Annotated in this window: 432 protein-coding genes, 3 tRNA genes, 1 other RNA gene and 1 pseudogene (1 of these 437 cut by a window edge); 231 read left to right on the forward strand and 206 right to left on the reverse strand. The window is 68.1% G+C overall.

Annotated features, from left to right (window positions below; translation table 11 throughout):
* From Hrr1229_RS07750 to Hrr1229_RS07760, 3 genes are all read right to left on the reverse strand, one after another.
* A protein-coding gene (locus Hrr1229_RS07750; RefSeq protein WP_123113428.1) for a chemotaxis protein CheC crosses the window boundary here: on the reverse strand, positions 1-1,057 show its 5' portion. The gene continues 149 nt to the left of window position 1, outside the view; the window shows 1,057 of its 1,206 coding nt (coding positions 1-1,057); its start codon is at positions 1,055-1,057; its stop codon lies off the left edge, out of view.
* Complete coding sequence (gene cheY, locus Hrr1229_RS07755) at positions 1,057-1,413, reverse strand: chemotaxis protein CheY (protein ID WP_008008138.1); 357 nt, start codon at positions 1,411-1,413, stop codon at positions 1,057-1,059. Before cheY ends, Hrr1229_RS07750 begins: the two co-directional genes overlap by 1 nt.
* An 88-nt stretch (positions 1,414-1,501) precedes the next feature.
* Complete coding sequence (locus Hrr1229_RS07760; RefSeq protein WP_176329379.1) at positions 1,502-3,931, reverse strand: BGTF surface domain-containing protein; 2,430 nt, start codon at positions 3,929-3,931, stop codon at positions 1,502-1,504.
* Positions 3,932-4,191: 260 nt separating this feature from the next.
* Here Hrr1229_RS07760 and Hrr1229_RS07765 point away from each other — a divergent pair, with 260 nt between their 5' ends.
* Entirely contained in the window at positions 4,192-4,656 is a 465-nt protein-coding gene (locus Hrr1229_RS07765; RefSeq protein ID WP_123113427.1) for a zinc ribbon domain-containing protein, read from the forward strand.
* Between the two features lie 14 nt (positions 4,657-4,670).
* On the opposite strand, the gene Hrr1229_RS07770 is transcribed toward Hrr1229_RS07765, so the two are convergent.
* The 4 genes from Hrr1229_RS07770 to Hrr1229_RS07785 all read right to left on the reverse strand — a co-directional run bounded on the left by Hrr1229_RS07770 (position 4,671) and on the right by Hrr1229_RS07785 (position 7,512).
* Positions 4,671-5,375: a hypothetical protein gene (locus tag Hrr1229_RS07770; protein WP_123113426.1), complete on the reverse strand. Its 705-nt coding sequence runs from the start codon at positions 5,373-5,375 to the stop codon at positions 4,671-4,673.
* A gap of 85 nt (positions 5,376-5,460) precedes the next feature.
* Positions 5,461-6,180: an archaellin/type IV pilin N-terminal domain-containing protein gene (locus Hrr1229_RS07775; protein WP_123113425.1), complete on the reverse strand. Its 720-nt coding sequence runs from the start codon at positions 6,178-6,180 to the stop codon at positions 5,461-5,463.
* Positions 6,181-6,182: 2 nt separating this feature from the next.
* Positions 6,183-6,812 carry an archaellin/type IV pilin N-terminal domain-containing protein gene (locus tag Hrr1229_RS07780; protein WP_123113424.1) on the reverse strand — a complete coding sequence of 210 codons (630 nt, stop codon included), beginning with the start codon at positions 6,810-6,812 and terminating at the stop codon, positions 6,183-6,185.
* A 361-nt stretch (positions 6,813-7,173) separates the two neighbouring features.
* The gene (locus Hrr1229_RS07785; RefSeq protein WP_123113423.1) at positions 7,174-7,512 is read right to left on the reverse strand and encodes a hypothetical protein; all 339 of its coding nucleotides are present in this window, start codon (positions 7,510-7,512) and stop codon (positions 7,174-7,176) included.
* A 188-nt stretch (positions 7,513-7,700) separates the two neighbouring features.
* Between Hrr1229_RS07785 and Hrr1229_RS07790 the strand changes: the two genes are divergently transcribed.
* On the forward strand, positions 7,701-8,039 hold the full coding sequence (locus tag Hrr1229_RS07790) for a helix-turn-helix domain-containing protein (protein ID WP_123113422.1): 339 nt from the start codon (positions 7,701-7,703) through the stop codon (positions 8,037-8,039).
* A 94-nt stretch (positions 8,040-8,133) separates the two neighbouring features.
* On the opposite strand, the gene Hrr1229_RS07795 is transcribed toward Hrr1229_RS07790, so the two are convergent.
* Positions 8,134-8,862 carry an ATPase domain-containing protein gene (locus Hrr1229_RS07795; RefSeq protein WP_123113421.1) on the reverse strand — a complete coding sequence of 243 codons (729 nt, stop codon included), beginning with the start codon at positions 8,860-8,862 and terminating at the stop codon, positions 8,134-8,136.
* A gap of 145 nt (positions 8,863-9,007) precedes the next feature.
* On the opposite strand from Hrr1229_RS07795, the gene Hrr1229_RS07800 reads away from it, so the two are divergent.
* The 5 genes from Hrr1229_RS07800 to Hrr1229_RS07820 all read left to right on the forward strand — a co-directional run bounded on the left by Hrr1229_RS07800 (position 9,008) and on the right by Hrr1229_RS07820 (position 12,974).
* Positions 9,008-9,571, forward strand: a complete 564-nt coding sequence (locus Hrr1229_RS07800) for a HalX domain-containing protein (protein ID WP_123113420.1) — start codon at positions 9,008-9,010, stop codon at positions 9,569-9,571.
* 240 nt (positions 9,572-9,811) lie between these two features.
* On the forward strand, positions 9,812-10,753 hold the full coding sequence (locus Hrr1229_RS07805; RefSeq protein ID WP_123113419.1) for a spondin domain-containing protein: 942 nt from the start codon (positions 9,812-9,814) through the stop codon (positions 10,751-10,753).
* Positions 10,754-10,756: 3 nt separating this feature from the next.
* A complete protein-coding gene (locus tag Hrr1229_RS07810; RefSeq protein WP_123113418.1) occupies positions 10,757-12,307 on the forward strand; it encodes a molybdopterin-dependent oxidoreductase in 1,551 nt (516 codons plus the stop codon).
* Positions 12,308-12,396: 89 nt separating this feature from the next.
* Entirely contained in the window at positions 12,397-12,678 is a 282-nt protein-coding gene (locus tag Hrr1229_RS07815) for a winged helix-turn-helix domain-containing protein (RefSeq protein ID WP_123113417.1), read from the forward strand.
* On the forward strand, positions 12,675-12,974 hold the full coding sequence (locus Hrr1229_RS07820) for a hypothetical protein (RefSeq protein ID WP_123113416.1): 300 nt from the start codon (positions 12,675-12,677) through the stop codon (positions 12,972-12,974). The genes Hrr1229_RS07815 and Hrr1229_RS07820 overlap by 4 nt, the downstream gene beginning before the upstream one ends.
* 39 nt (positions 12,975-13,013) lie before the next feature.
* On the opposite strand, the gene Hrr1229_RS07825 is transcribed toward Hrr1229_RS07820, so the two are convergent.
* The gene (locus tag Hrr1229_RS07825) at positions 13,014-14,435 is read right to left on the reverse strand and encodes a DHH family phosphoesterase (protein WP_123113415.1); all 1,422 of its coding nucleotides are present in this window, start codon (positions 14,433-14,435) and stop codon (positions 13,014-13,016) included.
* A 154-nt stretch (positions 14,436-14,589) separates the two neighbouring features.
* Here Hrr1229_RS07825 and Hrr1229_RS07830 point away from each other — a divergent pair, with 154 nt between their 5' ends.
* The 3 genes from Hrr1229_RS07830 (at position 14,590) to Hrr1229_RS07840 (ending at position 19,282) form a co-directional block, all read left to right on the forward strand.
* Complete coding sequence (locus tag Hrr1229_RS07830; RefSeq protein ID WP_123113414.1) at positions 14,590-15,888, forward strand: O-acetylhomoserine aminocarboxypropyltransferase/cysteine synthase family protein; 1,299 nt, start codon at positions 14,590-14,592, stop codon at positions 15,886-15,888.
* Positions 15,885-17,168: a homoserine O-acetyltransferase gene (gene metX / locus Hrr1229_RS07835; RefSeq protein ID WP_123113413.1), complete on the forward strand. Its 1,284-nt coding sequence runs from the start codon at positions 15,885-15,887 to the stop codon at positions 17,166-17,168. Before Hrr1229_RS07830 ends, metX begins: the two co-directional genes overlap by 4 nt.
* A gap of 461 nt (positions 17,169-17,629) precedes the next feature.
* Positions 17,630-19,282: a long-chain fatty acid--CoA ligase gene (locus Hrr1229_RS07840; protein ID WP_123113411.1), complete on the forward strand. Its 1,653-nt coding sequence runs from the start codon at positions 17,630-17,632 to the stop codon at positions 19,280-19,282.
* Positions 19,283-19,335: 53 nt separating this feature from the next.
* Here the strand turns inward: Hrr1229_RS07840 and Hrr1229_RS07845 are convergent, their stop codons facing one another.
* Positions 19,336-19,779: a DUF5807 family protein gene (locus Hrr1229_RS07845; RefSeq protein ID WP_123113410.1), complete on the reverse strand. Its 444-nt coding sequence runs from the start codon at positions 19,777-19,779 to the stop codon at positions 19,336-19,338.
* Between the two features lie 314 nt (positions 19,780-20,093).
* Here Hrr1229_RS07845 and Hrr1229_RS07850 point away from each other — a divergent pair, with 314 nt between their 5' ends.
* A complete protein-coding gene (locus Hrr1229_RS07850; protein ID WP_123113409.1) occupies positions 20,094-22,532 on the forward strand; it encodes a DEAD/DEAH box helicase in 2,439 nt (812 codons plus the stop codon).
* Between the two features lie 44 nt (positions 22,533-22,576).
* Positions 22,577-22,801 (forward strand): antitoxin VapB family protein, encoded by a 225-nt coding sequence (locus Hrr1229_RS07855; protein WP_123113408.1) that lies wholly within the window; start codon positions 22,577-22,579, stop codon positions 22,799-22,801.
* Positions 22,802-22,809: 8 nt separating this feature from the next.
* On the opposite strand, the gene Hrr1229_RS07860 is transcribed toward Hrr1229_RS07855, so the two are convergent.
* Both Hrr1229_RS07860 and Hrr1229_RS07865 read right to left on the reverse strand, forming a co-directional pair.
* Positions 22,810-23,940 carry a molybdopterin-dependent oxidoreductase gene (locus Hrr1229_RS07860; protein WP_123113407.1) on the reverse strand — a complete coding sequence of 377 codons (1,131 nt, stop codon included), beginning with the start codon at positions 23,938-23,940 and terminating at the stop codon, positions 22,810-22,812.
* 53 nt (positions 23,941-23,993) lie between these two features.
* Positions 23,994-24,821 (reverse strand): MBL fold metallo-hydrolase, encoded by an 828-nt coding sequence (locus tag Hrr1229_RS07865; RefSeq protein ID WP_123113406.1) that lies wholly within the window; start codon positions 24,819-24,821, stop codon positions 23,994-23,996.
* Between the two features lie 131 nt (positions 24,822-24,952).
* On the opposite strand from Hrr1229_RS07865, the gene Hrr1229_RS07870 reads away from it, so the two are divergent.
* Positions 24,953-25,981: a succinylglutamate desuccinylase/aspartoacylase family protein gene (locus Hrr1229_RS07870; protein ID WP_123113405.1), complete on the forward strand. Its 1,029-nt coding sequence runs from the start codon at positions 24,953-24,955 to the stop codon at positions 25,979-25,981.
* Positions 25,982-26,023: 42 nt separating this feature from the next.
* Here the strand turns inward: Hrr1229_RS07870 and Hrr1229_RS07875 are convergent, their stop codons facing one another.
* The 3 genes from Hrr1229_RS07875 to Hrr1229_RS07885 all read right to left on the reverse strand — a co-directional run bounded on the left by Hrr1229_RS07875 (position 26,024) and on the right by Hrr1229_RS07885 (position 27,637).
* Positions 26,024-26,530, reverse strand: a complete 507-nt coding sequence (locus Hrr1229_RS07875; protein ID WP_123113404.1) for a Tfx family DNA-binding protein — start codon at positions 26,528-26,530, stop codon at positions 26,024-26,026.
* A gap of 151 nt (positions 26,531-26,681) precedes the next feature.
* Entirely contained in the window at positions 26,682-27,158 is a 477-nt protein-coding gene (locus Hrr1229_RS07880) for a TRAM domain-containing protein (protein ID WP_123113403.1), read from the reverse strand.
* A 131-nt stretch (positions 27,159-27,289) separates the two neighbouring features.
* Entirely contained in the window at positions 27,290-27,637 is a 348-nt protein-coding gene (locus tag Hrr1229_RS07885; RefSeq protein ID WP_123113402.1) for a hypothetical protein, read from the reverse strand.
* 97 nt (positions 27,638-27,734) lie between these two features.
* Here Hrr1229_RS07885 and Hrr1229_RS07890 point away from each other — a divergent pair, with 97 nt between their 5' ends.
* From Hrr1229_RS07890 to Hrr1229_RS07905, 4 genes are all read left to right on the forward strand, one after another.
* Positions 27,735-27,968, forward strand: coding sequence for a hypothetical protein (locus Hrr1229_RS07890; protein WP_123113401.1), 234 nt, complete (start codon positions 27,735-27,737; stop codon positions 27,966-27,968).
* Entirely contained in the window at positions 27,965-28,807 is an 843-nt protein-coding gene (locus tag Hrr1229_RS07895; RefSeq protein ID WP_123113400.1) for a 3-keto-5-aminohexanoate cleavage protein, read from the forward strand. The genes Hrr1229_RS07890 and Hrr1229_RS07895 overlap by 4 nt, the downstream gene beginning before the upstream one ends.
* A 99-nt stretch (positions 28,808-28,906) precedes the next feature.
* A complete protein-coding gene (locus Hrr1229_RS07900; protein ID WP_123113399.1) occupies positions 28,907-29,167 on the forward strand; it encodes an antitoxin VapB family protein in 261 nt (86 codons plus the stop codon).
* Entirely contained in the window at positions 29,164-29,550 is a 387-nt protein-coding gene (locus Hrr1229_RS07905; protein WP_158606070.1) for a PIN domain-containing protein, read from the forward strand. Before Hrr1229_RS07900 ends, Hrr1229_RS07905 begins: the two co-directional genes overlap by 4 nt.
* A gap of 97 nt (positions 29,551-29,647) precedes the next feature.
* Here Hrr1229_RS07905 and Hrr1229_RS07910 read toward each other — a convergent pair whose 3' ends face one another.
* On the reverse strand, positions 29,648-31,519 hold the full coding sequence (locus Hrr1229_RS07910; protein ID WP_123113397.1) for a biotin carboxylase N-terminal domain-containing protein: 1,872 nt from the start codon (positions 31,517-31,519) through the stop codon (positions 29,648-29,650).
* 130 nt (positions 31,520-31,649) lie between these two features.
* Here Hrr1229_RS07910 and Hrr1229_RS07915 point away from each other — a divergent pair, with 130 nt between their 5' ends.
* Positions 31,650-31,868: a hypothetical protein gene (locus Hrr1229_RS07915; RefSeq protein ID WP_123113396.1), complete on the forward strand. Its 219-nt coding sequence runs from the start codon at positions 31,650-31,652 to the stop codon at positions 31,866-31,868.
* A gap of 188 nt (positions 31,869-32,056) precedes the next feature.
* Here the strand turns inward: Hrr1229_RS07915 and Hrr1229_RS07920 are convergent, their stop codons facing one another.
* Positions 32,057-32,413 carry a hypothetical protein gene (locus tag Hrr1229_RS07920; protein ID WP_123113395.1) on the reverse strand — a complete coding sequence of 119 codons (357 nt, stop codon included), beginning with the start codon at positions 32,411-32,413 and terminating at the stop codon, positions 32,057-32,059.
* Positions 32,413-33,957, reverse strand: coding sequence for an acyl-CoA carboxylase subunit beta (locus Hrr1229_RS07925; RefSeq protein ID WP_123113394.1), 1,545 nt, complete (start codon positions 33,955-33,957; stop codon positions 32,413-32,415). Before Hrr1229_RS07925 ends, Hrr1229_RS07920 begins: the two co-directional genes overlap by 1 nt.
* Positions 33,958-34,324: 367 nt before the next feature.
* On the opposite strand from Hrr1229_RS07925, the gene Hrr1229_RS07930 reads away from it, so the two are divergent.
* The 4 genes from Hrr1229_RS07930 to Hrr1229_RS07945 all read left to right on the forward strand — a co-directional run bounded on the left by Hrr1229_RS07930 (position 34,325) and on the right by Hrr1229_RS07945 (position 36,688).
* A complete protein-coding gene (locus tag Hrr1229_RS07930; protein WP_123113393.1) occupies positions 34,325-34,963 on the forward strand; it encodes a 50S ribosomal protein L1 in 639 nt (212 codons plus the stop codon).
* A complete protein-coding gene (locus Hrr1229_RS07935; protein ID WP_123113392.1) occupies positions 34,960-36,006 on the forward strand; it encodes a 50S ribosomal protein L10 in 1,047 nt (348 codons plus the stop codon). Before Hrr1229_RS07930 ends, Hrr1229_RS07935 begins: the two co-directional genes overlap by 4 nt.
* A gap of 18 nt (positions 36,007-36,024) precedes the next feature.
* Complete coding sequence (gene rpl12p, locus Hrr1229_RS07940; RefSeq protein WP_123113391.1) at positions 36,025-36,369, forward strand: 50S ribosomal protein P1; 345 nt, start codon at positions 36,025-36,027, stop codon at positions 36,367-36,369.
* A gap of 127 nt (positions 36,370-36,496) precedes the next feature.
* Entirely contained in the window at positions 36,497-36,688 is a 192-nt protein-coding gene (locus Hrr1229_RS07945) for a hypothetical protein (RefSeq protein ID WP_123113390.1), read from the forward strand.
* Positions 36,689-36,762: 74 nt separating this feature from the next.
* On the opposite strand, the gene Hrr1229_RS07950 is transcribed toward Hrr1229_RS07945, so the two are convergent.
* Positions 36,763-37,482 carry an SWIM zinc finger family protein gene (locus Hrr1229_RS07950; RefSeq protein ID WP_255212577.1) on the reverse strand — a complete coding sequence of 240 codons (720 nt, stop codon included), beginning with the start codon at positions 37,480-37,482 and terminating at the stop codon, positions 36,763-36,765.
* Between the two features lie 193 nt (positions 37,483-37,675).
* Here Hrr1229_RS07950 and Hrr1229_RS07955 point away from each other — a divergent pair, with 193 nt between their 5' ends.
* On the forward strand, positions 37,676-37,891 hold the full coding sequence (locus tag Hrr1229_RS07955; RefSeq protein ID WP_123113389.1) for a hypothetical protein: 216 nt from the start codon (positions 37,676-37,678) through the stop codon (positions 37,889-37,891).
* Between the two features lie 13 nt (positions 37,892-37,904).
* On the opposite strand, the gene Hrr1229_RS07960 is transcribed toward Hrr1229_RS07955, so the two are convergent.
* The 5 genes from Hrr1229_RS07960 to Hrr1229_RS07980 form a co-directional block, all read right to left on the reverse strand.
* A complete protein-coding gene (locus Hrr1229_RS07960; protein ID WP_123113388.1) occupies positions 37,905-39,116 on the reverse strand; it encodes a DNA primase in 1,212 nt (403 codons plus the stop codon).
* Positions 39,117-39,170: 54 nt separating this feature from the next.
* Entirely contained in the window at positions 39,171-39,701 is a 531-nt protein-coding gene (locus Hrr1229_RS07965; RefSeq protein ID WP_123113387.1) for a DUF5518 domain-containing protein, read from the reverse strand.
* Between the two features lie 7 nt (positions 39,702-39,708).
* Positions 39,709-40,386, reverse strand: coding sequence for an HVO_2922 family protein (locus tag Hrr1229_RS07970; RefSeq protein WP_123113386.1), 678 nt, complete (start codon positions 40,384-40,386; stop codon positions 39,709-39,711).
* Positions 40,387-40,482: 96 nt separating this feature from the next.
* Positions 40,483-41,115: a protein sorting system archaetidylserine decarboxylase gene (locus tag Hrr1229_RS07975; RefSeq protein WP_123113385.1), complete on the reverse strand. Its 633-nt coding sequence runs from the start codon at positions 41,113-41,115 to the stop codon at positions 40,483-40,485.
* A gap of 2 nt (positions 41,116-41,117) precedes the next feature.
* The gene (locus Hrr1229_RS07980; RefSeq protein WP_176329380.1) at positions 41,118-42,167 is read right to left on the reverse strand and encodes an AAA family ATPase; all 1,050 of its coding nucleotides are present in this window, start codon (positions 42,165-42,167) and stop codon (positions 41,118-41,120) included.
* 496 nt (positions 42,168-42,663) lie between these two features.
* On the opposite strand from Hrr1229_RS07980, the gene Hrr1229_RS07985 reads away from it, so the two are divergent.
* The 4 genes from Hrr1229_RS07985 to ugpC all read left to right on the forward strand — a co-directional run bounded on the left by Hrr1229_RS07985 (position 42,664) and on the right by ugpC (position 47,091).
* Entirely contained in the window at positions 42,664-43,821 is a 1,158-nt protein-coding gene (locus Hrr1229_RS07985) for an ABC transporter substrate-binding protein (RefSeq protein ID WP_176329426.1), read from the forward strand.
* A gap of 31 nt (positions 43,822-43,852) precedes the next feature.
* Complete coding sequence (locus Hrr1229_RS07990; protein ID WP_123113383.1) at positions 43,853-44,872, forward strand: sugar ABC transporter permease; 1,020 nt, start codon at positions 43,853-43,855, stop codon at positions 44,870-44,872.
* A complete protein-coding gene (locus Hrr1229_RS07995) occupies positions 44,869-45,816 on the forward strand; it encodes a carbohydrate ABC transporter permease (RefSeq protein WP_123113382.1) in 948 nt (315 codons plus the stop codon). The genes Hrr1229_RS07990 and Hrr1229_RS07995 overlap by 4 nt, the downstream gene beginning before the upstream one ends.
* A 126-nt stretch (positions 45,817-45,942) precedes the next feature.
* A complete protein-coding gene (ugpC, locus tag Hrr1229_RS08000; protein ID WP_123113381.1) occupies positions 45,943-47,091 on the forward strand; it encodes a sn-glycerol-3-phosphate ABC transporter ATP-binding protein UgpC in 1,149 nt (382 codons plus the stop codon).
* 51 nt (positions 47,092-47,142) lie between these two features.
* Here the strand turns inward: ugpC and Hrr1229_RS08005 are convergent, their stop codons facing one another.
* The 3 genes from Hrr1229_RS08005 to Hrr1229_RS08015 form a co-directional block, all read right to left on the reverse strand.
* Complete coding sequence (locus tag Hrr1229_RS08005; RefSeq protein ID WP_123114885.1) at positions 47,143-47,823, reverse strand: hypothetical protein; 681 nt, start codon at positions 47,821-47,823, stop codon at positions 47,143-47,145.
* A gap of 156 nt (positions 47,824-47,979) precedes the next feature.
* Positions 47,980-48,387 carry an SHOCT domain-containing protein gene (locus tag Hrr1229_RS08010; RefSeq protein ID WP_123113380.1) on the reverse strand — a complete coding sequence of 136 codons (408 nt, stop codon included), beginning with the start codon at positions 48,385-48,387 and terminating at the stop codon, positions 47,980-47,982.
* Between the two features lie 70 nt (positions 48,388-48,457).
* The gene (locus Hrr1229_RS08015) at positions 48,458-48,937 is read right to left on the reverse strand and encodes a DUF192 domain-containing protein (RefSeq protein WP_123113379.1); all 480 of its coding nucleotides are present in this window, start codon (positions 48,935-48,937) and stop codon (positions 48,458-48,460) included.
* A 61-nt stretch (positions 48,938-48,998) separates the two neighbouring features.
* Between Hrr1229_RS08015 and Hrr1229_RS08020 the strand changes: the two genes are divergently transcribed.
* Positions 48,999-49,072 (forward strand) — tRNA-Val (locus Hrr1229_RS08020).
* 183 nt (positions 49,073-49,255) lie between these two features.
* Here the strand turns inward: Hrr1229_RS08020 and Hrr1229_RS08025 are convergent.
* Complete coding sequence (locus tag Hrr1229_RS08025) at positions 49,256-50,191, reverse strand: hypothetical protein (protein ID WP_123113378.1); 936 nt, start codon at positions 50,189-50,191, stop codon at positions 49,256-49,258.
* Between the two features lie 151 nt (positions 50,192-50,342).
* On the opposite strand from Hrr1229_RS08025, the gene Hrr1229_RS08030 reads away from it, so the two are divergent.
* The gene (locus Hrr1229_RS08030) at positions 50,343-51,425 is read left to right on the forward strand and encodes a hemolysin family protein (protein WP_123113377.1); all 1,083 of its coding nucleotides are present in this window, start codon (positions 50,343-50,345) and stop codon (positions 51,423-51,425) included.
* A gap of 45 nt (positions 51,426-51,470) precedes the next feature.
* On the opposite strand, the gene Hrr1229_RS08035 is transcribed toward Hrr1229_RS08030, so the two are convergent.
* Together Hrr1229_RS08035 and Hrr1229_RS08040 are read right to left on the reverse strand one after the other, a co-directional pair.
* The gene (locus Hrr1229_RS08035) at positions 51,471-52,280 is read right to left on the reverse strand and encodes a glucose 1-dehydrogenase (protein WP_123113376.1); all 810 of its coding nucleotides are present in this window, start codon (positions 52,278-52,280) and stop codon (positions 51,471-51,473) included.
* A 6-nt stretch (positions 52,281-52,286) separates the two neighbouring features.
* Positions 52,287-52,970 carry a haloacid dehalogenase type II gene (locus Hrr1229_RS08040; RefSeq protein WP_123113375.1) on the reverse strand — a complete coding sequence of 228 codons (684 nt, stop codon included), beginning with the start codon at positions 52,968-52,970 and terminating at the stop codon, positions 52,287-52,289.
* Positions 52,971-53,127: 157 nt separating this feature from the next.
* On the opposite strand from Hrr1229_RS08040, the gene Hrr1229_RS08045 reads away from it, so the two are divergent.
* A complete protein-coding gene (locus tag Hrr1229_RS08045) occupies positions 53,128-54,246 on the forward strand; it encodes a HAMP domain-containing sensor histidine kinase (RefSeq protein ID WP_123113374.1) in 1,119 nt (372 codons plus the stop codon).
* An 84-nt stretch (positions 54,247-54,330) separates the two neighbouring features.
* On the opposite strand, the gene Hrr1229_RS18155 is transcribed toward Hrr1229_RS08045, so the two are convergent.
* Positions 54,331-54,456, reverse strand: coding sequence for a hypothetical protein (locus Hrr1229_RS18155; RefSeq protein WP_255212466.1), 126 nt, complete (start codon positions 54,454-54,456; stop codon positions 54,331-54,333).
* Between the two features lie 388 nt (positions 54,457-54,844).
* Positions 54,845-55,462 (reverse strand): TetR/AcrR family transcriptional regulator, encoded by a 618-nt coding sequence (locus tag Hrr1229_RS08050; RefSeq protein WP_123113373.1) that lies wholly within the window; start codon positions 55,460-55,462, stop codon positions 54,845-54,847.
* Positions 55,463-55,703: 241 nt separating this feature from the next.
* Between Hrr1229_RS08050 and Hrr1229_RS08055 the strand changes: the two genes are divergently transcribed.
* From Hrr1229_RS08055 to Hrr1229_RS08070, 4 genes are all read left to right on the forward strand, one after another.
* A complete protein-coding gene (locus tag Hrr1229_RS08055) occupies positions 55,704-57,398 on the forward strand; it encodes an exo-alpha-sialidase (protein ID WP_255212467.1) in 1,695 nt (564 codons plus the stop codon).
* Positions 57,399-57,401: 3 nt separating this feature from the next.
* Positions 57,402-59,879, forward strand: coding sequence for an MMPL family transporter (locus Hrr1229_RS08060; protein WP_123113372.1), 2,478 nt, complete (start codon positions 57,402-57,404; stop codon positions 59,877-59,879).
* Between the two features lie 269 nt (positions 59,880-60,148).
* Complete coding sequence (locus Hrr1229_RS08065) at positions 60,149-60,637, forward strand: type II toxin-antitoxin system death-on-curing family toxin (protein ID WP_123113371.1); 489 nt, start codon at positions 60,149-60,151, stop codon at positions 60,635-60,637.
* A 25-nt stretch (positions 60,638-60,662) separates the two neighbouring features.
* Positions 60,663-60,803, forward strand: a complete 141-nt coding sequence (locus tag Hrr1229_RS08070; protein ID WP_176329381.1) for a hypothetical protein — start codon at positions 60,663-60,665, stop codon at positions 60,801-60,803.
* A 431-nt stretch (positions 60,804-61,234) separates the two neighbouring features.
* On the opposite strand, the gene Hrr1229_RS08075 is transcribed toward Hrr1229_RS08070, so the two are convergent.
* On the reverse strand, positions 61,235-61,549 hold the full coding sequence (locus tag Hrr1229_RS08075) for a hypothetical protein (RefSeq protein WP_123113370.1): 315 nt from the start codon (positions 61,547-61,549) through the stop codon (positions 61,235-61,237).
* A 92-nt stretch (positions 61,550-61,641) separates the two neighbouring features.
* Between Hrr1229_RS08075 and Hrr1229_RS08080 the strand changes: the two genes are divergently transcribed.
* From Hrr1229_RS08080 to Hrr1229_RS08095, 3 genes are all read left to right on the forward strand, one after another.
* Positions 61,642-61,980, forward strand: a complete 339-nt coding sequence (locus tag Hrr1229_RS08080; protein ID WP_176329382.1) for a hypothetical protein — start codon at positions 61,642-61,644, stop codon at positions 61,978-61,980.
* Between the two features lie 307 nt (positions 61,981-62,287).
* On the forward strand, positions 62,288-63,016 hold the full coding sequence (locus tag Hrr1229_RS08085) for a site-specific integrase (protein WP_255212468.1): 729 nt from the start codon (positions 62,288-62,290) through the stop codon (positions 63,014-63,016).
* Positions 63,017-63,282: 266 nt separating this feature from the next.
* Positions 63,283-63,975 carry a hypothetical protein gene (locus tag Hrr1229_RS08095; RefSeq protein WP_123113368.1) on the forward strand — a complete coding sequence of 231 codons (693 nt, stop codon included), beginning with the start codon at positions 63,283-63,285 and terminating at the stop codon, positions 63,973-63,975.
* A 273-nt stretch (positions 63,976-64,248) separates the two neighbouring features.
* On the opposite strand, the gene Hrr1229_RS08100 is transcribed toward Hrr1229_RS08095, so the two are convergent.
* A complete protein-coding gene (locus Hrr1229_RS08100; protein WP_123113367.1) occupies positions 64,249-65,328 on the reverse strand; it encodes a transcription initiation factor IIB family protein in 1,080 nt (359 codons plus the stop codon).
* Between the two features lie 578 nt (positions 65,329-65,906).
* Here Hrr1229_RS08100 and Hrr1229_RS08105 point away from each other — a divergent pair.
* From Hrr1229_RS08105 to Hrr1229_RS08115, 3 genes are all read left to right on the forward strand, one after another.
* Entirely contained in the window at positions 65,907-69,644 is a 3,738-nt protein-coding gene (locus Hrr1229_RS08105) for a hypothetical protein (protein WP_255212469.1), read from the forward strand.
* Between the two features lie 923 nt (positions 69,645-70,567).
* On the forward strand, positions 70,568-71,170 hold the full coding sequence (locus Hrr1229_RS08110) for a hypothetical protein (RefSeq protein WP_123113364.1): 603 nt from the start codon (positions 70,568-70,570) through the stop codon (positions 71,168-71,170).
* Between the two features lie 352 nt (positions 71,171-71,522).
* Positions 71,523-72,533, forward strand: coding sequence for a site-specific integrase (locus tag Hrr1229_RS08115; RefSeq protein ID WP_123113363.1), 1,011 nt, complete (start codon positions 71,523-71,525; stop codon positions 72,531-72,533).
* Positions 72,534-72,762: 229 nt separating this feature from the next.
* Here Hrr1229_RS08115 and Hrr1229_RS08120 read toward each other — a convergent pair whose 3' ends face one another.
* From Hrr1229_RS08120 to Hrr1229_RS08145, 6 genes are all read right to left on the reverse strand, one after another.
* On the reverse strand, positions 72,763-74,094 hold the full coding sequence (locus Hrr1229_RS08120) for an AAA family ATPase (RefSeq protein WP_148041756.1): 1,332 nt from the start codon (positions 74,092-74,094) through the stop codon (positions 72,763-72,765).
* A 551-nt stretch (positions 74,095-74,645) separates the two neighbouring features.
* Entirely contained in the window at positions 74,646-74,801 is a 156-nt protein-coding gene (locus Hrr1229_RS08125; RefSeq protein ID WP_158606068.1) for a hypothetical protein, read from the reverse strand.
* 42 nt (positions 74,802-74,843) lie between these two features.
* Positions 74,844-74,993, reverse strand: a complete 150-nt coding sequence (locus Hrr1229_RS08130; RefSeq protein ID WP_158606067.1) for a hypothetical protein — start codon at positions 74,991-74,993, stop codon at positions 74,844-74,846.
* Positions 74,990-75,940, reverse strand: a complete 951-nt coding sequence (locus tag Hrr1229_RS08135) for a winged helix-turn-helix domain-containing protein (protein ID WP_255212470.1) — start codon at positions 75,938-75,940, stop codon at positions 74,990-74,992. Before Hrr1229_RS08135 ends, Hrr1229_RS08130 begins: the two co-directional genes overlap by 4 nt.
* A 241-nt stretch (positions 75,941-76,181) precedes the next feature.
* Positions 76,182-78,668: an AAA family ATPase gene (locus Hrr1229_RS08140; protein ID WP_123113362.1), complete on the reverse strand. Its 2,487-nt coding sequence runs from the start codon at positions 78,666-78,668 to the stop codon at positions 76,182-76,184.
* Positions 78,655-78,840 carry a hypothetical protein gene (locus Hrr1229_RS08145; RefSeq protein ID WP_123113361.1) on the reverse strand — a complete coding sequence of 62 codons (186 nt, stop codon included), beginning with the start codon at positions 78,838-78,840 and terminating at the stop codon, positions 78,655-78,657. Before Hrr1229_RS08145 ends, Hrr1229_RS08140 begins: the two co-directional genes overlap by 14 nt.
* 281 nt (positions 78,841-79,121) lie before the next feature.
* Here Hrr1229_RS08145 and Hrr1229_RS08150 point away from each other — a divergent pair, with 281 nt between their 5' ends.
* The 4 genes from Hrr1229_RS08150 to Hrr1229_RS08165 are packed head-to-tail and all read left to right on the forward strand — an operon-like array spanning position 79,122 to position 86,132.
* The gene (locus Hrr1229_RS08150) at positions 79,122-80,321 is read left to right on the forward strand and encodes a DNA repair exonuclease (RefSeq protein WP_123113360.1); all 1,200 of its coding nucleotides are present in this window, start codon (positions 79,122-79,124) and stop codon (positions 80,319-80,321) included.
* Entirely contained in the window at positions 80,321-83,044 is a 2,724-nt protein-coding gene (locus tag Hrr1229_RS08155; protein ID WP_123113359.1) for an AAA family ATPase, read from the forward strand. The genes Hrr1229_RS08150 and Hrr1229_RS08155 overlap by 1 nt, the downstream gene beginning before the upstream one ends.
* Positions 83,037-84,323, forward strand: a complete 1,287-nt coding sequence (locus Hrr1229_RS08160; RefSeq protein ID WP_123113358.1) for a DNA double-strand break repair nuclease NurA — start codon at positions 83,037-83,039, stop codon at positions 84,321-84,323. Before Hrr1229_RS08155 ends, Hrr1229_RS08160 begins: the two co-directional genes overlap by 8 nt.
* Before the next feature lie 6 nt (positions 84,324-84,329).
* Positions 84,330-86,132 carry an ATP-binding protein gene (locus tag Hrr1229_RS08165; RefSeq protein ID WP_123113357.1) on the forward strand — a complete coding sequence of 601 codons (1,803 nt, stop codon included), beginning with the start codon at positions 84,330-84,332 and terminating at the stop codon, positions 86,130-86,132.
* Positions 86,133-86,259: 127 nt separating this feature from the next.
* Here Hrr1229_RS08165 and Hrr1229_RS08170 read toward each other — a convergent pair whose 3' ends face one another.
* The 5 genes from Hrr1229_RS08170 to Hrr1229_RS08190 all read right to left on the reverse strand — a co-directional run bounded on the left by Hrr1229_RS08170 (position 86,260) and on the right by Hrr1229_RS08190 (position 93,908).
* The gene (locus Hrr1229_RS08170) at positions 86,260-87,087 is read right to left on the reverse strand and encodes an IS5 family transposase (RefSeq protein WP_123114882.1); all 828 of its coding nucleotides are present in this window, start codon (positions 87,085-87,087) and stop codon (positions 86,260-86,262) included.
* A 767-nt stretch (positions 87,088-87,854) separates the two neighbouring features.
* Positions 87,855-89,321: a hypothetical protein gene (locus Hrr1229_RS08175; RefSeq protein WP_123113356.1), complete on the reverse strand. Its 1,467-nt coding sequence runs from the start codon at positions 89,319-89,321 to the stop codon at positions 87,855-87,857.
* 2 nt (positions 89,322-89,323) lie between these two features.
* Complete coding sequence (locus Hrr1229_RS08180) at positions 89,324-91,462, reverse strand: AAA family ATPase (RefSeq protein WP_123113355.1); 2,139 nt, start codon at positions 91,460-91,462, stop codon at positions 89,324-89,326.
* Between the two features lie 10 nt (positions 91,463-91,472).
* Positions 91,473-93,494, reverse strand: a complete 2,022-nt coding sequence (locus tag Hrr1229_RS08185; RefSeq protein ID WP_123113354.1) for a hypothetical protein — start codon at positions 93,492-93,494, stop codon at positions 91,473-91,475.
* Between the two features lie 168 nt (positions 93,495-93,662).
* Entirely contained in the window at positions 93,663-93,908 is a 246-nt protein-coding gene (locus Hrr1229_RS08190; protein WP_255212471.1) for a DUF262 domain-containing protein, read from the reverse strand.
* A 982-nt stretch (positions 93,909-94,890) separates the two neighbouring features.
* Here Hrr1229_RS08190 and Hrr1229_RS08195 point away from each other — a divergent pair.
* The 4 genes from Hrr1229_RS08195 to Hrr1229_RS08210 all read left to right on the forward strand — a co-directional run bounded on the left by Hrr1229_RS08195 (position 94,891) and on the right by Hrr1229_RS08210 (position 100,974).
* Positions 94,891-96,159 carry an AAA family ATPase gene (locus Hrr1229_RS08195; protein ID WP_123113353.1) on the forward strand — a complete coding sequence of 423 codons (1,269 nt, stop codon included), beginning with the start codon at positions 94,891-94,893 and terminating at the stop codon, positions 96,157-96,159.
* Between the two features lie 100 nt (positions 96,160-96,259).
* Positions 96,260-98,305, forward strand: a complete 2,046-nt coding sequence (locus Hrr1229_RS08200) for a DEAD/DEAH box helicase family protein (protein ID WP_123113352.1) — start codon at positions 96,260-96,262, stop codon at positions 98,303-98,305.
* 246 nt (positions 98,306-98,551) lie between these two features.
* A complete protein-coding gene (locus Hrr1229_RS18160) occupies positions 98,552-100,522 on the forward strand; it encodes an AAA family ATPase (RefSeq protein WP_176329383.1) in 1,971 nt (656 codons plus the stop codon).
* Positions 100,519-100,974, forward strand: coding sequence for a hypothetical protein (locus Hrr1229_RS08210; protein WP_123113348.1), 456 nt, complete (start codon positions 100,519-100,521; stop codon positions 100,972-100,974). The genes Hrr1229_RS18160 and Hrr1229_RS08210 overlap by 4 nt, the downstream gene beginning before the upstream one ends.
* Before the next feature lie 50 nt (positions 100,975-101,024).
* Here Hrr1229_RS08210 and Hrr1229_RS08215 read toward each other — a convergent pair whose 3' ends face one another.
* Positions 101,025-102,548, reverse strand: a complete 1,524-nt coding sequence (locus tag Hrr1229_RS08215) for a hypothetical protein (protein ID WP_148041754.1) — start codon at positions 102,546-102,548, stop codon at positions 101,025-101,027.
* 231 nt (positions 102,549-102,779) lie between these two features.
* Here Hrr1229_RS08215 and Hrr1229_RS08220 point away from each other — a divergent pair, with 231 nt between their 5' ends.
* Positions 102,780-105,686, forward strand: coding sequence for a DNA methyltransferase (locus Hrr1229_RS08220; RefSeq protein WP_123113347.1), 2,907 nt, complete (start codon positions 102,780-102,782; stop codon positions 105,684-105,686).
* 112 nt (positions 105,687-105,798) lie between these two features.
* On the opposite strand, the gene Hrr1229_RS08225 is transcribed toward Hrr1229_RS08220, so the two are convergent.
* Positions 105,799-106,665, reverse strand: a complete 867-nt coding sequence (locus Hrr1229_RS08225; RefSeq protein ID WP_123113346.1) for a Dam family site-specific DNA-(adenine-N6)-methyltransferase — start codon at positions 106,663-106,665, stop codon at positions 105,799-105,801.
* 272 nt (positions 106,666-106,937) lie between these two features.
* Here Hrr1229_RS08225 and Hrr1229_RS08230 point away from each other — a divergent pair, with 272 nt between their 5' ends.
* Together Hrr1229_RS08230 and Hrr1229_RS08235 are read left to right on the forward strand one after the other, a co-directional pair.
* The gene (locus Hrr1229_RS08230; RefSeq protein WP_148041753.1) at positions 106,938-107,396 is read left to right on the forward strand and encodes a hypothetical protein; all 459 of its coding nucleotides are present in this window, start codon (positions 106,938-106,940) and stop codon (positions 107,394-107,396) included.
* Positions 107,397-107,485: 89 nt separating this feature from the next.
* Complete coding sequence (locus Hrr1229_RS08235) at positions 107,486-107,698, forward strand: hypothetical protein (protein ID WP_123113345.1); 213 nt, start codon at positions 107,486-107,488, stop codon at positions 107,696-107,698.
* Between the two features lie 4 nt (positions 107,699-107,702).
* On the opposite strand, the gene Hrr1229_RS08240 is transcribed toward Hrr1229_RS08235, so the two are convergent.
* The 4 genes from Hrr1229_RS08240 to Hrr1229_RS08255 form a co-directional block, all read right to left on the reverse strand.
* Positions 107,703-109,250 carry a site-specific DNA-methyltransferase gene (locus Hrr1229_RS08240; RefSeq protein WP_123113344.1) on the reverse strand — a complete coding sequence of 516 codons (1,548 nt, stop codon included), beginning with the start codon at positions 109,248-109,250 and terminating at the stop codon, positions 107,703-107,705.
* 185 nt (positions 109,251-109,435) lie between these two features.
* Positions 109,436-110,458, reverse strand: a complete 1,023-nt coding sequence (locus Hrr1229_RS08245; protein ID WP_123113343.1) for a hypothetical protein — start codon at positions 110,456-110,458, stop codon at positions 109,436-109,438.
* A 133-nt stretch (positions 110,459-110,591) separates the two neighbouring features.
* Entirely contained in the window at positions 110,592-110,888 is a 297-nt protein-coding gene (locus Hrr1229_RS08250; protein WP_123113342.1) for a hypothetical protein, read from the reverse strand.
* A gap of 478 nt (positions 110,889-111,366) precedes the next feature.
* Positions 111,367-111,439 (reverse strand) — tRNA-Arg (locus Hrr1229_RS08255).
* 249 nt (positions 111,440-111,688) lie between these two features.
* Here Hrr1229_RS08255 and Hrr1229_RS08260 point away from each other — a divergent pair.
* The 5 genes from Hrr1229_RS08260 (at position 111,689) to Hrr1229_RS08280 (ending at position 117,678) form a co-directional block, all read left to right on the forward strand.
* Complete coding sequence (locus Hrr1229_RS08260; RefSeq protein WP_123114881.1) at positions 111,689-113,284, forward strand: PAS domain-containing protein; 1,596 nt, start codon at positions 111,689-111,691, stop codon at positions 113,282-113,284.
* Between the two features lie 86 nt (positions 113,285-113,370).
* Positions 113,371-113,844, forward strand: a complete 474-nt coding sequence (gene rimI, locus Hrr1229_RS08265) for a ribosomal protein S18-alanine N-acetyltransferase (protein WP_123113341.1) — start codon at positions 113,371-113,373, stop codon at positions 113,842-113,844.
* A gap of 114 nt (positions 113,845-113,958) precedes the next feature.
* Entirely contained in the window at positions 113,959-115,758 is a 1,800-nt protein-coding gene (gene pepF, locus Hrr1229_RS08270; protein ID WP_123113340.1) for an oligoendopeptidase F, read from the forward strand.
* A 180-nt stretch (positions 115,759-115,938) separates the two neighbouring features.
* Positions 115,939-116,352 carry a heme-binding protein gene (locus tag Hrr1229_RS08275; RefSeq protein ID WP_123113339.1) on the forward strand — a complete coding sequence of 138 codons (414 nt, stop codon included), beginning with the start codon at positions 115,939-115,941 and terminating at the stop codon, positions 116,350-116,352.
* A gap of 168 nt (positions 116,353-116,520) precedes the next feature.
* Positions 116,521-117,678 (forward strand): aminopeptidase, encoded by a 1,158-nt coding sequence (locus Hrr1229_RS08280; protein ID WP_123113338.1) that lies wholly within the window; start codon positions 116,521-116,523, stop codon positions 117,676-117,678.
* A 119-nt stretch (positions 117,679-117,797) separates the two neighbouring features.
* Here the strand turns inward: Hrr1229_RS08280 and Hrr1229_RS08285 are convergent, their stop codons facing one another.
* The 3 genes from Hrr1229_RS08285 to Hrr1229_RS08295 all read right to left on the reverse strand — a co-directional run bounded on the left by Hrr1229_RS08285 (position 117,798) and on the right by Hrr1229_RS08295 (position 121,314).
* Positions 117,798-117,962 (reverse strand): hypothetical protein, encoded by a 165-nt coding sequence (locus Hrr1229_RS08285; RefSeq protein ID WP_158606066.1) that lies wholly within the window; start codon positions 117,960-117,962, stop codon positions 117,798-117,800.
* A 107-nt stretch (positions 117,963-118,069) separates the two neighbouring features.
* On the reverse strand, positions 118,070-119,806 hold the full coding sequence (pheT, locus tag Hrr1229_RS08290) for a phenylalanine--tRNA ligase subunit beta (RefSeq protein WP_123113337.1): 1,737 nt from the start codon (positions 119,804-119,806) through the stop codon (positions 118,070-118,072).
* Positions 119,806-121,314: a phenylalanine--tRNA ligase subunit alpha gene (locus Hrr1229_RS08295; RefSeq protein WP_123113336.1), complete on the reverse strand. Its 1,509-nt coding sequence runs from the start codon at positions 121,312-121,314 to the stop codon at positions 119,806-119,808. Before Hrr1229_RS08295 ends, pheT begins: the two co-directional genes overlap by 1 nt.
* 370 nt (positions 121,315-121,684) lie before the next feature.
* Here Hrr1229_RS08295 and Hrr1229_RS08300 point away from each other — a divergent pair, with 370 nt between their 5' ends.
* Complete coding sequence (locus Hrr1229_RS08300) at positions 121,685-121,990, forward strand: HalOD1 output domain-containing protein (RefSeq protein WP_123113335.1); 306 nt, start codon at positions 121,685-121,687, stop codon at positions 121,988-121,990.
* A 59-nt stretch (positions 121,991-122,049) separates the two neighbouring features.
* Here Hrr1229_RS08300 and Hrr1229_RS08305 read toward each other — a convergent pair whose 3' ends face one another.
* From Hrr1229_RS08305 to Hrr1229_RS08340, 8 genes are all read right to left on the reverse strand, one after another.
* Positions 122,050-122,778 (reverse strand): peptidase, encoded by a 729-nt coding sequence (locus tag Hrr1229_RS08305; protein ID WP_123113334.1) that lies wholly within the window; start codon positions 122,776-122,778, stop codon positions 122,050-122,052.
* A 58-nt stretch (positions 122,779-122,836) separates the two neighbouring features.
* Positions 122,837-123,487: a chromosome partitioning protein ParA gene (locus Hrr1229_RS08310; RefSeq protein ID WP_123113333.1), complete on the reverse strand. Its 651-nt coding sequence runs from the start codon at positions 123,485-123,487 to the stop codon at positions 122,837-122,839.
* Positions 123,484-124,194, reverse strand: coding sequence for a hypothetical protein (locus Hrr1229_RS08315; protein ID WP_123113332.1), 711 nt, complete (start codon positions 124,192-124,194; stop codon positions 123,484-123,486). Before Hrr1229_RS08315 ends, Hrr1229_RS08310 begins: the two co-directional genes overlap by 4 nt.
* 52 nt (positions 124,195-124,246) lie before the next feature.
* A complete protein-coding gene (locus Hrr1229_RS08320; protein ID WP_255212472.1) occupies positions 124,247-125,035 on the reverse strand; it encodes a hypothetical protein in 789 nt (262 codons plus the stop codon).
* Positions 125,032-125,370, reverse strand: a complete 339-nt coding sequence (locus tag Hrr1229_RS08325) for a hypothetical protein (protein ID WP_123113331.1) — start codon at positions 125,368-125,370, stop codon at positions 125,032-125,034. Before Hrr1229_RS08325 ends, Hrr1229_RS08320 begins: the two co-directional genes overlap by 4 nt.
* A gap of 39 nt (positions 125,371-125,409) precedes the next feature.
* Positions 125,410-125,763, reverse strand: coding sequence for a hypothetical protein (locus Hrr1229_RS08330; protein ID WP_123113330.1), 354 nt, complete (start codon positions 125,761-125,763; stop codon positions 125,410-125,412).
* A complete protein-coding gene (locus Hrr1229_RS08335; protein ID WP_123113329.1) occupies positions 125,764-131,376 on the reverse strand; it encodes an LAGLIDADG family homing endonuclease in 5,613 nt (1,870 codons plus the stop codon).
* A gap of 113 nt (positions 131,377-131,489) precedes the next feature.
* A complete protein-coding gene (locus tag Hrr1229_RS08340; protein WP_123113328.1) occupies positions 131,490-131,852 on the reverse strand; it encodes a hypothetical protein in 363 nt (120 codons plus the stop codon).
* Positions 131,853-132,031: 179 nt separating this feature from the next.
* Between Hrr1229_RS08340 and Hrr1229_RS08345 the strand changes: the two genes are divergently transcribed.
* Positions 132,032-134,374: a DEAD/DEAH box helicase gene (locus Hrr1229_RS08345; protein WP_123113327.1), complete on the forward strand. Its 2,343-nt coding sequence runs from the start codon at positions 132,032-132,034 to the stop codon at positions 134,372-134,374.
* A gap of 1 nt (position 134,375) precedes the next feature.
* Here the strand turns inward: Hrr1229_RS08345 and Hrr1229_RS08350 are convergent, their stop codons facing one another.
* A complete protein-coding gene (locus Hrr1229_RS08350) occupies positions 134,376-135,725 on the reverse strand; it encodes a RimK/LysX family protein (protein WP_176329384.1) in 1,350 nt (449 codons plus the stop codon).
* A 115-nt stretch (positions 135,726-135,840) separates the two neighbouring features.
* Between Hrr1229_RS08350 and Hrr1229_RS08355 the strand changes: the two genes are divergently transcribed.
* Positions 135,841-136,599 (forward strand): topoisomerase DNA-binding C4 zinc finger domain-containing protein, encoded by a 759-nt coding sequence (locus Hrr1229_RS08355; RefSeq protein ID WP_176329385.1) that lies wholly within the window; start codon positions 135,841-135,843, stop codon positions 136,597-136,599.
* Between the two features lie 51 nt (positions 136,600-136,650).
* Here Hrr1229_RS08355 and Hrr1229_RS08360 read toward each other — a convergent pair whose 3' ends face one another.
* The 3 genes from Hrr1229_RS08360 to panB all read right to left on the reverse strand — a co-directional run bounded on the left by Hrr1229_RS08360 (position 136,651) and on the right by panB (position 141,194).
* The gene (locus tag Hrr1229_RS08360; RefSeq protein ID WP_123113326.1) at positions 136,651-137,637 is read right to left on the reverse strand and encodes a tyrosine--tRNA ligase; all 987 of its coding nucleotides are present in this window, start codon (positions 137,635-137,637) and stop codon (positions 136,651-136,653) included.
* Between the two features lie 112 nt (positions 137,638-137,749).
* On the reverse strand, positions 137,750-139,804 hold the full coding sequence (locus tag Hrr1229_RS08365) for a DUF460 domain-containing protein (protein WP_123113325.1): 2,055 nt from the start codon (positions 139,802-139,804) through the stop codon (positions 137,750-137,752).
* Positions 139,805-140,387: 583 nt separating this feature from the next.
* Positions 140,388-141,194, reverse strand: coding sequence for a 3-methyl-2-oxobutanoate hydroxymethyltransferase (panB, locus tag Hrr1229_RS08370; RefSeq protein ID WP_123113324.1), 807 nt, complete (start codon positions 141,192-141,194; stop codon positions 140,388-140,390).
* A 143-nt stretch (positions 141,195-141,337) separates the two neighbouring features.
* Here panB and Hrr1229_RS18165 point away from each other — a divergent pair, with 143 nt between their 5' ends.
* Positions 141,338-141,817 carry a DUF5822 domain-containing protein gene (locus Hrr1229_RS18165; protein WP_255212473.1) on the forward strand — a complete coding sequence of 160 codons (480 nt, stop codon included), beginning with the start codon at positions 141,338-141,340 and terminating at the stop codon, positions 141,815-141,817.
* A 110-nt stretch (positions 141,818-141,927) separates the two neighbouring features.
* Here the strand turns inward: Hrr1229_RS18165 and Hrr1229_RS08380 are convergent, their stop codons facing one another.
* From Hrr1229_RS08380 to Hrr1229_RS08415, 8 genes are all read right to left on the reverse strand, one after another.
* The gene (locus Hrr1229_RS08380; protein WP_123113323.1) at positions 141,928-142,542 is read right to left on the reverse strand and encodes an HAD-IA family hydrolase; all 615 of its coding nucleotides are present in this window, start codon (positions 142,540-142,542) and stop codon (positions 141,928-141,930) included.
* Positions 142,539-143,750 (reverse strand): acyl-CoA dehydrogenase family protein, encoded by a 1,212-nt coding sequence (locus tag Hrr1229_RS08385; protein WP_123113322.1) that lies wholly within the window; start codon positions 143,748-143,750, stop codon positions 142,539-142,541. Before Hrr1229_RS08385 ends, Hrr1229_RS08380 begins: the two co-directional genes overlap by 4 nt.
* A gap of 91 nt (positions 143,751-143,841) precedes the next feature.
* Positions 143,842-144,876, reverse strand: coding sequence for an AIR synthase family protein (locus Hrr1229_RS08390; protein WP_123113321.1), 1,035 nt, complete (start codon positions 144,874-144,876; stop codon positions 143,842-143,844).
* Positions 144,873-146,192, reverse strand: coding sequence for an alanine--tRNA ligase-related protein (locus Hrr1229_RS08395; RefSeq protein ID WP_123113320.1), 1,320 nt, complete (start codon positions 146,190-146,192; stop codon positions 144,873-144,875). The genes Hrr1229_RS08390 and Hrr1229_RS08395 overlap by 4 nt, the downstream gene beginning before the upstream one ends.
* Positions 146,193-146,683: 491 nt before the next feature.
* Positions 146,684-146,884: a dodecin gene (locus Hrr1229_RS08400; protein WP_094525211.1), complete on the reverse strand. Its 201-nt coding sequence runs from the start codon at positions 146,882-146,884 to the stop codon at positions 146,684-146,686.
* Positions 146,885-146,941: 57 nt separating this feature from the next.
* Positions 146,942-147,280, reverse strand: a complete 339-nt coding sequence (locus tag Hrr1229_RS08405) for a hypothetical protein (protein ID WP_123113319.1) — start codon at positions 147,278-147,280, stop codon at positions 146,942-146,944.
* Positions 147,281-147,413: 133 nt separating this feature from the next.
* Positions 147,414-147,659, reverse strand: coding sequence for a DUF5816 domain-containing protein (locus Hrr1229_RS08410; RefSeq protein ID WP_123113318.1), 246 nt, complete (start codon positions 147,657-147,659; stop codon positions 147,414-147,416).
* Positions 147,660-147,760: 101 nt separating this feature from the next.
* Complete coding sequence (locus Hrr1229_RS08415) at positions 147,761-148,126, reverse strand: iron-sulfur cluster assembly accessory protein (protein ID WP_123113317.1); 366 nt, start codon at positions 148,124-148,126, stop codon at positions 147,761-147,763.
* Between the two features lie 183 nt (positions 148,127-148,309).
* Here Hrr1229_RS08415 and Hrr1229_RS08420 point away from each other — a divergent pair, with 183 nt between their 5' ends.
* Complete coding sequence (locus Hrr1229_RS08420) at positions 148,310-150,619, forward strand: glycoside hydrolase family 32 protein (protein WP_123113316.1); 2,310 nt, start codon at positions 148,310-148,312, stop codon at positions 150,617-150,619.
* Positions 150,620-150,623: 4 nt separating this feature from the next.
* Here Hrr1229_RS08420 and Hrr1229_RS08425 read toward each other — a convergent pair whose 3' ends face one another.
* Positions 150,624-152,030, reverse strand: a complete 1,407-nt coding sequence (locus Hrr1229_RS08425; RefSeq protein WP_123113315.1) for a glycoside hydrolase family 68 protein — start codon at positions 152,028-152,030, stop codon at positions 150,624-150,626.
* 289 nt (positions 152,031-152,319) lie between these two features.
* Here Hrr1229_RS08425 and Hrr1229_RS08430 point away from each other — a divergent pair, with 289 nt between their 5' ends.
* On the forward strand, positions 152,320-153,399 hold the full coding sequence (locus tag Hrr1229_RS08430; RefSeq protein WP_123113314.1) for a TrmB family transcriptional regulator: 1,080 nt from the start codon (positions 152,320-152,322) through the stop codon (positions 153,397-153,399).
* Positions 153,400-153,500: 101 nt separating this feature from the next.
* On the opposite strand, the gene Hrr1229_RS08435 is transcribed toward Hrr1229_RS08430, so the two are convergent.
* Genes Hrr1229_RS08435 through Hrr1229_RS08450 form a run of 4 tightly spaced genes read right to left on the reverse strand, consistent with a single transcriptional unit; the run spans position 153,501 to position 158,169 of the window.
* Positions 153,501-154,628, reverse strand: a complete 1,128-nt coding sequence (locus tag Hrr1229_RS08435) for an ABC transporter ATP-binding protein (RefSeq protein ID WP_176329386.1) — start codon at positions 154,626-154,628, stop codon at positions 153,501-153,503.
* Positions 154,629-154,630: 2 nt separating this feature from the next.
* Positions 154,631-155,683 carry a carbohydrate ABC transporter permease gene (locus Hrr1229_RS08440; protein ID WP_123113313.1) on the reverse strand — a complete coding sequence of 351 codons (1,053 nt, stop codon included), beginning with the start codon at positions 155,681-155,683 and terminating at the stop codon, positions 154,631-154,633.
* Entirely contained in the window at positions 155,680-156,687 is a 1,008-nt protein-coding gene (locus Hrr1229_RS08445) for a sugar ABC transporter permease (protein WP_123113312.1), read from the reverse strand. The genes Hrr1229_RS08440 and Hrr1229_RS08445 overlap by 4 nt, the downstream gene beginning before the upstream one ends.
* A gap of 12 nt (positions 156,688-156,699) precedes the next feature.
* Complete coding sequence (locus Hrr1229_RS08450) at positions 156,700-158,169, reverse strand: extracellular solute-binding protein (RefSeq protein ID WP_123113311.1); 1,470 nt, start codon at positions 158,167-158,169, stop codon at positions 156,700-156,702.
* Between the two features lie 198 nt (positions 158,170-158,367).
* Here Hrr1229_RS08450 and Hrr1229_RS08455 point away from each other — a divergent pair, with 198 nt between their 5' ends.
* The 4 genes from Hrr1229_RS08455 (at position 158,368) to Hrr1229_RS08470 (ending at position 161,838) form a co-directional block, all read left to right on the forward strand.
* Positions 158,368-158,826 carry a hypothetical protein gene (locus Hrr1229_RS08455; RefSeq protein WP_123113310.1) on the forward strand — a complete coding sequence of 153 codons (459 nt, stop codon included), beginning with the start codon at positions 158,368-158,370 and terminating at the stop codon, positions 158,824-158,826.
* The gene (locus tag Hrr1229_RS08460; RefSeq protein WP_123113309.1) at positions 158,823-159,869 is read left to right on the forward strand and encodes a hypothetical protein; all 1,047 of its coding nucleotides are present in this window, start codon (positions 158,823-158,825) and stop codon (positions 159,867-159,869) included. The genes Hrr1229_RS08455 and Hrr1229_RS08460 overlap by 4 nt, the downstream gene beginning before the upstream one ends.
* 60 nt (positions 159,870-159,929) lie before the next feature.
* Complete coding sequence (locus Hrr1229_RS08465) at positions 159,930-160,235, forward strand: hypothetical protein (RefSeq protein WP_123113308.1); 306 nt, start codon at positions 159,930-159,932, stop codon at positions 160,233-160,235.
* A gap of 148 nt (positions 160,236-160,383) precedes the next feature.
* Positions 160,384-161,838 carry a hypothetical protein gene (locus tag Hrr1229_RS08470; RefSeq protein ID WP_123113307.1) on the forward strand — a complete coding sequence of 485 codons (1,455 nt, stop codon included), beginning with the start codon at positions 160,384-160,386 and terminating at the stop codon, positions 161,836-161,838.
* Positions 161,839-161,907: 69 nt separating this feature from the next.
* Here the strand turns inward: Hrr1229_RS08470 and Hrr1229_RS08475 are convergent, their stop codons facing one another.
* The 8 genes from Hrr1229_RS08475 to Hrr1229_RS08510 all read right to left on the reverse strand — a co-directional run bounded on the left by Hrr1229_RS08475 (position 161,908) and on the right by Hrr1229_RS08510 (position 168,709).
* Positions 161,908-163,056 carry a mechanosensitive ion channel family protein gene (locus Hrr1229_RS08475; RefSeq protein ID WP_123113306.1) on the reverse strand — a complete coding sequence of 383 codons (1,149 nt, stop codon included), beginning with the start codon at positions 163,054-163,056 and terminating at the stop codon, positions 161,908-161,910.
* A gap of 50 nt (positions 163,057-163,106) precedes the next feature.
* On the reverse strand, positions 163,107-164,384 hold the full coding sequence (gene hisD / locus Hrr1229_RS08480) for a histidinol dehydrogenase (RefSeq protein WP_123113305.1): 1,278 nt from the start codon (positions 164,382-164,384) through the stop codon (positions 163,107-163,109).
* A gap of 719 nt (positions 164,385-165,103) precedes the next feature.
* Positions 165,104-165,313, reverse strand: coding sequence for a hypothetical protein (locus Hrr1229_RS08485; protein ID WP_123113303.1), 210 nt, complete (start codon positions 165,311-165,313; stop codon positions 165,104-165,106).
* A gap of 91 nt (positions 165,314-165,404) precedes the next feature.
* Positions 165,405-166,370: a phytoene/squalene synthase family protein gene (locus tag Hrr1229_RS08490; protein WP_123113302.1), complete on the reverse strand. Its 966-nt coding sequence runs from the start codon at positions 166,368-166,370 to the stop codon at positions 165,405-165,407.
* A 192-nt stretch (positions 166,371-166,562) separates the two neighbouring features.
* Entirely contained in the window at positions 166,563-166,724 is a 162-nt protein-coding gene (locus Hrr1229_RS08495; protein WP_176329387.1) for an HVO_2523 family zinc finger protein, read from the reverse strand.
* A gap of 85 nt (positions 166,725-166,809) precedes the next feature.
* Positions 166,810-167,388 carry a hypothetical protein gene (locus Hrr1229_RS08500; RefSeq protein WP_123113301.1) on the reverse strand — a complete coding sequence of 193 codons (579 nt, stop codon included), beginning with the start codon at positions 167,386-167,388 and terminating at the stop codon, positions 166,810-166,812.
* Positions 167,389-167,472: 84 nt separating this feature from the next.
* Complete coding sequence (locus Hrr1229_RS08505) at positions 167,473-168,051, reverse strand: isochorismatase family cysteine hydrolase (RefSeq protein WP_123113300.1); 579 nt, start codon at positions 168,049-168,051, stop codon at positions 167,473-167,475.
* 136 nt (positions 168,052-168,187) lie between these two features.
* Positions 168,188-168,709, reverse strand: coding sequence for a helix-turn-helix domain-containing protein (locus Hrr1229_RS08510; RefSeq protein ID WP_123113299.1), 522 nt, complete (start codon positions 168,707-168,709; stop codon positions 168,188-168,190).
* 200 nt (positions 168,710-168,909) lie between these two features.
* Between Hrr1229_RS08510 and Hrr1229_RS08515 the strand changes: the two genes are divergently transcribed.
* The 5 genes from Hrr1229_RS08515 (at position 168,910) to Hrr1229_RS08535 (ending at position 174,891) form a co-directional block, all read left to right on the forward strand.
* On the forward strand, positions 168,910-169,125 hold the full coding sequence (locus tag Hrr1229_RS08515) for a heavy-metal-associated domain-containing protein (protein WP_123113298.1): 216 nt from the start codon (positions 168,910-168,912) through the stop codon (positions 169,123-169,125).
* A gap of 4 nt (positions 169,126-169,129) precedes the next feature.
* Entirely contained in the window at positions 169,130-171,100 is a 1,971-nt protein-coding gene (locus Hrr1229_RS08520; protein ID WP_123113297.1) for a cation-translocating P-type ATPase, read from the forward strand.
* Positions 171,101-171,130: 30 nt separating this feature from the next.
* Complete coding sequence (locus tag Hrr1229_RS08525) at positions 171,131-171,784, forward strand: hypothetical protein (protein WP_123113296.1); 654 nt, start codon at positions 171,131-171,133, stop codon at positions 171,782-171,784.
* Positions 171,785-171,886: 102 nt separating this feature from the next.
* Entirely contained in the window at positions 171,887-173,599 is a 1,713-nt protein-coding gene (locus Hrr1229_RS08530) for an Hvo_1808 family surface protein (protein WP_123113295.1), read from the forward strand.
* A 134-nt stretch (positions 173,600-173,733) separates the two neighbouring features.
* Entirely contained in the window at positions 173,734-174,891 is a 1,158-nt protein-coding gene (locus Hrr1229_RS08535; RefSeq protein WP_123113294.1) for a nicotinate phosphoribosyltransferase, read from the forward strand.
* Positions 174,892-174,993: 102 nt separating this feature from the next.
* Here Hrr1229_RS08535 and Hrr1229_RS08540 read toward each other — a convergent pair whose 3' ends face one another.
* Positions 174,994-175,596, reverse strand: coding sequence for a TIGR00296 family protein (locus Hrr1229_RS08540; RefSeq protein WP_099253886.1), 603 nt, complete (start codon positions 175,594-175,596; stop codon positions 174,994-174,996).
* A 180-nt stretch (positions 175,597-175,776) separates the two neighbouring features.
* Here Hrr1229_RS08540 and rnpB point away from each other — a divergent pair.
* Positions 175,777-176,089, forward strand: an RNA gene (gene rnpB, locus Hrr1229_RS08545) — RNase P RNA component.
* 590 nt (positions 176,090-176,679) lie between these two features.
* Here rnpB and Hrr1229_RS08550 read toward each other — a convergent pair.
* From Hrr1229_RS08550 to Hrr1229_RS08565, 4 genes are all read right to left on the reverse strand, one after another.
* Positions 176,680-177,633 carry a CPBP family intramembrane glutamic endopeptidase gene (locus tag Hrr1229_RS08550; RefSeq protein ID WP_123113293.1) on the reverse strand — a complete coding sequence of 318 codons (954 nt, stop codon included), beginning with the start codon at positions 177,631-177,633 and terminating at the stop codon, positions 176,680-176,682.
* 94 nt (positions 177,634-177,727) lie between these two features.
* Positions 177,728-178,273, reverse strand: coding sequence for an NUDIX hydrolase (locus Hrr1229_RS08555; protein ID WP_123113292.1), 546 nt, complete (start codon positions 178,271-178,273; stop codon positions 177,728-177,730).
* A 50-nt stretch (positions 178,274-178,323) separates the two neighbouring features.
* Positions 178,324-178,779, reverse strand: coding sequence for a hypothetical protein (locus tag Hrr1229_RS08560; protein WP_123113291.1), 456 nt, complete (start codon positions 178,777-178,779; stop codon positions 178,324-178,326).
* Between the two features lie 50 nt (positions 178,780-178,829).
* Positions 178,830-180,308, reverse strand: a complete 1,479-nt coding sequence (locus Hrr1229_RS08565; RefSeq protein WP_123113290.1) for a DNA polymerase IV — start codon at positions 180,306-180,308, stop codon at positions 178,830-178,832.
* A 203-nt stretch (positions 180,309-180,511) separates the two neighbouring features.
* Between Hrr1229_RS08565 and Hrr1229_RS08570 the strand changes: the two genes are divergently transcribed.
* Positions 180,512-182,302, forward strand: coding sequence for a PAS domain-containing protein (locus Hrr1229_RS08570; RefSeq protein ID WP_123113289.1), 1,791 nt, complete (start codon positions 180,512-180,514; stop codon positions 182,300-182,302).
* A gap of 101 nt (positions 182,303-182,403) precedes the next feature.
* A complete protein-coding gene (locus Hrr1229_RS08575) occupies positions 182,404-183,720 on the forward strand; it encodes an MFS transporter (protein ID WP_123113288.1) in 1,317 nt (438 codons plus the stop codon).
* 127 nt (positions 183,721-183,847) lie between these two features.
* Here the strand turns inward: Hrr1229_RS08575 and Hrr1229_RS08580 are convergent, their stop codons facing one another.
* On the reverse strand, positions 183,848-185,092 hold the full coding sequence (locus Hrr1229_RS08580; protein WP_123113287.1) for an RNA-guided endonuclease TnpB family protein: 1,245 nt from the start codon (positions 185,090-185,092) through the stop codon (positions 183,848-183,850).
* 370 nt (positions 185,093-185,462) lie between these two features.
* Here Hrr1229_RS08580 and Hrr1229_RS08585 point away from each other — a divergent pair, with 370 nt between their 5' ends.
* Complete coding sequence (locus tag Hrr1229_RS08585) at positions 185,463-185,741, forward strand: zinc ribbon domain-containing protein (RefSeq protein ID WP_123113286.1); 279 nt, start codon at positions 185,463-185,465, stop codon at positions 185,739-185,741.
* A gap of 85 nt (positions 185,742-185,826) precedes the next feature.
* A complete protein-coding gene (locus Hrr1229_RS08590; protein ID WP_123113285.1) occupies positions 185,827-186,501 on the forward strand; it encodes a phosphate ABC transporter permease in 675 nt (224 codons plus the stop codon).
* Between the two features lie 47 nt (positions 186,502-186,548).
* On the opposite strand, the gene Hrr1229_RS08595 is transcribed toward Hrr1229_RS08590, so the two are convergent.
* Positions 186,549-187,409 carry a 3-hydroxyacyl-CoA dehydrogenase NAD-binding domain-containing protein gene (locus Hrr1229_RS08595; protein ID WP_123113284.1) on the reverse strand — a complete coding sequence of 287 codons (861 nt, stop codon included), beginning with the start codon at positions 187,407-187,409 and terminating at the stop codon, positions 186,549-186,551.
* A gap of 234 nt (positions 187,410-187,643) precedes the next feature.
* Between Hrr1229_RS08595 and Hrr1229_RS08600 the strand changes: the two genes are divergently transcribed.
* The 3 genes from Hrr1229_RS08600 to Hrr1229_RS08610 all read left to right on the forward strand — a co-directional run bounded on the left by Hrr1229_RS08600 (position 187,644) and on the right by Hrr1229_RS08610 (position 191,276).
* Positions 187,644-188,447 (forward strand): aldolase, encoded by an 804-nt coding sequence (locus Hrr1229_RS08600; protein WP_123113283.1) that lies wholly within the window; start codon positions 187,644-187,646, stop codon positions 188,445-188,447.
* Positions 188,447-189,355 carry a class 1 fructose-bisphosphatase gene (locus Hrr1229_RS08605; RefSeq protein WP_123113282.1) on the forward strand — a complete coding sequence of 303 codons (909 nt, stop codon included), beginning with the start codon at positions 188,447-188,449 and terminating at the stop codon, positions 189,353-189,355. The genes Hrr1229_RS08600 and Hrr1229_RS08605 overlap by 1 nt, the downstream gene beginning before the upstream one ends.
* A 103-nt stretch (positions 189,356-189,458) precedes the next feature.
* Positions 189,459-191,276 carry an acyl-CoA carboxylase subunit beta gene (locus Hrr1229_RS08610; protein ID WP_123113281.1) on the forward strand — a complete coding sequence of 606 codons (1,818 nt, stop codon included), beginning with the start codon at positions 189,459-189,461 and terminating at the stop codon, positions 191,274-191,276.
* Positions 191,277-191,315: 39 nt separating this feature from the next.
* On the opposite strand, the gene Hrr1229_RS08615 is transcribed toward Hrr1229_RS08610, so the two are convergent.
* Positions 191,316-191,864, reverse strand: coding sequence for a VTT domain-containing protein (locus tag Hrr1229_RS08615; protein ID WP_123113280.1), 549 nt, complete (start codon positions 191,862-191,864; stop codon positions 191,316-191,318).
* Positions 191,865-192,024: 160 nt separating this feature from the next.
* On the opposite strand from Hrr1229_RS08615, the gene Hrr1229_RS08620 reads away from it, so the two are divergent.
* Both Hrr1229_RS08620 and gfo6 read left to right on the forward strand, forming a co-directional pair.
* Complete coding sequence (locus Hrr1229_RS08620) at positions 192,025-192,552, forward strand: redoxin domain-containing protein (protein WP_123113279.1); 528 nt, start codon at positions 192,025-192,027, stop codon at positions 192,550-192,552.
* A 115-nt stretch (positions 192,553-192,667) separates the two neighbouring features.
* Positions 192,668-193,768, forward strand: a complete 1,101-nt coding sequence (gene gfo6 / locus Hrr1229_RS08625; RefSeq protein ID WP_123113278.1) for a D-xylose 1-dehydrogenase Gfo6 — start codon at positions 192,668-192,670, stop codon at positions 193,766-193,768.
* Positions 193,769-193,801: 33 nt separating this feature from the next.
* Here the strand turns inward: gfo6 and Hrr1229_RS08630 are convergent, their stop codons facing one another.
* Together Hrr1229_RS08630 and Hrr1229_RS08635 are read right to left on the reverse strand one after the other, a co-directional pair.
* Complete coding sequence (locus Hrr1229_RS08630; protein ID WP_123113277.1) at positions 193,802-194,638, reverse strand: aldo/keto reductase; 837 nt, start codon at positions 194,636-194,638, stop codon at positions 193,802-193,804.
* Between the two features lie 713 nt (positions 194,639-195,351).
* A tRNA-Gly gene (locus Hrr1229_RS08635) sits at positions 195,352-195,422 on the reverse strand.
* Positions 195,423-195,560: 138 nt separating this feature from the next.
* Here Hrr1229_RS08635 and Hrr1229_RS08640 point away from each other — a divergent pair.
* The 28 genes from Hrr1229_RS08640 to secY all read left to right on the forward strand — a co-directional run bounded on the left by Hrr1229_RS08640 (position 195,561) and on the right by secY (position 212,788).
* On the forward strand, positions 195,561-196,838 hold the full coding sequence (locus Hrr1229_RS08640) for a PQQ-dependent sugar dehydrogenase (protein WP_123113276.1): 1,278 nt from the start codon (positions 195,561-195,563) through the stop codon (positions 196,836-196,838).
* Positions 196,839-196,938: 100 nt separating this feature from the next.
* A complete protein-coding gene (locus Hrr1229_RS08645; RefSeq protein WP_158606065.1) occupies positions 196,939-197,217 on the forward strand; it encodes a hypothetical protein in 279 nt (92 codons plus the stop codon).
* A 103-nt stretch (positions 197,218-197,320) separates the two neighbouring features.
* Positions 197,321-198,265: a helix-turn-helix domain-containing protein gene (locus Hrr1229_RS08650; RefSeq protein WP_123113274.1), complete on the forward strand. Its 945-nt coding sequence runs from the start codon at positions 197,321-197,323 to the stop codon at positions 198,263-198,265.
* Between the two features lie 188 nt (positions 198,266-198,453).
* The gene (locus Hrr1229_RS08655; RefSeq protein ID WP_123114877.1) at positions 198,454-199,320 is read left to right on the forward strand and encodes a putative RNA uridine N3 methyltransferase; all 867 of its coding nucleotides are present in this window, start codon (positions 198,454-198,456) and stop codon (positions 199,318-199,320) included.
* A gap of 4 nt (positions 199,321-199,324) precedes the next feature.
* Positions 199,325-200,341 carry a 50S ribosomal protein L3 gene (locus tag Hrr1229_RS08660; RefSeq protein WP_123113273.1) on the forward strand — a complete coding sequence of 339 codons (1,017 nt, stop codon included), beginning with the start codon at positions 199,325-199,327 and terminating at the stop codon, positions 200,339-200,341.
* Between the two features lie 3 nt (positions 200,342-200,344).
* The gene (gene rpl4p / locus Hrr1229_RS08665) at positions 200,345-201,091 is read left to right on the forward strand and encodes a 50S ribosomal protein L4 (protein WP_123113272.1); all 747 of its coding nucleotides are present in this window, start codon (positions 200,345-200,347) and stop codon (positions 201,089-201,091) included.
* Positions 201,088-201,342: a 50S ribosomal protein L23 gene (locus Hrr1229_RS08670; protein ID WP_094521924.1), complete on the forward strand. Its 255-nt coding sequence runs from the start codon at positions 201,088-201,090 to the stop codon at positions 201,340-201,342. Before rpl4p ends, Hrr1229_RS08670 begins: the two co-directional genes overlap by 4 nt.
* Before the next feature lies 1 nt (position 201,343).
* Entirely contained in the window at positions 201,344-202,066 is a 723-nt protein-coding gene (locus tag Hrr1229_RS08675; protein ID WP_123113271.1) for a 50S ribosomal protein L2, read from the forward strand.
* Positions 202,063-202,488 (forward strand): 30S ribosomal protein S19, encoded by a 426-nt coding sequence (locus Hrr1229_RS08680; protein WP_123113270.1) that lies wholly within the window; start codon positions 202,063-202,065, stop codon positions 202,486-202,488. The genes Hrr1229_RS08675 and Hrr1229_RS08680 overlap by 4 nt, the downstream gene beginning before the upstream one ends.
* A 3-nt stretch (positions 202,489-202,491) precedes the next feature.
* Positions 202,492-202,956, forward strand: coding sequence for a 50S ribosomal protein L22 (locus Hrr1229_RS08685; RefSeq protein ID WP_094521926.1), 465 nt, complete (start codon positions 202,492-202,494; stop codon positions 202,954-202,956).
* Positions 202,956-203,888: a 30S ribosomal protein S3 gene (locus Hrr1229_RS08690; protein ID WP_123113269.1), complete on the forward strand. Its 933-nt coding sequence runs from the start codon at positions 202,956-202,958 to the stop codon at positions 203,886-203,888. The genes Hrr1229_RS08685 and Hrr1229_RS08690 overlap by 1 nt, the downstream gene beginning before the upstream one ends.
* Positions 203,888-204,100, forward strand: a complete 213-nt coding sequence (rpmC, locus tag Hrr1229_RS08695; protein WP_094521928.1) for a 50S ribosomal protein L29 — start codon at positions 203,888-203,890, stop codon at positions 204,098-204,100. Before Hrr1229_RS08690 ends, rpmC begins: the two co-directional genes overlap by 1 nt.
* 2 nt (positions 204,101-204,102) lie before the next feature.
* Complete coding sequence (locus Hrr1229_RS08700; protein ID WP_123113268.1) at positions 204,103-204,561, forward strand: ribonuclease P protein component 1; 459 nt, start codon at positions 204,103-204,105, stop codon at positions 204,559-204,561.
* Positions 204,552-204,896 (forward strand): 30S ribosomal protein S17, encoded by a 345-nt coding sequence (locus Hrr1229_RS08705; RefSeq protein ID WP_123113267.1) that lies wholly within the window; start codon positions 204,552-204,554, stop codon positions 204,894-204,896. Before Hrr1229_RS08700 ends, Hrr1229_RS08705 begins: the two co-directional genes overlap by 10 nt.
* On the forward strand, positions 204,896-205,294 hold the full coding sequence (locus Hrr1229_RS08710; protein WP_094521931.1) for a 50S ribosomal protein L14: 399 nt from the start codon (positions 204,896-204,898) through the stop codon (positions 205,292-205,294). Before Hrr1229_RS08705 ends, Hrr1229_RS08710 begins: the two co-directional genes overlap by 1 nt.
* Positions 205,295-205,296: 2 nt before the next feature.
* Positions 205,297-205,653, forward strand: coding sequence for a 50S ribosomal protein L24 (rplX, locus tag Hrr1229_RS08715; protein ID WP_123113266.1), 357 nt, complete (start codon positions 205,297-205,299; stop codon positions 205,651-205,653).
* Entirely contained in the window at positions 205,650-206,375 is a 726-nt protein-coding gene (locus tag Hrr1229_RS08720; protein ID WP_123113265.1) for a 30S ribosomal protein S4e, read from the forward strand. The genes rplX and Hrr1229_RS08720 overlap by 4 nt, the downstream gene beginning before the upstream one ends.
* On the forward strand, positions 206,368-206,892 hold the full coding sequence (locus Hrr1229_RS08725) for a 50S ribosomal protein L5 (protein ID WP_123113264.1): 525 nt from the start codon (positions 206,368-206,370) through the stop codon (positions 206,890-206,892). The genes Hrr1229_RS08720 and Hrr1229_RS08725 overlap by 8 nt, the downstream gene beginning before the upstream one ends.
* On the forward strand, positions 206,889-207,062 hold the full coding sequence (locus Hrr1229_RS08730) for a 30S ribosomal protein S14 (protein ID WP_123113263.1): 174 nt from the start codon (positions 206,889-206,891) through the stop codon (positions 207,060-207,062). The genes Hrr1229_RS08725 and Hrr1229_RS08730 overlap by 4 nt, the downstream gene beginning before the upstream one ends.
* Positions 207,063-207,064: 2 nt before the next feature.
* Positions 207,065-207,457: a 30S ribosomal protein S8 gene (locus Hrr1229_RS08735; protein WP_004047215.1), complete on the forward strand. Its 393-nt coding sequence runs from the start codon at positions 207,065-207,067 to the stop codon at positions 207,455-207,457.
* 2 nt (positions 207,458-207,459) lie between these two features.
* Positions 207,460-207,993: a 50S ribosomal protein L6 gene (locus Hrr1229_RS08740; RefSeq protein ID WP_123113262.1), complete on the forward strand. Its 534-nt coding sequence runs from the start codon at positions 207,460-207,462 to the stop codon at positions 207,991-207,993.
* Positions 207,994-207,996: 3 nt separating this feature from the next.
* Positions 207,997-208,710, forward strand: coding sequence for a 50S ribosomal protein L32e (locus Hrr1229_RS08745; RefSeq protein WP_123113261.1), 714 nt, complete (start codon positions 207,997-207,999; stop codon positions 208,708-208,710).
* Positions 208,703-209,164 (forward strand): 50S ribosomal protein L19e, encoded by a 462-nt coding sequence (locus Hrr1229_RS08750; protein WP_123113260.1) that lies wholly within the window; start codon positions 208,703-208,705, stop codon positions 209,162-209,164. The genes Hrr1229_RS08745 and Hrr1229_RS08750 overlap by 8 nt, the downstream gene beginning before the upstream one ends.
* Positions 209,164-209,721 carry a 50S ribosomal protein L18 gene (locus Hrr1229_RS08755; protein ID WP_123113259.1) on the forward strand — a complete coding sequence of 186 codons (558 nt, stop codon included), beginning with the start codon at positions 209,164-209,166 and terminating at the stop codon, positions 209,719-209,721. The genes Hrr1229_RS08750 and Hrr1229_RS08755 overlap by 1 nt, the downstream gene beginning before the upstream one ends.
* Positions 209,714-210,361, forward strand: a complete 648-nt coding sequence (locus tag Hrr1229_RS08760; protein WP_123113258.1) for a 30S ribosomal protein S5 — start codon at positions 209,714-209,716, stop codon at positions 210,359-210,361. Before Hrr1229_RS08755 ends, Hrr1229_RS08760 begins: the two co-directional genes overlap by 8 nt.
* On the forward strand, positions 210,361-210,825 hold the full coding sequence (locus tag Hrr1229_RS08765) for a 50S ribosomal protein L30 (RefSeq protein WP_123113257.1): 465 nt from the start codon (positions 210,361-210,363) through the stop codon (positions 210,823-210,825). Before Hrr1229_RS08760 ends, Hrr1229_RS08765 begins: the two co-directional genes overlap by 1 nt.
* On the forward strand, positions 210,822-211,316 hold the full coding sequence (locus tag Hrr1229_RS08770) for an uL15m family ribosomal protein (RefSeq protein ID WP_092566238.1): 495 nt from the start codon (positions 210,822-210,824) through the stop codon (positions 211,314-211,316). The genes Hrr1229_RS08765 and Hrr1229_RS08770 overlap by 4 nt, the downstream gene beginning before the upstream one ends.
* A 2-nt stretch (positions 211,317-211,318) precedes the next feature.
* Positions 211,319-212,788 carry a preprotein translocase subunit SecY gene (secY, locus tag Hrr1229_RS08775; RefSeq protein ID WP_123113256.1) on the forward strand — a complete coding sequence of 490 codons (1,470 nt, stop codon included), beginning with the start codon at positions 211,319-211,321 and terminating at the stop codon, positions 212,786-212,788.
* 44 nt (positions 212,789-212,832) lie between these two features.
* Here the strand turns inward: secY and Hrr1229_RS08780 are convergent, their stop codons facing one another.
* Positions 212,833-213,348, reverse strand: coding sequence for a macro domain-containing protein (locus tag Hrr1229_RS08780; RefSeq protein WP_123113255.1), 516 nt, complete (start codon positions 213,346-213,348; stop codon positions 212,833-212,835).
* A 186-nt stretch (positions 213,349-213,534) separates the two neighbouring features.
* Here Hrr1229_RS08780 and Hrr1229_RS08785 point away from each other — a divergent pair, with 186 nt between their 5' ends.
* Together Hrr1229_RS08785 and Hrr1229_RS08790 are read left to right on the forward strand one after the other, a co-directional pair.
* Entirely contained in the window at positions 213,535-214,302 is a 768-nt protein-coding gene (locus Hrr1229_RS08785) for a winged helix-turn-helix transcriptional regulator (protein WP_123113254.1), read from the forward strand.
* A gap of 40 nt (positions 214,303-214,342) precedes the next feature.
* Complete coding sequence (locus Hrr1229_RS08790; protein WP_123113253.1) at positions 214,343-215,050, forward strand: universal stress protein; 708 nt, start codon at positions 214,343-214,345, stop codon at positions 215,048-215,050.
* Positions 215,051-215,095: 45 nt separating this feature from the next.
* Here the strand turns inward: Hrr1229_RS08790 and Hrr1229_RS08795 are convergent, their stop codons facing one another.
* A complete protein-coding gene (locus Hrr1229_RS08795; RefSeq protein WP_123113252.1) occupies positions 215,096-216,478 on the reverse strand; it encodes an APC family permease in 1,383 nt (460 codons plus the stop codon).
* Positions 216,479-216,585: 107 nt separating this feature from the next.
* The gene (locus Hrr1229_RS08800) at positions 216,586-217,374 is read right to left on the reverse strand and encodes a hypothetical protein (protein ID WP_123113251.1); all 789 of its coding nucleotides are present in this window, start codon (positions 217,372-217,374) and stop codon (positions 216,586-216,588) included.
* Between the two features lie 181 nt (positions 217,375-217,555).
* Here Hrr1229_RS08800 and Hrr1229_RS08805 point away from each other — a divergent pair, with 181 nt between their 5' ends.
* From Hrr1229_RS08805 to Hrr1229_RS08815, 3 genes are all read left to right on the forward strand, one after another.
* On the forward strand, positions 217,556-218,680 hold the full coding sequence (locus Hrr1229_RS08805; protein WP_123113250.1) for a tRNA (guanine(26)-N(2))-dimethyltransferase: 1,125 nt from the start codon (positions 217,556-217,558) through the stop codon (positions 218,678-218,680).
* A gap of 72 nt (positions 218,681-218,752) precedes the next feature.
* Complete coding sequence (locus tag Hrr1229_RS08810; protein ID WP_123113249.1) at positions 218,753-220,057, forward strand: YihY/virulence factor BrkB family protein; 1,305 nt, start codon at positions 218,753-218,755, stop codon at positions 220,055-220,057.
* Positions 220,058-220,071: 14 nt separating this feature from the next.
* Positions 220,072-221,061 carry a phosphatase PAP2 family protein gene (locus Hrr1229_RS08815; protein ID WP_123113248.1) on the forward strand — a complete coding sequence of 330 codons (990 nt, stop codon included), beginning with the start codon at positions 220,072-220,074 and terminating at the stop codon, positions 221,059-221,061.
* Positions 221,062-221,553: 492 nt separating this feature from the next.
* On the opposite strand, the gene glnA is transcribed toward Hrr1229_RS08815, so the two are convergent.
* Positions 221,554-222,924, reverse strand: coding sequence for a type I glutamate--ammonia ligase (gene glnA, locus Hrr1229_RS08820; protein WP_123113247.1), 1,371 nt, complete (start codon positions 222,922-222,924; stop codon positions 221,554-221,556).
* Between the two features lie 125 nt (positions 222,925-223,049).
* On the opposite strand from glnA, the gene lrp reads away from it, so the two are divergent.
* Positions 223,050-223,511 (forward strand): HTH-type transcriptional regulator Lrp, encoded by a 462-nt coding sequence (gene lrp, locus Hrr1229_RS08825; RefSeq protein WP_123113246.1) that lies wholly within the window; start codon positions 223,050-223,052, stop codon positions 223,509-223,511.
* Positions 223,512-223,546: 35 nt separating this feature from the next.
* Here the strand turns inward: lrp and Hrr1229_RS08830 are convergent, their stop codons facing one another.
* Together Hrr1229_RS08830 and gap are read right to left on the reverse strand one after the other, a co-directional pair.
* Complete coding sequence (locus Hrr1229_RS08830; protein WP_123113245.1) at positions 223,547-224,770, reverse strand: phosphoglycerate kinase; 1,224 nt, start codon at positions 224,768-224,770, stop codon at positions 223,547-223,549.
* 138 nt (positions 224,771-224,908) lie between these two features.
* Positions 224,909-225,961: a type I glyceraldehyde-3-phosphate dehydrogenase gene (gene gap / locus Hrr1229_RS08835; RefSeq protein WP_123113244.1), complete on the reverse strand. Its 1,053-nt coding sequence runs from the start codon at positions 225,959-225,961 to the stop codon at positions 224,909-224,911.
* Between the two features lie 207 nt (positions 225,962-226,168).
* Here gap and Hrr1229_RS08840 point away from each other — a divergent pair, with 207 nt between their 5' ends.
* A complete protein-coding gene (locus Hrr1229_RS08840) occupies positions 226,169-226,546 on the forward strand; it encodes an Hsp20/alpha crystallin family protein (RefSeq protein ID WP_094521978.1) in 378 nt (125 codons plus the stop codon).
* A 16-nt stretch (positions 226,547-226,562) separates the two neighbouring features.
* On the opposite strand, the gene Hrr1229_RS08845 is transcribed toward Hrr1229_RS08840, so the two are convergent.
* Both Hrr1229_RS08845 and eif1A read right to left on the reverse strand, forming a co-directional pair.
* Complete coding sequence (locus Hrr1229_RS08845; protein WP_123113243.1) at positions 226,563-227,468, reverse strand: RimK family alpha-L-glutamate ligase; 906 nt, start codon at positions 227,466-227,468, stop codon at positions 226,563-226,565.
* Positions 227,469-227,596: 128 nt separating this feature from the next.
* A complete protein-coding gene (gene eif1A / locus Hrr1229_RS08850; protein WP_123113242.1) occupies positions 227,597-227,887 on the reverse strand; it encodes a translation initiation factor eIF-1A in 291 nt (96 codons plus the stop codon).
* Between the two features lie 92 nt (positions 227,888-227,979).
* Here eif1A and Hrr1229_RS08855 point away from each other — a divergent pair, with 92 nt between their 5' ends.
* Both Hrr1229_RS08855 and Hrr1229_RS08860 read left to right on the forward strand, forming a co-directional pair.
* Complete coding sequence (locus tag Hrr1229_RS08855; protein ID WP_123113241.1) at positions 227,980-228,159, forward strand: hypothetical protein; 180 nt, start codon at positions 227,980-227,982, stop codon at positions 228,157-228,159.
* A gap of 93 nt (positions 228,160-228,252) precedes the next feature.
* Positions 228,253-228,498: a hypothetical protein gene (locus Hrr1229_RS08860; RefSeq protein WP_123113240.1), complete on the forward strand. Its 246-nt coding sequence runs from the start codon at positions 228,253-228,255 to the stop codon at positions 228,496-228,498.
* A gap of 44 nt (positions 228,499-228,542) precedes the next feature.
* Here the strand turns inward: Hrr1229_RS08860 and Hrr1229_RS08865 are convergent, their stop codons facing one another.
* Positions 228,543-230,261, reverse strand: coding sequence for a cryptochrome/photolyase family protein (locus tag Hrr1229_RS08865; RefSeq protein WP_123113239.1), 1,719 nt, complete (start codon positions 230,259-230,261; stop codon positions 228,543-228,545).
* A gap of 100 nt (positions 230,262-230,361) precedes the next feature.
* Here Hrr1229_RS08865 and Hrr1229_RS08870 point away from each other — a divergent pair, with 100 nt between their 5' ends.
* From Hrr1229_RS08870 to Hrr1229_RS08885, 4 genes are all read left to right on the forward strand, one after another.
* Entirely contained in the window at positions 230,362-230,559 is a 198-nt protein-coding gene (locus Hrr1229_RS08870) for a hypothetical protein (RefSeq protein WP_123113238.1), read from the forward strand.
* Positions 230,560-230,624: 65 nt separating this feature from the next.
* Entirely contained in the window at positions 230,625-231,599 is a 975-nt protein-coding gene (locus Hrr1229_RS08875) for an aldo/keto reductase (protein WP_123113237.1), read from the forward strand.
* 117 nt (positions 231,600-231,716) lie between these two features.
* Positions 231,717-231,872, forward strand: coding sequence for a hypothetical protein (locus tag Hrr1229_RS08880; protein ID WP_176329388.1), 156 nt, complete (start codon positions 231,717-231,719; stop codon positions 231,870-231,872).
* Between the two features lie 113 nt (positions 231,873-231,985).
* Positions 231,986-232,444: a hypothetical protein gene (locus Hrr1229_RS08885; protein WP_123113236.1), complete on the forward strand. Its 459-nt coding sequence runs from the start codon at positions 231,986-231,988 to the stop codon at positions 232,442-232,444.
* 645 nt (positions 232,445-233,089) lie between these two features.
* On the opposite strand, the gene Hrr1229_RS08890 is transcribed toward Hrr1229_RS08885, so the two are convergent.
* Complete coding sequence (locus Hrr1229_RS08890) at positions 233,090-236,242, reverse strand: adenosylcobalamin-dependent ribonucleoside-diphosphate reductase (protein WP_123113235.1); 3,153 nt, start codon at positions 236,240-236,242, stop codon at positions 233,090-233,092.
* 428 nt (positions 236,243-236,670) lie between these two features.
* Between Hrr1229_RS08890 and Hrr1229_RS08895 the strand changes: the two genes are divergently transcribed.
* Positions 236,671-236,910 (forward strand): hypothetical protein, encoded by a 240-nt coding sequence (locus Hrr1229_RS08895; protein ID WP_123113234.1) that lies wholly within the window; start codon positions 236,671-236,673, stop codon positions 236,908-236,910.
* A 67-nt stretch (positions 236,911-236,977) separates the two neighbouring features.
* Here the strand turns inward: Hrr1229_RS08895 and Hrr1229_RS08900 are convergent, their stop codons facing one another.
* Positions 236,978-239,245: a CDC48 family AAA ATPase gene (locus tag Hrr1229_RS08900; RefSeq protein ID WP_123113233.1), complete on the reverse strand. Its 2,268-nt coding sequence runs from the start codon at positions 239,243-239,245 to the stop codon at positions 236,978-236,980.
* Positions 239,242-239,553 (reverse strand): Hsp20/alpha crystallin family protein, encoded by a 312-nt coding sequence (locus tag Hrr1229_RS08905; protein ID WP_123113232.1) that lies wholly within the window; start codon positions 239,551-239,553, stop codon positions 239,242-239,244. Before Hrr1229_RS08905 ends, Hrr1229_RS08900 begins: the two co-directional genes overlap by 4 nt.
* 190 nt (positions 239,554-239,743) lie before the next feature.
* On the opposite strand from Hrr1229_RS08905, the gene Hrr1229_RS08910 reads away from it, so the two are divergent.
* The 4 genes from Hrr1229_RS08910 (at position 239,744) to Hrr1229_RS08925 (ending at position 243,794) form a co-directional block, all read left to right on the forward strand.
* The gene (locus tag Hrr1229_RS08910; protein ID WP_123113231.1) at positions 239,744-240,529 is read left to right on the forward strand and encodes an alpha/beta hydrolase; all 786 of its coding nucleotides are present in this window, start codon (positions 239,744-239,746) and stop codon (positions 240,527-240,529) included.
* A gap of 368 nt (positions 240,530-240,897) precedes the next feature.
* Positions 240,898-241,635, forward strand: a complete 738-nt coding sequence (locus Hrr1229_RS08915; protein WP_123113230.1) for a DUF2391 domain-containing protein — start codon at positions 240,898-240,900, stop codon at positions 241,633-241,635.
* Positions 241,636-241,700: 65 nt separating this feature from the next.
* Complete coding sequence (locus Hrr1229_RS08920; protein ID WP_123113229.1) at positions 241,701-242,117, forward strand: Hsp20/alpha crystallin family protein; 417 nt, start codon at positions 241,701-241,703, stop codon at positions 242,115-242,117.
* A 3-nt stretch (positions 242,118-242,120) separates the two neighbouring features.
* On the forward strand, positions 242,121-243,794 hold the full coding sequence (locus Hrr1229_RS08925; RefSeq protein ID WP_123113228.1) for an AarF/ABC1/UbiB kinase family protein: 1,674 nt from the start codon (positions 242,121-242,123) through the stop codon (positions 243,792-243,794).
* Between the two features lie 18 nt (positions 243,795-243,812).
* On the opposite strand, the gene Hrr1229_RS08930 is transcribed toward Hrr1229_RS08925, so the two are convergent.
* From Hrr1229_RS08930 to Hrr1229_RS08940, 3 genes are all read right to left on the reverse strand, one after another.
* Positions 243,813-244,964 (reverse strand): site-2 protease family protein, encoded by a 1,152-nt coding sequence (locus tag Hrr1229_RS08930; RefSeq protein ID WP_123113227.1) that lies wholly within the window; start codon positions 244,962-244,964, stop codon positions 243,813-243,815.
* A 255-nt stretch (positions 244,965-245,219) separates the two neighbouring features.
* Positions 245,220-245,480: a hypothetical protein gene (locus Hrr1229_RS08935; RefSeq protein WP_123113226.1), complete on the reverse strand. Its 261-nt coding sequence runs from the start codon at positions 245,478-245,480 to the stop codon at positions 245,220-245,222.
* 463 nt (positions 245,481-245,943) lie between these two features.
* Entirely contained in the window at positions 245,944-246,795 is an 852-nt protein-coding gene (locus tag Hrr1229_RS08940; protein WP_123113225.1) for a molybdopterin synthase, read from the reverse strand.
* 174 nt (positions 246,796-246,969) lie between these two features.
* On the opposite strand from Hrr1229_RS08940, the gene pyrH reads away from it, so the two are divergent.
* The 4 genes and pseudogenes from pyrH to Hrr1229_RS08960 all read left to right on the forward strand — a co-directional run.
* Positions 246,970-247,695 carry a UMP kinase gene (gene pyrH / locus Hrr1229_RS08945; protein WP_123113224.1) on the forward strand — a complete coding sequence of 242 codons (726 nt, stop codon included), beginning with the start codon at positions 246,970-246,972 and terminating at the stop codon, positions 247,693-247,695.
* Complete coding sequence (gene lysS, locus Hrr1229_RS08950; RefSeq protein ID WP_123113223.1) at positions 247,692-249,461, forward strand: lysine--tRNA ligase; 1,770 nt, start codon at positions 247,692-247,694, stop codon at positions 249,459-249,461. The genes pyrH and lysS overlap by 4 nt, the downstream gene beginning before the upstream one ends.
* The gene (locus Hrr1229_RS08955; RefSeq protein WP_123113222.1) at positions 249,462-249,752 is read left to right on the forward strand and encodes a hypothetical protein; all 291 of its coding nucleotides are present in this window, start codon (positions 249,462-249,464) and stop codon (positions 249,750-249,752) included.
* A 74-nt stretch (positions 249,753-249,826) separates the two neighbouring features.
* Positions 249,827-250,741 (forward strand): annotated as a pseudogene (locus tag Hrr1229_RS08960) (HAMP domain-containing sensor histidine kinase); the annotation flags it as partial.
* Between the two features lie 154 nt (positions 250,742-250,895).
* On the opposite strand, the gene Hrr1229_RS18170 reads toward Hrr1229_RS08960, so the two are convergent.
* The 4 genes from Hrr1229_RS18170 to Hrr1229_RS08975 all read right to left on the reverse strand — a co-directional run bounded on the left by Hrr1229_RS18170 (position 250,896) and on the right by Hrr1229_RS08975 (position 253,580).
* Positions 250,896-251,030 carry a hypothetical protein gene (locus Hrr1229_RS18170; RefSeq protein WP_004047153.1) on the reverse strand — a complete coding sequence of 45 codons (135 nt, stop codon included), beginning with the start codon at positions 251,028-251,030 and terminating at the stop codon, positions 250,896-250,898.
* A gap of 92 nt (positions 251,031-251,122) precedes the next feature.
* Entirely contained in the window at positions 251,123-251,416 is a 294-nt protein-coding gene (locus tag Hrr1229_RS08965; protein WP_123113220.1) for a DUF5808 domain-containing protein, read from the reverse strand.
* 104 nt (positions 251,417-251,520) lie between these two features.
* Positions 251,521-253,260, reverse strand: a complete 1,740-nt coding sequence (locus Hrr1229_RS08970) for a bifunctional N(6)-L-threonylcarbamoyladenine synthase/serine/threonine protein kinase (RefSeq protein ID WP_123113219.1) — start codon at positions 253,258-253,260, stop codon at positions 251,521-251,523.
* Between the two features lie 11 nt (positions 253,261-253,271).
* Positions 253,272-253,580 (reverse strand): 30S ribosomal protein S24e, encoded by a 309-nt coding sequence (locus Hrr1229_RS08975; RefSeq protein WP_123113218.1) that lies wholly within the window; start codon positions 253,578-253,580, stop codon positions 253,272-253,274.
* A gap of 158 nt (positions 253,581-253,738) precedes the next feature.
* Between Hrr1229_RS08975 and Hrr1229_RS08980 the strand changes: the two genes are divergently transcribed.
* On the forward strand, positions 253,739-254,326 hold the full coding sequence (locus Hrr1229_RS08980; RefSeq protein ID WP_123113217.1) for a hypothetical protein: 588 nt from the start codon (positions 253,739-253,741) through the stop codon (positions 254,324-254,326).
* Between the two features lie 47 nt (positions 254,327-254,373).
* Here the strand turns inward: Hrr1229_RS08980 and Hrr1229_RS08985 are convergent, their stop codons facing one another.
* From Hrr1229_RS08985 to Hrr1229_RS09005, 5 genes are all read right to left on the reverse strand, one after another.
* Positions 254,374-254,952 carry a DUF359 domain-containing protein gene (locus Hrr1229_RS08985; protein WP_123113216.1) on the reverse strand — a complete coding sequence of 193 codons (579 nt, stop codon included), beginning with the start codon at positions 254,950-254,952 and terminating at the stop codon, positions 254,374-254,376.
* A gap of 36 nt (positions 254,953-254,988) precedes the next feature.
* A complete protein-coding gene (gene spt4 / locus Hrr1229_RS08990; protein ID WP_008001262.1) occupies positions 254,989-255,186 on the reverse strand; it encodes a transcription elongation factor subunit Spt4 in 198 nt (65 codons plus the stop codon).
* The gene (locus tag Hrr1229_RS08995) at positions 255,186-255,761 is read right to left on the reverse strand and encodes a DNA-directed RNA polymerase (protein ID WP_123113215.1); all 576 of its coding nucleotides are present in this window, start codon (positions 255,759-255,761) and stop codon (positions 255,186-255,188) included. The genes spt4 and Hrr1229_RS08995 overlap by 1 nt, the downstream gene beginning before the upstream one ends.
* 21 nt (positions 255,762-255,782) lie before the next feature.
* Entirely contained in the window at positions 255,783-256,130 is a 348-nt protein-coding gene (locus Hrr1229_RS09000) for a DUF188 domain-containing protein (RefSeq protein ID WP_321169506.1), read from the reverse strand.
* A gap of 100 nt (positions 256,131-256,230) precedes the next feature.
* Positions 256,231-257,475, reverse strand: coding sequence for a translation initiation factor IF-2 subunit gamma (locus Hrr1229_RS09005; RefSeq protein WP_123113213.1), 1,245 nt, complete (start codon positions 257,473-257,475; stop codon positions 256,231-256,233).
* Positions 257,476-258,041: 566 nt separating this feature from the next.
* On the opposite strand from Hrr1229_RS09005, the gene Hrr1229_RS09010 reads away from it, so the two are divergent.
* Positions 258,042-258,521 (forward strand): DUF5810 domain-containing protein, encoded by a 480-nt coding sequence (locus Hrr1229_RS09010; RefSeq protein ID WP_123113212.1) that lies wholly within the window; start codon positions 258,042-258,044, stop codon positions 258,519-258,521.
* A 36-nt stretch (positions 258,522-258,557) separates the two neighbouring features.
* Positions 258,558-258,995: a DUF5809 family protein gene (locus tag Hrr1229_RS09015; protein WP_123113211.1), complete on the forward strand. Its 438-nt coding sequence runs from the start codon at positions 258,558-258,560 to the stop codon at positions 258,993-258,995.
* A gap of 197 nt (positions 258,996-259,192) precedes the next feature.
* On the opposite strand, the gene icd is transcribed toward Hrr1229_RS09015, so the two are convergent.
* The 3 genes from icd to Hrr1229_RS09030 form a co-directional block, all read right to left on the reverse strand.
* Positions 259,193-260,455: an isocitrate dehydrogenase (NADP(+)) gene (gene icd, locus Hrr1229_RS09020; protein WP_123113210.1), complete on the reverse strand. Its 1,263-nt coding sequence runs from the start codon at positions 260,453-260,455 to the stop codon at positions 259,193-259,195.
* A gap of 87 nt (positions 260,456-260,542) precedes the next feature.
* Positions 260,543-261,493, reverse strand: coding sequence for a glycosyltransferase (locus Hrr1229_RS09025; protein WP_123113209.1), 951 nt, complete (start codon positions 261,491-261,493; stop codon positions 260,543-260,545).
* An 80-nt stretch (positions 261,494-261,573) separates the two neighbouring features.
* Positions 261,574-263,157 carry an HTTM domain-containing protein gene (locus tag Hrr1229_RS09030; RefSeq protein ID WP_123113208.1) on the reverse strand — a complete coding sequence of 528 codons (1,584 nt, stop codon included), beginning with the start codon at positions 263,155-263,157 and terminating at the stop codon, positions 261,574-261,576.
* Between the two features lie 160 nt (positions 263,158-263,317).
* On the opposite strand from Hrr1229_RS09030, the gene Hrr1229_RS09035 reads away from it, so the two are divergent.
* The 9 genes from Hrr1229_RS09035 (at position 263,318) to Hrr1229_RS09075 (ending at position 270,442) form a co-directional block, all read left to right on the forward strand.
* Positions 263,318-264,238, forward strand: coding sequence for an isoaspartyl peptidase/L-asparaginase (locus tag Hrr1229_RS09035; RefSeq protein WP_123114876.1), 921 nt, complete (start codon positions 263,318-263,320; stop codon positions 264,236-264,238).
* Positions 264,239-264,661: 423 nt separating this feature from the next.
* Positions 264,662-265,693 (forward strand): 2-phospho-L-lactate transferase, encoded by a 1,032-nt coding sequence (gene cofD / locus Hrr1229_RS09040; RefSeq protein WP_123113207.1) that lies wholly within the window; start codon positions 264,662-264,664, stop codon positions 265,691-265,693.
* The gene (locus Hrr1229_RS09045) at positions 265,690-266,502 is read left to right on the forward strand and encodes a dihydropyrimidine dehydrogenase (RefSeq protein WP_123113206.1); all 813 of its coding nucleotides are present in this window, start codon (positions 265,690-265,692) and stop codon (positions 266,500-266,502) included. Before cofD ends, Hrr1229_RS09045 begins: the two co-directional genes overlap by 4 nt.
* A complete protein-coding gene (locus Hrr1229_RS09050; protein WP_123113205.1) occupies positions 266,499-267,485 on the forward strand; it encodes a triphosphoribosyl-dephospho-CoA synthase in 987 nt (328 codons plus the stop codon). Before Hrr1229_RS09045 ends, Hrr1229_RS09050 begins: the two co-directional genes overlap by 4 nt.
* A gap of 17 nt (positions 267,486-267,502) precedes the next feature.
* Positions 267,503-268,183 (forward strand): DUF447 domain-containing protein, encoded by a 681-nt coding sequence (locus tag Hrr1229_RS09055; RefSeq protein ID WP_123114875.1) that lies wholly within the window; start codon positions 267,503-267,505, stop codon positions 268,181-268,183.
* Positions 268,184-268,275: 92 nt separating this feature from the next.
* Entirely contained in the window at positions 268,276-268,470 is a 195-nt protein-coding gene (locus Hrr1229_RS09060; protein WP_008007028.1) for a 30S ribosomal protein S17e, read from the forward strand.
* A gap of 106 nt (positions 268,471-268,576) precedes the next feature.
* On the forward strand, positions 268,577-269,812 hold the full coding sequence (locus Hrr1229_RS09065; protein WP_123113204.1) for a tripartite tricarboxylate transporter permease: 1,236 nt from the start codon (positions 268,577-268,579) through the stop codon (positions 269,810-269,812).
* 181 nt (positions 269,813-269,993) lie between these two features.
* Positions 269,994-270,173 (forward strand): HVO_2753 family zinc finger protein, encoded by a 180-nt coding sequence (locus Hrr1229_RS09070; RefSeq protein ID WP_123113203.1) that lies wholly within the window; start codon positions 269,994-269,996, stop codon positions 270,171-270,173.
* 2 nt (positions 270,174-270,175) lie between these two features.
* Positions 270,176-270,442: an elongation factor 1-beta gene (locus Hrr1229_RS09075; RefSeq protein WP_092565372.1), complete on the forward strand. Its 267-nt coding sequence runs from the start codon at positions 270,176-270,178 to the stop codon at positions 270,440-270,442.
* A 98-nt stretch (positions 270,443-270,540) separates the two neighbouring features.
* Here Hrr1229_RS09075 and Hrr1229_RS09080 read toward each other — a convergent pair whose 3' ends face one another.
* The 7 genes from Hrr1229_RS09080 to Hrr1229_RS18175 all read right to left on the reverse strand — a co-directional run bounded on the left by Hrr1229_RS09080 (position 270,541) and on the right by Hrr1229_RS18175 (position 275,062).
* Positions 270,541-270,915: a thioredoxin family protein gene (locus tag Hrr1229_RS09080; protein ID WP_123113202.1), complete on the reverse strand. Its 375-nt coding sequence runs from the start codon at positions 270,913-270,915 to the stop codon at positions 270,541-270,543.
* 83 nt (positions 270,916-270,998) lie between these two features.
* Positions 270,999-272,000, reverse strand: a complete 1,002-nt coding sequence (locus tag Hrr1229_RS09085) for a Gfo/Idh/MocA family oxidoreductase (protein WP_123113201.1) — start codon at positions 271,998-272,000, stop codon at positions 270,999-271,001.
* Positions 272,001-272,076: 76 nt separating this feature from the next.
* On the reverse strand, positions 272,077-272,322 hold the full coding sequence (locus tag Hrr1229_RS09090; protein WP_123113200.1) for a hypothetical protein: 246 nt from the start codon (positions 272,320-272,322) through the stop codon (positions 272,077-272,079).
* A gap of 81 nt (positions 272,323-272,403) precedes the next feature.
* Positions 272,404-272,619 carry a CbaC protein gene (locus Hrr1229_RS09095; RefSeq protein WP_123113199.1) on the reverse strand — a complete coding sequence of 72 codons (216 nt, stop codon included), beginning with the start codon at positions 272,617-272,619 and terminating at the stop codon, positions 272,404-272,406.
* Positions 272,616-274,409 (reverse strand): b(o/a)3-type cytochrome-c oxidase subunit 1, encoded by a 1,794-nt coding sequence (locus Hrr1229_RS09100; protein ID WP_123113198.1) that lies wholly within the window; start codon positions 274,407-274,409, stop codon positions 272,616-272,618. Before Hrr1229_RS09100 ends, Hrr1229_RS09095 begins: the two co-directional genes overlap by 4 nt.
* Positions 274,406-274,921 carry a cytochrome c oxidase subunit II gene (locus Hrr1229_RS09105; RefSeq protein WP_123113197.1) on the reverse strand — a complete coding sequence of 172 codons (516 nt, stop codon included), beginning with the start codon at positions 274,919-274,921 and terminating at the stop codon, positions 274,406-274,408. Before Hrr1229_RS09105 ends, Hrr1229_RS09100 begins: the two co-directional genes overlap by 4 nt.
* Positions 274,922-274,927: 6 nt before the next feature.
* Positions 274,928-275,062, reverse strand: a complete 135-nt coding sequence (locus Hrr1229_RS18175) for a hypothetical protein (protein WP_255212474.1) — start codon at positions 275,060-275,062, stop codon at positions 274,928-274,930.
* A gap of 136 nt (positions 275,063-275,198) precedes the next feature.
* Between Hrr1229_RS18175 and Hrr1229_RS09110 the strand changes: the two genes are divergently transcribed.
* Together Hrr1229_RS09110 and Hrr1229_RS09115 are read left to right on the forward strand one after the other, a co-directional pair.
* Entirely contained in the window at positions 275,199-275,405 is a 207-nt protein-coding gene (locus Hrr1229_RS09110; protein WP_123113196.1) for a hypothetical protein, read from the forward strand.
* Between the two features lie 31 nt (positions 275,406-275,436).
* On the forward strand, positions 275,437-277,896 hold the full coding sequence (locus tag Hrr1229_RS09115; RefSeq protein ID WP_123113195.1) for a cation-translocating P-type ATPase: 2,460 nt from the start codon (positions 275,437-275,439) through the stop codon (positions 277,894-277,896).
* A gap of 7 nt (positions 277,897-277,903) precedes the next feature.
* On the opposite strand, the gene Hrr1229_RS09120 is transcribed toward Hrr1229_RS09115, so the two are convergent.
* From Hrr1229_RS09120 to Hrr1229_RS09135, 4 genes are all read right to left on the reverse strand, one after another.
* Positions 277,904-278,146, reverse strand: a complete 243-nt coding sequence (locus Hrr1229_RS09120) for an Rdx family protein (RefSeq protein ID WP_123113194.1) — start codon at positions 278,144-278,146, stop codon at positions 277,904-277,906.
* A 61-nt stretch (positions 278,147-278,207) separates the two neighbouring features.
* Positions 278,208-279,611 (reverse strand): heme o synthase, encoded by a 1,404-nt coding sequence (locus Hrr1229_RS09125; protein ID WP_123113193.1) that lies wholly within the window; start codon positions 279,609-279,611, stop codon positions 278,208-278,210.
* A gap of 78 nt (positions 279,612-279,689) precedes the next feature.
* On the reverse strand, positions 279,690-280,211 hold the full coding sequence (locus tag Hrr1229_RS09130) for an FAD synthase (RefSeq protein ID WP_255212475.1): 522 nt from the start codon (positions 280,209-280,211) through the stop codon (positions 279,690-279,692).
* Positions 280,208-280,729 (reverse strand): Mov34/MPN/PAD-1 family protein, encoded by a 522-nt coding sequence (locus tag Hrr1229_RS09135; RefSeq protein WP_123113192.1) that lies wholly within the window; start codon positions 280,727-280,729, stop codon positions 280,208-280,210. The genes Hrr1229_RS09130 and Hrr1229_RS09135 overlap by 4 nt, the downstream gene beginning before the upstream one ends.
* A gap of 131 nt (positions 280,730-280,860) precedes the next feature.
* Between Hrr1229_RS09135 and Hrr1229_RS09140 the strand changes: the two genes are divergently transcribed.
* Positions 280,861-282,807, forward strand: a complete 1,947-nt coding sequence (locus Hrr1229_RS09140) for an OB-fold nucleic acid binding domain-containing protein (RefSeq protein WP_123113191.1) — start codon at positions 280,861-280,863, stop codon at positions 282,805-282,807.
* 27 nt (positions 282,808-282,834) lie between these two features.
* Here Hrr1229_RS09140 and Hrr1229_RS09145 read toward each other — a convergent pair whose 3' ends face one another.
* Both Hrr1229_RS09145 and Hrr1229_RS09150 read right to left on the reverse strand, forming a co-directional pair.
* Complete coding sequence (locus Hrr1229_RS09145) at positions 282,835-284,559, reverse strand: phospholipase D-like domain-containing protein (RefSeq protein WP_123113190.1); 1,725 nt, start codon at positions 284,557-284,559, stop codon at positions 282,835-282,837.
* A 66-nt stretch (positions 284,560-284,625) separates the two neighbouring features.
* Positions 284,626-286,116 (reverse strand): HEAT repeat domain-containing protein, encoded by a 1,491-nt coding sequence (locus Hrr1229_RS09150; protein WP_123113189.1) that lies wholly within the window; start codon positions 286,114-286,116, stop codon positions 284,626-284,628.
* A gap of 248 nt (positions 286,117-286,364) precedes the next feature.
* On the opposite strand from Hrr1229_RS09150, the gene dpsA reads away from it, so the two are divergent.
* Positions 286,365-286,913 (forward strand): DNA starvation/stationary phase protection protein DpsA, encoded by a 549-nt coding sequence (gene dpsA / locus Hrr1229_RS09155; RefSeq protein ID WP_123113188.1) that lies wholly within the window; start codon positions 286,365-286,367, stop codon positions 286,911-286,913.
* A 104-nt stretch (positions 286,914-287,017) separates the two neighbouring features.
* Here dpsA and Hrr1229_RS09160 read toward each other — a convergent pair whose 3' ends face one another.
* Entirely contained in the window at positions 287,018-287,431 is a 414-nt protein-coding gene (locus tag Hrr1229_RS09160; protein WP_123113187.1) for an Lrp/AsnC family transcriptional regulator, read from the reverse strand.
* Between the two features lie 96 nt (positions 287,432-287,527).
* On the opposite strand from Hrr1229_RS09160, the gene carA reads away from it, so the two are divergent.
* Together carA and surE are read left to right on the forward strand one after the other, a co-directional pair.
* Positions 287,528-288,589 (forward strand): glutamine-hydrolyzing carbamoyl-phosphate synthase small subunit, encoded by a 1,062-nt coding sequence (gene carA, locus Hrr1229_RS09165; protein WP_123113186.1) that lies wholly within the window; start codon positions 287,528-287,530, stop codon positions 288,587-288,589.
* A gap of 205 nt (positions 288,590-288,794) precedes the next feature.
* On the forward strand, positions 288,795-289,700 hold the full coding sequence (gene surE, locus Hrr1229_RS09170) for a 5'/3'-nucleotidase SurE (protein WP_123113185.1): 906 nt from the start codon (positions 288,795-288,797) through the stop codon (positions 289,698-289,700).
* Between the two features lie 41 nt (positions 289,701-289,741).
* Here the strand turns inward: surE and Hrr1229_RS09175 are convergent, their stop codons facing one another.
* Positions 289,742-289,969 carry a hypothetical protein gene (locus tag Hrr1229_RS09175; RefSeq protein WP_123113184.1) on the reverse strand — a complete coding sequence of 76 codons (228 nt, stop codon included), beginning with the start codon at positions 289,967-289,969 and terminating at the stop codon, positions 289,742-289,744.
* A gap of 379 nt (positions 289,970-290,348) precedes the next feature.
* On the opposite strand from Hrr1229_RS09175, the gene Hrr1229_RS09180 reads away from it, so the two are divergent.
* The 7 genes from Hrr1229_RS09180 to Hrr1229_RS09210 all read left to right on the forward strand — a co-directional run bounded on the left by Hrr1229_RS09180 (position 290,349) and on the right by Hrr1229_RS09210 (position 298,301).
* Complete coding sequence (locus Hrr1229_RS09180) at positions 290,349-292,109, forward strand: glutamate--tRNA ligase (RefSeq protein ID WP_123113183.1); 1,761 nt, start codon at positions 290,349-290,351, stop codon at positions 292,107-292,109.
* Positions 292,110-292,270: 161 nt separating this feature from the next.
* Positions 292,271-292,600, forward strand: a complete 330-nt coding sequence (locus Hrr1229_RS09185) for a ferredoxin family protein (protein ID WP_123113182.1) — start codon at positions 292,271-292,273, stop codon at positions 292,598-292,600.
* A gap of 224 nt (positions 292,601-292,824) precedes the next feature.
* On the forward strand, positions 292,825-293,700 hold the full coding sequence (locus Hrr1229_RS09190) for an electron transfer flavoprotein subunit beta/FixA family protein (RefSeq protein WP_123113181.1): 876 nt from the start codon (positions 292,825-292,827) through the stop codon (positions 293,698-293,700).
* A 2-nt stretch (positions 293,701-293,702) separates the two neighbouring features.
* Entirely contained in the window at positions 293,703-295,346 is a 1,644-nt protein-coding gene (locus tag Hrr1229_RS09195) for an electron transfer flavoprotein subunit alpha/FixB family protein (protein WP_123113180.1), read from the forward strand.
* Positions 295,339-297,048, forward strand: a complete 1,710-nt coding sequence (locus Hrr1229_RS09200) for an FAD-dependent monooxygenase (protein ID WP_123113179.1) — start codon at positions 295,339-295,341, stop codon at positions 297,046-297,048. Before Hrr1229_RS09195 ends, Hrr1229_RS09200 begins: the two co-directional genes overlap by 8 nt.
* A 1-nt stretch (position 297,049) precedes the next feature.
* Positions 297,050-297,460: a hypothetical protein gene (locus Hrr1229_RS09205; RefSeq protein WP_123113178.1), complete on the forward strand. Its 411-nt coding sequence runs from the start codon at positions 297,050-297,052 to the stop codon at positions 297,458-297,460.
* Between the two features lie 106 nt (positions 297,461-297,566).
* The gene (locus Hrr1229_RS09210) at positions 297,567-298,301 is read left to right on the forward strand and encodes a GNAT family N-acetyltransferase (RefSeq protein WP_123113177.1); all 735 of its coding nucleotides are present in this window, start codon (positions 297,567-297,569) and stop codon (positions 298,299-298,301) included.
* Between the two features lie 26 nt (positions 298,302-298,327).
* On the opposite strand, the gene Hrr1229_RS09215 is transcribed toward Hrr1229_RS09210, so the two are convergent.
* Positions 298,328-298,516, reverse strand: a complete 189-nt coding sequence (locus tag Hrr1229_RS09215; RefSeq protein WP_123114874.1) for a hypothetical protein — start codon at positions 298,514-298,516, stop codon at positions 298,328-298,330.
* 59 nt (positions 298,517-298,575) lie between these two features.
* Positions 298,576-300,897 (reverse strand): tRNA(Met) cytidine acetyltransferase TmcA, encoded by a 2,322-nt coding sequence (gene tmcA, locus Hrr1229_RS09220; RefSeq protein WP_123113176.1) that lies wholly within the window; start codon positions 300,895-300,897, stop codon positions 298,576-298,578.
* 146 nt (positions 300,898-301,043) lie between these two features.
* Here tmcA and Hrr1229_RS09225 point away from each other — a divergent pair, with 146 nt between their 5' ends.
* Positions 301,044-301,493: a UPF0179 family protein gene (locus Hrr1229_RS09225; protein WP_123113175.1), complete on the forward strand. Its 450-nt coding sequence runs from the start codon at positions 301,044-301,046 to the stop codon at positions 301,491-301,493.
* Positions 301,494-301,518: 25 nt separating this feature from the next.
* Here the strand turns inward: Hrr1229_RS09225 and Hrr1229_RS09230 are convergent, their stop codons facing one another.
* Entirely contained in the window at positions 301,519-302,244 is a 726-nt protein-coding gene (locus Hrr1229_RS09230) for a nucleoside phosphorylase (RefSeq protein ID WP_123113174.1), read from the reverse strand.
* A 189-nt stretch (positions 302,245-302,433) separates the two neighbouring features.
* Here Hrr1229_RS09230 and Hrr1229_RS09235 point away from each other — a divergent pair, with 189 nt between their 5' ends.
* The 6 genes from Hrr1229_RS09235 (at position 302,434) to Hrr1229_RS09260 (ending at position 307,524) form a co-directional block, all read left to right on the forward strand.
* The gene (locus tag Hrr1229_RS09235; protein WP_123113173.1) at positions 302,434-302,628 is read left to right on the forward strand and encodes a hypothetical protein; all 195 of its coding nucleotides are present in this window, start codon (positions 302,434-302,436) and stop codon (positions 302,626-302,628) included.
* Positions 302,629-302,709: 81 nt separating this feature from the next.
* Complete coding sequence (locus Hrr1229_RS09240; protein ID WP_123113172.1) at positions 302,710-303,942, forward strand: hypothetical protein; 1,233 nt, start codon at positions 302,710-302,712, stop codon at positions 303,940-303,942.
* A gap of 67 nt (positions 303,943-304,009) precedes the next feature.
* Positions 304,010-305,353: a hydroxymethylglutaryl-CoA synthase gene (gene hmgB, locus Hrr1229_RS09245; protein WP_123113171.1), complete on the forward strand. Its 1,344-nt coding sequence runs from the start codon at positions 304,010-304,012 to the stop codon at positions 305,351-305,353.
* Positions 305,354-305,476: 123 nt separating this feature from the next.
* A complete protein-coding gene (locus Hrr1229_RS09250; RefSeq protein ID WP_123113170.1) occupies positions 305,477-305,932 on the forward strand; it encodes a 30S ribosomal protein S19e in 456 nt (151 codons plus the stop codon).
* A 403-nt stretch (positions 305,933-306,335) separates the two neighbouring features.
* Entirely contained in the window at positions 306,336-306,695 is a 360-nt protein-coding gene (locus Hrr1229_RS09255; protein ID WP_123113169.1) for a metalloregulator ArsR/SmtB family transcription factor, read from the forward strand.
* On the forward strand, positions 306,688-307,524 hold the full coding sequence (locus Hrr1229_RS09260) for an arsenite methyltransferase (RefSeq protein ID WP_123113168.1): 837 nt from the start codon (positions 306,688-306,690) through the stop codon (positions 307,522-307,524). The genes Hrr1229_RS09255 and Hrr1229_RS09260 overlap by 8 nt, the downstream gene beginning before the upstream one ends.
* 172 nt (positions 307,525-307,696) lie before the next feature.
* Here Hrr1229_RS09260 and ppc read toward each other — a convergent pair whose 3' ends face one another.
* On the reverse strand, positions 307,697-310,399 hold the full coding sequence (gene ppc / locus Hrr1229_RS09265; protein ID WP_123113167.1) for a phosphoenolpyruvate carboxylase: 2,703 nt from the start codon (positions 310,397-310,399) through the stop codon (positions 307,697-307,699).
* A gap of 222 nt (positions 310,400-310,621) precedes the next feature.
* On the opposite strand from ppc, the gene Hrr1229_RS09270 reads away from it, so the two are divergent.
* Positions 310,622-311,464, forward strand: coding sequence for a ubiquinol-cytochrome c reductase iron-sulfur subunit (locus Hrr1229_RS09270; protein WP_123113166.1), 843 nt, complete (start codon positions 310,622-310,624; stop codon positions 311,462-311,464).
* Between the two features lie 100 nt (positions 311,465-311,564).
* The gene (locus tag Hrr1229_RS09275) at positions 311,565-311,939 is read left to right on the forward strand and encodes a hypothetical protein (RefSeq protein WP_123113165.1); all 375 of its coding nucleotides are present in this window, start codon (positions 311,565-311,567) and stop codon (positions 311,937-311,939) included.
* A gap of 61 nt (positions 311,940-312,000) precedes the next feature.
* On the opposite strand, the gene Hrr1229_RS09280 is transcribed toward Hrr1229_RS09275, so the two are convergent.
* The 4 genes from Hrr1229_RS09280 to Hrr1229_RS09295 all read right to left on the reverse strand — a co-directional run bounded on the left by Hrr1229_RS09280 (position 312,001) and on the right by Hrr1229_RS09295 (position 315,358).
* Positions 312,001-312,465 (reverse strand): hypothetical protein, encoded by a 465-nt coding sequence (locus tag Hrr1229_RS09280; RefSeq protein ID WP_123113164.1) that lies wholly within the window; start codon positions 312,463-312,465, stop codon positions 312,001-312,003.
* Complete coding sequence (locus Hrr1229_RS18370) at positions 312,462-313,484, reverse strand: PGF-CTERM sorting domain-containing protein (RefSeq protein WP_123113163.1); 1,023 nt, start codon at positions 313,482-313,484, stop codon at positions 312,462-312,464. Before Hrr1229_RS18370 ends, Hrr1229_RS09280 begins: the two co-directional genes overlap by 4 nt.
* Positions 313,485-313,580: 96 nt before the next feature.
* Positions 313,581-314,111, reverse strand: a complete 531-nt coding sequence (locus Hrr1229_RS09290; RefSeq protein WP_123114873.1) for a DUF5817 domain-containing protein — start codon at positions 314,109-314,111, stop codon at positions 313,581-313,583.
* A gap of 449 nt (positions 314,112-314,560) precedes the next feature.
* Positions 314,561-315,358, reverse strand: a complete 798-nt coding sequence (locus tag Hrr1229_RS09295; protein WP_123113162.1) for an inositol monophosphatase — start codon at positions 315,356-315,358, stop codon at positions 314,561-314,563.
* 162 nt (positions 315,359-315,520) lie between these two features.
* On the opposite strand from Hrr1229_RS09295, the gene Hrr1229_RS09300 reads away from it, so the two are divergent.
* Positions 315,521-315,778: a hypothetical protein gene (locus Hrr1229_RS09300; RefSeq protein ID WP_123113161.1), complete on the forward strand. Its 258-nt coding sequence runs from the start codon at positions 315,521-315,523 to the stop codon at positions 315,776-315,778.
* A 184-nt stretch (positions 315,779-315,962) separates the two neighbouring features.
* Here the strand turns inward: Hrr1229_RS09300 and Hrr1229_RS09305 are convergent, their stop codons facing one another.
* The 3 genes from Hrr1229_RS09305 to Hrr1229_RS09315 form a co-directional block, all read right to left on the reverse strand.
* Entirely contained in the window at positions 315,963-317,525 is a 1,563-nt protein-coding gene (locus Hrr1229_RS09305; protein ID WP_123113160.1) for a PGF-pre-PGF domain-containing protein, read from the reverse strand.
* Between the two features lie 341 nt (positions 317,526-317,866).
* The gene (locus Hrr1229_RS09310; RefSeq protein WP_158606064.1) at positions 317,867-318,190 is read right to left on the reverse strand and encodes a hypothetical protein; all 324 of its coding nucleotides are present in this window, start codon (positions 318,188-318,190) and stop codon (positions 317,867-317,869) included.
* Between the two features lie 259 nt (positions 318,191-318,449).
* A complete protein-coding gene (locus tag Hrr1229_RS09315; RefSeq protein WP_148041752.1) occupies positions 318,450-319,097 on the reverse strand; it encodes a hypothetical protein in 648 nt (215 codons plus the stop codon).
* Between the two features lie 449 nt (positions 319,098-319,546).
* On the opposite strand from Hrr1229_RS09315, the gene Hrr1229_RS09320 reads away from it, so the two are divergent.
* Both Hrr1229_RS09320 and Hrr1229_RS09325 read left to right on the forward strand, forming a co-directional pair.
* Complete coding sequence (locus Hrr1229_RS09320) at positions 319,547-320,137, forward strand: transcriptional regulator (protein ID WP_123113158.1); 591 nt, start codon at positions 319,547-319,549, stop codon at positions 320,135-320,137.
* Positions 320,134-321,024 carry a hypothetical protein gene (locus tag Hrr1229_RS09325; protein WP_123113157.1) on the forward strand — a complete coding sequence of 297 codons (891 nt, stop codon included), beginning with the start codon at positions 320,134-320,136 and terminating at the stop codon, positions 321,022-321,024. Before Hrr1229_RS09320 ends, Hrr1229_RS09325 begins: the two co-directional genes overlap by 4 nt.
* Positions 321,025-321,047: 23 nt before the next feature.
* On the opposite strand, the gene Hrr1229_RS09330 is transcribed toward Hrr1229_RS09325, so the two are convergent.
* Genes Hrr1229_RS09330 through priS form a run of 4 tightly spaced genes read right to left on the reverse strand, consistent with a single transcriptional unit; the run spans position 321,048 to position 325,247 of the window.
* Positions 321,048-322,292, reverse strand: coding sequence for an MBL fold metallo-hydrolase (locus Hrr1229_RS09330; RefSeq protein WP_123113156.1), 1,245 nt, complete (start codon positions 322,290-322,292; stop codon positions 321,048-321,050).
* Positions 322,293-322,317: 25 nt separating this feature from the next.
* Positions 322,318-322,998, reverse strand: coding sequence for a DUF998 domain-containing protein (locus tag Hrr1229_RS09335; RefSeq protein WP_123113155.1), 681 nt, complete (start codon positions 322,996-322,998; stop codon positions 322,318-322,320).
* A 9-nt stretch (positions 322,999-323,007) separates the two neighbouring features.
* A complete protein-coding gene (locus Hrr1229_RS09340; protein ID WP_123113154.1) occupies positions 323,008-324,087 on the reverse strand; it encodes a hypothetical protein in 1,080 nt (359 codons plus the stop codon).
* Positions 324,087-325,247: a DNA primase small subunit PriS gene (priS, locus tag Hrr1229_RS09345; protein ID WP_123113153.1), complete on the reverse strand. Its 1,161-nt coding sequence runs from the start codon at positions 325,245-325,247 to the stop codon at positions 324,087-324,089. Before priS ends, Hrr1229_RS09340 begins: the two co-directional genes overlap by 1 nt.
* Before the next feature lie 486 nt (positions 325,248-325,733).
* Here priS and Hrr1229_RS09350 point away from each other — a divergent pair, with 486 nt between their 5' ends.
* The 3 genes from Hrr1229_RS09350 (at position 325,734) to Hrr1229_RS09360 (ending at position 328,388) form a co-directional block, all read left to right on the forward strand.
* Positions 325,734-325,880, forward strand: a complete 147-nt coding sequence (locus Hrr1229_RS09350; RefSeq protein WP_176329389.1) for a hypothetical protein — start codon at positions 325,734-325,736, stop codon at positions 325,878-325,880.
* A 530-nt stretch (positions 325,881-326,410) separates the two neighbouring features.
* Positions 326,411-326,686 carry a PadR family transcriptional regulator gene (locus Hrr1229_RS09355; RefSeq protein WP_123113152.1) on the forward strand — a complete coding sequence of 92 codons (276 nt, stop codon included), beginning with the start codon at positions 326,411-326,413 and terminating at the stop codon, positions 326,684-326,686.
* A gap of 361 nt (positions 326,687-327,047) precedes the next feature.
* Complete coding sequence (locus Hrr1229_RS09360) at positions 327,048-328,388, forward strand: aminotransferase class III-fold pyridoxal phosphate-dependent enzyme (RefSeq protein WP_123113151.1); 1,341 nt, start codon at positions 327,048-327,050, stop codon at positions 328,386-328,388.
* A gap of 21 nt (positions 328,389-328,409) precedes the next feature.
* Here the strand turns inward: Hrr1229_RS09360 and Hrr1229_RS09365 are convergent, their stop codons facing one another.
* The gene (locus Hrr1229_RS09365; protein WP_123113150.1) at positions 328,410-329,063 is read right to left on the reverse strand and encodes a non-canonical purine NTP pyrophosphatase; all 654 of its coding nucleotides are present in this window, start codon (positions 329,061-329,063) and stop codon (positions 328,410-328,412) included.
* Between the two features lie 117 nt (positions 329,064-329,180).
* Here Hrr1229_RS09365 and Hrr1229_RS09370 point away from each other — a divergent pair, with 117 nt between their 5' ends.
* The 3 genes from Hrr1229_RS09370 (at position 329,181) to Hrr1229_RS09380 (ending at position 332,278) form a co-directional block, all read left to right on the forward strand.
* On the forward strand, positions 329,181-329,597 hold the full coding sequence (locus tag Hrr1229_RS09370; RefSeq protein ID WP_123113149.1) for an SHOCT domain-containing protein: 417 nt from the start codon (positions 329,181-329,183) through the stop codon (positions 329,595-329,597).
* Positions 329,598-329,722: 125 nt separating this feature from the next.
* A complete protein-coding gene (locus Hrr1229_RS09375; RefSeq protein ID WP_123113148.1) occupies positions 329,723-331,081 on the forward strand; it encodes a 5'-deoxyadenosine deaminase in 1,359 nt (452 codons plus the stop codon).
* Positions 331,082-331,180: 99 nt separating this feature from the next.
* Positions 331,181-332,278: a DUF4382 domain-containing protein gene (locus Hrr1229_RS09380; protein WP_123113147.1), complete on the forward strand. Its 1,098-nt coding sequence runs from the start codon at positions 331,181-331,183 to the stop codon at positions 332,276-332,278.
* Between the two features lie 85 nt (positions 332,279-332,363).
* Here the strand turns inward: Hrr1229_RS09380 and Hrr1229_RS09385 are convergent, their stop codons facing one another.
* From Hrr1229_RS09385 to hemC, 4 genes are all read right to left on the reverse strand, one after another.
* Complete coding sequence (locus Hrr1229_RS09385; protein WP_123113146.1) at positions 332,364-332,765, reverse strand: hypothetical protein; 402 nt, start codon at positions 332,763-332,765, stop codon at positions 332,364-332,366.
* Between the two features lie 162 nt (positions 332,766-332,927).
* On the reverse strand, positions 332,928-333,695 hold the full coding sequence (locus Hrr1229_RS09390; RefSeq protein ID WP_123113145.1) for a uroporphyrinogen-III synthase: 768 nt from the start codon (positions 333,693-333,695) through the stop codon (positions 332,928-332,930).
* Positions 333,692-334,504, reverse strand: coding sequence for a uroporphyrinogen-III C-methyltransferase (gene cobA, locus Hrr1229_RS09395; protein ID WP_123113144.1), 813 nt, complete (start codon positions 334,502-334,504; stop codon positions 333,692-333,694). Before cobA ends, Hrr1229_RS09390 begins: the two co-directional genes overlap by 4 nt.
* Complete coding sequence (gene hemC / locus Hrr1229_RS09400) at positions 334,497-335,690, reverse strand: hydroxymethylbilane synthase (RefSeq protein WP_123113143.1); 1,194 nt, start codon at positions 335,688-335,690, stop codon at positions 334,497-334,499. Before hemC ends, cobA begins: the two co-directional genes overlap by 8 nt.
* 618 nt (positions 335,691-336,308) lie before the next feature.
* Here hemC and Hrr1229_RS09405 point away from each other — a divergent pair.
* The 4 genes from Hrr1229_RS09405 (at position 336,309) to Hrr1229_RS09420 (ending at position 339,840) form a co-directional block, all read left to right on the forward strand.
* Entirely contained in the window at positions 336,309-337,586 is a 1,278-nt protein-coding gene (locus Hrr1229_RS09405; RefSeq protein ID WP_123113142.1) for a cysteine desulfurase, read from the forward strand.
* 397 nt (positions 337,587-337,983) lie between these two features.
* Positions 337,984-338,508, forward strand: coding sequence for a response regulator (locus Hrr1229_RS09410; protein WP_123113141.1), 525 nt, complete (start codon positions 337,984-337,986; stop codon positions 338,506-338,508).
* A gap of 57 nt (positions 338,509-338,565) precedes the next feature.
* The gene (sufU, locus tag Hrr1229_RS09415; protein ID WP_123113140.1) at positions 338,566-338,988 is read left to right on the forward strand and encodes a Fe-S cluster assembly sulfur transfer protein SufU; all 423 of its coding nucleotides are present in this window, start codon (positions 338,566-338,568) and stop codon (positions 338,986-338,988) included.
* A gap of 105 nt (positions 338,989-339,093) precedes the next feature.
* The gene (locus Hrr1229_RS09420; RefSeq protein WP_123113139.1) at positions 339,094-339,840 is read left to right on the forward strand and encodes an Sjogren's syndrome/scleroderma autoantigen 1 family protein; all 747 of its coding nucleotides are present in this window, start codon (positions 339,094-339,096) and stop codon (positions 339,838-339,840) included.
* A gap of 128 nt (positions 339,841-339,968) precedes the next feature.
* Here the strand turns inward: Hrr1229_RS09420 and Hrr1229_RS09425 are convergent, their stop codons facing one another.
* Both Hrr1229_RS09425 and glmM read right to left on the reverse strand, forming a co-directional pair.
* Positions 339,969-340,256 (reverse strand): hypothetical protein, encoded by a 288-nt coding sequence (locus Hrr1229_RS09425; protein WP_123113138.1) that lies wholly within the window; start codon positions 340,254-340,256, stop codon positions 339,969-339,971.
* Between the two features lie 171 nt (positions 340,257-340,427).
* On the reverse strand, positions 340,428-341,789 hold the full coding sequence (gene glmM, locus Hrr1229_RS09430; protein WP_123113137.1) for a phosphoglucosamine mutase: 1,362 nt from the start codon (positions 341,787-341,789) through the stop codon (positions 340,428-340,430).
* A gap of 133 nt (positions 341,790-341,922) precedes the next feature.
* On the opposite strand from glmM, the gene Hrr1229_RS09435 reads away from it, so the two are divergent.
* Positions 341,923-342,519 (forward strand): hypothetical protein, encoded by a 597-nt coding sequence (locus Hrr1229_RS09435; protein ID WP_123113136.1) that lies wholly within the window; start codon positions 341,923-341,925, stop codon positions 342,517-342,519.
* Positions 342,520-342,547: 28 nt separating this feature from the next.
* Here Hrr1229_RS09435 and Hrr1229_RS09440 read toward each other — a convergent pair whose 3' ends face one another.
* The 4 genes from Hrr1229_RS09440 to Hrr1229_RS09455 all read right to left on the reverse strand — a co-directional run bounded on the left by Hrr1229_RS09440 (position 342,548) and on the right by Hrr1229_RS09455 (position 344,869).
* The gene (locus Hrr1229_RS09440) at positions 342,548-343,156 is read right to left on the reverse strand and encodes a hypothetical protein (protein ID WP_123113135.1); all 609 of its coding nucleotides are present in this window, start codon (positions 343,154-343,156) and stop codon (positions 342,548-342,550) included.
* A gap of 43 nt (positions 343,157-343,199) precedes the next feature.
* Positions 343,200-343,586, reverse strand: a complete 387-nt coding sequence (locus Hrr1229_RS09445; RefSeq protein ID WP_123113134.1) for a hypothetical protein — start codon at positions 343,584-343,586, stop codon at positions 343,200-343,202.
* On the reverse strand, positions 343,586-344,281 hold the full coding sequence (locus tag Hrr1229_RS09450; protein WP_123113133.1) for an ATPase domain-containing protein: 696 nt from the start codon (positions 344,279-344,281) through the stop codon (positions 343,586-343,588). Before Hrr1229_RS09450 ends, Hrr1229_RS09445 begins: the two co-directional genes overlap by 1 nt.
* A gap of 123 nt (positions 344,282-344,404) precedes the next feature.
* On the reverse strand, positions 344,405-344,869 hold the full coding sequence (locus tag Hrr1229_RS09455) for a chemotaxis protein CheW (RefSeq protein WP_123113132.1): 465 nt from the start codon (positions 344,867-344,869) through the stop codon (positions 344,405-344,407).
* A gap of 102 nt (positions 344,870-344,971) precedes the next feature.
* Here Hrr1229_RS09455 and cheB point away from each other — a divergent pair, with 102 nt between their 5' ends.
* From cheB to Hrr1229_RS09500, 9 genes are all read left to right on the forward strand, one after another.
* Positions 344,972-346,084, forward strand: a complete 1,113-nt coding sequence (gene cheB, locus Hrr1229_RS09460; RefSeq protein WP_176329390.1) for a chemotaxis-specific protein-glutamate methyltransferase CheB — start codon at positions 344,972-344,974, stop codon at positions 346,082-346,084.
* Positions 346,084-348,390, forward strand: a complete 2,307-nt coding sequence (locus Hrr1229_RS09465) for a chemotaxis protein CheA (protein ID WP_123113130.1) — start codon at positions 346,084-346,086, stop codon at positions 348,388-348,390. The genes cheB and Hrr1229_RS09465 overlap by 1 nt, the downstream gene beginning before the upstream one ends.
* Positions 348,387-349,190, forward strand: a complete 804-nt coding sequence (locus Hrr1229_RS09470; RefSeq protein ID WP_123113129.1) for a protein-glutamate O-methyltransferase CheR — start codon at positions 348,387-348,389, stop codon at positions 349,188-349,190. Before Hrr1229_RS09465 ends, Hrr1229_RS09470 begins: the two co-directional genes overlap by 4 nt.
* Entirely contained in the window at positions 349,190-350,401 is a 1,212-nt protein-coding gene (locus tag Hrr1229_RS09475) for a HEAT repeat domain-containing protein (protein ID WP_123113128.1), read from the forward strand. Before Hrr1229_RS09470 ends, Hrr1229_RS09475 begins: the two co-directional genes overlap by 1 nt.
* Positions 350,402-351,274, forward strand: coding sequence for a CheF family chemotaxis protein (locus tag Hrr1229_RS09480; protein ID WP_123113127.1), 873 nt, complete (start codon positions 350,402-350,404; stop codon positions 351,272-351,274).
* Positions 351,275-351,475: 201 nt separating this feature from the next.
* Complete coding sequence (locus Hrr1229_RS09485; RefSeq protein ID WP_123113126.1) at positions 351,476-352,189, forward strand: HAD-IA family hydrolase; 714 nt, start codon at positions 351,476-351,478, stop codon at positions 352,187-352,189.
* Positions 352,186-352,860 (forward strand): class II aldolase/adducin family protein, encoded by a 675-nt coding sequence (locus Hrr1229_RS09490; protein WP_123113125.1) that lies wholly within the window; start codon positions 352,186-352,188, stop codon positions 352,858-352,860. Before Hrr1229_RS09485 ends, Hrr1229_RS09490 begins: the two co-directional genes overlap by 4 nt.
* 59 nt (positions 352,861-352,919) lie before the next feature.
* Positions 352,920-353,891, forward strand: coding sequence for a ribose 1,5-bisphosphate isomerase (locus tag Hrr1229_RS09495; protein WP_123113124.1), 972 nt, complete (start codon positions 352,920-352,922; stop codon positions 353,889-353,891).
* Positions 353,888-355,000 (forward strand): PfkB family carbohydrate kinase, encoded by a 1,113-nt coding sequence (locus Hrr1229_RS09500; protein WP_123113123.1) that lies wholly within the window; start codon positions 353,888-353,890, stop codon positions 354,998-355,000. Before Hrr1229_RS09495 ends, Hrr1229_RS09500 begins: the two co-directional genes overlap by 4 nt.
* A 128-nt stretch (positions 355,001-355,128) precedes the next feature.
* On the opposite strand, the gene Hrr1229_RS09505 is transcribed toward Hrr1229_RS09500, so the two are convergent.
* Together Hrr1229_RS09505 and Hrr1229_RS09510 are read right to left on the reverse strand one after the other, a co-directional pair.
* A complete protein-coding gene (locus tag Hrr1229_RS09505; protein ID WP_123113122.1) occupies positions 355,129-356,286 on the reverse strand; it encodes a hypothetical protein in 1,158 nt (385 codons plus the stop codon).
* A gap of 64 nt (positions 356,287-356,350) precedes the next feature.
* On the reverse strand, positions 356,351-357,436 hold the full coding sequence (locus Hrr1229_RS09510) for an asparaginase (RefSeq protein WP_123113121.1): 1,086 nt from the start codon (positions 357,434-357,436) through the stop codon (positions 356,351-356,353).
* 332 nt (positions 357,437-357,768) lie between these two features.
* Here Hrr1229_RS09510 and Hrr1229_RS09515 point away from each other — a divergent pair, with 332 nt between their 5' ends.
* From Hrr1229_RS09515 to Hrr1229_RS09525, 3 genes are all read left to right on the forward strand, one after another.
* The gene (locus tag Hrr1229_RS09515) at positions 357,769-357,990 is read left to right on the forward strand and encodes a hypothetical protein (RefSeq protein WP_123113120.1); all 222 of its coding nucleotides are present in this window, start codon (positions 357,769-357,771) and stop codon (positions 357,988-357,990) included.
* 167 nt (positions 357,991-358,157) lie between these two features.
* Positions 358,158-359,816 (forward strand): DUF255 domain-containing protein, encoded by a 1,659-nt coding sequence (locus Hrr1229_RS09520; RefSeq protein WP_123113119.1) that lies wholly within the window; start codon positions 358,158-358,160, stop codon positions 359,814-359,816.
* Positions 359,817-359,959: 143 nt separating this feature from the next.
* Positions 359,960-360,766, forward strand: a complete 807-nt coding sequence (locus Hrr1229_RS09525; protein ID WP_123113118.1) for a TrmB family transcriptional regulator — start codon at positions 359,960-359,962, stop codon at positions 360,764-360,766.
* Positions 360,767-360,815: 49 nt separating this feature from the next.
* Here Hrr1229_RS09525 and mptA read toward each other — a convergent pair whose 3' ends face one another.
* A complete protein-coding gene (mptA, locus tag Hrr1229_RS09530; RefSeq protein ID WP_123113117.1) occupies positions 360,816-361,745 on the reverse strand; it encodes a GTP cyclohydrolase MptA in 930 nt (309 codons plus the stop codon).
* Positions 361,746-361,925: 180 nt separating this feature from the next.
* Here mptA and Hrr1229_RS09535 point away from each other — a divergent pair, with 180 nt between their 5' ends.
* The 4 genes from Hrr1229_RS09535 (at position 361,926) to Hrr1229_RS09550 (ending at position 365,106) form a co-directional block, all read left to right on the forward strand.
* Positions 361,926-362,219, forward strand: coding sequence for a 50S ribosomal protein L21e (locus Hrr1229_RS09535; protein ID WP_123113116.1), 294 nt, complete (start codon positions 361,926-361,928; stop codon positions 362,217-362,219).
* A gap of 1 nt (position 362,220) precedes the next feature.
* Positions 362,221-362,577 carry an RNA polymerase Rpb4 family protein gene (locus Hrr1229_RS09540; protein WP_123113115.1) on the forward strand — a complete coding sequence of 119 codons (357 nt, stop codon included), beginning with the start codon at positions 362,221-362,223 and terminating at the stop codon, positions 362,575-362,577.
* Between the two features lie 520 nt (positions 362,578-363,097).
* Complete coding sequence (locus tag Hrr1229_RS09545; protein WP_123114872.1) at positions 363,098-363,940, forward strand: translation initiation factor eIF-2B; 843 nt, start codon at positions 363,098-363,100, stop codon at positions 363,938-363,940.
* Positions 363,941-364,146: 206 nt separating this feature from the next.
* Entirely contained in the window at positions 364,147-365,106 is a 960-nt protein-coding gene (locus tag Hrr1229_RS09550; RefSeq protein WP_123113114.1) for a hypothetical protein, read from the forward strand.
* A gap of 58 nt (positions 365,107-365,164) precedes the next feature.
* Here the strand turns inward: Hrr1229_RS09550 and Hrr1229_RS09555 are convergent, their stop codons facing one another.
* Positions 365,165-365,317, reverse strand: a complete 153-nt coding sequence (locus tag Hrr1229_RS09555; RefSeq protein ID WP_158606063.1) for a hypothetical protein — start codon at positions 365,315-365,317, stop codon at positions 365,165-365,167.
* Between the two features lie 125 nt (positions 365,318-365,442).
* Positions 365,443-366,513: an aldo/keto reductase gene (locus Hrr1229_RS09560; protein ID WP_123113113.1), complete on the reverse strand. Its 1,071-nt coding sequence runs from the start codon at positions 366,511-366,513 to the stop codon at positions 365,443-365,445.
* 148 nt (positions 366,514-366,661) lie between these two features.
* On the opposite strand from Hrr1229_RS09560, the gene Hrr1229_RS09565 reads away from it, so the two are divergent.
* From Hrr1229_RS09565 to Hrr1229_RS09605, 9 genes are all read left to right on the forward strand, one after another.
* Positions 366,662-366,838, forward strand: coding sequence for a hypothetical protein (locus tag Hrr1229_RS09565; protein ID WP_158606062.1), 177 nt, complete (start codon positions 366,662-366,664; stop codon positions 366,836-366,838).
* A gap of 63 nt (positions 366,839-366,901) precedes the next feature.
* Positions 366,902-367,804, forward strand: coding sequence for an acyltransferase (locus Hrr1229_RS09570; RefSeq protein WP_123113112.1), 903 nt, complete (start codon positions 366,902-366,904; stop codon positions 367,802-367,804).
* 570 nt (positions 367,805-368,374) lie between these two features.
* Entirely contained in the window at positions 368,375-368,968 is a 594-nt protein-coding gene (locus tag Hrr1229_RS09575; RefSeq protein WP_123113111.1) for a DJ-1/PfpI family protein, read from the forward strand.
* Between the two features lie 22 nt (positions 368,969-368,990).
* Positions 368,991-369,821 carry a hypothetical protein gene (locus Hrr1229_RS09580; RefSeq protein WP_123113110.1) on the forward strand — a complete coding sequence of 277 codons (831 nt, stop codon included), beginning with the start codon at positions 368,991-368,993 and terminating at the stop codon, positions 369,819-369,821.
* Between the two features lie 243 nt (positions 369,822-370,064).
* Positions 370,065-371,018: an ABC transporter substrate-binding protein gene (locus tag Hrr1229_RS09585; protein WP_123113109.1), complete on the forward strand. Its 954-nt coding sequence runs from the start codon at positions 370,065-370,067 to the stop codon at positions 371,016-371,018.
* A 3-nt stretch (positions 371,019-371,021) separates the two neighbouring features.
* Positions 371,022-371,888: an ABC transporter ATP-binding protein gene (locus Hrr1229_RS09590; protein WP_123113108.1), complete on the forward strand. Its 867-nt coding sequence runs from the start codon at positions 371,022-371,024 to the stop codon at positions 371,886-371,888.
* Positions 371,885-373,198: an ABC transporter substrate-binding protein gene (locus Hrr1229_RS09595; protein ID WP_123113107.1), complete on the forward strand. Its 1,314-nt coding sequence runs from the start codon at positions 371,885-371,887 to the stop codon at positions 373,196-373,198. Before Hrr1229_RS09590 ends, Hrr1229_RS09595 begins: the two co-directional genes overlap by 4 nt.
* Positions 373,164-373,943: an ABC transporter permease gene (locus Hrr1229_RS09600; protein WP_123113106.1), complete on the forward strand. Its 780-nt coding sequence runs from the start codon at positions 373,164-373,166 to the stop codon at positions 373,941-373,943. Before Hrr1229_RS09595 ends, Hrr1229_RS09600 begins: the two co-directional genes overlap by 35 nt.
* Before the next feature lie 67 nt (positions 373,944-374,010).
* Positions 374,011-374,445 carry a DoxX family membrane protein gene (locus Hrr1229_RS09605; RefSeq protein ID WP_123113105.1) on the forward strand — a complete coding sequence of 145 codons (435 nt, stop codon included), beginning with the start codon at positions 374,011-374,013 and terminating at the stop codon, positions 374,443-374,445.
* A 74-nt stretch (positions 374,446-374,519) separates the two neighbouring features.
* On the opposite strand, the gene Hrr1229_RS09610 is transcribed toward Hrr1229_RS09605, so the two are convergent.
* From Hrr1229_RS09610 to Hrr1229_RS09620, 3 genes are all read right to left on the reverse strand, one after another.
* On the reverse strand, positions 374,520-375,596 hold the full coding sequence (locus Hrr1229_RS09610; protein WP_123113104.1) for a hemolysin family protein: 1,077 nt from the start codon (positions 375,594-375,596) through the stop codon (positions 374,520-374,522).
* Between the two features lie 90 nt (positions 375,597-375,686).
* On the reverse strand, positions 375,687-377,015 hold the full coding sequence (gene hisS / locus Hrr1229_RS09615; RefSeq protein ID WP_123113103.1) for a histidine--tRNA ligase: 1,329 nt from the start codon (positions 377,013-377,015) through the stop codon (positions 375,687-375,689).
* 97 nt (positions 377,016-377,112) lie between these two features.
* Complete coding sequence (locus tag Hrr1229_RS09620; protein ID WP_123113102.1) at positions 377,113-378,099, reverse strand: GTPase; 987 nt, start codon at positions 378,097-378,099, stop codon at positions 377,113-377,115.
* A 216-nt stretch (positions 378,100-378,315) separates the two neighbouring features.
* Between Hrr1229_RS09620 and Hrr1229_RS09625 the strand changes: the two genes are divergently transcribed.
* The gene (locus Hrr1229_RS09625; protein ID WP_123113101.1) at positions 378,316-379,791 is read left to right on the forward strand and encodes a Na+/H+ antiporter NhaC family protein; all 1,476 of its coding nucleotides are present in this window, start codon (positions 378,316-378,318) and stop codon (positions 379,789-379,791) included.
* A gap of 71 nt (positions 379,792-379,862) precedes the next feature.
* Here the strand turns inward: Hrr1229_RS09625 and Hrr1229_RS09630 are convergent, their stop codons facing one another.
* Together Hrr1229_RS09630 and Hrr1229_RS09635 are read right to left on the reverse strand one after the other, a co-directional pair.
* Complete coding sequence (locus tag Hrr1229_RS09630) at positions 379,863-380,624, reverse strand: class I SAM-dependent methyltransferase (RefSeq protein ID WP_123113100.1); 762 nt, start codon at positions 380,622-380,624, stop codon at positions 379,863-379,865.
* 9 nt (positions 380,625-380,633) lie between these two features.
* Entirely contained in the window at positions 380,634-381,518 is an 885-nt protein-coding gene (locus Hrr1229_RS09635; protein ID WP_123113099.1) for an aldo/keto reductase, read from the reverse strand.
* A 145-nt stretch (positions 381,519-381,663) separates the two neighbouring features.
* Here Hrr1229_RS09635 and Hrr1229_RS09640 point away from each other — a divergent pair, with 145 nt between their 5' ends.
* Positions 381,664-382,185 carry a DUF2240 family protein gene (locus Hrr1229_RS09640; RefSeq protein ID WP_123113098.1) on the forward strand — a complete coding sequence of 174 codons (522 nt, stop codon included), beginning with the start codon at positions 381,664-381,666 and terminating at the stop codon, positions 382,183-382,185.
* The gene (locus tag Hrr1229_RS09645) at positions 382,185-382,619 is read left to right on the forward strand and encodes a hypothetical protein (RefSeq protein WP_123113097.1); all 435 of its coding nucleotides are present in this window, start codon (positions 382,185-382,187) and stop codon (positions 382,617-382,619) included. Before Hrr1229_RS09640 ends, Hrr1229_RS09645 begins: the two co-directional genes overlap by 1 nt.
* A gap of 32 nt (positions 382,620-382,651) precedes the next feature.
* Here Hrr1229_RS09645 and Hrr1229_RS09650 read toward each other — a convergent pair whose 3' ends face one another.
* Positions 382,652-384,568, reverse strand: a complete 1,917-nt coding sequence (locus Hrr1229_RS09650) for a methyl-accepting chemotaxis protein (RefSeq protein WP_123113096.1) — start codon at positions 384,566-384,568, stop codon at positions 382,652-382,654.
* Between the two features lie 201 nt (positions 384,569-384,769).
* Between Hrr1229_RS09650 and Hrr1229_RS09655 the strand changes: the two genes are divergently transcribed.
* Positions 384,770-386,071, forward strand: coding sequence for a DNA double-strand break repair nuclease NurA (locus tag Hrr1229_RS09655; RefSeq protein WP_123113095.1), 1,302 nt, complete (start codon positions 384,770-384,772; stop codon positions 386,069-386,071).
* A 540-nt stretch (positions 386,072-386,611) separates the two neighbouring features.
* Here Hrr1229_RS09655 and Hrr1229_RS09660 read toward each other — a convergent pair.
* The 7 genes from Hrr1229_RS09660 to trxA all read right to left on the reverse strand — a co-directional run bounded on the left by Hrr1229_RS09660 (position 386,612) and on the right by trxA (position 394,740).
* Positions 386,612-388,600 carry a pentapeptide repeat-containing protein gene (locus Hrr1229_RS09660; protein ID WP_123113094.1) on the reverse strand — a complete coding sequence of 663 codons (1,989 nt, stop codon included), beginning with the start codon at positions 388,598-388,600 and terminating at the stop codon, positions 386,612-386,614.
* A gap of 522 nt (positions 388,601-389,122) precedes the next feature.
* On the reverse strand, positions 389,123-389,851 hold the full coding sequence (locus Hrr1229_RS09665) for a type II CAAX endopeptidase family protein (protein ID WP_123113093.1): 729 nt from the start codon (positions 389,849-389,851) through the stop codon (positions 389,123-389,125).
* Between the two features lie 121 nt (positions 389,852-389,972).
* On the reverse strand, positions 389,973-391,262 hold the full coding sequence (locus Hrr1229_RS09670) for a glucose-6-phosphate isomerase (protein WP_123113092.1): 1,290 nt from the start codon (positions 391,260-391,262) through the stop codon (positions 389,973-389,975).
* Positions 391,263-391,309: 47 nt separating this feature from the next.
* Positions 391,310-392,407 (reverse strand): DoxX family protein, encoded by a 1,098-nt coding sequence (locus tag Hrr1229_RS09675; protein WP_123113091.1) that lies wholly within the window; start codon positions 392,405-392,407, stop codon positions 391,310-391,312.
* Positions 392,408-392,505: 98 nt separating this feature from the next.
* Entirely contained in the window at positions 392,506-393,063 is a 558-nt protein-coding gene (locus Hrr1229_RS09680) for a class I SAM-dependent methyltransferase (RefSeq protein ID WP_123113090.1), read from the reverse strand.
* 180 nt (positions 393,064-393,243) lie between these two features.
* A complete protein-coding gene (locus tag Hrr1229_RS09685) occupies positions 393,244-394,398 on the reverse strand; it encodes an aminotransferase class V-fold PLP-dependent enzyme (RefSeq protein WP_255212476.1) in 1,155 nt (384 codons plus the stop codon).
* Complete coding sequence (trxA, locus tag Hrr1229_RS09690; protein WP_123113089.1) at positions 394,399-394,740, reverse strand: thioredoxin; 342 nt, start codon at positions 394,738-394,740, stop codon at positions 394,399-394,401. It lies immediately after the preceding gene.
* A 140-nt stretch (positions 394,741-394,880) separates the two neighbouring features.
* On the opposite strand from trxA, the gene Hrr1229_RS09695 reads away from it, so the two are divergent.
* Positions 394,881-396,137, forward strand: a complete 1,257-nt coding sequence (locus Hrr1229_RS09695; RefSeq protein WP_123113088.1) for an AGE family epimerase/isomerase — start codon at positions 394,881-394,883, stop codon at positions 396,135-396,137.
* A 34-nt stretch (positions 396,138-396,171) separates the two neighbouring features.
* Here Hrr1229_RS09695 and Hrr1229_RS09700 read toward each other — a convergent pair whose 3' ends face one another.
* From Hrr1229_RS09700 to Hrr1229_RS09725, 6 genes are all read right to left on the reverse strand, one after another.
* Positions 396,172-397,215: a sulfite exporter TauE/SafE family protein gene (locus Hrr1229_RS09700; protein WP_123113087.1), complete on the reverse strand. Its 1,044-nt coding sequence runs from the start codon at positions 397,213-397,215 to the stop codon at positions 396,172-396,174.
* A complete protein-coding gene (locus tag Hrr1229_RS09705; protein WP_176329391.1) occupies positions 397,216-397,374 on the reverse strand; it encodes a hypothetical protein in 159 nt (52 codons plus the stop codon).
* A 393-nt stretch (positions 397,375-397,767) separates the two neighbouring features.
* Positions 397,768-398,385: a metal-dependent hydrolase gene (locus Hrr1229_RS09710; protein ID WP_123113086.1), complete on the reverse strand. Its 618-nt coding sequence runs from the start codon at positions 398,383-398,385 to the stop codon at positions 397,768-397,770.
* A gap of 108 nt (positions 398,386-398,493) precedes the next feature.
* Entirely contained in the window at positions 398,494-399,279 is a 786-nt protein-coding gene (locus Hrr1229_RS09715) for an ABC transporter permease subunit (RefSeq protein ID WP_123113085.1), read from the reverse strand.
* Positions 399,272-400,252, reverse strand: coding sequence for an ABC transporter ATP-binding protein (locus Hrr1229_RS09720; protein WP_123113084.1), 981 nt, complete (start codon positions 400,250-400,252; stop codon positions 399,272-399,274). The genes Hrr1229_RS09715 and Hrr1229_RS09720 overlap by 8 nt, the downstream gene beginning before the upstream one ends.
* On the reverse strand, positions 400,242-401,840 hold the full coding sequence (locus Hrr1229_RS09725) for an NEW3 domain-containing protein (RefSeq protein ID WP_123113083.1): 1,599 nt from the start codon (positions 401,838-401,840) through the stop codon (positions 400,242-400,244). The genes Hrr1229_RS09720 and Hrr1229_RS09725 overlap by 11 nt, the downstream gene beginning before the upstream one ends.
* 187 nt (positions 401,841-402,027) lie before the next feature.
* On the opposite strand from Hrr1229_RS09725, the gene Hrr1229_RS09730 reads away from it, so the two are divergent.
* The 5 genes from Hrr1229_RS09730 to Hrr1229_RS09750 all read left to right on the forward strand — a co-directional run bounded on the left by Hrr1229_RS09730 (position 402,028) and on the right by Hrr1229_RS09750 (position 407,301).
* The gene (locus Hrr1229_RS09730) at positions 402,028-403,125 is read left to right on the forward strand and encodes an alanine--glyoxylate aminotransferase family protein (protein WP_123113082.1); all 1,098 of its coding nucleotides are present in this window, start codon (positions 402,028-402,030) and stop codon (positions 403,123-403,125) included.
* Between the two features lie 143 nt (positions 403,126-403,268).
* Positions 403,269-403,559, forward strand: coding sequence for a hypothetical protein (locus tag Hrr1229_RS09735; RefSeq protein WP_123113081.1), 291 nt, complete (start codon positions 403,269-403,271; stop codon positions 403,557-403,559).
* A gap of 147 nt (positions 403,560-403,706) precedes the next feature.
* Entirely contained in the window at positions 403,707-404,726 is a 1,020-nt protein-coding gene (locus tag Hrr1229_RS09740; protein WP_123113080.1) for an aldo/keto reductase, read from the forward strand.
* Positions 404,727-404,788: 62 nt separating this feature from the next.
* On the forward strand, positions 404,789-406,360 hold the full coding sequence (locus tag Hrr1229_RS09745; RefSeq protein WP_123113079.1) for a lipopolysaccharide biosynthesis protein: 1,572 nt from the start codon (positions 404,789-404,791) through the stop codon (positions 406,358-406,360).
* A gap of 62 nt (positions 406,361-406,422) precedes the next feature.
* The gene (locus tag Hrr1229_RS09750) at positions 406,423-407,301 is read left to right on the forward strand and encodes a succinylglutamate desuccinylase/aspartoacylase family protein (protein WP_123113078.1); all 879 of its coding nucleotides are present in this window, start codon (positions 406,423-406,425) and stop codon (positions 407,299-407,301) included.
* Positions 407,302-407,308: 7 nt separating this feature from the next.
* On the opposite strand, the gene Hrr1229_RS09755 is transcribed toward Hrr1229_RS09750, so the two are convergent.
* The 3 genes from Hrr1229_RS09755 to Hrr1229_RS09765 all read right to left on the reverse strand — a co-directional run bounded on the left by Hrr1229_RS09755 (position 407,309) and on the right by Hrr1229_RS09765 (position 410,027).
* Positions 407,309-407,686, reverse strand: a complete 378-nt coding sequence (locus tag Hrr1229_RS09755; RefSeq protein WP_008007407.1) for a DUF5811 family protein — start codon at positions 407,684-407,686, stop codon at positions 407,309-407,311.
* A 113-nt stretch (positions 407,687-407,799) separates the two neighbouring features.
* Positions 407,800-408,345 carry a pyruvoyl-dependent arginine decarboxylase gene (locus Hrr1229_RS09760; RefSeq protein ID WP_123113077.1) on the reverse strand — a complete coding sequence of 182 codons (546 nt, stop codon included), beginning with the start codon at positions 408,343-408,345 and terminating at the stop codon, positions 407,800-407,802.
* A gap of 458 nt (positions 408,346-408,803) precedes the next feature.
* Entirely contained in the window at positions 408,804-410,027 is a 1,224-nt protein-coding gene (locus Hrr1229_RS09765; RefSeq protein ID WP_123113076.1) for a proteasome-activating nucleotidase, read from the reverse strand.
* A gap of 260 nt (positions 410,028-410,287) precedes the next feature.
* Here Hrr1229_RS09765 and Hrr1229_RS09770 point away from each other — a divergent pair, with 260 nt between their 5' ends.
* A complete protein-coding gene (locus Hrr1229_RS09770; RefSeq protein WP_123113075.1) occupies positions 410,288-410,848 on the forward strand; it encodes a response regulator in 561 nt (186 codons plus the stop codon).
* A gap of 19 nt (positions 410,849-410,867) precedes the next feature.
* On the opposite strand, the gene Hrr1229_RS09775 is transcribed toward Hrr1229_RS09770, so the two are convergent.
* From Hrr1229_RS09775 to Hrr1229_RS09790, 4 genes are all read right to left on the reverse strand, one after another.
* Entirely contained in the window at positions 410,868-411,152 is a 285-nt protein-coding gene (locus Hrr1229_RS09775) for an amphi-Trp domain-containing protein (protein WP_123113074.1), read from the reverse strand.
* Positions 411,153-411,248: 96 nt separating this feature from the next.
* A complete protein-coding gene (locus Hrr1229_RS09780) occupies positions 411,249-412,328 on the reverse strand; it encodes an aminopeptidase (RefSeq protein ID WP_123113073.1) in 1,080 nt (359 codons plus the stop codon).
* Between the two features lie 114 nt (positions 412,329-412,442).
* Positions 412,443-413,174 carry a haloacid dehalogenase type II gene (locus Hrr1229_RS09785; protein ID WP_123113072.1) on the reverse strand — a complete coding sequence of 244 codons (732 nt, stop codon included), beginning with the start codon at positions 413,172-413,174 and terminating at the stop codon, positions 412,443-412,445.
* Between the two features lie 89 nt (positions 413,175-413,263).
* Positions 413,264-413,884: a LysE family translocator gene (locus Hrr1229_RS09790; protein ID WP_123113071.1), complete on the reverse strand. Its 621-nt coding sequence runs from the start codon at positions 413,882-413,884 to the stop codon at positions 413,264-413,266.
* Between the two features lie 95 nt (positions 413,885-413,979).
* On the opposite strand from Hrr1229_RS09790, the gene Hrr1229_RS09795 reads away from it, so the two are divergent.
* The 3 genes from Hrr1229_RS09795 to Hrr1229_RS09805 all read left to right on the forward strand — a co-directional run bounded on the left by Hrr1229_RS09795 (position 413,980) and on the right by Hrr1229_RS09805 (position 417,406).
* The gene (locus Hrr1229_RS09795) at positions 413,980-415,014 is read left to right on the forward strand and encodes a DUF6293 family protein (RefSeq protein WP_123113070.1); all 1,035 of its coding nucleotides are present in this window, start codon (positions 413,980-413,982) and stop codon (positions 415,012-415,014) included.
* A 550-nt stretch (positions 415,015-415,564) separates the two neighbouring features.
* Entirely contained in the window at positions 415,565-416,995 is a 1,431-nt protein-coding gene (cofH, locus tag Hrr1229_RS09800) for a 7,8-didemethyl-8-hydroxy-5-deazariboflavin synthase subunit CofH (RefSeq protein ID WP_123113069.1), read from the forward strand.
* 93 nt (positions 416,996-417,088) lie between these two features.
* Entirely contained in the window at positions 417,089-417,406 is a 318-nt protein-coding gene (locus Hrr1229_RS09805) for a DUF2250 domain-containing protein (protein WP_123113068.1), read from the forward strand.
* A 71-nt stretch (positions 417,407-417,477) separates the two neighbouring features.
* On the opposite strand, the gene hmgA is transcribed toward Hrr1229_RS09805, so the two are convergent.
* Both hmgA and Hrr1229_RS09815 read right to left on the reverse strand, forming a co-directional pair.
* Positions 417,478-418,701, reverse strand: coding sequence for a hydroxymethylglutaryl-CoA reductase (NADPH) (gene hmgA, locus Hrr1229_RS09810; protein WP_123113067.1), 1,224 nt, complete (start codon positions 418,699-418,701; stop codon positions 417,478-417,480).
* A gap of 79 nt (positions 418,702-418,780) precedes the next feature.
* A complete protein-coding gene (locus tag Hrr1229_RS09815; protein WP_123113066.1) occupies positions 418,781-419,254 on the reverse strand; it encodes an N-acetyltransferase in 474 nt (157 codons plus the stop codon).
* A 165-nt stretch (positions 419,255-419,419) separates the two neighbouring features.
* Here Hrr1229_RS09815 and Hrr1229_RS09820 point away from each other — a divergent pair, with 165 nt between their 5' ends.
* The 5 genes from Hrr1229_RS09820 to Hrr1229_RS09840 all read left to right on the forward strand — a co-directional run bounded on the left by Hrr1229_RS09820 (position 419,420) and on the right by Hrr1229_RS09840 (position 423,790).
* Positions 419,420-420,331 carry a DUF502 domain-containing protein gene (locus Hrr1229_RS09820; RefSeq protein WP_123113065.1) on the forward strand — a complete coding sequence of 304 codons (912 nt, stop codon included), beginning with the start codon at positions 419,420-419,422 and terminating at the stop codon, positions 420,329-420,331.
* Entirely contained in the window at positions 420,328-420,777 is a 450-nt protein-coding gene (locus Hrr1229_RS09825; protein ID WP_123113064.1) for an archease, read from the forward strand. The genes Hrr1229_RS09820 and Hrr1229_RS09825 overlap by 4 nt, the downstream gene beginning before the upstream one ends.
* A 69-nt stretch (positions 420,778-420,846) precedes the next feature.
* On the forward strand, positions 420,847-421,374 hold the full coding sequence (locus Hrr1229_RS09830) for a hypothetical protein (RefSeq protein ID WP_123113063.1): 528 nt from the start codon (positions 420,847-420,849) through the stop codon (positions 421,372-421,374).
* A gap of 99 nt (positions 421,375-421,473) precedes the next feature.
* Positions 421,474-422,982 carry an RtcB family protein gene (locus Hrr1229_RS09835; RefSeq protein WP_123113062.1) on the forward strand — a complete coding sequence of 503 codons (1,509 nt, stop codon included), beginning with the start codon at positions 421,474-421,476 and terminating at the stop codon, positions 422,980-422,982.
* A 115-nt stretch (positions 422,983-423,097) separates the two neighbouring features.
* Positions 423,098-423,790 carry a hypothetical protein gene (locus tag Hrr1229_RS09840; protein ID WP_123113061.1) on the forward strand — a complete coding sequence of 231 codons (693 nt, stop codon included), beginning with the start codon at positions 423,098-423,100 and terminating at the stop codon, positions 423,788-423,790.
* Between the two features lie 21 nt (positions 423,791-423,811).
* Here the strand turns inward: Hrr1229_RS09840 and Hrr1229_RS09845 are convergent, their stop codons facing one another.
* The 4 genes from Hrr1229_RS09845 to Hrr1229_RS09860 all read right to left on the reverse strand — a co-directional run bounded on the left by Hrr1229_RS09845 (position 423,812) and on the right by Hrr1229_RS09860 (position 426,446).
* Positions 423,812-424,540, reverse strand: a complete 729-nt coding sequence (locus Hrr1229_RS09845) for an SDR family oxidoreductase (RefSeq protein ID WP_123113060.1) — start codon at positions 424,538-424,540, stop codon at positions 423,812-423,814.
* Positions 424,541-424,653: 113 nt separating this feature from the next.
* Complete coding sequence (locus Hrr1229_RS09850) at positions 424,654-424,965, reverse strand: thiamine-binding protein (RefSeq protein ID WP_123113059.1); 312 nt, start codon at positions 424,963-424,965, stop codon at positions 424,654-424,656.
* Positions 424,966-425,049: 84 nt separating this feature from the next.
* On the reverse strand, positions 425,050-425,988 hold the full coding sequence (locus tag Hrr1229_RS09855) for an alpha/beta fold hydrolase (RefSeq protein WP_123113058.1): 939 nt from the start codon (positions 425,986-425,988) through the stop codon (positions 425,050-425,052).
* Positions 425,985-426,446: a hypothetical protein gene (locus Hrr1229_RS09860; protein WP_123113057.1), complete on the reverse strand. Its 462-nt coding sequence runs from the start codon at positions 426,444-426,446 to the stop codon at positions 425,985-425,987. The genes Hrr1229_RS09855 and Hrr1229_RS09860 overlap by 4 nt, the downstream gene beginning before the upstream one ends.
* Positions 426,447-426,755: 309 nt before the next feature.
* On the opposite strand from Hrr1229_RS09860, the gene Hrr1229_RS09865 reads away from it, so the two are divergent.
* The 3 genes from Hrr1229_RS09865 (at position 426,756) to Hrr1229_RS09875 (ending at position 429,453) form a co-directional block, all read left to right on the forward strand.
* The gene (locus Hrr1229_RS09865) at positions 426,756-427,886 is read left to right on the forward strand and encodes a DUF4013 domain-containing protein (RefSeq protein WP_123113056.1); all 1,131 of its coding nucleotides are present in this window, start codon (positions 426,756-426,758) and stop codon (positions 427,884-427,886) included.
* A gap of 25 nt (positions 427,887-427,911) precedes the next feature.
* The gene (locus Hrr1229_RS09870; RefSeq protein WP_123113055.1) at positions 427,912-428,979 is read left to right on the forward strand and encodes an mRNA surveillance protein pelota; all 1,068 of its coding nucleotides are present in this window, start codon (positions 427,912-427,914) and stop codon (positions 428,977-428,979) included.
* A 78-nt stretch (positions 428,980-429,057) separates the two neighbouring features.
* Positions 429,058-429,453, forward strand: coding sequence for a hypothetical protein (locus tag Hrr1229_RS09875; RefSeq protein ID WP_123113054.1), 396 nt, complete (start codon positions 429,058-429,060; stop codon positions 429,451-429,453).
* 57 nt (positions 429,454-429,510) lie between these two features.
* On the opposite strand, the gene Hrr1229_RS09880 is transcribed toward Hrr1229_RS09875, so the two are convergent.
* The 4 genes from Hrr1229_RS09880 to glyA form a co-directional block, all read right to left on the reverse strand.
* On the reverse strand, positions 429,511-430,509 hold the full coding sequence (locus tag Hrr1229_RS09880; RefSeq protein ID WP_123113053.1) for an ornithine cyclodeaminase family protein: 999 nt from the start codon (positions 430,507-430,509) through the stop codon (positions 429,511-429,513).
* A gap of 109 nt (positions 430,510-430,618) precedes the next feature.
* The gene (locus Hrr1229_RS09885; protein ID WP_123113052.1) at positions 430,619-430,897 is read right to left on the reverse strand and encodes a hypothetical protein; all 279 of its coding nucleotides are present in this window, start codon (positions 430,895-430,897) and stop codon (positions 430,619-430,621) included.
* Between the two features lie 265 nt (positions 430,898-431,162).
* Positions 431,163-431,573 (reverse strand): DUF3054 domain-containing protein, encoded by a 411-nt coding sequence (locus Hrr1229_RS09890; RefSeq protein ID WP_123113051.1) that lies wholly within the window; start codon positions 431,571-431,573, stop codon positions 431,163-431,165.
* 92 nt (positions 431,574-431,665) lie between these two features.
* Positions 431,666-432,913: a serine hydroxymethyltransferase gene (gene glyA, locus Hrr1229_RS09895; RefSeq protein ID WP_123113050.1), complete on the reverse strand. Its 1,248-nt coding sequence runs from the start codon at positions 432,911-432,913 to the stop codon at positions 431,666-431,668.
* 224 nt (positions 432,914-433,137) lie between these two features.
* Here glyA and Hrr1229_RS09900 point away from each other — a divergent pair, with 224 nt between their 5' ends.
* From Hrr1229_RS09900 to Hrr1229_RS09920, 5 genes are all read left to right on the forward strand, one after another.
* Entirely contained in the window at positions 433,138-433,944 is an 807-nt protein-coding gene (locus tag Hrr1229_RS09900) for a DUF5821 family protein (RefSeq protein ID WP_123113049.1), read from the forward strand.
* 90 nt (positions 433,945-434,034) lie between these two features.
* Complete coding sequence (locus Hrr1229_RS09905) at positions 434,035-435,726, forward strand: YcaO-like family protein (protein ID WP_123113048.1); 1,692 nt, start codon at positions 434,035-434,037, stop codon at positions 435,724-435,726.
* A gap of 76 nt (positions 435,727-435,802) precedes the next feature.
* Positions 435,803-436,141 (forward strand): cupin domain-containing protein, encoded by a 339-nt coding sequence (locus tag Hrr1229_RS09910; RefSeq protein ID WP_123113047.1) that lies wholly within the window; start codon positions 435,803-435,805, stop codon positions 436,139-436,141.
* A gap of 563 nt (positions 436,142-436,704) precedes the next feature.
* Positions 436,705-437,706, forward strand: coding sequence for a beta-ribofuranosylaminobenzene 5'-phosphate synthase family protein (locus Hrr1229_RS09915; RefSeq protein WP_123113046.1), 1,002 nt, complete (start codon positions 436,705-436,707; stop codon positions 437,704-437,706).
* Between the two features lie 116 nt (positions 437,707-437,822).
* The gene (locus Hrr1229_RS09920; RefSeq protein WP_123113045.1) at positions 437,823-438,659 is read left to right on the forward strand and encodes an HTR-like protein; all 837 of its coding nucleotides are present in this window, start codon (positions 437,823-437,825) and stop codon (positions 438,657-438,659) included.
* The last annotated feature ends 38 nt before the right edge of the window (positions 438,660-438,697 follow it).

Raw genomic sequence — 438,697 nt, forward strand, 5'->3', positions numbered from 1 at the left:
GCGGGCTGATCGTCGACGAACCGATGTCGTGGACGAACTCGGGCGGCGAGTGGCTGATCGAGGTGCCGAGCACGTTCGCCCAGCCGTCGATGAACCCGCTCGTCATCACGTTGCCGAGCTCGCAGAGCGCGTTCTCCGCCATCCCGCCGAGCGGCTCGTCCGGCTCGCTCGGGAGCATCGCCGCCGCGATCGTCGCCGCCGACTCCTCCTCGAAGAGGATCGCGAGGTAGCCGCTCGGCTCCCCCTGCAGCTCGAAGACCGTCCCGGCGTGCGGCTCGACGCCGACCTCGGCGGGCACGTCGGCGAGCGGGACGAACCGCAGCCGGCTCACGTCGACGGTCGTCTCGAGGCCCGTCATCATCGCGATGTTGTCGGCGGCGTTCGCCGACCCGCGCTTCGCCAGCGACGCGAACGTCGACAGCGACTCGTACGGGACGGCGGTGGTGCCGGCCTCGCCGGCGGCCCCGTCCCCCGCCCCCTCGGCGCCCGCCGTCGCGGCCGGCGCGGTCTTCCCGACGATGAGGTCGCGGAAGGGGCCGGAGTCGGGCAGCATATAAATAGAGAAGTCGAGGTCGGTCGTCGTCGCGTCCAGCCGGCTCTCGAAGAGGAACACGCCGTCGCCGGCGAGCGCCCCGTCCGGGAGGACGGCGGCGCCGTCGGCCTCGAAGTAGCGCGGCGGCGTCATGTCGATCGCCTTCCCGAGGTAGTTCGCCCAGCCGTCGAGGAAGCCGCCGAGCGCGATGTTGCCGACCTCGGTCACCGCGCTTCGCTCCATCGAGGCGCCGCCGGGCAGCAGCGAGAGCAGGGCGTCGACGTTGGCGGCGTCGAACGCGAGCACCGCCTCGCCGTCTAACCCGCCGCGGAGCCCGACGCTCACGCCGATCGACTCGCGGCCGGTGAACGCCTCGGCGAGGTCCTCGCCGCTGGCGACGCTCGCGCCCGTGACCTCCACCGCGAGGTCGGTCCCCGTGAGATCGGAGAGGGCGCCGGCGGCCTGTTCGGCGCCCTGCTCTGCGAGACGGTTGCACGCGCCGAGCGCCCGGACGTCGACCCGCATTATACCGCCGATCCGATGGCGTCGAGCACGTTCGGCTTCTGGAACGGCTTCGTGATGTACCCCTCGGCACCGGCCTTGATGGCGGCCTTCATCTTCTCCTCTTGCCCGACGCTGGTGCACATGATCACCGTCGCCTCGGGGTTCTCCTCTAAGATCTCCGTCGTCGCCTCGATCCCGTCGCGGATCGGCATCACGATGTCCATCATCACGAGGTCGGGGCCGTGCTCCTCGTACATATTGACCGCCTCCACGCCGTTTTCGGCCTCGCCGACGATCTCGAACTCCCCCTCCAGTATCTCCCGGAGGAGGTTCCGCATAAACTCCGAGTCGTCCGCGATAAGCACGCGCGTTGCCATGGTTGTCTCGAAAGCGGTGCAGCGATCACTTAACCACTCCCCCGCGGTTCTCAGCGATGAGAACCGACAGTGACGGCGGGGCGGCCTCTCAGATCCAGTGCCCGAGGAGGTACGTCGCGCCGACGAGGACGGTCCCGCCGAACGTCTCGCGCGTCCCGATTCCGAACGGGAGGAGCGTCGCCGGCGCCCCGTCGGGCTCCTCGGTCGGCGTCTCGCCGTCGTCTCCCTCCGATCCGGACTCGTTCGGCCCCTCGTCTGCCGAGCCGTTCCCGGTCGAGTCGCCGGCGTCGTCGCCGTCGCTCGCCCCGTCATCGCCGTCGCCGCTCCCCTCGCCCCCGTCGGTCGACTCCGAACTGTTTCCGTCGGTCTCATCGACGCGCGTCACCGCGGGGTCGGCTTCCACAATCAGCGTTCCGTTCACTCGGTCTCCGTCGATCGCGAGCGAGTACGGGTACTCGCCCGGCTCTAGGTCGGCGTCGAACCCGCCGAACGTCTCGTTCGTCTCGGCCTGCGGCGCGACCGTGACGTATCGCTCTTCGACGATCTCACCGTCGTCGACGTCGAGCGTCAGGCGTTCCCGGTCGCGCAGCTGCCCGACGTTCCGCACCGTCGCGGAGAGGGCCGCCAGCGACTCGCCGCGGGTCACCGTGAGGTTGGTCGTCGTCCCGTTCGCCAGTCGGAGTCGCCGTGGGTCCGTGGCGTTGTCAACGACGAGGACCTCCCGGCTGTCCTGTAGCGACTGCCCCCGGTAGAGCCGGTAGCTCGCTCTGGTCCCGGGCGCCACGTCGGCGAGCCCGCTGTCCGCGGAGAAGTTCCCGTCCTCGATCGCCAGCTCGGACTCGGTCCGGGACGGGGTCTCGTTGGTGTCCCTGACGATCGTCGCCGACAGCTCCGCCACGGGCAGAATCGTGGTCGTGCCCGTTATCGTCCCGTCGCCAGTCTCGACGAGGACGGTGCCGTCGTCCGTGACGTGGTCGTACCGGAGGTACCGCTCCCGAACGCTGAACGACGCCTCGGCGCTCACCCGGCCGTCGCCGGTTCCGTGATACGGGTACTGCTCCGCCACGTCCTCGTCCGTCGCCGACTGCGCTCCGAACGCCGCCGGCGGCTCGCCCCCGCCGTCGCCGAACCGATACCGCTCGCCGTCGGTCCCCTCTAAGGCGAACTCGACCGCGAACTCGTCGCCCGGCTCGACGTCGTGGGTGAACGCGCCGCCGTCGCTCGTGTCGATCGCGAGGTAGAAGCGGCCGGGCACTCCGTTCCTGTCGGCGTCCCCGCGTTCGAGCTCCGATTCCTCCGCAAGAAAGAGGCTGACGTCGTCGGAGTCGGCGTCCGCGAGATCGAGCTCCGCCCGGGGTTCGTTCCGCCCGGGATTCGTCTGCCGGACCGTCAGCGAGACGCCCTCCTCGGCCTCGAGGAGATCGACGAGGACGGTGTGGTTGAGCGTCGTCCCGGCCTCGATCGCGGTCCCGTCGTCCGACTCGCCGGACCGCCGCTCCGCGAAGTGCGCCATCGCGCCCCAGATCCCGGTCGCCTCGAAGCCGAGCACGACGCGGTCGCCCTTCGTCACCGCCGTTCGGTCGAGTCCGGCCTCCCTGAGGGCTGCGAGCGACTCGGTCCCTTCCCCGTCGTCCCCCCCGTCGGCGATCACGTCCGAGTCCGCGGTCGTGAAGACCTCGGCCTCGTCGTGGAATCCCGGTTCCTCCAACACGAGGTCGGACTCCGCGGCCACCTCGACCGGGTCTATCGCGCCCGAATCGCGGACGATGAACGTGCCGTTGGTGATCGCGAGCCGGTACCGCTCCGGAACGAGGGGCCGCGCGAGCCCGCCCGCGCCCGTCGAGCCGACCCCGGAGAGGTTCGCGAGGCTGTCGGCGACCACGTCGCCGTCCTCGTTTTTGAACTCAAGCGAGCAGTTCACGCGGTCGGCGCTACAGCTCTTGACGCCGCTCTCGTTCGTCCCGAGGAGCCGCGTGTTGATCGTCGTCGACCCGTCTCCCACCTTGAGCACGTCGACGAATCCGACCGTCCCGCCGGAATCGGTGAGGCGGTTGCCGCCGACCAGCAGGTACGCGGTGTCGCCCCCGGAGGTGTCGACGACGTGTCTGATCTCCACCGGGTCACCCGCCGTTCCGGTGTACGTCGGTCGGCTGAATGAGCCGTCGATCTCTCGGCTGACGGCGCCGCCCGGCGCCGCAGTTTCGCCGGTTTCGATCGCCGGAGCGACCTCGTCGCCGGCGGACGGTACCGCTCCGTCGCTCGCCGCCGCGTCCCCTCCCGCGAGCGCCGCCGCGGCGGGACCGATCGGCCCGGCGCCGAGGACCGAGCAGAGCACCGCGAGGGCGACCAGCACGGTTCCCAGCGTCGAGAGCCGAGAGCGCAGCGCGACGGCCTCCCCGTCGCTCTCCGCGGGTTCCCCGCGGCGGGCGCCGCGGGACCCGACGCGGCGGCCCTCTGAATCGGCGGTCGCCGCTCTGTCGGACCGATCCGCGCCGTCCCGTGGAGATCTGGAGGTCATCGTGGTGTCGGGTTGTCGTGGTGTCGGGTCGTCGTGCCGGCGAGTCGTCGTCACGGAGCCGAATCGCGCGGACGGCTCGCCGTCGGTTGCTACACGGTCGGGATCTCAGCGACTAAAGCGTACCCTCCCGATTATCGCCTCGGAGAACGGGAGCCGGTCGCCGCGACGCGATTCGGCTCGAATCGACCGACTGCGGCGGTCTCGAACTCTCGGTCGAGCCCCGAAGAGTTAAGCCCGCCCGCGGTCCGGTTCCGATGAGGATGAAGACCTGTCCCCGGTGCGAGTCGTCGATCGACGACGAGGCCCGCTACTGCGTCGACTGCGGCGCCCCCCAGACCGAGGCGGCCGCCGAAGAGCTCGACGAGTACGTGCAGCGACAGGCGCAGCAGGTCGCCGCCGACTCGGGGGCGGCGGGCGGCGGTGGCACCGACGGCGGATCCGGCGACGGAGGCGTGGCCGGCTTCGTACCGACCGAGGAGCTCACCGACCGCGAACAGCTCTGGCGGCGCGGCTGTTACGTCGCGGGGTACGGCACGATCGTCGTCGCGCTCACGCTGGTCCCGCAGGCCGGTGCGTTCCTCCTGGTTCTCGGCGGGATCGCCATCTTACCGCCGGTCCGCCGGCTGACGGCGGAGCCGCTCGGGAGTCCGCTGAAGCGCGAGGTGATGGCCGGGCTGTACGCGATCCTCGCCCTGCTCGGTGCGGTGCTGCTGTTCGTTTTATAAGAGGCTGCTCCCGCTCACTCGATCCGGAACCCGTTCGCCTCCTCCGCGGCGCGGACGAGGTCGCCGATGCTGTCGCTCGCGGTGAGCCCCTGGCTCGCGGCGAACCGCTTTATCGCCACCGGCGGCACGTCGACGGTCGTCTCGCTCGCGACGAGCAGGAGTCCGAGCGCCTCCGGCGTCGGCGAGCTCGGGCCCGCGTTCGACGCGAACCACGTCACGAGCGAGTCGAACGTCGCCGTCACGTCGTTCGACACCATCCGCTGGCGGGTGGTGTCGCCGTCGACGTGGAGCGTCGCGTCGATCCCGTAGGTGAAGCCGTCGCCGTCAAAGGAGCTCGCCAGCCACCGGCTCACCGCCTGTCGGTCGACCTTGGCGGGGCCGGCCCCCCGGCCGCCGCGGTCGCCCTGACCGCCGCGACCGCCGCGGCCGCCCTCGGACGCACCCCGATCCGCGGCCTCCGGGCCGGCCGCATTCGCCTGCGGGTCCGTGCCCGGCGGCTGGCGCTCCGCGGGGCTCGCGGGGTCCGCGGCGGTGAACCCGGACTCGTCGGCGGGCTGGCTGGCCGGCCGCGACCGCCCGACGTTGGGCCGGCCGTTCGTCCCGACGACGTACCGGCTCTCCCCGATCTCGACGACGCTCTCGTCGTCGGTGAAGTCGAGCTCCTCGGGGTCGGCCGGCGGGGCGTCCGGGTCGGCCGCCGGTGCGTCGTGGTCACTCATGGCGTAGCCGTGGAAGCGCGAGAAAATAGGTGTTCCGGGCGGAACGGTCCGCCGGGGAAGTGGTTCGGGGGCTGTTCGAGGCTCGTTAGAGCCGGACCGCTTCGCCGTCCTCGCTGTAGAGGTCGGGCGAATTGAGCTCGACGGAAGTCGTTGCCGACGACGGCGAGACGATCTCGAGCGACGAGGTATCGCTCTGACCGAACGCCTCATCACTGGTCAGATGTGCGAAGGTGAACGTATCACCGTTACGAACACCAGTACTATCATTAGCGCTCGTCAGGCTACCGAACGGTTCTGCACCGGGGTTGAGGACGATCGTGTAATCTTCCTCACCGTTCAGTACCGCGTCGTCGCCCGCAACCCAGGCACCGGAGCTGTTCTGTACCCCGAATTCGCTCTGGTTGAGGTAGCTTGCGTTGTAACTGCTATCCAGTGTCGTTCCGTTTGCGGCTTCATCAGTAAACACAAGATTCGCCTGCCCGTTCGGACCAACGGCTTGGATAGTCGTCTCTGACAAGTCTATTTGACTGGAACCGGCCGCACCGGAGACACTCACCCGAATTTCTTCAAGTTCCCCGGAGCTCGCGTTACCCACGATACCGACTTCACTCGAAACGTCGATACGCTCGGACACGAGGTCTGTACTCTCTTGACCCGTCGCTTCAGCCTGTGATTGGAGGAAGCCGGCCGTGTTGATCAGAACACCGGCGGCGATCGCTGCCACCAGCACCATCGCGATGAACACGATGAGGGTCCCGATCCCCACTTGACCGCGGTCCTCACTATTGTTGATAAACTCGAACATTGTTACAGCCTCACCGAGGTTTGATCTTCAGTCAGTGTCGTCGGGACACGCAGCTCAGCACTTGTGGTCGCCCCGGACGCGGTCGTGAACGTCACCGAGAGACTGTCGCCGGCATTCAAACCGCCGTCGCTCCCGTCCGGATCCAAATTGTATCCGAATTCGCCGTCGCTATCGTTGAGATTCAGCGTGATCTCTGCGCGGTCACCCGTGTCTGTCAGGACGACTTCATCACCGGTTTCGCCGGTGAACATGTCGATCTCGTTTTCCGAGAGTTCACCTGTGACCTGTCCACCAGTACCGATCAGCTCAACACTCACTTCAGTAAGGTCGATATTCCCGGCACCTGGGGATTGTGCGACGGTGATCTGGAGTTCGTCGATCGCACGCTCCGTACTCGTGTTACTAATATTCAAATCAGTGACGTTCCCGGACTGGCTAACAATCTGCAGCCGGTCGCTCACCTGACTCGTACTTTCTTCGCCCGTCGCCTCCGCCTGCGTCTGGAGGAAGCCGGCCGTGTTGATCAGGACGCCGGCGGCGATCGCCGCCACCAGCACCATCGCGATGAACACGATGAGGGTCCCGATCCCCACTTGCCCGCGCTCTTCCTCGTCCAGTATGGTTTCGAACATTGTGTGTTGCGTTGGCCCCCGGCCTGCCCGGCGGGCGTTATCGATAGGGAGTGTGATTTCCCTATTAAAGACTCCGTGCCGATTATTCGACCTGATAAAACGCCGCAGTCGTGCGATTTTCGGATTAATTCCAGCAAAATAATTTCTATAATCATCAACGATTTCACCGCGTGGTTATCGCATCCGATACTCGAACAGCAGTAGATGTGCGCGCAGATATCGGCCGATCAGTCGGCGCGGAACTGCTCGGTAGCGCGGTGAGGTCGATCAACGGGGGTCCGCGTCGGAACCCAGCGGGTGACCTACACAGGTGAACTGGGCCGATCAACTGAGACGATCCGTACCGCAGCGCCGCGGATCGTTACCGGTCCTGAATCCGCGTGAGTTCGGACTCGGGGATCACGAGCTCTCGCGTGCCGGGCTCGTAGACCGCGAGGCTCCCGGCGACGAGCGCCATCGACGCCGCCAGCAGCCCGGTGTTGATCAACAGCAGCGCCGCCGCGTCGGCGAACGACGTCCGGAAGCCGGCGACGGGCGTCGCGACGGCCGCGACGACGACCAGTCCGAAGCCGACGGCCAGGTACGCCATCGCGGTGCGGCCCGACGACCGGTAGGCGGCCACCGCGAACGCCGCCAGCGTCGCGCTCGCGCCCGCCAACACGGTGGTCGTCACGAGATACAATCCCTCGATGAGCTCCATATCCGGCCTCCTCGGAGTCGATACATAAACCCACGGTGGCGGCTATCACCGGCGATAACACGGCGTTCCGCTATCGCGGGTCCGAAGAACGCGGATACGGCGTCTGTCGCCCGCCTGTCCCCGGATTCGACGATCCCTGCACTCACCGGTATCCTTTTACGTTGTAAAAATCAACGACGATAACGTGAATGGTGGGGGACGATCTGATCACGGTTCTCGGTAACAAGTACAACACGGACATTCTGACGGCGACCGGCGACGCGATGTCCGCGCAGGATCTGAGCGACGAGCTCGACGTCCCGATCGCGACGTGTTACCGCCGGATCAACGAGCTCGAGGAGGCCGACTTACTCGAGCTGCACGACCGGCCGCTCTCGGACGAGCACCGCCGGGTGAAGGTGTACCGCCGGAAGGTCGACGGCGTCGAGGTCGACTTCCGCGACGGGCTCACGATCGAGGTCGAGGAGCGCTCCGCGGTGAAAAACCGGCTCGACGACGTGTGGCGCGACCTCTCGTCGAGTCAGTAGCGTCCCGCAACTCTCCCCTTCCGCTCCGTCGGCGACTCTCGGTCCGTTCTCTCTGTCCGTTCCCTCGATCTCTCCTCTTAGAGTCCGGTCCGGATCAAAACGACGGTCCCTCGGACCCTCCCATCATCGAGAACCCGCCGGCCCGCTCGTGGACGGTGATCCCCCCTTCGCCGATCTCCATCGGGAAGATGTCGGTGTCGATGTCCTGTTTCCGCATCTTCGCCACCCAGACGTACCGGTTGACGCCCGAGTCCGTCGGCGTCTGGATGAAGTAGATGTTCCCGTCGGTGAGGAAGTTCTCCAGTCCGACCTCGGTGTCCGGGAACACGGCGCCCTGCTCGTTGATGAGCAGCGAGGTCAACCCGTTCGCCTTGAGGATGTCGGAGAACTTCAGGAGGTACGTCCGCTTCTCCTGTTCGGCGTCGAAGAAGAGCTGGAACATCGACAGCGAGTCGAGCACGAGCCGGTCGAACCCGCCGTCCTCGATCGTGTCGAGCAGGCGGTCGACCGCCGTCGAGAAGTCGGTCTCGCGCAGCATCTCTCGCTTGTCCAAGATCACGATGTCGCCGTCGTCGACGGCGTCGCCGAACCCGTCGAGACCGATCGACTCCGCGGCGCCGCGGATGTCCGCCTCGTCCTCCTCGAAGGAGACGTACACGCCGCGCTCGTCGTGTTCGGTGACGCCGTGATGGAGGTACTGGATACCGAAGATGCTCTTGCCGGTCCCGGGGTTCCCGGAGACGAGTACCGTCGACCGCTCCGTGATGCCGCCGGTGAGGATCGAGTCGAGCCCCTCGACCCCGGTGGAGACGAGTTCTGACATTCGTCCCGGTATTGGCGACGGGAGTATATAAAAGACGATCCGACGCGACCGGCCGAACTGACGGCGACAGCTTTATTTCTCGACACACCGGCCGATACTGTATGCCCGGTGAAGCGTCTCCCGTCGCCCCCGGCGGTGATCAGCGGTGAGCGACCTCTCGATCCTGATCGTGGAAGACGAGCCCGACATCGCCGCGCTGTACGCCGGCTTCCTCGACGGGCGGTACGAGGTCGATCTCGCCGAAACCGCCGCCGAGGCGATCGATCAGGTCGACGCGAGCGTCGACGTGGTGCTCCTCGATCGCCGGCTCCCGGACGGAAGCGGCGACGACGTGCTCGAACGCATCCGCGAGGCCGGCTACGACTGTCGGGTCGCGATGGTCACCGCCGTCGAGCCCGACTTCGACATCATCGATATGGGGTTCGACCTGTACCTCACCAAGCCCGTCAGCCGGTCGAACCTGCTGACGGCGATCGACACCCTGCTCACCCGCAGCGAGTACGACGATCTCGTCCAGGAGGCGGCGGCACTGGCGAGCAAGCGCGCGGTGCTAAGCTCCCAGAAGCCCGCCGCCCAGCGCGAGGGGAACGAGGCGTACGCCGACCTCGTCGAGCGCTTGGAGGCCCTCGACGCCGACATCGACGACCTCGGCGAATCGCTCTCCTCCGACGACTACCGCGCGATGTTCCGCGACCTCGGCGAGGCCTGACGCGGCGGCGACCGCGTCACTCTCGCCCTCTCGTCCTCCCCGCTTCCGCCCTCTCGTCCTCCCCGCTTCCGCCCTCTCGTCCTCCCCGCTTACGCACTCTCCTCGACGCTCTTCCTTCGCGGATCCCACCGACGGCGTCCGGATCCCGAACGAAATTTGAACGGACCTCGCCCCGACTCCGCACCAACGTTGTCCGGTTGTTGAAAAATCTATATTCCCCTCATCGCCCTCGCCGAGACCATGACGGAACAAGACACGCGGCGGCGCTTCCTGACGACGAGCGGCGGACTCGCGACGCTGGCACTCGCCGGTTGTCTCGGCGAGGGCGGCAGCGGCGGCGAGATGGACGAGAGCGACGGGATGGACGGAGACGACGGCATGGGTAGCGAGGACGGCGAGGGGGACGGCATGGAGGCCGATGACGGGATGGACGGCGAGGACGACATGGACAGCGAGGACGACACGGACGACGAGGACGGGATGGGGGAGCCCGTCACGGTCCGGGTGCGGATCGAGAACGTCGCCTCCACGGAGTTCTACCCCGCGGACACGTCGACCGACGGCGTCGTCTGGGTCTCGCCGGGCGCGTACGCGATACACGAGGGCGGGAACCCGATATACGACCGCGGCGATTCGGCGTCGGTCGGTCTCGAAGCGCTCGCCGAGGCCGGCCGCCCGACGGGATTCGAGGGGGAAAACGGGATCGTCGCCGAGCTCGCCGCGTCGACGGCGGTCCACGACTCGGGCGCGTACGCCCCCGCCGACACGGTCGCCGACCCGAACGACCCGACGGGAGCGATCCCGGGCGCCCCGCCGATCGCGCCCGGCGGCGCCTTCGAGTTTGAGGCCGACGTCGCGCCCGGCCAGCGGCTCTCCTTCGCCTCGATGGTCGTCCCCTCGAACGACGCCTTCGTCTCGACCGACGAGGAGGGGGTCGCGCTCTGGCCCGACGACGGCGAGCCGGTCGACGGCGACGTCACCGACGCCGTGGCGCTGTTCGACGCGGGGACGGAGCCGAACGCGGAACCCCCCGGAACCGGTCCCGACCAAGCGCCCGCACAGGACGCGCCCGACCAGGGCGCCGACGAAGACGGCGTCGTTCGCCGGTTGAGCGACGTCGACGACGGCCACGAGTACCCGGCCGCCGAGGACGTGGTTCAAGTGACTGTAACCCCGACGTAGAGTATGATAGACGTTACCGAACGACGAGACGCGCTGCTCGCGGCGGCGGCCGGGACGGTGGCGGTCGCCGGCTCGTACCTCCTCACGGGGTGGTCGCCCGCGTTCGTCGTCCGGCCCGTCGACCAGGCCATCGTCAACTCGACGCCCGGGCCGGTCGTGACGTTCGCGATCGAGACCCTCGGCGACGCGGGCCACCTGATCCACATCGCCATGGCGTTCGCGGCCGTGGTCGGCCTGTTCGGCGCGGTTGCGTTCGGCGGGCTCCGGCTCGCCGCGCGCCTCGATCGGTCGTCGGCCGGGGCCGCAGCGGCCGGGGCCGCGGCGACCGGCGTCGTCTCGTGGCTGCTCGCCGCCGGGCTGACCGGAGACCCGACGCGGGCGTTGGGAGTGGCCCTCCCCGCGGCGGCCGTCGTCGCGGTCGGCGGCGTTCCCCCGTCGCCCGACCCGTCTGTTCCCGGATCGGCGTCCGGGGACGGGTCCTCGGTCGCAGGGAACTCGACGCCGACCGTCGACGCGGTGCGTCGCCGAACGCTCGGCGTCCTCGTCGGAACGCTCGGGTTCGTCGTCGCGGCGGTCGTGGGCCGGCGGCTGCCAGCGCCGGCCGACGACACGCTCGCCGACGCTCCGCGGTCAGAGGGCGCGACCGAGCGGCTGGAGGCGATCGACTCGGCCTCGTTGCCGGTCGCGAGCGAGGGCCTCCTCGGCATGGTGAGCCCGATCGGCGAGTTCTACAACGTCGACATCGCGGAGTTCGACCCGGAGGTCACCGCGGACGAGTGGTCGCTGACGTTCACCGGCGAGACCGGGTCCGAGCGGACGATCGCCTTCGACGAACTGATCGACCGGTCAGTCGAGCACCGCGCGGTGACACTGCGCTGCGTCGGCGAGGAGCTGAACGGCCGCAAGCTGGACAACGCCGTCTGGACGGGGACGCCGATCCGCCCGCTGCTCGAGTCCGTCGACCCCGGGGGCGACTGCAACTGCGCGATGCTGCGCGGCGAGGACGGGTACTACGTCCAGTTCCCGGTCGACGTGCTCGCGGAGGGGTTCCTCGCGTGGGGGATGAACGGGAAGGAGCTCCCGACGGGTCACGGCCACCCGGTCCGGGTGCTGATCCCGGGTCACTGGGGGGAGACGAACGTGAAGTGGCTCTCGGAGATCGAGCTGCTGAACGTCGAGGATGACGGGTACTGGGAGGAGCGCGGCTGGGAGGGGACCGGCGAGGTGAAGACGGTCGCCAAGCTCTGGGACGAGGGCGTCACCGAGCTCGACGACGGGCGGATCGAACTCGCCGGCCACGCTTACGCCGGCACCCGCGGGATCGAACGCGTCGAGGTCTCGACCGACGGCGGCGACTCGTGGGAGGACGCCGCCCTCTCCGACCCCCTCCCCGACGCCGACGTCTGGCGGCAGTGGCGCCACGTCTTCGACCCCGACGGGCCGAGCGAGGTCGTCGTCCGCGCGGTCGACGGCGAGGGGACCCGCCAGATCGAGGCGCCGTCCGACCCGTCGCCGTCCGGCGCGTCCGGCTGGGTCCGTCGGACGGTCGGGTGACCGCCCGTCGCCGTCCGTCGATCGCCTCACCGGGCACCCGCCCGCGTCGCAACGACTTTCACACCCTACCCGACACAACAGTACGCCAAATGGAGAAGGCCCTGTGGTACCTGTTCGTCGCGAGCCGCGGTGGCGCCAACAGGGTCCGGATCGTCCGGGAACTCCGCGCTCGCCCCCGGAACGCGAACGAGCTCGCGGAGGCACTGGACGTCGACTACAACACGATCACCCACCACCTAGAGATGCTAGAAGACCACGACGTCGTCGAGCCCAGCGACCACGACTACGGGAAGCTCTATTTCCTGACCGACCGCTTCGAGCGCCACGGCGACGCGTTCGAGGAGATCACGTCGGAGGTGGACGCCGAATGAACCCCGCGACGCCGACCGTCTTCGGCATCGTGATCACGGGAATCAACAGCGCGCTGCTGGCGGTGCTGGCCGCGGTCTGGCTCCGCAACTACCGCGAGTTCGGCTCGACGCTCCTCCTGGGGCTGTTGGGGTTCAGCGCCGTCCTGTTGGTCGAGAATCTGGTCTCCATCGCCTTCTTTTTCAGCAGCATGCGGACGCTGTACGCGATGGACCCGCTCGTCGGCCGGGTCGTGCTCGGAATGCGCGTGCTCGAACTGCTCGCGGTGTCGCTGCTGACCTACGCGACGCTGAAGTGACCGGGGCTCCGACCCCGTCTCGCCACCTCCCCGGCCGCCTCACGAGAGCTGCTCGCCGACCAGCCGGTCCGCCTCGGCGACGAACGCGTCGCGCTCGTCGATCGGGATCGTCGCGCCCGCGGCGACGTCGTGGCCCCCGCCGTCGCCGCCGACCGACTGACTCGCCTCTCGCATCACCGCGGAGAGGTCGAGCCCCCGGCGCACGAGCGCGTGCGAGCCCCGCGAGGACACCTTCAGCTCCTCGGCGCTCTCCTCCGCGAACGCGATCACGGGCTTCGAGCGGTCGACCGCCGGCGAGCCGATCGCCATCCCGGCGACGATCCCGACGATCGTCTCGCGGATCCGCGAGCCGGCGTCGAACCACTGGAGGTGTTCCTCGTCGGTGACGCCCTCCGTCTTCACCCACTGGAGCCCCTCCGAGAGGTTCCGGCGGTGCGTCCGGAGGAGCCGGCGCGCCTCGGCGAGCGCGTCGCCGCGGTCGCCGAGACACACCGCGAGGCCGACGTCGGCGCGCTCGTACCGGGCGGTGGCGTTGAGCAGGGTGGAGAACTCGCTGACGTCCCGTAGCTCCGTGCCGGGCTCCTCGTCGACGAGCGTGTAGGAGGTGCCGACGAGCGCCTCGATCCGGTCCGCGGGGACGCCGGAGGCGACGGCGCGGCGCATCAGCGCGGACGCGAGGGTCTGCCGCTCCTCGCCGTCGAGATCGACCCAGCGGCGCCACTCCCCGTCGCGTTTCACGTCGACGTCGAGGTCGGTCAGGAAGGAGATCGCCCCCGCCTCGTCGTTCGAGACGCCCGGGATCTTCACGTCTGAGGCGTACTCCAGCAGCTTCGGCAGCGGGCGGGTCTGTCTGCCGTACAGGTCCAGGTCGGTGCGCGTCTCGATGACGCCGGCGTCGACGCCGTCGGCGACGATCGCCTCGTTGGCGCCGACGAGTCCGCCGTCGGAGTCCTGCATGTCGCCGACCGCGCCGACCACCGCGAGCGCGGCGAGGTCGCGGTTGTCGCCGTCCGGCCCCTCCAGCGCCCGGGCGAGCACGTAGCTTGCGCCCGCGCCCGACAGCTCGCTCGCGCCGTCGATCCCCTCGAGGAGGGGGTTGAGGTGGAACTCCGTGTCGCGGTCGGCCGGCTGGTGGTGATCGGCGATCACGGGGACGAACGCGCCGCGGGCCTCGTGGTCGGCGATAACGTCGAGCTGGCCGGAGCCGAAGTCGGTGAACAGCACCACGTCGAACTCGCGGGCGGCGATCCCCGCGATCGACTCGGCGTCCAGCTGCTTCTCGAAGACGACCTCGTGGTCGATCCCGGCGCGCGCGAGCGCCGTCGAGGCGATCGCGCCGCTCGTCAGCCCGTCGGCGTCGATGTGGGACGCGAGCAGCACCCGATCGGCGGCGCGGAGGCGGTCGGCGCAGGCGCTCGCGCGTCCGGCGAGGTCCGGCACGGGTGAGTCGGCGACTGCCATTACCGCTCGTTGGCTCGCGATCGGGGATAAACTCACGCTTCGGCGGCGGGCGGTCGTCCTCGAACGGGTCGGCACCGCCCGTTTCGCCGGAGACCGAGGCATCACTTGCCGTAACTGACGGTTATAGATGTATGTAGATATATGCACTACACACATGACACGTGGGTTCAACACCCGGAGTCTCCACGCCGGCGCCGAGGCCGACCCGGCGACCGGGTCGCGCGCGACCCCGATCCACCAGACGACCTCGTTCGTCTTCGACGACGCGGACACGGCGGCGGAGCTGTACGCGCTCCGGGCGGAGGGCCACATCTACTCCCGGCTCTCCAACCCGACCGTGGGGGCCCTCGAGGACCGGATCGCCGACCTCGCCGGCGGCACGGACGCGGTCGCGACCGGCGCGGGAATGGCCGCCTTCGACGCGATAACGACCGTGCTCGCGAGCGCGGGCGACAACGTCGTCGCCAGCTCCGAGATGTACGGCGGCACGGCCGCGTACCTCACCAGCACCGCGAACCGCCGCGGGATCGAGGCCCGGCTCGTCGACACGCTCGATTACGAGGCGTACGCGGACGTGATCGACGAGGACACCGCGTTCGTCCACGTCGAGACGATCGCGAACCCCTCGCTCGTCACCCCCGACTTCGAGCGGATCGCCGAGATCGCCCACGAGCACGCGGTGCCGCTCGTCGTCGACAACACGTTCGCGACCCCCTATCTCTGTCGGCCGTTCGAGCACGGCGCCGACATCACCTGGGAGTCGACGACCAAGTGGATCACGGGCAACGGGACGACGGTCGGCGGGGTCATCGTCGACGGCGGGCAGTTCCCGTGGGACCACCCGGACGCCGACTACGACGAGCTCGACGGGCAGTCGCCGGCGTTCCCGATCGACTTCGTCGAGGAGTTCGGCGACGCCGCCTTCGCGAACGTCGCCCGCCAGCGCGGCGTGCGCCCCACCGGCGGCCAGCAGTCCCCCTTCGACGCGTGGCAGACGATCCAGGGGCTCAACACGCTCCCGCTCCGGATGGACCGCCACTGCGAGAACGCGCGGACCGTCGCCGAGTTCCTCCGCGACGACGACCGGGTCGGCTGGGTGAAGTACCCCGGCTTCGAGGACCACCCGAGCCACGACAACGCCGCCGAGTACCTCGACGGCTTCGGCGGCATGGTGACGTTCGGCGTCGACGGCGGCTACGAGGCCGCCAAGACGCTGTGCGAGTCGGTCGAGCTGACGAGTTTCCTCGCGAACGTCGGCGACGCGAAGACGCTCGTCATCCACCCCGCCTCCACCACGCACGCGCAGATGGACGAGACCCAACAGCGGCTCGCGGGCGTCTTCCCCGACATGCTCCGGCTCTCCGTCGGCATCGAGGACCCCGAGGACGTGATCGCCGACCTCGACCGCGGGCTGGCGGCCGGCGACCGCGCGGCCGAGGAGGAGGACAAATGAGCGCCACGCCGTCCGACGAGGGCGTCGCCTCGCTCGGCGAGTTCGTCTTCGAGTGCGGCCAGTCGGTCCCCGACCTCGAGGTCGCCTACGAGACGCACGGCGAGTTCGACGGCGACAACGTCGTGTTGGTCTGTCACGCGCTCACGGGGAGCCAGAACGTCGCGCGCTCGCCGTCGCCGGACCGGGACGCCGGGCAGGCCGGGCAGGCCCGCGCGTGGTGGGACGACATCGTCGGCCCGGGGAAGGCGATCGACACGACGGAGTACTTCGTCGTCTGCGCGAACGTCCCCGGCTCCTGTTACGGCACGACCGGCCCGACGAGCGAGCGCCCCGCCGACCTCGACCTCCCCGACGAGCCCGACCACGACCGGTGGGGCACCGCCTTCCCGCCCGTGCAGGTCGAGGACTGGGCGCGCGCCCAGCGGCGCCTGCTCGATCACCTCGGCGTGGGGCGGCTGCGCGCCGTCGTCGGCGGCAGCGTCGGCGGTATGAACGTCTTGGAGTGGGCCAAGCGCTACCCGGACGACGTCGACCGGATCGTCCCCATCGCGACCGCCGGGCGGCTCGACGCCCAGTGTCTCGCGCTCGATGCGGTCGCCCGCCGCGCGATCCGCGCGGACCAGCACTGGAACGGGGGCGACTACTACGGCGAGGACCGCCCCTCGCCCGACGAGGGGCTCGCGCTGGCCCGGCAGATCGGCCACATCATGTACCTCTCGAAGGCCTCCATGGAGCGCAAGTTCGGCCGGCGCTCCGCGGGCCGCGACTCGCTGACCCGCGAGGAGGGCGACCTCGGGCTGCCGCCGGAGCCGACGGCGGCGTTCTTCCCGTACCGGGAGGTGGAGTCGTACCTCGACTACCAGGCCGAGGGGTTCAGCGAGCGCTTCGACGCCAACAGCTACCTCTACCTCACGCGCGCCATGGACGAGTACGACCTCGCCGCCGGCCACGGCACCGACGCCGACGCCCTCGCCGCCTTCGAGGGTGAGGCGCTCCTGATGAGCTTCACCGCCGACTGGCACTTCACCGTCGAGCAGTCGGCGTCGCTCGCGACCGCCTTCCGCGACCGCGACGTCCCCGTCGCCCACCACGTGATCGACTCCGACCACGGCCACGACGCGTTCCTCGTCGAGCCCGAACACGTCGGCCCGCCGCTCCGCGACTTCCTCGCGGACGGGGTCGAGGGCCGAGCGGTCTCCGACGACGGCGGCGAGGGCGAGGAGTCTGCGCGCCCCGAGTCGGACCACGCGCCGGTGCACGCGAGCCTGTTTCAGGGGTAGCGGACTCTTTTAAATACCATCGTGCGGTCGGCGCGTGCCGCCGAGCGCCCGCAGGGCGCGAGGTGCACGCGCGAGGGACGCGGTGAGCGCTCGAAGAGCGCGAACCGCGAGGCTGGGGAGGCGTGAGGCGCGGTCGCTGTGCGGGGCGGGACTCAAAGGGGCAGCCGCGAGGACGAAGCACACCGACGTAAGGACCGCAGGGAGCGAACGAAGTGAGCGACTGAGGACCGCAGCGAGGTGCGCGAGTCCTCGCGGCTGGGGCTTTGGCGGTGTTCTCCGTCGATCTATCAGCAACTGTTTATAGGCGAACGACCGGGTTTTTGGCGGTGTTCGCCGTCGATCCGTCAGCAACTGTTTATAAAAGAGCGACCCAGTCCCGAGGCGCGTCTGTCACCCCACCGGCCAACCACACGATCAATCATGCAAATGTTCATAGTTCTCGATTCCGTGGTGTGTAAGGTATGCCCGGTGGACACTCCCAGACGCTTCGACCGTTCCTGTGGCGCGCGGAACGACTGTACCCCGACACAGAGATCGTTTCCCGGACCCACGAGGGTCGCACGCGACACACGTACGCCGAGTACGCCGACCGAACCGCCCAGCTGGCGAACGCGCTCGACGAGTACGGGATCGAGCGCGGCGACAGGGTAGCGACGTTCTGCTGGAACAACACGCGCCACTTCGAGACGTACTTCGGCGTCCCGAACGCCGGCGCGCAGCTCCACACGATAAACCCCCTGCTGCCCGACGAGCACATCCGGTACATCGTCGACGACGCCGAAGACGAGATCGTGTTCGTCGACCCGTCGCTCGCGGGGAAGCTCGCCGGCGCGGCCGAGGGCGCCGAGGAGTTCGCCGACGTCGACTTCGTCGTAATGGGTTCCGAGGGGACCGACGCGCTCGACGGGACCCCCTACGAGGAGTTCATCGCCGACCAGCCGACCGACTACGACTGGCCCGAACTCGACAGCGACCAGCCCGCCGGCCTCTGTTACACCTCCGGCACGACGGGGAAACCGAAGGGCGTCGAGTACACTCAGTCGATGCTGTGGAGCCACACGATGGCCTCCCAGACGCCGCAGGGGATCCCGATGGAGGACTCCGACGTGGTCATGCCCGTCGTCCCCATGTTCCACGTCAACGCGTGGGGGATGCCGTTCACCGCGACCGCGGCGGGCGCGAAGCACGTCTACCCCGGGCCGTCGCCGGACCCGGCCGACCTCGCGGCGCTGATCGAGGAGGAGGGCGTGACGATCTCGGCGGGCGTGCCGACGGTGTGGCTCGGCCTCCGCGAGTACATCGCGGAGGGGAACGAGGTCGACCTCTCGACGCTCGACACCGTGATCGTCGGCGGCGCGGCCGCCCCGCAGTCGCTGATCGAGTGGTACGACGACCGGGGCGTCGAGGTGCTCCACGCGTGGGGGATGACCGAGCTGTCGCCGATCGGCACCGTTTCGCATCTCACCGACGACCTCCGCGACGCCGACTACGAGACGCAGGTCGACAAGCGGTCGAAACAGGGGCTCGTCGTCCCCGGGCTGGAGTTCGAGGTGATAGACGAGAACGGCGAGGAGATCCCGTGGGACGGCGAGGCGTTCGGCGAGCTCCGGATCCGCGGTCCGTGGGTCACCAAGGAGTACTTCAAGCGGCCGGAGGCGAACGAGGCGGAGTTCGTCGACGGCTGGCTGAAGACCGGCGACGTGGTCACCGTCGACGAGGACGGCTACCTCCAGCTCGTCGACCGGACGAAAGACGTGATCAAGTCGGGCGGCGAGTGGATCTCCAGCGTCGAGTTGGAGAACGCGATCATGGCGTACGACGGCGTGAGCGAGGCGACCGTCATCGGCGTCCCGCACGAGCGCTGGCAAGAGCGCCCGGTCGCGTTCGTTGTCGCGGCTGACGGCGTCGATCGCGAGGCCTTGGTCGACGAGATCGAGGACGGACTCCGCGAGGAGTACCCGAAGTGGTGGGTGCCGGACGCGGTGGAGTTCATCGACGAGGTGCCGAAGACCGCCACCGGGAAGTTCTCGAAGAAGGACCTCCGCGAGCGGTACGCCGATCAGTCGCTCGTCGACGGCTCGGTGCCGGAAGAGGACGCGCCCGAGCAGGAGTAGGGCCGGACTGGGTGCGTCCGCCGAATTTCACTCGCCGTCGCAGTTGCCGAACTTCACTCGCCGTCGCGGTCGCCGACGACCCACTTGTGTGAGTAGCTCTCGCCGCACGTGCAGTGGGCGTAGGCGTGGACCACGTCGCCCTCGGCGTAGAGCCCGCCGACCTCCTCGTTTTGCGCCTCCGCGAACGCGAAGACGAACCGGACGTCGTGGTCGTCGTCGGGCGCCTCCTCGGCGAACGGGCACGCCCCGCCGTCGAGCGCTCGGGCGATCGTCCCCTCGGCGCCCATCGCCGTCTTCGCGAACTCCATCGCGCCCATCCCGGTGCCGGCCTCGAACGCGGACCGACCGGTCTCGCCGTCGAGGATCAGCCGCACGCCGTCGTCCGTCTCGGCGCCGACGTTGCGGAGCCGGGAGTCGTCGTCGAGGTACGCGTCGCTCAGGTAGAAGACGACGTCGTCGAGCCGCTCGCCGGCGAGGAACTCGTCGAGTTTGCTCATGCCGGTCGGACGCGCGTGAACGGTAAAAGCCGTGCGAGTCGCGGTCGAGGGGGTGTCGACGCCACGCGCGGAGCGGGCCCCACCCGCTGTCGGATCGATGTTAAATCATGTAGAATTGGGGTAACTGTTAAGACGCCCCACTGAGATCCGTCTTCTGATGAGCGCGCAAACACCATCCGGAGACCGGCTCGCCGAGTGGGCGGAGCTGGTCGACGAGGACGTCCCGGAGGAGCTTCGAGAGGAGCGCTCCGTCGAGCGATAACTTTCACCCCGCTTCGCGAAGGCTTTAGGCCGACGGCGGCGAAACACCGCCGATGGCGACCGAGGCCGCCGGCATCGACAGACCCCTGCTCGTCGACGACTTCCTCCAGCGGCGCCGCTACCAGCTCCAGCTCGCGGCGTCGGCGGCCGACGACCACACCCTCGTCTGCCTCCCGACCGGCCTCGGCAAGACGACCGTCAGCCTGCTCGTCACCGCCGAGCGCCTCCACGAGGCCGGCGGGAAGGCCCTCTTTTTAGCCCCCACCAAACCCCTCGTCCAGCAGCACGCCGACTTCTACCGCGAGGCGCTGCAGATTCCGGACGACGAGATCGTCGTCTTCACCGGCGACGTGAAGCCGGACGACCGCGCCGCCCTCTGGGACGACGCCCGGATCGTGATCGCGACCCCGCAGGTCGTCGAGAACGACCTCGTCGGCAACCGGATCTCGCTGCGCGACGTGACCCATCTCACCTTCGACGAGTGCCACCGCGCGACCGGCGACTACGCGTACGTCTACATCGCGGAGCGCTACCACGCCGACGCGGCCGACCCGCTCGTCACCGGGATGTCGGCCTCGCCGGGCGGCGACACCGAGGAGATCCAGACCGTCTGCGAGAACCTCGGGCTCGCGAACGTCGAGGTGATGACGGAGGAGGACGCCGACGTCGACGAGTACACCCACGACACCGACGTGCAGTGGGAGCAGGTCACCCTCCCCGACGAGGTCCTCGAGATCCGGGACGCCCTCAACGAGGTGATCACCGACCGGTTAGAGAAGCTGAAGCAGTTGGGGGTGACGAACACGACGAACCCGGACCTCTCGCAGAAGGACCTCAACAAGATGCGCGGGCAGCTGAAACAGATGATGGACAACGACCAGTCGGACGGGTACAAGGGGATGAGCACCCACGCCGAGGTGATGAAGCTCCGGCGCGCGACCGAGCTGGTCGAGACGCAGTCGGTCGAGTCCGTCCGGCGCTACTTCGAGCGCCAGCGCGAGGCCGCCCGCTCCTCCGGCGCCTCGAAGGCGAGCCAGCGGATGGTCGCCGACCCCAAGGTGCGCGAGGCGATGCGGAAGGCCGAGGCGTTCGACGGGCTCCACCCGAAGTTCTCGAAGGCCCGCATTCTCTTGGCCGAGACCCTCGGCATCAACGAGGGCGAGCGCGCGATCCTGTTCACCGAGTCCCGTGACACCGCCGAGGCGCTCGTGGAGTTCCTCTCCGCGAGCTTCGACGTCCGGAAGTTCGTCGGGCAGGGCGACAAGGAGGGCTCCGACGGGATGAGTCAGAAACAGCAGCAGGAGACGCTCGACGAGTTCAAGGCCGGCGAGTTCGAGGTGCTGGTCTCCACGTCGGTCGCCGAGGAGGGGCTGGACGTCCCCGAGGTCGACCTGGTCTGCTTCTACGAGCCCGTCCCCACCGCGATCCGCTCGATCCAGCGCAAGGGCCGGACCGGCCGGCAGGCCGAGGGGAAAGTCGTCGTCCTGATGGCCGAGGACACCCGCGACGAGGCGTTCTTCTGGATCTCCCGCCGTCGCGAGAAGAAGATGGCCAGTCAGCTCGCCGAGCTGAAGGAGGCCACCGACGACATCGAGGAGACCGTCGGCGACGACGGGCAGGCCGGCCTCGACGCGTTCGCCGGGGGATCCGCCGAGCGCGACGCCGAGCCGGAGCCCGACGGGAACGCCGGCGACGACGTCGACGGCGGTGACGGTAGCGACGACGACGCCGGACTGACCGACTTCGCGGCCGAGACGCGGGGTGGAGACGAGGCGGACGACGAGGGCGACGCGGGAGCCGAGGGCGACGCAGACGGCGTCGTCGCCACCGCCGGCGTCGACGACGGCGTCGAGGTCGTCGTCGACCAGCGCGAGCTCGACTCCTCCATCGCGAAGGACCTCTCGACGCGCGACGGGCTCGTCACCCGGCTGGAGACGCTCGCGGTCGGCGACTACGTGCTCTCCGACCGCGTCGCCGTCGAGCGCAAGTCGGCGGCCGACTTCGTCGACTCGATGCTCGACGCCGACCGGTCGATGTTCGAACAGGTCGGCGAGCTCTCGCGGGCGTACGCCCGCCCGGTGATGGTCGTGGAGGGGACGAACCTCTACGGGCAGCGCGATATCGACCCGAACGCGATCCGGGGCGCGCTCGCATCGCTCGCGGTCGACTTCGACGTGAGCGTGCTCCGCACCGAGGGCGAGTCGGACACCACGGAGCTGCTCGCGACCATCGCCAAGCGGGAGCAGGAGACCCGCGACCGCGAGGTGAGCGTCCACGGCGAGAAGACGACGAAGACCCGCGCGGAACAGCAGGAGTACGTCGTCTCCTCCATCGCCGACATCGGCCCGGTCACGGCCCGGACCCTGCTGGAGCACTTCGGCACCGTCGAGGCCGTGATGACCGCGCCCGAGGACGACCTGCTGGAGGTCGAGGGCGTGGGGCCGGTGACCGCCGAGCGCATTCGCGAGGTCGTTGGCAGCGAGTACGAGTGATCGACCGGCGAAACGGTATTGGAATGGAGTCGTAACGAGTTCGCATGGTGAAGCGTATCCGCGTCGAGGAGGACACACACGCCGCGCTCGCGTCGCTGAAGGGCGACGACGAGTCCTTCGACGACCTGCTGACGCGGTTGCTCCGCGAACACCGCGGCGGTCCGCAGTCTGGGGCCGGTCTCTGGGAAGGGAGCGACGCACCCGAACACGCACGCGAGACGCGTCGAGAACTGAAAAGCGGAATCGACACGCGAGACCCGGAGTCCTGACCCTGGGCTCAGTCGAACCCGCTCACCAGCGTCACGAACCACTGACCGAGGTCGTACTCCGCCCGCACCTCCACGCGCGTCACCCACTTCACCCACTGGAACCCCCGCCGGTCGGGGGCGACGAGCCTGGCCGGCGCGCCGTGGCCGTGCGAGAGGCGCACACCGCCGACCCGCGTCGCGAGCAGCGCGTCTTCGGCCTCGTCAAGCGGGAGACTCCAGCGGTACCCCGTGACCGACGTGAACCGGACGTAGGCCGGCTCGCGGTCGGTCGCCTCCTCGTCGCCGGAGGCCGTCTCCGGCCCCCCGGCCGCGTCGAGCAGGTCGCCGACGCGGATCCCGCCCCACTCTTGCACCGTGTACCACCCGCTCGTGCAGTCGAGCAGGGCTTCCGTCTCGTGGCCGGCACCGAGCTCGTCGGTGGTCAGCTCGACCGGAGCGCTCACGAGCCCCTCGACCCGCAGTCGGTACCCCTCCCGGTCGATCGGGTCGGGGTTGTCGGCGACCCACGATGTGACCGGGAACGCGCCGTTCCCGTCGCCCTCGCGGGGCTGGGACCCGGTGAACCGCCGGTCCGCGCCCGCCGTGTCGAGCAGGTCGTTGACGCCCTGTTGGAGCCGGTAGGTCGCGGCGCCGGCGACCAGCAGGACGGTGTATCGAACGGCGGTGCGCCGGCGCTCGAAGTCGACCCGCCGCGGGAGCCTGAACCGGGTCGCGGCGTGCGCCGCCACGAGCGGGAGCAGGACCAGTCCGAACCCGACGTGGACGGAGAGCAGCGTCCAGTAGGAGAGCCGCACGTCGAGTCCGAACACCCAGACGACCCCGGTCGAGAGCGCGCCGAGGGCGGCGACGAGCGTCAGGACCGACAGCGCGGTCGACCGCTGCCAGAGCGTCGGGTCGGTGAGGCGGCGCCGGACGCGCGCGAGCTTCCACGCGAGCAGCGCGACGATCCCGAGCCCGAGCGCGCGGTGGAGCCAGAAGACGGGCCACCCCTCCGGGACGCCCACCGTGAAGGAGACGAGCCCCGTCAGGACCTCCGCGGCCACGAACACGAACAGCGACCAGTCGACCGCGCGCGGCGGCGGCTCTAGGCGGTCGAGCGCGTCGCGGAGCGTTCCGCCGATTCCGGACCCCGGTCCCATCTCGACCGCGCTACGTGCTAACGAGACAAAAGGCTACAGCCCGCACGCTTCGCTCACAGCTCGTACACTTCGCCGTCGACCGCGAGCGGCTCCGCGAACGCCTCGTCGGGCGGGTAGTAGTGCGCGACGTGGACGAGCCGCGTCCGGTCGGCGTCCAGCTCGTCGGCGAGCGCGAGCGCTCCCTCTCGGGTCATGTGCTTCGTGCCGAACGTGCGGGGGACGCCGTCGGGCCCCTCGTGGCCCCCGCCGATCGGGTGGTGATCGCAGAGGGAGGCGGGGACGATGGCGTCGGCCAGCAGGAGGTCGGCGCCGGCGAGCGCCTCGCGGGAGCGCTCGGGCACGTCGTAGCTCGTGTCGCCCGTCAGCGAGAGCGTCGCGCCCGTCTCCGGGTCCTCGATCACGACCCCGTAACAAAGGAGCGGCGGGTGGTCGACGGGAACGAAGCGGACCTCGAGCCCGCACGTCTCGAAGGGCTCGAACGGCTCGCGGGCGTGGACGCCGATCCGGTCCTCGAGGTAGTCGTACTTCGCGCGGATCGTCTCGGCGACGCTCTCGTCGGTGGCGGGGTCGGTCTCGTTCGGCGCGTGGACCGGGAGCCCGTCGACCAGCCGGTAGACGTTGCCGAGGCCGTCGAGGTGATCGAAGTGGATGTGCGTCACGATGCCGGCGTCGGGGAGGGGAACGTCGGCGTCGAGGAACTGCTGTCTGAAGTCCGGACTGAAGTCGACGAGCAGCGACTCGCCGGTGCGCTCGTTGGCGACGTGGACCGAGAACCGCGAGCGCGACACCCCCCGCTCGCGCGCCGCGACGCAGGTGTCGCAGTCGCAGCCGGCGGTCGGCGTCCCGGTCGTGTCGCCGGTGCCGAGGAGGGTGACCCGCATCTCGGATCCGTCTCGGCGACCCACCGACTTAGCGTCCGCGGTCGATCGGGCCGAGCGGCGGCCGCCGCGCGCGCCGCCGGCCCGGCCGCTCCGCCCCCGATTTATAAGCGCTTCAGGACCGACCCATCGGTATGCACGACGCCAGCGACCTCGTCCTCGCGCGGCTCCCGTCGGGCGTCCCGATCCGCACGACCGTCCACGTCTACGGCGAGGGACGGCTCGTCGAGGGCCCGGACGGCCCCGAACTCGACGCGCCGGCCGACGGCGGGCCGGTGGTCTACGCGCAGGCCGCCCAGCACGGTCGGGAGGTGAACGGGACCGCGGTCCTCCGGCGGCTCCACGAGCGGCTGACGGACGCGGACCCGACGCGAGCGGACGCGAGCGACCTCGCCGGCACCCTCGTGACGGTCCCGGTCGCCGACCCGCTCACGTTCGACCGCGTCTCGTACACCACGCCGGAGTCGCTCGACGCGACCCACTCGAACATGAACCGCTGCTGGCCCGGAGACGACGAAGGGACGCTCCACGAGCGGGCGGCGGCCCGCCTCTGGGCGTTCGCGGGCGCGGCAGACGCGGTGGTCGACCTCCACACCGGGTCGCCGGCGATGCTCACGCACACGGTGTACATGCGCGGGGACGAGGCCTGCCGCTCGCTCGCGGAGGCGTTCGGGACCGACCTCCTGCTCGCGGAGGCGGCGGGCGACGATGCGGACGCGGAGTGGAGCGAGCGGGGCTTCGCCGGCAAGCTCCGCGTCGCCGCCACCCGCGAGGGGATCCCCACGATCACGCCGGAGCTCGCGCACAGCCGCGAGGTCGTCCCCGAGGCGGTCGAGACCGGTTTCAAAGGGATGCTCGGCGTCCTCCGCCGCGAGGGGCTGCTCCCCGGCGAGCCCGAGCCGTGGGACGGGACGGTCGCGCGGAACCACCTCGGTCGGGTGAACGCCGCGGAGTCGGGCCTGTTCACCCCGGAGCGCGATCTCGCCGTCGGCGACGAGGCTGTCGAGGGGGAGCGGCTCGGCGTCGTCCACGACCCGACGACGTTCGAGCCGCTGCAGACCGCGACGGCCGACCGCGACGGGATCGTCTACTCGATCGCCCGCGAGGCGACCGTCACCGCGGGGTCGACGCTCGTCGGTGTCGCCGAGCGACTGGACGAGTGAGAAACGGACGGGCGCGGGGCGGGTCGCACGCGCCGACGCGGATCAGGGCTGCCGTACGCGGATCTGGCCGTTCGCGTCGACGGTGACGAACAGGCGGCTGCGCACCTCGCGGCCGTGGACCGCGTCGCCGGCGCGGTCGCCGATCGTCTTCATCAGGTCCGGCGCGGTCTGGTTCACCTTCACGCCCGCCTCGTCGCAGGCGTCGTACACGTGTTTCGGGGCGTCGTACAGGTCGGTGCCGGCATCGATCTCCACGCGGACGGGCGCGGCGAGCGCCTCCGCGAACGCGACCGTCTCGCGGGCCCGCTCGACGTTGTCGCGGGCGCTGGCCTCGACGCTGGAGACGTTCGCGCGCGACGTGCCGAGCCGGTCGGCGATGTCCGACTGGCGGAGCCCCCGCTCGCGGAGCGCGAGCACCTCCGCCTGCCGGTCGGTGAGGACGCTCTCGTCGGCGTCGAACCCGGCCCGTTCCAACAGTTCGTCGGCCTCGACGCCCTCGACGTCGTCGGCCGTGTCGGCGGCGTCGGACGGCCCGTCGTCTGCGACCATACTCGTCGCGAGGGGACGCTCGCTCAAAAAACGGCGGTTTCGGCGTCCCGCTCGACGCGGGGCGCGGCGTCGACCGCGTCCGGGCGGATGCGACGACGGCCGATCGGTGGCGTCCGGACTGTCCGTGGGGCGGGGCTCCCCCGGGACGCGCTCACTTGCCCCAGAAGTTCTCGCGGCTGCCGAGCCGTTCGCGGTCCGGGCGATCGCGGCGGCGGTCGCCCTCGTCGTCCTCGTCGGCCTCGGCGTCGGCGTCCGTCGCGTCGCCCTCGTCGCCGTTCTCCTCCTCCGGGTCCTCGGGAAGGCGCTCGACGACGTCCTGCGCGGTCGCGTGGCTCGACTTCACGCGGTGGATCCGGACCTCCGCGCGCGCCGGCGGGAGGAGCCCGTCGACAAGGACGATGAAGCCGTCGTCGGTGCGGCCCACGCCGGCGCCGCTCTCGTGGATGTCGTCGACCTCGACGACGACCTCCTCGCCGGGCTGGACCGGCTGCTGTTTCAGCTCGTAGATGGGCATGTCGTAGTGGTTACACCACTCCGCGCCGCCCTTGTTGCCGTAGTGTTGACACCCCATCCCCTCGATTCGCTCGTCGAAACTGGGGCAATCGTCGGCGAGTGGACAGTCCGCCATACCGTAGGGGAGACCGCGGGCCGTTGTAAACGTTTTCGACTGGGCGGGCGGAAAATCAGGCGTATCGGCGGCTCACCCGGCTGAACGGTGGCTGCTCCGGCGCCCCGCCTCGGCTCACGACCGAACCCGGCTCACAGGAACTCGCGGACCTCCGAGTACCACATGTCGTGGTGGTCGACGGCGCCGAGCGCGTCGGCGACGTCGACCGCGATCGCGTGCCAGCAGCGCTCGCTCGGGTCCTCGGCGTCGAGGTTGTACGTCGCGTCCGCGCAGGTGCACTCCCCCTCCTCGACGACGTACTCGTCGTCGTGGCCGACGACGACGGTGAAATCTCGGTAGCGCTTCACGCGCCCCTCGCCGACCGCCTCGATCGCGCGCTGCCCGCGGTCGCCGTGCTCGCCGACGATCCCGGCGGCGATCGGGCCGGTGAGCTCTCCGGCCTCCGCGATCGCCGCGCGCCAGTCGTCGACCGGCTCCATGGGCTCCCATTCTGGGGCGGTCGGTTAAACAGCGTCGGTGGACGCGGGGGTCGTCCCCGACGCGTGGTTTCAAGCCGCTCCCCCGCCTCCGTCCGCCATGGCTGAGACGTGTCCGCACTTGGCGTACCGCGAGGAGGGCGACGAGCGGTCGTTCGAGACGGCGCGCGCGTTCTGCACCGTGACGGAGTCGTTCGTCCAACCCATGCGCGCCGACGTCTGTAACGCCAGATACGAGCTCGACCCGGCGGCGGACTGCGAGTTCTACGTGGCGCCGGAGTCGGGGTCGGACTCGACGGCCGACGAGAGCGAGAGTCCCGACGCCGACCGATGACCTACGACGACTACCTCGACGGGAAGCCGACGGTCATCACCGCCGCGCTCACCGGCGGCGTCCACGGGAAGGAGGCGCATCCGGACCTCCCGGAGACCCCCGAGGAGATCGCGTCGGCCGCGGCCGCCTGCGAGGCGGCGGGCGCCAGCGTGCTCCACCTCCACGCGCGCCGCGAGAACGGGGAGCGCGCCTTCTCGGCCGAGCGCTTCCAGGAGGTCGCCGACGCGGTCCGCGCGGCCACCGACGACGCCGTCCTCCAGCACTCGACCGGGGGGACCGCCGCCCCGGACGCGCTCCGACACGAACCCCTGCGAACCGACCCCGCCCCGGAGATGGCGTCGCTCGACATGGGCCCGCTCAACCGCTACGACCGGCTCACCTCGGAGAACACCCGCGAGCTGGTCGCGTCGCTGCACGCGGAGATGAAAGAGCGGGAGATCAAGCCCGAGCTCGAGGTGTTCAACGACGGGCACCTCAACGAGTCGCTGTCGATCCTCGACGACCTCGAGGACCCGCCGTATCTCAACTTCCTGTTCGGCGGCGGGACCACGTCGCCGCCGCACCCCCGGAACCTGCTGAACCGGGTCGAGGCGCTCCCGGAGGGCGTCGAGTTCAACGTGATCGGGTTCGGCCCGCATCAGCTCCCGATGACGACCCAGTCGCTGCTGCTCGGCGGACACGTCCGGGTCGGCTTGGAGGACAACCGGTACTACGAGAAGGGCGAGCTGGCGACGAACGAGCAGCTCGTGGCGCGGGCGGCCCGTCTCTCGGAGGAGTTGGGGCGACCAGTGGCGACGCCCGCGGAGACGCGGGAGCTACTGGGACTGCGTGGGCGATAACGGGAGTCCGCGCCGCAGATCTCGGCGGTGACACGCTATTTAACTAATGCGGACGACGGCCAACATTAATGTGTACACAAACCCATACACAAACACACGATGGCAACGAAGAACATCGGTATCAAAGAGGACGTCTACGAGCGACTGAAAGCTCACAAACGCGGTGACGAGAGTTTCAGCGAGACGCTCGATCGCGTTCTCGGCGAACTCGACTCCGACTGGCGGACGAACGCCGGCTTCCTCACCGACGATGAAGCCGCGGACCTCGAAGCGGAGGTCGAGAACGGCCTCGAGGACGCCGACGAATCACTCGACGAACTCGGTGGCGAGGTCGACGAAGGGCTCTCGGGGAACTCGTGAGGCTCGTTGATTCCTCGTTTCTCGTCGACTACGCCAGAGGTGACGAGGCCGCGATTTCCTACTTGGCCGCGCACGATGACGAAGAGATCGGGGCGTCGACTATCGTCCTCTCCGAGCTCTACCGCGGATTGATGATCACCCGGGAGATGACGCGGGAGGAAGCGACGTCGAAATACGAGTGGGTGGAGCCGGTACCGTTCACGAACGAAACGGCCGCGGAAGCCGCTGCAATCTACGTCGAACTCCGGGCCGACGGAGCGATGATCAACAAGAGTGACATCTACATCGCAGGTACTGCGCGCTCTCTCGGCGTTCCGCTCGTCGTCGGCGACGACCACTTCGATGCCGTCGGAGAACTACAGGTCGAAACCTACCGAGGGTGAGTCTTTCCTCTCGAACTCAGCCGCTGATCTGCTTACAGGCGGCGCCAGCGAACTCGATTCGATTTAAAAATTACCGCGGCTCGGGGAGGCCGCCCTCCTACTCCAGCACGACCAGCACGTCGCCCATGTCGACGCTGTCGCCCTCGCCGACGTGGACGCTCGCGACGGTGCCGCCGCGCTCGGCGACCACGTCGTTCTCCATCTTCATCGCCTCGAGGACGCAGACCACGTCGCCCGCGGCCACCTCGTCGCCCTCATCGACGTCGACCGAGAGGATCGTCCCCTGCATCTCCGCCGCGATCGCCTCGCCGCCCTCGGCGACGTCGACGCCGTCGTCCCCGCCGTCGTCGTCTTTCGCCTGCGGCGGTCGCTCCTGGCGACCGCTCGACCCGCCGCTCACGGGCGTCGGGATCGCGGGCGCGCCGCGCTCCTCTAACTCCACGTCGAAGCGCTTCCCGTTCACCTCGACGGTGAACTCGCGCTCGGTCACCTCCTCGTCGCCGTCGTCGCTCGACGCCGACTCGGTCCCCCACTTCTCCTGGGCCTCGACGACCAGGTCCCGGTCGAGCTCCTCGTCGAGGTACTTCGTGGTGTGGGTGCCCGCGACGAACCGCTCGTCGTCGAGCATGAGCCGGTGGAACGGGACGACGGTGACGACGCCCTCCAGGTCGTACTCCGCGAGCGCGCGCTTCGACCGGGCGAGACACTCCTCGCGGTCCCCGCCCCACACGATCAGCTTCGCGATCATCGAGTCGTAGTCGGTGACCAGCTCGTCGCCCTGCCGGAGCGCGTCGTCGACGCGCACGCCGATCCCGCCCGGCGGGTCGTACGTGTCGAGCCGCCCCTCGTTGGCGGGCTGGAACTCCTTCGCCGCGTTCTCGGCGTTGATCCGGAACTCGATGGCGTGCCCCTCCAGCTCCACGTCGCCCTGCGAGACCGAGAGCCCCTCGCCGCTGGCGACCCGGAGCTGCTCTTTGACGATATCGATCCCCGTCAGCTCCTCGGTGACGGTGTGTTCGACCTGGATGCGCGTGTTGACCTCGAGGAAGTAGAACGGCGTGTCGGGGCCGAGCGGCTCCGACGGGTCGCGGTCGAGGTCCTCCTCGACGAGGAACTCGACGGTGCCGGCGTTGGTGTAGTCGGCGGCGGCGACGCCGCGGCGGGCGGCCTCACCGATCTTCTCGCGCAGTTCGTCGGAGAGCGCGGGGGAGGGGCCCTCCTCGATCACCTTCTGGTGGCGGCGCTGGAGCGAGCAGTCGCGCTCGCCGAGGTGGACGACGTCCGACTCGTCATCGGGTCCCTCGCCCTCCTCGCCCGCGTCCGCGACGATCTGCACCTCGACGTGGCGCGGGTTCTCGAGGTAGCGCTCGAGGTAGACGGAGTCGTTCGAGAAGTACGCCTCGCCCTCGCGCTTGGCCGACTCGAGCGCCTCTTCGGCCTCAGCGGCGCTCTCGACGACCTTCATCCCGCGGCCGCCGCCGCCGCCCTCGGCCTTGATCGCGACGGGGTAGCCGTGCTCGTCGCCGAACTCGGTGACTGCGTCGACCTCGGTGACGGGCTCGGTCGTCCCCGGGACGATGGGGACGTCGGCGTCGTCCATCACCCGGCGGGCGTGGGTCTTCTCGCCGAGCCGCTCCATCGCGTCGCTGGCGGGGCCGACCCAGGTGATCCCGTCGGCGGCCTCGACGCGGGCCGCGAAGTCGGCATTCTCGGCGAGGAAGCCGTAGCCCGGATGGATCGCGTCGGCGTCGGCCGCGCGCGCGGCCTCGACGACCGCCTCGCCGTCGAGGTACGAGTCGGCGGCGCGGGCCGGACCGACGTTGTACGCCTCGTCCGCGTACCGAACGTGGCCGCCGTGTTTGTCCGCGTCGCTGTACACGGCGACGGTGTCGACACCCAGCTCCGCACAGGCGCGCATCACCCGAACCGCGATCTCCCCGCGGTTCGCGACGAGAACCTTGTCGAACATTCCTGCACCTTCATTCCACCATAACCCACCTCATTCTATCGGTCCGCGACGACGACCGAGCGATCCGCGATCCCGCCGTCCGTCCTCGCGCCCGAGACGATTAAGGGGATCCCGGACGCCAGTTCCGCCCATGCTCTCGCCCGGAAACCCCTACGTGCTGCCGTCGACGCTGGTCGCCGCGGCCGCGTACCTCGCCGCGACGCTGCTGACGGACGCCTCGATCCTGATCCGGATCGGGCTCCTCGTCCTCCTCGCCGGCGTCGTTCCCATCGTCATCAACCGCCTCCTCGGCGGCTCGACCGCGGAGGCCGCGACAGAGGAGGGCGTCGAGGAGCCGCCCGAGGCGTGACCACAGATATATAAGCTGCCGAACGTATCTCCGAACGCACCCTGTGAAGGGTTCGCGTGGCGAGGCCCGCTCGGGCGCTCGCCGGGGGAATGCACGCGCTCGGGCGGTCTCCGTCCGGGGGCGGACGATTCTAAAAACCGGCGAGCGGCGGCGCCGTCGCGGGTATGACACCCTTCGGAAGCCGTCCCTCAGAAGCGGTCGGCGCGGCCGGCCGCGGTCCACGGGTCGGTCGGCGCGTTCTCCGGAACGCGGACCGACCGATTGGTGAGCCGGTCGACCCGCCCGGCGAACGACCACCGCTCGCCGTCCCAGCCCTCGTCCGCGTCCTCGGCCGCGGCGGCCGCCGCGGCCAGCTCCCCGTCGCGGAGGTGCGCCGCGACCGCGGCGGCGATGGCGGCGGCCTCCGCGTCGTCGGCGTCGTCGGGAATCGCCAGCCCGTCGAGGACGGCGGCGACCGTCGGGCCGCGCGGATCGCTCTCCGGGTCGGTCGATCCGGCGTCCGGGTCGGAGGTGTCGCCGTCCGGGTCGGGGGTGTCGGCCGCCATCAGATCGGGATGTTGCCGTGTTTCTTCTCGGGCTGGTCCGAGCGCTTCCCCTTCAGCATCTGGAGGTCGTCGATCAGCCGCGCGCGCGTCTCGGCGGGCTCGATCACGTCGTCGACGAAGCCCCGGTCGGCGGCGCTGTACGGGTTCGCGAACTCCTCGCGGTACTCGTCGATGAGCTCCTGCCTGCGTGCGTCGGGGTCGTCGGCCGCCGCCAGCTCCTCGCGGTAGAGGACGTTGACGGCGCCCTTCGGCCCCATCACCGCGATCTCCGCGGTCGGCCACGCGTAGTTGACGTCGCCGCCGATGTGCTTCGACGACATCACGCAGTAGGCGCCGCCGTACGCCTTCCGGGTGATCACGGTGAGCAGCGGGACCGTCGCCTCCGAGAAGGCGTACAGCAGCTTCGCGCCGTGGCGGATGATCCCGTTGTGCTCTTGGTCGGTGCCGGGCATGAACCCGGGCACGTCCTCGAAGGTGAGGATGGGGATGTTGAACGCGTCGCAGAAGCGGACGAAGCGCGCGCCCTTCTGGCTCGACTCGATGTCGAGGGTGCCGGCGTTCACGCGGGGGTTGTTGGCGACGATCCCGATTGAGTGGCCGTCGAGCCGCGCGAAGCCGACGACGACGTTCTTCGCGAAGTTCTCTTGGACCTCGAAGAAGGAGCCCTCGTCGACGACGCTGCCGATCACCTCCTTCATGTCGTACGGCTTCCGGGGCGCGTCAGGGACGATGTCGGCCAGCTCCTCGTCGGCGCGCTCGGGATCGTCCCACGGCTCGACGCGGGGCGGGTCTTCGACGTTGTTGGCGGGGAGATACGAGAGCAGCCGCGCGATGTCGTCTAAGGCGTCCTCCTCGCTCTCCTCGGCGAAGTGGGCGACGCCCGAGGTCGACGTGTGGGTGACGGCGCCGCCGAGCTCCTCGAAGCTCACCTCCTCGCCCGTCACCGTCTCGATGACGTCCGGGCCGGTGATGAACATGTGCGAGGTGTCTTTCACCATGAACGTGAAGTCCGTGATGGCGGGCGAGTACACCGCGCCGCCGGCGCACGGGCCCATGATCGCCGAGATCTGGGGGATCACGCCGGACGCCTCCGTGTTGCGCCGGAAGATCTCCGCGAAGCCGCCGAGCGAGGCGACCCCTTCCTGAATCCGGGCGCCGGCGGAGTCGTTGAGGCCGACGACGGGCGCGCCGACGTCCATCGCCTTGTCCATCACCTTGCACACCTTCTCGGCGAACACCTCGCCGAGCGAGCCGCCGAAGACGGTGAAGTCGTGCGCGAAGACGAACGTCTTCCGGCCGTTCACCTCGCCGTAGCCCGTGACGACGCCGTCGCCCGGGATCTGCTTTTCCTCCATCCCGAACTTGTGGGTCCGGTGGGTGCGGAACCGATCGAACTCGTGGAACGTCCCGTCGTCGAGGAAGTAGTCGATCCGCTCGCGCGCGGTCATCTTCCCCTTCTCGTGTTGGGACTCGATCCGGTCCTCACCGCCTCCCAGCGCCGCCCGATCGCGGCGCTCCCGGAGGTCCTCGATACGGTCGTCCATCGTCACGCCGGACCACCCTGAGTCATTACCTCGTGGGTCGGCGAGCGGCATCAAAAGGGTTCCCCTATCCGACGTTTCGGCGTTCGACGCGCGTCGAAATCGGGGACCGCGTGGGGCCACTCGGCTTCCGCGGGCGACCTCCCGCCGTCTCCTCGGGCGGCCCCCCGCGACCCGCCGCTGTCTCTCTTGACTCCCGTCGGCGACCCCCCGCCGTCTCCTCTCGACCGCCCGCACGAGCCCTGTCGCCGGTTCACACGGGGACGGGCGGTTCGACGCTTTTAAACCTCCGATGGACCACTCTCCGGTGAGACAGGCTTCGCCTGTTTCACTGACCCGTAGGAGCGACCTGCGTACTACGGAGGTGAAAATGGCAGACACAATACAAGAGGCCGTAACTCTCGCACTCGACGATGCGCCCGAGCGGAACTTCCGCGAGACCGTGGACATCGCGATCAACCTGCGAGACCTCGACCTCAACGATCCGTCGAACCGCATCGACGAGTCCGTCGTGCTGCCGGCTGGAACGGGGCAGGAGACACAGATCGTCGTCTTCGCGGAGGGCGAAACCGCCGTCCGCGCTCAGGAAGTCGCTGACGAAGTGCTTGACAGCGACGACCTCGAGGACCTCGGAGACGACGACGACCGCGCAAAGGATCTGGCCGGCGAAACCGACTTCTTCGTCGCAGAGGCCAGCCTGATGCAGGACATCGGTCGGTACCTCGGTACCGTCCTCGGTCCGCGCGGGAAGATGCCTACCCCACTACAGCCGGACGACGACGTCGTCGAGACCGTCAACCGGATGAAAAACACCGTGCAGCTCCGGTCCCGCGACCGGCGCACGTTCCACACCCGCGTCGGCGCCGAAGACATGGGCCCCGACGCGATCTCGGACAACATCGACGTCATCATCCGGCGGCTCGAAGCGAGCCTCGAGAAGGGGCCGCTCAACATCGACGGGATCTACGTGAAGACCACGATGGGTCCCGCCAAGGAGGTGCCCGTATGAGCTCGGTCCGCAAGACCGAGACGATCCCGCAGTGGAAGCGCGAGGAAGTCGACGAGCTCGTCGACTTCATCGACTCGTTCAACTCCGTCGGGGTCGTCGGCGTCGGCGGCATCCCGAGCCGACAGCTCCAGGCCATGCGCCGCGAGCTGCACGGCTCGGCCGACGTCCGCGTGAGCCGCAACACGCTCACCACTCGCGCCCTCGAAGAGGTCGACGACGGCGTCGAGGAGCTGACCCAGTACGTTTCGGGTCAGGTCGCGCTCATCGGCACGAACGACAACCCGTTCGGCCTCTTCAAGCAGCTGGAAGCCTCGAAGACCCCCGCCCCGATCAACGCGGGCGAGGTCGCCCCCAACGACATCGTCATCCCCGAGGGTGACACCGGCGTCGACCCGGGACCGTTCGTGGGCGAGCTCCAGACCATCGGCGCGGCCGCGCGCATCCAGGACGGCTCGATCATGGTCACCGAGGACTCCACGGTCCTCGAGGAGGGCGAGGTCGTCGACGAGGACCTCGCGAACGTCCTGGTCGAGCTCGGCATCGAGCCGAAGGAAGTCGGGCTCGACCTCAAGGGCGTCTACTCGGAGGGCGTCCTGTTCGAGCCGGACGAGCTCGCCATCGACGTCGACGAGTACGCGGCGGACATCCGGTCCGCCGCCGCCGCCGCGCGCAACCTCTCGATCAACGCCGAGTACCCGACGGCCGCCACGGTCGGCAGCCTTCTCGCGAAGGCGTCCGGCGAGGCGAAGTCCGTCGGGCTGTTCGCGGAGATCGAGAGCCCGGACGTCGTGCCCGACCTCATCGGGAAGGCCGACGCCCAGCTCCGCGCGCTCGCGGCCCAGATCGACGACGAGGAGGCGCTCCCCGAGGAGCTGCAGGGGGTCGAGGCGGCCCCTGCCCCGGCTCCGGAGACGGACGACGCCGACGAGGAGGAACAGGCGGAGGAAGACGACGAGACGGACGACGTCGAGACGACCGACGACGACGCCGACGAGGACGACGGCGACGACGGCGGCGAGGGTCTCGGCGCGATGTTCGGCTAACACTACGAGGACACACCAATGGAATACGTTTACGCTGCGCTCATCCTGAACGAGACTGGCGAAGAGATCAACGAAGAAAACGTCACCGGCGTGCTGGACGCCGCCGGCGTCGACGTCGAGGAATCCCGCGTCAAGGCGCTCGTCGCCGCGCTGGAGGACGTCGACATCGAGGACGCCATCGAGACGGCCGCCGCGGCGCCCGCCGCCGGCGCCGCGTCCGGCGGCTCCGCGGACGCTGCGGAGGCCGACGAGGCGGACGAGAGCGACGACGAGGCCGACGAGGCCGAGGAAGCGGCCGACGAGGCCGACGACGACGAGGACGAGGGCGACGGCGGCGAGGGCCTCGGCGAGCTGTTCGGCTAACGCCGGCCGCTCACCGCGACCCCGACCGTCGTTCCGACCGACCCGACATTTTATCGGAACTCGCTATCTCGAGTGATAACGCCGGGCGCGACTTTATGTACCGATCGCCGGAAGCCTCGGCCGTCAAATGAATATCGTCGACGGCGACAAGGTCGAGTGCGACCGCTGCGAGTCGGTGTTTCCCATCGGAGACGTCTCGCTGCTCGAGAAGGAGACGAACCGCGACTACGAGCGGGCGCTGTGCGAGGCGTGTCTCGGCGCCGTCGGCGTCCCGAGGGGGTACACGCTGCGGCGGGACATCAGCCATCTCGCCGGCTGACCGGGTGCCACCGCCGCGGGCGGACGAGTTCCGGCGCTCGCCGTCGTCGCTCCGCCGCCGTCGTCGACCTCGGCTCACTCCCGTCGCGGACGGACGAGCCGCGAGGCGGGGAAGGCGTACCGCTCGCAGTCCGCCACGCCGCGCCCCGGGCGGACCGCGTCGGCGTACACGGCCTCGACGACGGGCTCGTGGGCGCCGTACGCGGCGTTCGTGGCGTACTCGTCGACGGTCCGGTCCTCCTCGGTCCGGTAGGCGTCGGCCCGCTCGGTCGTGACCGCCACGACGACGACGCGCTCGTCGGTCTCGCGGTCGCGGACGACGTCGCCCGGCTCGAAGTCGTGGCGCGCACAGAGGTGCGCCCCCGGATCGTCGAGCGGGACGAACGTCTCCGCGCCGCAGACCGCGCAGGCGCCCACGCGCTCGTCCGGGGCCGGGACCGACCCCGCGGTCACCTCGATGGCGACGCGTCGGAGGTGCTTACACCGGGAGCCGCGGATCGCGTGGTCGGGACAGGTACAGGTGCCGGCGTCGAGCGCGACCACGTAGGTACCGCCGTCGGTCTCGACGACGTACCGCCGGTCGCGGAGGGGGCGCACCGTCATCTCCTCCGCGGTGGCGCGCGCCGACCGATCGTCGGTGTCGGCGTCCGGAGAGCGGTCGGCGTCCGGAGAGCGGTCGGCGTCGTCGACCGCGGGCGAGTCGCGTCGCTCCGAGGCTCGCTCCGCCGGCGGCGCGGCTCGGGCGACGTCCGGTTCGGGGGCTGCCGACGCGGGCGGGTTTCGGGGGTGCGTCATGGCTGACCGCGAGGGGGGCCCTCGCTTCGCGTCGAGATAGGTCCCGTGAACGGTTAAATTCGCCGCCGAAGGGAGTCAGACCCGAGATATTCGGAAGTCGCCGTCGGCGACGACCGGGTTCGATCACCGGCGGGACCGACCTCCGGCCGCCCTCATCGAAGTCCTTTTTAAGCGGCGACGGGAACTCGCGGGCATGGAAATCGACGCGGAGCTCCGTCGGCAGATCACGGTCTCGCTGCTGGCGGCCGCCGTCTTCGTCGCCGGGCTGGTCGGGATCGGGGTCACGTTCGGCGGGTCGTCCGGGCTCCCCGAGTCCGGCGCGATCGCGCTCATCGGACTGCTGACCGGATTCGTTCTGCTGATGGCGCTCGTCGGAGCGTATCTCATCCGCGCGAAGGACGACGAGTAGGCCGGCGGCGCTTTTATTTCGTTTCGCCCGATTCCGCGGTCTCGCCCGCTTCCGCCCCTTTCACCTCTTCTCCTCCGCCTTCGCGGTCCCGCCAGTCGATGATCTCGTCGGCGGCCGCGACCCGCTTCTCGTAGTACGCGAGGGGGTCGGCGGCCACCTGCATGTGGTCCTCCTCGTTGTGACAGATCCCGTAGTTCGCCAGCGTCTCGCAGGTGGGCGGCGGGTACTGCGTGCCGCGGTCGTCTTTTAAATACTCCGTCTGGTAGCGGATCCCCTCCGCGTCGAGGCTCGTGTCGGCGCAGAACGTCACCACCTCGTCCGGCGTCATCCCGATCCCGACGAGGAACGCCATCAGCGCGAACGACTCCGGCGGCGAGAGGTCGGCGTCGCGCTCGGCCTTCTCGATCAGGTTCGTCATGCACGGCGGGAACAGCTCGGGGGCGACGACGTCGACCGGCCCGGTGTAGCTCCGCTCGGAGAGGAGGCGCTTGAGGTCGGCGACCCCGTCCTCCAGCTCCGCGGCGATCCCCTCGCCGGCGGCCAGCTCGAACGGGAGCCCCTCGCGCACCCGCTCTTCCACCGCGGCCTCCAGCGCGTCCAGCAGCTCCTCGCGGGAGACGCGCACCGCGCCGTCGGCGAGCGCGCGGTTGACGAGCCGCCACGAGGGCCCCCACGAGGGCGACGTGAGCCGGAGGTACGGTCCCGCGTCGATCCAGTAGTGGGCGGGGTCGCGGCCGGGGGACCCGGCGCCGGGCGTTCCCGTTCCGGCCGCTCCGCCCGCCTCCAACCTGCTCCCCGCCGGCTCCGGGCGCACCGCGTCGGCGAGGTCGAACTCGGCGAGCACGCCGTCGAGGGCGACCGTCGGCGTCGACACCGACCGCAGCTCGCCGTCGGTCGCGAGGTCGTCGCGGATCCGGTCGACCGCGGTCGCGGCCTCCGCGGCGGCGTACTTCTCGATGGCGGGCTCGGAGTCGAGCAGCGAGACGAGGATCCGCGCGATGGGATACGACAGTAGCTCCGCCTGCACGTCGTACGCGGACTCCCCGGGGAACGCCCCGCTCTCGGACTCGACCGTCCCGTCCATCAGGGCGCGCTCGACGCGCTCGCGGCCCCGCTCGACGGCGGGCGCGTCGGCCGCGACGAGCTCCGGCAGCGACACCGCGGCGTCGGCGACGGCCTCGCGGGCGGCCGCGAAGAACGGGTACTTGGCGTCGAGCGCGTCCATGTCCGACCCGAGGTAGCGACGGGCGTCGAATAAGCGGTGCGGTCCGCGGCCGCGCTACAGCCGGCCGCGGAGGTAGTGTCCGAGGTAGCCGCCGATCACGCCCGAGCCGAGGGTGTAGGCGGCGCCGATTCCGACCACGAGGACGGCGAATATCCCGAACTCGGCCGGCGCTCCGGCGAACCCGAACAGAAAGAGCATGAAGGCGACCATCGCGACGAACGGCAGCGTCATCACGAGGCCCGCGACCGCGCCCGTCTTGAGCCCGTCCGCGGACGTGCCGCCGCAGAGGTAGCCGGCGGCCGCGCCGCCGAGGACGGTGGCGAAGGGGACGAACGACAGCACCGAGCCGACGACCCCGCCCAGCACGCCGTAGAGGAGGAGGTCGGCGGCCTCCGCGGGCGCGTCGTCACCGGGGGAGAGGAGCCCGTCCGAGCCGGCGTTCGGGCCGTCTCGATCCGTGGCGATGCCGTCGTCTGTATCGCGTCGGGTCCGCGCGTCGTTGGCGTCGCTCCGGGTGTCGTCGTCGCTCTGGGCGTCGTCGTCGCTCCGCGCGTCGCCGGTGGGGGAGGAGTCGTCGGGGACCATCGCCGGGTTACTCCTCGCCGCCCTCGGCCGGTTCGTCGCCGTCGAGCTCTTCGACCGCGGCGCCCGACGCGTTCGACTTCACGCTGTTGAGTCCCTGTTTCGCCTTCTGTTTGGAGGCGTACCCCTGCCCGCCGTCGGCGATGATGTTGCCGTTGCCGTGGCGGAGCCGCCAGCGGTACTTGTCGCCCTTGTCCCTGAACAGCTCGAAGACGGCGTCGCTCCCGCCCTCCTCCGGCGCTTCCTCGTCGCGGTCGACGTCGATCACGTGCGCGCCCGGCGCGTTTCGCTGGACGCTCTCGATCCCCGACTTCGCGTCGCGCTTGTCGGCGTACCCCTCGCTGCCGTCGGCGATGATGTTCCCGTTGTCGTGGACGAGCCGCCAGCGCCACTGCTCGGCGCTGTCGGCGTACAGCTCGAAGGTCCCCCTGCTCGCGGCGGCGTCGACGTCGACCGCGCCCTCCTCGTCGTCGAACTCCATCTCCACCTCGAAGTGGACGGTGCCGTCCGCGCGTTCGAGTTCGACCTCGATATTGGACTCGGCGGCGGGATCGACCGTAACCGTCCCGGCGTCGTCGATCGGAACCGGCTCGCCGCGGCCGAGCGCTCGCGCGATGCGCCGGAAGTAGGTCGCCAGCGCCTGTCGGCTTCGCGACTGCTTCGACTCGTGGATCGTTTCTTCGGGCATACACGTCTCGTCTCGGAGGCGGCACACAAAACCCTATGGCCGCGCGAGGGTCGGCTCCCTCCGGCGGCGGGCCCCGGTCGAGTCCGGCGATGACGGTCAGTCCCGCTCGGCGATGATCGTCTCGCCCGCGCGGACGGCGTCGCCCTCGCGCACGAGGAGGTCGTCCTCGTCGATGTCGGCGGGGCAGATTACGTCGGCGCGGGAGCCGAACGAGACGTGGCCGACGCGCTCGCCGCGCTCGACGGCGTCCCCGGGCTCCACGCTGGGGTGGATCCGACGGGCGAACCAGCCGGCGATGACCAGCAGCTCGTACTCGCCGAAGTCGATCGCGACCTGCTCGTTGCGGTCGGACTCCTTGCTGAACGCGGGCCGGTTCGCGCCGGGGCGGTGCCGGACCTCCCGGACCTCGCCCGCGATCGGCGCGCGGTTCACGTGGACGTCGGTGACGTTCATGAACACGCCCACTCGCAGGCGGCTCCCCTCCTCGCGCACGACCGAGACGGTGCCGTCTGCGGGCGCGACGACGACCCCCTCGGCGTCCGGGGTGTCCCGGTCGGGGTCGCGGTGGAACCAGAGGACCCCGAACGCGAGCGCGAGCAGCCCGGCGCCGACCGGCGGGAGGAGGGGGAGCGTCGCGGCCCCGAGGAGGGCGGGCGCGAGCGCGAGCCGCCACGCCTCGTCGACGACGGGGAACGGGAGGACGCGCGCGAGCGGCGGATTCCGGGCCATCGTCAGGCCTCCACCGGCTCCCGGAGGTCGGGTCGGAGATCGGTGCGACCGGCCGCCCACGCGGCGAGCAGGTGGGTGAGGTGGATCCGGTCGTCGAGGCCGTCGGTGAGGTCGAGGTCGGCCTCGCCGGCGAGCACGTGGAGCCGCGCGAGGTCGTCGCCGCCGTACTCGGAGCCGGCGCGGGCGACCCGCAGGACCTCCCGGAGGAGCTCTCCGCCGTCGTACCCCCCCTCGTCGAGCAGGTCGTCGAGGGCCGACCGCGCGTCCGCTAGGTCGCCGGCACGGGCGTCGGCGAGCGCCTCGCGGATCGCGTCGTCGTCGCCGACCTCGCCGAGCGTCTCGTAGGCGGTCGACATGGTGATCTCGCCGCCCTCGACCGCGGTCGCCTGCGCGGAGAGGATCGCCTCGCGGAGGTCGCCGCCGGCCGCGCTGGCGACGAACTCCAGGCCGTCCCCGTCGTAGTCGACGCCCTCGCGCTCGCAGATCGTTTCGAGGACGTCGATCGTCTCGTCGGTCGTCGGCGCGCGCACCCGCACCGGGAAGCAGCGCGACCGAATCGGCGCGATGAGCTTCGACGGCTGTCGGGTGGCGATCACGAACTGCGTGGTGCGGTGGTGCTGCTCCATCACGCGCCGGAGCGCCTGCTGGAAGTCCTCGCGGATCGACTCGGCGTTGTCGAGGAGGACCGTCTTGTACTCGCCCGACATCGGCGCGTACGACGCCGACTCCTTCAGCACCCGGTTTATCATGTCGCGTTTCGCCATCCGGCTCCGCCCCTGCAGGAACCCCTCGAAGCGGGGGTCGGTCCGGATCTCCTTTTTCGTCCGGCCGAAGAAGTCGGCGACGTTGATCTCGATCAGGTCGCTGTCGGGGTTCTCGTGGGCGGCGCGGGTCAGCGCCCGCGTCGCCGCCGTCTTCCCGACCCCCGGCGGTCCCTGCACGACGAGGTTCATCGGCTCGTCGACCGCGCGCTCCAGCCGCTCGCGGGCCTCGTCCTGTCTGATCTCGTCGAGCGCGGGAGCGTGCGCGTCGATCCACAGCGGTCCGTCCATGCCGTGTCCGTCCGGGACGCGCGCTCAAGAATCGGTCGGTCGATGCGCCGAACCGGGTCGGGTCGCCCCGGCGGTCGGGGACGCATTCGAGACGCTCAGCGACAATTCATTACGATCGACCCCCACTCTAGACGTTCAGAAGTCGGTCGCAGTTGCTGACCGAGTGATCGAGATAACAGATTTTAAGAACGTTAGAGGCAGTTTGGGTTGCTCTGCTACCGTTCCTGTTTTTTAATAATATTTTGAGTAAATGAACATCAATCGTTAAGTATGGGGCACCCAAATCCGGGGATACATGTCACGTGACAACCGCGCTGATTCGGAGGACCGACTCACCCGCCGCCACTACGTGGCCGGCGCAGGTACCCTCGCGACCGTGGGGATCGCCGGCTGTTCCGGCGGCGGCGACGGGAGCGACGGCAGTGATGGCAGCGACGGGAGCGACGGAAGCGACGGGAGCGACGGGAGCGACGGCGGCTCCGGCGACCCGGTCGAAGTGCTCCACGGCTGGACCGGCGGCGACGGCGCCGCGGCGGCCGAGGCGCTGGAAGAGGCGTTCAACGAGGCCCACCCCGACGTCGGCCTCGACATGAACCCCATCGGCGGCGGCGGCAACCAGAACCTCGACGCGGTCGTCGCGAACCGGCTCCAGAGCGACGATCCGCCGGGGGCGTTCGCCGGCTGGCCCGGCCCGAACCTCCTCCGCTACCAGGGAGTCCTCGGTAGCGTCGACGACGTGTGGGAGGAGAACGGGTTCGAGGACGCGATGGTCGACGAGGCGATCGACCTCCACCAGCAGGACGGCAGCTACCGGGCCGTGCCGCTCGGCTCTCACCGACTGAACTGCCTCTTCTACAACGTCTCGGTCGTCGAGGACGCCGGCATCGACGTCGACTCGCTGAACAGCCCCTCGGCGCTCATCGACGCCTTCGAGACGGTCGCCAGCGAGACCGACGCCATCCCGATGACCCACGGGATGTCCGGCACGTGGACGACGACGCAGCTGTGGGGCGCCGTGATGCTCGGCGAGAACGGCTACCAGCCGTACATGGACTTCCTCAACGGTGAGGGCGACGAGAGCGCCGTCCGCGCCGCGTTCGAGCGGACCGCGGAGATGCTGGAGAACCACATCAGCGACGACGCGTCCTCGATCGGCCTGACCGAATCGAACCAGAACATCATCAACGGCAACGCCGCCTTCATCCACCAGGGCAACTGGGCGGCGGGCGCGTTCCGGAACGCCGAGGACTTCGAGTACGGCGACGACTGGGGCTTCAAGACGTTCCCCGGGACTGAGGGGATGTACACGCTCCACTTCGACTCGTTCCTCTACCCGTCGAACAACCCGACGCCCGAGGCCTCGAAGACCTGGGAGGCGTTCGTCGGCAGTCCGGAGGCCCAGATCGCGTTCAACCAGTACAAGGGCTCGATCCCGACCCGGACCGACGTCAGCATGGAGGAGTTCGGTCCGTACCTCCAGGAGACGGCCGAGGACTTCGCGAACGCGGAGTACCGGCCGCCGAACCTCCAGCACGGGCTCGGCGTCCCCTCCGAGACGATGACCCAACTCAACGAGGTCATCTCCTCGGAGTTCACCGGCCCGTACAACGTCGACGCCGCGACGACGGGCTTCCTGGACGCGGTGTCGAACTGAGATCCACGCGATGCTCGATTTTTACCGTCATTTGTACCGGACGATCAGGCCCGCCTCGGAGGACGACGACGAGGTCCGCGCCGACGGCGGCGTCGTGAGTGACGGCCCCGCCGCCGACCCGGCCGAACCGGACCGGGACGTGACGACCCGTCTCAAGGAGAGGCTGGACCGCCGCTTCGGCGTCGACTTCATCGAGTCGTCCGTCTTCTGGCTCCCGCCGTTCCTGCTGATGGGACTGTTCGTCTACGGTGCGGTCATCTGGAACCTCCTCATATCGCTGACTGACTACGAGCGCTTCGAGAACGCGCCGGACTACTCGAACCTCGACTTCGAGATGTACACCCGGGCGCTCGCGGACTCCGGCTTCATCGACGCCGCGGTCAACACGCTCATCCTGCTGATCCTGTTCACGGCGGGGACGCTCGCGATCGGACTCATCTTGGCGATCCTGATCGACAGGGGGATCCGGTTCGAGAACACGTTCCGGACGATCTACCTCCTTCCGATGAGCCTCTCGTTCGTCGTGACGGCCCAGTTCTGGCTGTGGATCTACAACTACAACAACGGGATCGCCAACAACGTCATCGGGACGTTCGGCTTCGGGCCGGTGAGCTGGCTCGGCAACCAGGACATCGTCCTCTACGCGATCATCTTCGCGCTGATGTGGCAGTTCTCGGGGTACGCGATGGTCGTCTACCTCGCCGGGCTCCGCGCGATTCCGACCGAGCACTACGAGGCGGCCAAAGTCGACGGCGCGTCGACGCTGAAGATGTACTGGCGCGTGATCATTCCCCAGCTGAAGGGCGCGACCATCAGCGCCGCCGTGGTGCTGATGGTGTTCGGCATGAAGGCCTTCGACTTCCTCTACTCGCTGGTCGGTGGGTACCGGCCGCCGAACGGGGCCGACATCCTGGCGACGAAGATGGTGCGTGAGGCGTACGCGAACCTCAACTGGGCGTACGGGTCGGCGATCGCCATCGTCCTGTTCGCGATGGCGCTCAGCGTCATCGGCCCCTACCTCGTGTACGAATACCGGAGGGACAACCTATGAGCGACGCAGAACCTCGAACCGACGGTGGCGCGACGACGACGACGACAGCGCGGCTGCGCCGGACCCTCGATCAGATGACGGCCGGGGACGCCGGCCTGTACGTCGTCCTGCTGTTCGCGGCGGCGTTCTACCTCGTCCCGATCGAGTCCGGGCTGGTCACCTCGTTCAAGACCGGCACGGCGATCATCGAGACGGCGCCGTTCGCTCCGCCGGGACCGTCCGGGTTCACGTTCGAGAAGTGGCAGACCGCGATCGACGCCCTGTTGCGCGGGATGGGGAACAGCCTGCTGTACGCCGTGCCCGCGACGGTGATCTCGGCGTCCGTCGGCAGCATCACGGCGTACGGCCTGACGATTCCGACCTGGAAGAAGTCGTACAAGGCGCTGGTGCTCATGCTCATCATCGCCGGGATCTTCATCCCGTACCAGGCCGTGCTGGTTCCCCTGACCCAGTTCTGGTCGCAGTGGGTGCAGCTCGACCAGCTGCTGTCGTTCGTCTGGGCGCTCGGGATCAACAACGACTACGCCGGCATCGTCGAGCTGGTGATCACCCACGTCGCCTACGGGATCCCCATCTGTACGCTCCTGTTCCGGACGTACTACAAGACGATGAGCGACGAGATGATCGAGTCGGCCCGCCTCGACGGGGCGACGCTCCGCCGGGTGTACCGGCGGATCGTCCTCCCGCTCTCGGGGCCGATGTTCGCCGTCGTCCTCATCTACCAGTTCACGCAGATCTGGAACGACCTCCTGTTCACGCTGGTGCTCGTCTCGACGGAATCGAGCCCTGCGGCGCCAGTCGTGTTGATCCTCGCGGGTCTCGGGACCTCGATGGAGGGACAGGACTTCGCGCTCCGGATGGCCGGGGCGTTCTTCGCGGCGCTGCCGACGCTGGCGGTGTACATCCTGTTCGGCGAGGAGTTCGCTGAGGGGGTGGCGGCGTGACCCGCACGCCGATCCCGTCCGGCGACGAGCGCGGTCCCGAACGAGCGCGTTCGGGACGAGCGCGTCCGGAACGCGACGCGGCGCGGCGCACGACCGACCACACGACACCGACCACAACTCACAGATATGGCAACGCTTGAACTCGACTCGATAACGAAGACGTTCCAGGACGGAGACGAGGAGATCGTCGCGGTCGACGACGTGTCGCTGTCGATCGACGACGGCGAGTTCCTCGTCGTCGTCGGTCCGTCAGGCTGCGGGAAGTCCACGACGCTCCGGATGATCGCCGGCTTAGAGACGATCACCGCCGGTACGCTCAGCATCGACGACCGCGTCGTCAACGACGTGAAGTCGCAGAACCGGGACATCGCGATGGTGTTCCAGTCGTACGCGCTCTACCCGCATATGAGCGTCCGGCAGAACATGTCGTTCGGCCTCGAGGAGTCGACGGATCTCCCGGACGACGAGATCAATCGCATGGTGTCTGAGACGGGCGAGATGCTCGGCATCTCGAACCTGCTCGACCGGAAGCCGAGCGACCTCTCCGGGGGCCAACAGCAGCGCGTCGCCCTCGGCCGCGCCATCGTCCGCGACCCCGAGGTGTTCCTGATGGACGAGCCGCTCAGCAACCTCGACGCGAAGCTCCGCGCGGAGATGCGCACCGAGCTCCAGCGGCTCCAGAACGACCTCGGCGTGACGACGGTGTACGTCACCCACGACCAGACGGAGGCGATGACGATGGGCGACCGGATCGCCATCCTCGACGGCGGCGAGCTCCAGCAGGTCGCGACGCCGCTGGAGTGTTACCACGAGCCGGCCAACCGGTTCGTCGCGAGCTTCCTCGGCGAGCCGTCGATGAACTTCTTCGACGTGACGCGTGAGGGCGACCGCCTCGTCGGCGATGTCTTCGAGTACCCGATCGACGAGGGGATCCAATCGGACCTCGGCGACGCGACCGACCTCATCCTCGGGATCCGCCCCGAAGCGGTCGAGCTCGTCGACGCCGACGGCGACCACGAGTTCGAAACGACCGTGGACGTCGTCGAGCCGATGGGCGACGAGAACACGGTGTACCTCCACTTCGACCCCGACGCGGACCCCGAGAGCGCGGCGACGCTCGTCGCGACGATAGACGGGTTCAACCGGGTCAGCGAGGGCGACTCGGTGATCGCGCGGATCCCGGAGGACGCGATACACCTCTTCGATCGCGCCACGGGCGAGGCGCTCCACAACCGCTCGATGGAGGACGCGGCCGACCAGATCAACCTCGGCTGATCGCGGCCGGACGGCGTCGCCGTCCCTTTTAAAGCTCGCTCGTCCCGCCGGTCACCAGTACTTGGTCCGGTCGACCCCCTCCGCCAGCAGCGCCGCGGCGGCGACGTGGGCGTACGCGCTCCACGCGAGCGCGAGGAGCGCGGCGACGCTCCGCGTGGCCGTCGCCGCGAGCGCGGTCCACGCGACGACGACGAGGACGGTCGCGCCGACCCACGCGAGGAAGTACGAGCTCGAGGCCGTCCCGCGGAGGGCGTCTCGTCGAAGGCCGGCGCGAAGCCCCTCGCTGACGCTCGCGGCGGCCGCCGACGGGAAGAGGTACGCGCAGGCGACCGTGACGAGCAGCGCGGCGGTCGAGAGCGCGGCGAGCCCCACGCCGCTCAACGCGCCGGGGACCGTGCCGCTCGCGACGACGTAGCCGACGCCGACGACGGTGACGACCGCCGGCGAGAGGTAGACGGCGGCGACGCCGAACAGCCGCCCGGCGAGCCGCGCCGTGGTCTCCGTCGCGACGGGAGGGAACCCCGCTCCCGCGAGCACGCCGCCGACGAGCCCGAGGAATGCCCCGAGCGGAACGACGGCGAGCAGGAGCGGCGCCAGCAGCGCCCAGTCGGGCCAGAGCGTCGCGGCGAGTCGGAGCAGCGCGCCGCCGAACAGGAGCGCGGCGAGACACGTCGCGGTGCCGTTCAGCCGCGTCCGGTCCGCGAACGGGTACCGGAGAGCGTCGAGGAACAACTCACTCACCCCGCGGCCGCTCTGTGGCGGCGCGCGTCGGCCGGCGGTCGGTCGATCGGGACACGTCCGACCCGCTCGGCGTCGGCTCGCAAAACGGTGTCGGTCGCGCCCGCGAACGGGCCCCTCTGGGTCGTCGCTCGCGCCGCGGTCGGTCGGTCACTCGCGGATCCGTTCGACCTCGCGCCGGACCCCCTCGCGGACCCGGTCGGCGACGTCGTCGCCCCGGTCGACGGTCTCGGCGTCCTCGGTCTCCAGCAGGCGGTCGAGCCGTCGCTCGAACTCCCGCTCGTCGATGTCGCCGCGCGCGTAGCGCTCGCGGAGCGCCTCCAGCGCCGGGTCGGCCTCCCGCTGGTCGCCGCCGTCGTCCCGATCGGGGAGGGGTCGCGTCAGCGTGTGGAGCACGGGGAGGGCGACGAACAGCCCGAAGAACCAGACCAGCGGGAGGGTCCACCAGAGCCCGGTGACGAACGGGGCGGCGACGCCGCCGCCCACGACGAGGAGCGCGAACACCCGCCGCCAGCGGTGGCGGAGGTTCCACGCGATCCGTGCGGGGAGGCCGGTCATGGTCGGGACGACGCCTGCGAGGGGGAAATCGGTTTCGTCGCCGGGGCGGCGGCGGCCTCCTGCCCCCGTCTCACTCTCGGTCGATTCGGATCCGGTCGCCCGGCTCGACGCCGTGGCGCTCGCTCCACCCCCGCGGCACTTCGAGGACGTACCGGCCGGTGCCGCGGTACCGCGTGTACGGGGCCGACTCCGGCTCCGCCTCGTGGATCTCCGTGACCGTCCCGTTCGGCGCGACGAAGACGATGTCCAGCGCGAACGCCATCTCTCGCATCACGTAGGCGTGGTCGTCGCTCTCGCCGTGGACGAACAGCATCCCCTCGCCCTCTGCCAGTTCCTCGGTCGCCGAGAGCCCGACGTACCGTTTTATAAGCCCGTCGGCGACGCGCGCCTCGACGGTCGCGAGCGACTCGCCGGTCTCCCCGTCGACGGCCTCGACGGTCGTCGTCTCGTACCCCGTGATCAGGAGGGCCGGGTTCGCCGCGGCGGCGACGATCGCGCCGAGGGCGAGCAGCGCGAGGCCGGCGGCGACCCCGACGAGACGGCGATTCACGGGTGATCGTTGCGCCGGAGAAAGAAACCGTTTTCCGCTCCGACCCTGTTTAAACGGGTGAGGGCTCGTGGTCTAGCTGGTTATGACGCGGCCTTTACAAGGCTGAGATCGGCGGTTCGAACCCGCCCGAGCCCACTACCGGCGCCGCGAACACTCCGTGAGCCGCGCCGCTGTGGTTGTTCGAGGGGGGGTCGAATCCTATCAGTCGCGCGCAGCGAACGCAGTGAGCGAGCACGTCTGATTCCGGTTCGAACCCGCCCGAGCCCACTGTTGCTGTCGCGAGCCTTCGAACGACAGCGACGCCGTTCCGACTCGCGGTCAGGACAGCTGACAGAAGTACCAGTCGCCGTCGTACCGAACGAGCGGGGCGGCCCCGCCGTCCCGCGTCGAGAGTCGGTCCCGGAGGTCGCCGAACGGCTCCGAGTAGGGTTCACACTCGGCGTACGTTCCGTCGATCGCTCGGTTCACGACGTCCCGTTGCTCGGGCGGAAGCGAGTCGAGAACGACGCCGCGCCGCTCGCCGACGTGTTCCCTGAACCCGTCCGGTGACGTCGCGACGCGTTCGGTGTTGACGGTCGCGCTCGCGATCGTCACCGTCCGTCGCTCCTCGAAGGTCAACCTGAGCGGTACCCCGTCCCACTCCAGATAGCGCGTGTCTCTGCCCGGGATAAACACCGACCGGTCCCGCGCGTCGGCATCTTCGTACGCGAACACGACCGAGAACGACGTGTAGTGCGGCGCGTGAAGGAGCCCCGGATTCCCGATCGCGCCGCGAAGTGAGTCGCGGTCGTGAGCGGGTATCTCCGCGACTGAGCGGACCGCTCCGCGGTCGGGGAGCGCGGAGTCGTCGATATCGATTTCGACCGCGTACTCGTAACCGGTCGTCCGCACTCGGTCGCGCTCCGTCACCCGGAGGCGGTAGTAGCCCGCTCCGGGACCCGCGACGACGTACTCCGTCCGCGGGTCGGGCCGGTAGTAGCCGCGGGCAGTCGCGTCGCCGGGCTCCGTCTCCAGCGCGTCCGCGACGGTGACTCGCGTCGCGTGCGGCAGTCCGTCGAGCGGCGTGCTGAACTCGTTCGAGACGCCGGTCGCGGTCGCGTCGTCCAGATCGAGGGTCCCCTCGTCCGAGCCCGGACAGCGGTCCGACCGCGAGATCGGCGAGAGACACCCCGAGAGGGCGGCGGCGGCGGTGCCGACGCCGCCGATCGCCCGCAGCGCTCGTCGTCGAGTGATCTCCGTTGGAGGGCGGTTCACGGCGGCAGATCGGTCGCCCCGGTGATATACCCGTGGGTATCGCTTCTCCCCTCGCACGCGACGGACGACCGATCTCCACTGCGGGGGTCTCCGCTCCGACCGCGCGGGCATCGTGGCCATCTATTTGAGCCCGACGCGACCACCCTTCCGTATGAACGGCATCGAAGTCGCCCTCCGCCTGACGGCCGGGGTCCTGCTCATCCTGGCGAACGGGTTCTTCGTCGCGATCGAGTTCGCCCTGACCCGCGTCCGCCAGTTCTCGGAGTCGGAGTTCGACGCACCCGGGCTCCGGCGCGCGTGGGAGATGACGCAGGACTTGGAGATCTACCTCACGAGCTGTCAGGTGGGGATCTCGGCGACCAGCATCGCGGTCGGGATCGTCGCGGAACCGGCGCTCCGCGAGCTCCTCGAGCCGCTGTTCGCGAACACGGTCCTCGCGTCGGTCGGCGCCGGCGCGGTCGTCGCCTTCGTGATCATCAACCTGCTCCACCTGACGCACGGCGAGCAGACCCCCACCTACCTCGGCGTCGAGCGCACGAAGTTTGTCGCCCGGTACGGCGCGATGCCGCTCTACTGGTTCGCGAAGCTGCTGTACCCGGTCATCGTCATCGGCGACGGGGTCGCCAAATGGACGCTCCGCCGCTTCGATATCGAGATGACGGGGGCGTGGCTCGAGACGGAGACCGACCGGGTCGAGTCGCGCGCGGACCTGCGCAACCGGCTCGGCTCGCTCCTCTCCCGCAGCGACCTCACCGCGGAGCGCCGCGAGGAGGTCCTCAACGCCCTCACGATCGGCGAGATCACGGTCGACACGGTCATGACGCCCCGCGAGGAGGTCGTCTTCCTCTCGACGACGGCGGACGCGGCGGAGAACCTCGACCGGATCGGCGGCAGCCCGCACACGCGGTTCCCGCTGGTCGACGGCGAGCTCGCCGACCCGGAGGACTTCCTCGGGATCGTCTACGTCCCGTCCGTCGTCGAGCGGGTCGACGCGCTCCACGAGGGCGCGGCCGCGTTCGAGGACCTGGCCGCCCCGCCGATGACCCTCGGACCCGAGGCGCACATCAGCGACGCAGTCGACCGGTTTCAGGACGCCAACCAGGAGCTCGCGCTCGTCGTCGACGACGGGCGCGTCGTCGGACTGGTCACGGCGACGGACGCGCTGGAGGCGGTCGTCGGCGAGATCGAAGACCCGCTCGACATCGCGCTCGACGACCGATCGTCGTCGGCGTGAGGCTTCGCTCGGCCGGCGTCGGCGTGAGGCTTCGCTCGCTCCCCCTCACCGCGCCGTCCAGCCGCCGTCGGCCGCTAGCGTCTCGCCCGTGACGAAGCTCGCGGCGTCGCTGGCGAGGAACGCGACCGGTCCGGCGATCTCAGTCGGGTCGGCGAAGCGGTCCAGCGGGGTCCGGTCGAGGATCGACCGTCGGAGCCGCTCGTCCTTCCGGAGCGTTTCGGTGAGGTCGGTCGCGACGTACCCCGGCGCGACCGCGTTCACCCGCACCTCCGGGGCCCAGTCGATCGCCGCGCTCTTCGTGAGCCCGACGAGCCCGTGCTTCGAGGCGACGTACGGGTGTTGCCTCGGCAGGCCGACCTCGCCGGCGACGCTGGCGACGTTGACGACGCTCCCGCCGGCGTCTTTTAAATACGGGCCGGCCGCGCGGAGCGTCCGGAACGCGCCCCGGAGGTTCACGTCGAGCACGTCGTCGACCGCCTCGGCCTCGATTTCGGCGGGGTCGCCGAGCGCGCAGTCGGGGTTGAACCCCGCGTTGTTGACGAGCACGTCGAGCGAGCCGAACGCCGAGACGGTCTCGTCGACGAGCGCGTCCACGTCGCCGTCGTCCGTCACGTCCGCGGCGATCCCCCGCGCCTCGACGCCCAGATCGCGGGCCTCGGCGGCGACCGCCTCGACCTCCGCCGCCGTCCGCGCCGCCGGGACGACCGTCGCGCCGGCGGCCGCCAGCCCGAGCGCGATCGCCCGCCCGATCCCGCGACTGCCGCCCGTGACGACGGCGACCCGCCCCGAGAGGTCCGGCACCGCGTCTGCCGGGGAACGGGTCGCCTCTCCCGTGGCTGCGTCGCGTTCGGGCATCGCGACTCAGACCCCCAGCGCGTCAGCGAGTTCGTGGATCGACTCGATCGTGTCGTCCGGCTCGCCGCCGAACGGCTCCCACGGGGTCCCCTTCCGGTCGAGTCGGACCGCCTGCATCCCGGCGTGCGCGGCGCCCATCACGTCGAACCAGCCGGCGGTGACGTGGACGATCTCGTCGATCGGCGTCCCCGTCCGGGCGGCGCCGTGGCGGTACAGCTCGGCGGCCGGCTTGAACGTCTCCACCTCGTCGGCGCTGATCGCGTCCTCGACGAGGTCGCCGATGTCGGCGTGGGCCACCATCGACTCGAGCATCTCGGGGTTCCCGTTCGAGAGCACGTACGGCTCGTAGCCGCCCTCTCGGAGGCGCTCGATCCCAGACCGGACGTCGTCGAACACCTCCAGCTCGTGATACACCGCGAGGATCTCGTCGCGCTCCGCCGCCGAGAGGTCGACGCCGTGCGCCCGCAGGGCGTACGTCAGCGCGTCCCGGTTCATCTCGTAGAACGGCTGGTAGGCGTCGACGGCGTTCGCGACGAACGTGTACGCCAGCGACCGCGAGCGCCAGAGCCGCGACACCGGCTCGGGGTCCGCGACGCGGTCGGCCAGCGCGGCCTCGGCCGCCTCGACGTCGACGAGGGTGCTGTACGAGTCGAACGTCACCGTTCGGACGCGCTCGGGGTCGAACGACATTCGCGTCGTCCTTCGGCCGCCCCCGTCATGACTCCCCGTGGTCGCCCTCGGCGGGAGCGCGTCCTTATTCTCCGCGACGGGAGCGCGTCCTCGCTCGCACCCCCACCTCACGAATCTTTATCATCGGTGGGACTCTCGGTCCGGCAACGCGTCCCCCATGGACCCATCCGACGACCCGATCCACGTCCTCCTCGCGGTCGCCGACGCCGACGGGGCGGACTCGTCGACGCCCGCGGCGGCGTCGATCGAACGCCGCGACGACCGGTTCGTCGTCGAGACCGTCCGGGACCCCGACGCCGCGGCGACGCTGCGTTCGACCGACCGGTTCGACTGCGTCGTCGCCGCGGTCGACTTCGCGGACGGCGACGGGCTCGGTTTCCTCGTCGACGCCGCCGAGGCGCCGGAACCGGTCCCGCGCCTCCTCGTGATCGACGAGGATCGGGTCGCGGACCCCTCGGCGGTCGTCGCCGAGGCGCTCGCGGCGGACGTCACCGACGTCGTTCGGGTCGCCGAGGGCGACCCGGCCTCTCGGCTGCTCGCCAACCGGGTCGCCAACGCGGTCGAGTCGCGCCGCGCCGCGGTCGAGGTGGACCGCCAGCGCGAGCGGCTCGACCGCTTCGTGAGCGGCGTCTCACACGACCTCCGGAGCCCGCTCAACGTCGCGCAGGGCCGGCTGCGGATGGCCCGGGACGACCCCGAGGGCGAGCACCTCGACGTGGCGGCGGCCGCGGTCGACCGCACCTTCGAGCTGATCGCCGACCTGCTCACCCTCGCCAAGCAGGGGGAGAAACCGCGCGAGCTGGAGTCGGTCGGGCTCCGCGAAACAGTCGAGGAGTGCTGGGCGACCGTCGCCACCGGCGACGCGACGCTGGTCGTCGAGAGCGACCGGCGGGTGCTGGCCGACCCGAGCCGGCTGAAACAGCTCCTCGAGAACCTTATCGGCAACAGCGTGGAACACGGTTCCACGGGCAGCCGGGCGGACCCCGGCGACGACGTCACCGTCACCGTCGGCGCCGTGACTCCGATGTACACCGCGACGCGCGCCGACACCAGCCTCCCGACCGGATTTTACGTGGCCGACGACGGCCCGGGGATCCCCGAGGCGGAACGCGACCGCGTCTTCGAGGTGGGGTACACGACCGACCGAGACGGCACCGGCTTCGGGCTCAACATCGTCCGCGAGGTCGCCGCCGCCCACGGCTGGGAGGTCCGCGTCACCGAAAGCGCCGACGGCGGCGCCCGCTTCGAGGTCACCGGCGTCGCCGTCGACGAATGAGAGGGGGTTGGCGACCGCTCCGCGGTGAGGGTCTCGTCGGCGGAAAAATTGCGGCGGCGCTCGCGGCGCGTGGACGGGTCGCCGTCACGGCGCCCGCGTTCCGATTCGGATCGGCTCCGCGTCTGATCCCCCGGTCGACTCCGTCGGCGGGACCCGGGTGCGCGTTCCGATCGGCGATTCCTCGGTCGTCGTGCGGTCGTCGTTCGGCATCGCAACTGTGTGACATTCACAGGTACGGAAGAGCGTTTTGTGCTAATGTGGGGGGATCGGCTTGTAGACTGGATATTTTAATAGGAGTTGTAACGGAGAGGAGCGAACGTCACGACACCGAGCGAGCCCCGTCGATTCCGCTCGTGGCTCTCCGAAACTCGTTGGTCGGTCTCAGGCGGGAGCGCCGCGGGATTCGAGACGGCCACCGCGACAGACGCGACATGTCGGCCGAGGTTTCGGCGTCGACCACACCGCGTTCGACCGGGGTTCTCTGCACCGCGCCGTCACCCGTCTCACGCGGAGCCGATACCGTCTGCGCCGTCCCGGTGACAGAAAAACGGGCGGTACAGCCGCGCTACTGCGGTCGCCGACGTCGCCGTCTGCGCGCTCACTCGTCTTCGAACACGCCCCTGACGATCGTTTCGATGAGCGCGTCTTCGACCTCCTCGTAGGCGGCGTCGGTGTCGGCACCGATCGGGGCGTTCCGCGACCGCGCGGTAAAGACGAGCGAGATGAACATCTGGTCGATCAGCTCGGGATCGTCGTACCGGAACGCGTCGAGTTTCGCCCAGCGCTCGGCGAACGGGAGCGCCGAATCGCGGATCTCGGTCGCGATCGACTCCCCCTCGGACTCGGCGTCGGCGATGCGGTCCTGTAGCGCGCGCAGCTCGCCGTCGACGATCAGCGAGGAAATGAGCGGGTTCGATCGCACCTCGCGCAGCGTCGTTTTCAGCAGCACGCGTACCTCCTCGCGCGGGCTGTCGACTTCGGCGACGGCGTCGGCGATCTTCCCCTCCAACGACTCGCGCTCCGCGAGGAGCACTTCGACGTACAGCGCCTCCTTGGAGTCGAAAAACTGGTAGAACGTGCTCGTGCCGATCCCGACTTCTGCCGTGAGATCGCTGATCCGCGTGCGTTCGAACCCGAACTGCGTGAACAACTCTCGGCCGGCGTCGACCAGTTGAGACCGGATTCGCTCGCGATCCCGATCGGTGAATCGGCTCATTGGTGAGATATTCGGCCGTTGTCTATCGATCGGGAATGCTCCATCGATCGCACGTTGTGAACCCAAAAACAAAGTGTTTATTGATTCGTGGCCGTGTGATCGGGTATGGAGCAGACCGCGGCGGGAGACGACACGGTGCGTTCTAATCGCCAGTATCGAGACGCGACACGGACGCAGGCGGTGGAGCGATGAGGCGGGCCCCCGTCGATACGGACGACCGTCGTCCCGGGAGGGGGTCGGTGTGAGACGGACGACGCTTCTCGCCGTGTTCGCCGCCGCGTTGATGCTGACAAGCGGGACCGTCGGCGTGGCCGCCGGTATGGCGCCCGTGAGCTCGACGGGTACCGAGTCAGGCGGGGCCGGAGCGGCTGCGGACCTCGCCGGGCCGACCGCCGTGGACTCGCCTGCGCGGTCACAGGTGGCCGGCGTCGTGCGCGGGTCGCCCGACCTGTCAGTCGTCATCCCCCGGCCGGAAGTGACGCCCGGACGGACGAACGAGGTGACGCTGCAGCTCGTCAACGACGGTGACGTCGATCTCGGGACGCCGCAGACGCGTGACATCGTCACCACGGCACGCAACGTCCGCCTGACGGCCGAGGCGGACGATTCCCCGCTCACGGTCGAGACCGGAACGCTGGCGCTCGGCGCCGTGACCGAGACCGCCCCGCGCGAGGTGCCGATCGCGGTGAGCGTACCGAACGGCACCGATCCGGGCAACTACGAACTCGAGGTCGAACTGGAGTACTCGTACACCCGCCAGCAGTCCGGCGGCGTCACCTACGACCGGCAGGAGACGGTCACCGCCGATGTCGACGTCGAGGTCACCGAAGACGCGCGCTTCCGGATCGTCGACGTGACGACCGACGCCCAGATCGGCGATCAGGGCACCATCGAGGCGACGGTCAGAAACGTCGGTGCGACGGCCGCGTACGACGCGACGGTCGCGTTGGAGTCGTCGAGCGCCGGGCTGGCGCTCGGACAGGGGACGTCGGACGCGGCGCTGGTCGACTCGATCGCCCCGGGCGAGAGCGTCACGGTCCCCTACGACGCCTCGTTCTCACCGACGGCGCCCAGCCGACAGTACGCCCTCTCCGGTCGCGTCACCTTCGAGACGCCGGACGGCATCCCCCACGCCGACGAGGGACTCTCCGCCGGCGTGGCGCCCCTCGGTGAGCAGACGTTCTCCGTGAGCGACGTCGCGTCCACGTTACGCGTCGGCGAGGACGGCGAACTCAGGGGCACTGTGACGAACGACGGCCCGGTCGCGGCGGACAACGTCGTCGTTCAGTACGCGGGCGACTCCGCGAACGTCATTCCGATCGAGCGGTCGGCCGCGGTCGGGTCGCTCGACTCGGGCGAGTCGACGGAGTTCGCGCTTCCCATCTCGATCGGGGGCGAGTCCGAGACCGGCCTCCGCTCGATCGACCTCGCGGTTCAGTACCGGAACGACGACGGTGAGGTTCGCGGCTACGACGAGTTGGCCGTCGACGCCGCCGTCGCGCCGGAGCGTGACCGATTCGGCGTCGCCGTCGAGAACCGCAGCATCGAAGCGGGCGGTACGCGGACCGTCGAGGTCGCGGTCACGAACAACCTCGAGGAGCCCGTGACCGACGTCGAAGCGCGGCTGTTCGCCGACGACCCGCTCGATACGGGCGCCACCGACACGGGATACGTCCGGTCGCTCGGGCCGGGCGAGACGACGACGCTGACCTTCGAGCTGACCACGACCGGCTCCGCGACGGCCGGGAGCACCTTCCCCGTCTCGCTCGACTTCCGGTACGACGACGCGGACGGCGACAGCCACCTGTCTGACACCTATCGCGTGCCGATCGACGTGACCGCGAGCGAGGGCGGCGGGCTCCCCGTCCCCGTCATCGTCGTCGCGCTGCTCGTGGTCGCGACCGGCGCCCTCGTCGTCTATCGGAGGCGGCAGTAGCCGATGTCGGTCGGTGAGCGAATCGAGGCGGGAGCACGCCGGCTCAACGACGTCGTCGTCGATCGACCGCGACGGGTCGTCGTCGCGTTCCTCCTGCTCACGGTGGTGTTCTCCGGCGGGATCGGACTCGTCAATACCGACACCGGCGCCACCGACGCGTTCACCGAAGGACTCGACGAGCAGGAGGCGCTCGACGCGGTGAACCAAGAGTTCGACGACCCCTTCGAGCCGGAGCGCGAGTCCACCCAACTCATCCACACCGGCGGAAACGTCCTGACGCAGGAGGCGCTCGTCCGCGAACTCAGACTGCTCGAGGAGCTCACGCGCCGCGACGATCTCCGGGTCGCGTCAGCGAACGGGCCCGCGACGGTCGTCGCGAGGGCGATCGATCCGTCGGCGACGACGATCCCGGAGCAGCGACGCGCGCTGGAGGACGCCAGTCCCACGCAGATCCGTCGTACGGTCCGCGCGCTCCAAGAGGACCCGCGCTTCAGCCGGGCGGTCTCGACCGATTTCAACCCGACGAGCGCCAGCGCCTCGGCCTCGATCACGGTCGTGTCTCACGACGTCCCCGCCGGCTTCACCGACGCGGACCTCCAGGAGCTGCAGACGACGATCCAAGCGATCACGGCCGATTCGCCCGGCGATATCCGAGCGTTCGGCGCCGGCGTCACGAACGCCGAGACGGCCAACGTCATCGTCGACTCGCTCACGATCGTGATGCCGGTCGTCGTGCTCCTGCTGCTGTTGTTCCTGGTCGTCGCCTACCGCGATCCGATCGATCTCGCCTTGGGACTGTTGGCGCTGCTGATGACCGTCGTCTGGACGTTCGGCTTCCTGGGCTTCTCCGGGATCCCGTTCAGCCAGCCGATGATCTCGGTGCCCGTGCTGTTGCTCGCCGTCGGCGTCGACTTCGGGATCCACATCATCAACCGCTATCGCGAGGAGGCGGTCACCGGGTACGAACCCCTCGAGGCGATGCGCGAGGCGAACAACCAGCTCATGATCGCCTTCGTCATCGTGACGGTGACGACGGTGTTCGGATTCGGCGCGAACGTGATCTCGGACCTCGGCCCGATCCGCGACTTGGGTATCGCCTCGGCGACCGGCATCATGTTCACCTTCCTGATCTTCGGGCTGTTCCTCCCGGCGGCGAAACTGGAGGTCGACAAGCTCCGCGAGGCGTACGGGGTCCCCGAGTTCAACTCGGCGCCGATATCCTCGAGCGACTCCGCCCTCGGCCGACTGCTGACGTTCCCCGCACAGATCAGCCGGTACGCCCCGATCGCCTTCGTGCTCGTGTTGGTCGTCACCGGCGGCATGGCGGCGGCGTACGGGAGCGGCGTCGACACCTCCTTCGAGACGGAGGACTTCCTCCCGCCCGAAGAGCTGCCCGAGTACGTGACCGGATTGCCGGAGCCGTTCGCGCCCAGCGAGTACACCGTCACGGAGACGATCACGCTCTTGGAGGACCGCTTCTCGACGAACCAAGACCAATCGGTGACGATATACCTCGAAGGGAACTTCCAAGAGGACCACGCCTTGGAGGCGCTCGCAGCGCCGAACGACGATCCGCCGGGCGCGCTCGCGGTCGGTGAGGGCGGCAGCGCACGCCCGACCAGCATCGTCACCGTGATCCAAACGCAGGCGGATCGCGACCCCGAGTTCGCCCGGCTGGTCGCTCGCAGCGACGTGGACGGGAACGGGATCCCCGACCGCAACCTCGAACGGATCTACGACGAGCTGTTCGCCTCGCCGGCCGGTGACCGCGCCGCGCAGTATCTCACGCCGGACCGGCGAACCGCGCAGGTCGAGTACGCGATCGAGGCCGGCTCCTCCCAGGGCGAAGCGTCCGCCGACGCGCGGGAGTTCGCCACGCAGTTCCGGTTCGCGGCGACGGCGACCGGGCAGCTCGTCGTGTTCGACGCCGTGACAGACATCATCTTCAACTCGGCGATTCAAGGACTGATCCTCGCGATGGTGTTGACGGGGGTCTTCCTCGTCATCTCGTACGGGGTCTTAGAGGGGAAACCGCTGCTCGGGATCGTGAACCTCTTCCCCATCCTCATCGCCATCGCGTTCCTGCTCGGGACCATGCGGTTCCTCGGGCTCTCGCTGAACGCGCTGACGGCGACGATCCTCTCGATCTCGATCGGGCTGGGCATCGCGTACTCCGTCCACGCCACACACCGGTTCGTCGACGAGTTCAACGAGAACGCAGACGCCTACGAGTCGATGGTCATCACCTTCTCCGGGACGGGCGGCGCCCTCCTCGGGAGTATGCTGACCACGTCGCTCGGAACCGGGGCGCTCGCGCTCGCGATCACCCCCGTGCTTGGTGATTTCGGGTTACTGACCGCGCTGAGCGTCCTGTACTCGTTCGTGTTCACGGTCGTGGCGCTCCCCCCGGCCGTGCTGTTGTGGGAGCGGTATCACGGCGCGCGGTCGAGCGCCGACCTGCCCGTGGACCGCCACTACTGAAGTCGCGGTCCGCGCGCTCTCTCAACGCCGCTGTGACGACGGGGATCAGACGCCTGCCGCTGCGTGAACGCGGAGGGCGTCGGCTCCGTCTCGAGTAGTCGGGAACCGGTTCGTGAGAGCGCGACGGGCGCTGGTTCGACTGTCGAACGGATCGACCTTTCAGGCGTGAGACGGTCGCAATCGGCGTCCTGAAAAAAGCGATTTCTGACATCACTCTCCCGTCTCATCATAGCAACATCTACACTGGTGTAGTATCGAGATTGGAGCGAATGGCCGACTCGTTGTGGTACCCGTCCGTCGAAGACGTCGTCACCATCCACGACGACGTCGTCGCGGAGTACCCCGATACTCCCGCCGGTGTTCGGAACCGCGGTGACATCGAGTTCGCACTGAACTACGTCGAAGAGGGGAGCTTCGGCTCAGCGCCGGAAACCATCCACCAGAAAGCGTATCACCTCCTCCGTCTCCTCGTTGCCAATCATCCCTTCGTCGATGCGAACAAACGCACTGCGCTCAACTTGACGGTCGTCTTCTACTTCCTCAACGGGTATCGGTTCGAGTACGACGACGAAGTGCGAACGATTCTGAAAGCGTTCGGCACCGACGAAGCGGCCGTCGATGAGGATGAAACCACCGACTATCTCCGATCCCACACCGAAGCACTCGATCTGGCCGGTGAGATCGAAGCATGGCGAGACGAACTCGTCCGGTACGGGCTAGACCGATTGACCGGCGATTCCTCGGACCCGAACGATTAACGGCCTTCGAAGCGTCCATTCAGGTATGGCCACCGAAGAAGGCGCAGAAACGACCTCTCCGCTTGACGACGTGATGGAGGACATCCGGCGGGAACTGGTTCGGCGGGTCGCGGCGGACGACCGAGATGCGAACCGCGAAGTCTACGACGCTCTCGAAGACGAATAAGTGCCTTGTACTGACTGGATCTTCTTCAGACAGTAGTTGGATCCCGTCGAATTCGAGGCCGTCTCTCCGATCAAGCGAGGTGGATGGGTCAATCAGCGATTGATTTTCTCTACTGCCTCCTGAGATGTACGCGAACCCCACTGATGCATCCGTGGACGGTCACCTGTCGAACGAAAGCATGCGCCTCGCAGTATTACGGTGTCTATCCCGACGCTGTCATGCGATAAGAACGATATGGGCGCGACGGGTGCTGGTTCGTCTGTCGAACGACCGAACCTTTCAGTCGTGAGGCGGCTGAATTCGGCTGTTTCAAATCCGACATTTCTGACAACTGATTTAATAGTATGTGCCATCCGTGCGAGATACAAGACGGACATCTCGCGTCGGGCCTCCCCAGCTCAGTGCGGATTTGGTCGGTCTGTATGGAGGACTTACTTCCAATCGTGCTCCTCGATACCCTCATAGTGCTTCAGACGACTATCGATCTCCCAGTCTTCCCAACCGCATTCGTGGTAGAGGACGTCGGCGAGTTTGTCGAAGCGGCTCTTGTTGAGTTCGATACCGCGGTTTCCGCGGTAAGTGATGTACGATTCGCTGCGAAGGTCGGCATAGACCTCTCGCGCAGTCGGGTAGTCGCCGTCGATCGCTGAGAGATTGAGGAGCGCCTCCTCCGCGATCGGTGTGCCCCACTTGTGTTTCGCTATCATCGTCGCCAGGAGGGCACACTTCACCGACGGCTTCTCCATAGGGGGAAGTGAATCCACTCTCAAATAAAGACTGTTAATGACAGTTAACGCCAGTGGGAACACTTATACACACACAGATGGTGTCTCTGTGTATGAGTAGTATGGAACAGGCGGACGACCGCGGAGCAAAGAAGAAGCTCCGGAAGGAGCACCCGAGCGGGTGGCTCTACCTCACGCAGCACGATGCGATCCCGATTCTCGTAGACGCGCTGCTCGATCTCCCGCCGAACCGCGAGTTCAACAAGACCGAACTCGCGGAACACGCTGGCGTCACGCGCCAGACCGTCGGCAACTACACCGACCTCCTGATCGAGGTCGAACTCATCGAGGAGGTTCCGAACACGTCACCACGCCGATACCGGGTCGCGGACAGTAACGTCGTCCGAGAACTCTTCGAGCTAAACAGCGCGCTCAACAACGTCGGCGAGTAGCAGCTGTCCGCGAGGGTACGCTGAGTCTCCTGAGGTATCCGTTGCTCCATCCAATAAGTCAATCAACGATCGATTTTCTCTACGGAGCCCAGTTTGGATGTACGCGAACCTCACCGCTGCACCAGTGAATAACCATCCGTCGAACGAGAGCACACGCCTCGCAGTATTCCGGTAGTTACCCTGCCGCAGTCATGCGATGAGAACGATACGGACGCGACGGGATAGCGACCCCAACGCGGAAACGTTGGTGATTCGCTGAACGGGTGTCGAAGGCCGCGCCTTCGTGTGGTTCGAGATCGATCAAACCATGGAACTCGAACCAATCGACCCCGAAACGGCATTCGAGCTGTACATCGCGGAGAAAGAAACCTCGGTCGCGGACGCGACCGTCGCCTCTCACAAGTCACGCCTGAGCTTCCTACTCCGGTGGTGTGCGGAACGCGACATCGAGAACCTGAACGAGCTGACCGGCCGGCGGCTTCAGGAGTTCCAGCTCTGGCGGCGCAACGTCGGCGACCTCACGAAGGTGAGCGAGAAGACGCAGATGGACACGCTACGCGTCTTCGTGAAGTGGCTGGAGTCAGTCGACGCCGTCGAGCAGGACCTCCACAAGAAGGTCCGCTCGCCCGATATCACACCCCGAGAGAACAGTCGCGACGTGATGCTCGAGACCGAGGACGCCGAGACGATGCTTGCGTACCTCGAGCGATACGAGTACGCCTCGATCCACCACGTGACCGCGACGCTCCTGTGGCACACGATGCTTCGGATGGGTTCGGTGCGAGCGCTCGACGTCGACAACGGTCGAGGTGTTCCGATTCTTCAATTATTGGTGCTTGATCATTTCCTCCTACACGACGGGGCTACTTTCTGGGTTGACGCAAACGGGCTCGCGAGGCTGGAGGGCAACTGGATCTGCTCATACGGGAACCTGCCGGCGACGTTTGAGGACGTGTATGTGCTCAATCGCGACGAGAAGGGGTTCATCAACGCGGGAAGAGCGGGTCAGCGAAGGATGCGAAAGAGTGGCTCGTGAACGAAGCTAAACCGCTGTAGTGACTATCAATAAATTCCCGGTATCAAGCCAATAGCTCTGCGAATTACTGGGAGATATTAATCACACTTGTATGAGTGATATCTATTCTCTCCCTGTAATCATTCCTACATTTGCGATTTAGGCACCCTAGAGTAGAGAAATTAGTTGTATAGCAATAATAGAAAAACAACTAAATTAGTTCTAATCACGTAGTTACGTTTTGAAGACCATAAACTTCAAGAGGTATAGGTCTCAAAGGGTGGGATATGGAGCCCACAACCGCGCTGCTTCGAGAGACGTTCAGGCAGAAAGGTGTCTACAAGATGAACCTAGTTAACAAGAAGAACGAAGACTCTCTCGAGAAGATGACTCAGCACCTCTTCGATACGGGTGTTGCTACAATCTCGGACTGGGGAGCCCTGCGGAACGATGTGGCCTTGACAACGCTAGATTGGTCGGAGGCTGGGACCACGATCACCGAGGACAAGTTCGCTGAAATGTACCGGGACGAGATTACCGGCGATGTAGATTGGGACGCTGTTCGTGACCAGACTCACAAACGGATGAACAAGGAAACAAAGGTGAAAGCCGGGAACGCGGCTCACTGTATCCGACGATTCTTGTTCGAGGTCAATATCGGTGATATCCTGCTCCTCAATACGTCCGAAGGAACAGTCATCACAATTATTACGAGCCCACCGCACATGCTCGAAAAGGACGCACCGCATCGCGATATTGACTCAAACCACGTCTTCGGGCGAGAAGTGTCGTTCCAGCGGGATGAGGAGGGTGAGGTCGTCTCGTTCGACAGCAAGAATCTACCGAAGCCGATGACGCCCGATCGCCTAACAATTACTACACTCAAGCGGGACGGGAAGGCGCAGCTGCTTGCGGAGTCGAATGCGCTCCAAGCCCTCGCCTCGTTCAAGGCTGAGAGTGAACCAGCAGGCGCAGACTAGACGCAGCTTCATTTCCTACTGGAGCGATAGCTCTGGATAGGAACACTGGATGTTTATGCGCAGCTCTGAGTGCGGGCACGCCCACACTTCTCGAGAGGTAGAACAAACACGGCAAGTCATGTACCCATTTTCCGGTTTCCGGCATAAATCACAGAGTATATGTCGAGGTCGTGGCTGCGCGCGCAGCGACCGCAGGGAGCGAGCACGGAGCGGAGGGTGGGGCGGTGGGGCGTCCACGGGTGGCGGCCGCCGAAAAAATGAGAGCCGCCCCGCTCACCGCCGGCTGTCGCGACCCGCCTCGAGTCCGACAGCCGGGTCATCGGTGCCGTGTGCGGCCTTGTAGGCGTCGACGAGCTCCCGACTGTACCGCCCGATCCGGTGCCGCGAGGTCGGCACAATCGGCTCGACCGCCGCAACCACCTGCGGCTGGGTGAGCTGCGAGCCGTCGAGGAGCCGGTCGGCCGCGTACAGCGCCGCGCCTGCGACCGTCGCCCGGGGCGTCCCCGGCCCAACCGGCACCCGGTCGGCGAGTGCCAGCAGGTGCTGGGCCAGCTGCCACGTCCGAACCGCACGGGCACCGGGAAGCGCACCGCCCTCAAGCCCCTCGAGCACCGTCACCACGGCGTCGGGCCGAGTGACGGGCACGTCGAGCGCGCATTCACACCGGAGCTTCCGGGCCGCCGCACACACCCGTTCGCGGGGTGCTTTGGCGTAGGTGGCGACCGCCTCATCGATCGCCTCACGGTCGAGGGCCGCGTCGCGCACGGCCAAGAGGACGGCGCCACCGGCGAGCGACTCCCAGGCCATCCGCCCGCCCGGCAGCCGCGCCTCCGAGCCCCGTCGGAGGTACCGGGCCGCCTGTTTGGTCACGTGGTCCGGGAGCCCCAGGTTGCCGCCGATCATCTCGACGTCACGCAGCCCTTCGTTGAGCCGCTTCGTTCGCTTGCGCTTTGCGCCGAACTGCATGCGCTTGTGCCACTTCCGCAACCGCTGGACCGTCTCCCACTGCTCGTTGCTCAGGGGATTGCCGTGTCCATCAGTGTTCCGTCCGATCTTCGTGTGGAGGCCCTTGTCCGTCCGCAGCGGGTCCACCGTCTCGATGCTCTGGTCGGCGTCTCCGACTAGGCCCAGGTCGTTCAGCGTCGGGCTCCGATCGACCCACTCGTCGGCGACAACCAGCCCGCAGGCCGTACAGAACGATGTCTCGTCGTTGGTGATCACCTGACTCTCACACTCGGGACACACCGCCCGCGTCGAGGGCGCGTGTTCGACCGTGGGAGTGTGCCCGCGTTCAGCTGGTGATGGGAGCTGTGCGTCCGAAACCGTCTTTTCGCTCGCGTTCGTACGTGACATCGCGGTTCTCCGAAGGCGCTCGCGACAGCGCCCGACTCCCCGTGCTCTGACACGGGGATTTCGTCGACGGCACCGCCCGCCAGCGTCGGCTGCGCGCTCTCGCTCGCGCCTTCGCGAGCGCCCTCCGGGCGCGAGCGAGAGCGCGCCCGCACGGCGGCCCCACAGCCAGCCGCGCGCGGCGAGACCGCCCGGCGCGAGCGGCCAGCGGAGAAAGCGTGGGGGGTGAGCAGCCACGCCGCGCAACCCCCCGCGCTTTCCCGCTGGCGCCGAGACCATATTCACTTCAGCCCGGAACGCGGCCGAGCGGAGCGAGGCCGCGCCAGCCCGGAATGGTCGGTCGCGAGCGACGCGCCGGGCGGCAGCGGCGAGCGCGGCGCGCCGGCACACACACGCACCAGCCGCGAGCGACCACAAGCGCCACACCCCCGGCGGCTGCGCGGGGCCCCTCATCACAGCGCACGAGCCCACACCCGCCACAGCCCAACGGTGGGCCGCGTCCCACACCCCACCCAGCAGCGTTTGATTCACAGCCAGATCGGCGGAACGTTAATGTGGGTCGTGGTACCATGATACACAGTATGGGGCGCGCTGCCGATCCCCCATCCGATGAGTCCCCGGAGCACAGCCACCTCCGCATTCGCCCGACCGACACCGAGCTGCCGCCGGCTGCCGTCGAGCAGGGGTTCTGTCGCCTCCATACGATTGAGACCCCCACCGAGGGCTGGCGCGACCGGCTGTTCAGCACCGAACCGCCCACCATCGAGTTCCGGCTCCAGCGACCGGCAGGTGCCGACGCCGAGCTCAGCCTCTATGCCGGCATCGAGGACGCACCGCAGGCGGCGCTGAAAGAAGCGCTCCGCACTGCCTGCCCGAACGCCTACGAGCTCACGCCGGCGACACCTGACCCCGTCGCCCCGCTTGCCGACGACGTCGAAGATACGCCAGCTACGGACGACGACGACGGAGATACACCAGCCACGACCGACGACACTGAACATACGTCAGCCACGGACGGCGCCACCCCGGCGCCGCCGGGCGATGCCGCCGACCCCACAGCCACGGGCGACGAGCCGCCCGACCCACGAGCCCCAGCCGCCGACGCTGACACGCCACCCACGGACGACCCGGACGCACCACCCACCGACGATCCCACCCGTGCGGCCGTCAAGTGGATTGGCGAGGCCGAGCGGCGCGACGACTGGCAAACCCGGCTCACCCCGTTCGCTACGTTTCAGGAAGACGACGACGCCCAGCTACCGCTGGCGGTGCTCGCGGAGACGCTGGCCGACACGACCGCGGCCGTCACCGTCCAGATCGTCTGCCAGCGCTACGACGACTGGCGTAGCGAGGCGCACGACCGCCAGTTCCAGCTTGAGGAAGGGCGCGACACCATGGGCGCGCGGTTTATTGACTTCCTGCTCGGCGGGCCGGAGAGAACCAACTCCGACCAGGCGTCCACCACCGCCCGCGAGTGGGACAATCCGGCCGTCATCGGCCGGCAGGACGCGATCGCCGCCGCCGATCCGCAACACGCGTTTTGCGTGTCGGCCCGGTGTGTTATTGCTGGCCCCGACGCGAAGGGGTTGGCCCGCCGGCTCACCACTGCCCTGGAGGCGCTCAGCGGCGACTACTACACGATCGATGGCTCCGTCCACACGGGAGACGCGGTCGAGCCGGTCTGTACAGCAATTCAGGAGCGCGCGGTCCACGAGCCCAGCTACGAAACAGCAAAGACGAAGCTGCCGTGGACCCGCAACCGAAGCCGCGCGCTCATCATGGACGCGGGGACGGTGCCCGCACTCTGTTTACTCGATGGGACGGCGCTCACCACGGGCGGCGACCGCGCCGTCGACCCGCCCGGCGCCGACCGGACGGCGCTGCCGCCGCCACCCGACGACCAGCTGGCCCGGTATCAACAGCCCGGGCTCACGCTGGGCCAGCCGCTTGATCAGGACGGCGAGCCCACCAGCGACACCGTGGCGGTGCCGCCGTCGCTCCAGCGGCTCCACGTCGCGTGGTTCGGGAAGACCGGCGCCGGCAAATCAACGAGTCTCCTCACCGGCATACTCGCCAATCAGGCCGCCACGGACGGCGCCGACATCCTCATCACGCCGAAAGGCGACGCGACCGCCGAGGCGTATCTCCGCGCGCATTACGCCGAGACCGGGAGCCTCGAGGACGTCTACTATTTCGATTGTAGCGAGACGCTGCCGGCGCTGTCGTTTTTCGATATCCGGCCGCAGCTGGCCGCCGGGATCGATCGGGCGACCGCCGTCGAGGATCTCACCGACCACTACATCGAGATTCTCGAAGCCATCATGGGCCCCGAGCAGTTCCACCAAGCAGTCCGCTCGCCCGACATCATCCGCCAGCTGGTGAAAGCGCTCTTCGATCCGGTCCACGGCGACGACGCGTTCACCCATCGGGCGCTCCAGCAGGCGGCCGCCCGCTTTCATGAGACGGGCGAGCCACCGCCGGTGGTCGACGATGAGCTTCAGTCGATGTTGTACAACGTCGCCGCCAACAGCCAACAGACGTTTGACGAACTCCTTCAGGGGGTTCACAACCGCATCGAGAAGATCCCGCTCGACCAGCGGCTCGGCCAGCTGTTTAATCACGTCCCGGACGATGACGATCCCCACTTCGACCTGCGGGAGGTGATTGATGAGGACGCGGTCGTCATTATCGACACCGGCGACCTCCGGGCGGCCAGCCAGCAGGCGGTGGCCCGGACCGTCCTCTCGAAGCTGTGGACGGCGCTCCAGCGGCGCGCCCAGACGACGGAGCCGGCCGATCGGCCGGTGGTCAACCTGTATCTCGAGGAGGCGGCCCAGCTCGTCAGCTCCGGTGTTATCGATGACTTCCTCGCGCAGGTCCGGTCGTTCGGCTGTGGCGTGACGCTTGCCACGCAGTTCCCCGGCCAGCTGCGGGTCCGCGACGAGGCCGCGTACGTGGAGCTGCTCAACAACGTCTCGACGATCATCACGGGGAGCGTCCCCGTCGATGACGCACTCGCCACGCGGCTCGCCACCGCCGATCTGGAGCCGAGCGCCGTCGGCAACCGGCTGCGGTCGCTCCAGCGGGGCCACTGGCTGGCCCGGCTGCCCGCCCCCTTCAACACCCAGCCACCCCGGCCGTTCCTGCTCGCGAGCGCGCCGCTGCCGCCGGGCCATCCCGACGGCGACGGGTTCCGGCCGGCACGGGAGGCCACCTTTACCACCCGCTCCGAGCAGTTGCGCGAGCGCACCCGCGAGCAGTACGGGCTCGACGTGACGGCCACGCAGGCGACAACTGGGTCGACGACCGAGGCGGCCGAGCCAACGGATGCGGCCGCTGACGACGCGCCGACCCGCGTTGATTCGGCGCTGCCGTACACCGACCGGCTCCCCGAGCCCGTCGCGTACGACGGCGAGCGCCACGCGGTCATCTGTACGGGCTGTGACACCCGGTATGACCCGTCACCCGACGGCCTCCGCGCGGCGGTCGTCTGCTGTCATGATCCGGGCGCCGTTGATCGCGCCGCGTACCCGATCTGTGAGCTGCCGCTCAAGCTCACGTACACTGAACGCCAGGAGAGCGCGATCAGCGACGCCGGCCTGCGGTTCCTCCAAGCGGTGTACTCGGCGCATCAGGGCCAGTACGACCCCGAGTTGGAGTACGACATCACCCGCGACAGTATGCGCCGGCTTCAGGAGTACGTTGGCATCGACGCCGCCGAAGTTGATGAGCTCCGGGAGGCGGGGCTGGTCAGCCGGGACTGTCGGTACCCGCATACGCTGTATACCGTCACGCCGGAGGGGCGGGACGCAATCGGCGTGCGCCACCGGGAGGGCGTCGCGTACGGCGCCGGCGCCGGCGACCTCAGCGAATCCAGCCTTCATGTGGCGATGGTCGAGGTGGGCACACAGCTGCTCGAACACGAGTACGTCGCCGACCCTGAGTCGCCGGCCACCCGGGTTGAAGAGTACTATGAGGTGGCCGACGGGCGGCTTGATGCCGCGGCCGTCGATGAGGCCGGCGACGTCGTCGCCGCGCTCGAAGCCGAGCGGATCAACAACGACGCCGTAGAAGCGATCCCCGCCGATTACGACAAGCTCGCCGCCCAAGAGCCGGCGGCGGCCGTCTGGATCGTCAAAAACCGGGCGGCCGCCCACGAGGTGATTACGGCGCTCAACGACCCCGCGACGGGCTCGGCGCGCGTCGCAAAAACGTACGGCGAACAGACCCGACCCGACATGTTCACCATCGACCAGCCAGGGCTCACGGACGTTGTTACGTTTCAGGCCGCCCGGGATGCGTATCTCGACCGGGCGTGATCGGGGGCAGCGAACGCGCCGTGGCGTGGTGGAACCACCTGGGGCACGGCCGGGCCCCCACAGACGCTGGCAGCACATGGTGGTCCAAGCTTAACCACCCCGCAGGTGGCCGCTGAGGGGAAAAGCGAGCGTAGCGGCCCACAAATCGAGGTGTTTCAGCCACTGTGCCGTCCGCAAGAACCCCGTCACGTACGGGTGAAAGCTACTCTCACCACCGCGAGTGACGCCACAGCCGCGTGGCTCGTGTGGTGAAGTGGTGCCCGGCGATCCAGACAGCAACAAACCGCCTGCCCGCAGCGGGATCAGATACAACTCGTGACAACGGTCGCCGCGCCACGACACGTCGGTATGCTAAATATCTCAGCAATACGATATCAAAGATCTGCCGTACCACCCCCGTGTTGTCGGGGGTGGTGCGACAGTTCGAATACGTTCTCACATAAATCTGAAATATATAGCGCCGCTGTCGCACACGGCGCCGATCGCGGCGGGGATCGAACACCCCCGGAAAGACGGCCGCGTTACGGCCCGTGTCACGCCGATTTCATCGATCAGGACGGAGGGCAGTCCACCTGAAACGAAGGTTATTACGGAGTATGCTGTCGGAGTTTTCACTCGTTTCGACTGTGGATCTTGCGGACGGCGCAGTCGCTGAAACACGACCGAGTACGGTGCGATAGCCCGAATTCAAGGGTGGTCACCGGTGGGACATGGGCAACTCGTAGTGTCATAAAACACGACGGCTGCCCTGTGGTCAAAACACCCGCCGAATCCGCCTGACACTCCACAACAGAAGCGTCAAGAACCACCGGCTACGCCCGCAAAAAATATTGTTCTCCCGTGAGCAGCGCACACACACAGCCGCGACACCGCGTGAGCAATCGCCCACAACCAGCCAGCCACGCGCCAAACCCGACGTCCGCATGAATGGACTCCGTGTGACCGCCCCGATTCAGCAGATCGCCCACTGGATTACGACGGGCGAGATTGCGCCGCTGGTCGTGCTGTATGCCATGTTAACTGTTGGTGATCTACAGCTTCAGCGGGTGTTGCGGCGGCTCACCCATCGTGAGTGGGTACATGGGATGCCGGTTGGCTACCGTGTCGGCCGGCTCCTGCGCGCGTACGCACCGTCACAGATGTTGCTCCGGTATGTGTCCGGCGTTGCGGTCACTGCGCCATACGCCGAGATAGAGCCGCCACAGAACCTGTGGGGGTATTTCTCGGTACAGACGGCCGCAATAGTTGGGGTGGCCACCGAAGAGGGTGTGTTCCGCGGGCTGGCGTATCTCGGCGCAGGTGTCATCGGGATTGATCCGCTGTGGCCGGTTGTCGCGGGCACCGTGGTGTGGGCGGCCCTCCACGGCATTGGCCGCGGAATTACGATACTGGTGACCACCGGCTGGCTCTACGTGGCCTTATGGAGTGTCGGCCACTGGGAGATCGCAGTTGGCCTCCATCTCGCCACCAATCTCAGTGCCGTCACCTATGGGTATCACGACTACTTTGGCCTCGGAGGAGAATGAGCAGTGATGGGGCAACCGCTATCGTCATTGAATGGTCAGGCGTCTATGAATCGGTGGTGGCCGATGCGATCCAAGGAGCGCCCGAACTACACGTTGGGATTGTGCTTCAATAGCGGGCTCCGAGTACCCCATATGCTCTCAGGTCCGGCGATGGAGATCCACATATCGACACGGAAGAAGAACTCCCGCCACGTGGTTGGTAACGAGTTCAGAGCAGGTTGAACGGCAGAGAGTAAGCGGGCGCGACGGGCGCGCGTTCACGCTAGGAACGAATCGTCCTTTCGGGCCTGTACTGCCCAAAATTGGGGACTTCAGATCGGGGTCGTAACTGCGACTCGCGCCACAAAGAGCGATGAGTCTCGAACCAATCGACCCGGAAACAGCCGTAGAACTGTACCTCGCCGATCGCAAAGCCGAGGTGGCCAAGGCAACGCTGTACTCGCACAGCTCCCGTCTCGGTCACTTCCTTCGCTGGTGTGACGAGGAGGACATAGACAATCTGAACGAGCTGAGCGGACGGACGCTCCACGAGTACCGTCTGTGGCGTCGTCGCGAGGGAGATCTCGCACCCGCTACGGAGAAAACCCAGATGGACACAATCCGTGTCTTCGTGAAGTGGCTCGAGAGCATCGACGCCGTCGTCGACGACCTCCACACGAAGGTGCGGTCGCCCGTGTTACGAGACGGTCAGAACGTCCGTGACGTGATGCTTGAGTCCGATCGTGCCGAAGAGATTCTCGAATACCTCTCGAAGTACGAGTACGCCTCACGCCCCCACGTCGTGATCACGCTGATGTGGCACACGATGATGCGGACCGGTGCGGTCCACTCGCTTGACGTCGACGACTACGATCCGGAAGGCCGGTACATCGCCGTCGTCCACCGTCCTGAAACCGGCACGACGATCAAGAATGGGGCCGATGGAGAACGGTTGATCGCGTTATCGAATGAGGTGTGCGGGCTTATCGACGACTGGATAGCGAATCGGCGGACCGATGTTGACGACGAGTTCGGCAGGCGACCACTCGTGTCAACGTCGAACGGACGCGCACATCGATCGACGCTTCGAGGAGATTGTTACAGATACACAAGGCCCTGCGTTTCTACTGGAGAGTGCCCCCACAATCGTGATCCAGATAATTGCGATGCAATGGAGTATACTGCTGCGTTCGACTGTCCGTCAAGCGTGAGCCCGCACGGTCTCAGGCGTGGTGGAATCACCCACCATTTGAACAGCGATGTTCCGAAAGATATTGTCAGCGATCGTGCGAACGTGACACCGGGTGTACTCAACGAACACTATGACCGGCGGAGCCAACGCGAAAGGATGGAACAGCGACGGAGGTATCTCAACAACATCTAGTATAAATTCGATACCGATTATTACAAACGTTGTTGCGATTTACTTCCAACAGTTGATCAATAAATGTGCTATGCGTAGATAACCGGATTGTTACACGTGAATTCTTCTACAGTATCTCGATTCATCAGTAGCTGACAGTGAGTAGATAGCTACAATGCTGTGGCACAGGCCTTGGATAACTCAACTCTTCCCAAGTGACGATAGTATGCTGGACTGAAAACAGAGCCCCTCAATTATTTTCGTCGCTCTCGTTTGACCTGTCCGGAAAGTAGAGCGGCATGTACATCTTGGATATTTTTTTAAATAAACTATCTATCTCAGCTAGTGAGATCTGATCCTCAGCTGGTAGAGTAGTTTTCTTTTTGTGATCATCGTATAAGTCTTCAATCATTTCGTCTCTATCTTCATACATAAACGCAGCATCCCAAAACCAGTGAACACGTCGCTCACAAAGAGATCTCATTCTATTTCTTTCCTTTATGATCTTCTTCATATCCGGTTCCATGTTTTGTTGTAGAAACTCTCGAAGGGTATCGTGTACAAAGTAGCCAGTCCAGAAGAGGTCTGGTTCAGGAACGCCCATCTCTGGGTCTACGTAAAGATACTGTATCTTTTCTTTGCGAATAATACTTCTACCGCTTAAGTCATAGAGGATATCCTTAATCATAGTTCTGTCAAATGGTATGTCGTCTGGAAGCACCCAAGAACATGTCTCCAACGATAGGAAAGGGAGAGGTGAAGTAATTCTTAGGAAACGTCTGTGTTCTCTTGGAATTGATTGGAGATACCGCCGCTGAATCTCCTCTTGGATATCATACTTTGGAATTTCTGGCGACTCATTAGAATCATTTGAGTTAATTAGAAGATTAATATAAAGCGGATGACCGTCTAGTTTTTTGTGTATTTCAGCTATTCTCTCCCGAGATAGGTTAATAAAATGATTAGTTAGCATGGTTGATGTCTGCTGTTTGGAAAATTTGCCTACACGGATAGCAGTATCACCATTTGAGTATGTAATCTGTCCAGATGAAATAAGAACTATTTGTTCAGGAAGTAGATCAGATATTTCTTCCAAAACATCATATACTTTATAATCGTTGTCTGATATTTTGTGAACGTCATCAATACAGATTAAAAGACGTTTGTCGTCCGGATAATATCCAACACAGTCTTGTATGATATTTGAGATTGTTTGAGTAGGTTTTGACGCTTCTGGGCCTGTGTTTTCCCAAGACACCCCCGCAGAAGCGCCTGCTCCTAAACTTATACCCGTCAATTTTCGATCGTTTTTAGTTGCTCTCTCTGGTAGATTTTCATATATCTTCCATGCCAAATTTTTAAATACTTGACCGATGCCGTTATGTTCTCTAATCCTTATTATTTCTACGTCAATCTCACCACGGTACTTATTAGATATATTCTCTAGTAATTGGGTCTTTCCAACCCCAGGCTCTCCAAATAAGTGTAAATGATCTTTTTCGCCTTCAATAAATTCATGAATCTGATCTTCAATTTTGGGCCGTTGGATATGGTGACCAGTCCCAGAACCTGGTGTTGACATAGATTCATATGTGTTTCAGATATATTCAACTTTCCGGCTTGTTCTGTCTTAGCGTTACGACAGAAGACGTTAGATTAATTTGGCTCTGTTGAAATCCTCTTCTTCAGATAAGTTTTCATCTGAAACAGCCGGTTAATGTGAGATGCGAATTGGCCACTGGATATTCATAATTTCGTCAGTTTAGTGAGCACTATGGCCTTCTCTCTGTCAGCAACCATCGCCTACGGCTTTTTGACATCTGCTATCGTTGGCCTTTCTCTTAGCCATTTTACCGATCAAATATCTGTGAAGATGGCATTGCTCATAGCAGTCTGTACTGCGGCTGGTACAGTAGTTGGCAGAATACTGTGAGAAGCGTGTACCGGCCTGTGCTTCACCTGTACCTCGCACGACGCACGAAACTTATCACTAACTGAGTATTTCAACAGAGCCGAATATGATTATCTAAAATATTGGCTCTGTTGAAGTCCCCTTCTTCAGACATATTCTTGTTTGAAATGGCTGGTCACTGAAAAGTGCGAACTGAACGCCGTCGGTGTCCACTGACGCTCCTATCGTGTTCTGGCTGCTTCAAGCAATCCGATAAGGACCATTCCCCCAGCAATCACAGTTAACAAAAAAGAGTTGTACGGAATCGAGAGCACACCAGCAGTGATACCCACTAATGTGATCTCGATTGCGAATAGCATCTCTTTCAGGTCGCTCATACGAGTGTTATCCACAGCAGTATCCTAATAGAGTAACTCTCTCTATTTTACCGTGTCCTTGAGCGACAGCTGGTGAAGTGCCATCGCTCCACCACCGATAAGATACGCCTCAACCTCTATTTGGAACTGCTCCGCGATCTTCCGAAGTTCGGCCTCGATATAGTCACGGCCGAATCGTTCACGAGAACTCATAGAGTGACCTCATACTCCCTAGCTGTTTGTTTGAACTCTTCCCATTTGGGGAGGGGCTCAGCCGTCGTTTCTCCGCTTGTCTCCAAGTATTCAGTGAGACCGTCGACGATACCATGTAGATCGATCGGCGCCTCAGGATGATAGTGTTCAGCGCACTCTCGTAATCCCGTTCGATCAATATCATGTTTCTGTATCAGTAACAGACAGTACGTTTGGTACCGAGAGCCATCATCGATCAGGAGGGTATGACAGACTAACTCTACAGGGTCGACTTCGGTGACTCGATCGGTTCGGAGGTAGTGTCGACGATCACGGGTGAGCAGTGGAACGCCAAACTCACCGAACAGCGCCGGTCCGGTCAGATGAAACCCTTCAGCGCTGGTGTCGCTGTCACACGCGAAGAGATACTCGTCGTGTGTTTCCCAGAGAAAATTGAGTCCAGCGGCGTGTTCTCCTGCTTCACGGCGATGTTTCTGATGGAACAGTCCTCGTGCAATTGAGACCAATACAGTAAATGGCTCGTTGAGACGGTACCGGGACTTCGATTTCCCAATGATACCAACAAGCTGGAGATCGTCTAACCGACGGTAGACAGTTGCCTGACTCACGCCACTTCGCTCGGCTAATTCGGTTGCAGTCCGTCCTTGATCGAGATAATAGAGGATCTGTAACCCAGAGCCGGCGATGAGGGCCGGGAGATCCATATGACGATATTCCGTGAGGAGTCCCTCGAGTTGCTCTATCGGTTCGATTTCCGTAAGAGAAACCAGCTTTTCTCGACCGCTTTGGTTAGTTTGGACGCAGCCGTAGGCTTCTAATTCGGAGATGATGCGTGAGGCATGGCTAGTGCTCCATTCAAGTTGATCAGCGAGCGCACTAACACTCAGTTCCGGATCACCTCCCTCTATGAGTTGAGATATTACCCGAAAGTGGCTCTTTGACATCATGTTGTCTCAAATAACGCAAACGATTTATAAAATACTTTCGTGATTTGAGACAAAAAGTAGTATTTCCAACTAGATTGGCACCGTGTATCGGAGGTCTCAGATCTATTCTAATTCTGTGTAGTGGAACCCTCCGTCGATGATAGCTCCAGATATGATATTCTAGAATATGATTATTCAGAATATTTATTTAGTGCCTGTTGACTCAGCGCTGTGACAGACCAAATCACCCGCGTTGCACCAACTATGTCTTCCAAACCGTTCCACATCGGCAGTATATTCCTTCTCGTCCGTCTTTACGCCATGTATTACAGTCTGGACAATGAAGAAGGCGATAGAGTTCTTTGAAGACCTCTATATCCTCTCTAAGGTCGTCCGGAGAGTAGCTTGCGTCGAACTCCTCATTATAGTGAATATTCTCGTTAAGGCCCCAAATGTGTTCGTCCTTAAGTCGTCGTAGATCGTCGACTATCTCTCTCTTGTTCTGGAATTCCGGTTCTCCAAATTTAGTCTCACCATCTACGTTTCCACGATCCAGCAAGTCTTCTAACTCATCGACAACCCCGTCGAAATAGTCCTGTAACCCCAAACTTTCTCGATCACCATAGGGAAGTTCTGCGTCGAACCGTTCACACCCCTTACTACAAAACCACTCAGCAGTCTTTCGCCCCCAGGCAGCAGCAGCCGTAATATCATTCCCCTCTAAGTAGTGGTCAATCATTCCCCAGGGGTTGGCGATGTCCTCACTATGATGAACTCCAGTATTGAACGTACAATCAGCGAAATGAACCGTATTCTGGATGTATTTCGTTGTTCGTAACCGACGAGCCCAGACCTTATCATGGGTCGTCATGACCAGTTGGAAATCTTCGCCAATTTCGTTCCCGAGCAGATTAGCGATAGCCGAGCGATGTGCTGCGTCAATCGACGTGACCACGTCGTCAAGTAACAGAAACTCAATCGCGTCACCCCCTACAACCTCGCACATCGCCAAGAACAGAGCCAACCCCATACTATCCTGATGCCCTTCACTATAGACGAGATTAGGACGATGCGTATCCTCATCGCGGAACGAGGTTCTGAACTTCACACCTTGCTTCGTTGACTGTAAATTTGCTGAGAAATCCTCCACTTCCTCATCAGAATGTAGCGCAGAGTATATCTCTTCGAACCGTTCCTGAATCTCCTCTAAATTCCGGTCATAATGTCGCTGCCTTGCAGTTCGAAACTCGCTATCGATCGTTTCTAACGTAGATAGGACATCCTGAGCCGTTTCAACATCAGACTTAATCTCCGAATAGCGAGAGAATCGGTCTTGAGCGACTGCAAGAACACGGTACGAACTCATCCCCTCGCTCTCTTCCTGTTCCTTCTCCCATTGCTCTCTCATACCATCAGCAGTTTCTTCGAAGCTATCAGGTAACAGCTTATCAGCTAACTCGCCATCCGAGAGCGAAGAATACGGTACTTCCAAAACATCGCCTCCTTCCAACTGCTTGCGATACTTACTAAGTTCGCTCTCAAAAGAGTCTAATTCCGTCTTCCAGCGTTCAGTCGGCTGATCGTACGCCTCAAGGTCCTCATCGTCGAATACCCTAATCAGCGTCTCAACTGCACTCAATACGTCTTTGATTAGACTAAGCTGTTGATCTTTTAGATCCTCTATTTCTTCTCGAAGCTCTTCTGCGCGACTGGCTCGGTCACGGCGTTCCTGGATTCTCGATCTGAGATCTGTGGCTTCGTCCCACGTATGTAGACATAGTGGGCAATCCGGTTCAAATTCTGGTAGAAGCTCCTCCCCTTGTGTAAGGAGATTCTGTGCACGGACATCTTGACGCAGGTCTTCGTCCTCTTCGAATTCCTCAATACGGTCTCGTAACTTTCGATGGCTTTCAAGCGCCTCCACACCTTCCCAATCGAACCACTCCTCAATCGATTCAAGCTCTTGTCTAAGATCAGGACGGTCTAAGGGGTGAGATTTCGCGTAAGTCGCAGGTTCCGTAATGTCCGCTGTGAACTCCTTTTCATCCAGCTCGGAAATCTGATCGATCTCATATTCATCGCGCAGAGTATTGATAACGTCTAAAGCATCAGAATCAGCATCAACTGTCACGTGCTCGTCAGTTGCTTCAGGTACTGAATCCCCGAGAGCATCGTAGAAGTCATCACGCTGCTTCTTCAGATCCTCTCTTAGCGACTCTACCTTATCCTCCTGATCTCTAACAGCCTTTGCGAAGGCCTTCCGTTTGTCCTCCGTGTTCTGGACTCGGAGAATCTCATTGAGGGCCTCCCCACGTGAGCCTGGGGAGGTCGTCACAAACTCAAGAACCTCATCGCGGGATAACCGGTTTTGAGACAGTTGCATCGCAGTCCGCTGGGTTTGCAACTTTGGAGGTAGTTCATGGTGATCAGAAACGTATTCGAGCTGGTCAGAATCTTCGACTGTCCGCTTGATTGTTATCTCCTCATCACCCTCCAGAAACGTGGCCTCCACCCAGCTTTCATCCGGTTCAACTCCTCTATGACGAATATGCTTCTCCGCATCCTGTCTGCCTGTACCGGTCCCCTCTAAATCGCGGACACCTCCCGTTAGGAGAAATTCGATTGATTGGAGGACACTACTCTTGCCTGCACCATTCGGCCCGTAAAATAGGGCTCCACTCCTCCGGAGTTCTGTCTGGTAGTCACGGATCCCCCGAAAATTCCGAATGTGTAGTTTATGAATCCGCATTATCCAACGCCTCCTGAACTACACTCTGAATTATCTCGGAGTCCGTCATCTCCTCGTCACTCAATTCAATAATGGAACTCGTGAGTGAGTCCGAGAGATCGTCATTATCTTCGATCCGGTCCCGAAAGGTTTCCTTGACCTCCTCATGGACGTTAAGAAGATCGTCTGACATATTGTTTGACACCACAGGCCATCCCCAAAGAGATTACTGTCATTTTGCGAGACTCCGTATACCAATATATACCGTACTGTGCGAACTATGGAAACGAGGTTATCGTCATCGGAAACCTTGATCGGTTCCAGAAGTGGCTCGGTATCACTCCGGAGGGGTCCTCTTCCGAGCTCTGGGCTCATTTCACCAGCCGTGTCTGAGGCTGAATGATTGCGCTAATCACTTTCACCCCGGTAGGACCAGCATTATGACACCGCCACCACATATTCCAATCAAGATTCATGACTCGTATCCTCCACGTTAGTGACACTCATCTCGGGAAACGCCAATACGGCGATGACACCCGTCGTGAGGACTTCGCTGACGCCTTCGACGCAGCAATCGACCTCGCTATCGATGAACAAGTAGACGCCGTCATCCACACCGGCGACTTATTTGACGACCCACAGCCAGGCGTTCCAGATGTGAACCGGTGTCTCGACACGCTCGCCAAACTGAACGACGCCGGCATCCCCTTTTACGGAATCGTCGGCAACCACGAACGCAAATTAGACGAACAGTGGCTCGACCTCATCGACCGTTTCGACCTCGTCCACCATCTCGACGAAACACCAGTCCTTGTGAACAACGACGTCGCCCTCTACGGTATCGACGCCATCCGAGCGCCATCCTGGAACACCTACGAATTCGAGCTGGAGGAGCCACCGACCTCGGCCGACGTAACTATCGTCTGTATGCACCACCTCTTCGAGGAACTCGTCCCTCCGCAACAGGCGAACTACGAACTCCAAGAGGTCATCGACCGGCTGAAGATCACACCGACAGCGATCGCGCTTGGCGACTATCACGGCTACACAGAGGAAACGGTGGACGGCGTTCAGGCGTTCTATCCCGGGTCTACCGAGCGCTGCTCCACCAAGGAATCAGCGCCTCGAGGAGTTCTGATGCTTGAGGTCGAAGACGGTGACCTCGAGATCCGTCGACGCACGCTCGATACTCCGACGGGCGAAGCGCCACGTGACTTCCTCCAAGTCCCGGTACAATTTGGCGAACAGGACGGCATCGGACTCGTCGAGCAACACCTTGACGAAGCGCTCGGCCCCCAAGAGACGCTCGATGAGCAGCTTGTCGTCATCGAACTTCATGGGGACGATACGACAGTTTCCCAGCGCGACGTCTACGAACTGGTTTCCTCCCGGGGTGCAGGCGTCGTCCATGTTCAAGACAAACGCCGCGCGAGCGTCGATCTCGACTTCGAAGGTGGGGAAACAGACGTTGCGGATATCCAGTCACTCATCGACGAGACGATCAGCGAGTTAGATATCCAACCAACGAGTTCACGCATCGAGGAGGTCGTTCGGGCGACGGACGCAACCAAGGATTCGCATATCCGGAACGATGTCGAGGAGATCCTCGAAGAGGAGCGCGAAGCACAGTTCGATAACATCGAGGATGACCAGCAAATGGCGGGTGATGCGTGATGCTTCTGCGCGAACTCACCATCGAGAACATCCAGAGCTACACGCACGAAACGATCGACTTCGGGGACGGCGAGACGCTCATCTACGGGAAGAACGGCGCCGGGAAATCGACGATTTTCCGGAGTGTATTCGGCGTGCTCTTCCCCCAGAGCGGTAAGCACGAGATTGGAGCGGACTTCAGTCTCGCTGACTTCGTCCGCCGCGACGAAGAGCAAGGCCGCATCGAGCTCACGTTCGAAGCCGGTGGACGGGACTACACCGTCAAGTGGGTCATCGATGCTGACGGTAGCACGGACTCCTGTGAACTCCGGTCGGATGCACTAACCGAACCGGTGTCCGGTGTTCGGAAGGTCGAGAACACAGTTAGCCAGGATCTGCTCGGAATGGACGCGTCATCGTTCGTTAGTAGTGTCTACGTTCAGCAGGGGGATATTGCGCGTCTCGTTCACGCTGACGAAGACACCCGGAAAGAGATTCTTGATGGCCTCCTTGGCCTGAGTCGCGTCGATGATTTGATCGACCGCGCAGTAAAGGCGCGCAGGGAGGCGAAAAACAAACGGGACGAGGCGAAAAACCGCCTTGCCGAGGCACGTGACCAACTCAACGACCTCCCGGAGGAAGACACCCTCCAAGCGGAGATTGCTGATCTGAGCGAGCAAATCGACGAGAAGGCGGCCGAGATCGAAGAGTACGAAGACGACATTGAGGATATCGATGAGCAGTTAGAGAGCTGGCGCGAGCAACTCGAAACGGTTGACGACCTGAAGAGCGACCGCGAGGACCTGGCAGCCGAGTTGGAAGAGAAACGCGGGGAATACGAGTCCCAAGGAGAGGACTTGGAAGAAGCGAAGGAGAACAAAGAGGCGGCCGAACGGAAGCAGTCAGAGGCGAACAAGCGGATCTCAGAACTTGATGACGCTGTTGATGCGTACGACTTGTCCTCGGGTGAGGCCGCCGAAGCGGCGCTCGGCGATATCGAAGCAGAGCTGAGCGACGAGCAGGAAGAAAAAGCAGGAATCAATGCCGACCTCCGGAACGCGAAGCAGGAAGTCGAACGACTGGAGGGTAAGAAAGACGAGCGCGAGGAGGACTTGGAAGAGGCCGAGCGCGAATACGAACAACTCGAAGAGGATCTGGACGCAGAGCGCGAGGAAGAAGAACAGTTGGAGGCGGAGCTTACAGAGGCCGACTCCGAAGCTGAAGCCGCCGTTGACGAGGTTCGAGCGCGAGCTGCTGACCTCCCTATCCCAGAGGATGCCGCGTTGGAAACGCTTCGTGACGACGAAATCCCAGACGCCCGTGACGCGTTGGCCGACGAACGCGAAGAATTCGAGAACAAGATTGGACGCCTCCAGACGAAAGAAGAACAACTGAGCGACCTCGGCGACGATGGTGTTTGCCCCGTTTGTGGCGCTGAACATGAGGGGGGCCACACAGCTGACGGCCGAAGCGTCGATCAGGCACTCGCTGACACACAGGCAGACATCGAGGACTTACACGAGGAACGGGAGCGGCTGAGTGAGCAGCGGGACACACTCTCGGACCTCCGAGAGGATGTCAACGACGCGCTGGCGAAACAGGAAACCGTTCAGGATCTGGAGGCTGACTTAGAGGATGTTCAAGAGAAAATCGAGCGCTTGGAAGGCGAGCTCGAAGACCAAGAGGCAACGATCGAGGAGGCCGAAGAGAAACTCGAAGCGGCCCAAGAAGAACTAGCAGACGCTCATGACCGCGTCGAAGAGCTCGAGGACGATCTAGAGGCTGTCGAGAATCGAATCGACGAACTTGACGACATCAAAGAGCCCGTCGAGGAAGCCTGCGAGAAATACGAGGAAATCGATGACCTCGCGGGAGACATCGACCAGTACGAGCAGAATATCGAACACGCCCGCGAAATGCGGCGTACGCTTCTCGAGGACATCGACGACCTCGAAGATGAGATCGAAGAGATAGACGACGAACTCGCGGACATCGATGTCGAAGATTTGGAGTCGAAGATTGACGAGTACGAAGGCTACCGGGAAACCGCGGTCGAAGAGAAGGAAACCGCTGAAGAGGAACACGAACGGCTCGTACAGGACCGCGCGGACAAGAAGGCGGCGCTCAACACGGTTGAACAGCAGGAAGAGCGCGTCGAGACCCTCACCAAGCAGAAAGAATGGGGCGACACCGTCGTGGAGGATATCAACGACATCATCACGGGCTATGAGGACGTCAAAACCCAGCTACGAAAGGAGAACGTCGAACTGCTGAACGCCTACACGAACGAGGTCTTCAACGACCTGTACCAGAACCAGAGCTACGCCGGCGTTCACATCGATCAGGATTACACAATCAGTCTCGTGACCAGCGATGGCACCCACATGAAGCCCGAAGTCACGAGCGGGGGCGAGAGCACGGTCGTCAATCTCGCGTTGCGCGCCGGCGTCTACCGTCTCGTGGCCAAGCGCGACAGCTCCGGAGGTGATCGTCTCCCACCGTTCATCCTCGATGAACCGACGAGCTTCCTCGATGACGACCACGTCGACGAGCTCCACTCCGTCATCCAAGCAATCTCCGAATGGAACGTCCCGCAGATCCTTGTCGTGAGCCACAACGACCGGCTCATCCAGAACGCAGACGCTGCGCTCCACGTCGAAAAGGATCCCACCGAGGATGCGAGTACAGTCACGCCGAGTCACGGGGTGTCCGGAACAGGAGGCGTCGCCGGGGACGATGACTGACCCGAATACACTCGGTGCGCTCCGGGATGTCTTCAGTTCTATCGATGGTCGCGTCGATGACGCTGCTGACGAAGAGGAACGACCCGCTGCTGACCTGTTCGAATACGTTGCCCGCCCCGGAGGCGATATTGAAGCGCTTGAGCAGCCAGCCATCAAACACGAACTCGTTGACGACGTCCAAGAGTGGGATGATCCGTGGCCGGTGACCTACGGCGTTGACGCGAGCACCACTCAGCCGCTCCAATTCAGCAACGGCCTCCTTCTCGGGGCTGCCAACGCCAAACTCGGGATCGGTGGCCAGACTGATCACGCTGACCTCGCCAAGGAAAGCACCCTGACGACCGTCGTCTACTTCGACAACGAGGAATTTGATGTTGATGACCTTCGTCCGGAATACGACAACGTTGACGCCGACGTGTTCCGGTTTCCAACGATTTCGTCTCGTCAGCGTGACCTCGCCGACTGGGTGACCGGGATCGCGCGAACGTACGCGGAGGGGTGGCACGCCCGCCGTCACCTGGACGACATTAATGGGCCACTGTTTATTGACGGTCCGTTGTACCCGAGTCGGGTGTTGCTCTGGACGATGTTCGCACAAACCCCGGATTCCCGAGAAACGCCACTTGACTTCTGGCCGGACATGATCGACGACATCGTCACCAACTACCTCCGCGTCGTTGAAGGCCAAGACCAAGCAGACCTTCCCGTCGCCGGGATCGTCAAATCTCCGACCAGCACCCAGGTTGTCTCGGCAATCGAGGCAAAATCACCAGACGAGGTAGACACGCCGCTACGCTGGGGGAACGATAACCTGTTCTTCAGCGAAGCCCTGTACAATCCCGACGACTGGTACGGCGACGACGGCGCCGTCATCAGCTACACGACGTGGCTCGTCCAACGCCAGATGACACCCGCGCAAGCGGATAGCGCGTTCGTTCCCCTAGAAGGTCTCGATGGCATCGAATTCCGTCGCGGCGATGCCGCCGAATACCAGACAGCGTTCTTTTACGCTCGCATCCCACTCCAGAACACCGTCATCCGCGTCGAAGCTCCGCTTATGATGGTTCGAGACGAAACAGACCGCGAGCGACTCCGACAGAAAGTTCTCGCTGAAATCGCTGCGACTCGAAGCATTCCCTTTGCGATCGAGGCCGCAGATGAAGCCGCCACAATTAGCCGGGAGAACCGACAACGGTTACGGCGTGAACTTCAACATGCGACATCGGTTCGCACTTACAACCAGCTCCGCGGTTATAACGACCTGAACAACCAGGAGTGACCCACGATGACTGATTCAACAGACGACATCGCAGCAAAGTACGGTAACCAAGACAGTACTGCGGGGGAAGCCGAAGAGGAAGAGATGGCAGATCCTGTTCTCGGCGATGACAGCCTCGGCCACGTTGCCCTCAAAGACTCACAGTTGTTCGTCGGGCGGAGCGAAATGCAGATTATCGCCTACATCGACCAGCACGAACGCGATGGTCTCCGCGTCGGCAACTACGTCTGTATCCCCTACCCTGACGCGACAACCGAGCCGAACGAAGACGAAGTCCTTCTCGCCGCGATTGACCGCCTCGAATACCGACCGATAACCGAGGTCAACGACTGGGTCGATGGGGGTGGTTACAGCGATTTCGGCGAGCAAAACCTAGCCTACGTCTCTCATCTCGACCCGATCGCTATCGTCAAACACGACCGCCTCAAAGACACCCTGACCAGACAGACGGTAGATCGCCCTCCAAAGCCCGGTGAGGACGTTCATCTCATCGAAGACGAGGAAATCCTCCGGGTCGGCCTCAACATCCCGAGTGACGGCATCTACATCGGCGATATGGCCGTCAGCGGCGACTTCATCCCCAACGACGAGAACCCGCTCACATACCTTCTATCAAACCCGAACTCAACAGACGGAACCGCTGACGAAGGCGAACCCGCGATCTTCCGCCACTTACTCGTCGCGGGCAGCACCGGAAAGGGGAAGACACATTTCTCGAAGAATATCCTCCGGCAGTGCGCCGTCTCGAAACAATACCCAATCGAAGTTCCGCCCGAGGAGCAGGAAGCGTTCGGCATTGACGATGACATCCGTCACCGCTATCTAAATCTGTTCGTCATCGACCCCGAAGACGAATACGTCGAAATGCGTGATGACAACCCGGGACTTTCTCCAGAAAAGGCCCGAGAACTTGAGGACAAAGGCGTTGCCGTCGGCGGTCTGGACGACGATCTCCAAGTCTTCGCACCAGTCACAGCGAATAGCCAGCCGACACTCGATGACATCCGCACCTTCGGTATCCCGTTCTCTGTCGTCGAAAACCGGCCCCAACTCCTGCTATCGTCACGACCGAAAGACCCGACGTTCAACGCGATTCGGAACGTCCTCAACGCGTACTTTGGCCGATTCGACGACGACAGTAACGATGAACCGACGTACAACGACTTTGAGACCTGGCTCGAACTGAATGGCGACCAGATCGTCAATAACGACAACATTCTCGCCGCAGTCGAACGCCGCGTCACTGGCCCTATCTACGACCGTGTCTTCGACCACGGGAGCACCAGCCTCGACGAATACACGAACGACATGTTCAATCGCGGCCAAGTAACCGTTGTCCCGACCGGCCACCTTCGCGGTGAAACCGAGAAGTTGGTTCTCCTGGCCTTGATGACCCACATCGTTGAGAACAAAATCGACACCGGTGTCGAACATCCACAAATCAAAGGCACCCCAATGCTCCTCTGCGTCGACGAGGCTCACGAATACCTCTCGAGCACAGATCGTCCCCGGGAGCAATATCTCGTCCAGAATTTCCGCCAAGCGGCCAAGCGTGGCCGGAAAGATAAATTCGGTCTCTACATGGTCACGCAGAATCCGCAAGATATCGACGATGAAATTCTCAAGCAGACGAACACACGTATCTATCTCGGTCTCCAACCTGAGATCGTCGAACGTATCCGCATTCCTTCTGACTACGACGATCGGATTGTCACTTTCGACAAGGGTCAAGCAGTTGTGGACGCGCCAGATGTTCGCCCAGTCGAAGTCCAAGGACTTGACGTGTGTGTGACCAACCACTCAAACTGAACTCGCGATACCATACCTTGATGAATCCGGTGTGTTGCTTGTTCTAAGTTGTATTACGGAGGTCAGCAAAGCATTCGTTAATGTTCTCAATCTTGGGCTTTGGTGAATCGCCGGAAGGCGTTTGATTTCACGGTTTCACAGCTCGCTTGATGCTGTAGACCGCACACATCAGAACGATCTCACGAAATTCGCGGTACCACGCTCGGGCACGCACCGCGTGGCCGAGCGTGCGCTTGATCGTTGAGAAGACGGTCTCAGACAACGCTCTCTGGTTGTGTAGAGACCCGTCGATTCGCGCGTTATGCGCGCAATCGACGGGTCGGAACTCACGATGCTTGATCAACGGTCTCACACCCTCTTCGCGCAATTTCTCGCGTAATCGCTGCCAATCGTAGCCTTTGTCGGCGGCGAGGCTGGCAATCTCGCCCGCGTTGCGGAGGGCGAGTTGCCAGCCGATCTGTGTGTCGTGACGTTTCTCGGTCGTACAGCGAACGTCGAGTACAGCTTGCGTTTTTGTATCGACGAGCGCGGTCGTTTTCAGCGTTTGAACGCGATAGTTCGTCCGACGACAGTAGTGCTTGCTAGCGGTTTCACGGTCGAAGAATGTCGCGTCCATCGCGGCGTGATCGGCGGTGTCGTGCAGCTGCGCCGAGAGGCGCAGCAGCACTCGCCAGACTTTCATCTCGAACCTATCAAACGCCTTTACTAGCGTCGAGTGATCAGGGAGATCGCCCTCTTCGAGGCCGATCTCGGCCAAAATTTGTGGCATCTCGCTCAGGAGATCAAGCGCCTCGCGGTAGGATTTCTCTAGGTAAATCCGGAGACAGTGGAGCGAAACAACGGCGTAGTCGGCGAAGCCCCCACCCCCTTCGGGGGCGGCGGCTTCGCCTCGGCCACCAACAGCATTTTTAGCTAACGTGACCGCCTTGCTTGTGAAGCGGGAGATCTTCGACATAGGCATCGCCGATTTCCCGCTTCACTTCCTTTGATTTGACGACCTATCCTGTCGTCTTACAGCGATTCACCAGAGCCCGGAGATGGTTAGGTTACACTCCTCGGCAGCGCGAGTGAGCTTGGTCTTCGAGTCCGATTCGATACGAGCGGCAACCGATTCAGTGGAGCTTGTCACATCAGGGGGCAGACCGAACTTGCTGATATAGGTTAGTCAGAATTGGTGGTTGGACTGCCTATATTCACCAACTCCTGTCAGGAGTACAGTCTATTCTGGCACATATCTGATCGAATCAGATATTATATCGCCAATTACAGTTCTGTATTTGTGTCTTGATACCAACTACAGAGACGAGATCCTAGGTTATCTACCAACTTCCGTTTACGAGTGATCCATTTTGTCAAATCGCCATACTGAACGGTGATGTTGGCATTTCAAATCCCAGTGAGAGAGATTCGGTTACTCGTGAGAAAAGTGTCAATATCCGGGAGTTCGTGGCGAAAAATCCTCGCGCGACATTAATAGGTAAATTCGATCAGTTCGTTCTGGACTACCACAAGCTTAGAGGTATACGGTTCTGTCGAAATACTTACCCGGTGATAGTTTGTCGATCCCTTGCTGAATACAGGATGCGGGCTCTGTTGGGTCTTGGTTAGTTGTGAGTGGGCAATGGAGTGCGTCAGAGTGCATTTCGGGAATTGGAAGCCAGCCAACGAGAGGAGGGTAAAACCAGGGCGCTGTTTATTCACCAGGCTCTGCGAGATGAGCCGTTATTCGTCGTCCGCATCTTCGAAGGGTACGTAGGATGACCCATGCTCAACGATCGAAATCGGTAAGGAGTCGTCAGTAACCTCCCCTGAGACTTGCTTTGTGAAGAGCACTGCTTCGATGCGATCGTCGATACCGCCATCCCGATACGGCTTCTTGAGTAGGTACTTATTGGCGCTGTTTGAGCACAAGTAGACGTATTCGAGCAGCTCACGAATACCCGATTTAAGATAGCTCTTGTTGTCGGAGTATTTCACCTCCCCAAGGAGAACTTTCTTTAGCGATCCGGTGTCTCGGTCGAGTTTATAGAGGATAATGTCTGGAATCCCCGCCCAGATATTGGAATCCGGGGAAATATCGAATGCTGTGTCTGCATAGGACGCAGCATGCGCTTCGGCTGCGAACATTCGGGGGAGATATCCTTCCGGATCACCAAGAGCGGTCTCAACTTCAGTCTCGACTGTAGACAGGGGGACTGCAAAGTCAAGCGGTCCCTCCGTTCGATTCGTCCGATAGAGCTCGTACGTCGATTCGGTGTTTTGCCATTCCGCAATCAAATCGTTGCTGTCGGTGACTGGCTTGAGCCGTGCATCCCCGAACGCCTCAATAAGCGAGAACATCCAGTAGAGTTCAAAGAGATCACTACCAGTCTCCGAGTCGGGCCGAATATAGGTATCCCTAAGTACTTCTCGGGCTTCCGATTCGGAGAAATCTTGACTGTCGATAACGCGATGATAGCGTTCTAGGAGGTGGGCTGCTTCCCGATAGATGGGCTTTCGCGTTCGTTTGACGGACCGGATCTCCCGCAGCGATATCGACCCCATGATACCGGGTTGTTGTTGCTCTCGTCGGTCGAGTGCGCGCATGACCGGGTTCTGTATCAGTGTCCGGTCGAGGATGGGCTTCAGTGGCTCACCATCGTCGGCTTGTAACCACGGGTTCAGCCACTGGAAGCCGTCTGGGTCATCGACTGCGGCCGCGAGTTCGTTTTCAAAGATCGACTGCAGAGTGATCAACAGTTCACGAAGGACACGGTTCCCAGTAATCAGTAGCTCATCCTCGTCACGACGGGTCACATACGCGGTCCGATTGAGGTACCCCTGCTTCCGATACAGTTCCGTCGTCGCTTGCCAGTCGACAGGGCCATCGATACCGCCATGGGAAACCTGCCGTTCAGTATGAATATCCGTATCAAGCCGGCGGACCCGATCCGCTAACGTCCTCATAAACGGGATTACGCGTGGATTGTCTTCGTCGAAGCTGGACTGGTTGAGTCCGCTCAACAGAAAGTGAACCCGGAGTACTTCGTCCAAATCATCGACGTTGAGCGACGGCTGAGGGGTGGGTCTCCCATCAGTCAGCGAACTTGGGCCGGGTATGCTGATCCCTTTTCCGAGGTACGTATGGAAGCTCTCGGCGACATCAGCCACGAGTTCGTTGCGAAACGTTGCCTCAGTATTCGACGGCATGCTTACGCCTGCGTGTTGTGGAGATCGCCACGATTGATCCCCAAGTAGTCTTCTGAAAAAGTGATGATCTCTTCGTCCTTGAGCTGAAGATCCGCTTCTGGGTCAAGCAATGCGTCAATCGCATTTTCTTGGGTCTGGCGCGGCAGATCCTCGAGCTGAGGTATGACGTACATCTTCGTGGGACGGGTCAAATCTACACCCTCACCACAAAACGTGCGAGCGACTTTCTCGATGACGGCCGGCCCCAACGCTCGATGGGGTTGCAGTTGTGACCAGTATTGTTTGAGTTGCTCAACCCCCTCGTCTGATAGAGTACCAGCTAGGTCGTCCGAGGATATATCATGATGGGACGCTGGCTCGGTCTCTGATTCCGTACTGTCCGGACTCGTCTCTCCAGCTGTGTCTTCGGCACCGGTGTCCTCGCCGTCAGTGTCCGCGTCGATCGCGATTTTCCACCGAGTCAGATATTCCTCGATAGCGTCGGTGGTGATGTCTGTCTCGCTTGGTGCACCAACGTGGATGAAGGCAAACCGACGAATAAATGCGTAACTTAGATCGAAAAGCGACATCTTGTCATGGGTGTTCATCGTCGCAATAAGTCGCCACGTATCGGGGACGCAATACCGGTGGGCAGCAACTGACTCACCCGATACATCCGCCTTGGTTACTAACTCAATCTCGTTGCCGTCGTCGTCTTTGAACGACGTAGTGACGCTATCGTCAGCCAGCGCCGAGAATAGTGAGCCGAAGGCTTTGTCGACGTTGGCCCGGTTCAGTTCATCGACGATCAGCCACTCGTTGGTCGGATTCCCGTTATCGTCTTGGAACCGATCGAGGAAGACACCCGGCGAGAAATTCAGCCCGGACTGACCTTCAGGTTGATACCCACCAATCGTGTCGAACGACGACCAGTCAGCGGTTGCCGTCACCATGGTCACAGATGAATCGGTGAGCTTGGCAGCCACCTGCTTTGCCAGCTCACTCTTCCCCGTTCCAGGCGGCCCAACCAATACAATATGTTGACCGCCAGTCAGCGCTTGGACCATTTGGCCGATGATCTCTGTAAGGACACCTCCTGGGTAATAGAGATCCTCAATCTCGTCTGGTGTCGGGGGATTCTCGAATTCGTACTCCGGGACTGCCTCAGCGTATGTGTAATCGGCGTCAACAGAGCTGAGTATCGTCTGTGCGGCGTCTCCTCCGAGTTCGCCAATCGTGACTTCTGTAAGGCCGGTCGCTGAGAATGGGTAGCTGTCGGGACGGGTTATTGAATCGGAGCGCAAAAGTTCGCCGATGACTCCCTGAATACCGACGGGGTCGTCAAACCGAACGACGTTGACGGGAACGCGCCGATATCGTGTGCCGTTCTGCGTGGTTTCGGTCGCTGCTTCTGATTGGCGTGAATACCCACGGAACTCGTCGTCGACGAGGTGGATAAATAGCGCATTTGAGGATAGCTTCCGTAGCGAAATGTCGTGTCGGTTGTCTTCCGGAATGAGGATATGACTCTCGTGGAAATTTCCGATATCTTGGGCTACGAGATATACTTCGGGAGGATTGTCTTGGTCGAAAACGTCGACAATATCGGTCTGGTCCGGTGGAGCTTGGAACTGGGCTCGTTCAGATCTTCCTTCGATGAAATCGCGGCCGTCCTCACTGAGCGAATACGTACCCTCTTCAAGTTCTACGTATCCAATAGAGCGGAGATAATTCAGCCGGCGCGTCACCTGCTCCGATGTTTCCCAGCCAACACCGATACTTTCCGAGAGGTGTTCATTTAGTTCCTTAGCGTTCGCCTCATGTCGGAATAGCTCTTCGAGGATCTCGCGAAAGCCAACAATCTCACTGTCGAAAGTTCCGAAATGTGTCTCCGCATCTGCCCCTTCAGCAAGCCATTTGCCCCCCTCGAGTCCGGGACTAAGCCGCTCCCCGGTTTTGGCCAACATATTGATCCCGACGAGGAAACGAATGACGCGATCGGCTCGAGTGTCACCTTCGAGGGAGAATTCATCCTCGATCCAGTCGGCAAGTTCCTTGACGAGTGGCGATTCCGAGTCGACATACCTGAGAATCTTTTCAATCGACTCAGTTTGGCTATCGACGCCACCCGGAATTCGTTCGACGCTTTTTCGTGGAGACATTACTGGAGCGTCACTCAGTTACCCACGACAGATTCTCGGACGCCGTTTCCGGCGTGACGAACACAAATTCATACGGGTCATCGTGGTCGTCAGTCCGATGTGTGATACTATCGTAATCGGACTGTGCGTCATCCGTAAGACCAGTACAGATCAGGATCGTCTTCCCATATTCCCCCTCCCCGGATCGCTTGAAGTGGTCTTGATACATCATCATCTCGTAGATGTCTTCGGGCCGAGCCTGGCCATACACGATCTTATAGAGGTTAGTCGGACCATCCGCTTGATCGTGGATGATATCGATCTCGCCACCATCAAGCTCGGTTTCCGAACGGAGGCTATCTCCTGTCTTTGTGGATGCTTCTAGATTTTCAACGAGTGCTTCAATCCCTGTCTGGTCAGATTCGTCATCATCGTCGTCAGTCTCGTCGTCGTCATCCGTGCCGTCACCGTCGTCACCGCCGGATTCATCATCGCCATCGGTTGTGTCGTCGCCGTTGTCGTCACCCGTATTGTCATCATCATCGTCATCCGTATCACCGTCGCCACCACTAACAGTGCCGCCGTCGTCATCGTCTGTCTCGTCATCGTCCCCAACCGTGGTATTGCCATTACTGCCCGTGTCGTCGCCACCATCACCTGTGCCAGTGTCATCATCGCCACCGTTCGTGTCGTTAGTGTCACCACCATCGCCACTGCTTGGATCGTCGTCATCGTCGTCCCGATCACTCTCGTATTGCGTTCGCTGTGGCTTTCGAGAGTCGTTATTGAGCCAGTCCCTCAATTTCTGCCACAGAGACGATGTCTTATCGATCCCTGTCTTCTCGTTATTCGTCGGCACCTCATGCTCTTCCAAGGCAGGTTCGATGCGGATGGCCCCGTTGAATCGGTTTAGTGTCTGGTGTCGGCTGATGTCAAACGGCCATTCATTCGTGTCTAACACCCGGCCGTTTGCATACACGTCAACCCCCGCATCGTTTGTCGAAATCCGATAGCGATAACGGAAGTTATCGCTTCCGTCCGTCGTCACTGTGAAGTTGCGGTCATCGGCATCGACCGCCTCACCCATTGCCTTGAGATCAATATTCCCATACTCATAGGAGACGTTGTACGTGACTCCGAGATCGTCCGTAATCGTCGTCGTATCGTAGCCGTATTTCGTGTCTTCGGGGATTTCTAAGTCAGCAACTGCGTCTTCGAATTCCTCGAACGTATCGTAGTCGGCCATATCCGAGGGGGCAGACTCGGCTGCGTCTATGAACGAAATGTCGACGGGCGGCACTTCGATCGTATCCTCGGAGGTAACCTCTTCGTCCCCGTCGATATCTCGGTAGGTGATCGTAATGGAGTTGTCCGCATGTGCACCCAACAGCCGCCGGAAACGGATTCCGAGCACCAGCGCAACGTAGCTGGCTTTCATCGACATATTCGATGACATTCGGGCAACATCGTCATCGAAATCCGACCGTGCGGCGGTCAAATGCACGCGAGTCCCGGAAGAATCTGCTGAGAGTTCCGAAGTGCCTTCCGCCCAGAGCTCTTCATCCTCCGAGTTATAGACCGACATCTCATTGCTAATCGGCCCATCAACCCGCTGAATCGGTGCGTCAGCATCGGTTCGGGAGAGCAGATGGAACGCGTTTGTCGAGAAATTCGCTCCCGGGGCCATCCGGAGCGAGTTTTCACACCAGGCAATACTGGCTTTGAGCCCCGCACCCATATTGTTGAGAATGCCGTCTGATGCATCCTCATTCGCAGTCTGGAAAATGATATCCCGAATCGTATCCCGACCCATTCCCGGGCCTTCATCACCCACAATCGCGCGGACGGTATTCGGCCGGCGTTCTAAATCGATCTGGATCTTGACGGGTTCTGGATCTCTGAAGTACTGCTCGGATTTTACAGTTGCTGAGACCGAGTTATCGATCGGCTCTTGGAGCATCTCCAAGTACTCATCGTGCTGTTTTGCGAGAAAACTGGAGAGTTGCGCGAAATTGGAGGTTTGCTCAATCTCCTCAAGGTCTTGCGTTACCATGTATACAAATCTGCGGTTAGTGGTCACCCACTACCCAACACCATAATAGTATTTCGGAGACCATTTGGCGTCATCGAGCGATTTGAACGCATTTGCAGGGGTCCCCTCCGCTATACCATATCATTCGAATCGGACTGCTTTAGTAGAAATCCACCTGACAGGCTAACTTCATATGTGATAAGAGTCTCGCCCGTGCTCGAGATATCGACATCGACGGTCCGTCTCGAACCGTATATCCTGCTTACGAAAGATGATGTTCCCGAAGAAGTGGGACTTCTCTTCAGGGAGATACAGGAGGTCCTCGAACAAATCTGTGAGCTGGGGCTCTGTCCACGAATAGCTACGCTGGTAACTCGAAATATCGAACAACCCGTCTGTCAACAGGGAGTCAAGATGGATCGGGTCGGTTTCCATGATGGTACGAAGGTGTACAGTCGATATAAACTGGGATTGTCATGTCTCGGATGTATTGGAGCAATTTTTAATCAGGAATTTTAGCAGAGCCGATCGTTCAAAGTGATGACTGGGAGAGGGGGGTGCGTCCGACAAAACGATCGCATGTAGGATACTCACGTAGTGCGTCTATTACACTGATGATATTGTTTATATACCAACTTTAATTGCTACGCAGAGATCTGTCTTCTGTAACTTCGATCCAAAGAAATACGGCTGCTACTCCAAGGATGAGCCCTGATATTATGTTGAGAACTCCTGTCGGAAGTATCTCCAGAACCGGCTGAATGCTGAGCCCGTCTGACGCCATTTCGGCAGACAAATCGAGTTACCGGCTATGGAAAGAGCCTCGCCCAGAACTGGATCAAAACTACCAGCGAACGCAAAGACCCCTGCCAGAATTGCAGTAAAAGGATCGATCCCTGCAGCTCCCAACCCTAGTAGAACTGCGAATTCACCGGATCCGCTGGCGACTGCCTGCTCTCGAGTCACCATATCTCACATTACAAGGTTATAGCAAATAAAACCCAAAACGGATCGATGAGCATCCGTTAAGATTCACGCCGACCTCCACTCGATTCTACGAATCTAGCTGAACTGTCTCATGTCGATCCGGCACGATGTTGACGAGCGGTTTGAGACTTGTTGTCGGACGCATCCCCCTCCCCCAGGAAGACTAATTCAGAGCCGATGAATATGATCGTTGTTCCAGCTGCAGAAACAGTCATAGGATCGTCTGTGTCTCGTTGTTACGGGCCTCAACTCACCGTCTAGTATCTCGATGATTTGCTGGACGCACCCCCCTCTGTCCCTGTCCTCTACCTGAGGAACAGTGGAATAGCAAGGGAACCAACACCGATATTCTAGACGCTATCCCGTCTGCTAGTCAGGAAGACATGTAGGACACGGGGGTTTTATACGTAATACCTGAAAACGGGAGCGTATGAAGGCGTTCGGCGACGAGGACACGATCTTCGAGGATATGGACGTCCTCAACCCTAACGAGCAGACGTATCAGCCCGAGTCGCTGCCGGAGCGCGAGGTCGAACTCGATCAGATCCACTCCGCACTCCGTCCAGCGACGATGGGCTCGACGCCGCTCAACCTGATCGTATACGGTCAATCCGGGCAGGGGAAGACCGTCGGAATCCGCCTCAAGACCGACCAGCTTCAGGAGTACGCCGATGACTCCGAGATGGACCTCACCGTGGTTCACATCCGTTGTAAGGGCATGGACGGGTCCTATCACGTCCTGACGCATCTCGTCAAGCGACTCCGTGAGAAGCGATTCGGCCCCGGTGAGGAGCTCCCGAGCGGTCACCAGCGGAAGACCCTCCTCAACATGGTGATCGAGAACTTGGAGGAGATCGGCGGGACGGTCATCGTCGTCCTCGACGAGATCGATGCCATCGGCGACGACGACTACATCCTCTACGAACTCCCGCGGTCGAATCCGGACGGGGTCCGTCTCTCGCTCATCGGAATCACGAACGACCTCCAGTTCCGTGAGAACCTCGACGCCGACGTCCGGTCGAGCCTTGGCGAGGATGAGGTTCGCTTCGAACCCTATGACGCCGATCAGCTCCGCAACATCCTCGCACGGCGTGCCGTCGGTGCCCTCCGTGACACGTATTTCGAGGACGATATCGAGGACTACCAGCATCTCCGAAGCGAGATTCTAAGCGACGACACGATCCCGCTTGCTGCGGCGTTAGGCGCACAGGACACGGGAGACGCTCGCGAAGCGATCCGGCTGCTGTTCCGTGCGACCAGATTCGCCGACGATAGAGGTGAGACGATCGTCACAGAAGAGCACGTGCGCGAGGCACGTGACTTCCTCGAGACGAAGGCTATCGAGTCGGGGATTCAGACACTCCCGAATCAACGAATGCTCGCGCTCATGGCGGTCACGTATCACGGGATTCACGGCGATACCCCCGTGACGACAACACCGATCTACACCCAGTACAAGACCTTCTGCGAGTACGCAGAGGTGAACGCCCTCTCGAACCGGCGATTCCGTGACCGACTCAACGATCTCGCCGATACGAACGTGCTCAATAAGCGGCAGGGCCGGGGTCGTGGAGACGAAAACCAGTATTCGCTGGCGGTCGATCTCGATACGGCGCTCGAGAATCTCCCGAAGGAATCGGAGCGTCTGGGGGATGTCGCAACGGTTCTTCGAGAACAGGGTGGTGTTGCGGGCAACTAACCCCGAATGCCGTCTTCCTATGGTAACCTGTTGTTCGCTTAGAAATAACAGAGAGCTACCATAGACTTATTTCGATGCTTTACCACAATCCAACAATCAAATGAGCGAGGACGACCTGTTTACCACCTTGGATATCCCTCGGGTTATCGATACTTCTGACGTAGATTTTGTTGAAGCCTTCTATAATCCACTCCTTTCTCGCTCTGTTGAATATAAACGCGGTGTTGGATATTTCACCACCAACTGGCTTCGTTCCGCATCACGCGGGATCGCTGAACTCGCAGATAATGGTGGAACAGCGAAATGGATTATGAGTCCCATGCTGGAAAAAGACGACTGGGACGCGATTAAGCGGGGCGAAGCTGCGAAGAAGGATGAAATCCTCCGAAGCGAATTGAAGGATGAGATTCGGGACCTCCAATATGATCTCGAATATCAAACTCGGAACGCAATTGCATGGATGATCGCAGATGGACTTCTGGAAATCCGATTTGCGATCCCAGAGCAAAAACTCCACGGAGATTTCCATGACAAATTCGGTATATTTCGCGATCCAGATGGAAACAAAGTGGCATTTCACGGATCAAAAAATGACAGTGCTCATGCTTTTGAGAACTATGAGGCATATAGTATAGATTGTGACTGGCTGAGTGAGCGTGACGCAGAAGGTGTTTCTCTGCAAGAGAAGCGCTTTGATGAGATTTGGGAGGGACAAAAAGCGAATCTTAACGTAATTCCTCTACCTGAGGGCATAGAACAAGATATCGCAGACCTTCGCGATCGCGACCATAGACCGTACGAGAATCCAGAAGAGGGAGGAGATAACATCACCCTCCGTCCCTACCAACGAGAAGCAGTTGACAGCTGGTTTGCTAATCAAAACCGAGGTCTGTTCCGGATGGCTACGGGTACTGGGAAGACTTTCACTGCCCTGGGAGCGATGGACGAATTTATTGAACAAACAGTAAAGCCGATGCTCGTGGTTATTGCAGTTCCGTATACCCACCTTGCTAATCAGTGGAAGGAAGAGTTAGAGAAATTTGGTTACAGCAATCCGAAATTCCTCTACGGATCGGCAAATACTGAGTGGAAAGCGGATCTATCGCGTCTCCTCTCAGACTTGGCACTCGGGCTCGGCTCTGATCAGCTCGTAATTACAACACACACTACGCTTGCAAGCGAATATTTTCGGGATCAAATACAACGCTCAGGTTGTGAGACACTCTTGATCGCTGATGAGGTCCATGGCCTAGGATCCAGTCACCGTCGTGAAGCGCTCTTGGATGAATATGAATACCGTATTGGTCTGTCTGCAACCCCGGAGCGCCATTATGATGAAGAAGGTTCGGAATATCTTCTCGACTACTTTGGAGACATCGTGTTTGAGTATTCTTTGGGGGAAGCCATTCCGGAATTTCTGACGCCATACGACTACTATCCGATTATTGTTGAGTTGACGGAAGAAGAGATGGAAGACTACAGTTCCCTCTCGAAACGACTCGCAAAGGCATATGCAAGCGACGATGCTGACGAGGAGTTGGTAAATCGGTTGGCGATGAAACGTGCAAACATCATAAAAAGTGCCGAGAATAAATACGTGAGTCTCCGTTCCGTCCTGAAATCAATCGGAGAGCCTGACCACCTCCTCGTTTATACTAACTCGCAGCAGATCGATCATGTTCAGGACATATTGAACGAACTCGGAATCCGCCAGCATAAATTCACTTATCGCGAAGACGATACAGAACGACAGCGTCTCTTGAATTCGTTCGATGAAGGTGATGTTGATGCACTCGTTGCAATGAAGTGCCTCGATGAGGGGGTAGACGTCCCTTCTACCAAACAGGCGATCCTAATGTCGAACACGGGAAATCCAATGCAGTTTATTCAGCGTCGTGGACGAGTGCTTCGAAAATATCCGGGGAAAGAGAAGGCGCTAATCTACGATTTTATTGTAGTCCCAACTATGAATCCAACCCAGCAGATTGCGGACTCTGAGAAGAATATTCTCCGAAAGGAATTGCGTCGGTTCGAAGAATTTGCCGAAAACGCTCGAAACGAACACGCTGCTCGAAACGAGATTGAGGAAATTCGAATGGAATATAGTATTGCTGGAGACGATAAAGAAGAACGCGATCCCAATTAACCATAGTTATAATATTAGCGAGCCAGACATTTAAGTAAACTACTGTACTCTGTACTGTTAGACCTCAATGAATAAATCCGACGTAAACAGTCTCATCTTGGAGCACGTCGACAAGATTGAGACCGATAATAAGCGTCAGTTTATCAACGAAATCCTCACTTTCGAGCGGTCTAAGATGGATAGGGAGCAACCCCATTTTAAAGATGAATACGATGAGCTCATCGAGAAATATATGAGTGATCCGGAATGACGAATTTACAGTTTTTATCGATCACGCTGAATGACTACCGTCAGTACAAGGGTGAACAGAAGATAGATCTTCAAATCCGTAATGATCGTCATATAAATGTCATAGAGGGTCAAAACGGTGCTGGAAAGTCCAACATCCTGAATTCGATCACTCTCTGTTTTTATGGTACTGAGGAACATCTAAAAGACGAGAAGGAGGGTGGATTGGAGACGTTTCCTCTCGTTAACCGAGACCGTCTCGAAGATCTTGATGAAGATGAGACGGCAAAGGGATATGTCGAAATAGAACTTGGAGAAAACGAGCCCGAATACGTTTTTAAACGAGAATTTACCACCGTCAAAACGCCTTCTGGGTTCAATAGCACTATTGGGGATTTACGTCTTCAACGTCGAGTAAACCGAGACTGGAAACCAGTCGATAATCCCCATACCTACCTGAATGAGATATTACCTACTCGTGTACATGAATACTTCCTATTCGACGGAGAACGTCTTCACGAATTCTTCGAGGAAGGTTACCCAGAGAGGGTTCAGACAGCAATACTCGATGTCTCTCACATCGAGCTATTAAACCGATCTCTGGACCATCTCGAGAAGATGGACACAGAAATCGGACGAAAGGCATCCAACTTCGAAGGAGAAGCAAAACGGTTGAAAAATCAGCTTGACGAAAAGAAGCAGGAACGTGAGCAAAAGAAGGAAAGAAAACAAGAGTTAGAAGCAAACATCGCTGAAGCAGAGTCCACAATCACTGGAATAGATAATAAGCTAAGAGACAGTAGTGATGCCGCGGTTCGCGAAAAGCAAGAACGCCGAAAGTATTTGAATGACCGCCTAGACCAACTCGAAGACGAAATTGACGATCTGAAGGAAGAAACGACTGAGGAGATGGTGCAAGCAGCACCCATCATCTACAATCTCAAAGCGTTGGAATATACGCATGAGCAATTCGCGGAATTGGCTCAGACTGGTCAACTTCCACCGAAGATCCAAGACTGGTTCGTACAGGAACTCCTTGAGAAGGGAGAGTGTATCTGCGGTGCCAATCTTGATTCCGATGAAGAAAAGCGACGCCACCTCGCAGAACTTGAACAAGAGATGTCTCTCGTGATGCAAGAGAATCTTGAAGGAAAAGCTGAAATTCCGCGTATTATCGAAGACGGTCAGGACTCTCTTCGTCAAATTATTGAGAATCGTAAAAAGATCTCTGAACGCCAGACTGAAGTTGATAATGTGGATGTCGAACTACGCGACATTTCTAACGAGCTCAAGAACTACGATTTACCTGAGGATGTCGATGTGAGTAGTCTTGAATCTCAACGTAGCGAAATTGAGGATCGAATTACCGAAATGAGCCAAGAGATCGGTCGAGTGGACCAACAGATTGAGACTCTGACCGAAAAGATCGACGAGCTTGATGAAGAGTGGCGTGATGAAGCGGCAAAAGAGGACAAACACCGGAGGCTGATGAGGAAACTGGACTTCGTTGAGGAGGCCAGTGAGGAGATTTCCGAGATTAAGCAGACTATCCTCACACAAATCCGGAAAAATACAGAAGAGAACATGAATCAGTACTTTAATGATCTCATTTGGAAGGATGAGGAGTATACTGTTGAGCTAGGAGAGAACTATACTGTAAGCGTGTATGGAAAACACGGCGACAACAAAATCGGATCCCTGTCAGCCGGTGAGAAACAAGTTCTCGCATTATCGTTCATGTCTGCCTTAACCAAGATTAGTGGATTTAACGCGCCAATAGTAATCGACACTCCTCTTGGAAGGATCTCGAGCAAACCAAAGAAACGTATCGCACAAAATCTCCCAACGTACTTGAAAGATACTCAAATAACGTTCCTCATGACTGACGAGGAATATACCGATGATGTCCGTGCCCGTCTGCAAAACAGCGTTGCTAACGAATATCAGCTTGACTATTCGAATGAAGTTACCGAGGTGAGAGAAGTATGACTGACACTGATCCTGATATTGAGTACGAAGATACAGAAGCAGGGCGCGACGTTATTGTTGACGACCAAGCGCGCGAGTACTACGACACATTAGTTGAAGAGGAAGACTCGCCGTTCTATGGCGTACAACGAATTGATCTGTTCATGTTCGCACTCGGATACGGTAAAAAACGAGCTGGGCAGGTGACGCAAGGTTCCGGTCGTAATGCCCTGTTTAATCGCCCCTCTTTGTCCGAACAACAAGAATGGATTATTAAATCAATCGCGACATACGAAGAGCGAGACCCTCAGGTACTTCGAGACGAGAAGCAAGTGTATCAAATAGCTCAAGAATATGCACGAGGAGGTATCGAAGAGCTACATAATCTATACATTCGACCGGGTGATTCATTCAGTGAACTTACTACAGATCTCGTCCAAATAGGTAAAGTATTTTATGATTTCGAAGAGTAGTAGCAATACTCCACGACAAGAACCGATCTGATATTATATATTCATCAGACTCAACTATTGTTGAATTTCTCTATCGCTCGATCAACGGATCCGAATACTTCCTCAAAATAGGTGGGTGGATACCGTGCGAACGATCGAATATCTGCACTCGTTGTTTGACCTGCAACAGCATTATTAACCCACTCTACCTCATCAAGGAGTGATTGCTCAGAAGGAAGCATATACTCGTTCCAGAGCTTGTCGATTTCTTTTGAACTGAGTCCACTGACGCCCGCCTTTTTTAATGCAGCTTCCCAGTTGACAAAATGATTCTTTACTGTCTGCGAGGTCATGTCCGCATACCTATCGAAATCACTAGTCGTTGGTACAGCGCCAACACGAATCGTAACACGGCGGATCTCCTCCAGCAATTCTTGTCTCATGTATCCCTGAGGAGATTCATTATCAGCAACCGCAGCATCACCATCATAACCCGCATTTTTGAGTGCACTAATCCACGTATCGAACACGTCTCTTACAGTTACTACTGATAGAGTAGACTGTCGCTCAAACTCGTACGGTGTGGGAGGATCTGCTGGGACTGTTCCGATACGCTTCAATTCCTGAACTACCCCTTCCCTATCAGGGTTTGGTGTTTCTGGCTTGTCCTGTTGGCTATCCGTCTCTTGCTCAAATGCTTCTTCAGTGATTCCTGCTAATTCAAAAGCAGTGGATAAATTGCCGAAATTGTCACTAACTGAAATCGCATAAAGATCTGTATTTTTCCAGACATCAATTGGTTCCGGTACCTCACCAACTTCTGCGGCGTATTCACAAAGCTCATCCAAAATATCCACTCTTGATTGGTTCCTTGTTTTCACCTTTTCTGTATCTACTTGAGAGAGATCGGCAGACTCTAATGCCTTTTCCCACGAACCAAATCGACTTTCATACGCGCTGATCGGATACGAGCCATAGTGAGTTACAAATTCTTCAGTTGGAGGTTCTCCAAATATTTCAAATAGTCTGCTGAGATAGTCCTCTAACTCTTCTCGAGTATATTTCGACTCAGCATCACTCGCTGTCTCTTTCGAGTCATCCTGTACTTCTGAGCTAGAGGAAGCTTTCTCCAAAGACGGACTCCACTCAAATTCTTCTTCATTAGAGTCAACGGCCGCATGTTTCTGTGAATCGTCTGCTTCGTTTTGGTCCAGCTCTTCATTCTCTGTTGCTTGAGACTCTATTTCCCGGCTTTTTTCGTCCAAATGCTCTTTCGCAGTACTCCACTGTCCAAAGTACCGTGCATACATACTGCTACTATAACGGCCCATGGAGTTCATTTCAGTTGCCGTCGGCTTCCGACCCAACTCTACCGTCACTTGTTGAAGCTCTCTAAGGAGTTCTTTTTCTTTGTTTATTCCTGCCGCTTCTAGTGCATCATCCCAGGACCCAAACTTGGTTCGGTACGCCTCAACAGTATAATTACTTTTCTCTGAGATGTCAGATGGGTACGGTAAGCGGTCCAGAGACGAATCAATTTGACATAGCTCGCTGATTAGTTCATCACGAGATGGTGACTCCGCCGGCTGATTCATATCGGAGGACCCCTCTGTTTCCTTTTTCACTGTCTCTTACCTGTATTTCCAATTAGAAAATTCTTGTCTGTAAGCCACCATAGTGTTTAATCGAGAGACGACACTTTTCCTGAGAGCTAGTTCTATGGGTTGTCTCAACCAGATCCATAGATTAAACCGGGATAAGGGAATCATGTAGTACAAGCCCCAGTATGATGGTTAATACAAAAGTCACGGAGGAACATTCGTTTCATGAGTAGTGATACCTGCGAGTCTGCCGTAGAACTAGAACTGCTGGCCTCTGGGATGGCGAAGCAACATGAGAACTTCCTAGACGCACTACAAGAGCTGATTGACAACTCCGTCGCCGCCTCGATAAATAGTGAATCGTACTTTGACAACCCAGATGAGCAGGTGGAAATTTCAATACACTTTGTTCGTGGAGAAGACACAGTAACCACATATATTTCCGATACGGGACCAGGAATCTCTAGACAAGAATTACAAAATCACGTCTTTAGAACAGGAAATAAAGAGATATCTGAAGGGATACTTAACAACGTTGGATGGGGATTAAAGGCTAGCCTCGCGTGGTTTGAGGAATCACTCAAACAGCGAGATGCTGGTAATGATACCAATTGGTTTTCATTAGTTACTCAGACGAGCCAAAGTGAGTGTATTCGTGTAGACGGGCCTATCACGGGTGATCTACCAATATCGAGTGCAGATGAAAGTGAATGGGAGATTGGCCTCCCTGATACAGTTCCAACATTCAAAGATTCAGACCACGGTACGCATATCCATGCAACCTGTGCTCGCTCACAGTTTGACAACGACGTTTGGCCATCTGCGGATTCTCTCGAGACCAAAATACAGTATGTACGCGAACGTCTAGGTGTTCTGTTTCGTCGGCTATTATCTGTACAAGAAGCCAATCAGATTGTTATTAGCTATCATGATCTACCAAATAATGATAGAGGAACGTTTGAGGTGGTCCCTGTCCGGCCGATCTATTCTGATGAGGACCAAATGAAAGCGCATCAATTTGAGGTTTCGACGGCATTAGGAGACCACTATGAGGTACAGTATGAAGCCGGGACGTTAGATATTGATGCTATGGCCGATAAGGCAAAGGATGAGTATCCGGGTCTACTCACTCAGAGCGGTAAATTTCGATACCGCTATCGACCCAGTCAGAACAGACAGGGGGTCGACATCTATGCAAATGGCCGTGTCTTGATGACATCGGTCTTTGAGGACCTATTCGACCTAACTCGAAATAACCAGTACAACTACTTTGGGGGAACGTTGCGGATTTTCCCGAAGGGCGAAACGACCGAAGTTCCAACTGATAACAAGAAAACAAGGTTGGACACGAACAGTGAGCTATGGCGCGAAATTCAGGGGACTCTATCGCAAGAAGAGCTACTTCCCGATGGAAGAGAGTACGGTAAGCGGGTCTCTACAGGCGGAGCCTCTATCGAGACAAAGGCGGACCAAGCCGAGAGTCAATCCAAGACGTCTGAGTCCCCACCGACATTTGATCCAGACTCCGGCATTTTCGGTCTTCACCACGGTGACGCTAGATCGATTGTCCCGGCGATCAAAGATCACACTGCTGACTCCGCTGATGAAGAAGGAGGCATTATCGATGCCACAGTTACATCACCTCCGTACTACGATCTCAAAGAATACGGGTCCCGAGACCAGGACGAGATCGGTCAGCACGGCACATACGTTGAATATCTTGAAGAGCTACGAGACCTCTTCTCAGAAGTTTATGAACTTACTGACGACGATGGATCGCTCTGGATAGTTGTCAACACCTTCAGACGAAACAGAGAAATCGTGCAACTTCCGTTTGACCTCGCTCGGGTATGCCAAAACCTTGATCAGGGACTTGAGTGCTCTAACTGTGGAAATACAATTCTAAGAGGAGTTGACGAACTCGATTCTCGTAAGACGACGTGTCCGAATTGTGGTCACACGACCACAAACGACGACTCGTGGATCCTACAAGACATCGTCGTCTGGAATAAGAATCGAGCCCTTCCTTACACCAAAGAAGGCAGATTGAGAAACGTATTTGAGTACATACTTTGTTTCAGCAAAACCCCTGAGTTTGAGCTCAAAATGGATCGGATTCGTGAATCCGATCCTAATGGGTTTCAACAGTGGTGGGCCGACTTCCCAGAACGGTACCATCCACTTGGAAAGCTTCCAGAGAACATTTGGGAATTTGAGCCACCAACACGCGGTTCGTTTACTGGTGAGGCGGATGTATTTGATCATCCAGCGGCCTTCCCGCCAGACCTAGTAGAAAGAATTCTCACACTCTCAACTGATGATAACGACGTCGTGCTTGATCCATTCGCCGGTTCGGGTGTAGTTGTGGGCCAAGCAGAATTGATGAATAGAAAAGCGATCGGCGCCGAGCTCAACAACAAGTATTGTGACGCGTATCCTGATCTAAAACAATATCTACAGGACCACGATGAAGGGCAGGAACAGGTCGCATCTCAGGAAGATCTTGATCGAATTATATGCGGATTGCGTCAAATCAAATATGCACGTGAGCTACTACGAACAGTAGCTGGTGAGGTTGGATTGTCTAGTCCGTCTCAATTAGAAATCCATACCGTATTCCTCGTGAGCCGAGAACTCGGCCATCAATCGGTAGGAGAAGACATCCACGGTCAGGTAGATGTCGTTCTACTCGTAGATAATGAAACAACTGCACGAGACGCATTAGATTACGTCGAAAAAGCAGAGGAAGCGACTACTATACAGCCCTGCTCTGGATTTGGAATTCACGCTCGTCCGCTCGTTTTGACCACTGAGGAATTCATTTCGGAAATCTCTGAGGGGACCTACGATCACCTTCCTGAGGACCTCTATGTGTATGAGAACGGTCGTCACTACGTTTACTCGGAAGGTGTATCGTACGAAGAGTGGAGAAAAATGAATGATGGGTCCGAATTATGGACCAAGAAATATTCAGATGATGACACCCCACCAATTGTGAGCAATATCGGTATTGAGGTAAATCACCCAAAACACTCGATGGAAACAATCTCTCGGGAACTGTCTGGTAATCACGAGTTCATATTGAACTTGCCTTCTGGTGACAAACAGCAGTCAATCATCGACTCAAACTAACTGTATAAGCCCGTAACTGTCGTTCTCTGTTTTCTTCTCCCGTGAACTTGGACCCTCGCCTAACGGTTAGCTCTATGCTTGTCTGGTAAATCTGATCTACAACGATACGTGCTTAGACGTAATTTCCCAGATCCTGCTGCTGCTGGTCTTCTTTCGCGACATTTGTGATGATCACTTCAGCGACATCGTCCCGGTTATCCGGATCGCTGTTTATCATCCTCGACGCACCGACAGTGCTCACATCGAATTCGTCGATATCTTGGTACAATTCCCACACCGGTGGTGAATTCGAGATTACGACGTTGACTCCCGTATTACTGAGTTGCTCGGCTAAATCTCGGAGACGCCGTTGATCGTCTTTATTGAACCCTTCGGACTGATATTCGGTAAAATCCGCGGTCTGTGATACGGGTTCGTAGGGGGGATCGAAATACACGAGATCACCTTCGGCTGCGCGGTCCTTCAAATATGAAAAGTCTCTATTGTATATCTCAATATGTTCAAGAACGGCACTTGCCTTCCGAATTTGGCGTTCTCTGACAAAGTCCGGATTCCGGTGAGTCCCGAATGGCACATTAAATTCGTTAGATTGGTTAACACGATAAAGTCCGTTATACCCTGTTCGATTTAGATACAACATCAAGCTCGCTTCCTCTATCTCCTGTTCTATCGACCGCTCTTCGAGCTGATGTAATTCATTAAAACGATCTCGGGCGTCGTAATAATAGCCTTCTTCGTATCTGTGCCGCTGATTCTCCTCTATTAGGTCCTCTGGATAATCTCGAATAACTTCATAGAATGTAATCAATCGTCGGTTGAGATCGTTTATTGATCCTTCAGTGGGTTCCATTTCAAAGAACACCGCTCCTCCTCCAATAAACGGCTCGTGGTACTCCTCATACGAAATCGGGAAGTGTGCTCTTAGCTCCTGAAGCAACTGTCGCTTCCCACCTACCCACTTAAGAATCGGCTCAGCCATCTACTCAAGCTATCTATCGTTACGTCATAAACCTAAGGCTCCTCACTTTTGAGATGTATTGATCTCTTATTGAGATTGCCGACCGCAAATACTGGGATCCCTATGCCAATAGAATCAGTACTTAATTTCTGATATGTAAGACGAATTACCAGACTGATCGGCACATAAATTCAAAATATCGATCACAACTAGTCCAACTGTGTAACAACCACCCGATGAGGATTTCGACAGAGCCAAATAGATTAATATGCTATCAGATCAACCAATATGACATGACATCCCGACGCCACTATCCCAGTATTGGGGAGATAATCGAAGTCAAGCCGGAGTCGGTGTCAAGATCATCGAGATTAAAAGGCAAAAGCCCACTATCATTTGGAGCAGACCAGGTACTGATAAAAAACAAGAATCTGGACGGGATCTTATCTACAGATATTCAAAATGCGATAGATGGAGATGAAACCCCGTTTCGTATAAGAGAGGTGAAAGAAAAACACCCAGCAAAAATTGTTGATATTTCCAGTGGTCACATCACGGTGGAATTCCTTTCTGAAGAAGAGATCCGTGCAAATGAGGACTCTGAGTCGCTATTTAATCCGCCAGAACGAGAGGAATCAGTAGACGGAGAATGGGAAGGAACTCCACAGGAAGTGGACGATGAGAAGACTAAAAGGCGGAATGAAACGTTCAACGAGGGCGATCGCCGTGGATCAAAGAATGATTTGCTATGAGATTGTACTGACCACAGCGGAGCGTGCCACTAATAGAGACTTCGATAGGCCGGAAATGATTAAGACCGTCGGTAATGTCATTTCATACAATGACGACTAGCCAGGATACTCACCCAACGCAAGATATCTACGAAGAAAAGGCCAAAATGCTGGTTGAGCAACTGATTGAAAGAGGGACCATCGAGATGGAACATGACGAACCAATTTTATATCACGTGCCTACCGGCGCTCAGTTCGATTCAGTAGTGAATATAGCTCATTTCCACAGGGGATGGGAAGCAGCTCAGACTGGAGAGACATAACCAATTAGCTAAAATTGGTGAAGTTCGCTTGGCGGCCATCGGTATCTCGCTTCCGTTTGTCCATCGGATTTTCTACCTGTATTTTCAGGTTTGACACGAGTGGCGGGTTCTTATTCGACTGATATCGCTTCCATTCGCCTTCTTCAACAAGTGCTTTCCAATCTTCGGGCGAGAAGCTGTGTTCGGCCCAACTGTGGATTCCGTTGACATAAAGGTGGAACCGTCTCTCCGAGTCCTGATTATATTCTGCCGAATACTTGTTGAGATATTGATCAACGGTAGTAAACCTAGCATCAAATTCGACACCGTAGTAGTCTCCAGAACCTTTGTTCTCAGAAAGCATTCCTTCCTTCGCATCTTCCATTTCTATGCCTGTGAAGGCCTCTTTCGAACTAGAAACGAAGAGTAACTCCGCACTCGGATCATCGGAATCACTGAATGTTGAGGGATCACTGAACGCATGAATGAACTCGATTTGATCTCCCCGAATATCATGGTCGTCGGAGTTTGCGAGCTCTTTGTATAGTTCGTATGCGTATTTGTGGATCCGAAGAGTGTAGATCTTCTGTGCGAGTTCCGCCTGCTCGTCTCGTAGTGTCGACTGGACAGTTCCTACCTCACGAAGAGCAGTTGGTCGCACGTGCTTCTCGTAATAATCAATATATTCTTCATTAAGTTCGAATCCGAGTGGTTTTCTGTCTAGTGCTTCGGCAATCGCAAGAGTGGTTCCAATTCCCGCAAACGGATCGAATACGACATCTCCAGGCTCAGATGCTAGATGTACGATTCTTTCTACGAGACCTTCCGGAAACGGGCTCGGATGGTAACTTACCTTTGGTCCCCACTGTCCCTGTTTCGGGATTGGGAAATCCCAGACATTACTCGGAACCATCCCCTTTGGATTGTACCGTTCTGGGTAATTCACCCACCACCGCTCAAATTCGTCTGTATCCGTAATCCGGATGGCATCCTTGTCGTATTTGAAATCATCCGTCTTTGAGAACATCGTAATGTGCTCATAGACGTTACGCAGGCGTCCTTTCTGGTGCCAAGGCCGTGTCCGGAGCTTATCCCAGATAATATTGTCTTCCATCCGCCACGAATCCTGTAGTGGATCGTACACTGACCCACACTCTCGGCAGATTAACGAGCCATCTCCCCGGTTGCGTTGAAGACACCCATTACAATTCTCTTCGAGACACGTCTCATAATTCGGTAAATTCTCGAGCTCGTCAGCAATATCAAACGGGAGTCGAACGACACGACCACCGGTTTTGTACGTATCTGTTACGATCCATAGGGTACAGTCATCTGCTGCAATCTCGTAACATTGCTTGTATATCTCCCGAATATCGCTGAGAAAATCCTCATAGCTCTGTTTTCCTACCTGCTCATCTTGATCGCCATAATCGACGAGGTCAGCATACGGGGGAGAAGTAATGATGGTATCGACGAGCCCGTCAACGTTACTGAATTCTTTCTCCAGTCTCGTTTTCAACTCTCGTGAGTCATGTTGATATATGCGATATTGAGAGTCTGGTTCGTCGCTCATTTACTCATCAAAGGTTCAGTTAGGACTGATGATAAAGGAGTTGGTACCCTCCAGAAATTATTAGCGAGCTGATTGCCTGCTAGTCGTCTTCACTGTATCTTCGTTCAATAGTCGGTCTACTATTAGAATACTGAAGTTTAAGATAGAATCTTTTGCTAGGGAAACAGTACATTACAGCAGCTGGATCAGTCTTGCGTTGAGAAATTCAGTTCCGAATACTCGTACGTGTAGCACTTAATCCCGTTCTCCTCACAGTGCGTCGCAAGCTCTCCTGGCGATACGTCCTCCGCCTCGAAGTCACCCAAGAATGCGACTGTCACGTTGTCATCGCCACGCTCCTCAGATCCTTCCACCACGACGGCCGTGTTCGGATCGTTGTGGCTGGTCTTGATTACCAGGTCCCCCGGCACATACGGGTTCTCCGCGAACGCGAGATTCTCGTGTTTGTACGTCCAGAGCTTGACGTCCTGGTCGTCACAGTACGACGCGAGGATCGCGGGGTGGTAGTCGCGCCACGCACCCGGTCCCTCGTCGAGCGAACTCGGGAATGCGACCCGCACCGCTTCCCCGTCCATTTCGTGTCCGAACGCCCCGGTGTTCTGCTCCGGCGGCAACACCTCGACGACAATCCCCACCGACGGCTCCGAGTCACCGGCCTTCACCACACGATCCCCCGGTGAAAACGGATTCTCCGGCTTCTGGTTCATGTGGGCGGTGTTGGGGCCGAGGTCGAGCAGTTCGTTCATCGGGCGAGCCGCGAGGTGGTCGAGTTTCTCTGGGGAGTCGCCAGAGAAGGCCGCCTCCGTTTCAACCTTCGACTTCAGAGTCTCGAGGCGCTCCCACCCGAGCAGCATCAGACTGTCCTCGTTGTCCCGGTGCCAGACCATCACCACGATGTCGTCGTCGGGGTCCCGTTCGACTAGCGACTCGGGAAGAAAGGCAGAGACGTCCCGTGAGGACTTCACGTCGACCGTGTAGCCGAACACCTCGAAGTCGTGTCCGGAGAAGCTCTCGGGGTTACACCGCCGGATCGCTTCCTCGTTTTCCCACTCCCACATTTCGACGGGGAGGTACTCGCGACAGAACTGTTCGAACGCGAGCTCGCCGAGGTTGCCGATCCGCTTGACGTCCAGGTCGTCGGCTCCCTGAATGACCGCTTGGTGGTGGGCTCGCTCGTGATCGATTTCGTCCGGGGTAAACCGATACATTACTTGAGTATCAGACACCGGATAGATGTATTTTCAATATAAGATATCAAATCAAAGAAAGAGAGGGGCGAAGGAGTGTGAGATCCGGGCCTCCGACGACTACCTCTGATTCGGTGCGTGATTCCTTCCAGGCCTACGCCGCGTTGAGGTAGTCATCGGGGGGATACCCGGCCTTCGAGACAAGCTTGCGTGCGTCCTTCCGGACAGCTTGGTTGGCGGGACGTTCTTCGTGTGTCCGGATGTGGTCCTTGATCGAGGCCGCCACTTCGTCCATCAGATCCGGCCCCGCAATGTCGAGCACACTATCGAGCGTCTTCCGATAGCCGGCCTCCGATGCCGGGAACCCCTGACGGGAGCCGAGAACCTCGTCGTTTACCGACGCGATCTCGTACAGATGGCCGTTACGGCGGAGCTCGGCGTCTCGTTCCATTACTGGCCGATAGAACGGAATCGGGTATATAATCGAGGATCGCCTGCCTCGAGGGGATCCGAATCGTCCTGAACAGCAATCCCGGGATTGCCAACTCCCCCCAATTGCCGGATTTCCTTTAACCAGGATCCCCGGTCGCTCATTCCTCCACTCTCATGATCGCTTTTGCCCCGGAATCCACAGTTGCCATCGACGCTGATCTGCGGTTCGGTTATCGTGGGATTCTCGAAATGGTCTACGAACTGCTCACGACGACGGCCGTCTTTTCGTGAAGCTCTCTCGACCTAAGCCGACCTGGCACGAAGAAGCTGCCAACCACCCAAAGGACTTTACCCCGACTCCGTCACGTGTATTTCACGAACCGCACGAAGGCGACGACCCCCATCACGCTGCGTGACGAACTCAAAATCGTCACTGGGGGTTCGCCTTATATACACCCGGCCGCCGTCCTGTCAATTTATCCCGTCAGAAATTGTGACGGGCGCGACGGGATTTGAACCCGCGGCATCTTGGTCCGGAACCAAGTGCTCTGTCCGCTGAGCTACGCGCCCTCACGCTCGAATATCCGCGGCGAGCGTTTAACGCTTCTGACTCGGGGCGTCACGATCGCCTGACCGCGCTCCGTCACTCCTCTGATTCCGTCCCAACAGAGGCGACGTCACTGAGCCCCGTCTACCGTCCGAACCCGCTGACCGTCGTCCCACGCCTTGCCATCGGTCCGCAGTCCCACAAATTATTTGCTCTGATACCTTCGGGGTGCGGGTTTATACACACGCGTTCGTAGCGTGGACAGAACGAACGTGACCCTCCGTCCAAGCGATCGGTCGTCCGCCCCGCGGGACGATTCACTTCACGACGACGACGGGCGGCCCTCTGATGAGCACCGACATTCGACGGCCGACGGGGGATCGAGCTCCGATCCGACGGCCGGACCCGATCTCGACGCGGCGGCCCCGGCGACCGCGGCCGACCGCGGCTCGGACCGGTTCGTCGCGGCCGTCGCCGTCGACGGCGAGGTGCTGTTCGCGGGGCCGTCGGTGCCCGCGGTGCTGGGCGTCGAACGGGATGCGCTGCTGGGCGACAACCTGCTCGAGCACGTCCACCCGAACGACCGCGACCCCGTCTCCGACGCGCTCTCCGCGGTCGCGGCCGACCGCACCGTCACCCACCGGCTCCGACACGCGAGCGGCGGCTACGTCTGGGTCGAGTCCGTCGTCGACGAGGAGCTCGCCCCGGAGTTCGGCGGGCGCGTCGTCACCGCGCGCCGCGTCGACGTCGACCGCGCCTTCCCGGAGCGGTTCCGCCAGTTCCTCGAGTACGGGACCGACCTAGTCACCGTCGTCGACGACGACGGGCTGGTCAGGTACGAGAGCCCCTCAATCGAGGAGGTGCTCGGCTACGAGCAGGGATCGACCGTCGGTCGGTCGCCGCTCGGGTACGTCCACCCCGACGACCGCGAGCGCGTGACAGAGCGGTTCTACCGCGCCCTCGACGACCCCGAGGCGGCGCCGACGATGGAGTACCGATACCGCACCGCCGACGGCGACTGGGTCTGGTTGGAGTCGCGGACGCGCTCCCTGCCGGACGCCGCGGTCGGACAGCTCCTCATCAACTCTCGGGACGTGAGCGAGCGGAAGGCGCGCGAGCGACGGCTCACCGACCGCAACGAGCGGCTCGACCGGTTCGCTGGCATCGTCTCGCACGACCTCCGGAACCCGCTGTCCGTGATCCGCGGGTCGATGGAGATGGCGCGGCTGCAGGGGGACACCGAGCCGCTGGAGCGCGGCGAGCGCGCGGTCGACAGAATCGATCAGCTCGTCTCCGAGCTGCTGACGCTCGCCCGGCAGGGGTCGGGGATCGACGAGCCGACCGAGTTCGACCTCGAAGGGGCCGTCCGCGAGGCCTGGGCGACCGCCGGAAGCGACGACGCGACGCTCGTCGTCGGCGCCCACGCCCGGGTCCGCGGCGACCGCGGGCGCCTGCGACAGGCGCTGGAGAACCTGTTCCGGAACTGCGTCGAGCACGGCTCGACTGGCGGCCGGACGAACTCCGACGACCGCGTCGACCACACCTCTGACGGCGGTGACGACCTCACCGTCGTCGTGAGCGCGACCGCGGAGGGATTCCTCGTCGCCGACGACGGTCCGGGGATCGACCCCGAGCACCGCGACGAAGCGTTCGACCCCGGCTTCACCACCAGCGCCGACGGGACCGGGTACGGCCTCGACATCGTCCGCGAGGTCGTCGAATCTCACGGGTGGACGGTCCGGCTCCGGCCGGACGCGGACGTGCCCGCCCTCCCGCCTGCGGTCCCGCAGCCGGACGGCGCGTGCTTCGTCGTCGAGGCGCCGGGCCCCGACGCGGTTACGGCGGCGGAGCCGTGGATCGACGGCTGAGACCGACTGATCCAGCGGGGAAGAACGCGGACGGGGCCGCGCTCGCGTCCCGTCGCGTTTATTCATCCCGCCCGCCAATTCGATTCGTGACCCCCGTCGACGCCACGATCCGCCGGGTCGAGCGCGCGGACCTGCTCGCGGTGGTGCGGATCGAGCGGGCGTGCTTCTCGGACCCGTGGCCGTACGACGCCTTCGAGCGGCTGCTCGACGAGCCCGCGTTCCTCGTCGCCGAGCGCGACGGCGAGGTCGTCGGCTACGTCGTCGCGGACGCCACGCCGAACCACGGCCGCGACATCGGCCACGTCAAGGACCTCGCGGTCCACCCGGAGGCGCGCGGTGAAGGGCTCGGGCGGGGACTGCTCCGCTCGGCGCTCGCGCGGCTCCGCGGTCTCGGCGTCGCGGTCGTGCGCTTGGAGGTCCGCGAGAGCAACGCGGTCGCGAGGTCGCTGTACGCGGACGAGGGGTTCGAGCCCGTCCGCCGCGTCTCGAACTACTACCGAGACGGGGAGGACGCCATCGTGCTCGTCGTCGACCTCGCGGAGTGGGCGGCGGGGGCGTAATTGCCGGCGGTGCGAGCGGCGGGGATCAGACGGTCGCTCGCCTCGTCGGTCCCGATCGACACGCGAACTTCCGCTTTTAACAAGCCTTAGTGCCCTGAGCGCGAACCGAACGATATGAGTTCGGTTCCCGAGCGAGCGGAGATCGACGAGGCGTACAAGTGGGACCTCCAGAGCATCTACGAGGACGACGAGGGGTGGGAGTCGGCCTACGAGACGGTCTCCGACCGGATCGACGAGCTACGCGACTACGAGGGACGCGTCACCGAGGACGCCGCGACCCTGCTGAAGCTGCTCGAGCTCCGCGAGGAGATCTTCCGAGAGCTCCAGCAGGTGACGACGTACGCCCGCCTGCGGAGCGCCGAGGACACACGGAACCAGGAGTACCAGGCGATGTCGGCGAAGGCGTCCTCGTTGGGCTCCGAGGCGTCGAGCGCGCTCTCGTATCTCGAGCCCGAGCTGCAGTCGCTCACCGAGGCGGCAGTCGAGGAGTTCCTCGAGAGCGAGCCCGCGCTGGAGGCGTACGAGCACTACCTCGACGACGTGTTGCGGATGAAAGAACACACGCGCTCGGCGGAGGTCGAGGAGGTGCTCGCCGACCTCTCCGAGGTCACCGACGCGCCGAGCGAGATCTACTCGATGCTGACGAACGCCGACATGACCTACGGCGTCGTCGAGGACCCCGACGGCGAGGAGGTGGAGATCACGCAGTCGAACTTCACGAAGCTCCAGACGAACCCGGACCGCGACTTCCGCCGCCGCGTCCACGAGACGTTCTACGAGCAGTGGGCGGACGTGCGCAACACGGTCGGCACCTCCCTCGAGAAGGCCGTCCGCGAGCACGCGACGAGCGCCGACATCCGCGGCTACGACAGCGCCCGCGCGGCCGCGCTCGACGGCTCGAACGTCCCGGTCGAGGTGTACGACACGCTCGTCGACACGGTCGACGACAACCTCGACGTGCTCCACCGGCACGCCGAGCTGAAGGAGCAAGCGCTCGGCGTCGACCAGCTGGAGAGTCACGACCTCTACATGTCGCTGACGGGCGATCAGGGGCCGGACGTCGAGTACGACCAGGCCCGCGAGTGGGTGATCGAGGCGGTCGCGCCGCTCGGCGAGGCGTACCAGGAACGGATGGCCGAGGGGCTCGACTCCCGGTGGGTCGACGTGTACGAGAACCGCGGGAAGCGCTCCGGCGCGTTCTCCTCGGGCACGTACGACACGCAGCCGTACATCATGATGAACTACCAGGACGACATCGCCTCGATGTTCACGCTGGCGCACGAGCTCGGCCACTCGATGCACTCCGAGCTCGCGGGCGACGCACAGCCGTGGCACGACGCGAGCTACGAGATCTTCGTCGCCGAGATCGCCTCCACGGTCAACGAGACCCTCCTCACGCACCACCTGCTCGACACCGTCGAGGACGACGAGCTGCGGACGCACGTCCTCGACGAGTACCTCGAGCGCTTCCGCTCGACCCTCTTCCGGCAGACGATGTTCGCGACGTTCGAACAGCGGATCCACGAGCGCGTGGAGGCCGGCGACGCGCTCACGCCCGACGCCTTCGACGAGATCTACGGCGACCTGAAGGGCGACTACTACGCGCCCGCCGAGCTGACCGGCGGCATCGAGCGCGAGTGGGAGCGGATCCCGCACTTCTACTACAACTTCTACGTTTACCAGTACGCGACCGGCATCTCCGCGGCCGCCGCGATCGTCGAGCGCGTCCTCAACGAGGGCGAGCCCGCCGCCGCCGACTACCGCGAGATGCTGAAAGCGGGCGGCTCCGACTACCCGCTTTCCGTCGTCGAGCTCGCGGGCATCGACATGGCCTCGCCGGACCCGATCGAGGCCGCCGTCGGGATCTACGACGACTACCTCCACGAGATCGCGGCGCTGCTCGACCTGGAGTAGTCGGTTCGAAGGGCTCTCGTGCTGCGCGTTTTATAAACCGCTCACGCCGGGCGCATCGACCTTTTCTCCCTGCCGTTCGCCCGCTCGCCGCTCCCCCTCCTCGTCTGCTCGCGGGTGCCAGTATCTATCATGTTAATTTATTATACTACCGCGGGACCGGGTAGACGGAGCACACGCAGTATGACTCACGTAACACTAGACGTCGCCAAGAAGGTCATCGCGGCCGCGGAGGAGGAGGCCGCGGCGATCGACGTACCGATGTGTATCGCGGTGATGGACGACGGCGCGAACCTTGTGGGATTCCACCGGATGGACGGCGCGCTGCTCGGGAGCGTCGACATCGCCCAGAACAAGGCGTACTCCTCGGTGTCGCTGAAGTTGGACACCGAGGCGATCCACGAGGCGTCACAGCCGGGCGAGTCGCTGTACGGGATCGGGAACACGAACGACGGGCGAATCGTCACCTTCGGTGGCGGGTTCCCGCTAGAGGTCGACGACGGAACAGTCGTCGGCGGCGTGGGCGTCTCCGGTGGCAGCGTCGACGAAGACATGACGGTCGCACGGGCGGGGGTGGAGCGCTTCGAGGAGCTCTGAGAGCGCTGCCGCATTCGGTGGCCTCGGACCCCCTCTCACCGGACGCGTCGATGAGCACGCGAACCGTTCCGTGACGGCCCGCACTCACGTATCAACAGAGACCGATCACGTCCGAACGGCGATCACCGTCCCGGCACCGATTTACCGCTCCCACACGACGCGGCGACCATGGACGAACGCGTACGCGAGCACGCCGAGGTGCTCGTCGACTGGAGCGCGCGGGTCGAGGCGGGAGACGACGTCGTCGTCAGCGTCGCCGAGGACGCCCACGACCTCGGCGTCGCCGTCGCCGAGGCGCTCGGCGAGCGCGGGGCGACCGTCACGACGCTGTACGGCTCCGACGAACTCTCCCGAGCCTATTTAAAAGGCGCCGAGGCGGGAGTCGACGGAAGCGGCAGCGACGACGACAGTGGCGACGCCCCCGACTTCGACGACGATCCCGCCGTCGACCGCGCGATCTTCGAGGCCGCCGACGCCTACCTCCGGATCGGCGGCGGGCGCAACACTACCGCGACCGCGGACGTCTCCCCCGAAACCCGACAGGCGTACGCGAAAGCGCGGAAGGGCGTCCGCGAGGCTCGGATGGACACCGACTGGGTGTCGACGGTCCACCCGACCCGCAGCCTCGCGCAGCAGGCCGGGATGGCCTACGAGGAGTACCGGGAGTTCGTCTACGACGCGGTCCTCCGCGACTGGGAGGCGCTCGCCGACGAGATGGCACAGATGAAAGCGATCCTCGACGCGGGCGAGGAGGTCCGGCTCGTCACCGAGCGCGACGACGCGCCCGATACCGACGTGACGATGTCGATCGCGGGTCGCACCGCGGTCAACTCCGCCGCCTCCGTGGCGTACGACTCCCACAACCTCCCGTCCGGCGAGGTGTTCACCGCGCCGTACGACACCGAGGGCGAGGCGTTCTTCGACGTGCCGATGACGATCGACGCGACCCGGGTCCGGGACGTGCGCCTCGTCTTCGAGGGCGGCGAGGTCGTCGACTTCGCGGCCGAAGCCGGCGAGGACGCGCTCGCGAGCGTGCTCGACACCGATCCGGGCGCCCGGCGGCTCGGCGAGCTCGGGATCGGGATGAACCGCGGGATCGACCGGTTCACCGACTCGATCCTCTTCGACGAGAAGATGGGCGACACGGTCCACCTGGCGGTCGGCCGCGCCTACGACGCCTGCCTCCCCGCGGGCGAGTCGGGCAACGACAGCGCGGTCCACGTCGACATGATAAGCGACGTGAGCGAGCGCTCCCGGATGGAAGTCGACGGCGAGGTCGTCCGGCGGAACGGGACGTTCCGGTGGGAAGAGGGGTTCGAGGGGTAGCCGCGGTTTTTGGTGCAGATTTTTGCCGGGCGAGCGGAGCGAGCCCGGGAAAAGCTGCAACTGGGACGTTCCGGTGGGAAGAGGGGTTCGAGGGGTAGCCGCGGTTCCGAGCCGTCAGGCTACTGTACCACGGACCGTCCCGCGGCGTCCGCGGGCGCCTGCGTGTCCGGCCGCTCCGTGACCGCGTCCCACTCCTCGGAACACGTCACGCAGAGGTAGTAGGCGAACCCGTCGACGTCGCAGTGGCGGACCGGCGCGTCGGCGCCGCACTTCTCACAGTTCATACGAAGTTCCTTCGACAACCGACACAAATACTTTCTGCTCTCGATCTCACGATCCTAAATGCTCGTGAAACCGTCCGATCCGGCGGTTTCGCCGGCGGTCGCTCCGGCTAGCGCAGCGCGTCGAGGTCGAACTCGAAGGCCGCGACCGGCACTTCGAGGTCGTGCTCGACGAGGACCGCGGGATGGACCTCGCCGATCACGCCGACGGTCTCGCCGTCGATCTCGACCGCGGCGGTCCGTCCGTCGATGAACGACGGGTGCTCGGTGCGGGGCGTCGCGAGCTCGGCGCCGAAGTCGTCGCACACCGCCTGCAGGCGCCCTTTCGCGGCCTCGTAGGAGGCGTCGCGCCGGGCGACCGCGCCGGCGACGTGACGGCGCTCGGCGACGTTCGTGTTCGCCGCGTCGTCGCGCTCGGCGACGAAGCCGACCTCCGCGACGTCCTGCGGGTAGGCGTTGTGGGTGTTCCGCTCCAACAGCATGACGAGCGAGGGGAGCGCCCACGTGCGGAGCTGGGTGTACTCCTCGCTGTACGGCTCCGTGATCTCGACGGGCTCGCCGCCGCCGAAGGCGTCGCTTCCCGCCTCTAGATTCATCCGGTCGTAGTTCTCGGTCCCGCTCGTCATGTGGAAGTTGAGCAGGTCCTCGAAGCCGAGTCCGACGAGGCTCGTCCGGACCGCGTCCTCCAGCCGGGAGCGCTCGTGGCGCCCGCCGACGGTCCCCACGTCGGGGTAGCGCGGCTCCAACTCGTCGAAGCCGTACGCGCGCCCCACGTCGTCGACGAGGTCGAGCGGGTGGAGCACGTCGACGCGGTACGGCGGGATTTCCACCTCGTAGGTCACGTCCTCGTCGAGGGTGTAGGAGGCGTCGAGCCCGGCGCGCTCGAAGCAGTCGACGACCGCCTCGGGCTCGAAGTCGACGCCGAGCAGCGTCTCGATGCGGTCGTGGCCCACCGACTTCTCGTCGACGTCGAGATTCGGCCTGACGAGCTCGGCGCCGTACTCGTCCGGGGCGGTCGCGCCGTCGGCGTAGTTCACCTCGACCTCCTCGATCGTCGCGCCGCGGGCGGAGAGCGCGTAGCAGACGATGGTGCACATCCGGTCGATCGTCCACTGGTCGGTGCCGGTGAGCTCGACGAACAGCTCGCGGGAGCCCGTCGTCACCTCGGTCCGCTTCCCGTTGATGACGGGCGGGAACGAGAAGAGCCCGAGCTCGTCGTAGATGGCGGGGTAGCGGTCGAAGTCCTCGACGAGGTCGGCGTACGTCCGGCCCGTGTCGTGCTCGTCGAGCACCTCGCTCGGCGTCAGCTCGTCGTTCGCGTCCAGCGGGACGAACGTGTCGCCGTCGGGCTCGACGCCGCGGTAGGTGATCGACGGCTCCGACCCCTCCTGCAGCGGGGCGCCCTTGAGCATCGCGAGGTCGTGGATCCCGATCGCGCCCTTCGCGCGGCCGCGACCCATCGTCGCGTGCAGCTTCTCCTGCAGCTGGATCAGCGACTCGAGCGCGCCCTCGTCGAGGTCGACGCCGCGGATCACGGCGCCCGTGACGTACGGGCGCTCGTCCGGGACGGACTCGTCGACCTCGATGGTCCACTCGGCGTCGTTCGTCTCGGGGACGTAGACGCCGCGGTCGTCGCCGTAGTGGTAGCGCAGCGAGCGCGCGACGCCCTCGACCGAGAGCCGGTCGAGCCGGTCGGGCGCGAACTCGAACTGGAGGAGCCCGTCGTCGGTCTCGCCCTCGAACTCTAAGCCGAGCCCGAACAGGTCCTGCTTGAACTCCTCGTCGGTGGTGTCGGTGCGGCCGGTGAGCCCGCGCAGCTCGTCGGTGTCGATGTCGACGACGGGCATCAGTAGCTCACCTCCGCGTCGCGCAGGAACTCGATGTCAGCCAAGGTCCCGTGGAGGTCGCGGATGTCCTCCGCGCCGGTGGTGAGCATCGCGAGCCGTTCGAGGGCGAGCCCCCACGCCATCACGTCGCAGTCGACGCCGAGCGGCCCGGTGACCTCCTCGCGGAAGACGCCGGAGTTGCCGATCTCGATCTCCTCGCCCGTCTCCGGGTGTTCCCCGAACAGCTCGAAGGAGGGCTCCGTGTACGGGTTGTAGTGGGGCTTGAACCGGATGTCGGTGATCCCGAACTGCCGGTAGAACTCCTCGAAGGTGCCCATCAGGTCGCGCACCGAGAGGTCCTCGGCCATCACCCACCCCTCGATCTGGAAGAACTCGAGGAGGTGCGTCGGGTCGAGCGTGTCGTTGCGGTACACCTTCTCGACGGAGAAGTAGCGCTGGGGCGGCTCCAGCTCTGCGCCGGCGATCCCCGAGAGGTACCGCATCGACAGCGACGTGGTGTGGCCCCGCAGGGCGACCTCGCGGGCGAACTCCTCGGACCACGGCGAGTGGTAGCCGTCGCCGTCCTCCCCCCACCCGTCCCGGTGGGCCGACTCGACCCGCCGGATCAGCTCCTCCGGAATCGACTCCATCGGGTCGACGTCCAGCGCGAACCGGTCCCAGTGGGTCCGCGCCGGGTGGTCCTGCGGCATGAACAGGCAGTCGTTGATCCAGAAGTCGCTGTCGGCGTGGGGCCCCTCCATCTCCTGGAACCCCATGCCGACCAGGACGTCCTTCACGCGGTCGGCGGTCCGCCGGAGCACGTGCTTCCGGCCGCCGGAGACGCCGGGCGCGTCGGCCTCGACGTTGTACTCGGCGAACTCCACGTCGCGCCACTCGCCGCTGGCGAGCAGCTCCGGGGTGAGCTCCGAGACGGTCTCGGTCGCCTCCACGCCCGTCATCAGGGCGTCGACGCCGTCGTCGGTCAGCGTCACCGACCGCGTGACCGACTCGCCGCGGTCGACGAGCCCGCGGGAGTCCAGCTGGTCGAGGACCGCGTCCTCGACCGCGGGGTCGTCTCCCCCGGCGAGCGCCGCGAGCGCGGCCGCCTCGGAGTCGGCGTCGGGGTCGGCGTCAGCGTCGACCGTCAGCTCGCCCGAATCGATCGCGCCGAACCCCTTCCGCGCGAAGTTCGAGAGGGCGATGTCGACCTCGGGGCCGTCAAGGTCGGCCTCGCCGATGACCCGTCCCATCGAGACCGCGGACTCGTCGGCGCCGAGCGCGAGCCCGGCCCGGTAGAGCCGCGTCTCGGGGAGCCCGTCGTCGACGTAGCGCCGTCCCTCGTCGGTGAGATCGGCCGTCTCCGCGGTGCGCTCGGCGACGGAGCAGAGGCCCTCATCGCGGAGGTCGAAGGCGGCGCCGACGACCGTCTCGGGCTTTAAGCCCGTCTCCGTCGCGATCTCGTCTATCGTCCGTTCGTCCGTCGCGCTCGCGGCCTCGAGGACCGCGAGCTGTCGTTCCGGGAGTCGCATTCGAGTTGTATCCATACGCGTGTGGCTGGTTGGTAACGGTTCCGGCACGTCGCTCTCGCGGGACGGCGCGGGGCGGTCGACCTCCTCCCGCACCATCCCGTCGCCGCCGAACCGCGCGGTTTCGCCGCCCGACCGCGGGGCGGGTCCGCCGCGCGCCGGTTACTTAAAAAAGCGCTCGAACGCGTCGCCGTCGGCTCTCCGAGCGATACCCGCCGTGGCGCGTTCGAGTGCCATGCGATCCCGTGACGCGTGAGTCCCGTTAACCGTTTCGCTCCGGTCGGGGCCGATCCGCCCCCACCGACTGATCCGCATTATCTGGTTTGATTACCGGCGCCGAGAGCTTATATACCGGAGCGGAGTTCGGACCGGTATGAGCAGTGTCCCGACAAGCGCTTCCAACGCCGGCTCGATTTCCGGACCGGTCCGCGTCGCCCACGGCCGTACCGACCGATCCCCGAGCCGCGCGGTCGTCGAGGCGCTCGCGGACCTCGCCGGCGTCGCCACCGATGCGCTCGCCGCCGAGACCGGCATCGTCCTGTACGATCACGTCGACCCCGACGCGCTCGACGCGCTCGTCGAGCACCGTCCCGACGGCGAGATCGCCCTCTCCTTTTCCGTCGACGAGTACGACGTGCGGGTCGACCGCGACGCGGTCGTCGCTCGCGTCGACGAGTAGCGCCCCCGAGCCTCTCTCTCTCCCGTCAACGAGTAGCGCCCCCGAGCCTCTCGCTCCCGTCAGTTCTCGTCTTCCGCCCGCTCCCGGAGCGCCGCGATCCGATCGCCGAGCGGCGGCTGCACCTCGAACCACGTCGACCAGTCGCCCGTCTCTGGCTCGACGCCCCGAACGGCGGCGACGCGCTCGAAGGCGTCGGCGACGCGCTCCGCGCCGACCGCGTCCGCGGCGCGGGCGTCGGCCGCGTACTGCACACGTCGTCCGACCCAGAACGCGGCGACTCCGACGGCGACGAGCGATGCGAAGCCGGCCTGAAACGGCACCGCTACCGTCACGATCGCCGCCAGGATCGCGAGCACCGCCGCGATCGCGACCGCGCGGAACTCGCCGTAGTACGTCTCGACGCGCCCCGCCTCGGCCGCGAGGAGCCCGGTCGCGACGTCCTCGTCGAGGCCGTCGAGCACGCTCTCTGTGACGAACAGGACCCGCCTGCCCGGCGGGCCGCGCACGGCGACCTCGACCCGTCCGATGTCCGACCCGTCCTCGTCGGCAGTCGTTTCCTCGCTCGCCCCCCCGTCTCTCGTCCCCTCGTCGCTCGTCGCCCCGTCGGTCTCGATCGCGACCCGCTCCACGCCGAGGCCGGCGGTCTCGCGGAGCGACGTGAGCCGCCTCCGCTCCGCGTCCGTCGGTTCCCGCAGGTCGCGGAAGCGGTCGGCGGCGTACAGCGGTCCGACCTCGACCGCGAGGAAGCCGACGACGGCGACGCCGACGAGGAACGCGACCGTGAGCATGGCTCTCCCTCCGTTCCGGACCGAATAAAACGACCCGATGTCCCGCGCCCAGTGCCCGTCAGCGGGGGACCCGCTCGGCCAGGTTCTGAATCGCCCCCGCCGCGTCGCTGTCCGGCGCGGCGTCGACGACCGGGCGCTCCGCGGCGACGGAGCGACCGACCCGCGGGTCCGCGGGGATCACCGCCGCGGGCGCGCCCAGCGCGTCGGCGACGGCCTCGGTCGGCGGCTCTTCGGTCACCCGGTTGACGGCGCAGCCGACGAGACCGGCGTCGAGCTCGCGGGCCAGTTCCCGCGTCCGGATCGCGTCGGCCAGCGCGAACGCCCGCGGGGAGACGACCAGCAGGCACGCGTCCGCGACCGCGAGCGGGACGCCGGCGTCCGCCCGTCGGCCGGCCGGACAGTCGAGGACGACGACCCCGCACTCCCGCTCGATCGCTGCGATCGCGTCTCCGAGGGCCGAGAGGTCGCAGGCGCGGGCGCCGGCGAGCGTCCGACCGCAGGGGGCGACGTCCACCGGGCCGGCCCGAACGATCTCGGTCGGATCGGCGCGCCCCGCGAGCACGTCGTGGAGGTCCGGACCGCGTCCACCGGGGAGGTCGGCCATGCCGAGGTCCGCGTCGACCGCGACCGCGTCGAGCGCGGCGGCGACGTTGTACGCGAGCGTGGTCTTCCCGACGCCGCCCTTGCCACCGGCGACGGCGAGGATCACGCGAGCCGCTCCAGCGCCTCGATCGGCGCGTCCGTCGCCGCGGCGCGCTCCGCCAGCGCCGCGGCGCGCTCGCTCACCGCCCGGAGCCGCTCCGCGTCCGCCGCCACGCGCTCGTCGAGGTCGGCGAGCGCGTCGACGCCGCCGGCGTCTGCGACCGCGTCCGTCGCCGTCGCCACGTCTGCGTCGGTCAGCTGCTCCGCCCGATCGACCCGCGCCTCGACCGCGGCGAACCAGTCGTCGACCGCATCGGGGCCCGCGCTCTCCGGCTCGTCGGCATCGCAGGCCCCGTTGTCCTCGCCGGTCACCCGTTCCCCGTCGACCGCCGCGCGCGGCGGCCGATGGTCACCGAGGTCGCGGAGTGCGGTCGCCACCGCCGACTCGCCGGGTTCGTCGTCGCTCGAACCGACGACTCCGCCGGCGGGTTCGTCCGGGTCGACGGGGTCGATCTCGGCGATCTCCACCGGCGGCTCGACGGGCCGGGCCGGCACGGCGAAGCCGAACCCGTGTCGCTCCTCCGGACCGATCCGCAGCGTCACGCCGTCGGCGTCCCAGCCGTCCACCGGCACGCCGGCCCGCCGTGGCGGCAACACGGGCGCGTCGAACCGGCTCTCGATCCGCACGCGGCGCGGGCCGGCGTCGCCGTTGCGTAGCCGACAGCGCACCAACGACACGTCGCCCGCTCGGTCGACGGTCCACGAGAGGTCCATACGTCGGCTGTCGCGGAATCGTATTTAATTATCGACCCGACACCGACGCCGATCACGGGTCCGGTGCGGCGTCCGGACGAGCGATCGGTACGTCGAGCACCGCCTCCGGCGGTCTCGACCCTCGCTCGGCGAGCCAGCGCGCAGCCTCGCGGCCGAGCGTGACCGGCGCGTCGAGGTCGGCGATCCGAACCGCCGCAAGCGACGCGGCGAGCCGCGGCCCGTCGTACTCCGACGGCCCCGACCCGGCACTTGACGAGTCGCCGTCGGGGACGGCACCGAGCGCGTCGCGGAACGCCGGGTACACGTCGGCCGCGAGCTCGCGGCGCGCCTCCCGCCGCCGGTTCCGCAGTCGGTCTTCGAGTTCGAGCCGTCGCTCGCGCTCGTCGCGGGCGGCGGCGGCCCGCTCGCGCGCCCGTTCGAGTGCCTGCTCCGCCGCGATCCGTTCCGTCTGCGCGTTCGAGAGCTCCGCCGCGGCGGACTCGAGGTCGTCGAGCGTCTCCCCCGTCTCCGCCTCGACGGCTCGGCGCGCCCGGACGTCGCCGCGGAGCGCCGCGACGCGCTCCTTCAAGCGCTCCTCCTCGCCGCTCGCGTCCGCGACCCGCCGCTTGGCCGCGGCGAGGTCGACCGGCTCGACCTCGATCGCCGCGACCTCGTCGCGGAGCCGACCGAGCTCGTCGCTCACCGAAGAGTCGCGTCCCCGCGACCGGGCCGCCGCCGCGAGCTCCCGCCGGAGGCTGGTCCCGGTCGGCAGTCGACCGAGGACCGCCGCGGGGTCGGGGACCGGGGTATCACTCGGCTCTGCCGGCTCCCCCGGCCGCGCCGGCTCCGGCGCCCCGGTCACAGCTCCTCGCCCTTCAGCCGCTCCGGGTCCGGGTGCTCCGTCCCGGCCGCGAACGCGGCGTACGGCGTCGCGGGCGCGTCCCTGTCCGAGTACGCGCTCGCGGCCTCGCGGATCGACTCGTCGAGCGCGACGAACTCGTTGAACGGCTCCGTCCGCTCGATCTGGACGTCGCCGCCGTGCGACTCACGAAGTCGGACGGCGAGGAACGCGGCGTACTCCGTCGCCTCGAGCAGCGCCGCCCGCCCGAACCGGCGGACGACCGGCTCCTCGTGGCGCCGACACAGGTTCCGGAGGCCGGTGCGGGCCGCCTCCGAATACGTCACGATCAGCAGCACGGACGCGGCTGATCGAGGGCCGAACTTATCGGTTCCGAACTACTTCGAATCGCCTACCAGTTCGACCTCGAACTCGGGGACTGCGTCGTTTTCGAGGTCTGTCAGATCTCTCTGACGTTCGGTTTCTCCCGCGCCGCTCGCGTCGTCCGCGTCGATCCCGGAGAGCGCGAGCACGCGCTCGCGCGCCGCCGGCGCCGACGGCGCCACGACGACCCGCCCGTCGATCGGATCCTCGCCGACCGCGCGGAACACGTCGTCGTCGCCGTCGAACTCCGTGGCGTAGGTCCGGAGCACCGCCGCCACCCGCCGCTCCGTGTCGGCGAGGTCGGCCTCGCCGTTCTCGAACGCGCGCAGGGCGTCCTCGACGTTCCGTATCGCTGAGATGCGGTCCATCTACGTCGTCCGGAGGTGCCCCTGCTTCGGTTCGTACACCTCGCCCTTCGTCCGGAGCTTCTCGATCTCCTGTTCGGCTTTCCCGGGGTCCATCCCGATCTCGCCGGCGCGGTCGAGCACCTCCTCGATGGGCGCGCCCTCTTGGTACTCCTCCTCGATGTCCGCGATCAGTCCCTTGATGTTCTTGATGCGGTCGCGCTGGCTCTTGGAGGTGCCCGTCTCCACCACGTCGGCGTCGAACTGCCCCGTCTCGGGGTCGACGCCGATATCCTTGAGACAGGACTCGACGATGTCGGTCGCGCGGTCGGCGTCCTCGCGCTCGACGGTGTCCGAGAGCCGGAGCCGCGCGCTCGCCTCCGCGAGCCGCACCATCGCCTCCAGCTTCCGGGCGGTGACGGGCACCGGTGCGTCCTCGTCGGCGCCCTTCGAGCGCAGGTCGACGTAGAACTCCTCGATGAGCTCCTTCGCCTCCTCCGTCATCGTCGGGTAACAGGAGCGCTTCGCGTGAGCGATGTACTTCCGAAGCAGCTCGGCGTCGATCTCCGGGGCGACCTCCTGGGTCACCTCCGCCACCTGCTCCGACGTGAACTCCGAGCTCGCCAGCTCCTCGCGCTGGGTGTTGAGCTCGCCGGCGTAGTTCGTCTTGATGATGTGTTTCGCCAGCCGGGAGTCGTGTTCGGGGTCCGGGCTGTCAGTCACCGTGAAGATCAGGTCGAACCGCGAGATGAGCGCGGGTTCGAGGTCGATCTGCTCGCCGATCGGCTCGTACTGGTCGAACCGGCCGTACTTCGGGTTCGCCGCGCCGAGGAGCGAACACCGCGCCTTCAGCGTCGCGTTGATTCCGGCCTTCGAGACGGAGATCTTCTGCTGTTCGAGCCCCTCGTGCATCGCGGAGCGGTCGGAGGAGTTGTGGACGACCACGCCGTTCGCGACGAAGTTGTGCGTCTCGTCGACGGTCAGGTCGTACACCTTCGGGCTCCGCCCGTCCTCGATCCGAGCCAGGAGCGAGCGCAGTTCGTCCTTGACGGCGCCGACTTCGGCTCCGATCGCTTCGTGGAGATCGCCGAGCCTGTCGGTCTCGACGGCCCCGGACAGCCACCGCGACACGGTCGCTTGATCCACGTCGAGCGACGAGGCCACGTCGGACTGACTGACGCCGTACGCCTCGAGCGCCGCCGATAGCTCCTCTCTCGTTTCCCCGACTGAATCGCGTTCAAGCAGACTCCGCGCGCGTCGTTCGATGCCCTCGACCGGACCGCCGAGAACCTCTGCAAGCCGCTGTCGGAGCACCTCGCGACGGTGTTCGGTCGACTCCGGCGGCACCGTTTCAACCGACTCGACGCGGCGCCACTTCACGTCGCCGCGGACGAACTCGCGAAGGTCGCCGAGGTCGGTCTTCGTAATCTCGATGAGGATCCCCCGAAGTCGGTCGGCCACCGTTCGCCGAGCAGAGTCGCTCTCGCCCCACTCGCGGGAAATCCGCTGTTGTGACAGCGCCGTTCCCTCAGCCAGTTCGGACTGCGAGACGTGATACCGGCCTCGAAGCTCGGAGATGGTTTCCCACGTCGGATCCTCGCCGAGCCGGTCTCTGTCTTCGGCGGCCGTCTCCAGTCTCTCCTCGAACGCGGTCAGCACCCGCTGCGCTCGATGGAGCGACACGTTCGCGGCGCCGCTCTCGAAGTCGTGATACGTGACCGCGTCGAGCCCGCACTCGCTCTGGTGAAGCCGGAGCGACTCGCGACACTCCGCGAGTAGGCCGTCTATCTCCGGAATCACGTCGAGAATCGTGCGGTCGCCGTCGGCGGCCTCGACGACGCAGTCGAGCGCCTCCGCCTTTCGGGTGGCGGTGAATCCGATAGCGCGGCGGAACGCCGCGAGCGAGTCCGCGTCCGTCACCGTGAGGTAGTACACGTCTCGGCCCCCGTTTCGTTCGCGGCGCTGGAGCTGGCTCGACACGCCGAACTGTAAGAGGAGGGTCCGCGCCCCTCGAAGCAGGTCTCGGCTCGCCGACGCTATCCGAACGTTACCCGCGGACTCGTCGACGTGCCCCTCGCTGTCGGCCAGCGCGCGGACGAACGCCGCCTTCGCCGCTCGACTTCCGGTCGAAACTGGGGCCGGGAAGCACTTCTCGTCGTATCGACCGAGGTTCATCCCCGCGTCGAGGACGGCGTCGGCGTGTTCCTTCCCGGTGACTCGAACCGTCTCGGTGCCGTCGTCACGCTTCTCGCTCGGCGGACGGGTCGGTTCTGTACCGAACGCCTCCTGCGCCGCCCGCTCGAAGTCGGCCAGCAGTTCCTCGTCGGTGTTGGTGAACCGGACGCCGTAGACGCCCTCCTCCCGATCGTAGTAGACGTTCCCGTCGCCGGAGAGGTATCCGAGAACGCTCGCCATCGCGGCGTCGACTCCTCCGCTGTCACCGACGGACCCGGCGTCGATACTACCGCCTGCAGCCGCCACCGCTCCCGCGCCGTCCGTCGCTTTCGTCGGCATCTCGCGGGAGACGTACACCCAGTCGCCGTCGTCGAGCGCCGCCGCCTCGCGCTCGACGCGCTCGCCGTCGTCGAGGACGAAGAACGGGTGGTCCGCCGTCGCCGTCAGCGACTCGCCGGTCTCTGTCGTCACGCGGGTCAGCTCCGAGGGCGCGTCGTACTCGTGGACCGAGAACACGGGACGCTCGACCAGATCTCCCTCCTCGTCCATCGTCCAGACGTCCAGATCGACGTCGCGGATTCGTCGGCCGTTCGAGAGCTCCTCGATTTCGCCGTCTTCCGCGGCCTCCCGTGCCAGATCGTCGATTCGCTCCACGCGCCCGTCGGCGAGCGAGACCAGCGTGTCGCCGGTCACGCAGTCCATCTTGTCCAGCTCGTCGACCGCGGCGATCCCCTTGTCTGCGAGGACAAGAGCACCGGCTTCGAGCGACCACTGCTGGCCGTCGCCGAAGTCGTCTCTCACAGCCGCGGCCGTATTGTGCGTCACGATCCCGTTTCCGAGGAAGTTGTGGGTGTCCGGGACCGTGAGGTCGAACACCTCTTTTTTTCCGGTGTGTTCGGCGTCAACGACTTCGTCCCAGACGAGGTCGGCGTCGGCAACCTCCTCGACATCCCCGGCGATCGCGCCGAGATCGAGACTATCCACGATGGCTTTCGCCCGGGAACGACTTGGGTTCTGCCCTTTTACGATATTCTGGCGGTATGCTGTAGACCCGCCGTCTGCCCGTGCGAGTGCGCTCCCCACCGGAAGCCGTTCACCACGCCGAGGCACGTCGCGGACGATGCTGCCTAGCGCCCGTGATTTTGCAGTCGACCGGAATCCGATCTGATCGGCGAACGCGTCGAGTTCCTTCCCATAAATGGCGAGGTGCGTTTGGATCGAAGTCGATTCGATTTCGTTTCCGTCCGCCCGTGTGTAGGTCCCGCGGCGGTCACGCTCACGGGTTCGCGAACGGACGCCGTACGTCTCCAACATCAGTTGGACTTGCTCCGCGAGTTCGCCACAGACGGTCGAGAACTGGACGCTCGATCCGCCGTCGTCACGTCCGCAAACTGACCCGTCCGCATCGAACAGGCCCCGGAGGAATGCGTCAGCGTGCTCCGCTGTCGTGAGTCCGGGATCGAGACGGATGTCGTCTTTCGGCGATTCGACGCCAACGTTGGCGAAAAAGCGGGCGACGGTCGCGCTGTGAAGACGAATGCAGGGGACACGCTCGTCCTGGTACTCGACCTGGACGGACCTCCCGAATTTGGCCTCGATGATATCGGCGGCCTGTTTCAGCAGGTCCGTGTCCGAGTTCGAGATCCGGACGTGACCGCGGTTGCCCCCTCGACGCGACACCATCACGTCGCCGTCACCGAAGACGAGTCCGATCAAATACATCAGATCCGCGTCGAACTTCTCGGGGATCGTCACACCGCTTCCGTGCCGAAGCATCGCCCGTTCGAGGCCGATGTCGTCGAGATGGACGTCGAGTGCATCGAGGACCGTATCGAGCTTTTCGCGTGGAATGTGACGGTTCGAGAGCGTGTCGTAAATAAAGTCCTCCGAGAGATCGAGTTCGGCGGCCGCGTTACGAAGCGTCCCGAACTCCTCGCAGAGACGAGTGCGGAGGCGTTCGATCGACTCGTCCGTCGGTTTCAGCTTTTCACCCGTGAACTCGACGTACTCACGAACTGACGGCGATGACCGGTCGATCCCGGTGTATCGGGGAACTGCGACGTGGTCGCCAACACCGACCTCCGAAATCTCGCGCCACTCGATGCCGTGCTCGTCACAGACGAGAACCGGCGTATTGACCGACGCTTCGAGATCCTTTCCGTGTGCCGTCTCGATCCGCCGACAGGACTTCTCGGGCATTCGCCACACGTGAGAACTCTCCGCGAGCTCGATCGAGCCGTTGGCACGGTCGAACGTGTACAGATCGCGCGTCGATTCTGCGGCCGTTTCGATCTCGACCGGATCGGGATGCCGGTCTGTGGCGATCTCCCGAATCGGGACGAACCCGTCGCTCGTGTGAATCTTCGTGTCACCAACTACGCAAAGCCCCGCAGCAGATGATCCTTTACCAGACGTATAAACTGACCTTGGAGCAATATTCTCGACATAACTGATCATTTGAGACTTTCCCGTACCCGGATCCCCGATCAGGAGCATATGCAGGTCCCCGCGGATCCGCGAGCCGTCGGGGAGGTGTTTGGTGACGCCGGAGAACAGCTGGAGAATCATCGCGAGCTTCTCCTCCTCGTAGCCGTAGATGGCCGGGGCAATGGAGCCGACCATCGCCTCGTAGATGTCGTCGCGGTTGGAGAGCTCGATGATCTCGCGTTTGTCCGCCTCGGTGATGTCCATGTCCTCGAACTCCTCGTCCTCGATAGAGATGGAGACGCCGTCCATGTACAGATCGAAGATGGCGGACTTCTCGTTGCCCTGCTCGACCTGCTCGATGTGGAGGACGCCGACGCAGGTGACGTGGTCGCCGGGGCTCACCTTCCCGGTGATGTCGTCGACGATGTCGACGTCCAGCGACTGGGGGGTCTCCCCGCCGCGGAGCCCCTCGGGCGACTCCTGAATGCGGAGCTTCTGGGAGTCGATGAACTCCGACTGGTCGAAGTTAACGCGGAAGGGGCCCTGCCGCTCGCAGCCCTGACACTCGTGGGGCTCCTGGAAGCCGCCGTCGCTCTGGGGGATGTACGTCATTGTGCCGCAGCGCTGGCACTCGAAGGCGGCCTCGGTCACCTTTGGGCGGACGTCGGTCGCCTTGCGGACGATCCCCTTGACCGAGACGAGCTTCCCGATGTGGTCGTCGTGGACGCGGATCCCGCGGATGTCGATGCTCTCGGGGAGGTTCTCGATGCGGACGTGCGCGCGGCCGAGGCTGACGTCGGCGGGGAGGTCGTAGAGCCGCAGCGCCTCCTCGGCGTACTCGCGCATCTGATCCGGCTTCGTGCGGAAGTCCTCCGCGAGGTCGCGGTCGAACTGGAACAGATCGTCGTAGTCGACGTACAGGGAGCGCTGTTCGTTGGGGTATCGCTGCGCGAGGGTGCCGATCTCCTCGCGGTAGTAGTTGCGGTAGAACTGAATGAACCGCTCCGTGAGGTCCTGATTCCCGGCCTGAGCCATTACGAAATCCCTTCGTCGCCATCACGTATGAACCTCATGTTCGGAGCGGAGGTGGACTTGGCGGGCCCCGTTCGGCTCCCGAACTCGATCCCCCTCGGCCCGAGGCGGCCTCGCTACGCCTTCGTCACGAACGTCGCGTCGGCCGAGGTGCGGCCCTCGTTGAACGAGAGCACCTTGGCGCGGATCACGTCGCCCGTCGAGAGGTCGCGCGGGATGTCCTCGGTGAAGACGACGAACCCCTCGACCTTGCCGACGGCGACCTCCTCGCCGGAGTGGTGGTCGGTGAGTTCGGTGACGCCGAACTCGTACGTCTCGCCGATCTCGACGGGCGGCTCGCGCTCTTGTGCGGCGTCGTGGGCGCGCTTCGACTCCCGCGCTTCCTCTGACGGCCCGCGGAGGCGACTGACGACGGCCAACAGGACGAGCAGGGCGATCACGGCCACGGCCCCCATGACGAGCGGGTCCGACGGTATCATACCGGCCGGTCGGTCCGCGGTCACGTAAACGCTCGGGGTCGACGACGGCGAACGCGCCCGTCCGAACGGACCGCGCTCCGCCGGCCACATGAGAAACGCCTTTGCGCTGGAGCCCCCCGACTCGACGTGATGCGAACAACGCTCGGTCGCCGTCGACTCGCCCGCGAGCGTGGTGCGGCGTGAAGGTCGCGGACGCGGTGCCGGAGTTCGCCGACGCGTTCGGCTTCGAGGAGTTCAACCGGATGCAACGCGAGTCGCTGCCGGGCATCCTCGAGACCGACCACAACGTCGTCGCCTCCGCGCCGACGGCCTCGGGGAAGACCGCGCTCGCCGAGCTCGCTATCTGCAAGACCCTCTCGGAGGGCGGCACAGCGCTCTTTATCGCTCCCCTCCGCGCGCTCACCAACGAGAAGGAGAGCGAGTGGGAGCGCTTCGAGGAGCTCGGCTACTCCGTCTACGTCGTCTCCGGCGAGCGCGACCTCAACCCGCGCCGCGCCGAGCGCGCGGACGTGCTCGTGACGACCCCCGAGAAGGCCGACAGCGCCACCCGAAAGCACGACTCCGCGCGCTACTCGTTCGTCACCGACGTCGACTGCGTCGTCATCGACGAGGTCCACCTGCTCGACAGCGAGAAGCGCGGTGCGGTGCTCGAGGTGACGGTCTCGCGGCTCCGTCGGCTGCAGGACCCCCGCGTCGTCGCGCTCTCGGCGACGATGCCGAACATCGCGGACGTCGCAGAGTGGCTCGACGCGCCCGCGGAGACGACCTACGAGTTCGGCGACGAGTACCGCCCGGTCGACCTCGAGACCGGGGTGAAGACGTACTCGCACGGCTCGAACGCCTTCGCCGACAAGTACCGGCGGCTCTACCGCGCGCTCGATCTGGCCGAGCCGCACGTGCGCGAGGACGGGCAGGCCTTGGTGTTCGTCTCCTCGCGGCAGGACACGGTGCAGGCGGCCAAGAAGGCCCGCGACGAGATCACCGACCGCGACATCCCGATCGACTCGCGGGACGATTACGACTTCCACAACGAGGCGAAGGAGCTCACCAACGACACGCTCCGCCAGTCCGTTACCGACGGCGTCGGCTTCCACCACGCCGGGCTCGGGAAGGAGGATCGCGACCGCGTCGAGGAGTGGTTCAAGCAGGGGAAGATCAAGCTGCTCTTCTCGACGTCGACGCTCGCGTGGGGGGTGAACCTCCCGGCGCGCTGCGTCGTCATCCGCGACACGAAGTACCACGACCCGCTGGAGGGCGAGACGGACATCTCGCCGCTCGACGTGCTCCAGATGCTCGGGCGCGCGGGCCGGCCCGGCTACGACGACGTGGGGTACGGCTGGGTGGTCTGCGACCGCGGGGACGCCGACAAGTACCGGAAACTGCTCCGGGAGGGCAAGGAGATCGAGTCCCGACTCGCCGCCGAGCTCGAGTCGCACCTCAACGCGGAGATCGCGATGGGGACCATTCGGGGATTGGAGGACGTGATGGAGTGGCTGGAGACGACCTTCTACTACGTCCGCGCCGAGTCGAAGCCCGACGCGTACGACTTCGGCACCCTCCGCGACCGCGTGCGCGACACCCTCGACTCGCTCGTCGACGACGGGTTCGTCGCGGCCGACGACGACCTCGCGATCGAGCCGACGGGGCTCGGCCGGCTCGCCTCGAAGTACTACCTCCGTCTCGACACCGCCCGTCGCTTCCGGCGGCTCGCCGACCGAGAGACGCTGACGGTCGACCGGATCTTGGAGGCGGTCGCGTCGGCCGGCGAGTTCGACTCGGTGTCGGCGCGGTCGGCCGAGTCGGACGCGGTCGACCGGATCCTCGACGGCCACGACACCGACTTGGAGGACGGGCACCGCAAGGTGTTCGCCATCCTGCTCGCCGGGATGGCCGACGCGATCCCCTCGGACCTGCGGTCGGACGCGTGGGTGATCCGGCAGAACGCGCTCCGCCTGCTGGCCGCGCTCGCGGAGTTCCTCGACCGGTTCGCCGGTCCGCGCGCCGCCAACCTCGCGTGCCGCGTCGAGGCGCGCGTCGAGCACGGCGTTTCGCGGGAAGCGGTCGCGCTCACAGCGATCGACGGGGTCGGCTCCGGCCGCGCGGAGCGGCTCGCGGACGCCGGCCTTACCTCCCCTGCGGCCGTCGTCGACGCCGGCGCCGACGCTCTGGAGAACGCCGGGATGAGCGGCTCCGTCGCCGAGCGGATCGTCGACGCCGCCCGCGACTGCCCCCGGATCGACGTCGACTGGGGCGACTTCCCCGACGCGGTCGCCGTCGGCGAGAACGAGATGTGCGAGGTCGCGGTCGCGACCCGCTCCGGGAGCGCCCGCACGGGGATCCGGGTCACCGTCAACGACGTGGAGATGACCGCGCGGACGACGTACCTCGACGGCGAGACGCCGGTCCCGGTCGGCGTCTTCGGTCCCCCAGACGCCGACGAACTGGAGTTCGTCGTCGAGGTCGTCTTCCCCGACCTGCCGCTGATGCCCGTGCGGGCCACGCGGACGGTCCGGGTGGAGTAGGTCACTCTTCGCGTTCCCGTTTCGTGATATCCACGCGGTAGCCGTCGAGGAGGTCCCGACCGAGGAGTACGGGGTACGTCATATGATTTCGGTCCTCGATGCTCGCGGTCACGGTCTGCCAGCGATTCCCGATTTTGACATCGATCTCCACGACCGGGCGCTTCTGTCGCCCGGTTCGCGATCCGGACTTCACGTAGACCGTGTCGATGATCGGACCGGCGCCGATCTCCGCGGCGACGTCGAAGTCGATGCTCGTCCGCTGGGCGCCGGTGTCCGATTTGGCGATCACGTCGACCGCCTGCTGACCCGCGCTCACCGTCACGCGCTCGGTGTAGCCGATCGTCGTCGATCTCTCCGGCTCCGGGTCGGTCGGGGGTTTACACTCCGGGACCGAATCGTCCAGCGTCTCCGCGAGTTCAGCGACGCGGTCGGGGTCCACGCGGCCGCCGCCCCGATCGATCGCGAGGGCGGCGATGTGCGGGGCGGGACTGATCCCGGTTGCCTCGAAGAGCCCTTTAAATCCCGCCGTCACGTTGACCTCCAGAACGTACCACGCGCCGTCGCGGCACAGCAGGTCCACGCCGGCGTAATCGAGGTCGAGCGCGTCCGCCGCCTCCCGCGACAGCCGCGCCGCCTCCTCGGGAAGATCGGCGGTGAAGTCCTCGACTTCGCCGCCGACGGCGACGTTCGTGCGCCACTCGTCCGACGGCGCGTACCGCTTCATCGCGGCGACGACGCGCCCGCCGACGACGTACGCGCGGACGTCGAACGGCCGCTCCGTGCCGGTGTCGATAAACTCCTGCAGGAACGCCCGCCGCCGGGCGATGTACGGGGAGACGGCGTCGTCCGCGCCGACGACCGCCATCCGGTCTCCGTTCGTCCCGATGGCGGACTTGTGGACGGCCCTCTCGCCCGCGAGGCGGTTGCCTTCGTTGATCGTCCGGTGTGAGAGCGCCAGGTAAGCCTCCGGAACCGGGATCCCGGCCGCGGTGAGCGTCGCCGCGGCGCCGTACTTGTGAATGGCCCGGACGACGACGTCCGGCGGGTTCAACACGGGACGCGACGCGGCGTAGCTCGTCGCGACGCCGAGATCGTCGAGCGGCTGGACCGCCTTCGTCGTCAACAGCCGGTTCGCGACGACCTCCACGTCGGGGTCGAAACGGAGGCTCTCGTCCTCGATCCAAGACCGGACGTTCTCCTCGCGGAGCCAGACCGGCTCGTGACCGAGCGCGCGAACGGCGTTGAGGATCGCCTTGGTCTCTTTGCTGTTGTGGAAGCTCAACACCCCAACCCGAACGCCTGCAGCCGTGTCCGCTGTTTTCGGCGGATCCGAACCCGAGGCCTCGCTCATGTGTCGACCTACGGAAACGATACTGTTAAATGAAACACACGATTCTCCCGTCCCCGGAGTCCGGTCCGGTCGCACCGCCCACTGCTTAAATCCGAAAACGGGGCAACCCCGCCGCATGCCCGAACGACTCCGCGTGTTCGCAGGCGACTGCCGAGTGACCGAGCGCGGCGACCGCTCCCGGACCCACCGGGGGCGCGTCGTCGTCCTGATAAAGCCGGACGACACCACGCTCGTCCACGACGCCGACGGCTACCAGCCGGTCGCGTGGCTCACCCGCCCCGACTCGGTCGTCGTCGAGGGCGACGGCGGCGGGTTCTCCGTCACCGCCCGCGACGGCACCCGACGGCTCCGGGTCGTCGCCGAGGAGGCGACCGCGGGCCGCGCCCTGCCGATCACGGAGGCCGGAATCCCGGTCGGCACCTGCCCCGAGGACGGCGGGCCGCTCGTGCGCTCGCGCGGCGACGTGGTCTGTCTCGACTGCGAGGAGCGGTGGGGGCTCCCGGCGGGCGCGAGCGTCACGGACGCGACCTGCGACGACTGCGGGCTGCCGAAGCTCCGCGTCGAACGCGGCGAGCCGTTCCACCTCTGTCTCGACCCCGCGTGCGACCCGATGGAGGCGGCCGTCAGCGACCGATTTGATCGGGTCTGGGACTGTCCCGACTGCGACGGCGAACTGACGGTCAACTCCGCGCCCGGCCGCGTCTACCTCGGCTGCGAGAACTACCCCGACTGCGAGACGACGTTTTCGATCCCCGCCGGCGTCGTCGTCGACGAGTGCGCCTGCGGGCTCCCCGTCTTCGAGACGGCGACCGGCCGCGACTGTATCGACGGGAGCTGCGAGCGCGGGGCGCGCGCGGCGGGTGAGGAGAAATAGCGAACCGGGCGAACCGAACCGGCCGAAGCGAACCGAACCGACCGAAGCCGCCTACTCCGCGAGCTGCTCGCGTCCCGGCGCGATGAGGCGGTCGAGGTACTCGGCGAGCGCGCCCTTCGCGTCGGCCGGGTGGAGCTCGCCGGACTCCAGGTCGGCCTCCAACGCGTCGTAGTCGTCGTACGCTAAGTCGCCGCCGTACTCCTCGGGGCGCTCGACGCGGACCGTCTCGAACCGCGGAAACACGTGGTACTCGAACACCTGCAGGACGGGGTTCTCCCGCGCCTCGCCGTCGTCGGTCGGCTCGGGGTCGGCGGTCGGCGGGCAGTACGCGTCGTTCACCTTCGACTCGATATCCGCGCGGGAGTCCTCCATCGAGATGGTGACGCCCTCGCTAGAGGACATCTTCCCGCGGCCGGTGCCCAGGTCGGCGATGAGCGGCGTGTGGAGGCTCGTCGGCGGCTCGCGGTCGATGCTCGGAAGCACGTCCCGCGCGAGCATGTGGACCTTGCGCTGCTCCATCCCGCCGACCGCCAGGTCGACGCCGAGGTACGGGATGTCGAGCGCCTGCATCAGCGGGTACACCGCCTGCGACACCTTCACGGAGTCCCCGGAGGTGATCTCCGCCATGGCGCGCTCGGCCCGCGCGAGCGTCGTCTCCAGCTCCAGCGCGTGCAGATCGAGGGTGTAGTCGTCGTCGAGCTGGAAGTCGGAGCCGAGCACGAACTGCGTGTTCGACTCGTCGAGCCCGTAGGCGATGAACTGGTCGCGCATGCGCTCGGCGGTGTGGCGGATGTCCTCGAACGACCCCTTGTCGTTGAGGTAGGCGTGTACGTCGGCGAGCAGCACCGTCACCTCGAACCCGGCCTCCTGGAGGTCGATGAGCTTGTTCGCGGTGAGCATGTGCCCGATGTGGAGGACTCCCGAGGGCTCGTAGCCGACGTACGCCCGCTTCCCGTCGGGGTCGTCGGCCAGCGCCTCGATCTCCTCCTCGGTGACCACCTCGGCCGCGTTCCGGGTGATCCGCTCGTAGGCGTCCATACGCAGGAGTTGCGGTTGTCGGACATATGACTTCTGGAAGCGTGCGGACGCCTGGCGAGGGGCGTCTCCGCGGAGCGCCGTCGGCACCGTCGGCCTCGTTTCCCTGCCGGCCCTACTCCTCGGTCTCGGGGAGCGTCCGCCCCGCCCGGTGCTCGGAGATGATCCGGTCGAGGTGCTCCTGTTTCTCCGCCTTCTGCCGGCGCTCGGCCCGCCGCTCCCAGTCGTCGAGGGCGGCCTCCAACTGCTCCTCGCTTGCGACCGCCAGCTCGTCGACCTCGCGCACGGGCACCGCGTCGACCGGGACGACCGGCACGTCGTGGTCGAACAGGACCTGGTCGGCGACGTCCGCGAGGTTCCCGTCACGGATCACCGCCCGCGGATCCGTCTCGGCGAGCCGCTCGGCGGTCCGACGGCCCGCTCCCGAGGCGTCCCGGAGGTAGACGACGTCGCCGGCGACGAGCCCGTACGCTTCGTCGGCGGCCTCCAGCGCGTCGAGCGTGAACTGCTCGACGACCTTCACGCTGACGAGCCCCTGGTCCGCGGCCACGTCGTCGAAGTTGGAGTGGTCGAGCCGCCACAGCTCCTTCAGCGTCTCCACTTTCCCCTCTAACTCCTCGACGGTCTCCCGCGCCTCGTCGCGCTCGCGCTCTAGCCGGTCGGTCTCGCGTTCGAGCCGCGAGACGGCCCGCCGGGTGCGCGCCTCGATGCGCTCCTCGCGTTTCGCCTCTTCCAGCTCCCCCTCCAGCTCCGCGATCCGCTCGTCGCGCTCGGCGAGGTCGGCCTCCAGCGACTCGGCGTGCGACTCCAGCCGCTCGACGCGCTCGCGGAGCCGGCGGATCGTCTCCTCCTCCTCGGTGCGCTCGGGCTCCGTGGGGTCCGTCTCGTCGGCGTCGGTGTCGCCGCTCCCGCCACCGTCGCCGCCGTCGTCCTCGCTGAGGTCGGCGATGACGGACTCCACGGAAGCGTCGCCGGCGACGACCCCCGCGATCACCGCCTCGCGGTCGAGCCGCGGCGGCGTCTTCGCCGCGATCCGGTCGAACTGATCCTCGTGGTCGTCGTAGGCGTACAGGGCCGCCGCCAGCGCGTCGCGCTCGTGGTCGTTGTCGTAGCTCGCCTCGCGGGTCCGGTGGAGCTTCTCGTCGACGGGGAGGTCCGTGGTCGGCCGCCACCCGGCGGCGTCGAACGAGCGCCGGAACTTCTCGACGGTCTCCGGCATCGGCTCCACGTCGGCGGCGACGATGATCGGGCGGCCCTGCTCGATGATCCACTCGGTCACGTCGGCCGTGTCGGCGGTCCGCGAGGAGTACAGCGCGTGCACGGTGCCGTCGAGTCCCACGACGGCCGCAGCGGTCGTCGTCCCCGGGTCGATGCCGACGATCACCCTATCGCGCCGCTGCACCAGCGGCTCGTACTCGATCCCGTCGCGGCGCTCTCGCTCGACCTCGACGCGCACGTCGCCGGCCCGCGAGTTCGACACGGGGATGTCCTCGGGGCGCGCCTCGACCGCGAACGTCGCGTTCGCGTAGCCGCCGTACTTCTCGGTCACGTCGCGCTCGAAGTCCAGGTTCGCCTCCTCGAGCTTCGACTGCACCTGTCGGGTCCGCTTCCGGACGTTGCCGTGGATCCGGCGGGTGTAGCGGTCCTGACTCCACCCGCCCTTCCCGGTCGAGCGTCCCCGAGACACCTTCACCGTCGTCTCGTCGGTGAACGCGGTCACCTCGTGGCCGACGTTCGCCGCGGCCAGCCGGGCCGACGCCTCGGCCTCCTTCATCGGTTCCTTCCCGTATGGGATTCCGTGGCGGGAGGCGACCCGCGAGAGCGGCTCCGGCCGCTCCGCGCCGGTCACCTGCACGAGCCGGGTGCCGTCGGGCAGCGACCGGAGGAACCCCACGAGCTCGCCCTTGTCCGCCGCCAGCTCGTAGGCGTTGTCGGTGGCGACGTAGAGGGGCTCGCGGTCGTCGATCAGCCGGCAGAGCTTCCGGAACGACACCACGTCGCGGGTCACCCGCGCCATCGGGCCGTCGGCGTCGGGCGCGTCCGGGTCGTCATCGTCGACGGGGTCTAAGATGACGAGGGCGTAGGAGGGGTCGTCGCCGCGAACGTCGCCGCTGTGCACGTCGACGCCGAACACCGGCCGGTCGCGGGCGCGGATGGTCCGGGTTGTCACGGATTCACGTAGGCCGTTCGCGCGTATATACCCCACGCCGAGTGTGGCGGTTTCGTCGTGGGATCCGGTTCAGTAGCTCCGTGGGGACCCGACTCTTCGAACGTGAGGTCGCTCGAAACGGAGGTCGATGCGGTATTTAAAGGGCGACGAGCTGCGGCGAAGATAGCTTATAAAATCGGATGCGGTGGCGCGTGCCCGTGAGCGGCCGGCAGGCCGCGAACAGCGAGGGACCTTCGGTCCCTCTGGCAGCCGGCGGCTTTGCCGCCGGCGACGGCACCGCGCGAGGGAGTCGGTGGTCCGGAGCGAAGCGACGGACCACCGACGAGGCTGGGGAGGCGTGAGGTGTGGTTGCGGTGCGGTCGGGGTGGGACTCAAAGGGGCAGCCGCGAGGGCGAAGCACGACGACGCAAGCACTGCGGGGAGCGAGCACCGCGAGCGACCGAAGCGCGCAGCGAGTCGCGCGAGTCCTCGCGGCTGGGGCTTTGGCGGTGTTCACCGCAAAGCAACCAGTCACGTAAACCCGAACGGCCGAGGCTTCGGATGTCTTCTCCGCAGCGCCGCCGTTCGCTGATAACTATCCGACTCAGTACAAGTCCTCGAGGTCCTCCTCGACGTGGGTGTGCTCGTCGGCCGGGAACGCGCCGCTCTCGACGGCCTCGCGGTACGCCGCGACGGCGTCGGCCATCTCGCCGCGCACGTCGCCGAACTGCCGGGAGAACGGGGGCGACCACTCGCCGAGCCCGATCGCGTCGTTGATCACGAGCACTTGCCCGTCGCAGTCGGGGCCCGCGCCGATGCCGATGGTGGGAATGTCGAGCGCCTCGGTCACCGCCCCCGCGAGGTTCGCCGGGACGTGCTCCAAGACGAGCGCGAACGCGCCGGCCTCGGCGTGCGCTCCCGCGAGTTCGACGATCTCCTCGGCGGCGTCCTGATCGGTCCCCTGTCGCGTGTACCCGCCCAGTCGATTGACGTGCTGGGGAGTCAGGCCGAGGTGGGCCATCACCGGGATCCCGACGTCGGTCATGTGCCGGGTCATCGAGACGGTGTGCGGGCCGCTCTCGATCTTCACCGCGTCGGCGTTCGCCTCCTTCACCAGCCGGCCGGCGTTGCGCACGGATTCGCTCTCCTCGACGCCGAAGGTGAGGAACGGCATATCGGCGACGACGAGCGCGTCCTCGGTCGCGCGGGCGACCGCCGCGGTCCGGCTCGCGACCTCGTCGAGCGTCACGGGGAGCGTGGAGTCGTACCCCAAGGCGGTGTTCCCCATGCTGTCGCCGACGAGGATCACGTCGATCCCGGCCTCGTCCACGACCGCCGCGGTGGGGGCGTCGTACGCGGTCAGCATCGTGATCGGCGCCTCGCGGTCCCGGAGTCCCCGCGTCGTGGTCATACCCGACCTCACCCGCGCGACCGGTTAAAATCGCCGGGATCCGGAAGCGCGCGGTCAGGCCTCCGGCGGCGCCGCTGCCCGAGAGCGCGCCGCGCCGCCCCGCGACCGCCACCGATTTGCCCCTCGGCGCCCGAGACGAGATCGTGCAACCTGTCGAGCGGGCCGAGTTCGAGGGGGTCGACTACGGCTGGGTGATGCAGACGACGTTCGTGCTCACGATCCTCGTCGGCGCCCCGGTCGTCGCGGTCCTCTCCGCGTTCGTCACCCTCGACTCGTGGGGCGCCCGCGCCGCCTTCGCGGTCCGCGTCGGCGCGCCGATCTGGTTTACCACCGCCGTCGCCGTCGCGCTCTACGCGCGCCGGACCGACGCCGGGGACGGGGGCGTCGAGAGCGCCGGGGCCGAGGAGGCCGGAGGAGACGGCCCCGACGACACCGAGAACGAGGGGACGAGAGAGGACGACCACGACGACATCGAGGGCGAGGAGAACGACGACATCGAGGGCGAGGAGAACGACGACATCGAGGGCGAGGAGAACGACGACACCGGGAGCGAGGCTCCCGAGGCGACGACCGGACGGGAGGGCGATCGCGCGTCACGGTCGACCGGGCCGTCAAAGGACTGACCCCCTGCCGCGGGCCGGGTCCGTCGCCGTGGCTTCGGGTCCGTCGCCGCGGCTCTGAATCGCTCTCCCGCGATCTTCCTTTTAAACGACCGTGCGGCTCGGTCCGCCGGTCAGATCAGGTCCGCCACCCACGCGAACGCGACGCCAGCGCGCTCCGCCGCCGCCTCGTCGCGCGGCGAGTCGCCGACGAAGAGCGCGTCCTCGGGCGCCGCGCCGAGCCGATCGACCGCCGCGAGCAGCGACTCCGGCTCCGGCTTGTGTGACCCGACGGTGTCGCGCCCGACGATCGCGTCCGTGTCGAGCGCGTCGCCGAGGCCGTGAGCCTCGACGGCGATCCGGCACGCCTCCTCGCAGTTGAGCGAGCAGACGCCGGCCGGCGGCGTGCGCCCCCGATCGTCGGCCCCCTCGACCAGCCGCGCTCCGAGCGGGAGCAGCGTCGAGTCGCGCGCGCCGGCCCGCTCGTGGAGCGCGATCGCCTCTTCGACCGGATCGCCGATCCCGTACTCGTCGGCCGCCTCCAGCAGGCCCCAGAGCTCCTCGGTCGGCGGCTTGATCGCGTGCTTGGCGTACACGTCGAGCACGGACGACGCCACCGTCCCCCAGTCGACCGCGAGCTCGACGAGAGTCCCGTCGAGGTCGTAGACGACGGCGTCGTAGCCCGCGAGGCCGGGAACGGCGCCGTCGGCGCTCGAGGCGGCGCCGTCGGATCCGGGATCGCCCGTCATTTCCCCAACACCCCCCGCGCGATGATCGTCTTCTGGATCTCCGTGGTCCCCTCGTAGATCTCCGTGATCTTCGCGTCGCGGTAGAGCCGCTCGACGTCGAAGTCGGTCGTGTAGCCGTAGCCGCCGTGGATCTGGACGGCCTCGTTGGTCACCGACATCGCCGCCTCGCTGGCGCGGTACTTCGCCTTGGAGGCCGCGACGCGGTTGTCCTCGCCCGCCTCGGCCTGCCGGCACGCCTCGCGGACGAGCAGGCGGGCCGCGGAGACGTCCGTCGCCATCTCCGCGAACTTGTGGCGGATCGTCTGGATCTCGGCGATCGGCTCGCCGAACTGCTCGCGCTCGGCGGCGTACGCCGTCGCCTCGTCGAGCGCGGCCTGCGCGACGCCGACCGCCTGTGCCGCGATCCCGATCCGGCCGCCGGTCAGCGTCCGGAACGCGGCCGAGAGCCCCTTCCCCTCCTCGGTGAGCCGGTTCTCGGCCGGGACCCGACAGTCGTCGAAGCTGATTCCGGTCGTGTCGGAGGCGCGGAGCCCGAGCTTCTCCTCCTTCTTCCCGACTTCGAACCCCTCGACGTCGGCGGGGACGAGGAACTGGGTGATCGACCCGCGGCCGTCGTCGTCTCGTTCGGTGTCGTCGCTCTCGGGGTCGTCCCCCTCGCTCTCGGGGTCGACCGCCTTCGCGAAGACGATGGCGACGCCGCCCCGCGTCCCGTTCGTGATCCACTGCTTCTCGCCGTTCAGGACGTACTCGTCGGTCTCGGGGTCGTACTCGGCGGTCGTCGACATCTCCGCCGGATTCGACCCCGCGTGCGGTTCGGAGAGACAGAACATCCCGACCGGGCGCCCCTCGGCCGCCATCTCCGGGAGCCAGCGCTCCCGTTGGGTCTCGCTGCCGAACTCCGCGATACAGGAGGTGGCGAGGCAGTGGACGGACAGCGCGGTCGCGACCGCGAGGTGGCCGTACGCCAGCTCCTCGTTGACGACCGCGTAGGTCGTCTCGTCGGCGCCGAAGCCGCCGTACGCCTCGGGCGCCGTCAGCCCGGTCAGCCCCAGCTCCGCGAGCCCGTCCCAAGCGTCCTCCGGGAACGACTCCGTCTCGTCCGCCTCGCCGGCCCCGGGTCGGAGCTCCTCGACCGCGAACTCCCGGACGAGCTCCCGGATCGCCTCCTGTTCGTCGGTGAGCGACGAGCCGACGCGTGCGCCAGTCATGGCTTCGAGTTCGATCTCACACGGAAAAAGGTGAGCGATCGGGTGAGGTGGCCGGCGCGGCCGCTCGCGCCCTCGCGGCCCGCCGCTCGCGTCACTCCCAGAACGGGTAGAGTTCGTCGCGCGGCGGCTCCTCGATCCGGTCACCGTCGAGGAGGACGGTGCCGGCCTTCGCGTCGGCGGCGTCCGGAGTGTCGGCTCCCTCGGCGGCGTCGGAGCCGTCGCCGTCCCCCGCCGCCCGCACCTCGCCGATCTCGCCGACCGCGATCCCGGCGGCCGCCAGCGCGTCGGTCGCCTCGGCGACGCGCTCGGGCGGGACCGCCGCCAGCAGCGCGCCGGAGCCGAACGTCGCCAGCGGATCGACGCCCAACGCCGCACAGCAGGCCTCCGTTTCGGGTCGAACCGGCACCCGGTCGCGCTCGACCGCGAGGACCGCCTCGCTCGCGCTCGCGGTCTCGACGAGCGCGGTCAGCAGGCCGCCCTCGGTCGGGTCGTGCATGGCGGTCGCCGCGTCGCGGGCGGCGGCCGCGTCGGGGACGACGCTCACCTCGTCGAGGAACCCGGCGGCCGCGTCGAGCGTCGCGGCCGACACGCCCGCCTCGGCGCACTCATCCCGGAAGTCCGTCGCGAGGATCGCGGTCGCCTCGATCCCGGCGCCCTTCGTGAGGAGGAGCCGGTCCCCGGGGTCGGCCCCGCCGCTCGACACGAAGCGGTCCGTCGTCCCGAGCGCGGTCATCGAGCAGAGCGGGCGCTCCAGCGACGGCAACACCTCGGTGTGGCCGCCGACGATCGCGACCCCGAGGTCGCGCGCGGTCGCGTCCACCTGCTCCGCGACCGTCTGGCGGCGATCCGGGTCGTCGTCGGGGAGGAAGAGCGTGTGGGTGAGCCACCGCGGGTCCGCGCCGCTCGCGGCCACGTCGTTGCAGGCGACGTGGACCGCGAGCTCGCCCACTGAGTCCGCCGCCAGCGAGAGCGGGTCGGCGGCGACGACGAGGGTCGACTCCGCGCCGGTCAGGTCGATCGCGGCCGCGTCCTCGCCGTAGGCGGGGCCAACATCGACCGCCGCGTCGTCCGCCCCGGTCGCTTCGAGGACCGCCGCGAGCGCCTCGGGCCCGAGCTTCCCGGTCATCGGTCGCGCAGCCACGCGGCGACGTCGTCGGGGTCGGCGTCGAGCCCGCCGCCCTGCGCGAACGTCGGGCCGCCGCCCCCGCCGCCGCCGAACTCGTCGGTGACCGCGCGCACGACCGCGCCGGCGTCGAGCCCCTCGCCGCTCGCGTCGTCACCGCCGGTCGCCCCGTCCGCGACCGCCACGACCACGAACGGCGCGTCGCCCTCGCCGACCGCCGCGACCGCGTCGGGGGCGCCGTCGGTCGCGTCGCTCTCCTCACCGTCGCCCGCGAGGAGGGCCTCCGCCGGCTCTCGCAGGTCGTTCGGGTCGGCGCAGTCGACGGTTCCCACCGCCCACGTCGCCCCGTTGACCTCCGCGGTCGGGAACTCGGCGAGCCGGGCGGTCAGCAGGTCGGCGCGGGCCTCCCGGAGCTCGCCCTCCAACCGGTCGACCTCGCCGCGGAGGCGCTCGACCGCGTCGGGGAGGTCGCCGACCCGCGCGTCGAGGCTCGTCGCGGCGTCGAGCGCGGCGGCGTGGACCGCGGCGTCGTGGTCGATCGCGGTCGGCCCCACCGCGAACTCGACGCGCGTCACGCCCTCGCCGGGGTTCGACCGGTCCAGCACCGAGATCGGTCCGATCTCGCTCGTGTTCCGGACGTGGGTGCCGCCACAGGCCGCGACGTCCCACGCCGGCGCGGCGTCGTCGTCACCTCCCCCCGCCTCGCTCCCGTCGCCCGCACCGCTCCCGCCGACGGTGACGACGCGGACCGCATCGCCGCCGCTCATCGCGCCCTCCTCGGTCTTCGCGTTGAACGCGATCCCGTCGACCGCGCGGGCCTCGTCCGCCGGGAGCGTCTCCCACGAGACGGGCAGCGAGTCCCAGACGGCGCGGTTGGCGAGCCGCTCCAGTTCGACGAGGTCCTCGTCGTCGAGGGGCTCCGCTGTCGTCAGGTCCACCCGGACCTTCTCCGCGGAGATGTCGAACCCGGCGTAGCCGAGGTCCTCGCAGGTCCGGCGCGCGGCGCCGTAGAGCACGTGCGAGGCGGTGTGCGCGCGGGCGCAGTACGTCCGGAACGCGTCGTCCACGATCGCCGAGACCGTCTCGCCGACCGCGAGCGACCCCGGCGGCTCCTCGTCGAGCACGTGGACGACTCGGCCGTCGCGCTCGACCACGTCGTCGAGGAGGACGCCGTCGATCGTCCCTCTGTCGGCCGGCTGGCCGCCGGACTCGGCGTAGAAGTACGTCTCGCTCAGGACGACCTCGCGGCCGTCGACCGACTCCACCGTCGCCTCGAACTCCCTGACCTCGGGCTCCGCCGGCGCGCGTGACGCGGTCATGGACGGCCCGTGGTCGCCGTCGGATAAATAGGTGTTCGCCTCGGCGTTCGTTTATAAACGACTGCGGTGGCGCGCGCCTCCGAGCGGCCGCCCCGGCGGCCGCGAGGTGCGCGTGCGAGGGAGTCGCTGGCGCCGCTGGCGCCAGCGACGAGGCTGGGGAGGCGTGAGGTGCGGTCGCTGTGCGGTGTGGGGTGGGACTCAAAGGGGCAGCCGGGAGGTGGGCGCAGGCGACGCAAGCAGCGTGGCGCGTAGCGCCACGGGCAGCCGGCGGCGAAGCCGCCGGCGACACCGCAGGGAGCGAGTGAAACGAGCGACCGAGGAGCGCAGCGAGCGTGCGCCCGCCTCCCGGCTGGGGCTTTGGAAGTGTTCACCGCCGGTCTCTCAGCAACCATTTATAAACGAGCGGCTGGGGACTTAACAGTCTCTACCGTCGATCCGCGGTCGACCGAGACATCGAAAGAATCCTCGAAACCGACCGATGCGCGCCGCTCTCAGCCCTCGAGCTCGAACGCGACCTCGACCTCGGCCTGGTACTCCCGCGTCGGCGCGTTCTTGATCTCCACGCCGAACTCCTGTACCTCGGCCCAGTAGACGTTCTCGAGGGTGTCCTCGGCGCGGTCGATCGCCTCGTCGGCGGCGTCGTCGAAGCTCTCCTCGCTCGTCCCGATCAGTGTGATCTTTTTAAACACCATGTCGTACGCTAGTTACGCGCACGGTCATATAAAAACAGGTGGAATCCGGGGACGCCGTCAGGGGCTGCCGGGCGCGCCTTCCATCACCGCGAAGTCCTCGCCGTCGTCGTCGATACCGATGACCGCCCAGTCGTACGGGGGCTTCTTCGAGACGAGTCGGTCGCGGAGGTCGCCCGCCCGGCTGCGCCACGTCACGAAACACCGGAGCCGCGGCGTCTCGCCGCCGTCTGTCAGATACGGGTCCAGATCGTCGTCGTCCATACACAGCACCGTCACGAGCACACGTCGCCACTTCCGCTCCGCGACGAACTCTTGTCCGCCCTCGGAGACGGTGTACCCGAGTTCACGAAAGACGTCTCTGGCCTCCGTCGTCGGTGGGATGCTCGCAGTGGCCATCTACCTCGTCGTTCGCCGCCATCCGTGATAAACTTTCTCACGATTCCGCGGACCCGGTCACTCGCCCAGCAACGCGGCCGTTCACGCGCCGTTCCGTTGCGAACGATCACTCGCTCGGGGACCGCGCGCCCGGTCACTCGTGGGCGGCGTCCCACTCGTCGGGCTTCCGGATGTTGCCGCACTCCGTGCACTGGATCCGACCCATCGTGTCCATCGCGGTGTCGAACGACCCGCAGTTCCCGCAGCGGAACCCCCACCGGGCCGACCCGTCGGCGTCGGCGAACACGACGTAGAAGGGTCCCTCGGCGCCTCGCTCGACCATCGTCCGGTCGGTGTACACCCGTTCGCCGTCGGCAGTCGTCGACGCGTCGAGACTCATACCCGTCCGTAGCCGTCGGAGCCGTTTAAAAGCGTGAGTCGGCGGTCGGCGGGACCGCGCTCGGAGCGACAGCGACAGTCCGATCGCCCCGGAGCGTCGCGTTACGTCCGGAACGACTCGCCGCAGCCGCACTCGGAGACGACGTTCGGGTTCTCGACCTCGAAGCCGGCCGCCTGCAGGCCGTGCTCGTAGTCGAGTTTGCTCCCGCCGATGTAGTTCCGGCTCGCGGGGTCGACGAACACGCGGAGCCCGTGGTGCTCGACCACGAGGTCGTCCTCCTCCGGCTCCGTGTCGAACCGCATCCCGTACGACAGGCCCGCGCAGCCGCCCTGTTGGACGAACAACCGCAGGCCGGCCTCTTCCGTGTCGAGGTCCTCTCCCTCCAGCAGGGAGAGCGCCTCCTCCGCGGCGTCAGGGGTCACCTCGATCGCCGGGTCGCTCCCAGTGTCGACCGTTTCGGTGCTCATGCGAACGTCTTCCGTTCGCACGGTAAAAACCCTGCCGGCGGATCCCCATCGGTCGTTGGCGCAAACGGTTACGTCCGCCGCGCGATCCGCCCGATCGCCCCCACCGACGGTTCCGTCGCGCCAGTGCACCGAGCGCGTCGGCGTGACGACACGGTTTTGATTCGGTACCGAGTGAGTACGCGTATGACGGAGTCGCCGTCCCGCGTCGGCGTGCTCGCCGCGGGGGACCTCTCCGACGAACAGCGCGCCGCGTTCGAGTGGCTCGACGCTCGCGAAGGGGTTGCCGCCGAGGTCGTCCCGCTCGTCGCCGGTCCGTCCGGCGGCGACCGCGACGGCCCGTTCCGCCGGTTCGACGTCCTCTGGTGGCACCGCGCGGCGCCGCTCCACGACGCGGATCCCCTCGGGGACGCGGCGGCCGCGATCGACGACTTCCTCGCCGACGGCGGCGGGCTCCTCCTGACGCTCCGAGCGATGGCCTCGGTCGACCGGCTCTCCGTGGAGTCGGTCCCCCCGGACCGGGTCGGTACCGAGTCCCTCGCCGAACCGACCGGCGTCCTGTGGCGGTCGCTCTACGCCGACCACCCGGCGCTGGCGTCGCTAGAGGGGCTCCGACACCCGCTCCGCGACCGCGGCACTGTCCCGGCGGTGCGGTACGAGCGGGTGCTCCCCGAGCGCGGCGAGGCGCTCGCCTCGACCGTCCGCGGCGGCGGGGCCGTCCCCGACGAGGTGACCGCGGTCTCGTGGGCCGCCGACGACGGCGGCGCGGTCCTCGGCCTCGGCGCGCCCGTCCTGTTCGCCGACCCGCCCGCGGCGGCGGACGACCCGGCGGCCGACCGGCTCGCCGAGACGCGCGACCGGCTCGTCGCCGGCTGCCTCCGGAGCCTCGCCGTCGATGACGGGACGCCCGCCCGCCCGACCGACGCGGCCGACATGCGCCGCCTCCGCGAGCGCGTCGCCGACGCCGGCGAAGACGGTCCCGGCGGGCGACCGAAGTACCACCTCACCCCGCCGGCGAACTGGCTGAACGACCCGAACGGGCTGATCCGATGGGACGGTCGGTACCACGTCTTCTACCAGTACAACCCCGGCGGTCCGTACCACAACACCATCCACTGGGGCCACGCCGTCAGCGACGACCTCGTGACGTGGTCCGACGAGCCGGTCGCGCTCTCGCCGTCGCCCGACGGCCCCGACCGCGACGGCTGCTGGTCGGGCTGCGCAGTCGACGACGACGGCATCCCGACGCTGCTGTACACGGGGGGGAACGGCCGCGACCAGCTCCCCTGTCTCGCGACGACCGACGACCCCGGGCTCCGGACGTGGAACAAGTACGACGGGAACCCGGTCATCGAGTCGCCGCCGACCGACCTCGACGTGCTCGAGACCGAGCACTGGCGCGCCGAGTTCCGCGACCACAACGTCTGGCGCGAGGACGGGCGCTGGCATCACCTCATCGGTACCGGGCTCGCCGACGGCGGCGGCGCGGCCCTGCTGTACACCGGCGAGACGCTCACCGAGTGGCGGTACGAAGGTCCCCTGCTCACCGGCGGTCCCGACGCCGGCGCGGTGTGGGAGTGCCCCGAGCTGCTGGACCTGGGCGACCGCCGGATCCTCCACGTCTCCGACTACGAGAACGTCGTCTACTTCCTCGGCGACGTCGTCGACGGCGGGTTCGAGGTCGAGTCCGAGGGGTTACTCGACCACGGCGACTTCTACGCGCCGCAGTCGCTGAGGGACGCGAAGGGCGACGGCGCCGCGGGGGGAGACGGCGCCGAGGGCAACGACGACCCTGCGGGCGACGGCGCCGCGGGCGGTGACGACCCCGCGGGCGGCGACGCGGAGGGCGACGAGGCGACCGACCGGACGCTCACGTGGGGGTGGCTCCCCGAGGCCCGCGACGTCGAGGCGCAGTGGGAGGCCGGCTGGTCCGGGGCGCTCTCGCTCCCGCGCGTCATCGAGGCCGGTCCCGACGGTACGATCCGACAGCGTCCGGCCGACGAGGTGACCGAGCTCCGGACCGAGCGCCTCGCCGCCGGGGCGACCCTGGACCTCTCGCCCGGCGACCGCCGACGGCTCGACGTCTCCAGCGCGGCGATCGAGATCGAGGCGGAGATCGCGCTCGACGACGCTGACGCCGTCGAGCTGTCGGTGTTCGAGACGCCCGACCGGGCCGAGCGCACGCCGATCCGCTACGAGCGCGACGGCACGCTCTCCGTCGACCGGGCGCCGTCGAGCGACGACCGCCGCGCGTTCGCCGACCCCCAGTCGATGCCGGTCCCGCCGCACGACGAGCCGCTCTCGCTCCGGGTCTTCCTCGACCGGTCCGTGGTCGAGATATACGCGAACGGCCGGCACTGCCTGACGAGCCGGGTGTACCCGACCCGCGACGACGCGGTCGGAGTCTCGGCCGTCGCGGAGGGCGGCCGGGCGTCGATTTCGTCGCTGTCGGCGTGGGCGATGGGCGAGGCGATGCCGACCGGCGGTTCCGACTGACGGGTCAGTTCGCGTCGTCGCCGTCGCCAGCGCTCCTCCCGTCCCCGCCGCCGTCGAGAGCGCTCCCGCTCGCGCCGTCGACGAACGCCGCGTACCCGCCGGCCGCGCCGCCCTCGCGGATCTCGCCGGGGAGCGCGTCGCCGGCCGGGAGGTCGGACCCGTCGGCGGGCGGGAGCGGCTCGTCCGGGGTCGGGATCCGCCACGCGGCGAGGGCGCCGAGCAGTCGGGTCCGGTCGCCGTCGACCGCCAGCCGGAGCGTCGGCGCGAGCGTCCCGCCGAACCGGTCGCGCTGGTCGGCCTCCGGGAGGTCCGCGATCGCGTCCAGCGAGTCACCGGAGAAGTCGTGGTAGTTGAGGAAGCTCTGGACGAGCACCTCCTCCTCGTGCGCGAACGCCATCCACGAGTACGCCTGGAACGGCGCCTCCGGCGGGTTCGTGGCGACGAGCCCCGAGTCGTTCAGCGGGCGGTACTCGCCCCCGAACTCGTCGGCGACGAAGCCGTACAGGCCGTCGGGCCCGGTCACGCCCGGCGCGAACGTGTGGACGTGGCTGCAGACGAACAGGTAGTAGCGCCCGTCGGCGACGACGACGTGGGGGCGCTCGAGTTCCTGGTTCACCTCGACCGCGTCCAACAGCGGCGGCCGGAGCTCCCACGAGAGGGGGTCGCCGTCGGGCGAGACCGCGACGCCGACGCAGCCGTTGAACTCCCGTCGCTCGCTCGTCTCCGGGTCGTCGCCCGGTCGCTCGGGCGCCGGCGCGTTCGCCTCGAACAGCAGGTGCGTCTCGCCCGTCGCCGGGTCCTCGAAGAACCACGGGTCGCGGAAGGTGTAGATCATCCCCCGCGAGTCGGCCTCGGTCTCGTACCAGTCGCCGTCGGGCGTCAACAGGGTCTCGTGGGTCCACGGCCCCGAGAGCTCGATTCCCTCGGCCGACGCGGTCACGGTTCCGCCGTGCGCGACCGCGATCCGCTGGGTGTACGTCATCTCGTCGGCGGTCTCGTCGCCGGCGGCGGTGTAGTAGAGGTAGACGTCGCCGTCGTCGTACAGCGCGGAGCCGGCCCACTGGCGCTGGCCGAGCGCGCCCCCGTCGAAGACGGGGCCCGCGTCGCGCCAGGTCTCGCCGTCGGCGGAGTAGAAACACCGGATCTCGGCCACGTCGTGTCGCTTCCCGGGCAGGAGGTCGGCCGGCGCCGTCAGCGAGAAGGCGAGTCGGTACCCGTCGACGTCGGCGATCTCGCCATGTCGGTCCCGGAGCAGCCACGTGTCCCAGACGTGGAGCTCCGGAAACGGATCGACTTCCGGCGGGCCGGCCGCCGGCGCGACGTTCCCGTGCCGGCGCTCGATGGACGCGGCCTGCGCTCTCGTCCATCGCGGGCGAGGGGAGCGACCGTCGCTCCCCGACGTCTCGTGCATACGCTCTCTCCGCGACGAACCGAATAAAACCTTTTCAGTCGGGACGGCGCCGTGGTGTCGCTTCCGGTATCGGCGTGGTGTCGCTTCCGGTATCGCCCGCGTCGCGCTCCCGCTCTATCGCGGAAATAAAACGTTTTATTACAGCCGTGGTAGTCCTAGTCATGGCAAGAGGACGGACCGATCGAAACCAACCGAACCGTGCCCCGGTCTGGCGATCGCCTCCGATTCACGTCGCGGTCGACCGCGCGGAGGGGACCGTCACGGGGCGACGACCGACCGACGGTGAGGGATGAGAGTGGACCGCGCAGAACTCACAGAGACGCTGGAGGACGCCGGCCTCTCGCCGTATCAGGCCGACGCCTACGTCACCGTGCTGGAGCTCGGCGCCGCCCCGGTCACGCGGGTCGCCGACGCCAGCGGGGTGCCCGACCCGCGGATCTACGACGTGTTGCGCGACTTGGAGAGCGCCGGCTACATCGAGACGTACGAGCAGGAGTCGCTGTACGCCCGCGCGAACAGCCTCGACGAGATCACCGAGGACCTCCGGACGCGCGCGAGTCGGTTCACCGCGGCGACCGAGGAGATCGAGCGCCGCTGGAACGAGCCCTCCGTCGAGCAGTCGACCGTCAGCATCGTCACCCGGTTCGAGACGGTGATCAAGAACGCCGACGAGTTCATCCGCGAGGCCGAGACGCAGGTGAACGTCTCGCTCGGCGTCGAGCACTTCGAGCGGCTGCGCCCGGCGCTTCAGGCGGCCACCGAGCGCGGCGTCCGCGTCAACCTCTCGATCCACACCCCGGACGGCGACACCGAGGCGCTCCCGGACGCCGACGACCTCGCCGAGGTCTGCTCCGAGGCCCGTCACCGCCGGCTCCCCTCCCCGTTCGTGGTGATCGTCGACCGGACGAAGACCTGCTTCGCGCCCCACGCGGGCTCGACCAACGAGTACGGCGTGCTCGTCGACGACCGCACGCACACGTACGTGTTCCACTGGTACTTCCTGACGACCCAGTGGGACTCGTGGAAGCCGATCTACACGGTTCGCGACGACGAGCCGCCGATCGACTACATCGACATCCGGTACTGCGTCCGGGACGTCGCGCCGCTCCTCCGCGACGGGGCGACCGTCCGGATCCGAATCGAGGGGACCGACACCGAGAGCGGCGCCGACCGCGTCGTCGAGGGCGTCCTCTCGGACGTCGTGGTCACCGGCGACGACGACGCGGTCGGCGCCGACACCGTCGCCAGCTACGGCGGCCGGGTCGGGCTCATCGTCGAGACCGACGACGGCCCCGTCGAGGTCGGCGGCTGGGGCGCGATGGTCGAGGCCGTCGAGGCCCACCGGATCACGGTCGTCAGCGTCGACTGACCGGGTAGACGGCGCTCGTTTTCGTCGGGTTGAAGAAGGGATCCGCAACGAGGTTCGGCCGCGACGCCCGCTCTCGCGAGCGCGCGGGCGACCGGGGTCGCCTACTCCAGCGAGTGGGTGATCGCGTCGCCGCTCGCCCGGTCGAACAGGTGGACGTTCTCGCGGTCCATCACGATCCGGACGTCATCGCCCTCCTCGATGGTCGTGTCGGGCGCGAGGTTGATGAGGAGCTGCCCCTCGCCGCGACCCTCGGCGCTCGCCTCGACGTCGCGGTCGAACAGCAGGTAGGCGTTCACCTCCTTCCCCATCGGCTCGATGACGTCGACCACGGCGTCGAACGCCTTCGTCGGCGAGGCCGCCTTCCGGGAGTCCTCCGCTAAGAACACGTCCTCGGGGCGAATCCCGACCGTGAGATCCTGTCCCGGCGTGACCCCGTGGGTCTCGGGGTCGAAGTCGATCTGCGTGTACTCGGACTCGAAGCCGCCGTCGATGACCTCCCCTTCGAGGAAGTTCATCGCTGGCGATCCGATGAAGCCGGCGACGAACAGGTTCGCCGGCTCGTTGTAACACTCCAGCGGCGGCGCCACCTGCTGGAGCACGCCGCCGTCGATGACGGCGATGCGGTCGGACATCGTCATCGCCTGCGCCTGGTCGTGCGTGACGTAGATGATCGTCGTGTCCAGCTCGCGGTGGAGCCGCTGGAGCTGGGTGCGCATGTGGACCCGGAGCTCCGCGTCGAGGTTCGCCAGCGGCTCGTCCATCAGGAACGCGCCGGGGTTCCGGACGATGGCGCGGGCGATGGCGACGCGCTGTCGCTGTCCCCCCGACATCTCCTTGGGCATCCGGTCCATCATCCCCTCCAGTTGGACGATGTCGGCCGCCTCCTGAACGCGCCGGTCGATCTCCTCTTGGTCGTACTTCCGGAGCCGGAGCCCGAAGGAGATGTTGTCGTACACGTCCATGTGCGGGAACAGCGCGATGTTCTGGAACACCATGGAGATCCCCCGGTCCTTCGGCGGGAGATCCGTCACGTCGCGCCCGCCGATCTCTATCGTTCCCTCGGTGGGGAGCGTGAGCCCGGCGATCGTCTCCATCGTGGTCGACTTCCCGCAGCCGGAGGGGCCGACGAAGGTGACGAACTCGCCGTCCTCGATCTCCAGGCTCATGTTGTCGACCGCCGTTACGTCCTCGTACCGTTTCGTGATTCCCTCTAGTTTGACTGATGCCATGGTTACTCCTTGACCGCCCCCGTGGTGAGTCCGCTCACGATCTTCTCCTGTGCGACGACGACGAGGATGGCGACCGGCAGCACCGCGATGATGCTGGCGGCCGCCATGAGGTTGTACAGCACCTCGAACTCGCCCTGGAACCGCAGTATCCCTTCGAGCATCGGCGCCCAGTTGCCCGGCCGCCCGTCGGTCATCAGCGAGCTGAAGAAGTACTCGTTGTACACCGAGATGAACGTCAACACCCCCGCGGTCGCGACGCCCGGCGCCGACAGCGGGACGATAACGCGGAACAGCGCGCCGATCCGCGTCGTCCCCTCGACCCGGGCCGCGTCCTCCAGCCCGTCGGGGATCTGCGAGTAGAACGTCATCAGGATGAATATCGACAGCGGCAGGAAGATCGCCGACAGCGGGATGAAGATCGCGTACGGGGTGTTGTACAGCGACCCGGCGGATATCAGCGGCCGCAACACGTCGACGTTGGTGTTGAACAGCCGGTTCAGCGGGATGAAGAACGCCGCCGGCGGGAAGAAGGACGTGACGAGCACCAGGAGTAGCATCACGTTGCGCCCGCGGAACCGGAGGCGGCCGAACACGTAGCCGGCGAGGCTCCCCACGAGCAGCACCGCCACGGTCGCGATCGTCGCGATCAGGAAGCTGTTGAACACGTACCGGTGGAACGGCAGCGTGGTGAACACCTCGATGAACGCCGCCGGGTTGAAGCCGGCCGGGAGGAACACGCCCACCTCGGAGAGGTTGTTCCGCGGCGTCACCGCGACGACGAACAGCCAGTAGAACGGGAACAGCGTCGTGACGAGGAAGAAGATCGTCGCGACGTAGAACGACGCCCGGTACGCGCGGTCCGGATTGGTGATCATCTTCGCGGCCCACGCCTCGATCAAGCCCCGGTCGAGCTCCGGTTCGTCGGCGGTCGGGTCGGCGACCGGCTGATCGACCGTCTCGGCGTCGGCGACCCCGCCGTCGGGGACGGCGTCGACGGCAGTCTCGTCCGCGACGGGCTCCGACTCGTCCCCCGTCTCGCTCGGGCGGTCGGTCATGCGACACCCCCCTCGCTGTCGCGCAGCGCGAGCAGGTACAACACGACGAATCCGCTGATGACGACGGCGGTCAGGAACGCGACGGCGGAGGCCGTCGCCCAGCGCCGGCTGTTCTGGAGCGCGATGATCACGAGACAGGTCAGCGACGGCACGGTCTCACAGCCCGCCGTGGCGTCGATGAGCCCGTAGATCCGCATCGCGTCCATCGTCCGGAACAGCATCGCGACGAGCAGCGCCGGCGCCACGAGCGGCAGGGTGATGTACCGGAACCGCTGCCAGGGCGAGGCACCCGACACCTCCGCGACGTCGTAGAGCCCGCGGTCGATGCTCTGAAGCCCCGCCAAGATGAGCAGCGCCATGAACGCCGTCGTCTTCCAGATGTCGGCGACGAGCACGATTAAAAAGGAGTCCGTGCTGCTCGACAGCGGATTGTCGCCGAACACCCCGAGCCACTGCATGAACTCGGTCCCGAACCCGATGGTCGGGTTGAAAAGCAGGAAGAAGATCATCCCCTGGATGACGATGGGGATGGCCCACGGGATGATGATCGACACGCGGACCCAGCGGCGACCGTAGAAGTCCTGGTCGAGCACCAGGGCCTGCCCGAACCCGATCGTCGTCTCGAACAGGACGCTGACGATCGCGAACGCCAGCGTGACGAACAGCGCCTGCTGCAGGAACGGCGCCCCGAACGTGACGAACGGGAACGAGTCCGTGGTGGATATCGAGATGAACTGCTGGGTGAAGTTCGTGTCGCCGGTCAGCAGGTCGACGTAGTTGTCGAGGCCGATGAACTCGCCGAACGGGTCGGCGGACGCGACGGCGTCGGCGAGCAGCGAGAAGCGGAACGTCTCGATCAGCGGGTAGAAGGCGACGAGCGCGAGCAGCGCGAACGCAGGGATCAGCAGGACGTAGGCGTACACCTCCTCGCTCTGCGTCTCCAGCCAGTTGAGCGGGCGGGCGAGCAGCGATCCCCCCTCGTCCGCTCGCGTGTCGGTTGACATTCTCGGTTCCTCTTATTGGGCGAGGTCGGACTCGATATCACCGAGCGAGCTCTCCAGGTCGGACATGGCCTCCTCGGGCGACTTCTCGCCCTGATAGGCCGCCGAGACCTCGGAGGCGACCTGCGGACTCTGGTCGGGCCAGGCCACCGTGACGGGACGCGGCACCGTGTTCTGCCCGGCCACCGCGAGCGTGTCGAGGAAGTTACCGAGCGCGCCGACCTCCTCGGGGTCGACCGACTCGGTGACCGACGGGTCCGGCGGGAGGTACCCGCCCTCGGCGAAGTTGCTCTGCATGACATCCTCGTTGGCGAACGCCTCCAGCACCTGGACGCACTCGTCGAGCCGCTGGGTGTTCGGGTTGATCGTGAGGTGCCACCCGCCGAGCGCCCCGGCGGGACCGCCGGTCCCCTCGTAGTCGCCCTCGCCGGCCTCGACGCCGTACGGGAGCGGCATCACGTCGTAGTCGGCCTGCTCGAACGAGTCCGAGTCGAGGTTGATCGGGATCGCGTACGGCCAGTTCCGGTGGAAGATCGCGTTGCCGGACGTGAACGGCTCCCGGGCCGGCTCCTCGGTGAACGACAGCAGGTCCGTCGTCGAGATCTGCGGGAAGTCGGGGTGGGCGTACTCCGCGTCCGGCCCCTCCATGAACGACCGCATCATGCGGATCGTGTCGTGGACGGGCTCCTCGTTGACGGTGATCGGCCGGTCGCCGATCGGCCCGAAGAGGTTCTCGTGGTCGCCGAAGTACGCGCCGCCGAAGGCGGTCATCGTCTCGTTGAACGTACAGCAGGACAGCCCGACGTAGTTGTCGGCCTGCGTGGTGAACGCGTAGTCGAAGTCGCCGCCCTGACCGCCGTTCTGCTCCCAGACGTCGGCGGCGATCTCGGCGAACTCCTGCCAGCTCATCGGCTCGGTCGCCCAGTTCTCGCCCTCCGGGTCGTAGCCGGCCTCCTCGACGAGGTCCTTTCGGTAGTGCATCACCGGGTAGTCCGGGAACAGCGGCAGCCCGTACAGGTCGCCGCTACCCGGGTCGCTCGCCGTGCTCACGGCGCTCTCTAGGTAGTCGCTCTGGACGTAATCGACCGTCTCCGAGGAGAGCTCCTCGCTCAGGTTCACGAGCTGTCCCCGGGCGATGAACGGGATCGTCCAGCCGGAGTCCATCATGAAGATGTCCGGGCTCGCTCGCCCGGCGTCCAGCGCCGACGTGAACTCGGACCGGCGCGCGCCCGACTCGAAGTCGCCCGGCAGGATCTCGACCTCGATCGACTCGTCGAGCCCGGCGTCGTACAGGCTCTGACTGACGGTGTCGGAGATGCCCTGCCACTCGCTGTCCATCGTGATCTGGATCGGTCCGTCGCCGCCACCGCCGCCGGAACAGCCGGCGAGACCGATTGCCGCCCCCGCGGCACCGGTTGTTTCCAGGAACCGCCGTCGTGATACCCCCACGCGACCGCCGTCGTGATCGGACTCTCTGTCGACCATTACAGCTGTTGTTACAAAATACGCCCGTATATAATTATTGATGCCAATAGTCGTGTTCACCGCCCGCGGGCCGCCGCGACGGTCGCCGGTCAGGTACCATTCCGCCCGTTGCTGCTAACTGAACTCACGTTCGGCCGCCGCGAGCCGTCGGCTCCGGCGGAACGGCTATGGGCCCCGAGCGACGAGAGGCGTCCACGCATGGGTACCACCGGCGCGGTCGCGAGGCGGGTACGTGACGGGGCGGTCCAGTGGCTCGAACGCGTGTTCTTCGGCGGGGCCGAGCTCTCGGTGCTGTCGACGCCCGCGTTCGTCGTGGTGCTCGTCCTCCAGACGCGCTACCCGGACGCGATCCCGATCGCCGGGCTGCTCGCGATCGCGACCGGCAGCGTCGCCATCGCGCTGTTCCGGGCCGAGACGATCGACGTCGGGGCGTGGCCGCGTCGCGGCGAGCTCGCCACCGTCCCGCTCCGCGTCGGCTACTTCAGCGCCCTCTTCGCGCTCGCGAGCGCTGGCGTCGGGGCGGGCGCGGTGGCGGCCGGCTCGCTGTGGCTCGCGCTGCTCGGGGGCGTCGTCCAGCCCCTCGGCCTCGCGGCGTTCCCGAGCGTCTACCGCGCCGTCCACGGCGAACCGCTCCAGCACGCGGCCGCCGAGCTATGAGCGGCGACGCCGAACCGGGCGACGGGTCGCTCCGCGCCGCCGTCCGGGCCGCGCTCGGCTCGGTCGCCGACCCGGAGCACACGGGCGAGAACCGCTGTCTCCCGTGCACCCTCGTCAACGCGGTCGGCGTCGCGGTCGCCGCCGCGCTCCTCTCCCGCCGTAGCCGGTCGCTCGGGCTCCTCGTCGCCGCCGCCGGCGCGGCGGCGGTCTGGCTCCGCGGCTACGTCGTTCCCGGGACGCCCCGCTTCGCCCCGCGGCTCGTCGAGCCGCTCCCGATCGACATCGGCCCCGACCATCCGGACGACCTCGGGTCGGGCTCGCTCGCCGCCGACGGACCTAACTCGCTCGCCGACGAGCGAGCGGACGTGACCGACGCTCACGGAGATGTCGCCGACGCTCTCGGAGACACCGACACGGAAGACGCTGCCAACGCCGAAGACGCCGACGCTCACGGAGACGCCGAAGACGCCGACGCTCGCGGAGACGCCGACACGGCGCCTCCCGACGACCCCGCCGACGTCGACTCAGACGGCATCGGCGACGGCGACGCGGTCGACCCCGAGACCGTGATGACCGCCCTCGTCGACGCCGACGCCCTCGTCGACGACGGGGAGACCCTCGTCCTCGACGAGGCGTTCCGCGACGCGCTGTACGACCGGATGGGGGCGCTCCGCGAGGGCTCGGACGAGGCGCTCGCCGAGCGCGCGGCGGCGATCGCGGGCCCCGACGTCGACGGGCAGGTCCACGACGGCCGGATCCTGCTCGCGGGGAGCCGAGACGCGTGGCTGAGCCGCCCGGTCGCGATCGCGGAGACGGCCGCCGGCGAGGCGCTCCGCGAGCGCGGCGTCGACGACGCGGTCTCCCGCGCGGCGGCGCGCCCGCTCCGCGCGTTCCTCGACGCGTGTCCGGTCTGCGACGGCCCCGTCCGCGAGACGACGCTGCGGAACTGCTGCGGCGGCCCTGGCGGGATCAGCGGGAACCCGGAGCGACCGGTCCGCGCCTGCGCCGACTGCGACGCGATCGTTTTCGCCGACCGCTCCTGAGGTCCCCGAGGGCCCGCTCACCGTCGACAGACACAATCCGTTCCGGTCCGATCACCGGGTATGAGTGCCGTTGGCACGGGGGAGCTACTCTTCCGGCTCGCGGTCGCCGCGCTCGCGCTCGCCGGCCCGACGGTCCTCTACCTCGGGCTCTGGCGCTTTCTCGAGTGGCTCCGCGACGACGCGCTCATCGACCGCCTCGCGGCCCGCGGGGCGGTCGAGAAGCCCCGTCCGGCGGCGGCCGACGTGCTCGCGTCCGCGACGGCGGGGGTCGACGGGCGGCGCTGTCCGGCGTGCGGGACCACGGTCATCGTCGGCGCGACGCGCTGCGGGAACTGTCAGGCCGAGGTCGGTGCGGACGAAGCGTAACCGGTCGTCCGGGGGCGCCGTCCGCCCCGTCGCCGGCGCAGCCGTTCACTCCGTCGTCGGTGCGGTCCCTCACCCGTCGCCGACGCGGCCGTGTGAATCTCGCTCCGGTCCGCGGTACGCTTTAGACGCTGCGACTCCCGTGCCCCCCATGAGCCTCCCGTCCGAGGCGGCGTTCGCCCGGCGGTACCGGGCGCTCTCGCCAGCCGAGCGCCGCGGGTTCGTCGCCGCGCTGTGGGCCGCTCGCGGCTGGGAGACCGCCCGCGAGGCGGACGCGCCGAACGTCGTGGTCGCCCGCCGCGACGGGCGAACGCGGCGCGTCGCGGTCGGGACGCCCGTCCCGGACGACGCCGACGCGGTGGTCGGCGACGGGACGCCTCGCATCCTCTCGGCGTCCCCCCGCTCGCGGGCCGAGGCGGTCGGGGCCCCGCACGTCTCGCCGGCCGACCTCCGCGAGCGACTGCTGTACGGGCTCGACCGAGACGCGGCGGACCGGCTGTACCACGACCACTTCGGCGTCGACCTCGCGGCCGCCGGGGCGGCCGACGCCGCGGACGCGCGGTCCCTCCGGCGTCGGTTCCGCCGAGTCCGACGGTCGGCGGTCGCCGACGGGCGGTCCGCGCTCGGCGTCGTCGCCGTCGCGGCCCTGCTGGTGGCGGCCGCGGCGGTCTTCGCCGCAGGCGGTCCCTCGGCGCTCGCCGATGTCGCCGGACTCGGCTCCGACGCCGAGGCCGCTGACCCGGTTCCCCCGTCGCCGCCGGCCGACGGGGAGTACGCGGCCGCCGCGGACGCCATCGGCACCGCGGAGTCGGCGGAGCGCGGCGCGGCCACGCTCGACGACGCGGCGTACCTGGGACTCTACGAGGACGCCCTCACGGGGACCGTGGGGTCCACGGCGCGGACGCCGCCCGGCGTCTTCCTGACCGGGGTGTACGACGCGGACGCGCTCGCCGACGCCCACGTCGCCACCGCGACGAACCTCTCGTCCGCGTCCGTGCTCCTGGTCGCGTCGGGACCGTCGAACGCGACCGACCTCGACGCCTCGACCGGCGGGCGCGTGGGGATCGCCGGCGACGGGGGCGTCGAACTGGCGGTCGCGTCGGAGCGCCGGTACCGGCTCGCCGGCTCCGCGAACGCGTCGATCGTGAACGCGACCCACGACGGGACCGCCGAGGTGTTCGCCGACGGCGGGCCCGTCTACGAGCGGACCGCAGGACCGGCCGGCGTCGAGACCCGTCGGGTCCGGCCCGCCGCGGCGCCGAACGCGACGGCGCTCGTCGGCGCGGTCGCCGCGGAGCCGATCCGGCGGTTCCTGAACGGGAGCGAGTCGACGGTCGGCCCGGCCGCCACGGAGCTCCCGCTGTACCGGATCGAGGTGAGCGGCGAACCGGGCGCGCTCGGCGACGACGTCCGGGCGTTCCGGACGGTCGCGTTCGTCACGGCCGACGGGCTCGTCCTCGAGCTGCGGGCCGCGTACGTCCACGAGCCGACCGGCGAGCGCGTCCGGGTCGCGTTCCGGTACGACCGCCTCGGCGACACCGCCGCGGTCCCGCCGGCGTGGTATCTCGAGGCCTCCCCGGACGGCGACGCCGGGGCGTCGACCTGACGGCCGCCCGTCCCGCCGTCGGGTTCCCTCGCTGCACGTAGTCGCCGTCGCCCTCAACCGCCGCCGGCTTCAGTCGCCGTCGCCCGCTCGGTGCTCGGCGGATTCCGTCGCGGCGGCGGACGGGGGACCCGACCGCTCGGCGCCCGCGCTCTCGGGGCCCGGACCGTTGGTCGGCGTGACCGTCACGTCGCGCTTGGGGTACGGGATCTCGATGTCGGCGTCGCCCAGCGCCTTGTACAGCGCGCGGTTGAGCTCGTGCTGTGCGCGTCGGCGCCGCGTCGGCCCGTTGACCCAACAGAGGATCTCGTACTGCAGCGCCGAGTCGCCGAACGAGCGCAGCCGCGCCCGCGGCTTCGGCGAGTCGAGGACCAGCGGCTCCGCCCCCACGACCTCGAGCGCGAGCGACTCGAACGCGTCGACGTCGGTCCCGTAGGCGACGCCGATCGGGACCCGGACGCGGCGCCGGCGCTGCGGCGCGGACTCGTTCGTCACCTTCGCGGCGTTGAGCGCCGCGTTCGGCACCGTCACGAGAACCTCGTCGCGGGTGAGCAGCGTCGTCGAGCGCACGCCGACTTTGATCACGGTTCCGGCGGTGCCGTCGTCGAGGACGATGTAGTCGCCGATCTTGTAGGTGTCGTCGAAGTAGAGCGCGATCCCACCGAAGAAGTTCGCGACCGTGTCCTTCGCGGCGAAGCCGACCGCGATGCCGGCGACCCCCGCGGCGCCGAGCAGGGGCGTGATCTCGATGCCCCACAGCCACAGCAGCGTACCGGCGCTCCCGACGAGCACCGCGAGCGTCCAGACGTTCGAGAACACGGGCGCGAAGTCGAACCGACCGCCCTCCTCGTTGACCGCGGCGACGAGCCGGTTCACGACGGCGTTCGCCGCGTGCGCCCACACGAGGACGATCACCGACAGCGACGGCCGACCGAAGACGCTATCGAGCAGCCGGGGGCTCACGAGCACCGAAGTCCGGACCGACGGCACCTGCGTGAGGAGGTACACCCCGGCGAGCGCGGCGGTGACGACGAGCGGCGCGCGCAGCGAGGAGATGACGATGTCGTCGTACCCGGAGTCGGTGGCCGCGACGTACCGGCGGGCGACCCGCAGGACGGCGAACTCCATTCCCACGGCGGCGACGATCGAGACCACGAGGACCGCGACCGTCGCCTCGACCGCCGTGAGCCCCTCGAACAACGTCAGCGGCGACGGAATCATACCGTCCGGAGGCGAGTGCGCGAGATAACCGTTTCTGCGGGGTCGGTCTCCTACTCGAACCGCTTCCGGACGCTTTCGGCGTGCGCCTCCAGCCCCTCGGCCTCCGCGAGCGTCGTGATCGTCTCCGAGAGGTCGGAGAGCGCGTCGCGGTCGAGCCGCTGGACCGTCGACGACCGGAGGAAGGTGTCGACGGAGAGCCCGCCGTAGCGCTTCGCGCCCCCGTTCGTCGGCAGCACGTGGTTCGTCCCGGCCGCGTAGTCGCCGGCGGCGACCGGCGAGTACGGCCCGAGGAAGACGGAGCCGGCGTTCGTGATCCGGTCTAAGAGGGCCTCGTCGTCGTCGGCGACGATCGAGAGGTGCTCGGCCGCGTACTCCTCGGCGAACAGCACCGCCTCGGGCATCGACCGGGCGCGGAGGACGCCCGAGGCGTCGTTGTCGAGGGCGGCGCGGATCGTCTCCTCGCGCTCGCGCCCCGCCGCCTGCTCGTCGACCGCGTCGGCGACCGCGTCGGCGAGGTCGGCGTCGGCGGTGACCGCGACCACGGAGGCGTTCGGGTCGTGTTCGGCCTGCGCGACGAGATCGGCCGCGACGAGCGCCGGGTCGGCCGTCTCGTCCGCGAGCACGAGCACCTCGCTCGGTCCCGCGAGGAAGTCGATCTCCACGTCGCCCTGGACGACCGCCTTCGCGGCGGTCACCCACTTGTTGCCGGGGCCGACCACCTTCTGCGCGTTCGTCACCGTCTCCGTCCCGTACGCGAGCGCGGCGATCGCCTGCGCGCCGCCGACCTGGTACACCGCGTCGGCGCCGGCCTCGTGGATCGCCGCGAGCGTCACCGGATTCAGGTCGTCGGCCGGCGGGGTCGCGACGGAGACGTGGTCGACGCCCGCGACGGTCGCCGGGATCACGCCCATCAGCGCGCTGGAGGGATAGGCGGCCGCGCCGCCGGGCACGTACACCCCCGCGCGGTCGATCGGGCGGAAGCGGCGGCCGAGCTCCCGGCCGTCGAACTCGTCCCGCCAGTCCTCGGGGCGCTGTCGCTCGTGGAACTCGCGGATGTTCGCCGCGGCCTCGCGGACCGCGTCGAGCACCGGGTCGTCCGCGTCGTCGAGCTCGGCGTGCGCGCGCTCGGCGTCGTCGGTGACGTCGATGTTGCCGACGCTCACGCCGTCGAACTCCTCGGCGAACTCCCGCAGCGCGACGTCGCCCTCCTCGCGCACCCTCCCCACGATCTCGCTCACGTCGTCGCGGACCGCGTCGACGCCGGCGTCGCGCTCGAAGAAGGCGCGCCGCTCGGCCGGCGAGAGGTCGGCGACGGTTCGTACGTCCATACGATCCTTCCGAGCCGCGGTCAAAAGGGCGTTCCGACTTCGCCCACCTCGACGGCGGCTCCGCGCTCCGCCGACCGGACTCCGGCTGTGCGGTATTTAAATAACCACGAGCGACGACGACGATCACTTATAAATCCGCGGCGGCGCGCACCTGCGAGCGCCCGTCGGGCGCGAGCAGAGTGCGCGAGGGAGTCGGACCGGCGCGGTCGCGCCGGTCCGACGAGGCTGGGGAGGTGTGAGGCTGCGGTTGCGGTCCCGCGAGCGGAGCGAGCGGGAGCACGGAAGTCGCAGCCCGCGCAGCGAAGCGAGCAGGAACGTCTTCCGGTGGTGCTGTGCGGGGTGGGACTCAAAGGGGCAGTCGCGAGGACGACGCACGGCGACGGTAGCACCGCAGCGAGGGAGCGAAGCGACCGAGCGAGGAGCGCACCGGGCCGCGCGAGTCGTCGCGGCTGGGGCTTTGGAGGTTTTCACCGCCGATCCAAGATCAATCATTTATAAGCGATCGACTGGGGCTTTGGAGGTCTTCACCCCCGATCCAAGATCAACTATTTATAAGCGAGCGGCTGGGGCTTCGGGAGTGTACGCTGCAGACCTGTCGTTCATTTATAACCAATTGACCCTGCATACCGAGCCACGCACTCGGGTAACCACTCGCTGCTGTTCCCGATAACTGTGATCAGGTCACCACCACCGGATCCCACACGTTCCGACGGCGCGGATCACTCCAACTTGCGGATCCCCGTCACGTCGAGCGTCGCGAGGACGACGAGGACAACCAACAGCCCCGCGGCGGCGAAGAGGATCGGCGCCGACAGCGCCACGGCCAGCTCGTAGGGCGCGAGGAGGCGGGTCGTTCCCCTGACGACGAACGAGAGGAAGACGAGCCCGAACGCGAGCAGCGCGAGGCCGACGAAGCGAGAGCGGTTCATCCCGGCCTCCGACGCCCCATGTCCTGACGCCCCTGACCCCGGCGCCACCGTCCCCGACGCCTCTGACCCCGTCGCCCCGGACCCCGCACGTTCAGTCGGACTGCGCGACGCCCGAGCCGTGCGGGCCGTGTTCGCGGTGGTCGCGGGTGCCGTCGAAGCCGCGACACATCTCGTAAAACACCGCCTCGGGGTCCTTGTTCCACTGCCACTTCCAGCGCGTCCGGACGAGCAGCGAGATCTTGCGGGCGAAGGAGAGCTCCGGCGTCGTCGACACCGTGTCGTACCCCAGGTTCCGGATGAGTCGGTGGTGGTCCGCGTACAGCACCGCCGCGAGCAACACCGCCAGCTGGCAGTCCTCGGGGAGGTACTTGATCCCCGCCACGCCCTCCTCGTAGAGCCGCTCCGTCCGGGAGAGCTCCTCGCGGATCGCGGCCGCCACGTCGGCGTCGAACTCCAGATCGAGGATCTGCTCCTCGCTCACGCCGTGCCGCCGGAGGGTCTCCAAGGGGAGGTAGATGCGGTCGCGCTCGACGACGTCCTCCCGGACGTCGCGGATGAAGTTCGTCATCTGGAACGCCTCGCCGAGCTTGGTCGCGTGCGGGAGCGCCGTCGCCTCGGTCTCCTCGTCGAGCTCCATGATCGCCGTCATCATCCGGCCGACCGCGGCCGCGGAGCCGTCCATGTACGTCTCCAGCTCCTCGTAGGTCTCGTAGCGGTCGGTGTCGATGTCGCTCTCCATCGCGTCGACGAACGAGTGGACGTCCTCGTCGGCGATCTCGTGGTCCTCCTTGATCTCGGCGAACGCCTCCAACACGGGGTCTTCGGTCGACTCCTCACCGAGGGCGGCCCGCCGGAGTCGGTCGAGCTCCGCGCGCTGTTCGGCCGGCGGGGCCGTGTCCTCGGCGTCGACGACCTCGTCGGCGATCCGGAAGAAACCGTACAGCACGTACGTGGCGTGGCGGATCCGCTTCGGCAGTAGCCGGGTGGCGACGTGGAAGGTCTTGCCCGTTCGGCGCTGAATCCGCTTGCTCCGGGCAACCTGGGTGTGCTCTACCATGCTGACCCCTGACGGTCGGCGAGGAGGGTCGAGAGCGGGTCGCCGGTCATGGGAGAAAAGTCGGCCTCCAAGAACATAACAGTTCGCACATCCATTGTTATATTCGTTTCTATCCCCGTTGATTCCGTCGCGACTCGACGCGCGTGAAGCGGGCGTCGCCGGTCGAAAATCCGGTGACTGCGGCGCCTCGAACTAGTAGAACGTGTCGCTGCAGTCGTAGACGACGCCGTGGGCCGGACAGACGTACTTGCAGTGTCTGTGGTACATCGGCGTCTCGCAGAGGGGACACGGCCGACCGCCCGAATCGGCGGCCGTCTCGCCCGCCGGTTCCCGATCCCCGTCGCCCTCGCTCATGCGTTCGGACACGGTCGCAGCGTACATAACCGATTCCCTCCGCGCCGCGGAGACGGCTCGCCGTATCACCGCCGTCCCTTACCAGTCAGGCCGACGCCAGCGACTCGTACACCGACTGCGCGACGCGCTCCTCGCCGAACGGGAGGGTCAACACGCCGCCCCACTCCTCGTCGGTGAGCGCGTCCACCGTCGGCTCGTCCAGTTCGACCCGCCTGACCTCGGTCCCGTCGAGCGTCATCGACACGACGAACCGCTCCGGCTCGTCGACCGCGCCCGCCGCGGCCAGCCGCTCCTGGAAGGCGTCGACCCCGTCGTCGCCGAGCGCGACGTACACGAGGTACTCGCCGTCGTCGTCGAAGACGCCCTCCACCTCGTCGAGGTCGCTCGCGCCGAACAGCCGCCGGTCGTCGTCGCCGTCGCGGCGGAGCCGCGCCTCGAACGGGGCGTCCGGGTCGGCGTCGACCGCGCCGGCCGGGCCGTCGCTCTCGTCGCCGCTCGCTCCTCCGTCGGTCGAACCGCCGTCGGTCGAACCGCCGTCTCCGTTTGGTCCGTCGCCGTTCGCCGCGTCTTCGTCCGTCACCGCGGTCGCACCGGCGAATCCGACGGCGCCGACCGCGCACGCGGCTCCCACACCGGTGAGCATCCCGCGTCGAGAGAGTTCCATACGCGACCGTTCCCGTCGGGGTTCAAAAGGGTTACACGCCGATTCACACCGCTGATAACGGCGATCGGCGTTCTGTCCGCCGGCTCACGGCTCCGCGAACTCGACGTCCTCGCGGGTCGTCGTCTCGCCGAACAGCCAGTCCGCGTGGTCGACGGCGTACTCGCGGTGGTCCTCGGTGATGTAGCCCAGCGCGTCCTCGACGACGACGGGCCGGTAGTCGCGGAGCCCCGCGCTGCCGGCCGTGTGGAGGACACAGACGTTCGCGAGCGTCCCGCAGATCAGCAGGTCGGAGATTCCGTGGGCGTCGAGGTGCCCCTCCAGCTCCGTCTGATAGAACGCGTCGTACGTGTGCTTCTCGACGATGTGGTCCGCCTCGCGCACGTCGAGCCCCCCGACGAGCTCGGCGTCCCACGACCCCTCGACGACGTGCTCGCCCCACCGGTCGAACTCGTCGTAGTAGTGCGTCCCGTCGAACTGCTCCGGCGGGTGGACATCGCGGGTGTAGACGACGCTCGCGCCGGCCTCGCGGGCCCGCTCGACCAGCGACGTCACCGGCCCGATCGCCGCCTCGCTCGGCTCGGCGTAGAGGCTCCCGTCCGGGTGACAGAACCCGTTCTGCATGTCGACGACGATCACCGCGGTCTCGGTCGGATCGTACGGCATGGGCGGAGGTTGGTGACGCGGATCCAAAAAGGCGAAGCCGGAACGAGCGGGACGGCGCCGCCTCGACCGCCGGACGCGACCGCAGCGTCACCCTCGACCGCCGGACGCGACCGCGTCGACCGACTGAGACCCCGACTCACTTCCGGTGCGCACGAACGAACGCACGTCGCAGCACGGTCAGGAGCACGTACGTCTCGTACTTCTGCGTCTGACAGTGCTCACAGGGCTGCATGTCGGCGACGATCTCGTCGATGGCGTCGTCGTACCCGTCGGTGAGCGTTGCGAGCGCGTCCGTGATCTGGGGCTGAACGGCGTCCACCATCTCCTCGACCGCGTCGTCGGCCGACTCCGGGAGCGAGTACGAGAGGACGATCGTGTTCGCGTGGTAGTACTTCGTCGTCCCCCCGCGGCCCTCCTCGAAGCGGACAACGTCGACGAGGCCGGCGTCCCGTAACTCGTTGATGTGGTGTCGGACCGTGTTCTCGGTCCGGTCGATGCCGCGATCGGCGAGGCTCCCGTGCACCTCGCTCGCGGTCAGGGCCTCCTCGGACAGAATGTCGAGGACCATCGCCCGCATCGGTTCGTCGATCGCGTCCGAGACCCGCGTGTCCCGCACCGCGATGTCGTCGAGGCGGTGATCGGTACCGGAGTTGCTCATACTGGAACCGAGCGCGAGCACGCGGGAAAAAACGGCGGGATGCGAGCGACGCCGACGCCTCTCGACGAATCGGGACCCGAATGACCCGCGAGGGCGAAAGCCCTAGACGACCCGTTTGACCGTTCCAACAGCCTATATATGAATTCAAACATATCATCTAAAAAATACTTATTGGAGTATGGGCACTACCTCAAACCGTGATGAGCGACACAACGCAGTTCCGCGTCCTGGACTTCGACTGTCCGAGCTGTGCGAGCACCGTCGAACGCGCCCTCTCGAACGTCGACGGCGTCGAAGCCGTCGAGGTGCATTACTCGACCGGTCGCGTCGAGGTCGAGTACGACGACGGCGTCGCTGACCCCGACGCCTTCGCACAGACCATCGAAAACCAGGGTTACACGCCCCAGCCCGCCTGAACGCATGAACGGACAAACGATCACGCGGTACTACCGGAACCACCGGAAGGCCACCGTGACGGCGACGAGCGGCCTGCTCTACGGCGGCGGCTGGAGTCTGGGCTACCTCACGAGCTTCGACGCCGCGAGCGCCGCCGTCCTCGTCCTCGCGACGGTCGTGGGCGGCTACGACATCGCCAAGACCGCCTACCACGAGGTCACCAACCGGACGCTCGGCATCAAGACGCTGGTGACGCTGGCCGCCGTCGGCGCCGTCGTTATCGGGGAGTACTGGGAGGCCGCGGCCGTGGTCTTCCTGTTCAGCCTCGGCAGCTACCTCGAGGGCCGGACGATGCGGAAGACCCGGACGGCACTCCAGGAGCTGCTGGAGATGACGCCCGACACGGCGACCGTACGCCGGGATGGAGAGCTCCGAGAGGTCCCCGCCCGCGAGGTCGAGGAGGGCGAGGTCGTCGTCGTGAAGCCGGGCGGGAAGGTCCCGGTCGACGGAACCGTCGTCGACGGCGAGAGCGCCGTCAATCAGGCGCCGGTCACCGGGGAGAGCGCGCCCGTCCACAAGGCCGACGGCGACGAGGTGTACGCCGGGACGGTCAACCAAGAGGGTGCGCTAGAAATCCGGACGACGGGCGCGGGCTCGGACACGACGCTCGAACGCATCATCCGCCGCGTCGAGGAGGCGCAGGAGGCCCAGTCGCCGACGGAGAGCCTCATCGACCGGTTCGCGAAGTACTACACCCCGGCTGTCATCGTGTTAGCAATCGGCGCGTACGCGGTCACGCAGAACGCGATCCTGTCGCTGACGCTGCTGGTCATCGGCTGTCCGGGCGCGCTCGTCATCGGGCCGCCGGTCAGCATCGTCTCGGCCATCGGGAACGCCGCCCGGTCGGGCGTGCTGATGAAGGGCGGCGAACACCTCGAACGCGCCGGCAAGATCGACCTCGTCGCCTTCGACAAGACCGGCACCCTCACGGAGGGCGAGACCCGCGTGGCGACTTCGCCGCCACGGCATGACGAGGGCGGCAAAGCCGCCCTCGCTGTCACCGATGTCGAGGGGTTCGGCGTCGCCGACGACGAGGTGCTCGCGCTCGCGGCGACCGCCGAGAAGAAGAGCGAGCACCACCTCGCCGACGCCATCGTCGACGCGGCCCGCGAGCGACCGACGGCTGCGACGGACGGCGGAGCGACGGTCGTCCAGGCGGACGATACGGACGCCAGCCTCCGGTCGGTCCCCGATCCGGACGACTTCGACGTGGTCGCCGGCAAGGGGGTCGTCGCCCGTGCCGGGGGCCGGGAAGTTGTCGTCGGCAACCGCGCGCTCCTGGACGACCGCGACGTCGACGTCCCCGATCAGGTCGCCGAGTACGTCCGCGAGCGCGAGGGGCGCGGCGAGACGGTCGTCCACGTCGTGCGGGACGGGGACGTCGTCGGCGCGATCGCCATGCGCGACAAGCTCCGGGAGTCCGCCCCCGGCGTCGTCGCGACGCTCCGGGACGCCGGCATCGAGACGGTGATGCTCACCGGCGACAACGAGCGGACGGCCGCCGCGGTCGCCGAGGAAGTCGGCATCGACGACTACCGCGCCGAACTGCTCCCCGAGGACAAGCAGTCCGTCATCGAGACGCTTCAGGGCGAGGGCCACGTCGTCGCGATGGTCGGCGACGGCATCAACGACGCACCGTCGCTGGCGACCGCCGATGTCGGCATCGCGATGGGCGCCGCCGGGACGGACACCGCCATCGAGACGGCGGACATGGCGTTGATGGCCGACGACCTCGAACGCATCCCGTACGCGGTCACACTGAGCAAGGCGACGCGTCGGAACGTCCTCGAGAACGTCGGGCTCGCGGTGCTGACCGTGACCGTCCTCCTCGCGGGCGTGCTCACGAGCTACGTCACGCTCGCCGCCGGGATGCTGGTCCACGAGGCCAGCGTCCTCCTCGTCATCCTCAACGGGATGCGGCTGCTCCGGCACTGACCAGCGGACACGACGACCACCACTACCACCATGACAACGAATTCGACTGCGACCGACGCGATCCAGAGCGGAACCGACTGGCAGGTCGACTACGACGCCGACCCGATCGAAATCCGCGACCCCGTCGCGGAGGCCCTCGGCGTCCTCGGACCGGGCGACCCGTTCGTCATCACCTATCGAGACGCGGTGAAAGCGGCGGGACACTCCTGTCCGACCGCCTCGGGCGCCTACCGGATCGCCCAGCTCGGGCTCGACGCCCTGTATCCCGACGGCTATCCGGTCCGGAGCGAGATCGAGGTTCGAGCGGCCGGCCCGCGGGACGACGCCGCGTACGGCGTGATGAGCCGCATCATCTCGTACGTGACCGGCGCGACCGAGGACGACGGCTTCGGCGGGCTCGCCGGCGGCTACGGCGGCCGCCGCGATCTCCTGCGCTTCGGTGCGTTCGATCCGGACACCCCGGACCCGACGTTCCGCTTCCGGCGAACCGACACTGACGAGACCGTCGACGTGACGTACCACGTCGCCGAGGTCCCCGACGGCGGACCCGCGATCGGGAACCTTCAGGAGATACTCGACGGGTCGGCGAGCGACGAGCAGCGGGCGGCCTTCGCCGACGCCTGGCACCGCCGCGTGCAGGTCGTCCTCAGCGGCGACTCGCTGTTCACCGTCGACGCCGTGTAGCTCCAGAGGGAGGATCTGTCCGCTCCGTCGCGGGGTACGCCGGTACCCGATCGGGCCTTCTGCACCGACAAACTACTTATCCGGTCGGTCGTAATCGCCCCTATGCGACGGGTTCCCACCCTCCCGGTCGTCCTCGCCGCGATAGCCCTCCTCTCGCTCGGCGTCGGCGGGGTCGCCGCCGGTCCGGTGGCCGAGAACGTCGCCGCCGGCGATTCCCCGGGAAGCACGACCACCGCCGAGTGCGACGCGGGCGACGGCACCGACCTCGTCGGCTGCTGGAACGGGACGCACTACGAGGACGAGCTCTCCTTCAACCAGAGCGACGGGCTCAACGAGTCCGAGCTGGAGGCTCTGACGCACCTGACGATGGCGCGCGTCGAGCACATCCGCGAGCGGCCGTTCCGAGAGGACGTGCCGGTCGAGACGGTCTCCCGGGAGGAGTTCGCGAACGGCTCGACCGGCGGGAACAACAGCAGCGAGGCGTTCCGCCGGTGGAACGACCAGGTGTGGGAGGCGCTGTTCGTCGTCGGCGAGGACGCGGACGCGAACGAGGAGATCGACACGGTGTTCGGCGGCGCCGTTTCCGGCTTCTACTCGCCGAGCCAGAACCGGATCGTCCTCGTCACCGCCGAGGGCGAGGAGCCGCAGGTCGACCCCTCGACGCTGGCGCACGAGCTCGTCCACGGGATGCAAGACCAGTACCACGGCCTCACGCGGCCGCGCTACGCCAGCGCCACGCAGGACGGCGACCTCGCGGTCGACGGCATCATCGAGGGGGAGGCGGTCCACATCGAGGAGCGCTACGCCGCCCGCTGTGCGGCCAACTGGACCTGCCTCGACGCGCCCGACTCCGCCGGCGGGGGCGGCGGACCGGCGGCCGACTACAACTTCGGCATCCTCCAGACCGTGCTCCAGCCGTACTCCGACGGGGCGCTCTACGTCGAGGAGCTGATCGAGGAGGGCGGGTGGGAGGCCGTCAACGAGACGATGGAAAACCCGCCCGGAAGCACCGCCGAGGTGATCCACCGGAACCCCGACTACGAGACCCGCGAGGTGGCGTTCGAGGACGCGGCGACCGGCGGCTGGGAGACGTACCCGGATCAGGGCGTCGACGGCGCCGAGACGACGGGCGAGGCGTCGATGTTCGTGATGTTCTGGTACCAGAGCTTCGAGTACCGCTACCCGGTGCTCGAGCCCGAGACGAGCGCGGGGGCGAACGTCCGGATCCACACGCGGCCGGACGAGGAGCTCCGGACCCGCGCGAACTACAACTACGCCCACGAGTCGACCGACGGCTGGGCCGGCGACGAGCTCTACCCGTACCGCGCCGGCGACGGCGACGACGCCCGCGAGGGCTACGTCTGGGTGACGGAGTGGCAGACCGTCGGCGACGCCGCGGACTTCCGCGAAACGTACCTCACGATGCTGACCGCCCACGGCGACGACGAGTACGAGACGGGGCGGGTGTACGAAATCGACGGCGGCGACTTCCCCGGCGCCTACGGCGTCGTGCGTGACGACACCACCGTGACGATCGTCCACGCCCCGGAGCCCGCCGGCGTGCTCGAACTCCGCCCGAACGCCGACCTCGAACTCCCCGCGACCGACGACGCTGACGGCGACGACGGGAGCGACACCGGACCAGACGGCGACGACGGCGACGCGACCGACACCGGCTCGGCGGACGACGCCGGCGACGGCTCGTCCGGTCCGAACGCCTCGACGGACGACCGAGCGCCCGGGTTCGGCGTGGCGGCCGCTCTCCTCGGGCTGTTGGCGGCGGTGTCGCTGCTCGCGCGGCGCGGACGGGACTGAGGCCGGGCGCGTCGATGGGACGAGGGGGACTCCTGGTGTCGGTCGGCCGAGGCTGACTCCGCGCGTCGGCCGGCGTAACCGATCCCGCTCGGAGACCCGGACCGCTTTTGCTCCCGCGCGAGCGTGTTCCGCGTATGACAGCGTTCGACATCGTCGACGCGGCCGCGATCCGCGACGGGCGGGCGACGGACGCGTACTTCGATCAGACCGTGGCCGCGCTGGAGGGCGCCGACCGGAACCCGCGGGTCGTCGCCGAGGTGACCGCCGACCAGTTCCCGGACGGCGACTTCGAGCTGCTCGCCGGAGTCAAGGACGCGGTCGCGCTCTTGGAGGGCCGCGACGTCGACGTCGACGCGATCCCCGAGGGGCGCCTGTTCGACGGCGGGCCGGTGATGCGGATCGAGGGGCCGTACCTGGCCTTCGCGCGGCTGGAGACGTCGCTTTTGGGCTTCCTCTCGCACGCCTCCGGGATGGCGACCGCCGCGCTCGACTGCCGCGTCGCCGCCCCGGAGTCGTCGGTGCTCTCCTTCGGCGCGCGCCACGTCCACCCCGCCATGACGGCGGCGGTCGAGCGCTCCGCGCTGGTGGGCGGCTTCGACGGCTTCTCGCACGTCGCCGCCGGCGACCTGCTCGGCCGGGAGGCGTCGGGGACGATGCCGCACGCCCTCTCCATCTGCTTCGGCCGCGGCGAGCAGGAGGCCGCGTGGCGCGCCTTCGACGAGGCCGCCGACGAGTCGGTGCCGCGGATCGCCCTCTGTGACACCTACTCCGACGAGGTGGACGAGACGCTCCGGGCGGTCGCGGCGCTCGGCGACCGGATCGACGGCGTCCGGCTCGACACCACCGGATCGCGGCGCGGCGACTTCCGGCACATCGCCCGCGAGGTCGGGTGGGAGCTCGACGCCCGGGGCCACGGGGACGTCGACGTGTACGTCTCCGGCGGGCTCGGTCCCGCCGACCTCCGCGAGCTGCGCGACGTCGTCGACGGCTTCGGCGTGGGCGGGTACGTCTCCAACGCCGACCCCGTGGACTTCGCGCTCGACATCGTCACCGTCGAGGGCGAGCCGGCCGCGAAGCGCGGCAAGCTTTCGGGGGCGAAGGCCGTCTACCGCACCGCCGACGGCGCGCACGCGGTCGGGCTCGCGGACCGCTCGGGCCCCGAGGACGCCGAGTCGCTCATGGAGCCGGTGATCCGCGACGGCGAGGTCGTCGCCGACGACGTGGTCGACCTCGCGACCGCGACCGAGCGGGCGCTCGCGGACGCGGAGGCGGTCGGCTACGGGACCGAGTAGCGGTCAGTTGCCGGGTCGAATAGCGGTCGGCTGCGGGACCGAATCGCGGTCGGCTACGCGGCAGAGGAGGAGGAGACGTCAAAAGCGGGTCGCGGTCGGCCGTTACAGTTCCTCGACGGCGCCGCCGTCGGCGCGCTCTCGGAACACCTGGCCCTCGATGAGCGTCACCATCGTCTCGTCGTCCTCCCAGGCGTTCGGGGCGAGCTTCGCCTTCCGGCAGGCGCGCGAGAGGAACTCGGCGCCGGACCAGCCGTTCTCGACGGGGACCGTCGGGTAGAGCCAGCCGTGGGAGTTGCCGCCGTCGACGGCGACGCCGTGGGTGCCGACCTCCAGGTCGGCGAGGGGGTCGTTGGTGAGCACCGTGTTCGAGACGACGAACACGGAGACCGTGATGTTGTCGAGCTCCTTCGGCTCGACCTCCGAGCCGCAGGAGTCGCCGGAGGCGGCCTTGATCGCGGCCTCGACGATCGCGTGGCCGAGCTGGTCGGAGGTCTCCCACGCGCCGGCGCAGCCGCGCAGCCGGCCGCGGCCCCTGGTGGATTCCAGTCGAACGAACGCCCCGGTGCGGGCGTAGAACGCCTCGCGCATGCTGCCGGGTTGTTCACGTTGTCCGTGTCGGACGAACGACTCGACCGCCTCCCGCGCGAGTTCGACCGCTCGTGCACCGTCGTCGTACGACAGCTGAACGGTCTGAGCCTCGGACATGATAGACCCTTACGTTGCTGACGACTTGAACGCTTCCCTTACGAGTCGGTCGCACGCCGCCCCCTCGAGAGGTCTCGCTCCCGTCTCCGATCGTCCCGGGCGGACTCCTGAGAACCCCGACCGGATCCGTGACGATCCCGACCGAATCGCTTATTCGCGGTCGCGGCGAACGTCGGCCCGGACAGAGGGAGCCCGACTCCCGTGCCTCTGGCATGAGGAAAGTCCCCCCACCGGCCGGACAGGCGACCGGGCACACGCCCGGAGTCGGAGACGGCTGGCTCTGGAACAGCAACGACACCCCCCGCCCCGACCCGTGAGTCGAGCGAACCGACCCGCGAGGGAAGGGAGTTAACCCGACGAGGTTCGACGGGCGGGAACGGATGGAACGGCGAATCCTCGCCGGTGCAAGTCCGCGCCACAAGGTAGTCCGGCCACGGCGCGGACGCTCAGCCGAATGTCGGGACGAACCGAAGGGGGCTTACTCCCCTCAGTCCGCTTCTACTCGGTAGTCGTGGGTGTCTGCGTTTGCGCTTTTATAAGTTGTATCGGCAGCCGCAGCGCGGTGACGGCCTCCAAAGCTCCAGTCGCTCGGTTATCGCAGTCGCTCCTACTGGTAACGCGACGACCACCTCCAAAGCCCCAGCCGCTCGTTTATACGTACTCGACGCCGGATCAACGGTGAACACCTCCAAAGCCCCAGCCGCGAGGGCGGCGTACGCTCGCTGCGCTCCTCACTCGGTCGCTCACTTCGTTCGCTCCCTCTTTGCGGTGCTTTCGTCGCCTACGCCGCCCTCGCGGCTGCCCCTTTGAGTCCAACCCCGCACAGCAACCGCTGGAAGACGTTCCTGCTCGCTTCGCTGCGCGGGCTGCGACTTCCATGCTCCCGCTCACTTCGTTCGCGGGACCGCAGCCTCACGCCTCCCCAGCCTCGCCGCGACGGCGCATATAAGCGCCGTCGCGGGCTCCCTCGCGCGTGCGATTCGCGGCCCGAAGGGCCGCTCACCGGCACGCGCCACCGCATCGTTTGTTTATAAATAACCGCGTGGCCGCCGGCAGTACGACCGATTCGCGACGCTCTACTATTTAAAAGGGGAGCAGCGCCGCGCTGCCGCCGGCCGCCTCTTGGATCTGGTCGCTGTAGGCGATCGTGATATACAGGATGGTGAAGATGACGGCGTTGTGGAGGCCGTGGAGCAGCGCCGGAACGACGAGGTTCTCGGTGTACTCGTACACCGCGCCGAAGACGATGCTCGGGAGGAAGAGGATGGCGATGGTGGTGAGTCGCCCGGAGATGCCGCCCGTCAGTGCCATCACGTGGACGGCCGCGAAGATGGCCGAGGCGATCAGGATCGCGGGCGCCGGCGACAGCGTCTCCCGGAGCCGCCCCTGCACGACGCCGCGGTAGAGGATCTCCTCGGAGGGACCGATCACGAGGAACGACGCCGCGATGAGCAGGGGGATGATCGCGGGGTTCTGCATCGCCAGCTCGGCGCTCTGGTTCGAGGCGGTCTCGGTCCCGAGCTGCTGGATGACGAGGGAGACGGCCATGATCGTGACCAGGATGAGCGCCCAGCTCCCGACGATCAGGCCGACTTCCTTCAGGCTCGGGCGCCGCACGCCGAGGTACGCGATGATTCCGGCGCGGTCGAGCCCGCGCCACGTGAGGTAGACGATCGCCAGCCCGCCGAACGCGACGTACTGGCCCAGAATCAGCGTGATCACGAGGTTCGCGGCGAGCGGGAGCCCGCCCGTCACGGCGTTGAGGCCGAGCACCACCCCTCCGCTGAGCAGGGCGATCGCCGGACCGAGCACCCCGAGGATCAGGGCCGTGGCGACGGCGACGGCGACCCTCCGACCCCCGGCGCGGTCGGCCGCCGAGGAGGCGGTGTCGTCGCCGGTCTCCGGTCCGTCGGCGGTCGCCGGTCCGTCTCCGATCTCCGGCCCGCCGCCGGTCGCGGTCGCGCCGTCTGCGGGCGGGCCGCCGTCCGGGGCGCCCGGCTCCCGTCGATTCCCGTCGTCGCTGGAGGGGTCAGCCATTATGCGGTGTACGGACCGACGCATAATAGGGCTGTTCGTGTCTCTCGGTTCCGGCGTCCGGGCGTCCGGGGGCCCAGTCTCGCCGCTCGCGCCCTCAGCGGTGCAGCAGCTCGTACCACAGCACGGCGGTCACGGCCCGGCCGTCGCGGAGCCCCTCGTCGACGACCGCTTCGAGCAGGTCGTCGTACGGGACCGTCTCGACCGCGATCGACTCGTTGTGGTCGAGGTCGCGCTCGGCCGTGGGCGTACAGCCCGTCGCGAGGAAGTGGTGGTGGACCGAGTCCGCCACCCCGTTCGTCGGCTCCACCGTCGTCAGGCGCTCGAAGGAGTCGGCCTCGTACCCCGTCTCCTCGGCGAGCTCGCGGGCGGCGGCCCGCTCGAGGTCGTCGGCGTCCCCCGGCTCGACCGTTCCGGCGGGGAGCCCGCGGTTGACCCGCCCGACCGCCTGCCGCCACTCGTCGATGACGACGACGTCGCCGTCGGGCGTCAGCGGGAGCACCACGACCGCCGGCGGCTCGTCGACGTAGTGGAACCCGTCGGTGTCGCCGTCCGGGAAGCGCACCTCGTCCCGGCGCACGTCGAAGCCGGGGCAGCGGTAGTCGATGTCGGTGTCGAGCGTCTCCCACGACAGATCGTCCATGCCTCGGCGTCGGCGCTCGGGCACCTAAATCCCCCCACTCCACGGGGGCGTCACTCGGTGGGAGGGTCCCGACGCCGGGCCCGAATCACCTCGACCGCTCGGACCGCGATCGCGCCGGCGACCCAGGCGAGCGTCCCCAGCGAGAGGGCCTCGACGCCGACGAAAGCGAGTCCGTCGGGTCCGAGGAACGCGGCGACGCGCTCGCCGAGGGGCCGACCGGACAGGCCCAGCAGGTAGTGGTCGGCGTTGTACCCGAGCAGCGCGCCGTAGACGGTCGCCCACGCGAGGGCCAGTCCGGCCCGTCGGTAGGCGAGGACCGCGGCCGCGAGGACGCCGACGATCGCGGCCTCGCCCGCGAGGAACACGACGCCGCCGGCGATCTTGAAGATCCCCAGCGCGTAGGCGGCGAAGACGCCCAGAAAGAGCAGCGGCGGGACGAGGAGCCGGTGTCGTCGGGGCGAGCCGTTCGGGTTCGAGCCGAGGAGGACGCGGCGAGCGAGGGACATGTGTCCGGATCGCCGCGATCGCGTGATAAATCCACGCGCCGCCCTGACGCTCACTCCCAGTCGCCGAGCGACGCCTGCCCGTCGTCGCGTTCCGTCGCTCGCCGGGCCTCGCCCTCCTCCGCGTCGGCCTCGGCCGACTCCGCCGCGGCCGGCTCCCCGCCCACCCAGTCGGTGAGCTTCCCGCCGTCGCCGTCGGTGGCGGCCGACCGGGCGTCGGACGCGCCGTCGCGCTGGCTTACGCCGTCGCTCCTCCCGCCACCGGTCCCCCCTCCGTCCCCCGGCTCGAACCCCCCGAGGGTCGCCTGGTCGCTCTCGGCGAAGTCGAGGTTGGAGACGCGCACGCCGAGCTTGCGGACCCGGTCCCCGGCGAACTCCGCGAGGAGGTCGAACGCGACCGACTCCACGAGGTCGGGGTCGTCGACCGGTCCGGGGAGGCTCCGCGCTCGGGTGTTGACGTCGTAGGGGGGCTCGACCGCCTTGATCCCGATGGTCCGGTAGAGGCACCCCCGCTCGCGGGCCCGCCGCGCCACGTCGGCCGCCAGCGCCGCCACCGTCTCGCGCTTCGTCTCCTCGTCGGCCGTCGGCGACAGCGACGACTCCCGCGAGAGGCTCTTCGGGAGCCCGGTCGGGGTGACCTCCCGGTCGTCGTCGCCGCGGGCGCGCCGGTGGAGCTCGGGGCCGCGCTCGCCCAGCTCGTCGGCGAGCCGGTCGGGGTCGGCCGCGGCGAGGTCGGCGGCGGTCTCGATCCCCATCTCGGCGAGCGACCGCTCCGTCACGGGACCGACGCCGTGGATCTCGGCGGTCGGCAGCGGGGCGAGGAACGACTCGACCGAGCCGGGCGGGACGACCACGAGCCCGTCCGGCTTGTCGGCGTCGCTGGCGACCTTCGCGGTCGACATGTTCGGCGCCACGCCGACGCTCGCGGGCACCCCGGCCTCGCGCTCGATGCGCTCCTTGACGTGCCGCGCGTACCCCTCCGCGAGGGTCCGCGCCTCGGCGGGGCCGGCCGCGGCGCTCGGCGGGGGGCCGCCGCCCTCGCTCTCCCCCGCCGCAGCGCTCCCCCCGGCGACATCCCACGCGGTCCGGTCGGTGACGTCGAGGTACGCCTCGTCGACGCTCACCTCGCGGAGCGTGTCGGCGCAGTCCCGGAGGACGGTCTTCACGTCGCCCGCGACTTCCTTATAAAAGTCGAGGTCGACGGGGAGGTACCGGCCGCTCTCCTCGGGGTCCGGTGCGTCCGGGTCGTCGGGGTCGGCGTCGGCCCGGCGGGGGAGCAGGTCGAGCGCCTCGGAGATGGGCATCGCGCTCTCGACGCCGAACGCGCGGGCCTCGTAGCTCGCGGTCGCGACGGCGCCGATCGCCTTTCCCTCCTCGTACCCCATGCCGACGACCACGGGCTCGCCCGCGAGCTCGGGGCGGCGGAGCCGCTCGCAGGAGGCGTAAAAGCAGTCCATGTCGACGTGGAAGACGACGCGGTCGCTCCCGTCCGCCTCGTCGGTCGCCGTCCCGGGGAGCGTGCCGCCGGCCATCGCCCGGGGCTCCGCGCCGCGTCGCCTTAAGAATCCGCCACGCGTGGCGGTAGTGAAGCCGACCGCGGAGAGCGGAGCCGACCGCGGAGAGTGAAGCCGATCGGGGAGCGCGATCGCGCCGGTGCCCGCGTGCCAACGATACGTTTCTCACACCTGATACCAGAGGCGGTATTCGTTTATGAGGCGGGCGCGTAGCGCGCCCCATGCCCGAACGGATCGACGTGTTGCACGTCGACGACGACCCCTCCGTGCTGGACCTGACGGAGGCGTACCTCGAACGCGAACTGGCGGACGTCGCGGTGACGAGCGTCACGGCGGCGTCGGACGCGCTCGACGAGGTCGACGGCGGGCGGTTCGACTGCATCGTCAGCGACTACGACATGCCCGAGATGGACGGGCTGGCGTTCTTCGAGCGGCTCCGGGAGACCGACCGCTCGATCCCCTTCGTGCTGTACACCGGGAAGGGGAGCGAGGAGATCGCGAGCCGGGCGCTCAACGCGGGCGTCACCGGCTACTTCCAGAAGGGCGGTCCCGAGCAGCTCCGGCGGCTCGCGAACCGCGTCCGTCAGGCGGTCGAGGAGCACCGGACCCGGGAGATCGCGAACCGCTACTCGACGGTCATCGACGCGCTCGGCTACCCCGTCTACGTCGTCGACGAGACCGGAACGTTCGAGTTCGTCAACGAGCCGTTCGCGGAGCTGACCGGCTACGACCGCGAGGAGATCGTCGGGAGCGAGCCGGGCCTCATCAAGGACGACGCGGCGGTCGCGGAGGCGGAGGACCGGCTCGGAACGGTCCTCTCCGGCTCCGGGCCGGACGTCCAGCGGTTCCGCGTCGACATCGTCCCCAAGGAGGGCGATCCGATCCCCTGCCGTGACCACATGGCGGTGCTCCCGTACGAGGGGGAGCGCTTCGAGGGGAGCGTCGGCATCCTGCGCGACGTCTCGGACGAGGTGGAGCGGCGCGAGGAGCTGGAGACGAAGACGCGCGCGCTCGACGAGGCGCCCGTCGGCATCACCATCACCGATCCCGACCGACCGGACAACCCGATGGTGTTCGTCAACGACCGGTTCGTCGAGATGACCGGCTACGACCGCGAGGAGTCGATCGGCGTCAACTGCCGGTTCCTGCAGGGCCCCGACACCGACGAGGAGCCCGTTTCGCGGATGCGAGAGGCCATCGACGCGGAGGAGGCGACGAGCGTCGAGCTGCTGAACTACCGGAAGGACGGGACCGAGTTCTGGAACCGCGTCAGCGTCGCGCCGATCCGCGACGCGGACGGGCGGGTCTCCGAGTGGGTCGGCTTCCAGGAGGACATCACGGCGTTCAAGGAGCGCGAGGCGGCGCTCGAACGCCAGAACGAGCGCCTCGACGCCTTCGCGAGCATCGTCTCGCACGACCTCCGGAACCCGCTCAACGTCGCGCAGGGCCGCGTCGATCTGGCGCGGCAGGCGGCGGACGACGACGAGCACCTCGACGCCGCCGCCGACGCGCTCGACCGCATCGAGTCCATCGTCGAGCACACGCTCACGCTCGCCCGCGAGGGGGAGACCGTCGGCGACCCCGAACCGGTGTCCATCGCGGCCGTCGCCGCGGACAGCTGGGCGACGGTCGACACCGGGGCCGGCGAGCTCGCGGTCGAGACGGACCGGGACGTGTCGGCCGACCCCGACCGGCTCCGGAACCTCTTCGAGAACCTCGTCCGCAACGCGGTCGAACACGGCGGCTCGGACGTGACGATCCGCGTCGGCGACCTCCCCGACGGCTTCTACGTCGCCGACGACGGCCCGGGGATCCCGGAGGAGGTCGCGGACGAGCTCTTCGAGCCCGGACAGACCGGCACCGAGGGCAACACCGGCTTCGGACTGGCGATCGTTCAGGAGATCGCCAACGCGCACGGCTGGACGGTCTCGGCGACCGCGTCGGACGAGGGCGGCGCCCGCTTCGAGATCCGCGGGGTCGAGCGCCCGGACCCGTCGATGACCAAGCCGTAAGGGCGCCGGCGCTCCGCGTCGGGTCCGCGCTCCGCGCCCGGAACCGGATCGACTCCCGCCGTCCGCAAACGCCTTTGTAATCCCGGCCGAAGCGTGGGGAAATGGGGGCGCTCTCCGGCATCGCCGACACCGACCGGCGGGTCATCGTGCTCGCGCTCGCCCGGATGGTCGGGGCGGCCGGCAACTCCTTCCTCATCGTCGTGCTGCCGCTGTACGTCGCGAGCGACGCGATCGACCTCAGCTCGCTCCTCGGGACCGAGGTCGGGGTGGGCGCCGCGTCGGTCACGGTGACCGAGCCGCTGCTCATCGGGCTCGTGCTCTCGCTTTTCGGCTTCCTCAACAGCCTCTCGCAGCCGGTGACCGGGCGGCTCTCGGACCGGATGGGCGTCCGGCGCCCCTTCGTGCTGACCGGGATCCTCCTTTTGGGCACCGCCAGCGCGCTCTACACGGTCGCGAGCGTCTACTGGCAGCTCGTCGTCCTGCGGGCGATACAGGGGGTCGGCGCGTCGCTGATCATCCCCGCGACGGTCGCGCTGGTCAACGAGTACGCGTCGGCCGACGCCGACCGCGGGGGCAACTTCGGCGTGTACAACACGTTCCGGCTGATCGGCTTCGGCTTCGGGCCGGTGCTGGCCGGCGCCGTCGTCGAGGCGGGCCCCTACGACCTCTCGCCGGTCGGGCTCCCCGTCGTCGACGGGTTCGACGCCGCGTTCGTCGCCGCCTGCGCCGGGGCGTACCTCAGCTTCGCCCTCGTCTTCCTCCTCGTCCGCGACGCCGCCGAGTCCAGCGAGGCGAGCGAGGACCTCTCGATCCGGGTCCGGGGCCAGGGCGACCACCTGCTCGACCCCATCTTCGCGCTCGGGCTGGCGACGGTCGCGATGGGCCTCTGTATCGCGCTGTTCGCGACGCTCCAGAACCAGGTGAACGTCCGGCTCGACCAGCCCCCGGTGTGGTTCGGACTCCAGTTCGCCGCCGTCACGATCGCGAACGTGCTCCTGCAGGTGCCCGTCGGGCAGGCCAGCGACCGGATCGGGCGCCGCCCGTTCCTGCTCGCCGGGTTCGTCCTCCTCGTCCCGACCACGCTGCTACAGGGGATCGTCACCGGCTCGGTCGCCATGACGCTCGTCCGGCTGGCGCAGGGCGTCGCCGTCGCGTTCGTCTTCGCGCCGTCGCTCGCGCTCGCCGGCGACCTCGCGCGGGAGGGCGAGTCCGGGACGACCCTCTCCGTCCTCACGATGGGGTTCGGCTTCGGCGTCGCGCTCGGCCCCCTCGCGTCCGGCTGGCTCGTCGGCTTCGGCTTCCTCGTCCCGTTCGTCGTCGGCGCGGCGCTGGCGGTCGTCGCGCTCGTCGGCGTCGTGACGCAGGTCGAGGAGACGCTCGGCGCGAGCGACGACGCCGGGGCGGTCGCGGCGGACTGAGGGCCACCGAACGCCGCTATTTATAAGGCTCATACTTCGACTGCGGGTAAACTACCCTACCCTACTTCGCTCACCCCATACGGGGTTCGCTCGTTGAGGGTAGGGCTTTGATGTGGACTCCCAGCAATCAGTCGCCAGCAATAGGCTGGTGACTCTTGCCGTTCAACGTCCCACCATTTACACGCACGTCTACTGGTGCGTCTCCGCTCCCCGACTTGGGCGAGGAACGGAGTCTGTGTGTCCGCTTTCGGGCATACCGTACCCCGATATTCTTCGCCGCGTTGTAATCCGCGTTGACCTCATAGCCGCATTTCTGGCACTCGAAGTGTTCTCCGTGGCGGTTCACTTCGTGCGTGAACCCACAATCCGTCCGAGAACAGCGCTGGGACGTATGGTTCGGCTCGACTTGCTCCACGGACACGCCCTGCTCTGGTGCCTTGTAGGAGACGTACTCGTACAGGCGTCGGAACGCCCAAATGTGGTGCCATTTCGCCTGCGGGAGCCGCTCACGGATGTCGGTTAACTCCTCGAACGCGATTACGTCGCAGTCGTGTTCGACGGCTTCCGAAACGATCTTATTGGCAACCGTGTGGATGTACTGCTTCCGCCACGCTTCTTCGCGCTTTCCGAGGCGAAGCAGGGCGTTGTGCGCGGCTTGCGTCCCGCGCTGTTGCATCTCACCACGTCGCTTCTCGAATTCACGGCACCAGTGATCGTATTCGTCGCCCTGCCAGAACGTGCCGGTCGAAGCTACTGCGAGGCTGTTGACGCCGAGGTCGATACCAAGAACTGTTTGGTGCTCGGTATCTTCCGAAACCTCGGATTCGTCGGTATCGTACTTCCGCGTCGTGATGTGGAGATAGAACTCGTCAGTCGCCTTGTCGTATTGCAGTGTGCTCGCACGGAACTCGTAGTCCTCCGAGAGAACGTACTGTTCGTAGGGAGTCGGGCTATCCGCCGGAAGTTCAAAGTCGCACTCGACGCGCCCGTTGACGGTCGAGAGAGACACACGGTCGCGGTAGAACGTCGCGCTTCGCTTGTCGTAGACCATGCTCCACGACGTGAACTCCGGCTGGCTCACCCGCTTGCCCTGTTTCCACCGTTCGACGCACCCGTTCGTCGCTTGGACGGCACGTCGGATGGCCTCTTGAACGAGGTTCGCAGTAAGATCAGTTTCCTCTCGCAGTTGTTCGTAGAGCGCGTCCCGTGCGGTCGAGTTCGCCGTAACGCAGTTGGCGTAGGAGTTGTCGTCCCAACAGAATTCAGCGGCACGATTCGCACAGTGAAGGAACTGTCGCGCGGATTCGTGGAGGTCGTCGTACCGCTCATCGGGAACAACAAGTTTGACCGGCGCAGTTCGACGCACCTCCATGTTTCAGATTACTATCTAACGGTACTTACCTGTTGGGGAGTCAGGTAGCTACCGTCGTGCGGTTGCGTCGTCCGTTGTCGGTTTCCTCTCCGACCTACTCGCTCGCTGCTCTCGCTCCTTGAGGTCGGAGGCTCCACCTCGATTTATGCTGAAGCGCGCAGCGAGCGTGCGCGGCCCTCGTGGCTGGGGCTTTGAAAACGTTCACCGCCGGTCTCTCAGCAACCACTTATAAACGAGCGGCTGGGGCGTTGGAGGCGTTCAGAGCCGATCGAACGAGGCTTGCTTATAAATGATCAGCAGAGAGCACGGTGAGCATCACCGGCGTAGCAGTCACTCGCTTATAAGTTTATGACTCGCAAACCTCGTCCACGTGCCGAACGACCGGGTCCACTGCGTCGATTGCCGGGAGCCGATCCCGAGCGACGCCCGGGTCTGCCCCCACTGCGAGGCGGTCCAGCCGTCGCCGCTCGTGGACGTCGCGGTGGTCGTCGCCGGCGTCTTCGCGTTCGCCTTCGGGCTGCTCCTCGCGATGCTGACGGTCGGGACGAGCCGCCTGCTCGGCTTCCTGCTGCTCGTCGTCGGCTTCGGCCTCGCGGTCGGCGGCTACACCCGCCATGTCGACCGGCAGGCCGGGCGGCAGGCGCGGTGACCGCGAGAGAGACGCAACTCCGCCGTCCCCACCGCCGCCGATCGGTCCGTCGCCTTTTAACCGTCGCCGGCGACAAAGCGGACGTATGCTCACCCCTGTCAACGCCGGACTCGTCGTCGCGGGGCTGCTCCTCGCGTTCGTCGGCGCCGCGGTCTCCGTCTACGCCGTCACGCTGACCGGGCTGCTCGTCGGGGGCGGCGCGGGCTACCTCGCCGCGCCGAGCCTCGCCGGACTGATCGCGGTCGACGGGCTGGTCCTGACCGCCGCAGGCGTGGCCGTCGGGGCCGCGATCGGCGGCTTCCTTGCGTACGCCGGACTCTCCTTCGCCGTCGTCGCCATCGGCGGCCTGGTCGGCGGCTTCGCCGGCCGGTTCGCCGTCGGCCCGCTGTACGCGGCCGACGCCGCCGGGATGGAGGGGACGCTGCTGCTGGTCGGCGCGACGCTCGCGGGCGTCGCCGTCGGCGCGCTGTTCGGGTTCGTGTTGAGCCGGACGACGCTCGTCGTCTCGACCGCGTTCATCGGCGCGGCGTTCGCGTCGCGGTCGATCACCCCCGCGACGCTGGACGCGGCCACCGCGCAGACGTCGGTCGAGCCGCTGCTGTTCGACGTCGCCGACCCGGCGTTCCTCGCCGTCTTCGTCCTCGGTGCGCTCTCGCAGCTGGGGCTGTTCCGGTTCGGCTACGTGACGAAGCTGGTCGGCTTCCTCCCCGGCGCGCGGCGGTGGACCGCCGACGACGACCGGGACGCGAAGGGCGCCTGAGTCGGGCTCCCGGCGCTCGCCGGTCGCTCCGCCTCCCTCGTCTCCCCCTACTCGTCGTACTCGTAGAAGCCGCGCCCCGTCTTCTTCCCGAGGTCGCCGGCCTCCACCTTGCGCTTGACGAGGTACGCCGGCTTGTAACGGTCGCCGAGCTCGGCGTGAAGCGTCTCGCTGGCGTCTAACACGACGTCGAGCCCGATGTGGTCGGCAAGCTCTAACGGGCCCATCGGGACGTTCGTCCCGAGCGTCATCCCGCGGTCGATGTCGGCCTTGTCGGCGACGCCCTCGTCGAAGGCGCGGACGCCCTCGTTGATCCACGGCATCAGGATCCGGTTCGTGACGAAGCCGGGCTTGTCGTCGGCCTCCCACGTCTCCTTGCCGAGCCCCTCGGCGAAGGCGTGCGCGAACTCGACGACCGCGTCCGCCGTTCGCTCCCCGACGACGACCTCGACGCCGTCCATGATCGGCACCGGGTTCATGAAGTGGAGGCCGATCACGTCGCTCGCGCGGTCCGTGGCGCTCGCGATGGTCGTGACCGACAGCGTCGAGGTGTTCGTCGCGAGGACGACATCGTCGTCGGTCACGTCGTCGAGGTCGGCGAAGATATCGCGTTTCACGGCCATCTCCTCGACCGCCGCCTCGACGACGACGTCGGCGTCGGCGAGATCGTCGAGGTCGGTGGTGGCCGCGATCCGGTCGCGGATCGCCGCCGGCTCTTCGTCGAGCGCGTCCTTCGACGCCAGCCGGTCGAGGCTGTCCGCGACGCTGTCGAGCCCTCGTTCGACGTACTCGTCCTCGATGTCGCGCATCACGACCTCGTAGCCGGCGGTCGCGGCGACCTGCGCGATCCCGTTGCCCATCGTGCCGGCCCCGACCACGCCGACGACGTCGATGTCGGATAGCTCCCGCATGGGGGTCGCTGCCGCGCCGCGGATGGTAAGTATTGCGGCTTCGCGGTTGAGGGCGACAGGCCGGGCGGGCGTTCGTTACGACTGATTGATAATTAACTACTTGAGTAGTAATATTATGGCATCCCGGATCCGTCACGAATGGCGGCGAACCGCGCGGACACCGCTGATTCCGTTTCTTTACGTCCGCCGGATCGACCATAGTGTTTTTTATCGATGTAACGGGAGTACGAACTGATGCTTCCTCACGCCGCCGACGACATCGAGCGCGACGGCAAATCGCTGATCTTAGCGTACGACCACGGGATCGAGCACGGTCCCGTCGACTTCGAACCGAACCCCGACACGGCGGACCCCGAGCGGATCTTCGAGCTCGGCACCCACGAGGCGGTCACCGCGCTGGCCGTCCAGAAGGGGCTCGCCGAGGCGTACTACCCCGACTACGAGGACGAGGTGAACCTCCTGTTGAAGCTCAACGGGACCTCGAACCTCTGGATGGGCGAACCGGACAGCGCGGTCAACTGCACGGCGGAATACGCCGCCGGACTCGGCGCCGACGCGATCGGGTTCACCGTCTACGGCGGCTCGAACCACGAGATCGAGATGGCCGAGGAGTTCCGGGAGGCACAGGAGGGCGCCCGCGAGCACGACATGGGCGTCGTCATGTGGTCGTACCCCCGCGGACAGGGGCTCCGCAACGACGGGAGCCCGGATGTCATCTCGTACGGCGCGCGGCTCGGCTTGGAGCTCGGCGCCGACGTGGTGAAGGTGAAGTACCCCGGCTCCGCCGAGGCGATGGGCCACGCCGTCGAGATGGCCGGCCCCGCCGACGTCGTGATGTCCGGCGGGACGATGCGCGACGACAAGGAGTTCCTCCGGAACGTCTCGAACGCCATCGACGCGGGCGCCACCGGCATCGCCGTCGGCCGAAACGTCTTCCAGCGCGATAACCCCGAGCGCATCCTCGACGCGCTCGAGGCCGTGATCTTCCAGGAGGTCGATCCGGCCGAGGCGCTGACCATCGCCGAGAGCGACGACTGATGACCGATCCCGACGCCGACGTCGGCGACCCCGCCGACGCGGACTCGGTCGTCGAGGCGGTGTTCGACGCGGTCGCCGCGACGGCCCCCGAGATCCGCGCCGCGCTCCCCGGGCGCCGCGTCGAGAGCGGGACGGACAACCCCTCCGGGGAGAGCGTCCTGGCCGGCGACCTGTACGCGGACGAGCTGCTCGGCGAGGCGATCACCGCGATCGACGGCGTCGGCTCGTTCGTCAGCGAGGAGCGCGAGGCCGCCGTCGACGCCGGCGGCGCGGTCGGCGAGGGGGCCTACGCGGTCGCAATCGACCCCCTCGACGGCTCCTCGAACCTCCGGTCGAACAACGCGATGGGCACCGTGGTCGGCGTCTACGACGCCCCGCTGCCCGCCACCGGCCGCGACCTCGTCGCGGCCGGGTACGTGCTGTACGGCCCGATCACGACGATGGTCGTCGCCGACGAGTCGGGCGTCCGCGAGGAGGTCGTCACGAGCGACGACGGCGGGGTCGACCGGTCGACCGTCGAGGACGACCTGCGGCTCCCCGACGACCCCCTCGTCTACGGCTTCGGCGGGCGCGTCCCCGACTGGCCGGACGACTTCACCGACTACGCCCGCGAGATCGAGGACGAGCTGAAGCTCCGGTACGGCGGCGCCATGGTCGGCGACGTGAACCAGGTGCTCACCTACGGCGGGATCTTCGCGTACCCCGCCCTCGTCGACGCGCCCGAGGGGAAGCTCCGGCTCTCCTTCGAGGCGAACCCGATCGCGTACATCATCGAAGCGGCCGGCGGGGCCGCCACCGACGGGGAGATCGACATCCTCGACGTCGAGCCCGAGGGCGTCCACGACCGCGTCCCGCTGTACGTCGGCAACGAGGAGCTGGTCGAGCGGCTGCAGGCGGCGCTGGACTGAGCGGCGCGGTTCGCCCTTTTAACTACTGTTTAAACACCGACCCGCGGGACGCCGGCAAACCCGCATGGAAAACTGTTTAGGATCTACCGCAAATCTTGCGTCCATGAAAGTCCACGTCGGCGCGGCGGCGACGCCGGAGGAGGCCGAGGCGATCGCGAAGTCGCTCGCCGAACACCTCGGCGTCGACGTCGACGTCCACGTCGGCGAGGCCGCGGAGCCCGCCGCGAGCGCCGAGCCGCCCGAGACGGCGTACCCCCTCGACGACGACCTCGGCCCCACCGACCGCGAGCGCGACCTCCGGGCCGAGATCGACGACATCCTGGAGGGCGGCCCCGAGAAGTACCGCGAGCGGCTCCCCGAGCAGGGGAAGCTGTTCGTCCGCGACCGGCTCGACCTCTGGTTCGGCGGCGAGGGCGGGACGCGCGGCGCGGGCGACGCGAGCGCGACCGACGGCGACCCGGCGGGCCTCCGCTTCGAGGACGGGAAGTTCGCCGCGTTCGACGACTGGCACCCGAACGCGCCGAACCGCGACGCCGACGACGAGGGGGACGGGTCCGACTCCGGCGACCGCCTCCCCGGCGACGGCCTGCTCACCGGCGCCGCGGAGTTCGAGGGGCGCGACGTCCACTTCATGGCCAACGACTTCACGGTGAAGGCGGGGTCGATGGCCGCGAAGGGCGTCGAGAAGTTCCTTCGGATGCAGCAGCGCGCCCTGAAGACGGGCAAGCCCGTGCTCTACCTGATGGACTCTTCGGGCGGGCGGATCGACCAGCAGAGCGGCTTCTTCGCCAACCGCGAGGGGATCGGGAAGTACTACTACAACCACTCGATGCTGTCGGGCGCGGTGCCGCAGATCTGCGTGCTGTACGGCCCCTGTATCGCCGGCGCGGCGTACACGCCCGTCTTCGCCGACTTCACGGTGATGGTCGAGGGGATGTCCGCGATGGCGATCGCCTCGCCGCGGATGGTGAAGATGGTCACCGGCGAGGAGATCGAGATGGCGGATCTCGGCGGCCCGCGCGTCCACGCCGAGGAGTCCGGCTCGGCGGACCTCGTCGCCCGCGACGAGGAGCACGCCCGCGAGCTCGTCGCCGACCTCATCGGCTACCTCCCCGATCGGGCCGGAGAGAAACCCCCGCAACGGGAGACGAAACCCCCCAAATACTCGCCCGAGGGGATCGACGAGCTGATCCCCGAGTCGCCGAACCGCCCGTACGACGTCCGCGACCTGCTCGACCGGGTCGCCGACGCGGAGTCCGTCTTCGAGCTGAAGGAGGGGTACGGCCCGGAGATCGTCACGGCGTTCTGCCGGATCGACGGGCGCCCCGTCGGCGTCGTCGCCAACCAGCCGACGGAGCGGTCGGGCGCCATCTTCCCGGACGCCGCGGAGAAGGCCGCGGAGTTCATCTGGACCTGCGACGCCTACGAGGTCCCCCTGCTGTACCTCTGTGACACGCCGGGGTTCATGGCCGGGTCGCAGGTCGAGCAGGACGCGATCTTAGAGAAGGGGAAGAAGATGATCTACGCCACCTCCTCCGCGACGGTCCCCAAACAGACCGTCGTCACTCGGAAGGCGTACGGCGCGGGGATCTACGCGATGGGCGGGCCCGCCTACGACCCGGAGAGCGTCATCGGCCTCCCCTCGGGCGAGATCGGTATCATGGGTCCCGAGGCCGCGATCAACGCCGTCTACGCCCGGAAGCTCGCCGAGATCGACGATCCCGAGGAGCGTGCCGAGACCGAGGCGCGGCTCCGCGAGGAGTACCGCGAGGACATCGACATCCACCGGATGGCGAGCGAGGTCGTCATCGACGAGATCGTGGCTCCCTCGACCCTCCGCGAGGAGCTCGCGGCGCGGTTCGCGTTCTACGAGGACGTGGAGAAGGACCTGCCGGACAAGAAACACGGAACGGTTCTCTGAGCGGAGCGCACGAAGCGCCGACGCGCCGGCGGTCTGCCCTTATAAAGCCGCGACCCACTCGGCGCCGAGGAGCTCGGTCGCGCTCCCGACGCCGAGCGCCACTCCGATCCCGACCGCCAGCAGCGCGCCGACGTACGCGGCGGATCCGACCAGCGACGCGGCGGCGAACCGCGGGGCGGAGACGGACGAGGCGTTCGCGGTCGGGACGGCGAGCCACCCGCGCGTCCCGGGGACCGCGTTCGAGGCCGCCACCGCGGGGAGCCCCCATCGGTCGAACCAGCGGCCCGCGCCGTCGAGCTGCCTCTCGCCGACCGGGACGAGGGGGAGCGACGTGGGGTCCACGTCGAACCGCCGGACGGCCGCGAAGACGACCGACTGGCCGACGGTCGCGCCGATCACCGCCGCGGCGAACACCGGCAGGACCGCGACCGCCTCGACGCCGACTGCGACCACCGCGGCGACGAACAGCGTCCGCGCCGGCAGCACTTTCCCGACGAGGGCGCCCTCGAGCGCGAACACGGCGAAGACCGCGACGGCCCCGTAGCCCTCGACGAGGGCGAGCGCGGTCGCGGCGTGGGCGCTGAACACGCCTCACGTCGGTCGGGCACACGTAAAGCTCTTACACCGTGAGCGATGCTCTCAGCGGTCACACCGGTGTTTAATCGCCTCATCTGACACCTCCTCACTCCCCGATGCCCCCGAGAGCTCAGGGGTGGGTATTTATCAGTCGCGTTCGTACGTGTCACCCGTGATAGACGTCGGCCGCAAGGCGCCGGACTTCATCGCCCCCGCGGTCACCGGCGGGACGGCCGCGGAGCTGGAGCTGTTCCGGCTCGTCGACGGCCACGCGGCGGTCGCGCTCTGTTTCGCTCCCGCGAACTTCGTCCCGACCTGCACGGCCGAGTTCGCCGCGGTGCGGGACGCGGGCTGGCACGAGCGCGACGACCTCGCCGTCGCCGCGCTCACCGGCGACTCGCTGTACTCGGGGTTCGCGTACGCCGATCGGTTCGACCTCCCCTTCCCCGTCGTCTCCGACTTCCACGGCGGGGTCGCCGACTCGTACGACCTGGTCGCGGAGTCGTGGGAGGGGCACTCTCGGATTCCGCGCCGCGCGACGGTCGTGATCGCCGGGGACTGGACCGTTCGGTTCGCCGAGGCGACGACGGACGCGCTCGACCGCCCGGCCCCCTCGCCCGTCCAGAACGCCACCGCGGAGCTCCGCGACCTCGGGGTCGACGTCGACCGGCCGCGGGTGAACTACGACGGCCCGTGGTGACTTCCGCGCCCGCGTCGCAGGCCACCGATGCCGACCGCGCCCGCGTCGCCGGCCACCGGCGCCGACCGATCGCCGTCGCCGGGGTTATTTCACGCCCCCGCGCCGACTCCCCGGTATGGAAGGCGACTTCGCGGAGTACCTCGACGAGTTCACGCGCCGAGACTGGGAGACGCTCGACCCGGAGGCCGTCACGGACCCGGTCCGGATCGCGGTCGTGGGCCTCGGCTGGTTCGCCCGGGACTGGGCGCTGCCCGGGATCGCGCGGTCGGCGTACACCGAGGCGACCGTCGTCACCGACGTCGACGCCGAGGCGGTCGAGGCGGTCGCCGCCGAGCGCGACGTGACCGGTGTCACCCCGGAGGCGCTCCGCTCGGGCGCGGTCGCCGACGCGTACGACGCGGTGTACGTCGCGACGCCGAACGCGACCCACCTGGAGTACGTCCGGGCCGCCGCGGAGCAGGGCAAGGCGGTCCTCTGCGAGAAGCCGCTGGAGGCGACGCTGGACCGCGCCCGCCGGCTCGTGGCCGCCTGTCGCGACGCCGACGTCCCCCTGATGGTCGGCTACCGGATGCAGACCGACCCCGCCGTCCGGCGGCTCCGCGAGCTCCTCGACGCGGGCGTCGCCGGCGACGTGGTCGGCGTCCACGCGGCGATGTCGCAGACGATGCTCGGCGAGCTCGACGGCGACGCGGACCAGTGGCGGCTCGACTCGGAGCTGTCCGGCGGCTGCGCGCTCATGGACCTCGGCGTCTACCCGCTCAACACGACTCGGTTCGTGCTCGGTGAAGACCCGGTCCGCGTCTCCGGGCGGACCCACACGCGCCACGAGGCGTTCGCCGACGTCGACGAGGACGCCACGTTCCGGCTGGAGTTCCCGGGCGGCGTCGACGCGCTGTGTTCGGTGAGTCAGAACGCCCAGCACGCGAGCCGGCTGGAGGTCACCGGCACGGAGGCCAGACTAATCTTAGACCCGGCCTTCTACGAGCGAGAGGACCGCGGGTTCGCCGTCGTTCGAGACGGGACCCGCGTCGACGTCGACTTCGACCAGGTCCACCAGATCGAAGAGGAGTTCGCGTACTTCGGCCACCAGCTGCTGGCGGACGAGCCGTTCCACCCGGACGGCGAACACGCCCTCGCGGACGCCCGCGCCCTCGACGGGATTTACGAGTCGGCCGAGACCGGCCGGCCGGTGACGCTCGACGGGGACGCGGCGTGAGGTCGGGGCGCGTCGGTCGGTGACCGCGGCCCGCTACTGCTCGATCCCGTACACGTCGCTCGTCCAGTCGCGGGCCGGGGTGTCGTACACCGGCTCGTCGCGGTCGCGCTCGTCGAGCCGCCGCCGGTCGGCGTCGTCGAGCTCCCAGTCGAGGTCGGCGTTCGCCCGGACGTGGGCCGGCGTCGACGACCGCGGCAGCGGCACCACGCCGCGGTCGACCGCCCACCGTAGCACGACCTGTGCGGGACTCCTGTCGTACTCCTCGGCGAGCTCGGCGACGACCTCGTCGCCGAACACGTCCGTCCGCGCGAGCGGCGCCGCCGCCTCGATCACGGTGTCGGACTCGCGGCAGTAGTCGACGAGGTCGGGCCGCTGGAAGTACGGGTGGAACTCGATCTGGTTGACCGCGATCGGCACGTCCGAGACGTGGTGCGCGCAGCTGAGCTGATAGGCGCTGAAGTTCGAGACGCCGACGTCGCGGACGAGGCCCCGGTCGCGGAGCTCCGCCATCGCCCGGAGCGTCTCGCGCAGCGAGATGGCCGGGTTGGGCCAGTGGACGAGGTATAAATCGAGGTAGTCGGTGCCGAGCCGGTCGAGCGACGCCTCGCACGACTCGATCACCGACTCGTAGTTGAGGTTCTTCGCGAGCACCTTCGAGGTGAGGAAGGCGTCGTCGCGGTCGTACTCGGCGAGGACGTCGCCGATGACCGCTTCGTTGTGGTACCCCTCGGCGGTGTCGATGTGCGCGTAGCCCGCGTCGAGCGCCGCGCGGACGCTCTCGGCCGTCTGGTCGTCGTCGAGGTCGTACGTGCCCAGTCCGAGCCCCGGTAGCTCGGCGCCGCTCGGGAGCGTCTTCGTTGGTACGGTCACACGCCACGGGTTCGGCGGATCGCCGATTGAAACTACCGGTCCGGGAACGGCTCCGTTGAAATCCTCGGAAAGAGACCTCGCGACACGGCTGCCGCCAAGACGGACACAGCGGCGAGCGATAGCGAGAGTGGGTGTCGCGGCCGTCGACGAGGATACGATATTTGAAATCCATGAGCGACGGCGACGATCGCTTATAAATACGAGGCGGTGGCGCGTGCCGACGAGCGCCCAGTGGGCGCGAGTCGCACGCGCGAGGGAGCCCGCGGCCCGCCACCGGCGGCCGCGGCGAGGCTGGGGAGGTGTGAGGCTGCGGTGCGGTTGTGGGGGTGGGACTCAAAGGGGCAGTCGCGATTCTCGCGAGCGGAGCGAGCGGAAGACGAGAGACGAAGTCTCTCGGAAGGGCGAAGCACGGCGCAGTAAGCACCGCAGCGAGGGAGCGCGAGCGACTGAGCGAGGAGCGCAACAAGCCGCGCGAGTCCTCGCGGCCGGGGCTTTGGAGGTGTTCTCCGGCGACCCGCAGCCAACCGTTTATAAGCGAGCGACTGCGTCTTTCTGAGTTCAAATCGCTCGGTGACCTCTCTCACTTCGTTCGCGAGTTCGCTGAGCGGAGTGAAGCGAACGCTAACTGACGGAGTCAGTTAGAAAATGCACCGGCCGAGACTCCCCGCGAGCAATGCGAGCGGGGAGTCAGGGCGGTGCACGACCGAAGGGAGTGCACCGGCCGAGATTTGAACTCGGGTTGCAACCATGGCAAGGTTGCGTGATACCACTACACTACCGGTGCGTGCTTCGCATTTCCATATAGCCCGAGTCGGAGATATAAGGGTTCCGAACGATAGGCGGCGGGACTGGATCTCGACGCTCGCCGACCGCCGGAAGCGTCATCGGGCTCCCGACCAAGACGCACACAGAGACGACCCACATGACGCGCCGATCCGCCCACATCGCCGACAGACGCAGCGTCCTCCGAGCGACCGGCGGGCTCGCCGTCCTCTCGACCGCCGGCTGTCTCGGCGGCGGCGGTGCCGACGGCGCGAACGGCGACGGCGGCACCGGAAGCGACGGCGACGACGCCCCGCCGGACGACGGCGACGACGTCGAGTACGCGGTCGAGCGCGTCGCGGAGGGGTTCGAGAACCCGTGGGGGCTCGCCTTCCTCCCCGGCGACGGGCGCCTCCTCGTCACCGAGCGGCCCGGCCGGCTCTCGCTCGTCGACCCCGGATCGGGAGCCATCGAGTCGATCGCGGGCGCGCCCGACGTGTTCGCGGAGGGCCAAGGCGGGCTGCTCGACGTCACTGTCCACCCCGACTACCCGGACGACCGCCGCGTGTACCTCACGTACTCGGCGGCCGCGGAGGACTCTCCTGCCGACGGGAGCGGCGCGACGACCCACGTCGGCGCCGGCCGCCTCGACACGGACGCCCCGGCGCTCTCGGGGTTCGAGGCGATCCGCGTCGCCGAGCCGTTCCGCGACACGGACCTGCACTTCGGGTCGCGGGCGACGTTCGGGCCCGACGGGGCGCTGTTTGTCACCGTCGGCGACCGGCGCGACACTGACTTCGACGCCGAGCACGTCTCGCAGGACCTCTCGAACGAGCTCGGATCGACGCTCCGGCTGACGCCCGACGGCGACGCGCACCCGGACAACCCGTTCGTCGACGAGCCGGACGCGGCGGACGCGATCTACAGCTACGGCCACCGGAACCCGCAGGCGATGGCCGTCCGCTCCGAGACGGGGGCGGTCTGGCAGTGCGAGCACGGCGAGCGCGACGGCGACGAGATCAACGTGATCGAGCGCGGCGGCAACTACGGGTGGCCGATCACGAGCGAGGCGTGTCGGTACGGCACCGACGAGCGCGTCGCCCCGAGCCACCGGGAGCGCGGCGACGTGATCGCCCCGGTCCACTACTGGCCGTGCGGCTCCGGCGGCTTCCCGCCGAGCGGGGCGGTCTTCTACGACGGCGGCGCGTTCCCCGCGTGGCGAGGCGACCTGTTCGCCGGCACGCTCGCGGCGCGGTACCTCGGCCGGTTCACGGTCGAGGGCGCGGGCGCCGCCGCCGCTACCGTGACCGAGCGGGATCCCCTGCTCGCCGACCGCGGCTGGCGCGTCCGGGCGCTCGCGGTCGAGCCGTCGACGGGCCACCTCTACGTCGCCGTCGACGACGCCGACGCGCCGGTCGCGCGGATCGTTCCGGACTGACGCCGCGCCCCCGCGGCCCGCTTAACTGAATTTACGTAGGGAGCGTTACAAAAATATCATCCAGATTATCATTAAGTGTCGTCCGACCCACGGGTCTCGTATGCGACCAGACGCGGAACGACTGGCCCGCGGCGAACCGAACCCCGTCCCCGGCGCGAGCGCGATCTCGCCCGTGTCGGCGACGGCGCTGTTGCTCGCGGCCCTGATCGGCCTCCTCGTCGCCGTCTCGTACCCGACCGCGAGCGCCGCCGTCGGCGCGACGGTCCTCGGGGTCCGCTACGGCGCGAGACCGCTCGCCGGCCGTCTGCGGCGCGCGGCGCGCGAGCGGGACGTGCGTCCGGTTTGCATGCCCGGGACCGACGTCTGTCTCGAAGCGTGACCCGCCGACGGGCCGCCGCGTTCGCCCGCGGCCGTCCGCGACCGAGCGTCCGGGTACCCGCACGCAAGGACCTATACGCCGGCCGGTCGAACGCGGGACCGTCATGACGGCGAACGACGCGGACGGGCGGCTGTCGCCGGACGAGGCGTTCGCCGCGCTCGGCGACGAGGTCCGGGTGGGGATCCTACGCTCCCTCGGCGACGCCGCGGAGCCGCTCGCCTTCTCCGAGCTGTACGACCGGCTGCCGGTCGAGGACACGTCGCGGTTCAACTACCACCTCGGCGAGCTCCGCGGCCACTTCGTCCGGAAAGACGAGGCCGGCTACGCGCTCGATCACCCCGGTCGACGGGTCGTCGAGGCGATCCGCTCCGGGGCAGTCACCGACGACCCCGACTTCGAACGCACGTCGATCGACGACCGCTGCCCCGCCTGCGACGGGCGGCTGGAGATCCGGTGGTGCGACGGGAGCATCGAGGTGTTCTGCCCGGGCTGTGAGAACCGGTGGGAGCGGTCGTCGGGTCGCGTCGACGCCGCCGAAGAGCCGGAATCGGGGTACCTCGGGCGGCTTCCGTTCCCGCCGGCCGGACTCCGGAACCGCGAGGCGGAGGAGGCGTTCCGCGCGGCCCACGCCTGGACGGTCGTCGAGCTCCTCGCGGTCGGAACCGGCATCTGCCCGCGGTGCGCGGCGACCGTCGAGACCGAACTGGACGCCTGTCCCGACCACGAGGACGACGGGACCTGCTCGAACTGCCGGTCCAGCTTCGCGGTTGTGTTCCGGGCCTCGTGCACGAACTGCCCCTACCACGTCGGGAGCGCCGCGGCCCTCGGGCTCCTGTCGTCGCCCGCGCTGTTGGGATTCATGCTCGACCACGACATCGATCCGCTCGCGCCGCGGTCGGTCCGCCTGTTCGACCGCTTTTTCAGCGAATACGACGAGGCGATCGGATCGATGGACCCCCTCCGCGTGACGCTCACGTTCTCCCTCGACGGCGACGAACTCGCGCTTCGCGTCGACGAGAGCGGCGAGATCGTCGACGTGTCGTCGTAGATCGTCGCCGTCGTCGCTGCCGGCGGTCGCGTTCCCGGCGGCCGCCGCGGCCCGCTCCGTGTGACCGACTCTCTCGATTCGCGGGCCGAATCCCCCGCCAGACCCCGTGTGAACGCCCCACAGCCCGGAAACGGGACCGCTATCCTTTTACGGTGCCGTCCGAAATCGAGGGGTACAGTCTCGCCACGATGCGTACCGAAGACGGACTCACGATCTGTGTTCCGTCTTCGGTCGTCCGGGAGGCCGAGGACGATCGCGAGGCGACTCGCAAACTCGGCTACGTCGCCCGTGCGGCGGCGGTGTTCCGGGCGGATCGACTGGTCGTCTTCCCAGACGGGGAAGGCGAGCGGCGACGGGGCGGCGAGTACGTTCGGACCGTGCTGGGGTACGCCGCGACCCCTCCGGGGCTCCGCAAGGACCTCTGGGGGGAGCGCGACGAGCTCCGGTACGCCGGCGTGCTCCCGCCGCTCCGCGTGCCGTGGCGGACCGGCTCGACCCCAGACGGGGAAGAGTCGAAAACACAGGGACTCGTGACCGAGGTCGGACCTGAAGGCCGCGTCCGGGTCAATTCCCCGCTGCGGGAACACCCGATCTCCCTGCTCGTGCCCTCCGGAATGGAGGTCGAGCAGGGGGAGCGCGTCACCATCAGGGTCTCTTCGAGAGAACCGGTCCGCGCCCGCATCACCGGGAAGCCGGAGGACGGTTTCCAGGTCGTGGAAGCGGACCTGTCGGAAGCGCTCGCCGGCGACGGACTGGCCGTCGCGACGTCGCGACACGGGGAGGAACTCTCCGTCTCGCGGCTCGGCGGCATCGTCTCGGACGCGCGGGAGGCCGGCGGCTACACCGTCGCCTTCGGCGCGCCCGAGCGAGGGCTTCCGGAGATGCTCGGGCTTTCGCCCGACGGCATTCGGGCGGCCGTTGCCGACGGCCGCTCGGTCGAACCCGATCCGGGGTTCGACCTCTGGCTGAACACGATCCCGGCACAGGCGAGCGAGGTCGTCCGGACGGAGGAGGCTCTGTTCGTGACTCTCGGCTCGCTCACACTCACGGAGTAAACACATGCCACAACCAAGCCGACCACGAAAAGGCTCGCTGGGCTACGGCCCGCGTACCCGCGCAGACCGCGAGGTCCCGCGCATTCGCTCGTGGCCCGACGACGACGGAGCCCCCGCGCTGCAGGGATTCGCCGGCTACAAGGCCGGAATGACGCACGTCGTTATGGTCAACGACGAGGCCAACTCGCCGCGTGAGGGGATGGAAACGTCCGTTCCCGTCACCGTCGTCGAGACGCCGCCGATGTACGCGGTGGCCCTGCGCGCCTACGAACAGACGGCGTACGGAAAGAAGCCGGTCGAAGAGGTCTGGGCGACCGAGTTCCACGAGGAGCTCGACCGCGCCCTCGACCTCCCGGCGGAAGACACCTTCGAGGAAGACGCAGAAGAGCTGCGCGCGTTGCTCGACGACGACGTCGTCGACGATGTCCGCGTCATCACTCACACCGTCCCCTCGGAGCTCGCGAACATCCCCAAGAAGAAGCCCGACGTCATGGAGACCCGAGTCGGCGGCGGCTCCCTCGAGGAGCGCGTCGAGTTCGGGCTCGACCTGGTCGGGGAGGGCGGCGCCCACGAGTTCGGCGACGTCTTCCGCGCCGGTCAGTACACCGACGTCTCGGGCATCACGAAGGGGAAGGGGACCCAGGGCCCCGTCAAGCGCTGGGGCGTCCAGAAGCGGAAGGGCAAACACGCCCGCCAGGGATGGCGGCGCCGGATCGGCAACCTCGGTCCGTGGAACCCCTCCCGCGTGCGCTCCACCGTGCCCCAGCAGGGGCAGACCGGCTACCACCAGCGCACCGAGCTCAACAAGCGCCTCATCGACTTCGGCGAGGGCGACGACGCCAGCGTCGACGGCGGCTTCGTCAACTACGGCGAGGTCGACGGCGAGTACGCGCTCATCAAGGGCTCGCTGCCCGGACCGGACCAGCGCCTGCTGCGATTCCGCCCGGCCATCCGGCCGAACGACCAGCCGCGCCTCGACCCCGAGGTCCGGTACGTATCCACCGCATCCAACCAGGGATAATACATGAACGCAACAGTACACGACCTGGACGGCGGGGACGCGGGCAGCGTCGAGCTGCCGGCGATCTTCGAGACCGCGTTCCGACCGGACCTCATCGGTCGGGCGGTCTCCGCCGCACAGGCTAACCGGAAGCAGGCCTACGGTGCCGACGAGTTCGCCGGGCTGCGAACCCCCGCGGAGTCGTTCGGCTCCGGGCGCGGGCTCGCGCACATCCCGCGCTCCGAGAACGTCGCCCGCCGCGTCCCGAGCGCCGTCTCGGGCCGCGCCGCGCACCCGCCGAAGGCCGAGAAGGACCAGACGAAGAAACTGAACGACAAGGAGCGACAGCTCGCGATCCGGTCGGCCGTCGCGGCCACCACGGACGCCGAGCTCGTCGCCGAGCGCGGTCACGCGTTCGACGAGGACCTGGCGCTCCCGCTCGTCGTCTCGGACGAGTTCGAGGACCTCCAGAAGACCCAGGAGGCCCTGGGCGTGCTGGAGGCCGTCGGCGCCGACGCCGACATCGAGCGCGCCGAGGAGGGCCGCTCCGTGCGGTCCGGCCGCGGGAAGACCCGCGGTCGCAAGTACAGCCAGCCCAAGTCCGTCCTCGTCGTCACCAGCGAGGAGCCGTCCCGCGCCGCCCGGAACCTCTCGGGCGTCGACGTCGCGACCGCGGGCGAGGTCAACGCTGAGGACCTCGCTCCCGGCGGACACCCGGGGCGACTCACGCTGTGGACCGAGAGCGCGATCGAGGAGGTGGCAGACCGATGAACTCCATCATCGAGCACCCGCTCGTCACCGAGCAGGCGATGAACGAGATGGACTTCAAGAACAAGCTGCTGTTCCTCGTCGACATCGACGCGACGAAGCCCGAGGTCCGCGAGGAGGTCCAGGACCGCTACGACGTCACCGTCACCGACGTGAACACGCAGGTGACCTCGAAGGGCAAAAAGAAGGCGACGGTCACGCTCTCCGAGGACGACGACGCGACCGAAATCGCCTCGCGCATCGGGGTGTTCTGATATGGGACGACGAATTCAAGGACAGCGGCGTGGACGCGGCGGCCCGACGTTCCGGGCCCCCTCCCACCGCTACAAGGCGGAACTGTCGCACAAGAAGCTCGAGGACGTGGACACGATCACCGGCGAGATCGTCGGGATCGAACACGACCCCGCCCGCTCGGCTCCGCTCGCGGAGATCGAGTTCGAGGACGACGACCGTCGGCTCGTGCTCGCGCCGGAAGGCGTGCGCGTGGGCGAGACGATCCAGGTCGGCGTGAGCGCGGAGATCAAGCCCGGGAACACGCTCCCGCTGGCCGAGATCCCCGAGGGCGTGCCGGTCTGTAACGTCGAGAGCAACCACGGGGACGGCGGGAAGTTCGCGCGCGCCTCCGGCGTGTCGGCGACGCTTCTCACCCACGACCGCGACGTCGCGGTCGTTCAGCTCCCCAGCGGGGAAGTGAAGCGGCTCGACCCGCAGTGCCGCGCCACGATCGGCGTGGTCGCGGGCGGCGGCCGGACGGAGAAGCCCTTCGTCAAGGCCGGTAACAAGCACCACAAGATGAAGGCGCGCGGGACCAAATACCCGCGCGTCCGCGGCGTCGCGATGAACGCCGTCGACCACCCCTTCGGCGGGGGCGGTCGCCAACACCCCGGTCAGCCGAAGTCCGTCTCGCGGGACGCCCCGCCGGGACGGAAGGTGGGTGACATCGCATCCAAGCGCACCGGACGAGGTGGCAACAAATGAGTTCCAACTACCGAACCGGCCGCGAGGGCAAGGAGTTCGCCTACCGCGGTCACTCGCTCGACGAGCTGCAGGAGATGGACGTCGAAGACGTCGCGGAACTGCTCCCCGCACGCCAGCGGCGAAGTATCGTTCGCGGCCTCGGCACCGAACAGCAGAAGCTGCTGGAGACGGTGCGGAGCCGCGACAAGGAGACGACGGCGGACGATCCGATCCGGACGCATCTGCGCGACATGCCGATCCTTCCGGAGTTCGTCGGCGTCACCTTCTCCGTGTACAACGGACACAGCTTCGAGCGCGTGCAGGTCGAACCCCAGATGATCGGACACTACCTGGGCGAGTTCCACCTCACGCGAAGCACCGTCGAACACGGTCAGGCCGGCATCGGCGCGACCCGGTCCTCGAAGTTCGTGCCCCTCAAGTAACCCATGGGAATCAACTACAGCGTCGAGGCCGACCCGGAGACCACCGCCAAGGGGATGCTCCGCGACCGGCCCATCAGCGTGAAGGACAGCAAGGAGATCTCCCGGGAGATCAAAGGCGAGACCGTCGCCGACGCCGAGGAGTTCCTCCAGGAAGTCATCGACGAGGAGACGTCGGTCCCGATGCGCCAGCACAACGCCGGCGCGGGCCACCGCTCCGACATCGACGGCTGGGACGCGGGACGCTACCCCGAGAAGGCCGCCAAGGACTTCCTCAAGCTCTTAGAGAACGTCAAGAACAACGCGACCGAACAGGGGTTCGACGGCGACGAGATGGTTATCAAACACGTCGCCCCCCACAAGGTCGGTGAGCGACCCGGGCGGAACCCGCGAGCCGCGGGCGCCACCCAGTGGAACACCACCCTCGCCGACGTCGAACTCATCATCGAAGACCCGGAGGCCGACGAATAATGGCTGACGAACACCAATTCATCGAGGACGGCCTGCGCCGTTCACAGATCAACGAGTTCTTCGCGGACGAGCTCGGCCGAGCCGGCTACGGCGGCATGGACGTCGCCAAGACGCCGATGGGCACGCAGATCGTCCTGAAGGCCGAGAAGCCCGGCATGGTGATCGGGAAGGGCGGGAAGAACATCCGCAAGATCACCACCGAGCTCGAGGACCGCTTCGACATGGACGACCCGCAGATCGACGTTCAGGAGGTCGACGAGCCCGACCTGAACGCCCAGATCGTCGCGGACCGTCTCGCGAACGCCCTCGAACGCGGCTGGTACTTCCGGAAGGCCGGTCACACGACGATCGACCGGATCATGGACGCCGGCGCGTTAGGCGCCGAGATCGTCCTCTCCGGAAAGGTCACCGGCGCGCGTTCGCGCGTCGAGAAGTTCAACCGCGGCTACATCAAGCACAACGGCGAGCCCGCCGAGGAGGTCGTCGACCACGGCCAGGGCGTCGCGGTGATGAAGCTCGGGACGATCGGCGTCAACGTGAAGATCATCCCGCCGGGCGCGGAGCTCCCGGACGACTTCGACATCCGCGAGGACGCCGAGGTCCCGGAGGTCGAGCAGGCCGCCGCGGGCGACGACGAGGGCGTCGAGGCGCTCCTCGAGGAGGAGCCCGAGGAGGTGCCGGACGTCGGCGACGACGAGGACGTCGAGGTGCCCGACGAGGACCCCACCGACGTCATCGACGAGGAGGTCGTCGAGGAGGTCGTCGAGGAGACGCAGGAGACGGCCACGGAGGCGACTGACGTCGCCGCCGAGGAACCGGTCGGCGACGCCGACGCGGACGACATCGACGAGCTCGACGAGGACATCGAGTCCGAGGCGGCCGATCTCGTCGCGGAGATGGAAGCCGCAGACGACGAGGAGGAGGACGAATAATGGCGATCCTGTACACCGACGAGATCCGCGACATGACGGCGGCCGAGCGGCAGGTGGAGCTCGAGGAGCTCGAGACCGAGCTGCTCAACTCCAAGGCGCAGCGCGCCGCCGGCGGCATGCCGGAGAGCCCGGGCCGCGTGAAGGAGCTGAAGAAGACGATCGCGCGGATCAAGACGATCCAGCAGGAAGAAGGCGACTTCGACGACGAATAACGATGATATCCCCCGATACACTCGTTCGGCACGAACTCGTCGGCCTCCCGGTTCGGGTGGCCGACGCCGCCAGCGACGCCCACGTGGGCATCGCCGGCCGCGTGCTGTCCGAGACGTTCGGTACCCTCGTGGTCCGAACGCCGTCGGGGGACAAACGCGTGCCCAAGTCGGGCGCGACGTTGGAGTTCGCGGTCGTCGATGTCCCGACCGTCCGCACAGATGAAGCCGCCGGCGACGCGCAGTCGTCGGGGTCCGCGTCCCAACTCGGGTCGGATACTACGGGGGTCCGCCCCCGTCAGTCTGGCCCGTCCGGGTCCACAAGCGTCGTCACCGGTGACGGCGCGGGTCCGGCGAGCCACCGCGGCGAGTGCAAAGACGCGGTCTACGTAACGGTGGATGGCGATCGGTTGCGGCATCGACCCGCCGAACGCACCGAACGAGGTGTCACACAATGGCGATAGGAATCGACGTACCCACGCCTCCGGAGCCAGACAACCCGGAGGATTACGACTACGAGAAGTGCCCGTTCTACGGGCAGCTCTCCGTCCGCGGCCAGACCCGTGAGGGAACGGTCGTGTCGACGGATATGGAAAAGACCGTCATCGTCGAGCGAGAATACGACGTGTTCGTACCGAAATACGACCGGTACATGAAGCGTCGCTCGCGCATCCCGGCTCACGTGCCGGGCGTGCTCGACTCGCTCGAAGTCGGTGACGAAGTGACGATCGCGGAGACGCGACCGCTCTCGAAGACGAAGTCCCACGTCGTCGTCGAGAACCTGTCGGGTGATCAGTGATGGAGGCGCTCAAGGCCGACGTCACGCAGGGCCTCTCGAAGGGCTCGCTCATCACGTGCGCCGACAACACCGGCGCCCGTGAGCTGAAGGTGATCTCCGTCGCCGGCTACTCCGGCACGAAGAACCGCCACCCGAAGGCAGGTATCGGCGACAAGGTGACCGTCTCGGTCACCAAGGGGACCCCGGAGATGCGGCGGCAGGTGCTGGAGGCGGTCGTCGTCCGCCAGCGCAAGCCGATCCGCCGTCCGAGCGGGACCCGCGTGAAGTTCGAGGACAACGCGGCCGTCATCATCGACGACCTCGAGGAGCCGCGGGGCACCGAGATCAAGGGCCCCGTCGCCCGCGAGGTCGCCGAACGATTCGGGAGCATCGCCTCGACCGCGACGATGATCGTCTAATCATGACGAAACAGCCACGCAAACAGCGAAAACGGTCGGAGACCGCGCCGCTCCACGAGCGGCAGAACCAGGTCCGGGCCACCCTCACGGACGACCTCCGCGAGGAGTACGGACAGCGCAACGTCCGCGTCAACGCCGGCGACACCGTCGAGGTGCTCCGGGGCGACGCGGCCGGGACGGAGGCGGAAGTCGTCGCCGTCGACCTGTCCGCGGAACGGATCACCGTCGAGGACGTCACCGTCGAGAAGGCGGACGGGGAGGAGGTTCCCCGTCCCATCCCGGCGAGCAACGTCCGGGTGATCGAACTGGACCTGGAGGACGAACGCCGGGAGGCGCGGCTCCAGGAGGATAACGAATGACGCGACATCAGAAGCGACTGGCAGTACCGAACTCCTGGCCGGTCGAGCGCAAGACCAACACGTTCACCGTCAAGGCCGGCGCCGGCCCGCACGGTGAGGCGGGCGTTCCGCTCGTCGTCCTGCTGCGGGACGTGCTCGGTTACGTCGACTCGACGAAGGAGGCGCGCTACGCGCTGAACAACGACTCGGTCCTCGTCAACGGGGACGCGGTGTCGGACGAGCAGCGTCCGATCGGGATGTTCGACATCCTGGCGTTCTCCGAGCGCGGGGAGTTCTTCCGCGTCTTCCCCGACGAGGGCGGTCGGCTCGCGCTGACCTCCGTCGACGAGGAGGCCGCGGGCAGCCGGCTCGGGAAGATCACGAACAAGTCGGTCGTCCCCGGCGGCGCCGTCCAGCTGACGCTCCACGACGGGACGAACGTGCGCGTCGACGCCGACGCGCCGTACGACACCAAGGACTCGATCGTCATCGACAACGAGTCCAAGGAGATCGTCGCCCACTTCGAGTACGAGGAGGGCGCGCTCGTCACCGCCGTCGCCGGCCAGCACGCCGGTCGGATCGGCGAGGTCGACGACATCGACGTGACGCTCGGCTCGGGCTCGAACACCGTCTACGTCGCCGACGACGGCGACGGCTACGAGACGGTCGAGGAGTACCTCGTCGTCATCGACGAGAACTTCACCGGCGACGACGCCGAGGAGACGGGTGATTCGGATGAGTGAAGCCGAAAGCGCCTCACACGAGATGCGCGAGCCGTACCTCGAGAAGGTCGTCGTCCATATGGGCGTCGGGGAGGGCGGTGAGCCGCTCGCCGACGCCGAGGAGATCATCGAGGAGATCACGGACCAGCAGTCGGTCCGGACCACCTCAAAGCGCACCATCGCCGAGTTCGGGATCCGCAAGGGCGACCCGATCGGCGTCAAGGTGACGCTGCGGGGCGAGGACGCACACGAGTTCCTCGCGACCGCGCTCGACACCGTCGACGTCTCTCAGAGCCAGTTCGACGACACGGGCAACCTGAGCTTCGGGGTCGAGGACCACACCGACTTCCCGAGCCAGGAGTACAACCCCAACATCGGTATCTACGGGCTCGACGTGACGACGACGATCGTCCGGCCCGGCTACCGCGTGTCGAAGCGGGACAAGGCGACCGCATCGATCCCGGAGAAACACCGGATGACAGCCGAGGACGCGGCCGCGTTCCTCGAAACGAACTTCGACGTAGAGGTAACGGAATGAGCGAAGCGAACAACGACACGGGCGAGCACGCGGCGAAGCGCACCAGCACCCGGCACACCTGCCGGCGGTGCGACCGCGAGCAGGGGCTTGTCGGCAAGTACGACATCAACCTCTGCAGGCAGTGTTTCCGCGAGGTCGCCCGAGACATGGGATTCGAGAAGTACAGCTGATCATGACAGGAAACGATCCATTCACCAACGCGCTCGCCGGCATGGACAACGCCGAGAGCGTTGGCCACCTGTCGTACACGGTTGAGCCCGCCTCCAACATCATCGGCTCCGTCCTCGAGGTCCTCTACGACCGCGGGTACGTCGACGGCTTCGAGTACGTCGACGACGGGAAGGCCGGGAAGTTCGAGGTCGAACTGAAAGGCGCGATCAACGAGTGTGGCGCCGTCAAGCCCCGCTACTCCGCGGGCGCGGACGAGTTCGAGAAGTGGGAGAAGCGGTACCTCCCCGCCCGTGACTACGGGACGCTCATCGTCACGACGAGCCACGGCGTCATGAGCCACTACGAGGCCCGCGAAGAGGGCATCGGCGGCCAAGTGATCGCATACGTCTACTAATAATGAACAGAGTCGAAATCGAGATTCCGGACGACGTCTCCGCCGAGACCGACCACCTCGAACTCACCGTCGAGGGTCCCAACGGGAGCGTCACGCGACGCCTCTGGTACCCCGACGTCGAGGTCACGGTCGAGGACGGTGTCGTCGCGATCGCTTCCGAGAACGAGGACGCGAAGACGAACGCCACGGTCGGCACCTTCGAGAGCCACGTCGCTAACATGATCCACGGCGTCACCGACGGATGGGAGTACACGATGGAAGTGTACTACGCCCACTTCCCGATGCAGGTGACCGTGGAGGGCGACGAGGTCGTCATCGAGAACTTCCTCGGCGAGCGAGCACAGCGACGCACCCCGATCCGCGGGGACACGGACGTACAGGTCGACGGCGAGACGGTCACGCTCTCGGGCTCCGACAAGGAGGCCGTGGGGCAGACCGCCGCCGACATCGAACAGCTGACGAAGGTGACCGACAAGGACACGCGCGTCTTCCAGGACGGCGTGTACATCGTCGAGAAGCCCACCGGAGGTGCCTAACCAATGGCCGAAGAACTGGAAGACATCAGCGGTGTCGGTCCCTCGAAGGCGGACGCCCTTCGCGAGGCCGGCTACGAGACGGTCGAGGACGTGAAGGCCGCCTCCCAGTCGGAGCTCTCCGAGGTCGACGGCGTCGGCAACGCGCTCGCAGCGCGTATCAAGGCCGACGTCGGCGGACTGGAGGTCGACGAGGAGGCGGACGCGGAGATCGAAGACGAGACGGAAGAGGAGGAGGAGGCCGACGAGGCCGCCGCCGACGAGGACGTCGAGACGGAGCTTCGCCCCCGCGGTCACGCCGATAAGACGCCGGAACTGGACGACGAGACCGCTCGCGCGCTCGCACAGAAGCACCGCGAGGGGAAACCGCAGTTCAACCGGCAGGACTACCACAAGAAAAAGCGGATCCCGACGTCGTGGCGCAAGCCGCGCGGCGGGCTCTCCAAGCAGCGCCGCCGCATGAAGGCGAAGGGCCCCGTCGTCGAGGCGGGCTTCCGCTCGCCGAAGGCGTCGCGCGACCTGCACCCGAGCGGCTTCGAGGAGGTCCGCGTGCATAACACGGACGACCTCGAGGGCGTCGACGGCGACACGCAGGCCGTGCGGATCGCCTCGAAGGTCGGCGGTCGCAAGCGCGAACTGATCGAAGACGAGGCGGAGGAGCGCGAGATCCGCGTGCTGAACCCGACCTACGTCGAAGTGGAGGTCGACGACGATGAGTGACCTGAAAGCACAGAAGCGGCTCGCAGCGGACGAGTTAGACGTCGGCAAGGGCCGCGTCTGGCTCGACCCCGAGGCACAGGAGGAGATCGAGGACGCCATCACCCGCGAGGACGTCCGCGAGCTCATCGAGCAGGGCACGATCCGCGCGAAGGACGCGAAGACGAACTCCCGCGGTCAGGCCCGCGAGCGCGCCGCGAAGCGCTCGTACGGACACAAGTCGGGCGCCGGTACCCGGAAGGGGAAGTCCGGCGCGCGACAGAACACGAAGGACGACTGGAAGGCGCGGATCCGCGCGATGCGGGCCCGCCTGAAGGAGCTCCGCGACGACGAGGACGTGCTCGACGCCACGGAATACCGCACGCTCTACAACAAGGCGAGCGGCGGCGAGTTCGAGGACGTCGCGCGGCTGGAGGCGTACATCCAGACGCAGTACGGTTACGAGGTGACAGAGTAATGGCGACAGGACCACGATACAAGGTGCCGATGCGGCGCCGCCGCGAGGTCCGGACGGATTACCATCAGAGGTTGCGCCTGCTGAAATCGGGCAAGCCTCGCCTGGTCGCCCGGGTGAGCAACGCTCACGTCAGGGCGCAGCTGGTGACTCCCGGATCCGACGGCGACGAGACCCACGCGGCCGCCTCCAGCGAGGAGCTCGGCGAGTACGGCTGGGACGCCCCCACGGGCAACCTCCCCAGCGCGTACCTCACCGGCTACCTCGCGGGCGCCCGCGCAGTCGACGCCGGCCTCGACGAGGCCGTCCTCGACATCGGGCTCAACACGGCGACGCCCGGCAACAAGACGTTCGCAGTACAGGAAGGAGCGATCGACGCCGGTCTCGAAATCCCGCACAACGACGGCGTGCTGGCCGACTGGTCGCGTACGCGAGGCGAGCACATCGCCGCGTACGACGAGCAGCTCGACGAGCCGCTGTACAGCGGCGAGTTCGACGCGGCCGACGTACCCGAGCACTTCGACGACGTGCTCGCGACAATCCAGGAGGACCATGAGTAGACACAACGACGGCTGGGAACCGCGGACGCGACTCGGCCGCAAGGTACAGAACGGCGACATCTCGTCGATGGAACAGGCGCTCGACTCCGGTCTCCCGATGAAGGAGGCGGAGATCGTCGACCAGCTCCTCCCGGGGCTGGAAGACGAGGTGCTGGACATCAACATGGTCCAGCGCATGACCGACTCCGGCCGCCGCGTGAAGTTCCGCTGCGTGGTCGCCGTGGGCAACCGCGACGGCTACCTCGGCTACGCGCAGGCCCGGGACGACCAGGTCGGCGGCGCCATCCAGAAGGCGATCGACGTCGCGAAGCTGAACATCATCAAGGTGGACCGCGGCTCCGGGTCCTGGGAGGACCAGCCCGGCGGCACGAACTCCCTGACCCGGACGGCGAAGGGGAAGGCCGGCTCCGTCACCGTCGAGATCAAGCCCGCCCCGCAGGGGCTGGGCCTCGCGGCCGCGGAGACGGTCCGGAACATCTTGGAGCTCGCCGGCGTCGAAGACGCCTGGACGAACTCCGACGGCAACACCCGCACCACCGTCAACCTCGCGAAGGCGACGTTCAACGCCTTGGAGAACGCGGCGCAGTCCCGCACTCCGCAGCACGCGCGCGAAGTGCACTACGACGAGGTGAGCGAGTGATGCAGGCGATCGTGCAGCTCCGCGGCGACGTCAACCTCGAGTACGGCGTCGAGGACACGCTCGACATGCTGAACGTCGGGCGCGTCAACCACGCGACGTTCGTCCCCGAGACGGACTCGTACCGCGGCATGATCACCAAGGTGAACGACGTCGTCGCGTTCGGGGAACCGAGCGTCGACGCGGTCGCGGCCACTATCGCGCGACGCGGCGATCCCCTCGAGGGCTCCGCCGACATCGACGACGAGTGGATCGACGACAACACCGACTACGCCGACCTGGAGGCGCTGGCGGAGGCGCTCGTCGCCGAGGAGACGAGCCTGCGCGAGCAGGGGCTCTCCCCGACGCTGCGACTCCACGCCCCCCGCGGCGGTCACGAGGGCATCAAACACCCCGTGATCGAGGGCGGCGAGCTCGGCAAACACACGACCGAGGAGATCGACAGTCTCCTGGAGGCGATGCGATGACGAGCAAGAAACGTCGACAGCGCGGATCCAGAACGCACGGCGGCGGAACGCACAAGAACCGGCGCGGCGCCGGTCACCGCGGCGGCCGCGGCGCGGCCGGCCGCGCGAAACACGAGTTCCACAACTACGGCCCGCTCGGCAAGTACGGATTCAAGCGCCCCGAGGACGCGCAGACGGAGGTCCTCGAGGTCAAGGTCCAGAAGCTCGACGAGGACGCGGCGCTGTACGCCGCGGAGGGCCTCGCCGAGGAGGACGGCGACGCCTACGTGGTCGACGCGCGCGACGTCGTCGACGACGGCCACGACGCCGATGTCGTGAAGGTGCTCGGCGGCGGACAGGTCCGCCGCGAGCTCCGCGTCACGGCCGACGCGTTCACCGCCGGCGCGGTCGAACTGATCGAGGAGGCGGGCGGCGAGGCGACGCTCTCCGAGCGCGCCGAGGCCGCTGCCGAATCAGAAAACACTTCAGACGACGAGACTGACGAGGCGTAATCATGAGCTGGAAGGAGGCCGCCGAACCGGTGCTCTCGCGGATGCCCGTCGTGGAGCGACCGGCGGGTCACGTCCCGTTCAGACGGAAGCTCACGTGGACGGCCGGCATCCTCATCGTCTACTTCTTCCTGACCAACATCAACCCGTTCGGGCTGGCCGTCGGTCAGGGGTCTGACTTCTTCGGGCAGTTCCGGTCGGTGCTCGCCGGATCGTCCGGCTCGCTGTTGCAGGTCGGTATCGGACCGATCGTCACGGCGTCCATCGTCCTCCAGCTGTTGGGCGGTGCGAACCTGCTGGGACTCGACACCGACGACCCGCGCGACCAGGTGCTCTACCAGGGCCTCCAGAAGCTGCTGGTGGTAATCGTCACGGCCCTGACGGCCGCGCCGATGGTGTTCACCGGCCAGTTCCTGCCCGCGGATCCGGCCGTCGGACAGGCGCTCGGTATCGGGACGTTCGGCGTCAAGTCGCTGATATTCGTCCAGATCTTCGTCGGCGGCGTCCTCCTTCTGTTCATGGACGAGATCGTGAGCAAGTGGGGCGTCGGCTCCGGCGTCGGGCTGTTCATCATCGCGGCGGTGAGCCAGCAGATCGTCGGCGGCTTCTTCAGCTTCTCCGCGCTCGGCGCGCGCGGCTTCTTCGCGAACTGGTACGCGATCGCGACGGGCGGCACCCAGCTCGGGTCGCCGTTCACGTCGGCCGGACTCGAGTCGCTGCTGTTCGCGCCGGGGAACATCCTCGCGCTGTTCACGACGGTGTTCATCTTCGGGATCGTCGTCTACGCGGAGTCGGTCCGCGTCGAGATCCCGCTCTCGCACGCCCGCGTGAAGGGCGCCCGCGGCCGCTTCCCGGTGAAGCTCATCTACGCGTCCGTCCTGCCGATGATCCTCGTCCGGGCGCTGCAGGCGAACATCCAGTTCGTCGGGCAGCTCCTCTCCTCGCAGTGGGCGGGGATGCCGGCGTGGCTCGGCGTGTACGGCGAGCAGGGACAGCCCACGTCCGGGCTGTTCTACTACCTGAACCCCATCCAGCAGCCGGAGCAGTGGATGTGGTTCCGCGGCGCGGCGACCGGCGAACCGTGGATGATCGCGGTCCGGCTCGCGATCGACCTCACGTTCATGATCGTCGGCGGAGCGATCTTCGCCATCTTCTGGGTCGAGACCACCGGGATGGGCCCGGAGGCGACCGCGAAGCAGATCCAGAACTCCGGGATGCAGATCCCCGGCTTCCGACGGAACCCGCAGGTCGTAGAGAAGGTGATGGAGCGGTACATCCCACAGGTGACCGTCATCGGGGGCGCCCTCGTCGGGTTCCTCGCCGTGATGGCGAACCTGCTCGGCACTATTGGACAGGTCTCCGGAACCGGGCTGCTGCTCGCGGTCTCTATCACGTACAAGCTGTACGAGGAGATCGCCGAGGAGCAGCTGATGGAGATGCATCCGATGATGCGCCAGATGTTCGGGAACGAGTAGCGACCGTTCCCGCTTCTCGCGGTCTTTTATTACCGCCTTCGCAGCTACCGCTCCGTCGAGCGGACTCGCTCCGCGACGGCGTCGAGCGTCTCGAACTCCTCGCTCGAGTACGCGATAACCCGGACGTCGGTCAGCGTCGTCGGATCGTGTGCCTCGATCGCTTCGCAGACGGTCTCGGCACCCGCCTCGAACCCGAGCCCGGCGGCGCCGGTACCGAGCACCGGAATCACGAGCGACTCGCAGCCGAGCTCCTCGGCGGTCGCCAGCGCGTTCCGCGTCGCCTCGCGGACGCTCTCCTCGGTCGCCAGCCCGTCGCCGTAGTGCGGCATCGCCGCGGCGTGGATCACGTGGTCGGCGTCCAGCTCGTACGCGTCGGTGACGGCGACCCCACCGAGCTCGACGGGCCCCTTCGAGACGGCGGCCTCGTTTATTGGGCCGCCCGCGTTTCGACGAAGCGCGCCGGCGACGCCGCTCCCCATCCGCAGGCTGGTTCCGGCGGCGTTCGCGAGCGCGTCCGCGCGCTGTTCGGCGATGTCGCCGCGGGTCACGTCGAACTCCATATCGTGGCGGTTTCGACGCCGATCCGGTAAACGCTGACGGGGGCACCCGTCTGAGGGCGGGCGGGCCACCCCGCTCCGAGAGACTGCCCCGTGAGTAACCCCTATTACGTTCTGGGGGTTACGACGCGACATGACGATCGTTCGACGGCGCGGTCGGGAATCGACCGCCACGGGAGGCGATCCGCCGTGAGTCACCACCTCGACGAGATCGATCGACAGATCATTCACGCGCTGATGTCGGACGCGAGGAACACCTCCGCGCCGATGATCGCGGAGGACATGAACGTCTCCGCGGGGACGGTCCGGAACCGGATCGAGCGTCTCGAGGAGGCGGGCGTCATCCGCGGCTACACGGCGATCGTCGACTTCGAGCAGGCCGGCGGACGGCTCACCTCGGTGTTCATGTGTACCGTTCCCGCGGACGAGCGGGAGCGACTGGCGCTGGCGGCCCGATCCATTCCGGGGGTGATCAACGTCCGCGTACTGATGGCCGGCCGCCGTGACCTGCAGGTGGTCGCGGTCGGCGAGGAGACGAGCGACCTCCGGGAGATCGCGCGCGCGCTCTCCGGGCTTGACATCCGCATCGAGGACGAGGAACTGCTCCAGACGGAGCTACACACCCCGTACTCTCGGTTCCTCGACGACGGCTCCAAACAGTCCGTGGTCACCGACACCGTCACGCTCGCGGACGGGACCGCCGTCATCGAGGTGTGCGTCACCGATGACGCGCCGATCGTCGGCCGCTCTCCGTCGGAGGCCCGCGACGACGGGCTCCTGTCGAGCGACACCATCGTGACGTCGATCGAGCGCGACGGGTCGATCATCCATCCGGTCGACGACGCGACGGTCCGGCCGAACGACGTGGTGACCGTGCTTCCAAAGGAGTCGTCAGAGGAGGAGGTCCTCGAAGCGTTCCTCGCCGACGAGGACGAGACCCCGCCGGCGACGTCGTGAGTCTCTCCGTTTTTTCACTCCGGGCGGTCTACCCTGAGCCATGGCAGACACGATCCTCGTTCCGATCGAACTCCCGGATCCGGAGCCGCTGTCGTCGGTGTTGATCGAGGACCTGGCCTCGCTCTCGGTCGTGGTGCTCGGCCACTACGACCTCCCCGAGCAGACGCCGGCCAGCTCGGCCCGCGACCAGTTCGGTGAGGCGGCACAGGCGACGCTCGACGAGGTCGCCGAGGCGTTCGCCGACGCCGGCGCGGCCGTCCGGACGCGACTGGTGTTCGGGAAGGATCGAGCGGCCGCGATCCGGCAGGTCGCGACAGAGGAAGGGTGTGCCGCAGAGCTCGATCCCGCCCCGACAGAGGGGATCGGTCGAATTCTCGTGCCGCTCCCCGACGTCGCCGAGTTCGACCGGCTCCCGAGGTTCATCCGGGTGCTGAGCGAGGACTCCACCAAGCGGATCACCCTGTTCCACGTCGTCGAGGGCGAGGAGTCACGGGAACGGGGCGAGTCCATCGTCGCGGAGACCCGCGAGCGCCTCGTCGCGGACGGGTTCGATTCCGCGTCCGTCGACACGCTGGTCGTCGAGGGCGACGAACACGACGAGGAGATCCTCCGGGTCGCGGCCGGGTACGACGCGGTCGTGATGTACGAGCCGGAGTCCCGTCTCGGCGACCGCCTGTTCGGATCGCTGGCGGACCGGATCGCGGACGAGACCGGCGACCCGGTGATCCTCGTCAACCGAGACTACTGACTCGGTCTCGGCTGTCGACCCGACCGCTCCGCTCGCCGGATCCGATCACTTCGGCTCGGTCGCGGTGATCCCATCGTCGTCTTCCCCGCGACGGGCCCGGAGGATCGTTCCGACCGCGCCGGTCCGATCGGTCCGCGACCGCCCGTACGCGAGGTACACGAGGGCGCTCCCGACGATGATCCCGACCGCCCCGAGAATGGGCACCGTCCCCATCTGCGTGAGTAGGCCGATCCCCGCGACGAAGCCGAACAGCTGGACGAACGGGTAGCCGGGCGCCGTGAACTCCGGATCGTAGGAGGGGACGTCGGCCACGCGGAAGGCGACCAACGCCATGTTCTCGAACGAGAAGACGAGGATCTGGAACGCGCTCGCCAGTTTCGCCAGCTCGATCACCGGGACGAACGCGATGAGCAGCAGCAGCACGACGCCGGTGATCAGCACGGAGTTCCGCGGGGTCTTGAACCGCCGGTCGATGGTCCGGAGCGCGGGCGGCAGGAGGTCGTCGCGGCTCATCGCGAGCGGGAACCGCGAGGAGGAGAGCACGCCGGCGTTGGCCATGCTTGTGAGCGCGACGACGGCGATCACGGAGATGAACAGCACCCCGGCGCCACCGAGGAGGGCGCCCGCTCCGTCGGCCATCGGCGTGAGCGACGCCGTCCCGCCCGGGCCGCCCGTCGTCAGCGTCTCCGGGTCGCTGAGACCGATGATCGCGCCGACCACGCCGATGTAGAGGACCGTCATGATACCCATGGAGCCGAGCATGGCGCGCGGGAGGTTCGTTCCGGGGTCTTTCACCTCTTCGGCGACGCTCGCGACCTTCGTCACGCCCGCGTACGAGACGAAGACGAACGCGGCGGCCGTGACGACGCCGCCGCTTCCGTGCGTCGTGAAGGGCGAGTATCGAGCGGTGTCGGCGACGAACCCCGCGTTGACGACGTACGCGAGCAGCCCCGCGATGACCAGCGTGACGATGACAGCCTGTATCTGGCCGCTCATTTTCGTCCCCGAGACGTTCAGCGCGACGACGAGGACCGCCAGTGCCAGCGCGACGTACACCACCGCGCCCTGAGAGAGCGGCGCGAACAGCAGCAGGTACGCGCCGAGACCGACGAGCGCGAACGAGCTCTTGAACACCAGCGAGAACCACGCCCCGATCCCGGCGACCGTCCCGAGCAGCGGACCCAGCGCCCGGTCGATGTAGAGGTACGTCCCGCCGGACTCCGGCATCGCCGTCGCCATCTCGGCCTTCGACAGCGCGGCCGGCAACACGACGAGCGCGGCCAGCACGTACGCCAGGATCACCCCCGGGCCGGCCTTCTTATACCCCAACGCCGGCAGCACGAAGATCCCGCTCCCGATCATCGCACCCATGCTGATCATCATCGTCGGGTACAACCCGAGATTTCGGTCCAAATCGTGCTGGCCCATTCGTCTGTCTCCCCGTAACGGCCGTTCCGGTTTATCACCTTCGGGATGCCCAACATAACCGCCGTCGAATTGCGTATTCAGAAGACAAAAGCCGCTTCGGTCGGTGACTACGATTCGCCGCGTCGGTAGTCGATGTCGTCGCCGTCTTCGTCTTTCTCCTCGCTGCCGTCTTCGTGCGTCTCTTCGACCTTCTCTTCCACCTTCTCACCGACCGTCTCTTCGACGGTCTTTTCGACGGTTTCCTCGACTTTCTCGCCGACGGTCTCTTCGACCTTCTCGCCGACGGTCTCTTCGACCTTCTCGCCGACGGTTTTCTCGACCGTCTCCTCGACGGTCTTTTCGACGGTTTCCTCGACCTTCTCGCCGACGGTCTCTTCGACCTTCTCGCCGACCGCCTCTTCGACGGTCTTCTCGACGGTTTCGCCGACCGTCTCCTCGACTTTGCCCGTCACCTCTTCGCTGACGGTGTCACTGACGTCGTCGGCGACCTCGCTGACCTCCTTGTTGACCGTCTCGCCGACCGTCTTCTCGACTTCCTTGCTCACGGTTTCGCCGACGCTCTTTTCGACCTCTTTGCTGACAGTGTCGCCGACGGTTTTCTGGACTTCCTTGTTGACGGTGTCGCCGACGGTTTTCTGGACTTCCTTGTTGACGGTGTCGCCGACGCTCTTCTCGACTTCCTTGCCGACCTGGTCGGCGACCTCCCGCGTCATCCAGTCGGGGTCGAATCGGGCCATCTTCCAGACGACGTGGACCACGTAGGAGGCGAACACCCCGATCCCGAACGCCACGCCGACGTTGTTCGCGTTCAGCGTCGCGATGAGCACGATCGACAGGACGATCAGCGCGCCGTACGCGAGGTCGGTGAGCGCGTCGACGCGGGCCGGACTCACCATCGCCGGCCCTCCTCCGCGGTCGCGTTGCGGTCTCGATTGAGCGTAGCGTGCATTAGTGTGTGTACCTATCGGCGGTGAGGGGCTAAAAGCCCCGATTCGCGGCGACACCGATGGGGCCCGGGCTCGTCGGGGATCACCGGCGGAGCGCGGTCCTTTTGTGCCGGATGGCCGAAGCCGAGGCATGGATATCGAGGAGGGCGGTCTCACCGTCTCCGTCCCCGAGGCCCGCGACGGGGCCAGCGAGGGCACCGGCGGCGGGGTCTTCTTCAACCCGACCCAGGAGCTGAACCGCGACATTACCGTCGCGGTGCTGCGCGCGTACCGCGAGCGGGAGCCGCGCGCGGCGTCGTACCTCGACGCGATGGCGGCGTCGGGGATCCGCGGGGTCCGCGCCGCCGCGGAGGGGTACGACGTCACCTGCGCCGACGTCGACCCGGACGCGGTCGAGCTCGCGGCCGAGAACCTCGCCGCCAACGACCTCGACGGCGAGACGGTCCACCGCGACGTCAACGCGCTGCTGTACGAGAACGTCTTCGACGTCGTCGACCTGGACCCGTACGGGACGCCGATCCCGTTCGCGGACGCCGCGCTCGCGAACGCGCGTAACCTCGTCTGCGTCACGGCGACCGACACCGCCCCGCTCTGCGGCGCGCACCTCAACAGCGGGATCCGGAAGTACGGCGCGGTCCCGCGCAACACCGACTACCACCCGGAGATGGGGCTCCGGACGCTGATCTCCGCGCTGGTGCGCACCGCAGCGCGCTACGACAAGGCGGCCCGCCCGATCGTCTCGCACGTCTCGCGCCACTACGCCCGGACCTACCTGGAACTGGAGTCCGGCGCGCAGGCGGCCGACGCCTGCGTCGACGAGCTGGGACACGTCGACAACTGCGAGGACTGCCTCTGGCGCGAGGCGACCCGCGGGCTGATCGCCGACCCGGTCGAGGCGTGCCCGGTCTGCGGGAGCGAGCGCGTGCTCACGGCCGGCCCGCTGTGGCTGGGGGCCGTCGCCGAGGCCGACTTCGCCCGCGCGGTGCGGCGGCACGTCACCGACGACATGGGCGAGGCGAAGCGCGCCCGGAAGCTGCTCGGGACCGTCGCCCGCGAGCTCGACACCCCCACGCACTACGACCAGCACCGTCTGTACAAGGAGTGGGGCGAGCCCGCCATCGGCATGGACGAGTTCGTCGACCGACTGCGGGGGGCCGGCCACGAGGCCAGCCGCGCCCACTACCGCGGCACCGCGGTCAAGACCGCCGCGTCGATCCCGGAGATGCGGGCGGCGGTTTTGGGCGAAACGGACTGACCGCGCCCGAGCCCCGACAGCACCGTCCCGTTTTTGTCGCCATCGCTCGAACGGCGGAGCGTGCCCCGACAAATGACCATCGCCTTCGGTACGGCGCGTCGCGTCGTCGACGTCGCGATCGACCGGCAGGTGACGTTCCTCGCCGCCGCGATCGCCTACTACGCGTTCGTCTCGCTGATCCCCGCGCTCCTGCTGCTCGTCGTCGTCGCGACCGCCGTCTTCGGCGAGACCATCGCCGGCGAGCTGGTGGCGGCGGCCGGCGGCTTCCTCACGCCCGCCGGCGAGGAGGCCGTCGCCGGCGCGATCGGCTCGGCGGGCGGTCGGACCGGCGCCAGCGTGCTCGGCGTGGCCGTGCTGCTGTGGTCGACGCTGAAGGTGTTCCGCGGGCTCGACACCGCGTTCGCCGAGCTGTACGGCGTCAAGGAGCCGCCGGACTTCGTGAAACAGCTCACCGACGCCGGCTCTGTCGTGCTCGGCGTGGGCGTGGGCGTCGGTGTGATGGTCGTCGTCGGCGCGTTCGTCGCGGCCGCCGACGCGGTCCCCGCCGTGGAAGCGGTTAGCATCCTCGCGCTGCCGGCCTTCCTCGCCGTCGCCTTCCTCCCGATGTACTACCTGCTCCCCCAGCCCCGCATCGGGCTCCGGGAGGCCCTCCCGGGCGCGGCCGTCGCCGCGGTCGGCTGGACGCTGCTGCAGGCCGGCTTCCAGCTGTACGCGGCGAGCGCCGGGCAGTATCAGGTGTACGGCGTCATCGGCGGGGTGCTGCTGCTCGTCACGTGGCTCTACCTCGCCGCCGTCGTCGTCGTGGTCGGCGGGGTCGTCAACGTCGTGCTGGCGGGTCGCGACGGGGCGTCCCCCGCGAGCGGCGCCGGCCTCGAGACCGGGTCGACCGCGGTCGACCACGCCGCGGACCGGCAGTTACAACACGACCGCGACCGACCCACGGGTATGAACGGCGAGTCGGACGGCGCGGGCGACGCCGGCGACGAGGAGCGGCCGGAGGGGGCGCCGGACGTCGCGGCGCTACAGGAGGAGATCGCGCGGCTGCGGGCGGAGTTCGACGAGTTCGAGGACGACGTCGAGCGGCGCACCGTCGACAAGCCCGCGGTGGAGTCAGAGCTGAAGCGCTACGTCCGGTCCCGGATGCGGCGCGGCCACGCCCGCGGCTGGGGACCGTACCTCGTGCTGCTGTACGGCACGGTGCTCATCTTAGGCGCGTTCTCCTTCCTCGACGGGCTCTACGCCATCGCCGCGATGCTCATCCTCGGGCTGTCGACGCTCGGGCTCTACACCCTCTTCATCATCGTCGGCATCGGCCTCAACCTGCTGGAGACGCCCGGGAAGGCGCTCGACTACGCCCGCGACCGGGGCGACGACTGACGAGTGACCGAATCGTGACCGGACTCGTCGCCGCGGAGCGCGGTCTCGGCGAGACCGCCCTCGTCGACGCGCTCCCCGAGGTCGTCGTCGTCGTCTTCGCGGCCGTCACCCACCTCGCCGACCCGTGGTTCCTCTTCGGGCTGCTGGCGGTCGCCTACTGGTTCGGGAGCGACCGGATCGCGGCCGCGCCGCGCCGCGCCGGCGCGACCGCCATCGCCGCCGTCACCTGCGCGTACGCCGCCGTCGCGCTCGGCAAGGCGTGGTTCGCCGTCCCCCGACCGCCGGGGGCGATGGGCCCCGTCGACGTGCCCGCGTGGCTCCCCGCTCTGCTCACCGGGTGGTACGAGGCGCAGGTGCTCTCCGACGGCTTCGGCTTCCCCAGCGGCCACGCCACCGGCGGCGCGGCGGCGTACCTCGCGCTGGCGCTGCTGTACGACCGCGCCTCGACCGGCGAGAGGCGGCTGCTCGCGGCCGGCGCCGTCGCCGTCGCGGTCGCCGCCTCGCGGGTGGTGATCGAGGTCCACTACCTCGTCGACGTGCTCGCCGGGCTCTGCCTCGGCGGGGTGGTCGTGGTCGGCGCGCTGTGGCTCGCGGGCGACCCTCGCTTCCGCGGGCGGAACGCCTCGCGGGTGGACCGCCGCGAGCCGACCGCCGCGCTCGACCCCACGCCGGCGTTCCTGCTGGCCGCGGTCGTCTCGCTCGCGGCGGCCGGCGTCGCGTTCGCCGCCGGGCACACCGGCGAGGTCGTCGAGGCGGGGATCGGGATCGCCACCGGGGTCGGCGGCGCGGCGGGCTGGCGGCTCGTCTCCGGGGACGAGCCCGCTGTCCCGGTCCGGATCGCCGTCCCGGCGCTCGCCGTCACCGGCGCGCTCTGGGTCGGCGCGTACGCGCTCGCCGACTCGCTCGTCGTCACGCTGGCCGCGACCACCGCGGCGGTCGTCGCCGTGGTCGCGCTGCCGGCGCTGCCGGAGCGGATCGAGGCGATATCGAGCGATCGGAGCTGAGCGAGTTCGGTAGGGACCGCGGTGTATCCCTCTGACCGATAGCGAGAGTGGACATAGTACGTCGCGAGTGAGGTGGTTTATAAATGATCGAGTGGTGTTGCCGTCGGCTGTTTATAAGTGAGTAGCGACTCTGGGTGAACACCTCCAAAGCCCCACCCGCAACCGCCCCGCACCTCCAACCTCCCCAACCTCGCGCCCTCTGGGCGCTCGGAGGCGCGCCGACCGCACCGCGCCATTCATTTATAAAAAATCGTTGCTCTCGCATTCTTCTGTTAAATACCACGTTGCCGACGGCGGTCTGCAATACCCACTCCCGCTATCGATCGCCGTCGCGCGCCGGTCGCGACGCGCCTCGTCGGCAGTCGAAAACTGCGTGACGATGCGAAACCGGAGAGACTGAGGGCGCTGACCGCACCGGAAAACCGACCGCACTAAAAATCGAACGCGCCGAGAGAGCCGAACGGTCGAGAGAGCCGCGACCGCGCCGTCGCCTCAGAACGTCTCGAGGTAGCGGTCCTCCTCCCACTGCGAGACCTGGGTGAGGTACTCGCTGAACTCCTGGGACTTCGCCTCGGCGAACTTCTCGGAGGTGTGCGGGCCGAGCGCCTCCTGAAGCACCTCGTCGGTCTCCAGCTCCTCGACGGCGGCGCCGAGGTTCGGCGGCAGCGTCTCGATGCCGTACTCCTCGCGCTTCTCCTCGTCGAACTCGTAGATGTCCTCGCGGACCGGGTCGCCGGGGTCGGCGCCGGTCTTGATCCCGTCGAGACCGGCGGCGATGAGCGACGCCATCCCGAGGTAGGGGTTACAGGACGGGTCGGGGCTGCGGACCTCGAAGCGCGCGGAGACGCCCGCGGCGTCCGGGACGCGGACGAGCGCCGAGCGGTTCGTGTCGGACCACGCGACGTAGATGGGCGCCTCGTAGCCGGGCACCAGGCGCTTGTAGGAGTTCACGGTCGGGTTGGTGACGGCCGTGAACGCCTTCGCGTGGTTCAGGATGCCGCCCATGAACTGGTAGGCCGTCTCGCTCAGGTTGAACTCGTCGTCGTTGTCGGCGAAGGCGTTGCCGTCCTCGTCGAACAGCGAGATGTGGCTGTGCATCCCCGAGCCGTTGATGTTGGCGATCGGCTTGGGCATGAACGTCGCGTGGAGGTCGTGCTGCTCGGCCACCGCGCGGACGACGGCGCGGAACGTCGCGATGTTGTCCGCGGTCGTGAGCGCGTCGTCGTACTTGAAGTTGATCTCGTGTTGCCCCTCGGCGACCTCGTGGTGCGAGGCCTCGATCTCGAAGCCCATCTCCTCTAGCGTGAAGATGATCTCCTTGCGGACGTCGGACGCGAGGTCCTTCGGCGCGAGGTCGAAGTAGCCGCCGTTGTCGTGGGGGATCGTCGTCGCGTTCCCGTCGTCGTCCTTCTCGAACAGGAAGAACTCCGGCTCGGGGCCGATGGAGACGGAGTAGCCCATCTCCTCGGCCTCCGCGAGGACGCTCTTGAGGACCTGACGCGGGCCGCCGGCGAACGGCTCGCCGTCGGTGTCGACGATGTCACAGATGAGCCGCGCGGCGCCGCTGTCGCCGTTCCCGTCGCTCCGCCACGGGAGCACCGCGAACGTGTCGGGGTCGGGGACGAGCCGCATGTCCGACTCCTGGATGCGCACGAACCCCTCGATGGAGGAGCCGTCGAAGTAGATGCCCTCGGTGAACGCCTTCTCGGCCTGGTGGGCCGGCACGGAGACGTTCTTCACGACGCCGAGGATGTCGGTGAACTGGAGCCGCAGGAAGTCGACGTTCTCTTCTTCGATCTCGTCGAGTACCGCCTGTTCTTCGGCCGTGAGGCCGCCGTCCGGTTTCGCTTGTTCGTCCGTCATGTTTTGGACAGTAATTCCTTATCTGCCAGTATAAAGGCCTTATCGCTTGGCGCATGAACCGCCACCCTCCCAATTATGGTGGACGTTCGTAAAATTCTAAACCCCTGAGGCCGTGGATAGGTGTGATGACGTACGAAAACCTCGACGCCAAACTCGTTAACTCCCTTCTCAGCAACGGCCGCGCGAGCCTCCGGAGCCTCGGTGACGAGCTCGACGTGTCCGTGACCACCGTCTCGAATCACCTCCGCGATCTCGAAGACGAGGGCGTGATCCGGGGGTATACGCCCATCGTCGACTACGACAAGCTCGGCTACGACGTGACGGCGGTGCTCCAGCTGAAGGTGGAGGGAAGCGCGCTCCCCGACGTCACGGAGAAGCTCCGGCAGGAGAAGCAGATGGTGAGCGTCTACGAGGTCACGGGCGACTACGACGTGATCGCGATCGGCAAGTTCACCGACACGGACGGGATGAACGACCAGATCAAGTCGATTCTCACCGACGCCGACATCCGCGAGTCGAACACGAGCGTCGTCTTGAACGCGGTGACGGAGAACGAGCAGTTCGACCTCGACCTCAACGACGAGTAGCCCGACCGCACGAGCGGCGATCCGGCCCGACCGCGCTACTCCCGCCCGGCCGCCGCTTCCAGGACCTCCACGGCCGGCAGCGGCTCGCCCGTCAGCGCGCGGATGTACGCCCCGCCCGCGATGGAGACGTGCGAGAAGTCGTCCTCGCTCAGGCCGTACATCTCGATCGCCCGGGAGGTGTCGCCGCCCCCGACGACCGAGAAGCAGTCGGTCTCCGCGATGGCCTCGAGCACGCCGACGGTGCCGTCGGCGAACCGCTCGTCCTCGAAGACGCCGAGCGCCCCCTTCACGAACACCGCGTCGGACTCGCGGACGAGCGGCTCGTAGGCCGCGACCGTCTCCGATCCCACGTCGAGGTACCCCGCGGTCTTCTCGTCGATCTCGTCGACGGCGACCTCCGCGCGCTCGCCGTCGGCCCCCTCGTACGCGAGGTCCGCGGCGAGGTGGATCGCGTCGCCGCGCTCGTCGAGCACGGACTCGATCAGCTCGCGGTTCTCCTCCCACTGCTCGTCGAACAGGTCCATGTCCCCGATGTCGTGCCCGACGGGGTGGCCCGCGGCGCGCAAGAAGAGCTCGCCGGCGACGCCGCCGAGGAGGAACCGGTCGACCCGGTCGTCTAAGGCGTCCATCACGCCGATCACGTCGGTCGCTTTGGTTCCGCCGACGACCATCGTCACCGGGCCGTCGAACTCGCGGGTCGCGATGGCGGTGTTGGCCTCGTACTCCGTCTCCATCACGCGGCCGGCGTACGACGGGAGGACGAGCGGGAAGCCGACCAGCGAGGCGTGCTTCCGGTGGGCGGCCGAGTAGGCGTCGTTGACGTACGCGTCGAACTTCGGCGCCAAGGTCCGGACGAACTCCGTGTCGGCCTTCTCCTCGGGCGACGCCTCGGGGAGTTCGTCGTCACACATCCGAGTGTTCTCCAACAGGAGGATTTCGCCCGCATCGAGCGCGTCGATGGCCGAAAGCGCCTCGTCGCCGTACGTGTCCTCGACGAAGGCGACGTCGCGGCCGACGTGTTCGGCGAGGATGTCGGCGTGGCCCGACAGCGACGTGAAGTCGTCGCGGCCGGGGCGGCCCTGGTGGGCCAGCAGGACGACCCGGTGGCCCGCCTCGGCGAGCTCGCGGACCGTCTCCGCGTGGCGCTCGAAGCGGCGGTTGTCCTGCGGTGCTCCGTCCTCGATCGGCGAGTTGAGGTCGAGCCGAACGAGGACGCGTTCGTCTGCCGGGAGGTCGTCGATGGTGTCGAAGGTGGCCATGGATGAGTGGTCGTCGATTGAGTATTTAAAAAGCGGTTCTTCGGGAGAACGTCGCCGCCGGGAGCCTCGGCCGCGGCGGCGTTCCGGTGGAGACCGACCCCGGCGGCGTTCCGGGATGGGACCGACCGCGCTCGCCGCTTACGCCTCGTCGTGGACGTACGCGGCCATGTCGAGCATCCGGTTCGAGAAGCCGTACTCGTTGTCGTACCAGGTGAGGATCTTCAGGAGCTTCCCGCCGGCGATGACGTTCGTCGACCCCAGGTCGACGTAGCTGGAGAACGGGAGGCCGACGATGTCGCTGGAGACGACCTCGTCGTCGGTGTAGCCGAGCACGCCCGCGAGCGGACCGGAGTCGGCTGCGTCGCGGAAGGCGGCGTTGACCTCCTCCGCGGTGACGGTCTCGTCGAGGCTGACGACGAACTCGGTGATGGAGCCGCTCGCGACCGGGACGCGCATCGCCATCCCGTCGATCTTCCCGTCCAGCTGCGGGAGGACCTTCTGTGCCGCGCCGGCCGCGCCCGTCGAGGTCGGCACGATGTTCTCGGCGGCCGCGCGCCCGCGGCGCGTCTTCGCCTTCGGGCCGTCGATGAGCGCCTGCGAGCCGGTGTAGGCGTGGACGGTGGTGAGGGTGCCGGCGTCGATGCCGAACTCCGCGTCGAGCACCTTCGCGACCGGCGTGATGGAGTTCGTCGTACAGGAGGCGTTCGAGATCACGTCGTCGCCGTCGTACTCGTCGTGGTTGACGCCGTAGACGAGCTGCTTGACCGGCTTCTCGCCCTTCGGCGGCGCCGAGATGATCACGGTGTCCGCGCCGCCGTCGAGGTGCGCGCTCGCGTCCTCGCGCGTCCGGAAGACGCCCGTGCACTCCAGGGCGACGTCGACGTCGAGCTCGTCCCACGGGAGGTCCGCGGGGTCCTGCACGTTGTACAGCGGGACCGAGGTGCCGCCGATCGTCAGCGCGTCGCCGTCGCGCTCGACGCCGTCGAGCCGCCCCATGACGGTGTCGTACTTCGCGAGGTACGCCATGTCGTTGAACTCCATCACGTCGTTGATGCCGACGAGCTCGATCCGCGGCGCCTCCAGCACCGCGCGGAACACGTTCCGTCCGATCCGACCGAACCCGTTGAGACCGACCCGCACGACCTCGTCGTCGCTCACGTCGTCCGCCGCATCGAGGTACGATTTACTCATATTTGAAAAAGCCGAGCCGCAGATACTTAAATCCGGCCGAGTCGGTCTGAGATAGTCACTATCGTTCGATTTCGTTACGAACGGTGTCGGCTGTCGGCGGCGCTCCCCGACCGACGGCGGCGGATCGACCCCGCACAGTGGCGCGTCGTGCCGGCCAATACGGCGACCGACAGAAGGCTTATCGGCGTCACCGCCTTCACGTGAGGTATGGATAGAGACGACCGTGACGATCCGTTCGGCGATTTCTTCGAGGAGATCGAACGGATGATGAACGAGATGGCGGGCGGCGAACCGGGCACCGAGGACGCCGGCTTCGGGTCGGCGACGCACGTGGACGCGTACGCCACCGACGACGGCGTGCGGCTCGTCGCCGACCTCCCGGCCGTCTCGAAGGAAGAGCTCTCCCTGCAGTGCGACGGCGAGGCGCTCACCATCTCCGCGGCCTCCGACCGGCGGGAGTACGACGAGACCGTCGACCTCCCCGTCCCGGTCGACGAGCACTCCGCGAACGCGACGTTCAACAACGGCGTCCTCGAGGTCACGTTCGACCGCGACGACGACTCCGCGTCGATCGACCTCGAGTAGGCGCTCCGGTTTCCGGTCAGTTCCTCCCCGCCGTCCGCTCGATGAGCTCCGCGAGCCGGTCGTAGAAATCGGGCTCATACTTCGTCGCCGCGTCCACTGTCGGGCGCGCGTTGGTCTCGTTGACGACGAGCCGGTCGCCCGTCGCGAGCAGGTCGACGCCGAGGTAGTCGATACCGAGGACGTCGGCCGCCCGCTCGGCCAGCTCCCGAGCGCGCTCCGGGAGGTCGACGCCGGTCGCCTCGGCGCCGCGGTGGACGTTGTGCTTCCACCGGCCCGCCTCGCGGGCGTCGTCGGGGAGTTCCCGGCGCACCGCGCCGGCGTACGCGCCGTCGACGACCATCGCGCGGTAGTCGCGCGCGTCGGGGAGGAACTCCTGGATCAGGTACGACTTGTCGCCGGTCGCGCGGTAGTCGTGGACGAGGTTCAGGTAGTCGACGACGCCGAGGAGGGAGTCGAGGTCGGCGGCGGTCGCGACGCCGACGCCCCGTGTCGCGGAGTTCGGCTTGACGACGACGGGGTACGAGAACGACGACACGGCGTCGGTGACGACCGCCTCGTCGACGGGGTTCGACACCAGCGTCGTCCGCGGCGTCGGGAGTCCGGCGTCGTCGAGCGCGGCGAGCGCGCCCGCCTTATTCCGGGAGGCGAGGACGGCGTCGCGGCCGTTCACCCACGGGACCGACAGCCGCGCGTCGACGACGGCGCCCTCCATGAGCCGCGAGGGGTAGACGAGGCCGACGTCGAAGCCGTCGAACTCGGCGTCGCCGTCGCTTTCCTTCCCGCCCTCGCCGCGCTCCCCGCCCGAGACGCGGAGCGACCGCTCCTTCGCCTGCACGTGCTCGACGGCGATTCCGCGACTCGCGAGCGGCTCGCGCACCCGGTCGAACGTCTCCGCGTCGGTCGTCATCGCCAGCCGGAGCATACGCTCGCTCGGGGCCGTTCGGACTTAAAAACGGTGCGGCGGTCGACGGTCGCTCGTCGACCTCGCGGGCGCCGACGCCGCTTCCGTGACGCCGACGGTATTCGATCCGGGCGCGACCCGCGCTCGCGCTACCCCAGGTGGCCTTCCTCGCGGAGCTGTTCCGCCTCGCTCTTCTCGTAGCGCCACGCGATGTCGCCCTTCTCGTCTTGCCAGTCCCACGGCTCAACGAGGACGATGTCGTCCTCGCGGATCCAGACGCGCTTCTGCATCCGCCCGGGGATGCGCGCGGTCCGCTCTTTCCCGTCCGCACAGCGGACGCGGACCCGGTTCGCGCCGAGCATCTCGACGACCTCCGCGAACACCTCGTCGTCGTCGGGCATCCGGAGGTCGTTTCGGCCGTCGCCGTCTCCGTCGCTCATGCGTACGCGGTGATACGCGTTCCCGGAAATAAAAGGGCCGCTCTCCGCGCGGAAGCGTCCTTTTTAAACACCGACGGGCGCGATCGGCGGGTATGCGCGACACGCTCGGACCCACCGGCCTCGTCGGCGTCGCCCTCGTCCTCCTCGCGGTCGGCCTGTTGACCGCGTACGACCCCGTCGTCGGCGGCGGGGTCGCCCTCCTGCTGGCCGGGCTCGGACTGATCGCGAAGGGCGTCGCCGACTCGGCGATGCGCACCTTCGGCCTCAAGTAGCCGTTCTCTGCCCTCTCGCCGCTCGCTCCTCCGACCGACCCTTCTCGCGCCGCTCCCGAAAGAGTGATAACCGGCGGCCGCCCCGGACCGATCATGGTCGACGCACCCGCGGTCGCGGTCGAACTGGCGGAGCTCCTCGCGGTGGTCGTCGGGGCCGGCGCGGCCTCGGTGATCGGCGTCCTGCTTGAACGGTTCGGACTCTCCGCGGCCTCCACGGGCGACCTCGTGCTCGGCGCGTGGGCGGTCGGGATGGGGCTGCTCGCGCTGTACGTCGGGATCGTCGCGCTCGGGTACGAGCAGGCGCTCCCCCGCCTCCGGCGGCTCGCCGCCGGCGAGTAGGACCGCGACGGCGAACGCCGGGACGGCGACCCGCGGCCGATCGCTTATAAATCTCCGCGCTTCGCGAGGTCCCGAACCGTCTCCGCCCGCTCGCGGATCGCGGCCCACTCCGCGTCGTCTTTGTCGTCGACGTGCGAGTACATCAGTCCCATCCGGCCGGTGCCGCGGAGCGTCTTCTCCTTGTCCTTCAGGAAGTCCCAGTAGAGCGCGTTGAACGGGCACGCGCCCTCGCCCGTCGTCCGGGAGACGGCGTAGGGGCACGACGCGCAGTAGTCGCTCATCCGGTTCACGTAGCTCCCCGAGGCGGCGTACGGCTTCGAGGAGAGCACGTCGGTCCCGAACGACCCCATCGCGACGACGTTCGGCGTCGTCACCCAGTGGTACGCATCCACGAAGCCGAGGTGGAACCACTCGTTCACGTCGGCGGGGTCGGCGCCGTAGAGCAGCGCGAAGTTCGACAGCACCATCAGCCGCTCGATGTGGTGGGCGTACCCGTACTCGCGGACGTGGTCGACCGCCTCGGAGAGGCACCGCATCTCCGTGTCCCCGTCCCAGTACGCCGGCGGGAGCTCCCGCGACTGATCCAGCTGATTCGCGTCCGCCAGCGCCGGCATCGCCTCGCGGTAGACGTGTCGCGTGAACTCCCGCCAGCCGATCACCTGCCTGATGAACCCCTCGGCCGCGTTCAGCGGAACCGAGAGACGGTCGTCGCCGCCGCTGTCGCCCGCGCCGACTCCGTCCTCTCCCTCGGTTCCGCCCTCCGCGAACGCGTCGAGCGTCGTCCCCGAACCGCCGCCCGCCGCGGGGTCGTCGTCGGGGTCGTACCCGCCGGGCTCGACCCCGCGCCGCTCGTAGGCTGCCTCCACCGCCCGGACCGGTTCGCGCGGGTGGAGGAGTCCGAGGTTGATCGGGACCGAGAGCAGGGAGTGCGAGAGGAACGGCTCCCCCGTCACCATCGCGTCCTCGTACCGCCCGAACGACGGCAGCCGCTCCCGAACGAACGCGTCGAGCGCGGCCCGGGCCTCCTCTCTGGTGACCGGCCACGCGAACCCGTCCAGCGCGTCCTCCCCCCACGTGTCGAACCGGTCGCGGACCCACGCGTGCGTCTCTCGGGTGAGTTCGTCGGGCTCGAACCCCGGCCGCTCCGGCGGCTCCCAGTCGTCCGGCGGGGTCTCTTGGTTCAGGTCGTCGTAGTTCCACTCGCCGCCGACCGGCTCGTCGCCGTCCATCAGCACGCCCGTCTCGCGGCGGACGTGGCGGTACCAGCTCTCCTGTCGGTAGCTCCGGGCGGCGGTGCCGTCCTCGTCGAGGACCGACTCCGTCCCGCTCTCGCCCTCGCTCCCATCGTCCGGACTCCCCGCCCACTCCCGCCAGTCGCTCGGCGTCGTCCAGAACAGCTCGTTATCCAACAGCTCCAGCGACCCGCCTCGCTCGGCGACGAGCTCGCGGAGGCGCTCGGCGGCGCCGTGGCTCGCGGGGCGCATCAGTCGGAGGTCGGGGTCGGAGCGGTCGGTCAGGAACTCCTCGAGGCCCTCGCCGAACGACTCGGCCGTCAGGTACGTCACGTCGCGGCCGCGCTCGCGGAGCTCGTCCCGGAAGTGGCGCATCGCGGAGAAGACGAGCGTCAGCTTGTGGGCGTGGTACGGCTTCCGGTCGGCGAAGCCGTGCGCCTCGATCAGCAGCACCTCGTCGGCGTCGTCGAGGACGTCGAGCTCGGGGTTGAGCTGATCGCCGAGCAGCCAGAGGACGGCGTCGTCGCTCATGGACCACGACACGAGCGCGGTCGACGTAGGTCTGGGGGCCGGACGGTCGGGGCCGAGCCACAACACCCCCCTTTTTATTCGGCCTCGACGAGGGGAGACCGTGGACGAAATACTCACGAACTGGCTCCTCGGTCTGATCGCTGCCCTCCTCGCCGTGCTCGTGCTCGACTCGACCGGGCAGTCGTTCCTCGCTCCGCTCGCCCCGGTCGCGAACGTGCTCGCGCTCGTGACGTTCCTGGCGTTCGTGCTCCTGACGGGCGCGTTCCTCGTGTACACGGCGTCGTTCCGCAACGCGTAGATCGCTCCCGCGGCGGTCCCGGCCGGCGCGGATACCTTTTTACTCTGCGTCCGTCTGGTCGCCGTATGGAGTACACCACCCTCGGCGACACCGGAATGACGGTGTCGAAGATCTGTCTCGGCTGCATGAGCTTCGGCGACCCGGACTGGCGCGAGTGGGTCCTCGACGAGGAGGACGGGAAGGAGATCGTCGAGCGCGCCCTCGAACTCGGGGTGACCTTCTTCGACACCGCCAACATGTACTCGAACGGCGAGTCGGAGCGCGTCCTCGGCGAGGCGCTGGAGGGCCACCGCGAGGAGACCGTCGTCGCCACGAAGGGCTACTTCCAGATGGACGAGTCGAACCCGAACTCGGGCGGGCTCTCGCGGAAGGCGATCGAACAGGAGCTGCAACACAGCCTCGACCGGCTCGGCATGGACACGATCGACCTCTATCAGATCCATCGCTGGGACGACGACACGCCGATCGAGGAGACGCTCGCCGCGCTCGACGACGCCGTCCGCCGCGGCGACGTGCGGTACGTCGGCGGCTCCTCGATGTGGGCCCACCAGTTCGCGGAGGCGCTCCACGCGAGCGAGCGCGAGGGGTACGAGCGGTTCGCCACGATGCAGAACCACTACAACCTCGCCTACCGCGAGGAGGAGCGCGAGATGCTCCCCCTCTGCGAGAAGGAGGGGATCGGCGTGATGCCGTGGAGCCCGCTCGCGCGCGGCTACCTCACCCGGCCGCACGAGGAGGTCGACGCCACGCTGCGCGGGGAGACCGAGGAGCACCTCTACGAGCACCCCTACCGCGAGGGCGGCGGTCCGGTGGTCAACGCGCGCGTCGCGGAACTGGCCGCGGAGAAGGGCGTGAAGATGGCCCAGATCGCGCTGGCGTGGCTGTTCCACAAGGAGTGGGTCGACACGCCCATCGTCGGCACGACCAGCGTCGAGCACTTGGAAGACGCCGTCGAGGCCCTCGACATCGATCTGTCCGCCTCGGATCTGGAGTGGCTCGAGGAGCCGTACGAGCCGGTTCGGGTCTCCGGTCACGAGTAACGAGATCGGTGTACGAACGATCATCAGTACGAGATATCTCACTCGTTTTAATTGCCTTCATGACGTTTTAGGCATATAGTGGCAAGTTATTAATGTGCTAGTAGTTGCCATGATTCTATGAGCGACGATGTCGATCAATCTCCCGTCCCGTCGAGCACCGAGTACGCACGCACCCGGACGCGGTGTCCGAACTGCGGGAACCGCGTGCCGGCGGTCGGCCGCGACGCGGAGACGACCGAGTGTCCGAACTGTCACCGGCCGGTCCGGGCCTGAGGGCCGGGAGGAGGCGGCCGCGCAGCGGACACCGAGCCGGTTCCCCCGATATAAACGCACCGTCGAGAGCCGGAGCAACAACCCTTTTCGGCCGGGCTACCGAACCGATGTCCATGGCAGACGACGAGACCAACGACGCCGAGGAACAGGGCGACAGCGCCGCCGGAGCCGACGGCGGGGACGCCGAGGGCGGCGACGACGAGGAGAAGTCCTTCCGCGAGCGCGTCGAGGAGATCCGCGAGCGACGCGAGCAGGAGCGCGAGGAGGGCGACCGGCCCGATCCGGAGGAGATGATGGGCGGTGGCGGCGGCCCGCCCGGGATGGGCGGCGGTGGCGGCGGCAACCCGTTCGCGCAGATGATGTCCGGCATGATGGGCGGCGGCGGTCCCGGCGGCGCCGGCGGCCCGCCCGGGATGGGCGGCGGTCCGGGCGGTCCCGGCGGCCGCGGCGAGGAGGGCGGCGACCAGGTCGGCAACGAGGAGCTCGTGCGCGAGGTGCGCCAGCTCCGCGACGAGGTCCGCGACGCGACCCGTCAGCTCCAGCGCATCGCGCAGGCGCTCGAAGACGACTAACGCGGCGGTAGTTCTCTGCAGTCGCGATTCTGTTCCGTTTGTCGACGTACAGAAGTGATACGCTCGTCCGTCGATCGATCGCCGGGGCGAGTGCCACGGATCGGCGGCAGTGGTGTGGTATTTAAAAACTCGTGAGGACGGCGATGCTCGTTTATCAACTGATGGGGCGGTGGCGCGCCTCCGAGCGGTCGCCGGCGGCGACCGCGAGGAGTCCGCGAGGGACGCGGTGAGCGCTCGGAGAGCGCGAACCGCGAGTCTGGGGAGGTGTGAGGTGTGGTTTCGGTGTGGGGTGGGATTCAAAGGGGCAGCCGTGAGGCGGACGCAGGCGACGTAAGCACTGCAAGGAGCGAACAAAGTGAGCGACTGAAGCGCGCAGCGAGCGTGCGTCCGCCTCACGGCTGGGGCTTTGGAGATGTTCGCTGCACCAGCGACTGCGACGACGTGCAGCCGAGCGGCGGGGCCTTTGGAGGCCTTCACCGAAGCGTCGTCAACGGTATATAAATAACCGACAGCGACACCGTCGCTTACTCATAAACAACCGATCGACCGAATTGACACACGTACTCCCGCTATCTCTCACCTCCGGCTCCGTACCGGTTGAAAAAACCGCGGCGCCGATAGCTCGTTACCGACAGCTCGCCGCGTCTAACACTCCGACCAGCCGCACGACTCGCACGTCTTGCAGCCCTCGGAGTAGTAGAGGTTCATCCCGCCGCAGTCGGGACACTCGGGCGACTCGCCCGCCGCGATGAGCTCCTGCATCGCGTCGTCGGCGCCGGCCGCGTCGTCCTCGGCCGCCGGGCCGGGGCCGCTCGGGGCGTCCGTCGCCGCGCCCGCGTCGACCGCGCCGCCGTCGGTCTGGCTCGCCGTCTCGTTCGCCAGGTCGCGCTCGACGTCGTCGAGGCTCTGCTGTTGCGGGATCCCCTTGTCGATCTCGTCGTCGAGGTAGCGCCGGAGCGCGGTGCCGATCGCGTCCGGGATCGACTGGATCTGCTCGCCTTTGTCCCAGGCGACCTTCGGACTCCGGGTGCCCTGCAGCTCGTCGACGATCTCCTCGGGGTCCACGCCCGAGCGGAGCGCCGTCGAGATGACCTTCGCGAGCGCCTCCGTGAAGGAGTTGGTGTAGCCGCCGGAGTGGCCGATGTTCGCGAACAGCTCGAACGGCCGGCCGTTCTCGTCCTCGTTGATGGTGACGTACACCTTGCCGTACCCGGTCTCGATGCGCTGGGTGACGCCGTTCAGGGAGTCGGGGCGCGGGCTGCGCTCGCTGTAGTCGATGCGCGGCTGCTCGCTCGCCTCGAGCAGGTCCGCGATCTCCGTGTCGATCGCCGCCTGCACGTCCTCGTTCTCGAGGAACGCCTCGACGCCGCCGAACACCTCGCCGATCTGCTCGACGATCGTCTCGGCCGCCTCGCTCTCGTCGGCGAACTCCGTGTTCTTCGCGCGCGTCGTGAGCACCTGCTTCGAGCGGGTGCCGTCGCGGTAGACGGTGACGCCCTTCCCGCCGTGGTCGTAGATGTAGCGGTACACCTCCTCCATCTCCTCGGCCGTGGCGTCGTTCGGGAAGTTACACGTCTTCGAGATGGCGGAGTCGACGCCCTCCTGGCAGGCGCACTGGACCGCCGCGTGCTGCTTGCCCGAGAGGTCGCCGGTGACGACGAACAGCTCGCCGATCGCGTCCGGCACCGTCTCCAGGCCGTCCACGCCGTCGAACTCGTTTTCCGCCATCTGCTCTTGGGCCTCCCGCTTGACGGCGTCGACGTCGACGTCGTTCTCCTCTAAGGTGCGCAGGAAGTAGTCGTCGAACTCGACGAGCATCTCGTCGCCCTGGACGTCGTCGGAGACGTTCTTGTAGTAGGCGACGTTGTAGATTGGCTCGCAGCCGCCGGTGGTGTTCCCGATCATCGACGTCGTGCCCGTGGGCGCGATCGTCGTCGTGTTGTGGTTGCGGATCGGGAAGCCGTCCGCCCACTCGTCCGCGTCGAGGCCGGTGTAGTGCTCGAACCAGTCGCGGTACTCGGTGGGGTTCGCGTACTTCGACTCCTCCCAGTCGTTGAACGTCCCGCGCTCCTGCGCGAGCTCGTGGGAGGTCTGCTTCGACGCGTGGTTGATGTGGGTCATCAGCTGGCGGGCGACCTCGTTGCCCTCCTCGGTGCCGTACTGGATGCCGAGCTGGATGTACAGCTGGGCGAGCCCCATGACCCCCAGTCCGATCTTCCGCATGTCGCGGACCTTCTGCTCGATCTTGTCGACCGGGAAGTCCGACATCGTCACGACGTTCTCGAGGAAGCGGGTGCCGTAGTCGATCCGCTCGTCGAACTCCTCGAAGTCGATCGCCTCCTCGAGGAAGGCCGACATGGCGGCCTCCTTCGACGCGTACTCGTCGGCGTGCTCGTCGGACCAGACGCGCCAGTCCGGGGCGTCCTGCGCCGCGAGCGTCGAGAGGTTGATATGACCGAGGTTACACGCCTCGTACTCCTCTAACGGCTGCTCGCCGCAGGGGTTCGTCGCGAGGATCCGGTGGTCCGGGTGTTCCTTCGTATCGAAGGAGTGCTCCTTGTTCACGCGTTCGAGGTAGATGACGCCCGGTTCGCCGTTCTCGTGGGCGCCCTCGATCATGTCGTCCCACAGCTCTTGGGCCGGGATCGAGAGCTCCTCGCCGACCTCGACGTGCTCGCCGAGGCCGAACATGTCGTAGATCTCCTTCGTCTCGGGGGTCGCGATGTGCGGCTCCTCCGTGCGCGGGTTGGTGAAGGTGAACTCCTCGTCGTTGTACAGCGCCTCCATGAAGTCGTCGGTGACGCCGACGCTGATGTTGAAGTTCGACAGGTGGCCCTCCACGGCGTTGCGGAGGTGTTCGGGCACCCGCCCGTCCTCGTCGATGAGGTCGCGGGCCTCCTCTAAGGCGTCCGCGAAGGAGTTGTGCGTGAAGTCGTCGGGGTCGTTCAGGCGCAGCGAGTGCGCCAGCGAGACGTCCTTGTTCTTCGAGTGGATGAACTGGATGACGTCCGGGTGCGAGACGCGCATGACGCCCATCTGGGCGCCGCGGCGCGCGCCGCCCTGCGCGATCGTCTCGCACATCTGGTCGAACGTCCGCATGAACGTGATCGGCCCGGAGGCGATCCCGCCCGTCGAGCCGACCGAGTCGCCGTAGGGGCGGAGCTTCCAGAACGCGTACCCCATGCCGCCGCCGGACTGGAACACCTCGGCCGCCTCCTTGGCGGTCTGGTGGATGTCGGTGATGTCGTCGTCCGGGGAGTCGACGAAGCAGGCGGAGAGCTGCTGGAGCTCGTCGCCCGCGTTCATCAGCGTCGGCGAGTTCGGCATGAAGGAGAGCCGCTCCATCCCGTCGCGGAACCGGTCTGCGGTCGCCTCGACGTGCTCGCGCACGCTCTCGGGGAGCTCGGGGACGACGGTGTCGTACGCGAACTTGTTGACGTTGTGCGCCGTGAGCGTCGCCTCCGCGTCGTCCTTGGCGGTCGTGCCCGCGCCGAAGACCTCCTCGGCGAGCTCGTCGCGCCGCGGGTGGTCGGGCTTCAGCTGGTCGGGCGTGACCGTGACCTCGACGTCCTGCTTCTCGGCCTCGAAGACCGCCTCCGCGAGCGCGACGTTGCGCGCGACGCGGTCGAACAGCTCCTCGGGGTTCTCGATCGTCTCGCCGTCCGCGTTCTTCCGGAGGTACCGCGCAGGCAGGATGTTGTGGTAGGCGTTGGCGGTGAGGCGCTCCTCCATCGTGTCGCCTGTGGTTCGTTTGATCGGCAGTTCGAGTTCGTCGGCGGCGACGCCGTCGCTGCTCATTCGACGGCCACCCCGCTCGGTTGACGTGCGTTCTGGCTCATATATGGTGTCTACGTACTGTCGCAGCAGGCCCTTTTGTGTTCCGCTCCCGGCCCGGATAGGTGGCTACCTGTTCGATTCGGTATGTAATTCCCGGTCCGCGTGTCTGACGCCGGATTCGATTACGTTCAAACTGCACGTGTTCCGGACACATAAGCGTAGCCAGACCAGAGTGAAACTGATCTCTTCGGCGCCAAATCGTCAGATAGATCGGTCCTCCCACCGGAACAAAAGGGGGGTTCCTCACCCCCGATTTTTAGCGTTGTGCTCCGTGTTACCGCGGTCTCAGCGGTCGGGTCCGTGACGCTCCTGTCCCTTCGTCGCAGTATTTGCCGACACACCTATCAGATTTCAATAACCGACAGATTGCGTCTCCTCCCCACAAGCTTATGCCGGACGTGCTCGTGGGCCCGGACATGACCGCTTCACTCGCCGCCTGGGTATCGTCGCTCCCGCTTCAGGCGGGGCTCTTAGCCAGTCAGGCGGGACAGCTCCTCGTCGCCTTGGTCGCCGTCGCGATCGTTATCGTCGTCGGCAAGTTCGTGCTGAAGCTCGCGTGGCGACTGGTCACGATCGGAATCGTCCTCGTCGCCGCGTTCTTCCTCCTGTCGACGATCGGGATTATATAAAAAACGACGCCGGCGGTTCGCCGACGCCCGGTCCGGGCCTTACCGGAACGCCGCGCCGATCCGGGCCTTACTGGAACGCCGCGCCGGGCTCGGCGTCGGTGCGGTCGACCTCCGACCGCTTGAACTGCTTTTCGATCTCCTCGTAGCGCTCCCGCGTCTCGGGGGTGACGCTCGGGTTCACCTCGTCGAGCGCGTTCTCGAAGTGCTGCATCGTCACGCGGACGTTGCCGACGGACTCGCCGACCTCCTCGCGCGAGACGCTGCCGATGAACTCCCGGGAGGCGTTCATCGACGCCTCGCGGGCCACCGCCTCGAGGTCGGCCCCGACGTACCCGTCCGTCTTCCGGGCGAGCGCGTCGAGGTCGACGTCGTCGGCCAGCGGCTTGTCCCGGGTGTGGACCTCCAGGATCTTCCGCCGGGCCTCCTCGTCCGGCACGGGCACGTGCACGTGGCGGTCCAGGCGGCCGGGCCGGAGCAGCGCCGAGTCGATGAGGTCCGGGCGGTTCGTCGTCGCGATGACGACCACGTCCTCCAGCGACTCGAGCCCGTCGAGCTCCGTCAGCAGCTGGGAGACGACGCGTTCGCCGACGCCGGAGTCGCCGGAGTTCTTGCCGCGCTCGGTCGCGATCGAGTCGATCTCGTCGAAGAACACGATCGTCGGCGCGTTCTCGCGGGCCTTGCTGAACACCTCGCGGACGCCCTTCTCGGACTCGCCCACGTACTTGTTCAGCAGCTCCGGACCCTTGATCGAGATGAAGTTCGACTCCGCCTCGTTGGCGACGGCCTTCGCGAGCAGGGTCTTCCCCGTGCCCGGCGGGCCGTACATCAGGACGCCCTTGGCGGCCTGCATGTCGAGCTCCTCGAACACCTCGGGGTACTCCAGCGGCCACTGGATCGTCTCGCGGAGCCGCTCTTTGGTCCCCTCCAGACCGCCGACCTGGTCCCAGGAGACGTCCGGGACCTCGACGAACACCTCGCGGAGCGCGGAAGGTTCGATGCCCTTCATCGCCTCCTTGAAGTCGCTCTCGGTGACCTGGATGGAGTTCAGGACGTCGGCGTCGATCTCGTCGCTCTCCAAGTCGAGCTCGGGCCGGATCCGGCGCAGCGCGTGCATCGCGGACTCCTTCGCGAGCGACTCGAGGTCGGCCCCGACGAAGCCGTGGGTGTTCTCCGCGTACTCGTCTAAGTCGATCCCGTCAACGAGCGGCATGTTCCGCGTGTGGACCTGCAGGATCTCCTTGCGGCCGTCGCGGTCGGGGACGCCGACCTCGATCTCGCGGTCGAAGCGCCCGCCGCGCCGGAGCGCGGGGTCGATGGCGTCGACGCGGTTCGTCGCCCCGATGACGACGACCTCGCCGCGCTCCTCTAACCCGTCCATCAGCGAGAGCAGCTGGGCCACGACGCGCCGTTCGACGTCGCCGCCGGCCTCCTCCCGTTTAGGCGCGATCGAGTCGAGCTCGTCCATGAAGATGATCGAGGGCGCCTCCTCCGAGGCCTCCTCGAAGATCTCGCGGAGCTGCTCCTCGCTCTCGCCGTAGTACTTCGACATGATCTCCGGGCCGGAGATGTTGTGGAAGCTGGCGTCGATCTCGTTGGCGACGGCCTTCGCGATCAGCGTCTTCCCCGTGCCCGGCGGACCGTGGAGCAGGACGCCCTTCGGCGGGTCGATGCCGAGCCGCTTGAACAGCTCCGGGTGCCGCATCGGCAGCTCGATCATCTCGCGGACCTGCTCGAGCTCGCTGTCGAGCCCGCCGATGTCCTCGTAGGCGACGTCCGGGCCCTCGCTGGCTCCCTCGCCGCTTCCGCTCCGCTCGGCGAGCTCCTCGGCGGGGACCTCGGAGATCTCGATCTCGGTGTCGTCGGTGATGACGACCGTCCCCGACGGGGTGGTCGAGGCGACCTTCATCGGCACCGCCTGCGACTGGCCGCCCATCAGGCCGAAGCCCATCGACGTGCGGATCGTCTGGCCCTCGGTCACCGGCTGGCCGGAGAGCTTGTCGCGGATGAACGGGGCGATCTGCCCGCGCACGCGGAGCTGGCTCGGGAAGGCGATCGTGACGGACTCCGCGCGGGAGACGTCGACCGATTCGACGGTCACGCGGTCGTCGATCCCGACGCCCGCCTCCTGGCGGAGCCGCCCGTCGATGCGCACGACGCCGCTTCCGTCGTCCTCGGGGTAGCCGGGCCAGACGCGGGCGATCGCGGCCCCGTCCGAGCCCTCGACGCGGACGATGTCGCCGCCGGAGAGCCCGAGCTCCTCGGCCGCGACGCGGTCGATCGCCGCGAGGCGGCGCCCGGCGTCCTTCTGCTTGAGGGGTCTGACGGTGAGCTTCATCGCTCGCCCTCCGTCGTGTCGTCCTCAGTCACGTCGTCCTCGGCCGTGTCGTCCTCAATCGTGCCGCCTTCGACCGTGATCACGCCGTTCGCGACCGCGGTCGACGCGGCCGGCCCCGGCAGTTCGAACTCCGACTCGACCGGCTCGCCGTCGCCCTCGACGACGACGATCGCCGTCTCGCCGACCGCGTCGACGCTCACGTTTGCGGCGTCGGCGCCCAGATCGGCGGCGACGATCCACCCGTCCTCGTACTCGAACCGGCGGAGCAGCGGACCGTCGCCGGTCGATCGGGTCTGTTGGTGATTCATGCTAACTACAAGTTAGGCGCGAGAGTATTTAAACTAATCGCTAAAAATCGCATGACGTGAGATTTCACGGGGCGCATCGGTGGTGTTGCGGTTCGGGGTCGTCGAGGGCCGGATCCGGTCGCTGCTCCTCCCGGCGCGGCGGCCGGCGAGGCCGCCGGACGTTTATAAACTCCCGCCCGGGAGGAGGAGTATGAAGCGGGTCACCCACGACGGCCGCGACACCGCGTACCGGGTCTCCGACCGCGGCGGCGACGGCCCGACGGTGTGTTTCGTCCACGGGAGCGGCGGGAGCAAGGACGTCTGGAAGGCGCAGGCGCGCCTGAGCGATCGGTTCCCGACCGTCGCGCTTGACCTGTCCGGACACGGCGACAGCGACGACGTGGAGACGCCGGCCGGGCCCGCGACGCTCGACGCCTACGCGGACGACGTCGTCGCGGTGGCCGCGGAGACCGGCGCGACGGTCCTCTGTGGCAACTCGCTCGGCGGCGCCGTGGCACTGCGGGTCGCCTTGGACCGCGACCGGGACCTCGACGGACTCGTCCTCGCGGGCACGGGCGCGAAGCTCGCGGTCGCCGAGCCGCTGTTGGACGCGCTCGCGACCGACTTCGACCGGTCGATCGACCTGCTCCACCAGCCCGACCGCCTCTTCCACGACCCGCCCGCGGAGTACGTCGAGCTCTCGCGCGCCGGCATGCGGGAGTGCGGCCGCGCCGTCACCGAGCGCGACTTCCGGACCTGCCACGCGTTCGACGTCCGCGACCGCTTGGACGAGGTCGCGGCGCCGTCGCTCGCGGTCGTCGGCGAGCACGACGCGCTCACCCCGCCGGAGTACCACGACTACCTCGCGGACGAAATCGACGACTGCGAGCGCGCGACGGTCGAGGGCGCCGCGCACCTCGCGATGCTCGAACGCCCCGCGGCGTTCAACGCGGTGCTCTCGACGTTCCTCGCGTGCCGCTCGGAGGGATCAGGGTAGCGACCGGCAGGGCCGGGCCCGCTGACCAGGGGGTCGAATCCGCGATCGGCGCGCCCGGAGTCGACGGTGGCGGGGCGTGGAGTTCGGGTCGAGGGGGGACGCCCCGCACCGGAACGAGTGGATCGGACAGTTATAGTCGCGCGGTACCGCTCGACGGTCGATGACTGGATATCTGGTCCTCGATGTCGTCGGTACTCACCTCGTGGTACGTGTTACCACCCAACGATATATAAACGATTCGCCGCTTCGACGGGACCTCGGCGGTCCCGTCGTGGCGCTGCCCGCCGAACCCCGACCGCGCCGCCCATCGAAACGCGGTCATGTCGCCGCCGATACGCTTTTGCGACGCCCACGCCGACCGATCGCCCATGGACGGCGACGACTCGGGACGACGGTCCGTCGGATCGGGTCCGCCTTCCGACGCGGACCGGGCGGCGAGCCGGGTCGACGACGGCGGGGAAGGAACTCCCGCGAACGGCCCCCACGGTCCCGAGAACCCCGACATCAACGACCTGCTCGCGAAGCTCGACGCCCTGAGCGACACCGTCGACGAGGGACACGAGCGCGAGAAGGTGCGCCAGACCATCTCGCTCGTTGAGCGGATGCCCGGCAGTTCGGCGTTCAGGACTCGGATCACGAAGTACACCTCCCGGGACATGGCCGAGGCGTTCGTCGGTGCGGTGCTCTTCGCGCTCCCGCTGCTCGTCGAGGGCGGCGTCTTCGAGATCGCGGCGTGGTTCGCCGCGGTGCGGCCGGGCGGCGTTCCCGTCTTCCTCCTCGCTCACGTGGGGTTCGTGCTGGTCATGACCGCCGGACTGCTGTACTTCGCGGACTTCCGGCAGATCGAGATCAGTCACCCGATCCTCGGGGTCATCCCGCGCCGGTACGCGGGGATACTTCTCGTCTCGCTTTGCACGTCCGTGTTCATGCTGCTCCTCTGGGGACGCCTCCACGAGGGGGACCCGTCGTCGCTCGAGCGCGTCTCGCGCGTGGCGGTGGTCTGGGCCGGGGGCGCGTTCGGTGCGAGCCTCGGCGACATCCTCCCGGGCGAGTCGCAGGGGGCGGACATCAACGACCTCGACTTGGACTTCGACCGCAGGGACTGACTCGCCGACCGTCGTCGACTCCCCCTTTCCACACCTTTTTCGCCGCGGCGACCGTACTCGTGTACATGTCAGCGTTACGTGACGCGCTCCGGGACCTCCCGGACGCGGTGTTCGCGGATCTGCTCGAGTCGGACGACGGGTACGTCCTCGTCGTCGACCTCCCCGGCGCGACCGCGGAGACGACTGAGGTCCTCGCCGAGGACGGTCGGATCGTCATCGAGGGGCGCCGCGACAAGAGCGTTCCCGAGGGGTTCCGCTACGTCAGCGAGGACCGACCCCTGTTCCTCGACGCGGAGCTCCCGCTCCCGGGCGACGCCGACGGGAGCGGGGCGGACGCCGAGATCGACCGCGGGGTGCTCGAGGTCACGATCCCGAAGCGGACCGGCGACGTCTCCCGGACCATCCCGGTCGACGACGCCGACGAGGGCGATGCCGACAACGGGGGCGCCGCCGACGGCTCCGCCGACGAAACCGACGCCTGACGGGTGATCACGCTGGTCAACCTTCGCGCCTACTGGCGGTTCTTCGTGGTTATCCGGCGGTTCTCGCCGCTGATCGTCGCCTACTGGCGGGACCGGAAGCGCTTCCTCCTCTTCGGCGGCGGCCGCGACGTCGACGCGGAGACCCAGCGCGAGCGCGCCGCGGTCCTCCTCGATATCCTGCTCACCCTCGGTCCGACGTTCATCAAGCTCGGGCAGATCCTCTCGACCCGGCCGGACATCCTCCCCCCGGCGTACATCGACGTGTTAGAGGGGCTCCAAGACGACGTGCCGCCGGCCCCGTGGGAGGAGTCGAAGGTCGTCCTCGAAGACGAGTTCGGCCCCGTCGACGAGACGTTCGACGACTTCGACCGCGACCCGATAAGCGGCGCGAGCCTCGGGCAGGTGTACACCGCCCGCTACGAGGGGAACGACGTCGCCGTGAAGGTCCGCCGACCGGGGATCGAGTCGCTCGTCGAGGCCGACCTCCGGACGATCCGCTGGTCGATCCCCATCGTCAGGCGGTTCATCGGCAGCGGCCGGGCGTTCTCGCTGGAGAATCTCGCCGACGAGTTCGCGAAGACGATCCGCGAGGAGATGGACTACAAGCGCGAGCGCGAGATGCTCGAGGAGATCCGCGGCAACTTCGAGGGCAACGACCGGATCCGGATCCCGACCGCCTACGAGGAGGTGTCCGGTCCCCGCGTGCTCACGATGCAGTACATCCCGGGAGTGAAGATCAACCGGATCGACGAGCTCGACGAGGCTGGGTTCGACCGCAACGCTATCGCCGAGACGCTCCAAGAGGTGTACCTCCAGATGATCATCGACGACGGCGTGTTCCACGCCGACCCGCACCCCGGAAACCTCGCCGTCGACGACGACGGCGCCGTGATCTTCTACGATTTCGGGATGTCCGGGCGCGTGGACCCGTTCATTCAGGAGAAGATCGTCGAGTTCTACGTCGCCGTGGCCCGACAGGACATCGACAGCATCCTCGACACGCTGATCGACATGGGGACGCTCTCGCCGGAGGCCGACCGCGAGGTGATGGGCAACGTGATGGAACTCGCTATCGCCGACGCCAGCGGCGAGGATATCGAGCAGTACCAGGTGAACCAGATCATCGAGCAGGTGGAGTCGACCATCTACGAGTTCCCTCTTCGGCTCCCGCCGAACCTCGCGCTCGTGTTGCGCGTCGCGACCGTCGTCGAGGGGGTCTGCGTCACCCTCGACCCCGAGTTCGACTTCATCTCGACGGCGACGGAGTACCTGAGAGACGAGGGGTACTACGAGCAGACCGCCCGCGACCTCGCCGAGGACGCCGGCCGCCAGGTCCAGCGCACCACGGAGGCGCTGTTCACGGTCCCGCCGAAGGCCGACGACTTCCTCGAACGGGCGAACCGCGGCGACCTCCACGTCGATGTCACGATCGAGGACGACTCGAACGTCCTCGACAAGCTCGCGATGCGGATCGCCTACTCGGTGCTGCTCGCGGTGGGCGTCCTCTCCGCGACGATCCTCTACTCGTTCGCCGACGCGTGGCGGCTCGCGGGGATCGTCCTCCTCTTGGCGGTCCCGCTCGCGATCGCGCTCTACCGTTCGTTCCGGAAGAAGCGCGGCCTCCGGACCACGCCTCAGTTCACCAGACAGGGGATGAAACAGCGGCGCGAGGACTAGCCCCGGGTCGCCCGGCGATCAGCCGGAGATGACCTGAATCGGGACGAGGAGGAAGCAGAGCGCCCCGAGCGCGAACGTCGCGAGGCCGACGGCGAGCCGCGGCCAGCCGATCCACTCCTCGTCCGCCGGGTTCGCCGGGCCGTTGAAGGCGATCACGAGCGCGAACACGCCCCAGAACCCCCACAGCCCGACCGACTCGTCGATCCCGAGGCCGCGCCAGAAGTAGAGGTACGCGGCGATCGAGAAGAGCGCGCCGGGGACGAGCGCCGCGATCGTCTCCTGTCGCGGGCCGACCATCGCGCGGACGATGTGGCCGCCGTCGAGCTGGCCGACGGGCAGGAGGTTCAGAAGGGTGAAGAACATCCCGACCCAGCCGCCGATCACCACCGGGTGCGCCGTGAGGCGCGGGTCCTCGTACCCGGTCGGCTGGCCGATGAGGCCGGCGATGATGTCCAGCAGCGGCGGGTTGTTGAAGCGGATCATCGTCCCCGAGGCGTTCGCGAGCTCCGCCGGGACGCGGATCGGGTCGAGCGAGAGGCCGATGACGGTGACGACCACGGTCGCGACGAGCCCCGCGATCGGCCCGGCGGCGCCGATATCGAACAGCACCTTCCGGGAGGGCATCCGCCCGCGCATCCGGATCACCGCCCCGAGCGTGCCGAACGGGAAGACGAACGGGATGACGTACGGGAGCGAGACGCTGACCCCGTGGTACCGGCCGGCGGCGTAGTGCCCGAGCTCGTGGGTCATCAGGACGCCGAGCACGGCCGCGGTGAACGGCCACGCCCGCAGCATCGTCAACGGGTTCGCGGCGATCTCCTCCCAGCCGACGTAGTACCACCCGTACGCGCCGACGAACAGGGTGGTACACACCGTCGCCGCGAACAGGGCGACGTTGAGCCACGGGACCCCCTCGCGTCCCTGACTGAAGGGGGTCGCGACGACGACGTGACCGTCGCCGTCGGCCTCGAGGTCGACGTCGTAGCCGGCGTCCCGGAACGGCGGGACCAGCTTCCGAAGCAGGGTGCGCTCCGGGACGTACGACTCGCCGACGTACCGGATGCGCCCGTCCTCCCGACGGATCTCGTCCACTCGGAAGAACGTCCGCAGCGGCTCCGGACGCGGGGCGTCGGACCCCGCCGACGGCTCCCCGTCCTCGTGTTCTGACATCGTCGGTCGTAACTGGTCGGCGAGTATAAACCCCGCGTCGCCGGGGAACGCGGCACCCGAGGGTCGCCGCGGCCGGACGCGCTGTCGATTCCGCGAACGCCGCCGGCCGGCGCTGCTCGTCGGCGGAGCGGTTCGGAGAACGCCGACCCCCGGCGGGGGACGCGTTCACGGAGAGAAAGCGGGGACGCGCGAGAGCGCGTGGTTTCTCGTCGTCAGACGGGATGGACGGTCGGTATCAGATCGGATCGACGCTCGTCAGGCGGGCTCGATGCGCCAGGTCGTCGCGCCCGTGTACGACCACTTCTCGACGGTGAGCTCCGTCGCGGAGTCGCGGAGCTTCACCATCAGGGCGCCGATCTCCTTCGGCGAGAGGTCGACGTCGTCGGCGATGAACTTCCCCTTGAAATACATCTCGCCGTCCTCGGCGCGGTCGAGCAGGTACCGCTTCAGCCGCTCTTCCTTGCTGAGGTCGTCGGTGGGGTTCGCGTTCGCGGAGGGATTCGCAGTCGCGCTCATGGTACACTCCCTGCTTGTCCCCGGAGGATGTTATAAAGGTGAGACCGTTGGACGGTGTTCAGTGGCTTTCATGGCGTTTCAGGCCGACCTCGGGTGCTAAAACGTGTCTGACGGACTGTTTACAAACGTTTTAGATCGCCGCAGAAGTTTTATAATCCGTTTTGAAACGTTTACGGTGCGAGGAGATCTCCGCCCCGTATTCCGGTTCGGCGAACGCGTCGGCGGCGAATGATCAAGAATTTGTTGCCGGTAAACGACCGATCGGCCGCCGTTCATCGGTCGGTGCGCGCGCGAGGCGGTGCCGATTTGCTTCCCGATCGCCCGCGTCGTACCGCGTGTCGATCCCGTTTCCGGGGCGGTGCGACCCGCGTCCGCGAAGGGACACGGGGCGGAGTCAGCATAATACAACGTGGAGCCTCCGACCTCAAGGAGCGAGCAGAGCGAGCGAGTCGGGTGGGGTAGTTTACTCGCGCCGGTGGACCCAGAACTCCTCCGCCTCGGTGGCCTCCTTCTTGAAGATCGGCACCTCGTCTTTCAGCCGGTCGATCCCGTCCTCGACGGTCCGGAACGCCTCCCGTCGGTGCCCCGCTAGGACGACGACGAAGACGATGTCCTCGCCCGCCTCGATCACGCCCGTCCGGTGGTGCATCCGGACGTCGAACACGCCGTCGCGCTCGGTCAGCTCGGCCGCGACGGCGTCCATGCGCTCCGCGGCGACGCCCTCGTACTTCTCGAAGGCCAGGTGGGTGGTGCGGTCGTCGTCCGGCGCGTCGCGCGCCCGGACCCGCCCGGTGAACGTCGCGATCGCGCCCGCGCGGTCCGCGTTCGCCGACGCCTCGACGCGTCGCACGAGAGCCTCGCGCGTGATCCAGGGCTCGGCGGCATCGAGGTCGGCGACGAGCCGGTCGAGGTCGACGTCCGCAGGCGCGTCCGCCGCCGCGATCACCGTTCCGGGCACGTCCTCCCGGTCCGCGTCCGTCCCGAGCAGGACCGTCGGCACGCGCAGCCGGGAGTCGCCGACGGCGACGAGGTAGTCGTGGTCGGGCGCGAGCCCGTCGAGGAACGCGTCGAGGCCGTCGACGCTCCCGCGGCCGGTCCACTCGCCGTCCGCTCCGAGGCTCACCGCGGTGTCGGCGTCGGTGCGGTCAGCCGGCGCCTCGACTGCGACGCCGCCGTCGGTGGCCTCGTCGCTCGCGTGCGCCTCGCCGAGATCGTCGCTCGCGCGGTTCACGACGGCGATTCGCCCGTCGAGCCGGTCGGCGAGCGCCGCCGCCAGGTCCGGCGCGCCGGGGCCCACGATCGATATCGGTTGCATACCCGAGGGCGGGGTGCGAGCGGCTTAGGCGTTTCCCGCCGACGCCGTCGGTGGCCCGGTTCGTCCGCGATCGCGGCGGCCGGGGACTCGGGGCGTCCTCGACCGGGACGGCTCGGGCCTCGGGCCGTCCGGGCTTGATAATCCTTAAGAGCGCGACAGGGGTATGCGACGGTAATGAGAGTCGTCGTTTCTATCGGCGGGAGCGTGCTCGCGCCCGATCTCGACCCCGACCGGGTGGCCGCGTACGCCGAAGCGATCGAGCGGATCGCCGCCGACGGCTGCGAGGTCGGGGTCGTCGTCGGCGGCGGGGGCGTCGCGCGCGACTACATCGAGACGGCGCGCGACCTCGGCGCCAACGAGGTCGAGCTCGACCAGCTCGGCATCGGCACCACCCGGCTCAACGCCCGCCTGCTGATCGCCGCGCTCGACGGCCGCGCGAACCTCTCGCCGGCGACGGGGTACGACGAGGCGGCCGCAGCCCTCCGGCGGGGCGAGGTGTCGGTGATGGGCGGCGTTACCCCCGGACAGACGACCGACGCGGTCGCCGCCGCCTTCGCCGAGTCCGTCGACGCCGACCTGCTCGTGTACGCGACGAGCGCGAACGGCGTGTACGACGCCGACCCCAACGTCGACCCGGACGCGACGCAGTTTGGCTCGATGTCACCGGCCGAGCTCGTCGACATCGTGCTCCCGATGAGTCGGAATGCCGGCGCCTCGGCCCCGGTGGACCTGCTCGCGGCCAAGCTGATCGACCGGGCGGGGATCCGCTCCATCGTCCTCGACGGCACGGAGCCGAACGCCGTCGTCGACGCCGTCCTCCGCGGCGAGCACACCGGGACCGACGTGGTCCCGACGGGAACCGACGAGCCGACCTACTGGACGGGGGCGAGCGACGCGTGAGCGCCGACCGCGACGCTGACGCCGGCGAGGACGATGCCGCCGGTCCGCCAGACGACTCCCCGCACATCCTCTCCGAGCAGGCGCGGGACGCCGCGGGCGCCGCGGGAGCGGACGAGGACGCCGCCGACGGCGACGACCGAGGGGCCGGCGACGCCGGCTTCCGCGCCTTCTGGGCCGATGTGATCGCCGACGAGATCGAGGCCCGAGACCCCGACGAGCCGATCGTGATCAAGGGCGGCGTCTCCCCGTCGGGGGTCGCGCACCTCGGCAACTTCAACGAGATCATGCGTGGGTACTTCGTCGCCGCGGTGCTGCGCGAGCGCGGCCGCGAGGTCCGGCAGGTGTTCACCTCCGACGACAAGGACCCCCTCCGGAAGCTCCCGCGGAAGCTGGCGAACGCCGACGGCGAGATCGTCGGTCTCGGCGAGGTCGACGCGGGCGCGCTCGGCCGCAACCTCGGGAAGCCGTACACCGCGATCCCGGACCCGTTCGGCGAGCGCGAGTCGTACGCGGCCCACTTCGCCGCCCTCCTGCAGGCGGACGCCGAGCGACTGGGGGTCCCGGTCGAGATGATCTCGAACACCGAGCTGTACGCGGACGGCGACTTCGACGACGCGACCCGAACGGTCCTCTCCGACCTCGATGGCGTCCGCGAGGTGCTCTCCGAGTACCAAGACAAGGTCGACGACGAGTACGTCCCCTTTAACCCGGTCTGCGCGGAGTGCGGCAAGGTCACGGAGACGGTCACGGCGGTCGACCTCGAGGCGGAGACCGTCGACTACGCCTGCACCGACATGGAGGTCGGCGACGAGGTGATCGAGGGCTGCGGCCACGAAGGGACCGCGACGTTCCGCGAGGGGAAGCTCCCGTGGCGCTTGGAGTGGCCCGGCCAGTGGGACGTGCTCGGCGTCGACTTCGAGCCGTTCGGCAAGGACCACGCGGAGGGGTCCTGGCCGTCCGGCGTCGACGTCGCGCGCAACGTCTTCGGCATCGAACCGCCCGTTCCGATGGTGTACGAGTGGTTCACGCTCAACGGGGAGCCGCTCTCCTCGTCCGCGGGCAACGTCGTCACCGTGCCGGAACTGCTCGAACTGCTCGAACCCGAGGTGCTCCGGTACTTCTTCGCGCTCCACCCGAAAAAGGCTCGCGACCTCGACATCGAGCGGCTCGACCAGCTCGTCGACCGGTTCGACCGCTTCGAGCGCGCGTACTTCGGCGAGGTCGACGACGAGGACCTGACCGCCTTCGCCGAGCGCGCCTACCCGTTCGTCGTTGGTCGCGCCGACGACCCGCCGACGGAGAAGCCGGTCCGGCTCCCGTACACGTTCGCGGCCGTCCTCGGCATGGTCGACGACCCCGACTTCCGCGAGCGGCTCGCCCGCGACGAGGGCCACATCCCCGAAGACGCCTCCTCGGAGGTCGTCGAGGCCGCGCTCGCCCGCGTCGAGAAGGCGCGGAACTGGGCCGAGCGCACCGGCAACGAGTACGACTACCGGCTCCAGACCGACCTGCCGGACGCCGAGTTCGACGACGACGTGGCCGCCGCGCTCGACGACCTCGCCGACTTCGTCGCCGCGGGCAACGACGGTGACGCGATCCAGGCGGAGATGTACGAGACGGCGCGCGCACACGACGTCGACGTCGGCGACTTCTTCGCGGCCGGCTACCGGCTCTTCTTCGACGACACGCAGGGGCCGCGCCTCGGCGAGTTCCTCGGCGAACTGGAGCGCGACTACGTCGTGGCGCGGCTCCGACGGGAGGCGTAGATGTCCGAGGACCGCTCGCTGGACGAGTTCGCCGTCGGCTCGGAGGCCGGCGGGGGGCGGGACGACGCCGACGAGACGGTCGACGGCGGGGGGCGGGACAACGCCGACGAGACGGTCGACGGCGGGGACGACGCGGTCGACGGTGTCGACGAACCGGTCAACGCCGACTCGGCGGTCCCGACCGCCACATGGACGACCGGCGGCGCCGCCTGCGACCGGTGCGGCGAGCGGGCCGCGCGGCGGTGGTTCGCCGGCGGCGACCTCGTTTGCGCCGCCTGCAAGGAGTGGTGACCGCGATTAGATTTAATACCCCCCGCGCGGTCGTTACTTACGAGTAAAACTCCCTGAGGTTTTAGATCGTTAACATGAAATTTTCTATCGACCGACTCTACGGCCGCTCGCCCCGCGCGCTCGTGGTCGGCTTCCTCTGTGTGGGGGCGCTGTTGGTCGTGGCGGTCGACGTGGCGGTCGCCGCCGCCGGCGACGCGACCGCGTGGGCCCCGACTCACCTCGCGAGCGGCTGGGCGGTCGTCGGCGTCTCGTCGGTGTTCTTCCACGGCGCGTTGACTTACCACCGCCGGCGCGCGGAGACGGCGCGCCGAGAGCTCGAAACGTCGAACCAGCAGCTGCAGGTGCTGAGCCGGGTGTTCCGGCACAACGTCCGCAACGACCTCAACGTCATCCGCGGGTACGCGGACCTGCTCGCCGAGCGGGTCGACGACGACCGGAGCCGCGAGTGCCTAGAGACGATCCGGGAGACGACCGACGACGTAGTCGAGATCAGCGAGAAGCTGCGCGTCATCGAGGAGGCGTCGCTCGAACGGCCCGAGGAGCGGATCGACCTGGTCGAGGCGGCCCGAGAGGCGGCCGCGGAGGTCGACGGGTCGGACGTGACGGTCACGATGGAGACGCCCGCGGAGGCGTGGATCCGCGCGGACCGCTCCGTCGAGTACCCGATCCGAGAGGTGTTCGAGAACGCGGTCACCCACAACGACGGAGCGACTCGGCGGGTCGACGCGCGGATCGTGGAGAACGGGACCACCACCCGCTTGGAGGTCAGGGACAACGGGCCGGGGATCCCCGAAGACGAGCGAGCGGTGTTGCGGGCCGAACGGGAGACGCCGCTCTCGCACGCGAGCAGTATCGGCCTCTGGCTCGTCAAGTGGATGTGCGAGACGCAGGGCGGGACGGTCGGCTTCGAGACGACCGACGACGGAACGACGGTCCGGCTGCGGTTCGAATCCGCGGCAGCTGAGACGCCTCCGGCGGAGTCGGCAAGGCGGCGGGGTGACTCCGGGGACCGGGCGGCCGACGCCGCGGAGCGTCGAGACGACGCCGGAACGCGCCGCAGTGACACCGAACAAACCGGGAGGAGCACCGAGGAGGACAGGGAGAGCGCCGAGGGACGCCGAAGCGGCGCCGCGGGGGACCCGACTAGTCGAGCTCGGTGATCGTCACCGCGTACACGGCCCCGCAGTTTCCGCACTCGACGTGAACGCCGCGGCTCGTCTGTCCGCGCGTGAACTCGGAGATCTCCTCCGAACAGGAGCATTCGAACTGGACTTTCATTATTCCGATTACGGGGGTTTGGTATTTAAAACGCCGCGTCTCGAAATCGATCGTGAGAACCGGGCGTCGTCGCTGCCGCGGTCGCGGCGCGGTCAGTCGTCGTCGACGATCACTTCGACGGGGCCGTCGTCCGCCTCCGCGTCGGCGTCGCCGGCGTCGCCGGCCGCGCCGGACTGTTTCTGCTGGTAGTAGAGCCCGCCGGCGACCGCGAGGACGACCCACGACCGCCAGTTGGCGAGGTTCAGCGTGTAGCCGATGCCGAACGGCTTCTCGACGAGCATCCCCTTGCCGGGCTGCCAGTACGACGACAGCAGGCGGCCGAGGCTCGGCCGCTCGAAGTTGTACGGGATCCCGAGTATCTCTCCCGAGGACGGTTTGTCTGCCATACAGGCATATCGCCCGCCGGGGATATAAATCGTGGCGGGACCGAGCGTCTGCGCCCGCGTCAGCCGCCGGTCAGGGCGACCGGGGCCGGAGAGCGCCGTCCGGGCTACCGATACCGCCCGCGCCCTTCGACGTCCCGCAGCCGGTCGAGGACGTCGTCATCGCCGACCTCGGCGTAGCCTGCCTCGAACGCCTCGATCAACGGGGTCGGGTCGGTCGCCGTCGCGCGGACGGACCCCTCGAACACGTGGAGGTCCATCGCGTGGTCCTCGACGTGACCGGTGTGATACGCGAGCCCGAAGTCGATGAGCGTCGTCAGGGCGTCGTCGTCACCCACGTTTTCCTCGGCCGATCTGCCCGCGGTCGAGCCGTCCGCGGCCGACGCCGCTATCCGGACGTTCCGCGTCGTCGGGTCCCCGTGGACGATCCCCGCGCCGTGGAGCCGCGCGAGGTGGCGGCCGACGGCGGCGGTCCACCGCTCGCCGAGGGCGGCGGCGAGGTCGCGGTCGCCGACGTGCTGGAGCGTCAGCGTCGCCGCCGGCACGTCGACGTCGTACACCATCGGCGTCGGGACGCCCGCTCGCCGCGCCTCGCTCGTCAGCCGCGCCTCGGCGACGGTCCGATCCCGACGGAGCGCCCGGTCCAGCTCGGGGTGACGGTACCGCTTGGGCACCCGGCGCTTGATCACGCGGCGGGCGTCCCCGACGGCGCCTCCGGCGTCGGCGGTCGCGATTTCCACGGTCGCCTCCGCGCCGCGCCGATCGCCGGTCCCGTCGCCGTCCCGCTCCCCTCTCTCCCACCCGTCGTCTCCCCGCCCGCGGGCGACCGACGCGTCGCCGTCGCGCCACGTCACGGGCACCTGGTCCGGCCGGAAGTCCGGGTCGATCGCCGACTCGGCGACCGACAGCGTGTCGCCCGCCGCGGCCATCTTCGCGCCCAGCACGGCGATCATTCCCGCGTTGTCGCGGAGGAACCGCGGCTCGGGCGCGTGGAAGTCGGCGCCGCGGGCCGCGCACATCGTCTCCAGCATCTCGCGGAGCCGGTCGTTCTGCGCGACGCCGCCGCCGAGGACGAGCTCGTCCGCGCCGGTCAGCGAGAGCGCCCGCTCCGACACCTCCGTCAGCATCGCGAACACGTGCTCTTGGAGCGCGAAGCAGATCTCCTCGACCGGGACCCCGTCGTCGTACGCGTCGTTGGCGGCGGAGCTAATGCCGGAGAAGGAGAAGTCCATCCCCTTGACGACGTACGGCAGGTCGACCAGATCGGCGTCGGGGTCGCGCTCGGCGGCCGCCTCCGCGGCCGCGGCCTCCACTTTGGGCCCGCCGGGGTGGTCCCACCCGATGTGGCGCGTGAACTTGTCGATCGCGTTGCCGACGCCCGCGTCCATCGTCTCGCCGAGCACGCGGTAGCGACCGTCGTGGTAGCCGAGCAGGTGCGCGTTCGCGCCGGAGGCGTTCAGACACACCGGATTCTCGAACCCTGACCGGTGGCGACCGATCTCCAGGTGCGCCACCATGTGATTGACGCCGACGAGGGGGACGTCGAGCGTCCCCGCGAGCGCCCGCGCGGCCGTGCCGACGGTCCGGAGACAGGGGCCGAGCCCCGGTCCCTTCGAGAAGGCGACGGCGTCGATCGCGTCCGGGCCGTGTTCGGCCTCGGCGGCGGTCAGGACCGCGTCGACGACCTCGGGGATCGCCTCGGACATGTGTTCGGCGGCCTCGCGCGGGTGAATGCCGCCGCTGTCCGGCTCGTACGGGTCAGATTCGATGAAAACGGAGTCGGCCTCGGCGTCGTACAGCGCGGCGCTCGCGCACCACGCGGTCCCCTCGATGCCGAGAACGCGCATCCGGCGCGGCGTCAGGCCTCTTCGGCGTCCGCGTCGGCTTCGTCGCCGATCTTGTTGCGTTCGAGCATGTACTCCTGTTCGACGTCGAGCGCGTCCTCGGCGGTGTCGTACACCTTCGCGTAGCCGACCGTCTTGCGCATGCCGAACTTCGTGTCCAGCTCGTGGACGACGACCTCCTCGGAGGCCTTGTCGAGCTTGGCCGCGAGCGAGTCGCGGACCGACAGGCGGGAGGGCGTCGCCTCCTCGTGCGTCGTCTCGAATCGAATGTCCGTGCGGTGCAACATCGGGTTCTCCTCCTCGGAGATGATATCGACGTCCATGGTTCAGTTACGCGTATATCCCCTCGAAAGCTGTAAAAGGATTTCGAAGCGGGGGTGCGGCCGGAATTGCCCCCCTCACGGCCGCGATCTCAGTTCCGTCGCTCCCGGCACCTCATCGGAGACACGATTTAGTCCGGGCGGGACCAACCGCCGATCGGATGCCCGGTGACACGGACCCGTTCGTCGAGCCCGCGGAGCGGACCCGATACGACCTGATGCGATCGAAACACGTCATCGTCCCGCTGTCCCTCCGGCGGAAGCTGCACCTGTGCGGTCTCCTCGCGCTGCTGGCAGCGCTTGTTGGACCGATCGTGGCGACGCTCCCGGCAGCCGTCCGAGAGACGTACTTCGCGGGAGACCCGATGACGACTCGACTCGGAGCCGCCGCGGCCGTCCTCGTCGGTACCGTCGCTCTGGCGGCCGCGGTCGCCGGGCTCACCGCCGTCGGGGTGTCCCTCGACCGCCGTCCGGATCCGCCGGAGTCGAGCGTCTGGACCCTGATCGCCGCCGAGGACGCGGCCTCGGCGTTCGGGTTTATCACCGGGTCGCTTGGCGTCGTCTCGGGCGCCGCGCTCCTCGTGAGCGGCCACTGGGGGATCGATGCGGTCCGGCGACTGAACGAGTTCGGGGTCCAGCCGTACCTCCCCTACGAGGTCTTCCCGGCCACGCCGCGGCTCGCGTCTCTCGCCGGGCTCGTCGTCGGCCTCGGTGCCCTCGCGTCGAGCCTGTACGTCGGCTCGCCGTGAGTCGGCTCAGAAGCGGCTCGGCCGGGCTCGGCGCGCCCGGTCGCCGGTCACCGGCGGTCCTCGGGGAGTCGACCGAGCGCCTCGTAGGCCGCCTCGACATCGCCGTCGAGCGCCTCGAACAACTCCCGCGCCTCCGCGCGGGACTCCGGCGTGACCGCGACACGGACCATCCCCTCTCCGGGCTGGCCGTAGACGACGCTCGCGCCGTCGGGCGCGGCGAGGATCGCCGGCAGTGCGGCTAGGTCCTCCTCGCCCGTCACCTCGATGATGACCGGGTCAGCGTCGTCGAGCGCCTCGGCGAGCGCCTCGAGGAGTTCCGCTGACAGCGACGCCGCGGGGTTCTCCACGGGGATTCGGCGGTCGTCCGCGGCCGCGAGTCCGGACTCGATCCGCGCGTCGACCGCCTCGCGCTCGGTCTTGCCGTCGATCAGCGCGACGTCGGGGACGCGGCCCGCCTCCCGCAGGTGGTACGTGACCACGTCGCCCACCGCGATGATCGGGGCCTCGGGCGCGGCCCGCTCGCCGCGGGTCTCCGCCGCGGCCGCGAGCAGCTCGTCGGCGTCCGTCGTCACCGGGCCGAGCGGCTCCTTGAACGCGTCGCGCATGGAGTTCGGAAGCGTGAGCATGAATGGGGTGTCGGACTGTGAGCGGCGTCGACGTCGCTATCGGACCTTCAGCGCGTACGACCCGGCCTTCGTGACGTTCATCTCCTCGGCGATCTGGCTCTCCTCGGGCTTCGTGATGATGACGTAGCCCGCCCAGTCCTCCGTCAGCGACGACGACCCGCAGTGCTCGCAGGTCTGCGAGTCGGGGTCGTTGACGTGGTGGCACTCACGGCAGGCGAGGCGGTCCTCTGCCATCAGTCGGCCTCCTCACTGGTCTGCTCGCGGTGGAGCCGCTTCCCCTCCAGCCACTCGTGTTTGCCGAGCCCCGGCTGCTTCGCCGTGAGCCCGATCTTCGAGTCGCGGGGGTTGCGCTCGTCGATGCTCTTCGTCACGACGCGGACCCGGACGGCGTCGTCCACGCCGAGGGTCTTGTCGGAGTCCGAGGAGGCGAGCTGCTGGTTCGCCCCGTCGAACGTGAGGTACTCGTCCGTGATCTGGGAGACGTGGAGGAGTCCGTCCACCGGGCCGATCCCGACGAAGGCGCCGAACTCGACGGTCTCGACGACCGTCCCGTCGGCGACCTCCTGCATGTCGGGGTCGTACGTCAGCGCGTCGAACTCGGCCTCGTAGTAGACGCCGGGGCGGTTGTGTAACACCGCGCCGTCGCCGATGTCGTGGACCTCGATGACGCTCACGACGCTGCCGACGTCCTCGTCCATTCGTCCTTCCAGTTTGTCCTGAAGCAGGGCTTTCACCCGCTCGTCGGTGACGTCCGCCAGGTGTTTCGGCGGCACCTCGACCGTATCCTTGAGTCGAACTCGTTTGTACATGTTCTTGGTTGTCCGCGTCCGCTAGGGTTCCGTTATCGCCAGTGTGTTCCGACCCCTTAAACCGATTACTGGTGCGCCCGCCTCCAGCACCCGGTTCGCCAGCGGTCGATCGTTCGTGACGACGCCGTCGACCCGGCCCTCGGTGACCAGCTCGACCAGCGCGTCGTCGGCGTACGATTCCGTCGTTTCCACCGCCTCCGCCCGCGCCGCGAGGTCCGCGCCCACGCTCGCCGCGGTCGCCTCCTCGCCGTTCCCGCCCTGCAGCCGGTCTAACTCCGACGTGACCGCGGTGGGAACGACCGCCTCGTACGCGCCGAGAAGTCGGTCGAGCTCCTCGAACAGCCGCAGGTTCGCCTCGACCGGCGCCATCAGCGCGCTCGCGTCGAGCGCGACGACCGGGGCGCCGTCGGGAGTGTCGCCCGCGAGGGCCTCGGTCGGGGCGTCGCCCGCGCGGGTCGAGTCGGTCACGTTACGAGAGCGTCCCGACGCCGATGAGCCGCCAGCGCGCGCCGACGCGCCGGTTGATCGCGATCTGCGCGCCCTCCTCGGCGCAGACGGGCCGCTTGAGGCTCACCTCGCACTCGCCGTCGCGCGCGCTCGTCACCGCGCCGACCGTCGTCGCGGTGCCGACCGTGAGCATCAGCGGCTCGCCCGTGCTGATCTCCTCGATGTCGCTCTCGCCGCTCTCGTCGTCCTCCTTGCCGACGACGCGGTCGAGGAGGTCGACCTGCATCTCGAACTCGTTGCGGGTCGGCGGGAGCGTGCCCGGCTCGCCGGCGACCTGGCCGGCGAGCGCGTCGCCCTTCGTCAGGCTCGGGTCGAGCCCCGTCCCGACGCCGAGGAGGCCCCCCGGTCGGGCGCTCTCGACGTCGTTGTTGCCGGCCTGCAGCGAGCGGACGGTCGTCTCGAGGGGCCGCCACTCCGTCTGGCCCTCCTCGTCGACCTCGCGGCCGGGGCGGATCTCCAGCCCGTCGCCGACGGAGAGCTCGCCGCTGACGAGCGAGCCGCCGACGACGCCGCCCTTGAGGTCCGCGGCGGTCGCGCCCGGCCGGTTGATGTCGAACGAGCGCGCCGCGTACATCCGTGCGTTCTCGCCGGGGTCGCGGTCGGGAGTCGGGATCTCCGTCTCGATCGCGTCGATGAGCAGGTCGAGGTTGACCTCCTGCTGGGCCGACACGGGGACGATCGGCGCGTCCTCCGCCACGGTGCCCTCGACGAACTCCTGGATCTGTTGATAGTTGTCGACCGCGCGGTCCCGGTCGACGAGGTCGACCTTGTTCTGCGCGATGACGACGTTCTCGATCCCGATCAGGTCGAGCGCCATCAGGTGCTCCTCCGTCTGCGCCTGCGGGACGTCCTCGGTCGCGCTCACGACCAGCACGGCGCCGTCCATGATCGAGGCGCCCGAGAGCATCGTCGCCATCAGCGTCTCGTGGCCCGGGGCGTCGACGAACGAGACCGTCCGGAGCGGCTCGCTCTCGGAGCCGTCCTCGCACTCCTCGTCGACGGTGTAACACTCGGGCGCGTCGACGCCCGGACAGCGCCGGAACGTCGCGTCCGCGTACCCCAGCCGGATCGAGATGCCGCGTTTCATTTCCTCGCTGTGCTGGTCGGTCCACGAGCCGGACAACGCCTGCACGAGCGTCGTCTTCCCGTGGTCGACGTGACCGACGAGACCGATGTTCACCTCCGGTTGTGTGTTGGCTTCAGTCACTGTTGGACCTCCTAACGGAGCAGTCTTACCGGAAATTCGCTCCGTGCGAGTGATAAAGTTGCTGTTATAGTGGCGGCAGGGAGTTCTCGCGGAACGTCCGAGCGCGACGACCCGAGACGGACACCCGAGCGCGACGGCGACGACCACTTATAAATCAGCGTGCGGTGCGGTGGCGCGTGCCTGCGAGGCCGCCTCGCGGCCGAGCCGCGAGGGACCGCAGGTCCCTCTGGAAGCCGGCGCTACGCGCCGGCGACAGCACGCGCGAGGGAGTCGGCCACTCGGAGCGAAGCGAAGAGTGGCCGACGAGGCTGGGGAGGTGTGAGGTGCGGTCGCTGTGGGGATGGGACTCAAAGGGGCGGCCGCGAGGACGAAGGCGCGGGAAGCACGGACCGCAGGGAGCGAGCACCGCGAGCGACTGAGGACCGCAGCGACCGCACCGAGTCCTCGCGGCCGGGGCTTTGGAGGTGTTCACCACCGGCCCGCAGTCATCCGTTTATAAACAAACGTCGTCAGCTCCGTATTCGTCCGACGCCGATTTACGCCTCACGCGCGAATCCGGGCACATAATGGGATACGCGTGCCCCGTCTGCGAGACCCCGCAGCGCGACGGCGAACACCTCGCGCACCACCTCGCGTTCACGGCGATGCTCCACGGCGACGACCACGAGGCGTGGCTCGACGAGCGCGTCCCCGACTGGAGCGACCGCGACCCCGACGGCCTCGCGGCCGAGGTGACCCCGCACGCCGACGACGCCGAGTACCACGAGGTGTTCGAGGACACCGTCGACCGCGGGCGCCCCGACGTCGACCTCGGCGACCACGACCACGCGGGACACAGTCACGGCGCTCCCGACGTTCCCGGGGCGCGAGGCGGCGTCGACGAGTCGGGCGCGACCGACCCGGAGACCGAGGCCGCGCTGCGCGAGGCCCGAGAGCTGACGCGGAAGATGTTCGAGGAGGACGAGGACAGCGAGAGCGACGATGCGGGGGACGCCGCCGGCAACGCTGCCGACGACGCCGACGACGCCGCCGACCCGTCCGCGTAACGGAACGCCCTTTTCAGTCGGCGCCGAACGCGACGTATGCACACCAGAGGGACGTTCGCTCCCGAGACCCGCGCCGACGCGCTCGAACGCTACGAGGAGGTCGGCCCGGTCGCGCAGGTCGTCGTCCGCGAGGCGACGAAGGCGATGGAGTTCGGCGCCGACGAGTACGACGACCGGGTCACCCCGGAGGTGATCCGGACCGCCCGCGACGCCACCTTCGCCGAGCTGCTCGCAGTTCACGTCGGCGACGAGAGCGAGTTCGACGCGTGGCTCGCCGACAGCGAGTTCGACGCGGACGACGTCGTCCGGATCGGCTCCGACAACGTCGACAACCTCGTCTGGCACCCGATCCCCTTCGCCGACACCGTGGTCGCGGCGACGTTCCAGGACGAGCCCGACGCGGCCGCGAGTACCCTCCGCCGGAACGCGTTCGGGCGCGTCTACCGCGAGGAGTTCTACGAGTCCGGGCGGTAGCTCGCTCGGCGCTACTCTTCCCGGCGCTGTCGCTCGGTGTCGGAGGAGAGCGCAATAAAAGAGGAGTCGAAGCCGAGAACGACGCTTACGCGAGCTTTTCGATGTCTCCGGCGTCAGCCGGAGGCCAGAGAAGCTGTCTACGACAGCTTCTCGATGTTCCCGGAAATCGAAGATTTTCGGGCGCTCGAAAAGCTCGCCTAGGCGAGCTTTTCGATGTTCTCGACGACGGCGTCGGCGAACTCGCTCGTCGCAAGCTTCTCGCCGCCCTCGATCTGGCGGTGCAGGTCGTAGGTGACCTTGCCGGAGGAGATGGTCTCCTCGACGGCCTCGCGCACGAGGTCGGCGGCGTCGGACCAGCCGAGGTAGTCGAGCATCTCGCGGCCGGAGAGGATCATCGCGGTGGGGTTCACCTTGTCCTCGCCGGCGTACTTCGGCGCGGAGCCGTGGACGGGCTCGGCGAGACAGCGACCGTGGCCGCGGTTGATGCCGGGCGCGATGCCGAGGCCGCCGATCTGCGCGCCGGCGGCGTCGGACATGTAGTCGCCGTTGAGGTTCATCGTCGCGATGACGGAGTACTCGTCGGTGCGGGTCAGCAGCTGCTGGAGCATGTTGTCCGCGATGCGGTCCTTGACGACGAGGGCGCCCTCGGGGCGCTCGCCGTCGTGCTCCTCCCAGAGCTGGTCCTCGGTGATGACGTCCTCGCCGTACTCCTCCTCGGCGACCTCGTAGCCCCAGTCGCGGAACGCGCCCTCGGTGAACTTCATGATGTTCCCCTTGTGGACGAGCGTGACCGAGTCGCGGTCGTTCGCGAGCGCGTAGTCGACCGCCTCGCGGATGAGGCGCTTCGAGCCGAACTCGGAGATGGGCTTGACGCCGATACCGACGGGGCCGTCGTGGATGACGTCGGCGACGTCCATGTCCTGTTCGAGGAAGTCGCGTACCTGCTCGGACTCGTCGGTGCCGGCCTCCCACTCGATGCCGGCGTAGACGTCCTCGGTGTTCTCCCGGAAGGTGACCATGTCCATCTCCTCCGGGTTCTTGACGGGCGACGGGACGCCGTCGATGTAGTAGGTCGGGCGGACGTTCGCGTACAGGTCGAGCGTCTTCCGGAGCGCGACGTTCAGCGAGCGGAAGCCGGCGCCGACGGGAGTCGTCAGCGGCCCCTTGATCGCGACGCGGTGGTCGCGGATGGCCGAGACGGTGTCCTCGGGGAGGTTCTCGTCGTACATCTCCCGAGCACTGGAGCCCGCGTAGACGCGCATCCACGCGATGGACCGCCCGGTCGCCTCCGCGGCCGCGTCGAGTACCTGCTGTGCCGCCGGTCCGACGTCGGTGCCGATCCCGTCGCCGTGAATGATCGGGATGATGGGGTTCGACGGGACGTTCAGCTCGCCGGTCTCCTCGTCGGCGAGTGTGATCGCCTCGCCGTCGTCGGGGACGTCGACCTTATCGTAGCTCATGAACGTTCGTGGATTCTGGTGGTGGCTTAAAGTGCCTGCCGCTTTCGGCGTGAGCGCCGCTCTCGCAGGCTTTGCCGGTTCCGGCTCTCAGACCGGTTCGACGTCGACGTCGAACATCGACCGCCACCGGTAGCGCCGGCCGCCCCAGACGAACGTCCGTCGTGCGAGTGCGTACGCGAGGAAGACCGGCGAGACGATCACCGACGGGGCGGCGAGGAGGAACGTCGCCCGCCGGACCCCGAACAGCGCGTACGTCGCCCCCGAGAGCGCCGTGACGAACGCCGCTCCCGCGACCGGCGCGAGCAGGCACAGCGACGCGAGGGCGATCGAGAGCGCGACGTTGAACGCGGTCGCCAGCGGCGCGTGGCGGCGAGTGATCTGCAGGAACCGGACGAACCGCTCCAGCGACTCCCGCGCCGACCCGCCCGCGGCGACGGTCCGGGTGCGGTCGGCGGCGCTCACGTCGAGGTGCTCGGCCAGGGTCCCGTCGTCGCTGACGGTGCGGCGGAGGTCGGCGAGGAAGGCGTCCTCGTCGAGGTCGTCGCGCTCGAAGACGACCGCGCCGCCCCACGCGATCCCGCCCCGGGAGACCGCGAGCGTCCCGCCGATGACGTACGCCGGCTCGAAGAACCGCCCGAGCGGGTCCGCCCCGACGAACACGGGGACCTCCGTGGTCGGCCCCTGTCGCTCGTAGTCGGCGTTGAGGGTCGCGAGCCACTCCGGCGGATGCCTGAAGTCGTCGTCGGTCCAGACGATCCGGTCGCGTTCCGCCGCCGCCATGCCCGCGGCGATCGCGTTCGCCTTCCCGGAACAGCCATCGGGCTCGCCCGCGAGGACGACGCGGACCCCGTCGCCCTCCCCCTCGGCGCCGCTCTCACCGTCCCGGCGCTCGGCCACCGGGTCGTCGCCGGTGTCGCAGATCACCAACAACTCGTCGTCCTCGCCGAGCTGGGCGGCCACCTCCGAACACGCCTCGGTCCAGCGCACCGTCGGGAGGAGCACCGACGTCGGCGGGCGGGATCGCTCGCTCTCCGTCACGTCGATCGGTTCGGGAGGCGGACTGATAAGTGGTCAGTCGCCCGCGACTCACCTCGGTCGACACTCCCCCGTCCCGAGCCTCACCCCGGCCGACACTCCCGCGTTCCGAGTTCGTTGACTCGGGCCTCTCCGCCGTCGGTCACGTCGACCTCGACCATCGAGACGGTCACCGACGCGACCGGGTCGCCGCCGCCCCCCGCAGAGCGGTCGCAGAGGTGCGCGAGAAGCGGGTCGACGCGGCTCGGCGCCCCGTCGTCCGCCAACAGAGTGAGGTACTTCCGCCAGCGGGCGGTGGGGTACGCCCGCGCGTCCGACGGCGGCCGGTCGGCCGCGACGGGGTCGCCGTGCAGCGCGTCGAACGCGTCGCCGTCGGCGGTCGTCGCCGTCGCGAGCAGGAGCGCGTCCGTCGAGCTCGGGTCGGGCGCGAACATGTCCCAGCCGTGCTCGGCCGGGTCCGCCGTCGCCGCGACGGGCTCGGGCGCGTCGACGAGCCCGGCGGCCATCCCGTTCCACGCCAGCACCGACGCGAGCAGGACGACGGCGACGAGGGCGACGGCGCGCTCGCGGGTCGCCCGGTCCGCCCGATCCGTCCGGTCTGTCCGGTCTGCCCGGTCCGCGAGGTGCGGCCCGCCGGGGACCGACGCCGCCGCCCGCCGGAGCCGCCCGCTCGCCGAGCCGACGCCCTCCTCGACGCGGTCCCAGACGAACGACGGGAAAAAGGGGAGGAGGGCGGTCGCCGATATCAGCGGGAAGACGCCGAGCTGGAGCGTGAGCGTCATCGAGAGGTGCGCGGCGACGAGGCTCCCCGCGAGCGCCGCCCGGACGCGCCCGGCGGATACGACGAGCAGCGGCGACGCGACGAGCAGCGCGAGCCAGCCGTAGGTGGCGGCCGCGTACAGCGCCGGCGCCTCGGGGAGGAGTCCGCCGACCGGCCCGTGGAGGTACGTGAGCCGGAACACCTGTTCGACCGCTTCGCCGCGCGGCCAGGCCGTCCCCCGGAGCTTCTCGATCCCGTTCGCGACGTAGACCGCGACCACGACGGCCAACGGGAGCGCCGAGGCGGGCCCGACGAAGCGGTCGCTTCCCTGCTCTTGGCGGCCGGTCGTCCCGACTAGCGAAGCCCGGCGCCGGACGGCGTCGACCGACCACCGCGCGCCGAGCGGACAGAACAGCCCGGCCCCGAGCAGCTGCCAGAGCAGCTTGTCGCCCGCGTTGAGCACGAACGGGTTTCGCGCCTGCAGCGACGCGAGCAGGACCAGCGAGACCGCGGTCGCGAGCCGGGTCCGGTGGCCGACCGCGAGCGCGACGGCGGCGACCGCGGCGACGAGGAACAGCAGCGCGACGGGCCACGCCGCCCCCGAGAGCGCGTGCAGCGAGAGGCGAGCGGCGAGGGGGTACGTCTCGGCGAGCGCCGAGCGCGGGAACACCCCAGCGTCGGTATAAAAGGCCGTCAGGTTCCGGGCGCGCAGCCCGAGGTCGACGAGGAGCACGACCCCGAGCGCGACCCGGAACGCCGCCAGGGCGCGGCGGTCGATCCCGACGCGCGCCCCGACCGCGTTTCGGAGGCGGCGGCGGAGCGAGGGCCGCCCCGCGGGCTCCTCGTCGGTGCGCGGTTCGGGGTCCTCGGCGGGGGCGTCGGCTGTGCGTCCTCGGTGGTCGTCCACGACAGTGGCGACTCCCCGAGCGGCGGGAATAGTTCTTGCGGCGGCGGACCGGCTGCGGCCGACCGCGAGAGCCCCCCACCCGCTCGGCGGTATCGCCCGCCGCTTCCCGGGCGCTTATGCGGACGCCGCGGCACCCTCGCGTATGTCACAGCGACCCTCGATGCGCGTCGTCGTCCACGGCGGCGCCGGCGGCGCGCCGGACGACCCGGCGCCGAGACAGGAGACGCTCGACGCGGCGGCCGAGCGCGGCGCGGACGCCGGAACTCCCCTCGACGCCGTCGAGGCGGCGCTCGCGCCCCTCGAGTCGAGTCCCCGGTTCAACGCCGGCGTCGGCGGCGCGGTCCAGTCCGACGGCGTCGTCCGCACCGACGCCGGCGTGATGACCTCGGACCGGGAGATCGGCGCGGCCTGCTCGATGCCGGGCGTGAAGCACGCGGCGAGCGTCGCCCGCGTCGTCCACTCGGAGACGCCCCACGTCTTCGTTTCGGGCGAGCATGCGGTCGACCTCGCCGCCGACTTCGATGTCGAGACGGGCGTCGACCTGCTCACCGACGAGACGCGCGCCCGATACGAGGACGAGGACCCGCCGCGGGGCGGCCCGCGCGAGCACCTCGACTGGCTCGCGACGCGGTTCGGATCGGGCTCGGATCAGGCCGGCAGTGGGTTAGAGAACGGCTCTCAGGGGGAGAGCGATTCGGGTCGCGCGCCCGACCACGACACGGTCGGTGCCGTGGCCTCGGACGGCGAGCGGTTCGCGGCGGCGACCTCCACGGGTGGCCGGTCGTTCGCCCTCGCGGGCCGGGTCGGCGACGTGCCGCAGGTCGGCTCGGGATTCTTCTGCACCGAGGCCGGCGGCGCGAGCGCGACGGGGGCCGGCGAGGACATCGCGCGCGTCACGCTCTCGCGGCGGGCCGTGGAGCATCTCGACGACGGGATCGGCGCGCAGGCGGCGGCCGACCGGGCGATCGAGGAGTTCGAGGAGATTACGGGCTCCGGAGCCGGCGTGATCGTCCTCGGGGAGGAGGGGGCCGGGAGCGCGTTCAACACGGACGGGATGCAGACGAGTATCGCTTATAAATAGTCGCTGATGGGGCGGGCGATATTTTATAAATAAACTACTTCGCGGTGAACATCTCCAAAGCCCCAGCAGCGCTCGGCTCCCACAGCTCGCTGCGCTCCTCAGTCGCTCGTTTCACTCGCTCCCTGCGGTGCTTACGTCGCTGGGGTTCGCCGAGCGCTGCTGCCCCTTTGAGTCCCACCCCGCACCGCAACCGCACAGCCTCACGCCTCCCCAGCCTCGTCGGACCGGCGCGGCCGCGCCGGTCCGACTCCCTCGCACGCGCTCCTCGCGGCCGCCTTCGGCGGCCCCTCGGAGGCGCGCGCCGACCGTGAAACTCGGTTGAGCGTCGTCGATCATTTATAAATAAAATCCGCGGATCGGTCCCAATTCACCTCGTCGCCCGCGGAGGCGAGGATACAAATCCGCCGGCCGCCTTGCCCGCGTATGGTCACGTTCCTCGCCGGCGGCACGGGGACGCCGAAGCTCCTCGACGGGGCGACCCGCGTCTGGGACCCCGCCGAGGTCGCGGTCGTCGCCAACACGGGCGACGACGTCGAGCTCGGCGGCCACCTCGTCTGCCCCGACGTCGACACCGTGCTGTTCGCCGGCGGCGGCGTCCTCGACCGCGAGACGTGGTGGGGGATCGCCGACGACACCACCGAGACCCACGCGGAGCTGCGCCGGCTCGCGGACGAGGTCGGGATCGGGACGCAGCCGCGGTACCTCGACGCCGAGGCGCAGACGGCGGGCCGCGAGATCGCCCGCTGGCGGCGCTTCTCCGGCGTCGGCGAGTTCATGGAGATCGGCGACCGCGACCGCGCGGTCCACGTCACGCGCACGAGCCTGCTCGACGAGGGCCGCACGCTCACCGAGGCGATCCGAGCGCTCGCCGACGCCTTCGGCCTCGACGTCGACCTCCTCCCGATGTCCGACGACCCGGTCGCGACGCTGATACACACCGCGGCCGGCGAGACGATCCACTTCCAGGAGTACTGGGTCGCGCGCCGCGGCGAGCCGCCGGTCGACGACGTGGAGTTCCGCGGTGCGGACGACGCCGAGCCGACCGACGCCGTGCTGGACGCCCTCGCCGACCCGGTCGTTATCGGCCCCTCAAATCCCGTGACGAGCCTCGGCCCGATGCTCGCGCTCCCCGAGTTCGAGGCGGCGCTGTCGGCGACGCCGGTCGTCGCGGTCTCGCCGTTCGTCGGCGACGAGGCCTTCTCCGGCCCGGCGGCCGACCTGATGGCCGGCGTCGGCCGCGACCCCTCGACCGCGGGCGTCGCCGCCGCGTACCCGTTTGCGGACGCGTTCGTCCTCGATACGGACGATCCGACCGAGCTCTCCGAGCGCCACGTCGAGCGCACCGACACCCGGATCGACGACGCCGACGACGCCGAGCGCGTCGCCCGAGCCTGCGAGCGCGCGCTGACAGCGGTGTCGGACGCGGCGGCGACCGACGCGGAGGTGGCGGAGTGACGGCAACCGACGATGGCGAGTCCCCCTCCCTCGTCGCCGCCAGCCTCAGCGGCGCGGCCGACGCCGACTGGGCGCGCGCCGCCGCCTCGCACGTCGACGCGGCGGTGCTGGGCGGGATCGCGCTCGACCCTGCGAGCCGGGCCGCGGCCCGCGATCTCGTCGCGCGCGGGCGCTCGGAGTTCCTCCCTGACGACCCGCTCGCGTGGATCGACCGACAGCTCGCCGCACTCGCCGGCGCGCCGGTCCGTCCCGGAGTCAACGTCCGGAGCGCGACCGTCGACCCGGTGCGCGAGGCGGCGGCGGTCTGCGCCGAGCACGGCGCCGTCTGCGAGGTCAACGCTCACTGCCGACAGCCGGAACTCCGCGCGGTCGGCTGCGGCGAGTCCCTGCTCTCCGACCGCGACCGGCTGGCCGACTACGTCGCCGCCGCGGCCGGGACCGGTGCGACGACGAGCGTGAAGGTCCGCGCCGAGGTCCCCGACGTCGACCTCGTCGCCGTCGCCGACGCGGTCGCCGACGCGGGGGCGGAGTGGCTCCACGTCGACGCGATGGACTCGGAGGCCGTCGTCGGCGAACTGATCGCGGATGAGGGAGCCCGCGCCGACCTCACCGTGATCGCCAACAACGGCGTCCGGGGCCGGCGGACGGTCGCCGAGTACGCCGCGCACGGCGCCGACGCCGTCAGCGTCGGGCGGCCGACCGAGCACCCGGCGGAGCTCGCTCGCGTCGCCGAGGCGGTTCGCGCGTGGCGCGACGGGGAGCTCTCGATCGGCGAGCCGCCTGAGCGCCGACGGGAGGCGTCGCCGTGACGGCCGTCGACTCCCGCGCCCGCGATCCGGTCGACGACGCGACTCTCGCGCTCCTGCTCGAAGTCGCCGGCACCCCGAAACCGGGCAACGTCGACCGGCGGCGGGACCTGGACGACCTCCGGTTCGAGTCCTTTCTCGGCGGAGCGGTCGGCGCCCGCGACGGGCTCGAACTGGCCGCGAGCGACGAGGGGTCCGTCGGCGACGCCTTCGAGCGCGGCGTGGCGGGGATGGCCGACCGCGCGGGAACGAACACCCAGTTCGGTTGTCTGCTGCTGCTCGTCCCGCTGCTCCGCGCGACCGTCGTGGGTTCGCCCGCGGGCGACGTGTCGCCCTCGGGGGATCTCGACCCGGACGCCGTCGACCGCGTGACCCGCGAGACCACCGTCGGCGACGCGGTCGCGTTCTACCGCGCCTTCGAGCGCGTCGATGTCGCGGTCGCGGATCCGCCGGCGGACGCCGCCGAACTGGACGTGCGTCACGGGAGCGACGCGGCGCCGGCGCTCCGCGACCGGGAGCTGACGCTCCGAGACGTGATGGCGGTCTCGGCCGCCCCCGACGATCCGGACCGCGTTCCCGACCGCAACGCACAGGAGTGGGTCGAGGGGTTCCCGCGGACGTTCCGCGCCGCCGAGTGGATCCGCGCCGACGAGGGGCCGCTGACCGATCGAGCCGCGCGCGCCTTCCTCGGCCTGCTCGCGGCCGAGCCCGACACGCTGGTCGCCGCGAGCCACGACCCGGAGACGGCCCGCGAGGCGAGCGCACGGGCCGCCGCCCTGCTCGGCGGAGCGGACGACGGCGGTTCCACGGGTCCCCTCGACCCGAGCGACGTCGACGCCGACGCCGTCCACGGGGCCGATCTCGACGCCGCCGAGGCGCTGGCGACGGCGTTCGTCGACGAGGGGATCAACCCCGGGACGACCGCGGACCTCACCTGCGCGGCGCTGTACGTCGCGCTCCGGCGCGGCGCGGAGGTGGCGCGGTGACCGACGACGCGCCCGACGTGGGCCGCGGCGGGGCGGCCGACGGCGCCGACGCCGACGGCGTTGCGCCCGACGGCTGGCCGGTCGCGCTCCGCGGCGTCACCGAGTCGGTCGTGACGACGCTCGGCCCGAACGACCGCTGGAACGTCGCGGCGCTCGGGATCCACGCGCCGGCCGACCCCGGTGACCCCGTGACCGCGCGGACGTACGGGCGCACTCGGACGTGGCGGAACTTCACCGAGCGCGGCGGCGGGGTCGTCCAGTTCACGACCGACCCGCGCACGTTCGTCGACGCCGCGCTGACGGTCCGGGAGGTCGACGACCCCGTCCTCGAGACGGCCGACGCGTGGGTCGAGGTGACCGCCGAGGAGATCGGGAGCGAGACTGAGGGCGACACGACGATCCGGACGTGGGCGCTCGATCCCGTCGAGAGCGCGGTTCGCCGTGAGCGCGTGCCGACGATCAACCGCGGGTTCGGCGCGGTCGTCGACGCCACGGTGGCCGCCTCGCGGCTCGACGTGCCCGCGTTCGACACGGCGGACCTGCTCGGCCGGCTGGCGTACTTCGCGGACGTGGTCGACCGCTGCGGCGGTCCCGCCGAGCGCGAGGCGTTCGCCCGGATCGACGAGGCGACCGGGTGGCGGGCGCTCGCGGCGGCGGAGGGGACCGAGCGCGGGGGCGACGGCGACGACGAGCCCTGACCGGACCGCGTGGCTCGCCCGGCGTAATACCGCCTTGCGGCCGCTCGCGGCGGAACGAACCCTTTTAGTTCGGCCCGGCGGTATCGCTCGGTATGGCCATCAAACCCAAGTACATCAAGCAGCTCGGGAACGTCCTGCTTGAGCGGTACCCCGACTCGTTCAACACGGACTTCGAGACGAACAAGGAGAGCGTCACGGCCCTGACCACCGTCGAGTCGAAGGGCGTCCGCAACCGGATCGCCGGCTACGTCACCCAGAAGAAGGCGCAGGCGGCCCAGAAGGCCTAACCGGTCCCGAGTTTTCGACCGCACGTTCCGCGATTCCCGAGCCGCGGCGCTCGGTCTCGCCGCACACCCCGCGCCTTATCACCGAAGCCGCGGCCACCTCGTCGCGATGGACGCCCTCGTCCGCCCTGTCGTCGACCCGACGTTCGCGGCCGCCGCGCTCGCGTTCCTGTGCGGCGGCGCCGCGCTCGGCACGCTGAGCGGGCTCGTTCCGGGCCTCCACGCGAACAACTTCGCGCTGCTGCTCGCGGGGCTCGCCCCCTCGGTCGCCGCCGATCCGCTCCTCGTCGGCGTCGCGATGCTCGGCGCGGGCGTGGTCCACTCGTTCCTCGACATCGTCCCCGCGCTCGCGCTCGGCGTGCCCGACGCGGCGACGGCGGTCGCGGCGCTGCCGGGCCACCGGCTCGTGATCGCGGGCCGCGGCCGCGAGGCGATCCGGCTCTCGGCGGTCGGCTCCGGGCTGGCCGTCGCGCTCGCGGTCCCGCTCGCCGTGCCGATCACGTGGATCATGATGCGCGGGTATCCGACGGTGCGGGCGCACCTCCCGCTGCTCTTGACCGGCGTCGTCGCGTTCCTCGTGTTCACCGAGTCGTCGAAGGAGGCCGCAGTCGGCGGGTTTCTCGCGTTTCTCGCGAGCGCCGCGCTCGGGTTCGCAACCCTCGACGTCGATCCCGCGGCGCCGCTCGACGCCGGCGGCGTCCTCGCGCCGCTGTTCGCCGGACTGTTCGGCGCGCCCGTCCTCGTCGACGCGCTCGGGGGCGAGGGCGTCCCGCCGCAGGCCGACGCGCGGATCACGATGGCGCCCCGCGACCTCGGCGTGAGCGCCGGCGCCGGGTCGCTCGCGGGCGCGGTGGTCGGCTACGTCCCGGGCGTCTCCGCCGCCATCGCCGCCGTCGCCGCGCTGCCCGCGGTCCCGCGCGAGGAGGGCGACCGCGGATTCGTCGTCGCCACGAGCGGCGCCAACACGGCGAACACGATATTCGCGCTGTTCGCCCTCGTCGCGCTCGGCACGCCCCGGACGGGGGTCACTGTCGCTATCGACCGCGCCGGCGTCCCCTTCGCGCTCCCGATCCTCCTCGTCGCCGCGGGGGCCGCGGCGGCCTGCGGGTTCGCGCTCGTCCTCCTCGTCGGCGACGCCTACCTCCTCGTCGTCGGGAACGCGGATTACACCCGCCTCTCGATCGGCGTGTTGGCGCTGCTCGCCGGCGTCTCGTTCCTGTTCGCGGGACCGTTCGGCGTCGGGGTCTTCGCCGTCGCCGGCGCGCTGGGACTCGTCCCGCCCCGGGTCGGCGCCCGGCGGGTCCACCTGATGGGCGTGCTGATCGGTCCGCTGATCGTCGGGTGAGCGCCGGGGGGACTCCGTCGCCGACTCCCTCGAACCGCGCTCCGCGGTCCTCGGCTCTCGCCTACCGCTGGCCGCGCTCCGCGCGTTCGACACCCGAGCGGCGCGGTACCGCGCCCCACGCCGCGTTCGGCGCCGACCGCAAAGAACAACGGTTAAAAGTCGCGCGGTGGTGTCTCAGTGTATGAGCGAGAGTGAAACGCAGGGCACCCGGCAGTGTGTCTCCTGTGGTATCCAGGTGGCCGGCATGAACGCCGCGCGGTTCTCCTGCCCGGACTGCGGGACGACCATCCACCGGTGCGCGAAGTGCCGGAAGCAGAGCAACCTCTACGAGTGTCCCGACTGCGGCTTCCGAGGACCCTAGTTATGGGAGACGTCGCCGCCAAAATCAAGGTCATGCCGAACAGCCCCGAGGTCGACCTCGACGACCTGCAGGACCGACTCGAGGAGTCGCTCCCGCAGGGCGCGAAGATCCGCGGCTTCCAGCGCGACGACGTCGCGTTCGGCCTCGTCGCCCTTCTGCCGACCGTCATCGTCCCCGACGGCGCGGGCGGGACCGAGGCGGTCGAAGAGGCGTTCGCCGACGTCGACGGCGTCGAGTCCGTCGCCGTCGAGAACGTCGGCCGACTGTAGCGCCGACGCCGTCGGGCTTCGGCCGGAAATCGAACGTCTTTCTGTTCAGTTCGTCGCGTCCCGGTAGCGATGCGCGCGTCTCGCGCCGCCGCGACCGATCACTCGACGCGTTCGTCGACCCACGCGGTGAGGTCGTCGCCGGGGATGAACCCCTCCGCACGTCGCGCGACCGGTTCGCCGTCCACGAACAGCACGAACAGCGGCACGCTTCGGACGTCGAACCGCTCGACGAGCGGCGGATCGTCGCGGGGGTTTATCAGGGCGACGTCGACGTCGAGCGCGCGAGCGACGTTCCCGAGGACGGGCTCCATGCTCGCACAGATCCCGCACCCGTCGGTGTAGAACTCGACGAGCGCGGCGTCGGCGTCGGCGACGAACGCGTCGAGGGCGTCAGCGTCGGCGAGAGACGTCGGACGGCGGACCCCCTCGTTTCCATCCGACTCAGCGCCGCCGGCCGTAGTATTGCTCATCATGCACACTATTAGGGCCGAACGCATATAAACGCTCGCTCGGATCGACGGCGCCCACCGCTCGGTTCGCCGCGGGGAGGCCCCGTTCAGGAGACGTCCACCGCGCCGTCGCCGCCGTCGCCGCTCTCGGCGAGCGCGTCGATGACCCGCATGTTCGCGACGGCCGCTTCCCCGTCGGTCAGGGGGTCGGCGTCGTCGGCGACGCGATCGGCGAAGTGCTCCACCTGCAGCCGGTACTGGTCCACGGGCTCGAACGTCTCGACGCCGCGCCGGCCGTCGATCTGGTAGGTCAGCTCCACCGGCTCGTCGGTCGGCGCGTCGAACGCTTGCTCGACCGCGATCCAGCCGTTCGTCGCGTCGATCCGGTACCGCTGGACGAGCTGCGTGTCGAATCCCGAGGCGACTCGGGCGGACCGGCCGTCGTCGTACTCCAAGACGCCCGCGAGCTCCGTGTCGACGCCGGCGTCCCGGGTGTCGTTCGCGTGCGCGTACGCTCGATCGGGCTCGCCGAGGACCGCCCTGACGAGCGAGACGGGGTAACAGCCGACGTCCATCAGCGACCCGCCGGCGAGCGCCGGGTCGAGGCGCACGTCGTCCGGTCGGTCGTACAGCGGGAACCGGAACGTCGAGGTCACCGTACGCACGTCGTCCAGTTCCCGCTCGACCAGCTCGAGGACTCGCTCGGTGCGGGGGTGGTACCGGTACATGAACCCCTCCATCAGCGTGACGCCGCGGTCCGCACAGTGATCGGTCACCTCGCGCGCCTCCGCGGCGTCGACCGCGAGCGGCTTCTCGCAGAGTACGTGGAGCCCCGCGTCGGCCGCGCGCGTCGTCCACTCGGCGTGGAGCCCGTTCGGCAGCGGGACGTAGACGGCGTCGAGCTCGTCGTCCGTCAAAAGCGCCTCGTAAGAGCCGTAGCTCCGCGGGATCGACGCCGCTTCGGCGAACGCCGCCGCCCGGTCGCCGTCTCGCGAGGCGACCGCGCCGACCGCGTGCTCGCTCGCCGCGATCGCCGGGACCACCGCGTCGCGAGCGATTCCCGCGGTGCCGAGCACGCCGAAGGTGAGCCGATCGGTCCGGGTTGACATACGCGACCATCGAGGGTCCGAATATAAAAGAGCCGGCGACTCCGGCCCGAGGCGGCCGGCGATCGTCCGCGCCGCGCTACCGGTCGGCCGGCTCGGGGTTCACGAGCGGCGAGTCCTCGTTGGCGCACTCGGGGCGGCCGCAGACGCCCGCGTCGGCGCCGGCCCGCGAGACGCCTTCGGCGAGCGACTCGATCTCCCACGCCACCTCGTGACCGGTCGCCGACTCGTGTTCGCCGAGCGCGGCCCGCGCCGGCGGGAGCCGGTCGTACCCCGCCTCGAAGGGACAGTCGGCACACCGGACCGTGACACGCGTCCGTTCCATACCGGATATTGGTCGGATAGCACAAAACACTCGCGGTGCGAGGGCCTCGAACGGACCGTCCGGGCGGAGCGCTCCGCGCCGCTACGCCGGCTCGTCGCCCTCGGGTTCGGTCCGCCAGCCGCCGGTCAGCGTGACGATCCACAGCAGGACGCCGGCGAGCGCGAAGACGGCGGCCATATAGGGGATCAGCGGGAGCTCGACGCCGACGAAGTCCAGGACCGTCCGGAACTCGTAGACGATCACGCCGAAGATCGCGAACGCCACGAGGAGCCCGCCGCGGGTCCGATCGAGGCTCATCGGCCCACCTCGACGAGCGAGGCGGTCGCCTCACCGACGGCGCCGACCACCGGGGTCACCGCGCCCGCGAGCGCGTCGAGCGCCGGTGCGAGCCACACCGGGTACGTGCCCACGCCCGGGCCGAGCAGGCCGCCGCGCTGAATGATCGCCGCCAGCGGGAGCGCGTACGCCAGCACGACGAGCGTCAGCGCGATCCCCACCCACAGCCGGAGGCTGTCGAGCACGCGCGGGGCGTCGTCGGGGCCGGACAGCGCCGGCGGCAGCGACTCGGCGAGCCCCGACACCTTCGGGTTCCCCATCGTGAGCACGAGGTTGGCCATGAACAGCACCGTCGAGACGAACAGCAGCGTTCCGCCGATGGCGATCTGGATGTTGAGCTCTTCGAACCCGCCGAACATCGTCGGGTAATCGAAGCCGGAGTACTCGGGTTCGGCGGTCCGGCGCGGCACGCCCATGATTCCCTGTGCGTGCATCGCGTTGGACATCAGCGCCATGCCGATGAACCAGAGGACGACCTGGAACAGCCCGATCGATCGGCTGAAGATCGGCTTGTTGGAGATCTGCGGCCAGATCCAGTAGGTGGCGGCCATGAACGTGAGCGCGACGGCGGTGCCGACGGTGAGGTGGAAGTGGCCCGGCACCCAGATGGTGTTGTGGATCATGTAGTTGATGTTCATCCCGGCGTTGACCATGCCGGAGAAGCCGCCGGCGGCGAACATCAGCCCCGCGAGCATCATGCCGGTGAACTCGGGTTTGCGCCACGGGAGGTCGGTGAGCCAGCCGAGGAGGCCGGTGCCGCCGCGCTGGCGGGCGCCGTACTCGACGCTCGCGACGACGGTAAACGCGGTGAGCAGGCTCGGCAACAGCAGGAACATTGTGTTGGTCATCGAGATGAATTTGAACCCTTCGGCGATGCCGGGGTCGAGGTACTGGTGGTGGATGCCGACCGGGGTCGACAGTAAGAGGAACAGGACGAAGACGACGCGCGCGAGCGGGTCGCTGAACAGGCGTCCGCCGGCGATTTTCGGGAGGACGGTGTACCACAGCAGGTAGGCGGGCATGAGCCAGAAGTAGACGACGGGGTGGCCGAAGAACCAGAACAGCGTCCGGGTGAGCGTGGGATTCACCTGGTCGATGAAGCCGAGCGACCACGGGAGGAGGAAGATGAGGACGGAGGCGGCCACGGCCGAGGAGGCGATGTACCACATGGCCATGGTGGTCAGCACCATGAACGTCTGGAGCGGGATGCGCTCGTCGGGGTGGTCGCGCTTCCAGGCGAGGAAGGTGCGGAACCAGTCGGCGCCGGCGATCCAGGAGCCGACGATGAAGACGGCGAGCCCCGCGTAAAACAGGGGGTGCGCCTGCAGCGGGGCGTAGAAGGTGAACAGGACGTCCGCGCTCATGTCGAGGGCAGGGACGAAGCCGGCGAGGATGGAGACGCCGGTCATCGTCATGCCGACCGCCATGATCGCGTACCACGTCCACGTGATCCGGATGTCGATGAGCGGTCGGTCGAGGCTCCGCGTCACCGCCCAGGTGAACAGTCCCACGAGGAAGAACGTGGTGAAGCTGATCGCCAGGAACACGCCGTGTGCGGTGAGGGACGTGTAGTAGTCGGTCGAGGAGATGATCCCCCGGAACACCCCGGTCCGGTGGAGCGTCTGGATGATCCCGAAGATCGCGCCGAGCGCCAGCGCGAGGAAGGAGCTGAGCAGCGCGGCGCGGACGATCCGCGCCTCGTCGGGGAACTTGTCGACGAACGACTGCTCGGCTTCGATGGCCTCGCTCATGCGTCGTCACCCCCGCTGTTGCGGTTTTCGAACTCTTCTTGACTGACGACGTTCACGTTCCCCTCCATCACGTGGTGGCCGGCGCCGCAGTACTCGTTACAGATGAGCCCGTACTCCTTCGATCCGTCGACTTCCACCGTGATCTCGGAGACCTCGCCGGGGACGACCATCGTGTTCGCGTTGGTTCCGACGACCTCGAAGCCGTGGATCACGTCGCGAGAGGTGACGTAGAACGTGACCGTGCTGTTTTCGGGCACGACGATCGGGTCGGGGTTGAAGCCGAACTGGTAAGCGACGACGTAGGCGGCGTACTCGTTGTCCCCGACCTGTTCGACGCGGGGCTCGGAGAAGCGCTCGTCCTCGTCGAGCCCCTGGGCGTCGATGGGCTGTTCGCTGTCGGAGACCATCGCGACGCCGGGACCGACCGCGCCGTAGGTGACCGAGCCGATGAGCAGCAGTATCAGCAGGATCGATGCCGCGAGCCAGAGTTTCTCGTAGGCGTGAATGTGCATGCGTGATCACCCCACGACGACCAGATCGCGGCCGAGGAACTCGATGTAATAGATGTACACCCACGCTAACAGCAGGATGACGAAATATATCCCGATGAGCGTGAGCGTTCCGATCGGATCGAACTCCTCTTCACCGCTCACATCATCACTCGATGCGTGTGCGGCTTGGTTTTGCCCCATAGGCCGGGTTATAGATTAGCGACTATATAATATCTATCCGTTCCCGGGACATGAAAACACGGGCGTTATATATGTTCGGCAGACCCTACACCGTGGTATGAAGTTCTCGCTCCAGCGGGCCGTGCTCCTCGTGTTGGGCGGTCTCATTCCGGCAACGGTGTTCATCGCCGACCGGGCGGAGATCTTCGTCGCCGTGACGCTCGTGAACGTGCTCATCATCTGGGCGAGCCTCCACGTCGCGACCGGCGGGAGCCTCCGCCCCGACTCGGGCTCGGCCGACGCGGCGGACCCGGAGGAGGCGTAGCGTCGCCGACCGGCCGCCGGGACCGAACGCCATGTCGAACTGCACCCTCTGTGACCTGCCGACGGGGGACGACCCCCACACCGCCCCGGACGTCGACGGCGAGTTCTGCTGCCGCGGCTGCCTCGCGGTCGCCCGGTCGCTGGACGACGTCGACGACCTCGACGACCTCGACGAGCGGCGCCCCGAGACGGAGCCGGACCGGGAGTTCGACGGGGAGACGACGTTCCTCCACGTCGACGGGATGCACTGCGCGACGTGCGAGTCGTTCCTCGAGCTGACCGCCGGCGAGCAGGAGGGCGTGGCGGCCGCCGAGGCGAGCTACGCGACCGACACGATCCGCGTCGACTACGACCCCGACGCGGTGAGCGCCGACGAGCTCCCCGAGCGGCTCTCGGTCGCCGGGTACTCCGCGAGCGACCGGGCCGACCCGGAGCCGGACGGCGACGACGTCGCCGTGGTCCGCTTCCTGATCGGCGGCGGCTTCTTCGGGATGATGGCGATGCTGTGGTACGTCCTCTTCTTATACCCGACCTACTTCGGGTACGAGCCGATCCTCGATCTCGGCGGCGTCTCGGGCACCTACCTGTTCGCGCAGGTGTGGGTGTTCGCCTCGATCGTCCTCTTTTACACCGGCTACCCGATCCTGCGGGGCGCGTACGTGAGCCTCCGGGCGCGACAGCCGAACATGGACCTGTTGGTGTCGCTCGCGGCGGCCAGCTCGTACACGTACAGCACGCTCGCGCTCCTCCTCGGTCGGACCGACCTCTACTTCGACGTGACGATCGCCGTGATCTTGGTCGTCACCGCGGGCAACCACTACGAGTCGATCATCAAGCGGCGCGCGACCGGGATGCTCTCCGAGCTCACGACGGCCGGCGACCGGACGGTCCGCACCGAGGGCGGGGAGACCGTCGCGGCCGACGCCGTCGATCCGGGCGACCGGCTCCTCGTGCGCCCCGGCGAGCGCGTCCCCTTCGACGGGACCGTCGCCGAGGGGACCGCCGCCGTCGACGAGGCGCTCGTCACGGGCGAGTCGCTCCCAGCGACGAAGCGGGAGGGCGACGCGGTCCGCGGCGGCACCGTCGTCACCGACGCGCCGATCGTCGTCGAGGTCGGCGAGGACGCGACGAGCACCCTCGACACTCTCGTCCGACTGCTGTGGGAGATCCAGAGCTCGCGGTCGGGCGTCCAGCGGCTCGTCGACAGGCTCGCGACGGTGTTCGTGCCGCTCGTCGTCGCGGTCGCCGTCCTCGGCGCCGGCGCCACGTTCGCGTTCGGGGCGGCGCCCGTGGACGCCGCGCTGGTCGGGCTCACGGTGCTCATCGTCTCGTGCCCGTGCGCGCTCGGGCTCGCGACGCCGCTCGCCATCGCCGCCGGGATCCGCGACGCGGCCCGCCGCGGCATCGTGATCGTCTCGGACGCCGTCTTCGAGGAGGCCGCCGACATCGACACCGTCGTGTTCGACAAGACGGGGACGCTGACCGACGGCGAGATGCGGCTGGTCGACACCGTCGCCGACGGCGCCTCGCCGGACGAAGTGCGGCGGCGGGCGGCGGCGGTCGAGCGCGCCTCGGTCCACCCCGTCGCCGAGGCGATCGTCGACGCCGTCGCGGGCGACGGAGGAGGTCACTCCGCCGCCGGCGCTCGCGGCGAGGCGGGCGACGACGCCCCCGGGGCGGCGACCGACGGGGGCGTGACGACCGGAACCGACCCGGACGGGTCCCGGGCGGTCGCGGCCGGCGGCGACGCCGCGGCGACGGACGTGACCGTCTCGGACCGGGGCGTCACGGGCCGCGTCGACGGCGACGCGGTCGTCGTCGGCCATCGGTCGCTGTTCGACGGCGCGGAGTGGACCGTGCCGGCGTCGCTGGAGGCGGCCGGCGGAGAGGCCCGGGACGACGGACGGGTTCCCGTCTTCGTCGGCTGGGAGGGGTCGGTCGTCGGCGTCCTCGTCGTCGGCGACGAGGTCCGCGACGGGTGGGAGGCGGTCGTCACCGACCTCACTGAGGGGGGGCGACGCGTCGTGGTGCTCACCGGCGACTCGCCCGAGGCGGCCCGGCGGTTCGAGGACCACCCGGCGATCGACGAGGTCTTCGCGGCGGTGCCGCCGGAGGCGAAGGCCGAGACGGTGCGGCGGCTCGCGGCGACCGAACGCGTCGCCATGGTCGGCGACGGCAGCAACGACGCGCCCGCGCTCGCCGCGGCCGACCTCGGCGTCTCGATCGCGAGCGGGACCGACCTGGCGGCCGACGCCGCGGACGCCGTCCTCTTGGAGGACCGCCTCTCCGCGATCCCGGAGCTGTTCGCGGTCACCCGCGGGACGAACCGCCGGCTCAAGCAGAATCTCGGCTGGGCGTTCGTCTACAACGCGGTGGCGATCCCGATGGCGATCTCGGGCGTTCTCAACCCGCTCCTCGCCGCGCTCGCGATGGCGACGAGCAGCGTCCTCGTGGTGTCGAACTCGGCGCGGGCCGTTTATAAGGGCGAGTGAGTCACGGTCACGCCGCGGCGCCGACGTACGGCCTGACGGCCCGCACGATGGCGTCGACGTCGTACTCGTCTTCGGTCTTGTCGAAGACGACGTCGCCGTCCGCGCGGACGACGAACACGCCGTCGTCGCCCGTCACCAGCGCGACCTCGTCGAGCCCCTCGCCGAACTGCTTGAGCAGGGCTTCCGAGACGTCCTGAGCGCGGTTCAACATGCCGCACGGCACGCAGTACTCGACCTCCACTCGGGTCATGTGGCGTTACTTCGAGTCGAACGCTTTTAACTCCGCGCCGCCCGGCTCCGGGCCGCACCCGTCAGACCACGAGCGCGTCGAACACGACGGCGAACAGCAGGAGACCGAGGTAGGCGTTCGACGCGTGGAACGCGCGGAACGCCGCGGCCTCCGTCTGCTCGTAGTGGAGCCGGACGACCGCCCACAGGAACACCGCGCCGAGGGCGACGCCGACCGCGGCGTAGAGCGCGCCGAGCGGCTCGGCGACCACCGCGAGCGCGACCGCGGCGACGAGCGTCGCCCCGAGGTACCAGACGATGTGGCGGCGCGTCGCCGTCTCGCCGCGGACGACGGGCATCATCGGGAAGCCGCCGCGCTCGTAGTCGTCCTTGTACGCCAGCGCGAGGTTGTAGAAGTGCGCCGGCGTCCACAGGAAGATGACCAGCGCGAGCAGCAGCCCGCCGCCGCCGACCTCGCCGGTCACCGCCGCCCAGCCGATGAGCGCGGGCAGCGCGCCAGCCGCGCCGCCGATGACGGTGTTCTGAACCGTGTTCGGCTTCAACACGAGCGTGTAGACGACGCTGTAGAACAGGATCGCGACCAGCCCGAGGCCCGCGGTCAGCGGGTTCACCGTCCAGAAGAGGCCGAGCGAGGCGGCCGCCAACAGCAGTCCGAACGCGAGCGCGTTGCGCACCGGGACGAGGTCGGTCGCCAGCGGGCGGTCGTTGGTCCGCTGCATCCGCTTGTCGATGTCGCGCTCGAAGACGTGGTTGAACGTCCCCGACGCGCCGATCGAGAGCGCGCCGCCCGCGAGCGTCGCGGCCACGACGTACGGGGTGAATCCCCGCCCGCCGGCGAGCGCCATCGCCGCGGCGGCGACGAGGCAGAGGAGCCACATCAGACGGGGCTTCATCAGTCGGAAGTAGGCGGCCGCGGTCGCCTTCAGCCGGGGCACCGCCGCCGTCGGGATCTGGGGCTCGGGCGCCTCGTCGACCGGCGGGAGGTCGTCCGTCCCCGCCTGGAAGTCCACGGGAGCGTCGTCGGCGACGCCGGTCTCGGCCTCCAGCCACCACGCGAGCGCGGCGAGCACGGCGCCGAAGATCGTCACGCCCAGCAGGAGGTGGACCGGACCGAGCGAGGCGGGAAGCCCGCCGACCGCGACGAGCGCGCCGACGCCCGCCTGGGCCGGGAACAGCAGGAGGGCAGCCGTGAGGGCGCCCCGGACCCGACGGCTCGCCCCGTCGCGCCACGCGAGGGCGACCGAGAGGACCACGAGGACGCCGACGACGGCGGCGATCGCTCGGTGGCCGAGCGCTATCCAGCCGGCGGTCTCGACGGGGAGCGCGGCGCCCCCGCCGCAGAGCGGCCAGCCCGAGCAGGCGGCGGCCGCCTCGGTGAGCGAGGTCGTGGCACCGACGACGAGCAGGAGGTACACGCCCATCGCCGTCGCCGCGAGGACCGCGGGGAACCGGTCGGGTATCGTCACTGACGCTCGCTTGGGAACGGATCCATATATGTCCCGCGCTTCGGCGGATCCGCGCCGAACGCGGCCGACGCGACGGCGCTATCGCCGCTCGCCGGTATCGCCGGGCGCGGCGTCGTCAACTCCGCTCGAGTCCTCGTCGGCCCCGCGCGAGCCGTCGTCGACCTCGCCGGACGCCCCGCGTCGACGGAGGACCCGGTCGACGATGTCGCCGCTGGAGAGCAGCTCGTCCTCGTACCGGGCTTCCCGTCCCGACGCCCGCTCGACGCGGCAGTCGATGTCCCGGGCCGCGAGCGACTCGGCGATTCCCGCCTCGTCGTGGTGCTGGTCGTAGCCCAACACGATCACGTCCGGGTCGAGCCGCTCGATGGGGACGAACACGTCCTCCGGGTCGCCGAGGTGGGCCTCGTCGACCGCCTCGAGGGCGGCGACCATGTCGCGCCGCTGGCGCGCGCAGAGGATCGGCTCCGGCTTGTGGGTGACGTTGTCGCGGCGGGCGACGATGGCGTGGAGCTCGTCGCCGTACGTCGCCGCGTCCTCCAAGTAGTGGACGTGACCGGGGTGGAGCAGGTCGAACGTCCCCTGCGCGACGACCCGGGTCATCGGAACCACGAGAGGAAGCTGCCGCCGTCGCGGCGCTCCGCGTCGAGCTCGCTGTCGATGTCCTCCTGCGTGAAATCGAAGAAGTGCTCGTCGGGCACCTCGACGTCGAGCACGTCGAGGGTCGTCTGGTTCCCCTCGTTGTCGAACGCCTTCCAGTCGCCCCACCCGTAGGGGGCGCCGACGATGATGTGCACCCGCCCCTGGCCGAACGTCGCGAGGTCGGCCGCGCTCGGCCGGAGCGCCCCGTTCGGGTGCGAGTGGACCGATCCGACGGCGCGCATGTCGTTCGGCTTCATGTGCGTGCGCACGCTGGCGCTCGTCGGGTTCGACTCAGTGCCCGGGATGACGAGCACGTCGGTGATCACCTGCCCGTCTCGGTCGACGTCGAGCTTCCGGGCGTCGTCCGCGCGGAGGAACCCCATGTACTCGTTGGGGTGGGTCTCCTCGCTCGCCTCGAGGACGAACTCCATCGTCTCTCGGGCGATCCCGAGGAGCTCGTCCGAGCGGAACAGTCGCATACGCGACGGAAGGCGCCGTCGCCCCATAGGGGTTCCGGACCGGACGACGGCGGGTCCACGGGTCGAACGCGTCCAGACGGGCAGAGACGCGAGAGAACAGGCTTAACACCGCCCGTTCCCGAAGGCCTTCCATGAGCGAGAACACCGCCGGGGATTCCGGCACGCGGGGCGATTCGAGCCCCGAACCCGACGCCGACGCGGCGAAGGGGGCGGCCGACGACCGGCCGATCGTCTACGACTTGGCACCCGACTGCACCCTCGAGGACGCCGAGATAGACGCGCTGTATCACGCCGAGGTCAACGGCGTCGTCGACTACGGCGTCTTCGTCGACGTCTCCGACGCCCTCTCGGGGCTCGTCCACGAGTCGAACATCGACGGCGACTACGCGGTCGGCGACCGACTGATCGTCCGGCTGACCGAAGTGAAGGAGAACGGCGACGTCGCGTTCGACGACGAGGCCCCCGACGACTACCGCACCGAGACGGTCGCCCACGAGCCGACGGTCTCCCGCGTCCGCGGGCTCTCCCCGGGCGACGAGGTCACCGTTGAGGGCGAGGTCGTCCAGGCGAAACAGACCGGCGGCCCGACGATCTTCGCCGTCGCCGACGCCTCCGGCGTCGTCTCCTGCGCGGCCTTCGAGGAGGCCGGCGTCCGCGCGTACCCCGAGGTCGCGGTCGGCGACATGGTCCACGTCAGCGGAACGGTCGAGACCCGCGAGAACGCCCTCCAGCTGGAGGTCGACTCGCTGCGGCGGCTCCCCGACGAGCGCGCCGCCGAGGCCCGCGAGCGGTTCGAGGCCGCGCTCGACGAGCGCGCCGCGCCCGCCGACGTCGACCCCCTCGTCGAGTGGGAGGCGTTCGAGCCGATCCACGAGGACCTCCGCGAACTCGCCCGGCTGCTCCGCCGGACCGTGCTCGCCGGCCGCCCGATCCGCGTCCGCCACCACGCCGACGGCGACGGGATGTGCGCGGCGATCCCGGTCCAGCTCGCCTTGGAGAACTTCGTGACCGACGTCCACGAGGACCCCGACGCGGCGCGGCACCTGTTCAAGCGGCTCCCGAGCAAGGCGCCGTACTACGAGATGGAGGACGTCACCCGCGACCTGAACTTCGCGCTTGAGGGGCGCGCCCGCCACGGCCAGAAGCTCCCCTTCCTCCTGATGCTCGACAACGGGTCGACCGAGGAGGACGTCCCCGCCTACGAGAACCTCGCACACTACGACATCCCGATCTCCGTCGTCGACCACCACCACCCCGACCCCGAGGCGGTCGAGCCGCTGCTCGACGCGCACGTCAACCCGTACCTCCACGGCGAGGACTACCGGGTCACCACGGGGATGATGTGTGTCGAACTCGCCCGGCTGATCGACCCCTCGATCACCGAGGAGCTCGAACACGTCCCCGCGGTGGCCGGGCTCTCCGACCGCTCGAAGGCGGAGGCGATGGACGACTACGTCGCGCTCGCCGAGGACGCCGGGTACGACGAGTCCGACCTGCTCGACATCGGCGAGGCGCTCGACTACGCCGCCCACTGGCTGCGCTACTCCGAGGGGAAGACGCTGGTCAACGACGCCCTCAACGTCGGCTGCGACGACGAAGGGCGCCACGAGGAGCTGGTCGAGTTCCTCTCCGAGCGCGCCGAGCGCGACGTCGACCGCCAGCTCGACGCGCTCGACGACCACGTCGAGCACGAGCGGCTCGCCTCCGGCGCGCACCTCTACCGCATCGACCTCGACGAGTACGCCCACCGGTTCACCTACCCGGCGCCCGGGAAGACGACCGGCGAGCTCCACGACACCCGCGTCACGGAGACGGGCGACCCCGTCATCACGATCGGCTACGGGCCGGACTTCTGCGTGCTCCGGTCCGACGGGGTCCGCCTCGACATCCCGAACATGGTGACCGAGCTGAACGAGGAGCTCCCGGAGGCGGGCGTCTCCGGCGGCGGCCACCTCGTCGTCGGCTCGATCAAGTTCGTGAAGGGCCGCCGGAGCGCCGTCATCGAGACACTCGTCGAGAAGATGGCCGAGGCGGAGATCGACGAGGCGCTCTCGTCGACGGCCGCGCTCGACGACTGACGCGGTCCCCCGGAGTTTTTCGGGAGCTCACGCGAATTCTACTTCCCGCCGCGCGACGACGCCGGCGCCCGCGACCGCGGCCCCGAGACCGCCCACGAGTCCGACCGGCAGATGGACCCCGCCGCCGCGCCAGTCGGCCGCGTACGCGCGAGCGTAGAAGTCGGCGACCGCCTCGTCTTCTATCGCGAGCAACACCTCTCGGTTCTCCGTCGCGGCGCCCCGATTCCAGTTGAGGCTCCCGACGATCGCCGCGTCGTCGACGACGACGCCCTTGGCGTGGACCTTCCCGTACCGGCCGCGCGGCTCCGCGACGGCGACCTCGACCGGCTCGTCCGCGAGCGCCTCGACGAGCGCGCGGTTCTCCTCCCGGTCGTACCACGCGTTCGACAGCAACAGGTGAACGTCGACGCCGCGGTCGGCGGCCCGCCGGAGCGCGCGGACGAGCCGGTTGTCCGGGCCGCCGGTCCGGGGAACCAGCGCGAGCACGCGGTCGTCCGCGGTGTCGATCCGCTCGACCAAGCGGTCTGCGCCGTTCCCGGGGGCCGTCAGGAGTTCGACGTCAGCCGTCGTCGGCGGAGGGGCCTCGAACCGCGCCGGGTAGCTCCCGTTCGCCGTGCCACCGTCGTGGAACTCGGCCGCCGTGCGAAACGCCTCCCACGACCGGGCATCGGCCGCCGCGGCATCGGCGCGGAACAGCGCGGCGAGGTCGTCGGCGGTCGTCTCGCCGGCGGGCGCAGACCGGGGCGTCCCGGTGACGACGCCCCACCCCCGGTTGGTTCGGCCGCCGGTGCCCGACGGCTTCCAGTTCTCCGTGAGGACGACCGCGCGGTCGTCGGCGACGGCGTACTTCGCGTGGTGGAAGCGGAACCGCTCGGGGTCGCCGTCGAGGACGCGCACCTCGACGCCGGCGGCGGCGACCCGGTCGAGGAGCCGCGCGCTCCGCGCGGAGAACCCGCCGACGGGCGACCCCTCGACGAGGACGCGCACCTCGACGCCGCGCTCGGCGGCGGCGACGAGGAGGTCGGCGACGCGCTCGGAGCCCAGCGTGTAGCCGGCGAGCAGCAGCCGGTCTTCCGCCCCGCGAAGCGGCTCGATCGGCATGCCCGGACTGTCCGGGAGCACGAACGGGCGCACGGTCGCGTTGGGCGTGCGGGCCGCGGACCGTGCGTCGTAGCCGCGCGGCCGCCACTCGCCCCAGTCCGCGCGCCAGCGGTGGCCCTCCGGCGCGCGGTCGTAGTCGACCACGGCGACCGCCGTCCCGTTCCGCCGGAGCGCGATCCGGTCGCCGGACGCGGCGAGCGGGAAGTAGCCGTCGAGCGCGCGGAGCTCGGGGGTGCCGGCGCCGTCGTCGTGGGCGCCGTGAACGCCGACCGCGCTCTCGTCGTCGAGCAGCGGCGTCGTGTTCGCGGGGTCCATCGAAAGCGCGACGACGCCGCTCGCGTTCGCCGGGATCGCCGCCTCGTGGTAGCCGTCCGAGAGCGACCAGTTCCCGCGCTCGGGGAGCCGGACGACGAGGTACTCGCCGCGGTTCTCCGACGCCGTTGGGTTCGGGAACAGCTCGAGGATCCGCGGCTGCTCAGCAACGAGGGTCCGGTTCTCCGGTGCGCCGCTCGCTCGATCGGTGACGGCCACCGAGTGGTTCCCGGCGTCCGCCGCCGCGACCGGCGCGGCGGCCGTCAGGACGAGCAGCCCGAGCGCGACGGCGACGCTCGCGTTCGAGTCGCGTGCGGGACGAGACGATGCGGACGACACACCGGGGCTGCCCGCGGTATCTGATAAAAAGAACCGGGCAGTTCACCCGACGGTCAGGCCGACGTGTCAGGCGGTCGCCGACGCGGCGTCGAGCGAGCGCTTGGCCTTCTCGCCCTCGGTCGAGATAATGAACGACCGCTCGTCGGCGTACTCGGCGACGGTTTCGAGGGCGTCGCGGGTGCCGATCTGGCGGAGCGCCCAGCCGGCCGCGGCGCGCACGTCGTCCGAGCCGTCGCCGGCGAGCACGTCCGCGAGCGGGTCGACCGCGCGGGCGTCGCCGATGAGCCCGAGCGCGCGAGCCGCGTGGGGACGCACGAGCTCCTCGGTGTCGTCGTCGACGAGCGCGTCCGCGAGCGGCTGGACCGCCTCGCTCGCGCCGATCTCGCCGAGCGACTTGAACGTCGCCTTCTGGAGCTGGGGGTTCGACTCCTCCGGGACGTACTCGACGATGGTCTCCGTCGCCTCGTCGGCGGCCATCTTCCCGAGGATGCGGATCGCGAACTGGTCGCGCTTCTCGGCGCGGCCGAGCAGTTCCTCCACCGACGCCTCGGTCTTCCCGCGCTTGCCCATGCGTTCGAGCGCCTCGAGGCAGTGCCGCTCCATGAAGTCGGAGGTGAGCGAGTCGAGCGCGAGCAGGACCATGTCGACGTTGCCGCGCGCCTCGTGCTCTTTCAGCGCCGACCACTCGACCGGGTAGTCCTTGTAGTGGCCGAGCACGTCGTAGTACCCCTCCGCGCGGAGCTGCTCGTGGGTCTCGAGGTCGTCCCACTCCTCGGCGTCGTCGAGCCCCGCCTCAAGCTCGTCCGTCGCCTCGATGAGGGGGGCGATCGTCTCCGCGTCGCCGTCGGGGTCGAGGTCCGCGTCAGCGACGCCGGCCGCGACGGCGTCGAGGGCGGAGACGAGGGCTGCGACGCGGTCGTCTTCGGAGGTCGGTTCGCCGGCCTCATTCGTGTCGGCGTCATCCGCGTCGGCGTCGTCGCTCTCGCCGTCGGCCGCCGCGTCGGCCGAGGCGTCGACGGCGGCGGGGTCCGTCTCGATCTCGTCCGCGTCCACCCCGTCGTCGACGGCGTCCGCGGCCGCCTCGACGAAGTCGGTCACCGCGTCGGCGGCGTCGTCGATCCCGGCTGCCGTCCACTCGGTCTCCTCGAGCGTCGCCCCGGCGCTCTCGATCGCGTCGACGACGTCCTCCGCGTAGGGGCCGCGCGCCGCCTCGACGCCCTCGCGAAGCTCCGCGACGCGGTCCTCGAGGTCGCTGCGGGGGTCGTCGGCGTCCTCGTCGTCCTCGTCGGGCTCGGGGAGGTCGGCCTCCTCGATCCCCGACTCGGCGTCGTCGAGGAGCGCGTCGACGTCGTCGAGGTCCGCCTCGGTCTCGGCGTCGTCGAGGAGCGTCGAGATCTCGTCGAGGTACTCGTTTAAGGACTCCTCGGTCGCTTCGTCGGGAAGCGTGGGCGCGGCGGCCGCGTCCGTCGACTCGCCGGCGCCGGCCTCTTCCTCCGCGTCGTCTGCGGCGTCGGCCTCCTCGGAGGCGTCGGCCGGGTCGTCGTCGCCGTTGCTCATATACCACGAACTGCGCGCGTAGTCCATTAAGACGTTTCCCTTCGCGGCGATGCTGGATCCGTTTTTTAAGCCGTCTATATCCGCGGCGAGCGGGGGTCCGCTCGCGACGCTCGACAGAGGCGCGATCGCAGATCGGTGCGGACTCGTCGAGTCGGTGTGCAATCTGCAAAAATAATTTTCGTTATTTAGAAATCTGATTATCTTCGTGAAAACAGTTAAGTGACCCGCGCGCGTATGTAGAGGTAGACATGAGTACCCAGAAAGAGGCTCGACAACGCTACGGCGACGTCCACGAGAGCGAAGCGCTCCGCGTCCCCGAGGAGAAGGCCGAACAGCTCGTCGACGCGCTCAACACCGATCTTGCGGCGACGTACGTCCTCTACCACCAGGTGAAAAAGCACCACTGGCTCGTCGAGGGCGCCGAGTTCCACGACATCCACGTCTACCTCGGCGAGGTCGCGGCCGACCTCGAGGAGGGCGCCGACGTGATCGCCGAGCGCGCGCAGGCGCTCGGCGGCGTGCCGCTATCGGGCGGCGCGAACTACGAGGAGCACGCGCCGGTGAGCCCGGAGGACGCCGACGCCTACGACATCCGGACGGGGCTGGAGAACGATCTGGAGATGTTCGGCGACATCACGGAGATGCTCCGCGAGCACATCCAGCTCGCCAACAACCTCGGCGACTACAACACCGAGGAACAGCTCCGCGAGGTCCTCATGGACGTCGAGGAGCACGGTCACCACCTCGAGCACTACCTGGAGGACGACACCCTCGTCACCCAGGGTACGCTCGAGTAGACGCGCCGCGACCGTCTTCCGGCCGATAGGGCGCGTGCCGCGCTCTCGAATTCTCCCGCTATTTCGACCCGCTAGCGGCGGCGCTGACCGTCCAACCGATCGCCTTAGCCGAGCCGCTCGTTCAGGATGAGCCGCGTTTTCGTCGACTTCACCTCGTCCATCTCGCGGGCCTGCGAGATCAGCTCGTTGACGGCGCGCGTGTCGACGGCGTCGACGACGAGCACGATGTCGTCCTCGCCGGACACCTGCCAGACGAAGTCCACCTCCTCCCACTCGACCATCCGGTCGCCGACGGCGGCGGTGTCCACGTTCATCTCCACCGAGATCTCGATCATCGCCTTCACGTTGCCGGTGCGGGTCGTGACGGTGAACCGCTCGATGATCCCCTCCTCGGTCATGCGGTCGACGCGGTTGCGCACGGTTCCCTCCGAGGTGCCGACCCGGTCCGCGATCTCCGTGTAGGGAGTTCGCGCGTCCCGGCGCAGGATCGAGAGGATCCGGCGGTCGAGGTCGTCCATACTCGATTCACTCGCCCCGGCGACTTACTCGTTACGAATATCGTAACGAAGCTACGAACGACGCATTTATTACCTACTGCACGTACGTTTCTCGTAATGTCGGACGCCTATATCGCGCTGGCCGACGGACGCGTGCTCGAAGCGCGCGCTCGTGCGCCGGGGCGCACCCGCGGCGAACTGGTGTTCACGACCGCGTACACCGGCTACGAGGAGTCGCTCACCGACCCCTCCTACGCCGAACAGATCCTCACCTTCTCGTACCCCCTGATCGGGAACTACGGCGTCCGAAGCGAGCGGTTCGAGTCCGAGTCGGTCCAGCCGAACGCGGCGATCGCCCGCGAGCTGACCGACGACGTCGCCGAGTGGCTCACCGACGAGGAGATCCCGGCCGTCGACCACGTCGACACCCGCGAGATCGTCACCACCGTCCGCGAGGAGGGCGCGATGGCCTGCGGGATCGCCGCCGGCCCGGACGTGACCCCCGAGGACGCGGTCGCGGAGATGGAGGCGTGCGAGCCGATGAGCGACCACGTCGACATCGGCGCGCAGGTGTCTGTGACGGAACCGACCGTCCACGAGGGCGGCGGCGTCGCCGACGTCGCGATGCTCGACTGCGGCGCGAAGGGCTCGATCATCTCCTCGCTCACCGAGCGCGGCGCGGACGTCCACGTCCTCCCGTACGACGCGACCCCCGAGGACGTCGCCGAGATCGATCCCGACGTCCTCTTCGTCTCGAACGGCCCGGGCGACCCGGAGAACTTCGTCGCCGCCCAGGAGGTCGTCGACGCCTTCGCCGGCGAGCTGCCGATGGCCGGCATCTGTCTCGGCCAGCAGGTGATCACGAGCGCGCTCGGCGGCTCGACCGAGAAGATGGCGTTCGGCCACCGCGGCGTCAACCAGCCCGTCAGGGACCTCCGCAGCGAGCGGGTCGTGATGACGACGCAGAACCACGGCTACACGGTCGACGACACCGGTCCGCTCGAGGTGACGCAGGTGAACGTCAACGACGACACCGTCGAGGGGCTCGACAGCGAGGAGCTCGACGTCATCACCCGCCAGTACCACCCCGAGGCGAACCCCGGGCCGCACGACTCGCTCGGCTTCTTCGACGAGGTGCTCGATCTCGCGGAGGCGACCCCGCACGTCGCCGCCGACTGACCGTCGCCGACCGACCGCGGCCGCGCTCGTCGGTTCGAGACCGGAGACGACCCCGCCCGCCGTTTCCTCCGCTGACCGCCCCCGGAGTACCACCCGCCCGACGCCTGCCGGTTCCCGCGTCGGATCCCCGTTTTCATCCCTCTCTCTGCCACCGCGTTCGCCCGCTACCGGCGACGTTTTGACTCGGCCCGCCGCAGTGTCCTCCATGACCCGCGAGATCCTCCTCACCAACGACGACGGGATCGACGCCGTCGGGATCCGGGCGCTCTCGGACGCGCTCTCCCGCGAGCACGACGTGACCGTCGTCGCGCCGAAGCAGAACCAGTCCGGGGTCGGCGGCGCCCGATCGTGGTGGGAGACCACCGTGGAGTACACGGAGACGGACGCCGGCTACGCGGTCGAGGGCACGCCCGCCGACTGCGTCGCCGTCGCCGAGGTGGCGCTCGGGCTCGACCCGGACGTCGTCGTCTCCGGCTGCAACCACGGGCCGAACATCGGCGCGCACATCCTCGGGCAGTCCGGAACGGTCGGCGCCGCGATGGAGGCCGCGTTCCTCGGGACGTCCGCGATCGCCGTCTCGCTGTACGACCGCGGGAACCTCCCCGTGCCACCGACCCTCGACGCCGGCGACTTCGCGCTCGCCGCCGAGGCGACGCTCGACCTCCTCGACCGCGCGGAGGACGGGACGGAAGCGGGCGGCGACGGGGACACGGGAGGGCTGACCCTCCCGTTCGGCGCCGACGTGCTGAACGTTAACGCGCCGGCCGCGGACGACGAGACCGCGAGCGACCCGACCTATCGGCTGACGGAGCCCGCGCGCGGCTTCGACGTGATCGAGTTCCGACCGGGCGAGGAGGGTCCGAACGACGAGAACGTCCCCGAGGGATGGGAGTTCGGCGAGCGGCGCGGCGAGATGGGGATGGAGCTCCGCGACCGCTTCTGGCGGGAGTTCCTCCGCGGGGACGTCGCCGACGACGCGGGGTCCGACCGACTCGCGGCCGTGGAGGGCGAGGTGAGCGTCTCGCCGCTGTCGTCGTCGCGGTCGGTCGCCGGCGACCGCGCGGGCGAGGTCGTCGTCGGCGAGAAGCTCCCGCGAGCGGACGGGGACTGAGCGCAGGCGCGACCCGAGCGCTGTCGTCGCCGACCCGGTCCCTATCGTCGCCGACCCGGCCGCTGCGACCCGCCCGTGAACTCGTCGGCGAGGCGGCCGAGGTACCACACGAGCAGCGCTCCCAACACGATCCCGGCGCCGAGGGCGGCGAGCAGTTCCACCGGCGTCGCTCCCCACTGGAGGGCGATGAGCGGCGGCGAGACGGCCACGAGCAGGAGGACGCCGGCCTTGATCTTGCGGTTCCCCGCGTCGCGCTCCGCGTCCGACATGGGTCCTACCACGCCGATCCCTCCGCCGATAGGGGGGCGCGTCGGGCCGCTCTCGTGTCCATGCCTCACCCACGGCGCGACCCGACATCAAGCCGGCGAACCGCGACTATTCGACATCTTAACCTGTCCGTTGTTGATAAGCGTATCGACCGTTCACGGCCCGCTCGGTCCGAAATCGCCCCGTTCGGGCCGTGAATGGTCTCGGTCGTTTAAGTCCGTCCGGGCGCTGGTTCCTGACGCCCCTACCCGCGGACTCCCCCTCCGCGGCCCCCGCCGCGGCCGTCCCTCCGACGCCGTTTCTCTGGGCGTCCCTCCTCGGCAGCCTCCCGCAGGCCGCCGTTCCGCGGCGCTTTTGAGCCGACCCCGCCAACCGACGGGCATGGACGACGAACTCCGCGAGCGCGTCGAGGCGGCCGGCGAGGCCGCCGCGCTGTTCAACGCGCTCAAACACGGCAGCGACCCTGACGTGGGCGCCATCATGGGCCCGCTCATGGGCGAGAACCCCGAGTTTCGACCGCACGGCGACGAGATCCCGGGGGTCGTCGCGCCGGTCGTGAACCGGATCGCCGACATGGACGAGGCCGAGCGCCGCGACCGGCTCGCCGAGCTCGCGCCCGACAAGCTCGCGGAGCTGGAGGCCGAAGACGAGGAGGACGACCGCGTCCTCCCCGACCTCCCGAACGCCGAGCCGGGCGAGGTCGTGATGCGCGCCGCGCCGAACCCCAACGGCCCGTGGCACGTCGGCCACGCCCGGATGCCCGCGGTGATCGGGACGTACCAGGAGCGGTACGACGGCGAGTTCATCTGCCGGTTCGACGACACCGACCCCGAGACGAAGCGACCCGACTTGGACGCGTACGACGCCATCTTGGAGGACATCGAGTACCTCGGCTTCGAGGCCGACCGCGTGCTGAAGGCCTCCGACCGGCTCGACACCTACTACGAGCACGCCCGCGACCTCATCGACGCCGGCGGCGCGTACACCTGCTCGTGTTCCGGCGAGGAGTTCTCCGCGCTCAAGAACGACGCCGAGGCGTGCCCGCACCGCGAGAAGGACCGCGAGACGGTCCACGAGGAGTTTTCGGCGATGGTTGACGGCGAGTACGGCGCCGGCGAGATGGTGCTCCGCGTGCGCACCGATATCGACCACAAGAACCCGGCGCTGCGCGACTGGGTCGCGTTCCGGATGATCGACACGCCGCACCCGCGGGAGGCGGCGGCCGAGTACCGGTGCTGGCCCATGCTCGATTTCCAGTCGGGCGTCGACGACCACCTCACGGGCGTCACCCACATCATCCGCGGCATCGACCTCCAGGACTCCGCGAAGCGCCAGCGGTTCGTCTACGACTACTTCGACTGGGAGTACCCCGAGGTGCTCCACTGGGGCCACGTGCAGGTCGACGAGTACGACGTGACGCTCTCCACGTCGACGATCAAAAAACTCATCGAGAACGGCGAGTTGACCGGCTGGGACGACCCGCGCGCGCCGACGATCCGGTCGATGCGCCGCCGCGGCATCCGGGGGCAGGCCCTCGTCGACTCGATGACGGCGCTGGGGATGTCCACCTCCGACGTCGACCTCGCGATGTCGTCGGTGTACGCGAACAACCGCGACCTGGTCGACGACGACGCGGATCGGTACTTCCTCGTGCGCGACCGCGACGACGACCCCGCGGTCGGACTCGACGTGGTCGGCGGCCCCGAGGCCGGACACCCGCCGCTGCATCCCGATCACGAAGAGCGCGGCACCCGCACGGTCCCCGCCGGGCGCGTGCTGATCGAGGAGTCCGACCTCCCGGGACGCGGCGACCGCGTCTGGCTCAAGGGGTTCGGCTGCGTCCGATACACCCGGAACGCGTTCCAGTACGTCGGCGACGACATCGAGGTCGTCCGCGAGGGCGACGTCGACGTGGTTCACTGGGTCCCCGCGGACGAGAGCTTGGAGACGCTCATGCGCACGATCGAGGGCGACGTGCGCGGGTTCGCCGAGCCCGCGATCGCGGACGCCGCCGTCGACGACGTGGTCCAGTTCGAGCGCGTCGGGTTCGTCCGCCTCGACGACTTCGCCCCCGAGCCGACGGGCGAGGCGTACGGACCGACCGGCGAGGAGGACCTCGTCGCCTACTACGCGCACCCGTGAGCCGCCTCGGGCCGGTCCGCCCGCCGACCGACGGGTAGCCCGGTCGCCGTCGTCCCGTACGTCGGCCTCCGACGACCCGGCCCGTCGTTTTCGACCGTTCAGCGGCGTCTCCCGTCCCGTCGCCGGATTTATATGCCGAGCAGCGGAGTGTCCGTGTATACATGACCATCGACCCGAACTTCGAGGAGACCCGCGAACAGGTCGGTGAGGAGAACGGCGTGGCGGTGTGGGGCCCGGTCGACTCGCCGGAAGAGCTCGGTATCCGCGGCACCCACGTCGCCGTCGACTTCGACATCTGCCTGGCCGACGGCGCGTGTCTGGAGGACTGCCCGGTCGACGTGTTCGAGTGGGTCGACACGCCCGGCCACCCCGAAAGCGAGATCAAGGCGAACCCCACCAACGAGGACCAGTGTATCGACTGTATGCTCTGCGTCGACGTGTGCCCGGTCGACGCGATCGACGTCGACCCCGGCCGGGCCGGCCGCATCTGAGACGCCATCCGCTCCGTCGGTAACCTGCAACGGCCTCCTCCTCGCCGGTTGAAACTTCGAGTTCGGGCGTTCGCAACGGACTTTCCGCGGTTTCCCCTCGAAACGATACGTTCCTGCGGAGATTTTCCGGTACCGCGCGGTCGCGTCCGGTCCCGTCCGATCGCGTAACCTCGCACAAAGGACTATTAGGAATCGTGATAATCGTCGGCTGAGGAATACCAACGATGCACACAGTTGTCCTGACAAAAGGCGTCCCAGACTTCCGCGAGGGAAAGGTGGCGTTCGACGAGGACGGTCACCTGGAGCGCGGAAAGACGCCCACGGTCATGAACCCGAACGACAAGGTCGCGTTGCGGGCGGCGCTGCAGGAAAAGGTACGCCACGGCGGAACCGTCTCCCTGCTGAGCATGGGGCCGCCGGGGTACGAGGAGGTCCTCCAAGAGGGCATGCGAGAGGTGTACGCCGACGATCTCTATCTCCTCTCCGATCGAGAGATGGCCGCGGCCGACACCTGGGCCACGTCGATCACCGTCGCGACGGGGCTCTCGAAGCTCGACCCCGAGCCGGACCTGATCGTTGCGGGATTTAAGACGGCCGACGGGGAGACGGGGCACACCGGCCCGCAGACGACCTGGTGTCACCACATGAACGACGCGCTGCCCGACCGGTCGCTCGTGACCCACGTGGTCGCGCTCGACGTCGACCCGGAGGAGGAGACGCTCCGCGCGAAGCGGCTGGTCAAGGGCGACGTGGCGGAGATCGAGACCGTCGAGACCGACTTCCCGGCGCTGGTCGTCACCGACCCGGAGTTCGAGCCGAGCTACCGGAAGGCCGCCCACCAGCTCCGATATAAGGACCTCCGCGAGGAGACGACGGAGCGCGCGGCGGAGTACGAGGAGCACCTCACGACGTGGAACCACGAGGATCTCAACCTTGACCCGGACTTCATCGGGCTCGACGGGTCGCCGACGATCGTCGCGGGCGTGGACCCGATCGCGCAGGAGCCGTCGGAGCGCGAGGCGACGGTAGTCTCCCCGGACGACGCCGACGGAATGGACGCGGTCGTGGACGAACTGGCGCCGTTCGCGGGGGGTGACTGACGATGGTCGACATCGACCCCACCGACCACGAGATCGCGGACCTCGGCCCGAAGGTCAACGGCGTCGACGACCTCGGCGAGCTGGAGGAGATGCTGGAGCTGGAGCGCGAGGGGCCGGACCGCGCCCCGGTGAAGACGCTGATCGAGAGCCGGATCGAGACGCTGGAATCGGAGGCGGAAGGCGGTGACGAGGACGTCGATCCCGCCGAGGTCGACCCCGCGGAGCTGTCGATCGCGGAGGTCGCCAACATGGTTCGCGGGGTCGACGACCCCGACGTCCTCCGCGAGCTGCTCGACCGCGAACGGGACGGCGAGGACCGCGACGGCGCGGTCACGCGGATCGAGAGTCGGATCGAGGCGATCGAGGGAACCGAGCAGGGGGACGACGAGGAGGCGGCCGAGTACGTGCCGCCGGAGGAGAAACACCCGAACCTCGACCACCCGACCGCCGACAAGACGTACGTCGAGGGCGTCTCCGGCGAGACGTACCGCGACATGTGGGTGTACTGCGAGACCCAGCGGGGCGAGCTCGTCGACGCCTCGAAGGAGATCCTCGGCAAGGCCGACGAGCTGCTGGACGACTACGCCGAGCGATACGGCGACGAGGAGGACGTGATCGCGGTCCTCATCGGGGACGACGTCGCCGACCTCGCCGAGGAGGCGATCGCCTACGGCGCGGACCGCGCGGTCTACCACGAGGACGACCGGCTCGACCGCTTCCGGCACAAGCCGTACACGGAGCTGTTCGTGCACATGTGCCGGGACTTCGAGGCGGAGTGGCGCGACTACCACGAGCCCCGCTACACCGTGTTCCCGGCGACGCACAACGGGCGCGACCTCTCCGCGCTCGTGCAGGCCGAGCTCGACTCCGGGCTCGCCTCCGACTGCTCGGACCTGTACATCGAGGAGGCGATGATCTCCAACCCGGCGAAGACGGGGAAGCCGGGCGACAGCGAGGAGTTCGAGCGCGTGCTCCACATGCCCCGCCCGGACTTCTCCGGGTTCGAGTACTCGACTATCCTCTGTATCGACAAGCCGCACCGCGACTTCCACCCGCAGGGCGCCAGCGTCATCCCGGGCGCCTTCGACCTCCCCGACCCGGACCCGGAGCGCGAGGGCGAGGTCGTCGAACACGACCTCGACCTCCCGGACGACTGGTTCCAGGTCGACGTCGTGGAGCACGACCGGCTGGAGGAGGGCATCGACCTGACCGGCCACGACGTGATCGTCGCGCTCGGTCGGGGGATCGGCGACGACCCCACCGAGGGGATCGAGCTCGGCGTCGACCTCGTGGACGCGTTCGACGACGCCGCGCTCGGACTCTCGCGCGGCGTCATCACCGCCTCCTACGAGTTCGCGAGCCACGTCGAGGACTACATCAGCGAGGAGCGACAGATCGGCGAGTCCGGGCAGGTCGTCGAGCCAGACGTGTACGTCGCGGCCGGCATCTCCGGCGCGGTCCAGCACAAGGTCGGCATGGACGAGTCCGACACGATCATCGCGATCAACGACGACCCCGAGGCCGACATCCGCGAGTTCTCCGACTACTTCGTCGAGGGCGACTTATTCGAGGTGTTACCCCGGCTGACGGCGGCGGTCGAGGGCGACGGCTCCGTCGCGGCGATGGAGGGGGTGGCCGATGACTGACGCCGACGCGGTCGACGCCGGCGAATCGGCCGATCACGAGCACTACGAGGCCGTCGTCGTCGGGGCGGGCCCCGGCGGCGCGGCGGCGGCCGCGGCGCTGGCCAAGCAGGGCGTCGAGACGCTCGTCTTGGAACGGGGCGTCGACGCCGGCTCGAAGAGCGTCTCCGGCGGGCTGATCTACGCCGAGGAGTCCGCGCCCTACACGATCGACGGGCTGTTCCCCGGGTTCCGCGAGGCGGCGTCCGAGCGCCCGATCGACGAGTACCACATGCACAACGTCGCGGGCGACCGCGTGAAGACGTTCGACCTCGACCGGATCCACAACCACGACACCGACTGGTGTGACGCGGTGCTGCGCCGACGGATGGACTCGTGGCTCGCGGAGCGCGTCCACGAGCTGACCCGCGAGACCGGCGGCGGGCTGCTCACGGGGGTCCGAGTCAACGGCCTGCTCCGCGAGGACGGCGAGATCGTCGGCGTCACCTGCGACGAGCTCGACCCCATCCGCGCGGACCTGGTCGTCGCCGCCGACGGCGTCAACTCCGAGCTGGCGCGCGACGCCGGGCTCATGGACTGGGACGACCCCGAAGACTGGTTCCAGGGGGTGAAGGCGGTCGTCGACATGGAGCCCGACGTCATCAACGAGCGGTTCGACGTGGACCCGGAGGGCGGCGCGGCCCACCTGTTCTCGGGCGACCTGTTCGACGGCGTCCGCGGGGGCGGCTTCCTCTACACCAACGAGGACTCGCTGTCGATCGGGACGGTGTTCCACCTCGACTCGCTGACCGCACAGCGGGCGGAGCCGCACGAGCTGCTCGACGGCCTCCTGACGCATCCCCTGCTCGACCGCTGGTTCCAGGGCGAGTACGCGGAGCGCGAGTACTCGGCGAAGCTCGTTCCCGACTCGAAGAAGGTCGCACATCCCTCGCCGCACCGCGGGCGGCTCCTGCTCGTCGGCGACGCCGCCGGCCAGATGCAGGCGCAGGGGCCGATCATCAAGGGGATGAACCACGCCGTGACCGCCGGCGGGCTCGCCGCCGAGGCCTTCGTCGAGGCCCGGACGCGAGGGGACGCCTCGAAGGCGGGCGAGCTCTACGAGCGGAAGCTCCGCGAGGAGGGCGTGATGGAGAAGCTCCGCCCGCGACGCTACCGGGCGACACGGGCCGTCTCCGAGCACGACGCCGTGAACCGGATCGGGAGCGCCTTAGTCGAGTCGTCGCTGGGCGCGGCCGGCCTGCGGGCCTTCGACGGGCTCGCGGAGCGCGCGTTCAACTCCCCGCTGCTGCTCGGGATGGTGCCGGACACCCGGTTCTCGTACGTCGACGTGCCGACGCGGATCGCGGAGGTCCTCGGCGAGCCGATCGAGGAGCGCTCGCCCGCCGACGACGAGGCCGGCGTTCGTCCGCCGGACCTCGCGGACCGGATCGGCGACCTGACCTACGACGTCGGTGACCCGCACATCGAGCTCCGCGACGAGAGCTACGAGGCGAGCGGGGCCGCCGTGACCGCCTGTCCGGTGAGCGCCGAGGAGTTCGGCGGCGGCTGCTACCGCGACGAGACGGTTCGGACGAACGGCGAGGAGAAGCGCGTCGTCAGCCTCGACACGCAGCCGTGCGTCGAGTGCGGCACCTGCGCCGTCGTCGCAGACACGGAGTGGGAACACCCCAGCGGCGGCAAGGGCGTCGAGTTCAAGGAAGGGTAACGTGGCGGGGACGCGCTCTCGGTACGCCGACCGGATCGCGTCGCTCGCGGCGGACGCCCGCGCCGCGCGCGAGCGGTTCGGGGATACCGAACTGACGGAGCTCGAACTCGCGGGAACCGCCGTTTCGGACCGCGAGGAGGCGGCGCTGGTCGCGGCGCGCGACGGGCTCGGGCCGGTCGTCGGCGTCTACGTGGAGGCGCGCACGGCGGACGAGCCGGTCAGGTTCTCCGGGCGGGAACTCGACCGCCTTCACGCCGCGACGAGCGACTGGCTGGCGGTGTACGCCCGGTGTCGAGGGGTCGACGCCGACCCGGACGCGACCGTCCGCGAGGCCGCCGAACTGCTGATCGACACGCACGACATCACCGACGTGGCGGCGCTGCTCACGGGGACGCATCGCGACGAGCCGTGAGTCGCGGGCCGCCGCGAGCTGCGACCCCACGCCCGCGGTCAGGCGAAGTAACAAACACGATCGATCGTGGGGAATACTTATCTGTTGTTGTGTGGTACCACGAACCATGGAGCTCGCGCAACGCGTTTCGATCGAGAACCGTGACCGGAAAGACATCTACGAGTACGTGGAGCGGCGCGGGTCGGTCTCGGCGGAGGCGGTGCGCCGCGAGCTCGGATTCGACGAGGAGGCGTTCGGCCACCACCTCGCCGTGTTGCGACGCGACGGCTACGTGCGGGAGGACGAGGGCGAGCTCGAGATCGCGTTCGACACGGACTCGGGAGTCGTCCACAAGCACGACGACGACGGCCGTTTCACGATCCGGACCGCGCGACAGGCGGACCTCTCGGGGCTCGTCGGCATCATCCGGCAGGTGGCGAACGAGGGGTCGTACATCGAGGCGGAGACCGTCGCCGACCTGATCGATTACGAGGAGATCCTGTTGCGGAACAACAGCGCCGAGTCGCGGATGTTCTTCGTGGCCACCGTGGAGGAACAGGTGGTCGGCTGGGTCCACCTCGACCTCCCACAGACCGGGAAACTCCGCCACACGGCGAAGCTCACGGTCGGCGTCCTCGACGAGTACCGCGGCGGCGGAATCGGGACGACGCTGCTGGAGAAGGGGTCAACCTGGGCGCGCGAGAACGACTTCGAGAAGCTGTACAACAGCGTCCCCGCCACCAACGAGGAGGCACGGAACTTCTTGGAGACGCACGGGTGGCACACCGAGGCGACCCGCGAGGACCACTACAAGATCGACGGCGAATACGTCGACGAAGTGATGATGGCGCGGTCGCTGTAAGCGGTCCCGAACGCCTTTTCAACCCGTCACGGCCACGCGTCCTCGTGACCGGAGAGCGGCTCCGCGACGACGCCGTCCCGCTGGGCCAGCGCCCGCGCACAGGCCGGGCAGACGGCGCGGTCCGCGTCCCACGGCACGCGCAGGCGAACGGCCGCCGGCCGGTCGCAGTCCGACTCCGTGCAGGTGGTCGGGGGATCGTTCGCATCGGCGGTCATACCGGCTCTCCGTTCGCGACCGCCTTCGGTGTTGGCCCCGAACCGCCGCGGCCGCGGGGTCACTCGACGGTGAACCGGTCGCGCTCCGAGAGCGCGAGCTCCGTCCCGTACCGCTCGACGAGCGGCTCGTACGCGTCGCCGAGCGCGCGCATGCAAGCGGCCGTGGAGACGTAGCCGAGCTCGTCGGCGACCGACGCGCCCGGCCGACCCTGTAACACCTTCCGGACGAGCAGGCGTCGCTCGCGGGCGTCGAGGGCCGAGCCCGCCTCGGAGCCGTCGTCCACGCCGACGAGCGCCGCCATCGCCAGGTCGCGGAACGCGCCGGGGGCGCTGTCGTACATCCCGGGGCCGAACGACGCGCCGACGACGGAGCGCCACTCGGTCTCGGTCAGGTCAACGGGGACCGGCGCCGGGCAGGCGCGGAGCACGCCGGCGACCACGTCGGGGTCGACGTCGCGGTGGGCGTCGGAGAGCCCGTCGCGCTCGCGGTCGCGGAAGGCGGCGGCGTGGCGGTCGAGCAGGTCCCGGCCGGCCGCGGTCACCGGTCGCACCATGATCGCCGAGTACTCGCCGGAGGCGTCGTTGCGGGAGGTCGAGAGGTGGACGGTCCGGTAGCCCGCCCGCCGCCAGAACCGGAGCAGGCGCGGGGTCGCGCCGTAGCCGACCGAGAAGTAGTCGACCTCGTCCCGGTCGCCGCCCCCCGCGCCGTCGACCCCACCGCCCGCCCCGCCGAACTCGGCGTGGATCTCCTCCAGCAGGCGGGAGCCGAACCCCTCGTCCCGGACGGCGTGGTGGGTCGCGATCCGGACGGTCCGAATCCCCCGCGGCTCGGCGGCGCCCTCGTCGCGAAGTTGGCTCGTGAGCACGTCCGGCACCATGTTGCCGCGGACGCGCTCGCCCTCGTACATCGCTCGGCGGGTCTCGGCGTCCAGCCCGCCCTCGCGCGCGAGCAGCGCGACCGCGACGACCCGCCCCTCGGCGACGAGCGCCCGCGCCGAGAGGTTCGGAGCGTCGAGCAGCCGCGCGAGGTCGTTCGGCTCGGTGCGGTAGTGAGCGGCGACGAGCAGTCCGAACGCCTCCCCGAGCAGGGTCTCGTCCGCGAGCAGGTCGTCGGGCGCGAGCGTCCGGTACGTCGCGTCCGCCACCGCCGTTCCCGCGACCGCCTCGTCGACCGCCGGCCGCGCGTCGAGCAGGAGCGCCCGCGACGCCCACGCCTCGACCGGGTCGTTCCGCGCGTACCGGATCGGCTCGTCGAGGCGGACGTCCCGCACCGCGAGCGGGCCGTCGAGCAGCCGCTCGCGGAACCGGATCGCGAAGCCGCGGCCGGCCCCCTCGTAGCCGTGGACCGTCGTGCAGAACGCGACCGAGAGCGACCCGTCGAGGAACCCCTCCAGCAGCCGCACCGGGAGGGCGGCCGCCTCGTCGACGATCGCGACGTCGGGGTCGCCGGGCAGCTCCGCGGCCTCGGCGGGCGGCAGGTACCGCACGCGCCCGCCGCCCGGCGCGTCGACGCGGCGGTTCTCCCCGAGCGGAGCCCCGTCGCTTTCGGCGTCGGATCCCCCGATCAGCTCCTCGGCCCGCGCGAACACCTCGGCGGCGTTGCGGGCCGCGGGGGCGGTGACGAGCACGTCGGCGCCGGCGAGCGCGAGCGCGCCCGCCGCGAGCCCCGCCGCGCTCGACTTCCCCCGCCCGCGGTCGGCCTCAACGACGACCGCGTTGCCGGGGGTCGACAGCGACTCGAACGCGCGCACCGCCCGGACCTGATCGGCCGTGAGACACGCCTCGTACGCCGCGGCGGGGAACGTCGCGTCCGGCGGGACGGTCGGTTGGCTTCTCGGGCCGGCTCCGTCTACCGGCCCGCCGGTCAGCCCGTCCCGCTCGACGACGTCGTCCTCGCCGCCGTCCTCCCCGAGCGAGACGATCGCGATCCCCGGGTGCGCGCGCAGTGTGTCGACCAACCGCTCGCGAAAGCGCCCCGTGACGTCGTCGATGGTATACGGCGGGACCGCCAGCGAGTCGTCGAAGCGGTCGCGGACCGCCGGCCACTCGTCGAGCGCCGGCGTCAGGAGGACGAGGAGGCCGCCGCCGTCGACCGCGCCGACGCACCGGCCGAGCGCGTTCGGGACGAACCGCTCGTGACAGTCGAGGACGACGATCTCGCGGGTGCGCCCGAGCAGCTCGTCCGCGTTCCGTGGCCGGTGCTCCTCGAACCGGAACCCATCGCGCGTCGAGACGACGGCGGTCGAGTCGGGGTCGACCGCCTCGATCGCGTCGTACGCCGCGTCGATCCCGCGGTCGTGGTCGCCGGCGCACACGAGGACGCGCCGCTCGTTCGCCGCCTCCGCCTCTCGTTTCGCGTCCCGCGCGAGCCCCGCGATCATTCGTTCGGTCGTCGTTGCCGGGGGCCGGGGATGTGTCTTGCCCTCCGGCTTGCGCTCCCGGCGGTCGGCACTCCGGACCGCCCGGGTCTCTCCTGCGTCCCCCGCGAGGCGGGAGGCTTACGGCGGCGCGGAGCGTCGTGTCGCCCATGACCACGGTCACGCTCATCGGTACGCGGCTCGCGGACACGGGGCGCGAGTTCGTCTACGAGGGGGAGTCGCCCGACTGCGAGGGGTGCCCCTACCGGAGCCAGTGTCTCAACCTCTCAGAGGGGACCCGGTACCGCGTGACGGGGATCCGCGAGAACGCGCAGGTTCTCGACTGCGCCGTCCACGACGCCGGCGTCCGGGCGGTCGAAGTCGAGCCCGCGCCGGTCCCAGCGAACGTCCCGTCGAAGCAGGCGTACGCCGGCAGCCGCGTCTCGCTCGCGGGGCCGTGCCCGCACACCGAGTGCCCGAGCCACGGCTACTGCGTCCCCGACGGCGCCGACTTCGACGACGAGCGCGTGATCGACCAGGTGCTCGGCGAGCCGCCGCACGACACCTGCGCGCTCGACCGGGACCTGACGCTAGTGGAGTTCCGAGCGGAAGACGAGTAGAGAGAACCCCGCCGCGCGACGCCGCCTACAGCTCTGTGACCGCGTTCAGCGTGATCCGGATCGCGCGTTCGACGTTGTCCTTGGCCTTCTCCGGGAGCTCGTCGTCCGAGTCCGCGCCCTTCTGGGTGCCCGCGACGAGGTTCCCGTCGACGGTACAGATCGCGCCGGCCCGGAGCCCCTTGCGGCGCGCCAGCGCGAAGACGGTCGCGGCCTCCATCTCGATCGCGAGCAGGTTCGCGTCGTTCCAGTCGGCGACGTACGACTCGTCCTCGTTGTAGAACGCGTCGTCGGAGACGATCGGGCCGACGTGGATCTCCTCGTCGTTGGCCTCGGCGGCGCCGACCAGCTCGCGCAGCGCGTCGTAGTCGGGGACCGCGGGGTACTCGACCGACTCGTAGCGCTTGCTCGTCCCCTCCTCCTTGGCGGCGCCCGTCGCGACCACCATGTCGCCGACCTCCATGTCGGCCTGGAGGGCGCCGCAGGTGCCGCACCGGAGGAACGTCTCGACGCCGACCCGCGAGAGCTCCTCGACGGCGATCGCGGCCGACGGGCAGCCGATCCCGGTCGAGCAGATCGTGAGGTCGGTCCCCTCGTAGCTCGCGTTGACGACCTTGTACTCGCGGTTCTGCGCGACGAGCTCGCTGTCGTCGCACAGATCCGCGATCCGGTCGACGCGGCCCGGGTCGCCGGGGATGACCGCGATCTCGTGGACGTCGCCCTCCTCGACCAGCAGGTGCGGCTGTTTCGCCATACGCGCGGAGACAGCCGCCGCGCGCAAAAACGGACCGGTCGGGAGACGGGGGTGAGCGCCGCGAAGATAATTTGATATCGCGGTATACAATTTATTAGCGGTGCGGACGCTCAATTCACTCCGATACTACGACCGGCCCGACCCTCGGTCGATCGGCCGGTTTATCGCCCGGCCGGGGCAGATCCGGGTATGACCGATTCGAACCCCGACTCGTTCGCTCCGACAATCGGCTCCGTCGTGATCGCCTTCGTGCTCGTCACGCTGGTCACGGGGTACCTGCTCGGGGCAAACTGGACGCAAGCGGTGCTGGTCGGCGGGTTCGCGAGCGTCGTGGCCGCCACGTCGGCGTGGCTGACGGCGCGACGGGAAGCGGGCGGCGAGTGAGGTGCGGGGTCGCGGAGACGGTTATCGCGATTGAGACGGCGGGCGGAGGCTTTTATACGTGTCCGGGTCCGATATCTCCTAATGCGATTCAGCCACGACCGTCGGGGCCAGTCGGTCGTGATCGGGACCGTGATTCTGTTCGGGTTCCTGATCCTCGCGCTTTCGCTGTATCAGGTGCAGGTGGTCCCGCAGCAGAACGCGCAGACGGAGTTCGAGCACTTCGAGGAGGTCCGAAACGACCTCGTCGAGCTCAGAGCGGGGATTCTGCAAGCTGGGAGTGTCGACCAACCGCAGTATCAGACGGTTCGGCTGGGCACCACCTATTCGACCCGCATATTCGCGATTAATCCGCCAGACCCGGCTGGGACCATACGGACGACGGATTCGTACAATATCACGATTGAGGGTTCCGGTGAGTCTGTGAACGTCTCTACCCGATTCATCCAGTATCGACCAGGCTACAACGAAATCGACCAGTCGCCGACGTGGTACGACGCCTCCGTGCTTTACGTCGACGCTCGCGACGAGGGCGGCGGAATCGCGGTGATCGAGGATCAAGAGCTCGTCACCAGTGACGGGGAAGTCCGGGTCGTAGCCCTCCAGAACGAGTTCCGCCGGAGCGGGGCCGGTCGGGTAACGCTAGAGCTCCGGCCGGCCGACAACGTCACTGAGACGCTTCCTGAGGGCGACCTGACCGTCACCGTTCCGACGCGGCTGAGCGAGGACGACTGGAAAAACGAGACCGATCTCCCGACAGATAGCGATATCTACAGAGGTGTTACGGACGATGCGAACGGCGACGGCGTCTACAACCTGACGCTCAATACGACTGCCGAGAACCTGACTTTGGATACAGTCGGTGTGGGGGAAGCGCCAGAAGAAGCGGCACAAAACGATAATGCGGCTATTGGAGGTAGTGACAGGGGTAGCGGAGGCCCTGCAACTGTTAATGTGATTTCGTATATGGGTCTTAAAAATAATGAGCAGATCAACACAAACTTCGATATTGAAAATTCTGACGGCTCATCGAACGCAATCCAAGTCACTATTAGAGATGATCCCGGCGGGAAAGTAGGTGGTGACTGGAGTCAAAAAACCGTCGTCATCGACGGAAACACGTTTGAATTGACCACAGAAGCAGCAAATGATATCGGACTCGCGCAGGGAGAGCGCGATCTGTTCGATGCGGCAAGTTATGAAAGTGCAACTCAATCGGAACTGAACAATCTTCGTGATAGCATTACAACAGAATCCTCGATTGTGAACATACAGCAATCCGGTAAGAGTCTCGATATTCGAATCAGATCACGCTAAATCGGTTCCACAATCGACGTAACCCACCATCGACAAAGCCATATGCCCACCTCATGAACAACCGCTCATGACCGAAGTCGGCATCGACGCCGTCGAGATCTGGACCGGGAAGCTCAAGCTCGACTTACCGGGCACGTTCGCGCCGGAGAAGGGCGACGACCCGGAGAAGTACACGAAGGGGCTCGGGCTCAACAACTCCTCGTTCCCGGACGTCTACGAGGACATCGTCACGATGGGCGCGAACGCCGCGAAGGGGCTGATGGACCGGAAGGGGCTGGAGCCGGCGGACATCGGCCGGATCGACGTCGCCACCGAGTCGGCGTTCGACCACTCGAAGCCGGTGTCGACGTACATCGCGGGCTGTCTCGAACAGGTATACGACGGCGACTTCACCCACGCCAACAAGGGCGAGCGCAAGTTCGCCTGCCTGGCCGGCACGCAGGCCATCGACGACGCGTACAACTGGATCCGCGCCGGGCGGAACCGCGACCGGCCGGCGATCGTCATCACGACCGACACCGCGCTGTACGCCCGCGGCGACCCCGGTGAGGCGACGCAGGGCGCCGGCGCCGTCGCGATGCTGATCGACGAGGACCCCTCCATCGTCGCCCTCTCGACCGATCAGGGGTACGGCTCGAAGGACGAGACGGACTTCCTGAAACCGAACCAGCAGTTCCCGAGCGTCGACGGGAAACGCTCCGTGCAGGTGTACCTCTCCCGGATGCGGGAGGCGCTGGAGGACTACGAGTCCGTCACCGACGACATCGAACTCGACGACTTCGCGTACGCCCCGTTCCACACGCCGTTCCCGGGAATGGTCCGGAAGGCGGCCCTCTTGGCGTACCGGCACGTCATCCGCGACACGGAGCACGAGGACGAGCTCGCAGACGAGATCGGCCGCCAGCCGCGCGAGGCCGACTTCGCCGACCGCGAGGCGTACGAGGCGGCCATTCGCGACTACATGGACGAGCTGAAGACCACCGACCAGTACCAGACGTGGTACGACACCGTCGTGGAGCCGACGCTGGGGCTCTCCCGGGAGGTCGGCAACTGGTACACGAGTTCGGTCCACATCGCCCGCGTCAGCGCGCTGCGCGACGCTCTGACGCGCGACCGGTCGTTCGCTGGCGAGACGCTGCTCGTCGCCTCGTACGGCTCCGGCGCACAGGCGGAGATCCACGCGGAGACGATCCGCGAGGGATGGCGCGCCGAAATCGAGGGGCTCGACATCGACGACCAGCTCGCCGAGCGATACGACCTCACGTGGGAGGAGTACGAGGACGTCCACGACGTCCACGAGTACGACATGGACGTGGAACGCGAGATCGAGGAGTTCACCCAGCCCGACGGGGAGTTCGTCTTCACCGGCTGGGGTCGGATGAACGAGCGGAAGTACGAGTACGTCGAGTAGCGCTTCCGCCCGCGTTCGCCTCGCCCGAGGTCCCGGTAGAAGCCCGCAACCCCGTGAAAACGGCTAACACGGGGCTCTCCCGATACGATGGTTTTAAACGACGCTAGGGTGAATCGATACTCAATGGTAACCATCTACGACGTGCCGGCGGACGCCCTCATCGAGGAGGTCGCCGCACGACTCGAGGACCGGATCGACGAGCCTGACTGGGTCGAGTTCGCCAAGAGCGGCTCCGGCAAGGAGCTCCCGCCGGAACAGGAGGACTTCTGGTACGTGCGCTCCGCGAGCCTCCTCCGCAAGGTCGCCCAGAACGAGCCGATCGGCATCGAGCGGCTCGCCACCGAGTACGGCTCGAAGAAGCGCGGCTCGAACCGCTACATCGTCCGTCCCGGCCGCCACTCCTCGGGCTCCCGCAAGCTCATCCGCGCGTCGCTGCAGGCGCTCGAGGAGGACGGTCTTGTGACGACCGCCGCCGGCGAGGGCCGCCGCCTCTCCGACGAGGGCGAGGCGTTCCTCTCCGAGGTCGCCGCCGAGGTCTTCGAGGACCTCGACCGCCCGGAACTCGAACGCTACGCGTAGACCGCCGATTCGCTTTTTCTGAACCGTTCGCCCGCTCCAGCCGCGGCTCTCGGTCGCGTCTCCGGCGATTCCGACGCCGATGGCCCCTCCTCCGGTGGATCCGTCTGAGCGACGCGCTCGCCGTTCTCTCGCGAATATATCTTATACCGCTATATAGAATTCCTACTCAGTAGTCGAGACCGGCGCCTCAACGCGTCCGTCCGCGGCTCACACGCCCTCGAACGTGGGCGTTGCTCGAAAAGCGCCCTCGGAAAGCGTCTCTGCGCACACTCCTCTCGCGAGCGTACCTACGGGGTCAAATGGCGGTGATAGCGGATTTAGCGACGGTTTCGGCCCGTTCCGATGTCGTGCGCGGTTCCTCAGCGGCACATATTAGTAGACGCTTGTATAAGCTATAGTTGATATGAGTGATGGAACGGTCACCGACGAAACCGCGGACGGGACCGTCGCCTGCTGTGCACCGCCCGGAGACGTCGACTCGGACGCCATGGCGACGGACCTCCGACTACTGACCGCGATGGCGAACGACACGCGATACGAGCTGCTTCGCCGCGTCGCGACCGCCGACGACGGCGTCTGCGTCTGCGACCTCGAAGCCGCGGTCGGGGTCAGCCAGAGCGCCGTCAGCCAAGCGCTTTCCCGCCTGTACACCGCGGGACTGGTCACGCGCCGTAAAGAGGGGTCCTGGCGGTACTACGAACCGACCGAGGCGACTGCGGTTCTCCTCGAAACGCTCGACGACCTGCGAGGTAGCCGTGAGTAACGAGCCGGCGGCCGACGAGCGCGACCCCGAAGAGACTCGGAAGATGGTGCGCGAACGCTACGGAGCCATCGCCGCGGGGGGGACGGACTGCTGCGGCGACGTCGGTGTCGACGTCGACGACGGCGGGTGCTGTGACGGCAGCGAAGGCGCGACCGGGAGCGAGCGCCTCGGGTACGAGACGGACGACATCGCGTCGGTCGCCGACGGTGCGGACCTCGGTCTCGGGTGCGGGAATCCGAAGGCGTTCGCCGAGATGGCGCCCGGCGAGACGGTGCTCGACCTCGGCTCAGGCGCGGGCTTCGACTGCTTTCTCGCCGCGCGGGAGGTCTCCCCGGGCGGCCGGGTCATCGGCGTCGACATGACCCCGGAGATGGTCTCGAAAGCGAGGGAGAACGTCGCGAAGAACGACGTCGACAACGTCGAGTTCCGGCTCGGCGAGATCAGTCACCTCCCCGTCGCCGACGCGACCGTCGACGTCGTCATCTCGAACTGCGTCGTCAACCTCGCCCCCGAAAAACAGCCCGTGTTCGACGACGCCTATCGCGTCCTCAAACCCGGCGGGCGCGTCGCCGTCTCGGACGTCGTCCGAACCGCGCCGTTCCCCGACGACGTCGAGACGGACCCGGACTCGCTCACCGGCTGCGTCGCCGGCGCGTCGACCGTTTCGGATCTCGAAGCGATGCTCGACAGCGCCGGCTTCGAGGCGATCGAGATCGCGCCCAAAGACGAGAGCACGGAGTTCATCAGCGATTGGGACGCCGACCGCAACCTCGGTGACTATCTCGTCTCGGCCACTATCGAGGCCCGGAAGCCGCCGCGAGCCCCCTGACTACCGATCGGTACCGGCGGCCGTCGCCCGGAGTGCAGACGACCGCCCGCACTCCGAGCGGCGACGCCGCCAGTCGGCCCGCGGAATCGCCGAAACGGCCGACGGAGTCGTTCGGTCGCGAACGGACCCACGTCGTATAAAAGGAGTACCGACGGAACCGCCGTGCGCCCCGCTATCCGGTGTTCTTCATCCCGGCGGCGATGCCGTTGACGGTGAGCCGGAGGGTGCGCTCCTCCTCCTCGGTGCGGTGCGTACGCCCGAGCAGGTTCGCCTGCAGCAGGTTCAGCGGGTCGACGTACGGGTTCCGACGGTCGAGGCTCTCCTCGAGCCACTCGCGCCGGAGGAGCCCGTCGCGGCCGCTAATCGAGAGGACGAGCTCGCGTCCGCGCTCGTACTCGCCGATCAGTTCCGGGAAGAAGCGCTCGCGGAGCTCGTCGTCGGCGAGGTCGGCGTACTCGGCGGCGATCTCCGGCTCCGTCCGAGCGAGCGCGAGCCCGGCGTTGTCGAGCGTGGTGCGGAAGAACGGCCACTCCTCGTACATCTCGCGGAGGGTCTCGAGTCCCGTCTCCTCGCCGACCTCGTCGAGGTAGGCGTCGATGCCGGAGGCGAGCGAGTACCAGCCGGGGAGGATGAGCCGCGTCTGGGTCCACGAGAACACCCACGGGATCGCGCGCAGGTCCTCGACGGTGCGCTCGCCGGAGCGGGAAGCGGGCCGCGAGCCGAGATTGAGGTCCTCGACGACGGAGATGGGCGTCGCCTGCCCGAAGTAGTCGACGAACCCGTCCGTGTTCAGCAGGTCGCGGTACGTCTCGCGGGCCGCGGGCGCCATCGTCTCCATCGCGTCGACCCACGCCTCGGGGACGTCCTCGGTGGGCTCCTCGTTGGCCTCGTGGCGGGCGCGGATCTGCGCGTCGAGCATCTGCTCGAGCTCGCGCTCGGCGATCCGCGGGTTGGCGTACTTCTCGGCGATCGCCTCGCCCTGCTCGGTGAACTTCACCTGCCCGGTGACGGTCTCGTTCGGCAGCGCGAGCAGCGCCTCGTTCATCGGGCCGCCGCCGCGCGAGATGGAGCCGCCGCGGCCGTGGAACAGCCGGAGCGTGACGTCCTCCTCGCGGCAGAACCGCGCGATCCGGCGCTGGTTCTCGTAGAGGTCCCAGTTCGCGGCGAGGAAGCCGTTCTCCTTGTTGGAGTCGGAGTAGCCGAGCATCACCTCCTGCACGTCGTCGCGGACCTCCAGCGCGGTCGCGTACGCCTCGTTGTCGAACAGCGCCCCGAGGATGCGCTCGGCGCCGTTGAGCGCGGACTCGGTCTCGAGCAGGGGGACGACGTCGAGCCCGCAGTGGTCCGGCAGCGAGACGGCGCCGACCTGGTCGGCCAGGAAGAGCACCTCGAGCACGTGGCTCGGCTCCTCGGTCATCGAGATGCAGTAGGTGTCGATCGCCTGCTGGCCGTACTCCTCCTGCCAGCCGGCGAGCTCGCTGAACCGCTCGAGCACGCGCTCGGTCGTCTCGGAGACGTCGCCGGGCTCGTCGGGGTCGATGACGGGGTCGTCCTGCAGGATGGCCTCGGTGAGGAACTCCTCGCGGGCCGCCTCGTCCATCTCGCGGTAGTCGACCCCCTCGCTCGCGACCGCCTCGGCGACGGCCTCGGTGTGGTTCTCGCGGTGGTCGCGGAGGTCGAGCGAGGCCAGCGTGAAGCCGAACGTGTCCACCTGCCGGCGGAGCGGCTCGACGAACGACTCGCGGACCGCGTCCTGCCCGTCGGCCCGGAGCGACTCGGCGATCACGTTGAGGTCGGCGAGGAAGGCGTCGCCGTCGGGGTACTCGCCGGGTCGGACGTCGTCGACGCGGTCGAGCCGCTCGCGCATCAGCCGGAGCTTCTGGCGGTACGGCTCGTCGGGGTAGCGCTCGCGGGCCTCCTCGACGACGGTCGGGAACCGCTCGGCGTCGTCGGCGAGCGACTCGGTGAGTCGGTCGTCGATCGCGTACCGCTCGCCGTCCTGGCTCAACACGGCGGAGAGCCGCTTGCACTGGTCGCGGTACTTCTCGATGGCGACCGCTCGCTGGCGCTCGAGCGTCTCGTCGGTGACCTCGGGCGTGACGAAGGGGTTGCCGTCGCGGTCCGAGCCGGCCCACGAGCGGAACTCGAACAGCTTCGGGCAGTCGACGTCGTCGTACTCGCTCGAGATGGTCTCCTCGAACTCCTCGTAGGCGTCGCCGACGACGTCGAAGAGGGTGTTCTCCAGGTACCAGCCGACGTTGCGCGCCTCGTCTTCCGGCTCCGGGCGTCGCTGGCGCACCTGTCGGGTGCCCCAGAGGCTCGTCACCTCGGCGGTGACGTCGCGCCAGATCGCGTTCCGCTCGCGGTCGGTGAGGTTGCGCTCGTCGAGGTCCTCGAGGTGGTTGGCGATCGACCGCAGCTTCGCCTTCACCGTCGCCCGGCGGGCCTCGGTCGGGTGGGCCGTGAACGTCGGCTCGATGAGCACGTCCTCTAACAGCTCGCGCAGCTCGTCGGGCTCGACGCCCTGCTCCGCGAACTCCGCGATCGTGGCCTCGAAGGAGTCGTGCAGTGCGCCCTCGTCGTCGGCGTTCCGGATGGCGCGCACGCGCTCGCGCTCCTCGGCGAGGTTGATCAGCTCGAAGTAGGTGGTGAACGCGCGGGCGACGATCTCCTCGCGGTTCGACGAGAGCTCGCCGACCGACTCGTGGAGCCCGGCTCGGCTCTCCGCGTCCCCTCGCCGGTATCGGATCGCCGTGTTCCGCAGCGCTTCCACCGTCTCGTACGCTTCCGTGGAGGCCTGTGCGGCGAGGACGTCCCCCACGAGCGCGCCGAGCTCCCGGACGTCCGTCCGCACGTCTCGATTGTGCAACTCCATACCACAGTGACACCCGTCGCCGCGGGTTAAATGCGATGTCTGAACGAATGTTTGCCTCGGTATCGAGTGAATATCCCGATCGATCGTGCGTCGATCGGAGGCTCGGTCACCGCTCTCCGTCACGGGGGAGCCGAATCGGTCGGCTTCGTCCGATTCCGGTCGGCCGACCCCTCGGGTGGCGGGTTCGTCACCCTTTTTACCGATCCATCCCGAACCACGCGTATGAGTAAGTCCGACAAGTATCCGGCCGAGTCCGGTCGGCGGCGCTTCGTCAAGGGCGTCGTCGGGGGCGCGGCCCTCGCGGGCGTCGGGGCGATGGGTTCGGCGACCGTGAACACGCTGACGACCGCCGGTGGGGTCGGCGGCGGGGCGACGGTCGCCACGACGATCAGGCAGACCGGCGGTCCGGCGCCGCGCGGGCTCCCGCAGATTCCCCTGCAGGTGACCGACGACGGGTTCATCGAGGGGATCTGGCCCGAGACGCAGACCGAAACCCAGGAGGGACAGGAAGTCCAAGTGGCGAAAGAGCAGCTGGGCGGGAAAACCTACACCGGCGCGTGGTTCCAGTACTGCGGCGTCGAGTCCCAAGAGAACATCGCGCCGGAGTTCGAGTCGGACAACCTGTTCCGCGCCGCCCCCGGGAAGTACGACTGGCAGGACGAGACGTACGACGCGGGCGAGCGGATCCACGTCGACGACTTCGCCAACTACGACACGTGGGGCAACGGGATCGGCGACGACGGCGTCGGGAAGCCGGCGTCCGTCACGTGGCGGTCCGAGGACGCCGAGACCAACCTGAACGCCATCGTCATCCGGTCGCCGCGGATCGAGGAGGCCGTCGCGAACTCGGACAACGAGTGGCTCGAGGCCTCCACCGATCAGGGGTTCATCGCGTACCTCAACGTCTGTACGCACTTCTGCTGTATTCCCGACTACAAGGTGTTAGAGGAGTCCGCCCGGTACGACGCCGAGAACGGGACCTACTGCGTCTGCCACCAGTCGACGTACGACCCGTTCACGCTCGAAGAGGCGCTGTTCATCGCCCGCCCGCGGCCGAGCGAGTAACGCCGGCCGCCCCGCGGTTCCGTCCGTCGCGACGCTGTGAGTTCCCGATTTTCCCCGCGCGAACGCCGCGCTTTTGCGTCGGCTCCGCGTACGGTTGTTCATGAGCGACGACGACGCGACGGCCGCTGACGGGTCTCCTTCCAACGACGGCGAGTCCGCCGCCGGCGAGACCCCCGACGAGGGGGAGTTCGCCGCCAAGCTCGCCCGCGCCCGAGACCTCCTCGACAGCGACGATATCGAGGCGCTACAGGTCGGTATTATCCGCGACGGTGAGGTCGACACGACGTTCGCACAGCGGGCGGAAGACGAGCCCGAGGGCGAGGGGCTCCGCGCGATCGCGCTGCTCGCGGCGCACGTCCGACTGGTTTCGAACGTGGCCGGCGTCGAGCCCTCCACGGTCGCCGGCGACGCGGCGACACTCGCCGGGCAGGTGGAGCGGATTCCCGCCAGCTCGGACGACCTGCCGGAGGAGTGAGGCGTCGCGGCGGCGCGCGTTCGACCTGCCGTCCCGGCACGTATTCCACCTGCCGCCCCGACTACTCGTTCGCGCGGATGCGGGTGAGCTGGTGGGCCACGCCGGCGAGCGCGACGAGGAGTATCGCGAGGTTGAACGTCGCCAGCGCGATCGGCTGGTAGGCCGGGTCGAGCCACGTCCGGATCGCGGCGCCGGTCTGACTGTAGAACCCCCACCCGGCGATCAGCGCGAGCAGGACCAGCGCGGCGAGGCCGACCCGATCGAGGATGCCGCGGAGGCGGTCGGTGGAGAGCCGGTCGATCCCGCTGTCCGCCGATCGGTCGCGATCGCCGCCGGTCGGTTCGGCGGCCGATTCGGCGGCCGCGGTCGGTTCGCCCGTCTCGGTCGTGTCTGCGTCGGTGTCGGTCATGGGTTGGGTCGCGGGTCGGTCGGGTTCGGTCGCGGGTCGGTCGGGTTGGGTCGCGGGTCGGTCGGGTTCGGAGTCGGTCGTCCGTCCGTTCGCCTCCGGCCGGTCGTCGCCCGTCATGGTCGCCTCCGGGCGTACAGCGCCGCGGCGAGGAGCGCGGCGAGCGCGACGACCGGCCCGAACCCGGGCGTGCCGTCGGCGGTGCTGCCGTCGCCGGGGGGCCGCTCGCCGTCGGCCGCGTCGTCGCCTGAGCCGCCCGCGCCGTCGCCGCCCGCGAAGTCCTCGACGGAGAACTCCACCTCCTCGACGCTCTCGTCGGCCGAGATCGTCTCCCGCGGGTTCAGGTTGGCGACGCCCTGCGTCTCGTCGATGAGGACGTCGTCGCTCCACAGCGCCGCGTCGACGTAGTAGTTGTACTCGGCGGGCACCTCGACGGTCGTCGTCACCGTGTCCGTCCGCCCGGGGCGGACCGACCCGACGGTCTCGCGGGCCTCGTCGGCGATCACGTTGGACTCGGCCTGCCGCATCAGCAGTCGGAGGTCGAGGGGCTCGGACGCCGTGTCACCGCGGTTGGTCACGGAGACGGAGACCGACAGCGTCGCGGTCCGGTTGTCCGCTTCGCTCACGCTGACCGCGACGGTCGGCCAGACGTTCCCGTCCGTGAATCCCACCCGCGAGTCGGCGTAGTCGGGCGTGAGCGCGGCCACGCCGCCGACGCGGGTCGTCCGGCTCTCTCGGCGCTCGCCGTCGACGAAGACGACGGTCTCGATCCGGTAGCCGCCCGAGCGCTCCACGTCGACGGCGCCGTCGATCGTCCGCTCGCCGCCGCCGTCGACGGTGCCGACGTCGACCGTCGTCTCGTCGACGAGCAGGCCCGAGTCGGCGCCGATCGCGCGGTGGCGCACGGTGACGTTCTCGACGGCCGAGCCGCGGTGTCGGAGGTCGAGGCCGAGCCGGAGCTCCGCGGTCTCGCCGCGCACCTCGCCCGGCGAGACGACCATGCCGGCGACGTCGACGCGGCCGGGGCGTTCGGGCTCCTCGCGGGGGTCGTCGAGCGCGTCCGGCGCGGCGACGACCCCGACCGCGCTCACGACGAGCACCGCGGCCGCGGCCGCCAGGAGGGCAGTTCGCGTGTCCATACGTCGCACGTCAAACCGACAATATAAGTGCTTTGTCGGATTTCGATGCGATCCGGGGACGGGACGCAGTCGGCCGCAGCCGAGTCGAGGGCCGGCTCAGAGCACCCTGTACCGCCCCCGCGACTCGGAGAGCTCGCCCCGCCGCGTGAGCTTCGTCAGGATCTCGCGGGCCGCGTCGGCCGGGACGCCGTGCTCGCTCGCGCGGGCGACGACGTTCCGCTCGGTCGGCTCGTCGGCGGCGTCGACCGCGTCGCGGACGATCTCGGTCCGGGTGCGCGAGGCCGACCCGCCGCCCTCCGCGCGGGCGCCGGCCTCGTCGACGGCGTCGGCGTCGACCCCGCCGGCCTCGAGGTACTCGCGGTCGTCGATCCCGGCGTCCTCGACGGCGCGTTCGAGCTCCGAGACGTGGTCCACCTCGGCGAACGCGGCGCTCTCGTCCCGCTTCTTCGCGAGCAGCGCCGCGCGGGCCTCCCGGGCCGCCTCGCGGTCCTCCGACTCGAAGAACCGCTTGAGCTTCGCCGTCCGATGCGTCTTCCCGCAGCGCGGGCAGGTCGCGCTGTCGCTGGTCCGGGGGTCCGAGAGGAGCCACATGGCCGCGCACTCGTTGCAGCCGACGACCGCGTACATGTGGCGGGGTTCGGTGGGATCGGATTTGAACCCTCGGCTATACGTCGCTTCCGAGGCGGTGAACACTTCCAAAGCCCCAGCCGCTCGGGTGTACGTCGTTGCTGACGGATCGACGGCGAACACTCCCAAAGCCCCAGCCGCTCGGGTGTACGTCGTTGCTGACGGATCGACGGCGAACACTCCCAAAGCCCCAGCCGCGAGGACGGCGCACGCTCGCTGCGCTCCTCAGTCGCTCGTTTCACTCGCTCCCTGCGGTGCTTACGTCGCCTGCGCCGTCCTCGCGACTGCCCCTTTGAGTCCCACCCGACCGCACCGCCCCGCACCTCACTCCTCCCCAGCCTCGTCGGACCGGCGCGGTCGCGCCGGTCCGACTCCCTCGCGCGCGCTGCTCGGCCGCGAATGCGGCCTCGCAGGCACGCGCCACCGCATTCATTTATAACCAATCTCGCTCAGTCCAACTCCTCGATCTCGCGCGCGGCGGCGAGCACCTCGTCGTGAAGGGCGCCGTTCGAGGCGACGAGCCCGGTCGAGTCGTGTCGCCAGCGGTTCCCCTCCAGGTCGGTGACGCGCCCGCCGGCCTGTCGGATCATGAACACGCCGCCGACGGAGTCCCACGGGTTCGCCCGGAGGTTCGAGATCGTGCCCTCCAGCCCGCCGGCCGCGACGGTCGGGAGCGTGACCTGCGCGGCGCCGAATCGGCGCATGTCGGCGAACCGCCGGACGATCGCCTCGCAGGCGGCGGCGTACTCGTCGCGGGCGTCGAGATCCCACCACAGCGTCGGGTCGACGGCGGCCCGGTGCGGGTCGGCGACGTCGTTGACCGCGATCCGGTCGCCGTTCCGGTACGCGCCGTCGGCGTCGGCGGTGTACACGTCGCAGAGCGCGGGACAGACGGTGGCGGCCGCGACCGGCTCGCCGTCGACGACGGCCGCGACCGCGGTGCCCCACACGCGGATGTCCCGGACGTAGTTATGCGTGCCGTCGATGGGGTCGATCACCCACGCCGCGCCGTCCTCGGGGACGGTCTTGCGCTCGTCTTCCTCCTCCCCGACGATCACGTCGTCCGGGAACCGCTCCCGAATCGACTCGATCACGGTGCGCTGGGCGGCCCGGTCGGCCGCCGTCACCACGTCGATCTCCCCCTTGGTCTCGACGGCGATGTCGCTTCGGAAGCGGTCGTGCGCCACGCGGCCGCCCGCTCGCGCCGCGCGCTCCGCGACGGCCGCGCGCTCGTCTACGTCGGTCATGGACGTTCTGCGGCGCGCCGACGCGTATATACGTCGATCGCCGACCCCCTTTCCGCGACCCCGCAGCCGGCTCCGCCCCCGCAGTCGGGCCCTCGCTGCGGAAGTATTAACTCAATTCCGAATCCGAGTATACTTAAGTGCGGAGAGGTCCAGCGTTCGCGTATGGAACCCCAGGAAGCGGTCCGACAGCTCGAGTACGCCATCGACGCCTCCCTCGACCAGACCGGACAGCGCGCGGCCGCCGGCTACCGACCGACGTTCGAGCGCGTCGCCGAGCGCGCCGACGGCGCGGCCGTGTACGACCTCGCCTGCGACCTCGCCGACGAGGTCGGCGGCGGCGACTGCCCCACCCCCGCCGAGGCGAACGCGACCGCCGACCGCGTGCTCGACGACTGGGCGTACACCGACGGCGGCGAGTAGTCGACCCGTCGGTCCCCCTCCCGGCTCCCCGCCCGAGGCGTCTGCCCCCTCTCCTCGACTCGACCGCTCCGCGAGCCGTCGCTCCGCGAGCCGTCGTCCCGTGTGCCGCCCGCCTCGCTCTGTCCGACTCGCATCGCCTGCCTCGCACCGCCCGACTCGTCCCGCCTAAATCGCCCAGACGCGGTCACCGCGGCGCGCGCCGGACCAGGACCAGCGTCGCGAGGACGATCGCGACGAGCGCCGCGAGCCCCGCGAAGTCGGCGAGGTCGAGGGTCGACAGCTCCGTTCCCGCCTCCCCGTCGCCCGTCGCTCCCGCTCCGTCCCCGTCGCCCGCCCGTCCCTCCCCGGCGTCGTCGCTGTCGCCTCCGTCGCCCCCGCCGCCCGCGTCGTCACCCACGCGCGGCTCGGTCCCGGCCCCGTCGTCTCCCGCGCCGTCCGCGCGCTCCGTCACGGTGACGGACCCGAGGCTCGGCTCCCCCTCGCCCGCCGTCTCCGCGACCGCGTCGCCCGCGAGGACGAGGTCGTACTCCCCGGGCTCGTCGAACCGGACCGTCACCGATTCGGTCGCCGTCGCGCCCGGGTCCGCGTCGACCGCGACCGCCTCGTCGCTCGCGACCGCGCTCCCGCCGGCGGTCTCGACCCGGACCGTCTCGTCGCTCGCGGGGGCCGGCCCGCGGTTCTCGACGTCGACCGCGACCGTCAGGGGCTCGCCCGGCGCGACCCGGTCGTCGGAGAGGCTCGCCTCGGTCGGGGCCAGCGACGGGCGCTCGGCCGCGACCGCGAACGCGGAGAACCCCTCGGTGGCGGCCCGGAGCCTGACCGTCTCGCTCCCCTCGTCGACGACGCGCATCTCGGCGCGCTCCCAGCCCGCGTCGGTCTCGCGGTAGACGGCGAGGCGCTCGGGGGCGACCCCGGCCGCGGCGAGCCGGTCGCGGTCCACCGCGATCTCGGCGGTCGCCTCCGCGATCGGCTGGCCGGGCTCCGCGAATTCGACCGCGTAGTACCCCAGGGGGTCAACGCCGGGCGGTGGCGGCGGCGCCTCCGCGGGCCGGTCGCTCAGCCCCCGCACCGCGAACTCGACGTCGCCGGGCGACTCCCGGACGAACGTCAGCCGGTCGAGCAGGATCGCGGGGTCGCCGACGCGGAGCCCCCGCAGGTCGACCGCGGTCTCCTCGCCGCCGCCGACCGATCGGAGCGTCACCTCTCGGACGCTCGGGGACGGGCGATCGACGGAGACGATCGGGCCGGTGGTGGGGCTCGGGTCGTCGTCTTCGTCGCCGTCGTCGCTCGGACCCTCCCCGCCGGGCGGTTCCTCCGGCTCCGCGACTCTGGCGTGGACCGAGATCTCGTCGATGAGTCGGTCGCCCGGTACGACCCCGGCGACGCGGGTGTCGATCCGGACGCCGACCGGGACGGCGTCGTCCTCGGGCGTGAGCCGCGCCGCCCGCTCGGGGCTCTCGACCGGCTCGCCGTCGACGACGAAGGTGACGCCCGTGCCCTCGTGTTCGATCCACGCCTCGGCGGTCGCGTTCCCGTCGTAGGTGATATAGAACAGCGCCTCCTGGGCGGCGAACGCGTCGACGTTAACCCCCTCGGCGTCGATCCGGGGGTTGTCTTCGGTGACGTCGATCGCGAGTTCGCCGTCCTCGTCGAGGTAGGCGTAGGGGTTGTCGCCGGGTTGGAGGGCGACGTCGTCGGTGATGGGATCGGCGGGCTGGTCGAGGACGACAGCGCCGGTGGAGATCACAAGGAATAGCACGAACCCTAGAACCGCTGCGGTAGACGCGATCCCAGAACCACGGACCCGCGGCATCGTAGCATATATGTAGGTATTAATTTATAAACAATCGGCACACACACCGGTATTGAGGACTGCTTGATGCTTCAGTTATGATATAAAATATGGTTGTCTGAATAGTACTTGTGGTTCACATCGGATGTAATCTAACAATTGATTACTCGTCAGTTAGACTTTCCTCATCGTCAGTACGTAAAGTCGCTATCGCAGCGTTGACTCGGTTCTTTTCATCCGAGCTAATCGGGATCTCTTCACCGATGTTTTTGCAGTCGTCTAATTCAAGTGTCATTTTATATTGCCTCCGCTGAGACGGTTATTTTTTGATCGATATCTAAGCCTGCATTCCCGCTACCGTCAACAAAAGCAACAATCCCGTACGTCTCGGCTTCACCGACTGCGAGCTGGACTATTGGGAAATTTGATTGCGGAGTCGTCTCAGGGACGATAACGAAGAGGAGAGTATCGTCTCCGTCAGTTCTTACAAACGCCAGCGGCGAGGGCGTTACCTCCACTGCTTGTGACCCCGAGTTCTGAATCTCAAACACCGCCTCAGCGACAAAGAACGAATTGGGATTCAATCCGTTCCCAGCAAGGTTCTTGTTATTGCTCGTCAAGTCGATATGAAATAGGCCGTTGCTATTGTTAATATATCTCCCATTATCAGGGCCAGGAACCAACGAAAGGTATCCCTCTGAGTCTGACTCAACGTCGATTGTTACGCTACGATTCACAGACCACTAGTAAATGCGCCGGTTCCAGTAGCAATCGCCCCACTAGAGACTGTAGTACCTACAACTGCCAGCATTTTCCGACGAGTAGATTGTTCCATAGTATAATATTTGGTCTTTCTACGCTAGCCGTTTGACGATTAGGTTAGTTGGCGTCGCCCTTGATAATCACACTCCCACTGTAGTTGCTGTTTGGATCATTACTGGTTGCGATGGCGAAGTTCAATCTGACTGACTCACCAGGTGCGAGCGTATTGTTGCTCTGAGGCGCCACTTCGACGACGGGTCCACCAAAGTTATCCGCCTCATTAAGGGTTGGATCAGGGTCGCTACCTGCACTAAGGCCCCTAATTTTTGCAGGATTGGCACCCGTACCATTCTCACCATCAACACTGACGTCAATAGTCTGTGGACCTTGGTTAGTCACCGTAATAAGATCGTCAAATTCGTACACAGCGTTCTTATTAAGGCCACCACCGTAGTCGCTACTACTTCCTTCTATAGCCGTGTTATTTTGGTCCGACTGTAGATTATTCTGAATTCCATTAAATTGGATAATAAGCACGTCATCATTAGTATTAGTAGCCTCGTTCTCCGGACCCTGTAGCCGAGCGTACGCATCCCCGTTAGCAGTATCAGCTGGCTGAGGGCTGAGGTAACCCTGAACGTCGTCTTCAACGTCGACAGTGACCTGTCGGTCAACCTCTGCGCTCGTAAACGCACCAGTCCCCGTTGCAGCTGCCCCGCCGGCAGCGAGCGATCCGAGTCCGATCACGAACTTGCGCCGTTCCATGTCGTATCTCACCTGTGTTCACGCACCCCGCAGCCCGGGCATCCGGGCCGGGAGCGCTCGGATAACCCATACGGGGCATGGTACTTCGTTATGAAATTCTCGACACGATCACGCGCCGGGCTCGATAACGCGACGTGAGCGCCTCGATACGGGTCGACCGCTCCTCGCGGCCCGTATCGAGCCGTCCTTGAACCCGACGTGGAGACGCTGAAGCCCGCGCCTGAATCGCCCGCCGCGTCTCAACGACTCCCTGAAAACCCGTGAGGACCCCGCTCCGCGGCTCAATCGCCTCTCGAGGAACTAACGAGCCGAACGTGTTTTCATCATATTTCTTAATTTAACAGGTTAATTATCCAACCTATTTATGGTAGACACAATCACACATTACGAGCGAAAATCGCCGGTTCGAGGAGGGGGATCCGCCGGCGCAGAACCAGGTGGTCACATCGATGCTCTCTACAGCGACAACGACATACGGGGCGGGGCGAAACGGCGGCGGCGAACTGTCCGAAGACGAGATCTTCAAACTGCTGTCGAACAGGCGCCGCCGGTTCGTCATCCACGCGCTCAAGCGCGCGGAGGAGCCAGTCGCCGTCTCCGAGCTCTCCACGCGCGTCACCGCGTGGGAGCGCGACGTCGACCCGGACGAGGTACAGTACGAGGACCGCCGGAACGTGTACAGCACCCTCCAGCGTACGCACTTACCGAAGCTGGAGGAGAAGAACGTGGTGACGGTCCACGAGGAGGAGAACCTCGTCGAGCCGACGGACGAGCTGGAAGAGCTCGACATCTACGTCGAGGTCCTCCGGAGCACGGAGATCCCGTGGAGCCTCTACTACGTCGGGCTCGCGGGCCTCGCCGTCTCCCTCACGGTCGCCGTCGCCACCGGGACGCCGGGGTTCGCCTGGCTCGAAGCGCTCGACGTGGGGGTGTTCACCGCCACCGCCTTCGGGCTCTCCTCGGCCGCGCACCACGTCATCGGACGCCGGACGCGCCTCGGCAACACCGAGAAACCGCCAGAGCTCCGCAAGCGCAGATGAGCACCGCGACCCGGTCGCCGCCGGCCCGGATGCGCGCCCTGCGTACGCTGAGCCTCGTGCTCGCGTTCACGGCCGCGGTCGGGCTGATCTTCGGCACCGCCGGGTTCACCGCGATGGAGGCCGACCGCGGGCTCGCGGTCAACGTCACCAACGACACGAGCGCGTACCTCGGTTACGAGCCGCTGACCGACGAGGTCCACGACGGGGAGTCCACGCCCGTCGTCGAGTACCGCAACCAGTTCGGGAGCGACCTCGACGAGTTCGACGTCAACGTCTCTATCGCGGACACCGGAGCGACAGCGGCGACGATCGAGTCGGTCGAGACGCCCTCGTCGCTCGATCGGGGAGCCGCCCTCCCGGTCAACGTCACCCTGCACTGCTCGGAGGAGGAGCCGGTCCCGCTCCTGTTCGAGGCCGACGGGAGCGGCGGCGGCGTCAGCGTCTCGCTGGACCGCACCCACACCGTGACGTGCGTGCCGAAGGGACCGACGGTGACGGGGGTCGAATTCAACGACGGGGCGAACGGGAACGTCACGGTCCAGAGCGCGAACGGATTCGTCGATGCGACCGTGTGGATCGCTGAGAATCCCGCCGACGGCGTCGACGAGCTCGGGAAGGTGACGACGTTCGACGGAGATGACCGGCTCGACACCGCCGAGAAGATTCGGTCGCAGGTCGACGACCCGCCGGAGAACTGGAAGATCGCCGCCGTCGAGTTCCCCGGACAAGGCGTCACCTACGTCCACCCGGGCTGGGACGCCGGCGACTACGAGAATCCCTCCTCGGGTGACGGCGTCGAGTACGAGGGGGCCGTCGACGAGGAGTTCCTGCTGAACGCCTCGGTCGATGGCAACGAGGTCGTCGCCGAGAGCGGGGACGGCGACTGACCCCCACTCCCGGTTCGCTCCTTTTATACATCGATCCGCTCGCCGATCGCGGGCGCGCTCGCCGCGAACCCGTCCTCACGCAAGTCCTCGGCGAACGCCTCGCAGCGGTCGCCGTGGTTCACCAGCACGCGCGCCCCCCGATACGAGTTCAAGAACGACTCCAACCCCTCGCGGTCGGCGTGCGCGGAGAAGTCGTACGACTCCACTCGGGCGCTGACGGGGCGCACCTGCCCGTTTATCGCCAGCCGCCCGTGCTCCTGGAGCTCGCGGCCGGGCGTCCCCTCGACCTGGTACCCCGTCAGCGTCACGAGGTTCGTCGGGCTCCCCCGGATCTTCGGGAGGTACGAGTGGACCGGGCCGCCCGCGAGCATCCCCGAGGTGGTGATTATCAGCTCGTTGTCGGCGGCGATCCGCTCGCGCTGGCCGTCGCGGCCGGTGACGAAGCGCGCGGCGCCCTTCGCCCGGCGGAGCGCCTCGGGGTCGCGCAGGAACTCGGGGTGCCGCCGAACGATCCGCGTCACCTCGATCCCCATCCCGTCGACGTACGGGGTGATGTCGTTCGCGTCGGCGACGAGCATGAGCTCCTGGGTCCGCCCGATAGCGAAGGCGGGCGCGACGACGGTCCCGCCCTCCCAGATCGTCGTCTTCGCGCTCTCGGCCCAGCGGTCCTCCACGGCGCGGCGGTCCTCGTGGGTCACGTCCGCGTACGTCGCCTCGCAGATCACGGCGTCGGCGTCGGGCCGCGCTGTCGTCCCCGAGACGAGCCGCTGGTCGTCGGTGTGGAAGTCGCCGGTGTACAGCAGGCGAGTCTCGCCGTCGTCGACGAGGACGTGCGCGGACCCGGGGATGTGCCCGGCGTTGCGAAGCGTCACCTCGTACTCCGTCCCGCCGGCTTCGACGGCGAACGGCTCCCCGTAGGCGCGGCACTCCTCGACCTCGCCGAGCCGCGCGACGTGCTCCTCCGAGAAGAGACACAGCGGGCTGTTCCCGTGCAGCTTGAGCGTGTCGCGCGCCAGTGTCCGCGTCAGGTCCGCGGTGGGCGGGGTCCAGTGAATCGCCGGCCGCCGGTCGCCTTTTAAAAGCGCGGGCACCGCGCCGGCGTGGTCGAGGTGGCCGTGCGAGACGACGACCGCGTCGGGCTCGGGGTCGCGGACCGGGTACTGCGGCGGGTCCGCGGTCAACAGGCCGTAGTCCAAGAGCAGCGCGCCGTCGACGAGGACCGCGCTCCGACCGACCTCGCGGGCGCCGCCGAGGAACTCGACCTCCATTACCGGGCCGTAGCCGCCCGCGGCGTTAGTGCTCGTCGGTCCCGGACCCGTCGCTCCCGCCTCCGTCGCTCCCGCCTCCGTCGCTCCCGCCTCCGTCGAGCCGCGTCGCGACCGCCTCGAGGACCGGTGCCGGCCCGAGGAGCCACACCCACGCGGCGAGGAAGAGCGCGCCCGGCAACTCCGGCAGCGCGAGCCCCGTCACCGGCCACCACCCCGCGACGAACGTCGCCCACACCGCGACGTGGGCCGGGACGAACGCGAGGGCGATCCGCCCCGTCGCCCTCCCCTTACGGACGACCCCGTCGACGGCGGCGGCGACTGTGACCAGGGCGTAGAAGCCGACGGCGGACGGGCCGTGGAGCGGCTCCGTGAGATCGAAGGCGCCGACCCCCGCCATCGCGGCCATCGCGAGCCCGAGGGCGACCGCGCGGAGCGCGCCGGCCCGGGAGTCGAACACTCGCCCGAGTTCGACCGCGTACCCCACGCCGGCCGCGCCACCGAGGATCAGCCCCCAGTTGAAGACGGGCGCGCTCGGCTCGCGGACCCCCAGATCGGAGAGCGCGTCGCTCGTCCACGAGAACGTCGGGTCGAGGAGAATCGCGGCCGCGATGCCGCCGAGCGCGAGGACCGTGGCCGCCGCGCCGAGGGTCCGTGCTCGTCGGGTCGCCGCCGCGTCCGGCCCCCTCGCCGCGGCGTCGGCGCCCATCGACGGGGGTCAGTCGAGCCGCTCAGCGGCGTTCCGCTCGACCAGGGGCTTCGCGTTCTCGACGGGGAGGGTCACGACGTCCTCGCTCGCGAGGTCGTACTCCCGCTCGTCGACGCCGAAGATGGCGCCGACGTCGCGGGTGATCCGGACGGTCGCGCGGTCGTCGATTCCAGAGTCGGGCTCGGCGCCGGTCTCGGTGGGCGCGCCGGCGCCGTCGCTCGCGCCACCGGCCGAGTCAGTGTCGCTCGCGGCCCCTGGGTCGTCGATCCCGGGCGCGCCGGGCGGCGCGGACTCCGGCGGGACCGCGGTCGGGCCGCCGTCGGTTGTGGCGCCGCCCGGGGTACTCTCCGCGGTGCCCTCGCCAGCCTCGCGGCCCGACGCGTCGGTCGGCGGGGGCGCGTCCGACCCCTCCGCGGTCCCGTCACGGGCCGCGTCCAGCGCGTCGGCGACCCCGTCGTCCGCGCCGCCCATGGCGCCGGCGAGCGCGTCGGCGACCTCGTCGCCTCCGGCCTCGGCGGCGGTCGTCTCGTCCGCGGTCTCCGGCTCGGGCGCGGGCGGGACCGGGTCCTCGCGGGAGTCCGCCGCGACTCCCTCCGTCGGGTCCCCTCCCTCCGCGATCCCGTCAGTCGTCGACTCGGATACGGGCGGCGAGTCGGACTCGGGGACGGGCGTCGGGTCGGACGCGGACTCGTCCACCGACACCTCGCCGGAGAGCACGTCGAGCACGCTCGATTTGTTCGCCTTGATCCGCTCGACGAGGTCGTCGAACAGCCGGCGCTCCTCGGTCGTCATGCCGTCGGCGTCGACCGACATGTCGGCCGCCGCGAACGACGCGAGCTTGACGACCTTGCCGACGCGGCGCTCGTACAGCGCCTCCGCGACCTCCTCGGCCGTCTCGACCTCGTCGGAGAGGCGGCGGACGTCGTCGTCGGAGAACGGCTTGTCGACCTGCTCGGCGCGGCGGTCGCGGGCCGCGCGCAGGTCGGCGACGTAGGCCGCCACGTCGTCGTAGAAGGAGTCCCGCAGGTGCTGGAGGCTGTCCTTGCGGCGTTCCTTCGCCTGGGCCGATCTGAGCTCGTCGAGGTTCATTATTCGGGTGCCTTCCGCGCCTCGCCGCGGGCCATCAGGAAGACCCCGGCGAACTCGGGCACGGTGTTTCTACCGGATTCAACTCTAACGCGCTCGCCGTTTAATTCTACCGTCCGATCGGCGTCGCTCTCGATCCGGATCTCCCGGCCGACGAATCGGTCCGGCACCGCGTCCCGCAGCGGGTCGAAGTCAGCGAGCTCGTCGCGCTCGATCGGCGTGACGACGAGCCCGGAGCCGCCGTGGAGGGTGCCCGGGAGCCGGATGAGCCGCCGCGTGTCCGTGGTCACCGGCTCGTCGATCGGCGCCGTGTCGGTCGCGGCCACGCGCGAGGCCAGCGCGGAGACGAGCCGGCGCACGCCCGGCCCCCCGGCCTCGACGTTGCCCTCGCGGACCGCGGTCGGGTTCCGGTCGAACGCGCCGAGGATCGTCTCCGCGCGCCCCTCGCCGATCCCCTCTAACTCCATCAGGCGCTCGCGGGCGTCGTCCTCGTCCATGTCGCGGAGGTCGTCGGCGTATTCGACGAGCGCCTCGTGGACCCGGGCGCCCCACCCGCCCTCGGTGCGGAGCACGCGCTTCGTCGTGCCGCGCTCGGAGACGGTCCGGATCAGGCCCTCGGTGTCGAGGTCGATCGCGCGGACGTAGTCGACGATCTCCCGGCGCGCCTCGCTGTCGAGCTCCCGCACGCTCTCGTCGCGGACGTGGACGTGGTAGCCGCGCCCGCCGGAGAAGACGACGGTGAGGTCGTCGAAGGCGAAGTCGTCGTCGAGGAAGTCCAGCAGGCGCAGGAGGGCGTCTTTACACTCCGCCAGCATCTCGGGGTACGAGGTCGCCTCCGGGTCCACGCCGGGGAGGTGGTCGGCGTCGAGGTCGAAGATCAGGTCGGCGGAGCGCCACCCCTTCCGCGACATCGTCGAGGCGCCGGGGTCGTCGTAGCGCGCGGCCGAGAAGTAGGCGTGCCGGGGCGCGTTGTCCGCGAAGAACGTGTCGACGTCGCCTAAATCGTACAGCGACTGGTGGCGGACCATCGTCGTTCCGGAGCCGGGCGTCCACGGGATGTGGCCCCACTCGCGGAGGTTCGCGTCCGGCGGGAGCGACGGCGACGCGCGGCGGTAGTAGTCGCCGAACCGCCCCTTCAGGTACTCGCGCGTCCGGTCGTCCATCGTCTCATCGGGTACCGGCGGTCGACGTATCAACGTATCGTTCGCGGGCGACCTCGGGCGACCTCGGGCGGCCGAACAGCGACGATTTATAAATAAACAGGGCGGTGGCGCGCGCCTCCGAGCGGCCGGAAGGCCGCGCGGAGCGCGTGCGAGGGAGTCGGACCGGCGCGGCCGCGCCGGTCCGACGAGGCTGGGGAGGTGTGAGGTGCGGTTGCGGTGCGGGCGGGACTCAAAGGGGCAGTCGCGAGGGCGAAGCACGCCGCAGCAAGCACTGGAAGGAGCGAACGAAGTGAGCGACTGAAGCGCGCAGCAAGGCGCGCGAGCCGTCGCGGCTGGGGCTTTGGAGGTCTTCACAGTCGATCCGCAGTCAGCTATTTATAAACGAGGAGCTGGGGCTTTGGACGTATTCCCCGCCGATCCGCATCACGCCTCGTGCACGTCGTCCTCGGCCACAACCCTATCCGGGCACGCACCGTACCCGCGTCCATGCGCTCCGAAGACGAGATCCGCGAGCAGTACGAGTTTCTCCGCGAACAGCTCGACGACGAGGAGATGTCTCACCGTGGCGTCGAAGAGCTGTTCACTCACTACAAGCGCGCGCTCGGCTGGGTGCTAGAGGAGGAGCACATGTGAGTCGGACCGCCTGTCAGTAACCTACGACTGAAGCCGTGGGCTTCCTCCTTGTTCCTCTGTGACAGCCCCGCCACACAGTTTCGACCCCCGTAACATGTTGTCGATAGAACACCTGTGGCGGTCCCTCGTTAGCTTTATCAATCCGAACCCTGTACTGTCAGGTGACGCTTCGTCTGGAGGGCCGAAGCGTCAGCGGGGACCAATCGGCCGCCCGACGCGGCTTTTTTCCGCGTCGGGCGCGCCGGCTTTCTGCTTCCGACACGCCCGCACGTCGCGAGCGACGCGACCGATCCGACTGACGCGATTGACTCGATCGATCTGACCGACCCGGGAGACGGGTCTCCGTGTCGACCTATCAGTTTCCGGACGTTCGGTCAGGGACGCGATTCGGCCCGAATTGCGTCGCCATAGTTGATCTACTGACAGAACCGAACCGAAGAAATCGGCTGATTACACGGGTTGGAGCGCGGATCGAGGTCGTTTGTAACGGTATATTTATTTATTTAGAACAGGAATGTACGAGCAGTTGCATGTACGACCTCACGGGTTTTCAGCGTGACCTGCTCTACGTGATCGCCGGTCTGGACGAGCCGCACGGGCTCGCGATCAAAGAGGAGCTGGAGGACTACTACGAAAAGGAGATCCACCACGGCCGGCTTTACCCCAACCTCGACACGCTCGTGGAGAAGGGACTCGTGGAGAAGGGCCAGCGCGACCGCCGCACGAACTACTACACGCTCACCCGCCGCGGCCGACGCGAGATCGAGGCCCGCACCGAGTGGGAGACGCAGTACGTCGACCACTGACCGGTCGGTAGCGTCGTCGGTCTCGGTTCTCGCTCCTCTCCACCGCCCGCTCTCTTCGTTCTCCCCTGCCCCTCACTGCCTCTCGCCCTCTTCTCAGCCTCTCGCCCTCTTCTCAGCCTCTCGCCCTCTTCTCAGCCTCTCGCCCTCTTCTCAGCCTCTCGCCCTCTTCTCAGCCTCTCGCCCTCTTCTCAGCCTCTCGCCCTCTTCTCAGCCTCTCGCCCTCTTCTCAGCCTCTCGCCCTCTTCTCAGCCTCTCGCCCTCTTCTCCGCCTCCCGTCGCGTCTCGCGAACTGCAGTTGGAGGTTTCTCCAACGACCGAGCGATCGCCTCGGCTTTATTCCGCGGGCGTGCGACGCGTCACCATGGATCGCCACACGGCCACGCCCGACGTCACGGACCTCCCGGGCGATCGCGCGCGAGAGTGGGTCGACTACCACCACGAGTCGGCCGCGCCGAGCACGTACGTCTACGAGTTCGTCTGGGACCGCACCGCGCCCGCCGAGGGCCCCTTCTGCACCGACGTCGACGGCAACGTCCTCATGGACTTCACGAGCCACGTCGCCGCCGCGCCGCTCGGCTACAACAACCCGTTGATTATGGAGCCGCTCTCCGAGTTCGACCTCGTCGACCCGCTGAAGATCGCGGGCCAGGACTTCTACGTCGCCGGCGGCGAGTCGCCCGGCGACGGGCTCCCGGGGTCGTCCGGGCTGATGGAGCGGCTCACCGAGGTCACCGCCCACTACGACATGGACACGGTCTTCCTCTCGAACTCCGGGGCGGAGGCGGTCGAGAACGCGATCAAGATCGCGTACGACGACTCCGGCGGCGCCAAGCACGCGATCACGTTCGACGGCGCGTTCCACGGGCGGACGCTCGGAGCGCTCTCGCTCAACCGCTCCAAGTCCGTCTACCGCCGGGAGTTCCCGGAGATCAGCGGCGTCCACGACGCCCCGTTCTGCGAGGACCGGTCCTGCACCCCCGAGACCTGCTCGTGCGGCTTCTTCGCGGGCGGCGTCTCCCGGCTCCGCGAGAAGCTCGACCCCGAACGCGGTCACGTCGACCCCGACGACGTGGCGTACCTCATCCTCGAACCGATCCAGGGCGAGGGCGGCTACCGGTTCCCCTCCGACGCGTTCACCGACGAGATCGCGGCCTTGGTCGACGAGCACGACATCACGCTGATCGCCGACGAGATCCAGTCCGGGGTCGGCCGCACCGGGGAGCTGTGGGGCGCCGACCACTACGCGCTCGAACCGGACGTGATCTCCAGCGCGAAGGGGCTCCGCGTCGGCGCGACGATCTCCCGCGAAGACGTGTTCCCCGAGGAGACGAGCCGGCTCTCGTCGACGTGGGGCGCCGGCGACGTGCTCGCCTCCGCACAGGGCGCGCTCACGCTCGACGCCATCCGCGAGCACGACCTCATGGACAACGCCACCGTCCGGGGTCGACAGTTCAAAGAGACGATGCGCGACGCCGACCTCCCGGGCGTGACCGACGTCCGCGGGAAGGGACTGATGCTCGCGGTCCAGTTCGACTCGACGGAGCGCCGCGACGCGGTCCTGACGGGGGCGTTCTCCCGCGGGCTGCTCACGCTGGCGGCCGGTCACGACGTGCTCCGGGTCCTCCCGCCCCTCGACGTCACCGAACGCGAGATCGAACTCGGCTGCGACCTGTTGACCGCCGCCATCGCCGACGCGGCCTGAGGGGACGCCCGAGCGGCCACCTCACCGCTCCGCGTACCACTCCGCGAACTTCTCCAAGGCGCGGCCGCGGTGCGACACCGCGTTCTTCCGGTCGGTGTCCATCTCGGCGAACGTCTCGCCGTCGTGCTCGAAGATCGGGTCGTAGCCGAAGCCGCCCCCGCCGCGCGGCGCGACGATCCGGCCGGGGACGTACCCTTCGAACAGCTTGACGGGGAGAGGCTCGGCGTCGTCGCGCTCGCCGGCCGCGTCCGCGTCGCCGTCCGCGTCCGGACCCGCCGCGGCGGCCGCGTTCCGGTCCCCGCGGTCGACCGGGTCCGGGCTCGCGGCGAACTCGTCGCCGTCGCAGTAGCCGAGCACGCAGCGGAACGCGGCCCGGCGGTCGTCGAGGTCGGCCGCGATCTCGTGGACCCGCTCGATCCCGAGCGTCTCCTCGACGTACGAGGAGTACGGGCCGGGGAAGCCGTCGAGCCCCTCGACGAACAGCCCCGCGTCGTCGACGAGCACCGCCCCGCCCGCGTGGCGGTACGCCTCCCGAGCGCCGCGGGCGGCTATCGGTCCGAGCTCCGCGGCCTGTATCTCCGGGTAGTCGAAGTCGAGCCGCTCCACCGAGCCGTCCGGGAGGTAGCGCTCCGCCTCGCGCACCTTCCCCGGATTCGTCGTCACGTATCTGAGCACGGATCCGCGTGGGAGCGGCCGGAACGAATAGCCGTCGGTCGCGGTCGCCGCCGCGGTCGACCCGATCGACGGACCGCCGGCAGTACGTTTTTGGTGATTCGTCGAAATCCCCCGCGTATGTCCCTCCCGACGTTCGAGAAAAATCGGCTGATAGGGCTCGTTGCGGTCCTCTCGTTCGGGCTCACCTCGTTGTTCGCCGTCCTCCTCCCGGGGGCGCTGGGGCCGCTGATCCCCGCCACGTTCATCCTCGGCTTCTTCGTGATCATCCCGCTGGTGGCGCTGCTCGGCGAGGACTTCCCGCTCGTCGAGTCCGGGGAAGCGGCCGGTGAGTCGGTCTCGGCGCCCGCGACGACCGGGGATCCCCTGGAGACGCTCCGTGAGCGGTACGCGACCGGCGAGATCGGCGAGGAGGAGTTCGAGCGCCGACTCGACCGACTGCTGGAGACCGAGGAGTTGGAGGGGCGAATCGACGCCACCGCCGCGGACCGACGCGAGTCCCGCGACCGCCGCGAGCGCGAGACGGAACTGGAGTAGCGGACGGGAGAGCGCGGGGTCGGTGACGGAGCGCGGCGTCCGCGTCGCGGGCAGCCGACCCGCCCGCCCGCCGCCGCCTCGCGAGGGACACCCTCTTAAGAGGCGACCGTTAGGAACGGACGGACATGCTGATCGCCGGAACCGTCATCGCCGACCCCGCGACCGTCGTCCCCGACGGCGCGGTCGTCGTCGAGGGCGCGACGATCGCCGCGGTCGGCGACGCCGCCGCCCTCCGCGAGGAGTATCCCGACCACGAGCGCCGCGAGGTCGACATCGTCGCGCCCGGCCTGATCGGCGGCCACGTGCACTCGGTGCAGTCGCTCGGACGCGGGATCGCCGACGACGCCTCCCTCCTCGACTGGCTGTTCGACGCCGTGCTCCCGATGGAGGCCGCGATGGACGCCGAGGCGACCCGCGCCGCCGCCGAGCTGGGCTACCTGGAGTGCCTCGAATCGGGGACGACGACCGTCGTCGACCACCTCTCGGTCAATCACGCGGAGCAGGCGTTCGAGGCCGCGATCGAGACCGGGATCCGCGCGCGGCTCGGGAAGGTGCTGATGGACCGCGACTCGCCGGACGGCCTGCTGGAGGGCACCGACGCCGCGCTCGCCGAGAGCGAGGCGCTCATCGAGGAGTACCACGGCGCCGCCGGCGGGCGGGTGCGCTACGCGGTCACGCCCCGCTTCGCCGTCACCTGCAGCGAGGCGTGTCTGCGGGGCTGCCGCGAGCTCGCCGACCGCCACGAGGGCGTGACGATCCACACTCACGCCAGCGAGAACGAAGAGGAAATCAGGGCGGTGGAGGCCGACACGGGGATGCGGAACGTCCTGTGGCTCGACGAGGTCGGGCTCACCGGACCGGACGTGACCCTCGCGCACTGCGTGCACACGGACGAGCGCGAGCGCGAGGTGCTCGCCGAGACGGACACGGTCGTCACCCACTGCCCCTCCTCGAACATGAAACTCGCCTCCGGGGTCGCCCCGGTCCACGACTACCTCGACCGGGGGATCGCGGTCGCGCTCGGCAACGACGGGCCGCCCTGCAACAACACGCTCGACCCCTTCACCGAGATGCGGCAGGCGAGCCTCCTCGGGAAGGTTGACGCTCGCGACCCGACCCGGCTCCCGGCCGCGACCGTGCTGGAGATGGCGACCACGAACGGCGCGCGCGCCGCCGGCTTCGACCGCCTCGGCACCCTCCGCGAGGGCCAGCGCGCGGACGTGATCGGGCTCACCGCCGACCGCACGCGCGCCACGCCGGTCCACGACCCGCGCTCCCACCTCGTGTACGCCGCCCACGGCGACGACGTGGTCTTCACCATGGTCGACGGCGACGTCCGGTATGACGACGGCGAGCACGTCGGGATCGACGCCGACGCCGTCCGCGAGCGCGCCACCCGAGAGGCGAAGCGCGTGGTCGAGGCGGCCGGCATCGACGCGGCCGAATCGTCGCTCCTCGCGGGCGACGCCGCCGACCGTTTATAAACGAACGCGGCTGGCGCCCGCAAAACGGGCTTGATCCGCGCAAACTCGGACTGAGGATCTCCCTTTTATACCCGTGCGGGGCGCCTTCGGTGACTCACCATGACGGACCCATCGCGGACGACAGGCGGCGACCGATCTCAGGGCACTCCCACCGACGGCTTCGGGCGACGGGAGTTCGTGGCGCTCGGCGCGGGCGTGGGCGCGACGATGCTCGCGGGCTGTGCCGGCGACGGGGGACTCGCGTCCGACGGCTCGGACGGTTCGGACGGCTCGGACGGTTCGGACGGCTCGGACGGCTCCCAGACGCTCACCGGGAACTTCCGGCTCCTCATCAGCGACGCGCCGGCCGACATCGCCGACTTCGATGAGCTGAACGTCACGCTCGACGAGGCGCGGATCTTCGAGGCTCGGGACGACGAGGAAGAGGATGACGAGGAGGACGACGCGGAGACGGACGACGAGAACGACGCGGAGACGGACGACGAGAACGACGCGGAGACGGATGAAACGGACGACGCGGAGACCGACGACGGGTCGGATCAGACCGGCAACGAGACCGAGGTGGAGAGCGACTCCCCCAACGGGACCGCGGAGGAGGACGAGGAGACGGACGACGAGGACGAGGAGAACGAAGAGGACGCGGACGACGAGGACGCGGATGACGAGGACGACCGCGGCTTCACCGTCGTCGACCTCGGCGGCGAGACCGTCGACCTCACGCAGGTGATCGGAGACGACGCGACGGCCGTGTTCGACGACGAGATCCCGGCGGGGAGCTACGAGAAGGTCGAGCTCGAGGTCTCCGCGGTCGAAGGGATCGTCGAGGGCGAGGCGGTCGACGTGAAGCTCCCGAGCGAGAAGCTCCAGATCACGAACGGGTTCGAGGTCACGCCCGACGAGCCCGTCAGCTTCGTCTTCGACATCAACGTCGTCAAGCGCGGCAAGAACAACGGCTACATCCTCAAGCCGGTGATCTCCGGCAGCGGGGTCGCGGGCCGAGACGTCGACGTCAACGAGATCGACGACGATGCGGACGGGGACGACGAGGGTGATGACGGCGACGACGAGAGTGACGAGGACGAGAGTGACGAGGACGATTCCGACGAAGACGCGAACGAAACGGCGGACTCGGAGGACGACGGCGACGGAGCCACCGGAAACGAGACCGACGACGCCGAGAACGAGACCGCCGCCTGAAGCGACGACCGACCGCGAGAGGGTGACCCGCGTCCCCACTCGCCGACCGACTCGCGCCTACTTTTCAAACGCGCCGCGATCCCGCCTACGACGAGGTCTCGACGGACGGCGCGGCCGTCGACGGGCACTTCGCCCACCGCAGCGCGGCGTCGTCGTCGTTGAACGCCTCGGTGTCGATCCCGTCGACGTCGATTGTCCGCTTGAGGTAGCGGCGCTTCGAGCGCTCGCCGACGACGGCGAACCGGTCCACGCCCCGGGCGACGGCGATCTGCGCGGACTCGCGGAGCGCGCGCCGTCCCGCGTCGGAGCAGGGACGGCTCGTCTTCACGACGATCACCACGGCGTCGACCGCGCGGTCGGCGGTGACGGTCCGCCACCGATCGAGCAGCGCCTCGCCGTCGGCGGGGCTGAGCCCCGTCCCGTGCGGGAACTCGACGACTAACGCCTCGCCGTCGGTCCGCAGCGTCCAGCGCTCGCTCGGTTGCATAACAGTACACCACACCTGTCGGTTGATAAATACACGGCTCCAGTTATCTAGGTTGATAACCATTCTATCGGGAGGCTGAGCCGAAACGTTCCAAGCATCCTCCAAACCCGTGCTTAAGGGTCGCCCCCCGTTTTGGCGAAAACGAGATATCTCAGTTGAAAACTAACGGTTCGGTGAGGTGTCGTCGCCCGCCTCGCCGCCGTCCACCGCCTCGACGACCGATTCGGCGAGGGCCGCGAAGTCGGCGTCCTCCGGGACGACGTCGACGTCGATCCCGTGGTCCATCGCCGTCTCCGCGGTCGGCGGACCGATGGCGCCGACGACCGCGTCGGTCAGGCCCGCGACCGCCGCCTCGCGGAGTCCCCGCTCCTCGGCGGCGTCGAGGAAGTGGGTCACCGTGAGCGACGAGGTGAACGCGGCGGCGTCGAGGTCGCCCGCGGCGGCCAACTCCGCGGACTCGCCCGCGCCCTCCGGCCGCGTCAGGCGGTAGAGCACCGTCTCGTTCACCGTCGCGCCGGCCTCGCGGAGCCCGTCTACGAGCACGTCGCTGCCGTGGTCCGAGCGCGCCACCTCGACGCGCTCGCCGTCGACGCGGCCCGAGAGCGCCTCGACCAGCCCCGCCGAGGTGTACTCGTCGGGGACGATGTCGACGGTCCAACCCGCCTCCCGGGCCGCGTCGGCGGTGGCGGGGCCGATGGCGGCGAGCGTCGCGTCGCCCGGCTCCCAGCCCGCCTTGGCCGCGAGCTCGACGCCGGTCTTGCTCGTGAGGACGACGTACGGCGCCGCGGCCGGCACCGCGCCCGTCGGCTCGACCGCGAGCATCGGGTCCGCGACCGGGTCGGCGCCGAGCGACTCCAGCAGCGCCGCGGCGTCGTCGATCCGCTCGTCGGCCGGGCGGAAGACGGCGACGCGGGGAGCGGGGTCGCTCACGCCTCCTCACCTCGCTCGCGGTCGTTCCGGAGGAACTCGACGACGCGGTCCCGAGTCGCCGCCACGTCGCCGATGACGGTGATCGCGGGCGGCTCGATCTCGGCCTCGTCGCGGACCTCGACGATGGTATCGAGGGTGCCGGTCGCGACGCGCATCTCCGGCCACGTCGCGCGCTCGACCAGCGCGACCGGGGTGTCGCCGTCGAGCCCGGCGTCGCGGAGCTCGGCGGTGTACGCGGGCAGCTTGCCGACGCCCATCAGCACGACGATCGTCCCGCCGGTCGCGGCGAGCGCGTCCCAGTCGACCGCCGACTCCTCTTTCGTCGGGTCCTCGTGGCCCGTGACGAAGGAGACGGAGGAGGCGTGGTCGCGGTGCGTCACGGGGATCCCGGCGACCGCGGGCCCCGCGATCGCGGAGGTGACGCCCGGGACGACCTCGAAGGGGATCCCGGCCTCAGCGAGGTGTTCGGCCTCCTCGCCGCCGCGGCCGAACACGAACGGGTCGCCGCCCTTGAGCCGGACGACCGACTTCCCCTCGCGCGCCAGTTCGACCAGCCGTCGGTTCGTGTACTCCTGCGGGGTCCACTCGCCGCCGGCGCGCTTGCCGACGTCCTCGCGCTTCGCTTCGGGGATCTCCCCGAGGATCTCCGGGCCCGGGAGCTTGTCGTGGAGGACCACGTCGGCCGACTCGATCAGCCGGGCGGCCTTCACGGTCATGAGGTCCGGGTCGCCCGGGCCGGAGCCGACGAGGTAGACGGTGCCGGGCTCGGTCGATTCCCTGCCGTCGCCCTCGCTCTCCCCCTCACTCATCGGCCGCCTCCTGTCGGGTCCCCTCGTCGACCTCGGCCGCCTCGCGGGCGGCCGCGATCAGGTCGTCGGCGCCCCGGTCCGCTAAGTCCGCCGCGAACGACTCGGCGGCCTTCGCGTGCGACCGGATCGGGAGGTCGCGGGTGTCGGCCACCTCCTCGGTGCCGTCGGTCGAGAGGACCCGGACGCGCGTGTGGACGTGCTCGCCCTGCACGAGCGCCGAGACGCCGATCGGCGCGACGCAGCCGCCGTTGAGCTCGCCGAGGATCGTGCGCTCGACGGTGACCGCCACCCGGGTCCGGGGGTGGTCGACCGCGGAGCGCACGTCCTCGATCACCTCGGGGTCAGTCGCGGTCACCGCGATGGCGCCCTGGCCGGCCGCGGGGACGAACTCCTCGCGCGGGAGCCGGGTCGTCGGGACGTCGTGGAACAGGTCGGAGCGCCGGAGCCCCGCCTCCGCGAGGACGATGGCGTCGTACTCCGTCTCCACCTTCCGCTCCATCGCCGAGCGCTCCAGGTCGGAGAGGGAGTCGAACCACTCCTCGACGGTGGTCTCGAACTCCTCGTCGACCTCGGGCTCGCCGCTCTCGGCGTCCGCGTCGGTCTCGCCGCTCTCGGCGTCGCCCTCGTCGCCCGCACCGCCCTCCTCGGCGGTCATCGCGCTGGCCTCGCCCGAGGCGATCAGCCGGCGCTCGTGTTCCGCCTGGAGGCCTGGCGCGAGCAGCTTCTCGATCCGAGTGTCGACGTTCCCCCGTAACGGCTCGACGACCAGGTCCGGGCGCGTGGCCTTGATCTGGGCGGTCCGCCGGAGCGAGCCGGTTCCCACGACGGAGCCCGAGGGGAGGTCCTCGATCCCGAGCCCGTCGGGGTGGACGAACACGTCGCCGGAGGGCGCGCGCTCGGGGACGCCGGCGACCACCATATCGTCCATCTCCTCGGTCGGCACGTCCTTCAGCGAGTGGACGGCGAGGTCGGCGTCGCCGGCGAGCACCTCCTCGTCGAGCGAGCGGACGAAGGCGCCGGTCTTCCCGAGCCGGTGGATCAGCTCGTCGGGGATCTGGTCGCCGCGGGTCTCGACGCGGCGGAGCTCCACGTCGCGTCGGCGGCTCGACAGCGCGTCGCGGACGGTCCCGGCCTGCCGGAGGGCCAGGTCCGACCCGCGCGTGGCGAGCCTGAGCGTATCGGTCATACCCGACCGGAGGTCCCCCGCGTTCAAAAGGGCATTAGTTCGGGCGTCGCACCGGAACGCGGAGAACGAAACGTCTCGACGTGAGTATTTATAAACAACCCCGGCGTGCGCCTGCGAGCGGCCGTCAGGCCGCGAGCCAGCCCGCGAGGGAGTCGGACCGGCGCGGCCGCGCCGGTCCGACGAGGCTGGGGAGGCGTGAGGTGCGGTTGCTGTGCGGGGCGGGACTCAAAGGGGCAGCCGCGAGGGCGAAGCACACCGACGCAAGGACCGCAGGGAGCGAGCGGAGAGGGACCGGAGGTCCCTCTAGCAGCCGGCGCGAAGCGCCGGCGACACCGCGAGCGACTGAGGACCGCAGCGAGGTGCGCGAGCCGTCGCGGCTGGGGCTTTGGCGGTGTTCGTCGCACCGTCGACAGCAACGACGTATTGCCGAGCGGCTGGGGCTTTGGCGGTGTTCGTCGTACCGTCGACAGCAACGACGTATTGCCGAGCGGCTGGGGATTTGGAGGCGGTCACTCTGCTGACGACAGCGACCATTTATATACACCAGTTTCGATCCGAGCTATCCACAACACCTGCCGAACCGAAGACGTGTTAGTGCTCGGGGCCCAACTCGGCGTAATGGGAGTTCAGGAGCAGTACTCGTTCGACGTGGAGGCGCTCCGGGCCGATTTCCCCGTCCTCGACCGGAAGGTCGGCGGGGATCCGGAGTCGCCGGGTGAGGGGCCGGGCGACGACACCCCGCTCGTCTACCTCGACAACGCGGCGACCTCGCACACGCCGGACCAAGTCGTCGACGCGATCGCCGACTACTACCGGAGCTACAACGCCAACGTCCACCGCGGCATCCACCAGCTGAGCCAGGAAGCCTCCGTCGCCTACGAGGAGGCCCACGACACGGTCGCGGACTTCGTCGGCGCCGCGGGCCGCGAGGAGATCGTCTTCACCAAGAACACGACCGAGGCGATGAACCTCGTCGCCTACGCGTGGGGCCTCGAAGAGCTCGGCCCCGGGGACAACGTCGTCCTCACCGAGATGGAGCACCACGCCTCGCTCGTCACGTGGCAGCAGATCGGCAAGCGGACCGGCGCCGACGTGCGCTTCATCGACGTCACCGACGAGGGGCGGCTCGACATGGACGACGCCGCCGAACTGATCGACGACGACACGCAGATGGTGTCGGCGGTCCACGTCTCGAACACGCTCGGCACCATTAATCCGATAGCCGACCTCGCGGACCTCGCGCACGACCACGACGCGCTCATTTTCGCCGACGGCGCGCAGTCGGTGCCGAACCGCGCAGTCGACGTGAAAGCGCTCGGCGTCGACTTCTTCGCCTTCTCCGCGCACAAGATGTGCGGGCCGACCGGGATCGGCGCGCTGTACGGTCGCGAGGAACTCCTCGACTCCATGCAGCCGTACCTCTACGGCGGCGACATGATCCGGCGCGTCTCCTTCCAGGACTCCACCTGGGAGGACCTGCCGTGGAAGTTCGAGGCCGGCACGCCCTCGATCGCGCAGGGGATCGGCTTCGCGGCGGCGATCGAGTACTTAGAGGCGGTCGGGATGGACCGGGTCGAGGCCCACGAGGACCTGCTCGCCGAGTACGCGTACGACGAGCTGCAGGCGCTCGGCGGCGTGGAGATCTACGGGCCGCCCGGCGACGACCGCGGCGGGCTCGTCGCGTTCAACGTCGAGGGCGTCCACGCGCACGACCTCTCCAGCATCCTCAACGACTACGGGATCGCGATCCGCGCCGGCGACCACTGCACCCAGCCGCTCCACGACGAGCTGGGGGTCGCCGCCACCGCGCGCGCCTCCTTCTACCTCTACAACACCGTCGAGGAGGTCGACGCCCTCGTCGAGGCCGTCGGCGAGGCGCGCGACCTGTTCGCCTGACCCCCGCCGCGCGCGCCGCGGCGGGCGGAGCGCGTCGCCGAGGTGGCGAGCGCCGACGCGGCCGGGTCGACACCGTCGGCGGCGCGATCGTCGGCGCGGTCGTCGATAGCATATAACTGACGGCGACACTCGACGTTAAAACGGGCTTAATCCGGGAAAATTCGGGCTGAGCATCTCCATTTTATACCCGTACGGAGCGCGTCCGATGAGTCACTACGACGGACTGATCGCGGGAGACCTGCGGCGACCGCTCTCGGGACGCCCCCGCCGACTACCGCTCTCGGGACGCCTCCGCCGACGGCCTCCGGCGCCCGGCGTTCGCGACGCTCGGCGAGAGCGTGACCCGAATCCGTCCGCCGTCAACGCCCGACGACGTCGCGTCGGAATATCCAAGCCTATGACAGATTTCACACGATCTCCGACCGCTTCCGATGCCCAGACAGACGCACACACCGCCGGCGGCGACCCGACGGAAGACGATGGGTCCGTCGTCCTGCTTCACGTCGAGCCGGACGCGCGCTCCGCGGAGCTGCTGGCGGCCTTCGCGGAGCGGTTCGCCGACGGGTTCGCGGTCCTCTCGGTCGACGGGATGGGAGCGGCGCTCGACGCGGTCGGCGCGGTCGACTGCGTCGTGACCGAACAGCGGCTCCCGGACGGCTCCGGCGTCGAGCTGGTCGAGCGGCTCCGGGAGCGGGGCAGCGACGTGCCGGTCGCGTTCCACACCACCTGCCGCGAGCGCGAGACGGAATCGCGGGCGCTCGACGCCGGCGCGGACGCCTACTTCTCCAAGCGCCCGGAACGAGGTCAGTACGACCGCATCCTCGAGCGGCTCCGCGGACTCGTCGGCGACGACGCCGGGAACGTCCGCCCGGCGACGACGGTCGCTCCGAGCGCGGCGGAGTCGTCCGCGTCCGAGGAGTAGCCGCTCGCCCGCCCCGACGGAACCCTTTTGACCCGCACCGGCCTATCTGAGACCGATATGGGACTGGGCTCGGACATGTACCGGCAGCAGATCCTCGACCACTACAAGAACCCGCGCAACTACGGGGAACTCGAGGAGCCGGACTTCACGCACGTCGGCGAGAACCCCTCCTGCGGCGACACGATCCGGATGGACGTCGACCTCGACGAGGCGGGCGAGACGATCGAGGCGGTGCGCTTTACCGGCGACGGCTGCGCCATCTCGATGGCCTCCGCGAGCATGCTCTCGGAGCGGCTCCACGGGATGGCGGTCGAGGAGCTCCACGAGATGGACACCGACGACGTCACGGAGATGCTCGGCGTCGACATCTCCCCGATGCGGGTGAAGTGCGCGGTGCTCGGCCGCCAGGTCGCGCAGGACGGCTCGAAGATCCACCGCGGCGAGCTCGACGAGGACGACCGCACGATCACCGAGGAGTAGACGCCCCGACGGGAGCGCTCGCTCCTCGTCGGCGACGATAGCTTCTCTGTGCGCAGCCGTCCCGAGCCCATCGGACTTTTCCTCCTCAACCACGTTCGTCCGCCCATGAGCGACGGGTTCGACAAGGAGGCCGAACGGGAGAAGCTCCGCGAGAAGCTCGCGGACGACGAGGAGAAGCGCGAGCACACTCAGCGGATGTCCGAGCTCCTCCTGCAGGGGGCGACGATGACGAACCGCCACTGCGACGACTGCGGCGACCCCATCTTCCGGAAGGACGGGCAGGAGTTCTGTCCGACCTGCCACACGGTGGACGCCGCAGACGCCGCGGAGACTGCGGACGCCGCGGAGGCTGCGGACGCCGCGGACCTCGCAGGCGCCGCGGACGCCGACTCGACCACCGCCGGGCAGTCGGCGCCGCCGCCGGCCGGCGGGGAGTCGCCCCCGGCAGCGGGCGGGAAGTCGTCCGCGGCGGCCGGCGAGAACGGGGCAGCCGGAGTGCGGCGGGCCGACCGGGGGCCGGCGGGGACCGGTCCCGAGCCGGCCGCCGAAGCGCCCGATCAGTCGGTCGCCGAAACGCCGGATCCGTCGGCCGCCGACGCGCCCGACTCGTCGCCCGGCGCGTCCGGATCGCCGGCGACCGGGCCGACCCCGAGCGCGGCTGCGCCCGGGGACGGCACCGCGACGTCGACGAGCGCCGGGCCCGAGAGCGTCGCCGACGCCCGGGCGTCGCTCGTGCGGACGCTGAACAGGTTCTCCGCCGCGGCCGAGGAGACGGACGATCCCCGACGGGCCCGCGACCACCTGCGGGCGGCCCGCGAGGCGGCCGAGGCCCTCGCGGCGCTCGACCGATAGCGGGAGACGCGGGCGGAAGCAGCGCACGGAAAAACGGCGAGAAGAACGACGGAATAAAAACGACGAGAGAGATTCGGGCGACCGCAGATTACGTTCTTTCGGGGATCGCCGTTACTTCGACCGCGTCGTCAGGCACCCGCCTGCTTGGCGGGCTCCATCTCCTCCCAGCTCGGGCGCCGGTCGCTCAACAGCGACCGGACGATCCGGACGACGGCGTCGGTCCCGCCGCAGCAGTCGACCTCGCCGCGCTCGACGCTCCGGACGAACCGGTCTAGGTCTCCGAGCGTTACCGCTCCCGACGCGACGGCGCCGGTGATCGTCTCCGTCTCGCTCTCCATCACCCGCACCAGATCGGTCGGTGCGGTCGAACTCCGCTGGTTACCGCGCGATGCGACGCCGGACTGCGTTGCGTCCATGTCGATTATTACTACAACCTGAGTTAATATATTACTACCGATAGCTGTCGGGAGTCTGTCAGCTATTCGCCGTCGCGGTCTCAGTCGCCGCGACCGGCCGAGAGCGCGGTGTACCCGTGTGAGAATCGCGGCTCAGAGAAATCGATTTCGGGGGACGAGTCGCCCGCGCTCCTACCGCCCGCTCTCGACGGCGACCAGCATGTCCGTCGCGAGCTGCTCGGCGCGGTCGGCCTCGGCTGACTCGGCGTAGATCCGGATCTTCGGCTCCGTCCCGGACGGCCGCACGAGCACCCACGCGTCGCCGTAGTCGAGCCGGTAGCCGTCCGTGGTGTTCGGCGCCGCGTCGGCGGTCTCCACGTACGCCCGCGCCGCCGAGAGCATGTCGTCGCGCTCGTCGCCGTCCGCGTACTCGACGTTCCGGCGCACGAAGTGGTAGTCGGCGTACGGCGCGACGACCTCGCTGACCGGGTCGCCGGCGGCCGCGAGCAGTTCGAGGAAGCGCGCGCCGATGTACGCGCCGTCCCGCGAGAGCCGGTACGGCGGGAAGAACACCCCGCCGTTCCCCTCGCCCGCGATGGGGACGTTCACCCCCTCCTCGTGGAGCTCGCGCGTCCGGGTGATGATGTTGGTCGCGCCGATGGGCGTCAGCTCGAGGTCGGCGTCGTTCGCGTCGCAGACGTCGACGAGCCGCTGGGAGACGTTCACCGCGCTGACGACGGCGTCGTCGGGCTCCAGACAGGCGTCGGCCATCGCCGCGAAGGAGGTGTCGCCGTCGACGAACCCGCCGTTCTCGTCGACGAAGACGGCGCGGTCCGCGTCGCCGTCGTGGGCGATCCCCACGTCGGCGTCGGAGGTCGCGACGAGCCGGGAGAGCGCCTCGAGGTTCTCCGGTACCGGCTCCGAGTCGCGGCCGGGGAAGTGACCGTCCGGCGTTGCGTTCACCGTCAGCACCTCGCAGCCCAGCTCGCGGTACGTCCGCGGCGACGAGACGGACGCCGCGCCGTGGCCGGGGTCGACCGCGACCGTCAGGCCGGCGTCGGCGATCGCCTCGCGGTCGACCGCGTCGAGCAGCTGGGTCACGTAGTCGTCGACGGCGCCCTCGACGGCGGTCGTCTCGCCGGCGGTCCGCCAGTCGGCGAGGTCGTAGTCGTCGTCGAGGACGCGGCGCTCGACGCGCTCCAAGACGTCGACCGAGAGCTCGACGCCGTCGTCGCCGACGAGCTTGATCCCGTTGAACTCCGGCGGGTTGTGCGAGGCGGTGACGAGCACGGCGGGGACCCCCTCCGACTCGCAGTAGTTACCGACCGCCGGCGTCGGCACGACGCCGAGCCGGTCGACGTCGCAGCCGACCGCGGCCAGCCCGCTCGCGGCGGCGTTGGCGAACAGCTCGCCGGTGGTGCGGGTGTCGCGCGCGACGGCGACCCGGTCGGCGTCCCACACCGATCCGGCCGCCTTCGCGATGTCGAGGACGAGCTCCGGCGTGAGGTACCGCAGCGCGACCCCGCGAATGCCGCTGGATCCGAACAGCTCCATGGACGGCCATGCGCCGGCCGACGGGAAAGCGGTTCCGAACGCGGGACGGAGCGAGGCGGCCCGCGGGCGGGACGGAGAGAGAGAGCCGGTCTGAACGCGTGTAGTTGAAACCGGTCCCGCCCCTACGGTTCGTATGGAGCGCACGCGACGCGACCTGTTGGCGCGGACCGGGGCGACGCTGGCCGCCGCGGGGGCGGCCGGCGTCGCCGGCTGTCTCGACTTCGCCGCCGGCGACGGTCCGCAGGGACCGGAGGGGGTCCCGGAGACCCTGACCTGCGAGGACGACGAGTTCGTCCGGCTCGCGCAACCGTTCGAGCGGGAGGTCGAGGGGACGCTCGTCGAGACGGCCGGGACGACGCTCGAGCTCTCTTCGGAGGGGAACTCGGAGACGTACGGACAGCCGATCCGACTCGTGTTGCGGAACACCGGCGACGAGCCGGTGACCGCCCTCGGTCGACACGCCTACTCGATCCAGCGGGAGACCGGGGCGGGGTGGCTCGACGTCCGCGGGTCGCCCGCGGGCGAGTCGGTCGACCTCCCGCGGTCCGAGGAGTCGTTCGACGGCACGTACAGCTGGTCGATCGACCTCGAGGAGGAGGCGATCGCGTCGGCGGTCCCAGACCTCGACCTGGCCGTCTGCCCGCCGCTCGGGTCCGGGACCTACCGGTTCGTCTACTGGGGGATCGTCGACGCGCCGCCGCTGGGAGCGCAGTTCGAGCTGATCGGGTAGGAGAGAGCGTCGCCGTCGCCGTCGCCGGCTAGAATTCGGTCCACTCGGAGGGGCCGCCCACCCGCCCGCGGACGCGGAACTCGCGGTCGTCGTCCTCTACGCGCGTCTCGACGACGACCTCGAACGGCTCGTGGAGGGTGTGAACCACCTGCTCGTCGTGCGCCGTCGACCCGACGACGCCGACGAAGGGCCACCCCTCGCCCGACGTCTGCGAGGTCATCACGCGGGTGAACCGGTAGATGCGCTCGGGGTCCCAGTACATCAACAGCTGGGAGAGCGAGTAGACCCCGACCGCGCGGTCGCGGCCGGTCGAGGACTCGACGACGTCGGTGAACTTGATCCCGATGTCGGTGAGGTTCCCGGCGCTGGCGACGTACTTCGTCGTCGGCGTGTCGTCGCGCTTGTCCCCCTGCTCGTGAGTGACGCAGTCGATGACGATCACGTCGTCGCCGTCCCGTCCCGTGATCGTCTCGTAGTCGTCGCGCACCTTCTCCGCGGTGCGACCGGTCGAGATGACGACCGGCGCGTCGGTCCACTCGGCGAGCAGCCGGTTGAACAGGTCGTACTTCCCGCTCATCGGGGGGCCGCTGACGAGCACGCTGTCGGCGTCGCGGACAGCGTCGGGAAGTACCGTCATGTGTCTGGGTTGAGGCGGTATTGCGTAAAACCCTTCCGAGGGATCACTTCCGGAGCATCGACGGGAAGTCGAGCGAGGACGGGGGGCCTTCTCTGGGCGAGCGCGTCAGTGTCAGATCCGTTATCGCTCCGGGCAGCGCGGCCCGAACGGGCGGCTCGCGCGGGGCGCCCGCCTCGTCGACGAGCGCGTTCCACACCTCCCTCGGCTCGTCGGCCTCGGCGGCGGCGTCGAGCGCCTTGGTCCGGCCCTCGTCGTACGCCAGCTCGACGAGGCTCTGGTCGTACGCGCTCGGGAACGCCTCCATCACGCGATCGAGCTCCTCGGGCCGGCGGTTCCCCACGCCCTCGGCGACGCCGAGCGCGAACGCCCGGCGGACCGCCTCCTCGCGGGTGAGCTCGTTCCACTCCGTGCCGAAGATCCGGTCGTACATCAGTGCGTCACCGTCGCGGCGGCGCCGACGCGGAGGCCGCCATCCGTGAACTCGACGTCTTGGATGTCGGTGTCGATGTCGGTCCCGCGCATCTTCAGCACCTGGATCCCGCGCTGCATCCCGTCGTCCTCGAGGTAGTTGTGCATGAAGACGACGCCGTGCGCGAGGTAGTGCTCCTCCGAGTAGGCGCTCGGGTCGGTCATCTCGGAGATGAGCAGCGTCGTCGCGTCGGTCCGCTTCAGCGACGAGAGCAGCTGGATCATCGTGTCCTCGTCGTCGTCGAGGAGGAACCGCAGCAGCATGGTGGAGTCGAAGACGACGCGGTCGATGTCGCGGGAGTTGATGAAGCCGGTGAGGCGGTTCGTCACCCCGGAGTGGTCCCGGCGCTCGCCGGGGAGGCCGAAGAACCGGCGGCCGTCCGAGGAGAAGGAGTCGAGGAAGGTGACCCGGTCAGTGTCGAGCGCCCGGTCGAAGCCGAAGTCGTACCCGCTCATGTCGCGGCGGATCCCCTCTTTGGTCTCGTGCATGCTGATGTACAGCACGTCCTCGCCGTTGCGGGCGCCCTGCGCGGCGAACTGGGAGCAGAACGTCGTTTTCCCGCTGCCGGGAGGGCCGCTGACAACGTACAGGCGGTTCTCCGGGAAGCCACCGCCGACGAGGTCGTCGAACCCGGGAACGCCGCTTGTGGCGCGCATACGGGGAGACTCGCCGGTCACCGCATAAGGGTTGGCTCCCGTTTCTCAGGGGTGAGAACGGTCGCGCTCGGGGAGACGCGGTCGTCGGAGCGATCGGCTCCTGCCGCTACGCCTCGCCGGACGCTACGCCTCGGCGTCTTCGACCACGTCGGCGGCGACGTCCTCGACGTCGGGCGAGACCCAGACGACGAAGCGGTCGTCGGATTTGACGATCCCGCGGAGCCCCTCGTCGTCGACGGTCGTGCTCTGGTCGACGTCCTCGGGCGCGACGTCGCGGACCTGGAACACCTCGTCGACCATCCAGCCGACGGTGCCGCCCTCGTCGATCTCGTCGTCGTCGAACACGACGATGCGCTCGCGCGGCCCCTCCTCCGCGATGTCGAAGAGCGTCTTCGGGTCGACGATCGTCGTCGTCCGTCCGCGCAGGTCCATCACGCCCTCGACGTGGGCCGGCGAGTTGGGGATGCGGGTGAGCTCGCCGGCGTCGACGATCTCGTCGATGACGCCGATGTCCAGACAGTACGTCCCGTCGCCCAGCCCGAACTCCAACACCTTCGTCGGTTCGGCCTCCGTCTCGGTGGCTGCCATGGGCTATCCTGCGATGAAGTCACCAATAACCGTGTCCCCTGAATTATCAGGGGTGATTCCTGGGTCCGTGCATTTATGCTCATTCTGGTTCCGGTTTCGCACATGAGTAGGACGACGGATCGGCGGGGCGGTCGCGACGACTCCTTGCGGGTCGTTGTCGTCGACGACTCGCCGTTTATGCGAGGGCTGATCGCCGATCTCCTGACGGACGCCGGAGTGGCGGTGGTCGGCGAGGCCGGCGACGGCGCCGAGGCGCTGTCGGTGGTCGCCGAGACGCGCCCGGACGTGGTGACGATGGACGTCGAGATGCCGGGGATGGGGGGACTGGAGGCCGTCGAGCGGCTGATGGACGAGACGCCGACGCCGGTCCTGATGCTGTCCGCCCACACCGCCGAGGGCGCGGCGGTGACCTTCGAGGCGCTCGAGCGCGGCGCGGTCGACTTCTTCTCGAAGCCCGGCGGCGAGGTGTCGACCGGCGTCTCTCGCGAGTCCGACCGGCTCGTCGAGGCGGTCAAGTCGGTCGCGGACGCCGACCTCGACGCGGCGACGCGCGACCGGCGCGAGCGCGACCGCGCCGACGCGGCCGGTGCGGCCGACTCGGCGGGCGGCTCGATCGGTTCGTCGGGCGACGGGACGGTCGACGTCGACGCCCCGCTGACGGTCGTGATCGGTGCGTCCACCGGCGGCCCGAACGCGGTCGAACGCGTGATGTCGGCGCTGCCGATGGGGGACTGCCGGGTCGTCATCGTCCAGCACATGCCGGAGGCGTTCACTTCGCGGTTCGCCGACCGGCTCGACGCGGCCTCGGCGTACGACGTGCGCGAGGCGAGCGACGGGGCGCGGATCGGGGCGGGGGAGGCGGTCGTCGCCCGCGGCGGGAGCCACACCCGGATCGACGGCTACCGCGCGGGACGGCTCCGCGTCAAGCTCGACGAGGACGACTCGCAGTCGGTGACGCCGGCCGCCGACGTGACGATGCGCTCGGCGGCCCAAGTGATCGACGATCCGCTCGTCGGCGTCGTATTGACGGGGATGGGCGCCGACGCCGCCGAGGGGATCCGGGCGATGGCCGACGCCGGCGCGCGGACGATCGCGCAGAGCGAGGACACCTGCGTCATCTACGGGATGCCGAAGCGCGCGGTGGAGACGGGCGGCGTCGACGAGGTGTGCGACCTCGACGACGTCGCCGGCGCGATCGTGGGGGGTGAGGCCTGATGGACTCCCACCGCGCCGCGTTCGTCGCCGAGGCCGAGGACGGGATCACAGACCTCAACAACGCCCTGCTCGCCCTCGAGGCGGATCCCGAGGACGCCGAGGCGATGGACGACGTGTTCCGCGTCGCCCACACGCTGAAGGGGAACGCCGCGGCGATGGGGTACGACGACGTCTCCGACTTCGGGCACGCCTTAGAGGACTTACTCGACGCGGTCCGGCAGGGCGACCGCGAGGTGACGCCGGAGCTGATGGACCTCTTGTTCGAGGGCGTCGACACCGTCGAAGCGATGGTCGCGGAGATCGCCGATACCGGCGAGGTGTCGACCGACCCGTCGGATCTGGAGGGCCGCCTCCGCGAGATGGAGGAGCACGGAACCGTCGGTGGCGACTCGGCGGACGACGGGTCCGCTGGAGACACCGAGGACGAGACGACCGACGGCGAGGGGGGCGCCGCCGCCGACAGTAACGACGAGCCTGACGCCGCCGACACAGCGGACGAGCCCGACGCCGATGTCTCCGTCCCCGACCTCCCCGCGGCCGCCGCGGCGCTCGACGCCCCGGTCGTGTACGCCGACGTGACGGTCGGCGAGACGGCGATGGCCGGCGTCGACGCCGCGCTCGTCCTCCAGGCGCTCGACGGGCAGTTCGACGGCCACGTCACCGATCCGGACCCGGACGCGCTGGAGGACGGCGAGTACGACGAGGGGTTCGACGCCTTCGTCTCCGGCGCCGACCCCGACGTGGTCGCGGAGGGACTCGGCGCGCTCACGCAGGTCGAGTCGATCGCGACGGCGCTCGTCGGTGACGACGGGGAGTCGTCCGACGCGTCCGACGAGAGCGCCGCTGCTGATGAGGAACCGGACGCGGGGAGCGAGGGCGAGGAGCCGGACTCCGTCGAGGAACGGGCCGAGGAGTTCGAGCCCGCTGACCCGGAGGCTGTCGAGGAGGACGGCGCCGAGGACGACGAGACCGAGCCGGACGAGACCGATTCGGAGAGCCCCGACGAGGCCGATTCGGAGAGCCCCGACAACCAGTCAGGCTCGCCGTCCGGGAAGGGCGACCGCGACGAGATCAAGTCGATCCGGGTCGACGTCGACCAGGTCGACGAGCTGTACGGGCTCGTCGAGCAGCTGGTGACGAGCCGGATCAAGCTCCGTCGGGAGCTGGAGGAGGCGGACGCCGAGTCGGACGCCTTAGACGAGCTCGACAAGCTCGCCTCCAGCCTGCAGGACACCGCGATGGACATGCGGCTCATCCCGTTCTCGCAGGTGTCCGACTCCTTCCCGCGGCTCGTCCGCGACATCTCGCGGGACCTCGACAAGCGGATCGACTTCGAGATCGAGGGCGACGACGTCGAGCTCGACCGGACGATCCTGACGGAGATGCGCGACCCGCTCGTGCACGTCCTGCGGAACGCGGTCGACCATGGGATCGAATCGCCCGAGGAGCGCGAGGCCGCCGGTAAGGACCCGACCGGGCACGTCAGGCTCACGGCCGAGCGCGAGCGCGACCATGTGATCATCGAGGTCGCCGACGACGGCGGCGGGCTCGACCCGGACCAGCTCCGCGAGAAGGCGGTCGACGAGGGCGTCAAGAGCCGCGAGGCCGTCGAGGCGATGGAGGACGACGAGGTGTACGACCTCGTCTTCCACCCCGGCTTCTCCACCGCGGAGGAGGTCACCGACGTCTCCGGGCGCGGCGTCGGGATGGACGTTGTCAGGACCACCGCCCGCGACCTCGACGGCTCCGTCGCGGTCGAGAGCGAGCCGGGCGAGGGGACCACGGTGCGGTTCCGGCTCCCGGTCACCGTCGCCATCGTGAAGGTGATGTTCGTCGACGTCGGCGGCACGGAGTACGGCATCCCGATCAAGTCGATCGCGGAGGTCGCCCGCGCCGACGACGTGGAGGAGGTCCACGGCGACGAGATCGTCCGCCACGAGGACGACCTGTACCCCGTGATCCGGCTGAACGAACGGCTCGCGGAGAGCGACGCCGCGGCGGCCGGGTCGGGCGTCGGCGGATCCGCGGAAGGCGACGCCGCCGCCGGCGACGCCGCCCCGGAGGGCGCCTCGCCGCCCGACGCCGAGGCCGCGACGACCGACGGCGGCGTCGCCGACGAGGGGATGCTCGTGCGGATCCGCGAAGAGACGCGCCAGGTCGCGCTCCACTGCGACGCCGTCCTCGATCAGGAGGAAGTGGTGGTGAAACCGCTCGACGGCCCGCTGTCGGGGACGCCGGGACTCAGCGGCACGGCCGTCCTCGGCGACGGCGACGTCGTGGCCGTGCTCGACGTGGTGAGCCTATGAGCGGCGAGACCGCCTTCGAAGGGGTCCTCCGACAGATCGACGACACCGTCCCGTTCGAGCCCGGGTACTACAACGAGTCGTACCTCGACCGGCGGATCACGGCACGGATGCGCCGCCGCGACACCGAGTCGCACGCGGAGTACGAGCGGCTGCTCCGCGAGGACGACGACGAGCGGCAGGCGCTGATGGACGCGCTCACGATCAACGTGACGGAGTTCTTCCGCAACCCCGAGATGTGGGACGTGCTCCGCGACGTGCTCCGCGAGCGGACGAGCGAGCAGCGCCGGGTCCGCGTCTGGTCGGCCCCTTCGGCGGACGGTCGCGAGCCGTACTCGGTCGCGATGCTCGCCTGCGACGACCCCGAGATCGACGAGTCGCGAGTCGAGGTGCTCGGCTCCGACATCAGCGAGGAAGCGCTCGAGAACGCCCGCACCGGCGTCTACCACACGACCCGGACGACGGACATCGCCGAGGAGCTCGAGCCGCTCTCGGACCCCGACCGCTACGTCGACCGCGACGGCGACACGTTCCGTGTTCGTCCGGCGGTCCAGCGCCTCGTCGACTTCGAGACGCACGACCTGATCCGCGACGGCGCGCGCGACCCCTTCGACGTCGTGTTGTGCCGCAACCTGTTGATCTACATCGACGTCGACCACAAGACGGCGCTGTTCGACACGCTCGAGGCGTCGCTCGCCGAGGACGGGGTGCTCGTGCTCGGTATGACGGAGAGCGTCCCGCCGGACCGCTCCGACAGGTACGAACCGATCGACAAGCGTCGACGGGTGTTCGGGAGGGTCTGATGTCGCTGTACCAGTACGCCCGAGACGGGAACGCGGAACGGCTCAGGGACGCGCTGGGCAGCGACAGCGCCGCGGTCCGGCGCCGGGCGGCCGAGTTCCTCGGCGAGATCGGCGACGCCGACGATCAGGCGACGGTCGACGGGCTCCTCCGCGCGGCGACGAGCGACGACGACGCCGCGGTCCGCGGGGCCGCCGTCGACGCGCTTGACGAGCTCGGGCAGGCGGCGCTCGAACAGCTGCTTCAGGAGCTCACCGGCACCAGCGGCTCCGAGGCGGAGTGGGTCACCGCCCGCAAGTTCGCACGCGCGCTCAAGGCCGACCGCCCGGAGCTCCGGATGGCGGCCGCGAACGCGCTCGGTCGACTCGACGACGCGAGCGGCCTCCAGCACCTCGTCGAGGCGCTCGACGACGAGGACTCACGGGTCAGGCTGCGCGCCTGTCAGGCGTGCGGGACGTTCGCGGACCCGCGGTCGGTGCCGGCGCTGACGGAGCGATTGGACGACGACGACCCGCGGGTCAGGCGAGCCGCGGCGAACGCGCTCGGGAACGTCGGGACGGACCAGGCGCTCGCCCCTCTGCTCGACCTCCTCGACGACGGCGACGAGTCGCTCCGACGGATCGCCGCCGGCGCGCTCGGGAAGGCGAATAACCCCGAGCCGGTGGAGCCGCTGGCGCGGGCGCTCGGCGACGAGAGCGCGGTCGTCCGCAACGCCGCGGTGTACTCGGTCATCGAGCTGCTGTCGAACGTGCCGACCCAACAGAGCCACGCGGTCCGCGACCGCGTCGTCTCCGAGCTGAAGTCGGCCGACGACGCCACGGTCGTCGAGCCGCTCGTCGAGATCCTCACGGACGGCCAACAGGACCGTCAGCGGCGGAACGCGGCGTGGATCCTCGGCCGCGTCGCGGAGCCGGAGTCGGCGATCGCGGTCGAGGCGCTCGCGGACGCGCTCGCCGACGAGGACCCGCAGACCGCGCAGTTCGCGGCCACGAGCCTCAAGAGCCTCGGCGGCCCGATCGTCGAGGACCGACTGCTCGACCGGCTCGGTACCGAACACCCGGAGGACGCCCGGGCGAAGGCGGTGTTCGTCCTCGGACAAGTCGGCGGGCAGGAGACGCTGAATCGGCTCGAAGAGCTCACCGACGACGAGAGCTCCGCGGTCCGGAAGCGGGTGTTCTCGGCGGTGTCCAAGCTCCGGGCGGGGGGACCGTAAATGTCCAACGGCGGCGGCGAGTACAAGGTGACGGATACCCAGGGACGCTTCGCGGTCGCCGTCCGCGAGGGACGGAAGGTGAGCGACGTCTCGTGGACGCCCGGCCGGGTGCTCCTCTCGAACCGGCGGCTGATCTTGGCCGGCAACGACGGGAAGCGCACGATTCCCCTCTCGGAGCTCCGGGGACTGGGCGGGCGACACGACGCCAACCAGTCGGTCGCGCGCGTCTCCAACTACGTGAGCTTCGATCTCGGCGACCAGGTGCTGTTGGTCACCGCGTCCGACCACGAGTCGTTCGAGCGCGACGTCTACCGGGCGCTGCTCGACCAGCGGACGGTGATGGCGAAACACCCCGCGATCGAGGGGGGCGTCGTCCAGGAGACCGAGTGGGAACAGGCCCGCGTGAAGATCGACGAGAACGGGCTCAACGCCGCCTTGGAGAGCGGCGCGTTCGTGAAGTTCGACCTGGACGACATCAGCGGTCTCGACGCGGCCAAACGCACCGTCAAGGGCGAGAAGAAGCCCGTCATCGAGGTGTCCCACACCGACGACGAGGGAACCAGCATCGAGACGCACGTCGCGGGCGACCCCAACCGGATGCGGTTCGTCGAGGCGTGGCTCCGGAAGGGCGAGGAGCGGAGCTCGACGAACGTCGACCTCTCCAGCCGCGACCGAGAGGTGTTGATGGCGCTGTACTCCGGCGTCTCGCCGTTCGAGATCCCATCGTTCCTCGGGATGGACGTCGACGCGGTCGAGGAGACGTTCGAGCGGCTCGTCGAGCTCGACGTGGTCGAGGAGGTTCGGGTGCGCCGCGAGGTGGCGCTCAACTCCCGCGGCCGCAACATCGCCAGCGAGGCGATGAACGAGCAGTAGGCGCGCCGTCAGGTTTACTCGCGACTGTGGACATAGCGAACAGCCGGCGCAGCTTCCCTCCGCGACGGTGCGCCGGGCTCCCGCCTCGGCCGCCGCGGGCGGTCGATCAGCTCACGGACGCGTTGGCCGCGGCATCGCTCATAAACGGACGGAGCGTCGGCGTCGAACCATATTTAAGTCGCCGCCCGGCCGAGTGAGGCCATGAGCTACGAGGCGGTGTGCTTCGACCTCGACAACACCTTGTACCCGTACGCGCCGTGCAACGAGGCGGGCAAGCGGGCGGCGCTCGCGGCGTTCCGCGAGCACGGATACGAGATGGACCGGGCGACGTTCGACGAGCTGTACGCGACCGCGCGGCGGGAGGCGAAACGGGAGACCCGCGAGACCGCCGCCTCCCACGACCGGCACATCTACTTCAAGCGCGCGCTGCGCCGCCACGCCGGGGAGCGTGACGCCGCGACCGCACTCGCGCTCGGCGACGCCTACTGGGAGGGGTACGCGAGCGCGATGGAGCTGTGCGACGGGGTCGAACCCGTCTTCGACGCCCTGGCGGAGTCGGGGACCGACGTCGCGGTCGTGACGAACCTCACGACCCGCGTCCAGCTGCAGAAGCTCGCGCGACTGGAGATCGACGACCGGATCGACCGGCTCGTCACCTCTGAGGAAGTGGGTCGCGAGAAGCCGAGCGCGCTCCCCTTCACGACCGCGCTCGCGGCGTTCGACTGCCGCCCGAGCGAGGCGCTGATGGTCGGCGACAACGTCGAGGCCGACGTCGCCGGCGCGAACGCGGTCGGGATGGACACCGCGTTGTTCGTCGCCGACGGCGACACGGCCGCCGCCGCGGAGCTCTCCGAGGAGCGGCGCCCGGACCACCGTCTCGGCGACTTCGCCGACCTGACGGAGGTGGTGGCGTGAGCCGGGACGCGACGGACCCCGACCCGGAGCTGCTCCGCGAGGCCCGCGAGGCGGTCGTCGAGTACGCCCCGGCGCTCGCCGCCCTGACGCCCGGTCGGACCGGGAACCTCAGCGTCCGCGACGGCGACGCGGTCGCGGTGACGCCGACGGGGGTCCCGTACGACTCGTTCGACGCCGACGACGTGCCGGTCGTCGGCCTCGACGGCGAGCGGCTGGCCGGCCGGATGGCGCCGTCGAGCGAGGTGCCGATGCATACGGGCATTTATAAACACGACCGGCCGGGCGCGGTCGTCCACACCCACTCGCCGTGGGCGACGACGATGGCGACGCTCGGTCGGAAGCTGCCGCCCGTCCACTACATGATCGTCTCGGTGGGCCGCGAGGTGCCGCTCGCCGACTACGCGCCGTACGGCACCGAGGAGCTGGCCGCGAACGTCGTCGCCGCGATGGCCGAGGCCGACTCCGACGCGGCGATCCTCGCGAACCACGGGCTCGTGGTGACCGGGCCGGACTTAGAGACCGCCGTGGAGAACACCCACCACGTCGAGGACCTCTGCCGGCTCTATCTCCGGGCGTCGGCGGTCGGCGAGCCGAACGTCCTCACCGACGACCAGCTGGTGACCGTCGAGGAGCGGTTCGAGAGCTACGGGCAGCAGCCGGACGCGGAGTGAGCCCCGATTCCGTGACAGTCGCCCGGTTTTATAAATAGCCGGACGGCTACCGGATCGATATGACCGAGCACGAGCCGGCGGTCCCGGTGCGCGAGACCGCCGAGGAGATCGCGACGATGGAGGTCCGCGGGGCGGCGACCATCGCGTCCGCGGCGGCCGAGGCGCTCGCCGAACAGGCGCGAGCGGCCGCGAGCGAGGGGCCGACCGCGAGCGATCCCGACGCGTTCCGCGCGTCGATGCGCGCCGCGGCCCGGGCCCTCCGCGAGACGCGCCCGACGGCCGTCTCGCTGCCGAACGCCCTCCGCTACGTCCTCCAGCGGATGGAGGGCGACGACGTCGACGAGCTCCGACGGAGCGTGGTCGACGCGAGCGACGCGTTCGTCCGCCAGCTCGACCGCGCGCGGGAGGACCTCGGACGGGTGGGGGCGAACCGCCTCGCCGACGGCGACACGGTGATGACCCACTGCCACTCGACGGACGCGCTCGCGTGCATCGAGGCGGCCGTCGAGCAGGGGAAGTCGATCTCGGCGGTCGTCAAGGAGACGCGCCCGCGCCAGCAGGGCCACATCACCGCCGAGCAGCTCCGCGACGCCGGCGTCCCGGTCACTCTCATCGTCGACTCCGCGGCGCGCCGCTACCTCGACGAAGTCGACCACGTCGTCGTCGGCGCCGACTCCATCGCGGCCGACGGCGGCGTGATCAACAAGATCGGCACCTCGGGGCTCGCGGTCAACGCCCGCGAGCGGGGCGTGCCGATCATGACCGCGGCCCAGACGATCAAGCTCCACCCGGAGACGCTGACGGGCCACACCGTCGAGATCGAGATGCGGTCGGAGAGCGAGGTGATCGGGCCGGCGGCCCGCGAGGAGATCGGCGAGATCGCGGTCGAGAACCCCGCCTTCGATGTGACGCCGCCGCGGTACATGGACGCGATCGTCACCGAGCACGGGCAGTTCCCGCCCGAGAGCATCGTGACGCTGATGCGGGAGCTGTTCGGCGAGGGCGCCGCGGAGCCGTGGGCGGAGCCATGAGCGGGCGCGACGCCGGCGACTGGGAGGAGGAGGTCGCGGAGTGGGACGAGGAGGTCTCCGAGTGGGAGGGGTCGAACGCCGCCGACGACCCCGACACCGCCGACGACTCCGGTCCCGTCGAGGAGGACCCCGACCTCGCGCCCGAGGAGTCGAGCCGCGTGCCGAAGGTGATCGCCGCCGGCCACATCAACTGGGACGTGACGATCCACGTCGACCGGCTCCCCGAGCCGGACGGAGAGACCCGGATCGAGCGGCTCGAGCAGTCCGGGGGTGGCAGCGCCGCGAACGTCGCGGTCGGGCTCGTCGACCTCGGCGGCCAGTCGGTCGTTTACGGGAGCGTCGGCGGCGACGAGTCGGGCGCGCTCGCGCTCCGCGAGCTGGCGAGCGCCGGCGTGGACCCCGGACAGGTGCTCGTCGACGCCGGCGAGCCCACCTCGGTGAAGTACGTGATCGTCGACGGCGGCGGCGAGCTCCTCATGCTCGCCAACGACGGCGCCAACGAGTCGTTCACCGCGGCCGGGCTCGACCGCGACACCCTGACGGCGGCCGACCACCTCCACCTCACTGGTCAGCAGCCGGAGACGGCGGCAGCGCTGGCGACCGCGGCGGGGGAGGCGGGCGCGACCCGCAGCTTCGACCCCGGCCGGCGCGTCGGCGACCGGGAGTTCGACGCCGCGCTCCACGCGACCGACGTGCTCTTTCTAAACTCTCGCGAGGCCGACGCCCTCGCGGACTCGACCGACATCGACCCGTGGGAGCCCGAGGACCGCGTCGTCGCGATCAAGCTCGGGAGCGAGGGCGCGACGATCCGAACCCCCCACGGCGACGTCTCTCACCCCGGCTTCGACGTCGATCCCGTCGACACGGCCGGCGCGGGCGACGCGTTCGCGGCCGGGTTCCTCGGCGCGGCCCTCCGCGAGCCCGAGATCGTCGACGGCGGGTTCTCGCACGACCCGCGCGACTACCAGGTCCCGCTGCTCGTCGGCAACGCCTGCGGCGCGATCGCGGCCGAGACGGTGACCGCCCGCGCGGACCTCTCGTGGGACCGGATCCGCGAGACGATGGGCGAGTCGCCCGAGACGGACCTGCTGATCGAAGTCCGCGTGTAGGTCGAAGTCCGCGTGTAGGTCGAAGTCCGCGTGTAGGTCGAAGTCCGCGTGTAGGTCGAAGTCCGCGTGTAGGTCGAAGTCCGCGTGTAGGTCGAAGTCCGCGTGTAGGCGTTCGGACCGGCCCGCGACTATCCGACGTAGTCGAACGCGACCGCGAGGTCGTCGGCGCCCCAGAAGACGAACCGGTACCGGCCCGGCACGAGGTCGGGACAGACCCGCAGCGCGTCGGCGTGGGGACCGCCCTCGACTAGCCCGGACTCGGTCAGTTCGAACTCCCAGGAGAGCGTCTCGCCCGGCCGGACGCCGATCGCCTCGTCGGTGTAGTCGAACGTCGTTCCCTCCTCAGCGCCGCGGATCTCGGTCCATCCCGCCTCGGTCCGCAGTTCGAGGTTGTACTTCCCCTGGTTGCCGACGTAGGCCTCGTGCCCCGAGGCGTTCGTCAGCTCGACCCGGACCCTGTCGCCGCGCTCGAACGCGGCGGCCTCGCTCCCACCGTCGCCGTCCGGGTCCACGACGCGGAGCTCGAGGCCGCGGCCGTCCCCGCCGACTCCGCCGCCGGAGCCCCACGACACGCCGCCCTCGTAGACGGCGGGGTGGCGCTCGAAGTCGGCCGCCTCGCAGTCGAATCCGGCAGGGACCGTCTCGGGGTCGCCGTCGGGCCGGACGTATCCGTCGAGCCGCTCGGGGTCGAGCACGCCGTCGGCGCCGTTCAGCTCGCTCGTCTCGCCCCAGCCGTCCGTGACCGACGCCCGGATCGCGTCGGGACGGGCCTCGGCCGTCACGCGGAGGAAGGCCCCGGAGAAGGTGATCGCCTCCCCGCAGGCGACGTCGTCGTCGCCGGGGCCGCGAACGCTCGCGCTCGCGACGAGCGTCCCGTCCTCGACGGCGACGTCGGCGAACGAAATCGCGTTGTGACAGGTCGTCGGCCCGACCGACTCGACGTACGCGAGCACCGACTCGTCGAAGTCGGTCGCCTCGACAAATGCGCGCGTCTCCGCGGGGGCGTCCCGGAGCAGCCAGGCGGCGCCGCTCTCCTCCGTGAACAGCGCGCAGAAGCCGCGCCGTTCCTCGCGGTTCCACGCCGGCCCGGAGAGCGCGCCGCCGACCTGATGGGCCTCGGTCTCGGGCGCGGCGTCGCTTCCGCCGTCGCCGTCCGTGCCGTCGGTTCCGTCGCCGCCGTCGCCGTCGTCGCCCCCCGGACCGCCATCGCTCGCGCAGCCGGCGAGCGCAGCGAGGCTCCCGGCGCCGAGACCGTAGAGGATCGCTCGGCGCGTGAGTCGGGTCATGACTGTCGCTACGCGAGGTGTCTATAAGTGCCTCGTGTAGGCGCAAACGGCTCCCTGTGTTATCTCACTCCGCGTCCGGCGTCGCGAAGAGGTCTGCGAGGTCGTCGGCGTCGCCGTCCGTTCCCCCGTCGTCGAGGTCGGCCGCGAGTCCGAGCGCGAGCGCAATTCGGGCCTTCGACGCCGGGAGCGGGCCGGCGAACGTCACGCCGTGCTCCGCCAGCGTGACCGCGCCGCCGGGCGTGCCGTACACCGGCTCGGTCGGGCCGGCCGGAGGGCGGCCGGCGACGACGACGGGCGTCTCCGGGAGGGTGTCACCCACGGCGTCGCCGATCGCGGCGGTCGCGTTCCCGAGGCCGGTCCCCTCGATCACGAGCCCGCCGACGCCCGCGTCGACCGCGCGCTCGACGGCCCCGGCGCCGACGCCCGTCCCGGAGTGGATCACGGGAACCTCCGGGACGTCGTCGGCGCTCCCGATGGCGTCTGCGAGCGGATCGACGTCGACCCCGCGCCGGGGCTCGCGGACGAGCCGCGACCCGGCGCGGGTGAACGTCGCGATCGGACCGGTCCCCGGCGAGGCCATCGTCGAGAGCGCGTTGCTGTGGCCCTTGACGACGTCGCGGGCGGCGTGGAGCTCGTCGTCGAACGCGACGTGGACCCCGGGCGCGAACCGCGAGTCCGCGGCGGCCCGGACCGCGAGCGTCAGGTTCGCGGGCGCGTCGCTGGAGGGCTCGTCGAGCCGGCGCTGGGCCCCCGTGACGACGACCGGCGCGTCGAGGTCGGTGAGCAGGTCGAGCGCGAACGCGGTGTCGGCGAGCGTGTCGGTGCCGTGCGTAACGACGACGCCGTCGGCGCCGTCCGCGACCGCCTCGCGCGCGGCCGCCGCGGTCGCGAGCACGTCGCGCCACCGCACGTCGAACCCCGGCTGCGAGCAGACCTCGCGGGCGCTCACGGTCGCGTACCGCTCCACGTCCGGGACCGCCGCGACGAGGTCGTCGCCGGTCTTCGCCGGCGCCGCCCCGCCGTCGTCCGGTTCGGACGCGATGGTCCCGCCGCAGGCGACGACCGCGACGCGCGGGTCCCTCCCGCCGTCGGTCGCGCCTCGTCGCTCCTCGCGCGCCTCGCGGTCCGCCGTCGGCTCGGTCTCCGTCATACCCTCCGGTTCTCCCGAAGGACCAAAGCGGTTGGTCCCGCGGCAGCCGCGCGTCCCGCCGGCGAACCGCGGAGCCGACGTCGACCGGCGCGATCCGCTGTCGATCGGCGCGATCCGATGACGAGGAGCGAGACCCGACGACGAGGGGCGACGATCGGAGCGGCTCGACGGAGATCGACTGACTTCCCTAAAAAAGGATGAGAGGACCCGGTAAACGATTAAAACGTTTCTGAGGCGTTTTTAAAACGTCGGAGCAGACCGGGAAAACGAGGTGAAAATCCCCGAACCCTCTACCGGCTATATGGGGTCCCCCGTCATACGGAGAAGTGTCCATGTCAATCCCCGCCCCCACGCGCCTCGCCTCCGGCCGACAGGTCGCCGGGCTGATGACCGGCACGATGAAAGCCGCCGCCTTCTGGGCCGCGATCGCCATCCCGGCCACGTACCCCGTCCTCCTGTACATGGGGCTCGACGGCGGCACCGGGCTGCTGTTCGTCGGCCTGCTGTTCGCGAACGCGCTGGCGCTCTCGCTCGGCCACGACTACAAGCGTTGACCGGCGGACCGCCGGACCGAGGCGCCGCCCTCCGGAGGCACTGACCCGTTCGATCACGCCCTCCCTCCCGATTCTCTCGGTCTCCTCCTCCAAGCTAGCCGTTCCGGTCCCCGCCGCCCTCCCGCCCGTCTCGAAGCGCTTACCCACGGGCCGACCGGACTGTCGGTATGACCGACGAGACGCACGTCGAGTGGCGCGACTGGGGGCCCGAGGCGTTCGCCGAGGCCGACGAGCGGGACCGCCCGGTGCTCCTCTCGCTGTCCGCCACGTGGTGCGAGGGCTGTCACGAGATGGACGCCGTCACGTACGCCGAGCCCCGCGTCGCCGCCAACGTCAACGAGGGGTTCGTCCCGGTCCGCGTCGACGTCGACCGTCGCCCGCGCGTCCGGGAGCGGTACAACATGGGCGGGTTCCCGACCACCGCGTTCCTCACGCCGGACGGCGAGCTGCTCACCGGCGCGGGCTACCTCGACGTCGACGGGATGCGGCAGGTGCTCGAGTCCGTGCGGCAGATGTGGGCCGACAAGGGACGGTCGGCGGGGCGGGTCCCCCGCGCGCTCGACGCCGACCTCCCGCCGCGCGCGGAGCTGACCGACGCGATCGAGAGCCACCTCGCCGGGCAGGTGGAGGTGAAGTACGACGAGGAGTACGCCGGCTGGGGGACGGACGCGAAGTTCCCGCTTCCCCGCACCGTCGAGTTCGCGCTGAAGCGCGACCGCGACCGCGCCCTCCGGACGCTCGACGCGGTGCGCGACCACCTCGCCGACGACGTCGCCGGCGGCTTCTTCCGGTTCGCGGGGACCCGCGACTGGGGTGACGTCGCCTACGAGAAGCCGATCGACACGAACGCGGCGGTCACGCGCGCGTTCGCGAACGCCTACCTCTACACCGGCGACGAGGCGTACTTGGCGCCCGCGACCGACGCGGTCGAGTTCCTCACCGACGACCTCTGGACCGGCTACGGCGTCGGCGGGAGCCTCGGGCCCGGACTCGGCCGCGCCTACTACGCCGCGCCCGCAGACGACCGCGCGGAGCTCGACTCGCCCCGCCGCGATCTGACCGTCTTCGCGGGCGGGAACGCGCTCGCGGCCGACGCGCTGCTCGCGGTCGCCGCGTACACCGACGACGAGCGCGCCCGCGAGTACGCCGACCGGATCCTCGACGAGCTCGAACGCGACCTGATCGACGCCGACTCCGGCGCGGTGACCCACTACCGCGGCAGCGACGAAGTCGGCGAGTCGGACCTGCTGGACGACGTCGCCCGCGTCGTGAGCGCGTACGTACGAGCCGCCGGCGTCCTCGGCGAGGGCGCCGACGTCGCCCGCGCGGTCGCGGACCGAGCGATCGACCGACTCCACGTCGACGGCTCCTTCGTGGACGGGCCGCGGTCGGGCCCGGGGCTGCTCGACCGCCCGTTCCGGCCGCTCGACGGCAACGTCGAGATGGCGACCGCGCTGCTCGACCTGTCGGCGCTGACCGGCGAGGACCGCTACCGCGGGGTCGCCCGCGAGACCGCGGCAGCGTTCGCGGGGGCCACGGAGCGGCTCGGCGTGCAGGTCGCCGGCTACGGGAGCCTCGTCGGGCGGCTCCTCCGCGGCACCACCGTCATCGCGGTCGGCGACGAGCCGGGCAGCGACCTCCACCGCGCGGCGTGGCGGGTCGCGGACCACGAGAAGGTCGTCGCCCCGAACGCCCATCTGGAGGGGTCGCCGGCGCCGCGGTCGGTCCCGGCGGGCTCGGCGGTCGTGCTCGCCGGGGACGCGATCTCGGAGCCCGCGGAAACGCCGGACGAGTTGATGCGGCGGGTCGCCGAGACCGCGGAGTAGGCCGCGGCGTCCGAAGCGTTCGACCGCTTTCGGTCGTCTGTGACGGTCCGGGCGATCGCCACGCGGAGCCGACTCGCGTCTCACCACCGCACTCGCGTGTAAACCGGCGACGTGTTTATACCGATGCCACGTGATCGGACGGTATGGCATCTCTCCGGGATCTGGGGCTCTCCGAGTACGAGGCGCGCGCCTATCGAGCGCTGCTGCGCACCGGGCCGACGACGGCGAAGGACCTCTCGCGAGCCAGCGAGGTTCCCATGGGGCGGGTGTACGACGTGCTCAACAGCTTAGAGCAGCACAACCTCGTCCGGAGTCAGGCCGCCAGCCGGCCGAAGAAGTACGCCGCGGTCGAGCCCGACGCCGCGCTCGACCGGCTGCTCGACGAGAAGAAGCGGGAGCTGGAGACGCAAGCGGAGCAGTACGAGGAGGTGGTCGCCGACCTCTCGACGGAGCTCGACGCGGGGGAGCCGGTCGACGGCCAGTTCTGGACGGCGGCAGTCGGCGCGGAGGAGGCCACGGACCTCCTCTTGGAGCGAATCGCGGCGGCCGAGCGCCGGATGGTCGTCGTCGTCGGGGCGCCGGCGACCGGCTTCGACCTCGGAACGATCGGCGAGCAGGTCGCCGCGGAGCTGGAGTCGGCGCTCGAACGCGGCGTCGAGATCCGGGTGTTGCTGTCGCCGGAGACGGTGGACGCGCTGCCGCGGAGCGTCGGTCGACGGTACACCGCGGAGTTATCAGACATGGAGGGGTTCGAAGTCCGGACGACCGCGGGCGTCGACGGGACGTTCAACGTGTTCGACGGGATCGAGGTGTGCATCGAGGTGCCGCACCCGCTGTCGGGCGACGAGCCGTTCGCGATGATCGACGTGAAGGACGCGGAGTTCGCGACGAGCGTGAGCGAGGAGTTCGAGCCGCGGTGGGCGGACGCGGAGACGCTGTCGTTCGGGTGAATCAGACAACCCGGGTAAACCCGGCGAGAAGAGGGAATCCGCGCTCCGTTCAGCGGACGTTCAGCTCGGTCCGCAGGTCGCCCATCGTGACCTCGCGCTCGGCGTGGGCGTTGTGCTGGTGGATCGACTCGTCGTTCGACTGTTTCATGCGGATCACGGCGTCGTCCGGCAGGTGGTCGAACTCCTCGACCGTCCCCTCGGCGAGGGCGCGGACGCAGTCCTCGACGAACTTCGCGTCGGCGTGGGCCTCGTAGGTCATGTGGTCCTCGTCGGGCCGCTTCGCCATGTTGTAGATCCGGGCGCTCATCGAGTCGCGGGCGACGTCGATCAGATCGCGGAGGTCGAGGTCGGGGTGGCCGTCGGTGGTGACGGTGAGCGTCGCGTGGCCGCGCTGGGAGTGGCCCGGCTGCGGGACGGCGTCGAGGAACTCCTCCGTCGTCTCCTCGTCGACGCCGAGCTCGGCGAGCTTCTCGCGGGCGCGGGACTCGCTCATCCCCTGCGAGCAGGGGCAGACGGTCATGCCGGTGACCTCCGCGCCGATCTCCTCGCGGGTGCCCTCCTCGGTCGCGGTCGCGCTGGCGATGATCGTCGACGTGCTCTGCGTCTCGATGCCGGACGCCGGCGTGTCCTCGCGGGTGACCAGCTCCGCGGTCATCGACACCTCGGCGGTGGTGGTGTAGTCGTGCTTCTCTAAGAGTCGCTCGGCGGCGTCACCGCAGACGTCCTCGACGCGGTACGCCTCCTCGCGGGTGATCTCCTCTAAGATCTCGTCGATCGTCGCGAGGTTCCGCGACATGTCGATCCCCTTGCGCCCGCTCGGCAGGTCGACGAACACCTCGAACTCGGCCATGAGGACGATGGGGCGTTTGTCCCCGCGGGCGAGTTTGACGAGCTTCTCCACGCCGGTGACGCCGACCTGCGAGAGCCCGACGGTGACGTCGGGCGCCGACGCCTGTACGTCCGGCAGCTGATGGCTCATTATAAACGCGTTAGGGAACTCGCGTGATTAGCACTTTCGATAGGGGGTGTTGCATAGGGTAGTTTCGACGCCCGTGCCCGGGGATATCGTCCGGCGTCGCCTCGCGGTGTGGTAGCCGCTCTCGGGCGGCGCCCGTAACGCACCATTTATACCTGCGGCAGCGGAACGTAGCCCAAGACCATGCCGAGTTCTAATGGGCCTCAGAAGGCGACCCGCGACAAGCTCTCGAACAAACCGCGCAACCGCGGCACGTCGCCGCCGCAGCGAGCCATCCAGGAGTTCGAGACGGGCTCGCAGGTCCACCTCAAGATCGACCCCAGCGTGCAGGAGGGTCGCTTCCACCCCCGCTTCGACGGCCGGACCGGCACCGTCGTGGGCAAGCAGGGCGCAGCGTTCAAAGTCGAGATTCCGGACGGCGGGAAGACGAAGACGCTCATCGTCCGCGCCGCCCACATGAGCGCCCAGCAGAACTGAGATGACGATCTTCAAAGAGAAGGTCGACGAGGAGTACGTCACCGTCTCCGAGGCGAAGGAGGTCCTCGTGGACATCGAGGCGGAGCGCGCCGAGGACGAGGACCGCGACCTCCGCTACGAGCTCGCCCGCGCGATCGAGCACGTCAACCGGTTCGCCCGGCTCGACGCAGACGAGTCTCGCGAGCTCGTCGAGGAGCTGACGGAGCTCGAGCAGATCGACATCCCGACCGCGGTGAAGATCGCCGACCTCCTCCCGGAGGACCGCACCGAGCTGCGCTCGGTATTCGCTCAGGAGCGCTACTCGCTGGACGGCGACGAGCTCGACGACGTCCTTGACGTCGTCGCGAAGTACGCCTAGATCGTACGAAACGCGTCTTTTTAGTTGCGTATCGGTTCGTTCGTCGGACCACCGCTCTGTCCGTTCGTTTATAAGTCGTTGCTGTCGGTGACGTAGAGACCACCTCCAAAGCCCCAGTCGCTCGGTTATAAACGATTGAATACAGATCGGCGGTGAATACCTCCAAAGCCCCAGTCGCGAGGACTCGCGTGACTCGCTGCGCTCCTCGGTCGCTCACTCCGTTCGCTCTCTGCGGTGTCGCCGGCGGCTTTGCCGCCGGCTGCCCGTGGCGCGTAGCGCCACGCTGCTTGCGTCGTCAGGCTTCGTCCTCGCGACTGCCCCTTTGAGTCCCACCCGACTGCACCGCACAGCACCTCACACCTCCCCAGCCTCGTCGGACCGGCGCGGCCGCGCCGGTCCGACTCCCTCGCGCGCACTCCTCGCGCCCTGCGGGCGCTCGGAGGCGCGCGCCAACCGCATTATTCGGTCCGACCGACGGGACCCCGGAACCCCTTTGAACGGCCGCGACGACGATATCGGTATGATCGATGAGACCGTCGCCGAGATCCGGGCGATGCGGACCCACAGCACGTCGGCGGTGGCAGTGAAGGCGACGCGGGCGCTCGCGGAGCTGCTCGACCGCGACTACAGGACGGTCGACGAGTTCGAGCGCGACCTCGAACACAACGCCGGCGTGTTGCGCCGGTCGAACCCCTCGCACGCCGCGCTCCACAACGCGATGCGTGACGTCGAGCGCTCGATCATCGGCGAGCCGACGAGCGTCGAGGACGCCAAACAGCTCCTCGAAGACACGATCGACCGAGTCGCCGACGACATCGAGACGGCGAAGGGAGAGGCCGCCGCCAACGCGGCCGAACACATCGAGGACGGCGACACGCTGCTGGTCCACGACTACTCGACGACGGTGCTGGAGTCCATCGAGAACGCCGCCCGCGGCGGCGCGCACCTGACCGTCTACGTCACCGAGGCGCGGCCGCGCACCCTGGGCCGGAAGACGGCGCGCGTGCTCGCCGGGATGTCCCGCGTCGACGTCCACATGGTCGTCGACAGCGCGATGGGGTACGCCCTCCGCGACTGCGACCGCGTCCTCCTCGGGATCACCTGTATCACCGGCGGCACCTACTACAACCGGATCGGTACCTTCCCGCTGGTCGTCACCGCGCGCGACCTCGGGGTCCCGGTGACCGCGGTCGGCTCGGGCGCGAAGACGATCGAGGAGTTCCGCTTCGAGAACGAGTTCCGCGACGCCGTCGAGGTGATGCGCGAGCCCGTCGAGGACGTCGAGATCGAGAACCCGAGCTACGACGCGACCCCGATCGGGATGATCGACACCGTGATCACCGACGACGGCGTCGTCGAGTAGCCGCCCGGCCCCGTCGGCCGCCTCGCGGAGGCGTCGTCGCGAACCCCCTGACCACCGGACGGAGTCGCCAGCACCCTCCGCCGAACTCGACCGCAACCCCCGCCGAACTCGGCCGCGCGGTCGATCGCCTTCTCCTGCGGGATATCTTTCTTTACGCCGAAAAACGGACGTAAGTGCTTTGTGTATGTACCGTGTTAACGGATGTAATGAGTATGTATTCGAGCTCCGCCAACGCCTTCCGGATCCCCGGCACGGATCCGGTGGCGATGGAGGAGTGCACGGCCCTATCGTGTGAGGTCGGAACGGCGGCGACCGAACCGACCGTCGTCGTCGCGGCGGTCGTTGTCGGCCTCGCGGCGTTCCTCGCGTTCGCACACGTCCGGGACGCGGTCGACGCCGGGCGGGGCGAGCGGCGGCGCGTCCTCGCCGAGCGCGACGCGTTCGAGGAGTTCGCCGACCGCGTCGACGCGCTCGATCCGGCGCCGACCGGGTCGACGGCGGGGGGATTCGACGGGTCGATGGTCGCGATCCGCGCGGTCGACAGCGTCGGGAGCGACGGCGACGTCAGGCTCAGGCGCGTGTTGGCGGCGTACCGCGACACCGTGATGTCGGTCCCCCACTACCGGGAGGAGTACGACGAGACGATCCCGGAGAGCCTCGCCGCCGAGCTCGGACCCGACACGGCGGCCGCGCTGGCGTCGAACGGCACCCTTTCCGCCGCGGCGCAGTCGGCGCTCGTCGGCCGGAGCCGACAGGCGGCCGAGGCGCGCTCGTCGCTCGCCGACGCGATCGGCGAGGAGATCGACGCGCTGCGGGCGTTCGAAAGCGACCTCTCGGGCGTCGACCGGCGGCGGCGACGGCTCCTCGAACACCTCGACGGCGTCTCCGGGAGCGGGGCCGACGCGGCGATCGACGTCTGGGAGCGACTCGAGGACCTCGAACGCGAATGCGACGAGATCGCGGCGGAGCGGCAGGAGTCGCTCGCCGACCCGCCGATGACGCCGGGTCCCGCGGTGGACGTCGAGGGGGACCGCGCCTTCTACGACTACCTGTACGCCCCGACGGACGGCCCCCGGCACCCCGTGTTGGCGCAGGTGTCGGAGCTCGCGGAGCGGATACGCGCCGACCGCGACCGCGTCGCGAGCCGTCTGGCCGGCGGCCGGTAGTCACGGGAGGTTTATAAGTGCAGGCGGCCACGCTCGTGATGGTGGCCATGACGACGTGTTACCCCCACTGAGCCCCTTGTGACGAGGGTTTTCCACCGAGCCACCACTTCCGCCCGCCGAGCCGCGGCTCCGTCTCGCGACCGGTCGGGCCGGTCGTCTCGGCCGGGCCGGTCGTCTCGGCCGGGATCGGAACCGCGGTGAAAGTGTTCATACGGGACCGGTTCCCTCCGCAGTCGTGCGGTCTCGACGCGAAAAAGGCGGGTTCCGACGCGGGGACGGTCCCCTCTGGAGGACAACCGAAAGCGGTCGGTTCGAGACGACCGGGATCGGGGCGGCTCAGTACGACGCGGCGCGCTTGTCGAGGCCGGCGGCCTCGATGTCCTCGCCGTCGACGGAGGTCCGGAGGACGTCCATCCCGTCGTCGCGGTCGATGTCGAAGTTCCGCGCGTACAGCTCGTCGACGCGCTCGTACTCGGTCTCGGAGAGCGGCGGCACGCCCGCCGCGCTCCACTCCGCGATGTCGTCGGCGTCGCGGAAGGTGGGGGTCACCGAGGCGACCTCGTCGTGCGCGAGCAGCCAGCGGATCGCCGCCTGCGCCATCGTCCGGGTCCCCTCGGCGTGATCGGGCTCCTCGAGGAAGCGGATCGCCTCCACCTTCTCCCAGCCGGTCTCGTACCACTCCGTCGGGCGGTGCGAGCGGTGGTCGCCGTCCTCGAGCACCGTGTCGGGCGTCACCTGCTCGTTGAGCAGGCCGGAGGAGTGCGGGACGCGGGCGATGACCGAGGTGTCCGAGCCGGTCTCGCGGATCGTGTCGACGAAATGGCGGCCGGGCTCCTGCTCGAAGCAGTTGAAGACGGTCTGGACCGCGTCGAACTCCTCGTACTCGACGGCGGCGTCGCCCTCGGCGAGCCAGCCGATCGAGGGGCCGAGCGCCCAGCCGAGCGCGCGGACGCGGCCGTCCGCCTTCCACTCGGCGAGGAGGTCGCGCACCTCGGGGGTGACCTCGTCGACGTTCGCGTTGTGGAGCTGGAGCAGGTCGACGTGGTCGGTGTCGAGCCGGTCGAGCGAGCGCTCGAACGCGGTCTCGAGGTACTCGCGGTCGAGCTCCTTCGGGAGCTCGCCGTGGCCCGCCTGCGGATTATTATAAAAGTCGTACCCGATCTTCGTCGCGAGCGTCACCTCGTCGCGGCGGCCGTCGATCGCGCGGCCGATGATCTCCTCGCTGTCGCCGTGGCCGTACACGTCGCCGGTGTCGACGTAGGTGACGCCGGCGTCGAGCGCCGTCTCGACCATCTCGACCGCCTGTTCGTCCGAGCGGTCGCCCCACCAGTCGGTGCCGACGACCCACGCGCCGAAGCCGATCTCAGAGACCTCGACGCCGGAGTTCCCGAGTTCGCGGTGCTGCATACCCTCCGGTTGGCGGTCGGGACACTTATCGGGCGCGGTCGGTCTCGGGCCGGGGGAACGACCGAACCCCGCCCGCCGGTCCGATCGCGACCCCGCGATCCCCTCGCACACCGTTGGAACTTACTCGCTCGCGGCCAGTCGGTCGCCTATGGATCACGCCCTCCGCCGTCGACTCGACGCCGTCGTCGCCCTGCTCGCGGTTATCGCGGTCGTCGCGGTCGCCGCACTGCTGCTCTCGTTCGGCGCCGCCGGGATCGTCGCGATGGTCACGGTCGCCTTCGTTGGCTTCCTCGTCGGGTTGTTTGTCAACGCGGAGTTCTACTGACCGGGGGAACACCGCGGGCCGCACAACCGAATCCCTTTGAAGGCCGGCGACGAAGGGGACCCGATGACAAAGCGACACGTGTCCCTGCCCGACGGCGCGGAGGCCGGGGTCCGAGGGTTTATCGACGAGGTGGACGAGCGCCTCTCCTCGGACGAGGACACCTGTAACGTGGTTCGGGACGTGCTGATCGACCTCCACGGGGACCGCGAGCGGTGGGAGGCGTGGCAGGACGGGGAGTCGGTGTCGCGGGCCGAGCGCGTCCGCCTCCAGGGATACGACCCGTGTAACGCGACGCTGGAATCGGAGTACTACGCCGAGAAGGACGAAGAGCGGTTCCAGCGGTCGAAACACCTCCAGTGGCTCTGGCGCCAGTTCGACGCCACGCCGATGGCCGACAACGTCGAGTTCGCCCTCCGGTTCCGGCAGATGCTCGGGAACCACCTGTTCGCCGAGTGCGGGGACGACTGCCGCTTCTTCAAAGGGATCTCCGTCACCTACGGCCACAACATCGAGGTCGGCGACAACGTCGTGATACACGACGACGTCCACCTCGACGACCGCGGGAAGCTGACGATCGGCGACCGCGCGTCCATCTCCGACGGCGTCCACCTCTACAGCCACGACCACGACCTCGTCGACCAGACTGAGGTCCGCAACTTCCACACGGTCGTCGAGGACGACGCCCGCGTCACCTACGACGCGATGGTGCGCGCCGGTTGCCGGGTCGGCGAGAACAGCGTCGTCGGCGCCCGCTCGGTCGTGCAGGGCGACGTCCCGGCCCACCACGTGGTGGTCGGCTCCCCCGCCCGGAGCGTCCGCGTGAAGCCGGGGTGGGAGGAGGTCGCCGACGAGCTGGAGGACGGCCGGCTCCCGGACCGGCAGGACGAGCGCGAGATCGAGTACGAGCTCCCGGACGACCTCGACCAGTTCGACGAGTTCCAGCGCGACCTCACGCCGCCGAAATAAGACGTGTCGTGCGCGGACGTCGGAGATGCGTTGCCAGTGACTTTCAGCTCTACCGCTCTGATCGATCGCTTATAAATAGTTGACTGGAGGTCGTCAGAGAACACCTCCAAAGCCCCAGCCGCTCGGTTGTAAGCGACTGACCGCGAATCGACGGGGGACACACCTCCAAAGCCCCAGCCGCGAGGCGGCCGCACGCTCGCTGTGCTCCTCAGTCGCTCACTTCGTTCGCTCCCTGCGGTGCTTACGTCGCCTGCGGCCGCCTCGCGGCTGCCCCTTTGAGTCCCGCCCGACCGCACCGCAACCGCACCTCACACCTCCCCAGCCTCGCGGTTCGTTCGGGGCTCCCTGCGGTCGCCCCTCACTCACCGCTTCCCTCGCACGTGCCGTTCGCGGCCTGTCGGCCGCTCACGGGCGCGCGCCACCGCGACAGTAACGCGTCGCCGCGATCTGTATTTATAAATAACAGCCGGCACTCCGTCGTCCTCCTCCCCCGAGCTGATCTGTAGTGTGCTACCGCTCACCAGTATCATTATTTGACAGTAGCGCGTATCTCGATGTGGTGTTGTACACATGACAGGAAAACAGATATTGATGATCGTCGGCGACTTCGGGGAGGACTACGAGATCATGGTGCCCTTCCAGGCCCTACAGGCGGTCGGCCACGAGGTCCACGCCGTCTGCCCGGAGCGGGAGGAGGGCGACAGCGTCAAGACCGCGATACACGACTTCCGCGGCGACCAGACCTACCTCGAGACCCGCGGCCACGACTTCGCGCTCACGCACGGGTTCGACGCGGTCGACCCGGCCGACTACGACGCGCTGGTCGTCCCCGGCGGGCGCGCGCCCGAGTACCTCCGCGGGTACGACGAGGTGCTCGACGCGGTGCGCCACTTCTTCGAGGCCGACAAGCCCGTCGCGTCGATCTGCCACGGCCCGCAGATCCTCGCGGCCGCGGGCGTGCTCGACGGCTACGAGATGACCGCCTACCCCGCGGTCAGGCCCGAGGTCGAGGCCGCCGGCTGCTCGTGGGTCGACGGCGTGACGACCGACGGGAACCTCGTCACCGGGCAGGCGTGGCCCGACCACCCCGAGTGGATCGCGCAGTTCCTCGACCTGCTCGGCACCGAAATCGACCACGACGCGCCCGCCGCGACGGCGGACTGACTCCCTCGGAGCCCTATTTTTAATGGCCGACCCCCGAGCCGTCGCCGTCAACGTCGCCGCCAACACGAACCAGCCCGGCTTCCGCGGGCCCGTCTACCCGGACGGCTCGTTCGCGTACGTGCCGATCCCCGAGTCGGCGGCGACGCTCCCGCGGGGGCGATTCCCGGTCGACGAGCCGCTCCCGACCTACGGCGACCTCGACCTCCCATTCGCGGTGCCGGCCGACCTACGCGAGACGCCGGTCCACATGGACCCGGAGTTCCCCGGCGTCCACGGTCGCGACCGCACGAGCTACGGCGACCCCCACGGCGTGAAGGCCGGCCGGATCGCCGACCTCGGCCCGGGCGACTGGCTGCTCTTCTACGCGACGCTGTCGCTGCGCCCGCACGGCTGGGGCGGGCCGAGCGGGACGGCGGCAGGCGGGGCCACCGACGAACTCCGACCGGACGACGACCTCGCGCCCGATTGGGGCGCGTACCTCTTCGCGGGGCTCCGCGTCGAGCGCGTGCTCGCGGTCGGCGACGGCGGGAGCGGAGGCGGCGGGTCCGGTGACGGCGGCGGCACCGGCGACGGTTCGACCGTCGACCGCGACGCGGCGGCCGCCCTCGCTCCGACCAACGCCCACCTGAAGCGCGATCCCTTCGACGCGCGGGTCGTCGTCGCCGGCGACCCGACGGCCTCCGGGCTCTTCGAGCGCGTCGTCCCCCTGAGCACCTCGGAGACCGGCGCGGAGGCGAACCGCCTCGTCACGGCGCTCTCCAGCGACTCGGGGAAGGGGCCGTGGTGGCGGCGACCGTTGGCGTTCGACGCCGACGCGGCGGCGACCCTCCTCGAACGCATCGAGCGGGCTTGAGACGGCGATCCGGCGGTCCGACGGAGAAACGAACAAATGTTGTGGCTATCTCGGATGCGATCTGTTCGCACATGCTTCCGGAACCGGCCGTAAGAACGGATCTCGCGGCGACTTACGAATGCTTCCCGCCGAATCAGCGGCCGAACGGGTTCGGCCGTCGCAATACTTGCGCGAAAACGGTTGCACCGCTCATGCTTGTCGGTTTCCGGAGTTATACCTTACAATAAAACCAAGAGGTATTCGATGTCAGATCTGAATGTCTCCCACGAATACTTCACGTGGAGACTCGTGCAGGACGTCGCGGAGGAGAACGGGTACTTCGAGGACGAGGGCGTCGACGCCGACCTCTCGTACTTCGCGCCGGGAACGCAGGACTTCGAGGGCGAGAACGCCTTCGACGCCGACTGGTGGGACGACATGGACGAGGACGGCGGCACCCACGGCGTCTGCGAGTGGAACGCGGTCCAGGAGGTCTCCGAGACCGACCGCGACATCGTCGGCTCCTACAGCGAGTGGGACCGCGTCGTCTTCGTCGACGCCGACGACGACGCCGAGACGATCGACGACCTGCGCGGCCGCTCCGTCGGGATCAACAAGTACGCCACCTCCTTCTACTCGATGCGCGAGATGCTCGAGAACGAGGGGTTCGAGGACGACGAGATCGTCTTAGAGCACGTCGGCGAGGCCGAGGACCGCTTCGACGCGGTGAAAGAGGGCGAGGTCGACTCCATCGCAGTGTTGGAGCCGTTCGTCACGCTCGGCCGCTACGACGAGGAGCTGAAAGAGGTGTTCGACGGCCCGTGCCGCGCCGCCATCACCACGCGCGAGCAGCCCGAGCCGGAGAAGCTGGAGGGGTTCCTCGCGGCGCTGAACCGCGCGGTCGCCGACATCAACGACGACCTCGCGGGGTACACCGACCGCTACGTCGAGCTGCTGGAGGACGAGGCCGCCGACAAGCCCGCATTCGACGACGTGAACTTCGAGCGGCTCCGCGAGGAGTTCGAGCTCCGCGAGTTCCTCCCCGTGCGCGCCCCCGACGAGAAGCGGATCGACGCGACTACGGACTGGATGCGCGACAAGGGGTTCGTCCCGGACGACGCCGACATCGGGACCGCCGAGGAGCTCGATAACGAGGGCGTGCTCCCGGACGACGAGGCCGAGTCCGAGGAGGACGAGCCCGAGGCGACGGCGGACTGATCGATGTCCCTCGAGTCCCGCCCGGCGACGGCCGACGACGACGGTGAGGAGTCCGACGTCCGGTCCGACACCCGGTCCGACTCCGCGTCCGCGGTCGGCGCCGACGCCGTCGGCACCGACCGTCACGCCGCCGACGCGGCGCCGATCGTCGCCAGCGACCTCACGAAGCGGTACGACGACACCCTCGTCTTCGACGGGCTCGACCTGTCGGTCGACCCCGGCGAGGTCTGCTGTCTCCTCGGCCCGTCCGGCTGCGGGAAGACGACCCTGCTCCACCTGCTCGCGGGACTCGAGGAGTCGACCGACGGCCGCGTCGAGATCGACGGCGAGGCGGTGACGGGCCCGGACTACCGGTGGGGCGTCGTCTTTCAGGACCCCCTGCTGTACCCGTGGCTCTCCGTGCGCGAGAACGTCGAGATCGGGCCGCGGCTCCGGGGCGAGGAGCCCGATCCCGACCGCATCGACGACCTGCTCGACCTGGTCGGGCTCGACGGGTTCGCCGACGCCGACACCGCGGACCTGTCGGGCGGGATGGCGCAGCGCGCGTCGCTCGCGCGGACGCTGGCGAACGAGCCCGAGGTGCTCCTCCTCGACGAGCCGTTCTCCGCGCTCGACCAGCTGACGAAGATGGAGCTGCAAGACGAGCTGTTGCGGATCGTCGACGAGCTCGGCGTCACCGCCGTGTTCGTCACGCACGACATCGACGAGGCGGTGTACCTCGGCGACCGCGTCGCGGTCATGGGACCGGTCCCCGCGGGCATCGAACACGTCGAGTCGATCGGCAGCGAGACGCGTTCGCGGGACGACGAGGCGTTCCTCGCGGAGCGGGCGGCGGTCTTCGAACGCCTGGAGGCGGTGGGACTCGAATGACGCACGATCACACGAACCACGACGACGACGTCGACCCCGACGTCGCCGCGAGCGCGCGAGAGCTCGTCGGCGGCGCCGGCTGGCGGAACCCCTCCGAGAAGGCCCGCACGAGCGGGCTCTCGCGGCGCGAGTTCATGAAGGAGTCGGGACTGGCCTCGCTCGCAGCGGCCGGCGTCGGCGCGACGGCCGGCTGCCTCGGCGGTGGCGGCGACGGCGGCGACGGCCCGCCGACCGCGGAGATCGGTTACCTCCCGATCACGGACGCGGCGCCCCTGCTGACGGGGTACGCCAACGACCACTTCGCCGACCACGGCGTCGACGCCGCGGAGCCGACCCTGTTCCGCGGCTGGTCGGATCTCGCGGAGGCGTTCCTCTCCGGCGCGGTCAACGTCGCGCACTTCCTGATGCCGATGACGGTGTGGATGCGCTACGGCGACGAGCTGGACGCGAACGTGCGGGTCGTCGCGTGGGACCACACGGACGGCTCCGCGCTGACGGTCCAGCAGGACGTCGACGAGTGGTCGGACCTGGGCGGCGGTACCGTCGCGGTCCCGTTCTGGTACTCGATCCACAACGTCATCCTCCAGATGGGGCTCCGCGAGCACGGGCTCACGCCCCGGACGGACTCCTCCGCCGACGAGGTGGCGGACGACGAGGTCAACCTCGTCGTGACGCCCCCGCCGGACATGCCCGCGGCGCTGGAGAACGGCTCCATCGAGGGGTACATCGTCGCCGAGCCGTTCAACGCGATCGGCGAGCTCGACGCCGGCGGGAAGATCCTGCGGTTCACCGGCGACGTCTGGCGCGAGCACGCCTGCTGCGTCGTCGTGATGCGCGAGGAGTTAGTGGAGTCGCGGCCCGAGTGGACGACCGACGTGATGAGCGGGCTCGTCGACGCCCAGCAGTACCTCCGCGAGAATCGGTCGGAGGCAGCGCAGCTGCTCTCCTCCGAGGGGAGCGGCCTGCTCCCGCAGGGGCCGGCGCCGATCGACCGCGCGCTCACCCACTACGACGACCACGAGCCGTACATAGAGTCGGGCGCGATCCAGAACGCCGACTGGGACATCGACCGGATCGGCTTCTACCCGTACCCGTACCCGTCGTACACGGAGGAGCTGGTGCGTCGCATGCGCGAGACGCGCGTGGAGGGCGAGGACACCTTCCTCGACGAGCTCGACCCCGCCGAGGTCGCCGACGACCTCGTCGCGTACGACCCCGTTCGCACAGCGCTGGAAGAGGCCGGCGGCCCGCCGGCGTTCGACGTTTCGGAGGACAATGGCTACGAGAGACAGGAGACGATACGGTTCTGAGCTGATCGGGGAGCGCGGCCGCCTGCTGCCGGCGGTCGGGCTCCTCGGCGGGCTCGCCGTCTGGTGGGCGGTGACGGCGCTCGGCAGCGGCATCATCACGAACTTCGCGCCGGCGGCGACGTTCGCGGTCCTCGCGGAGCTCGTCGTCTCGCCGGCGTTCTACGACCACGTGTTCGTCAGCGTCTACCGGTTCGGGATCGCGCTCGGCCTCTGCCTGACGGTCGGGCTCCCGATCGGGATCGTGGTCGGCTACTTCAAGGCGGCCGAGCGCGCGACGACCGTCCTGTTCCAGTTCATGCGGATGATCTCGCCGCTGGCGTGGTTCCCGATCGCCATCATCGTCTTCGGCGTCGGGACGCAGTCGGCGGTGTTCGTGATGTTCATGGCCGGCCTCTGGCCGATCGTGTTGAACACCGCCCACGGGATCGCGACCATCGACGACGACTGGCTCACGGTCGGCGAGTCGCTCGGCGGCGACACGCGCGCGCTGCTCCGCCGGGTCGTCGTCCCCGCGGTGGTCCCGGACATGCTCACGGGGATCCGCCTCTCGATCGGCATCCTCTGGATCATCCTCGTCCCCGCGGAGATGCTCGGGGTCAACACCGGGCTGGGCTACCTCATCCTCGACGCCCGCGACCGGTTCTCCTACGCGGAGATCCCCGCGATCATGCTGGTGATCGGCTTCATCGGCTTCTGGCTCGACTTCTCCGTCCGCCGGCTCCACGCCCGGTGGAACTGGGGGTAATCGGTCGCCTCCCTCCCGCGGCGGTCGCGCACGGCTATTTATGTATCGTGCCACCGTACTGACAGGCATGACCGACGACGATACCGACGACGCGAAGGCGGCCGAGACGACGGCCGACGCCGAGACGGGAACCGACCGCGACGCCCCCTCCCGGCTCGGCCGCGTCCTGCTCGGGGTCGGCCTGGCGGCGCAGGCCTCGGAGGACTTCCGCGAGATGGACGAGACGATCGAGTACGCGGAGTCGGCCGGCGTCCCCGCCCCCGATCTCGCGGCCCCGTTCGCGTCGGGGATGATGCTCGTCTCGGGGGTCGGGATCGCGCTGTGGCGAGCCCCCCGGATCACGACGGGCGCGGCCGTGACGTTCCTCACGGTCGTGACCGCGACGATGCACGACTTCTGGAACGCCGACGAGGACGACAGGAGCGGCGAGCGGCTGGCCTTCTTCGGCAACCTCGCGATGCTGGGCGGGGCCCTGGTGTTCCTGCGGGAGGCGTTCGAGTAGCGCGTCGCCGTCCGCCGCGGCCGCGACGGGAGCGCTCCTGCGTCGCCGCCGCGGTCGACGCCGACGCCGACCGCCTACAGATCGCCCGCGTCGAGCGGGTCCTCGAGCTGTCCCATCACCGCCTCCAGCGCGTCGGTCGCGGTGAGGAGCCCGACGATCTCGCCGTCCTCGATGACGAGCGCGAGCTCTTGAGACTCGGCCTGAAACTGGTCGTAGGCGTCGCTGATGTTCGTCTCCGGCGAGACCGTCACCGGCGGGGCGGCGATCTCCTCGAACGTCGTCTCCCCCGACCGGAGCTCCTCGAAGCGGCTCACGATCGAGGGCGCGTACACGATCCCCTCGAAGTCGTTCGGACCGTCCCCCACGAGCGGGAACCGTGTGTGCGGCGTGTCGCGAATCCGGTCGAGGTTCTCCTCGATCGACGCCTCGGTCGACAGCGAGACGACCTCGTCGGCCGGCGTCATCAGGTCCGCCACGCCGAGCTCGTCGACGGCGAGCGCGTTGAGGACCTCCTCGCGGCGCTCCTCGGGGAGCTCGACCTCCTCCATCATCGACCCGAGGCGGTTGCGGAGCTCCGCGCGCGTCTCCAACACCTCGCTTTCGGTCTCGGTCCACGACCCGGTCATCTCGACGCCGAACAGCCCGAGGGTGGCCTTCGCGACCCAGTCGCCGAACTTGATCAGCGGCGAGATGAGCCACGCGAACCAGTACAGCGGTCGCGCGCCGTACTCGGCGACCTGCTTCGAGCGCTCGACGCCGAGGTACGTCGGGGTCTGCTCGCCGTGCGTCAGGTGCACCATGTTGATGATGAAAAAGCCCAGCAGCGACCCGGCGCCGGCGGACGCGAGCGCCGTGTTCTCGAACAGGGGCGCGAACAGCGCCGCGAGCCCGGGCTCGGCGACGATACCGAGGGCGATACTCGTCCCGGAGATCCACACCTGACAGGTGGTGAGGTAGAACTCCAGGTCGTCCGTCATCTCCCACGCGCGCCGCAGTCCGGGGGTGTCGATCTCGGACTCCGGATACTGCCGGAGCCGCGTGAGGGCGAACTCGACCGCCACGAAGTACGCGTTGATCAGGATGAGGGCGACGCCGGCCGCCACGCGAAGGCCGATCTCGCCGGGAGTCATCGCTGTCGCGAGCGGGATCATCGTCCCCACGGTCCCGGCGCGCGATTGAAAAGCGTTGAGGGACCGAGCGGGCAAGCGCCGGTCTGGGGCGCGGACGGGCGCGCCGAGGCGCTACTCGTAGTCCTCGTACGTCGGGAGCCCCGACCCCTCCTCGGGCGGGAACTCCTCGACCGGCACGGTCGTCTCGTCGCCGCTCGCCATGTCCTTCACCGTGTACTCGCCGTTCTCGAGGTCGCGCTCGCCGACGACCACGACCGTCTCCGCGTTGATCGAGTCGGCGTAGCCGAGTTGGGCGCCGAACGAGCGACCGGAGACGTCGCTCTCGACGACGACGCCGTCGTCGAGCGCGCGGAGGTCGCGGGCGAGCGCGGCCGCCTCGCCGCGCGTGTCGCCCACGCTGAGCACGTAGTAGTCGGTCGAAAGCTCCTCGTCGGGCCAGACGCCGGCGCGCTGACAGAGGAGCTTGAGGGTGGCGTGGCCGGGGGCGACGCCGACCGCGGGGGTGGGTTGGCCGCCGAAGCTCTCGATCAGGTCGTCGTAGCGCCCGCCGCCGAAGACGGAGCGGGACACCTCGCCGGTGGAGTCGAAGCACTCGAAGACGACGCCGGTGTAGTAGTCGAGCCCGCGGGCGGTCGTCAGCGAGACCTCGCAGAACTCGCCCGCGCCGAAGTCGTCGGCCGCGGCGAGCACGTTCCGCAGGTTCTCGACCGCCGACTCGACCTCCTCGCCGCCGGCGTCGGCGACCGCGTCGAGGTCCGCGGGGCTGTCGACGTCCGAGATGAGATCGTCGAACTCGCGGGCGGTCGCGCGGTCGAGCCCGGCGTCGGAGAGGAGCCCGAGGTACTCGCCGTCGTCGACCTTCGCGCGCTTGTCGACCGCGCGGATCGCGGCCTCGGCGTCGACCGCGTCGGGGTCGTCGGCGAGCGCCCGGACGAGCCCGCCGAGGATGTCGCGGTGCGAGACGCGGAACTCGAAGTCGTCGCCGGTCAGCCCGAGGTCGGTGAGCGCGTCGGCGGCGACCGCCAGCACCTCGGCGTCGGCCTCGGGCGCCGACGAGCCGAACACGTCGATGTTCGTCTGGTAGAACTCGCGGAAGCGGCCCTGCTGGACCTGCTCGTAGCGCCAGAACGGGCGGGTGGAGACCCACTTGATCGGCTTCGACAGCTCCTGGCCCTTCGCGACGACCATCCGGGCGACGGTGGGCGTGAGCTCGGGGGTCATGGCGACGCCGCGGCCGCCCTTGTCCTCGAAGGCGTACAGCTCCTCGACGATCTCCTCGCCGGACTTGTCGACGTACATCTCCGTCCGCTCCAAGGCGGGGGTGGCGATCTCGCGGAAGCCGTACCGGCTCGCGGCGTCCTCGATCGCGTCGGTCACCTCGCGGCGGGCGGACTGCTCGCCGGGGTAGAAGTCGCGGAATCCCTTGAGACCGTCGTACATGCACGTCGCTTCGGCGAGCGCCCGCTTGAAAGCATCCTTTCGGGGCCGCCGGGCGGGCCGCGGTGCCGACCGCTCGCCGCTCCCGTCTCCTTCCCGCCTACTCCTCGCCGTCGCGCGTCGGCAAGTCCGGCTCGAACGCGGCCGCCTCGACCGCCATGTCGAGCACGTCCTCGACGTTCTCGTCCTCGGTGACGCTCATCGTCGCGTCGACCGACTCCGCCCGCACCGCCTCGAAGCGGTCGTGTTTGTTCGCCACGGTGAGGAACGGAATCGCGTCGCCGAACAGCTCGCGGACCTCCTCGCGCAGCTCCAACTGGACGTCGAGCGGGTAGCCGCAGTCGCCGGAGGGGTCGAGCACGAAGACGACGACGTCCGCGAGGTGTTCGAGGGCGCTGACCGCCTGCCGCTCGATGTCGTTTCGGTCCTCCTCGGGGCGATCGAGCAGCCCGGGGGTGTCGACGATCTGGTACCGGACGTGGTCCCGCTCGAAGTGGCCGATCTGGACGCCGCGGGTCGTGAACGGGTACTCCGCGATCTCGTTGGAGGCGCGGGTGACCCGGTTGACGAACGACGACTTCCCGACGTTCGGGTAGCCGGCGATCACGATGGCCGGCTCGTCGGGCCGGATGTCCGGGAGCACCTTCAGCTGGTCGCGGGAGTCGCCGATGTAGCGCAGGTCGTCTTCGATCTGGTCCATCACGTCGGCCATGCGCGCGAACGCCTGCTTCCGGTGTTTGCGCGCGGTGTCGACGTCCGAGTTGCGGATCTTCGTCGTGTACTCGTCGCGCAGGTCCTCGATCTGCCGGCTGGCCCACATCACCTGCGAGAGCGCCTGCCGGAGGCGGTCGACGTCGACGATGGCGTCGGCGAGCTCGTAGTAGAACGGATCGACGTCGAAGCCGAAGTCCGGCCACGAGACGACGACGTTCTCTAAGTTGTCCGAGAGCACGTTGCCCGCGGTCCGCAGCATCGACTCCTGCGCCTCGTGGCCGCGCTTCGCGCGTCCCGCGCGGGCCGCCCGCGAGAACGCCTTGTCGACGAGTTCCTCCGATCGGGGAGTCGTCGGGAGGCCCTCAAATATCATGTTGGCCCCTCTTGCCCACCGACGCGTATAAGACCGTCCGTTCGGCGACCGGCGCGACACGGCGGCACACGGTCGGACGCGGCGAGGTTCGGTAGCGGTGGCCGCGCCGATCGCGGGCGCCGCCGACCGACGCCGCGGGCAACGGCGATGAACGATCGTTATCTTCCTTGTGCATATTCCGAGTCATATTTATGCCTCAAAGGAATACAACCGCTCATGGCACGCTCGTTCACGCCCACGACGTTCGAGGACATCGACCCGGATCGCCGCCCGAGCCTGGCGGCGGCGCTGGTCCCGGTCCTCGCCGTCGTGGCGTTCCTCGGCATCGGCTCGGCCGTCCTCGGCCTCGACCCGCACGCGCCGCTCCTCTGGAGCATCGCCTTCGTCGGCGCCTTCGGCCTCTGGCTCGGCTACGACTGGGACGCCCTGTACGACGGCATCGCCAACGGGCTCGTGATGGGCCTGCAGGCGCTGCTCATCATCTTCACCATCTACGGGCTCATCGCGACGTGGGTGAGCGCCGGGACGATTCCGGGGCTCATGTACTTCGGCTTAGAGATCCTCACGCCGACGACGTTCCTCCCGGCCGCCGCGGTCGTCGCCGCGGTCGTGGCGTTCGCCATCGGCTCCTCGTGGACCACCGTCGGGACGCTCGGCGTCGCCTTCGTCGGCATCGGCGCGGGGCTCGGTATCCCGGACCCGATGACGGTCGGAGCCGTCCTCTCGGGGGCGTACGCCGGCGACAAGCAGTCGCCGCTCTCCGATACGACGAACCTCGCCGCCGGGGTGACAAACACCGACCTGTACGCGCACATCCGGCGGATGCGGACCGGCACCCTCCTCGCGTTCGGGCTCGCGGTGCTCGGCTTCCTCGCGCTCGGCCTCCGCGCCAGCGGCGCCATCCCCGCGGGCCGGATCGCGGAGATCCAGGGCGCGCTCGGCGGCACCTACGCGGTCACGCTGCTCGCTTTTATTCCGCTCCTCGTCACCTTCGGACTGGCGCTGCGCGGGCACGCGCCGCTCCCGACCCTCGTCGCCGGCGTCTTCGCCGGCGTGCTCACGACAATCGTTGTGCAGGGCGTCGGCTTCGTCGCCGCGTGGGACACCTTCATGTACGGGACCGCGCCCGAGTCCGGCTCCGAGCTCGTGAACGACCTGCTCGCGACCGGCGGGCTCACCGGCTCGGCGTGGACGATCACGGTCGTCGTCGCCGCGCTCGCGCTCGGCGGGATCTTGGAGCGCACCGGCGTGCTGGCCGTGATCGCCCACGCGTTCACCTCCTCCGTGCGCAGCCCCGGGGCGCTCGTCGCCGGGACCGGCGTCTCGGCGATCGTCATCAACGCGCTCACCGCCCAGCAGTACATGAGCATCGTGCTGCCGAGCGTCACGCTCCGGAACACCTACGAGGAGTTCGGCCTCGACACCGACCAGCTCTCCCGCGCGGTCGAGGCCGCGGGGACGCCGACCGGCGCGCTGTTCCCGTGGCACGCCGGCGCCGTCTACATGGCGGGGGTCACCGGCGTGCCGACGCTGGAGTACGCGCCGTACTACCTGTTCGCGTTCCTCTCGCCGCTCGTGTTGTTCGCCATGGCCGCGACCGGCTACTCGCTGAACGCGACGCCGACCGATGCGGGCGGTGTCGGCGCGGCGCCGGCGGCGACCGCTGACTCCGCCGCGACCGATGACGACTGACAGGACGGCGCCGGTGGCCGACTGACGGATCGACCCTTGTTTACGACGCGTTCTGCCCACTTTCGATGTCTTCAGTCCGGAAGCCGAAACGCGAGCCCGTACATCCGCCCGACGGATTCGGACCCGATCTCGCTCGCGAGGCGGCGAGCGGTCGCGGCCAGCGCGTCGCCCGCTTCACCCGGGTACTCCTCGGCCAGGGAGACGGCCTCGTCGGCGTGCGCGGAGACGTGGCTCTCGGTCCAGGGTACCGGCTCCAGGAGCGTCCGCTCCCGCTCGAACGCCCAGCCGTGCCCCGCGAGGAACCGCCGCAGGAACGCCGCCGGGTAGAAGGTGAGCGCCGGGCGGCCGCGGGCCAGCGCCGACGCCGCGTTCTCGACGGCGAACAGCTCGCGGATCGCGGCGTCGTCCGGGAGCGGGTCGTAGTCGTCGACGACGAGAGCCGCGCCCGGGGCGGCGACCCGCGAGAGCTCCTGGGCGACCGCCGACAGCGCCGCGGGGTCGAGGACGTTGCAGAGCCCGTGCGCGGTGATCAGGTCGACGGAGCCGTCCGGGAGCGGGACCGCCCGGAGGTCAGCCTCCAGCACCGTCAGTCGGTCGCCGCTATCGTCGCCGCCGTCGCTACTGTTATCGCCGCCGCTAACGTCTCCGCCGCCGACGCGCCGACGCGTCGTCCGCGCGTGGTCCCGGTCGTTCGTCACGGCGTACACCCGGGCGGCGCCGTTCGCGAGCAGGCCGGCGCTCGCGTTCCCGACGCCCGCACCGGCCTCCAGACAGCGCTTTCCGGCGACCGATCGGTCCTCGAGCGCGGCCGCGACCGTGTGCGGGACGTCCATCCGCCTCCCTCAGTGGTGCAGCTGCTCGGGGACCGGGCTGTCGTCGTGGCGCACGCGCTCGACCAGCGACCGCTGCGCGGTCGCGTCCATCCCGTCGTAGTCGTCGGCGGCCTCGAGGATCATGGTGACGAGCTTCGGGTCGCCGGCGCTGACGACGCTGGTGAGCCCCTGCGCGGCGGCGAAGTCGAACCGCTCGCTGATCTCGCCGGGCGCGGCGACCGGCCGGTACCAGTTCGCGAACGGCCGGTCCGCCTCGGGGAGCTCGTCCGTCGACGGCCACGAGCCGGCCGCGAACGCCTTGATCCCCAGCGTGCCCACGTTCTCCTCGTCGGCGCGAGCGAGGACCGCCTCGTAGTCGTACTCGTCGTCGTCCTTCCCGGCGACGACGGGATTCAGCGGAAACATCACCGACTCGAGGTCGTCGATGCGGTCGAGCGCGTCGAGGATGAGGTCGGGGTCGCCGTGGCTCGTCAGCCCGATGTGGTCGATCAGCCCCTGCTCCTTCGCCTCGCGGAACGCCGCGAGCGCGCCGTCGTCGCCCGTGAGCGCGTCGAGCTCCTCGTCGTACTCGAGCCCGTGCACCTGATACAGGTCGATCGTGTCGACGCCGAGGCGGTTCAGCGAGCGGTCGAGCTTGCGCCACGCGCCCTCGTACGTTCGCTCCTGTGTCTTGCAGCCGAGGAAGATCTCCTCGCGGTGCTGGCGGAGCTTCGGGCCGAGCTTCAGCTCCGCGTCGCCGTACGTCGGGGCCACGTCGAAGTGGTTGACGCCGTAGTCGAGGACGTGTTCGACCAGCTGGTTCGCGCCCTCCTGTTCGAGCCAGTTGAGCGCGATCGCCCCGAACGTCATGACGGTGCTGTCGTGACCGGTGTCGCCGAGCGGGCGGGTCTCCATACGTGGGCCATCACGCCCGCGCAGCATAACGGTTGCCGGCCGCTCCCCGGCCGCGAGTCGACCGGGGCGAGCGCCGCGCACGGCCCGGCCGGGGACGGTTCGCAGTTCGGTAGGTTTACCGCCGTCGACCCCCCGCCGTTCGAACATGAGCCTCGAGGTCGCCGTCGCCGTCCCGTTCAAACACCGCGCGAAGGAGCGGCTGGGCGAGGGCGAGTTCGTCGTCGCGCTGTCGCTCGACCGCGACTGGTTCTCGCCGGACCAGGCGAAGCGGCTCGTCGACGTCGCGGTCGGTCGCGGGCTGGTGGACGAGGAGGACGGCGACCTCGTCGCGCGGTTTGACCCCGACGACGTGCTCGTTCCGGAGGGGTTCACGCCGGACGAGTCGATCCTCCGCGAGCAGTCCACCTTCGAGACCGCCCTCGACGCCATCGTCGCGGCCGGGGTGGAGAAGCAGCGCGCCGTCGCCGCGATCAACGAGCGGCAGCGCGCGCTCGCGGTCACCATCGAGGCGGCCGCGGTCCTCGTCGCGAAGGAGCACGGCGCCGCGGTCGACCACCTCGCGCCCGACGTGCGCGAGGAGCTCGCTGCCGCCGGCGGCGACAGCGGCGACGAGAGCGAAGGAGGCGCGGACGACGACGCGGCGGCCGACGCCGCGGGTGACGCCTGATGGTCGCGGACCGCCTGACCGACGGCGTCCGGATCGGCCAGCTGCTCGCCTCGGAGGTGTCCGGCAACGAGGGACGCCTGCGCGACCTCGCGCTGGCCGACGCCGACCCCGACGTGGAGCCGACGGCCGACGGCGCGCTCGCGTACCGGATCGTCCGCGCGGTCGACGGCGACGTCGCCGAGGACGAGGCGGCCACCGCCGACGAGCGCGACGTCGCCGAGGTGTACGTCCAGCCCGACCGCGTCCGGATCGAGTTCGTCGGCGGGGGCGACGGAGCCGCGCTCCCCGAGGTCGCCGCCGACGCGGCCGACGAGGCGGGGCTCCGCGTCAGGCCGAAGGCGGTCCGGCCGCCGCGGACGCTGGTCTTCGTCGAGGACGGCGCGCAGGTGAAGCGCGCGCTGCCGGTGCTGGCGGCCGTCGTCGACACGATTTAAAAGGACTCCGCCGAATCGCGGCGACCGACGCCTCAGTCCGACCGCCCGCCGTCGCCCATCGCGACGTTGCGCGTTCCCGACGCCGACGGGTCGTCGGGCGACTCCCCGCCGACCTCGAACTTCCGGAGCAGCGCCCGGAGCCGCTCGGCCTGGTCCGCGAGCGAGCCGGCCTCGGCGGTCGCCTGCGACATCGCGGCGAGCTGCTCGTCGGCCGCCTCGCCGACCTCGTCGGCCTCGTCGGCGGTCGACCGGCTGATCCCCGCGACCTCCTCGGCCATCGACACCGTCTCCTCCGTGCTCGCGGCCTGGTCGTCGGTCGCCTTGCTGATCTCGCGGATGCCGTCGTCCGTCTCGGCGGCGTTGTCCGCCACCTCGGCGAACGCGTCGGCGGCGTCCCGCACCGCCTCGGCGCCCTCCTCCATGTGCTCCTCGGCGGTCCGGACCTCCGCGACCGTCGCCTGCGTCTGCGCCTGCGTGCCGGCGATGAGCTCCTCGATCTCCTGGGCCGCCTCCTGCGTCTCCTCGGCCAGCTGCTTGACCTCGTCGGCGACGACCGCGAACCCGTCGCTCCCCCCGCCGCCGCCGCCGGCCCGCGCGGCCTCGATGTTGGCGTTGAGCGCGAGCAGGTTCGTCTGCTCCGCGATGTCGCTTATCAGGTCGACGATCTCGCCGATGTCTTCCATCCGCTCGTCGAGGACCCTGACCTTCTCCGCCGTCTCGCCGATCGCGTCCCGCGACTCTTGGACGCTGTCGATCGCCTCGCCCGCGGTGTCCTGTCCCTCGTCGGCGATCGACGCGGTCTGTTGGGCCGCGTCGGCGACCGTCTCCGTCGAGGAGGCGACCTCCTCGATCGTCGCCGAGAGGTTGTTCATCTCGCCGGAGACCTGTTCGAGCATCTCGCGCTGGTCGTCCGCCCCCTCGGCGATCTCCTCGATCGACCGGCGCACGTCCTCGCTGCGCGCCTCGGCGGTGTCGACGCCCTCGACCGTCTTCTCGCTGGCCGCGGACACCTCGCCGGCGAACGACTGGACGTCCCGCATCGTCGCCTCGATGTCGTCCATCATCTCGTTGAACGCGGCGCCGATCTGCTCCATCGCCTCGCTCTCGCTGTCGGCGTCCAGCCGGACCGTGAGGTCGCCGTCGGCCGCGCGGTCCATCGTCGCGCTGTAGTCGTCGGCCTTCGTCTCGAGGTGCTGGTTCAGCCACTCGACCTCCTCGCGGCGCTGCTCGACCTCCGCCTTCGCCTCCTCGACGTCCTGGATCTCCGCCTTCTGCTCGGCGACGAGGTCGAGCTGGCGCTGCGCCTCCTCGCGCGACTTCTCGATCGAGTACCAGTTGACGATCAGCGCGCCGACGAGCCCGAGGACGAAGAACGCGTGAATACCCCCCCAGACGATCGGGTTCTCGATCGCCGCGGCGTGGTTGTAGACGAGGCTCGAATCGATCAGGCTGAACGCGCCGTGGCCGACCGCGACGTACCCGACGCCGACGGCGAACGGGACCCAGTCCTCGTACAGCGCGAGCACCGCGACGAACACGAAGAAGCTGAAGTGCGCCTCGATGTACCCGCCCGACAGCTTCACCAGCGCCATCGAGACGGTCATGAGGCTGAACGCCGCGAGCACCGTCCGCTGGCGGCGGCCGAGTCGAGACACGTTCGCCAGCGCCGCGGTGCCGAGGATGACGGCGGTGAAGCCGCCGAGCATCCACATCGGTGCCGCGGGGATCTGCGCCCCGGTGAACGACTCGGTCCCGCTGTACAGCCCCAACGCGATCAGGAACGGCACCTGCACCGCGATCGAGATCAGGATGTTCCGGTGGCGCGGCCGCCACATCTCCGTCGGCATCGAGGTGCCGTCCGGGATGTACCTGACGACCTCCCTGAGTTTCTCGCCTCTCCCTCGCGATTGGCCGGTCGTCGTTCCCGACGTGACCCCTGACTCTGCCATAGCGTCACCTCCACTAATTCCGGCAAAGAAGGTTCTCCCCCGAATATCCGTTCTGATACTCCGGCGCGCCCCGTTCGGTGAAAGGCGGCGGACTCGGCGGCCCTCGGGACGCGGCGGCACGGTCGATCGCGGCGTCGACGTCTCCGGTGACGCCACCCCTCGGGCGAACGGGTTTAAGACCGGCCGGGCCGCAGTACGGCCGTGACGCTCGATCCGATCCACGTCGAGAACATCGCGCGGCTCGCGTACGGGATCGCGGGCGACGTGGACACGACCGACCACGACGACCTCGCGGGGCGCGTGTGGCGCGACTGGCTCCCCGAGCTCCGCCGCGACGGCCGCGTCGTGATCGAGCCCGTCGGCGACCACGAGCGCCGGCTGGCCCCCGTCGACGACGCCGCCCTCGCCGAGCGCCCGTTCGAGACCGTCCACGGGCTCGATTCGGGCACGATCAACCCGACCACATTTAAAAACGGGCTCGTCGTCGACGTGGCCCACGCCGCGATGGCGAGCGAGCCGACGGACCTGGACCTGCACCGCGACCGAACCATCGTCGCGACCGTCCACGCCGGCGACTCCACCGCTGACTTCGACGACGACTGGCGCAAGCGCGACGACGGCCACACCCGCCAGCGCGTGCTCCACGCGCCGCGGGTGAACCGGTACGCCGAGGGGGTCGTCCACGCGCTTGCGCTGTACCTCGCCGAGGGGACCCACGCGCTCGACCACGCCGACGAGGTCGACGACCTGCTCGTCCTCGACGGCCCGATCTATCCCAAGGAGCTGTTCACGTGGGACGACCGCAACCCCGAGTTGGGCGCGCTCGCGCGCGAGGCGAAGCCCCGCGCGGTCGTCGAGAAGTACGTCCGGCTGGTCGAGCGGTTCGTCGAGCGCGACGTGCCGCTCGCCGGCTTCGTGAAGAACCCCTCCAGCGGCACCATCGTCCGCGCGCTGGGCCGGAAGGGCGTCGAGCCGCCGTGGCCCGACGACACCGCGCTGTTCACCCGGCTGCTGGAGCGCCGGGAGGCGGGAAGTCGTGCGGGCGGCGCCGCCGGCGGCGACGGCGACGATGCGGCCGGCAGCGCCCGCGGCGACCGCCTCGACGACGCGCTCACGTTCACCACGTGGTTCCACAGCCGCGGGGGCGCCGACGCGACGATGGCGGCCGACGGCGACGCGCTCGGGATCGACCGCGAGCTCGACCCCGAGCTGTACGAGCCGACGTTCACCGTCGTGTACGACCCCCGAACCGACGTGACCTACAAGCTGGAGGCGCCGTACGCGTTCACTCGCGACGCGGCGACCCGCGACCGGCTCACCCGACAGGTGCTCGCCGACGTGGCGACGACCCGGGGGCCGCCCGAGGCCGTCGCGAAGGCCGACGAGCTGGCGCGGATCGACGCCACGGAGAAGGCCGCGCTCCGCCGGAAGTTCGAGGAGCGGTTCGACAGCGACCAGCAGGCGACGTACGACGACCTGCGGTGGGGGAAGGAGCGCTTCTAACGCCGACCCGCTGACCGCGACTTATTTATAAATGAACGAGGCGGTCGGCGCGTGCCTCCGAGGCCGCCCCGCGGCCGAGGAGCGCGCGCGAGGGACGCGGCGACCGGAGGGAGCCGCGAGGCTGGGGAGGGGTGAGGCGCGGTTGCGGTGCGGGGTGGGACTCAAAGGGGCAGCCCGAGGCGGGCGCAGGCGACGAAAGCAGCGTGTCGCTACGCGCCACGGGCAGCCGGCGGCGGAGCCGCCGGCGACACCGCAGCGAAGGGGCGATAGCGACTGAGCGAGGAGCGCAGCAAGCGTGCGCCCGCCTCGCGGCTGGGGCTTTGGGAGTGTTCGCCGCCGTCTCGTTCTCAACTATCTGGCTCTGTTGAAATTCTCAATCGGTGATGTGTTCTTGGAGACGTGCTGAATACAGAGCGCGAGTCGATTAACACTTCTATCTAACACGACACCTCTTCGAACATATTTCGACAAAGTCTAAGAATTGGAACATACTTATCCTTACCAGCATGGCGTAAAATTAGTTCTAATCCCCAAAATGAATTAGAATCTCTCTCGATTGCTGAAAATATATCCTAGTGTAATGAGTGAGAGCGTCCCAAGAAATGCTTGGAGCATCACTACTATTTGAAGCAACATCCCAGTTGGTCGGAATGGGGGAGTCGTAGTGAAAGTAACCACACTATACGAGATCGTACGGACAAAACTATCCTCGATTCCTACTAACAAATAAATAACAGTTGGGAGAAAAAACAAACCTGCCATCCATTTACCGAGTTGGCTGGGTCGAACACCATAACCAGTGAGTTTCTCTGAGGCAAGACTCCCCATGTGGTCTTTACTGAACCGACCTTTAGTTTCTCTTAATTCGATACGACGTAAACGACGCTCATGGACATGGAACCTCCGAGCCTTGCTGACTAATCCATGATTGGCAAACGCGGATTTGAGATCGTGGTATGCCCGCGCGGTCGCATCCAGAGCGCTAGGCAAAAAGTTAGAACTCTCAAAGAGCCGCGTGCATTCTGTAGATCCGTCAACTGCGACGTTCGACAGTTTTGCATTTTGTAAATTAGCTTTTGATAGTCTAGCGCCCCTGAGATTTGCCTCATTCAGGTTAGCGTTCCTGAGATTCGCTCCGATTAGATTGGCGGCTTTGAGATTTGTGCGAGTCAGATCAGCACCTCTAAGATTTGTCTTGATCAGATCAGAACCACTTAGATTCACATCGGATAGTTTAGATTTACTGAGGTCCTTGCCACTCAGGTCGGCATCTCCGAGATTTGCTCCGGTCAAGTCGGTGTTTTTGAGGTCCAAGTTTGACAAATCGAAACTATCAATAAATTCGTCGGAGGGTCCCGATAGATCAACAGATGTTTCCTCCAGTTCAGCCCCGCTGAGATTCACCTCTGATAAATTAACACCGTCGAACGATGCTTCTGTTAGGTTTGAGTCACTAAGATCTGCCCCCGCCATCTCGGAACCGTTGAGGCATGCTCCGGTCAGATCGGATTCACAAAGATTCACATCGGTCAGGTCTGCGTCGGATAAATCTGCTTCTGTTAGATTGGTTCTGTAGAGGGACGCGCTGGTTAGCTCAGCAAATGTAAGATCCGAGTTAGATAGATTGGAATACCGGAGATCAGCTTTTGACAGATCAGCGTGATTGAGTTTTGCTTCTGAAATATCAGCACCTCTGAGATCTACACCAGACATATCTGCGTAGTCAAGGTCAGCTCCGGATAGGTTGACACCTCTTAGATCCTCGCCGGCTAGGTCAACGACATCGAGATCTGCTCCCGATAGATCAGCATCCTTGAGCTCTACTTCCGACAGGTTGACCCCGTCAAGCGACGCTTTAGATAGGTTTGATTTGCTGAGATTTGTTTCTGATACCTCGGCTTCGTTGAGGGATGCTTTAGTTAGATTAGAGTCAGTTAGGTTCGTATCTGTTAGATCAGTATGAGATAGATCAGCCTGTGACAGATTAGCTTTATACAGCGACGCGTCAACTAAGACGGCCTCACTTAGATTCGCACCACCTAGGTTGGCATATCGGAGGTCTACACCTGTCAGGTCTGTATTTCTCAAGTCCGCTCCTGACAGGTCAGCACCCCTCAAATCCGCATTATACAAGTCGCCTTTTCTGAGACTTCCATTTGATAGATTGGCGCCTCTGAGGTCTGCGTCGCGCAAGTTAGCAGTTGAGAGATCCGAATCAGTCAAATCAGCGTTTCGGAGAGATGCCTGATAAAATGAGATAGAATCCTGAAGTTCATTTCCAGCCAATATAGCTCCATCAAGTAATTCACCTCCTAAACGAATCTTGTCTTGTACTTCAGGGATGATTTTTGACTGTTTGAATTCCTCAATTGTTTTTGAATCAACTGCTTCAGGCTGTAAGTGCCACACACATCTCTCCGTATTCCCAACTGTATCACGGTAACAGCAGCTCTGATTTTTTGGGTCGTCACCGACTTCATATTCCTCAGGCCAAGTATAGCCACACTTATTTTCAGATTCTTCCCCCATACGTAGCTGATACACATCTAATTACATGAATTATACTGTCACGAATTTTTGACTTAAATTCATACCATTCGTAGCTGTTGCCCTGAAGCTCTCAACGGCTGTAATCACAAGGGTGCTGACAAGCTGATTTATCCGTAATGCTGTGAATTCATTAGTGATCGAATACTGTGTGGATCCTCTCTATCTCGCACCGCATCACTGACAGAGATCTAGAAGATATCGGAGGCGCTGCTGCATACAGCGCGCGAGTCGGTCGCGCAGTTCAAACGATTCCAGCGAACCAGAGAACCGTATAGGTCAACGCCAGAATAGACAGGACGATGCCGACGATACCGAGGAGACGCCCTTGCCGTTCGCTTATACCTATCTTTGGAACTGGTACGTAATCATTCTACTGCCGACACAGTCACCCTGCTGCATACACGCTCTGTATCTCGCACGTCGATTCTATCAGTTCTTAAGGATTTCAACAGAGCCAACTAATTATAAGTGAGCGGCTGGGACTTCGGGAGCCTTCTCGTCTCATATCGACTGCGCGAGCAGCACCACGTAGATGACGGCATTATAAACGCCGTGCGCGAGCCCGGGCACCACCACGTTCTCGGTGTGCTCGTAGAGGGCGCCGAGCACCGCGCCGAGCACGACGACGACGGCGACGTACGCCCACCGCTCGCCGAGCGACCCCGAGACCGAGGGGAGGTGGACCAGCCCGAACACGAGGCTCGCGAGCAGGATCGCCGGAACGGCGTCGAACGCGCGCCGCAGCCCGCCCTGAACGACCCCGCGGAACAGCGCCTCCTCCACCGGGCCGACCACGAACAGCGACACGGCGACCATGACGAGGTAGTACGTCACCGGGTCGCCGTCGGGCACGACCGCCTGGTTCTGCCCGGTCGTGAGCCCGATCTCCCCCAGCACGAATAAGGCGCCGTACTGGAACACGAACAGGGCCACCCCGCCGCCGAGGACGAGCCCGGCGTCACGGAGCGTCGGCCGCGAGACGCCGACGAGCCCCCACTGGTCGGTGATCGCGAGGTAGCCGACGACCGCGACGAGGAAGCCGGCGAACTGGAGCAGGGTCCGGAGCACCTGCAGCCCGGTCGTCCCCTCGCCCACGAGCCCGAGCGAGACGGCGAACTCGGAGACGGGCGTCGTCACCGCGCTGGCGACGAACAGCGCGAGGAGGACCGCGAACGCCGCGCTGGCGACGCGGAGGATCCGGTTCAGCGGTTCGGACTGCGTCTCACTCATCGGCGGGCGTACGGCTCGCGGCGGTTTATCGCCACCGGAAGGCGACGCTCATCGCGCCGGGACTCGCGCATGGATCGCCGACGGGACTCGCGCCAGGGCTCGCGCGCGGTTCGCCGACGGCTCACCGCTCGACGCGCAGCTCGCGCTTGTCGGCCACGGCGTCCGCCTCGGGGAAGTCGCCGCCGCCGAGCAGCCCGCGCGCCGCCTTCTTCCCCCACTCGACCGCGGGCTGGGTGAACGTCGAGACGCTCGCCAGCTCGCCGTACAGCACGCAGGCGGCCTCCATCGCGTAGAGGAGCTCCCCGAGGCTGCGCTCGTCGACGCGGTCGATCTCGACGCGCAGGTTCGGCACGTCGGCGGCCGCGAGGCTCGCCTCGGTCGCCTCGAACTCGGCGTCCAGTAAGTCGCCGAGCGACGAGCCGCCGAGGTACGCGAGCCCGTCGAGGTCGGTCTCGGGGATCGGCGTCTCCGCGCGCTCGGTCGGGCGGATCAGCGAGACGAGCTTGTCCGGCGGGCCGGCGCGGTACAACTGCAGCTGCGAGTGCTGGTCGGTCGCGCCGAGCGCCCGCGCCGGGGTCTGGCCGAGCCCGTCCTTGCCGAGGCTCTCGGCCCACAGCTGCGCGAACCACTCCGCGAACGTCTCCAGCGACTCCGCGTACGGCATCACGGCGTTCGTGAGCGCGCCGCGCTCCGCGAGCGCGTACGTCGCCGCGCCGTAGGCGTACGCGGGCGACTCGAACAGCGACCCCGAGAGGCTCTCCATTCCGTCGCGGCCCCCCGCGAGCACGGCCTCGATGTCGTGGCCCTGCAGCGCCGGCACCGCGAGCCCGACCGTCGAGAGCGCGGTGAACCGCCCCGGCACCCCGGCCGGCACGTCGAGCGCGGGGAGGTCGTGGTCGTCGGCGAGCGCCCGGAGGTTCCCCGCCTCGCCGGTCGTCACGAGGGTGCGCTCGGTCCAGTCGACGCCCGCCTCGGCCATCGCCTCGCGGACGACGAGGAAGTTCGCGAGCGTCTCCGCGGTCGTCCCGGACCGCGAGACGACGTTGACGACGGTGTCGGCGAGCGGGAGGTCGTCGAGCAAGGCGTCGACCGCGTCGGGGTCGACGTTGTCGAGGAAGTACGCGTCCACGTCGCTCTCGAGGGCGTTCGAGAGCGTCGCCGCGCCGAGCGCGCTCCCGCCGATCCCCACGGTGAGGACGGCCTCCGGGCGGTCGAACCGGTCGGTCGCCGCGCGGATCGCCTCCGCGTCGGTCGTCTCCGGCAGGGTCAGCGCGGCGTAGCCGAACTCCTCGTCGGCCATGCCGGCGGCGATCCGGTCGTGCGCGTCCGCCACGCGCTCGTCGAGCCGCTCCAGCGTCTCGTCGGTGAGTCCGGGCGTCGTCTCCAGTGCGTTGCCGAGGTCGACGTTCATACCTCCCTACGCGGGCGACCGAGGCTTAAAACCGGTCGTCTGCTCTCTCAATCCGCCGGAATCACCGACTCGTCGTCGCCGAGCGCGGGCCGACCGAACCACCGGTCGAACGCGAGCGGGCCGGAGCCGAGCGTGAAGACCGCCGAGGCCATCCCGAACAGCGCCACGTGGGCGAGGACGGGGTCGTCCGGGAGCCCGAACAGCGTCGTCGTGAACAGCACGAACGAGAGCGCTGCCGCGCCGCGGGTGAAGAAGCCGGCGATCAGCGCCAGCCCGACCGCGATCTCGGTCACCCCGGCGCCGACGACCCACAGCCCGGGGTCGACGGGGACGACCGACGTGAGGTCGTACTTCTCGACGACGAGCAGCGCGCTGCCGGGGTCCGCGAGCTTCTGGACGAGCCCGAGGTAGACGAACGTGACGCCCATCCCGACCCGGAGGACCGTCGGGACGTACCGCCGGAGGGGGGCCGCCGCGTCGAGGAACGACTTCAGGTGATGGACGGGGTCGATCCGGCCGTAGTACGACCCGGGCGTGCTCGCGACCGCGAGCAGCATGTCGTCCGCGCTCGGCCGGCCGCCGCCGAGGATCGCCAGCGCGACCAACACCGGGACGTACTCCATCGCGAGGACGACGCCGGGGTCGACCGCGAGGAGGACCCACGCGTACGCCAGCAGGCCGATCGCCGAGGCGATCCGGGTCGCGAGCCCGAAGAGGACGCAGAAGCCGAGCCCGATGAACAGCACGCGGAGGAGCGGGCTCGACCCGGTGTCGAACGAGAGCGTCGGCGCGAACAGGTACCCCTGGAAGCCGGCGCCGACGAGGGGAAGCCCGACGGAGAGCCGCAGCATCCACGGCACGAGGTCGCCGTAGCCGGCGAGCGTCTCGCGCAGGACGACGACGTCGACGATCGTCGGGCGCACCCACAGATACGCGGCGATCCCGACGACGGCGAGGAGGCCGGAGCCGCCGAACACCGCCGCGTTGAGCGGGTCCGACAGCACCTCGGCGGTGAACGCGATCGCGTCGAGCGGATCGCCCGACCCCTCGGTGACGTAGTCGACGTGGGCCGCCGCCGGCCGCGCGGCGAGCGTCGCGACCAGGGCGAACGCGGCGGCGGCGATCGACCGGGAGCGAAGGGACATACTCTGTTTAGGGACCGGACGCACCTAACGGTATTTCTTCACGAACGTTCGAAAGCGACCGCAGGACGGCCGAGTCCGCGGAGACCGACGCGATCCGCCTACGGCGCGCGAGCGACGACGCCGAACGTCTCCGTCCGCGTCGATTCGGAGACGACCTCGAAGCCGGCCGCCTCCAGCGCTTCGACCGCGTCGGCGGCGGCGAACCGCTCGTCGACCGGCGGGCCGTGTTCGCCGTCGCCGTCGGCGGTCCAGTCGAAGACCACGAGGAGCCCGCCGGAGCGGATCGTTCGCGCAAGCTCCGCGATCGACGCGTCGCTCGCGAACTCGTGGTACGTCATCGTCGACACGGCACCGTCGAGCTCGTCGTCGGCAAACGGGAGGTCAGCCACGTCGCTCGCGACGAGGTCGACGTTCTCCGGCACGCCCTTCTCGCGGTACAAGTCGTGCATCTCTGCCTGCACGTCGACGCCGTACACCGTCTCGACGTGCGGGGCGACGCTGTCGGTATAAAAGCCGGTGCCGCTCCCCAAGTCGGCGACGACGTCGAGGCCGGCCGAGACGAGCGGCCCGATCAGCTCTTCGGCCGACACCCATCGGTATCGGTCGGGACGCTCCAGCCGCTCCGCCTGCTCGGCGTCGAACGTGTGGAAACCCATATCCAGTATTGCACGCCGAACGCTAAAACGCGTCCGATCGAGCGACGGCGGGTCGGCCCGCGGCCGCGCGGTTCGTCGCGCCGACGGGTCGGTCTGCCGCCGCGGGACTCGTCGCGCCGGCGGGCCGGTCCGGTGTCGCGAGACCCGTCGCGCCGGCGGCGCTCACAATCGCCGCGGGCCTCACCACTCCGCGTCGAGCGCGTCGATCAGTCGGTCGACCTCGGCCTCGGTGGAGACGGCGTGGACGGAGGCGCGGATCGCGTTCGGATGCGGCAGCGACCGCACGACGATGTCCCGCTCCGCGAGGCGCTCCACGGTCGCGTCGGGGTCGTCGACGTCGATCGTGACGAGCCCGCTCTCGAACTCGCGGGGGCTCAGGAGTCGGTCCGCGGGGACGCCCGCCTTGAGCCGGTCGGTGAGCGACGCGATCCGGGACTCGATCGCGTCGAGGCCGACCGCGTCGATCGCGTCGAGCGCCTCGGCGAGGCCGACGTGGGCGGCGGCGGTCGTCGAGCCGATCTCGAAGCGCTTCGCGCCCTCCTTGAACTCGATCTCAGACGCGCTCGGGTCGTCGACGCTGCGGTAGCCGACGGCGCGCGGCGCCAGGTCCGCGGCGGCGTCGCGGTCGACGTAGAGGAAGCCGGCGCCCCACGGGCCGAGGACCCACTTGTGGCCCGCGGCGGCGACCGCGTCGGCGCCCCACGCCGACACGTCCATAGGGCCCTGTCCGGGCGACTGGACGGCGTCGACGAGGGTGAACGCGCCGGCCTCGTTCGCGACCTCGACGAGGTCGGCGACCGGGAGCCGCGTCCCGTGCGTCCACGTGATCGCGCTGAAGCAGACGAGCCGCGCGTCGGCGACCGCCTCGGCGTACTCCTCGCGGTCGACGCGACCGTCTTCGGTCTCCAGGACGCGGACCTCGACGCCCTCGCGTTCGAGCCGCTTCCACGGGAGGATCCCGGCCGGGTGCTCCAGGTCGGTCCGGACGACGACGTCGCCGGGCTCCCAGTCGATCGCGCCCGCGATGCGATTGATCCCGTCGGTCGTGCTCTCCGTGAGGGCGATCTCGGCCGGCTCGGCCCCGACGAACGCGGCGATCCGCTCGCGCACCGACTCGTACGTCTCGAAGGCGTGACCGTACGGGTCGGTCGCCGCGGAGCCGTACTCGTGGTCGGCGATGAACCCGGACGCGGCCTCGACGACGTACTTCGGGCTCGGCCCGTGCGCGCCGAAGTTGAAGTACGCCGCCTCCCCGAGCGCCGGCACGTCGGCGCGCAGCTCTCGGGGCGTCATCCCGTCGTCTCGGGTCAGCATCTCGCCGTCGGGTTCGGCCATTCAGGCGGTGTGCTCCGTGATCGCGTCGGTCAGGGCGTCCTCGTTTTGCGCGCCGACCATGCGGTCGGCGAGCTCGCCGCCGGCGAACACGAGCAGCGTCGGGATGCCCTGCACGCCGTACTCGGCCGCGAGCGACTGGTGGACGTCGACGTCGACCTTCACGACGGCGGCGTCGGTCTCCGCGGCGACCGACTCCACGGCGGGCTCCATCATCCGACACGGACCGCACCAGTCGGCGTAGAAGTCGACGAGGACCACGTCGTGGTCGGCGACCAGGTCGTCGAACTCGTCGGGACTGGACAGCTGAATCGGTTCCGCGGGAACGGACTCGGTTGAACTCATACTCTCCAGTACGCCGCCAGCGGTGATAATAGTTTTGGGTATTCCGTACAATATCGTGTGGGCGAGTGTCACCGGGCGGACCGGTCCGGAGGCGCGACGGTCGACAGCCATTAGGCGGTGACGCGTCCTCGTTGCACTCGATGACCGACGCGAGCCCGACCGACGCGACGTCAACCGACGCCGAGCGCCGGGCGCGGCCGCACCGCGCGCGGCTGCTCGCGACGCTGCGCGTCCAGTACCCCGACGCGCTCGCCGACCGCGGCTACCGGCTCCTCCACCCGGAGACGGGGGATCGCTACACCGGCGACCGGCGACACCTGGTCGCGGCCTGCCGGTCGGTCGCCAATTTCGCGCTCGGCGCCCTCGCGGACGGCCCGGACTGGTGCGTCCCGGCGGCCGAACACGGTCTGGCGTTCCTGCGCGAGGCTCACCGAAGCGACGACGGCGGCTACCGGCTCGTCGTCACGGCCGACGGCGACCCGATCGACCGCACGCGGTCGGCGTACGGCCACGCGTTCGTCCTGCTGGCGTACGCCCGCGCCGCGGACGCCGGGATCGACGGCGCCCGCGAGGGGATCGCGGCGACGCACGCGCTGATCGAGGAACGGTTCCGCGACGACGCCGGGCTGCTCCGGAGCGACTGCGACGCCGAGTGGACCGAGGTAGAGCCGTACCGCGGCCAGAACGCGAACATGCACGCCTGCGAGGCGTACCTCGCCGCGTACGAGGCGACGGGCGAGGACCGGTACCTCGATCGAGCGCGCCGCATCGCCGAGGCGATCGCGGTCGATCTCGCGAGCGAGACGAGAGGCCTTCTCTGGGAGCATTACACCCCCGAGTGGGAGCACGATTTCGGGTACAACGCCGACGAGCCCCGCCATCAGTTCCGCCCGCCGGGGTATCAGCCGGGCCACCACGCTGAGTGGGCGAAGCTCCTCGCGCTCCTCGACCGGTACGACGCGGAGGAGCCCGCGGCATCGATCGACGGCGCCGACATCGACTGGTACGACCGCGCCCGCGAGCTGTTCGACGTCGCCGTCGACCGCGGCTGGGCGGAGAACGGGTTCGTCTACACGCACGCGGCCGACGGCTCCCCGCTCGTCGAGGACCGGTACGGCTGGGCGCTCGCGGAGGCGATCGGGGCGGCCGCGGCGCTCGCGGAGCGGGCGGCGACGCGCGGCGACGCCGACGCGGCCGAGCGGTTCCGACGCTGGCACCGCCGATTCGCGGTTCGGACGGACCTGTACCGCGGGCCGGCCGGCGTCTGGTACGAGAAGCGGCTCCCGTCGGACGCCGAGGGGGACCTCGTCGCGCCGGAGCCGCCGGGCGTCGAGCCCGACTACCACCCCGCGGGCGCGTTCTTCGAGAGCTGGCGGTCGGTGCGACGGACGCCGTAAGGCGTCGGTCCCGAGCGTTCGCGCGTCGGTTCCGTTACGCCGACGGCGCGGCGTCGCGGCCCCCGCGGACCGCGACCGCGCCGTGGTAGAGGATGATGGCGCAGACGAACAGCGCCGAGCCGACCAGCAGGACGAAGCTGACTCGGTCGAGGACCGGCATCGCCAGCCACGCCGAGACCTCGCCGAGCGCGACGGCGAGGCTCGCGATCAGGAGCATGAGCCCGAAGTAGATCGTCACGTCGTCCTCGTCCACGTACGCGGTCGCGCCGGAGCCGATCCGCGCGCCGAGCGCGCTCCCGAGCAGCAGCGCGGTGACGATGCCGAGGTCGATGACCCCCGCCCGCCCGTAGGTGAACGCGCCGACGCCCCCCGACATCAGCCCGCCGAACAGGCTGGTCCCGACCGCCGCCGCCAGCGAGGTGCCGATCAGGTAGTAGATGGCCGGCATCCGGACGAAGCCGCCGCCGACCCCGAGGAATCCGGAGATCAGGCCGACGCCGCCGCCGACGCCGGAGATTGTCCACAGCGACGCCTCGCTCCCGTCCGCGAGCGTCATCATCGGCGGGATGTTGTACGACTTGATCTTCCGGGCGATCTCGGGGACGTCGTCCTCGGGCGCGTCGTCGGCCGGGGTCCCGCTTTCTCCGTCCGGCTCGTCTCCCGCCGCGTCCGGCTCGTCGCTCAGCGCGCTCCGCGTGAAGAGGATCCCGATGGCCGCGAGCAGGATGACGTACGCGACGCCGACGACGACGCCCGCGATCCCGAGCACCTCCAGCCCGAACACCAGGCGACTGCCGAGCTCGATGCCGACCGTGATCCCGACGAACATCAGCGCGCCGAGCCGGTAGTCCACCTGCCCGGCGTCGTGGTGTTTCAGCGTCGCTATCACCGCCGTCCCGAACACGAACGCCATCGAGCTCCCGATGGCGACCGGCGCGGGGTATCCGAGGATGAGCAGCGCGGGCGTCACGAGGAACGACCCGCCCATCCCGAAGAAGCCGAAGAACACCCCGACCATGAACCCGAAGACGACGAACAGCGCGAAGAGGTCGGCGCTCAGTCCGAGAAGCTCGAACATCTATATCCGCCGTATCCGTTTAAATACGGTCGACGCAAGCTTGTCCTCGAGCACCCCGTAGACGGCGTACAGAAGTGCCGCCTCGACGAGGACGAGACCGATCACGGCGAGCGCTGCGATCGTGGGGGACGCGCCGGGGAGCAGCTCCGTGCCCGTCATCGGCTCTCCGCTCCGCGTCCGGCGTCTGCGCCCGGCGATCGCGTCGGATACGTCTCTGTGTACGTCTCTTTCATATACCGTCCGTAGCGTGCGTGTGCTGATAATGGTTTTGGGATTGACGTACAATACTATATCCGCATGACGGACGGAACACTGCCGATAACTTCCGCGTACGTTATGCCGCCCGACGACTCGGATCTCGCATCGGCGGAAGACGACCGCAGTCGAACCCCTCGCGACGCGTGCACACCGGTCAGTCAGTGTCGTCAGTGCGTCTCCAGTAGACACGGTGATCCGGCAGCAAAGGCGATGTCGCGGCGGTCGCGAGGGAAACGGGCGATGTTGCGGCGGTCGCGAGGGAAACGGGCGATGTCGCGGCGCGCGGGTGACGGGCTACTCGGTCGGCTCCGTGTCCGTGTACCGGTCCGGCAGATACGGGGTCAGCGCCGCCGGCACCAGCGGGATCACGAGCGCGGCGAGCTCCGCGAGGTGCCGCCGGAGGAGGGTGTACACGGCGGCGACGAGCAGGGTCCCGGCCACGATCAGCCGGAGGGGCCCGTTGAGCAGGTAGAGGAGCGGGAGCGCCAGCCCGACGGAGAGCGCGAGGTCCTCTGCGGCGCCGTCGTACCTGATCCCGCGACGCGGCGCGACCCAGCGCTTCCGGTAGTGGTCGTACACCGCGCGGTCGGAGTTCCCCTCCCAGGGACGCAGCTCCAGCCCGCCGCCGTACATGTCGGAGACGCTGTGGAGCGCCGCCCCGAGGAAGAACAGGGCCGCGGCGACGGTCACCGCGGAGGGGGTCACGAGGGCGGCGACGAGTGAGACGCCGGCGAACGCGGAGTAGTAGTTGGGGTAGTGGAGGGTCTTCCGGTGGCCGACGTACATGTCGAGGTCGGGGAAGAGCCCGCCGAGGAACCCCGCGACGAACCCGACGGTCGCCAGTTCCGGCGCCACGCGCACGAGCGGCGCGGCGAGCAGCATCCCGGCGAGCACATGGGTCGGGAGCATCATCGTGGTGGAACGAAAGCGACAGAAATATTTGAACGTGTCGGCCGGACCGGCGGCGATCGGTCGAGCGATCCGCCCGGAGGGGGCCCGAAACCCCCGAAACACTCCGTATCAGATGTCTCGACGCTCGAACAGCGCCTGCGAGAGGATGAGCAGGCCGACGAACGCGACGAGCAGGATCGCCGAGTCGATCGGCTCGAACGACCCGTCGATCAGGATCGGCGTCGGCTCGTAGTACTGCGTCGGGCTCAGGTACTGTATCCAGTCGTATCCCTCGGCACCGCCGACGACGGACTCGACGAGGTAGAGGACGAACACGGTGCCGACGGCGCCCCGCTCGGCGACCGCCGCCCGGTCGACGGCGACCGAGAACGCGAGGCCGACCCCTGCACAGACGAGGAGGTACGGGACCGAAAGCAGGTGCGTGAGCAACAGGTGATCGAGTGGGACCGTCTCCCCGACGGCGACGACGAACAGGTAGATGATCGGGCCGCCGAGGGCGTTGACGGCGATCATGGGGACGAGCAGCGCGGCGAACTTCTCGACGAGCAGCCGGGACCGCGAGACGGGGAACGACAGGAGGAGGTCCATCCGCTCCGTCTCGACGTCTCGCGCGACGACGCCGCCGGCGACGTACGCGAAGTACAGCCCCAGCCCGAGCAGCCAGACGAAGTTGAACACCTGCGCGCCGAGGAACCCCTCGATCGTCGACAGGCTCTCGATGCCGAACGCCTCCAGCATCGCCGGCGGCAGGTCCTCGAAGACGTCCTCGTAGTCGACCCCTTCCAGCACGGTGAAGTACCAGACGATGAACCCGGCGTACGCCCCGACGCCGGCCGTGAGGACCGCGGCGCCGCGGAGCCGCCGTCTCCCCTCGTACCGAGCCGTCTCAAGCATTCGACGCCCCCGCTCCGTCGCTCACGTTGACTCCGCTTTCGTTTGCCGTCTCCTCGCTTCCGTCCCCCTCGTCTCCCGTCTCCTCGCTTCCGTAGTAGTGCGCGAACACGTCCTCGATCGGGGGTTCGCCGATCTCCACGTCGCGGACGTCGTGGGCTGCGAGCTCGCGGAGGAGCGCGTTGACGTCGCCGGCGTAGATGAACTGGACGCCCTCGACGAATCGCTCCGGGTCGACGACGCCGTCGAGGTCGGCTATCGCCGCGACCGCCGCGTCGCTCGCGTGAACGCGCACGTGCTTCCCGCTCCGGTGGAGGAGCGCCTCGACGTCCTCGAGCTCCACGAGCGACCCGGCGCGGAGGATGCCGACGCGGTCGCAGACGCGTCGGACCTCGCTCAACACGTGTGAGGAGAAGAACACGGTCGTGCCGCGCTCGCGCTCGTCGCGGACGAACTCGTTGAACGCCTCCTGTTTGAGCGGGTCGAGCCCGCCGGTCGGCTCGTCCATGATCACGAGGTCGGGGTCGTGCATGAACGCCTGCACCAGTCCGAGCATCCGCTTGTTCCCGGTCGAGTACTCGCGTACCGGTCGCTCTATCGGCGGGGTGAAAAGATCTAGCAGCTCCTCGCGGCGACGCTCGCCCTTCATCGCGCCGTGGTAGTCGAGCACCGCCTCGCCGGTCGCCTCCTCGTCGAACCCGAGGTGCGCCGGGAGGTACCCGATCCGGCCCTTGACACCGGTCAGCGCGTCCTCGTCGCGGATGTCGGCGCCGAGCACCCTCGCCGTCCCCGAAGTGGGCTTCAACAGCCCGAGCAGCAACCGTATCGTCGTCGACTTCCCCGCGCCGTTGGGCCCGAGGAACCCGAACACCTCGCCCTCGTCGACGGCGAACGACACGTCGTCGTTCGCGACCACGCTTCCGAACTCCTTCGTGAGCCCCTCGACGACGAGGGGGCGGTCGGTCTCACCGGACATAGAACCACCACGCCCCGGCGGCGACGAGGAGCAGGAGGACGATCAGCACGGCGGACTCGATGGGGACCTCGCCGCCGGACGACTCGACGACCGAGGCGGCGACCGTCGCGGTGTCGCCGGTGACGCGGACCCCGTCGGGATCGGTGTAGCTGATCTCGACGCTGGCCGGATACCGGCTCGCCGGCGCCTCGCCGTCGACCGCGAGGTCGAACGCGACCCGCCCCGTCTCTCCGGGCGCCAGCGACGGGACCACGGTGGTTCGGAACTCGCTCTCCAGCGGCTGGTCGACGGCGAGACGCAGCTCGACGTCGCGGAGCTCGACGTCGCGGCGGTTCGTCACGTCGAGCCGCAACACGCCGTCCTCGCCGGCCGCGAATTCGGCGTCGACCGGGGACACCGTCACCGCGTCCCGGCGCTCGGCGACGGGAACGCGAACCGCCTCGCGGGTCGTGCGGACGGTGTCGGCGGCGCTCCGGTAGCTCGTCGAGAGGACCACCTGCTGGGGGACCGAGTCGGCGCCCGCCGGGACCTCGCCGCGGAACCGGAAGGCGGCGCTCTCGCCGGCGTCGAGGTCGCCGACGGCGTACCGCGGACTGCGGGGGGCGAACGCCCCATCGCCGACCGCGAGGACGACCCCGTCGACGTCGCTCGGCCCGTCGTTGCGGATCGTCCCGCTGACGGTCCCGTTCTCGCCGACGCGGAGCGTGGAGTCGTCGACCGCGACCGAGAAGGACTGCTCCGCGCGCGGTCGGAGCCCGACCGGGATCCCCTCGTGAACGCCGCGGATGCCGTCGACGTCCGTGTACCGAACGCTGCCGGTGAGGCCGAACGACTCCGCGGCGGCGTCCGCGTCGACGCTCGCCGGGAACCTGACCGTCGCGTTCTCGCCGGGGTCGAGCCGGTCGATCCGCGCGGTGTTCCGCTCAGTCTCGCCGAGCGCGACGTCGGGACTGTTCGCGGCGAGTTCGACGGAAAGGTCGCGTGCGGGCTCCCCGCCGACGTTGGTCACGTTCGCGGCGAGCGTCCCGGAGTCGCCGACTTGGACGTCCGTGTCGACCGTCCGCATCGCGAACCGGGGCGCGTCGTCCACGGTCACCCCGATCGACTCGGTCAGCGTCCGCGATCGGTCCTGGACGACCCCGCTCCGCGGCGCCGAGAGGAACGTGTGCGAGTACTCGAGCCGCACGTCGAGCGAGTACCGTCCCGGCTTCGCGTCGGCCGGGACCCTGACCGAGACGGGGACTTCCCGGACCGCGCCCTCGCCGATCGATCCGACGGCGAACCGGCCCGTCTCGACGACGAGGGGCGAGCCGTCGTTTCGAACGTCGATCACGACGCTCCGGGCGGTCGTGACGGTGGCTCGCCGGGCGTCCGACCCCGCTTCCACGTCGCCGTCGTTCGCGATCTGCACCGTGAGGTCCGTCGTCGTCCCCGGGGACACCGTCGAGTCCGGGACGTACACGTCCAGTTCGGGCTCGCCGCGCACGAACGGCGGCTCCTCTTGGGCGACGGCGAGGCCGGCGAGCGTCCCGACGAGGAGGGCGACGACGGCGACGACGGCGAGGACCCGGAGGGGTTGTCGGGACATTCACGCCCCCGACCCGGCGGCCGCAGTGCGTCTGTCGGCCGACCGCACCGACCACGCGCGGGAGTGATGGTCGCGTGTCATGTGTGGAACTCCGCTCGCCGATCATATATGTTTACGTGTGGCGGTGGTATCGGCCCGGCGGCGGCCGGTACGGGGGGCTTATTTCGCTGGAACAGCGTGTCGAGGTATGCTCATGACGCCGGGACCGACCGCGGTCCCCGAACCCGTCCGCGACGCGATGAGCCGCGAGCTGATCAACCCCGACGTGGACCCGGAGTTCCAGCGGATATACGACCGGCTCACGGACCGGCTGGAGACCGTGTACGGTGTCGAGTCGAGCGCAACGAGCGAGGCCGACGGAACTCCGGAGGCGCTCTCCCGCGACGTCGTCGTCCCCGGCGGGGAGGGGATCCTCGGGTTGGAGGCCGCGATCGCCTCGCTCGTCGAGCCCGGCACCGAAGTGCTCTGCCTGTCGAACGGGCTCTACGGCGACGGGTTCGCCGACTTCGTCGAGTCGTACGGCGGCGAGGCGACGCTGGTCTCGGCAGAGTACGACGAGCCGCTCCCGCTCGCGGAGCTGGAGTCGACCCTCGCCGACGGCGACTTCGACGTCGCGACGCTGGTCCACTGCGAGACCCCCACGGGGACGCTCAACGACCTCGGCCCCGCGCTGGACCTGCTGGAGGGGGCCGACGGCGAGATCGTCACCGTCGTCGACGCGGTCTCCTCGCTCGGCGGGGTCCGAGTACCTACCGAGCGGATCGACGTCTGTCTGGGCGCGTCCCAGAAGTGCTTCAGCGCGCCGCCGGGACTCACCACGGCCGCGATCAGCGAGCGCGCGTGGGCGGCGATGGACGAGCGCGACCCGCACTCGCTGTACACGAACTTCCTCCCGTGGCGCGACACGTCGGAGGGATTCCCGTACACCCACCTCACGACCGAGATCGTCGCGCTCGACGCGGCGCTGGAGATGTGGCTGGAGGAGGGGCTCGACGCGGTTCGGGACCGACACCGGGCGGCCGCGGCGCGGTGTCGCGAGCGCGGGGCGGAACTGGGGTTAGAGCCGTATCCGGAGCCGGAACGCAGCTCGCCGACGGTGACCGCCTTTTATACGCCCGGACGGGCCGCGGAGCTGCAGGAGCGACTGCGCGAGGAGCGCGACGTGCTCGTCGCGACGGGGTTGGGCGAGTTGGCCGGAGACGTTCTCCGCGTCGGGCACATGGGACACAACGCGCGGGTCGAGCGCGTGGACGAGACGATGGACGCGCTGGAAGACGTCTTATAAACCGGACGCGGAGTAGTCGAGGGAATCTCCGGGAATTCGGTGAGCCGGCATCGTTGACGCTCTTCGAAGGCGTCACGCTCTGGTCCGATTCCAATCAGCACGGCCAAAATATATGCCAGTGCACCTGTCAGTGCAGATCGAACATGCAGCGAGTAGCCCTCCTCGGCGGCGGTTTGCTTATCGTCGGCCTCAGTATCGTCCTCGCGCAACTGGTTACCTTCCCCGCCATGCTGTTCGGGGGGTGTACAGACGTCGGTGTTCCGGATGGTGAGGGGCAGGGAATCGGCGTCCTCGGCGTGGCGGACGGGAACCTCCTGTACACGCCCGACGGGGTGAACGAATGCAGTATTCCGCTCCCAGCGGTCGGTATCCCGGCCGGACTGATCGCCGTCGGAATCGGCTCGATCCTATCCCAGAGGGTGACAAGGAACTGAGCGGGACTTCGATTAAAAGGGATCGCGTGCTTTCCGGACGGAGTAGCGCCCTTATTTATATAGCGTCCCCGCCGGTCGCTCCGTCGTTCCTCCGCGGTTCCGCCTCCGGAACGCCCTTGCCGCCGCCCCGACCAGTTGGGAGTGAACATGAATCATCGCACGCTCGGGAGCGTCGGCGAGGTCAGCGAGGTCGGCTACGGCTCCTGGCAGATCGGGAGCGACTGGGGCGACGTGAGCGAGTCTGAGGCCGTCGCGGCCGTCGAGACCGCCCGCGACGCCGGGATCGACTTCTTCGACACCGCGGACGTCTACGGCGACGGGCGCTCGGAGCAGCTCCTCGGCGACGTGCTCGGAGACGACATCGCGCGCGGCGACGTCACGGTCGCGACGAAGGCCGGCCGCCGGCTCGACCCCCACGTCGCCGACGGGTACACCGAGGCGAACCTCCGTCGGTTCGTGAACCGATCGCGCGAGAACCTCGGCGTCGAGACGCTCGATCTGGTCCAGCTCCACTGCCCGCCCACGGACGTCTACTACCGGCCGGAGACGTTCGACGCGCTCGCGACCCTCGCGGACGAGGGGCGGATCGCGGCGTACGGCGTCAGCGTCGAGCGCGTCGAGGAGGGACTGAAGGCGATCGAATATCCGGGCGTCGAGTCGGTCCAGATCATCTTCAACCCCTTCCGCCAGCGCCCGGCGGAGCTGTTCCTCGACGAGGCCGCCGCCCGCGACGTGGGCGTGATCTGCCGGGTACCGCTCGCGTCCGGCCTGCTGACCGGCGCGCTCTCGCGCGACGACGAGTTCCCGGAGAACGACCACCGCAACTACAACCGCGACGGCGACGCCTTCGACGTGGGCGAGACGTTCGCGGGCGTCCCCTTCGAGGCCGGCCTCGACGCGGCCGACGCGCTCGCGGACCGCGTCGACGCGGTCGCCGACGACCCGACCGACGCGACCGGCGACGACCTCTCGCTCGCGGGGTTCTCGCTCCGATGGATCCTCGACCACGACGCCGTTTCGGCCGTCATTCCGGGGTCGACGACGCCCGAGCACATCCGGTCGAACGCGGCCGTCAGCGACCGTCCGCCGCTCGGCGACGACGCGCACGAGGCGGCCCGCGAGGTGTACGACGAGTTCGTCCGCGAGCACGTCCACCACCGCTGGTAGCGATCGAGCCGGCGACGGAACGTGCCGCTTTTCTCCCGAGCCGGGCCAGGTCGAGGTAACCCGTGAACGCCGACCCCGGAGCCGGCGGCGAGGACGAGCGCGAGACGCCGAGCGACGACTCCGTCCCCGACGAGGAGCGCGAGGCGCTCGTGACGATCGCTCACGGCGCGGTGGTCACGTCCGGGGGCGTCTCCGGCCAGCGGGCGCTGACGGCGGCGACCGAGTTCGTCCTCGCGCGGGGGCTCGGCCCGACGGCGTACGGCGTCTACGCGCTCGCGTGGCGGATCGCGCAGCTCCTGTCGCGGCTCGTCACCTTCGGGAGCGTGCCGACGCTCCAGCGGTACCTCCCCGAGTACGCGGACGACCCGGCCCGGCGGGGGACCGTCGCCGGGCTCGCGTACGCGACGACGCTCGGCTTCGGCGCCGCCATCGCCGCGGGGGTCTGGCTCGCGGCCCCGCGTATCAACGACCTCACCGTCGAGGAGGCGGCCTTCCCGGGCGCGATGCGGGCGTTCGGCTTCCTCGTCGGGCTCCTCGGCGTCGTGATGGTCGCGTCGGCGATCTTCCGCGCCGTCGGCTCCGCCCGCGGTGAGATCGCTTTCAACAAGCTCCTCCGGCCGGGGGTCCGGCTCGTCGCCGCGGTCGCTGCGCTCGCTGCCGGCTACTCTATCGGCGGCGTCGCCGTCGGGATCGTCGCCGCGACCGCGCTGCTCGCGGCGGTCGCCGTCCCGCTCTCGGCGCGAGTGACCGGCGTCGTCCCGTCGCTACGCGGCGCCCGCCGCGAGGCGCGGCGCTTCTACGACCACGCGGCGCCGGTCGCGATGAGCAGCCTCGGGAAAGTCTTCCAGAACCGCGTTGACGTGCTGCTCGTGGGGGCGCTCCTGACCGCGACGGCCGCGGGGGTGTACAACGTCGTGCTCGTGCTGATCGCGATCGCGTGGATCCCGCTCATGTCCTTCAACCAGCTCCTCCCGCCCGTCGCCTCCGACCTGTACGCGAACGACCGGACCGCGACGCTGAACGCGGTGTACTCCTCGGTGACGCGCCAGATCGTCACGGCGGTCGTCCCGATCCTCGTCGTCCTCGCCGTCTACGGCCGGGAGCTGCTCGGGCTGTTCGGCGACCCGTACGTCGCGGGGTACCTCCCGCTCGTCGTCTACCTCGGCGGGGTGTTCGTCGGCAGCGCGGTCGGCGCGACCGGCTGGCTCCTGATGATGACCGACCACCAGTACGCCCGGATGGCGCTCGACTGGCTGCTCGCGGTCCTCAACGTCGCGCTGACGTACGCGTTCGTCGTCCGCTTCGGGCTCGTCGGCGCCGCGCTCGGCACGTCGCTCGCGATCGCCGGCCAGAACGGGATACAGGTGCTGCTGCTGCGTCGGTTCGAGGGGCTGTGGCCGTTCGACCGCACCTTCCTCACCCCGCTCGCGGCTGGGGTTGCGGCCCTCCTCGTCGCGCGGGCGGTCCGCGCGGTCGTCCCAGGTCTGGCCGCGGTCGTCGTCGGGGGCGTATTGGGGCTCGCGACGTACGCGGCGGCGCTCCGCCGCCTCGGCGTCGACCCCCGAGACCGGCTCGTCGCGAGCCACCTGGCGGGCCGGTACCGCGCGGCGCTCGCGCGACGGCTCGACCGGTAGGCCGGTTTCGCGCACCACCGAACGTCGACCGTTTAATATTCGACCGGCGTGTACGGCCTTCCATGGAAACGATCGAGCGCGGGTCGGCCGGCTCGGCCCGCGTCGCGATCGTCGGCGGGATCCACGGCGACGAGCCCGCCGGCGAGCGGATCGTCAGGCGGCTCGCCGACGAACTTGACGAGGACGGGCCCGGGAGCGGGAGCGTTCGGCTGATCGTCGCCAACGAGCGAGCGCTGGCGGCCGGGACGCGGTACACGGACGCAGACCTGAACCGCGTCTTCCCGGGCGACCCCGACAGCGACGACTACGAGCGGACGCTCGCGCCGCGGCTCGCGGCCGAACTGGAGGGGATGGACGCGGTGCTCGCGCTCCACACCTCCCACAGCGCCCCGCCGCCGTTCGCCATCTACAGCGACCCGACCGAGTCGGTTCGCCGCAGCGTGACCGGGATGCCCGTGGAGTACGTCGTCGACTCCAGCGAGCTGCGGTCGACGACGCTCGACTCCGTCGTCCCCCACACCGTCTCGATAGAGGTCGGCAGACAGGGGAGCGAGGAGGCGGTCAAGTTCGGCCACGAGGCCTGTCTGGCGTTCCTCCGGGCGCACGGCGCTATTGACGACGAGCCGCCGACGTTCACCGAGACGACGGTCGTCGCGGGCGACGAGGAGGTGCCGAAGGGCGGCGGCGAGCCGCACGTCCACTTCGCGAACTTCGAGGCGATCCCGCCGGGGTCGGTGTTCGCTGAGGACGACGTGTACACCCACCGCGTCGAGGAGGAAGGGCTCGTCCCGATCCTCGCGAGCGAGGAGGGATACGAGGAGATATTCGGCATCTACGGCCGCGTACAAGGGGTCATGGAGCCGCCGGCGTCGGCGGGTGACGGGGCTGTCGGCGGGGAAGAGCCGGCGGAGGAGGAGTCAGCAGAGGAGACGGCGGAGTAGCCCGAACTCACTTCGCGGTCGGCGTGACGTCGCCGACGGCGTCCATCACCTGCATCGCGGCGCTGGCGGCCAGCCCGCGGGCGACCTCGTCGGTGTCGGCGTCGGCGATCCCGGCCTCGAGCTCGTCGGGGTCCGGCGTGAAGCCGGCCGAGACGGGGTGCCCGGCGGGCGGATTGACCGCGACGGTCGCCTGCGGGCCGTTAGCGCCGACCGACAGCTCCGAGCCGACGGCGTAGCTGTTCGGAAGATACGATTCGGTTCGAGAGACGATTCCGGCGACCGCGCGCCGGAGGCGCCGTTCCTGGTCGGGGGAGAGGTCGACGGCCGCGGGCTCGCCCGCGTTCGTCACACCCGGTGCCCCGGCGTACGGGTTGTTGCCGTTCATCGAAGACACGTTGGGTACGCGGAGACGGTTCAAAAAGGCGTCGGCGGGGGCGATCCACGGTCGGGACCCGTCGCTGCGGTCCGCGGATCCCGGTTCGCAGCGAGCCTCGACGGCTACAGTATCGGCTCCGACTCGCCGTACGCGGCGATCACGACCGCGGTCGTGTACCGGTCCGGCGCCGAGGCCGTCGTCTCAACGTGCACCTCGCGGTCGGGCAGGTCCCAGTCGCGCAGCTCCCCGCCGGCGTCGAGCCCGGCCTCGATGCGCTCGCGGACGTCCTCGGGGTCCTCGCCGGTCACCTCGTAGAAGAGGCCGGGACCGGGACCGGTCGCCCAGCCGAGACCGGCGGCCACGTCCGGGCGGCGTCGGGGTGCGCGCTTCGACTCGGCGTCCTCCGCGCCGGCGCGGCCGCCCTCGCGGAAGTCCACCTCGTCGTCCGGGCCGACAGTGCGACGCGCCTCGACCACGGTGAGCCGGTTGCCGGCGGGGCCGAGGTCGGGGACCACCTCGACCGCCTCGACGGTCGCCTCTGCGGGGACCACGGAGGAGACCGCGACGAGGTTGTAGTTGTGGAGGTTCGCGTCCGCGAGCGCGGCGTCGTAGGAGGCCATCGCCGTGTCGGCGACCCCGACGCCGCCGGCGACGTGGATGGTGTTCATTACGTCCGGATCGTCGGCCCCCGCGCTAAGGGGTTACGAAGCAGTCGTCTCCTGACCCGCCGTCAACGTGGATGTTTATAAATAACAGCGGTGGCGCGCCTGCGAGCGGCCGCCACCGGCGGCCGCGAGCCAGCCCGCGAGGGAGTCGGACCGGCGCAGCCGCGCCGGTCCGACGAGGCTGGGGAGGGGTGAGGTGCGGTGCTGTGCGGTCGGGTGGGATTCAAAGGGGCAGTCGCGAGGACGGCGCAGGCGACCCAAGCACTGGAGGGAGTGAGCGAAGCGAACGACCGAAGCGCGCAGCGAGCGTGCGCCGTCCTCGCGGCTGGGGCTTTGGAGGTGTTTGCCGTCGAGTCGGTATCGGTCGTTTATAAACGAGCGGCTGGGGCGTTAGAGGCGTTTAACACCGCTCAACCGCCAGAAATCCCGCAGAACTCGAAACCGACTGCCGGTCCGTAGTCTCAGTACTGGTAGTTGATGACCTGCTCTTCGGTCTGCTCCGCGTCCTGGAGCTTGTCGCGGGCCGCCTCGAAGTCCTCGAGCGTGACCTCCGTGCGGCCGTCGCGGATCGCGAACATGCCGGCCTCGGTCGCCAGCGAGGCGATGTCGGCCCCGCTGTACCCCTCTAAGTCCGACGCGACCTCGGAGAGGTCCGTCCCCTCGGCGACGTTCATCTCCTGCGTGTGGATCTCGAGGATGCGGGCGCGCCCCTCGGCGTCGGGCTCGGGCACCTCGATGAGGCGGTCGAACCGGCCGGGGCGGAGGATCGCCTCGTCGAGCATGTCGAAGCGGTTGGTCGCGGCCATGATCCGGACCTCGCCGCGGTCGTCGAAGCCGTCCATCTCGGAGAGCAGCTGCATCATCGTCCGCTGGACCTCGGCGTCGCCCGAGGTCTTCGAGTCCGTCCGCTTGGCGGCGACGGCGTCGATCTCGTCGATGAAGATGACGGCGGGCTCGCGCTCGGCGGCGAGCTCGAACAGGTCGCGGACGAGCCGCGACCCCTCGCCGATGAACTTCCGGACGAGCTCGGAGCCGGCCATCTTGATGAACGTCGCGTCGGACTCGTTGGCGACGGCCTTCGCGAGCATCGTCTTCCCCGTTCCCGGCGGGCCGTGGAGCAGGACGCCGCTCGGCGGTTCGACGCCGACGGCCTCGAACTGCTCGGGGTTCTCTAGGGGGTCCTCGACGGCCTCGCGGACCTCGCGGATCTGGTCGTCGATGCCGCCGATGTCGGCGTACTCGACGTCGGGCGACTCCGTGACCTCCATCGCCTGCGCCCGTGAGTCGGTCTCGTCGTCGAGCACCTGCTGGACCGCGAAGGAGTCGTTGATCGCGACGCGGTCGCCGGGGCGGAGGTCCTCGTCGAGCCGGGTGGCCGCCTGCGTCAGCACCTCCTGGTTGTTGCCGTGCTGTTTGATGACGACGCCGTCGTCGGTGATCTCCTCGACCGACGCGATGTACAGCGAGGAGGTCTTCAGCACCTCGTTCTCGCGTTTCAGCTCGTCGACGTCGGCCTTCAGCTCGCCGCGGCGACCCTGCGCGTCGTCGAGCCGCTGCTCCAGCTCTTCGTTCACCTGCAGGATCCGTCGGTAGTGCTGGCGGATCGCTTCGAGCCGCTCCGTCTCGCTCATCTCCGGATCGAGCTCCAGACGGGGGCGGTCGGGCAGTGAGGGGCTATGAGACATTCGTTGCTGGTTGGTATGGAGCGCGCGTAAATGTGCCTTTGGGTCACGGTGGTCTGCCGGCCCGACCGCGGGAACTGACCCCCGATCCCCGTTCGAGGCGGTCGGTCGCCCCGCCGCCGCGAGAGTATCATCTGTGATACTCGCGGGTCAACGTTTTAACAGAAGGCGTGCGTATTCCCCGTTATGAGCGCACGAGCGGCGGTCGAACGCGTCGGTTCGGTGTCCCCGACGGACGACTCGCGGACCGCGGGTGTCCGACCATGACCGACGGTGCGACCGAGCCGACGGTCCTCGCCGTCGACGACGAGCCCGACCTCGCCGAGCTGTACCGGGTGTACCTCAGCTCGGCGTACGACGTGCGGATCGCGACCGGCGGCGAGGCGGCGATGGAGGAGATGGACGAGTCGGTCGACGTCGTCCTCCTCGACCGTCGGATGCCGGATATGTCCGGTCACGAGGTGCTCACCGCCATGCGCGCGGCCGGCTACGACGCCCGGGTCGCGATGCTCACCGCGGTCGAGCCCGACGTCGACATCGTCGACATGCCGTTCGACGACTACAAGACGAAGCCGGTGACGAAGGAGGACCTCCTCACGCTCGTGGAGGTGCTCCTCTACCGCGCGGAGTTCGACGAGCACAGCCAGGAGTTCTTCGCGCTGGCCTCGAAGAAGGCCGCGCTGGAGGCGGCCGACGCGACGGGCGGCGACGAGTACGAGGAGCTCGTCGAGCGGATGGAGACGATCCGCGACCGCGTCGACGACACGCTCGACCGGCTCTCAGCGCGCGACGCGTTCGTCGAGGTCCCGGGGAGCGTCCCGTAGAGGGGGCCGCCCCGAACGCTCACTCGATCGTCAGGTCCCCGTCGGCGTCGCCGCCCCCGCCGTCCTCGTCCCACTCCAGCTCGAACTCGACGCTCAGCTCGCCGGGGCCGTCGGCGGGTCCCTCGCGCTCCGCTTTCACCTCGAACGTCGGCCGGGCCGGCGGAGCCATCGTCACCGACTCGCCGCCCCGACTGAGCGTGATCTCGCTGCCGGACTCCAGCGAGTCGGCGACGGTCCGGAGGTACGCGGCGATCTCCTCGCGGCTTCGATTGCTCTCGGATTTGAAGAGGACTTCTTCTGGCATGGGCGGGTGTACGTCGTGTCGGCGTATAAATCCGTACGCCGAAACGAGGCCCGGCCGGGACCCCGCCAGACGACACCCTCAGAACCCGTCCTCGCCTCAGAACCCGTCCTCGAAGACGAACGTCCCGTCGCGCTGGACGACCTCGCCGTCGACCTCGATGACGGAGTCCTCGCTCATGTCGACGATCATGTCGACGTGCTCGGCGGACTCGTTGACCTCGTTGGCCTCGCCCACCGTCTCGGGGTACGCGGAGCCGACCGCCATGTGGACCGTGTCGCCCATCTTCTCGTCGAACAGCATGTTGTAGGTGAACCGGTCGATCTGGCGGTTCATCCCGATGCCGAGCTCGCCGAGCCGCCGCGACCCCTCGTCGGTGTCGAGGATCCCCGTCAAGAGGTCCTCGTTGCGCTCGGCGGAGTGCGAGACGACCTCCCCGTCCTCGAACCGGAGCCGGACCCCCTCGATCTCGCGGCCGTAGCGGTACAGCGGGAGGTCGAAGTGGACCTCGCCGTCGACGCCGTCGCGCACGGGCGCCGTGAACACCTCGCCGCCGGGGAGGTTCGCCTCGCCGTTGTCGTTGAGCGTCGAATTCCCGGAGACGTCGAGCGTGAGGTCCGTCTCCTCGCCCGAGCGGATCCGCACCTCGTCGGCGTCGTCCAAAATCTCGACCATCTCCGCTTGGAACGCGCGCTGCTCGTCCCAGTCGAGCGAGACCGCGTCCCAGACGAAGTCCTCGTACGCCTCGGTGCTCATCCCGGCGAGCTGGGCGTGGCTCGCGGTCGGGTACTGCGTGAGACACCACGTCTTCGAGAGGCGCGTCCGCTTGACGTCCTCCATCGCGCGGTTGTAGGCGGCGTTCGTCTCGGGGTCGACGTCGGCGTCCTCGGTGGCGTTCGACCCGCCGCGCGCGATGACGAACACGTCGGCCTCCCGGTACAGCGCGAGCCGGTGGTCCGGCTCGGTGAACTCCTCGGACGAGCGCTTGAACGCGCGCTGGGCGCGCTTCGAGTAGTTGAGGTACACCGGATTGGCGCCGCGGTCTCCGCAGACCTCGTGGAGGGCGACCGCGAGGTCCTCGGCCTCGGCCGGCAGCTGGATGACGACGTCGTCGCCCGACTCGATGCCGGTCGAGTGGTCGGCGATGATCTCGGCGTGCTCGCGGATGCGTGCGTCCATACGGTACCCTCTCGCCGCGGGGAATTACCCGTTTTGGAAGCGGTCGGCGGCGCGGCGGCGCTACTCGCTTGCGCTCCCAGGGCGACGCGACTCGCCCGCGCGCTCGCGGCGCTGCTACTCCCCGTCGGTTCCGCGGGAAACGAGCGCGTCGGCCAGCGCCTCGGTGTCGGCGACGGTGAGGTCCGGCCGGTGGATCCACCCGCCGTACGGGTTCCCGTGTCTGTTGAGGAACGCGCCGCGCATGCCGACCGCCTTCGCGCCGACGAGGTCGAACGTGTGCGCGGTCACGAACGCGACCTCGTGGGGCGCGACGTCGAACGCCTCGCAGGTCAGCTCGTACGACGCCGGGTGGGGCTTGTACGCGCCCGCGTCGGCGACCGACACCACGCCGTCCAGTTCGGTCTCGAAGTTGGGGCGGACCGCGTCGAGCATGTCGGGGTCGCCGTTCGAGAGGCCGACCAGCTCGTACTCCTCGCTCAGTCGATCCAGCGCCGCGTCGACGTCCGGGTACGGCTGAAGGGTCTTCCACTGCCGGATGACGGCGCGGACCGCCTCGTCCGGAACGTCGAGGCCGATCTGTTCGAGCCGGTACGCGAGGGCGCGCCGGCTGATCTCTTTAAAAGGCGTGTGGGGGCCCGGTATCAGCGAGTCGATCATCGAGTCCCGGAAGTGCATGGCGAGGTACCGCCGGAGCAGTATCTCGGGGTCGTAGTCGCTCCCGTGGTCGTCGAGCAGGGCCCGTAGCGCGGGGACCAGAGTCGCCTCTCGGTCGAGCAGCGTGTCCCACAGGTCGAACGCGAGCACCTCCGTCTCCTCGCGGAGCGTCTCGGCGGCGATTTCGGACATGTGACAGGTATCACACCGACGGTACGCGTTATCAATCTACGCGTCCCGGAACGGTCGTGTCCCGTCCCGCGACGCCGGACGACGACCGCTCACCCGGTCAGCACCCACGCGCCGATCAGGAGCAGGATCCCGCCGGCGACCCGGTCCAGCCAGCGGCCGGTCCGCTCGGACCGGAGCGCGTCGGCGGCCCCGTCGGCGACGACCGCCACGACGCCGAGGTAGCAGGCCGTGAGCGCGGCGTAGGTGGCGCCGAGGACCGCGATCGACGTGCCGCCGGCGCCTCCGCCGGCGCTCCCTGCCGCGAACCCGGGGAGGAACGCGAGGAAGAACAGCGCGACCTGCGGGTTGAGGGCGTTGACGAGGAACCCCTCGCGCACGCCGCCCCCCGCCGGCGACGACCGGTCGCCCCCGGCCGACCGCAGGGCGTCGACGCCGAGGTAGAGGAGGAAGAGCCCGCCGACGAGTTGGACGACTCGTTCGGCGCCCGGCACAGTTCGATAGACCGCCGCGACGCCGACCGCGACGAGCGCGGTGTGGAACAGGATTCCCGTCGTGACGCCGAGCGCGGCGCGGAGGCCGTCCCTCCGGTCCTCGATCCCGCGGGAGAGCACGAACAGCGTGTCGGGGCCCGGCGTCACGATCAGCGTCGCCGCCGCCAGCACGAACAGGGCGTACGTCGAGGGGTCGACGGCGAGCGCCGCGCCGGTCATTACCTCGGAGCGCGGGCCCCGCGGAGAAAAATCGACCGGCCCGTCGCGCTCCCGAGACTCCGTCTTTTTATAAGCGCCGCCCTCACGTCCCACGTATGCAGACGCACATCGTGCCGGTCGGCTTCGACTACGACCGCATGATCGCCCCGCTCATCCGGGACCAGTTCGACGTCGACCGGGTGATCCTCTTGGAGGGGACGGTCGGCAGCGAGGCCAACGTCGAGTACTCGCGGAACATCGCTCGGAAGCTCGAACAGGACTTCCAGAACCTGCTCGGCGCCGAGACCGTTCGCGAGCAGCTCACCGACGTGTACGACTACGACGCCGCCTTCGAGCGCGCCTTCGACCTCATCAACGCGGAGCTCGACCGGGACGAACGTCGGGGGGCCGATGCGGGAGGCGAAGCGGGAGGCGAGGATCGCGGCGACCCGGACGACGACGAGGCGGAGCGCGAGGTGTGGGTGAACCTCTGTTCGATGCCGCGCCCGGTCTCGTTCGCGTTCGCGACCGCCGCCCACTCGATCATGGTGGAGCGGCAGGACGACCGCGACCGCATTCACACCTACTACACCGCCCCCGAGAAGTACCTCGAGACCGAGCTCGCCGAGGAGCTCCGGGCCAACCGCGACCTCCTGCGCGAGCTGGTCGAGAGCGACGCGCTCGCGGGCGGGGGCTCGGGAGACGATGACGGCGATGGCGACGGAAGCGTCGTCGACCCCGACCGCGTCGCCGACCGCCTCGAGACGACCACCGACCTGCTCGCGGAGTTCGACGAGCGCGGCACCACCATCGGCGCGAAGCGCATCGGCGACAGCCACGTGATCGAGCTGCCCGTCGCCTCCTTCCAGAACGTCAAGCCGTTCGAGGAGCTCGTCTTATTCACGCTGGGCGAGCACGGCGAGTTCGCCTCCGTCTCCGAGCTCGCGGAGACGCTCGCGGCCGACCTCAACGAGGAGTACACCGACTCGTTCCGCTCGAAGGTGATCTACAACGTCGACCGGCTCGGCCCCGGCGGGAAAGGGTACATCGAGCAGGAGGAACACGGGAAGTCCTACCGGACGACGCTCTCGCGAATCGGCCAGCTGTGGGTCCGAGCGCACGCCGACGAGGACCGGGAACTGGCGCGATAAATAGGGAGTACTGCGATCGTCCTACGGATTGTGCCCGTTTGTTTATAAATCGGTGACGCGGTGAACTCTTCCAAAGCTCCAGCCGTGAGGCTATGCGTCGTTGTCGGCGAAGTGACGGCGAACACCTCCAAAGCCCCAGCCGTGAGGCGGGCGCACGCTCGCTGCGCTCCTCGGTCGCTCGCGCTGCTCGCTCCCTACGGTGCTTGCGTCGCCTGCGCCCGCCTCACGGCTGCCCCTTTGAGTCCCGCCCCACACAGCACCGCAACCGCACCTCAGACCTCCCCAGCCTCGTCGGCCGGCCTCCGCTTCGCTCCGACCGGCCGACTCCCTCGCGCGCGCTGCTCGCGGCCGATGGCCGCTCGCAGGCACGCGCCACCGCAGTTATTTAAATGAGAAACCGAGTCACTCCTCGTGGGTTTATAAATCATGTCGACATCGGCGGTTCGAAGCCCTGCTTCCGCACACCTCGCGCGTGCGGCCCGCATCACGGTTCTGAGAGGGGGTGCCGTGACCGTCCCGTTTTTATTCGTGGGGCGGGGACGGTTACTGGATGACTTCGGCGCGGGATCCCGACGCTGACGCCGCCGACGCGGACGCGCTCGACCGGGGCGACTTCGACTTCGCCGAGCCCGCCACCGACCAGTCGTTCGAGAACGCGCTGGCGAAGGCCCGCGACGGCGTCCGATTGACGGTCGACGACGCGACGGAACTCCTCGCGACCGGCACGGACGCGGCGGGGATCGACCCGGTCCGGAAGGAGGCCGTCCTCGAGGCGGCCGACCGCCGGCGCCGCGAGGAGGTCGGCGACGAGGTGACGTTCGTCGCCAACCTCAACAACAACGTCACGACCGCCTGCAACACGGGCTGCCTGTTCTGCAACTTCAAGGACTCGGCGCACGCGTTCGAGGCCGACAGCGACGCCGACCACGCCGGATTCACGAAGACTCCCGCGGAGTCCCGACGCGTCGTCGACGACGCCCTCGACATGGGGATCTACGAGGTGTGCTCGGTGTCGGGGCTCCACCCCGCGCTCGCGCTGAACGAGGAGCACCACGAGATCCTCGCCGGCTACGACGACGCCGCGAGCGCGGTGAACTACAAGCCGCCCGAGCGGTACGCCACCGACCCGGGCACCTACGTCGACCAGCTCGAGGCGATGTCCGTCGGCGGGGTCCACCTGCACTCGATGACCCCGGAGGAGGCGTACCACGCCGCCCGCGGCACCGACTGGGAGTACGAGACCGTCTACCGCGAGCTGGCGGCCGCGGGACTCGACTCCGCGCCCGGCACCGCCGCGGAGATCCTCGTCGACGAGGTCCGCGACGTGATCTGCCCGGGGAAGATCCGCACCGACGACTGGGTCGCGGCGATGGAGGGCGCGACCGCCGCCGGCCTCGACGTCACCTCGACGATGATGTACGGCCACGTCGAGACGGTCGCGCACCGCGCGGAGCACCTGAAGGTGATCCGCGACCTCCAGGACCGGACCGGCGGAATCACGGAGTTCGTCCCGCTCTCCTTTATCCACCAGAACACGCCCCTCTACCGCCACGGCGTCGTCGACTCCGGTCCCTCGCGCGACGAGGACGAGCTCGTGGTGGCGGTCGCGCGCCTCTTCTTAGACAACGTCGACCACGTGCAGGCCTCGTGGGTGAAGTCGGGCGACGCCCACGGCCTGAAGCTGCTCAACTGCGGCGCCGACGACTTCATGGGCACCATCCTCTCGGAGGAGATCACGAAGCGCGCCGGCGGCGAGTACGGCGAGTACCGGTCGTTCGACGACTACGTCGAGATGATTACGGCGATCGGCCGCACCCCGGTCGAGCGCTCCACCGACTACCGCACCCGCCGCCGGATCGACCCCGACAACGGCCCACACGGCCCGCGGCTCGGACCCCGGGCCGACGGCTCGCCCATGCTCCCGGACCGGTCGCCGAACGGCTCCGGCCCGGACGGCGAGTCGGCCGGCGCCGACGACTGAGGCGACGGCCGAATCGACTCCCCCTCGTCGTGTCTCTCAGCGCGCGGGAAACACCCAATACTCTTTATATTGGTAACAAGTAACACACGTAGGATGCCAGCGTCAGACGCACCGCCCGCCGGCTCGGAGAGGGACGCGCCGGCCGAGGAGGGCGACGGCGACCCGGACGGCCCGGGCCCCTCGCTCACACGGACCGACGAGCGGGTGCTCGCGTACCTCGCCGACGCCGGGACCGACTATCCCGCGTTCGTCGCGAGCAACACGGGGCTGTACCTCGACCACGTCGAGTCGCGGCTGGACGCGCTCGACGCGGCGGGGCTCGCGGAGCGGGTCACCGGCGAGGCGGTGTACCGGATCACCGACGCCGGCCGCGACGCGCTCCGAGAGGACCGGGCGGCGTGGTCCGACTGAGCGTCCTTTTATAAAATAGACGGCGTGCGCCGCCGCCGATCTACCGCCCGAGGTCCGCGTGTGTCGCCGACCTACCGTCCGAGGTCCGCGTGCGCCGAGGAGAGGTGTCGAGAGCCGAGCGCGGCGAGCAGCGAGAGCTCGCCCGCGAGCGCGCCGACCGCGATCGCCTCCGCGAGCGCGTCGCCGTTGCTGCCGGCGGGGTCGCCGCCGCCGCGGACGCCGAGCACGTCGAGCCCGGCGGCCTGCGTCGGGAGCTTCGTCCCGCCGCCGACGGTCCCGACTTCGAGGCTCGCCAGCGACACGGAGCAGTAAAGGTCGCCGTCGGGCGTCGCCTCCGCGGTCGTGATCGCGTTCGCGCCCTCGACGACCTGCGCCTCGTCCTGCCCGGTCGCGAGGAACATCGCGGCGACCGCGTTGGCGACGTGGGCGTTGAAGCCGAGGCCGCCCGCCTTCGCCGAGCCGACGAGGTTCTTCCGGGTGTTGATCTCGGCGATCGCCTCGGGGGTCGTGTGGAGCCGCTCCTCGACGACCTCGCGCGGGATCTCGACGTCGGCGCTCACGGAGCGGCCGCGCCCCTCGACCGCGTTGATCGCGGCGGGCTTCTTGTCGGAGCAGAGGTTCCCGGAGAGCGCCACGAGCGAGGCGTCCGTCTCCGCCTCGATGGCGTCGCAGGCCTCCCGCGTCGCGATGGTGGCCATGTTCATCCCCATCGCGTCCTTCGTGTCGTAGCGGAACCGCAGGAAGACGTTGTTGCCGACGACGTACGGCGTCACGTCGAGCAGCTCGCCGTGACTCGTCGTCGACTCCGCGGCCTCGCGCAGCGCGTCCTCGCTGTCGCGGACCCACGCGACGAGCGCCTCCGCCTCGGCGACGTCGGTGACCCGAAACACCGGCGCGCGGGTCATCCCGCTCTTCGTCACCCGCGCGGTCGCCCCGCCGGCGTCGTTCACCACGGAGCAGCCGCGGTTGATCGAGGCGACCAGCGCGCCCTCCGTGGTCGCCAGCGGGAGGTACCGATCGCCGGCGAACGCGCCGCCGTCGACCGAGATCGGGCCGGCGACGCCGAGCGGCACCTGCACGGCGCCGATCATGTTCTCGATGTTCGACCCGTGCGCGTCGGCGGCGTCGAACGCGTACTCGCCGAGGACGTCGACGTCGGCGTCCGCGGTCTCGCTCACGAGGCGTCGGCGGGCCGCCGCGGCGGTGTCGGCGTCGGCGTGATCTTCGAGCTCGTGGAACCGGATCTCGCCGTCGCGGACGCGCTCCGCGAGCGACGCGGGGGTGGCGTCGGTCATGCCCGCGTCTCCTCGCGGCGCGTGCTAATGGTTGTCGATTCCGCGGGGGCGACGGCGAGAGGGGCCTCGGCCGGACCGCCTACCGCCCGACGATACCGGAGAGCCGCTCGCGGAGCGACTCGCCGCCGAGCTTGAGGTAGTAGGCGTCGCCGCCGTCCTCGTAGTAGTTGTCGATCCGCCGGACGACCTCGAAGCCGAGGTGCTCGTAGAAGCCCAGCGCCCGCTCGTTCGTCGTTCGGGCGTGACAGGTGACGGACCGGTACTCGCCGGCGACGTCGGCGATGAGCCGCTCCGCGTGGCCGCGTCCCCGGTGGTCGGGGTGGACGGCGAGGAAGAGGATGTACCCGTCGCGGCGGACCGAGGCGAACGCGACGAGCGCGTCGTTCTCGACGAGCAGGTGCGTCGTGGAGCGGCGGTAGGCGTCGGTGAAGAAGCCGCGGCGCTGTCGGAGGACGCCCTCCTCGGCCTGAATCCGCTCCTTGAGTTCCCACGCCGCCGCGGCGTGGTCGGACTCTCCGGGCGGATCCGTCCGTTTCTCCACGTTGACGCTCACTAAAGGAGGGTAACACGCCAGCGGAATATAACTCCACCGCCACCGGGGAGGGTTGCGGTCGGACCATCCGGGGGAGTCGCGGTCGAACCGTTTCTCCCCTCCGGGCGCGCCCACGCCGCTTTCGACGACGGAAGCGTTTTGGTCGGCTCGGCCGTTGTGCCGATAATGGCCGCCGAGTCGCCGCCGGACAGAGGGCGTCTCAGACGCGCGCTCCTAACCGGCGTCGCCGTTATCGTCCCGTCCGTCATCACCCTCGCGGTGCTGGGGTTCGCGTTCAACGCCGTTTACAACTACCTCGACGCATTCTCCACGGCGATCGTCCCGCTGTTGCCGGAGTCGACGCTCCCGGTCGGGCGCGAGGTCGCCATCGAGGTCGCGACGCCGCTCGTGTTCGTCGGGTCGATCCTCCTCATCGGTGCCGCCGTCGAGTCGACGCGGTACGGCGAGCTCGCGGTCGACTACGCCGACTACGCGATCGAGCAGGTCCCGGGCGTCGGCTCCGTCTACCAGGGGTTCCGGCAGATGAGCGACGCCATGCTGGAGTCGGACGGCGGGAACTTCCAGGAGGTTGTTCTGGTCGAGTTCCCGACAGAGGACGTCTACACCCTCGCGTTCGTCACGAGCGAGACGCCGGACGCGGTCGCCCGCCCCGCCGACGGCGGCGAGATGCGGACGCTGTTCATGCCGATGGCGCCGAACCCGGTGATGGGCGGGCACGTCCTGTTCGTCCCCGAGCGCCGGATCGTCGACGTCGGCCTGAGCGTCGAGGAGGGGATCCGGGCGCTGGTGACGAGCGGCGTCGCGCTCGAACGCGCCGCGGCCGAGACCGACGGCGTGTCGCCGACGCAGGTCCGCGACGCCGGCCCCGACGGACGGATCGGCTCGTACCACTCCCCGACGTCGGACGCCGGGAAGCGCTCAGGCGCCGAGAAGCGCTCGGCCGCCGAGGATCGCCCGGACGACGACCGCACCGGCCGCCCCGGCCACGCCAACCGAGGCGGTGAGCGGATCGCGCCGGACGACGAGTCGAGCGGCGAGCGGAACGCGGACGACACGGATCCGGGTGGCAGGCCGTGAGCTTCGAGCTCCGCGACCACACCGCCGACGTGGCGGTCGAGGCGACCGCGCCGACCCTCGCTGCGCTGTTCGAGTCGGTCGCCGACGGGCTCACCGCCGCGAGCTGCGAGACCGTCCCGGAGAGCGGCGACCGGTTCGGGCTCACCGTGACCGCCGAGGGCCGCGAGGCGCTGCTGTTCGACTACCTCGACCGGCTGATCTACGAGCGCGACGTGCGGCTCGTCCTCCCCGCCGACCACCGGTGCGCGGTCTCCGGCCCGGAGGACCCGCCGATCGACGGAGACGGAGGGCCGGACGACTCCGAGGCGTGGACCGTCGAGGCGACGGCCCGAGGTGTCCCCCTCGACGACGTGGCGGCCCGCGAGATCAAGGCCGTCACCTACTCCGAGATGTCCCTCGACCGGCGCGACGACGGGTGGTACGCGTACGTCGTCTTCGACGTGTGAGTGGGAATAGAACCCCGGTACGCGCCGATCCGTGAAAACGATTATCCGGATCGAGTTCGTTGTTACCGTATGGCACAGACGAACGACGCGGAACGGGAGGACCGGCGCTGGCGCGCGGGCGCGCTCGGCGGCCTCGTCGCCGGCGTGGCGATGGGCGTCGTGTTGCACGGAGCGTTGGGACTCATGCCGACTATCGGCGCGCTCGTCGGCGTCGAGACGGTCCTCGCCGGCTGGGCGGTCCACCTGTTCAACAGCGCCCTCTTCGGGGCCCTGTTCGTCGCGGTCTTCGACCGCTCGTTCTTCGACGACCTGCGCGCCGACGTCGGGGGCTGCCTCTCGCTCGGTGTCGTCCACTCGGCGCTGCTCGGGGTGATCACGGGCGGGCTGCTGTTGCCGGCCGCGATCGCGCTGGAGGGGGCGACGTCGCTACCGGTCCCGACGCTGCCGGTCCCGGGGCTCACGGCGAGCTTCGAGTTCGGCGCCGTGATCGCCGTCGCGCATCTGATCTACGGCCTCGTGCTCGGTCGCGTCTTCGCCGCGCTCACCCTCGCCGAGGGCGCGATCGGCTGGCTGCCGTTCGACCCGGTCGACCGGTAGAGCGGCGGCGGCCGCGAGCGTCCGGCGACGGCCGCGAACGACTCGCGACGGCCGGCCGCCTCTCGCAACGCCCTTGCCCCCCCGCGCCGAAGCCCGGGTATGACCACGCGCGAGTTCGACGGGATCCGACTGGAGAAGGTGCGCGACCACGTCTGGGAGATCCCCCGCGAGGGCGAGATGAACGTCCCCGCGCGGGTGCTCGCCAGCGAGTCGCTACTGGAGGAGATCGGCGACGACGACTCGCTCCAGCAGCTGAAGAACGCGACGCACCTCCCCGGAATGGTCGAGCCCGCGATCTGCATGCCCGACGGCCACCAGGGGTACGGCTTCCCCGTCGGCGGCGTCGGAGCCATCGACGCCCGTACTGGCTGTATTTCGCCCGGAGCGGTCGGCTACGACATAAATTGCGGCGTAAGAATGATAAAAACAAATCTAAAATATAATGATATAAAAGGCCGCGAGTCCGAACTCGTCGACGCGCTCTTCGAGGCGGTCCCCTCCGGGCTCGGCGGCGGCGGCGTGATCGACGGCGACGCCGACGCGATCGAGGGCGCCTTAGAGCGCGGCGTCGAGTGGGCGGTCGAGGAGGGATACGGGATCGAGAGCGACCTCGCGCGCTGCGAGGACGAGGGGCGCCGGCCCGACGCGCGGCCGGAGTACGTCTCCCAGAAGGCGATGGACCGCGGGCGCAACCAGATGGGCTCGCTCGGCTCGGGGAACCACTTCCTCGAGGTCCAGCGCGTCACCGACGTGTTCCTGCCCGAGGTCGCCGAGGCGTACGGACTCGAGGAGGACGGGATCGTCGTCCTGATCCACTGCGGGAGCCGCGGGCTCGGCCACCAGACCTGCAACGACTACCTGCGACGGATCGAGAAGGAGCACGGCGACCTCCTCGACTCGCTGCCGGACAAGGAGCTCGCGGCCGCGCCCGCCGGCTCGGAGCTGGCCGACGAGTACTACGGCGCGATGGGCGCGTGCATCAACTTCGCGTGGGTGAACCGCCAGCTGATCACCCACCAGGCCCGCGAGACGTTCGGTGAGGTGTTCGACGCCGATCCGATCGAGGACCTCGGGATGGAGCTGCTGTACGACGTGGCGCACAACATCGCGAAGAAGGAGACCCACGAGGTCGGCGTCGACGCCGACGGGCGCCCCGCGGTCGGCGACGAGGCCGTGGACCGCGCCGAGCGGGAGCTGTACGTCCACCGCAAGGGTGCCACCCGCGCGTTCCCCGCGGGCCACGAGGACGTGCCCGCGACGTACCGCGACGTCGGCCAGCCCGTGATCATCCCCGGGAGCATGGGCGCGGGCTCGTACGTGCTCCGCGGCGGGGCGGAGTCGCTGTCGGTGTCGTTCGGTTCGACCGCCCACGGCGCCGGTCGGCTGATGAGCCGGACGCAGGCGAAACAGGAGTTCTGGGGCGGCGACGTGCAGGACGACCTCGAGGACGGCCAGCAGATCTACGTGAAGGCGCAGTCGGGCGCGACCATCGCCGAGGAGGCCCCCGGCGTCTACAAGGACATCGACGAGGTGATCCGCGTCAGCGACGAACTGGGAATCGGCGACAAGGTGGCGCGGACGTTCCCCGTCTGCAATATTAAGGGATAGCGGCGGTCGCTCGCCTCTCCGGCGCCGACCTCCTCTCCACGCCGACCTCCTCCCCACGCGAGCGCTTTCCGCCCCCGAGTGCTTATCCCGGATGCCGCGGCCACGTCGCACCGAGATGCGCGACCACTCGCGGAACGGTAGCTCGTCCGACGCGGTCTCCAGACGATCCCTGCTCGGCGGCGTCGCCGCCGTCGCCGGCGGGGGCCTCGCCGGGCTCGGCGCCCTCACGGCGTCGAGCGAGCCGGCGGCCGCGGTCGAGGGGGACCCCGCCGCCTTCGAGGCGGGCGACGCGCCGACCGTCACCAGCAACGACGGCCGGATCGAGTCGGTCTACCTCTCGCCCGTCCTCGACATCTCATGGACCGACTTCTCCGACGGCGTCGAGCGCGTGACGCTCGTGCTCGCGGTCGGGAGCGACGCCGGCGTCGACGAGGTGTACCGGGAGACGCTGACCGCGTCCGACCCGGACGCGACGCCCGGCGACGTCGCGGCGGTGGGAGCAGCCGCCGACGGGAACCCGGACGAGACGGCGCCCGACTTCTCGGCGGTCGACGGCGGCCTCACGGCACGGTTCGAGCGCGCCGACGCGACCGCCCGCGGCGACGCGGTGACGAGCGAGTCGCTCGGCGATCCGGACCTCGCCGGCGGCGAGACCGCGACGACGACCCTTGACGTCGTGTTCCGCGCCGACGTCGCCGGCGGCGGCGACGAGGCCACCGTCGTGCGCACGACGACGGTCGACGTGACGGTCGAGAACCCCGCCGGCGACGCGACCGCGGGCGGCGAGGTGGACGTGGACGCGACGTAGGGCGGACCGTCTCCGGCCCGCTCAGAGGTGCATCCCGCCGTCGACCTCGAGCACCTCTCCGTGGACGTACTCGTTGTCGATCAGGTACCGGACGGAGTCGGCGACGTCCGCGGGTTCGCAGGCGTACTCGGGGAGGTGCGTGTCGACGTTCTCGTGGCCGTGAAACTCGATCCCCTCGAGGTAGTCGAGGATGACGTCGTTGAGGTCGGTCTCGACGGGGCCGGGCGCGACGGCGTTGACCTGCACGCCGTCCGGACCGAGCTCTCGGGCGAGCGCGCGCGTCAGCCCGTGGAGCCCGGCCTTGCTCGCGGCGTAGCTCGCGTCGACCGTCCCGAGCGTGCCACCGACGCTGGAGAGGAAGACGACGTTGCCGCCGCTCTCCCGGAGGTGCGGGGCCGCCGCGCGGGTGACGCGGAACGCCCCCGAGAGGTTGGTGTCGATCACCGACTCCCACTCCGCGTCGGTCGTCTCCTCCAGTCGGTTCGGCCGCGTGATCCCGGCGTTGTTGACGACCGCGTCAAGCGAGTCGAACGCGTCGACCGCCCGCTCGACCAGCCGATCTACCGCCGCGGACTCAGAGACGTCGGCCCGCACGGTGACGGCGTCGCCGCCGGCCTCGCGGATCCGATCTGCCGTCTCCGCCGCGGCGGCCTCGTCCGACCGGTAGTTGACGACGATGTCGCGCTCCGCGAGCTCGACCGCGACCGCTCGTCCGATGCCGCGACTGCTTCCGGTGACCAGTATCGCCATACCCGCCCGTGTGATTACTAACTAATACCACTAACGAATACCACGTCGGTTCCGAACACTGCTCGGCCGCGGTCGGACCCGAGGTCCCGTCAGCGCTCCTGCCCCGGCTCCAGTCAGCGCTCCCGCTTCGCCTCCCGCCCGAGCTCCTCCTCGACGGCCTCCACCTTTCGGTCGGCGGTCGTCGCCGCGGCCCGCTTGTCGTCGATCTTCAGCACCGTCGAGACCCGGTCGCCGTCGACGGCGGCGTGGGCGGCCGCGGCGGCGGCGAACACCGTCTCGGCGTCGTCGGCCTCGATCACGGTGCCCATCGGGTTCGTCTCGTAGCTCACGTCGAACTCGTCGAGCGCGGCGACGGCCTTCGCGACCTCCCCGGCCATGCTCCCCTCGATCGCCGGTGCGACGCTCAGCAGCGCGACTGTGGTCATGGCCGAGGATTCGCACCGACGTTATTTAAAAACGGCCGAGCGGTGCCAGCTACCGGTCGAGGGCGTCCACTCTCCCGGTGTCAGCTACCGGTCGAGGGCGTCCCGCAAGAACGAGAGCTGATGCCCCACCGCCGGCTCGAAGTCCTCGCCGAACGGGGAGAAATGGTCCGCGGGCATGGTGACGACGGTCCCGCGCGAGAGCCGTTCGCCGGCGTCCACGACCGCCTCGCTGTCGACGATGGCGTCGTCGGTCCCCGCCAACAGAAGCGTCGGCGCCCGGATCTCGTCGATCCGTCCGACCGGCCGGTAGTTCGCGACGCGCAGCAGCGACCGCGCCGGCGTCTCGTTACGCCACGTCGAGTCGCGGTCGACCAGATCGAGGTACTTCCGCTTCGTCCCCGGCTCCGTGATCGCCGCGAGCTCCTCGGTGCCGCCGACGATCGGGACGGTCCGCCCCCGACCGAACCGATGCCCGATCAGATCGCGGAGCCCGGCCGCTCCGGAGCGCGCGAGGTACTTGGCACCGCGACGCCGGGCGATCGCCCGGCCGTCGAGCATCGGGACGGCGCCGATCGCGGCGTCGACATCGCGGCGCTCCGCGGCGAGCGTGAGGACGTGCGCCGCCGACAGCGACGCGCCCCAGAGGACGAGGTCGCGGCCAACGGCGTCGACGCGGCGGACGCGGTCGATCGCGGCCGCGTAGTCGGCGCGCTGGTCCGCGGGGTGGACCGCCTGCGAGTCGCCGTCGGAGGCGCCGAACTCGCGGTAGTCGAACAGGAACGCGGCGTAGCCGGCGTCGGCGAACCGCTCCGCGACGGCCGGATAGCCGAAGCTCCGCTCCGCGCCGAGGCCGGGCGCCATCACGACCACCGGCGGATCGGCGGCGTCGCCGCCCGGGAGGTAGAGTGTCCCCCGACAGGTGTCGCCGTCGACCTCGAACGCGAGCGCCCGCGTGGCAAACCGCTCGCGAGGCGGCCGGTCGAGTCGCCGCTGCGCGCGGTTCACCGGGTTCCGACGGGTCACGCTCGGTCCTCGGAAGCTGCTCGGTCGTCGCCCCGGGCGGGCCCGCCGTCGTCGGGCTCCGCGTCCCCGGTATCGGGGTCAGCGCCCCCGTCTTCGGGCTCGGCACTTCCGTCGGCGTGCGTCAGCGTCTCCAGCACGCGCGTCGAGAACTCCGTCTCCGAGATCTCGTACGCGGCCAGCGCCTCGAACCACTCCGCCTCGGCGCGCCACGTCCCGAGGACGTCGCCGGGCGAGCGGACGACGGTCGCCTCGACCCGGACGGGGTCCCACTCGTCCGCCTCGGCGCGGTCGATGAGCGCGTTGAGCGCGCGCCCGATCTCGCCGCGGTGCACCTCGCGCCCGGGAAACGCCGTCATGTACGTGAGGTTCAGGGGGCCGCCGCCGTCGATCTCCTCGACGCTGATCCCGTAGCTGCGGAGCGCCGGCTCCACGTCGGCCGTCTGCTCGTCGCCGGTCATACGGGACGGTCGACCGGGCGGAATAAATCGCTACCGGCGTGGGCGTCGCTCGACGGGTGAGAACGTATCGGTCCGTCGAAAGCCGCGGACGGGGGTGACCGCCGCAGAGGGCGGTCGGTCGGAGTTGTCAGAGGCACACGATTGTCCCGCGCGGCCAACTGGTTGTACTCCCCGAAATCATATAAACGCTCGGGAGGCGGCCGTTCGGGAGCCCGTGGCTCGGATTCTCCCCGCTCCGAGTCCCCGACCGCCACGACCCTGTCCGCCCGACCGGGCATCCTTTATCACCGTCGCGGAACAGGATCCGGTATGCTCCGGGGTGCGTCGTCGGCGCTGTCGCGATCCGCCGACGCCGTCGGCGTCCTCGTCGTCGGCGGCCTCCTGACCCTGCTGACGTGGGTGATCACGCCGGTCTGGGTCGGCAGCGTCGTCGCGTTCCCCCCGCTCGTCATCCTCGCGCCGCTCGCGCTCGCGCCGGCGTTCGTCCGTCGCGGGTACCTCGTCCGCGTCGTCGCCGGCGCGGGCGCGACCGGGAACCGCGACGGCGCGCCCCCCTTCGTCGCGTGGAACGAGCTGTACCGCGACGGGCTCAAGTCGGCCCTGCTGAGCGCGCTGCTCCTCGCGCCGCTGGCGCTGCTGTTCGCGGGCGTCGCCCTCGCGGGCGTCGCCGTCGGAACCGGCTCCGTCGACCTCGCTCCCGCGGTCGGACTCGTCGAGCGCGCGCTCGGAGGGAGCGGCGTCCCCGCCGTCGTCGCCGCCGGGGCCGGGCTCCTGACCGTCGTCACCGCGGGGTACCTCCTCGCGTTCGCGTACGTCCGGCCGGCCGCGCTGGCCGCGTTCGCCGCGTCCGGCCGGCTCCGCGACGCCCTCCGACCGGGGCGGGTCGCCGCCGTCGCCGGGGCGGGTACGTACGCGACCGCGTGGGCCGTCGCGGTCGCGACGCTCGGTGCGGGGTACGCGCTCGCCGCGCCGTTCGTCCCGCTCGTCGTCGGCGTCGCGTTCGTCTTCGTCGTCCGGGTCATCGCGCACGCCCTCTACGGCCGCGGCACCGCGGAAACGATCGAGTTCGGCGGCGCGGAGCCGACCGCGTCGACCGACCTCGGGGCGTCGCCGGCGACGGGAAAGCGGGTCCACGGCTCGCCTTCGGACCGGTCCGAACCGGCTCTGGGTCGATCCGAGTCACCCCCGGGTCGGTCCGGGCCGGCTCCGGACCGCCTCGACGGCGGGTTCCGGCGCTCGCCGCGTGAGCCGCCAGCGACGGTACAGACCGGCCGGACGGTTCCGTTCGATCCCGGGGACACCGGCGACGCGGGCGGCTTCGAGTGGAACGCAGAACGCGACCTCGACGGCGACGACGAGGTCGACGCCGACCCCGCCGACCGCGATGTCGACGGCGGCTTCCAGTGGGGCGTCGGCGTCGACCCGGAAGACAAGAGTTGATACGAGCGCGGGCGAACGGTCGGGCATGCGCATCTCCGACCGGGGCTACGGCGAGGAGGGCCGGGAGCGGCTCACCCTCGTCCCCGAGAACGTCGACGACCTCTGGCACCTCGCGCACGTCCTCGAACCCGGGGACCTCGTCGAGGGCGACACCACCCGCCGGATCCAGCGGAACGACGATCAGATGCGGGACACCGGCGGCCAGCGCGAGCACCTGTTCGTCACGCTGGAGGTCGACGACGTGGAGTTCGCCCGGTTCGCCAACCGGCTCCGCGTCTCGGGCGTGATCGTCGGCTGCTCCCGCGAGGACCAGCTCAACGCCCACCACACGCTCAACGTCGAGGAGCACGACGAGATCACGGTCGAGAAGCACTTCAAACCGGACCAGACGGAGCGGCTGGAGGAGGCGACGGAGGCCGCCGAGAACCCCGACGTCGCCATCGCGACCGTCGAGGAGGGCGCCGCCTACGTCCACACGGTCCAGCAGTACGGCACCGAGGAGTACGCCTCGTTCACGAAGCCGACCGGGAAGGGCGAGTACTCCCGCCCCCGCGAGGAGCTGTTCGCCGAGCTCGGCGAGGCGCTGGCGCACCTCGACGCCGACGCCGTGATCCTCGCCGGCCCGGGGTTCACGAAGCAAGACGCGCGCGACTACATCGAGGAGGAGTACCGCGACCTCCCCGACCGGATCACCACTGTCGACACCTCGGCCGCGGGCGACCGGGGGGTCCACGAGGTCCTGAAGCGCGGCGCGGTCGACGAGGTGCAAAAGGAGACGCGGATCTCGAAGGAGGCGAACCTGATCGACGAGCTGACCGAGAACATCGCGCAGGGCGCGAAGGCGACGTACGGCCCCGAGGACGTGGCCGAGGCCGCCGAGTTCGGCGCGATCGAGACCCTGCTGGTGGTCGACGACCGGCTCCGCACGGAGCGACAGCAAGAGGGCGACTGGTCGATCGACGTCAACGAGGTGATCGAGTCGGTCGAGCGGCAGGGCGGCGACGTGGTCGTCTTCTCCTCGGAGTTCGCGCCCGGCGAGCAGCTCTCGAACCTCGGCGGGATCGCCGCGATCCTGCGCTATCGGCTGGAGTAGCGAGTCCAAGCGACGGACCCGCTCCCCCGCGGTTCGTCGCTCCCGAAAACACTTACCTATCGTGAGGAGAGTCGACCCATGAAACGGCGTTCCCTCCTCCGGGGCGCGGTTCCCCTCTGCGCGGGCCTCGCCGGCTGCTCCGGATTGGTCTCCGATTCCCCGACGCTCTCCCTGACCGTCTTCAATCACTCCGAGAGCCCGTACACGGTCGAGGTGACAATCTCCCAGACGGATGCCACCTCCAGAAGCGACGCCAGGGTGTTCTCCGGGACGATCGACGTCGAGCCGGACGGTCAGGCCGTCCGCGAAGACGTCGCCGAACGGCGGCCGTACCTCGTCGAGTACGGCCTCTACGAGGACAACAGCGATCTGACGGACCAAGACCACGTCCACTACTATCCGGGCGACGAGGGCGAGGATGGCGGTTTGGCGTTCGATATCGATTCATCCGGGACCCTGACGCGGAGGTGGTGACCGCCGCCCGCCGGCGATCTGACCACCGACGGTCGCCGTCGAGTCGTCGGTTCGTTCCTATCTCCCCGTGAGCGCCTCGCTCGCGGGCGCGAAGTCGATCGTCTGCCCTCGTCCTTTCTCGCTCGCTCGCTCGTAAAGCATGTGCGCGGCCGCGACCGTCTCGATCCCGGTCCCGCCGGAGTCGAAGACCGTGATTTCCTCCTCGCTCGTCCGGCCGGGATGCCCGCCGGCGACGACCTCGCCGAGGTCGGCCGCGACGTGGTCCTCGCCGACGAGCCCCGCCTCGACCGCGGCGAGGAACGAGCCCGCGTCCTGCGCCGCCCGCTCGCGGATGTCGGGGACGTACGTCGACCGGGCGACAAGCTCCGGCGGGAGCTCGTTCTTCTCCGGGTGGTACTGCCCCATCGACGTGACGTGGGTGCCGGGCTCGACGTCCGCGTCGTCGACGACCGGGTCGCTCGCGTTCGTCGCGGTGATCACCACGTCGGCGCCGGCGACCGCCGCGCTCGCGCTCGGGACCGCCGAGATGTCGGGCTCGATCCGGTCGTCGAACTCGTCCGCGAACGCCTCGCGGTGCTCGGCCGTCGGCGAGAACACCCGGACGGCCTCGAAGTCGCGCACGGTCGCGGTCGTCGCGAGCTGGCCGCGGGCCTGCGCGCCGCTCCCGATCACGGCGACATCCGTTGCGTCCTCGCGAGCGAGCGCGTCGACCGCGGTCGCCCCCGCGGCGCCCGTCTTAAACGGGTTCATCGACGCGCCGTCGAGCACCGCGAGCGGCTCGCCCGACTCGGCGTCGAACAGCGGGGTCATGAACCACGCGTCGCCCGCGCCGAACCCCGCGGAGTAGGTGTAGCCGCCCATCGCGCCCGTCTCCGGCAGCAGCGCGGCGTAGGTCGTCAGCATGCCCGGCGGGTCGCGGTTGTACAGCTTCGTCCGCGGTTCCGCGGGCGCGCCCTCGCCGATCTGGCGGTACGCGTCGCGCACGGCGGCGACGTAGTCGGCCGGCTCGGCGAGGTCGTCGACGTCGGCGCTCGTGAGAAACAGCGTCTCGGTCATACCCGACCGGTCGGGCGCCGGGGACTAAACCGTGCAGGGAACCGGAACGCGACGCGGCGCGAGCTGCCGGCGGTCGGCGCGTCGACCGGCGTCGGCCTCTCCGGGCGCGTCAGTCGGAGCCGCCGGCTCGCGACCGCCCGCTCTGCGACCGGTCGACCGCGCGGTCGATCGACTCCCCGACGGAGCCGTCGCGGGACCGATCGGTCCGCCCGCGAACGTCGGTGACTGGGTTCCGGACGAACATCGCGTGGGCCACGATGGCGCCCGCGACGAGGGCGCCCCCGGGTAGCGCGGCCGTCAACGACAGTCCGACCAGGTTGAGGAAGGCGGTCACACCGATCAACGCAGCCGGAATGAGCCCAAGGACGTAGTCGTAGTACCCAGTCATGCTTCGCTGTAAACTATGACAAAATCACTATTAAAACTTTATCAGGGTTCTCCGTGGCACCTCAAATGATCATTTCGAAGTTGTTCATAAGTTATATGGACTATCATCGCGGTCAACGCGAGCCAGTGGACCGCCGCTGCGGCGGCTCTCGGGCCGGACGAGGCCGTCGGAGACGCGGCGGAATCGGGGCAGAAAAGCAGCGCGGGGAACGGGTCAGCCAACGCAACGGGTCAGCCAACGACGGTCGAGGCGCCGGCGCGGGTTGTTATCGGAGCCTGAAGTACAGGGCGCGCCAGCCGCCGAGGAACGCCGACCCCGCCACGAGCATGACGACGGCGAAGCTCAGTTCGGCGCCGCCGCGGAAGACGAACGCGCGGAGCCCGAGTCCGACGACGGCCGCCGGGATCCACGACCGGATCGCCAGCGGCACCGACGACTTCGCCGTCTCCGCGGCGCCGGCGGAGTACGCGCCGACGACCGGCGCGATCAGGGCCCAGGCGATCAGGAACGGCGCGTAGACGCCGGGCAGGTACAGCGGGTTCGCCGTGAGGAACTCGACCGAGGTGTGGTTCAGCGTCCCGATAGTCAGCATGACGATCAGCGCGAGCAGGTCGCCGACCAGGAGCGGCGCGGCGGCGCGGTCGAGGCGATTCGAGAGGAACGACGAGTCGGCCATGTCGACCAGTCTGGGGCGCCCCTACTTTGTACGCACGGATTCGGTCGGGCGGTCGCCGCGCCGGCGAGCGTCGCCGCGCCAACGAGCATCGCCTACTCGTACAGCGGGTGCGCCTCGCAGAGCTCGACGACGCGCTCGCCGACCTCGTAGATGACCTCGTCGCTGTCGACGTCGTCGACGACGCGGTAGATGAGATCGCCGACCTCCTCGATCGCCGCCTCGTCGAACCCGCGGGTCGTGAGCCCGGCCGTCCCTGCGCGGATCCCCGAGGGATTGAACGGCGACCGCGTCTCGCCCGGCACGGTGTTCCCGTTGAGCACGATGTTCGCGGCCGCGAGCGCGTCCTCCGCGTCGCCGCCCGGCAGGTCCGGGTGCGAGTCGCGGAGGTCGGCCAACACGAGGTGGTTGTCGGTGCCGCCGGAGACCAGGGAGAGCCCGTGCCCCTGAAGCGTCTCGGCGAGGACCTCGGCGTTGTCGACGACCTGCTGCGCGTACGCCTCGAACTCGGGCTCGAGCGCCTCCTTGAACCCCACCGCCTTGCCGGCGACGTTGTGCATGAGGGGGCCGCCCTGCCCGCCGGGGAACACCGCCTTGTCGATGTCGTCGGCGTACTCCTCGTCGCACAGTACGATCCCGCCGCGCCCGGCGCGGATCGTCTTGTGGGTCGAGCCGGTGACGAAGTCGGCGACGCCGACCGGCGACGGGTGGACGCCCGCCGCGACGAGCCCGGTGATGTGGGCGATGTCGGCGAGGTGGTAGGCGTCGACCGCGTCGGCGGCGGCCTGGATCGCCTCCCAGTCGACGGTCCGCGGGTACGCGGAGTAGCCGGAGACGATGATGTCCGGCTCGAACTCCTCGGCCGTCTCGCGGAGGCCCTCGTAGTCGATGTACCCCGTCTCGGGGTCGACCTCGTACTGCTCGACCTCGTAGATCTGCCCGGTGAAGTTCGCGGGGTGGCCGTGCGAGAGGTGGCCGCCGTGGGTCAGGTCCAGCGAGAGGATCTTGTCGCCGGGCTCCAACACCGCGTAGTACACCGCCTGGTTCGCCTGCGTCCCGGAGTGCGGCTGGACGTTGACGTGTTCGGCGCCCCACAGCTCCTTGGCGCGCTCGATCGCGAGCTCCTCGACCTCGTCGGCGTACTCGCAGCCCGCGTAGTACCGCGCGCCCGGGTACCCCTCCGCGTACTTGTTCGTGAGGACGCTCCCCTGCGCCTCCAGCACCGCCTCGCTAACGTGGTTCTCGCTGGCGATCATCGCGAGCGTCTGCTCCTGTCTGTCGCGCTCGCCGGCCAGCGCGTCGGCGACCGCCGGGTCGACCTCCCGGACGTGCTCGTTGTCCATGTACGAAGGCGGGTGCGATCGCGCATTAATCCTTCCGTCACGGCGTCGCCCACACGCTGGTCTCCCGTCGCGTCCGCCACTCGCAACGACGCGTCGTTCCCGCCGTTTTCGGTTCGAACCTCGAATCCGGCATTTTCGGAGGTCTCGGCGGCTGAAAACCCGTTGTTCCCTTCCTGAATCCCGTTAATATTAAATAGATATCTGGCTTTTATCCGAGGAGATAGATGGTATCGAATTTACTGGAGACGGACGTCGAGAACGTCCTCGATACGGCGTTCGCCGGCGCCGACGAGGAGCTCCTCGTCGTCGACCCGTCCGCGGAGACGATCGTATCGCTCGTCGAGGCGGCAACCGGCCGCGACGACCTGCCGACGCTGTCGATGCTGGCGGACGAACGCACGCTGAAGGACGTGACAGACGACTTCCTCGTCGCGTCGAAGGCGGCCGACCTCGTCGCCGACGGGTCGCTCGGGCTCCGCGTGCTCTCGACCGAGGTGGACAACGCGCTGTTCGTCTCTCCCTCGCGGGTCGTCGTTCTCGTGAGCGCGGGCGAGCACGTCGCCGCGCTCTCGACCGAGGAGGACGACTTCGTCGACGAGGTGTTCGCGACGCACCGCGACGCCTTCGAGTCGGCCGAGGAGTACGGGCTCCGGACCCCGGCGCTCAGCCGCGTCCGCGAGACGATGGCGGCCGAGATCGGCGAGGCCGCCCGCGACGACTTCGACGCCGTGCTCGCCTCGATGGAGTCGGCGGACGCCGCGCTCGACGAGGTGACCGTCTCGCTGCTCGTCGCCGCGAAGAACGACGTGCTCCTCTACGACATCTCGAAGTGGGGCGAGGACGTCGGGATCGCCTCGAAGGCGACGTTCTCCCGGACGAAAACCCGGCTGGAGGATCTCGGAATCATCGACACGGAGAAGGTCCCGATCGACGTCGGTCGCCCCCGGCTCCGGCTCAAGCTCGGTGACGACCGGCTCCACGGCGTCGACGCCGAGGAGCTCGCCGGTGTCGCGAGCGAGCTGATGGATTGAATCGGCGCCGTTTGGCCGAATCGTCGCGCCGTCTCCGCCTCCGACACCGCGACCCGCGGCTTTTTTCCGCTCCCTCGCGTCGAACGGGATATGGACATCGGACTTGTCGGCGAGGGCCCCGCGGTCGACGCCGTCTCGGCCGCGCTCGGGGACGTCGACGTGAACGTGATGCCGGTCGAGCCGGGGCTGCTGGACGGATTCGACCTCGCGGTCGTGGCCGACACCGCCGGCTCGTCGGCGTTCGCGGCCGCGAACGACGCCCTCGACCGCTGGGTGGGGATCGAGGTCGGCGGCCTCGGCGGGGTCCCGCTCGACGAGGTCGACGCCGCGGTGACCGTCTTCGACGAGGCCTGCTACGACTGCCTTCGGACGCGGGTCGCGAGCGGCGGCGCGGAGCCGGCGGACGCCCCGCAGGGCCGCCGGTCGGCGGTGCGCTACGCCGGTGCGCTCGCCGGGCGCCGCGTCATCCGGCTGCTCGCGGGCGACTCAGTCGCCGACACGGTCGTCGAGGTGCCGGGCGCGGAGCGCAGCCTGCTCCCGGTCCCCGGCTGCGACTGCGGCGACGCCCCCGGCGACGCGCTCCCGCGGGAGCACGCGGAGCGCCCGCTCGACGAGTCGATCGACCGCGCCGAGCGAGCGGTGGACGCCCGGATCGGCGCGCTCTCGGAGGTCGGCGAGCGGGAGTCGTTCCCGGTGCCGTACTACGTCGCGCGCGTCGCCGACACCACGCCCTTCTCGGACGTCCGGGCCGCCGAGTTCGGCGGCGGCGTCGACGCCGGCTGGGACGCGGCGTTCATGAAGGCGCTCGGCGAGGGGTTAGAGCGGTACGCGGCGGGGGTCTACCGCGAGGCGTCGTTCACGCGGGCACCGGCCGCGAACGTCCCGAACCCGGTGACTCCCGACGCGTTCGTGCGCCCCGACGACGCCGAGGCGTACGACCGCGACGAGGCGCTCGCGTGGGCGACCGGCGAGGAGCTCGCAACCGGCGAGCCCGCGAGCCTCCCGGCGGAGTTCGTCGGCTTCCCCCCGTCGGAGCGCCGGTACCGGCCCGCGATCACCACCGGGCTCGGGCTCGGGAACTCCGGGCCGGAGGCCGCGCTGTCGGGGCTGTACGAGGCCGTCGAGCGCGACGCGACGATGACGAGCTGGTACTCGACGACGGAGCCGCTCGGGCTGGAACTCGATGACTCGACGTTCGCCGAACTGGAGAAGCGCGCGCGGGCCGAGTCGCTGTCGGTGACGCCGCTGCTCGTGACGACCGACGTCGACGTACCCGTCGTCGCCGTCGGCGTCCACCGCGACGGCGACTGGCCGCGGTTCGCGGCCGGTTCGGGCGCCGACCTCGACCCGGTCGCCGCGGCCCGGAGCGCGCTCGCGGAGGCGCTCCAGAACTGGACGGAGCTCCGGTCGATGGGGCCGGACGCCGCGGCCGAGGAGGGCGCCGCGATCGGTCACCACGCCGACTTCCCCGACGAGACGCGGGCGTTCTTCGACCCGGACGCGAGCGTCCCCGCCGACGCGCTCGGCGAGCCGGCGCTCTCGGGGACCGACGAGCTGGAGGCCGTCGTCGACCGCGTCGAGACCGTCGGGCTGGAGCCGTACGTCGCCCGGATCACGACCCGGGACCTCGCCGGGATGGGGTTCGAGGCGGTCCGCGTGCTCGTCCCCGGCGCGCAGCCGCTGTTCACCGGCGAGCCGTTCTTCGGCGACCGCGCCCGCGACGTGCCGCGGTCGATGGGGTTCGAGCCCGAGCTGGAGAAGGCGTACCACCCGTTCCCGTAGTCGCCCGTCTCCCCCCTCCCGCTCGCTGGCCGCCCCACCCGCCCTATTTAAGTCGCTGCCGGCCGCCGGCTCTCCCATGGACGTCGTATCCGACGCGGACGTCGAGGCGGCCGAGGCGGTCGACGACGTGTTCCTCACGCAGGGCGCGGTCGGCGAGGACACCAGCATCCAGCGGTTCGTCATCGATCCCGGGGCCGAGGTGCCGGAACACGACCACCACCACGAGCAGATCGGCGTGGTCACCGAGGGGGCGCTCACCTTCGTCGTCGACGGCGAGGAGCTGGTCGTCGAGGCCGGCGACACGTACGTCCTCCCCGGCGGCGAGCCGCACGCCGCGCGCAACGACGGCGACGAGACGGTCGTGGGGTACGACATCTTCTCGCCGCCGCGCGCGAACCCGGACTGGCGGGACTAAGCGCGACGCGACTATTTATAAACGAATAGGCGGTGCGGTGGCGCGCGCCTGCGAGCGGCCCATCGGCCGCGAGCAGCGCGCGCGAGGGAGTCGGTCGCCCGGAGCAACGCGGAGGGCGACCGACGAGGCTGGGGAGGTATGAGGCGCGGTGCGGTTGCGGTGGGTTGGACTCAAAGGGGCAGCCGCGAGGGGCGCGGAGGCGAAGCAAGCACCGCAGTGAGTGAGCGAAGCGAACGAGCGAGGAGCGCAGCGAGCGTGCGCGCCCCTCGCGGCTGGGGCTTTGGAGGTGGTCACCGCAAAGAGACCAGTCACGTATCGCCGAGCGGCTGGGGCTTTGGAGGTGGTCACCGCCGATCCGCACTCAACTGTTTATAAGTAATCGACTGGGCTTTGGAGGTGGTCACCGCCGATCCGCACTCAACTACTTATAAACGAGCGGTTGGGACTTTGGAGTCGATCGTCGCCCCGCCCGCGTCGTTCACAGACCAACCAACACGATCGGAGGCAACGCACGCCACTGTCACGCACCCTTTATCAATCGACCCCTAACTGGCTACATCGTAATGGCACGCGCGAGCGCCGGCCCCCGGCTCCACTTCGGCTTCTGTAACCTCAGCCTCTCGCACGAACGGCTGTACGGAGCCCTCGGGCTCGGCCTCGCGGAGCCCCGCGTCGTCGTCGACGCGGAGCCGGCCGAGTCGGTGACCGTCCGGACGACCGACGACGACCCCGCCACCGACCCCGCTATCCGCGACGATGTCCGCGAGTACGTCCGCACCGCCGCCGACCTGCTCGGCGTCGACGGCGCGCGCGTCACCGTCCGCGAGTCGCTGCCGCGCCACGCCGGGCTCGGGAGCGGCACCCAACTGGCCGCCGCGACGCTCGCGGCGGTCGCGACCGCCCACGGCGAGGCGCCCCGCGTCCGCGAGCGCGCCCCGGCGCTCGGTCGCGGGGGGCGCTCCGGCGTCGGCGTCGCGACCTTCGAAGCGGGCGGGTTCGTCCTCGACGCCGGTCACCCGACCGCCCGGTTCACGACCGACCGCCCCGCGGACGGCGAGTGGACCGTCCCGCCGGTAGCGGCCCGTCACGACGTGCCCGACGACTGGCGCTTCCTGCTCGTGCGCCCCGACGCCGACCCCGGTCGGAACGGGGACGCGGAGGACGATGCGATGCGGACCGCGGTGGAGCGCGCCGAGCCCGGGATCGCCGACCGCATCGGCGGGATCGTCACGCGGCGGGTGCTCCCCGCGATCGCGACCGGAAACGCCGAGCGGTTCGGCGCTGCGGTCGCGGAGATCGGCCGCCTCAACGGCGCGTGGTACGCCGACGAGCAGGGGGGCGTCTACCGCCCGCCCGTCGGCGACGTGGTGGCGTCGCTGTCCGACGCCGCGGCGGTGTTCGGCGCGGGGCAGTCCTCCTGGGGCCCGACCGTGTACGGCGTCACCGACGCCGCGAACGCCGACGCCGCGGCGACCGCGGGCGAGCGCGCGCTGGACGAGGCGGGCGTGTCGGGATCGGTCGCGGTCGTCCGCGCGGCGGACGGCGGGGCGCGGGTGACGGAGTAGCGGGTCGGTCGGCTGTTGGCGGATCGGCCGCCGGCGAGTCGGTCGGTCGGCCGCCGCGCGCTTTCCGCACCCACACGAGCAACAACACTAAGCGGTGCGGCGCCCCCGTACGGGACATGACGAGCGTTCCGTTCGGCGTCGCCCGCCTCGACTCGATCCTCGGCGGCGGCGCGCCGCCGGGCAACGTCGTGCTGCTCGCCGGCGAGTCCGGAGCGGGCGCGCGCGAGTTCCTGTACACGAGCGCGGCGATGAACGCCCTCGGGCGCGCGGACGAGGAGCTGTTCGACCTCTACTACGGCGGCCTCCCCGCGGACGCCGAGCTCCCCGAGGAAATCCACTACCTCTCCTTTACCGCCGACACGGACGCGCTCACCCGCGAGATGGGGTACACGATGGCCGACGAGATCGTCGACGCCGCGATCGACGAGATCGCCTTCCGGGACCTCTCGCCGGAGTACTTCCAGCTGAGCCCCATCCCCCGCGACTGGTACGAGGAGGAGACGGCGTCGATCACGGAGCTCGGCGACCGCGGCGAGTACGAGGACGTGCTCACGGCGTTCGGCGACTACCTCTCGGCGAACGCCGACGGGAGCTTAGTCTGTATCGACTCCGTCACCGACCTCCTCTCGATGGTCGACGAGGACACGGAGTGGAGCGACGTGGCGATGGTGATGAAGGGGTTAAAGAAGGCCGCCTACCAGTGGGGCGGGCTCATCCTCGTGTTGGTGAACACCGACTCGATCACCGACGCGGAGTTCGGCGCCCTGATGGACGCCGCGGGCGGGACCCTCCAGTTCACCTGGGAGAGCGGCGGCTCCCAGCGCGCCCGGACCATGTTCGTCCGCGAGTTCCGCGGCGTCCTCTCCCGGCTGGAGGAGGAGAACATCGTCCGGTTCGAGACCGAGATCCACGAGGGCGGCTTCGACATCAGCGACGTGCGGAAGATCCGGTGAGCGGGATCGACCCGGCTGGTGGCGACCGCACTCGGCCG

It is taken from the genome of Halorubrum sp. CBA1229 (genome assembly GCF_003721435.2).
In the GTDB taxonomy this organism is placed as follows: Archaea; Halobacteriota; Halobacteria; order Halobacteriales; family Haloferacaceae; genus Halorubrum.

What these genes read in the sequence shown, in the direction of transcription:
- Hrr1229_RS09785 (WP_123113072.1), bottom strand. Translation starts at nt 413,174, where the DNA reads ATGTCCGAAATCGCCGCCGAGACGCTCCGCGAGGAGACGGAGGTGCTC.
- Hrr1229_RS08180 (WP_123113355.1), bottom strand. Translation starts at nt 91,462, where the DNA reads ATGTCTCCACGAAAAAGCGTCGAACGAATTCCGGGTGGCGTCGATAGC.
- Hrr1229_RS08970 (WP_123113219.1), bottom strand. Translation starts at nt 253,260, where the DNA reads ATGCGCGTTCTCGGCATCGAGGGGACCGCGTGGTGCGCGAGCGCCGCG.
- cofD (WP_123113207.1), top strand. Translation starts at nt 264,662, where the DNA reads ATGGTCACGTTCCTCGCCGGCGGCACGGGGACGCCGAAGCTCCTCGAC.
- rpl4p (WP_123113272.1), top strand. Translation starts at nt 200,345, where the DNA reads ATGAACGCAACAGTACACGACCTGGACGGCGGGGACGCGGGCAGCGTC.
- Hrr1229_RS08660 (WP_123113273.1), top strand. Translation starts at nt 199,325, where the DNA reads ATGCCACAACCAAGCCGACCACGAAAAGGCTCGCTGGGCTACGGCCCG.
- hmgB (WP_123113171.1), top strand. Translation starts at nt 304,010, where the DNA reads ATGACCGAAGTCGGCATCGACGCCGTCGAGATCTGGACCGGGAAGCTC.
- Hrr1229_RS07845 (WP_123113410.1), bottom strand. Translation starts at nt 19,779, where the DNA reads ATGAGCAAACTCGACGAGTTCCTCGCCGGCGAGCGGCTCGACGACGTC.
- Hrr1229_RS08735 (WP_004047215.1), top strand. Translation starts at nt 207,065, where the DNA reads ATGACAGGAAACGATCCATTCACCAACGCGCTCGCCGGCATGGACAAC.
- Hrr1229_RS08750 (WP_123113260.1), top strand. Translation starts at nt 208,703, where the DNA reads ATGAGTGACCTGAAAGCACAGAAGCGGCTCGCAGCGGACGAGTTAGAC.
- Hrr1229_RS09015 (WP_123113211.1), top strand. Translation starts at nt 258,558, where the DNA reads ATGCACACCAGAGGGACGTTCGCTCCCGAGACCCGCGCCGACGCGCTC.
- Hrr1229_RS18155 (WP_255212466.1), bottom strand. Translation starts at nt 54,456, where the DNA reads ATGCCGAACGACGACCGCACGACGACCGAGGAATCGCCGATCGGAACG.
- Hrr1229_RS08540 (WP_099253886.1), bottom strand. Translation starts at nt 175,596, where the DNA reads ATGTCCGAGGCTCAGACCGTTCAGCTGTCGTACGACGACGGTGCACGA.
- Hrr1229_RS08160 (WP_123113358.1), top strand. Translation starts at nt 83,037, where the DNA reads ATGACTGACCCGAATACACTCGGTGCGCTCCGGGATGTCTTCAGTTCT.
- Hrr1229_RS07980 (WP_176329380.1), bottom strand. Translation starts at nt 42,167, where the DNA reads ATGGACGGACCGCTGTGGATCGACGCGCACGCTCCCGCGCTCGACGAG.
- Hrr1229_RS09775 (WP_123113074.1), bottom strand. Translation starts at nt 411,152, where the DNA reads ATGCCAGAAGAAGTCCTCTTCAAATCCGAGAGCAATCGAAGCCGCGAG.
- pepF (WP_123113340.1), top strand. Translation starts at nt 113,959, where the DNA reads ATGAGTTCGGTTCCCGAGCGAGCGGAGATCGACGAGGCGTACAAGTGG.
- Hrr1229_RS09505 (WP_123113122.1), bottom strand. Translation starts at nt 356,286, where the DNA reads ATGACCCGACTCACGCGCCGAGCGATCCTCTACGGTCTCGGCGCCGGG.
- Hrr1229_RS08045 (WP_123113374.1), top strand. Translation starts at nt 53,128, where the DNA reads ATGGACCCATCCGACGACCCGATCCACGTCCTCCTCGCGGTCGCCGAC.
- Hrr1229_RS09405 (WP_123113142.1), top strand. Translation starts at nt 336,309, where the DNA reads ATGGGAGTTCAGGAGCAGTACTCGTTCGACGTGGAGGCGCTCCGGGCC.
- Hrr1229_RS09075 (WP_092565372.1), top strand. Translation starts at nt 270,176, where the DNA reads ATGGGAGACGTCGCCGCCAAAATCAAGGTCATGCCGAACAGCCCCGAG.
- Hrr1229_RS09665 (WP_123113093.1), bottom strand. Translation starts at nt 389,851, where the DNA reads ATGAGTGAGACGCAGTCCGAACCGCTGAACCGGATCCTCCGCGTCGCC.
- Hrr1229_RS08410 (WP_123113318.1), bottom strand. Translation starts at nt 147,659, where the DNA reads ATGAGTCTCGACGCGTCGACGACTGCCGACGGCGAACGGGTGTACACC.
- Hrr1229_RS07805 (WP_123113419.1), top strand. Translation starts at nt 9,812, where the DNA reads ATGACGGAACAAGACACGCGGCGGCGCTTCCTGACGACGAGCGGCGGA.
- Hrr1229_RS07935 (WP_123113392.1), top strand. Translation starts at nt 34,960, where the DNA reads ATGAGCTCGGTCCGCAAGACCGAGACGATCCCGCAGTGGAAGCGCGAG.
- Hrr1229_RS09770 (WP_123113075.1), top strand. Translation starts at nt 410,288, where the DNA reads ATGACCGACGGTGCGACCGAGCCGACGGTCCTCGCCGTCGACGACGAG.
- Hrr1229_RS08010 (WP_123113380.1), bottom strand. Translation starts at nt 48,387, where the DNA reads ATGACCGGCCTCCCCGCACGGATCGCGTGGAACCTCCGCCACCGCTGG.
- Hrr1229_RS09180 (WP_123113183.1), top strand. Translation starts at nt 290,349, where the DNA reads ATGGACGACGAACTCCGCGAGCGCGTCGAGGCGGCCGGCGAGGCCGCC.
- Hrr1229_RS09850 (WP_123113059.1), bottom strand. Translation starts at nt 424,965, where the DNA reads ATGACCACAGTCGCGCTGCTGAGCGTCGCACCGGCGATCGAGGGGAGC.
- carA (WP_123113186.1), top strand. Translation starts at nt 287,528, where the DNA reads ATGTCGGACGCCTATATCGCGCTGGCCGACGGACGCGTGCTCGAAGCG.
- rpmC (WP_094521928.1), top strand. Translation starts at nt 203,888, where the DNA reads ATGGCGATCCTGTACACCGACGAGATCCGCGACATGACGGCGGCCGAG.
- Hrr1229_RS09730 (WP_123113082.1), top strand. Translation starts at nt 402,028, where the DNA reads ATGCTCATGACGCCGGGACCGACCGCGGTCCCCGAACCCGTCCGCGAC.
- Hrr1229_RS09705 (WP_176329391.1), bottom strand. Translation starts at nt 397,374, where the DNA reads ATGACGGGCACGGAGCTGCTCCCCGGCGCGTCCCCCACGATCGCAGCG.
- cofH (WP_123113069.1), top strand. Translation starts at nt 415,565, where the DNA reads ATGACTTCGGCGCGGGATCCCGACGCTGACGCCGCCGACGCGGACGCG.
- Hrr1229_RS08885 (WP_123113236.1), top strand. Translation starts at nt 231,986, where the DNA reads ATGGCAGACGACGAGACCAACGACGCCGAGGAACAGGGCGACAGCGCC.
- Hrr1229_RS09320 (WP_123113158.1), top strand. Translation starts at nt 319,547, where the DNA reads ATGCTCTCTACAGCGACAACGACATACGGGGCGGGGCGAAACGGCGGC.
- metX (WP_123113413.1), top strand. Translation starts at nt 15,885, where the DNA reads ATGAGCGCCACGCCGTCCGACGAGGGCGTCGCCTCGCTCGGCGAGTTC.
- Hrr1229_RS09425 (WP_123113138.1), bottom strand. Translation starts at nt 340,256, where the DNA reads ATGGACGCAACGCAGTCCGGCGTCGCATCGCGCGGTAACCAGCGGAGT.
- Hrr1229_RS07785 (WP_123113423.1), bottom strand. Translation starts at nt 7,512, where the DNA reads ATGGAGCTCATCGAGGGATTGTATCTCGTGACGACCACCGTGTTGGCG.
- Hrr1229_RS08470 (WP_123113307.1), top strand. Translation starts at nt 160,384, where the DNA reads ATGAGCCTCCCGTCCGAGGCGGCGTTCGCCCGGCGGTACCGGGCGCTC.
- Hrr1229_RS09335 (WP_123113155.1), bottom strand. Translation starts at nt 322,998, where the DNA reads ATGGGCGCCGACGCCGCGGCGAGGGGGCCGGACGCGGCGGCGACCCGA.
- Hrr1229_RS09350 (WP_176329389.1), top strand. Translation starts at nt 325,734, where the DNA reads ATGCGCTCCGAAGACGAGATCCGCGAGCAGTACGAGTTTCTCCGCGAA.
- Hrr1229_RS07820 (WP_123113416.1), top strand. Translation starts at nt 12,675, where the DNA reads ATGAACCCCGCGACGCCGACCGTCTTCGGCATCGTGATCACGGGAATC.
- Hrr1229_RS09710 (WP_123113086.1), bottom strand. Translation starts at nt 398,385, where the DNA reads ATGATGCTCCCGACCCATGTGCTCGCCGGGATGCTGCTCGCCGCGCCG.
- Hrr1229_RS09725 (WP_123113083.1), bottom strand. Translation starts at nt 401,840, where the DNA reads ATGTCCCGACAACCCCTCCGGGTCCTCGCCGTCGTCGCCGTCGTCGCC.
- Hrr1229_RS08430 (WP_123113314.1), top strand. Translation starts at nt 152,320, where the DNA reads ATGAGAGTGGACCGCGCAGAACTCACAGAGACGCTGGAGGACGCCGGC.
- sufU (WP_123113140.1), top strand. Translation starts at nt 338,566, where the DNA reads ATGGGACTGGGCTCGGACATGTACCGGCAGCAGATCCTCGACCACTAC.
- Hrr1229_RS07955 (WP_123113389.1), top strand. Translation starts at nt 37,676, where the DNA reads ATGGAAATCGACGCGGAGCTCCGTCGGCAGATCACGGTCTCGCTGCTG.
- tmcA (WP_123113176.1), bottom strand. Translation starts at nt 300,897, where the DNA reads ATGATCGCGGGGCTCGCGCGGGACGCGAAACGAGAGGCGGAGGCGGCG.
- Hrr1229_RS08830 (WP_123113245.1), bottom strand. Translation starts at nt 224,770, where the DNA reads ATGGCCACCTTCGACACCATCGACGACCTCCCGGCAGACGAACGCGTC.
- Hrr1229_RS08710 (WP_094521931.1), top strand. Translation starts at nt 204,896, where the DNA reads ATGGAGGCGCTCAAGGCCGACGTCACGCAGGGCCTCTCGAAGGGCTCG.
- Hrr1229_RS09510 (WP_123113121.1), bottom strand. Translation starts at nt 357,436, where the DNA reads ATGACGGAGACCGAGCCGACGGCGGACCGCGAGGCGCGCGAGGAGCGA.
- Hrr1229_RS08675 (WP_123113271.1), top strand. Translation starts at nt 201,344, where the DNA reads ATGGGACGACGAATTCAAGGACAGCGGCGTGGACGCGGCGGCCCGACG.
- Hrr1229_RS09740 (WP_123113080.1), top strand. Translation starts at nt 403,707, where the DNA reads ATGAATCATCGCACGCTCGGGAGCGTCGGCGAGGTCAGCGAGGTCGGC.
- Hrr1229_RS09880 (WP_123113053.1), bottom strand. Translation starts at nt 430,509, where the DNA reads ATGACCGAGACGCTGTTTCTCACGAGCGCCGACGTCGACGACCTCGCC.
- Hrr1229_RS09550 (WP_123113114.1), top strand. Translation starts at nt 364,147, where the DNA reads ATGAGTATGTATTCGAGCTCCGCCAACGCCTTCCGGATCCCCGGCACG.
- Hrr1229_RS09795 (WP_123113070.1), top strand. Translation starts at nt 413,980, where the DNA reads ATGCAGACGCACATCGTGCCGGTCGGCTTCGACTACGACCGCATGATC.
- Hrr1229_RS08730 (WP_123113263.1), top strand. Translation starts at nt 206,889, where the DNA reads ATGAGCGAAGCGAACAACGACACGGGCGAGCACGCGGCGAAGCGCACC.
- Hrr1229_RS07770 (WP_123113426.1), bottom strand. Translation starts at nt 5,375, where the DNA reads ATGAGTGACCACGACGCACCGGCGGCCGACCCGGACGCCCCGCCGGCC.
- Hrr1229_RS09195 (WP_123113180.1), top strand. Translation starts at nt 293,703, where the DNA reads ATGGTCGACATCGACCCCACCGACCACGAGATCGCGGACCTCGGCCCG.
- Hrr1229_RS07790 (WP_123113422.1), top strand. Translation starts at nt 7,701, where the DNA reads ATGGTGGGGGACGATCTGATCACGGTTCTCGGTAACAAGTACAACACG.
- Hrr1229_RS08175 (WP_123113356.1), bottom strand. Translation starts at nt 89,321, where the DNA reads ATGCCGTCGAATACTGAGGCAACGTTTCGCAACGAACTCGTGGCTGAT.
- secY (WP_123113256.1), top strand. Translation starts at nt 211,319, where the DNA reads ATGAGCTGGAAGGAGGCCGCCGAACCGGTGCTCTCGCGGATGCCCGTC.
- Hrr1229_RS09605 (WP_123113105.1), top strand. Translation starts at nt 374,011, where the DNA reads ATGACCGACGACGATACCGACGACGCGAAGGCGGCCGAGACGACGGCC.
- Hrr1229_RS09535 (WP_123113116.1), top strand. Translation starts at nt 361,926, where the DNA reads ATGCCGAGTTCTAATGGGCCTCAGAAGGCGACCCGCGACAAGCTCTCG.
- Hrr1229_RS09805 (WP_123113068.1), top strand. Translation starts at nt 417,089, where the DNA reads ATGCCAGCGTCAGACGCACCGCCCGCCGGCTCGGAGAGGGACGCGCCG.
- Hrr1229_RS09600 (WP_123113106.1), top strand. Translation starts at nt 373,164, where the DNA reads ATGGCTACGAGAGACAGGAGACGATACGGTTCTGAGCTGATCGGGGAG.
- Hrr1229_RS08795 (WP_123113252.1), bottom strand. Translation starts at nt 216,478, where the DNA reads ATGGGCCAGCACGATTTGGACCGAAATCTCGGGTTGTACCCGACGATG.
- Hrr1229_RS09520 (WP_123113119.1), top strand. Translation starts at nt 358,158, where the DNA reads ATGACCGACGAGACGCACGTCGAGTGGCGCGACTGGGGGCCCGAGGCG.
- Hrr1229_RS09435 (WP_123113136.1), top strand. Translation starts at nt 341,923, where the DNA reads ATGGAGCGCACGCGACGCGACCTGTTGGCGCGGACCGGGGCGACGCTG.
- Hrr1229_RS08170 (WP_123114882.1), bottom strand. Translation starts at nt 87,087, where the DNA reads ATGTCGAAGATCTCCCGCTTCACAAGCAAGGCGGTCACGTTAGCTAAA.
- Hrr1229_RS09440 (WP_123113135.1), bottom strand. Translation starts at nt 343,156, where the DNA reads ATGACGGTACTTCCCGACGCTGTCCGCGACGCCGACAGCGTGCTCGTC.
- Hrr1229_RS08565 (WP_123113290.1), bottom strand. Translation starts at nt 180,308, where the DNA reads ATGGCCGGCGGCACGCTCCCCGGGACGGCGACCGACGAGGCGGACGGG.
- Hrr1229_RS08475 (WP_123113306.1), bottom strand. Translation starts at nt 163,056, where the DNA reads ATGATTCCGTCGCCGCTGACGTTGTTCGAGGGGCTCACGGCGGTCGAG.
- Hrr1229_RS08385 (WP_123113322.1), bottom strand. Translation starts at nt 143,750, where the DNA reads ATGACTGGCGCACGCGTCGGCTCGTCGCTCACCGACGAACAGGAGGCG.
- Hrr1229_RS08685 (WP_094521926.1), top strand. Translation starts at nt 202,492, where the DNA reads ATGGGAATCAACTACAGCGTCGAGGCCGACCCGGAGACCACCGCCAAG.
- Hrr1229_RS09235 (WP_123113173.1), top strand. Translation starts at nt 302,434, where the DNA reads ATGACCGATTCGAACCCCGACTCGTTCGCTCCGACAATCGGCTCCGTC.
- Hrr1229_RS09100 (WP_123113198.1), bottom strand. Translation starts at nt 274,409, where the DNA reads ATGAGCGAGGCCATCGAAGCCGAGCAGTCGTTCGTCGACAAGTTCCCC.
- Hrr1229_RS07960 (WP_123113388.1), bottom strand. Translation starts at nt 39,116, where the DNA reads ATGGACGCGCTCGACGCCAAGTACCCGTTCTTCGCGGCCGCCCGCGAG.
- Hrr1229_RS09105 (WP_123113197.1), bottom strand. Translation starts at nt 274,921, where the DNA reads ATGCACATTCACGCCTACGAGAAACTCTGGCTCGCGGCATCGATCCTG.
- Hrr1229_RS08355 (WP_176329385.1), top strand. Translation starts at nt 135,841, where the DNA reads ATGCCCGAACGACTCCGCGTGTTCGCAGGCGACTGCCGAGTGACCGAG.
- Hrr1229_RS09330 (WP_123113156.1), bottom strand. Translation starts at nt 322,292, where the DNA reads ATGGAGGTCGAGTTCCTCGGCGGCGCCCGCGAGGTCGGTCGGAGCGCG.
- Hrr1229_RS08995 (WP_123113215.1), bottom strand. Translation starts at nt 255,761, where the DNA reads ATGTACAAACGAGTTCGACTCAAGGATACGGTCGAGGTGCCGCCGAAA.
- Hrr1229_RS08035 (WP_123113376.1), bottom strand. Translation starts at nt 52,280, where the DNA reads ATGCCCGAACGCGACGCAGCCACGGGAGAGGCGACCCGTTCCCCGGCA.
- Hrr1229_RS08360 (WP_123113326.1), bottom strand. Translation starts at nt 137,637, where the DNA reads ATGGACGCCTACGAGCGGATCACCCGGAACGCGGCCGAGGTGGTCACC.
- Hrr1229_RS07850 (WP_123113409.1), top strand. Translation starts at nt 20,094, where the DNA reads ATGGCGACCGAGGCCGCCGGCATCGACAGACCCCTGCTCGTCGACGAC.
- Hrr1229_RS08110 (WP_123113364.1), top strand. Translation starts at nt 70,568, where the DNA reads ATGAATGGACTCCGTGTGACCGCCCCGATTCAGCAGATCGCCCACTGG.
- Hrr1229_RS08915 (WP_123113230.1), top strand. Translation starts at nt 240,898, where the DNA reads ATGGACGGCGACGACTCGGGACGACGGTCCGTCGGATCGGGTCCGCCT.
- Hrr1229_RS08495 (WP_176329387.1), bottom strand. Translation starts at nt 166,724, where the DNA reads ATGAGCGAGGGCGACGGGGATCGGGAACCGGCGGGCGAGACGGCCGCC.
- icd (WP_123113210.1), bottom strand. Translation starts at nt 260,455, where the DNA reads ATGAGCTACGATAAGGTCGACGTCCCCGACGACGGCGAGGCGATCACA.
- Hrr1229_RS09720 (WP_123113084.1), bottom strand. Translation starts at nt 400,252, where the DNA reads ATGTCCGGTGAGACCGACCGCCCCCTCGTCGTCGAGGGGCTCACGAAG.
- Hrr1229_RS08030 (WP_123113377.1), top strand. Translation starts at nt 50,343, where the DNA reads ATGAACGGCATCGAAGTCGCCCTCCGCCTGACGGCCGGGGTCCTGCTC.
- Hrr1229_RS08425 (WP_123113315.1), bottom strand. Translation starts at nt 152,030, where the DNA reads ATGCACGAGACGTCGGGGAGCGACGGTCGCTCCCCTCGCCCGCGATGG.
- Hrr1229_RS09035 (WP_123114876.1), top strand. Translation starts at nt 263,318, where the DNA reads ATGCGCGTCGTCGTCCACGGCGGCGCCGGCGGCGCGCCGGACGACCCG.
- Hrr1229_RS09630 (WP_123113100.1), bottom strand. Translation starts at nt 380,624, where the DNA reads ATGGACGTCCCGCACACGGTCGCGGCCGCGCTCGAGGACCGATCGGTC.
- Hrr1229_RS08465 (WP_123113308.1), top strand. Translation starts at nt 159,930, where the DNA reads ATGAGTGCCGTTGGCACGGGGGAGCTACTCTTCCGGCTCGCGGTCGCC.
- trxA (WP_123113089.1), bottom strand. Translation starts at nt 394,740, where the DNA reads ATGAGTTCAACCGAGTCCGTTCCCGCGGAACCGATTCAGCTGTCCAGT.
- Hrr1229_RS08680 (WP_123113270.1), top strand. Translation starts at nt 202,063, where the DNA reads ATGAGTTCCAACTACCGAACCGGCCGCGAGGGCAAGGAGTTCGCCTAC.
- Hrr1229_RS08860 (WP_123113240.1), top strand. Translation starts at nt 228,253, where the DNA reads ATGGTCGACGCACCCGCGGTCGCGGTCGAACTGGCGGAGCTCCTCGCG.
- Hrr1229_RS08280 (WP_123113338.1), top strand. Translation starts at nt 116,521, where the DNA reads ATGGACGAACGCGTACGCGAGCACGCCGAGGTGCTCGTCGACTGGAGC.
- Hrr1229_RS09325 (WP_123113157.1), top strand. Translation starts at nt 320,134, where the DNA reads ATGAGCACCGCGACCCGGTCGCCGCCGGCCCGGATGCGCGCCCTGCGT.
- Hrr1229_RS08975 (WP_123113218.1), bottom strand. Translation starts at nt 253,580, where the DNA reads ATGGACGTCGATATCATCTCCGAGGAGGAGAACCCGATGTTGCACCGC.
- cheB (WP_176329390.1), top strand. Translation starts at nt 344,972, where the DNA reads ATGAGTAGGACGACGGATCGGCGGGGCGGTCGCGACGACTCCTTGCGG.
- Hrr1229_RS09065 (WP_123113204.1), top strand. Translation starts at nt 268,577, where the DNA reads ATGGACGCCCTCGTCCGCCCTGTCGTCGACCCGACGTTCGCGGCCGCC.
- Hrr1229_RS09130 (WP_255212475.1), bottom strand. Translation starts at nt 280,211, where the DNA reads ATGACCCGGGTCGTCGCGCAGGGGACGTTCGACCTGCTCCACCCCGGT.
- Hrr1229_RS08670 (WP_094521924.1), top strand. Translation starts at nt 201,088, where the DNA reads ATGAACTCCATCATCGAGCACCCGCTCGTCACCGAGCAGGCGATGAAC.
- Hrr1229_RS07915 (WP_123113396.1), top strand. Translation starts at nt 31,650, where the DNA reads ATGCTCTCGCCCGGAAACCCCTACGTGCTGCCGTCGACGCTGGTCGCC.
- Hrr1229_RS09465 (WP_123113130.1), top strand. Translation starts at nt 346,084, where the DNA reads ATGGACTCCCACCGCGCCGCGTTCGTCGCCGAGGCCGAGGACGGGATC.
- Hrr1229_RS18160 (WP_176329383.1), top strand. Translation starts at nt 98,552, where the DNA reads ATGACGAATTTACAGTTTTTATCGATCACGCTGAATGACTACCGTCAG.
- Hrr1229_RS08060 (WP_123113372.1), top strand. Translation starts at nt 57,402, where the DNA reads ATGTCGGTCGGTGAGCGAATCGAGGCGGGAGCACGCCGGCTCAACGAC.
- glmM (WP_123113137.1), bottom strand. Translation starts at nt 341,789, where the DNA reads ATGGAGCTGTTCGGATCCAGCGGCATTCGCGGGGTCGCGCTGCGGTAC.
- Hrr1229_RS09115 (WP_123113195.1), top strand. Translation starts at nt 275,437, where the DNA reads ATGTCGAACTGCACCCTCTGTGACCTGCCGACGGGGGACGACCCCCAC.
- Hrr1229_RS08125 (WP_158606068.1), bottom strand. Translation starts at nt 74,801, where the DNA reads ATGAGCGACCTGAAAGAGATGCTATTCGCAATCGAGATCACATTAGTG.
- Hrr1229_RS09735 (WP_123113081.1), top strand. Translation starts at nt 403,269, where the DNA reads ATGCAGCGAGTAGCCCTCCTCGGCGGCGGTTTGCTTATCGTCGGCCTC.
- Hrr1229_RS09110 (WP_123113196.1), top strand. Translation starts at nt 275,199, where the DNA reads ATGAAGTTCTCGCTCCAGCGGGCCGTGCTCCTCGTGTTGGGCGGTCTC.
- Hrr1229_RS09900 (WP_123113049.1), top strand. Translation starts at nt 433,138, where the DNA reads ATGGTATCGAATTTACTGGAGACGGACGTCGAGAACGTCCTCGATACG.
- Hrr1229_RS08165 (WP_123113357.1), top strand. Translation starts at nt 84,330, where the DNA reads ATGACTGATTCAACAGACGACATCGCAGCAAAGTACGGTAACCAAGAC.
- Hrr1229_RS08595 (WP_123113284.1), bottom strand. Translation starts at nt 187,409, where the DNA reads ATGCGGGAGCTATCCGACATCGACGTCGTCGGCGTGGTCGGGGCCGGC.
- Hrr1229_RS07945 (WP_123113390.1), top strand. Translation starts at nt 36,497, where the DNA reads ATGAATATCGTCGACGGCGACAAGGTCGAGTGCGACCGCTGCGAGTCG.
- Hrr1229_RS08135 (WP_255212470.1), bottom strand. Translation starts at nt 75,940, where the DNA reads ATGATGTCAAAGAGCCACTTTCGGGTAATATCTCAACTCATAGAGGGA.
- Hrr1229_RS08330 (WP_123113330.1), bottom strand. Translation starts at nt 125,763, where the DNA reads ATGGACCGCATCTCAGCGATACGGAACGTCGAGGACGCCCTGCGCGCG.
- Hrr1229_RS08570 (WP_123113289.1), top strand. Translation starts at nt 180,512, where the DNA reads ATGCCCGAACGGATCGACGTGTTGCACGTCGACGACGACCCCTCCGTG.
- Hrr1229_RS09595 (WP_123113107.1), top strand. Translation starts at nt 371,885, where the DNA reads ATGACGCACGATCACACGAACCACGACGACGACGTCGACCCCGACGTC.
- Hrr1229_RS08240 (WP_123113344.1), bottom strand. Translation starts at nt 109,250, where the DNA reads ATGAGCGACGAACCAGACTCTCAATATCGCATATATCAACATGACTCA.
- Hrr1229_RS08105 (WP_255212469.1), top strand. Translation starts at nt 65,907, where the DNA reads ATGGGGCGCGCTGCCGATCCCCCATCCGATGAGTCCCCGGAGCACAGC.
- Hrr1229_RS07995 (WP_123113382.1), top strand. Translation starts at nt 44,869, where the DNA reads ATGAGCGACGCAGAACCTCGAACCGACGGTGGCGCGACGACGACGACG.
- Hrr1229_RS07950 (WP_255212577.1), bottom strand. Translation starts at nt 37,482, where the DNA reads ATGACGCACCCCCGAAACCCGCCCGCGTCGGCAGCCCCCGAACCGGAC.
- Hrr1229_RS07925 (WP_123113394.1), bottom strand. Translation starts at nt 33,957, where the DNA reads ATGGACGACCGTATCGAGGACCTCCGGGAGCGCCGCGATCGGGCGGCG.
- Hrr1229_RS09070 (WP_123113203.1), top strand. Translation starts at nt 269,994, where the DNA reads ATGAGCGAGAGTGAAACGCAGGGCACCCGGCAGTGTGTCTCCTGTGGT.
- hemC (WP_123113143.1), bottom strand. Translation starts at nt 335,690, where the DNA reads ATGACCGATACGCTCAGGCTCGCCACGCGCGGGTCGGACCTGGCCCTC.
- Hrr1229_RS08390 (WP_123113321.1), bottom strand. Translation starts at nt 144,876, where the DNA reads ATGACCGGGAAGCTCGGGCCCGAGGCGCTCGCGGCGGTCCTCGAAGCG.
- Hrr1229_RS09315 (WP_148041752.1), bottom strand. Translation starts at nt 319,097, where the DNA reads ATGGAACGGCGCAAGTTCGTGATCGGACTCGGATCGCTCGCTGCCGGC.
- Hrr1229_RS08245 (WP_123113343.1), bottom strand. Translation starts at nt 110,458, where the DNA reads ATGTATCGGTTTACCCCGGACGAAATCGATCACGAGCGAGCCCACCAC.
- Hrr1229_RS08155 (WP_123113359.1), top strand. Translation starts at nt 80,321, where the DNA reads ATGCTTCTGCGCGAACTCACCATCGAGAACATCCAGAGCTACACGCAC.
- Hrr1229_RS08065 (WP_123113371.1), top strand. Translation starts at nt 60,149, where the DNA reads ATGGCCGACTCGTTGTGGTACCCGTCCGTCGAAGACGTCGTCACCATC.
- Hrr1229_RS09225 (WP_123113175.1), top strand. Translation starts at nt 301,044, where the DNA reads ATGACCACGGTCACGCTCATCGGTACGCGGCTCGCGGACACGGGGCGC.
- Hrr1229_RS09275 (WP_123113165.1), top strand. Translation starts at nt 311,565, where the DNA reads ATGAGCGACGACGACGCGACGGCCGCTGACGGGTCTCCTTCCAACGAC.
- Hrr1229_RS08940 (WP_123113225.1), bottom strand. Translation starts at nt 246,795, where the DNA reads ATGCAACCGATATCGATCGTGGGCCCCGGCGCGCCGGACCTGGCGGCG.
- Hrr1229_RS09875 (WP_123113054.1), top strand. Translation starts at nt 429,058, where the DNA reads ATGAAACGGCGTTCCCTCCTCCGGGGCGCGGTTCCCCTCTGCGCGGGC.
- Hrr1229_RS08930 (WP_123113227.1), bottom strand. Translation starts at nt 244,964, where the DNA reads ATGTCAGAACACGAGGACGGGGAGCCGTCGGCGGGGTCCGACGCCCCG.
- Hrr1229_RS09420 (WP_123113139.1), top strand. Translation starts at nt 339,094, where the DNA reads ATGAGCGACGGGTTCGACAAGGAGGCCGAACGGGAGAAGCTCCGCGAG.
- Hrr1229_RS08445 (WP_123113312.1), bottom strand. Translation starts at nt 156,687, where the DNA reads ATGTCAACCGACACGCGAGCGGACGAGGGGGGATCGCTGCTCGCCCGC.
- Hrr1229_RS08800 (WP_123113251.1), bottom strand. Translation starts at nt 217,374, where the DNA reads ATGGTGAGTCCGGCCCGCGTCGACGCGCTCACCGACCTCGCGTACGGC.
- Hrr1229_RS09370 (WP_123113149.1), top strand. Translation starts at nt 329,181, where the DNA reads ATGTCCCTCCCGACGTTCGAGAAAAATCGGCTGATAGGGCTCGTTGCG.
- Hrr1229_RS09480 (WP_123113127.1), top strand. Translation starts at nt 350,402, where the DNA reads ATGTCCAACGGCGGCGGCGAGTACAAGGTGACGGATACCCAGGGACGC.
- Hrr1229_RS09565 (WP_158606062.1), top strand. Translation starts at nt 366,662, where the DNA reads ATGGATCACGCCCTCCGCCGTCGACTCGACGCCGTCGTCGCCCTGCTC.
- Hrr1229_RS08510 (WP_123113299.1), bottom strand. Translation starts at nt 168,709, where the DNA reads ATGAGCAACTCCGGTACCGATCACCGCCTCGACGACATCGCGGTGCGG.
- Hrr1229_RS08145 (WP_123113361.1), bottom strand. Translation starts at nt 78,840, where the DNA reads ATGTCAGACGATCTTCTTAACGTCCATGAGGAGGTCAAGGAAACCTTT.
- Hrr1229_RS08340 (WP_123113328.1), bottom strand. Translation starts at nt 131,852, where the DNA reads ATGATACCGTCGGACCCGCTCGTCATGGGGGCCGTGGCCGTGATCGCC.
- Hrr1229_RS09360 (WP_123113151.1), top strand. Translation starts at nt 327,048, where the DNA reads ATGGATCGCCACACGGCCACGCCCGACGTCACGGACCTCCCGGGCGAT.
- Hrr1229_RS08500 (WP_123113301.1), bottom strand. Translation starts at nt 167,388, where the DNA reads ATGGAACTCTCTCGACGCGGGATGCTCACCGGTGTGGGAGCCGCGTGC.
- Hrr1229_RS08650 (WP_123113274.1), top strand. Translation starts at nt 197,321, where the DNA reads ATGACGGCGAACGACGCGGACGGGCGGCTGTCGCCGGACGAGGCGTTC.
- Hrr1229_RS09525 (WP_123113118.1), top strand. Translation starts at nt 359,960, where the DNA reads ATGGCATCTCTCCGGGATCTGGGGCTCTCCGAGTACGAGGCGCGCGCC.
- Hrr1229_RS07760 (WP_176329379.1), bottom strand. Translation starts at nt 3,931, where the DNA reads ATGACCTCCAGATCTCCACGGGACGGCGCGGATCGGTCCGACAGAGCG.
- Hrr1229_RS08855 (WP_123113241.1), top strand. Translation starts at nt 227,980, where the DNA reads ATGCGCGACACGCTCGGACCCACCGGCCTCGTCGGCGTCGCCCTCGTC.
- Hrr1229_RS09175 (WP_123113184.1), bottom strand. Translation starts at nt 289,969, where the DNA reads ATGTCGGACGCGGAGCGCGACGCGGGGAACCGCAAGATCAAGGCCGGC.
- Hrr1229_RS08505 (WP_123113300.1), bottom strand. Translation starts at nt 168,051, where the DNA reads ATGCCGTACGATCCGACCGAGACCGCGGTGATCGTCGTCGACATGCAG.
- Hrr1229_RS09340 (WP_123113154.1), bottom strand. Translation starts at nt 324,087, where the DNA reads ATGAACCTCGACGAGCTCAGATCGGCCCAGGCGAAGGAACGCCGCAAG.
- Hrr1229_RS08590 (WP_123113285.1), top strand. Translation starts at nt 185,827, where the DNA reads ATGCTCACCCCTGTCAACGCCGGACTCGTCGTCGCGGGGCTGCTCCTC.
- Hrr1229_RS07815 (WP_123113417.1), top strand. Translation starts at nt 12,397, where the DNA reads ATGGAGAAGGCCCTGTGGTACCTGTTCGTCGCGAGCCGCGGTGGCGCC.
- Hrr1229_RS08875 (WP_123113237.1), top strand. Translation starts at nt 230,625, where the DNA reads ATGGAGTACACCACCCTCGGCGACACCGGAATGACGGTGTCGAAGATC.
- Hrr1229_RS09150 (WP_123113189.1), bottom strand. Translation starts at nt 286,116, where the DNA reads ATGAGCAACGGCGACGACGACCCGGCCGACGCCTCCGAGGAGGCCGAC.
- Hrr1229_RS08130 (WP_158606067.1), bottom strand. Translation starts at nt 74,993, where the DNA reads ATGAGTTCTCGTGAACGATTCGGCCGTGACTATATCGAGGCCGAACTT.
- Hrr1229_RS08235 (WP_123113345.1), top strand. Translation starts at nt 107,486, where the DNA reads ATGACGACTAGCCAGGATACTCACCCAACGCAAGATATCTACGAAGAA.
- Hrr1229_RS07970 (WP_123113386.1), bottom strand. Translation starts at nt 40,386, where the DNA reads ATGCCCGAAGAAACGATCCACGAGTCGAAGCAGTCGCGAAGCCGACAG.
- Hrr1229_RS09485 (WP_123113126.1), top strand. Translation starts at nt 351,476, where the DNA reads ATGAGCTACGAGGCGGTGTGCTTCGACCTCGACAACACCTTGTACCCG.
- Hrr1229_RS08520 (WP_123113297.1), top strand. Translation starts at nt 169,130, where the DNA reads ATGAACGGACAAACGATCACGCGGTACTACCGGAACCACCGGAAGGCC.
- Hrr1229_RS09765 (WP_123113076.1), bottom strand. Translation starts at nt 410,027, where the DNA reads ATGTCTCATAGCCCCTCACTGCCCGACCGCCCCCGTCTGGAGCTCGAT.
- Hrr1229_RS09080 (WP_123113202.1), bottom strand. Translation starts at nt 270,915, where the DNA reads ATGATGAGCAATACTACGGCCGGCGGCGCTGAGTCGGATGGAAACGAG.
- Hrr1229_RS08790 (WP_123113253.1), top strand. Translation starts at nt 214,343, where the DNA reads ATGGCAGACACGATCCTCGTTCCGATCGAACTCCCGGATCCGGAGCCG.
- Hrr1229_RS09570 (WP_123113112.1), top strand. Translation starts at nt 366,902, where the DNA reads ATGACAAAGCGACACGTGTCCCTGCCCGACGGCGCGGAGGCCGGGGTC.
- Hrr1229_RS08380 (WP_123113323.1), bottom strand. Translation starts at nt 142,542, where the DNA reads ATGACGGGCGATCCCGGATCCGACGGCGCCGCCTCGAGCGCCGACGGC.
- Hrr1229_RS09515 (WP_123113120.1), top strand. Translation starts at nt 357,769, where the DNA reads ATGTCAATCCCCGCCCCCACGCGCCTCGCCTCCGGCCGACAGGTCGCC.
- Hrr1229_RS09300 (WP_123113161.1), top strand. Translation starts at nt 315,521, where the DNA reads ATGGAACCCCAGGAAGCGGTCCGACAGCTCGAGTACGCCATCGACGCC.
- Hrr1229_RS08890 (WP_123113235.1), bottom strand. Translation starts at nt 236,242, where the DNA reads ATGAGCAGCGACGGCGTCGCCGCCGACGAACTCGAACTGCCGATCAAA.
- Hrr1229_RS08755 (WP_123113259.1), top strand. Translation starts at nt 209,164, where the DNA reads ATGGCGACAGGACCACGATACAAGGTGCCGATGCGGCGCCGCCGCGAG.
- cobA (WP_123113144.1), bottom strand. Translation starts at nt 334,504, where the DNA reads ATGAGTGAGGGGGAGAGCGAGGGCGACGGCAGGGAATCGACCGAGCCC.
- Hrr1229_RS09410 (WP_123113141.1), top strand. Translation starts at nt 337,984, where the DNA reads ATGACAGATTTCACACGATCTCCGACCGCTTCCGATGCCCAGACAGAC.
- Hrr1229_RS09635 (WP_123113099.1), bottom strand. Translation starts at nt 381,518, where the DNA reads ATGGAGACCCGCCCGCTCGGCGACACCGGTCACGACAGCACCGTCATG.
- Hrr1229_RS09375 (WP_123113148.1), top strand. Translation starts at nt 329,723, where the DNA reads ATGCTGATCGCCGGAACCGTCATCGCCGACCCCGCGACCGTCGTCCCC.
- Hrr1229_RS09750 (WP_123113078.1), top strand. Translation starts at nt 406,423, where the DNA reads ATGGAAACGATCGAGCGCGGGTCGGCCGGCTCGGCCCGCGTCGCGATC.
- Hrr1229_RS08415 (WP_123113317.1), bottom strand. Translation starts at nt 148,126, where the DNA reads ATGAGCACCGAAACGGTCGACACTGGGAGCGACCCGGCGATCGAGGTG.
- Hrr1229_RS08780 (WP_123113255.1), bottom strand. Translation starts at nt 213,348, where the DNA reads ATGGAGTTCGACGTGACCCGCGGCGACATCGCCGAACAGCGCGCGGAC.
- Hrr1229_RS08120 (WP_148041756.1), bottom strand. Translation starts at nt 74,094, where the DNA reads ATGTCAACACCAGGTTCTGGGACTGGTCACCATATCCAACGGCCCAAA.
- Hrr1229_RS09185 (WP_123113182.1), top strand. Translation starts at nt 292,271, where the DNA reads ATGACCATCGACCCGAACTTCGAGGAGACCCGCGAACAGGTCGGTGAG.
- Hrr1229_RS08115 (WP_123113363.1), top strand. Translation starts at nt 71,523, where the DNA reads ATGAGTCTCGAACCAATCGACCCGGAAACAGCCGTAGAACTGTACCTC.
- Hrr1229_RS07895 (WP_123113400.1), top strand. Translation starts at nt 27,965, where the DNA reads ATGACCTACGACGACTACCTCGACGGGAAGCCGACGGTCATCACCGCC.
- Hrr1229_RS09845 (WP_123113060.1), bottom strand. Translation starts at nt 424,540, where the DNA reads ATGGCGATACTGGTCACCGGAAGCAGTCGCGGCATCGGACGAGCGGTC.
- Hrr1229_RS08040 (WP_123113375.1), bottom strand. Translation starts at nt 52,970, where the DNA reads ATGTCGTTCGACCCCGAGCGCGTCCGAACGGTGACGTTCGACTCGTAC.
- Hrr1229_RS08100 (WP_123113367.1), bottom strand. Translation starts at nt 65,328, where the DNA reads ATGTCACGTACGAACGCGAGCGAAAAGACGGTTTCGGACGCACAGCTC.
- Hrr1229_RS09910 (WP_123113047.1), top strand. Translation starts at nt 435,803, where the DNA reads ATGGACGTCGTATCCGACGCGGACGTCGAGGCGGCCGAGGCGGTCGAC.
- Hrr1229_RS08195 (WP_123113353.1), top strand. Translation starts at nt 94,891, where the DNA reads ATGAAGGCGTTCGGCGACGAGGACACGATCTTCGAGGATATGGACGTC.
- Hrr1229_RS09755 (WP_008007407.1), bottom strand. Translation starts at nt 407,686, where the DNA reads ATGAACGGCAACAACCCGTACGCCGGGGCACCGGGTGTGACGAACGCG.
- hisS (WP_123113103.1), bottom strand. Translation starts at nt 377,015, where the DNA reads ATGTACGACGGTCTCAAGGGATTCCGCGACTTCTACCCCGGCGAGCAG.
- Hrr1229_RS08525 (WP_123113296.1), top strand. Translation starts at nt 171,131, where the DNA reads ATGACAACGAATTCGACTGCGACCGACGCGATCCAGAGCGGAACCGAC.
- Hrr1229_RS07865 (WP_123113406.1), bottom strand. Translation starts at nt 24,821, where the DNA reads ATGCGGGTCACCCTCCTCGGCACCGGCGACACGACCGGGACGCCGACC.
- Hrr1229_RS07825 (WP_123113415.1), bottom strand. Translation starts at nt 14,435, where the DNA reads ATGGCAGTCGCCGACTCACCCGTGCCGGACCTCGCCGGACGCGCGAGC.
- Hrr1229_RS07900 (WP_123113399.1), top strand. Translation starts at nt 28,907, where the DNA reads ATGGCAACGAAGAACATCGGTATCAAAGAGGACGTCTACGAGCGACTG.
- Hrr1229_RS09140 (WP_123113191.1), top strand. Translation starts at nt 280,861, where the DNA reads ATGAGCGAGAACACCGCCGGGGATTCCGGCACGCGGGGCGATTCGAGC.
- Hrr1229_RS08275 (WP_123113339.1), top strand. Translation starts at nt 115,939, where the DNA reads ATGACTCACGTAACACTAGACGTCGCCAAGAAGGTCATCGCGGCCGCG.
- Hrr1229_RS08560 (WP_123113291.1), bottom strand. Translation starts at nt 178,779, where the DNA reads ATGTCCCTCGCTCGCCGCGTCCTCCTCGGCTCGAACCCGAACGGCTCG.
- Hrr1229_RS07795 (WP_123113421.1), bottom strand. Translation starts at nt 8,862, where the DNA reads ATGTCAGAACTCGTCTCCACCGGGGTCGAGGGGCTCGACTCGATCCTC.
- Hrr1229_RS09475 (WP_123113128.1), top strand. Translation starts at nt 349,190, where the DNA reads ATGTCGCTGTACCAGTACGCCCGAGACGGGAACGCGGAACGGCTCAGG.
- Hrr1229_RS08555 (WP_123113292.1), bottom strand. Translation starts at nt 178,273, where the DNA reads ATGGACGATCTGTCGTGGGAGACGCTCGACACCGACATCGACTACCGC.
- Hrr1229_RS09240 (WP_123113172.1), top strand. Translation starts at nt 302,710, where the DNA reads ATGCGATTCAGCCACGACCGTCGGGGCCAGTCGGTCGTGATCGGGACC.
- Hrr1229_RS09580 (WP_123113110.1), top strand. Translation starts at nt 368,991, where the DNA reads ATGGCCGACCCCCGAGCCGTCGCCGTCAACGTCGCCGCCAACACGAAC.
- Hrr1229_RS08440 (WP_123113313.1), bottom strand. Translation starts at nt 155,683, where the DNA reads ATGACCGACCGCCCGAGCGAGACGGGGGACGAGTCGGAGCCCGTCGCG.
- Hrr1229_RS07780 (WP_123113424.1), bottom strand. Translation starts at nt 6,812, where the DNA reads ATGTTCGAAACCATACTGGACGAGGAAGAGCGCGGGCAAGTGGGGATC.
- Hrr1229_RS09830 (WP_123113063.1), top strand. Translation starts at nt 420,847, where the DNA reads ATGGCACAGACGAACGACGCGGAACGGGAGGACCGGCGCTGGCGCGCG.
- Hrr1229_RS09680 (WP_123113090.1), bottom strand. Translation starts at nt 393,063, where the DNA reads ATGGGTTTCCACACGTTCGACGCCGAGCAGGCGGAGCGGCTGGAGCGT.
- Hrr1229_RS09760 (WP_123113077.1), bottom strand. Translation starts at nt 408,345, where the DNA reads ATGAACACCATCCACGTCGCCGGCGGCGTCGGGGTCGCCGACACGGCG.
- Hrr1229_RS09455 (WP_123113132.1), bottom strand. Translation starts at nt 344,869, where the DNA reads ATGGCAGCCACCGAGACGGAGGCCGAACCGACGAAGGTGTTGGAGTTC.
- pyrH (WP_123113224.1), top strand. Translation starts at nt 246,970, where the DNA reads ATGAGAGTCGTCGTTTCTATCGGCGGGAGCGTGCTCGCGCCCGATCTC.
- hisD (WP_123113305.1), bottom strand. Translation starts at nt 164,384, where the DNA reads ATGGACGTACGAACCGTCGCCGACCTCTCGCCGGCCGAGCGGCGCGCC.
- Hrr1229_RS08605 (WP_123113282.1), top strand. Translation starts at nt 188,447, where the DNA reads ATGACCGATCCCGACGCCGACGTCGGCGACCCCGCCGACGCGGACTCG.
- Hrr1229_RS08600 (WP_123113283.1), top strand. Translation starts at nt 187,644, where the DNA reads ATGCTTCCTCACGCCGCCGACGACATCGAGCGCGACGGCAAATCGCTG.
- Hrr1229_RS09820 (WP_123113065.1), top strand. Translation starts at nt 419,420, where the DNA reads ATGGCCGCCGAGTCGCCGCCGGACAGAGGGCGTCTCAGACGCGCGCTC.
- Hrr1229_RS09200 (WP_123113179.1), top strand. Translation starts at nt 295,339, where the DNA reads ATGACTGACGCCGACGCGGTCGACGCCGGCGAATCGGCCGATCACGAG.
- Hrr1229_RS09500 (WP_123113123.1), top strand. Translation starts at nt 353,888, where the DNA reads ATGAGCGGGCGCGACGCCGGCGACTGGGAGGAGGAGGTCGCGGAGTGG.
- priS (WP_123113153.1), bottom strand. Translation starts at nt 325,247, where the DNA reads ATGGACGACCGGACGCGCGAGTACCTGAAGGGGCGGTTCGGCGACTAC.
- glnA (WP_123113247.1), bottom strand. Translation starts at nt 222,924, where the DNA reads ATGACGGACGAACAAGCGAAACCGGACGGCGGCCTCACGGCCGAAGAA.
- Hrr1229_RS07855 (WP_123113408.1), top strand. Translation starts at nt 22,577, where the DNA reads ATGGTGAAGCGTATCCGCGTCGAGGAGGACACACACGCCGCGCTCGCG.
- Hrr1229_RS09290 (WP_123114873.1), bottom strand. Translation starts at nt 314,111, where the DNA reads ATGTACGCGGTCGTCGGCTGCAACGAGTGCGCGGCCATGTGGCTCCTC.
- Hrr1229_RS09385 (WP_123113146.1), bottom strand. Translation starts at nt 332,765, where the DNA reads ATGCAACCGAGCGAGCGCTGGACGCTGCGGACCGACGGCGAGGCGTTA.
- Hrr1229_RS08350 (WP_176329384.1), bottom strand. Translation starts at nt 135,725, where the DNA reads ATGAGCGAGGCCTCGGGTTCGGATCCGCCGAAAACAGCGGACACGGCT.
- Hrr1229_RS09840 (WP_123113061.1), top strand. Translation starts at nt 423,098, where the DNA reads ATGCGCGACCACTCGCGGAACGGTAGCTCGTCCGACGCGGTCTCCAGA.
- Hrr1229_RS09545 (WP_123114872.1), top strand. Translation starts at nt 363,098, where the DNA reads ATGATCGATGAGACCGTCGCCGAGATCCGGGCGATGCGGACCCACAGC.
- Hrr1229_RS09640 (WP_123113098.1), top strand. Translation starts at nt 381,664, where the DNA reads ATGAGCCTCGAGGTCGCCGTCGCCGTCCCGTTCAAACACCGCGCGAAG.
- Hrr1229_RS08450 (WP_123113311.1), bottom strand. Translation starts at nt 158,169, where the DNA reads ATGGTCGACAGAGAGTCCGATCACGACGGCGGTCGCGTGGGGGTATCA.
- rpl12p (WP_123113391.1), top strand. Translation starts at nt 36,025, where the DNA reads ATGGAATACGTTTACGCTGCGCTCATCCTGAACGAGACTGGCGAAGAG.
- Hrr1229_RS08140 (WP_123113362.1), bottom strand. Translation starts at nt 78,668, where the DNA reads ATGCGGATTCATAAACTACACATTCGGAATTTTCGGGGGATCCGTGAC.
- Hrr1229_RS07875 (WP_123113404.1), bottom strand. Translation starts at nt 26,530, where the DNA reads ATGGTCGCAGACGACGGGCCGTCCGACGCCGCCGACACGGCCGACGAC.
- Hrr1229_RS08455 (WP_123113310.1), top strand. Translation starts at nt 158,368, where the DNA reads ATGGGTACCACCGGCGCGGTCGCGAGGCGGGTACGTGACGGGGCGGTC.
- Hrr1229_RS07880 (WP_123113403.1), bottom strand. Translation starts at nt 27,158, where the DNA reads ATGGCGGACTGTCCACTCGCCGACGATTGCCCCAGTTTCGACGAGCGA.
- Hrr1229_RS08900 (WP_123113233.1), bottom strand. Translation starts at nt 239,245, where the DNA reads ATGAAGCTCACCGTCAGACCCCTCAAGCAGAAGGACGCCGGGCGCCGC.
- Hrr1229_RS09670 (WP_123113092.1), bottom strand. Translation starts at nt 391,262, where the DNA reads ATGAACGTCGACCTCGGCAACGCACTGGAGACGACGCCCGGACTCACC.
- Hrr1229_RS09890 (WP_123113051.1), bottom strand. Translation starts at nt 431,573, where the DNA reads ATGGCCGACTCGTCGTTCCTCTCGAATCGCCTCGACCGCGCCGCCGCG.
- Hrr1229_RS08335 (WP_123113329.1), bottom strand. Translation starts at nt 131,376, where the DNA reads ATGGCTCAGGCCGGGAATCAGGACCTCACGGAGCGGTTCATTCAGTTC.
- ppc (WP_123113167.1), bottom strand. Translation starts at nt 310,399, where the DNA reads ATGGAGTTGCACAATCGAGACGTGCGGACGGACGTCCGGGAGCTCGGC.
- Hrr1229_RS08985 (WP_123113216.1), bottom strand. Translation starts at nt 254,952, where the DNA reads ATGCTCACGCTTCCGAACTCCATGCGCGACGCGTTCAAGGAGCCGCTC.
- Hrr1229_RS09540 (WP_123113115.1), top strand. Translation starts at nt 362,221, where the DNA reads ATGACGATCTTCAAAGAGAAGGTCGACGAGGAGTACGTCACCGTCTCC.
- pheT (WP_123113337.1), bottom strand. Translation starts at nt 119,806, where the DNA reads ATGCCCGTCGTCGACATCGACACCGACGAGCTGCGCGGGCTCACCGGC.
- Hrr1229_RS07890 (WP_123113401.1), top strand. Translation starts at nt 27,735, where the DNA reads ATGGCTGAGACGTGTCCGCACTTGGCGTACCGCGAGGAGGGCGACGAG.
- Hrr1229_RS08910 (WP_123113231.1), top strand. Translation starts at nt 239,744, where the DNA reads ATGAAGCGGGTCACCCACGACGGCCGCGACACCGCGTACCGGGTCTCC.
- Hrr1229_RS08935 (WP_123113226.1), bottom strand. Translation starts at nt 245,480, where the DNA reads ATGAGCGCGACTGCGAATCCCTCCGCGAACGCGAACCCCACCGACGAC.
- Hrr1229_RS08080 (WP_176329382.1), top strand. Translation starts at nt 61,642, where the DNA reads ATGAGTAGTATGGAACAGGCGGACGACCGCGGAGCAAAGAAGAAGCTC.
- Hrr1229_RS09865 (WP_123113056.1), top strand. Translation starts at nt 426,756, where the DNA reads ATGCTCCGGGGTGCGTCGTCGGCGCTGTCGCGATCCGCCGACGCCGTC.
- Hrr1229_RS08770 (WP_092566238.1), top strand. Translation starts at nt 210,822, where the DNA reads ATGACGAGCAAGAAACGTCGACAGCGCGGATCCAGAACGCACGGCGGC.
- Hrr1229_RS08845 (WP_123113243.1), bottom strand. Translation starts at nt 227,468, where the DNA reads ATGCTCCGGCTGGCGATGACGACCGACGCGGAGACGTTCGACCGGGTG.
- gap (WP_123113244.1), bottom strand. Translation starts at nt 225,961, where the DNA reads ATGAGTAAATCGTACCTCGATGCGGCGGACGACGTGAGCGACGACGAG.
- Hrr1229_RS18170 (WP_004047153.1), bottom strand. Translation starts at nt 251,030, where the DNA reads ATGAAAGTCCAGTTCGAATGCTCCTGTTCGGAGGAGATCTCCGAGTTC.
- Hrr1229_RS09590 (WP_123113108.1), top strand. Translation starts at nt 371,022, where the DNA reads ATGTCCCTCGAGTCCCGCCCGGCGACGGCCGACGACGACGGTGAGGAG.
- Hrr1229_RS09555 (WP_158606063.1), bottom strand. Translation starts at nt 365,317, where the DNA reads ATGAACACTTTCACCGCGGTTCCGATCCCGGCCGAGACGACCGGCCCG.
- Hrr1229_RS07810 (WP_123113418.1), top strand. Translation starts at nt 10,757, where the DNA reads ATGATAGACGTTACCGAACGACGAGACGCGCTGCTCGCGGCGGCGGCC.
- Hrr1229_RS09060 (WP_008007028.1), top strand. Translation starts at nt 268,276, where the DNA reads ATGGCCATCAAACCCAAGTACATCAAGCAGCTCGGGAACGTCCTGCTT.
- Hrr1229_RS09685 (WP_255212476.1), bottom strand. Translation starts at nt 394,398, where the DNA reads ATGGCCGAACCCGACGGCGAGATGCTGACCCGAGACGACGGGATGACG.
- Hrr1229_RS09870 (WP_123113055.1), top strand. Translation starts at nt 427,912, where the DNA reads ATGCGCATCTCCGACCGGGGCTACGGCGAGGAGGGCCGGGAGCGGCTC.
- Hrr1229_RS09215 (WP_123114874.1), bottom strand. Translation starts at nt 298,516, where the DNA reads ATGACCGCCGATGCGAACGATCCCCCGACCACCTGCACGGAGTCGGAC.
- Hrr1229_RS08515 (WP_123113298.1), top strand. Translation starts at nt 168,910, where the DNA reads ATGAGCGACACAACGCAGTTCCGCGTCCTGGACTTCGACTGTCCGAGC.
- Hrr1229_RS08460 (WP_123113309.1), top strand. Translation starts at nt 158,823, where the DNA reads ATGAGCGGCGACGCCGAACCGGGCGACGGGTCGCTCCGCGCCGCCGTC.
- Hrr1229_RS07765 (WP_123113427.1), top strand. Translation starts at nt 4,192, where the DNA reads ATGAAGACCTGTCCCCGGTGCGAGTCGTCGATCGACGACGAGGCCCGC.
- Hrr1229_RS09470 (WP_123113129.1), top strand. Translation starts at nt 348,387, where the DNA reads ATGAGCGGCGAGACCGCCTTCGAAGGGGTCCTCCGACAGATCGACGAC.
- Hrr1229_RS09450 (WP_123113133.1), bottom strand. Translation starts at nt 344,281, where the DNA reads ATGCGCGCCACAAGCGGCGTTCCCGGGTTCGACGACCTCGTCGGCGGT.
- Hrr1229_RS08810 (WP_123113249.1), top strand. Translation starts at nt 218,753, where the DNA reads ATGACCATCGCCTTCGGTACGGCGCGTCGCGTCGTCGACGTCGCGATC.
- Hrr1229_RS08880 (WP_176329388.1), top strand. Translation starts at nt 231,717, where the DNA reads ATGAGCGACGATGTCGATCAATCTCCCGTCCCGTCGAGCACCGAGTAC.
- Hrr1229_RS07840 (WP_123113411.1), top strand. Translation starts at nt 17,630, where the DNA reads ATGCCCGGTGGACACTCCCAGACGCTTCGACCGTTCCTGTGGCGCGCG.
- Hrr1229_RS08550 (WP_123113293.1), bottom strand. Translation starts at nt 177,633, where the DNA reads ATGGCTGACCCCTCCAGCGACGACGGGAATCGACGGGAGCCGGGCGCC.
- Hrr1229_RS08395 (WP_123113320.1), bottom strand. Translation starts at nt 146,192, where the DNA reads ATGACCGCGTCACGCGCGCCGGCGGAGCCCGAGGTCAGGGAGTTCGAG.
- Hrr1229_RS08530 (WP_123113295.1), top strand. Translation starts at nt 171,887, where the DNA reads ATGCGACGGGTTCCCACCCTCCCGGTCGTCCTCGCCGCGATAGCCCTC.
- Hrr1229_RS08070 (WP_176329381.1), top strand. Translation starts at nt 60,663, where the DNA reads ATGGCCACCGAAGAAGGCGCAGAAACGACCTCTCCGCTTGACGACGTG.
- Hrr1229_RS08295 (WP_123113336.1), bottom strand. Translation starts at nt 121,314, where the DNA reads ATGCGACTCCCGGAACGACAGCTCGCGGTCCTCGAGGCCGCGAGCGCG.
- Hrr1229_RS09915 (WP_123113046.1), top strand. Translation starts at nt 436,705, where the DNA reads ATGGCACGCGCGAGCGCCGGCCCCCGGCTCCACTTCGGCTTCTGTAAC.
- Hrr1229_RS08490 (WP_123113302.1), bottom strand. Translation starts at nt 166,370, where the DNA reads ATGGTAGAGCACACCCAGGTTGCCCGGAGCAAGCGGATTCAGCGCCGA.
- Hrr1229_RS08955 (WP_123113222.1), top strand. Translation starts at nt 249,462, where the DNA reads ATGTCCGAGGACCGCTCGCTGGACGAGTTCGCCGTCGGCTCGGAGGCC.
- rplX (WP_123113266.1), top strand. Translation starts at nt 205,297, where the DNA reads ATGACGAAACAGCCACGCAAACAGCGAAAACGGTCGGAGACCGCGCCG.
- Hrr1229_RS09270 (WP_123113166.1), top strand. Translation starts at nt 310,622, where the DNA reads ATGAGTAAGTCCGACAAGTATCCGGCCGAGTCCGGTCGGCGGCGCTTC.
- Hrr1229_RS09255 (WP_123113169.1), top strand. Translation starts at nt 306,336, where the DNA reads ATGAGTGATGGAACGGTCACCGACGAAACCGCGGACGGGACCGTCGCC.
- Hrr1229_RS07775 (WP_123113425.1), bottom strand. Translation starts at nt 6,180, where the DNA reads ATGTTCGAGTTTATCAACAATAGTGAGGACCGCGGTCAAGTGGGGATC.
- Hrr1229_RS08305 (WP_123113334.1), bottom strand. Translation starts at nt 122,778, where the DNA reads ATGCTCACGGTCGCGTTCCTCGTCGGCGTCGCCGTCGTCGGCTTCCTC.
- Hrr1229_RS08435 (WP_176329386.1), bottom strand. Translation starts at nt 154,628, where the DNA reads ATGGCATCAGTCAAACTAGAGGGAATCACGAAACGGTACGAGGACGTA.
- Hrr1229_RS09250 (WP_123113170.1), top strand. Translation starts at nt 305,477, where the DNA reads ATGGTAACCATCTACGACGTGCCGGCGGACGCCCTCATCGAGGAGGTC.
- Hrr1229_RS09495 (WP_123113124.1), top strand. Translation starts at nt 352,920, where the DNA reads ATGACCGAGCACGAGCCGGCGGTCCCGGTGCGCGAGACCGCCGAGGAG.
- Hrr1229_RS09380 (WP_123113147.1), top strand. Translation starts at nt 331,181, where the DNA reads ATGACGGACCCATCGCGGACGACAGGCGGCGACCGATCTCAGGGCACT.
- Hrr1229_RS09860 (WP_123113057.1), bottom strand. Translation starts at nt 426,446, where the DNA reads ATGACCGGCGACGAGCAGACGGCCGACGTGGAGCCGGCGCTCCGCAGC.
- dpsA (WP_123113188.1), top strand. Translation starts at nt 286,365, where the DNA reads ATGAGTACCCAGAAAGAGGCTCGACAACGCTACGGCGACGTCCACGAG.
- Hrr1229_RS09650 (WP_123113096.1), bottom strand. Translation starts at nt 384,568, where the DNA reads ATGGCAGAGTCAGGGGTCACGTCGGGAACGACGACCGGCCAATCGCGA.
- Hrr1229_RS08640 (WP_123113276.1), top strand. Translation starts at nt 195,561, where the DNA reads ATGACGCGCCGATCCGCCCACATCGCCGACAGACGCAGCGTCCTCCGA.
- Hrr1229_RS08760 (WP_123113258.1), top strand. Translation starts at nt 209,714, where the DNA reads ATGAGTAGACACAACGACGGCTGGGAACCGCGGACGCGACTCGGCCGC.
- Hrr1229_RS07885 (WP_123113402.1), bottom strand. Translation starts at nt 27,637, where the DNA reads ATGGAGCCGGTCGACGACTGGCGCGCGGCGATCGCGGAGGCCGGAGAG.
- Hrr1229_RS07830 (WP_123113414.1), top strand. Translation starts at nt 14,590, where the DNA reads ATGACACGTGGGTTCAACACCCGGAGTCTCCACGCCGGCGCCGAGGCC.
- Hrr1229_RS08745 (WP_123113261.1), top strand. Translation starts at nt 207,997, where the DNA reads ATGGCCGAAGAACTGGAAGACATCAGCGGTGTCGGTCCCTCGAAGGCG.
- Hrr1229_RS09160 (WP_123113187.1), bottom strand. Translation starts at nt 287,431, where the DNA reads ATGGACGACCTCGACCGCCGGATCCTCTCGATCCTGCGCCGGGACGCG.
- Hrr1229_RS09190 (WP_123113181.1), top strand. Translation starts at nt 292,825, where the DNA reads ATGCACACAGTTGTCCTGACAAAAGGCGTCCCAGACTTCCGCGAGGGA.
- Hrr1229_RS08535 (WP_123113294.1), top strand. Translation starts at nt 173,734, where the DNA reads ATGACAGCGTTCGACATCGTCGACGCGGCCGCGATCCGCGACGGGCGG.
- Hrr1229_RS08150 (WP_123113360.1), top strand. Translation starts at nt 79,122, where the DNA reads ATGACTCGTATCCTCCACGTTAGTGACACTCATCTCGGGAAACGCCAA.
- Hrr1229_RS09585 (WP_123113109.1), top strand. Translation starts at nt 370,065, where the DNA reads ATGTCAGATCTGAATGTCTCCCACGAATACTTCACGTGGAGACTCGTG.
- Hrr1229_RS08300 (WP_123113335.1), top strand. Translation starts at nt 121,685, where the DNA reads ATGAGCAGTGTCCCGACAAGCGCTTCCAACGCCGGCTCGATTTCCGGA.
- Hrr1229_RS09625 (WP_123113101.1), top strand. Translation starts at nt 378,316, where the DNA reads ATGGCACGCTCGTTCACGCCCACGACGTTCGAGGACATCGACCCGGAT.
- Hrr1229_RS08200 (WP_123113352.1), top strand. Translation starts at nt 96,260, where the DNA reads ATGAGCGAGGACGACCTGTTTACCACCTTGGATATCCCTCGGGTTATC.
- Hrr1229_RS09620 (WP_123113102.1), bottom strand. Translation starts at nt 378,099, where the DNA reads ATGATATTTGAGGGCCTCCCGACGACTCCCCGATCGGAGGAACTCGTC.
- Hrr1229_RS09085 (WP_123113201.1), bottom strand. Translation starts at nt 272,000, where the DNA reads ATGTCAACCCGGACCGATCGGCTCACCTTCGGCGTGCTCGGCACCGCG.
- Hrr1229_RS08575 (WP_123113288.1), top strand. Translation starts at nt 182,404, where the DNA reads ATGGGGGCGCTCTCCGGCATCGCCGACACCGACCGGCGGGTCATCGTG.
- Hrr1229_RS08210 (WP_123113348.1), top strand. Translation starts at nt 100,519, where the DNA reads ATGACTGACACTGATCCTGATATTGAGTACGAAGATACAGAAGCAGGG.
- Hrr1229_RS09715 (WP_123113085.1), bottom strand. Translation starts at nt 399,279, where the DNA reads ATGCTTGAGACGGCTCGGTACGAGGGGAGACGGCGGCTCCGCGGCGCC.
- Hrr1229_RS07965 (WP_123113387.1), bottom strand. Translation starts at nt 39,701, where the DNA reads ATGGTCCCCGACGACTCCTCCCCCACCGGCGACGCGCGGAGCGACGAC.
- Hrr1229_RS08185 (WP_123113354.1), bottom strand. Translation starts at nt 93,494, where the DNA reads ATGGTAACGCAAGACCTTGAGGAGATTGAGCAAACCTCCAATTTCGCG.
- Hrr1229_RS08250 (WP_123113342.1), bottom strand. Translation starts at nt 110,888, where the DNA reads ATGGAACGAGACGCCGAGCTCCGCCGTAACGGCCATCTGTACGAGATC.
- Hrr1229_RS09210 (WP_123113177.1), top strand. Translation starts at nt 297,567, where the DNA reads ATGGAGCTCGCGCAACGCGTTTCGATCGAGAACCGTGACCGGAAAGAC.
- ugpC (WP_123113381.1), top strand. Translation starts at nt 45,943, where the DNA reads ATGGCAACGCTTGAACTCGACTCGATAACGAAGACGTTCCAGGACGGA.
- Hrr1229_RS08645 (WP_158606065.1), top strand. Translation starts at nt 196,939, where the DNA reads ATGCGACCAGACGCGGAACGACTGGCCCGCGGCGAACCGAACCCCGTC.
- eif1A (WP_123113242.1), bottom strand. Translation starts at nt 227,887, where the DNA reads ATGAGCGACGGAGACGGCGACGGCCGAAACGACCTCCGGATGCCCGAC.
- Hrr1229_RS09675 (WP_123113091.1), bottom strand. Translation starts at nt 392,407, where the DNA reads ATGTCCCTTCGCTCCCGGTCGATCGCCGCCGCCGCGTTCGCCCTGGTC.
- Hrr1229_RS09560 (WP_123113113.1), bottom strand. Translation starts at nt 366,513, where the DNA reads ATGCAGCACCGCGAACTCGGGAACTCCGGCGTCGAGGTCTCTGAGATC.
- Hrr1229_RS09280 (WP_123113164.1), bottom strand. Translation starts at nt 312,465, where the DNA reads ATGACGGGCGACGACCGGCCGGAGGCGAACGGACGGACGACCGACTCC.
- Hrr1229_RS08920 (WP_123113229.1), top strand. Translation starts at nt 241,701, where the DNA reads ATGTCAGCGTTACGTGACGCGCTCCGGGACCTCCCGGACGCGGTGTTC.
- Hrr1229_RS09700 (WP_123113087.1), bottom strand. Translation starts at nt 397,215, where the DNA reads ATGTTCGAGCTTCTCGGACTGAGCGCCGACCTCTTCGCGCTGTTCGTC.
- Hrr1229_RS08485 (WP_123113303.1), bottom strand. Translation starts at nt 165,313, where the DNA reads ATGAACCGCTCTCGCTTCGTCGGCCTCGCGCTGCTCGCGTTCGGGCTC.
- hmgA (WP_123113067.1), bottom strand. Translation starts at nt 418,701, where the DNA reads ATGACCGACGCCACCCCCGCGTCGCTCGCGGAGCGCGTCCGCGACGGC.
- Hrr1229_RS09780 (WP_123113073.1), bottom strand. Translation starts at nt 412,328, where the DNA reads ATGGACGCACGCATCCGCGAGCACGCCGAGATCATCGCCGACCACTCG.
- mptA (WP_123113117.1), bottom strand. Translation starts at nt 361,745, where the DNA reads ATGAGCCATCAGCTGCCGGACGTACAGGCGTCGGCGCCCGACGTCACC.
- spt4 (WP_008001262.1), bottom strand. Translation starts at nt 255,186, where the DNA reads ATGGCAGAGGACCGCCTCGCCTGCCGTGAGTGCCACCACGTCAACGAC.
- Hrr1229_RS09905 (WP_123113048.1), top strand. Translation starts at nt 434,035, where the DNA reads ATGGACATCGGACTTGTCGGCGAGGGCCCCGCGGTCGACGCCGTCTCG.
- Hrr1229_RS09790 (WP_123113071.1), bottom strand. Translation starts at nt 413,884, where the DNA reads ATGACCGGCGCGGCGCTCGCCGTCGACCCCTCGACGTACGCCCTGTTC.
- Hrr1229_RS09835 (WP_123113062.1), top strand. Translation starts at nt 421,474, where the DNA reads ATGACCACGCGCGAGTTCGACGGGATCCGACTGGAGAAGGTGCGCGAC.
- Hrr1229_RS08400 (WP_094525211.1), bottom strand. Translation starts at nt 146,884, where the DNA reads ATGGTGTTTAAAAAGATCACACTGATCGGGACGAGCGAGGAGAGCTTC.
- Hrr1229_RS09120 (WP_123113194.1), bottom strand. Translation starts at nt 278,146, where the DNA reads ATGACCCGAGTGGAGGTCGAGTACTGCGTGCCGTGCGGCATGTTGAAC.
- Hrr1229_RS09355 (WP_123113152.1), top strand. Translation starts at nt 326,411, where the DNA reads ATGTACGACCTCACGGGTTTTCAGCGTGACCTGCTCTACGTGATCGCC.
- Hrr1229_RS08865 (WP_123113239.1), bottom strand. Translation starts at nt 230,261, where the DNA reads ATGAGCGACGACGCCGTCCTCTGGCTGCTCGGCGATCAGCTCAACCCC.
- Hrr1229_RS09645 (WP_123113097.1), top strand. Translation starts at nt 382,185, where the DNA reads ATGGTCGCGGACCGCCTGACCGACGGCGTCCGGATCGGCCAGCTGCTC.
- Hrr1229_RS07860 (WP_123113407.1), bottom strand. Translation starts at nt 23,940, where the DNA reads ATGGGACCGGGGTCCGGAATCGGCGGAACGCTCCGCGACGCGCTCGAC.
- Hrr1229_RS18370 (WP_123113163.1), bottom strand. Translation starts at nt 313,484, where the DNA reads ATGGACACGCGAACTGCCCTCCTGGCGGCCGCGGCCGCGGTGCTCGTC.
- Hrr1229_RS07920 (WP_123113395.1), bottom strand. Translation starts at nt 32,413, where the DNA reads ATGGCGGCCGACACCCCCGACCCGGACGGCGACACCTCCGACCCGGAC.
- Hrr1229_RS08740 (WP_123113262.1), top strand. Translation starts at nt 207,460, where the DNA reads ATGAACAGAGTCGAAATCGAGATTCCGGACGACGTCTCCGCCGAGACC.
- Hrr1229_RS09000 (WP_321169506.1), bottom strand. Translation starts at nt 256,130, where the DNA reads ATGGCGCCGGTCGAGGCGAACCTGCGGCTGTTCGAGGAGCTCGACCGA.
- Hrr1229_RS07975 (WP_123113385.1), bottom strand. Translation starts at nt 41,115, where the DNA reads ATGGCCCGGAATCCGCCGCTCGCGCGCGTCCTCCCGTTCCCCGTCGTC.
- Hrr1229_RS08085 (WP_255212468.1), top strand. Translation starts at nt 62,288, where the DNA reads ATGGAACTCGAACCAATCGACCCCGAAACGGCATTCGAGCTGTACATC.
- Hrr1229_RS08840 (WP_094521978.1), top strand. Translation starts at nt 226,169, where the DNA reads ATGGATAGAGACGACCGTGACGATCCGTTCGGCGATTTCTTCGAGGAG.
- gfo6 (WP_123113278.1), top strand. Translation starts at nt 192,668, where the DNA reads ATGGAAGGCGACTTCGCGGAGTACCTCGACGAGTTCACGCGCCGAGAC.
- Hrr1229_RS07870 (WP_123113405.1), top strand. Translation starts at nt 24,953, where the DNA reads ATGCACGACGCCAGCGACCTCGTCCTCGCGCGGCTCCCGTCGGGCGTC.
- Hrr1229_RS08700 (WP_123113268.1), top strand. Translation starts at nt 204,103, where the DNA reads ATGATATCCCCCGATACACTCGTTCGGCACGAACTCGTCGGCCTCCCG.
- Hrr1229_RS08720 (WP_123113265.1), top strand. Translation starts at nt 205,650, where the DNA reads ATGACGCGACATCAGAAGCGACTGGCAGTACCGAACTCCTGGCCGGTC.
- Hrr1229_RS08215 (WP_148041754.1), bottom strand. Translation starts at nt 102,548, where the DNA reads ATGAATCAGCCGGCGGAGTCACCATCTCGTGATGAACTAATCAGCGAG.
- Hrr1229_RS08580 (WP_123113287.1), bottom strand. Translation starts at nt 185,092, where the DNA reads ATGGAGGTGCGTCGAACTGCGCCGGTCAAACTTGTTGTTCCCGATGAG.
- Hrr1229_RS09445 (WP_123113134.1), bottom strand. Translation starts at nt 343,586, where the DNA reads ATGTACGACCGGATCTTCGGCACGGAGTGGAACGAGCTCACCCGCGAG.
- Hrr1229_RS08050 (WP_123113373.1), bottom strand. Translation starts at nt 55,462, where the DNA reads ATGAGCCGATTCACCGATCGGGATCGCGAGCGAATCCGGTCTCAACTG.
- Hrr1229_RS08230 (WP_148041753.1), top strand. Translation starts at nt 106,938, where the DNA reads ATGACATCCCGACGCCACTATCCCAGTATTGGGGAGATAATCGAAGTC.
- Hrr1229_RS08285 (WP_158606066.1), bottom strand. Translation starts at nt 117,962, where the DNA reads ATGAACTGTGAGAAGTGCGGCGCCGACGCGCCGGTCCGCCACTGCGAC.
- Hrr1229_RS08420 (WP_123113316.1), top strand. Translation starts at nt 148,310, where the DNA reads ATGACGGAGTCGCCGTCCCGCGTCGGCGTGCTCGCCGCGGGGGACCTC.
- Hrr1229_RS08405 (WP_123113319.1), bottom strand. Translation starts at nt 147,280, where the DNA reads ATGGCCACTGCGAGCATCCCACCGACGACGGAGGCCAGAGACGTCTTT.
- Hrr1229_RS09135 (WP_123113192.1), bottom strand. Translation starts at nt 280,729, where the DNA reads ATGCGACTGTTCCGCTCGGACGAGCTCCTCGGGATCGCCCGAGAGACG.
- Hrr1229_RS08805 (WP_123113250.1), top strand. Translation starts at nt 217,556, where the DNA reads ATGGATATCGAGGAGGGCGGTCTCACCGTCTCCGTCCCCGAGGCCCGC.
- lrp (WP_123113246.1), top strand. Translation starts at nt 223,050, where the DNA reads ATGACGTACGAAAACCTCGACGCCAAACTCGTTAACTCCCTTCTCAGC.
- cheY (WP_008008138.1), bottom strand. Translation starts at nt 1,413, where the DNA reads ATGGCAACGCGCGTGCTTATCGCGGACGACTCGGAGTTTATGCGGAAC.
- Hrr1229_RS08980 (WP_123113217.1), top strand. Translation starts at nt 253,739, where the DNA reads ATGCCCGGTGACACGGACCCGTTCGTCGAGCCCGCGGAGCGGACCCGA.
- surE (WP_123113185.1), top strand. Translation starts at nt 288,795, where the DNA reads ATGACCCGCGAGATCCTCCTCACCAACGACGACGGGATCGACGCCGTC.
- Hrr1229_RS08690 (WP_123113269.1), top strand. Translation starts at nt 202,956, where the DNA reads ATGGCTGACGAACACCAATTCATCGAGGACGGCCTGCGCCGTTCACAG.
- Hrr1229_RS09090 (WP_123113200.1), bottom strand. Translation starts at nt 272,322, where the DNA reads ATGGAACGGACGCGTGTCACGGTCCGGTGTGCCGACTGTCCCTTCGAG.
- Hrr1229_RS09695 (WP_123113088.1), top strand. Translation starts at nt 394,881, where the DNA reads ATGACCGACGCGAGCCCGACCGACGCGACGTCAACCGACGCCGAGCGC.
- Hrr1229_RS08095 (WP_123113368.1), top strand. Translation starts at nt 63,283, where the DNA reads ATGGAGCCCACAACCGCGCTGCTTCGAGAGACGTTCAGGCAGAAAGGT.
- Hrr1229_RS09575 (WP_123113111.1), top strand. Translation starts at nt 368,375, where the DNA reads ATGACAGGAAAACAGATATTGATGATCGTCGGCGACTTCGGGGAGGAC.
- Hrr1229_RS09010 (WP_123113212.1), top strand. Translation starts at nt 258,042, where the DNA reads ATGGGATACGCGTGCCCCGTCTGCGAGACCCCGCAGCGCGACGGCGAA.
- Hrr1229_RS08220 (WP_123113347.1), top strand. Translation starts at nt 102,780, where the DNA reads ATGAGTAGTGATACCTGCGAGTCTGCCGTAGAACTAGAACTGCTGGCC.
- Hrr1229_RS08610 (WP_123113281.1), top strand. Translation starts at nt 189,459, where the DNA reads ATGAAAGTCCACGTCGGCGCGGCGGCGACGCCGGAGGAGGCCGAGGCG.
- Hrr1229_RS09295 (WP_123113162.1), bottom strand. Translation starts at nt 315,358, where the DNA reads ATGACCGACGTAGACGAGCGCGCGGCCGTCGCGGAGCGCGCGGCGCGA.
- glyA (WP_123113050.1), bottom strand. Translation starts at nt 432,913, where the DNA reads ATGGACAACGAGCACGTCCGGGAGGTCGACCCGGCGGTCGCCGACGCG.
- Hrr1229_RS08075 (WP_123113370.1), bottom strand. Translation starts at nt 61,549, where the DNA reads ATGGAGAAGCCGTCGGTGAAGTGTGCCCTCCTGGCGACGATGATAGCG.
- Hrr1229_RS09920 (WP_123113045.1), top strand. Translation starts at nt 437,823, where the DNA reads ATGACGAGCGTTCCGTTCGGCGTCGCCCGCCTCGACTCGATCCTCGGC.
- Hrr1229_RS08225 (WP_123113346.1), bottom strand. Translation starts at nt 106,665, where the DNA reads ATGGCTGAGCCGATTCTTAAGTGGGTAGGTGGGAAGCGACAGTTGCTT.
- Hrr1229_RS07910 (WP_123113397.1), bottom strand. Translation starts at nt 31,519, where the DNA reads ATGTTCGACAAGGTTCTCGTCGCGAACCGCGGGGAGATCGCGGTTCGG.
- Hrr1229_RS08315 (WP_123113332.1), bottom strand. Translation starts at nt 124,194, where the DNA reads ATGGACCTCTCGTGGACCGTCGACCGAGCGGGCGACGTGTCGTTGGTG.
- Hrr1229_RS08190 (WP_255212471.1), bottom strand. Translation starts at nt 93,908, where the DNA reads ATGGAAACCGACCCGATCCATCTTGACTCCCTGTTGACAGACGGGTTG.
- Hrr1229_RS08705 (WP_123113267.1), top strand. Translation starts at nt 204,552, where the DNA reads ATGGCGATAGGAATCGACGTACCCACGCCTCCGGAGCCAGACAACCCG.
- Hrr1229_RS08725 (WP_123113264.1), top strand. Translation starts at nt 206,368, where the DNA reads ATGAGTGAAGCCGAAAGCGCCTCACACGAGATGCGCGAGCCGTACCTC.
- Hrr1229_RS08905 (WP_123113232.1), bottom strand. Translation starts at nt 239,553, where the DNA reads ATGAATCACCAACAGACCCGATCGACCGGCGACGGTCCGCTGCTCCGC.
- panB (WP_123113324.1), bottom strand. Translation starts at nt 141,194, where the DNA reads ATGACCACGACGCGGGGACTCCGGGACCGCGAGGCGCCGATCACGATG.
- Hrr1229_RS08765 (WP_123113257.1), top strand. Translation starts at nt 210,361, where the DNA reads ATGCAGGCGATCGTGCAGCTCCGCGGCGACGTCAACCTCGAGTACGGC.
- Hrr1229_RS09095 (WP_123113199.1), bottom strand. Translation starts at nt 272,619, where the DNA reads ATGAGCCTCGATCGGACCCGCGGCGGGCTCCTCGTGGCGTTCGCGATC.
- Hrr1229_RS07930 (WP_123113393.1), top strand. Translation starts at nt 34,325, where the DNA reads ATGGCAGACACAATACAAGAGGCCGTAACTCTCGCACTCGACGATGCG.
- Hrr1229_RS08895 (WP_123113234.1), top strand. Translation starts at nt 236,671, where the DNA reads ATGCCGGACGTGCTCGTGGGCCCGGACATGACCGCTTCACTCGCCGCC.
- Hrr1229_RS09660 (WP_123113094.1), bottom strand. Translation starts at nt 388,600, where the DNA reads ATGGGGGAAGAATCTGAAAATAAGTGTGGCTATACTTGGCCTGAGGAA.
- Hrr1229_RS08655 (WP_123114877.1), top strand. Translation starts at nt 198,454, where the DNA reads ATGCGTACCGAAGACGGACTCACGATCTGTGTTCCGTCTTCGGTCGTC.
- Hrr1229_RS09230 (WP_123113174.1), bottom strand. Translation starts at nt 302,244, where the DNA reads ATGGCGAAACAGCCGCACCTGCTGGTCGAGGAGGGCGACGTCCACGAG.
- Hrr1229_RS08965 (WP_123113220.1), bottom strand. Translation starts at nt 251,416, where the DNA reads ATGGCAGACAAACCGTCCTCGGGAGAGATACTCGGGATCCCGTACAAC.
- Hrr1229_RS09610 (WP_123113104.1), bottom strand. Translation starts at nt 375,596, where the DNA reads ATGATCCCGCTCGCGACAGCGATGACTCCCGGCGAGATCGGCCTTCGC.
- Hrr1229_RS09885 (WP_123113052.1), bottom strand. Translation starts at nt 430,897, where the DNA reads ATGACTGGGTACTACGACTACGTCCTTGGGCTCATTCCGGCTGCGTTG.